Here is a 461,373-nt window from a genome sequence, read left to right on the forward strand (position 1 = left end):
AGCAAAAAAAGTGGCGAATGTCATTGACGTGATAACCGCGCCCATGGCAAAACTAGTGTAGGCAATAATCAGTAACCCGACACCCAATAACGTGTAAGATAGGCGAGTCCAACCTTTGAACTGCTGGCCATACCAGATTGGATTTAGAAGTTGCCAATGTGAAATGTGATTTGTTTGATTAATGTTCATGATAATTATCGGAATTAAGGCACTCTGATTGGTTGCTGTTTTTTAAACGGAGCTTTGAGAGAGCGGCCCGATACCTTTCTTAAATTTTGTGCTTTAAATTAACTTACCCATATACTTGTTTGGTGTAATATCAAAGAAATCATAATCAGCCAATGCATCAGTAGAGGTGACATGAGCATCTGTACCAAATGATAGCATTAAGTTAATTGGATGCTCATCAATATTACCAGCAAAAACAGAGACCACTGGTGTATGAGAAGCAACTGAGTAGCCAAGCTCCATAGCTGTTCCAGTATCTGCATCTTCAGCTTCAAAGACGGCAACGGTCAAGTCTGAATTGTCAATGGCTTTAATATCAGCCTTATAGGTCATGGCGCCCCATTCAAAATCTGGGGTGTTATTAGATGTGCCTAATGCTACGCCGCCATACTGATGCAATAATGGCACATGGATATGGGCAATCGTTGGGTTAGCGCTTAACTTTGTAAAAGCTTCTTTAAGTAATTGTTCTTGGTGATCTGAAAACCAACCGGCAGCTAAATAAATATTTTTTGCCCCTGGTAATTTTTTACTATTATCAACGCGACGACTAATTTCTTCTAATTCTTTGATGAGCTTTGCTTCATTCATGTGTTTTCTCCTTCTTGTTATGAGTAACGTATTTAACTTTACATCAGATTATTTTCAAGATGTTGTAATATCAGCTAAATAGACAAAACTTGTCCAAAATCTATCTTACCTTATTCGGGAAAGATTTAAAATAATGTTGCACGATTTAGGTTTACTATCCAATATGTGATACACTTGAATTACTATAAAATGAGGAGTAACGTGTTTCTCTTGCATTAGAATTAAGGAACACAATAAACACATGTTTTTAATTGATTTCATCCTCCATATTGATGCACACATTGCCTCGCTTGTGACACAATTTGGACCATGGACCTACTTGATTTTATTTGCTATTATTTTTATTGAGACTGGTGTGGTCATTATGCCATTCCTGCCTGGTGATTCGTTGCTTTTTGCTGCCGGTGCCGTTGCAGCAACTTCTGCAGGTATTGCTGCTGGTTTAAATCATTGGGTCTTTATGGTATTATTCTTTATTGCTGCTGTTGCCGGTGATTCACTTAATTTTTGGATTGGTCGAACAGGTGGCTATCGCTTAGTTAAGCATCCAATTATTGGCCGCTTTATTAAGGAAAATCATATTCGAGAAGCTGAAGGCTTTTTCGAAAAGCATGGGGCAATGGCCATTATTATTGGGCGTTATATGCCAATTGTTCGTACATTTGTGCCATTTGTTGCCGGTATTAGTCAGTTTCCCTTTGTGCATTTCTTAAGAAACACAGTGATTGCTGCTTTTTCATGGAGTTTTATTGCGACTGGGGCGGGCTATATGTTTGGTAATATTCCCTTTGTTAAACGTCACTTCTCTGTTATTATTATCGGTATTGCCTTGGTGACTTTACTACCAACCATTATTGGGGTTATTAGATCACTAGTCATTAACCATCGTACAAAAAAAATTGATCAATCAAAAAAGTAAAGCTGCCTGAGGGTAGCTTTTTTAGTATAATAAGAGCATGAATAATATAGAAAAATTACAACAATTAACACATATAACAACAGCAGAAATCGCAGACGCACTTGATGTTGACGTGGCAACTGTGACAGCTTGGCAACAAGAAGAAAGTATGCCAACCGTCGGCGAATTTGAAGCACTAGTTGGCATTTTTTCAAGCCAGTTAGATGCGCAAGGTATTGTCACACAATCAGAAAAACATCCTATTCATATTCGCTTATCACTAGACTATCTGATGAATCTTGGGATAACAATGTCTGACTGGATTACACTTAAATGGGCATTTGAGGGACAATGGTCCGGCTTTAATCTAGCAGTAGGCTTCTTTGATAAAGGTCATTTGGTGCGCGTTGTGACGTCGCCAGAAGAATTTGTGTCTGCTTTTGCAGGGTATTTAATTTTACAGACTGAGGGTGAATTTGAACCCTACATTGATGAATTTGACGATGACAAACTATATGACTGGCGTCTGATTAAAGTAGCTGGTGATCGTTTTGAAGATGTTACGCAAATGTTAATATCGACTGACTTACCGGAGATAACCTTATGACAGAAAATCTCATTTTGGCCACTGATGCTTATAAATTAACACATCATCTACAATACCCAACTGACATCACGAAACTATACTCTTATGGCGAGGCACGTGTTGGCGGGCGTTTTGATACAGTGAGTTGGTTTGGTTTGTCAATGATTCTACATGATTACTTTAGACAGCCAATTACGGATGAAATGATTGATGAAGCTGAGAGAGTAGCAAAACAGACGTTTAATACGACCGCTTATTTTAACCGTGACGTTTGGGAAAAAGTAAAAACGTTGGGCTATTTTCCTGTGAAAATTAAAGCATTACCTGAAGGTATGACAGTGCCAGTAGGTAATGCCTTGTTTACAATTGAGTCGACACAGGATTGGTTTGCAACAAGTTTAAATGCTTTGGAAGTTGTATTAATGCACGTTTGGTATCCAACGACTATCGCAACAAATTCTTTATACATAAAAAAAAGTTTGCAACCCTTGTTTGAAAAAACAGGCACACTAACAAATTTACCAGTTGCTGTTAACGATTTTGGATTACGTGGCGCAACATCTTTGATGTCTGGAAAACGTGGCGGGGCAGCCCATTTATTACATTTTCAAGGTTCAGATAATATGGCTGCTTCAAGTTATTTTGAGGCAGTTTACGGTGTTTCAGGTCGCGCGGCATCGGTCTGGGCAACCGAACATTCAGTAGCCACAGCTTACGGTCCGGGAGAAGGTGAAATAGATTATGTTAATGCACAACTTGATCGGGCACCTGATGATGCGATTTTATCAATTGTGATTGATTCATATGATGCGCTAAATTTCGTGACCCATGTTATCGGATCAGCGACGATTAAACAACGAATACGTAGCCGTCAAGGTCGCATTGTGTTACGACCAGATTCTGGTGATCCTGAAATTATTGATTTGCAGGTCTTGAATTTGCTTGCTGATATCTTTGGAACAACCTTAAATGATAAAGGCTATCGTATTTTGAATGACAATGTTGGTATTATTCAAGGCGATGGTATGAAAGCAGATACAATTGTGTCATTATATGAAACCATAATAGCTGCAGGTTGGTCAGCTGACAATCTCATTGTTGGGTCAGGTGGTGGGCTTTTGCAAGAAGGATTCACACGTGACACGGAAAGATTTGCAATCAAAGCCGCTTACGCAGAAACAGCTGATGGGCGTCACATTAACATTCAAAAAAATCCTAAAACAGACATGACCAAAGCGTCCAAAGCTGGTTTATTGAAAGTCATTCTAGATGGTAATACGATTAAAACAGTAGCGCAAGATGTAGCTGGCGATGATTTGTTAGCGACTGTTTATGAAGATGGGAAACTCTCGGCGATTGATGGTCCAAGTATTATTCACCGTGCTAGTTTATGAGGTCAGTTAATGAATTATCAATTTAAAAAAGCAGCAGATATCAATCAAAATGTCACAACGCAGCATTTAGACGAAAAGGCTGCAGCACAAGCCTATCGGGATTTAGAGTCAAGAGAAAGACAACCAAAAACAGAGGTAGATACTACGCTAGTCGGTCATGGCATTCAGGCTTTAGCAACAGAATCAGCTATTGGCAAAGATGAACGTCAAGCGAAAGTATTAGCGCTTTTTAATAATGGTATGACGAGCTATATTGATTTAGCCTTTGAAATGAATTTAGCTGAATCAACAATTCGACAGTATGGGCGTGAATTAGGTTTAAAATTTATTGATACTGAATATTAGATTAAAAATTTGACATTTTTTAAACTGTCAGTTATGATTAAACCATAATAAAAATATAATTTCACATAGAGGTCGCGATAGACATAAGTCGCTTATCTGAGCTGTTGTAGCAGCCATGACGTTAAGCAAAAGGGGATATCGCCGAAATAGATAAAAACTACTACTTTGTCTGTTGGGCTAACAATTAATAATTGTTAGACTGTCGTTACATGTAACGGTGAGCTATGGAAACTGTCAAAATTGCTAAGCAAAAGCCTTTTGTCCGTGACCATGTCTCGAACAAAGGGCTTTTTATGTTGATAATGATGGCATATGATACTAAATCTATATGTCGTTTAGGAGGGCACATGAATTATCCAACAAATGAACAAAATCACCTCACCATTGACCATGTTGATGCGGTTGACCTTGCTAGTACTTACGGTACACCACTTTATGTTTATGACGTGACTAAAATTAGGCAAACAATGCGAGCATTTAAAGCCATTTTTGAAAAAGAAAATGTCCCATACATCGTTAGTTATGCTTCAAAAGCATTTGCGACAAAGGCAATTTATCAAGTGGCACAGCAAGAAGGCATTCACGCAGATGTTGTTTCAGGTGGGGAACTTTATACTGCTATTCAAGCTGGTTTTAACCCAAAGCACTTAAGCTTTAATGGCAATAATAAAAGTTGGGATGAACTGATGATGGCTGTTCAACAGGGTATTGGGACAGTTATTGTGGATAATTTTTTGGAGTTGCAATTATTGTCTGAAATCGCTGAAAAATGTCAAGTAGTACAAGATATTTTGTTGCGTATTTCACCAGGAATATCGGCCCACACCCATGAATTTATTAGCACCGGTCAGCAAGATTCAAAATTTGGCTTTGATTTACTAACCGGTCAAGCGAAGGCAGCGTATGATATTGCTAGTCAAGATAGCCATTTTCACCTACGAGGTCTACATGCGCATATTGGGTCGCAAATTTTTGATGTCACTGGCTTTGAAAAAAATGCTGCCTTATTAGCAGATACAGCACAAAGTTGGGGATGGCAGCCGGATATTATTAATGTCGGGGGCGGTTTTGGTATTCGTTATACTGATGACGATGAACCACTACCAGAAAGTGACTATGTAAGTGCTATTATTCGTACCTTAAAAGGAAAAGCAGCCGAGTACGATTGGAAAATGCCAGAAATTTGGATTGAACCAGGACGTTCAGTGGTAGGTCCAGCAGGACAAACGCTTTACACTGTTGGCGCGCGAAAAGACATTCCTGATATGCGACACTATATAGCAGTCGATGGTGGTATGGGAGATAATATTAGGCCTGCGTTATACGAGGCTAATTATGAAGCGGTTTTAGCCAATCAACCAAATATTCCAGCACAAGAAGTGGTACGTGTTGCTGGAAAATATTGTGAATCTGGCGATGTTCTTGTTTGGCAACAAAAATTGCCCAAGACGCAAGCAGGTGATATTTTATCCGTCTTAGCAACAGGTGCTTATGGGTATGCAATGGCTTCAAACTATAATCGCAACCCACGTCCAGCAGTTGTTTTTGTGGAAAATGGACAGCATCAGCTTGTCGTTGCACGCGAAACATATGAACATATTGCGGCCCTGGATCGTGACTACACGCTATCAGCAAATATGACACATTAAAATTGGGAGAAAAATAATATGACAACAGCAAATGATGCACAACAATTAATTAATTTTATTGCTAATGCGAAGAAAGTAACGCCCGTCAAAGTGACTTATAAGGGTGTATTAACTGGCGAAATTCCAGCCACTGTGCAACAGTTTGGTGGTGTATCTTTTGGACAATTAATTGGGGATTGGTCAGAAATTCAACCGTTAATTGCAGCATTGCCGGCCGAAAATGTGTTTGTCGAGAATGATGCACGAAATTCAGCTGTACCACTACTTGATAAAAAGGCTGTCAATGCACGTATTGAACCAGGAGCAATTATTCGAGAGCAGGTAACAATAGGTGACAATGCGGTGATTATGCTAGGTGCTGTGATTAACATTGGTGCTGAAATCGGTTCAGGAACAATGATTGATATGGGTGCCGTTTTGGGCGGAAGGGCAATTGTTGGCGAACAATCACATATTGGTGCTGGCGCTGTATTAGCAGGCGTAATCGAACCAGCTTCAGCCCAACCAGTTCGTATTGGAGATCATGTTTTAGTTGGGGCGAATGCGGTAGTCATTGAAGGTGTACAGGTTGGAGACGGTGCTGTGGTCGCAGCAGGGGCAATCGTGACAAAAGATGTGCCAGCTAATACCGTTGTCGCAGGCGTACCAGCCAAAATTATTAAGCAAATTGATTCAAAAACGCAACAAAAGACTGCTTTAATCGATGCCTTACGAGGTCTCTAATGTCTGAAATAAATTTTGAAACACTACAAACATTTCGTCGTGAATTACATCAAATACCTGAGACGGCACTTGAAGAATTTAAGACACATGATTATTTGTTAACCAAACTTAAGTCTTGGCAACAAGATTATATGACAATTAAGACAGTTGAAGCTTTGCCAACAGCCATTTTAGTCTATTTTCAAGGCACTAATCCAGTACGGACAATTGGTTATCGGACAGATATTGATGCCTTGCCTATACAAGAGGCAACGGGGTTAGACTTTGCATCACAGCATCCTGGCAAAATGCATGCCTGTGGGCATGATGTCCATATGACAATGGCCCTGGGATTGGCACAATATTTTAGTCAGCATCAACCAAAAGACAATCTTATCATTTTCTTTCAACCTGCTGAAGAGGCTGAAAGCGGTGGTAAAGTTGCCTACGATATGGGATTATTTGAAGGTAAATGGCGACCAGGTGAGTTTTATGGGATTCATGACCAACCAAGTTTGCCAGCCGGCACGTTAAGCACGTTGGCTGGTACGTTGTTTGCTGGCACAGCAGAATTAAAAGTTGATGTGATTGGTACAGGTGGGCATGCGGCGTATCCTCATTTAGCTAAAGATCCGATTGTTATTGCTGCCGAATTAATTATCCAACTTCAAACTGTTGTGTCGCGATCTGTTAACCCAATTGCTGGTGGGGTTGTGAGTGTTGGCGTCATTAACGGTGGGTTTGCAAATAATGTCATACCAGACCAAGTGCATTTTGAAGGGACAGTCCGTAGTATGACGCGTACAGGGTTAGAAACAATGCTGACCCGTATTAGGAAAATTGCTGAGGGACTGGCAATTGCCAATGAGGTTACCATTAATGTATCGTTAGAAAGTGGCAGTTATTTACCAGTAGAAAATGACCCCATATTAGCGACCCAAGTAATTAATTTTATGCAAAAACAGTCAGATATTAATTTTGAATTAGCACAACCAGCTATGACAGGTGAGGACTTCGGTTATTTGTTACAGCATATTCCAGGAGTCATGCTGTGGCTTGGTGTAAACGACAGCCATCCATTACACAGTGCACAATTAACAATCGATGAATCAGCACTTTTACCAGGTTACAACGCCTTGAAATCCTTCTTATTGTGGCGTATGGCAACATCCGAGGAGAAATAAAATGTATGAGCATATCAATTTGATTACGGCAATTATTACCCCATTTAACGCAGAAAATGAAATCGATTATCCGGCCCTAGATCGTGTGATTGATCATCTTTTGGAGACAGGAACACAAGGTTTAGTCATTGCAGGGACGACAGGTGAATCACCAACGTTGTCACATGAAGAGAAATTAGCGTTAACACAACATATTGCAGCGTATGTCCCAGTTGATACATTATTAATTGCTAATGCGGGTACCAATAATACAGTCGAATCGGTACGTAACGCACGTGAACTCAGCGAAATAACAAATGTTGATGCTATTTTAGCCGTGACGCCGTATTACAACAAGCCGAATCAACGCGGCATGATTGCACACTTTACAGCTATTGCTGATGCATCAAATCGGCCAGTGATGCTATATAATATTCCAGGCAGATCAGCTGTTGGCCTCACCGTAGATAGTGTTGTAACCTTAGCACAACATCCTAATATTAACGCGATTAAAGAAACAACTTCGGTGGCATTTATTGCTGCGGAAATCGAACAAACGCAAAATGATGATTTTGCTGTTTATACCGGAGAAGATGCACAAACACTTGCAGCTTTTGTACACGGTGGCGCTGGGACTATATCAGTGGCGTCCCATTTATATGGGCGTGAAATGTCTGCACTATTTACCGCTTTAGCTGTTGGTGATTGGCAGGAAGCAGGTGTGTTACAGCGCTATTTAACACCAAAGATGAACGCCCTATTTGCTTTTCCATCTCCAGCACCAGTGAAGGCAAAATTACATGATTTAGATATGGTTGAAAATTTGACACGTCAACCCATTTTGCCATTAAATGTAGCGGAAAAAAAGGCATTAGATAAACTGTTGGAGGATATGTAATGGTGGATATTATTTTGGCCGGTGGTTTTGGTAAGCTTGGTCAGGCCATTCAATTAGGATTAAAAAACACAGATTATCGTATTGTCGGCATACTAAGTGGGCATCAACATGAAAGTACCTACCCAGTATGGACAACACGAGAGGCAATCGATGTCAAAGCTGATATTTTTTTGGATGTCAGCACACCAAAAACAGTTTTTGATAATGCAAAGTGGGCGATTTCACATGATATGTTGCTTGTTGTTGGTGCAACTGGGCTTAGTGATTTCGAGGTTGATACGCTCAGACAAACAGCAACACGTGGCGTTTTGATTGTGCCTAATTTTAGCTTGTCAGCAGTGCTATTAATGGCATTTGCACAACAAGCGGCAAAGTATTTTCCAGACGTTGAAATTGTAGAGACACACAATCCTAAAAAAGTTGATGCGCCATCAGGTACAGCGATTCAAACAGCAAAACTCATCAGTGAGGCACGTTCAACAACTGGTGCAAAAACGACTGAAGGGCCAGCTAGAGGTATGCGAGTTGAAGACATCCCAGTGCATGCTTTACGTTTACCTGGTTATATTGCGCAACAAAGCGTTTTATTTGGTGGGACTGATGAGCAATTGACCTTAACACAAAGTACCACAAGTCGGACGGCTTTTGTCCCGGGGGTTTTACGAGCACTGGTCGGTGTACAAGAATTAGAGGGATTAGCAATTGGTCTTGACAAAGTGTTATAGCGCATATAGCGCTTTTTTTTGTAAATTAGCACTAGGTAGCATTTTTGCGTACAATAGATGGTATGAAGACGATTACAAAAATTGCAACACAAAAAAGAGCTGGACGTTACAGTATTGAACTGGATAATCAGTTTGCTTTTGGTGTGGCTGAAAGTGTGCTCATTAAATATGGACTTGCTAAGGGGCGCACGCTTGATGAAGATTTAATTACACAAATTAAGTATGATGATGCCATTGCAAAGGCTTTGACGATTGCTTTAAATTATTTAGGTCATGCATTACGCACAACGAAACAAATAAAACAAAAAATGCGTGATAAAGCAGTGGATGAGGATATTCAAGCGCAAGTCATAGCACAATTAACGCAATTAGGTTATGTCGATGACCAAAATTATGCAAACCACTATGTTGCAACAAAAAAACTTATTACGCCTAAGGGACCACACGTTATTCGTCTTGCTTTGCAACAAGCAGGCGTAGCGGAGAATATGATTGAGCAGGCGTTAGCAACCTATACTTTTGATGAACAATGCAGCATTGCTACAAAAATAGCTGAGAAATTAGCACAAGGATATCAACGTGAATCGACACGGCTAAGACAGCAAAAAATTGTTCAGGGGTTGGTTAACAAAGGGTTTTCTTTTGAGACAGCTCAGTTGGTCGTTGATAGTATGAGCACAGATAATAACGCTGAGGATGAGCAGAATAATGCTAAACGACAAGCCGAAAAGCTGTGGCACCGATATCGTCACGATGAGTCACAGCAACGTTTTTATAAAGTTAAGCGACAATTATATGCAAAGGGTTTTACGAGCGAATTAATTGACGCAGCTCTGTTATCATTAGAGCAAGAGGAAGTTTGATTATGGGATTTTATGACCAAAAAGTATTAGCAGATAAACAGAAAAGTGCACAAGCACAGCTTGATAATATTGATTTTAAGTTAAAAAAAATAAAGGGTCGATCCGTACAAGATTTATATGATCAACATGAAATCAGGACATTAACGACACAACGAGAGAGATTAAAAATTATTTTACAACAACTCGAACGACAATTGCGGCACTCTAAAAGCGCGAACAAGCATGCAGCAACTCAGCACCTTGTACGAACAAATACACACCAGCATGATTTGTAGTCTATCAATTATTCGTGAGATTTGATACAATAAAATAGCATTCGGTGTTTAGAAGAGTAGGTACGATCATGAGTTTTGATAAGTCAAATCGCGGACCGCGCGAGGGTGATTTCATCACGATCAAAAGTTACAAACATGATGGCTCGTTGCATCGCACTTGGCGTGATACCATGGTACTAAAAACCAGTGAAAACGCTATTATTGGTCTAAATGATCATACGTTAGTAACCGAAGATGATGGGCGACGTTGGGTCACGCGTGAGCCAGCAATTGTCTATTTTCATAAAAAGTATTGGTTCAATATTATTGCGATGATACGCGATAATGGCGTGTCCTATTACTGTAATCTAGCGTCACCATACGTGCTTGATAAAGAAGCATTAAAATATATTGACTATGATTTAGATATTAAAGTTTTTCCAGACGGTGAAAAGCATCTATTAGATGCTGATGAATATGCTGCCCACAGCAAAAAATGGCACTATCCACCAGAAATTGATAAAATTTTAAAAGCACATGTTAAGATATTGGTCGACTGGATTAATGAAGGCACGGGTCCATTTTCACAAGGTTATATTGATGTTTGGTATGCCAGGTATCAATATTTGATGCAACAACGTCTCAAAGATCGTCGTTGACAAAAAACACGCTTATATTTTGCGTGTTTTTTTGTTGTGATAAAATGGGGTCAAGAAGTATTACGTTAGAAAGAGGAAACGGATGTCGTTAACGGTTTATATGAATCATGGCCAAATTGATATGCGTCATGCACTTTTAAGTCATGCGCATGAAGCCCTAAATCAAGATAATAATTTAACGGTTTATTACATTGTGCCAAACCACGTTAAGTTTGATAGTGAAGTCGATGTATTAAGGCGCTTTGCTCGGTTAACCGGTCAGAACCCGGATACGTCGTTGTATGCTCAAAGTCGCTTGCAAGTTTATTCTCTATCACGATTAACATGGGCGCTATTAAAAGATATGGCCACAATGCAGCCTAATGTGATTCAAGGTACAGGCTTATTTATTATGGTATCAGATATTTTAAGAGACTATGCCGCACAATTACCTATTTTTGCCCGTATGCAATCTAAGGCAGGGTTTGTGACAACTTTGGTAGCTCAATTGGTTGAATTACGCGCTAGTCGTATTTCACCAGAAGATTTGTTAACCATTTTAAATCAGGAAAGTGATGATGACACGTTTTTACGTCAGACACTATCAGGCAAACTTCGTGATTTAGCAATAGTTGCTGATGCTTTAGATAAAAAAATGGGGCATACATATATTACGCAACAAGAGGTTTTATCTTTTTTTGCCACGCAATTGGCGACAACACAATTAAAAAATGTCGCTTTTTATTTTGATGGTTTTAATGGTTTTACAAGTCCAGAAACGCAAGTCATGATTGAACTTATGGCACGTTATCCGGTAACAGTTGCTTTATTAGGGGATGTTGAAAAGTTAGGGTCACAACAACCAGGAGACTTGTTTTATAAACCAATGACAACCGCACAGCGACTGGCGCAGTTTACTAAAATTGCTAATCAGCAGGTCGTGTGGCAAGTGCCAACACAAGCACGTTGTTTGGACGATTCAATCATCTCAGTGCTGTCTGCTTGGGAAAAGTTGGGAGAATATCGTCAATTCAATTCAGAAAATAAAAAGACCGACTTAGCGGCTTTTGTAGCCGAAAATACAATGGTTGAAATTCAGGAGGTTGCACGCCGGATTCGGCAATTACTAGTGGCGCAGCCCGATTTGCGTTTGCGCGATATTTTGATTTTGGCGCGTGACTTAACGCCGTACACAGGCCATATACCAGAAGTCATGCAGCAATTTGATTTGCCTTATTTTTTAGATACAGATCAAAAAATGACTAATCATCCATTGGTCGAATTATTGCTGAATCTATTACGGCCGGCTAAGGAACGTTTTCAATATCAACAAGTCATGGCTATCTTGAAAACAGGATTATTGCGACCTTATACTGATGGCAGTTTAGTGCCTGAAGGCGATTTTTTTGACATTGTGAGTTATTTGGATAACTATCTTTATGCGAACCAACCATTCGAGCGAACTTGGCGAGACTTGGATCATCCCTTTACACTGTTCACAGTGTCAGAAGACGAGGATGATGAGGATGCTCGTGTGGTTTTAGATGATAAGACTGTTAATCGTCGAATTGAAACGTTAAGACGCTTTGTAATTGACGCGTTTGATTCATTACAGCAACAATTAAATCAAGCACAGACTATGCGACAAGCTGCTACATTAATTATATTATGGCTTGAAAAATATCATGTGACAGAAGCTATACTGTCTCAAAGGGATACTTTGTTAGCTGCAGGCGAGTTATCGCGATCACGCGAAGGGGAAGAAGTTTGGGAAATGATGACCCAAACTTTAGACGACATTGTTGCAATTGATGGTGACGAACGTTTCGAATTAGAAAAATTCAAAGCTATTTTGGTTGCCGGTTTTGAAGGTGCAACATTTTCAGGTATTCCGAATAATCTTGATCAACTAACAATATCCGAAGCTGGTATTGTTCAAAGTAATGATTATCAGTATTTGTTCTTCATTGGTGGGACAAGAAATAATCTTCCTGCACAACTTAAATCTCGTGCGCTGATTAATGATGCTGAACGCTTGATTGTTCAGCCAGCATTGCAAGAAAATAGCACCCCAAAGTATTTACAAAATACGGCACAACAACAAATGGCTGAGGAAAATCTACTGTTTTATGGTGCGTTAACCGCGGCTACTAAAAATATCGTTCTTTCTTATCCCGCACTAGATGCCGGTGGACAAATTTCAGATATGTCGCCGTTTTTTAAGCGATTAGTTGATGCATTTAATATCACTGTGAACAAAGTAACTGCTACGCCTGCGACAAGTCAAGCATTATTAAAGTATTATGTGGGCTCAGTTCGGTCTACTTTGGGCGAATTGGTCAAAATAGCAGCATCACAACAGCAAACTTCAGCCTATCAAGCGCTCAGAAATACGATTAATCAGTCTGAACCAGAACGATTAGAACGGGTGTTGTCAGCACCAAATTATAAAAATCAAACAGAAACATTGAAACCAGAGTTTGTTCAAGCTCTATTTGGTGAAACACTAAATATGTCAATATCACAGTTGGAAAGTTATTATAACAATCCATTGGCTTATTTTTTGCAATATGGCTTAGCGTTAAAGGAACGATTAACGAATCGTTTGAATGTGGCACAAACGGGCACACTGTATCATGCTGTTTTTGAAGGGGTTGTGCAGCAACTTATCATACAGCAACTCAGTTTGCGTGACATTTCTCAAAAAGCGTTACAGCAATTAGTGGCTGATAATATGGCTGAGATAACTGCACAACCAGCTTACCAAATGCTTCAAGAAACAGGAAAAATGCGTGCCACACAGCATTATTTAGCTAAAGTGAGCGAGATACTTGCAGTCAATATGCAGCGTGCGGCAAGAATAAATCACGCTCAACCAAAAGCTGTAGAACGTTTATTTGGTTTTCCTAATCGTCAATCATTGCCAGCGCTAGTTGTCTCAACACCACAGGCAACAGTTCATTTACGTGGTAAAATTGATCGTCTAGATAGCCAAGACCCTTCACAAGTATATGGGACAATTATTGACTATAAGTCAAATGGTAAACATTTTGATTGGGGCCAGGCTTATGATGGGCGACAAATGCAACTATTAACCTATTGGCAAGCAGCACAATTATCCGCAGAGCAATTGGGCATCGAAGCAATTGGGGGTGCTTTTTTCGCTAAAATTGCCCCAGAAAAATTGACGATAAAAGATTTTAAAGGTGATGTACGTGCCATGCTGAGAGGTGAGATTAAGCCTGAGCAATTTAAATATCGGGGTTTATTTATATCTGAGCCAGCATATATTGATAGCTTAGAGACGCTAGCTGAAGGTGAAGGGTCACAATTTTATCAATTGAAAAAGAAGGCAAATGGTGAGTTATATGCTAATAGTGATGTGATTTCGCCCGAAGATTTTGAATTATTACTGAAGCGTAATCTTGACAATATTCAGCGTGCAAGTGCAGCTATTTTATCTGGTGATTTTCCTTTGTCACCAGCTGAAGGGAGCCTACAATTTACACCATTTACTGATGTTTTGCGTTTTGATCGTGCTTTGGGGGACCAGTATAAAAGTAACACGCCTAAAAATAAATCAGATATTTTGAAGCTTTTGAAAGCAGATGAGGAATAAAGATGGCAACACGATTTACGATTAATCAGCAGCGTGCAGTTGACGAAACAGGTCATAATATTTTAGTTGCTGCATCAGCAGGTTCAGGGAAAACAACCGTCCTGATTGAACGTTTAATTCAAAAAATTTTATCGGGTATTAGCGTTGAAAACTTTCTGATTGTTACTTTTACAAATGCTGCCGCTAAGGAAATGCGAGAGCGATTGGAAATTGCCATAGAAAAGCGCCTTCGTGATGCCAATGATGGCATGAAACGCTTTTTGCAAGAACAATTATTATTGCTGACTGCTGCAAATATTTCGACCATTGATGCTTATGCGTTACGTCTGATTGAAAACTATTATCATGTGATCGGTTTAGACCCTCAATTTCGTTTGTTATCAGATACAGCTGAACGAGATATGATGCGTCAAGATGTTTTAGATACAGTTTTTGAAGCATTCTATGATGAAACGCATCCACAACACGAAAACTTCATTGCCTTAGTCAATAATTTTGGTAATCCAAATCAAGATGATGCGTTACGTCAAGCTGTGCTGAAGTTATCAGACTTTGCTGAAGCTCGGCCTGATGGTCAACAATGGTTAAAAGAACTAGATAAGAACGATCTAGCCACAGCAAACGGGCTGACGCAATCACAAACCTATCGCCTAACAATTTTGCCGATGATGATTGCACGTCTTGAACAACTCCTAGAAATAGCACAAGCAACACAGACTAATCTATCAGGTGTTCCTGAGCTCAAAAAAACGCAACGAGCTTTTGACGAGATTATCGCTTATCTCGTGAACGTTCAACAGGCGTTAGTTGACGACGATTGGGACACACTGAGAGGTAAATTAAGCCAGTTACCTAAGGTGAGCTTAGAGACGAAAAGAAGTAAAGGCATAAAAGATGAACCAGAATTGTTGGCCTTATTAGCGCAAGCGACAACAGTTAAAAATAATATTTTAGGGGCTAAATCTGATTTAAAAAACGTGATTGATACTTTTTTTAAGTTTGATCAAAATGATTGGCAATATGTAGAAAAGCAAGCAACTCAGTTAGTGAATACACTTGTGACATTAACTCAAGCCTGTCAGTCTGCCTTTACGACAGCGAAAAGAGACGCACAATTAGTTGATTTTCCTGATTTAGGTGCTTTAGCATTAGAGATTTTGAATGATGATATGACCAGAAAAACTGTGAGTGGCCAGTTTCAAGAGATTCTGGTTGACGAGTACCAGGATATCAATCAATTACAAGAAACTTTGCTAACAAAAGTATCTAATGGTCATAATATGTACATGGTTGGTGACGTTAAACAAAGCATTTATGGTTTTCGGCAAGCTGAACCAACATTATTTGCACGTAAATATCGACAGTTTGCGCTACCAGATAATCCTGACAGTAGAATTGAGCTAGCGGATAATTTCCGGTCGCAGAATAACGTGACACGGGTAACCAATTTGATTTTCACACAATTAATGGACGAAAAGTTGGGGGATATTGCTTATACAGGAGAAGCTAAACTTGTACCAAAGGCAAACTATCCAACAGATGTCACACCTGTTTTTAATATGACAATCATAAAGCAACCTAACGTCACAACCTCTGAAGATGAAGATGAGAGCCAGGAATTTGAGAAGCGGCAGGCACAGTACGCACAGCTGGCAAACCAAATTTTATCTCTACGAGATACAACGATTTTTGATCGCAAGGCAGAACCGGCAGGCATGCGACCCGTACAGTATGGGGACATTGCTATATTAACAAGATCAAAAACTGGTTACATTGATTTAGTCGCTACTTTGCGTCAAGCGGGGATACCCACACAAGTTGATTCAGTCGGTAATTATTTTCAGACAATGGAAGTTTATTTGATGCTAGATGTATTACGTGTTATTGATAATCCACATCAGGATATTCCATTGGCAGCAATATTAAGATCACCAATGTTTGGCTATTCGGAAAATGACTTAGCGGCAGTGCGTTTAGCTGATAAGAAGCATGATTATTGGTCAGCTTTGACGGTTTTTGCGCAGGCAGATCAACGAAGTCAAACCGTAATCGATTTGATTAAAAAGTGGCATCAATTAGCAATCCAAAATGATTTGGTCGCTTTAATTTGGGCAATATTTGATGATACTTCTTGGTTAGATTATGTCGCTGGTATGCCAGGCGGTGCACAACGGCAAGCTAATTTGCATGCGTTATATGATTATGCCAGAACGTATCAAGAAAATACACATGCTGGTTTGTTTCGCTTTATTCGCTATATTGAACAGCTCCAAGAAAATGATGGGCAATTAGGCGAAGCACCGCAAGAAGCAAATGAGCAAGCAGTCCGCATTATGACGATTCATGCCTCAAAGGGCTTAGAGTTTCCGATAGTCTTTTTACCTGAATTTGATAAATCTTTCAACACACAAGATTTGTCGGGTAAAATGTTAATTCAAAAAAACGCGGGAATTGGTTTGGAATATTTGCAGCCTGAGGCTTTAGTAGCCATGCCGACATTAAAAAAATTAACTGTTCAGCAAGCCCTAAAAAGGCAAAGTTGGTCTGAAGAAATGCGATTATTGTATGTTGCGTTGACACGTGCGGAACAGCAAATATATGTTGTAGGCACAGTTAAGCTTGACGAAAATGAAGAAAATCAGCGACTAATAGCGCTCTGGCAACGTGCAAAAGAAACATCAGGACAGTTTTTAGCAGAAGACCTACGCTTGTCAGCAAAATCATATTTCGATTGGCTACTGATTAGTTTGGCACGAACAAAAAATGATGATCTTGAATCGTGGTTAGGCGATGGTCATTTGCCACACGTTTTGGGACCGGAAACGACGTTAGATAGTCAGATTTCAGTGCGATTTATTAATGAGTCTGATGTGGTAATTCCTGAACCCCAAGGTAATGAAACCAAAGAAATTACAAGAGCATCAACCTATCAGGCTGAAGATTTTGCCCGAGCAAAAGCGATATTAGATTATCAGTATCCTTTCCAACAAGCTACTCGTACAGCAGCTTATCAATCTGTCAGTGAAATGAAACGACTGTTTGAGGACCCAGATCGTGCCAATTTGAAAACGTTAAATGTTTTAGAAAATGGCCAATTACAACCGGCAAATGAATTAGTCAGCGATAAACTGGTATTACCAACATTTATGACTGATGGATCACAAAAACCGTCAAGTGCAGCAGTTGGTACAGCAACACATTTGATGCTTCAATTGTTAGATTTTAAACAGATACAAACACACCAGTCACTGACAGCATTGCGTGATGATTTAGTTACACAAGGCCGCGTGACAGCACCAGTAGCAGCATTAATCGATATAGACCAGATTCTTAATTTTTTACAAACACCATTTGCGCAAAGATTGCGTTTACATGCCGATTCGTTACGGAGAGAGGCAACTTTTGCCATGATTATGCCAGCTAACCAAATATATGAGCATGTTCACGATCAAGCTTCTGTTTTAGTTCATGGCATCATTGACGGTTATTTTATTGATAAAAAGACAAAATCAATTACGTTGTTTGACTATAAAACCGATTTTGTCAGACATAGGCGCGTTGAAGAAGATATTTCAAAAATGATGGTCCGTTATCGGGGACAACTAACATTGTACAAACAAGCTTTAATGCAAGAATTTCCTGATTATACTTTTTATGAGCCGCAGTTAATTATCTTAAATGTGGGTCGGGTGATACCAATAACGACCAAATGAGGTGGTGTTTATGCTGGAGTAGTGTAGAATAAAAAGCATGATAGAAGCTTTAAAGCAACAAGTTAAGCACACGCCGGTAACGATGGGTTTATTCATAATAACCATTGTGGTATTTATTTTCGAGCTTATCGCTAGTCATGGTCAGACCGATAATGCGCGTTTTTTGGTAGCTGTTGGTGCGAAATGGGGACCCGATATAGCTCACAATCAAGCTTACTGGCGATTACTAACGCCAGTGTTTTTGCATGCTGGCATCATGCATATTGCGACAAATATGCTGACACTATGGTTTGTTGGGCCGATTGCTGAACATGCTTTTGGCAGCTGGCGGTTTTTGATGCTTTATGCATTTGGCGGTATTGTTGGTAATATTTTTTCATATTTATTATCACCTTTAGCTATCTCTGTTGGTGCATCATCAGCGCTTTTTGCGATGTTTGCTGGACTCATCTTATATGGTGTGCGCTATCGTGATAATCCAACTATTCGCGCACAAGGCGCAACGTTTTTACTGTTTGTTGTGTTAAATCTATTTAGTGGGCTATTAGCACCGACAATTGATTTTTGGGGCCACATAGGTGGCTTAATTGGTGGCATGATGTCAACTGTGATGCTAGGATTTGTTGGCAAATCCGGTCAGTATGCTCTCAGCATGCGATTGACAATGTGTGCCGTAACAATGTTGTTGCTTATTTTGACAATTTACGTAGGAGGTAGCGTTTCATGAGAACTTTTTATGATGTCTTACAATATTTGAAATCTTTTGGTATTTATATTCATGTGGGTAAGCGATTATGGGATATTGAGGTAGCAGCCCTTGAAGTAGATAATCTTTATCGCGCTGATGTGTTAACGCCAAAAGATTATGCGGTCATGAAGTTAGTTTTAGAGCGTGAGCATCGCTTAGAAGAAAGCATGACACCCGAGTTAAATTAAAATGATAATTGTTTCCTGAAAACTATGAAAACGCTTGCATTTTCTGATGCTTTTCTGTTAGAATAAGTGGGTAATAATTTCTTAGGAGGAATGTGTCTGGCGTCGATTCACGCATATGTGATATTTGCCAAGAACGATGACCTCACACTTTAAACAATTATGGCTAAAGATAAGCTCATTGGTGTTGATTTAGGTGGTACAACAATTAAGTTTGCTATTTTGACTGATGCAGGGGAAATACAACAAAAGTGGTCAATCAAAACTAATACTTTTGATGAAGGTTCACATATTGTACCTGATATCATCGAATCAATTAATCATCATCTTGATTTGTATCAATTAGATCCAGAACGCATCATTGGTATTGGCATGGGAACGCCTGGGACAGTTAATCGCGAGACAGGAACTGTGACGGGTGCGTTTAATTTAAATTGGAAAACAGAACAACCAGTTAAAGCTAATATCGAGACAGGCACAGGCTTCAAGCTAACATTAGACAACGATGCGAATGCAGCAGCGCTCGGTGAAGCTTGGAAGGGTGCTGGCAATAATGATGATGAAGTATCGTTCATCACATTAGGGACAGGCGTTGGTGGCGGTCTGGTATCAAATGGCCAGTTAATCCATGGCACGGCTGGTGCTGGTGGTGAAGTTGGGCATGTTGTTGTTGAACCCAATGGTTACTTGTGCACTTGCGGGAATCATGGTTGTCTAGAACAATATGCTTCAGCAACGGGTGTTGTACGCTTGGCACAAGATTCTGCTGAAGAATATGTCGGTTCGTCTAAGCTCAAACAAATGATTTCAGACGGTGATGAAGTGACTTCAAAAATTGTCTTTGACTTAGCAAAAGATGGTGATTTTTTGGCTAATGAAGTCGTAAATAAGGTAGCTTATTATCTTGGTTATGCTACTGCGGCAATTTCAAATATTTTAAATCCTTCTGCTATTATTATTGGCGGTGGTGTTGCTGCTGCGGGCGAATTTTTGCGTGCACGAATTGAAAAAGAATGGACAAAGTTTGCCTTTCCAACTGTTCGTGTATCAACGCGTGTCAAGTTAGCTGAATTAGGTAATGATGCTGGTGTAATTGGCGCGGCATCATTAGCGCGTGTATAATGAACAACAGCATTACTAGGCAGCCGTATGGTTGCTTTTTTTATAGACTCTTTAACAATTAATACTTTATTGATCGAAAAAAGGTATAATAGATGGTGATTGTTATTTAAAATTCAAAGTTAAAACAGTTTAATATACAGAAAGAAGAACACAAATGATTACTTTAAAGTCGCCAAGAGAAATTGAGGCAATGCGCCAATCTGGTGCGATTATTGCCGGTATGCATCATATGTTACGTGATTTAATTAAACCAGGCATTGATACTTGGGAAATTGAAACAAAGTCACGTGAATATATTGAGGGGCATGGCGGTGTAGCTTTGCAAATTGGTTTTGAAGGTTTCAAATACGCGACCACGATTAGTGTCAACAATGAAGTAGCCCATGGGCTACCACGTAAAGGCTTGCATTTGAAAGATGGGGACATTGTTAAAGTTGACACAGTTGTTGGACTTAACGGTGCAGTTTCTGATTCAGCCTGGTCCTATGCTGTTGGCCATGTGTCACCAGAAGTCGAAAAGTTGATGGCAGTGACTAAGAAGGCGATGTACTTAGGTATTGACCAAGCCATTATAGGAAATCGCATTGGTGATATTGGGAACGCCATACAACAATATACTGAAGTTGAGCATCATTATGGTGATGTACGGCAGTATATTGGTCATGGTGTGGGACCAACAATGCATGAAGATCCACAAGTACCACATTATGGCAAGCCAGGCCATGGCGTACGTTTGCGCGAAGGTATGGTCATCACTATTGAACCCATGATTAATTTAGGTAGTTGGGAAGTCGATACTGATGAAACAGAAGAAGATGGTTGGACAGTGAGAACTAGCGATGGTTCTTGGTCCGCACAGTATGAACACACGTTGGCAATTACAAAGGCTGGCCCAAAAATTTTAACAAGTCAAGATCCTGATTTTGATGCGAAATACTTGTAAAGGTGAGTTAGAAATTTGAAAATTAAGCCAAAACACAAATCATATTTAATTGCTAAACGTCTCATTGATGTGGTTTTTGCGTTACTTGGATTAATAATATTATCACCTATATTTTTAATTGTATTCGTGATATTGAAGATTGATAGTCCAGCATCACCCGCTTTTTTTAAACAAGAACGTGTGGGTCGGTATGGTAAGCCGTTTGCGATATATAAGTTTCGCTCAATGGTTCCCAATGCTGAAGCTATTTTAAAAGCTGATCCTGAATTATATCAGAAGTACGTCGATAATGGTTACAAATTACCAAAAAAAGAAGATCCTAGGATTACTTCGTTAGGTGCTTTTTTACGACGCTCAAGTATTGATGAGTTGCCACAGTTTTGGAATATGTTACGTGGCGATATGAGTTTAGTTGGGCCACGTCCAATTGTAACTGAAGAGTTAAAAGAATATGGCGACCAAGTCGATTTGTTTTTATCAGTCAGGCCTGGTGCACTTGGTTTATGGCAGGCCAGTGGTCGCTCTTTGATTGAATACCCAGAACGTACGAAAATAGAATTAGAGTATGTTGCCAATGCAGGTTTTTGGTATGATATTGGCATAGTTTTTAGAAATGTGATTGCGATTTTTAAATCCGAAGGGGCTTATTGAGCACGCATTTTTATTTTTGTCTCGTAGTGCATCCTAGAATAGATTATGTGGTGAGAGTTAATGACTGAGAGCATCCAAATTTTAGTAGCAGCGCATAAAAATGTGGCGTTAACAGATTTAACAACAATGTACACGCCGATTCAAGTCGGTGCAGCGTTATCAGCAGAAATGTTTAACGATTTTATACAAGATAATACGGGTCGTAATATTTCTGAAAAAAACCCGTACTTTAATGAATTAACAGCACTTTATTGGGCACGATACAATAGTCAGGCAGATGTTATTGGACTCGTCCACTATCGTCGCTTTTTTTCGTTTTCAAGTAAAAAGCAGCTTAACAACGTATTATCTCAGGAAACCTTATCAGACTTGTTAAAAAACACACCGGTGATAGTCCCTAAGAAAAGGCACTATTGGATAGAAAGTAGTGAATCGCATTATCGACATGCGCATCATAACTTAGGTTTGGATGTTTTACGCGATGTTATTGCGACAAGGTATCCTGATTATTTGACAACCTATGACAAAAATATGCAACGTACATCCGCTCACATGTTCAATATGTTTATTATGAAACGACCAGAGTTTGATGCTTATATTGACTGGTTATTTGATATTTTATTTGCGGTAGAGTCAAAGATACAACCACAGGTCATCTCTTGGTCGCCTTATGAACAAAGAGTCTATGGCTTTTTGAGTGAAAGATTATTGGATGTTTGGTTAGATTTTAATCAGGTAGATTACCAAGAAGTCCCAGTGACTTTTATGGAAAAACAGAACTGGTTACTGAAGGGCACGAAATTCATTGCGCGCAAAGTAGGCTTTGGTCGTGCTGAATTGTAAAAATTGCTTTTGGGGGAATAAATGAAAAATCGTATACGTTATTCTGAGAAATTTTGGGTGCCTATAATTATTTTGGCAGTGGTGACTTTGCTGACGGTAGGCTCCTCACCGTTATTCCGAACAAATCCATGGGATGATAGTAATGCTATGTTAACTATGGGCCGATCTATGCTGCATGGTGTTGTACCGTATCGTGATGTCATTGACCAACGTGGACCAGTCCTATATGCGGTGTTTGCTTTAGGCGCTTTATTCAAAGAAACTAACTTTTTTGGGGTGTTTATTGTTCAATGCTTGAACTTGCTATGTACTTACATCATTAGTTATCGTATAGCAAAAGATATGACGAGTGAGATGATAGCGCCACAGTGGGCGGCATTGTTTGGGCCACTAGCTCTAATTTCAACGAGCGCCTTTGGGCTAAGTGGTGCACCAGAAGAATTTGCTTTCACCTCAGTTTTGTATTTACTGTATATTATTAATCATTATCATAGACACGTGTCTACTATTCCTGTGACTGTGTATTACTTTTTAGGGTTAAACCTCAGCCTGGTTTTTTGGAATAAATATTCCCTAATTGGCGCATTTTGTGCGTTTTTTATATGGGTCGCTATTGAATTATTACGTCAATATGATTTTAGAAGGCTCTTGCGAGTAGTTATTGCTTCTCTTGCCGGTTTCCTGACGATTAGCATGCTTGTTGTCGTTTACTTTCTTTACCACCATGCATTAAATGATTTAATTAATATCTATTTTGTTCAAAATTTAACGTCATACGGGAAAACAGATCAAACAATTTTGATGCAATTGTGGCGTTTATTACTTCTTGTTGCCACAGAAGTAGGGTTACACCCATTTGTCAGTGCATTCATTATTTTTGGTTGGTTAAAAGCCATTTATAACCGTGAAAATATGATTCTTGAAATTGTATTATTCCTAAGCAGTCTCTTTTTTGTGGCAATGCAACATTGGGTCATTGATTATTATAATATTGTATGGTTACCTTTCTTAGCTATTGCTTTACTGCGTATAGCATCAATTAGATTACCTGAATCACTCATGAGACCGACTGTCCAAGCGCAAATACCTTTGCTCATGACAGCGCTACTTCTTATTTTGCCTATGGTTAATAATAGATCCGCATTGGGCAGGTTGGTAATCAGCAATGAAGAAACTGCCATCGACGGACAAAGTTATGTGGCACAACCACAATTTGCCACAGCTATGAGAAAAAATACCGATAGTAGGCAACAACCGACAATGATTATAATTAACTCATTGGATAAGGGATTTTACTTGTCCGCGCAGGCCTTACCAACAACCCGCTTTTGGCATAGATTAAATATGAGCTATCAACAACTGCCTCAAATGTACGATGCTTTTGCCAACACGATGCGTCAGAAACAAGTTCAATTTGTTATTATAAAATTAAATACCTCACCAGAAAATGATGCTACGTTATTAAAGCAACAAATTAATCGTGCTATTGATAGTCATTTGCAGCAACCCTTGTTTAATAATTACCGCATAGACGAAACGGCCAGAAATGGCAATAATGATTCTTACGTGCTGATGCGTTTAAAAAACTTAGAGTAAACATGTGTAAAATCAATCTATGATATAATATATTAAGTATTCTCATGATTGAGAATACTTTTTTATCTGTTTGCAATGACATGTTGATTAATTAATTAAATAAACTATAAAACAAGCGCACTGCTTTTTGCTTGCACTGTACGGAGATATAATGACAAATAAATTTAACACAAAAAATTATGATTACCTAATTGTTGGTGCTGGGCCGTTTGGAATGATTTTTGCTTATGAAGCAGCTAAACGTGGGAAAAAGTCACTAGTGATTGAAAAGCGACCATATATCGCCGGAAACATGCACACACATACAGAACATGGTATCACCGTGCATGATTTTGGTGCGCATATTTTCCACACTGACAATAAGGAAGTTTGGGATTATATTCGTCGGTTTGCTTCATTTAATGGTTATCAAAATCAAGTTGTTGCGAATTACAAAGGCACACTGTATAATTTGCCGTTCAATATGAACACTTTTTACCAGATGTGGGGAACGAAGACACCCGACGAGGCTAAAGCTAAAATTGAGTCACAAAAGCAAGTCGCTCTTAAAGACCTTGGGGATAAACAGCCTAGCAACTTAGAAGAACAAGCCATTTCTTTGATTGGGACAGATATCTATGAAAAGCTGATCAAGGGATACACTGAAAAGCAGTGGGGTAGACCGGCAACAGAATTGCCAGCTTTCATAATTAAGCGTTTGCCAGTGCGTTTTATTTATGACAACAATTATTTTAATCACCGCTATCAAGGTATTCCGGTCGGCGGGTATACACAAATCTTTGAACAAATGCTATCTGAGGCTGATGGCTTAGTAGATGTTTTGACAGACACTGATTTTTTTGACCATAAAGAAGAATTATTAGCTGAATTTCCACGTGTTTTGTATACTGGGATGATTGATCAATTCTTTGATTATAAATTTGGTGAGCTGGAATACCGCTCATTGCGATTTGAACATGAATTAATTGATTCTGAAAATTATCAAGGCAATGCGGTAATTAACTATACTGATGCCCAAACTCCCTACACACGTGTAATGGAGTGGAAGCACTTTGATGGCCTTGCGGATGAAGGCAAAACAATTATTACACGTGAATATCCACAAGAATGGAATCGTTCAAAGGAAGCTTATTATCCAGTGAACAACGATAAAAATACACAAATATATAAGCAATATGCCAAAGAGGCACGTCAAAATCACCCAGAAATTATTTTTGGTGGTCGACTCGGTAAGTATCGTTACTTTGATATGGATCAAGTATTTAACGACGCTTTAAACACAGTCCGTGAAGAGTTTAATGTGCCAGAATCGTTTAACTTTGCGCATGATGTTACTAAATAATATGCCTTTTTAGGCGTACATAGGATAAATTAGCAGGTTTGTATACAATGCAAGAAGTAAAAAATAGTCAACCAATATTTTCAATAGTGGTGCCTGTTCATAACGAAGAAGAGACGATTCAAATATTTTATGATGCAGTCCAGTCTTTGAAACAATCGTTACCAGTGACACTACACTATCACTTTGTTGATGATGGCTCAACAGATCAGACACTGGCCATATTACGAACGTTATCAAATCAAGATAGCAACGTTCATTTTTTGAGTTTCTCAAGAAATTTTGGTAAAGAAGCTGCATTGTATGCAGGATTACAACAAGCAGATGGTGATTTTGTTGCAGTGATGGATGTTGATTTACAAGATCCACCAGAATTGTTACCAGATATGTTGTCACCTGTGATGGCTGGTGAGTACGATGCTGTCGGGACTAGACGAGCTGATCGCAAAGGGGAAGCACGGTTGCGGTCGTGGTTTTCAGAACAGTTCTATGTTTGGATGAATAAGATTAGCCAAACGCAACTCGTGGACGGTGCGCGTGACTATCGTGTGATGACACGGCAAATGGTTGATGCCGTTTTGGACTTGAGCGAAAATCAAAGGTTTAGCAAGGGCATTTTTAGTTGGGTTGGTTTTAAAACAAAGTATCTACCGTTTGAAAATCGTGAACGTGTTGAAGGTGAAACATCGTGGTCATTTTGGGCATTGACGAAGTATGCCATTGAGGGTATTGTATCATTTTCAACAGTGCCGCTGACTTTCATCACAGTAGTGGGCTTTACATCATTTTGTTTATCTATTTTAAGTGCTATTTTTATTGTTTGTCGTGCGCTAATTGATAATCATAGTGTTGCAGGTTGGCCATCAATGGTCACAATTATTTTATTTATTGGTGGCATTCAATTATTGAGTTTAGGTGTTATTGGTCGATATATTGCGGCTATCTTCCTAGAGACAAAACGTCGCCCGATTTACGTTAAAAAAGAAGAAAAATAGAGACAAGAAGGATTAATTGTGAGACGAGTTATTACATATGGTACTTTTGATATGCTACATTACGGTCATATCAACCTATTAAAACGTGCTAAAGAATTGGGCGATTATTTAATCGTCGCTTTGTCAACAGATGAATTTAACTGGCATGAAAAGCAAAAGAAAACATATTTTTCATATGAAAAGCGTAAACAGCTGCTAGAGGCAATTCGGTATGTTGATTTAGTAATTCCTGAAACGTCATGGGACCAAAAAATTACTGATGTGTCGCTTTATCAAGTTGATACTTTTGTCATGGGTGATGATTGGCAGGGCAAATTTGACTTTATTCAAGAGCAGACTGATGCCAATGTTGTTTATTTGCCAAGAACGCCAGAAATTTCAACAACCCAAATTAAGCAGGATTTGAACACCAAAGATTTGGCGACAAATTATGATTCCAAGGCCAAGTAATTAAAAGACGCATACCGTCTTTTTTTATTGGTAGATGATGGTAAAAAATCATTTCAATTCAAAGGACTTGATATGAACCCAGAGGAAACGAATATGCAGAAAAAAGTGACAGCAGTTATTGTGACGTACAATCGTCTCACACTGCTTAAGTCATCCCTTGCCAAAGTTTTGTCACAAACAACAACTGCATTAAAACATGTGATTGTTATCAATGGTGCGAGTACAGACGGCACACACGAGTATTTGGATACTTTAAATGATGACCGCTTGTTGGTTGTCCATCTTGAGAAAAATTTAGGCGGTGCCGGCGGATTTAATCAAGGAATACGTCAATTTTATGAACAAACGCGTGATAACTTTGTTTGGGTTATGGATGATGATTCGATGCCGCGCAGTGATGCCCTAGCTAAGCTACTCTTAATGTTTGATAGCGTACCCAGAGCTGGTTGGGGTGCTAGCAAGGTAGAATGGCTAGACGGCAATTGGTCAAAAATGAATGTGCCAGGGGCGTTAAATACCAGTAACAATATACTGCAAGTGAGTCAGGATAATTTAATTGCAATTAAGCATGCTACTTTTGTTTCAACAATTTTTCGGCGTGAATTAATCGAAAAAATTGGTTTACCACAAAAAGAATATTTTATTTGGGGAGACGATATTGAGTTCACAGAACGTGCTACGCGGGTTATGCCAGGCTATTTCGTTAGAGACTCCGTAGTTGTGCATGAAAGCAAAAGCAATGCGAAGCCTGGTGATATTGTTGGGGAAACAACAGAAGAACGTTTACCACGTTATTTGTATGAATATCGTAATCGGATTTTGACTGCCAGACGCCGGCAGTCAAACATCAAACTCTTCAAAACATTAGCCCATAGTTCACTTGATTTTCTAAAAACATTGTTTTTACCAAGGATTACTTATCGGCAAAAAAAACTCAGTACCATTATTAAGGGCACATACCAGGGCCTATGGTTTCATCCAAGCATCGAATATGTGACGTATTCGAATGATCAACTGCTTAACAAATAATAACATGAGTGTTAGAATAATATTTAGTGAAAATAATTGATATAGTATCGGATAATGGCCGATTGTTTCTAGCCAACACCTATGTTGGACTATCAAAAATATGAATTTGGTTCGCCCATCATGATTTTTGGTGGGCGAACTTTTGTGTCAATGGGAGAATTAAGCATCATGTCTAAATTTTTTAAATTAACTGAAAATAAAACCACTTTGCGTCGGGAGATTGTTGCGGGAATAACAACCTTTGTCTCCATGGCTTACATTTTTTTCTTGAATCCACAAATATTGGGTCAAGCTGGTATACCAGCACAGGCTGTTTTTTTGGCCGCCATTTTGGTTGCTGTTTTTGGTACATTGTTTATGGGTATTTTTGCTAATGTGCCATTTGCCCTAGCACCAGGTATTGGTATGCAGGCCTATTTTACTTACACCATTGTTTTTGGTTTTGGCTTCAGTTGGCAACAGGCCTTGGCCGTTGTTTTCTTGGTCGGCGTTGTTGATATTATTATTACATTAACTCATGGTCGACGTGCCATTGTAAAAGGCATTCCAACTGAATTAAAAGCGGCCATCGGCGGCGGTATTGGTCTGTTTGTGACTTATATTGGTCTGAAAAATGCTGGTTTTATTAATTATTTAGTTGATGCAGCAAATATCAAAACACTAAATGACAAGCCTTTTACCGGTAAAGCCTCCGGTGCCATCCACACACTGTTAGCTAATGGTGGTGTGACACCAGAATTGACAAAATTTAATCAACCAGCTGTGTTACTGGCTTTAATTGGCTTTATCTTATTGCTTGTTTTAGTTATTCGTCGTATTCCTGGCGCTTTTTTAATAACACTAGTTGTCACAACAGTTATTGGAATTCCAATGGGTGTAACAAATACACATATTGCGCCAGGTACATCTATTGGCTCTGCTTTTAGCTCACTCGGGACAGTGTTTGGTCAAGCACTGGGTTCGAAAGGCATTGGTTCGCTATTCTCAGATTGGCATCATGCATCGCTAGCTATCGTGACAATTTTTGCCATGGGATTAACTGGATTATTTGATGCCATTGGTACTTTGATAGGAATTGGTAACCAGACAGGTATCTTTTCTAAGTCTGATACAAAAGCATTTGAAGAAGACAAAGGTTTTAATTCGAAAATGGATCGTGCGTTAGTCGTTGATACATTTACGACAGCCTTTGCTGGTATTGCTGGGACGTCTAATACAACAACATTTATCGAATCTGCAGCAGGCGTTGCTGCAGGGGCACGTACAGGTCTAGCAAATGTGGTCACAGCAGCAGGGTTTGCGCTCATGATTATTTTCGCACCATTTGTCGGTGTTGTGCCATCAGCAGCGACAGCACCACTGTTGATTTTGGTTGGCATAATGATGATGGGGGAATTTAAGAAAATTTCCTGGGAAAATCTTGAAGTGGCTGTACCAGCATTTTTCACCTCCGTTTTCATGGCTTTTTCTTATTCAATTTCTTATGGTATTGCTGCCGGCTTTTTGTTCTTTATTATCGTTAAGCTTGCCTTAGGTAAGTTTAAGGACATTTCACCTGTCTTATTGATTGTTTCTGCATTTTTCTTAATTAATTTTATTGTCCTTGCGTTCATGTAATCAGATTAATGTGAACATCCTTGTCTGCTATTTATCAAAAGAAAACCGCCTAAATGGTGGTTTTTTTGATACAATAATATTATGAAAACAGGAATAGTAAAAATTTGGCAAAAAGAACGTGGTTATGGCTATATTACGCCCGATGCCGGTGGTGAAGATGTGTTTGTGCACTTTAATGGCATTGATATGCCTGGTTTTAAGGCACTTAAGCAGGGAGAAAAGGTTAGCTATGTTTTAGTACAAGGCTATAAGGCACCTCAAGCAGCACAGGTCCAACCAATAATGAAGAAAGCTTCAGAAGTGTAATCATGGCAGAACGCGAAACGTTAGTTCAGCAAAACACTGTTTATCAGGGACCCATTTTTAGTGTGTCTCAGCAAAAAGTGCAATTAACCAATGGTAAGTATGCACAGCGCGATGTTGTGCGCCACGTGCCGGCGATTGCTGTATTAGCCTTATCAGATGATAATCATATCATTTTAGAAAAACAGTATCGTGCCACAATTGGTGATTTTATTTTCGAAATACCGGCAGGCAAGTTAGATGAACGTGATTTTGATCAACCTGAACATGCTGTACGACGTGAGTTAAATGAAGAATTACGTATGTCAGCAGGCATCATTGAGCACATCACGGGTTTTTACGAGACCGTCGGTTTTTCTGACGCCTACATGCATTTGTATTTGGCGCGCCAGTTACAACCAGTTGCGCCATCTGACCAATTGGCACGTGATTTTGGTGAATCATTAGATATTATTGAACTATCTTTTGATGACATGCAATTATTATTTGAACAGGGCAAAATAAACGATCAGAAAACTTTGACAGCTTTCTTGTATTGGTCGTATATACGAGGTTAGTATGTCTGAAGAACTATCACGTAGAGCAGCAAAAAAAGCGCAAAAGCAACGAGAAAAAGAACGAATTCGTGTTGAAAAAGCTTATGCAAAAGCACATCCAACACCAATAACTGTTGTCTCACCAGAGACACGAGAAGAAATGCGTCTAACACGTAAAGGCCGTTACGAACTGGGTTCTGATGGTAAGCTAACGCCTAATGGTAAATCAAAAAGACTCACACATCGCTACAATGTCACAATTATTATTTTGTTGCTGTTAATTATCGCAACGTATGCGTACTTTTTTTTCGTACATTAAGCTTGAAATATTTGATAGACCAAAAAATGAAAGGTATCACACACTATGAAAATCGGCATTATCACGCCAATGGCGGAAGAAAAAATATCACTTCTTGCTGCTTTGTCAGACACAAAAACGAAACAACATGGTGGTACTGAAATTACCACTGGACGGTACAAAAATCATGAAGTAATTTTAACTGAATCTGGAATCGGTAAAGTAGCAGCAGCATCAGCAACAACAGTTATGATTGATAATTTCAAGCCTGACCTAGTTGTTAATACAGGGTCTGCGGGTGCATTAGACCCAGCTCTGAAAATAGGAGATGAAGTTGTTGGAACGCGTATTGCCTACTCTGATGTCGATGTCACTGTCTTCGGCTATGATTTCGGACAATTACCCAACAAACCATTGTATTATGAAGCAGATATTAATACGGTTGCTGATTTTGAGCAACTAACTACTGTTAAAAAGGGCCTAATTGTATCAGGAGACCAGTTTGTTCAAGACGAGGCTAAGCAACGGATTTTGTCTCATTTCCCAGATGCACTTGTTGCAGAAATGGAGGCCGCTGCGGTAGCACAGGTTGCTTACCAATTTAACACGCCATTTATTGTGCTACGTGGCGTATCTGATTTAGCTAATGGTGACTCAGGTGTTGTATTTGATGATTATGTGATAGAAGCAGGTAAAGCCTCAGCTAAGTTATTATTGGCATATCTTGATAATAAAGCGTAACACAGGCCGCTATGCGGCCTTTTATCATTATTGTACAATAAACAAATAATAATAAAATATTGATAGATTAAGGATTTAAAAATGATAGCAAGCTATAATTATGACGCAATGGGTGATGTATTAGTGATTGTCTTGGCACCTAATGCTGAAAAACAATCAGTAATGACAGTTGAACAAGTGACACGTATTCAAAATGATGAGACGAATGAGGCAACAGGATTTAATATTCGTGGCCTCGGAAAAAAGTTGGGACTAGTTAACATTTCTGGTGGCGTAGCGCTGAATGACAAGCAAGTGGCATTAATCAATCAAGTGATTAGCATGGCTGGTTTTCCAGAAATGTTGGCAGCGACACCCAGTAAATTAGTCATTGGTCGTGTTTTGATGATGGCGGAGCACCCTGATTCAGATCATTTACACGTGACAACCACAGCTGTGGCTGAAGATAAAACGCTACAAATTGTTTCAGGGTCACCCAATATGCAAGAGGGTATTAAAGTTGTTGTTGCGCAACCTGGCACGATGATGCCGTCGGGTGCGATTATTTGGGACGGAGCGCTTCGCGGTGTGCCATCAAGTGGCATGATTGTATCCGGTCGTGAATTACAAATACCAGGTGCACCAGATAAGCCAGGTGCCTTGGTCTTACCTGAAGATTTTGGTCATATTGGCGAACCGTTTGATTTGACAAAGGCTCAGACGCTTTATAGTGATAGCTTAGTGGATATTGATTATTAATATGGCAAAAGATAGAATACAAAATGCACCACGTGTGTATCGTACATTAAATGATGAAAATACAGCATATAAGCGATTAATATTTGAATTGCGTAAAGGTGAACTACAATACTTTACTTTTGTGCCAAATGAGGAGAAATAATGACAAAAACATATTATTTTATTGGCATTAAAGGGACCGGCATGGGGCCATTAGCACAGATTTTACATGACCAAGGAAATACGGTTTTGGGATCTGATATTGATAGCTATACGTACACGCAAGCACCTCTTGAGGCTGCAGGAATTAAGATTTTACCCTTTTCGGCGGATAACGTCGACCGCTACGCTGATGCTATCTTCGTACGAGGCAATGCTTTTAATGACGATCATGTTGAAGTTCAACGTGCCTTAACTTTGGGTGTTAAAATGATGAGTTACCCAGATGCTGTACAAGAACAAATTGCACAAACGACTTCTATTGCAGTAGCCGGTGCGCATGGCAAAACGTCAACGACGGGGCTATTAGCACACGTTGTTAAAAATATTGCACCCACCTCTTACCTTATTGGAGATGGTACGGGACGTGGTGTACCAAACTCTCAATTTTTTGTTGTTGAAGCGGATGAGTATCGACGACATTTCAAGGATTATGCGCCTGACTATGCAATCTTAACAAATATCGATTTCGACCATCCAGATTATTATGAAGATATCAATGACGTCACACGTGCATTCTCTGATTTTGCAAACCATGTAAAAAAGGCTATTTTTGCATGGGGAGATGACCCCCATTTGCGTTTATTGCAACCAAAAGCAGACGTCTATTATTATGGCACTAACTCCGAGCAAGATGATTTTGTGGCAACCAATATTAGAAAATCAACGCAAGGATCGCATTTTGACGTTGTTTTTAGAGGACAATCTCTCGGCGAGTTTTCAGTACCACTATTTGGGCAACATAGTATTTTGAATGCGTTGTCTGTCATTGCGGTTGCCTATATGGAAAAAATGGACTTAAGTTTAATCAAATCATTTTTGATGACATATCAAGGTGTAAAAAGGCGATTTAGCGAAAAGCAAATTGCTGATATTACTGTAATTGACGACTATGCACATCACCCAACCGAAATTGATGCGACTTTGGATGCTGCTCGCCAAAAGTATCCTAATAAGCAAATCATCGCAATTTTTCAGCCACATACTTATTCACGTGTAATTGCTTATAAGGATGAATTTGCTAAAAGTTTGGAAGCAGCCGACAAAGTATATCTAGCAAATATTTTTGGATCGGCACGAGAAAAACAAGGGGCAGTGACTTCCGCAGAAATCGGTGCTGAAATTAGCAAATTCGGTGGCATTATTGAGGAAGACAACATGAGCCTGTTAATGCCATATGAAAACGCTGTAATGGTATTCATGGGCGCTGGTGATATTGAAAAATATGAATTTGCTTATGAAAAATTATTAGGGCAGTTACGTACAGACTTACAATAATCAAAGTGAGCACTTAGTATGAACCGATTCGCGATATACTAAGTGCTTTAATGTATCTTTAATATATATTTTGGTATAATGGAGATAACCAGAAATGGCAACTGGAGTAAATCCATTACTCGAAGAAACAACTGGGGAACAAAATGTAATGTGAGGAGACTCGAATGGATAATTTTAATACACGTCGTGATGTGACGGGGATGGACGCTGGTATGCGGGCATTCTTTAAACAAACATATAGTTTTATGGGACTTGCTGTGTTAGTAACTGCGGTGACCGGATTCATTGTACAAAAGTTCTTTTTGGCACAAGTTTACGCTTTGATTGCTGGTAATTTAATTGGCACATTGGCATTATTGGGTATTCAATTGTTGATTATCACAATGATTGGACGCGCAACTTTTAAGAACCCAGCAAGAGCATTTGGTTTACTAATGGCTTTCGCTGTCGTTGAAGGTTTAACCGTCGGCTTATTATTGGCTATTTATACCGGTGCTTCAATCATGATGGCCTTTGTTTCTGCGGCCGCAGTCTTTGGCGGTATGGCACTCTACGGTGTCTTTACTAAGCGCGACTTAAGCGGTATGGGCGGGGCACTGTTTGGCATGCTGATTGGTTTGTTTGTTGCCATGTTGATTAATATGTTTTTCCCAAATGGTATCGTGTCGTTGTTGATTTCGTTTGTCAGTGTTATTGTATTTTCACTTTATACGGCATATGATAATCAGTCGCTCAAAGTGATGTACAGTCAGTTTGCTGGTCAAGCAGATACAACCGGTTTAGCAATTAATGGTGCGTTACGTTTGTACCTTGACTTTATTAACTTGTTCTTTGCACTTGTTCGCATCTTTGGTGTTGCTGGTGGATCAAGAGATTAAGTTACCACAATTTATCAAGTAAAAGCAGCCTGTAGGCTGTTTTTTTGTTACACTAGAAAGTAGGTAAAGGAATATAAAATGACAAAAAAACTACTTTTAATTGATGGGAATTCATTAGCTTTTCGGGCATTTTATGCAATGTATAATCAGCTGGATCGCATGATTTCACATAAGGGTTTACACACAAATGCGCTTGTGGCCTTTAATAATTTTCTAGATCAAATTGTTGATCCCATGCAACCGGATTTGGCTGTTGTTGCATGGGATGCGGGATCAGGTAAGACAACTTTTCGTGGTGAACTGTTTTCTGAGTATAAAGATGGCCGCTCTAAAGCGCCTTCAGAATTCACTGAACAATTTCCATATCTTCGTGAAATGGTTGCATTACATGGTCTACGAAACTATGAACAACCGGGGTTGGAAGCTGATGATATCATTGGTACTTTTTCTCGTATGGGTGAACAGGCTGGTTACAACGTCATTATTGTTACGGGAGACCAAGATTTGACGCAATTGGCAACTGACAATATTACTGTTAATGTCACGAAAAAGGGTGTCACAGAAATTGAAGCTTTTACCCCAGACTATATTATGGAAAAATTTGAACTGACGCCAAGCCAGATTATTGAGAAAAAGGCGTTAACTGGTGATACATCAGATAATTACCCAGGTGTCACTAAAATTGGTGAAAAAACAGCTCTAAAACTGTTGAAGATCTATCACGATATTGATAACATTTATAGTCATATCGATGATATGAAGCCTTCAAAAATGAAAGAAAACTTAATTAGTGATCAAGCATCAGCCTTTCGTGCCCGACAACTGGCAACAATTCTGACTGATGCGACGCTGGATTTGCCATTAGAAGAGTTAGAGTACCGTGGTATCGATTATGATAAGCTTGTACCATTCTATGAAAATATTGATTTTAAAAAGCAGCTGGCTAAAATTAAAGCCAGTCAAAAGTCAGGACAATTAGTGAGCCATAATCAATCGACAGAGCGGCTCTTATCAGTTGTTACCTTAAATGAAAATAATTTACGGGCAATCGCCATGATGGTTGATAAGGTGGCGGTTCATATTGAGATGAGTGGTTCAAATTATCATACAGCTGATATGATTGGTTTTGTGATTGGGAATCCCGTCACTGGTTATTATGCTAGTCGAGATATGTCGTTGTTACAGAAACCAGAATTACGTGCTGTCATCGAAAATGGGGACATTAAGAAGAATGTCTTCAATGTCAAAGCACAGTTAATTCTGTTTAAGCGGTTAGGGCTCACCTTAAAAGGCGCGCAATTTGACTTTTTATTAGTCGCTTATCTTCTTGATACAACAGATAATGATAATGAGATGTCTACATTAGCACAGCGATTTGACGTTTATTTGACTGAAGACGAAGAAATTTATGGTAAAGGTGCTAAATATGCTGTTCCTGATGATGAGAGACTTGTCCTCATGCATTTAGCACATAAAGCTGATGCCTTGATACAGCTAGAAATGCCTGCTTTATCAGCACTGCAGAGTCATCAACAAACTCATTTATATACAGAAATTGAGTTGCCTTTAGCTCATGTTCTGGCTGAGATGGAGTACCAAGGCTTTAAGATCGACCGAAAACGTTTACAAGCAATTGGAGAAGATCTAGAAGCACGTATTCATACGATAGAAGAAGCAATCTATCTTGAAGCTGGGGAGAAATTCAATTTAAATTCACCAAAGCAGTTAGGCGTACTACTCTTTGAAAAAATGGGCTTACCGATTATTAAAAAAACTAAAACAGGCTATTCTACAGCTGTTGATGTGTTGGAAAAACTGGCATCACAAGCACCAATTGTCGAGCATATTTTGCAGTACCGTCAATTAGCTAAGATAAAGTCTACTTATGTTGAAGGGTTATTAGCGGTTGTTCACACAGAAGATAGTAAAATTCATACGCGTTTTTTACAAACATTGACGCAAACAGGGCGACTATCTTCTGTTGATCCTAATTTACAAAATATCCCTATGCGCACGGAAGAGGGCCGTCAAATAAGACGTGCGTTTGTCCCTAGTCAACCTAACTGGCAGATTTTTGGTGCTGATTATTCACAGATTGAGTTACGCGTATTAGCACATATTACCGGAGACCAGAATATGCAGCGTGCCTTTTTGAATGGCGAAGATATCCATGCTGAAACGGCACGTGCGGTTTTTGGCTTAGATAATAATGCGCCAGTTGATCCTTTGATGCGACGAACTGCTAAAGCTGTTAATTTTGGTATTGTGTATGGTATTTCCGACTATGGTCTGTCAAACAACTTAGGTATCTCTCGTGCTGAAGCCAAAAGATTTATTGAGACGTATTTCAAGGAATTCCCACAAATCCATGAATGGATGACAAAAATTAAAGCACAGGCACACGAACAGGGTTATGTTGAAACCATTGCTAAGCGCAGACGCTATTTACCTGAAATTAAATCAAAAAACTTTAACTTACGGAGTTTTGCGGAGCGTACTGCGATGAACTCGCCTATTCAAGGTTCAGCTGCTGATATCATTAAAATTGCTATGATAAAGGTTGCTGATGCTCTGAAAGACAATCAATTACAAGCAAATATGCTACTACAGGTTCACGATGAACTTATTTTTGAAGCACCAGAAGATGAGATTGAAACGCTACGAGACATTGTGACACGAGTAATGGATTCAGCGGTTGCTTTGGATGTGCCGATGCAAGTTGATAGCCATTATGGTAATACTTGGTATGATGCCAAATAAACGTACTGTATGTACGTTTTTTATTTACTATTTTTCTTATGTTAGAAAACCTGACACGTATGTACAAAATAATGCATTTTGCATTAAAATAAAAGTATGTTAACGGAGGTTGTCAAATGAGCGAACGTGAACTGAGAAGAAACTTAGCGATTTTACCCATAGGCACAGTACGTGAATTAACATTGTTGACAGATCGCCAAATTCGTTACTATGAACAAAATGAGTTAATAGCACCGAATCGAGGTAAAGGTGGACAACGACGTTATTCACTTAATGATGTTGATCGTTTACTTGAAATTAAAGATTTTTTGGATGCGGGTGATTCAATAAAAGATATTCAGGAAATTTTCGCAAAACAACGCCGTAAAGCAATCGAAAAGCAGGATTCAGAGTCAGTATTACGTCGATCATTGCAAAAAGAATTTGCACAGATTGGACGATTTGGTCGTTAGCTTCTATAGCATTTGTTGTCGTATGGTAGATAGGAAAGGGAAATCATGGCACGAAAGTCGTTTACAAAAGAAGAAATTAAAGCAATCATTGCAGATGAGAACGTGGAATTTATCCGTGTAACATTTACAGATGTTCTTGGTGCAATTAAGAATGTTGAAGTGCCAATCTCTCAATTGGATAAAGTTTTGGATAATAACCTAATGTTTGATGGGTCATCAATCGAAGGGTTTGTTCGTATTAATGAATCAGACATGTATTTGTATCCTGATTTATCAACATTTATGATTTTCCCATGGGCGACTGACAGCCATGGTGGTAAAGTTGCGCGGTTAATTGCTGATATTTATACATCTGACCGTGAACCATTTGCTGGTGATCCAAGACATGCTTTACGTAAAGTTTTGGCTGATGCCAAAGCTGAAGGCTTTTCTGCATTCAATGTTGGGACCGAGCCTGAATTTTTCTTATTTAAATTAGATGCCAATGGTAATCCAACAACCGAGTTGAACGATAAAGGTGGTTATTTTGATCTAGCACCGTTAGATATGGGCGAAAATGTCCGACGTGAAATTGTGTTGACATTAGAAAAGATGGGATTTGAGATTGAAGCAGCGCATCACGAGGTTGCCGAAGGGCAACACGAAGTTGATTTCAAATATGCATCAGCACTTGAGGCAGCAGATAATATTCAAACGTTCAAGCTTGTTGTTAAAACAATTGCGCGCAAAAATGGTTATTTTGCCACATTTATGCCGAAGCCAGTTGCTGGGATTAATGGTTCTGGTATGCACACGAATATGTCGCTTTTCCGAGGCGACGACAATGCTTTTGAAGATACGGCAGATGAGATGGGACTATCTAAAACAGCCTATAATTTCTTAGGTGGTTTGTTAGCACACGCCACAGCGTTTACAGCTTTAGCGAATCCAACTGTTAATTCATACAAACGCTTAACACCTGGGTTTGAAGCGCCAGTATATGTTGCCTGGTCTGCTTCAAATCGTTCACCAATGGTACGTGTACCAGCATCACGTGGTAAGTCAACACGTTTAGAATTGCGCTCGGTTGATCCTACTGCAAACCCTTATACTACATTGGCAGCAATCTTAGCAGCTGGTTTAGATGGTATTAAGCACGAGCTTGAGCCACTAGCTTCGGTTGATAAGAACATTTACTTAATGGATGAAAACGAGCGTGCACGTGCTGGTATCACTGATTTGCCAGATACATTGCTCGCAGCTGTGAGAGAATTGTCTCAAGATGACACCATCATTGCTGCAATTGGTAGTCACATTGCTGATAAATTTATCGAAGCCAAGAAAATCGAGTATACGTCTTACCGTCAATATGTTTCGAAATGGGAAACAGACGCTTATCTTGAGAACTACTAATCACTATGCATTCAATTTTATCTTTTAAAACATCTGAGTTACTGAAAAGCCACGACAAGTCGTTGCTTTTTTGTTATGATGAAAGAGGTGTTTTATTAGTCTGAGGAGCGTGTAATGATATGAAAAAAATCACAATCAATTGGCGTAAAGCCATGTTAATTACTGTCATTTTTTTGGCCAGTGCAGTAATTCAAGTGTTGGCGTTGAATGCATTTTTAATCCCCAATCAAGTGTTTTCAAGCGGATTTAATGGTATTGCACAGTTGCTATCCATTTTCTTTGCACAAGTTTTTCATGTCAATATTCAAACCGGAATGTTCATTATGATTTTTAATATTCCAATCGGTGTTGTTGGTTGGAAAATGATTGGCGGACAATTTACCATATTGAGTTTTTTAAATTCTATTGTGGTTTCGGTATTACAGATTTTTGCGCCAACGCAAGCACTTACGAGTGAGCCATTATTAGCTTCTCTATTTGGTGGCCTCTTGTTGGGTGTTGCCATAGGCTTAGCGATGCGATATGGCTTCTCTACCGGTGGTATGGATATTGTGGCAATGGTCGTTCAAAAGCGTACGGGTAAGTCGATTGGCGTCTTGATGAATGGCATTAATTTCGTGGTAGTTATTGTTGCGGGGACTTTTATTGGTTGGCAAAACGCACTGTTCACGTTAATTGGTATATACGCTACAGGTCGCGCAGTTGATGCCATTTATACCGGTTACCAGAAGATAACCGCTATGATTGTGACGTCTAAAGGTGATGATGTTGTCACAGCTTTGCATAAAGACTTAATTCGTGGTATTACGATTTTACCATCGAAGGGAGCTTACACAAAACGTGACTCAACAACGCTAATGATGGTTTTATCGCGTTATGAAATTGTTGAGATGCAAGAAATTGTTCATCGTACTGACCCAAAAGCTTTTATTAATTTGATGAGCACAGTCAGCGTATCTGGCGAATTTTTTGATGCAGACCGTCAATTACAAATGAAAAAAGCTGTTGCTGTACCAAAATTAGAAACGGTCAACGCACAGCTTGAAGCTGAGCAACAGCTTGAATCACAGTTAGATAAAATTGAAGAACAAAAAAAATAAGAAAAGAGTAACACAATGCCAATTGTACAAGTTGAATTATTAGAAGGTCGTACCCATGAGCAGTTAGCAAAAATGGTAGAGGATATTACTGATGTGATTGTTGAAGATGCTGGTGCAGCACGTGAAGCAGTTCATGTCATTTTACGTGAAATGCCAAAAGATCACTACTCAGTCGGTGGTGTTCTAAAAAGTGATCAATAAAAATAACAGATCAAAAAAACCTTTGCATTAAGCAGAGGTTTTTTTTATTCTGTTGATTCACGTACAACCAAATGACCGTTCATGATAACACGTTGAACATCGACTGGCTTGTCATCACGTACTTTTAGAAATAGCCGGTATAATTGTTTCCCAGTCTCATAAAAATTAAATTCAAAACTTGTGAGATTGGGAGACACAGTCTCACTAAAAAATGATTGTCCAAAACCAATAAATTTAGGATGTTGCTTTAAAGCGAAAGCGGACTGCATTGCACCAACGACAATACGGTCAGTTGCACCAATAACAAGATCAAAATCATCAGTTTGCATGGCTTGGTAGGAATCAGCCTTTGCAGTATCGAGTTTGAAATCTGTAATAATTTCCTGATGTGGTGTATCAGCTAACGCTGCCTTAATGCCAACAAAGCGGTCATGTCCAACTGCCTGATCTATTTTTGTATCAATATTGAGCAGCAGTACATTTTTGGGGGCTAGGGTTTGAATGTACTGACCGACAGCTTTTCCTGCTGCTAAATCATCCATAATGACACGGTGAAAATTGGGCTCATCTTGACCTTGAATGACAATTGGTAAGGGTGAAGCTTTTAAGACATCACGAATTTCGTCTGTTAAGTTAGCAGTCAATAGAATAATACCACCTACATTTTGAGAATGGAGCTTTTCAATAGCCGCAAGTTCCCGCTTAGCATCCTGATAAGCATTGACAATTAAGAAGGTGTCATCCTTGTTGAGATCATCAAGTCCGCGTAACATATCTGATTGGGCAATTGAATCTAGTCTAGGGACTATGACACCAATTGTATGATTTTTTTGCTGCTTTAGGCTTTGTGCGAATGTGTTAGGGGTGTAATTGTATTGCGCCACAATGCGATCAATTTTTAGTCTGGTATGCTCACTAACAGAACCACCATTCAAATAACGAGAGACGGTACTTTTGGCGACATTGGCTATGGTTGCAATGTCATTAATTGTAACTTTCTTATTCATACTGTTAATCATATCAGAAAAATAGCATTTTTATTGTCACATATTTGTAACAAAACAAGCGCTTGCAAAATAATATGTAAGCGATTACAATAATAGTGTAATAAAGAACCGGTTCCGTAGTCACACAATATTAGCATAGGCCAGTAACTGAGTTTACGCTGATGAGCAGAGTAGAGGAAATTGTTATGAATTATAAAGAAGTCGCCAAGCGCGTTGCTGATGCAGTCGACAAGGAAAATATTATTGCTGCGGCGCATTGTGCCACTCGTTTGAGATTGGTTGTCAAAGATGTCAAGAAAATCGACCAAAAAGCTTTAGATAATGATCCTGATTTAAAAGGTACATTTAATGCTAACGGTCAGTATCAAATTATCGTTGGACCTGGTGATGTCAATGGTGTTTACGATGAGTTTGTTAAATTAACTGGTGTTCAGCAAGCTTCAACTGATGATTTAAAGCAAATTGCTGCATCGTCAGGTAAGCAAAATCCATTAATGGCTTTGATTAAAGTGTTATCAGATATCTTTGTACCATTGATTCCAGCCTTGGTAGCCGGTGGTTTGCTGATGGCATTGAACAATATTTTAACTGGTGCTGGCATGTTTGGTCCAAAATCGCTTGTTGAAATGTTTCCACAGATTACAGGATTAGCCCAAATGGTTAACCTCATGGCATCTGCACCATTTGCCTTCTTACCTATTTTGATTGGTATCACGGCTACACGGCGTTTTGGCGGTAGTGAAATTCTTGGTGCTGCAGCGGGTATGATGTTGGTGATGCCAAGTTTGATTAATGGTTATAGTGTTGCTGAAGCGGTAGCGAGCGGTAAGATGCCAACATGGGATTTGTTTGGTCTGCATGTTGCACAAGCTGGCTATCAAGGCCAAGTGTTGCCAATCATCGGTGTAGCCTTTATCTTAGCTAATCTGGAAAAGTTTTTCCATAAGCATTTAAAGGGTGCAATTGACTTTACGTTCACACCAATGCTATCTATTTTAATTACAGGGTTCGTAACATTTATTGTGGTTGGACCTATCTTGCGTATTGTATCTAATGGGATTACGGATGGTTTGACATGGCTTGTCACAACATTTGGCTTTATCGGCTATGCCATTTTTGGCTCATTTTACTCAGCGATTGTTATTACTGGTTTACATCAAAGTTTCCCAGCTATCGAAACGCAATTACTGGCTAACATTTCTAAAACGGGTGGCGACTTCATTTTCCCAATTGCTGCTTCAGCTAACGTTGCGCAAGGCGCCGCTACATTTGCGATTTATTTCTTGGCTAAAGGGAACACAAAGTTGCGTGCCTTATCATCTTCAGCTGGTGCATCAGCTATGTTGGGTATTACAGAACCTGCGCTGTTCGGTGTCAATTTAAAATATAAGTTCCCATTCTTTATTGCCCTTGGGGCATCAGGTGTGGCTAGCTTAGTGATGGGATTGTTCCATGTTATGTCATCATCATTAGGACCTGCTGGTTTGATTGGCTTTATCGCAATACCTGCTAACAAATGGATTGGCTTCTTTATCGCCATTGCCATTAGCCTCGCGCTATCATTTGTTGTGACATTAATGTACGGTCGTTCACACATGCCAAGTGATAGTGTGAGCACAGATGTCGATAATACAGTTGTAGCAGACCAAGTATCTGGTTTTAAAGTTGATGCGCCTGTTGCTGGTCAGTTGGTTGATATCAAGACAGTTAGTGATGCCGTGTTCTCAAGTGGTATGATGGGTGAGGGTGTAGCGATTGAACCATCAGGGCACGAAATTATAGCACCTGCTGATGGGGAAATTACAGTTGCATATGCTACTAAACATGCTTATGGCTTAAAAACTGCTGATGGCGTTGAAGTATTGATCCATATCGGTATTGATACTGTTAATTTGGCAGGAAAAGGCTTTGAAAGTCAAGTTGTTCAAGGACAGCAAGTTAAAAAGGGTGATGTTTTAGGAACTTTTGATAAGCAAGTCATTAGTGACGCTGGTTATCCGGTCACAACTATGGTGATTGTGACAAATACTAAGACATTTAAAACAGTTGTATTAAACCAACCATTTGGTGCTAATGTAGCGCCTAATGATGTGATTATCACAGCTGTTCCGGAAACTGCTGCACAGACTGCCGTTACGGCATAATTTTGAGGAGTATAGATGTTAGTTACAAACGATGAAGTTGCCTTTGAAGCGTATCACTTATATCCCACGACTGGGCTGTTAAATGATCCAAATGGCCTAGTATTTTTCAAAGGAAAATATCATGTGTTTTATCAGTGGAATCCAAAGGCATGTAATCATAAGTACAAGGAGTGGGGTCATTTTATATCAGATGATCTAAAATCTTGGCAACGTGTTGAGACTGCCTTAAAACCATCACTTGATAATCTTGACAGTGCAGGTATATATTCGGGGGCAGCGTTTGTGCACGATGATCGTCTATATGTTTTTTATACTGGTAATGTAAGAGATAGCGCAGGCCATAGTATTAAATCGTCACAGATGTGGGCGGTGAGTGATGATGGACTAAACTTTGAAAAGCTTGGTGAATTATTTCCTCACCCTCAGGGTTTTACAAAAGATGTTCGTGATCCAATGGTGTGGCAAGGTAAGAATGGGCATTATTTCCTTATCTTAGGTGCGCAACATGACAATCAAGTGGGGGATATTATTGCTTACGAGTCCACTGATTTCAAAAATTGGCTTTTCCGTGGTTCAATTTTAGGTGACCAATTGCAAGATGTGCGAGGCTATATGCTAGAATGTCCAGGATATATTGAGGTTGATGGTAAGCAAGTACTCATGTTTTCGCCGCAAGGGCTGGAACCAGATACGAAAAATCATCGGTATGAAAATATTCATAATACAGGTTATGTTGTGGGCCATTTTGATGAAGCAACTGTCAAGTTCCATGTTGACACCGACTTTAAAGAAGTGGATCAAGGATTTGAGTTTTACGCACCGCAAACAATGGTTGCACCAGATGGACGTCGTATCATGTGGGGTTGGGCTGGTATGATGACGCCTGACAGAGAGGCGGCAGTGCCGACTATTGCAGATAAATCATGGGTTCATGTTCTAAGCGTACCACGTGAACTACATGTCAATAGTCAAAATGAGTTGGTTCAAAGACCAATTGCAGAAGTGCTTTCACCAACGTTATTAACAGATTTTGATCAACTAAAAGTTGGTCAATACCGCATTGTATCAGCAGAGGATTGGACAATAAAGTTAAGCCAAAATGCTGAGTTAAAGCGTGTTGGTAACACCGTGGTCTTTTCAAGACGACAATGGGAGACAGAAGGCATTGAAACCAGACAAATAACAGGAAATGTGAGTCAATTGCTATTAATACTTGATATTGACGTGTTGGAAGTCTACACTGAAGACGGACTTGCCGCAATGACAAGTAGATGGTTTAAATAGCGTTTACGGAAAAAATAATAATTAATAGAGGGTAAATCATGGGATTATTAGGTGCAATTGAAGCAGGTGGCACAAAGTTTGTGGTCGCCGTAGCAGATGAAAATTATAATATCGTTGAACGGACAGCATTCCCAACATTAGACGGGGAGAAAACATTAGATCAAGTTATTGCGTTTTTTGACCAATTTGACAATATTGATGCTATTGGTATCGCTGCTTTTGGACCAATTGACATTGTGAAGGGATCAAAGACATACGGTTATGTTTTGGCTACGCCAAAACATGGTTGGTCAGGTTATAATTTCTTGGGTCGGATGAAGGCTTGGCGTGATATTCCTTACTTCTGGACAACAGATGTGAATGGTGCTGGTTGGGCTGAGTTTGAGACTGGTGCTGCCAAAGATGCTCAAAATATGGTTTACTTGACAGTAGGTACGGGCGTTGGGGCTGGTATTGTGTCAGGTGGCAAATTGGTGAGTGGTTATGGGCACCCAGAAGCTGGACATATTTTCTTGCAAAAGCATCCTGAAGATCACTATGAAGGTCATTGCCCATTCCACGGGGATAATTGTTTGGAAGGCTTGGCAGCTGGTCCAGCCATTGAAGCGCGTTGGCATAAGAGTGCTAAAGAAATTCCTGACGGAGATAAGGCATGGGAAATTGAAGCCTTTTATCTAGCACAAGCAGCGCTAGACTATACCATGATTTTGCGACCAGAAAAGATTGTTTTTGGTGGTGGTGTGCCACATCGCGAAACCTTATTCCCATTGATTCGTGCGAGTTTTGCTGAACAAATGAGTGATTACTTAGATGTACCTGATTTAGAAGACTATATTGTGCCAGTAGCTAACGGCGATAACGCTGGTATTCTTGGTTGCTTCTATTTGGCTAAAACATTGTTGTAAAAAAATAAACGTCCTTCATCGTTTATGAGGGACGTTTATTTTTTTTTAATGCCTGTAGTGCCATATAATGGGCACCATGGTTTTCTTTTTCTGGTAACCACTGACTAATAACCAAAGAATAGGGTGTCAATAATTGAATAATTTCTTCTAATAAGGGCTGATAGTGCTTAGCGTATTTTTTATCAAGACTGTCAATTAATATTTTTGAGTCACTAAATATTCTGATGGTTTCCGATGTTTCAGCCACCTTAACTTTTTTTAAAGCCCAAATTAAAGCAAGAAATTCAGCTTCATGATTATCTGTCGTATAAAATAAGTTTGATTTTATTTGCTGCTGTTGTTTATGGTGTATCGAGACTGCGCCACCGGCACTGATACCACTTTGAGGCTCTCGTGCAGCGTCGACATAAAGGGTTAACATATTGTTGATTTCTCCAAAACTAAGATTTATTGTGCGCTGTTTTCATAGAAATGAGATTTATAGGATAGCGCATTTCATGGTAAAATAATATAGTAACAATATATGATACAGCGCGGTATTAATCAAATCGTGTGAGGGGTGAAATTATGATACCAAAAAGAGGCTTTTTTCAACCTTTGAATACAACAGGCCAGATTGGCTGGCTATGGTGGTTTATCTTATTAATGATTGGCTTGATTGTTTGGAGCGAAATGTCATTTAAATTAGATATAATCCCAATCGGCTATATTGTCATTATCTTACTTTTAAGCGTAGTGATGATTGTGCGTCGTCGTATCTACATTGCGGGGCCGCAATTATTTTTAGGTCGCATGTTTGTCTCCGAATATGAAAAAATTTCACTTGCGACAGTGCATAATTGGCAGCTCAACGGGCATATACTGTCTTTTACAAGAGCGGGCCGTGCACGTAAATATTGGTTAAGCCAAAATATAGCAGATCAAATTAAGGAATACATGAATACGCATGACGGAAAAGATCACTCTTGAAATTACAAATGAAACTGGTCGAATTGATGCAGTTCTAGCTAAAAAATCATTACCTTATTCGCGTACAGTACTCGCTGAATGGCTTCAAGATGGCCACATAGTGGTTAATCAAACGCAGGTGAAACGTTCGTATAAGGTCAATAGTGGCGATCTGATAACCATATTACCACCAGCCGTTCAAAATACTGAAATTATAGCTGAAAATATGCCATTAGATATTATCTATGAAGACAATGATTTATTAGTTGTTAACAAACCACAAGGAATGGTTGTCCATCCAGCAGCTGGGCATACGAGTGGCACGCTAGTTAACGCCTTACTATACCATGCGCCTTTATCAACAATTAATGGTAGCTTTAGACCTGGTATTGTGCATCGGATTGACCGTGACACAAGTGGTTTATTGATGGTAGCTAAAAATGACAAAGCACATCAAGCGTTGTCTGAACAACTCAAAGCCCATAAAAACGAACGTATCTATTATGCATTGGTTCGGGGTGAATTCTCTGAAGATTCAGGCACAATTAATGCGCCGTTAGCGCGGCATAAAGTTGATCGCAAAAAGCAAGCTGTTCAAGCTGGTGGGCGAGAGGCAATAACGCATTTTGAGGTTGTCACAAGGTATGTTGGCTATACACTTTTGAAAATACGGTTAGAGACTGGTCGTACGCATCAAATACGTGTCCATATGACTTATATTGGCCATCCAATTATTGGCGATCCTGTGTATGGTTCAGCGCAAAAACTACCACACGTGACTTTAAATGGACAAATGTTGCATGCAAAAACACTATCTTTAACACAACCGACCACAGGTGAATTGTTAACATTTGATAGTGAGTTGCCGAGTTATTTTACAAAAGCTTTAGCAACTTTAATTCCGATAATTCAGCACGACTAATTTTTACTAGGAGGATAAATATATGGTGAATATTTTTTCACTGTATATGTACAATAATCATTATGACAAACAAAGAAGTTTTAGATAATGCATCTTTACAACGTGCGTTAACACGTATTACTTATGAAATTATTGAACGCAATAAGGGTGGGCAGGACTTAGTACTGGTCGGTATTAAAACACGCGGTGAGTTCCTAGCGCATCGTATTGCTAACCGTCTTGAACAGCTCGAAGGGGTTAAAATCCCTGTCATGGCAATTGATATTACTAATTTTCGTGACGATGTATTAAACCACGATGACAGTTTGGGTTTGAACGATGAAGAAAAAACTAACATTGCCGATAAAAATATCGTTTTGATTGATGATGTACTGTTTACTGGTCGTACAATTCGGGCAGCTTTGGATGCTTTAATTCATATTGGGCGTCCCAATACAATAGCTTTAGCTGTTCTTGTTGACCGTGGCCACCGAGAATTACCTATTCGTGCTGACTTTGTAGGAAAAAATATCCCAACTGCACAGAACGAAAAAATTAAAGTCTTGGTGCAAGAAATCGATGGCAGAGATGCTGTTGAAATCGTACATTAACAGGAGAAAGTTGGACTAATCATTTTATAATGAAGGGACCAGCAAAGTATAAAACATGATGCAACGTCACTTAATTCTTGAAGATGGTAGGGTATTTCAAGGCCTAGGGTTTGGTGCACCAGCCACCACCTTCGGCGAAATTATTTTTCATACGGCCATGACAGGCTACCAAGAAATCATCACTGACCCAATTTATGATGGGCAAATGATTGTTTTTGCTATGCCTGTTGTTGGTGCTTCTGGGATACATGCTGAGGCATATGAATCCGTTAAGCCGACAATTCGCGGCATGGTCGTTCATGATTTAGCTGAGGTATCCGTTAATCGCCAGCGTCGTATGAACTTAGATCGCTTTTTGAAGCAACATAACATTCCAGGGCTTTATCAAGTAGATACACGTCAGCTTATTCGTCACTTACGTGAAACTGGGCCACAAAAAGCCACCATTGTCGATTTTGCTGATGAACATGCAGTCGATCAACTCGTCGCAACGGTGTTAACAAACAAGCAAGTGCAAAATACGGCAACGCCAAAACCATATGCTAACCCCGGACGTGGTCGTCATATTGTTGTCATTGATTTTGGTTTGAAGCATGGTATTTTGCGTATGTTAGGTGATTACGATGCTAATGTTTCTGTGTTGCCATACACGACTAGTGTTGAAGAAGTGTTAACATTAGATCCAGATGGTATTATTTTATCTACTGGCCCTGGAGATCCGCGAACCTTACCTGAAAGTGTGTTGACTCTAATTCGTGTCTTACAAACGAAAGCGCCACTTCTGGGTATAGGCCTAGGACATGAGTTATTTGCTCTAGCTAATGGTGCTGAACTTAAACCATTACCTTCGGAACATCATGGTATGAATCATCCAATTCAAGAAATTATTTCACGACAAATATTTTATGCAATGCAGGGGCAGGGTTACGCAGTGGATGATCAAACAATTGATCGCAAAAAACTATTTGTCACCTATCGTGACTTAGTAGATGGCGCGGTTCAAGGATTAAGGCATCGTGAATTTCCAGCATTTAGTGTGCAGTTTTTCCCAGACGCTGCTCCTGGACCGCTTGAAGCAACTGCTGTCTTTGCGGACTTTTTTGAAACGGTAGAAGATTATGTCGAACACTATAACCAACAATAAAATTAAAAAGCTGTTATTCATTGGTTCCGGTGCTAATAATTTTGGTCAAGAAGCTGAGCATGACGCTGCGATTTATCAGGTTATGCCAGAGCTTAGAGGACACGGTATTGATGTTTTTGTAATTGATGAAAATCCTTACGCACTGTCACTAGAAAGTCTTGCGGCAAAAACATTTTGGCAGCCCTTAACAGTACATAATATTAAGAAAATCATTCGTGATGAAGCAATTGATACAGTTGTTCCTTTATTTGGTGGTGATGTCTCATTGCGATTATGGGCTGATGTCGTACAAAGTTGGTCTCACGGAGATGGCAATGTACCGAATACACTTGGCTTGAACATTGACATGTTATTAAAAGTTAATAATTTGCCAGCCTTAACCGATTTTATGGCAAAAAACGGCTTACCAGTGATTAATAATTATGTTTTAAAAGCGCAAGATGAAGCTAATGAATTATTAAGGACGTTACATTTGCCTTTGATGGTCAGGGCATTACACCCCAATCAAAATAATACGCGTCATATTGTGGAGCGTTTGGATGAATTTGAAGACACCATTAATTTAGCCAAATCACAATCCGTTACGCAAGAGGTAATTATTTCTAGAGCGATTAACGGTCTCAAAGAGATTAGTCTAGAAATTCTCAGAGACGTGCGCGGCAATAAGATGCAAATTGGGGCAAGTGAGGATATGGATCCAATTGGTATTCATACTGCTGATTCATTAAGTGTGTCACCAATACTAACCGTTCAAGATCAACTCATTAGCCAAATGAGAGATTATGCTTTTAGAATTGCGGATATGCTGCAACTTCAAGGTGTTATGCATGTACAGTTTGCCATAGATGATGATGACCGCGAAATATACATCATTAAGGTGTCACCCTATATTGATCAAATGGCGACGCGCATGGCGTTAGCGACTGGGTACCCAACGATGCTAGTGGCGATAAACTTAGCTATGGGTATACCTCTAGAAGACATTAAACTACCACATAACTTTGGCACAAATACTGCTATGATGGAACCAATGATGGATCATGTTGTTGTCAAATTACCAGTATTTCCTTTTGGTGAATTAGCAGAAGCAGGCATCGACGTTAATCGGCAATTAAATAGTGTGCAGAAATCAGTTGGTTCAACGCTGGGATTTGGACGTACATTTATTGAAGCACTTGAAAAAGCGATTCGGTCAGCACATTTTAATAATGCCAGTTTTTCGCCAACTAATATGGCTCACATTAATGATGATGAGTTGATACAACAGCTCATTCATCCACAAGATAATCGGGTACTATTGTTAATTGAAGCAATTAAAAGAGGCTATGAAATCGACGAACTAGCAGAATTGACAGCAATTGATGAATTCTATTTTCATCAGTTACAGCATCTGCATAAGTTGGAATCTGAAATTGAATCAGATATTGATAGCATTACTTCGTTGCGCCGTGGAAAAAAATACGGTTTGTCAGACGGTTTGATTGCACGTTTTTGGCATACCGACTTCAATATTATTAGAACACTAGCAAAAGAAAACGATATTCGTGTCACTTATAAAGCAGTTGAGCCATCTGCGGGTGAATTTCCTGAAAATGCACGTCAGTACTATGCGACATATGAATCAGAAAACGAATCAATTCAAATTGATCAACGCGCCGTTTTAGTGATCGGTTCTGGTGCTTTTCGTATGGGTGATGCTGCTTCAGCGGGTTATGCGACTGCCATCACAATGTCTGAATTAAGACGGCTGCAATATCCGACAATTATTATGAATAATAATCCAAGCGACGCGACATTACTACCACACTTGGCTGATAAACAATATTTAGAGCCATTGGAAATATCAGATGTCATGAAAGTTGTTGAACTAGAGTCGCCACAAGCAATTGTGATTCCAGGTAACCGACGTAAACTTATTAACGCGTTACGTGATTTGAATCAGCGAGTGATTGTATTGCCAAAAGAAAAACATATGCCTGATGGACCAAATGACCGACAATCAGAATTTGCGCTTAACTTTTTCTTTGATGGGCAAAATCGATACCTGATTAATGTGACACAACATTTGGCGGGTGAGATGCGTATCATTGCACACCCAACAACGCTCTCTGATGAAATATTGGCTATGCCGCTTGATAATCCTGGTGTTTATCAGGTGATTTGGTACCAAGATACGGTTCGTTGGCAAAAACAAATACATTTGTCGACAATAGGAAATGGTGGCTCCTGGCTAAGGCCGATGCCGTATGGTCAGATTGCTTACTTGACAAAAATTATGCAGGTGCCTTGGATAAGATTGACAATTCGTGCGGGATTAAATGAACTCACGACACAAGACTATGAATTACTTGAAAATGCTGATAGCATGCGTGCCAGTGAGCGATTGAGTATGATCAGTGCTGATGTCAATTACCAGTTACATTTGCAACCAACTGACGTGATTGACGGTACTAAATTTGAAGTAGGTGTGGGAGTTTACGATTATGGGAAAGAATAGTAAATATGAGACGCACTTATTTTCAGGCGTTGTTGTAACACAAAACTTGTCAGGGCAGTACTTACCAAAGCAGGATGCAAAACCTAATTTTTGGCGAACTGGGAAGCATACAAAAGGTCATTTCACAACAATAGGTCAAGTTTTTTTAACTGAAAATGGCCAAGCTGTGGCAGTTTTGTCGATGCAGCAGTTGGCTTTTAATCAACGTCATAATTATACGCCACTGCAACGTTGGACATCGGCTTCAGTCGATATGCAGTATCTCAATCAGTGGCTAACCTAAATAAAAAAAGCGTTTCCTTTCAAAAGGAAACGCTTTTTTTATTTGATGTCTGCTGTTTCTGTCTTGCGTCGTGTTGTGATATTGAACAAAACTGCATTAAGTATGATAATTAGGGCACTGACAATAAAAATACCGCGATAATCAAACAAACTTGCAATAATTGCACCAATCATGGGACCCATAACCGATCCTAAAGATTGAAAACTTTGATTATAACTAAAAATACGGCTTGTCATTTCTGTTGGCGAGTTTTTCGATAATAATGTCTGTATGGCTGGTAACATTGTGGCATCGCTAATACCAACAATGAATCTGAGTAACATTAGCATACTAATACTGGTGACAAATGCTGTCGGAATAAAAGCGATTACAGCAATCATAAAGCCAATTTTTATCATACGTTCAGTGCCTACACGATCACCCAAGCGACCAAATGGCGGTGCTGCAATCACTGTTGCAATACCAGGCATAGCGGCCACAATACCGGCCATGAATGTCGTATTCGTTGCATTATGCATCAGCTCTCGAACAAATAAACTAATAATTGGATTAATAGATGTGTTAACGGTTTGCACTAACATTGTTGTCACAAATAAGCCAACAATGAATTGTTTATTTGGTAAACCGGCCCATAACACCTTAGTTGAAGACTTTGCTACTGTTAGCGAGACGGGGCGTGCTTCTTCTTTGACTAAGCACAAAGTAAGGATAAATACTAGGAATAGAATAATGCCAGTAATATGAAATGATGTGCGATAACTAAAAAATGTGGCCAATACACCGCCAAAAAATGGGCCAATTAAATTACCAGCAGTCATTCCAGTTACTAAAATGCCAAGGGCCTTACCAGCGTGTTGTTTAGGTGTTTGTGTTGCAACTAATGCGTTAGCATTGGAAATGAAACCACCCATTGCACCTTGCAGTGCACGCAACAATAACAGTTCCCAAACATTGGTCACATTCCCCATCAGAAACAATACAATTGACATACCAAATGCGGCACGCAGTAACATGAGTTTTCGACCTTTGCGGTCAGCTAATTTACCCCAAAAGGGCGAGACAACGGCTGTGACCAGAAAAGAAATAGCAAAAACAGCGCCTGAATAAAGACTTAAGGCGTCTTTATTGAAATGGCCTAAAGTGTCGATATATAAGGACAAGAAAGGCATGACTTCACTCAGTGCAACACCTGTCATAAAAACGCCAAACCATAATACAAAGACATTACGTTGCCAAAGTGTGTTCTCGGATTCCGCTGGTTCTTGATCATTTTCAGACATCAGCAACCTCCTTTATGAAAAATTGATATTACTAGTGTATGCTTATTTGTAAAAATATGCACGTTATAAGACATAGGTTGTGAAAATATTAAAAATTTATTATAATTATACTACGTATAAAAACGTCATAAGGCATGCTGCGGTTCGTGAAACAGTGGTGTGTCTTCCGGAAGTTGTGAAGGGAAAAGTGCGTTAAGCACAAGTATATATATGGCAAAAACAAAAAAATATTCAGGACAAGAAGTGTTAGACATGGTGTCGCATTACATGACTGAATCAGATGCCCTTAAGGTCAAGGCGGCTTATGAATGGGCTGCTGATTTACACAAGGCACAATTACGTAAATCAGGCGAACCTTATATTATTCATCCGATACAAGTTGCTGGCATTTTGGCTGAGTTACGTATGGACACAGCAACAGTTATATCAGGATATTTACATGATGTTGTGGAAGATACAACTGCGACGTTGGCCGATGTTGAAGATAAGTTTGGGACGACAATTGCACAAATTATTGATGGCGTAACTAAGATCAGTAAAATTCAATATCAAAATTCACAAGAGCAATTAGCAGAAAATCATCGTAAATTGTTGTTAGCCATGTCCAAGGACATTCGTGTAATTATTGTTAAGCTTGCTGATCGACTGCATAACATGAGAACTTTAGGAGCCTTACGTGAAGAAAAGCGTCGCAGAATTGCAAGTGAAACCTTAGACATTTACGCGCCATTAGCTGATCGATTAGGTATTAGCACGATTAAGTGGGAACTTGAAGATTTGTCATTGAGTTACCTTGATCCCGATAAATATCATAGTATTGCTTCACAAATGAACATGAAGCGTGATGAGCGTATTCGCTATGTTGAAGAAGCCGTGCGTGAAATTAATGATGCGATTAAAGATTTAGAATTAGATAATGTCAGTGTTTATGGTCGACCAAAGCATATTTATTCAATTTATCGAAAAATGACCGATAAACATAAAGCCTTTGAAGAAATTTATGACTTATCGGCTGTGCGCGTATTGACTGATACTATTCCAGATACTTATGCGGTGTTAGGGGCTATCCATTCCCAATGGATGCCTTTGCCTGGCCGATTCAAAGATTATATTGCTTTGCCAAAAGCCAATGGTTATCAAAGTTTGCACACGACAGTTATTGGCCCTGGTGGTCGACCTTTGGAAGTTCAGATTAGAACGCATCATATGCATGAAGTCGCTGAATATGGTGTGGCTGCGCATTGGGCCTACAAGAAAAATAAGGGTTCAAATAAAGAAGTTAAAGTCGTTGATAAAAATGAACAAACGCTTAATGTTATTCAAGGTATTTTGGAATTACAAGAGGACGCTAAAAATGCGGAAGATTTCATGGATGGTGTACAAGGGGACTTGTTCAGTGACCGCGTTTATGCTTTTACCCCCAAAGGGGATGTCTTTGAATTAGCTAAAGGTGCAGGACCGCTTGATATGGCTTTTTCCATTCACACGAATGTTGGGATTAAAACCACTGGTGCGAAAGTTAATGGTCGGATTGTGCCACTAGATTATAAAATTAAAACTGGGGATATTATCGAAATTATTACCAGTGCAACAGCCAAACCAAGCCGTGATTGGTTAGATTTAGTTTCAACTCGGCGCGCTCGTAATAAAATTAAGCAATATTTCAAGCAACTAAACCGTAACGACAATATCGAGGCTGGGCGAGAGCTGCTTTTGCGGAACTTAAGAGAAACCGGTTTCGAACCTAATCAGGTCATGACCACTGATAAACTCACGCAGACAGCAGAAACATTACATTACCATGCGTATGACGATATGTTAGCAGCGATTGGCTACGGAGATGTAGCGGCACCAGGTGTAGCTAATAAGTTGACTGAAGAGATTCGTGAGGCACAGCAAGCAGCCCAAACGGCAGAATTACAGCGTGAATTACTTGAAGAAGGGCACGAGATTAAGCGTGTTGAGACAGCATTAACACAGCGACAAAAAGCTTCAGCTGATGATATTGTGATTGCTGGCGTTGATAATTTATTGGTTCGTTTAGGTCGCTGCTGTACACCAGTCCCAGGTGACCCTGTCAAAGGCTATATCACTAAGGGACGCGGTATTTCAGTGCATCGTCTGGGTTGTCCTAATATTCGTGCAGCAGAAATACAAGGCCAACGCTTAGTTGATGTGCAATGGGAAGATGAATCAGGCCTTAAGCCTAATTATGACGCTGATTTGACGGTTCATGGTGAAAACCGAAATGGTTTGTTGAACGATGTCTTACGATCCATTAATAGCCGGACACGCTATGTTAATTCAGTTAATGGTCATGCGACTAAGAATGGTATGGCGCAAGTGTCACTGTCCATCGGTGTTAAAAATACAGAGCAGTTAACAGCGATTATGGATGCGTTAAATAACCTACCCGCTGTTTATGATGTTGAGCGGACGTTTCATTGATAAAGGAGTTATTTGAATGAAAGTAGTGTTGCAACGTGTGAAGTCTGCACAAGTAACGATTGATAACCAGATTGTTGGTGCGATTAAGCAAGGATACGTTTTATTGGTAGGTATTGAGAATACAGATACAGCAGAAGATATAATGTATCTTGTCCGTAAAATTAGTCAGTTACGTGTCTTTGAAGATGAATCGGGCCGTATGAACTTAAGTATTCAAGATATTGAGGGCACATTTTTATCGATTTCGCAATTCACTTTACTTGCTAATACTAAAAAAGGTAATAGACCAAGCTTCACAGGTGCTGGCGATCCTGTCTTTGCAGAAAAATTATACGCTAATTTTAATGACCAACTAAAATTGTATTCTGGATTAGATGTTGAGACAGGACAATTTGGTGCAGACATGGCAGTCTCTTTGGTAAATGATGGTCCTGTTACAATTTTGTTTGATACGCATCAAAAATAAAAAACCGATAGACAATAGCTATCGGTTTTTTATTTTTTTTTGTGCAGATAATGGTAAAGGCCAAAAGGTACAGTGCTTTCTGTTCCATGAATAATGCGAGAAATATTAGCGCGGTGGCGATAAAAGACAAAAATTGTTAAAGCAACTGCCACAACAGTGAGTACCATATCATGATAATAAAAAGATACGATAACAGCTATACTGAAGCCGACCATTGAACTGACGGAAACCATTGAAGTGAGTAATAACATAACGATGAAAACAGTGGCAATTAAACAAAAAAATTGCGGATTATATGCTAACAAAACACCAGCAGAGGTGGCTACGGCTTTCCCACCTTTAAATTTAATCCATATAGAAAATGTATGACCGATGACGGCTACTAAACCAACTAACATGGGATTAATTGTGCTGTTAAACGCTAACGGTAATAAACCTGCAGCCGTACCCTTTAGTAAATCCAAAACCAAGGTCATTATACCTGCAACAGGGCCCAAAACGCGAAATGAGTTAGTGGTGCCGATGTTGCCGGAACCTTCATCACGGATGTCCTTGTGATAAAATAGTTTGCCAATCCAAAATCCTGGTACCATGGCGCCTAGGAAGTATGACAAAACGAACATTAATACGATTGAAATCATAATTAGAACTCCTCATAATTGTGCCTAAACACAAAGTTAATTCTAACATAAATCATAATAGTAAAGGGGGTAACTTAATTAAAATAAAATATTTCTACTTGTCAGAATCCTTTTTTTAATCTATGATAATATAGATTGACGCATGAAATCGAACAATTGTTCAATTGTGTTATGTTTTAAATTAAGAAAGTTAAAGAGTATTCATGGCAGAAAAAAATCACTATGATTCAGATTCGATAAAAATATTAGAAGGATTAGAAGCTGTTCGTAAACGACCTGGTATGTATATTGGGTCAACTGATGGTCGTGGTTTGCACCATTTGGTTTATGAAATTGTTGATAACGCAGTAGATGAGGCCTTAGGCGGTTACGGTAACGAAATTCGAGTGACGATTCACGACAATAATGCAATTACTGTGCAGGATTTTGGTCGCGGTATGCCGGTTGGCATGCATGAATCCGGTAAGCCAACACCAGAAGTTATTTTGACGGTGTTACATGCTGGTGGTAAGTTTGGTCAGGGTGGTTACGCGACATCTGGTGGTTTGCATGGTGTCGGTTCTTCAGTAGTAAACGCCTTGTCTGAAAGTTTGCAAGTAACAATTATTCGTGATGGGCATCAATGGCAAGAAGACTTTATTGATGGTGGGCAGCCTGTAGGGACACTGCGTGATTTAGGTGCAACGAAAGCTAAATCAGGCACCACCGTGACATTTAAGCCTGATCCATCAATATTTAGTGCCACAGTATATAAGTATGATACATTATCTGAACGTTTAAGAGAATCCGCTTTCCTCATGTCAGGGGTTAAGTTTATTTTAACTGACGAACGCGTGTCACCTGCTCGTGTAGAAACTTATCATTATGAGAAGGGACTTGAGTCCTTTGTTAATTTTCTAAATGAAGACAAAGAAACAATTGGACCGGTTATGACCTTTGAAGGGCAACAAGAAGGTTTAGTTGTTGATGTTGCAGCGCAATATAATGATGGTTACTCTGAAACATTGCTATCTTTTGTTAATAATGTGCGGACACAAGATGGTGGCACACACGAAGTTGGTTTTAGAACTGCCTGGACCAAAGCTTTCAATGAATATGCGCGTAAGGTTAACCTCTTAAAAGAAAAAGATAAAAATTTAGAAGGTAGCGATGTCCGTGAAGGCTTGTCTGCCGTTATTTCTTTGCGTGTGCCAGAACAATTCTTACAATTTGAAGGTCAAACAAAGGATAAGCTAGGTACGCCAGAGGCCCGTGGCATTGTTGATGCTGTTGTTAACGAAACTTTAGGTCGTTTCTTAATGGAAAATGGCGATTTTGGTCAAAATATCATTCGTAAAGCTGTTCGTGCGCGTGAGGCACGCGAAGCAGCGCGTAAAGCTCGTGATGAGAGCCGAACGGGTAAAACAAAGGGCCAAAAAGATCGTCTATTATCTGGTAAATTAGCCCCTGCACAATCGAAAAATGCCGCTCGCAATGAGTTATTTCTTGTAGAGGGTGATTCAGCCGGCGGCTCGGCAAAACAGGGACGAGATCGTAAGTTTCAAGCTATCTTACCTTTACGGGGGAAAGTATTAAACACAGAGAAGGCTAAGTTAGCCGATATCTTAAAAAACGAAGAAATATCGACTCTGATTTATGCAATTGGTGGTGGTGTTGGACCTGATTTTAAAGTTGAAGATACGGCTTTTAATAAAATTATTATTATGACTGATGCGGATGATGATGGTGCGCATATTCAAACACTGCTATTAACCTTTTTCTACAAATATATGCGACCATTGATTGAAGCTGGGCGTGTTTATATTGCATTACCACCGCTTTACCGTGTTAAATATGCATCAAAAAAATTCGAAGATCAATTTGCTTGGACAAATGATGAACTTGAGAGCATTACGAGTCAAAATGATGCCCGTTATGAATTAACACGGTTTAAAGGACTAGGTGAAATGAACGCCCCATTACTATGGGAAACAACCATGAATCCAGAGACAAGAACATTGATTAGGGTTAAAATTGATGATGCTGTGTTGGCTGAGAAACGTGTGACAACGTTGATGGGTGATAAAGTTGAACCACGACGTGATTGGATTGAAGCCAACGTTCATTTTACAATGGACGAAGCAGGTTCTATCCTAGACAACGTTGATGGTGATAAGGAAAGTTCGACAGCTGTATTTGAAAAAATACGACAGAATGAGAAGGGGTATACTACTACCTCTGAAACAGCTGAACCAATTATTACGACTTGGCGTGATAAAAATAATTAGTTTGCTCACGCGGTTGACCAAACAACCATTACCGTGTACAATTGTGCGCGGTATTTACATATTTATTTAAACTATTTGAGAGGAATATTGTCCACTGTCAATGACCGGTGGGCAACTTGATATATGGCAGATCGTATAACAGAGCTCTCACTGGAAGCAGTGATGGGCGAACGCTTCGGGCGTTATTCAAAATATATTATTCAAGAACGTGCGTTGCCAGACATTCGCGATGGCTTAAAGCCAGTCCAGCGTCGTATTTTATTTGCGATGAATCAGGATGGCAATACTTATGATCATCCGTATCGTAAGTCGGCTAAATCAGTTGGTAATGTCATGGGTAATTTTCATCCACACGGTGACTCCTCTATCTATGAAGCCATGGTGAGATTATCTCAAAATTGGAAAGTACGTGAACCATTAATTGATATGAACGGTAACAACGGTTCAATCGATAATGATCCCGCCGCAGCAATGCGTTACACTGAGGCGCGTTTATCTAAAATTGCCGGTGAAATGATGGCTGACTTAGGTCAAGACACTGTTGATATGGTTTTGAACTTTGATGATACGACCTATGAACCAACAGTCTTACCATCACGTATTCCAAGCTTATTAATTAATGGTGCGACGGGTATTTCTGCTGGTTATGCGACTGAAATACCACCGCATAATTTGAAAGAAATTAATGCCGCGTTAATCTACTTGCTTGATCACCCAGAGGCGCCACAGTCAGCTTTGATGCGGTACATTAAAGGGCCAGATTTTCCTACCGGTGGTATCATTCAAGGGCTAGAGGGGATTAAAAAGGCTTATAAAACAGGCCGTGGTAAAATTGTTGTCCGTGCCAAAACAGCTATTTCTGAGCTCAAGGGTGGCAAGAAAAAAATTGAAATCACGGAACTACCTTATGAAGTAGTGAAATCAAACTTAGTATCTAAAATTGATGCTATTCGTCTTAATAAAGAAGTTGCCGGCATTTCTGAAGTGCGTGACGAATCAGATCGTGAAGGCATGTCAATTGTTATTGAGCTCAATAAAGACACTAATGCCAATGGCATTTTAACCTACCTCTTCAAAAAAACTGATTTGCAAATCGCATATAACTTTAACATGGTTGCTATTCATGACCAACGGCCAGTTCACGTGAGTCTTAAACAGGCGCTGGAAGCATTTATAGCATTTCGTAAGGAAGTTGTATTAAAGCGGTCAGCGTATGAATTAGCCAAAGCACAAGCGAGACAGCATATTGTTGAAGGCTTAATTCGTATGTTGTCAATTTTGGACGAGGTTGTTGCAACGATTCGAGCATCTAAAAACCGTAAAGATGCGACACAAAATTTAATAGCACGTTTCGACTTTACGCAACCTCAGGCGGAAGCCATTGTGACATTGCAACTGTATCGTTTAACCAATACTGATGTGACGCAATTGGAAGAAGAGTTTGCGGCGTTGACTGAGAAAATCAACCATTTAACAGAAGTTATGAATGAAGAAATGGCTTTGAAAGCTGTTATTCGTGACGAAATTACGGCCATTACACAGAAATATCAATCCGCTCGTCGCTCACAAATCGAAGCTGAAGTTGAAGATCTTGTCATTGATAAAGCCGTAACAATTGCCGAAGAAGATGTACAAGTATTAGTATCGCGTAATGGTTATTATAAGCGCGCATCTATTCGCTCTTATAAGGCTTCTGATAAAGATAACGGCTTAGCCGATGATGATTTGCCGGTGTTTGAAGGGCAACTCAATACGACACAGCACTTATTTATGTTTACCAATAAAGGGAGTGTCATCTATCGACCAGTTCACGAACTGCCAGATTCAAGATGGAAAGATACTGGGGAACATTTTTCTCAAGAACTATCGAATTGGCGTACGGAAGAATATGTTATTAAAGTTGTACCAATCAACACCCTAGAGCAAGGTGGTGCCTTTACCATTGTGACCAACGATGGCTTTATTAAGCAAACGACTTTGAGTGACATGTTACCAAAAGCATACAAAAAGAAAACCTCAATGGCCATCAAGCTCAAAACAAATGATAGTTATGTGGTCAACGCTGATTACTTTGAAACAGTTGGCCAGCAAGACGTACTATTGCTATCGCAACATGGTGTTGGGCTGCGCTTTGCTATTAAATCTATCCCAGAAATTGGGGCACGTACTGCTGGCGTCAAAGCGATGGACTTGCGCAATGAAGATACAATTAAGGCTGCCGTTTTTGTTACAAATGAGGCACAGCGCGTAGCTATTATGGCTGATAATGGCGCCTTTAAATACATGCCGGTTTCTGAAATAACACGTTCAAAGCGCGCCAATAAAGGCTTACTAATTTTTACGCAAAAGAAAACAGTGGCTTATCATGTTGCAACGGCAACTATTCTTAACATTGAAGACACAGCATTAGAAATACTCACAACACGTTGGCAAAAACAGGAGCTACAGCTGAGCGATTACAAGCCGTCACAACGTGTAGGCAATGGTCAATATGTTGTTGATGTTAAAAAGTATGGCGAACCATGGCGTGTTCAACCACTAACAATTGCTAAGACAAAGTAACTTTTTTTTGATAAAATAAACGTATAAACATCTAGGAGATATGAACTAATGGCTAACACTTTAGTTTTTGGGCACAAAAACCCTGATACAGATACAATTGCTTCAGCAATTGCAGCAAGTTATTTTTTGAATCAAATTGGTAATGATACTGAGGCAGTGGCACAGGGTGAACCCAATGCAGAAACGCAATTTGCGTTGGATTACTTTAAAGTAGCAGCGCCACGTGTGATTTCATCTGCAGATACAGAAACAGTCGTTTTGGTCGACCATAATGAAGTAGCGCAATCAGTTGATAATCTTGCTGATGTGACTGTTGAAGGTATCTACGATCACCATAAGTTTGCCTTCACAAATGCAACACCGCTTTACATCACAGCCAAGCCTTGGGGATCAGTTGCGACAATTCTTTATTATGAATTTAAGCAAGCTAACATTGAAATTCCGTCTGATATTGCAGGACTAATGGCATCTGCTATTATTTCAGATACCTTACTACTCAAGAGTCCAACTACAACGACATATGACCAACCAGCTTTAGAGGCCTTGGCTAAGATTGCTGGTTTGACGAATTATGAAGCTTATGGCTTGGACTTATTAAAAGCCGGTACGGACTTATCATCACGTAGTGATAAAGAACTGATTGATGGCGATGCAAAGTCATTTGAAATGGGTGGTCACCAATTCCGTATAGGTCAAGTGAATACGGTTGATATTGATGATGTGTTGGCACGTCAATCGGGTATCGAGGCAGCAATGGTTGCTGAAGGTTATGAAGACTTTTTGTTTGTCATTACTGATATCTTGAACTCAAATTCAAAAGCCATTTATTTAGGAGATGCTAATCAAGCAATTGAAAGTGCCTTTAATGCCACATTAACTAATCATGTGATTGATTTGCCGGGTGTTGTATCGCGTAAGAAACAAGTTGTGCCACCATTGGAAAACCAATTTTAAAAACATGGTCAGCTCATTACTTAAAATGTTTTGATAGAATTAATCAAACTACTTTACAGTGATAAGATGTTCATGTATAATAACTATTTGTATTGACAAGCAAATAATTTTAACAAACCACACTAAGGAGTATGAATATGCGTATTCACGTTGTTCTAGGAAATGATGAAACTGGTGAACGTATTTACTTGACGTCTAAGAATCGTCGTAATACACCAGATCGTCTTGAGTTGAAGAAGTACTCACCAAAACTTCGTAAAGTTGTAACATTTAAGGAGATTAAGTAACATGGCAAAAAAGTCAAAAATTGCTAAGGCACAAAAGCGTGAAGCTTTAGTTGCAAAGTACGCTGATAAGCGTGCGGCATTGAAGGCTGCTGGAGATTTCATCGGTTTGGCTGCTTTGCCAAAAGATTCATCTCCCGTACGTATGCACAATCGTGACTTGATTGATGGACGTCCTCATGCTTACATGCGTGAATTTGGTATGTCACGTTTGAACTTCCGTCAATTGGCACATAAGGGTCAAATCCCTGGTGTTCGCAAGGCTTCTTGGTAAGTTATAGCGTTTCTGAAAAGAACGATTTATACTAACCAGTAGCGTTACGTGGGCGCGTTAAAAGTCAATTATTATAGCATTAGCTAAATACAGTGACTGCCTCAATGAGCTTAGGCGAATGAGGTCATAAAGGTTCACATTCTAGTAAAGGCCACGCATTGTGGTCTTTTTGTTTTATCTAATTTGCAATTGGTGTATATTTGCGTTATACTAAAGATTGTTAATTTACATAGTTTTGTAAATGAGCGGGCCATTTAGTACGAGGCCGGCTCATTTTTTATGGGATTGGCACTTGCTTGCAATATCGTAACATATTCATCAAAGGAGGTAGCGCGTATGGCGAATAAAGTGGCACAAGAAATTAGCACCCTCATTGAACCACTGATAAATGCTCAGCAGTTATTGTTATGGGATGTGTCCTACACTAAAGAAGGTGGTCAAAAAGTATTACGTATTTTGATTGACAAACGTAACCATGAATTTATCACGATGGATGACATTACAACATTTACACAGGCTGTTAATGAATTACTAGATACTATTGAACCAGACCCAATACCTGAAGCCTATATGCTAGATATTTCGTCTCCAGGTGCTGATCGTCCTTTGATAAGGCCTTGGCATTATGAATGGGCTAAAGCGAGTGGAGAAAATATTTTAGTAGCATTCTTTGTTGCAAAAAATGGCCAAAAAAAGTGGCAAGGCAAAATTCAAACTATTGATGATAAGGGTATTACACTGACTACGTCGTCAGAAACCATAGTATGCACTTTTGATGAAATTGCTAAAGCAGTGTTAGATACCCATTTTTAACGAAAATATTGAACTGCAATGACTTATTATAACTTTGATTAATAAGTTACTAATTGAATGAGGATAGGCGAATGAGCAAAGAATTAGTTGATGCACTCGATGCCCTTGAAGCGGAGCGCGGCATTGAACGTGCGATTGTAATTGAAGCACTAGAAGACGCTTTGAAAGCAGCTTACAAGAAGCAATATAATGCGGAACAAAATGTCGAGGCTGTGTTTGACACGAAAAAGGGAAATGTTGCCATTAAGCAAGTCAAACATGTTGTCTTAGATGAAGATTTTGAAAATGAAGATACAGAGATTTCTCTAGAAGATGCGCTAGCAATCAATCGCGCTTACGAACCCGGCGATGAAATTCGTTTTGATGTTACGCCAAAGGATTTTGGTCGTATGGCAGCACAAGCTGCTAAGCAAGTTATTATGCAAAAAATCCGTGAAGCAGGACGGGAAGCGATTTATAATAAGTTTGCTGATTATCAAGATGAAATCATTACTGGTGAAGTTGATCGGCAAGATTCACGTTTCTTGTATATGACATTACCAGGAAATCAAGAAGCTGCAATGGCACCTAATGATCAAATGCCCAATGAACATTATCGTATGGGTGACCGTATTAAAGTGCTTGTTAATAAGGTTGAAAATAACGCTAAGGGACCACAAATTTTTGTGTCACGTACAGCGCCAGACCTAGTTAAGCGATTATTTGAACAAGAAGTACCGGAAGTATATGATGGTACTGTTGAAATTATGAGCATTTCTCGTGAAGCTGGAGATCGTTCAAAGATTGCTGTTTATACGCATGATCCGGATTTAGACCCTGTTGGGGCAATGGTTGGTCAGCGTGGTGGCCGTGTGCAATCCGTTGTTAATGAACTTGGTGGCGAAAATATGGATATTGTTGAATGGGTTGAAGATGAAGCGCAATATATTGCCAATGCTTTGAATCCATCAGAAGTAACAGATGTTATTTTTGACTCTGAAAATGAGCGCGCAGTAACAGTGATTGTACCAGATAATCAGTTGTCTTTGGCAATTGGTAAAAAAGGACAGAATGCACGTTTAGCAGCACGTTTGACTGGCTTTAAGATTGATATTAAGTCTGAAACTGAAGCTGCAAAAGATTTAGGGAACCAAACCGTATCGTCAGTTGAAGAAAACGATTAAATTTTTAGAAAGGAACAGTATTTCGTTTTGAAAAACTAAAATACGCTACAGAACAATGAAACCTAGAAAAATACCTATGCGAAAAGACATTGTGACTGGTGACATGTTTCCTAAAAAAGAACTCGTTCGTGTTGTGCGTGATAAAGAAGGACATGTAAGCCTAGATACAACATCTAAAGCAAACGGTCGTGGCGCGTACATCAGTTTGAATCGTGATGTTGCTAATACTGCTAAGAAACAGCGTATTTTTGACAAAGCGTTCGAAGTTAAAGTCCCTGATGCTTTTTACGATGAACTTATTGCTTATGTTGATCATCAGCAGGCACGTAAGGAGTTATTCGGTGATAAGTGAAGATCAACAAATTCTTAATTTACTTGGCTTGGCTATGCGCGCAGGCAAAATCGTTTTGGGTTCCGAGCCAACACTCACTGCAATTCGTGGGAATAAAGTTCAGTTAGCTTTTTTCCCAAGTGATGGTGGTCCGAGTCAAGCAAAAAAATTTATGGATAAGTCAAACTTTTACCATATAACTTTAATACAGGACTATACAAAACAACAATTAATCAACGCCATTGGTGTTAATCGTAGTATATTTGCGATTGCCGATCGTGGCTTTAGTCGTAAAATCAAACAATTAATTTCAGAAAAGGAGCGGAACTAAATGACAGAAGAAAAGAAATTCTCAAGTTCAAACCGTCCTGCACGAAAACAGGCCGTACCAGAGCGTAAGGAGTTACCAGCATCACAACGTCGACACGCTGCAAAATTAACAGATGGTACTAATTCAAGTGCAGGAACAACACCGCGTTCAAACAAACCAGCTCGTCAAGGACAATCACAGGGACAAGGACAAAACCGTCATACAAATTCCTCGCGTTCTAATACTCAGGGTGGTAATGCTTCACGTCCAAATCAGTCAAAGCCACAAGGTCAAGGCGGACGCAATAATCAACGTCCTGGATCACGAACACAAGCTTCTGAGGGTCGCCCAATGATTCGAGAAAAGAAGAATTGGTCAACTAAGCCTCGTGAAGGACAGATTGATTATTCTAAGAAGACAGATAATAGTTTAAAGCAGTATGTGAGTGAAAACGAGAAGCGCAAGCAGGCTGCTGCAGCAAAAACAACTAAGAAGCCTGCTGAACAGAGTAAAAAAGCACCAGAAAAGCCAGCACAAACTAAGCCTAAAACAGCAGAAACAAAGGCCACTGCAACAACAACGCAGAGCGGCACAGGTAAGTTTGGTGGTGCATTAGCTTCGGGCAATAACTCTGCACGTAACAATTCACGCAAACGCAACACAAACGGTACGGGACAACAAACACCACGTCGTAATGATAAGCCTCGTGGGTCGAAAAAGTCACGCCGTATCGCTGCTAAAAAGGGACCAGCTGTACCAGCAACTGAGCGTAAGGACCAGCCACTACCAGCAGTACTTGAATATCGTATTGGTATGAACGTACAAGATTTATCAAAGTTACTTCATCGTGACACAGCTGAAATTATTAAAAAGCTATTCTTACTAGGCATCGTGACAAACCAAAACCAATCATTAGACGCTGATACAATTGAAATTTTGGCTGCTGATTATGGTATTGAATCACAACTTAAAGAAGAAGAAGATGTTGCCGATATTGATAAGTTCTTCGAAGATGATACGATTGACGAAAGCAAGTTAGTCGCTCGTCCACCAGTTGTAACAATTATGGGACACGTTGATCATGGTAAGACAACCTTGCTTGATTACTTGCGTAACTCTAATGTGACTGAAGGCGAAGCCGGTGGTATTACACAACATATCGGTGCGTACCAAACGCAGTTAAACGGCAAAACCATTACATTCTTGGATACACCAGGACACGCTGCCTTTACAGAAATGCGTGCGCGTGGTGCCAATGTAACGGACTTAACTATTTTAGTTGTTGCAGCTGATGATGGTGTCATGCCACAAACAATTGAAGCTATTAATCATGCCAAAGCCGCTGAAACGCCAATTATTGTGGCAGTCAACAAGATTGATAAGCCAGGAGCTAATCCTGATGAGGTTATGAATCAATTAATGGCCTATGACTTAGTACCTGAAGAATATGGTGGCGACACGATTTTCGTTAAGATTTCTGCTAAGTTTGGTCAAAACGTTGATGAATTGTTAGAAATGATTTTGCTACAAGCTGAAGTGCTTGAACTTAAAGCTAATCCGGATGTACCTGCGCGTGGTTCAGTGATTGAAGCACGTTTGGACAAGGGACGTGGCCCGGTTGCAACTGTGCTTGTTCAACAAGGTACGATGCGTGTTGGTGATCCAATTGTTGTTGGTAATACCTATGGTCGTGTGCGAACAATGACAAATGAACGTGGTATTGAATTAGCCGAGGCATTGCCTGCAACACCAGTGCAAATTACAGGTATTAACGAAGTACCACAGGCTGGTGATCGATTCATCGTTATGGCAGACGAAAAAACTGCACGTGCAGCTGGTGAAGAACGTGCTAAGCGTGCGCAAGAAGCAATTCGTAACTCAGGTTCTGTTGTCACACTGGACACATTATTTAGTACAATGTCTGAAAAGGCCATGAAGACAGTTCCTGTTATTGTGAAAGCTGATGTACAAGGTTCTGTCGAAGCTTTGTCAGGTTCGCTTAAGAAGATTGAAGTTGACGGTGTTCGTGTTGATATTATTCACACAGCTGTTGGTGCAATTAACGAGTCTGATGTAACGCTTGCCTCTGCTTCCGGTGCAATTATTATTGGCTTTAATGTTCGTTCAACACCGCTAGCAAAGTCTCAAGCTGATTCTGATAAGGTTGATATTCGCTTCTATAACGTGATTTATAACGCTATTGACGATGTTGAAGCAGCCATGAAGGGACAACTCGAACCTGTCTTTGAAGAGAAGGTTATTGGTAATGTTACTGTTAAGGAATTGTTTAAGTTCTCTAAGGTTGGTATTATTGCCGGTGCAATGGTTGAAGAAGGTAAGATTACGAAGGATTCTAAGGTTCGTATCATGCGTGATAATGTTGTTGTTTATGATGGTGAAGTTGCATCATTGCAGCGTGGTAAGGAGTCTGTCAACGAAGTGAAGATGGGTTATGAGTTTGGCTTCACGGTTGCAAAGTATAATGATATTAGAGTTGGCGATACTGTTGAAGCTTATATCATGGAAGAAGTAAAAGTAAAATAATAGTTAACGACTGTTAGTTGACATAATAGAAAAGAGGCACAAGTTATGGCTAATCCACAACGTGCAGGTCGCCTCGCACAAGAAGTTCAACGTGATGTAACTGACTTATTGCTTAAACGCATTAATGACCCAAGGGTACAAGATGTCACGGTAACAAGTGTTGAACTGTCAGGTGATTTGCAAATTGCAACGATTTATTATTCAATTCTTTCTGACTTGGCTAGTGATGGTCAAAAAGCACAAGCTGGTCTTGAAGCAGCTAGTGGTTTAATCAGAAAAGAATTAGGTGCACGTTTAACTGTCTATAAGACGCCAGAATTAAAATTTGTCCGTGATCAGTCCGTTCAATATGGTAATCACATTGAAGATTTAATTCGCAAACTACACGCTGATAATTAATAAATTATAATGAAAAAACGCTACCCATTTAGAGGTAGCGTTTTTGTGTTAAAATAGAATTACGTTAATTTGACTATAAATAAGGAACGCTAACATGACTAATTTAGAGCAATCACTCAATCCAACGATTACGGCAATGGCGCCCGATAAATTATTGAATTTTCAAAAAACAGTGCGAGATATTCCAGGTGTTTTAAAATTGACATTTGGCGAACCAGGATTTGATGTTGATGAGAGAATCAAAGCTGCTGCTACTGAAGCTATTAATAATAATCGATCTCATTATGCTGAAAGTCAAGGCGAACAGTCCCTGCGCGCCGAGGCTGTTAGATATTTCAATGAAACTTATCATTTGAATTATCAGGATGAAGATAATGTGATTGTGACGTTAGGCGTTAGCGAGGGCATCAATGTTGTTTTGCATACTTTGCTGGCACCTGGTGATGGTCTGTTGGTGCCTGAACCTGCCTATGGGCCATACTTCACGTCGCTCGCATTGGCTTATGGCCAAAAAATTGCAATTGACACGACAGCACATCGTTTTAAGCTGACACCAGAAATGGTTGATGAAGCCGTAGAAAAGGCTACAGTTCCAGTACGCGCCATATTGATGAATTATCCGACGAATCCAACAGGAGTAACTTACTCTCGTGAAGAGGTTATGGCATTAGCAGCTACCTTTAAAAAGCATCACATTTGGGTGATTTCTGATGAAATTTATGCTGTATTGACTTATGACCAAGCGCATGTTTCATTTGCAGAAATCATACCTGAGCAGACGATTTATATTAACGGCCTATCTAAGTCACATGCTATGACAGGGTATCGTGTCGGTTTCATTTTGGCTTCAAAGCAGATGATTTTAGAGATGCAAAAAGTTCACGGGGCCTTGACTTTTGCTATCCCAACTTTTATTCAAGATGCAGCTGTGGTGGCCTTGCGCGATGTCAAGGATACACCTTTGTTGATGAGAGCAGCTTATAAGGCCAGACGAGATCGCATTTTACCACAGTTAAAGGCACTTGGTTTTGATGTGGTGACACCAGAAGGGGCTTTTTATATTTTTGCCAAGTTGCCAGTAGATTTGGGAGATGATGGTGATGCATTTGCCTTAAACCTTGCCCGCGAGGGAAAGGTGGCAGTAATCCCTGGTTCTGGCTTTAGCGAGTCAGCAAAAGCATTTATCCGTATATCTTACGCTGCTTCGGATGAAGATTTAGATGAAGGCATGAAAAGAATCACAGCGTATGTGAAGCGTTTACGTGAAAAATAGAGTGAGGGGTAGTTTATGAGTTGGTGGCAAAATTTATTTAATCAAAACAACAGACACCAGAGAGTTAGAACCACTGGGCAAATGAATGCAACACATATTGCGCGTAAGTCAGAATTGCCGGTTGTTGTTGCACCGGTAACAGGTCAATTGCAACAAATCACCGGTGATAAGGACCAAATCAATAGCCATAATGGTTTTATGATGGTGCCAAATGGTAACACTATCATGTCACCAGTTTCTGGTATTGTGGTTTCTTCAGATGCACAAACTGTTACGATACAAAGCGTTCATCATGAACAAGTAACAGTAAAATTGCAAACAAATGATACCACAATCTCCCATTTGGCAACTTATGGCACAGGACAACAACTACATGCCGGTGATTTGATTGGTACAACACACGCGACAAATCCAGAAGTGCATATCTATGTGTTGTTCGAAGAAACAATTGTTCCACATGTCAACTATGGGGCTGTTTATGCTGGACAAAATGTTTGGCAAAATCAGGAGAGCACCGATGTTAGCCAATGACCAAGTAGATGGTGTTATTGTCATCAATAAGCCAAGAGGTGTGAGCTCATTTGATGTTGTGGCAAAAGTTAGACGTGCTATTGGTCAAAAAAAAGTTGGTCATGCTGGCACGCTTGATCCAGGTGTGTCAGGCGTTTTAGTTGTTGCCTTAGGTAAAGCGACTAAACTTATTGATGAGTTACAGTCACGTCCTAAGCGTTATGTTGGTGATATTACCTTGGGCTTTGCAACAGAGACTGAGGATTTAAGTGGTGAAATCATTTCTGAAAAGGCAATTACTGTGCCGTATAGTGATCAACAGATTGATGAAGCTATTCAGTCGCTAAACGGGTTGATTCAACAAGTTCCACCAATGTATTCGGCTGTTAAGGTGGCCGGAAAAAGGCTTTACGAATATGCTAGAGCCGGGGAAACTGTAACTCGTCCAATTCGAGAAGCTCATATTTATGATTTTCACCGTACATCATTAGTGAACTATGCTCATCAGCAACAAAAATTTGACTTTGAGGCGACAGTTTCAAAGGGAACTTATATTAGAACACTAGCAGTTGATACTGGTCGTCAATTAGGCATGCCAGCAACCATGACACGTTTAGAACGCGTGATGGGTAGCGGGATGACGTTGTCGCAAGCCATTGAGTTAAACGATGTGATGACTTGGCCACGTACAGCAATTTTAGAAAAAGTAATTCCTATTTCTAAGTTATTGAATTGGCCAATAAAGCCTTTGACGGATGATGAATGGTTTGCCGTTAAAAATGGGCAGGTTATCACACAGTGGCCTGCCAATGATAATTATTTGCAATTAACATATCAGGATGAAGTGAAAGCAGTTTACGCTTATAATCAAAATACTGGTGAATGGCGTTCACGTTATGTTTTCAATAATAAATGACAATGATTAAAACAACAACATTACATTATCCAATTCAAAATTTCAAACAGCCGGTATGCCAAGTTGTCGCTATGGGTTTTTTTGATGGCGTACACCTAGGCCATCAAGCTGTCATTAAGCGAGCTAAGGCTGAAGCAAATGCTTTAGGTGTACCGCTAGCAGTGTTGACTTATGATCCACATCCAAGTGTCGCATTCAAAGCATTAACCGAACCATTAAAATACTTAACAGTTGTAAAGCAGAAAGCGCAATTACTTGAAACATTAGGTGTTTCGGAAATGTACAAGATGCAGTTTACTTCTCAACTAGCGGGTTTATCACCACAGGTATTTGTTGATGAGGTGTTGATGCAGTTAAATCCAGTAGCAGTTGTGGCTGGCTTTGACCATTTATATGGTAGTGATAAAAATCAGGCTAATATGGCTAACTTAGCAATTTATGCCAAATCTCGTTTTGACGTCATTATTGTGCCGGAGTTTGATGATTTAGGCTTAAAAATAGGTTCTTCCAAGATTCGTTCTGCGTTATGTGTTGGTGACATGCAAACAGTCAATCGCCAATTGGGGCGCATTTATCTTACAACGGGCATTGTTGTTCATGGTGAAGCCCGAGGCCGAGAACTAGGCTTTCCTACGGCAAATGTTTTAACGCCTGAGTTAGAGTGGTTACCTGGAATTGGTATCTACGCTGTCAAGATTAGCATTGCTGGTCAATGGCATATTGGCATGGCAAGCATTGGTCGAAATGTTACTTTCGGCGACAATCGTCCGATAACAGTCGAAATAAATATTTTAGATTTTAACCAAGCAATTTATGGTGAAGATGTCACTGTGGCATGGCATCATCATTTACGAGGCGAAGTTAAATTTAATCAGGTTGATGATTTAATTGCACAACTTGAAAAAGATAAAGTGGCAACGCGTACCTATTTTGAAACACTTGATTGATAGCAATCAAGTGTTTTTTAGCACTCTGATAAAAAGAGTGCTAAAAAGGTTGCTTTTTTTTGAGAAAGGTGTATTATTATAGGTGTTAGCAGTAAGAAGTATTGAGTGCTAAAGTGGAGGTGATGGTATGCTAACAGATAGGCAAAAATTAATCCTAAGTGCCATCATTTATGAATATACACAAACAGCACGAGCTGTTGGCTCTAAAAGTTTGCAAGAACAGCTCAATATTAAAGTAAGTTCGGCAACCATTCGTAATGAAATGGCCGCATTAGAATCTGTATCATTAATTAAGAAATTACATACTTCGGCTGGTCGTGTACCGTCGCGCGCAGGTTATCGTTACTATTTAGATCATTTAATGGCTAATCATAGCGTGACTGAACATGACGTTAATATGGTAATACAGTCGTTTCGTGGTAATTTTCATGAAATAGATGATTTATTAGATGAGTCAGCACGCACGTTATCAGAGTTTACAGGTGCAACTGCCATTATATTGAAGCCACAGCGTCACGACATTAAAGTATCAGGGTTCCGCTTAGTGCCCCTCGAGAACCAACAATTGATTGCTGTACTAGTTACAAGCGATGGTAAAGTGACAAGTCAAACCTTTAAATTACCTCGCGAACTAGCAATATCATCTCTAGATAGCATGGTAAAGTATATTAATGATCAGATGACTGGTCGGCCAGTCTTAGAAGTGTTGCAAATGATGCAATCTGATGAATTGCCAACGCAAATGAGTCGTGTCATTAAGACACCAGGCGCATTCTTACAATTATTTGGGGATGTTCTCTCACGTTCAGTTGGTGATCAAGTTCATATTGGTGGTCGCTTGAATGTACTGAATTTTGATGAATCTCTCAATAATAAAGCTGATTTAAAGCGATTATTAGAATTCCTTGAATCAGCCAAAGATATCAGAAACGTTGCTCAGACACTGGGCTCACACACGGTTGTTAAAATATCACAAGAAATTCATGAACCACTGTTAAAGTCATTTAGTTTAATTACACGTGGCTTTACAATACCTAATCAAGGAGATGGTGTGATTGCATTACTCGGACCAATCCGTATGCCATATGCGAGAAATATCTTACTAATTGATGCTTATGGCGAAGCGTTAACGCAAAAAATGATTGAATATACATAATTTAGGAGGGCACTTACGTGAAAGAGCAACAAAAGGAAACAGAGCAAAATATTGAAGAAATCAATGACGAAACTGTTACTGAACAAATTGAGGCAGATGTAGATACTTTGGAAAAAGAAGCAGAGGTTGACCCACAACAAGTTGAGATTGAGCAACTTCAAAGTGACGTTAAAGAACTTGAAGACAAATTGTTACGTGCACAGGCAGAGATTCAAAATATTCAGCAACGTCATGCACGTGAACTTCAAACTGTTCGTAAATATGATGGTCAAAAATTGGCAGGTGCCGTATTACCAGCTGTTGATAACTTGGAACGTGCGCTTCAGGTTGAATCTGAAGATGCAGTGACCCAACAAATTAAAACTGGTGTCGAAATGACATTAGGAACATTAGTGCAAGCATTACGGGACAATGGTATATCTGCTACAGGTGAAGTAGGTGAAACTTTTGATCCAACAAAGCATCAGGCAATTCAAAGTGTGGCATCAGACGATGTTGCCTCAGATCAAATCGCTACGGTACTTCAAAAAGGGTATATGATTCAGGATCGTGTCCTTCGTCCAGCTATGGTAGCTGTTGCAAAGTAACGTAAATATATGTATATGGTGATTCAGCTTGACGCACTACACCTTAAAAAGCAAATGCATTTTAATAGTAAAGGAAGAAAAATTCATGTCAAAAATTATCGGTATTGATTTAGGAACTACGAACTCAGCCGTCGCTGTATTAGAAGGTGGCGAACCAAAAATTATTACAAATCCAGACGGTGGTCGCACAACACCATCTGTTGTATCATTTAAAAACGGTGAAAGCCAAGTTGGTGACGTGGCTAAGCGTCAAGCAATTACAAACCCAGACACAATTATTTCAATTAAGTCACACATGGGTGAGGCTGGTTACAAAGTTACCGCTGATGGTAAGGATTATACGCCACAAGAAATTTCAGCAATGATTTTGCAATATATCAAGGGATATGCTGAAGATTACTTAGGTGAAAAGGTTGAAAAGGCTGTTATCACAGTACCTGCTTACTTTAATGATGCACAGCGTCAAGCAACCAAGGATGCCGGTAAGATTGCTGGCTTGGAAGTTGAACGTATTATTAACGAACCAACAGCGGCAGCTTTGGCCTATGGTTTGGACAAGCTAGACAAGGATGAAAAGATTCTTGTTTATGATTTGGGTGGTGGTACATTTGATGTGTCTATCCTAGAATTGGGTGATGGTGTCTTCGAAGTTTTGTCAACAAATGGTGACACACACCTTGGTGGTGATGACTTTGATAACAAGATCATCGATTACTTAGCTGCTCAATTTAAGGCAGACAATGGCATTGACTTGAAGGATGATAAGCTTGCATTACAACGTTTGAAGGATGCCGCTGAATCAGCAAAGAAGACATTGTCTTCAGCTAACGAAGCACAAATCGATTTGCCATTTATTGCTTCTGGTGATCAAGGACCATTGCATTTGCAAACATCTTTGTCACGTGCAAAGTTTAATGAATTGACTGCTGATTTGATTAAAAAGGCAGAACAACCAGTTCTGAACGCTTTGAAGGATGCTGGTTTGTCATTCTCAGACATTGATGAAGTGATTTTGAACGGTGGTTCAACGCGTATCCCTGCTGTGCAAGAATCAGTTAAGAAGTTAACAGGTAAGGAACCAAACCATTCAATTAACCCTGATGAAGCTGTTGCTCTTGGTGCAGCCGTTCAAGGTGGTGTTATTACTGGTGATGTTAAGGATGTCGTATTGCTAGATGTCACACCACTATCATTGGGTATTGAAACAATGGGTGGTGTCTTCACGAAATTGATTGATCGTAACACAACAATCCCTACATCAAAGTCACAAGTCTTTTCAACAGCTGCTGATAATCAACCCGCTGTAGATATCCATGTCCTACAAGGTGAACGTTCAATGGCCGCTGATAACAAGACTTTGGGCCGTTTCCAATTGTCAGATATTCCTGCTGCTAAGCGTGGTGTACCACAAATTGAAGTCACATTTGACATTGACCGTAACGGTATTGTGTCAGTATCAGCTAAAGACTTGGGTACACAAAAGGAACAAAAGATTACAATCCAAGCTGCTGGTGGTCTCTCTGAAGAAGAAATCGAGCAGATGATGAATGATGCTAAGGCTAATGAAGAAGCCGATGCAAAGAAGAAAGAAGCTGTTGATACACGTAACGAAGCTGACCAATTGATTTTCTCAACTGAAGCAACGCTTGAAGAAGCTGGCGACAAGTTGAGTGATGATGATAAGAAGGCGACACAAGAGGCTTTGGAAGCTTTGAAGAAGGCTAAGGAAGATGCAGCAGCTGAAGACGCTGATTTGACAGACTTAAAGGCTAAGACAGAAGCATTGGCTAAGGCTGCTCAAGAATTGGCCATGAAGCTTTATCAACAAGCTGCACCAAAAGAAGGCGCAGAAGGTGAAGCTAAGCCAAAGGATGACAAGACAGTCGATGGCGATTTTGAAGAAGTTGATCCTTCAAAAAAGAAAGATTAATTAATCGCGTTGTTTAATATATAGTTAGCACAAAACAAACCGCATTCTGATGGATGCGGTTTGTGTACATAATGTGGAAAAGGAGCAGATCATTGAATAACACAGAATACTATGATCGTCTTGGTGTTGATAAAAATGCCAGTCAAGATGATATTAAAAAAGCCTATCGTAAATTATCTAAAAAATATCATCCTGATATTAACCATGAACCAGGGGCTGAAGAAAAATATAAAGAAATTCAAGAAGCTTTTGAAACCTTAGGGGATGAGCAAAAGCGTGCGCAATATGATCAATTCGGTCCAGCTGGTGCAGGACAGGGTGGTTTTGGTGGTTACCAACAGCAAGGTGGCTTTGGCGACTTTTCCGACTTGGGGGATATCTTCAGCCAAATGTTTGGCGGTGGTTTTGACCCTAACAGACCTCGCAAAGGACAAGATTTACAATACCGTATGCACTTAAGCTTTGAAGAAGCGGTATTTGGTAAAGAAGAAGTTATTAAATTCAATCGTGGTGATGGGCCGCATGAAATCAAAGTGACGGTGCCAGCAGGTGTTGAAACTGGGCAACAGATGCGGTTAGCAGGCCAGGGTGAAGAGGGGATGAATGGCGGCCCACGTGGTGACTTGTTCGTTGTCTTCCAAGTGTCGGCTTCTAAAGACGGCTTTGAACGTGACGGTGCTGATATCTATCTTGAACACAAAATTAGCTTTGTCAGCGCGGCTCTTGGTGATGAAATACAAGTTAAGTCAGTACATGGGGATGTGAATTTAAAAATTCCTGCAGGCACACAAACGGGCACACGTTTCCGTTTGCGTGGTAAAGGAGCTCCACGTTTACGCGGTACAGGAAATGGTGATCAATATGTCATTGTGAAAATTGATGTACCAACAAAGCTAAACCGTGACCAAAAGAAAGCTTTGGAATCTTTTCAAGAAGCAACTGATGGCACAAAAAGAAAAAGTTTTTTCGACAAGTTATAAGTTGTTTGCATGATAAAAAACACATCCTTTTAAAAGGATGTGTTTTTTATTAATCGATATATTTGACATCGTCATCAACTTGCCATGGCGCATCTAGATTGATATGGTCATAGTAGAGGTGACCATGTAAATGATCAATTTCATGTTGAAAGACAATTGCTGGATAATCGCGTAATTTTAAAGTCTTTGTGGCGCCAGTTTCATCTTGATAGCGCACAGTGATACGATTAGCACGTGGCACAAAACCTGGTACATCTTCATCAACGGATAGGCAACCTTCACCCACATTCAAAGCACTACGCTTAACAGATTCAGAAATAATGACTGGGTTGAAAATTGTCCCTTTGAAGTATGGTTTGTCATCTTGCTCATCCTGTTCATGTGTCTCAAGTGCAGGAATAAGAATTGATGTCATTTGGAGCGAGTAGCCAACTTGTGGTGCTGCTAACCCAACGCCGGGTCGTAAACCGTATTTTTCGTTTTCTTCTTCATCTTGCGAAACAACGAGATAGGTCATCATATCTTGAGCTAACTGTGCATGTTCTTCGCTGAGAGGGAAGGGCACGGCTGTCGACACTTGGCGCAAAACTGGATCACCATCACGTGTGATTTTGTCCATTGTAAAACGTATTGTCATATAAATTCACCTCTTTACTAGTATATCAAAGTGTGCAACATGTTAAAATAGAACTATGAGTGAAAATTATACATTACCAATTGACAGCAATTGGACAATCGATGATATCGTGACGGTCAGCGCTTTCGTTGACAAAGTGCTACAAGTCTATGAAAATGGTGTTTTAAAAGTGACGTTACTGGGACAATATGACAAGTTTCGACAAGTAATCCCATCTAAAAGTGAGCAAAAGCAGTTTGATCGCAATTTTGAGCAGCAGACTGGTTTTAGTATTTATCGCACAATTAAGTTGGCACAAGCCACGACAAAAGACAGGATAAAGGTATGACCTTATTAAGTCAATTTGAAATTCAAGAAATCGATCAGACAGTATTGTTATGGCTCAATGACATCCGACAAAAGACAATTGCGGCAATGCAACAGCGCTTAGATGTCCATGAAAAACGTGATAACCGTGATTTAGTAACCAATGTGGACCGAGATAATGAAAAGTTCATTAATGACAAAATTCGACACTTTGATGCCGAGGCGCATATTGTCAGTGAGGAAGGTTTTGGTGACCACAATCAAGATATGAACGGACGTGTTTGGTTCGTTGATCCGATTGATGGTACGATGAATTTTGTCAAACAAAAAACAGATTTTGCAGTGATGATTGCCCTTTATGAAGATAATCAACCCGTTTTAGGGTGGATTCTTGACGTGGTCAATAATGTGGTTTATCATGGCGGCCCTCAAATCGGCGTATTTGCTAACCAATTGCGCCTTAAACCACCGATTGATGATAATTTATCAGAGGGTATCGTGTTATTAAGTGGTGCTAGACTGTTATATGGTATGTTTGGTTATGATAAGATAGCTAAAGCGGCTTTGGGCTACCGTGTAATTGGCGCGGCGGGGCCATCATTTATTCGTGTTATCATGGGGCAAGCAATAGGTTATTCATCTAAAATGATGCCTTGGGATTTTGCGGCAGGACAGGTTTTAGCAAAAACATTAGGATTATCCGTTTCAGATATTGACGGCAAAGCCCTAGATATGTTATCATCTAACATAGTATTAGTGGCTACAAATCGCGCGCATCGTGATATTTTAACGTTGCATCAAAGCTAGGGCACAACAGACCCTAGCTTTTACTATGAGATGAGTAGTATGAAATTAAAGGAGCACTAGAAAATTGGCAAATCGCGAAGATATTCGTAACATCGCTATCATCGCCCACGTCGATCATGGAAAGACGACGTTGGTTAACGAACTTTTGAAGCAATCAGACACATTGGACTCACGCAAGGAATTGGGTGATCGTGCAATGGATACAAACGACATCGAAAAAGAACGTGGTATCACTATCTTGTCAAAGAACACAGCCGTTAAGGTTGGGGACAAGCAAATTAACATTTTGGATACACCCGGGCACGCGGATTTCGGTGGTGAAGTTGAACGTATCATGGGTATGGTTGATGGTGTTTTGTTGGTTGTTGATGCCTTTGAAGGTACAATGCCTCAAACACGTTTCGTTTTGAAGAAAGCCTTTGAACAAAACTTGACACCTATTGTGGTTGTTAACAAAGTAGACCGTCCAGGTGCTCGTCCTGAAGAAGTTGTTGACGAAGTGTTGGACTTGTTCATCGAATTAGGTGCTGATGAAGAAGATTTGGACTTCCCAGTTATTTTTGCCTCAGCTATGAACGGTACATCATCATTGTCTCCTGACGTTGCTGACCAAGAACACACAATGAAGCCAATTTTTGACAAGGTATTTGAAACAATTCCTGCCCCAATTGACAACTCAGACGAACCATTGCAATTCCAAGTGGCTATGTTAGATTATAACGACTTCGTTGGTCGTATTGGTATTGGCCGTGTTAAGCGTGGCACAATTAAAATTGGTGACAACGTTGAAGTGATGAAGTTAGATGGCACAACACAATCATTCCGTGTCACAAAGCTAGCTGGATTTATTGGTTTGGATCAAGTTGATATTACAGAAGCTAAGGCCGGTGATTTGATTGCCGTTTCAGGGATGGAAGACATTTCTGTTGGTGAAACAGTAGCAGATACTGCACACCCTGAAGCATTACCTATTTTGCGTATTGATGAACCAACATTGCAGATGACTTTCCGTCAAAACGATAGCCCATTTGCAGGTAAAGAAGGTAAGTTCGTCACAGCACGTCAAATCGAAGACCGTTTGCGTCGTGAATTGCACACAGATGTGTCATTGCGTGTTGAAGATACTGACCAAGCAGGTGCATGGTTAGTATCAGGACGTGGTGAATTACATTTGTCAATTTTGATTGAAACTATGCGTCGTGAAGGCTTTGAATTACAAGCTTCACGTCCACAAGTTATTTATCGTGATATTGACGGCGTGCAATCAGAACCATATGAATCTGTTCAAATTGATACACCAGATGAATACGCCTCAACAGTTATTGATTCATTGAACCAACGTAAGGGTGAAATGGAAAACATGGAATCTGTTGGTAATGGTCAAACGCGTTTGACTTATATGGCACCTTCACGTGGTTTGATTGGTTACTCAACAGAATTCATGTCAGCAACACGCGGATATGGTATTTTCAACCATACCTATGCTGAATACCGTCCTGTTGTTCGCAACTGGGAGCCAGGTCGTCGTAATGGTGCGCTGGTTTCAATTACTCAAGGAACAACTTCAAACTATGCTATCATGGGTGTTGAAGACCGTGGTCAAATGTTCATTGGCGCTGGTGTTGAAGTCTATGAAGGTATGATTGTTGGTATGAATGCACGTGACAACGATATTTCTGTTAACGTGACAAAGTTGAAGCCACAATCAAACGTCCGTTCATCAAACAAGGATCAAACTGCATCAATCAAGACACCTCGTGTGATGAACTTGGAAGCAAGTTTGGAATTCTTGAACGATGACGAGTACGTTGAAGTAACACCTGAAAACGTTCGTATTCGAAAGGCAATTTTGAATACTGCTGAACGTGAAAAGGCAGCAAAGCGTCGTAAGGCATCAAAGTAATTTATATAACATGAGAACGATATTAATTGTTCTCACTTATGGAGATATGGCACAATCTGGTACTGCAACGGACTCGAAATCCGTCGAGCCGCTTTTGGCGGTGTGCGGGTTCAAATCCCGCTATCTCCTTACGAACAAGTGTTCGCACGTAGAAATATGTACAAAAACGTTGTTAAATCAACGTTTTTTTGTTTCTCAAAACGCTATAAAACGTGTGAGAACGTGAAAATTGGAGCCAAATTGGAGCCAGTCTCAACTTTTCCAAACCTTTTTCGCTAAACCCATGTGTGTCTAGCTGTTAGTCCCAAATATTCTTTACTTTTTCCGCTTCCTCATTAACCACTTCATCAAGCAACGCATGGTAGTATTTATTGATGATTTCAATGGTGTGTCCCGAAATTCTGGCGATATAATCAAGAGATACACCTTTTTGTATCAAAATAGTATCATGCGTTGCACGTAAGGTTTTTGGCGTTATAACCAAACCGTCGCTAGTTTTATCTGGTATGCCAACTTTATTCAAAGCCTTTTTAAATACTTTGTTAGTGTTGGTGCTAGATGATAGTAGACGGTCACCTCTGGTAGTGGGCGGGAGTTCATTCCTAAACATCAAGTTGTGCTCGTTGTTGATATTATAAACGCTGAGCCTTTTTTGTTTTTGTTCAGAAAAAGTGACAATGAGTTTCTCCAATTGTGGGGAAACAGGGACATGACGATCGCTGCGTGTTTTCGTATAGGGCTTAATGCTATTGTCTTGCTCTATGAAGGTGTTGTGGACGTGTAGGGTATGCTTTGAACGGTCTATGTCATCAAATCTTAAAGCCTTTGCTTCACTAGGGCGTAAGCCGCATTCAAGCATAATTAGCAGCACAAGGTATTCCTGATGAATCAAATCAATATTTTCGTAGAAATACTTTCGCAATTTATTTGCGTGTTCTAAACTTAAGCTTGCTACCGGTTTAAACATACCCTTATCGATGCCAGTTGTTCGTATCATGTTTTCCGATGGCATGGGTGTTTTTCTAATCAAGCCGTCGTACTCTGCATCTGAGAAAGCTTTTCTCAAGAACGCGCGATATTTTGTAACAGTGCCAGAAGAATACTTCTGGCCAAGCTCATTGAAGTAGAGCTGAATAGCGGTTTTGTTACCATCAAAGTATTTTAATGGTCTACCAGCTAAATCAATGCGTAATCGTTTGATTAAGGTTCTGTAATTATTCTTACTGTTAGTTTCGAGATATGGTTCAACGTTTCCGAGATACCATTGTTCGAAATATTTCCATAAAGGCATTGAAGCATTGTTCGCGGTGTAACCACTAGCAAATGCTAATCTGTCTTCACTTTCAAATTGTTTAGCTTCCTGGTACGTGTCCACATACCGACGTGGCGAGAAATGGCGTTTGCCTAACTGGTCACGCATTGAGGTTCTTACTTCATACTTGCCGTTAAAACGGCCTGTAGTTACTTTTTTTATCATAATGTTATTTTCCTTTCGATTAACGAAAGTACAATAGGGCGTACAATATGATATTAGGGCAGTTTAACGTCATGACTTTATGGACGAAATAAAAAAACTTTAAAAAAGGCCTTACATCTGTTACAATATAATAGAACGCCCAGTGCGTTTTAGTCATTAGCACACCGACTGCCACCCCCGGCTAGGTGTGCTTTTTTATTTGCTTATTTTTAAGATTTCATTGTCTATTATTTATTACTGCTGAGTCTTTAATCTTATTTTTGATGTATTTTAGTCCATATGAAATATAAAATGGCAATTAAAATTATAGCTGCAAAAGAAAAGTATATAAACATGAAAAACCATTTTAGTTGATAAAACATATATTTATATAAATAATTCATATTTGACACCTTTCCAATGCACAAACAATATGTACGCCCAAAAGGGCATTTATGACTTATTATTATTATTTGACTACATCGCCAGTAATTAACCAAGAACCCATAGTTGACTTCGCGTTGATAACTTTAAACTTAACGTGATCACCAGCTTTTAAATTATATTGTTGCGTAGCTGGATAAAAGTTCAAGTGCTCACCAGCTTGTATATTTTGGCCCAATTCAGACTCGTTTACGATATTGAATATTTCGACATCAACAGTTTTACCATCGATACTTTGGCCGTTATTTAGTTGACTCTCGGCATCTAATGTTGAAATAACGTCATTAGCAATAGCTGCAACAGATGATGTAGAAGATGATTCAGAGTTTTTCTCTAGCTCGCTTGATTTGTTTGATTTCGATGTTTTTTCTGTTTTGGTCGATTCATTGGATGAGTGGTTACCAACGATATATCCACCAAGTCCAACTACAGCTACTGCTAATACAGCAATAACAATTATATTTTTTTTATTCATTCTATGTCTCCACGTAGTATTTTAGTGTGGTTGCTTAGCACATATATGTTAAATCAAAAGGATATATAATTAGTTACCATAGTCATCGCTGGCTTTACCTTGATCACTAATTATTTTTGCTTCCATGGATGGAACTGTTATTTTTCCGCCTAGAGTTGACTTGTAAGATACAGTGCCTTTGCTGATTCCTGAAGCAGTCACGAGGTCGTCTTCCAAAACGCGGGAACCGTTAAGCAGGCTGTTGTCAATATTAACCAGAATGATATTATCACTATTTCCGTCGACAGCAAGTCGAATCTGAACAGCATCATCATCTTCCATTACTTGAATTACCTTGCCTGTATACTGAATTTTTTTGCTCGTGTAATCATCAGGCGTTCGCGCGATTTGATCGTATGTTATACCGGTCTTGTAAGAGGCAGGGTCTTTGTCGCTATCATCAGATGTGGAGCTACTTGATTCCGATTCATCGTTTGATTCACTTGCATCTTCGTCCGAACTTGACGAATTATCGCTTTCGTCATTAGATGATGAAACGAAACTGTCAGATTTTTTTGCTGTTTTTGGTGATGATTCGTTTTGCGAACTTTTACCAGCAGCGAATCCAATCATTCCTATAAAAAATAAAAGTCCAACAAAAAACGTAATCATTACTGCTTTTTTTCCAACAGCGCTTTTCTGTTTATTTGCCTTACTTACAATATAAAGCGTTAGTAATACTATGAATACAATTGATGTAACTATCCAAAGTAAAGCGAACATCGCGATCATAACTTTCTCTCTCCCAAAGCATTTTATTGTGGTTGCTCAGCACATGTTTTTATTCTACTAATTTAAATTCATTATATATTCGTAACACATCGCTTTCTAACCATGAGGGCACGCGATAGTAACTCATAAATGTAAGGGGACTACTTGGCATTTCGATAGAAATCAGCAATTTTATAGCATTGCGGTGCGCTAATAATTCTTCGCCGCGCTTACCATACTCACTAAATTGATAAACAGCTTGTGCTTCGTGATCACCGTATAATATATGGCTAAGCTCGTGAGCTAGTCTATACGCGTAATCAACGTTGACATCAAAGCACTTATTCATAATAACCGCTCGTGTATTAACAAGCGCGGTATCTGGAACGTTTGTTGATAAATCATCAGCGTCAACTACCGAGACGTCATTATTGCATGCCAAAGTCTCTAACGAGCTTGTTATCTGCGTATATAGGTAATCTCTTATCATTTATTACCTCGCTGGCGTTGTTCAATAATAAAACGTGCGTATTCGCGAAGTTTCTCTTTATCTTCTTCAGTAATTTCCATACCATCAAAAGCTAGTATAGTTTCATCATCTAAAATGTCGGCAACCTTTGTATCAACAGACGTTACATTCATCTCATCAGTACGCCCTAATAAGTAGTCGGTTGATACATGGAGTACGTCAGCGACAGCGCTTATTTTCTCAACAGAAGGCGTTTTAGTTTTCCAACCATAAATCGAGTTAATGCCCATTCCAGACTTTTCTGCAAGGGTTTGAAGATTTATTTTTCTTAAATTAGCAGTTTCTTTAACGCGTTCAAATATAGTCATATCAAAGGTTCTCCAGTATTTGACTACATAAAATAATTCAATCGGATAAAAATAGGTTTACTTATTTATTCGATAGAGTTATGATTATTTCATCAAGTAATTAAGCAAACAAAAACAAGCACTGATAAATCTAACTTGGCGGTCTGATTAAGCAAGTACAACGTTTTTATTACTTATTTGTTATGCACTAATATTACTCCATTGGATAAAATTAGTCAATAACTTGATGAAAATTTATAAAGGAGGATAAAAATGACTGAATTGGAAAAAGCTTCATCGAAAGTACGCGTTAAATTCAAAGTCGCTTTGATTGAACATGGAATTAAACAAGTCGAACTTGCAAAAATGCTTAATACATCGCCGGCGCAAGTTAATCGAGCGTTGGCTGGCAACACCACGCCAAAAGATATTGAAATTCAAAAGCAAGTAGCAAAAATTTTAGATGTCGAATTATAAGGAGACAGACATGTCACAAGAAATTAAGGTATTTGACAACCTAAAAGTCAAAGAAGAAAACGGACAAGTGTTGTTCGATGCAGAAAGCGCAGCAATTGGATTGGGAATTGTTTCAAGGGCAAAAGGATATACAAATATTCGCTGGTCACGTGTGAATGATTATCTCGTTTCTGCCAAAAGTGGCAGAAAGATTCAAAAAGGTGATTTCATCACTGAACCACAATTCTACAAGTTAGCTATCAAAGCAAACAACGAAACCGCTGAGCATTTCCAAGACTGGGTCACGTCAGAAGTCCTGCCAGCAATTCGTAAACATGGCGCATACATGACAGACAAGACAATCGAAGATGTCCTAACTAATCCAGACACAATTATTCGATTGGCAACTGATTTGAAAAATGAACGTGAAGCTAAAGTCGCTTTGCAACAAGAAAACTCTGTCTTGCTGCAACAGAATAACGAGATGAAACCAAAGGCGGACTACACAGACCTAGTCTTATCAAACAAGGCATTGGTTAACATCACATTCATTGCCAAAGATTATGGACTGAGTGGTCTTGCAATGAATAAATTATTGCATCAACTTGGCGTCCAATACAACCAATCAGGTGTGTGGCTGTTATATGCAAAGCACCAGAAAAAAGGTTGGACGCAATCAGAAACTAAGGAAGTCGATCGTAAAGATGGAACAAAAAAGCTTGTAATGAATACCAAGTGGACACAAAAGGGTCGCTTAGGTTTGTACAACTTGCTTAAAGTAAATGGGTACTTACCAGTAATTGAACAAGACCAGACAGCATAGGGGAAAGAAAATGGAAGAAAAACAAGAAATTTTGGAATTAAAAAAAGAAGTCAGCGAGTTAAAAACACAAGTGGCTTCTCTGAAAACGAACGTTAAATATTTACTGAATAAATCAGCTAAACTTTAACATATTTTCACTCAATTTTTCAACGGTGTATCCAGCTTCGGTTCCAGCAGCAATCAATTCTTCTGTTGAAAGTGCATATTTATCAGCATCGATTGTAGCTGTATCGCCTGGTTCGTTGAAATTAGCATCCAATACCTGATTTAAATCTTCCAAATCGAGTTTAGGACGGTTGGCGTAATGCTTTGGTGATAATCCCATTTTAATTATATCCTTTCAAAATACTAGGCACTGCAATGCCAGTAACTACAGGATAGCACACTGAAATTAGAAGAAAAGCAACAAGTACAGGGGCGTACAAATATGGACGACAAAATTATTACAATGCTGACAGAGTCAGTTGTTAGCAAACTCTCAACTTTTTTCGAAGAGGGGTTAGAGTATGAAATCATCACACAGCGACAAGATTTGGCAGAATTTCTAACTGGAAAAAGGCGAGCCGATGTCAGCAGGTTTTTAGAACTTCCAGACTTCCCGCAGATTAGAGATGATACGGGAAATGTCATTGGTTGGAGTTGGCGAGCTATTAGAAAATGGGAACTAGAAAGGACAAAGCAAAATGCAATACTTTGAAATTATCGGCATCGTGTTTGTTGTCGTTGCAGCATTCATCGGTGGTGTAGTCGTAGGCGACAGTTTAGGTAAGTGACATGGCAAATAACAACTACCCCAGTGGTATGACGGTAGCAGACTGGCAACATGTAGGTGAATTGCCAACACGTTATGAAACACGCCTAGAGCACCTTAGAAATGAGCGCAGCAAGTCATTAGATGAGATTGACCAAGTGAATGATTACATTCATGAATTGGACGACGAGATACGTCAACTGGAGTTTGGTGATGAATAGGTTACGAGAGTTGAGACTGGAACACAAAGAACGTCAAATTGATCTGTCTGTTGGTGTGGGAATTGATACACAGGATATATCAAGATACGAGCGTGGTGTGACAGTCCCAAGTCTAAAAAGGTTAATCATCTTCGCTGATTATTACAACGTCAGCATTGATTACCTAGTTGGGAGATCAGATGAAAGATAAGGAACTAATTACAGAGTTGCAGAACATGCGTATGCGTCTCGGCGTTTTACGAGACAACATCAGAAGCCGTGATGAAATAGCTGGAGAATATGCAGGCGATGTCATGTCGTTTATGACTAACATTTTGTCACGGATTAGCAAAGAAAGAGTGGATAGAGGATTAGGAGGTTGATTAGTGGCACAGAGAAGAATGTTCAGCAAGGAAATTACAACAAGTGACACGTTTGTAGATATGCCGATGTCTAGTCAACTGCTTTACTTTCACTTAGGAATGGAAGCAGATGATGAGGGGTTTATCGGTAATGCAAAGATGTTAAGCCGAGCCTATGGTGCAAACAGCGATGATTTAGCATTATTAAAAGCTAAGGGTTTTATCATCATGTTTGAGAATGGTGTAAGTGTTGTAAAAGATTGGAATTTGAATAATAAAATACGAAAAGACAGAATGAAACCGACAATTTATCGTTCAGAAAAGAGTCTTCTAAACGTTGATATAGATGGGTCTTACTTCATTGACAACCAAATGGCAACCATTTCGCAACCAGATGTCAACCAAATGTCCGCACAGGATAGGTTAGGTAAGGATAGGTTAGGTAAGGTTAGTAAAGATATATTGTCTGGTTCTGACGAACCCGACCACGTACCTTACAAAGAAATTGTTGATTACTTGAATGAAAAGACAGGTAGTAAGTATCGCAGTAGTGGTTCAAAGACAAAATCATTAATTAAAGCAAGAACTAACGAAGGATTTAGTCTTGATGATTTTAAGACAGTCATTGAGAAGAAAGCAAAAGAATGGTCAGGCACAACTATGGAAAAGTATTTAAGACCTGAAACTTTGTTTGGCACTAAATTTGAAGGTTATCTTAACGAGAAACAGTCAGCTAATCAAAAGCAGATTGGTTATGGCAAACAGAAACATCAAGGTATAGTCCCTAAGTTTTTGCAAGGTAAGGTTTAGTCAATGGCAAAGGTTGAGAAATGGGTCAGTGACTTCGTTAGGACAGCTATAGCGTTAAAAGCATCAGGATTGCGTACAAGCAACGATAACAATTTGTTTGTACAAATAGACACTGAAGAGCTTGGCGCTCGTCTAAAAACAAATGGTGGGCTTACAGAGATGATGACGTATGTAGCTTTGGCTGATAACTTTTCTATCAGGTCAACATGGGAATCGTCCGAGATAGCTATTCAAACCTTGCAAGAAATGAGAGCAGAAAAAAACGCCTAACTGCCGGGGGGCGGATTAGGCGCAAAGGTATAAACACGTTGAACGTTTATACCTCAAGAATATCAAGAAATGAGGAATAAGGCAAATGAGACAAGTGTATGAGGTTAAGCCTACACCAGAACTAAACGAAGCTTTTGAGAAACTACAGCAACATTTGCGACAACCAGAAAAGAATAAAACTGGTGTTCATGGGGCTAAGTATTCTGATTTGTATGCTGTAGGAAAGGCAATCAGAGATGCGAATAAGGAATCTAGTGCTGGAATATCATTTACACAACCTGTCGTTAGTGAATTGGACGCAAACGGCAAAGAACGTCTGCAAGTTCTAACCATAATCATGCATAAGAGTGGCGAAAGCATTGTTGTTGAAGGATTGCCATTAACTGCTGGCAGCAACAACAGTCAAGAAGCTATGAAGGCAGCGACTTATGCAAAGCGTGGTTCACTCATGGCAGCATTTGGTATTACACCAAAAGATGAAGATGATGACGGTGAAGAAATAACAGCATTGCAACAGTATCAAAATAATGAACTGGAACAAAAACGACGTGTTCGTGCAAAAGTGAAGCAAATGTTGGCATTGGTAGATAAGACAAAAATTGATTTGATATGGGCTGCAATAGGAAAAGAGCGTGGCTCAGCAAATGATGTCGATAAATTGAGCATGGCCAAAGCAAGCATGATGTATGGGGCAATACAATTTGCGAATTCTGACATTATGTCTGTTGACGACAGTAAATAAATTAGCCACCAGCTCATCGTGGTAAAACCGAGCAACAGTGGAATTCAGATAATTTGTATAGCGCAAAGTCATGAAGCACTGCATTCACAGCGACATGGCGCAACCATGCAAATGGGTGAGAAGCCCATCAGGAGGAAAATATGCGAGAGTTTCAGGCATATCCAACACAAAAAGCTGGTAACGAAATTTTATTCAGATTCAGAGACGAGGAATCAGCAAATCAGTTTTTATCAACGTTTCAATTATTTAAACAGACACTAGTCGAAATTCAAGTAAGAGATGATCGTGAGATTAGTGCACAACAAAGAAAATTCATATATGCATTATTTAGGGATATTTCTAACTGGTCGGGTGACTTACCAGAATATGTGAAACAACTGTTTAAAATGTGGTTTGAACAGTGGAAAGATTTAGACGAGTTTTCCTTAAGAGATGTTGAAAAATCAGTTGCAGCCGGCTTAATCACATTTATGTTGGACTTTGTAGCAGAACATAATGTGCCATTGAGCTTTAAACCATTAGATGCATTGGCACCAGAAGATGTCGCACATTTTGAATACGCTTGTCTGATGAACAAGTGTTGCCTGATATGCGGTAAAAAGCCAAGCGATTTGCATCATTTAGACACGATTGGTCAAGGTGTAGATAGACGCAAAACAAATCACTTAAAACATAGAGCAGTACAGCTATGCAGAATACACCATAATGAAGCACACGCACTGGGTATTGAAACGTTTTTAAGTAAGTACCACATCAATGGCATAAAGATAGATGAGCGCATTGCTAAGGTGCATAGACTGAATATAGGAGAAAACAATGACACAGCAACAAGTGGTCGGAACAAAGACTAAAAATATTTACTTTATGGGTGACGCGATCGCATGCTGACGTTTCATAAACGATAATTCGATTTCAAAAACAGTCGGAAAGGGTAAATCAGAAAAGAAACGTAGCGAGTTTGGGTTTAAAGAAGCATTGCGGATTGTGTGATAAACATATGGATAAGGTGATATTAGATCCAAATATACTAAGGCAGTTTACACTCAATAAATATATTGAAGCTGAACGCAAAAATCGTTTTATCGCTGCGAAACTAAAAAAGACAGCTACTGCGTATGCCAGAAACGTTTTCTTACAAGCGATTACTGACGACGTTTCATTCTCCTGGCCAACCAAGTTAAAGTTTGATTGGTATCTTCCAGACAGACGGATAGACCCAGATAACTGGACGTTTACACAGAAGTTCATCTTTGATGGCATGCAGAAAGCACAGATTGGTAAGCGCGTGTTCTTGGACAATGACAACGTGAAAAATATAAAAGGGTTCGACCATGACTTTTATGTAGACAAGGTGAACCCTAGGTTAGAAATATACGAGACGGAGGTAGTACATGAAATATGACATCAGAGTGTCTGGGAAGACGATTAAATCGTTTAGCAATCTAGACGCTGCGAATGTGTGGAGAGATGGGTATCAGGGTGTGAACCCAGACAAAACGGTAATCGTTGTTAAGGATTATGGGAAAGTTGGTGAGTGACTAAAAGAAAGCAGAATCACCAAATATAAATAGTTTAAAAATAATTAGCACAAACAATTGTAAAGTTATGCAAAAAGAAGTAGTGATGACTGTGCCCCTGCTTCTTATTCTTATACCTATATATAGAAAGTAAATAAGGACGAGAACAGTCACGATAACTATAGTTGTAAACAAATTAAAAGTGTCGATTATTTGTAGGGGAATCATTAAAAAGTCCTTTTTAAAAAAATTCGATAAATGCTCGTATACTGAAAATCCGGACTGCTTTATTTCTAGGGCATAATCCGAGATAATCAAGTATAGGAGTTTTTTATTATGAAAGCTAAGAGATACGCAACTGAATTTAAATCATCAATTGTTGCCTTGTACAACGAGGGTCGTTCTGCTAATTCGCTGGCCAATGAATATCATTTGGCTGTACAAACGGTTACGGGTTGGGTCAAAAAAGCCCAAATCGTTGGGACTGACATGAATGGCAACCAAGTGACTCGTGCCAAATTTAATGCAATGCAGAAAGAAATCGCGCGACTCAAGGAAGAAAACGAAATTTTAAAAATTGCGGCCGTTTTGCTGGGCGAACATCGCAAGTAAAACGTAAGACCCATTTTCCTATTGTCCAATCATTGCTAAAACAGCATTTTAAACTCATGATGGTGCTTCGTCTACTCAAAATACCCAAAAGCACCTACTTTGATTGGGTTCACTATACTGAAAGCCATCGTCAACGAGAAGACACTATTTTAAAAGCTTTATTACGTGAAATTTGGCAAAATAACTACAAAGCTTATGGGGCGCCACGTTTGCGATTAGCATTGGCTGATCTGAATTTACATCATGGTACCAACCGAATTCGTCGCTTAATGCGAGAAGCTGGTATACACTCTGTCATGAGTCGACGGTTTAACAAACCAACGACAACAGTTGATTATATTCAACGGCCAAACTTAATCAGAAAGTTACAAGACGCCAATGTCTGGAGTATGGACATCACTTATTTAAAGTTAAGCAATGGTCAGTGGGTGTATTTAGCGTCAGTTTTAAATCTACGAACACATAAGATATTAGCCCATCAAATCAGTGGCACGATGGATACCAAATTAGTAGTTACAACACTACAAAGAGCGCTATCAACTCATAAAAAACCAAATTATTTACACACTGACATGGGCAGTCAGTTTACTAGTTTTGGCTTTGAAAATTTGTTAAATCGACATAAAATTGATCATTCGTATTCAAAGTTAGGGTATCCATATGATAACGCCAAAATTGAAAGTTTTCACTCTCTATTAAAGCGTGAAATGATTTATCAATTCCGTTTTCCATCGATTGCTCATCTAATTTTAGGTGTGTCCAAATATATTCAATGGTTCAACGACGAAAGAATCAGTCTCGCCAATCGAAACATGAAAGTAGCCTAATCAGTTCAGCCCTAGATAAAAAATAGTCCGATTTATTGACTTATGAGCAAAAACTATTGTATCAAATTAAAAGCGTGACACAAAATTACCTATTAGGAGAAAAAATGGCGGACAGGATAGACAAATACTTTAGTGATTATTATTCTGGTGTGATAGACATGCAGATTAAGTTGAGAAAAGATGAATTGAAACTGCCGGTTGGTATTGATGAGAATATTGGTGGTGGCAAGGCTGAGAATAAGCGTAGTTTTCCATTGGAAAATAATATGATTATTGAGGAATCAGACTACACACTGCAATCATTCATCAGAGACAAAGAATTTATGGACAGTTTCTTGAAGATGTTAATTGATGAAGAACGTGCATTGTTGGCACTGAGATATGATCGTAGACGTAGACGAAGTTGGGTACAAGTTGCCAAAATGTTGAACAAGTCAGAGCGACAATGTTACCGAGACTTGGACCAGATTAAAGACACTTATAGGAATTCACTATTCTATGGAGACTGTGGATAACTTTTAGCCAGAAAATACGTCAGTTAATTGTCAGTTTTAGGGCTAAAAACAGTGCTAATATTGTAGTATCGAATGATTAGGGATAACTATTCACACATGCTACGGCGTGACTTACGTTATGGGTTATCGCACCCTAAAGCGACGTTGCACACACTTGCAGGAACAAGGATTAGTGGTAACATGAAATAGATAGGTTGGAATATCTATCATTATGACAGGTGGCGGAATAGACCGCTCCAGTACCTTACATGAGCAACTGGGTTAGAAACATCGTATGCGAGGTGCAAATCCTTGTCCTGTCATTGCAAGACTCTTACTAAGTGATGTATCAATAAGCCGTTACACTCGTGGTAGGTGAGCAAGAAAATCAGTTATCACCATAGTTGCAAAAAACGCGGCTAAATACTAGTTAGGTGATTTCTGTGGGTGAATGAGCAAGAACTCTGTTTCGGAGTAGCCCTCATTCGGGTGCAAGCCCCGACATTCACATTGCGGTAACGCAAACACAACATATAAGGGTGGTTGCCTGCAAACTCCCACCTGTACATATTTGAGACCGTCAACAATGACTGTCTCTAAAAAAAATGGCTTATTATTATGTATTTTTCGATATTTATGTTAATATTTATTTAGGCAGAAGCGTCGCTATTATTCAATTTGAATGATAACGCGTGTTTAACTGTATACTTTTTAAGTAAGCAAAGGAGAAAAACTATGTCTATAAAAAAAGTTTTACAAAGTTACGGTAGATTAATCGATTTTGGTAGTACTACTAATAGCACTCAAAGCAAAATTGTAGTGGGAACATTTAAAGACGATATAAAAGCGTCAGGAAGTGATTGGCAACAAGTAGGTAACGACCTAAAATTCTCATTTGAAAGAGAAGTATATGGCATTACCAAATAAGGCAAATAATGGTCAAAGCAAACCAAATAAGGTAGTAATGCAAGGGTATCAAGGACCATTACCGCCTTCACAAGAATTAGATAGATATAATAAAATTGATAACACATTCGCAAATCGAATAGTTACAATGGCTGAAAAACAAGCGGAACATCGACAAAAAATGGAACAAATAAATGCTAATAATCAAACAAAAATTATAAAACGCGAGTCTAGAGATAGCTTGCTAGGATTAATTTTTGGACTGATGATAGTATCAGGGGCGTTATATCTTGCTTGGTTAATGATAGAGGCTCATGAGTACAAAGGTGGTATATTTACCATATTTACCGTGATTGGTACAATAGTAGTTTCATTTATCATTGGAAATAAAAGTAAAAAATAATTCATAAGTATAATAGTCCGACTTACATTGTAGGTTGGGCTTTTTTGATGGAGTAAATTATGGACGAACAAACAAAACAGCGCCTGAGACATATCAGAGACGCTACGGAAGTGAATACGAGACACCAGCAATGTGCTTGACACGTAATAGTGTAGAACGTCATGAGCGAGCGCGTGTGCAGATTAAAAGCGAAGTGATGGAAAATAGGCAGATTGACTATAAGAGTCATATGAAGTGGTTAAAGAATTAAAGCGTGAAATATATGATATTGTGATATAATTGGGGTGAAAGAAAGGGGTAAATGACTTATGACACACAAAGAAGATTTTGAACTAAAAGATTATGGTCCTGAACCAGTTTCGTTTAATCTTGAGAAAGCTGCCAAGCAAAATGACAACTATCGTACGACGCTATGGACAGGTGATCATTTTCAAGTTACCCTGATGGCAATTCCACCACACGGAGGTGACATCGGGATGGAGATTCATCACGGCAACGATCAATTTATATACTTGGTTGACGGTGTTGGACACGTGCAGATGGGAAAAAGTAAAGATAACTTAACGGTTGATCGCAAAATTCATTCAGGTGAGGCCGTTATTATTCCAGATAATACTTGGCACAATGTTGTAAATGTTGGCGACGATGTCATGAAGTGTTACTCGATTTATTCACCTGTGAAGCATGCACATGGTGTACAAGAAACCACAAAAGATGATGCCATTTTACAAGAAGGACCTTTAGAAGGAACAAATGAATAGACTGCAAGAAATACATATTTAACAAGTATTCTTAATTTTAAGCGCATAAGCGCTTTTTATTTTGCAGTGAAAAGGAGAGCGTTATGCAATGGCTGTCAATAAGAACTATAATGTAGTCATAAAGTGAGGTATGAGTATATGAAGTTTGGAATGAGAACGCCATCAATCAAGAAATCTATCAGCGCGAGAACAACTGGACGTGCTAAGCGAGCAGTTAAGTCAGCTATCAATCCTGCGTATGGCAAGAAAGAACTGGCTTCATAACTAATCCTAGTAAGTCAGTAAAGAATAGTGTTTATCACAAGACAACCAATAGTATTTGGAGTTTGTTCAAGTGATGTAAGCTCAGCTCATTAAATTGAGTTGGGCTTTTTGTATACATAAATTAAGGAGTATGTATGGCCAGAGTAAAGATATGCCGTAAAACAAACTGTCATATATCTATACCATACGGACAAGACAATCCATACTGTGAGATACACAAAGCAATGTATCGACCTAAGCCAGAGTTCAAATCTAAGTCATCGTATGAACGTAAGAGACAACAAAGAGATTATAATGCTAACAGGCGTGACAAGGAAGCTAATGAGTTCTACCATAACAAGACGTGGAAACATCTATCAGCAGGACTAAAGCAACAGGCAATGTTCACGTGTGAATGCTGTGGACGTACAAGCACAACCAAAGGTTACTTAGTTGTAGATCATATCATCCCCAGGAAGATAGATAAGCGTAAGCAGCTAGACAAGGGTAACCTATGGGTGTGCTCGTATACTGAAAATCCGGACTGCTTTATTTCTAGGGCATAATCCGAGATAATCAAGTATAGGAGTTTTTTATTATGAAAGCTAAGAGATACGCAACTGAATTTAAATCATCAATTGTTGCCTTGTACAACGAGGGTCGTTCTGCTAATTCGCTGGCCAATGAATATCATTTGGCTGTACAAACGGTTACGGGTTGGGTCAAAAAAGCCCAAATCGTTGGGACTGACATGAATGGCAACCAAGTGACTCGTGCCAAATTTAATGCAATGCAGAAAGAAATCGCGCGACTCAAGGAAGAAAACGAAATTTTAAAAATTGCGGCCGTTTTGCTGGGCGAACATCGCAAGTAAAACGTAAGACCCATTTTCCTATTGTCCAATCATTGCTAAAACAGCATTTTAAACTCATGATGGTGCTTCGTCTACTCAAAATACCCAAAAGCACCTACTTTGATTGGGTTCACTATACTGAAAGCCATCGTCAACGAGAAGACACTATTTTAAAAGCTTTATTACGTGAAATTTGGCAAAATAACTACAAAGCTTATGGGGCGCCACGTTTGCGATTAGCATTGGCTGATCTGAATTTACATCATGGTACCAACCGAATTCGTCGCTTAATGCGAGAAGCTGGTATACACTCTGTCATGAGTCGACGGTTTAACAAACCAACGACAACAGTTGATTATATTCAACGGCCAAACTTAATCAGAAAGTTACAAGACGCCAATGTCTGGAGTATGGACATCACTTATTTAAAGTTAAGCAATGGTCAGTGGGTGTATTTAGCGTCAGTTTTAAATCTACGAACACATAAGATATTAGCCCATCAAATCAGTGGCACGATGGATTGCTCTTATACTAAAAAAATGGACTATTTTTATTCAGTCCGTAAAATGAAAGTATAGGAGTATTTTTATGTCAATTCGTTATTCACAAGATTTTAAAGATTCACTGGTTAAACTTCACCAAGAAGGACGTTCACTTAAGTCATTAGCAGACGAATTTGGACCTTCAAAAGATTCTATTGCTATTTGGGTCAAGCAAGCTACCCCAGTCATGATTCATGGTCAGTCAAAGACGTTAAAAGATGTCAAGCAATTAGAAAAGCGTCTCGCTATTTTGGAGGAAGAAAACGAAATTTTAAAGCGAGCGGCCATCTTACTAGCCAAAAAATAGTCCGTAATGTGGGATTGCCGCTTGTTAACCAATTTTTAGCACAAGGCTATGCGCTTGTGCGTATTTTAAGTGCACTTAAAATCAAACCTAGTACCTATTACAACTGGCGCCATTGGCAGACCAGTCGACGAGAAAAGCGTAGAGAATCTCTAAAACCTTATATTTTAGACGTTTGGAAAACCTTTAAATTTTATGGTTATCGCCGTATTTCTGCTTATAGTCAACAAACTGACGGGCCGAAAGTATCTGAGTATATGACACTCAAATTGATGCGTGAATTAGGGATTAAATCCCGCATGCAAAAACGTTATCGCAAGCCAAAAACTGTCGTGACTGTTGATCAAAAGCCCAATTTGATTAGACACTTGCATGATTTGAGCGGTGTTTGGCAAACAGATATCACTTATATTCAGTTGACTAACCACAAATGGGTCTATTTAGCGACCGTTTTGGATCCTGAGAAGAGAAAAGTATTGGGCTATAAAATTGGTGATACAATGACAGCCGAGCTAGCCACAAGTGCCTTACAGATGGCGTTAGATAAGCATCGAAAGCCATTAATTATTCATTCAGATATGGGGTCACAATACACGAGTGCTGAATTTAATATTAAATGTCAAAATTATGGCTTGAAACATTCATATTCACTCAAAGGACATCCATACGATAATGGCCGTATGGAAGCATTTCATTCAATATTGAAACGTGAAGAGGTGTATTTGAAGGCATACGAAACATTAACGCAAGTCCAAGCAGCCATTGGTTGGTATATCAATTTTTATAATCGCAATCGTATCTCAAATGTTGCCTAAGTAACTGAATAAAAATAGTCCAATTTATTGACTTCTGAGCAAATTTTAATGATACTGATATAATAGACTTAGAAGAAAGAGAGGTATAACTATGAGTAAGTTAGTTTCACCAGAAGCACTTCATGATTTCTTGATGTCTCTACCTGCTGAAGTTTTACAAGAAAAGTCGAAAAAAGTCAAAGATGGTCTCAGAAATCTTAGAAAAAAAGAGATGCTTAGCAACTATTTTAGTTTGAACTGTGATTTAGTTGACGTTGTTAAACAACCTAATCAAAGTCCAATGATAGAAACAATTAATTTTGATAAAGGTCAAAATGAGAGTATTACTAAAAGTATAATAGTAAATAAAAACTTTGAGTCGGCAGATAAGGTAAATTCAAGAACTGCTGATTATAACAAAGAATATTATAGTGATGTCGCTGAAACGGTGGAAGCAGCTTAATGGCAGAACAACAGTTAAATTTTAGGTTTTCTAGTCCTCAGTTAAGTAGCACGTTTTTTTCTGTAATGGATCGTAATTTATCTGACGATCCGAGTGATATAATAAAAGACGTAAAAATCATCTCTTCTGTTAAAGAGCGTTCAGATAATAAAGCATTGATTAGTTTGGCTGTTCAAAACTTTGACACTCCTGACGATATTGATACAAAATCTTATGTTTTTAACATAAGCTATACAGCTGAGTTTGTTTGGAAAGACAATATTAATAAGGAACAAATTGACAGCTTTTTGGCAGTTAGTGCACCGGCTCTGCTACTTTCGTACATTCGTAATACTTTATCTAACTTAACAGCATCTGCTAAACTCAGCATTCTAGATTTACCATTTTATGATTTTAGAGAAAATGAAAACAAAAAATAGAATATCATTATTGATATTCTATTTTTTATTTGCCCTCAACCCGCTCAAGTGATACATAAAAATAACCGGTAAATTTATTAAATATTTTTTATTTATATAAGAATAGCAGTTTGTTCGAACTAACTACAATATGCTATATTTACAAAAGAGTAGCAGCATATTATTTTATCAAAAGTTATGGTAACTGCTAGGCTAGTCCGCATTAATTTGTGGGCTTTTTATTTGAATATAAATTAATGTGGTAGAATAAGTCTATCAAGACACCCTTTATTTAATCAGAGGTTGAAGGGAAATATTTATAATGAAAAAATTAAAAGAAAATGCCATTTTAACTGGTTGCATTTTAGTATTTATTGGTGGTGCATTCGGCGGCATATTTCGATTGCTTTTGACACAGATACCATATATTGGTAGCAGTCCATGGATGATCGTTGCAATAAACATCGTAGGCTCTTTTTTACTTGCATATCTGGGGTCAAGGATTTCAGAAGATGATGAATACTCTTTGAGTATCAAGACGTTTGTAGGAACAGGCATTATTGGTGGTTTTACAACTTTTAGTACGTTTATATTGCAAATTAATGAACTGCTCAATAAAAATTATATTATTGCGTTTATTTATGTTGCCCTTAGTCTTTTATTAGGGTATATTGCTGTCCTTTGTGGAAAGTACTTAGGAAAGCGAATGAGGAATCAGTAAATGAAATATTTTTATCTATATATTGGTGCTGCTGTAGCATCAGGATTAGGATCGTTAATTAGATATTTGATTATTAGCTTCACGCCGGTTAATAGAAAACTGTTTACCGGCGTTTTCTTGGTTAATATGATGGGATCGTTTTTAATGGGCTGGCTATCTGTGACGGTGTTATCTAATGAATGGCGTATTTTTATCGGTACAGGGCTAATTGGCGGTATCACAACTTTCAGTACCATGATGACACAAGGGGAACAGCTGGTTACTTTGAAACAAAGGTCAATATATTTTTTGTCAACCTTATGCTTAGGGATATTCTTATTTCTTATTGGTGCGCAACTTAAATAAAAGGGCTCCTATGATGTAAATAAAAAAACAAACCGACTGTCTGACCAGTGACTTAGTTTGTTTTGTACGCCTATGTACTTTGGTTTGTTTCTGGAGCCAAAAGCGGAGCCATGTGATTTTTGAACAAGTCTAAACATCAGTTTTCATAATGCTTTGGTGAAAAAGGTTATTGGTACGCTATCTCCTTTAGACTATGTTCTACATTACAAATTCATGAAAAAAACGTTGAGATATCAACGTTTTTTTTCGTTAAATTAAAAGCGTGGGCAAACTATTTGTTGTAGCACGTAAATATTATTAACAGCAAGGCCGTTTTCTTGGCAAAGACAATGAGAAAGATATAACCGTCCAGCGCAATCATTATAATTTTTAGTTGACCTGTTTGAAATGAACAACTTCTAGTGATAAAATATTATTTTTTGAAGTAAATATTTATCGAAAATGAGTTAATATTACAATGCATTTTGAGAAATTTGCTAATTTCTTTAGATGGGTGAATCAACATATTTATTGCGCACACAAGCAATACGTACGTAGACCACTGAATGACAGTTTAACCTTTTATACTTATGAATGTAATCGATGTGGTAAACGTAAAAAGGATTGGTAGGAAAGAATAAAAAAACGCAAAGGTTCTAAAAATGAATGATTTGAGGAGAAAGAGTAAATAAAAGCCTCCCAGACGGATCATGATATCAATGGTTGTGGAAAACTAAGCCACAGTCAATGTTCACGTGTAAATGCTGCCGACAAACAAGCATAATCAAAAGATTACTTAGTTGTAGATATATCGCGTGCCACGTAAAGTAAACTATGAGTTATATGCAAGCAAGTTAAGGCAACGTGATGTTGCTTTTAGAATAAATGAAGATAAAGTTGTCCGAAAATTTTTTAATATATTATCTCAAAAAATCATTCTATTTTGCCCAAAAAAACACTAGTTTACCAACTAGTGTTCAAAGACTTGATTGAATTTAATTTATAATGCAGTCCAAAATGTAATTATACCGAAAATGATACCCGGAAAGTTTGCCGCTGCTAACGGTAAATCACGTTTTTCTTTGATTAAGCCGTAGATTACCCAAAGCGTACAATTAATGCCAGCAACTAAAGGTTGAATAGGGTTACCCTTGGCACCTGATAAATTATTAATAATTTGTGGGACATAGGAAATATACATCATAATTGACATCACAGTTGCAGTCCAACTTAAATATTGCACTAATTTTTGGTTTCGCATTGATTACCTCTTTCGTAAAAGTATATAACAAATTGTCTGAGAAAATCAAATGCCAAAAAATAACCAAATGGATAACAATCAATTAGAGGTGAGCTGCTTTATTTTTTTTGCTTTGTGCAGACTACCAGTAACAAAAATTAAGATACCGACCCAAATAAAAGCAAACACAATCGCTTTATGCCAATCAAAATTTTCGTGTAACACAAACACCGCTAGTAAGAGTTGAATTGAAGGGTTCATATATTGAATAAATCCTAATGTGATAAAATCAGTATTCTTAGTGGCAACGGCAAATAATAGTAATGGCAAGACCGTAATGACGCCGCTTAGAACGGTTAACGCTGTTAGTTGAACGCCACTGTTAATAATATGAAACGGCGAGCGCATGATATAAACTAGAGCAATAGGCGCGACAAACATTGTTTCAAGAGCTAAGGATATTGTGGCAGGTAGGGGCACTTGCTTTTTGATCAGACCATAAAAACAAAAGGAAGCCGCCATCAAAAGTGTATTAATGGGCAGAGAGCCTGTTTGAATTGTTAAAATTAACACACCGACACTAACAATGGCCAACGCAACTAAATTACTATGAGACAGTCTTTCATGCAGAAAAATAACTGCTACTGCGACGTTCATGAGTGGCATAATATAGTATCCAAGACTGGCTTCAGTTGCTTGATGGTGTGTGACCATATAAATATAAATAAACCAATTAATTGAAATAAGTCCAGAACTTAAAATAATCCAAATTAGTTGGTGGCTGTGAAAAAGTTTTTTGGTAATTTGAAAAAGACGTGACCAACTTTTTTGATAGGTTATGACAAGGCAGATTGTCACTAAAGACCAAATGATACGATAAGCTAGTGTATCCATTGCGGGCACAGCGTGTAAGAGGGCCCAAAAAACACCTAAAACGCCCCATAAACTATAAGCCAGAATGGCTGCGCTGATACCTAAGCGTTTTTGTGACATAATATTTCTCCTCGCACATAACATGATAATTAATATAGTAACATGATATAAAAATTAAAAAAAGCTTAGTAAATATTCTGATAAGATAATTAAACCTTGCTTAGCCATGTGATATACTTTAAAAGTATTGAAGCAGTTATGCTGTGTTAAAAGATAATGGATATTTTAGGAAGTTAAGTATGTTAATTAAAACATATCAATTGGCGGCTACTGTCAAACAACAAGTACGCATTAAATTAATAGCTATCGAACCAATCATAGGAACACTCACTGTCAGACAGCAGAATTGGTTAGTTAATCAACTATTCACTGATGCCACAAGTGATATAAGTACAGCAATAGCGTTAAACTTATTAATTTTATGGAACACTCATGACATAGAACAACTTAAGCTGAATTTAATTGCACAATATGCGACGCAAGCTAAATTAATAAGGCATTTATTACAAGATGTTAGACGTCATCTGGATGAGCTCATTTTGTGGCAAAAAACAGCAAGCGGTAGTCTCATAGATGTACAATTAGTGACAACATTGGCAAAAATGCCAATTAGTAGCAATAAAACAGTTGGTATCATCGGTGATAGTGTATCGTTTGGCTTAAAAGCAACGACAAATTACGGACAGTATATTCAACGTGCGACTGGATCAGGCGTACAAAACTTAGCGATTTCTGGTGCACATTTATCAGACAATGGCTATAACAGTATCTATCAGCAAGCGCAACGCCTAGAGAAGGCACAATTATATATTTTCCAAGGCACTGATGATGATTGGTTAGCCAATGTGCCAATTGGCAGTTTAACTGACAAGCCAAATGAATCTTATCTTGGTGCCTTCTATCATACGATTAAAGTGTTAAAGCAAAAGAATGCTTCATCTAAAATTTTAACGCTCACACCAACATATCAAGTGCCGGTCAAAGGAAACAAGGTGAGACGAACAGATGAAACGCGCAACAAACTCGGACACAATCTGCATGATTATGTCCGGGCGCAGATACAGGCGAGTTATGTGCTTGATATACCTGTAGTTAATCTAATGCAAAAAACATTATTTAATCCTGCAGATTACCAATTTCGTCAGTTATACATGCCAGATGGGTTGCACCCTAACGAGCGCGGTCATCGTATTATTGCTAAAGAAATTGCTACGGCATACAATTATTATTTCATTTTATCTGAGAATAAAAAAAGTAACTAACGCTTAGTCGTCAGTTACTTTTTTAATTAATATTCAAAGGTGACACGTACGCCTTCAGGAATTGTAAAGTCTTTTTGAAGTAAGCTAAGCTCACCACTGCCACTGTCACGTGCAAATAATGACACGTTGTCTGTATCTTGGTTGGCAACGACTAGAAAGGCTTCATCTTTGTCCCAATTCATATCACGTGGGAAAGCCCCCTCAGTACTGATTAACTGAATGCGTTCAATTTCTGCACCTTCGTTGACCACTTTAAACACTGCCACAGAGTTGTGGCCTCGGTTAGAAGCATAAATATAACGACCATCATGGCTCAGACGTAATGCGGCAGCACCATTATGTTCTGTCCATTCACTAGGAATAGTAGAGGCGGTCATGACATGTTCAAAAGTACCATCTTCACTGTTATATTTTAAGACACTTAGAAGACTTGATAATTCACCAAGTAAATAAGCATACTGGCCATCTTGAGAAAAGCGAATGTGACGAGGGCCAAATCCTTCATCTGTTTTAAATCGCGCTTTTTCAGTCAATTGACCTTCTGCTGTGACATCAAATGTGATGACTTCATCTGTGCCTAAATCAACCGCAACTAAGCGATTATCCGGTGTGAGATTGGCAAAGTGGATATGTGAACTTGTTTGCTCTGGTCGAGGGCCAGAACCGTTGTTTTGCCAAGTATCAACATGTGTCAAACGACCATCTGCGTTAATTTTATAAGATTCAACGGTACCGCGGTGATAGTAACCAGCAAAAAGTAGTTGGCGTGTTTCATCAATCCCAATGTATGCTGGGGCAGAGCCTTCCGTGAGCTGTGTGTCCAACTCGGCTAGAGGTCTTGCTGTATTGTCGAGTGTCACGACACCGCCTTGACCATCACGATTTTCAACAGCGTAAACTTTGTTAGCTTTTGAAATAGCAAGATAGGTAGGGTTCGTTAATTCGCCGATAAAGCTTGCGTTTTGTAGCTGTTTCGTTTCTGTGTTGAGTTCAGCCTCATACAAGCCTTGTGAGACACGCTTTGTATAGGTTCCAAATAAAATTTTATAGATTGCCATGTAATCTCTCCTTAATAAAGTTACCTTTATAATAGCATAATTGTAAGGGGTTTCACAAGTTGAGAAACTGATTTAAGTTGCGTATAATAAAATAGACGAACAAACGTTCAGAGAGGCGATTATGAAATTTATCCATGCAGGCGATATACACTTAGGCAATCCATTTATTGGTTTAGATGCACAATTACCAGATAACTTAAAGCAACTCGTCCAACAGTCAACGCATCAAGCATTTATGAAAATGATTAATGACGCTTTAACTGAAAAAGTTGACTTATTATTGTTACCAGGTGATTTTTATAGTGCCTCAGAAAGTAGTCCGCGACTACAAGAATTAGTACAATCAGCCTTTTTAAAGTTAAATCAAGCTGGTATTCAAGTTTTTTTAAGCTTGGGGAATCATGATTTTGAAGCCAACACATCCCAACATTTGCCGTGGCCTGAAAATGTTTACATTTTTGATCAATATGTTGAGACAACATATCACACGACAGCATCAGGTGAAAAAATCGCAGTTACTGGGTTTAGCTACCAATCGCAGCGACAAATGACGCCAGTCATTGATGAATTTCCTACTAGAGATCAGGCTGTTGATTATCATCTTGGTATGTATCATGGCGCTGTGGGTGTTACAGGTGAACCATACGCACCCTTTAAAGTGACCGACATGTTGGAAAAGGGCTATGATTACTGGGCTTTAGGCCATATTCATATTCGTCAAACTTTAAATACTAGACCTTTTATAGGCTATTCTGGTAGTATTCAGGGGCTTAATCGTAAAGAAGTGGGGCCAAAAGGATACTATATAGTGGATGCTGCCAATCAGTTGCGCCCAATCTTTCGTGAAGCAGAAACAATTTTGTGGGATAAGCTTCGGCTTAAAAGTGTCAAGAATGAAGATTACTTGCAGGAAATGATTAACCATTATGGGACTGGGACGCAAAAAAACACTTTCCTATCCGTTGAATTGTTAAACGTACAAGATCAAGTACTGCGCGCTAGGATTGATAGTGGTATAGTTCTTGAAAAAATCCGTGAACATTTACCAGAGCAAGTTTGGCTAGTTCGTCTGACAATTAGAGATACTGAACTTCGAGCTTTTCCAAAAGATACGATTGACCAAGCGTATTGGTTGCGCGCGCTAGAAGATATATTGACAGAATTTAGAGTTGACGATTATTTATCTGATCAGGTGCCGTTAGTATTACGTGAATACTTTATGACTCATGAAGGAAAAGAGTTATTAAAACAAAAAATGGTTCAGCAACTTAATGAAGGAAAGGGTTAAGATGTCTATGAAAATCAAACGCATTCAGATTAATGGCTTTGGTCGTTGGTCCCAAAAAACTTTTGATTTTGTTAGTGATTTTCAAGCAATTGTTGGCCAGAATGAATCTGGAAAATCGACACTGCGTGCATTTATGGTGAGTATGTTATTTGGTTTCCCAACGAAAAAAGGACAGACAAATGTTTACACGCCAAAAGATGGCAGCAGTTATGGTGGTAGCATGGTTGTTGACTTTTTCGGTCAAAGCTTTGAAATTAAACGAGTAGGGCGTGTTAAATCCGTTTTAACGATTAAAAGTTTAGCAGATGATCAATTCGTTGAGACACCAGAAAAATGGTTAGAGGAACAATTAGCCCCGCTGGATAGGCAAATGTTTGACGCTATTTTTAATTTTAGTCAACAGGATTTAGCACAAATTAGTCAATTAGCGGTGCCTGACTTAAAACAACTGTTGCTCAATATTGGGGCACCAGGTAGTAACTACTGGCTGAAAATTGCCCAACAGATTGACAAGGAAGCATCTCGGCAATATACGCAGCGTAAAACAGGCCAACGCGCTTTGAATATTTTAGCTAAGCAGTATAATCAGCAACAAGTGATATTGAATGAAAAATCTAAAGATGTTGTGCTGTATGTTAATCGCCAACAGGCAATCACTGATCAACAAGCAACAGTAACAACACTACGTAATGCTATGTCAGCATTAGATTCAGAGCTTCAGCAACAACAAGAACTAATCCAATCTTTTTCGTTATTTGAAGCCGCACAAGCTATAAAAAGCCACTCAGTAATAAGTAAGCGCATTATTTCTGAAACAGATATGTCAGAATTTAATCGATTGCAAGCTTTGGACAATATTGCGATACAAAAAATTGCGCAATTAAAAGAACAAATTACCGACAATAAGCCATCTGAACAAAAAATAACGTTTATGGCAGATGATGTTAATAAACGTCTTAAAAGGGCTCAAGTTGTTATGCAGCGTATGACGCTTTTGCTAAATAGTCGCAATGATTTAGTCAAACAGCAACGAGCATTGGAACGACAAATTGGGGGACAAAATTTACCATCTCTTATTACTGTCAGCGAACAAAAGATGATTAACTACCCGAAACAACAAATTTTATTTTTGGGTATATTGACGGGTATTACTGCAGTGATTGCTTATTTTCTAATTAAGCCTGCTTTAATCTTACCGCTTCTTATTGGCTTGTATACTGGGTATAAATATTGGGTTAGCCAGCATGCCATAGAGACTGTTCGTCATCGCTATGCCAATTTACCAATTGAAACAATCCAAGGTATGCAAGGGGCCATCAAATCTTATCCGCAAACCAAACAACAAATTTTAGAAATTGACAAGGGTATTAGTAAACAGTTACAGCAAGCGATTGTTGATTTAGAGCCGGCAATAGAGCAATTACAGTTATCTGTTTCAATAAAAACTATTGATGATTTAGAATTTGCCTTGATTGATATTCAGCAAGCCTTTAATCATGCGCAATTAACACGTAGTAATAGCACTACCCTGCGCGTTCAGCAGCAGCAACAATTGCTCAGGGAAATAGCAGTATATGAAAAGCAGCACGAAGAACATGTGCACGATTTGTATGCGCTGTATGATAAATACGATGTTGCTAATGCGGATAATTTTAAATTGTTATATCATGACCAACAATCGCAAACGCGTCAGCAACAGCGCTATTCTGATATGATGAATCAACTACCAGTAGAACAACAGACGCAGTTTACCAAGATTAAAAATAGCTCTGAATTAACAATCAAACAGCGCACATTGGACAGTAAAAAAGCTACCCTACAAAGCGACATAGTAGTAGCTGAAACGAAGTTATCAGATTTAAAAGCTGAACAACGTAAGCTTATTAACGAAGATCAATTTGCGACATTACAACAAGATTTTATGAACGAGCAAACCGCATTAATAGCGCAATTTGGTGGTTATTTAGCAGAAAAGCTCACTGGTAAATGGATTACACAGGCTTTAACATTAGCTTCTAAAAACCGTTTACCGAAGATGCAAGCAATCGCTGTTAACCTTTTTTCAAAATTGACAAATGAACGTTATACAAATATAAAATTTTCAGGAGATGATATTGTTGTTATGACGGCGGACCATCAAGCATTTAACATTGTTGAATTGTCGACAGGCACACAAGAGCAACTTTATGTTGCGCTAAGACTAGCATTGAGTCAAGTTATAGCAGATGTTGTGTCGGTGCCAATATTAATTGACGATGGTTTTGTTAATTTTGATCAACAACGTCGTGACAACATGATAATAATCTTAAAATCGTTATCAACAAATCAACAGGTTTTTTATTTTACAACAGAACGCTATCATTATGATCAGCTTAATGTGTTAGACTTGTGAGAGAGGACATACAAATGGCTAAGCTATTAACGGAATATCAAGACAATGAACATATTGATACGTTTACATTAATCAAAAGTGCAGATGTACGCCTAACTAAAACTGGTAAGACATATCTTAGCTTAGTTTTTTCAGATAGATCAGGGGATCTACCAGGCAATTTATGGGATGCAACTGAGATACAAATTAATACGCTGATACCAGGAACTATTGTTAAAATACAGGGTGTTCGCGGCGCATATCAAGATAAACCACAAATTCAAATTACCAGTATACGAGTATCTGAATCGGGAGAACCTAGCAATCCTGCTGATTTTATGACCCATGCGCCAATAAAAGAAGATGTCATGCGTGATGAATTAGCAGATATCATGTTAATGATTACGAACCCAGTATGGAATCGTCTATTGAGAAAGCTATTTTCAGCTGCCCAAGATGCCTTTTTACGTTTTCCAGCTGCAAAAATGAATCATCATGCTTTTGCTGGTGGTTTAGCTTTCCATTCGCTCTCAATTGCGCGTTTAGCTCAAAATATTGCAGCACAATATCCCCAAATTAATAAAGAACTGCTGCTGACTGGTGCGTTGTTACACGATTTAGGGAAAACTATTGAATTATCTGGGCCAGTTGCGACACAATATACTGTTGAAGGTAACCTGATTGGTCATATTGTCTTAATTGATGAACAAATCGTTTTAGCTGCTAATGAGCTGCATTTTGATCTTCATTCAGAAGACATGGTTGTGTTACGGCATGTCGTGTTAGCTCATCATGGTTTATTAGAGTATGGTTCTCCTGTTAGACCAGCGCTGCTCGAAGCGGAAGTACTACATCAGTTAGATGAATTAGATGCTAGCATTCAGATGGTGACTAGCGCCTTAGAAAAAACAGAAGAAAACAACTTTTCCGAACGTGTTTTTGGGTTAGATAATAGACGTTTTTACCGCAGTCATTATAATGTAATAGATAAATAAAAAAGCTAGGACTATTGATTAATAGCCTTAGCTTTTTTATTTATTGTTTATTTCTTTGCTTTTGATAGCCCAGCAGTTAGATAAGCATTCAAAGCATTCTTTAATTGTGTATCTTTTACACTAACATTTTGCTTACGTAAGATTTGACCAATGATTTCTTGTATTTTAGCAGTGTTCTTTTGATCATTCAAGAATGATGTGACAATTTGTTCTGATAACTTATTGCGGACACTGTTCATGCTTGGTTTATTAGTTGTTTTATTTAGCTGGATGACGTAGAAACCACCATTTGATCCTGTAACAGGGGTAGTTGTATAATCACCAGTTTTTTCAATTTTAAATGCGGCCGTTTGAATAGCTGAGTCGACACTCGTACTTGTTGAATCGAAGGCAGGTAACTGACCATTTTGTTTAGCGTATGTTTTGTCTGTAGAATATTTCTTGTAAACAGTTTCCCAACTGTCACCAGACTTTAAAGCATCAATAGCTTTTTTAGATGAATCTTCATCTTTGGCTGTAATCAATGAGACCGTTGTATCTTGATGATAATCCTTATAAGCTTGTTCGATTTGCTTATCGCTTACCTTATAATTGGCTTTCACAGCTGCTTTCATAATCAAGTTATTTTTAATATTATTCTTGAATTGTGATTCGTTTGTATTGTTTGAAGATAATACAGATTGGAATGAATCACCATATTGTGCCTTCTGTGTGTCAAAAGCATTTTGGACGTCTGACTTAGAAACATTACCACCGTATTGTTTAGCTAAAACCTTGTTAATGACTAAATTGGCAAATTCTTGCTGGCCAGCAGGAGACTGCTTTAAGTCAGCCACGAATTCTTTTTCAGTAATTTTACCTGAATCCGAAGTCATAAGTGTTTTTGAGGAATTAAATCCAAGATAAATCAGGCCGCCACCAAAAATAACGATGATCAGCCCCCAAATAAATTTGCGCATAAGATGCTTCCTTTTCTGATTAGTATCCTGTCTATTTTAACATAAAACAGGCAACTACGCCTGGTACTTTGACAATTCAGCGTTTAAATGATCAGAAGCTTTTTGAATGCGGTCTAGGTGTGGTTTATTTTTGAAATTCATTTTCTCAACGTCAACTTGAATGTCGTCACGCACTTTAGTCAGGTGGTCTAATTGTTGAGACAATACCTGCTGTTGCTTGGTTAGCTGTTGCAAAAGTTGCATCATTAACTGAATTTGTTTGATGAGCTGTTTAATATCATCAATTAATTTCATAATAGCCTCCTAATTCAATTGCTTTGCAATGTCGTCAGCAATTTTCTGGTAGCGTGCGGTAGAAAATTGCTCGCTGTTATCGATTGTTGGGGCAAGAGTGCCAGATAAACCATCATCATCAAAACGCGGGATGAGATGCCAATGCGAATGTAAAACGGTTTGACCAGCTGATGCACCATTATTAGATTGAATGTTGATTCCCGTTATTTTGGGGTTGCTTGCCTTAATGGCACGTGCTATCATAGGCAACTTTAGTAGCACATTTTCTGAAGTAGTCGTATCATAATCAAATATATCTGATACATGATTTTTTGGTACGACTAGTGTGTGTCCTGGTGTCACTTGAGAAATATCTAAAAAAGCTAAAACAGTATCATCTTCATAGACTTTGTAACTTGGAATTTCACCAGCAATGATTTTATCAAAAATATCCATTATAATCTCCATTCATTTTGTTACTTTCATTATACCAAATATGGTGTTATGCCTGTTATAATAGTTTTATGGGATTAAAAGTTGACAATTTATCTGGTGGTTACGCTGGAAATCAAGTGTTAAAAAATGTGTCATTCACAATTGAAGATGGTTGCATTGTCGCTTTAATAGGACTAAATGGTGCTGGTAAATCGACCACCATTAATCATATTATTGGTGAACTGCACCCGCAAAGCGGCCAAATTACTTTAAATCAGGTTAATATTGTTGAAGCACCAACCGCATTCAAGTCGCAGATTGCCTATATTCCAGAGCAGCCTATCTTATACGATGAGTTAACGTTAGCCGAACATCTACATCTTTTATTGGCAGCGCATGGGCAAGACAATGATAAGTCTTGGGATCGTGTCAGTAGACTCCTGAATATGTTTCGTCTGCAAGACAAACAACATTGGCTACCAATTCATTTTTCTAAGGGCATGCGTCAGAAAGTAATGCTGGTGTCAGCATTTATGCTAGAGGCACCACTTTTGATTATTGATGAACCTTTTCTCGGATTAGATACGTTGGCGCAGCGCGATGTCGTGACATTGATTCGTGAGCAAACACAGTTGGGTCACAGTGTTTTAATGACAACACATTTATTGGCCTCGGCTGCCAAATTTGTTGATCAATTTGTGGTATTAAATAACGGTCAGGTTGACTTTGTTGGGACACCATCAGCATTAGCAGATAAATATCAGTTATCTGTGGCAAATTTGGACGATTATTTTGATTTGGTACGGAAAGAAGCTGGTGCATGATGGGGAAGCAACTATACTATCAGCGCTTTAGGCAGGCACAAAAAACCACAATTAAGTATTTAAGATTACTCTTTAATGATCATTTTGTGATTTTTCTACTCATCGCTTTTGGCGCTGGAGTGTTAGGCTATCGCGAAGTGATGCAGCGTGCGAACTATCAATTTTTATGGCATTCAGATTGGACACGTTTACTTATTGCTGTTTTATTGTGCTTTGGCTTGCAATTCGGTCAGTTGATCACTTATTTTAAACCAGCTGATAGGTTATATTTGCTTGGAAATGATCAAATGGTTAGTCGAGATTATTTACAGCAAGCTGTTAATGTCAGCTTTGTATTTGCTATTTTGTGGCAATTGGTTGCTATTAGTCTTATATTGCCAATACTGTTTAAAATGCAATTACTCACCGCAGTAAAATTGGCTAGTTTATCATTGTTTTTATTCAGTTATAAGTATAGCTTACTCTTGTTAGCACGCGAAAAATTGTTAATGAAACCAAGGTTGTTTATTAATGGCTTCGTTCAAGGATTGTTACGTACTATCGTTCCGATAGTTATCATTTGGTTGATTTTAGTCATTGGTGACGGCGGATTGATAATTTTTAGCCTTGTTTGGGTAATCTGTGTTGTTGTGTTAGCTATGTTTTTGCATGTTAATGATAAGCAAAGTCAGCAATTAGCAATTGATTGGTTAACCAGTATTGCGCAAGCGCAGGTACATGAACGACGTATATTACATTTTTATGCCACGTTTGCTGATGTGCCAACACAAACTTATCAGGTCAAACGGCGTAAATATCTTGATTATTTTTTAAACCGATTGACAAAACGACGAGATATGATGTATTCTCTATATTTGTTGCGTTTGGCACGTGGCACAGAATTATTATCTTTAATTTTGAGATTAACCATTGTTGGCGGTTTACTCATTGCTGCATTATCAACAGCACCAAAATGGGTTATTCTGTCTATTGCAGGATTGATGCTTTACTTAGTGGCTTTTCAGCTGTTACCATTATTTCGCGAGACTGAACAAAAAAAGTGGACACAAATTATGCCAATAGCTATTCAATCAAGACAACGCGCTTTTAGGCAACTGAATCGACATTTAATGATTATGGTAGGCGGCGTATTCATGCTTAGTGCCATTAGCCAAGGATGGTTGATGATGAGTTATATTTTAGGTGTTTTAGTTATCATTGGTGTTGCACTTGACCGTATTTATCTGCCTAAACAATTAAAAATGAAAAGAAAACTGTAACAAAAAGAGTTACAGGGAGGAATATTATGCATCTTCGAGCAAAACCATGGGCAACTGATTGGCTAGCAGCACATTCAGACATTGTGATTACACAAGGCCGTGCGACAGAACAAATCGGCCAATGGCAAAAATTATTTGCGAAAGCACAACCAATCCATGTTGAAATTGGCTCAGGAAAAGGGCAATTTATTTTAGGTATGGCATTAGCTCATCCAGAAATTAATTATATTGGTATGGAAATTCAGGAGACAGCAGTCGCCATTGCTGCGCGCAAAAGTTTTGACCAGGTAGGTGAATTGCCTAACTTGCGTTATATATATGGTAACGGCAATGGTGTGGAAACCTATTTTGAAAAAGCAGAAGTTGAAAAAATTTATTTAAACTTTTCAGATCCTTGGCCAAAAACACGCCATGAGTCACGCAGGTTAACTTATAAAACTTTCTTGCAGTCTTACGAGGCTGTCTTACCTGAACACGGGGAAGTAGAATTCAAAACAGATAATCGCCATTTGTTTGAATATTCAATCGTTAGTTTTATGAACTACGGTATGCGTTGGGCGACGACGGACTTTACGTTAGATTTACATGCTGATGAGGAAAAAGTTATCGGTAATGTCGAAACTGAGTATGAACAAAAGTTCATGGCTAAGGGACAACCAATCTATAAAATAAAAGCACACTTTTAGAGTGGCAAGAGATACAACGTTTTATATAAACAAAAAACAGCGTCTAATTTAGGCGCTGTTTTTGCTTTTTTGGGATATTTGGGGACTTGAGGAAAAAAAGTTCCAACGCTATTTTGTCTTTTTTGTGTTCTGCTCTTATACTAAAAAAAGAATTATTTTTATTCAGTCCGCAAAATGAAAGTATAGGCGTATTTTTATGTCAATCCGTTAGTCACAGAATTTTAAAGATTCACTGGTTACACTTTAACAAGAAGAACGTTCACTTAAATTATTAGCAGAGAAATATGCTCACGCAAAGCATTCTATTGCCATTTGGGTTAAGTAAGCTAACTCGGTCATGATAAATGCTCATTTAAAGACGCTAAAGAATGTTAAGCAATTTGAGAAGCGGCTTGTTATTCTGGAAGAATAAAATGGAATTTTTGTTTTGGAAGGATAAATTTTATGGCATTTGATAAGCTAATAACTGTACAAGAAATAGTTGGTAAACCAGGGCCACTAGAAAAAGCGCCTGTAAACCCAAAAGTAGGTGACATATGGATGATACGCTAAAAACTACAATTAATGATGATGATCTCGTGAAACATATTGTTTTAATCAAAAAGTGGATTGATCAATACGACCAGCTTTTGTCCCAATACACTGGAACAGGTGATGGTAAACACATCATGCTGAACAATGCAGGATTAACGACAAACAGTTTTCACTATGAAACAGGTCGTGGTGGCTATTTCTCCACAAACTCAGGTACATCTGAAGGACAAACATTAACGTTACGTGGTGCATTGTTAGCCTATAAAGCAACAGGAAAGCAAATATGGTTAGATAGAGCTTTAAAACTATCTGACGCTTTATTAAGCATTCTATATCAAGACAAACCAATTCCTGATGAACCAGATGTTAACTGGGTTCCTCATTGGTTATTTAATGCTAAGCAAGATTTCAAGTCACAACAATACTTTACAAATATGTCTGTTGTTTTCACTAACGGTAAGGCAACTATCAAAAAAGATGATATTTTTAAAGTATTTTCTGTTAGAGCAGCAGACGCCACGTTGGTTTGGGATTCGCCATTCTCTCAGGTTAATGGTAAAAGTTATAGCATTAAGAGCTTAGATTATCCAGATAACAACACAGCTATTGTTACGCTTGACGAAAATGTTACTGGTAACTTTCTAGTTGTTTATGGGACTAACACAGGGGATGTTATCCATACGAATGATAATTATGACGCTTATCCTGTTTGGCGTAAACTAGAACAGAAAGAGACTGTTTGTGCTATTGACTCACTTGCTTGGTCTTATGATTGCTTTAAGTTATTATTTGAAGCAACAGGAGAAGAGAAGTGGAACAAAGCATTGAAATCAACAGCAGAATCAATTAGACATGCTTTCCATATAGATAATGCGATTGTTTATATCGCGCCACCAAGAATGGGCTATGACATATTTGAAAATGGTATGTATAAGTATAGCTCAAGAGATGTTCCTGAAATTTATTCTCAAAACAAAGTGACTGGATTTATTGATATTCATTATCCACAAGCGAATTACGGTGAGGGTCAAATTGGTAAAGGCTCTGTTAATGCAAAATTTGGAAATGATGATTATCTATTAGTCAAAATGTCAAGTAAACAAAAAATCATTATGAAACTAACCCTGGATGAAGAAAATGTTTATCAAGAAGATAAGCGTTGGGTTGTTCCTCTTCATTTAGATGGTAGTGGAAAAATGCAAACATTTAATCTGCCCGCGTCATCTTTCTTTAGGTCTTCTGATGTGTTTTGGGGTGTTAATTATCGTGGTAATGCTGATGGATCTAAAATAAGTGATGGTAAGTCGACTATATCGTCTGAAGCGGTTATAGATAAAAATATAGCAGTTCAAGAAATAGTAATGAATAAGGTATCAGGTGGTTGGGCACAATTTCTGTTTGGTATGGGAAGCACACCTGCTTTTCCTTTTGACTTTAAATATAAGACAAATGATGACCTTGATTTTGTTGTTCGTGACAGTAAAGATAAGCCTTGGCGTTACAGACTACCCAAGACAAATGGTGGTTACAAAGTCGTTACTATGACGGCTGATTTGTTTACATCAGACTCAGGTGATACAGCTTTTCCTAGTGGTAGTTTTAGTAGTTTATTAGTAGATTGTGCTGCTTCTAAATCAGAAATAGTAATTGATTACCTGGGTAAGTTGACAACACTACCAATAGGCTCTAACTATGCAACACTAACGTTGTCTTATTCTGGAACAGAAGAAGCAGATGTTTCAATTGAATTAGTTGCGCCAATGCCAACAACGCCATTAACTTATGTGCCTTATGTTGCACCATTTGATTATCATTTGTCTGATGGCAATATCAACTCATGGCGAGGTCCCGCATATTCTGGTTATCAAACACCATATATATGGCAAGAATTACCAGAGTTTACTGATGAATTTGGTAAAAACAATCAAGACGCGTTGGGTGTCAACCTAAAGTTTATGAGAGACGCTCAAGCAGCCTATAAAGCTAAGAATGGTATTCAAGGTGGGTTTGCGCCTGTATACTTCTGGAATCGCTGGGATAGTATTCAATATGAACATCAACCAGATACATGGGGTTGGTTGCCAGCGCCTGACCCTAACGTTAATTGGGGTGGTTTTCAGTATCGAGCTGTTGATTCTGTTGCTAGAGCATATTTCAATGATTCATCAAATGAATTAGCTAAAGATATAGTGATGGACTTCTTTAGAATGATTGACACGTACTGGACGACAGATTTCAATATGCCATGCTCGTATACTGAAAATCCGGACTGCTTTATTTCTAGGGCATAATCCGAGATAATCAAGTATAGGAGTTTTTTATTATGAAAGCTAAGAGATACGCAACTGAATTTAAATCATCAATTGTTGCCTTGTACAACGAGGGTCGTTCTGCTAATTCGCTGGCCAATGAATATCATTTGGCTGTACAAACGGTTACGGGTTGGGTCAAAAAAGCCCAAATCGTTGGGACTGACATGAATGGCAACCAAGTGACTCGTGCCAAATTTAATGCAATGCAGAAAGAAATCGCGCGACTCAAGGAAGAAAACGAAATTTTAAAAATTGCGGCCGTTTTGCTGGGCGAACATCGCAAGTAAAACGTAAGACCCATTTTCCTATTGTCCAATCATTGCTAAAACAGCATTTTAAACTCATGATGGTGCTTCGTCTACTCAAAATACCCAAAAGCACCTACTTTGATTGGGTTCACTATACTGAAAGCCATCGTCAACGAGAAGACACTATTTTAAAAGCTTTATTACGTGAAATTTGGCAAAATAACTACAAAGCTTATGGGGCGCCACGTTTGCGATTAGCATTGGCTGATCTGAATTTACATCATGGTACCAACCGAATTCGTCGCTTAATGCGAGAAGCTGGTATACACTCTGTCATGAGTCGACGGTTTAACAAACCAACGACAACAGTTGATTATATTCAACGGCCAAACTTAATCAGAAAGTTACAAGACGCCAATGTCTGGAGTATGGACATCACTTATTTAAAGTTAAGCAATGGTCAGTGGGTGTATTTAGCGTCAGTTTTAAATCTACGAACACATAAGATATTAGCCCATCAAATCAGTGGCACGATGGATACCAAATTAGTAGTTACAACACTACAAAGAGCGCTATCAACTCATAAAAAACCAAATTATTTACACACTGACATGGGCAGTCAGTTTACTAGTTTTGGCTTTGAAAATTTGTTAAATCGACATAAAATTGATCATTCGTATTCAAAGTTAGGGTATCCATATGATAACGCCAAAATTGAAAGTTTTCACTCTCTATTAAAGCGTGAAATGATTTATCAATTCCGTTTTCCATCGATTGCTCATCTAATTTTAGGTGTGTCCAAATATATTCAATGGTTCAACGACGAAAGAATCAGTCTCGCCAATCGAAACATGAAAGTAGCCTAATCAGTTCAGCCCTAGATAAAAAATAGTCCGATTTATTGACTTATGAGCAATTAACGTATTCTTTGAAGAACAGAAAATAGGTGAGTCAACTTATTCATATCCGATTGGTCAGTTTACAGGAGACATGAAAGATAAAATGCATGAGTTTGCAAAACGCATAACCAAAGAAACAAAGGTCAGCGCAAAGCTATTTAATTTGTAGCCATATTGTAGCCATAAACTATAAAAATAGTGAAAAGTGATGAAAACTATCAACAACTTTAAATAGCTTAAAAGCCTTGCACGCCAACGTTTAAGCAACAAAAAACCGCTCTATCAGCAATCCTGATAAAACGGTAAATATGCGTTGAGGGGGAGTCGAACCCTCGACCTGCCGGGTAGAAACCGGCTGCTCTATCCAGCTGAGCTACCAACGCAATGCAAAATATATCATACCATAGTCCGTTCAAAATTTAAAGATTTATACAACAGTTTTGAAAAAAAGATTTTCATAGTATACTATAGTTATTGTTAGTCTGGAGAAAAAATATGAGAAAAGCTTTCCTTGCCTTAGCGGCGGTAATCATTGCCTTGTTAGTGGCTTTAATTACATTTAATCAACAACCTAAATATGCTGATGTCTCGATGCCACAATCAGACTATCGGCATTTGAAGCAGTCGCGTGAAGATATTCAATCTTTTGTTCATGTGCTCAATCAATTTGACTATACTAAGCCAAAAACCATGACAGCCATTGAACAGCAGGCTGATCAAGTGATTAAGCATAACAGTAAAAATTTGAGTAACTCAGATGCACAAGCCTTAAGGGATGCTTTTTATGGATCGCAAGGGATTGTAACCATTGTCCAAACAGCTAAAAAGGGTCATTATAATATTGATGCGAGTGTTGCATCACGATTCCATGATCGTTTTGATACAATTATCATGATGTCAGTCAATGCGATTAATAAAAGTTCAGCTCAGCGTGCAGATATCGTGACTCAAATGAAAAAAGACTTAAATATTGAAGCTGATATTTACAAGATTGGCGCAAAGAATGAAGAATAGCACAGTCATTGTGCTTTTTTGCTTTTAGAAGGGAATCATGATGTCTGAAAAAAAAGATGCACGAATTATCAGAACAAAAAAGAATATTCAAGAAGCAGCCGTCATTTTAATGACGACCCAACCTGATTTCTCGATTACAACGCTACTAGACAAAGCACAAACGACCCGCGGCACATTCTATAAATATTATCAAAATAAGCCTCACCTGATTGATGATGTCAACGATAATTTGTTATTGGAGCTTACGCAGCATTTTCAAGGCCAGTTTCACGTGGTCAAAATGATTCGGGCAATCAGTGACCGAGCTGCATTTTATAATGCGGTCTTAAACTTAAACACAAATACTAGCTATTTCAACACACTAATGACACGTATGCGTTCGCAAGTAACTTTACAATTAGCAGGGGTTACTGATGATTATGAAAAACGTAAACTTATGTTTCAGTGGGAGGTCGTTATCGGTGGATTTTGGGCACTTATTGCTGCTTGGTTAGCAGATAATATGGATATCAATCAAACGATTTTATTACAAGAATTTACTGATATTTTACGTGTCAACACAACTGGTGCAACCCAAACTGGTTTATCATTATTTGACTTTTCTGAAGTCGTGTAGGAACTGGGGTCGGTTGTCTTGACGTGAGTTAATAAATTTGTTATGATTGAAAAGTTGTTAGCGAAGCTACAACCACTCGGAACAGGTAGAAGTACGTGTCGGACAAGGGCCGACCCGCCTGGAATGGTGAGTCTAAGTATAAGGAGAATCCAATAATGGCATACGCAATTATTGTAACAGGCGGCAAGCAATATAAAGTCGCTGAAGGTGACACAATCTTCGTTGAAAAGCTTGATGCTGCCGAAGGTGAAAAGGTTGTTTTTGACCAAGTTATCTTGGTAGACGGCAAAGTAGGTGCACCTTTCGTTGAAGGTGCTAAGGTTGCTGGTACTGTCGAAAAGCAAGGTAAGCAAAAGAAAGTTGTTACTTTCAAGTACAAGGCTAAGAAGAACATGCATTCTAAGCAAGGTCACCGCCAACCATATACACGCGTGAAGATTGATTCAATCGCGTAATCATTACTTGTAAAGGAGAAATAGACTTATGTTGATGAATCAAGAAAACTTGCAAATGTTCGCTCACCACAAAGGTGGCGGATCTTCAGCCAACGGTCGTGACTCAGCTGGACGTCGTTTGGGAACTAAAGTTGCCGACGGTCAAGCTTTGACAGCTGGCTCAATCATTTATCGCCAACGTGGCACACACATCTATCCTGGTGTGAATGTTAAAAAGGGTGGCGATGACACATTGTTTGCTTTGACAGATGGTGTTGTTAAGTTCGAACGTAAAGGTCGTGACAAGCGTCAAGTATCTGTTTACACACGTGAACAATACAACGATATCCTTGCTGCTGCAAAGTAAGCAAAAGTCATCAAAAAGCGCAATCATTTAATTGATTACGCTTTTTTTATGCCAAAAATATGAGCAATTTTTGCTGATGAATAATGTGATATAATGAAAATATCGATTAAACAAAAAGGATAGACTAGTGAAGATGGCTAAATATTTTGAAGCACGTATTGCAAAGTTACAAAGATTATTAGAAAAACTTGAACTTGATGGTATGATTGTATATCAAGGTGCCAATACAAAATATTTAACGGGTTTTGATGGTGGAACAGGCGAAGGTGTCGTGGTAGTAAGTCGCACACAAGCATGTCTGATTACCGATGCACGTTACGAAGAAGATTATCGTCATCGTTTGCCTGAAAATGTCGATTTTAAAGTCACACGTGCTTATTATGAAGCTGCTGTCGAGACGGTTATTGCATTTGGCATTAAACAGCTGGCATTTGAAGCGACATTGCCGTACAACGTATATGATCTAATGGATCAGCTGCTGCCTGCAGACATTACATTTGATGCGTTGCCCGATGCAGTTGAAACATTGCGAGAAGTCAAAGATACAGTTGAATTAGAAGCATTGCGTTTGGCAGCAAAAGCATCCGTTCAAGCTTTTAATGATCTGCTACAATTTATCAAAGTTGGCATGACAGAAAAACAAGTTGCTAATGAGTTGGACCGCCTGCAAAAACATTATGGTGCTGAAAAGGCTTCATTTGATACCATTGTGGCTTCAGGTTATCGTTCCGCGCTGCCTCATGGCGAGGCAACAGATAAAATCATTGAACTAGGCGATCTTGTTACCATTGATTTTGGCTATTATGTCAATGATTATACGTCAGATGTGACACGCACAATTGCGATGGGCACTATCAGTGATGAATTACGTGAAGTTTATGCTGTTGTTAAGCAAGCTAATGAAAACGCTATTGATATCGTTAAACCAGGCATTTCAGGCAGTGAGATTGATAGTGTTGCGCGAGAATACATTACAAATCACGGTTTTGGCGAATTCTATAATCATTCAACTGGGCATGGTGTTGGTCTTGATATACATGAAGGACCAGCTTTGAGTTCACGATCAAGTGATGAAATGCAATCGGGACATCTATTAACGATTGAACCAGGAATCTATTTGCCAGGTAAGGGTGGCGTCCGAATTGAGGACGATGTCATTGTCACGTCAGATGGTTACGAGAACTTGACAGAAGGTATTACGAAGTCGTTAGTTATTATTGAAGGTTAGTATGGCCACACAGAGGTTAGATTTTTTAGTATTTTATCGCGGTAATCTTGTTACCGGGTTTGATTATATTTATGCCAAGCGTCATGAAGGACATGCTTTTCTGCAATATGACGACAAATCACAAGAAGCAAAAGACATCCTTGATCCAAGGTTTGATTTCTATAATCCACACTTTAATGAAGCTGGAGAATCATTTAATTGGCGCTATAAGGAACCGTGGCTAGATATGACGGATAAATGGGATGATTTTGCTCCCGAAGTGTTAAGTTATATTAATACTTGGATGGGTGAATATCGTGGGCCTTCTTATCCAGACCCTAGTTTGAATGATGAATGGGGTGTACGCTTCAAGTTACCTAATCAACGGGAACAAATTATTTGGGGCTTAAATGCATTTCCAGCTAACTTGCAGGCGTTTGTGGCGTTTTTATCGGAATTTCGCGAATAAAGTGTCGCAGCTGCGGCACTTTTTTGTTATCGTCACGGTTGCTTCCACTTTAAATGAAAGGTGTTAGCTTATGGATTTTTATACATCGGATACGCATTTTTATCATCAAGATTTGTTGCTGAGCCAATTTTTTTCGCCAAGAAAGCAATTTTTGACTGTTGAGGATATGAATGAGACAATTATTGCTAACTGGAATAGCAAGGTCAAGCCAACAGATACTGTTTATCATCTTGGCGATATCAGTATGAAATTTACTAAGCCACCAAAGCTTATTGTGTCAGAAACATTGGCCATCTTAAAGCGGTTGCACGGAAATTTTATCATTATCAAAGGAAACCATGATCAAACCGCACTTTTAAAGTTTTTAAAACAAAACAACGATATCACAGCTAACCAAAAACCAAAATTTACAATTCACGAAGTGGGCACCAGAGTTAAGTTTGCGCATTATGAAGTTTTTTTAACGCATTATCCATTGATTTTTGGTATAACAAAAAATCAAATCAACTTACATGGCCACATTCACAATTATGCAATGCCTCACCAAGAGAATATTAATGTCGGTATCGATTCACCTGAAATAGGTTATTTACCTAAAAATAGTGTGCCTTTTGGTGCACCACTCAGTCAAAACGAAGTAATCGAAATGATTCAAGCCAAGCGTCATCACATGCTGCGTAATCGCTAATATGATTTTATTGAAAGGAAGTTAATCAATGGCAACTGAGACCATTCATCTCTTACATACAAATGATATGCATTCGCACATAGAAAATTGGCCAAGAATTTTGCGTTTTTTATCGCAAAAAAAGCAAGCTTATCAGCAGAGTTATACGTTTGATATTGGTGATGCCATTGATCGACTGAATCCTTTGACTGATGCGACAATGGGACAGGCAAATGTACAACTCATGAATGGCGTACACTATGATGGTGTGACTATTGGTAATAATGAGGGACTTGTATTATCGCACGATGCTATGAATCATTTGTACGATCATGCCAATTTTGATGTTTTGTTAGCAAACTTGACGGAAATGCCAAAAGCTAATCAACCAACTTGGGCCAAACCTTATAAAATTGTGACCACGGAATTAGGCACTAAATTAGCAATTATTGGCATGACAGCACCTTATGAATTGACTTATCCGTCACTTGATTGGCAACCACATGAAGTCGAAGATACACTGAATCAATTGTTGCCGAAGCTACAACCTATAACCGATGGTATTATTCTGTTATCACACCTAGGCTTACCGACAGATGAAGCCATTGCCAAAAAATATGATATTGATGTGATTATTGGCGCACATACGCATCACTTATTAGAACATGGTAAACTGGTTAATGGGACGTTACTTGCTGGGGCTGGACGTTATGGTGAACATATTGGTGATATTACTTTAAAGCTCAATCAGCACAAAATTATTGAAAAAACAGCTATGACTGTGCCAACATATGAATTAGCCGAAGAATCAGGCGATTATGAGCTGATACGTAGCTGGTTAGCGTACGGGCGAGATGCCTTATCTGCACAAAAAGTTGCGGTATTACCCAGAAGTATTACTACTGATGAACAGGTCTATGATGGGTTGCGTGCGCTAAAACAATATTTTTCAGTCCCCGTGTCAATGCTATCTACTGGCATGTTTGTTGAAGACCTGCCAGAAGGTGAACTCAATCGATATGATTTATTGGAGAGTATGCCACATGCAATCAACCCGATGGTAATTACATTAACTGGCGCCGAAATTTACACCTTGTTTGATGAAATAGATAAACAGCAGCAACGTTTGTCGAGTTTGGCACTGAAGGGAAGCGGATTTCGTGGCAAAATCTTTGGATATATGCGATTTGATGGTATTGATCGCCAACGTGACCATAAAATTTTATACTTAGGCCAAGAAATACAGCAGCAGCGCCATTATCAAATCGCTACTTTAGATCATTATAAATGGGTACCTTTTTTTCCAGTCATTCAAGATGTACCTGCCAAAATTTCGTTAGATATTTTGTTGCGTGAGTTAATGGCAAATTATTACGAGAAAAAGTACAACGCACGCAAGTAAAGGAAGGGGAAGCGATGGATCGCGATACACTAAAAGAACGAACGCGCTTACAACAAGAAGAGCGTAAAAGCGCCTACAAGATTAACCAAGAGGCTAACGAAATTGAGATTGATAAGTTAACACTTGAGTTAGTTGAAAACTTCAAAAATGCTTTTGATGCTGACATGTTAGCTGTACGTTATACGCCACTGATGGCACAATATGATTATATTGTTGGCGATATTTCAGCTGATCAACTGCGTTTAAAGGGTTTTTATCAAAATGACAGAAGCGTGTCAGAGCAACAAAAAATTATGACGCTACAAGACTATTTATATGAATATGTTAATTTTGGCGCACCTTATTTTGTTTTAGAAAACATTAATCCGCGGCCATTTAAGTCAGAAGGACGTGCCAAAAGTAACGCTCGGCCACGTAAAAATGCAAATAAACGGTCAGTTGATACGACTAATCATAAGCCACGTGCAAGTAAAGCAAAAGTAGGTGCAAAAGTTGCACAACCTAATCATAAAAAGAATGGAAAACGTGCCTTTATCATTAAACAAAAATAAACCTATCGATGACTTGATGGGTTTTTATTAATATAAAAAGCCGCAACCGAAGTTGCGACTTGATATAGCTCGTGAGAGAATCGAACTCTCGATTCCGCCGTGAAAGGGCAGCGTCTTAGCCACTTGACCAACGAGCCATGGTCAGTGTTGTTTATAGAACGAAACAACAATATTAGTGTATCAAGATTAAAAGTATCAGTCAAGTAAAAAGCAGGTGGCCACAATAATGGGTACCTGCTTTTTATATTAATTAAGTGGGACGTCAACTGCCCAACCTTCTGGACCTTTTTCATCACCATATTGTATTGCTGTTAAACGGTCATAGAGCTTTTGTGTCCAAGGACCAACTTCAGTCTCTGAGTAGAATACGTGCTTGTTACCGTTGTGCGTGATTGAACCTACAGGAGAAATCACAGCTGCAGTTCCCATAGCACCAGCTTCGGCAAACTGGTCTAAATCGTTGATTGAAATAGTTGTTTCTTCAGCGCGTAGGCCCAATTCTTCAGCTACGGCTAACAAAGAGTATTTTGTGACCGATGGTAAAATAGAAGGGGACTTAGGTGTTAAGAAACGACCATCTTTAGTAATACCAAAGAAGTTGGCAGAACCTAATTCTTCAATATTTTCATGTAAACGTGGGTCAAGATAAACAACATCTGAGTAACCAGCTGCATGGGCTTCATCACCAGCTAACATTGAAGCACCATAGTTACCACCAGCCTTAGCGGCACCAGTACCACCATGAGCAGCACGATCATACTCATTTGTGACATAAGCAGTTGGTGTCAGACCTCCCTTATAGTAAGCACCTACAGGTGTTGCATAGACTTCAAAGACATAGTTATCAGCTGGATGAACGCCGACTACGGGTCCACCACCAAACTCAAATGGACGTAGATACAATGTTGCACCTGTGCCATAAGGCGGAATAAACGCTTGGTTAGCTTTAGTAACTTCTTTCAACCCGCGTAAGAAAAGTTCTTCTGGTACAGGGGCCATCATCAAACGAGCGGCTGAATTTTGTAAACGTTTTGCATTACGATCAGGTCTAAAAAGGTTAGCACCGCCATCTTGACGCCGATAGACTTTAAGACCTTCAAAAATATTTTGACCGTAATGAAGACCAGTTGCGGCCTCATTAACAGGAATGTTTGAATCCGTTTCTAAGCTGCCTTCGCTCCATTTGCCATCTTTATAGTAGGCCCGAAAACGATAGGGCAAATCATGGTATTCAAACCCCAGTTCTTCCCAATTAAAATCTGAAGGTTGTGCTTTCTCTTGTGACATAATTACTCCTCTTTCTTACAAAATTATGATAATTATACTATAACGCTTTAATTAAAATTAAACAACGTCCAAATGTAAATCGTTTGCTTTTGTTTTACCGGCTTTTTTTAATAGGTAATACATGATTAAACTACTGATGACGGGTACAACAATGCCAAATACAGCCACTAACAGCAATCCACGTGGATTGCTAGATGCCAAAGCAATAGGTGCAATAAAGCCGTTTAGCCCTAAGCCAGCAATAGCAAATGGCACCTTGAGATTGAACACACCAACAGCTAGCATAGCTGAAACACCAGCAATTAAGGCTGGACCAAACATTAATAATGGACTTTTTAAAAGGTTAGGAAATTGAACTTTAGGTGTGACAATGGTTTGGGCAAAATTAGCCCCAAGGTTGTTTTGAGTCCAGCCCATAGCGGTATAGACAACAAAGCCTGCAGTTGTGCCAATTAAAGCGGCGCCACCTGATAAGGGGTCTAGCATGACTGCGATGGCTAAAGCAGCCGAAGATGCGGGCGTCATCAAGAATAAGAACCAGACGACCGATACAACAAAAGCACCGAGGAATGGATTAACTTTCATCGTCGAAGCGAGCGATTCGGACACCCAATTCAAGAATGGGGTTGTAACTGCAGCAGTACCGAGTCCAAAAATTGTACCTGCTAATGTTGCTGCAAATGGGACTAACATCATATCTAGCGGGGTTTTACCGGTGAGCCAATTACCGACAAAAACAGCAAGCAAAGCCGCAAGCACTGCTGAAACAGGTTGCCCAGATGTCATAATGAGTGAACCTGCTGCCTGATCAGCTATCCAGCCAGTAGCAGTATGCGTTGCTGGTGAACTGGCTGTAGTAAAATAAACAGCATTAGAACCTACGGTTGCTGCGATGAGTGCGGCGCCTGTGGTCAAAATATTGGCTCGCATCATGATGGCAATACCGACACCGAGTGCAGGGGCTAACATTTTTTGACCCATCAGACCAGCCTGAACGAGTGGTGTGATGTGCAATAAATTGCCTAGCGATGCCATTAAAAGTCCCATGCCTAATACAGCCAAAATAGCATTAGAAATCCCTGTTGATACATCAAAGACCACATCTCTGACGGTACGTGGTTGTTTCTTTTTGTCCAGTAATGTAGACTTTTCTTTTACTGGGGTTGATGAGTTAACTGTTGCGTCCATAATAAATTCCTCCTAAAATAGCCACTGCTTATCTCATTAGACTGTGTTTGAGATAAGACTTAAGTATAAAAACGAAAAGAAAAAAAGCGCTAGTTGCATACTAGCGCTTTTTAAAAATGATGCACAGAGCAGTCATTCTTACGCCAGTCGATAGATGACACCTCGACTGGTAGCAAAAACAGACCAGCGAAATGTCAGATAATAATGACGACGTTGATCTTAATAATGCTTGTGAAGTTGTAAAAACGATTCTGAGTCATTTCTTCAAGTCCTTTAAGTTGATTTTTTTATTATGACATGAAGAAAATTAAATGTCAACTTTTTAATTTAATTCTCATTAAATAAGGTTTGTTGTCCGAGTAAATATAGTTTAATATAATCTATAAGATACGCTAGGAGGTAGAATCATGTTACTTTTATCAGTGAAAGCTTTAACGTCGGAAAATTATGAGTTATTGTCTTCTTATGGGATTGATGTTGTCACACCTGACACGATAACAGCTAATCAAATTGCGGATATCATGATTAGTTACGGCTGGGATAACGCGATTGGTGAGAAAATATTAGCCGATCCTAATGCTAAATTAAAGTGGATCCAAGCGCAGTCAGCGGGCGTTGATTATTTGCCGTTGTCTTTACTTAAAGCACGAGGAATCACGGTCACCAATGCCAGTGGCCTGAAAGCACTACCAATTGCACAAACAGTGCTAAGTTATATACTTTACTTTGCACGTGGCTTGAATGTTTATGCCACGCGTAAACACTGGGAACCGTTTACGAATCAGTACCTAATTAATGAGTTACCGGTGTTGATTTTTGGTACAGGGCGTATTGGTAAACAAATTGCATCACATATTAAGGCTTTTGGTGGCACGGTATACGGTGTAAATACATCTGGTCGAGCAGTACCCGGTTTCGATGCCGTCTACCCAATTTCTAATTATCAGGCAGGCTTAGCAAAAGCTCGTGTTGTTGTTGATGGTTTGCCAGGTACGGCAGATACAGCGGATTTTTTTGACACTCGTTTTTTTGAACAAGTGAACCAACTATTTTTATTCATTAACATTGGTCGTGGGACGACGTTGGATCAAGATGCCTTGTTATCGGCAATCGATGATTCTCGCGTTAAATTTGCTGCATTGGATGTCACAACACCAGAACCATTACCAAAAAACCATCCCCTATTTGAGCGTCATCAGATTTTGTTAACTCAGCATACAAGTTGGGGGGAACATGTCAATGCTGGTCGTACTGGCGGATTATTTAGACTATTTGAACAAAATTTAACATCGTTTGTTAACGATGGCTCGTTTAAGCAAAATGTTGTTAATCTTGATAAGGGTTACTGAAACAAAAGCCAAGATAATATTATCTTGGCTTTTCTTATGCCTATAAATTCTTTACGTTTATTTACGTATTCATCACAACTATAAGGTTATTTTTTTGACATGCTATTGATAGGATGAAGTCATGGGTAAAGGTAGGAATAATAATGATTGAATTACAACATATCAAAAAGCGCTACACAGAACAAGATGAAGCAGTGATAAAAGATGTTACTGTATCTATTACGCCGGGTGAATTTTTTGTCATGGTTGGGCCTTCGGGTTCAGGAAAATCTACAATTCTTAGAATGATTGCTGGATTGGAAAGCATTACAGGTGGCGAATTATTGATTGATGGTGAACGAATGAATGATTTGCCACCAAAATCAAGGCATTTATCAATGGTATTTCAAAATTATGCACTCTATCCCAACATGACGGTCTCTGAAAATATCGTTTTTGGTTTAAAATCACGCAAAGTTGATCGGGCGACGCAATTTCAGCGGTTGTCTGATGCTTTAACAATGGTTGATTTGACTGATTTTTCGTCACGGTACCCACGTGAATTGTCGGGTGGGCAACGACAACGTGTTGCTTTGGCGAGAAGTATCGTTTCAGGCGCGGACATTATTTTAATGGACGAGCCACTCTCTAACCTTGATGCGCAATTACGTGAAAGTATGCGTTATGAAATAAAAGCATTGCAACGCAAGTTGGGAATAACAGTGATTTACGTGACCCATGATCAAACCGAGGCGATGACAATGGGTGATCGCGTGATGATTTTGAATGATGGAATCGTGCAGCAAATTGGGACGCCGATACAGCTCTATCAGGTACCTGAAAATACTTTTGTTGCTAAGTTTTTTGGCACACCAAAAATGAATGTGATTCCTGGTGTCACAGACTGGCAAAACCACGGGGTCGCAATTAATACACCTTTTGATCCAGATGCCTTGGTTGGAATCAGGCCACAAGCAGCCCACGTAAATCAAGAAAATAAAGATGATTTGGCAATATCATTATGGCTCGCCAGTATGACCTATATTGGTTCGGATACATTGCTCTTTGGTACAATTAATAATCGCGATGAAACGGTACAATTTAAAATCAAAGGTATGGCAAACTTGTCACCACAGCAATATGTGACAATTTATGTGTCGCGTGAGGACCTATATTACTTTGATTTAGCAGGACAAGCGTTAGCTACTGTGGGGGTGTAACATGGATCATGCTTTTTCTTCAGCAAATCATGTAGTTGTGAAACATACGCAACTGCAGCAAAAGCTAAAGACACATTTAGCGGCTATGGGATTTATAGCACCATCAGCGATTTTTCTCGGTGTTTTTGTTTTTTATCCCCTAGTTAAAACTGTTTATTACAGTATGTTTTTAACCAATGCTTTAGGGCAGCCGGTTAAATTTATTGGCTTGTCAAATTACGGCACACTATTACAAGATAAGTTTTTTATGAAAAGCTTGCTGACAACGTTTATTTTCGTCTTTATGGTGACATTGTTAACAACAGTGAGTGCTTTGGCTTTAGCCATGGTGACAAGCAAACACTTAAAAGGCACGACGTTATTTCGGACATTTTTTGCTTCAACGATGGGCGTTTCTGTTTCAGTGGCCTCCGTGCTTTGGCTATTTATTTTTCAACCCACAACAGGTGTTTCTGACATGGTGTTAAATCTATTGCATTTACCACCGATTCATTGGTTAACTGATAACACTTGGTCTTTGTTTGCAGTGATTTTAACCGTAGTTTGGATGAATTTAGGCTTTTCATTTTTGGCACTGACTGGTGCTTTAGAAAATGTTGCCACACCATTATATGAAGTAGCTGACATTGAAGGGGTGACAACGTGGCATAAATTTTATCACATTGCATTACCGCAAATTAGCCCGACATTATTCTTTGTGGGCACGGTTACAATGATTAATGCCTTCCAAACCTTTGGGCAAGTTGACTTATTAACTAAAGGGGGACCAAATAATAGTACCAATTTAATTGTGTACCAAATATATAAAGATGCCTTTGTTAACCTTAACGTTGGTAAAGCATCAACCGAATCAATTGTTTTGGCGCTTTTAATTGCGCTTGTAACGATCGCACAATTTAAATTGACTGAAAAGCGGGTAATGTATCAATGATTATAACAAGCAATGAAAAGATATGGCGTTATGTACTGATGATAGGTTTATCTTTGGTATTATTAATCCCCTTAATTGTTGGTGTATGGGTGTCATTGTTACCAAACAATGCTATTTTAACGGGTCATTATTTTACGAGTCAATTCACAATTGACAACTATATACAAGCAATAACTGCAACACCTATTTTACGATATCTACTGAACTCGCTGCTAGTTTCAGCTATAGTAATGGTTGGTCAAGTTGTTTTCTCAGTATTAGCAGCTTATGCCTTTGTTTTTATTCCGTTCAAAGGGAAGCAAATTATATTTTATGCTTTCATTGGAACGATGATGTTACCATTTGAATCACAACTCATTCCAAACTTTCAAACATTACGTTGGTTGGGTATTTTGAACAATTATGCCGCCTTAGCAATTCCTTTCTTTGCTTCAGCGTTTGGTACGTTTTTATTACGTCAAACTTTCATGCAAGTGCCATTGGCGCTTAGAGAATCAGCAGCAATTGAAGGGGTTGGGCACTTTCGATTCTTATATCATGCAGTGATACCTTACGCTAAAACAAGTTTATTTACTTTAGCAGCTTATTCGTTCTTGACCACTTGGAATATGTATTTATGGCCCTTGATTACAAGTTATAGTGACAATGTTCGCACGGCCCAAATTGGGTTACGACAGTTACAAGCCACAGAAGCTGTTAATTCTTGGGGACTAATTATGGCAAGTGCTATTTTGATTATGGTGCCTAGTCTCGTAGTTTTACTGCTCTCGCAGAGAGCGTTCAAATCTGGTTTGCTTGATGGGGCGGTAAAGTAGTTATGAAGAAAAAGTATGTTATGAGTTTAATAGCTATTGTGTTGATGATTAGTATCGTGCTGCTTGGCATGAGCCGATTGTCAAGACCAGTTAGTGCAAATCAACGCACGACAATTGTTTTTTGGCATTCGATGGGTGGTAAACCAGCCGATGCGCTTAAAAAATTAGTTGCGACATATAACGCATCACAAACAAAGTACACAGTCGTGCCACAATATCAGGGTGCCTATACTGAATCACTGCCAAAATATATTAACGTCGCTAATTCATCCGCAACACCAGCAATTGTACAAGCACAAGAAATTGCAACCAGCACGATGTTGTCAACTAAAAGTACAGAACCAGTCAGTCGCTTACTAGATTCTCAAGTCATTAATCAAATTGAGGATAATATTGCGCGCTACTACACTGTTGATAATCAATTGCAATCATTACCATTTAATTCATCCACACCGGTTTTGTATTATAATAAGAGTCTAGTCGAAAAATTAGGATTAAAACCTTTGCCTGAAGATCCTAGTTATCAGGATATTTTAAATTTGGCGCAAGCGATAACGGAAAAAACAAATCATCAAACTAAGGGCATGACGATTGAAGCTTATGGGTGGCTTTTCGAAGAATTAACAGCAAACCAGAATCAGTTGCTAGCGAACCATGATAATGGCCGTGAATCTGGTCAATATGCAACAAAAATTAATATTAATACCCCAGCTGCTCGACGTCTGATGACCTTTATGAAACAAGCAATTCAAGATAAATCTTTTGTGAGTTATGGTTCTGGTGATATTGCCGAGGCTAATCAACAAACAGCATTCTTAGCTGGTAAGTTGGGGATGTTCATGCAATCATCAGCTTCTACCGGTGACTTACAAGCTAATGCAAAATTTAAGTTAGGGGTAACTTATGTCCCACATGCAGATGATATCGCACGTAATGGCCTAACATTGGGTGGCGCTTCCTTGTGGGTGAATAAGCATCAAACAACTGCTACTAAAGAAGGTGTGACTGATTTTCTAAAATTTATGTCATCAGCCCAATCACAGGCACAGTGGCAGCTGGCAACAGGTTATCTAGCGGTCAATAAGAACGCAAAAGCGTTACCACAAGTAACATCAGCGATTGCTAAAGACCCTAACTTGGGTGTTGCTACAAAACAGCTAGAAACCAGTAAAAAGAATTCAGTAACTGCTGGGCCACTTGTGCCAATATTACCCATTGAACGTACGAATGTTGAGACGGCAATGCAATCGATTGTCAATGGCGCTAATATTGAAAAAAGTTTACAGACTGCTGAAGATGCGACAAATAAAGCATTGGCATCCTATAATTCGGCAAATCACATGCAGAAATGAGAGAAAAATTTATGATAAAAATTGCACATCGTGGCGTCTCAGCGCAAGCGCCAGAAAATACGCGTGCAGCCTTTGAAAAAATGTTACCTTTGGATATTACTTGGTTAGAAACTGATATTGATATCACATCGGACGGTCAGCTGGTTCTTATTCATGATGCTAGCGTGAATCGAACATCGAATGGCAATGGCAAAGTCAATCGTAACACCTTACAAGGCCTCCAAAAACTCGATTTTGGCGAGTGGTTTAGCCCAGTTTACCAAGGACAACAGATTGTCACGTTAGATTGGTTAATTGACTTTGTTAATCTGCATCAACTCAATGTCAACTTTGAATTAAAAACGGACGTGCAAGGGGAACAACAGAACTTTTATTTAATGCGAATTCATAAAGCCTTTCTGCGATTAAATCCAAATTGTCGGATTATTGTTTCAAGCTTCAATGTGCCACTGTTAAAAAAATTTCACGCGCTAATGCCAAAAGTTGCCACGGGATTACTAGTAGATGGGCCAATTACTGATAGCCATCTTGAACAGGCACAAGCTGTTGATGCAGCCTATATTCATCCGGATGTCTCATTTTTAACGCAAGAACAGGCCAGAATACTAATGAACAAAGGTTTTAAATTAAATGTTTGGACAGTTAATGATCCAAAAACAATGGCAAGATTAAACGAATGGGGAATCAATGCTGCCTTTACAGATTTCCCCGCAGGCGTAACGGTTTAAACAACCGTTTTTTTGTGGTTAAATTATGATTTTTTGCATACATTTTTGTTGGCGACATGTGCTAAAATAGGTTTCAGAGAAAATGTCGGAGGGGACATCTTGGATAAATCTGTAGATAAGCGCATTGAAGCGCGTTATAAGAACGTTATTAGGCATTTAGATAGGACGTGGCATATTTTAGATGATACGCGTGTGCCACTGTTGAAAAACGTTTTATCATGGTTAGCACACCCCGACCGAGACTTAAAAATAATTCATGTGGCAGGGACCAATGGTAAGAGTTCAACTGTTGCGATGATGACGGCCATTTTTCAAGCTAATGGGTATACTTGTGGTCATTTTTCAAGTCCTTCAATTCTTTCTGAACGTGAGCAGATAGGAATTAATAATACGTTAATTACGCCAAAAGACTTTTTGCGTTATTACGATGAAGTTGTCAAATGTCTCAAGCAACACGGTTTGAATTTTGATCAATTAACTTATTTTGAATATTTTACGCTTATTTCATTATTGTATTTTAAGGCCGAACACGTTGATTTTGTTATGTTTGAGGCTGGATTGGGTGGCTTACGTGATGCGACTAATGCCATCGATGCGCCATTGATGGCAGTATTTACTAAAATCAGTTTAGATCATCAAAATATTATCGGTCGTAATTTAACGGAAATTGCCGAAGATGAATCCGCCATTATTAAAAAAGGCACAGTTGTCATTAATTACGCCGGACAGGATATGACGGTTAGTCGTGTTTTGAAGCAACGGACGGTAACAGTTGGTGCAACGTTGTTCGAACATACTCCTGATCAAATTATTATTGCCAATACCACCCCAGCTGGCATGGATTTAATTATTAACGGACAATCAGGTTATTTTTTGAGTATGTCAGGCGCATTTCAGGCACATAATTTTAGTATTGTGTTGCAAATTAAAGCAGCGCTAATGACCATGGGGTATGATTTTACACCTGAAAAATCACGTGATGGTTTGGCCAATGTTTCAATGTTGGGCCGTATGAACTATCATGCAGATTCAAATATTCTTTTTGATGCTGCACATAATGTTGATGGTATGAATGGTTTGGTTTCGGCGTTGAATGCTTGGCATTTAAAAATTAAGCCGACACTTATTCTAGGTGTTTTAAAAGACAAAGATTATCATGAAATGTTAGATATTATTGTGCCCGTGGTGCAACGTGTGATTACTGTGACACCGAATAACAAAACGCGCGCTTTGCATGCTGAAGAGCTAGCAGCCGAGATTATTGCTAGTTATCCCAATGTTGATGTTGAGATTGCTAGCGATGCGACAGCTGCCATTTCACTGGCTATGCGTGTTCGTGAATCGTCTCAAGCTTTAATTGTTGTTACCGGTTCGTTTTACACGCTGAGTGCACTACAAAAAGATAGTCGTATTTAATGTGTGAAGATAAATAATCTCCGTGAACTTTGGCCTAATCAGATGACAGCACCATCTAAAATATGATATGATGGAATTTACTTACATTATACAAGGAGATGTCGCATGACGCTTAGTACCCAACAAGATTCATTTTGGGATGAGATTGTAAAACAAACACAAGCCAAAAACACAACATCTGATAAACAACCATTTTTTAGTTTAGCACCAATGGAAGCTGTCACGGATACTATTTTCCGTCGAGTAGTAGCACAAGCTGGGCCACCAGATGTTTACTATACTGAATTTACGAATGCCAGTTCAATGGTGCATCCAAAAGCCAAGTTTTCAGTTCAAGGGCGACTTGCTGTTGCTGAAAATGAGGCACAACCGGTAGCCCAAATTTGGGGTTCACGGCCAGAAGATATCGCGGGTGCTGCAAAAATACTACCAACCATGGGATATCGTGCTGTTGATATTAATATGGGTTGCCCTGATGCAACCGTGATTAAAAATGGGGCTGGTTCAGATTTGATTCGTCATGATGATTTAGCTGAAAAAATTATTTCAGCTGCGAAGGCATCAGGGTTACCCGTTTCAGTTAAAACACGATTGGGTTTCTATCATGCCGAAGAATTTCGTGATTGGTTACCCATTATTTTACGTCAAAATGTGGCAGTCCTAACTGTCCATCTCCGTTCACGAAAAGAAATGTCCAAAGCACCAGCGCATGTTGAGTATATTGATGAGATACTGGCTATGCGGGATAAGTTGGCTCCAAAAACACTCATTCAAATTAATGGCGATATCAAAACACGGGCAGAGGGCCTAGCTTTGGCTAAGATACACCCAGGCATTGATGGGATTATGATTGGTCGTGGTATTTTTGAAAATCCTTATGCTTTTGAGAAAATTCCTAGGCAGCACACACTAGAAGAATCAATCGCTTTATTGAAGCGACAACTTGATTTGTTTGACGATGTCAACGCTAATGTAACACCTAAGCATTTTGAAGCCCTGAAACGGTATTTTAAAATATATCTTCGTGGATTTGCTCATGCGTCGTCACTACGTCAATTATTGATGGAGACGCATTCAACGACAGAAGTACGTCAGATTTTGACACGTGAATTAGCAAGAGTCTACGAAGCCGTTGCATCTGATCAACATATTTATCGTGACAACGCCGCAGCGATTGCTGACATGGCGATGGCAACAGCTGAGAAGCATCAAAGCGCAGCTGACCATAAAAACAATAGTTAATAATATCAAACTGGTTAAGCTTAGACTTAAGGCGAACGTATGTGGGGGAGCAGCGTTTACTTTTAGGATAAGCTTTTTTTATTTACAAAAAATCAAAGTAGGGATAGTAACAAATGACAATTTATCAGAATTTAATTATCTTGTTTATAGCGACCATTATTTTTGGTTGGGGCGCCCATCGTTTCGGTATGCCTATCGTAGTTGGCCAGTTGTTGGCTGGCATCATCATTGGACCCAGTGTCTTCAAACTTGTGTCAATTTCGTACGAATTGAATAGTATCGCAGAAATAGGTGTATTACTCTTGATGTTCATTGTTGGTATCGAAACAGATATCAAGCAACTGCTATCACACATTAAAACCTCATTAACTGTTGCACTTTTAGGGGCACTATTACCCCTAGGCACTTTTTTCTTGCTGGCACAAATATTTCATTACAATACGGTGCAATCAATATTTTGGGGTATCGTTTTTTCTGCGACGTCAGTCTCGATTACTGCCGAGGTCTTGAGTGAGTATAATCAACTAAAAACTAAATCTGGTGTGACCATTTTGGGTGCTGCTGTTGGCGATGACATATTGGCTGTGCTAATATTAACAGGATTTATGTCATCATTTGGTTTGAAAAATCAAGGCACAGTAGATGTACCTCAACAGTTAATGATAGCGATCTTATTTTTTATTTTATTTTGGTTATTTAGTCGCTACATTTTACCTAAAATTGTTCAATACTTGTGGCAAACAAAATTACCAGCGATTGCTGGATTAATTGGTGTATTACTTGCCATTACTTCGGGCTATTTTGCTGAAAAAGCCGGTGTTTCAGCGGTAGTTGGTGCTTTTTTTGCCGGCGTAGCGCTTGCTCGTGCTAATCAAGCAAAGCAAATCATGGCGCACACGATGACTATCGGGTATGGCTTCTTTATACCAATTTTCTTTGCCAGTATTGGTTTGAAAATGACGCTAACAGGCTTAGGTGATAAGTGGTTTCTTTTGATAATTATGACAATTGCGGCGATTGTAACGAAATGGGCTGGGTCAAGTTTAGGTGCTAAAATAACAGGTATGAGCACATATGAATCTCACATCATCGGACTAGGCATGGTTTCTCGTGGCGAAATGGCACTAATTATTGCTGATATTGGCTTAAGTACGCATCTTATTACAAATGGCGACTATTCTGAATTGGCAGTAGTTATTTTAGCAAGTACACTGTTTGCGCCAATAGCGTTACGCCGTAGCCTATTGAAGTCATCTAAATGACAGTTCTGTCTGACACAACTGTCATTTTTTTGTATAATAATATTATGAAACTAACAAGTAAAACAATTGAACAACTGTTGTCTTCTCACAATTTATTAGTGTCTCAACCAGTAACATATCATGAATTTTCATTTTTACATTATGATACACGCCAAGTTGAGCCGGAAACGTTATTTGTGGTAAAAGGGGCTTTTCGACCAGAGTATCTAGAAAATGCTCAAGGGATTACTGGTATCGTATCAGAGAGCCAATTACCAGTTGATTTGCCACAGTGGCAGGTTACTAATGTGCAGAAAGCCTTATCGCTTTTATCAATGGCTTTCTTTGATTATCCCCAAAAGAAACTGTGGATTGGAGCCTTCACTGGGACAAAGGGGAAAACGACTGCTGCTTACATGACTTATAATATCTTAAAAGCAGCAACAGACAACCATACTGCACTTTTTTCGACAGTCGATCGTATTACTGGACCAAAGGCCAGTGATCGCAAAAAATCTGATTTAACAACCCCCGAATCGTACGAATTGTTTAAGGATATGCGACGTGTTGTAGATAACGGTATGACACACTTGATAATGGAAGTGAGTTCACAAGCCTATTTGAAACAGCGTGTGTATGGCTTGCGATATCAAGTGGGTGCTTTTTTAAATATTTCGCCCGATCATATCGGACCAAATGAACATCCCAACTTTGAAGATTATTTAGCCCACAAATTGATGTTATTTGATCATTCAGACAAAGTAATTGTGAACGCTGAGAGTGATCACTTGTCTGAAATTATGACACATGCAAAAAAGGGTCATGATAAGATTTATACATATAGTAATGCAGAAAAGGGCGGAGAATATACGTTTACGTCCCAAAGTAGCGCAATTCATGAAAGTCAACTGACTGTACAAGCAAGTGATTTATCGGAAATGGCAGGAGCTTATCGTTTGAACTTGCCCGGTGATTTTAACGAATCCAATGCATTAGCCGCGTTAATTATGGCGGCATTAGCAGGTGCCAAATATGAGGCTATGGTTAAGGGGTTAGATACTGTGTTTATTCCAGGGCGGATGTTAAGCCTACCAATACCGAATCACGGTGTCGCATTTGTTGATTATGCGCATAATTATGCTTCAATGCATGCCTTATTAAAATTTGCCCAAAGTCAGTATCCTGATGGGAAAGTCATCGTTGTTGTCGGTTCACCAGGAAATAAAGGCGTGTCCCGACGAGCAGATTTTGGTCATGTCGTTTCTGAGCTCGCCGATGTCGTTTACCTGACTGCAGATGATCCGCAATTTGAATCACCCAAAACTATTGCTGATGAAATTACTGCACATATTAACAATCCAAAGTTGGATGTTCACTTTGAAATGGATCGAATAGCTGCAATTAATCAAGCCTTGTTAGCAGCCCGTGATAATGATATTGTCATTGTTGCTGGTAAAGGTGAAGACCCATACCAAAAAGTTAACGGTGTAGATGAACCTTATATTGGGGATTATGCCGTTGTTAAAAATTTTGTGGCAACGCATCAAGGGTCATTGACTATCAATTAATATTTAATCTGATAACACACTCGAAAAGGAATAATGGATGACTAAACAACCAGATATCACCAAACAACCATTCGTTGATGATAGGCTTGATACACCAGTAGACTATCAAAAGGGGTTAACACAACAACAAGTTGCTGACAGGCTACGTGCTGGACAATCTAACAAAGTAGGTAAAAATCAATCTAAAACCTATGCGGCAATTATTCGAGAAAATACACTGACCTTTTTTAACCTGATTTTTTTGGTATTAGCGTTGCTTTTAGCCTTTGTGCAATCCTATAAAAATCTTTCGTTTGTGCCAGTTGTTCTAATTAATATTTTAATCGGTGTTTTTCAAGAAGTACGTGCCAAAAAAGTTTTAGACAATCTTAATGTGCTAGATACAACAACGGTTTCGGCAGTGAGAGAAGGTCAAGAAGTTCAGTTAGAAGTAGACGAACTTGTGATTGACGATGTTGTGTTATTTCGGGCTGGCACTCAAATTATGGCTGATGCGGTTGTGTTAAATGGCGAAATTCAAGTGAATGAGGCCTTACTAACCGGTGAGTCTGATGAAATTACTAAACGTGTTGGAGACAAATTGTTATCCGGTAGTTTTGTGGTGTCGGGTCGTTGTTATGGTGAACTGGAAAAAGTAGGGGAAGCGTCATATATTTCGAAGCTGACAAGTCAAGCTAAAAAGATTAAAAATAGCGAACAATCAGAAATGGTGATATCAATCAATCGGTTCATTAAATGGGTTGGTATCATTATTGTCCCTGTTGGCTTAATTCTTTTTTATCAAAGTTACATATTGAATAATGTCTCACTTGAACAAAGTATTACCACTATGGTTGCCGCCTTAATTGGTATGATTCCAGAGGGCCTTTACTTATTGACGACAATTTCATTAGCTATGGGGGCTGCCCGTTTGGCTAAGCAAAAAGTATTATTACACAATATGAAGAGTATTGAGACACTAGCGCGTGTTGATGTACTTTGTGTCGATAAAACTGGGACAATCACTGAGAATAAAATGACAGTAGCCCATTTTGTACCTTTAGCAGGTCAGTCAAAATCGGAATCGGATTTGAGCCAGCTAGTATCCGATTTTGCTCAAACTATGGCAGCCGATAACGATACGATGGTGGCGATTAAAGAGAAGTTTAATCAGGCATCAGATCGTCAAGCTACCTCGTATACAACTTTCTCATCAGTTGAAAAATTTAGTAGTGTTACCTTTGGCGATGATACATTCGTACTGGGGGCACCAGAAGTTTTGCTTAAAGATCAGTATGATGAGTACAAGCAAGCCATTACACAATATTCTGAACAAGGTCTGCGTGTGTTAATATTTGGGCAACATAATGGGGTAATAAAAAACCGTCAATTGACCAGTGCTGTGACGCCTTTAGCCTTAATTGTTATTGCTAATCCTGTTAGAGAAAACGCGAAAGAAACTTTTCAATATTTTGCCAAGCAAGATGTGGCAATCAAAGTCATTTCTGGTGACAATCCGTTAACAGTGAGTTACACAGCAAAGCAAGCGGGTATTAGTGGTGCTGAGAATTATGTTGATGCTCGAACGCTAAACAGTTTAGAAAGTATGGACGATGCATTAAAAAAATTCACCGTTTTTGGTCGTGTCACGCCAGAACAAAAAGAGCAATTTGTTGATATTCTGAAAGATAACGGCAAGACAGTTGCCATGACAGGCGATGGTGTGAATGATATTTTGGCTATGAAAAAAGCAGATTGTAGTATTGCTATGGCTTCTGGTAATGATGCCACAGCTAAGGCCGCACAAGTAGTGTTATTGGAATCTGATTTTTCAAAGATGCCACAGGTTGTCTTAGAAGGTCGTCAAATAGTTAACAATATTGAACGCTCGGCGAGCTTGTTCTTGGTTAAAAACATTTTTTCATTATTGATGTCAGTCTTTGCTATACTGCTATCAGCTACTTATCCGCTGAATCCCTTACAAATAACATTGATTAGCTTGTTCACCATTGGCTTACCATCATTTTTGTTAACATTAGAAAAAAATAATGAAAAAATAAAAGGACACTTTATGACAAACGTCTTTAGTAAAGCTGCACCTGGTGGTATTACAGATATGGTGGTTGTGGGAATTTTAGTAATTTGCGGAACATTGTTTAAATTAAGTACAGCAGATGTTTCAACGGCTGCAACCTTATTATTAATTGTTGTTGGCTTCTTTGTTCTCTATAAAATTTCGACACCAATGAATGCCTTTCGTCAAAAAGTATTTTTTAGTTGTCTTGCAGGCATGATTATTGTCGGTTTCACGTTTAGTAAATTTTTCTCACTCACACGAATTGATTCCGTCTCATTGTTATTATTAGTGATTCTCTTCGTTGTTTCAAAATCTATTTTCCAATCCTTATCGCAGTTGATTGAAAGATTTGCTTTATATTCGCAACAATTTGATCGTGCCAAGCTGAGTCAACCACGCTACTTTGTCCAAACTGTAGCAAACTTTTTTAGAAAAGATAGCAATAAATAGCGATTTGACATTAAAAATCGAAGCGCAACAGGAAGCCTCGTCACGTTCTGTTGCTTTTTTATTTGGATGATTTGAAAAAAATTATTAGACTATTGCTCGATTTATATTTTTAATTGTGATATCATTAAGATATGATAAAAAACAGTGAAAACATTCACAAAAAATCAGGAAATATTCCGCTCAGAATTGATCCGGAACTTCACGAAGTTTTAGCTAAACACGCGAGTCAGGAAGGACGTTCGTTAAATAATTATTTAACGAAATTGTTAGAGGAGGGTGTCCGTCCAAAGTCGTTTGAAGACAGACAGTTTGTTGGTCATGTGATATCAGGGGACAATTTTGATTTAGATAATCGTTTGGTGAAAATTTCAGGAATTTATTATCGATATCTGATTGATAACGCTTCAGTTGTTAATAAGGACAAGTCGTATGCAGTTATTGAGGCAAACGGTAATATTTTAACCTTAAGAGAACTAAAATAATACAGTCAGATTGATTACAAAGGGAGAGTAATATGTTATTTTTTAGAATTGTGCCTCAAAACAATGCGGGGCTAGTCGAAACATTGGGAAAGTACAGTCGTCGTTGCGAAGCCGGCTTACATTTTTATGTACCTTTTTTCCAAACAATACGTAAAGTGAGTCTAGCTATGAGACCTTTGCGTTTACCCGATTATTCAGTTATCACGGCGGATAATGCGGATATTAAAGCTAGTGTGACACTCAACTATCATGTGACGGACGCTATCAAATACATGTACGAAAATACTGATTCTGTTGAATCGATGGCACAATTAGTTCGCGGACATCTTCGCGATATTATAGGGCGTATGGAATTAAATGAGGCATTAGGCTCAACAACTAAAATTAACGTTCAATTAGCCGATGCTATCGGCGATTTAACTAATACCTATGGTATTAATGTTGATCGTATAAATATTGATGAATTACGACCTTCCGTATCCATTCAAGAAGCGATGGATAAGCAGCTAACAGCTGATCGTGAACGAGTAGCAACAATTGCTAAAGCGGAAGGTGAGGCGCGTTCAATTGAATTGACTACTAAGGCTAAAAATGATGCGCTAATGGCCACTGCTAAGGCTGAAGCTGATGCCACTAAAACCCGTGCAGATGCTGAGCGTTATCGTATTGATACTGTGCAGTCGGGATTGGCCGGTGCAGATGATAAGTACTTCCAGAATCAGTCGATTAATGCTTTCACCACATTAGCGGAATCATCAGCTAATATGGTTGTTGTGGATGGTAAACAAATGGATAAGTTGGGTCAACTGCCCATCGTTGGCAAATTATTAGATAAGGGTTTTAAATCCTGAAATATTTGTTGAAACGCCAAAAATGTCCTCATTGGATGACGAATTGATATAATAGATAAATAAACCATTTCGGTTTATTTGGTACGGGGCAAACCGTTTAAAGTACCTCAATCGTTTTAACTGTGGACAAGATTGTCACCCTTTATGCTTGACTTCAAGTTTAACAACATCTAATTAAATATCATCACATCGTTAAGTGACTATTCGTCCCTTAACGATTTTTTTGATAGGCAATTATCTTGTTGATATGGTACAATGCGTTTTGAAACGTGAGACCGTTTCGTGTCTCAAATGCTACTAGTATAGGATAAAAAAATGTTTAAAAATAAAAATATTTTAATTGTTGTTTCCGGCAGTGTGGCAGCGTACAAATCGGCTACACTAGTTAGATTGTTAATCAAAATGGGTGCACATGTCAGAGTGTCTATGACACATGCCGCACAAGAGTTTATACCCAGCAAAACAATGGCCATTTTATCAGGATATGATGTTTTAACTGATTTGTTTGCTGGACAAGGGGCCGATGTTGTGCATATTGCGTGGGCCAAATGGGCTGAGGTGATATTTGTTGTACCGGCAACGGCAAATATTATTGGAAAACTGGCAAACGGTATTGCAGATGATGCACCGACAGCAACAGTTATGGCATCGGCAGCTGAAAAGATTGTCATACCAGCAATGAATGATGTGATGTATAATAATCCTGCTGTGCAACGTAATATTGAGCACTTATCCTCAGATGGTTGGCTATTAATTGAACCCAGTATTGGCTTTTTAGCCGAAGGTTATGAGGCCAAAGGCCGTTTGCCAGAACCAGACATGATTTTATCAGAAGCGGCCATTCGTTTGCAGGCAAAAAGCGGGTTACTGCATGGTAAAAAAGTCATTATTACAGCTGGTAGTACGCGTGAGGCATTGGATCCAGTACGTTATATCACCAATCGCTCAAGTGGTAAGATGGGCTTTGCGTTGGCTCAAGCTGCTGCTGAACAAGGGGCACATGTGACACTGATTACAACTGTGACTAAGCCAGCTATTTATGGTGTTAATCAAATTCTTGTTTCTTCAACGCAAGAAATGTTTGATGTCGCGATAGCCGCATTTGAGACAGCGGATATCTTTATTGGTGCAGCAGCCGTATCAGACTTTAGGCCTGAAAAAACAGATCATCATAAAATTAAAAAAACTGAGGATAGCGGACTGACACTAAAGTTAGTGCAAAATCCTGACATTTTAAAGACAATAGGCCAACATAAAACGCACAGTCAAATTGTTGTGGGTTTTGCTGCAGAAACGCAAAATGTTGAAGCTTACGGTGCCGATAAATTAGTTACAAAAAACGCTGACATGCTGATTGCAAATGATGTTAGTCGGTCAGATATCGGTTTTTCATCTGATGACAACAGTGTGACAATCTTGACCCGAGATAAGCAGCCTGAGTTTTTAGATAGAGCACCCAAAATAACCATTGCACGTCACATTATCTCTCGTATTGTAACATTGTGATTCGTGCGGTTTTGTGTTAAAATTGGTTGTTATACATTGATTACAGGAGGAAAAGTAGACGTGCTTAATGTGACTCGTGTTGGCTAACAACAGGGGCAGTTAAGCAATGTGTACACTGACAACAATGGCAGACGAAGAAGAAAATAAGGCATCAAAATATCACGTTGGGGATATTTTGCTAGCACCAGCGTATGGGAATTTAGAAAAACCATTTACTGGCCAAGTAGAAAAAGTATATGAAAATGCACTATTGGTTGAAATAACGGAAAACGATTTAGGCGACCAACCGGCAGTCAATGAAATGAACCACCGTGCTGTAGTTCGTATGGACGAAATTGAAGTAATTAAGCATGCACCAGTACCGGAGCGTGCGGAAGCGGATGAAGAAGAGTAAAGATGTTTCAAAAAATCATGTTTAGCGAGCCTGAGTTGGTGAAAGTCAGGCCATGATTGAGGCGGCGCGTACTCAGAATCCAAAGTATAAATATCGAGTGGCGTAAGCTATTAGAGTGGTACCGCGGGTTTATCTCGTCTCTTGTTAATTGTTAACGAGGGGCGATTTTTATATGAATCAATTTAAAATAAGGTATAATAGGAACTAATTAAAAAAGGAATATGACCACATGACTGATAATAAAAGCATTATTACATCATTATCACAAGTTTTACCAGACATCCCAGTAGCGGAAATTGCAGCAAAATTAGAATCACCAAAATCATCCGATTTGGGTGACGTTGCTTTTCCAACATTTACATTGGCTAAATTGTTACGTCAAGCACCACAGCAGATTGCTAGCGACATAGTAAACCGTATTGACCAAAGTGACTTCGAAAAAGTTGTGGCAACAGGACCTTATGTGAATTTTTTCTTAGACAAAAAAATGACGTCTCAAGCAACATTGAAAACAATTTTAACCCAAGGTGCTGCATTTGGTGATAACAATGATGGTGATGGCGCAAATGTCACAATTGATATGTCATCTCCTAATATTGCAAAACCAATGTCTATGGGACATTTACGATCAACTGTTATTGGTAATGCTTTGGCTAATATTACTGCTAAAAATGGTTATCATCCAATCAAAATCAATCATTTGGGTGATTGGGGAACGCAATTCGGTAAGCTAATTTACGCTTATAAAACTTGGGGTACTGAAGCTGAAGTCAAAGCAGATCCAATCGCAACGCTTTTGCGTTATTATGTTGAATTCCATGAAAAAGCAAAAATTGATGATAGCTTAAATGATGCTGGGCGTGCCTGGTTTAAAAAGTTAGAAGACGGTGACGAAGAAGCACATCAGCTGTGGACCTGGTTCCGTGCGGAGTCATTAAAAGAATTTACTGAAATCTATGATCGTCTTGAAATTAGTTTTGATTCGTTCAATGGCGAAGCTTTCTACAACGATAAAATGGATAAAGTCGTTGATATGCTCGCTGAAAAGTCATTACTAGTTGAATCACAGGGGGCACAGATTGTTGATTTATCTGATATTAACCCTAATTTGACACCAGCAATGATCAAGCGTACAGATGGTGCAACCCTATATATGACACGTGATCTGGCTGCTGCCGTTTACCGTAAGGAAACATATAATTTTGCTAAGTCACTCTACGTTGTTGGTGGTGAGCAACGTGAACATTTTGTTCAAATGAAGGCAGTATTATCACTGATGGGATTTGATTGGGCGGATGATGTTGAACACATTGCTTTTGGTTTAATTACGTTCAATGGTAAGAAAATGTCAACCCGTAAAGGAGATGTTGTCTTATTAAAAGATGTCTTAAACGATGCCCATGACCTAGCTCTGAAACAAATTCAAGAAAAAAATCCAGATCTAGCTGATAAAGCAACAGTGGCCGAACAAGTAGGTGCCGGCGCAGTTGTTTTCCATGACTTAATGAATGATCGTACTAATAACTTTGACTTTAATCTCGAAGAAGTTGTCCGCTTTGAGGGCGATACTGGCCCTTATGTTCAATATACAAATGCACGAGCTAAGTCAATTTTGCGCAAAGCCAATACAGCCGTGTCAGTAGATGAACTCAATCTTGATGACACAGCAACTTGGGACATTATAACAACGTTAAATCAATTCCCAACGATTGTACAACGTGCTTGGCAACAACGCGAAGCAAGTATTATTGCCAAGTATGCGTTGTCATTGTCACGCGCATTTAATAAATATTATGCAAATTCAAAAATTTTATTGCCAGATGACCAACTCAACGCGCGTTTGGCATTAGTAAAAGCGGTGACGATAATTTTATCAGAAAGTCTACGTCTACTTGGTGTAAAAGCACCTGAAGAAATGTAAGACGCATAAGCAGTTAAACATTATAAAACGTGGTGCTTGTGCAGTGAGGAAAAGATAAATGATTTCAAAGCAACAAAGGCAAGCATTGATACTTGATATTATCCAAAAGCAGTCCATCACAAGTCAAGAAGCGCTATTAACGGAATTGCAGCGTCATCATGTTATGACCACACAAACTACAGTGTCTCGTGATATACGTGCACTGGGTATTGTGCGCATTAAAGATGTGAATGGCGAATTAAGGTATCAACAATTACAAGATCAAACGACTATACCTGATTTGGCCGTTACTGCGAGTGCAGTGGATGAAGCTATAAAGGAATACGCTGTTTTTATACAACAAGTACAGTTTATGACCATTATTAAAACAACCGATTCAACTGGTAATGCATTAGCAGGAGTGATTGATGATGCTGATTTACCAGAAGTAATTGCGACGTTAGCTGGATTTGATACAATATATGTTACAACACCAGATGACAAAAGTGCAGCTGCTTTAACGGCACGTTGGTCAGCATTGATAGGATAATCTATGAATTGGTTAAAAAATAGTGTCACAAAACTAAAGGAAAAAATCCGGCCGATTGCTAAGCGCTGGCAGTTTTGGCGCTTACTAATAGTATTATGCTTAAGTTTGTTTTTGGTGATGAGTGTCTATTTTGTGGTCTTAGCAAAAACTGCTCATGTCAAAAATTTACAAGCTACTTTAGCACAAACAACTACGGTTTATGATGATTCTGGGGCAAAAGCTGGAGAGTTGTATTCTCAAAAAGGCACGTACGTGAGCTATGATAAAATTTCTCAGAATATGCGTGATGCTGTTATTTCCAGTGAAGATCGTAATTTCTATCATGAATACGGTTTCTCAATTAAAGGCATTGTGCGTGCAGCGCTACTTAACTTAAAAAACAAAGTGATGGGTTCCTCTGCTATTGCTGGTGGTGGTTCAACGTTAACACAGCAGTTGGTTAAGAATGCCTATTTAACACAAGAGCAAACCATTACACGTAAGGCGAAAGAAATCTTTTTGTCGATGCAGGTTGAGCAAGATTATACTAAGAATCAAATCTTAACTATGTATTTGAATAATGCATGGTTTGGACATGGTGTTTGGGGTGTTGAAGATGCAGCGCAAAAGTATTTTGGCGTACATGCCAGTGAATTAACAACTTCGCAAGCTGCGACTTTGACAGCGATGTTGCCTAGTCCAGCGCTATATAATCCTATTGATCATCCGCAAGCATCGATTAATAGACGAAACGTTGTGTTAGGCACAATGCTTGAAAACAAGAAGTTGACGTCGGCGCAACTCAAATCAGCCCAAGCGGCGCCGATGAACCTAAATGACACGTATGATAATACCAATAACTATAAATATCCTTGGTTCTTTGATGCTGTAATTAATGAAGCAATCAAGACTTACGGTTTAACTGAAGGTGATGTAATGAATCGTGGTTATAAGATTTACACAACCTTAAATCAGCAAGATCAAGCTAACCTTCAGGCCGATTTCAATAATCCAGGGATGTTTAACTACAATACAGATGCGCAAGCAGCCAGTGTGGTGCTTAATGCTAAAAATGGTGGTGTTCGTGCAATTGTCGGAGCACGCGAAAAGAATCACACTTTCCGAGGCTTTAACTATGCGACACAGTCAAAGCTGCAACCTGGCTCGGCAATTAAACCGATTGCCGTTTATGCACCGGCGTTAGAACGTGGTTACAGCATTGATGAATTATTACCAAATACGACGCGGACTTTTGGTACAAGCAACAAAGAAATTCATAACGCATTGAATGTGCAAACTGAGGATGTCCCAATGTATTCAGCCCTGGAGCATTCTTACAATGTACCAGCTGTCTATTTACTCAATAAAATGGGTGTTAATGCTGGTTTCACCAGCACACGAAAATTCGGTTTGCCGCTCTCAGACAAAGATAAAAGTTTAGCTTTAGCTTTAGGTGGTTTAACAGACGGCGTGTCACCTATGCAGATGGCTCAGGCTTATACGGCTTTTGCCAATGATGGTGTTATGAGTCAGACGCATTTAATTACTAAGATTGTTGATGCAACAGGCAAAGTCATTGTGGCACAACCAAAAGCAACACAGACACGTGTCATAAGTTCACGTGTAGCAGATAATATGACACGGATGATGCTGGGCACTTATACTAATGGAACTGGTTTAGGGGCTGCCCCGGCCGGCTTTACTATTGCTGGAAAGACAGGAACAACGGAAAATCCTAACGATACTGAGAATGCGCAGTCATCTAAAGATTCATGGGCTATGGCTTACACAAAAGATGTTGTGCAGGCAACTTGGATGGGATTAGACGATAATAGCAAGAACAATAGTCTACCTTTGGGTCTAACGGCGACAATGGGCCCATTGGTGAAAACCTCTCTAGAACAAATTCTACCAAATACACCAGGTACTAATTTTAGCGTCACAAATCCTAATCAGCCTGTTAAAAATAAACAATCTGGTAATAGCATGGATTGGTCAAATATTGTTTCTGACTTTTCAAATGGGGTGGATAAAGCAGTTGACGGTGCGAATAAAACATGGCACACTATTAAAGGACTATTTGGTGGTAATTAGTTGTTGGTTACTGCATAATAAGAAAGATAAAGAGGGAAAAACATGACAGTTAATATTTACGATAATGCTAATGAAATGGCATCAGTTTTAAAAGAAACAGAACAATACACAGCTTGGCAAAATGCCTTTAATGCAATTCAAGCAGATGAAGAGGCCAAGCAATTATTTACTAAATTTCAGAGTGTTCAAGTGGCTGTTCAACAAATGATGCAGTCACAGCAGCAACCATCCGCTGATCAAGAAAAAGAGTGGGATGCTATTGCAGCAGATGTTCAAAAAAATGAGCTTATCACTGCTTTGTTATCGACAGAACAAGCATTAAACACATTATTGACAGAAATTAACGATATTGTAACCAAGCCAGTTGCCGATGCGTATGCTAAGTTGCGTCAGAAGTAAGTAGACATAATGCCTTTAAAGTTTTTATGAAAGAAGAATGACTATGCAAAATGGTTTCTTACGCTTTATAAAAGAATGGGTTATTCCTATCGGTGTGACACTCGTTATGGTGTTGTTAGTGCGAACCTACTTATTTACACTTGTGCGTGTTAGTGGGCCGTCAATGATGCCTAATTTACAAGATAAAGAATTTGTTATATTGAGTAAAATTTCCAAATATAAGCGTGGCGATGTGATTGTCTTTGATGCCCGTCAAGAGGATCCAAGGTTTAACTCAAATGATAAAGACTATGTCAAACGCATTATTGGTGTACCCGGCGATACTGTATCATACAAGAATTCTAACTTGTATGTTAACGGTAAAGTTGTCAATCAGAATTATATTGGCATTGATGAGCGTACCCAAGGGACAGAAATGTCGTTTGGCAGTGAGTGGTCACTAAAAACGTTATCAGCAACTGATTTGTGGCAGAAAAAAGATCAACATCATACAAAAGTGCCAGCAGGTGAATACTTTGTAATGGGAGATCACCGGTCTGTATCTAATGATGGGCGATACTTTGGCTTTGTAGATGCTAAACATGTCACGGGTAAAGTGATTGTGCCATTTTGGAATTCAGATAAAAATGCTAAAAAAAGCGTGAATGAGCAAGATAAGCACTTTTTTGCTAATTGAGTTTGCATAACTGCTTAAAAAATGATAATATATTGAAAACAGTAAAACCTTTAATTAAGTCCAGAGAGACTTACAAGGCTTTTAGATACTCGGGGCAAAGTCTATACTTTGGCCGTAATTTTCTAGAAACGCGTAAGTCGAAATGGCTTACGCGTTTTTTGTATAAAAAGGAGTATTATGCGACATTTTTTGAATATAAATGCAATAGAACTTGATGACGTGCTAGACTTAGTACATCGTGCATTAGCTATTAAAGCTGGTAGATCGGTAATACAGTCAAATTTAACGGTTACAAATCTATTTTTTGAAAATTCAACGCGCACGCATAGTAGTTTTCAAATGGCAGAAAATAGATTAGGCTATCAACAAATTGATATCGATCCGCAACAGAGTTCAATGTCTAAAGGTGAGAGTCTCACAGATACATTAAAAACGTTAAAAGCCATTGGGGTAGATGTTGCAGTCATTCGACATACAGTAAATAATTGGTATGATCAAGTGCTAACAGCGACAGGACATGAGATACCACACTTGATTAATGCCGGTGATGGGAGCGGCCAACATCCATCACAAAGTTTATTAGATTTAGTAACAATCTATGAACAGTTTAATCATTTTGCTGGTTTAAATATTCGCATTGTTGGGGACTTGGCCCATTCACGTGTGGCGAGGTCTAATGCAGAAATTTTGCATCATTTAGGGGCTAATATGACATTTTCAGGGCCAAAAGATTGGCAACCAAATGATTTTGGAAAATTTGGTCAATTTGTCGCTATTGATGATGATTGGGAAAACTTAGACGTTGTCATTTTCCTACGTGTGCAACATGAACGTATTACACAAACGGAAAATCAGAATTTTTCTACCAAGCAATATCATGAACAGTTCGGACTTAATCGGGCTCGTTACGAGCGACTAAAGGCAGCGGCAATTATTATGCATCCAGCCCCAGTTAATCGTGATGTAGAAATTGCTGATGAATTAGTCGAAGCACCAAAATCTCGAATCTTTGAACAGATGAATAATGGTGTTTATGCACGTATGGCAATACTAGAATATACAACGGAGGCTACACATGCAACGCATTAAGCAAGCAAAAATTTTAATTGATGGTGAACTTGTTACACGAGATGTTTTAATTGACGGGAAAACAATTACTCGGGTCGCTGAACATATTGAAAGTGACGTAGAGACGATTGATGCTAAAGGTGCTTTTTTATCGGCTGGACTGGTTGATGTACATGTTCACTTTCGCGAGCCTGGATTTGAATACAAAGAAACAATTGCCACTGGCTCAGCGGCAGCCGCTCGTGGTGGCTTTACAACAGTGATTGCAATGCCAAATTTAAATCCTGTACCTGATACACCGGCACGTTTAGCGAAACAAATTGCATTAAATCAAGGTAGTGCTGCTGTACACGTTGCACAATACGGTGCGGTTTCGAGTGATTTAACAGCAACGGCCATCTCAGATATTGTTGGTATGTCTCAAGCAGGTGCGGCTGCATTTAGTAATGATGGAAAAGGGGTACAAACGGCAGATACAATGTTACAGGCTATGCAGGCTGCTGCCAAGGTTAACAAACCATTAGTCGCTCATTTAGAAGATGATTCATTACTACATGGTGGTGTGATGAATGCGGGTGCGCAGGCCGAAAAAATTGGTTTGCCCGGAATTACAGGATTAGCTGAAAGTTCACAATTAGCTCGTGATTTGGTTTTGGCTAAAGCTACTGGGGTTCATTATCATGTTGCGCATATCTCGACAAAGGCATCGGTGGATTTGGTTCGCATTGCCAAGCAGCAAGGTGTCAAGGTCACAGCTGAAGTATCTCCGCATCACTTGTTATTAGCTGATACGGCAATTACATCTGATAATGCACTGTTCAAAATGAATCCGCCACTGCGCTCTCAAGAAGATAGACAAGCAGTTCTAGCTGGATTAATCGATGGTACGATTGACATGGTTGCCACAGATCATGCACCGCATGGCATGGTAGAAAAGGCGCAATCATTTAAACTAGCCCCATTCGGTATTACGGGTATTGAAACTAGTTTCCAACTGCTATATACCAAGCTTGTAAAGACTGGCATAATCACTTTAGCAACTTTAATAGAGCGCATGCTGATTGCACCGGTGAATGCCTTCAATTTAGAGGCGCCAGTAAGTGTAACTGTTGGTGCGACTGCCGACCTCGTATTGTTTGATTTAGCACATAAAGACACCATCTCAGCAGACGAATTTGTTTCTCTTGGTAAGAACACCCCATTCATTGGTTGGGAAGTCTATGGTAAAACACTGATGACTTGGGTAGATGGCAACCTTGTTTACCAAGCAAATTAATGAAATAGCATAAATAGGAGTAGCGGCATAAATGAAAACACGATACTTAGTACTTGAAAATGGCACGATATATACAGGTGAGGCATTTGGGGCTGATACTGAAGTTATGGCTGAAGTAGTTTTTAATACGGGAATGTCAGGATATCAGGAATCAATTACTGATTTGTCTTACCGCGGTGAAATGATAGTCTTTACCTATCCATTAATTGGTAATTACGGCGTGAATCGTGATGATTTTGAAAGCTTACGACCAGCTGCTTCAGCTATTGTTGTTCACGAAATTGCCCGTCGTCCAAGTAACTGGCGCCAAATGATGAGCTTATCAGAATGGGCTGAACGAACGGGGATGCCTGGCATTACAGGAGTAGATACACGCGCATTAACACGCGAATTACGTGATCATGGTGTTATGAGAGCTGCGCTTGTTGATGATGTCACTGACGATGTGCTAACGAATCTACGTCATTTTCAAACTGATAAAAATATGGTTGCTAATGCCACAACCAAAACGCAATATCAAAACCCCACTGATGGGGTATCCATTGCCTTAATCGATTTTGGTCTAAAAAATTCAATTTTGCGCTCGTTAGCAAAACGTGGTGCCAATGTCATGGTTTTCCCAGCGGATGTTGATGCAGAAACCGTTTTAGCTGCTAATCCAGATGGTATTTTACTATCTAATGGACCTGGAAATCCCGAGGATGCAGCTTATGCGCTCCCAACCATCAAAAGATTACAAGAAAAATTGCCACTTATGGGAATTTGCTTAGGTCATCAGCTTTTCGCATTAGCCAATGGGGCAAAAACTTATAAAATGAAATTTGGTCATCGTGGCTTTAACCATGCTGTGCGACACTTAACTCATGAACGTTTAGATTTCACTTCACAAAATCATGGGTACGCTGTTGATCGTGACAGTTTAGCGCAGACAGAATTAATTGTGACTCACGAAGAAATTAATGATAATACAGTCGAAGGTTTGTCATTGAAGAACCACCATGCTTTTTCAGTACAATTTCATCCAGATGCTGCACCGGGTCCACATGATGCAGAGTATATATTTGACGATTTCTTGACAATGATTGCCGAAACACAAAAGGAGACAACACGACATGCCTAAGCGTAAAGACATTCAAAAAGTATTAGTCATTGGTTCTGGACCAATTGTTATCGGGCAGGCTGCTGAATTTGATTATTCAGGAACGCAAGCAGCGCTCAGTTTGAAAGAAGAAGGCTACTATGTTATTTTAGTCAATTCTAATCCTGCTACCATTATGACAGATGCCGAAATTGCTGATAAAGTTTACATTGAGCCGCTTTCTATAGACTTTATTGAACGTATCTTAAGAAAAGAACGACCAGACGCAATTTTGCCAACATTAGGTGGACAAACTGGCCTGAATATGGCGAAAGATTTGTCTGAAGCTGGTATTTTGGATGAGCTACGTATTGAGTTATTAGGGACAAAGTTATCCGCTATTGAGGAAGCTGAAGATCGCGAAGAATTTAAAGCTTTGATGGAACGTTTAAATGAGCCCATACCGGAATCTGTTATTGCCACAACTGTTGAAGAAGCCGTAGACTTCGCAGATACTCATGGCTATCCAGTCATCGTGCGTCCAGCTTATACACTTGGCGGTACGGGTGGTGGTATCGCCGCCACACATCAAGAATTAGTTGATATCTCAGCCAATGGCTTAGAATTGTCTCCAGTAACGCAAGTCTTGATTGAACGTTCTATAGCAGGTTATAAAGAAATTGAATTTGAGGTCATGCGAGACGTACATGATAATGCATTGGTCGTGGCTTCGATGGAGAATTTTGACCCAGTCGGCGTTCACACAGGTGATTCAATCGTCACGGCGCCAGTTCAAACGTTATCTGATCGCGAAGTACAAATGATGCGTGATGCGGCGCTTAAAATTATTCGTGCCTTGAAAATTGAAGGTGGTGTGAATATTCAAATGGCTTTGGATCCTCAGTCCTATAAATATTATATTATTGAGGTGAATCCACGTGTCTCACGTTCGTCAGCACTGGCCTCTAAAGCAACAGGTTATCCAATTGCGAAAATGGCAGCGAAAATTGCAGTGGGCCTGACGCTTGATGAAATTATTAATCCAGTAACCGGCACAACAAAAGCAGAGTTTGAACCGGCATTAGATTATGTTGTGTTCAAAATTCCACGCTGGCCATTTGACAAGTTTGCTACCGCAGATAGGCGACTTGGGACACAAATGAAAGCAACTGGTGAAGTCATGGCGATTGGGCGTAACATGGAAGAAGCTATGTTGAAAGCTGTTCGTTCACTTGAAATTGGCGTGACCGGTTTGAACGACTTAACTTTTGATGAGTTGTCAGACGAAGCGCTATTATCGGCTTTGATGCCAGCTCGTGATGACCGTTTGTTTATGATTGCGGATCTATTGCGGCGGGGCGTTAGTATTGAAACGATTCATGCTAAGACGCAAATTGATGAATTTTTCTTAGATAAAGTATCTCACGTTGTTGAAATTGAACGCGATTTATCAACCCATGTGGGAGATATCGATTACCTACTTTATGCAAAGAAAAATGGTTTTGCTGATGCGACAATTGCTGGACTTTGGGGTCAAACGGCTGCTGAGGTTCGCAAACAACGTCATGATGCTAATATTCTGCCAGTTTATAAGATGGTCGACACGGTTGCTGCAGAATTTGAGTCCCAAACACCTTATTTTTATGCAACTTACGAACGTGAGAATGAATCTGTACGTTCAAAGAAACCATCTGTCATTGTTTTAGGTTCCGGACCAATTCGTATTGGTCAAGGTGTCGAATTTGATTATGCCACGGTTCATGCGGTGAAAGCCATTCAACGCGCTGGTTATGAAGCCATTATCATGAATTCTAACCCTGAGACTGTATCAACCGATTTTTCAATCTCAGACAAGCTTTATTTTGAACCACTGACATTAGAAGATGTTTTAAATGTTATTGACTTGGAACAACCACTTGGTGTTGTTGTCCAATTCGGTGGACAAACTGCCATTAATTTGGCGCAACCGCTTGAAGAAAATGGCGTAAACATACTTGGAACAACAGTTGATGATTTGAACCGTGCCGAGGATCGCGAGGCCTTTGACCAAGTTATCAAGACGCTTGCGTTGCCACAACCGGTTGGTAAGACGGCGACAACAGTCGATGGTGCACTGAACGCTGCACAGGCTATTGGTTATCCAGTTTTGATTCGACCATCTTATGTTTTAGGTGGCCGTGCTATGGAAATCGTGTCATCTGATGATGAGTTACAAGACTATATGCAGCGTGCTGTGAAGGTTTCCAATGACCATCCTGTATTGATTGATTCTTATCTGGTTGGACAGGAAGCGGAAGTTGATGTGTTGTCCGACGGTGAGACAGCTGTTATTCCAGGAATCATGGAACATATTGAGCGTGCTGGTGTACATTCCGGCGATTCAATGTCAGTTTATCCGCCACAGTATTTATCTCAAAAAGTACAAGATGAAATGACAGCAGCAGCGATTAATCTGGCAAAAGCCATGAACACAATTGGTTTGATGAATGTGCAATTTGTTATTCATGATAATACCGCGTATGTTATTGAAGTCAATCCACGTGCCTCACGTACAGTCCCATTCATTTCAAAAGTGACGCATCTGCCATTAGCACAATTGGCAACACGAGTGATGTTAGGGGAGAAATTAGTAGATATGGGCTTTGAAACAGGTTTGATACCTGCTGACGACATGGTCCACGTAAAAGCACCAATTTTCTCATTTACAAAGTTACCTGATGTAGATTCGTTGCTTGGCCCAGAAATGAAGTCTACAGGTGAAGTCATGGGATCTGATACGACTTTACCTAAAGCCTTATACAAAGCATTCGTTGCCTCTAATATTAAAGTGCCACAATATGGCAATGTCTTGTTCACCGTTGCCGATGCTGATAAGGCTGAAGCAATTAATTTAGCTAAGCGCTTCAATAATCTTGGTTTCGCTTTATTTGCGACATCTGGGACAGGGGCGCACTTTGCTGAACAAAATTTACCGGTAGACATTTTAGACAAAATTGCGGAATCTGATAACAACTCTGTTGCGGCGTTACGTTCACAACGATTACAGGTGGTGATTAACACAACACAAGCCGATGATCGTGCTGAATCCGATGGTCGCTTGATTCGTAATGCAGCCATTGAAAATGCTGTGCCATTATTTACTGCATTAGACACAGTTAGTGCCTTTTTGGATGTACTGGAAAGTCGTAGTTTCACAGTCAACGAGATGAAATAAGCTTGTGATGATCTATTGTGTGAAGTTTGAAAACAAATGAGGAGAGTTAGTGATGATGTCAGAACGCTTAGCTGTAAAATTACCTGGTTTAGACCTGAAAAATCCTATTATGAATTCATCAGGTGCAGTGTTCTTTGGGCTTGAAGATAAAGGTTATGCTATTGAAGAAACTGGTGCATTGGTGACAAAAACGGTGACCATGTCAGCCAGAGCAGGTAATCCACAACCTTGGATTATCAATACACCAAGCGGTATTTTAAATTCGGTTGGTCTCGCAAATCCTGGTATTGAGGCAGTTGTTGCTGATATTTTGCCAGCTATTCATGAGAAATACAAAACCTTACCCGTGTTAGCTTCTGTAGCAGGTGAAACAGTCGGGGAATATGTAGCTTTAACAGAACGCTTAACGGCGACAAAACAAGTCACAGCTATTGAGGCAAATTTATCTTGTCCAAACGTTGACCGTGGTGGTATGGCTTTTGGTGTGACGGCGGAATCAGCTGCGGAAGTTATTCATGCTATGCGCGCTGCAACAACTTTACCCATTTATGCTAAGATGTCACCAAATGTAACTGATATTAAGCCTATTGTTAAAGCAGTTGAAGCGGCTGGTGCTGACGGTATCGTATTAATCAATACGGTTGTCGGTATGAGCTTAGATTTAAATACCAGACAAGCACGACTGGCACGCGGTACTGGTGGCATGTCGGGAACATCAGTCCATCCGATTGCAGTCCGTTTTGTTTACGAGACAGCTCAAACAGTTAGTATTCCAGTAATTGGAGTTGGTGGTGTGAGTACCGTCGATGATGCGCTAGAGTTAATGATGGCTGGTGCTAGTGCTGTGCAAATTGGTACAGCTTTAGCAGGTAATCAGCAAGTAATGGCAGACATTGTTCGTGAGTTGCCAAGTGCTTTAGATAAGTATGGTTTTTCTAATGTTGAAGAAGTCACCAAAACTTTCAAAAAGTAGTCATTTTATCATATAACTCGCCGTAGCGAAAGGAATAAATATGCAGCAAGAACCAGTATTTATTGCGTTAGACTTTCCAGATGCCTTTGCTGTCAGAAAATTTTTGAAACAATTTGACAGTTTGACTGATAAGCCAGCTTTAAAAGTCGGTATGGAACTTTTCTATGCAGAAGGGCCAACATTTGTTAATGAGTTACGTCAGCAAGGGTACACAATCTTTTTGGACCTAAAGCTTTATGATATACCACATACGGTCGGTCGAGCGGTTGCAAGTATTTCAAAATTAGATATTCAATATTTAACGATTCATGCTTCAGGTGGTGCACGTATGATGGCGGCGGCAGTAGCTAATAAGCCTGATAGCATGAAGTTGCTGGCCGTGACCCAATTGACTTCTTTTTCGGAGTCGGAAATGCAAGCAACACAGTTGACACAGGCAAGTTTAGTTGATACAGTGACCCATTTAGCTGCTATGGCTTTTCAGGTGGGTGTTGACGGTACGATTAGTTCACCTGAAGAGGCCAAAGCTATTCAGGCAGTAACGAGTCAGTCATTTGTACGAATTACACCAGGTATTCGTCTGCTAGGCGATGATAATGGTGATCAAAGACGTGTTACAACACCACAAAAAGCGCGTCATCATGGCGCGACTGGCTTAGTTGTGGGTCGATCAATTACGCAAGCGGTATCACCACTAGAAGCCTACCAACGTGTTTTACAAGAATGGTGTAAGGACTAAGAATATGACAAACTATGCAGAACAAGTAGCCAATGATTTATTAGCCATTGAGGCCGTAAAATTTTCACCAGAATCACCATTTACTTGGGCCTCTGGCATTAAAAGCCCAATATATACGGACAACCGTATGACGATTGGTTTTCCAGCGGTACGCCAAAATATTTTCAAAGGTTTAGCTGAATTAATTCAATCATACTATCCTGATGCTGACATTATTGGTGGTGTTGCAACGGCCGGTATTCCTCATGCGGCTTGGGTTGCTGAAGGGTTAAATAAACCGATGATTTATGTCCGTTCCAAGCCAAAAGATCATGGTGCTGGTAGACAGACAGAAGGAGCTGAAGTAAAGGGTAAAAATGTTGTCTTGATTGATGATTTGATTTCGACGGGTGGGTCAGTTTTGAGTGCAGTTAAAGCTGTTCGCCAAGAAGGCGCCAACGTTCTTGGCGTTGTGTCGATTTTCTCTTATGAATTGCCAGCCGGCATCGCTAATTTTTCGGCGGAAAACTTAACTTTTCAGTCATTAACAACCTATTCGCAATTAGTTCATGCAGCCATTGCTCGTGGTGACTTAAATCAATCACAGTTAGCAACTTTAACTGATTGGCAAAAAAGTCCTGAAACTTGGGCATAATAAAAAAGTTGACATGGCTTTAAAGCCATGTCAGCTTTTTTATTTGTTATTAGTAAATAGCATCTCGGTATAAGCCAATAACTTTACCTAATATAGCAACTTGTTTAAGGATGATTGGCGCCATCGCATCGTTTTCTGGTTGTAAACGGAAATGATCTGCTTCGCGGAAAAAACGCTTGACTGTGGCTTCGTCATCGTCATTCATGGCAACAACAACATCACCGTTATCAGCATTATCTTGTTTTCTGACAATGACCTTGTCACCATCTAGGATACCAATGTTAATCATTGAATTACCACGAACATTCAACATAAACATATCGCCATCAAATTGCATCAAATTATCAGGAATTGGGAAAAATTCAGTAGCTTCTTCTTCTACTGCTAATATCGGTGCGCCAGCAGTTACCTGACCAAGAACTGGAATTCGACCCGGTGTTGTTGATACACCAAGTGCCTCTAATCCAGAATCAGTCACTTCAATTGCTCGAGCGCGCGGCTTTGAAGCATCCTTTAACAGATACCCCTTTTTGACCAATCTTTCAATGTGACCGTGAATGGTTGAGGATGAAGAAAGCCCCACAGCTTCACCAACTTCACGCACGGTTGGGGGATAACCATTATTTAGCTGAGCTTCGTGAATAAATCTTAAAACTTGAATTTGTTTGCTTTCCTGAATTGCCATGATGGGTTTAATCCTTACTAAACGTAGTTTAATGTAATTTCATTATAACTAAAATAAAATAATTAATCAAACGTTTGTTCGTTTTTTCGAAAAATTCGGCACAATATTGTCAGAAATTGTGCGCTATCTTTGTAAAGAACGACTTTATCAATCGCAACTTTATGCTATAATAACTCATAGACATTTTATTAAGGGGTTGTTGAACCATGAATTTAGGATTTGGAATCTTAATCTTTGTTTTAGGGCTAGTTATTGGACTTGTCATTGGTTTCTTTGTTGCGCGTAACTCAATGAAGAGTTATTTGGCAAAGAATCCACCAATTTCAGAGGAAATGATGAAGTCGATGATGATGTCAATGGGTCAAAAGCCATCACAGAAAAAGCTCAACCAAATGATGGCACAAATGAAACAACAAAGTGAACAGTCACAAAAAAAATAAGCCATTTGGCTTATTTTTTTTCACGTTTAGGGTCGATATAACGCCAGTTAGGATTAACTTCAGCATCCAATTGATCGAAAGCGGCTTGAATCTTAACGGTATATTTGGTAATGTTTTCTTTGTTTAACTTATCTTTGCGGTCAATGACAATGGGTTCTCCAAAATTGATTGTCGTGTTATTACGCTTAAATAGTTGACCAAATGTTACAGGTCCTTGGTAAACGGCTGGCACAATGGCTTTGCCTGACATTTTAGCAATAACTAACGTGCCAGATTTTAAATCGTCACTATGCCGTGATCCTGACGGGAACATAATTAACGAGCGGTTACCTGATTTCAGTTCTCTAACAGGTGTTTTAATGACACTTGGACCAACATTATTGCGATCAACCGGAAAAGCGCCTGCGGATTTAATTAACCAAGCCAGTGGTTTGAATTTGAATAACTCGATTTTAGCCATGAAAATGAAAGACTTCGGATAGGCAGCAATCGCATACCATACCGGATCCCACCAAGTACGATGTGGGCCGACTAATATATAGTTATCATCGGTCGGGATGCGATCTTTATTCATATATTTAATGCGACCGGTTACCGCCCACACGATACCAACTGCAATAATACGCAGAAAATCATAAAATTTCATTATTTATTCACCTCATAAACTATCTACCCATTTTACACGATAAAGCGAGAAAAAAACAATGATTCAACCAATTCTTAAAGAAGGCGAACGAATTGATGGTTTGCCATCACAAAAAATAAATATTATTCAAAATCCAGATATGTTTTCTTATTCTTTGGATGCAGTATTGTTAGCCCATTTTGCTGATGTGAAAGGCAAAGGGACGGGCTTGACGGTTGACCTTGGTGCTGGGACAGGGGCTGTTGGCTTATTTTACGCCCCTAAAGTTACTGGCAAGTTGGCTCTAGTCGAAATACAGCCAGAACTAGCAGACATGGCGAAACGTAGTATTGCGATGAATGAGTTGACGCAACGGGTTTCAGTCATTGAATCTGATATGAAAGCTATATTTGAAGATATTCAGCCAGGCTCGGTGGAGACTGTGTTATCTAATCCGCCTTATTTTCCATTAAATGAGACAACTAAAACAAATCACGATAAGCATTACCAGTTGGCGCGGCATGAGCTGACAATTGATTTGCCAGGCCTAGCTCAAGTCGTGAATAAATTACTGAAAAATAACGGTAAATTTTACATGGTTCATAGACCAGATAGATTAGCAGATATTTTTGCTGCGTTTGCTAGCAGAAAATTGATGATTAAGCGTATCCAGTTTGTTTATGGTAAAGCAAACCGTGAAGCCAATATGGTTTTAATTGAAGCCATTAAATCAGGACGACCTGGTGGTGTGCGGATTATGCCGCCAATCATTGCTTATACATCGGAAAATAACTATACCAAAGCAGTATCTGATATTCTATATGGTACGTCATGGTCATGATGGCACACTACTATTTTTACGTGCTGTATACGGCAGATGGTTATTTTTACGGTGGTTTCACGAATAATCTTGCAAAACGTTTGGCGACTCATGAAGCGGGTAAGGGGGCTAAATTTACTCGGGTTAAATCACGTCACCCCCTTCAAATGATCCACTCAGAATCTTTTGATACGAAACACGAAGCACTCCACGCTGAAGCAATGTTTAAGCAACTAACGCGGCAACAAAAAGAGGCTTATTTGGTTTTAAAGGGTGTTTCAGAAGATATATGGCATTAAGTACTTGCATTTAGGGTAGCTATTACGTATAATTATTTATGTTGTGAATAGCGACAAATACACACGGCAAACGAGTTCATGTAGGTGCAGCAATGTCATTATGAATGTCGAATTTGTCGGCGGAAAAAACCTAGGAGGCCATATCATGGCAGTTATTTCAATGAAAGAACTCCTCGAAGCAGGAGTACACTTCGGTCACCAAACACGTCGTTGGGACCCAAAGATGGATGAGTATATCTTTACAGAACGTAATGGTATTCACATCATCGATTTGCAAAAGACAGTTAAGTTAGTTGATGAAGCATATAACTTTATGCGTAATGCATCAACTGATGGTGCTAACTTCTTGTTTGTTGGTACAAAGAAGCAAGCTTCAGATGCAATTGCTGAAGAAGCTGCACGTGCTGGTCAATACTTCATCAACCACCGTTGGTTGGGTGGTACTTTGACTAACTGGAACACAATCAAGACACGTATCCAACGTTTGAAGGATTTGGAAGCAATGGCCGAAGATGGCACATTCGAACAATTACCTAAAAAAGAAGTTGTCTTGTTGAACAAGCAACGCGAAAAGTTGAACAAGTTCTTGGGTGGTATCAAGGATATGCCTGGTTTGCCAGATGTATTGTTTGTTGTTGATCCTAAGAAAGAAGAGATTGCCGTTAAGGAAGCCAACATGTTAAACATTCCAGTTGTGGCTATGATTGACACTAACGCTAATCCTGAAGTTGTTGACGTTAAGATTCCTGCTAACGATGATGCTATCCGTGCCGTTCGCTTGATTACTGCTAAGATGGCTGATGCCATTATCGAAGGTCGTCAAGGTCAAGATTCAGCACCTGAAGACGCTTTTGTTGCTGGTGACGAAAACACAGAATCAATCGAAGAAATTGCTAACATCGTTGAAGAAGGCAATAACTAATAATTAAATGACATTTGCCGTTCCTGCGGACCTGTATGGGACGCACACGGCATTTTTTATTTCTTCGAAACCAAATAAAACCATGATATAATAATCATATAAATATTTTAGAGGAGCATTACAATGGCAATTACTGCTGCACAAGTAAAAGAATTACGCGATAAGACATCTGTTGGTATGATGGATGCCAAGAAAGCTTTGGTTGAAGCTGATGGTGATTTGGAAAAGGCAATCGACCTACTCCGCGAAAAGGGTATGGCAAAAGCTGCCAAGAAGGGTGACCGTGTTGCAGCTGAAGGTATGACTTTTGTTGCTGTCAAGGGCAACAAAGCAGCAATTATTGAATTAAACTCAGAAACAGACTTCGTTGCTGGAAACGCTGAATTTAATGATTTGTTAAAGGCGGTTGCTAATACAGTCGTTGAAATGTCACCTGCTGATGTTGAAGCTGCTTTAGCATTAGAAGTTGAAGCTGGCCAAACATTGAATGATAAAATCATTGGTACATCACAAATTACTGGTGAAAAGATCACATTGCGTCGTTTTGCTGTTGTTGAAAAGACTGATTCAGAAAACTTTGGTGCATACTCTCACTTAGCTGGTTCAATTTCAGCGTTAGTTGTTGTTGATGGTGCTTCCGAAGAAGCAGCTAAGGACATTGCTATGCATATTGCTGCTATTGCACCACAATATGTTTCTGATGCTGAAGTGCCTGCTGACGTTATTGAACGCGAAAAAGCAGTGCAATTGGCTTCAGAAGACCTTGCCGGTAAGCCAGATAACATTAAAGAAAAGATGGTTGAAGGACGCATCAAAAAGTTCTTGGCCGAAATCACATTGTTAGACCAAGCATTTGTTAAAAATAGCGATCAGACTGTTGCTGAGTTTATTGCATCACAAAATGGTTCTGTGAAGTCATTTGTACGTTACCAAGTAGGTGAAGGTATCGAAAAGAAAGTAACTGATTTAGCTGAAGAAGTTGCTAAGCAATTAGGTTAATTTTGTTAAAAAGTGCGTTATTTTATGATGACGCACTTTTTTTGCGGAATATTTTGGTATAATTGATGAGATGGAAAATGAGGTGAATCATGACGGATATTAAATACAAACGTGTTTTGATGAAACTTTCAGGCGAGGCTTTGGCTGGTGATAAGGGTCAGGGTATTGATTTGGATACAGTTTCTGAAATTGCGCAAGATTTGAAAGAAGTACACGAATTAGGGACACAAATTGCAATTGTCGTCGGTGGTGGTAATTTATGGCGTGGTGAACCAGCTGCAAAAGTTGGCATGGAACGTTCACGTGCTGATTATACAGGTATGCTTGGGACAACAATGAACGCTTTAGTTTTGCAAGATGCCTTAGAACGTGCTGGTGTTGACACACGTGTTCAAACAGCGATTACAATGCAACAAATTGCTGAGCCTTATATTCGTGGCCGTGCGATTCGTCACTTGGAAAAGGGTCGTATTGTTATTTTTGCTGCAGGAACAGGATCACCCTACTTCTCAACAGACACGACAGCTGCTTTGCGTGCCAATGAAATCAATGCAGATGCTATCTTGATGGGTAAAAATGGCGTTGATGGCATCTATGATTCGGATCCAAATAAGAACAAGAATGCCGTGAAGTTCGAAGAATTAACACACTTAGATATTTTGAAAAAAGGCTTAAAAGTAATGGATGCGACTGCGAGTTCATTATCAATGGATAATAATATGCCATTGGTTGTCTTCAACTTAAACACACCAGGAAATTTGAAGCGGGCCGTACTAGGCGAAAATATTGGGACAACAGTTACAGGAGAAAAATAATGGCTTTTGATTTAACAGATGCAAAGTCACGTATGCAAGGCGCGCAAGATGCTCTGCAGCGTGAATTAACAAGTATTCGTACAGGACGTGCGAATCCACATATTTTAGACCGAATTGAAGTTGAATATTATGGTGCGATGACACCCTTGAATCAAGTAGCATCAATTTCAGTGCCTGAAGCACGTGTGTTATTAATCACACCCTTTGATAAGACGGCTCTAGAAGAAATTATTCGTGCAATTAATATGTCTGATTTAGGCTTAAATCCTTCTTCTGACGGCAATATTGTGCGTCTGATGATTCCACAAATGACGGAAGAGGGTCGTAAAGACCTTGCAAAGCAAGTTAAGGCCGAAGCAGAAAAAGCAAAGGTCTCTGTTCGTAATGTCCGTCGCGATGCAATGGATTCAGTCAAAAAAGATAAAGAAATGCCTGAAGATGATGTCCGTAAGGCGGAAAATGATATTCAAAAGTTAACAGATAATAATATTAAAGCAATTGATGATATCGTATCAGAAAAAGAAAAAGAACTGTTAACTATTTAAGTAAAAAGCCGTGTAGGCTTTTTTTACTACTATGCAAACCAAAATGGAAATATCCTGGCAAAGTCTTCTTTAATGTTGAAATGTGACAACAGATAGTAGACAAGCGCTTGACGTTTTTCTAGTGGCAGTGCATAATATAATTAATGAAGTTTGCAAACTAAGAAATCATGTGGCGATGATGGAGTGCGCGAACGATTCGAGTGTCTGCGTATACGCAGGAAATCAGGTGGAACCGCGCGTGAGCGTCCTGATGTCAGTATTTTGGCATTGGTACAGTTCAGGCGTTTTTTGTTGCTAAAAAGCATCTACTGTTACAATGTTAAACAGTCAATAGAAAGCAATAGGAAGAATAGTATGACGAGTCAAAAGCTATCATTACAAGATATTATTTTAACGCTACAGCAATATTGGGCTAACCAGGGTGCAAATTTGATGCAGGCTTATGATAATGAAGTCGGTGCGGGAACACAATCCCCCTATACATTTTTGCGCGCTAATGGGCCAGAACCATGGCATGCAGCTTATGTTCAGCCTTCACGTCGACCAGCTGACGGTCGTTATGGGGATAATCCCAATCGACTTTTTCAACACCATCAGTTTCAGGTTGTTATGAAGCCTAGCCCTGATAATATACAAGAATTATACTTGGGTTCTTTAGAGGCATTAGGTATTAAGCCGCTTGAACATGACATACGCTTTGTTGAAGATAATTGGGAAAATCCTTCAATGGGTGCGGCAGGCATTGGTTGGGAAGTATGGCTTGACGGTATGGAAGTGACGCAGTTTACCTATTTTCAACAAGTTGGTGGTATCGAAGTTGACTCGGTTACTGCTGAAGTAACATATGGTTTGGAAAGACTAGCTTCTTATATTCAAGATGTGCCAACTGTATATGATTTGGATTGGGGAAATGGTGTTTTATATGGTGATATTTTTAAAGAACCTGAATATGAACATTCAAAATATGCTTTTGAGGCTTCCGATCAAACAATGTTATTAAGACATTTTGATGATTTTGAAAAAGAAGCCACTCGCTTACTTGATCTTGGGCTTGTTCATCCAGCCTATGATTATATTTTAAAATCATCGCATACATTTAATTTGTTAGATGCTAGCGGCAGTGTTTCTGTTACTGAACGAGCTGGTTATTTGCATCGTATTCGGACAATGGCACGTCGTGTGTCTAAGGTGTTTATTGATGAGCGCGCCAAATTAGGATTCCCACTACTTAAAGATAATGATTTACGTGAAATCTATTTAGGTGAGCACGGCAAGTATACACTAACAGAGGAGAATTAATTTATGTCAACGTTTTTATTAGAAATTGGTTTAGAAGAAGTACCTGCACACCTTGTGACGAGTTCTGAATCACAACTCGTTGCTAGAACAAAAGAGTTTCTGGCAGCTCATCGACTGACTGTTGGTGATATTAAACCATTTTCGACACCACGTCGTCTGGCATTGCAACTATGTGATGTGGCCGAAGAATCTGAAGCACTTTCAGAAGAAAAACGCGGACCGTCAGTTGAACGTGCTAAAGACGAAAATGGTGAGTGGTCGAAAGCAGCGCAAGGTTTTGCGCGAGGACAAGGTGCGACCCCAGAAGCGTTTGAAGTGCGTGATGGCTATGTTTGGTTGACAAAACATACTACTGGTGTACCAGCCAATCAAATTTTGTCTCAGATTGGTGAAGAAGTTGTTTCGCAAATGAAATTTACAACGTATATGAAATGGGCAAATCATTCATTTTTGTATGTACGTCCGATTCGTTGGTTAGTAGCTTTATTAGATGAACAGGTTATCAATTTTAATGTTCTTGACATTGCCACTGGTCGTGTCACAAGAGGACATCGATTCTTGTCGACAGAACATGTAACGATTAGTGATGCTCAAGCTTATGAAGAGACATTGCAGTCTGCTTACGTGCTTGCCGATGCGGAGAATCGTAAAGCTCAAATAAAAAGTCAACTTGAAACAATAGCAAATCGAAATCACTGGGTATTGTCATTAGATAATGCACCTGCACAAGATTTATTGGAAGAAGTAAATAATATTGTCGAATGGCCGACAGCTTTTTCTGGTAGTTTTGACCAAAAGTATCTCGAAGTGCCTGATGAAGTGTTGATTACATCTATGCGTGAGCATCAGCGCTTTTTCTACGTCAGAGATACGACAGGAAAATTGTTACCTCATTTTCTTTCAGTTAGAAATGGTGATACGGCGCACTTAGACAATGTTATTGCTGGAAATGAAAAAGTTCTTGTTGCTCGCCTAGAGGACGCAGAGTTCTTTTATCGTGAAGACCAACAAAAAAAGATTGCTGATTATATGGCAAAAGTTAAGACACTTGTTTTTCATGAAAAAATTGGAACAGTTTACGAACATATGCAACGTGTTGGTTTGTTGGCGGAAAAATTAGCTGATGCTTTAGATTTCGATGACGATAAAAAGACTGATTTAGCGCGGGCAGCAGAAATATATAAATTTGATTTGATGACTGGAATGGTCGGTGAATTCGATGAATTGCAAGGTGTAATGGGCGAACATTACGCACGTCTATTTGGTGAAAATGAGCGTGTCGCTACTGCTATTAGAGAACACTACATGCCAACATCAGCCAATGGTAACATTGCTAAAAGTGATGTCGGTGCAGTGCTTGCTATCGCTGATAAATTAGATGCTATTGTGACATTCTTCGCAGCTAATCTTATTCCTTCGGGATCCAATGACCCCTATGGTTTGCGACGTGCGGCAACAGGTGTTGTTCGCACATTAACTACTAAGCATTGGCATATCGCGCTGCAACCAGTATTAGCTGAGTTCATGGCGGCAACAGGGGCTGTTACTGCTTCAGCCAATTTGATGGCGGTGCTCAGTTTTGTGGTTGATCGTGTTCGCAAGCTGGCTTTAGATGATGATATTCGTCAAGACATTGTGAGCGCAGGGACAGACAATTTTGCGACAGCAGATATTGTTTATCTGACAGATCGTATTCAAGTTTTGGCAAATCATGCACATGATAATAATTTCCGTGAGGTGATATCAGCCTTGACTCGTGTCGCACGCTTAGCAGAAAAAACACCTGTATCATTAAATGTTAATCCACAGTTGTTTGAAAACGAAACGGAAAAGGCATTGTATGCTGCCACGAGTGAATTGCAATTAGTGGCACTTGAAGCAAACGGCGCAGAGGCCCTTTATCAAGCGTTAGCAGCGTTGCAAATGCCAATTTCAGCATATTTTGATGCGACGATGGTGAATGTTGATAATGAACAAATCAAAAATAATCGATATGCACAATTAAATATCATTAATCAGTTAATTGCTGGTTTAGGGAATTTAGAAGATATTGTTATTAAGTAATCTATCTATTGACAGAGATTAGGGCATTAAAGTGGAGGTTGAGATGTTAAATATTGCTTATGTTGGTTTTGGTAAAAGTACTAATCGTTATCACTTACCCTATTTAAAAATACGTCAGGATAAGTTTAAAGTGGCCCGTGTGGTTACTCCGACTTTAGGGAAGCGCCCTGAGGCACAAGCAGAACTTGAAGCAACGGGGACACTTTTTTCGACAAACATCTCAGATATTTTAACAGATCCATCGATTGATTTGGTCGTGGTTGTCACACCATCATCGAGCCATTACGCGGTTACAAAACAATTATTGACAGCTGGCAAAAATGTTTTAGTCGATAAGCCCATGGCAGCTAATTTAGAAGAAGCTGAAAACTTGGTGGCGCTTGCTCAAAAAAATCAGTTATTTCTAATGCCTTATCAAAGTCGGCGTTTTGACAGTGACTTTTTGACAGTGCAAGACGTCATTAATAATGGTTACTTGGGGCGGCTAGTTGATTTAGAAGTACATATGGATCACTATCGCCCAAATGATGGTAAAGCCAAAGGCACAGCTATCGACGGGACATTATATGATCACGGTGTACATCTTGTTGATCAAGTTGTTAGCTTATTTGGTCAACCAAAATCGGTCGCTTATGATTTACGAGCCACACGACTGTTAGAAAGTATGGTAGAAGATCATATTGCCCTTAATCTTTTTTACGAGAAGGCATTTAAGGCCAATATAGGCGCAACAGAATTAGCAACAAAGGCTTATCCTAAATGGCAAATAAGAGGGACAAAAGGCACCTTTGTCAAATATACAGTTGATGAACAAGAAAATGATTTAAAAACGGGCAAACTACCGGGAAGTGATAATTTTGGGCTAGATGCACCACAAAACTATGGGCAACTAGTTTATTATAATCAAAGCGGGGATCGGATTGAAAAATATTTGCCAAGTATCACAGGTGATTATGGCCGTGTATATGATTCGGTATATGACACACTGGTTAACGGCGCACCTAAGCTAGTTAGTGATGAACAAATGTTAACAGTGATGAAAATCTTGTCGGCAGGTCATTTAGGTCAAAGTCCACAGTTAGTAACTTTTTAATAACCATGCAAAATAAGTTTAGCATCTGCTAGGCTTATTTTTAAATAACAAAAGACGAAGATAAACGGAGGATACATGACAAACAAAACGAAAGGCCTATTTTTTGCTATGATGGGTCCCTTGCTCTGGGGTGTTAACAGCGTTGCAGTAGATTTGCTATTTGCCCGTGGTGTTGATGCACAATGGTTTGCTAGTTTTAGATTGTTGTTGGCTGGTGTCGTATTATTAGTTGTTGCTTATGCTCGAGAGGGGCGTGCTATTTTTAAACCATTTGTTAATGGTTCTGATGCAGCACGTTTAGTTGTTTTTGCCTTTTTAGGGATGCTGTTTGTTCAATACACTTACATTATGGCTATCAAATCTGGTAATGCAGCGACTGCCACTGTGTTACAATTTACCAATCCGATTATGATTGCTATCGTTATTGCCTTTAAGACTTGGCAATGGCCAGCACGACAAGATATTTTGGCCATTATAATGGCCATTGTTGGGACAGTATTAATTGCCACACATGGTCATATAGATCAACTAACTATGTCAAAATCAGCACTAATTTGGGGCCTTTTGGCAGGTGTTGGCGCAGTGTTTTATACACTCTTACCAAAGCAATTAATTCAAAAATTTGATGCTGTTACCATCAGTGCTTGGGCAATGTTAATTAGTGGTTTAGGTATTAATATCAGTCATCCAATTTGGCGACAAACACCTCATTGGACATTAGATACCGTAGCTTTGCTATTTTTTTCGATTGTCATTGGGACAGCAATCGCATATGTTGTATTTATTCAAAGTTTAGCCTGGATTAAGCCAACAACTGCAAGTACGTTAGGGGCTTTAGAACCATTGATGGGTACAATACTCAGTGTTGTTGTTTTTCATATCGCATTTGGCATAATTGACGCACTCGGAGCTGTATTAATTATGGGAACAGTATTCATACAAGCCATGAGACGAACGCATTAAATGACAAAAAGCTCGCGCCATCAACCTTTTTTATGGCCATTCATGATAAAATAAGTAAGACAGAATAATTAAGGAAAAGCGCAAAGTAGCGTTAAAAAAAGATGACAGAATTTGACTTAGAACAACTTAAAATACGCCAAAAACACATTCGCAATTTTTCAATTGTGGCACATATAGATCATGGTAAATCAACGATTGCTGACCGTATTCTTGAGCAAACTCATACAGTTGCAGAACGAGATATGCAAAACCAATTACTCGATACAATGGATCTTGAACGCGAGCGAGGGATTACAATTAAATTGAACGCAGTCGAGGTTCACTACGATGCTAAAGATGGCGAGACCTATATTTTTCATCTTATTGATACACCAGGTCACGTTGATTTTTCTTATGAGGTCTCACGCTCTTTGGCTGCCGCTGAAGGTGCTATTTTGGTCGTTGATGCCGCACAGGGTGTTGAAGCACAGACACTAGCGAATGTTTATTTAGCGTTAGATAACAATTTGGAAATACTACCTGTTATCAATAAGATTGATTTACCAGCTGCCGATCCAGAAAAGGTACGCGCAGAAATTGAGGACGTGATTGGGATTGATGCGTCTGAAGCAGTGTTGGCTTCGGCTAAAAAAGGGGTTGGTATTCCTGAATTACTTGAAAAGATTGTGACTGATTTACCTGCACCTACTGGTGACTTAACAGCGCCACTGCGAGCTCTAATTTTTGACTCAGCTTATGACCCGTATCGTGGTGTTGTGGTTAACATGCGTGTACGTGAAGGTATTGTTAAGCCCGGAGACAAGGTACGCATGATGAATACCGGTGCTGAATATGAAGTGAACGAGGTTGGTGTCATGTCACCAACAGCTCAAAAGCGTGATTATTTAATGGCTGGCGATGTCGGTTACTTGACAGCCGCGATTAAAGATATCCATACGACCCATTCAGGCGATACTATTACATCTGTCAGTAATCCAGCTAGCGAACCATTGGCAGGTTACAAACCAATGACGCCGATGGTTTATTCCGGTTTATATCCTTCGGACAATGCGAAGTATACAGATTTGCGTGATGCTTTAGAAAAACTGCAATTAAATGATGCTGCCTTATCATTTGAGCCAGAGACATCTCAAGCTTTGGGATTTGGTTATCGTGTTGGCTTCCTTGGATTATTACATATGGATGTTATTCAAGAGCGATTAGAGCGTGAATTTGGTTTGGATTTGGTAACGACTGCGCCGTCAGTTACTTATCATGTGACCACTAATGATGGTGAAATGCTTGAAATTGAAAATCCCTCTGAAATGCCTGAAGCGTCTCAAATTAAGTACATTGAAGAACCTTACGTTGACGCACAAATCATGGTGCCTAATGATTATGTGGGTGCTGTGATGGAGTTGGCACAGCGTAAAAGAGGTGAGTTTGATACCATGGAGTATCTTGACGAAACACGTGTCAATGTTAAGTATAAAATACCGCTATCAGAAATTATTTTTAATTTCTTTGATAAACTCAAGTCCAGCACACGTGGTTATGCCTCGTTAGATTATGAGATATCTGGTTATCGTCAATCAGATTTACTTAAAATTGACATACTACTTAATTCTGAAAAAGTAGATGCTTTGAGTTTTATTGTTCATCGTGATTTTGCAGCTGAACGTGGTCGGATTATTACATCTAAGCTCAAAGAAATTATTCCGCGTCAAAACTTTGAAATTCCAGTACAGGCAGCTATTGGGGCTAAAATTTTGGCACGTACTAATATCAAAGCCTATCGTAAAGATGTCACAGCAAAAATCCATACAGGTGATCCTGACCGACGCGCCAAGTTATTAGACAAGCAAAAACGCGGAAAAGCGCGTATGAAATCAGTAGGAACAGTTGATGTACCGCAAGAAGCCTTTATGGCAGTACTGAAAACGGAAGATGACACCCAATACGCCCGTGGCAATTGATTGTCAGTGCCTCATTGCCCCTATTTTTGATGTATTTTTCGCGTAGGCTATATATGTAATAGTTGATGAATTAATAAAGGAGCTCCGTATGTCATTTTTAGAAAAGTTAAAAAATCTTTGGCCTTTCAACAGCAGCCCTAAAATGAAAGCAATAGGCTTTGAGCAGGCGTTGCCACTTGATGCACCAAATGTTTTTATTGAAAAGATGGTGGCTAGGCCCAAACCAGCGGCAAAGGAAGTTTTAGTAAAACTGTCAGCGAGCGCTGTTAATCCAGTTGACACTAAAATGCGGGCTGGCTATCAGTTAGATGGGACATTTAGAATATTGGGTTTTGATGCTGTGGGCACAGTGGCAGCTGTGGGTACAGAAGTCGGTTTATTTTCAGTTGGCGATAAGGTCTACTATGCTGGCGCGCAAAACAAGTCTGGCGCAAATGCCGAATACCAAGTTGTTCACGAACAACTAGTCGGGCACGCGCCAACGGGCCTAACAGATGCTGAAATTGCAGCGATGCCTCTGACAAGTATTACCGCAAGCGAAATCTTACACGAAGCATTAGGTTATGAAGTAAAAAAGAACAGTGCAGCGGGTAAAAGTATTCTGATTATTAATGGGGCCGGTGGTGTTGGCTCCGTACTAATTCAACTCGCTAAATATATGGGAATGACAGTAATTACAACTGCGTCTAAGCCAGCGTCGATTGCTTGGGTTAAATCGATGGGGGCTGACTATATTTTGGATTATCACCAGGATTTATATGCACAATTATGCGGTATACAGTATGAGCAAGTAGATGATATTGCTATTTTACAAGATACCAATACCTATTGGCCTCTGGTTACAAAAGTGATCAAACCTTTTGGCCGAATTGCATCAATTGTGGAAACGACTGCACCTATTGATATGGGGCCGCTCAAAAATATTGGGGCGCAATTTAGTTGGGTCTTTATGTTTGCCAAGGCTAACTATGGTGTTAACATGGCATCGCAGGGAGAAGCATTGAACAACATTGCAAGCTTATTAGAGCAACAAATTATTAAATCGACAATGACAACAACTTTGTTAGGCTTATCAGTAAATAACCTTAAAAGAGCTACAACAATGGTTGAAGAAGGGCACAGTATTGGTAAAGTTGTCATTGAATATGAGGAACAACTATGAATTGGCAAGCAGTGAGCGTTGCAACGAAAAATGAAGCAATAGAAGCAGTAGCGGATATCTTGTTGCAAGCTGGTGCTCAGGGTGTTCAAATTAATGATCATGACGCTATTAGCGTGACGGCCTACTACCCAGATGATGAGCAATTAGGTGAAACAATCACTGCAATTCAGAAGGCACTAAAGCATTTAAGTGATATTGGCATGTCTGTTGCCCCAGCGACGATAACTGTCAATGGTATTCAACAAAAAGATTGGGAAGATAATTGGAAAGCCTATTATCATGCGGAGCGTGTCACGCGGCACTTTACTGTCGTGCCTTCTTGGGAAACATATCATCCCAACCAGATAGATGAATTACCTATTATCATGGATCCTAAGTTAGCATTTGGTACTGGCACACACGAAACAACTCGGTTAATGCTACAAGCTTTAGAAAATGTTGTTCGTGGTGGTGAATCTATGATCGATGTTGGTACCGGATCTGGGGTTTTAGCTGTTGCAGCCAAACAATTGGGTGTAGCGCATGTACTGGCAACAGACATCGATGAGATGTCTGTCAATGTGGCAAAAGAAAATTTGCGGTTAAATCCAGTTGCACAAGATGTGACGGTTGTGGCAAGCGATTTGTTAGCTGATGTTGTTATTTCTCCTGTTGACTTGATTGTGGCAAATATTTTGGCTGACGTTATTGAAAGATTAATTCCCCAAACCACTACTTTATTAAAGCCAGGTGGCTTATTCTTGGTGTCTGGGATTTATGATAATATCGCGCTACATATTGAAGATGTTTTGCGCGCAAATGACTATACCATTGTTCAAAAGTCTCAAATGGGTGAATGGCATGGGTATATTGCGCAATTGAAGGAAAAAAATTAATGCAACGCTACTTTTTAAATGAAACAATAACTGATGAAATTAATTTAGCATCAAACCAAAGTATCTTTAAACACTTTGGTAAAGTATTACGCGCGCGTGTAGGGACACAGGCTGAATTTGTTGATAACAATCAACGTGTTGTTATGGCTGAGGTAGTGACAATAACACCGGAATCAATGCATTTAAAGGTTATAAACACGATTTCAGCTGAAGCTGAATTACCTTTAGAAATAAGTGTTGTCGTTTCACCTTTGAAAAATGATCGTTCTGACTGGTTTGTTCAAAAAGCGACAGAGCTGGGTGTGCACCACATTATTTTTACGAATATGGCACGCACTGTAACTGATTGGCACAAACAGCAAGATAAAAAACAGTTACGTTTTCAAAAAATTGCGCAAGCTGCCGCTGAGCAGGCCCACCGTTTAATGGTGCCAACGGTTCAATTCATAGATTGGCAGGCAATGATAGCGCAACCCAAAAATTTAGGGCTTGTCGCTTGGGAAGAATCAGCAAGAGCAGGGGAAAGTGCTAACCTTGTTCAAACAATTAGGGAGGCACCGCACGGCGCTAAAATCGTCTTATTGTTTGGCCCTGAAGGTGGCTTAACGACATCAGAAGTGACTGAATTGACCACATCTCACTTTATATCTGCTGGATTAGGGCCGCGAATATTAAGAGCTGAAACAGCACCACTTTATGCACTCTCTGCAATCAGTGTCTTGCGGGAGTTGATCTAATTTTATATACTAAAACAAACGATGCCTAGTTCAGCAGTGATTATAACAAGCGACATGGGCTGAAAGGTTATTCATAATGAAAAGATTTTTTAATAAAAATTATGGTATTCATGGCATAGCAATTCTCATCACAGCTCTTGTATTACCATGGTTTGGCCAGCTGTTAAATTGGTCAACTTTGAATCAGATTATTTGGTTATATATTATCGTAAATGGCCTCTATATGCTTTACTTTGGTTATGTCACACGTAAACGTGGTCTTTTTCCGGGTGTATTAGTTATTATGCCACTATTTTTTGCATTGATAACAACGTGGTTACTTGGGTTGGTATCAACATCTTATGGTTTTTATTTGGCACTATTCTATTTTGTGTTAAGTTTATTTACGTTTTTTGGTGATACACGAGATGACCCAGACGAAAACTTAATTCCAGTTGAGAACGGTTTCTATGGTTTGCATTCGGATGACGATGATGAAAAAATCTCTGTACCAGTTGATGGTGGTTTCAAATCGTAGTTTGCGGTTATTTTATTAGGAGAAATTCTTTTGAAAAGCACGACCTTTCGTGCTTTTTCTGTTATAGTTAAAATAGGTATTTTTACTGATATTGCAATATGTTTAGCTTATTTGTTGAACAATTGCACACTATGTGGAGGAAATTTAATTGATCACAGTATCAGACATGAGCTTTAGCTTTTCAGGCCCAAAGCTTTATCAAGATGTTAATTTAAAGTTAACCCCCGGCAACACGTACGGCATTATTGGTGCCAACGGTGCTGGAAAATCAACTTTTTTGAAGTTGTTGCAAGGCGAATTACAGCCAACAGAAGGCGTTATTTCTATTGGTGATGGTGAGCGTATGTCTTCGTTGCAACAAGACCATTTCGCTTTTGATGAATTTACGGTATTAGATACTGTTATTCAAGGGCATAAAAGATTATATGAAGTTAAAACTGAAATGGATGCTATCTATGCGAAGCCAGATTTCAATGATGAAGATGGTGTGCGCGTGGCTGACTTGGGTGCTGAATTTGAAGAGCTCGACGGCTGGAATGCAGAGGTCGAGGCAGGTCAGCTATTAAGTAAGTTAGGTATCCCAGATGACATGCAATATACGTTAATGGGTGAGTTAACAGAAAATGATAAAGTTAAAGTTCTGTTAGCCCAAGCATTGTTTGGTAATCCCGATATCTTAGTCTTAGATGAACCAACGAACGGACTTGATGTGCAAACAATCAATTGGTTAGAAGACTTTTTAGCAGATTTTCCAAATCTTGTTATCGTTGTCTCGCATGATCGTCACTTCCTTAACGCTGTGTCGACGAATATTTTGGATGTTGACTTTGGCAAAATTACACCCTTTGTTGGTAATTATGATTTTTGGCGTGAGTCTTCTGAGCTAGCACAACGATTAGCTTCACAGCAAAATGCCAAAAAAGAAGAACAAATTAAGCAACTGCAGGAATTCGTAGCACGATTTTCTGCTAATGCATCAAAATCAAAGCAAGCAACTGCGCGTAAAAAGCAATTAGATAAAATCACCTTGGATGATATTAAGCCATCTTCTCGTAAATATCCATTCATCAATTTCCCAATTGGTCGCGAAATGGGGAACGATATGGTCAGAGTCGAAAATGTCTCTAAAACAATTGATGGCGAAAAAGTGTTAGATAATATTTCATTTATTGGGCGTCCGGGGGATAAGATTGCTATTTTGTCACGTTCTGATTTAGCAACCACAACCTTAATGCAGATTATTGCTGGCACGATGGCACCAGATACGGGCACTGTAACATGGGGTGTCACAACGTCACAATCTTATATCGCAAAAGACTTAAATGATAACTTTGACGACCAAGATAAAACAATTTTAGATTGGTTACGTGATTTTGCTGAAGAAGAACAAAAGGATAATACAAGCTTACGTGGTATGCTTGGTCAAATGTTATTCCGTGGCGATGACTCTTTGAAAGAAATTAAAGTTTTGTCTGGTGGTGAAAAAGTTCGCATTACATTAGCTAAAATGATGCTCTTAAAGGCCAATGTTTTGCTGATGGATGACCCTACTAATCATTTGGACTTGGAATCAATTCAATCACTCAACGATGCTGTTGTTAATTTCAAGGGTGGTATCATCATGACATCTCACGATCATGAGTTTTTAGCAACAACTGCTAATCATGTTATTGAAGTGTCAAGCAAAGGTCTTGTTGACCGTGTCGATACAACCTATGACGAATTTATCACGACAGAGACCATTCAAGAAAAAGTTAAGGCATTATACTAATTTTAGTATCTCATTTAAAGCGTCTAATGGCGCTTTTTTGCATGTTATAATAGATGTCAAAGGAGTTTATGCGTTATGATAATTGGTATCGACAAAATGGCAAGTTATACACCAGAGTTTGCTTTAGACCTAACGACATTAGCGCTTGCGCGCGGTGATGAACCTGAAAAGTATACAATCGGTATTGGCCAAAATAAGCAAGCGGTTATACCTAACTTTGAAGATGTTGTGACAATGGGGGTCAATGCGGCAAGAAAAATTTTAACCGTAGCAGACCGTGAACAAATCGATATGGTTATATTTGCCACTGAATCAGGGATTGATAATTCAAAATCATCTGCTATTTATGCTCAACGTTTGTTGGGCCTATCATCGTTTTCACGAACAATTGAACTGAAACAAGCTTGCTATGCTGGCACTTATGGTTTGATGCAAGCAAACGATTATGTTAAAGCACATCCTGACAAACGTGTTTTGGTTATAGCATCCGATATAGCACGCTATGGCATTGCGACACCTGGAGAAGTCACCCAGGGTGGTGGTGCCATAGCTATGATTGTGTCACAAGATCCAAAATTATTGGCTTTTAACGATGATTCCGTATATATGTCTCAAGATGTTGCAGATTTTTGGCGACCACTAGACCGAACAGAAGCGATTGTCGATGGCCACTTGTCGACCGACATATATAAAGAAATGTTTCTCACGCTTTGGCAACGCTACAAGCAAAATACGAACAAAACGCTGAATGATTTTGCTGGATTTGCTTTTCATTTACCATATACCAAAATGGGCAAGAAAGCCTTAGATCAAATTATAGACGAGGCTCAAGATGGACAAAGGCAACGTTTACTGGCCAATTTAGAGGCAAGTCAATTATTTAGTCGAGAGGTTGGTAACCTTTATACAGGATCTGTTTATTTGAGTCTATTATCCTTAATTAGTAATAGTTCTGATTTATTACCTGGCGAGCAACTAGCGATATTTAGCTACGGTTCTGGTGCCGAAGCTGAATTATACTCGGTCACCCTACAAAAAGATTTTCATCAGTATGTACCAGCTGATGAAACCAAAACAATGCTGGCACAGCGCCATGAAGTGACAGTTGCGGAGTATGAAACAATGTTTAACGCACAACTGCATCACTCGTATGGTGAATCACAAACAGCAGCGAATAGCGCACGTAAAACAGTACAATTTTGGGGTTGGCGAGATGGCCAGCGTATCTATCAGTAACTGCAATTAGAAAAAATATAGCGTGTAAAAATAATTTATTGTATAATATTAAAATAACTTTTAAAGAGGAAATAACGTGGCAAAAGCAGTAGTAACAGTAATTGGAAAAGATAAGCCAGGCATTATTGCCGGTGTTTCAAACACTTTGGCTGAGCACCATATTAACATTTTAGACGTTTCACAGACGATTATGTCTGATATTTTTACGATGAGTATGTTAATCAACTTAGAAAAGCTCGATGAAGAATACAACAAATTACAAGATGATTTAAACGGCTTGGGTAAGCAGTTAAACGTTGAAATACATATGCAGCGTGAAGAAATTTTTAATGCAATGAGCCGTGTGTAAGTAACGACTGTAATTATAATGTGGTTAAATGACAGTATAGTAGGTGATATTATACTGTCATATTCTTGTGCATGAAAATAAGGAGATATGATGGAAACCTCTCAAATTACTGAAACCATTAATATGGTCTCGGAAGAACACTTAGATATTCGTACGGTAACGATGGGTATCTCATTGTTAGATACAGTGGCAGGCACACCACAAGAAACTGCTAAAAATATCTATCATAAGATTACAACCTATGCGAAAAATCTTGTTGCTGTGGCGCAACAAATCGAACGTGAATTCGGTATTCCCATTACAAATAAGCGAATTAGTGTAACCCCTATTGCGTTAATTGCGGGCAAAGCTACGCCAGATGACATGTTATATTATGCCCATGCCTTAGATGATGCAGCTAAGGCTGTGGGTGTTGATTTTATTGGTGGTTACTCAGCATTAGTACAAAAAGGTTTTGCTAATGGTGACTTAGCTTTAATTAAGTCAATGCCACGAGCATTAACAGAAACAGATCTTGTCATGTCTAGCGTGAATATCGGCTCTTCGAAAGCTGGTATTAACTTAGACGCAGTTAAGTTAATGGGTGAAACCATCAAAGCAATCACAGATAAATCAGACACGGCCAATGCAAAGTTAGTTGTCTTTGCTAATGCAGTCGAAGATAATCCTTTCATGGCTGGTGCTTTTCACGGTGTTACTGAAGCAGATGTTGTCATTAACGTGGGTGTTTCAGGACCAGGTGTTGTTAAGCGGGCCCTTGAAAAAGTGAAAGGTGAACCAATCCAAATTGTTGCTGAAATAGTTAAAAAGACTGCATTCAAGATTACACGTGTAGGTCAAATGGTTGGGGCGTTAGCCGCTGAACGTTTAGGCGTTGAGTTTGGGATCGTTGATTTAAGTCTCGCACCCACACCTGCACGAGGTGATTCTGTGGCTGAAGTGCTAGAGGAAATTGGCCTTGAAATGGTCGGCACTCATGGCACAACGGCTGCTTTGATGTTGCTTAATGACGCCGTTAAAAAGGGCGGTGTCATGGCATCGCAACGTGTGGGCGGTTTATCGGGTGCTTTCATACCTGTTTCAGAAGACGCAGGTATGATTGATGCTGTTGAGGCTGGTATTTTGTCATTAGCAAAATTAGAAGCTATGACTTCAGTTTGCTCAGTAGGTCTAGATATGATTGCAGTGCCAGGTGATACTGAGGCAACAACTATCTCGGCAATGATCGCTGATGAAGCGGCTATTGGCGTACAAAATAATAAAACCACAGCTGTGCGTATTTTACCAACAAATGGCACTAAAGTAGGTGATATGGTTGATTACGGTGGGTTATTGGGTACAGCCCCTGTGATGCCTGTTGTACCAAAGTCAAGTGCCGACTTTATCAATCGTGGTGGCCATATTCCAGCACCAATTCATTCATTTAAAAACTAAAAAAGCAATCTTAAGTTATAAGATTGCTTTTTTTAGTGATTGATTGTCTTAGAAGAATGCACTGGGGCATCAATGTGCTGCTGTGTATTTGAGTTGATTTGATGTGCCATAAAACCGATATATGCTGCAAGGATAATGATAATTGTTGCTGCTAAAACACGGATAGGGTGATAAAAGAATAGCTTCATTGATGTGAGCAGAGATTTCTTGCTATCATGTTGATCTTGACTTTCGGTAATTGCTGATGACAACGCATAGGCAAAACTATCGGCATCAACAACTCTTGGAGAAGATTCATAGGGTACAACAGCAATTTCCCTTGCTTGTGAAACTTTTAAAGTAGCAGCTTTGTTTTTAATATCGCGATTAGTAATGACATTTTTACCAAAGTTAATGAGCGTTTGGTGAATAATATGTTGTGCGTGTTGCAAATGATTTGCAACGTGTTGTAAGGGTGATTGTACAGGAATTTTCATAGTGCTGCTCCTTTAATCGATAAAATGATAAAAATATCTCTAATACAATATTATCTGAAAAATGTTGGCTTGTGACAATGTTTGACTGATTATAAACAAATTAACAGCTTCTTAATTATTTAATTTAGCAATAGGCGCGTATAATGATAATTATGGTAACTACGGAAGAAAAATTATATCGTGATTATTTACAATCAGAAAGACAATATTCAGCGTTAACTTTAAAAGCATATTTGTCTGACATTGATGAATTTGTCGCTTTTTTAGAACGTAATGGCGGTTTTCAAACATTTAAAACTGTCCAGACTTTAGATGTTCGTGTTTATTTAAATGATTTGTATGAACGTCATTTGGCTAGAACATCAATCGCTCGGAAAATTAGTAGTTTACGTATGTTTTATCAATTTTTGATTGCTAATCATTTTGCTACGGATAACCCTTTTGAAAATGTTGCTCTGCGTAAACACCAAAATCATTTGCCAGAATTCTTCTATGAAACTGAGATGCAAGTGCTATTCGAAATAGCCTATGACCAAAAAGACCCATTATGGCAGCGTAATGCAGCTTTACTAGAATGTCTTTATGCCACGGGGGCACGTGTCGCTGAAATCGCAACATTAACATTGTCGCAAATAGACTTTCAGCAAAGACTCATTCTAATACACGGTAAAGGCAATAAGGATCGATATGTGCCTTTTGGTCATTACGCGCAAAAAGCCATGCAACAATACATTGCTCAGTTGCGACCAGAATTGGTCGCAAACTGTCCAGAAAACACAGTTGTTTTTGTTAATCATCGAGGCCAGCCAATTACAGCAGCAGGCATTACCTATATTTTGAATACCCTTATGAATCGCTCAACGCTTACGGGAAAGATTCATCCACATATGTTGCGACATACTTTTGCAACCCACTTACTGAATAATGGCGCTGATATGAGAACAGTACAAGAACTTTTGGGGCATGTTAATCTATCCACAACGCAAATGTACACACACGTTACTCGGGAAAGCTTACAAAAAAATTATCAAAGTTTTTTCCCTCGGGCAAAAAAGTAAGCAGTAAACGCTTAACAATAATCACACTTTTGGAAAAAAATTTGGTAGAATAAAGATATTATGATTATACTAGAAAACAATGATTTAAAAGTTAAAATTAACGAAGATGGTGCTGAATTAACTAGTGTTTGGCATAAGCAAGCCGAGCTTGAGTATATTTGGGTCGGGGATCCGAAGTATTGGGGTCGTCACGCCTCCAATTTATTCCCAATCGTTGGTCGTTTAAGAGGCGATCAGTTCAAGGTAGCTGGCGAAACTTATTTTATGAATCAACATGGTTTTGCTCGGAACACAACCTTTGACGTGATAGAACAAAGTGATAATCACGCAATATTCCGCATACATGATACCGACTCAACGCATCGCGTGTATCCCTTTAAGTTCCAACTAGATATTAGTTATGAGCTAACAAGTGATAATGAACTCAAAATAGCTTACATTGTGACGAATACAGATACTGAAGAATCATTGTTCTTTAGTGTTGGAGGTCATCCAGCATTTAATTTACCAATGGATGGTGGTAAGTTTTCGGATTATTATGTTTCAATTGAGCCGGAAAAAATTTATGATCGTATTCGTTTGACTGGACCCTATTCTAATCCTAATACACCAACACCATTTAATGCTAATATTCCGTTGCGTCTGCGTCAAGAAGATTATCATGATGATGCGATTATACTAAAGTTGGATCGTCAAAAAACATCCTTTTTGTTAGCACGTTTAGCCAATCAGCATGGTTTACGAATGACGGTTGACAATGCGCAATTCCTTGGCATTTGGACACCAGCTGGGAAAGAAGCGCCTTTTATCGCCCTAGAACCATGGTGGGGAATTGCTGACACAGTTGATTCAACGGGTAATTTTAAAGAGAAGTTTGGTGTGAATGTTTTGGCTGCAGGGGATACCTTTAATGGCACTTATAGTTTGCATTTTTTCTAAATAATGCTTCGAACGCCCAAAATATTAAAACGTATGACCGTTTAAATGATGGCAGTACAAAAAAGTCATTTGGCATAACTTACGACTGGCAAGTTATACCAAATGACTTTTTTAACAAGACAATTATTGGATATTTTAACTGAACACGTTGCCGTTTCGGTGTTCAAAAACAAACGGAGAAAATCATGTTTCATATATTAAAAAGACTCAACCAATCTTGGTTATTTGATGCACTTGGTGTTGTCATTGTGCTTATTGCAGCTTATTTCTCGGGTTACTTGTTTTCAAATTTACAACAGGTACCATTGTTTAGGCTACATGCCTGGGCCAGATATATACCTTTTGGTATGATATCCGTCATATCATCTAGTTTTTCAATTTTATCAACTCGTTTGACCGCACGGTTAAATAAGTTTGGAAATATATTGGGAACTTTTAATACAGTGCTTTCAGGCATAATAGATTTTCTGCTTGGTAACAATGGTGCCATACTAACTTACCCAGTATCCTTTATTATCAATGCTGCAGCAGTTCGTGGCTGGCATTATTATGGTGATAATCAAGTTAATCGTGCAAAAGATTTTAAGAAATGGTTGCCGTTGATTATCTTAATGGCCATACTATTAAGTGTCACGTTAAACTATTTAGCTTTTCAAAATATCGGCCCATTGTTTTGGTTAGCCAGTGCAGTGTTTAGTTTATCGTTAATTCCAAACCTATTAAACGTATTCAAAATTGAAGATCAATGGCTATTTTGGATTGTCTATAATTTTGTTCAACTGGCAAAAGCTGTAACGCAAGGTAACTTTGCTAATGTTGGCAAGTATTTATACTATATTGTGAATAGCGCTGTGGCATATCCTATTTGGCGAGCAAAGCGCCGATTTGTTAAAAAAACTATCTAGGGATAGTTTTTTTATTGCATAAAATCATTATTGGCGATAATGGTATTGCGTGGTAAAATAAACAAAGTACTTGTTACGGAGGCGAACAATGGGGATGATTAAACTACCAAATATGCGGTTTTATACGTATAACGGTGTATTTGATGAAGAAAAAAAGCTTGGCCAGCAGATTTCAGTGGATGTCGTCATTCACTATCCGATAGAAACAGCAGTGAGAGATGATGATTTGAACACAACGATTTCTTATGTTGATATTTATGAGCTTGTCAAAGATGTTACAACTCAGCAGTCTTTTAATTTAATGGAAAGTTTGGCAAATGCGATTTTAATGGAATTATTAAAGCAGTGGCACCAGGTAGAAGGCATCGATGTCGCAATCAGCAAAGATTATATTCCGTTAGCTGGCATTTATGATCCATTTATTATAAGCGTCAGTGGCACACCTGCTGACTTAGCTAAGTGGTGTGATCAATGACAGAAGCCTATTTAAGTCTTGGTTCAAATATCGGTAATCGTCTAAGCAATATACAGACGGCAGTTGATTTGTTAAGTCAGACGGCAGGGACGACAATTTGTGCTGTATCACAAGTTTATGAAACACAGCCCGTCGGTGGTGTACCACAAGATGATTTTTATAATGTCGCTTTACGCATCCAAACAGCGCAATCAGCTTTGCTTTTATTAGATAAGTTACATGATATTGAACAAAGTCTGAAGCGGGTGCGTCATGTGCACTGGGGACCACGCACAATTGATCTCGATATTTTAGTATTTGGTAATGAAGTATGGTCAAATGACATATTAACCATACCGCACCGTGAAATGGCAAACCGTCGTTTTGTTTTAGAGCCACTATTAGATGTGGTCACAAATAATCGACGGCAAGAAGTTGAACGTTTATTAGCTAGCACAACAGACACAAATTGGGTGCGTGTTGTGACTGGTGCGAAGGTAGAAAATGAAAACATTTAATCAAGAACAAAATGAAACCCTCGTGCAGGGCGTCAAATATTTATTAACAGCAGTTGGCGATGATCCAGAGCGTACGGGTTTGCTGGAAACACCAGAACGTGTTATCAAAGCACATGCTGAGATTTATGCGCATACCGGTGAAACAACATTTAAGGATTATAAGCTGTTTGACACAACAGATGATGCAGACATGGTAATTGTTGAAGATATACCGTTCTATGCGATGTGTGAACATCATCTATTACCTTTTTTTGGTACAATTGATGTTGCGTATGTCCCAGATGGTGAGGTTATCGGACTGAGTAAGATACCTCGCTTGGTTGATTGGGCTAGTCGACGTCCAAGTGTGCAAGAAAATTTAACGGCTTTGATTGCAGATCAAATGCAGCGTATTGTCCACCCTAAGGGTTTAGCGGTAAATGTGACTGCGCGACACATGTGTATGGAAATGCGTGGTATTAATCGACCAGGGACGCAAACAAACACGACAATTCATCGTGGCTTACTTCAAACAGATACCTTTTTGAAAGATAGCTTTTCTCGTCGAGTGCGTGGGCATTAATCATGTCATACGAGATAATACAACAGCAACTAGATAAAAGTTGGCGGCTTTTTGATTCAGAACGAATTAATTTCTTATGTGAAGTGATGACTTGGTTATCACATCCTGATAAGGATATACGCATCATCCAGATTGCTGGAACTAACGGCAAAGGATCGACTGGTGCGATGCTACGCGAAATTATTTTAGCTAGCGGTGAAACAGTCGGTCATTTTACTAGTCCAGCTGTTTTTAATGATTGTGAACAAATCTGGTTGAATGGGAATTTTGTTTCTCAAGAAGCGTGGGTAACAGCTTATGAAGACCTTAATCATCAATTAACGCAACATAATTTGACGATTGCAAATTTGTCTTATTTTGAAGTGTGGACCATCGTTGCTTTACTAATTTTTCGACAAAATAAGGTGACTTATGCCATTATCGAAGCGGGCTTGGGTGGCAGAGATGATGCAACGCACATGATTTCATACGGGGATATTGTTGCTTATACTGAAATTGGATTGGATCATCAAAATATCCTTGGTCATAACATTGAATCAATTGCACAGAATAAAGCTGATTTAATCACAGGCGGCACGTTAGTTGTGAGTGATTTAGAACAGGTGTCAGCAGTCACCAAAATATTAAAACGAACGGCTAAACGTGAAGGGGCACATTGGTTTGAACAACATGATACGATTAGCATCCAATCTGAGACAGTCAATGGCCTATGTCTTGTGATTAACCAGCAACGATATCAACTCGGATTAAATGGGGCATTTCAGCGACGAAATGCCGCTGTCGTTTGGCAAGTTTTATCGGCACTAGAATTACGTTATCAGGTTTCGTTTAATATTGCAGCTAGACAAAAAGGATTAGCAAATTCTTTTATGGTCGGTAGCATGCAAGTCGATACGATTAACCGACTAGTTTGGGATGGGGCACATAATATTGACGCCGTTCGTGCCCTGCTTGAAACTGTTAAGGTATGGCAATTATCAACACGCCCAATTTTGATACTGGGTGTATTGTCTGATAAAAACTATGATGATATGTTAGCATATTTGTTACCAGTTTTCTCTGAGATAATAGCAGTTACTCCTGATAATCCGCGTGCACTAGAAGCAGAAGATTTAGCTGATACCATAAAAAAATTAGCGCCGAATATGACTGTTACGCCAGTGGCAAGCCAAGAAGCGTTAGCTCTAGCACAACAAAAGCAAGGAAAAAATCAGTATATTATGATTACTGGGTCATTTTATACATTACGTTCAGTGGGGGAACACTATGCTTAAAAAAATGGTTGTTGCGTCAAATAATTCAGCAAAAACAAGAGAAATTCAGCGTGTTTTTGCTGAATTTGGTATTCAAGTGATAAACTATCGTGAGTTAATTTCGGAAAAAATTTTTCCGACTGAAACAGCAACGGATCAATACCAAAATGCGCTTGCAAAGGCACAATTTATTCGTCAGTTCTTACCAGATTCTGCCATTTTAGCAGATGATACAGCTGCTTATTTTAAGGCTTTTCCAAATAGATTTGGTTTGACGATTGCCCGAGAACTGAAGTCGCTAGGGTTAAAAACAATCCGTGAAGAAGATGCATATTTATTAAGTTTGTACCATGATACTATGGATCGACATGCTTATTTAGAAGCGCTATTCGTCTTAGTAATGCCTGATGGGAGCGTTTATCATAGTATCGGACGTGGTGGTGTAACACTGGCGCAATCTGAACGTGGGGCATATTCAGTCGGTTTTGATACACTTTTTGAGTCTGAAAATGGGAAAACTTTTGCAGAAATGCAGATGTCAGAACGTGTCAATTACTCACACCGTGGTCGTGCAGCAAAAATGTTATTGGAGAAAATAGCCAATGAAGATTGAAGTGTGTCAGCCAGAATCGCCAGTTTTAGCTAATATGCAACAGCAAGGGGAGAGTGTCCAAGTAGTTTTTGATGAGATACCCGAGTCGTTGGTGGTTCTGTTATCAGAGCTAAATGCTGTGGCAATTAGCCCGTTGGTATATTGGGTAACACGTGGTGCAGCACGCGAGTTGCAACAACGTTTTGATGTGCCAACATTAGCACAATGGCTAAATCAAAATGATTATATTTGGCAAGTTAATCAGCATAAATTACATGATGAACAGGGTATTGTTTATGCTGTTCTTAATGTCAGTCCAGAGTCTTTTTACAACGGTGACAACGTTGCAGATAATGAAACGATGATTCAACGTGCGGGATTATTATTAGCTGAAGGGGCAGATGTCATTGAAGTTGGTGGGCAAACGACAAAACCAGGTTATATTGAATCTGGACTTGAGCTATCACCAACAGCTGAAATTGAACGTGTTGCACCGATTATTTTAGGCATCAAAGCAGCATTTCCAAATGCTTTAGTTGCCATTGATACCTATAAGTATGAAGTCATGGTAAAAGCTGTTGCATTAGGCGTTGACATTGTTAATGATGTGAATGGCTTTACGGATGACCCACGTAAGTTAGCGCTATTATCAAAAACATCAGTTGGACTACTGACAATGTGGAACCCACGCGTTGAGAAGGTGATACATTTAAGGCAGGAAATGCATGATTGGTTTGCTACGAATATACGTGTTTTGGTAGAAGCTGGCATTTCGCGACAACGTATTGCGCTTGACCCTGGTGTGGGTTATTCCCAAAATTCTGAGGTTGATCAAGATTTAGCTATGATGAATACTATTAGCCACCTTCAATTGTTTCGGCGACCAATTATGACAGCCGTAGCGAATAAAGGATGGGCCAAGTTTTTGTTAGAATTACCAAAGGGTGAGCGTGCTGATGTGTCGCTGATTGCCGCCAATGAAATGTTTCATCGTGGTGCACGTATACTGCGTGTTCATGATGCGAAGTCAGCTTTTCAAATGACACGCGTTGTGAGAGCCATTGAAAAAAGTTTTTGGACACATTAAAAGCTTGCGATTAATCTTTAAATAGTATACAATGAAGTAGACCAACTGGGTAGTATCTATCTACCTACCCGCCGTTAACTTTTAGGAGTTAACGGCGTTTTTTTATGTCAAAAATAGAAAATGATAAAAATGTAATGTTAGCGCTTCCAAAATATGTTGACTAGATGTTTTTTTCATGATAAAGTGTAGATAAGTTAAATATCTGGTATGTAACTGAGAAATTCAGGCATGGCCGAATTGATGAAATGACTAAGTAGTGATTACTAAGTTGTTTTATGGATTCGGCTTTTTATTTGACCTTGATCACGTCAAATAAAAATAATCAATTTGGAGGCAGAAAATGGCAATAGATCAGAATAAACTAGCAAGTGACATACTTCTTGCAGTTGGTGGACAGGCGAATGTTGAAGATTTGGTACATTGTTCGACACGCTTACGTTTTACATTAAGAGATGACAGTATTGTTGACAAAGAAAAAATTAAATCATTAACTGTTGTTTTAGGTTTAGCACAAACCGGTGGTCAGACTCAAGTAGTTATTGGTAATGATGTTGCTGATACCTATAATGCTGTGAAAAAACTGTTATCTGAAAGTAATAATGATAACCTAACGGCCACAGGAACTAAGCAAAACAAAAAATTATCTGCTATTGTGCTTGATTTTATTATTGGAATTTTTCAACCACTAATTCCAGCGATTGCAGGTGGTGGTATTTTAAAGTCATTTTTAATGTTAGCTAATATGTTAGGCTTAATGAGTGACACGACACAAACCTATAAAATTCTTTATTTTGTTGGTGACGCACCATTGTACTTTTTACCGTTATTAGTAGCAATTACAACAGCTAATAAACTAAAAGTGAATCCTTTAGTAGCCGTTTCAGCAGTTGCAGCATTGCTTACCCCAAATCTCGCAACGATGTTAGCTAGTAGCGGGGGTGGACATCTCTTCTCGTTTGGTATTAAAAACATTACATACGCATACCAAGTGTTCCCAGCAATTTTAGCTATCTTAGTTTATGCGCAGTTAGAAAAATACCTCACCAAAATAACACCTAAAGTTATTAGAGGCTTCTTTGTACCAATGGTTAGTTTATTGATTGTGGTCCCCTTAACACTACTCGTTTTGGGACCAATTGGTTATACTTTTGGGCAAGGGTTTGCAGCTGTTATTCTATTTATTTTCTCAAAATTTGGTTGGATTGCTGTGGCTATATTAGCGGCTGTATTACCATTCATGGTTGTCACAGGCATGCATAAGGCAATGATTCCCTATGTGGTCACCTCGCTTGGTCAAACTGGTAAAGAAGTGATTTATAATGCTGCTTCACTGGCACATAATATCTCCGAAGCTGGTGGTTCATTCGCTGTTGCTTTAAGAACAAAAGATAAGGGGCTTAAGGCGACTGCTTTATCAGCTGGTATATCAGCACTGTTTGGTATCACAGAACCAGCTATTTACGGTGTAACTATTTTGCATAAGCGTGTACTATATGGTGTAATGATTGGTAGTTTTATTGGTGGCGCTTCATTGGGATTAATGGGTGTTGAGGCATATGTCGCAGTTGGGCCTGGTTTAGCCAGTCTATCAATGTTTATTTCTAAAACTTTACCAAACAACCTCTTGTTTGCCGTTATTGGTTTAATTATTTCTTTCATTGCTTCATTTACTGCTGTAGCAATATTATGGCAAGATCCTGTTAATCAAAAAGACGCATTATTATCTGAAAACGAAGCGCCCACTAACCGTAGTGTGATTTTGCCATCACCTATGGCGGGGAAAATCATACCACTTTCATCTGTTAATGATGCTGTTTTTTCGAATAAAACATTAGGAGATGGTGTTGCGATTATACCTTCGGAGGGGAAACTATATGCACCAACTGATGGTCTTATTGAGATGGTTTACAACACAAATCATGCTATTGGTATGAAAACAAGCGAAGGAGATGAAATCTTGTTTCATATTGGTATAGATACCGTTAATTTGAAAGGCCAGTTCTTTGATGTTGCTGTTACAGCTGGTCAGAAAGTCAAACAGGGTGATTTGTTAGTTCGTTTTAACCGTGAAGGTATTAAAGCGGCTGGGTTTGACGATACAACAATGATAATCATTACAAACCCTCAGGGTGCATCATTGCAACTAAGCAAGGATGCAAAAAAATCAACAAAATCAAAGAACCATGATAATGTAAAAGGATTGGAGACAGTTTAATGAGTTTTAAAGCAGATTTTTTATGGGGTGGCGCTATTGCGGCAAATCAAGTCGAAGGTGCTTGGCGTGAAGGTGGTAAAGGCATATCTGTCGCAGATGTTGCTAAATTTAAACCCCATTTGGATGTCAGCGATTATGCAGGCCATAACGCGGTGACATATGAGGATATTATACAAGCTGAAAAGTCTAGCGACGAAACTTATTATCCCAAACGTCGAGGAATAGATTTTTACCATCATTATGAGGATGATATCGCGCTATTTGCTGAGATGGGATTTAAAACGTTACGTATTTCCATCGCTTGGACACGTTTATTTCCAACAGGCGAAGAAATTGAGCCTAATCCTCAAGGTGTGGCTTATTATCAATCAGTGTTTAAGGCATTAAAAAAGCATCATATCGAACCTATTGTGACTTTATCACATTATGAAATGCCATTATATTTAAGTAAAAAATATCACGGTTGGTTAGATCGTCGGTTGATTGATTTCTTTGTGACATATGCGCAAGCAGCTTTTGAATCTTTTGGCGAGTACGTTAAATATTGGTTGACCTTTAATGAAATTGATAGTGTCGGTAGGCATCCATTTATCACCGCGGGATTAATACCGGATCAAATACCTGATGATAATTTAGAATCAGCTGTCTATCAGTCGTTACATCATCAATATGTGGCGGCAGCTAAAGCTACAACATTATTGCACCAAATGAGTCCAAGTAGTCGGATGGGCTCGATGTTGACAAAATTAACGACCTATCCAAACACAGCTAATCCAGATGATGTCCTACTTGCTTTACAGCGTAACCTAGACAATTATGCGCCAGCAGATGTTCAAGTATTTGGCACCTACCCACCACTGTATGAACGTTACTTAAAAAATAAAGGGATTGAAATTAAAAAGGGCAAAGATGATGATGCCGTTTTAAAAAAAGGGACAGCAGATTATCTTGCTTTCAGCTATTATATGTCAAGAACCGAATCTGCCGACCCAACAAAGGAAAAAGCAGCTGGTAACACGATTATGAGCGTCAAAAATCCTTACTTAGCTTCAACTGAATGGGGGTGGCAGATAGACCCAGTTGGCTTAGAAATTTCACTATTAGAACTTTACGATCGATACCGTGTACCATTGATTGTGGTTGAAAATGGCATGGGCGCAACTGATAAAACTAATGTCGATGGCACAATTAATGATGATTATCGCATTAACTATTTAAAAGCACATATTGCAGCGATGTCGCGTGCCGTATCTCAAGGAGTGGATTTGTTTGGTTTCACGAGTTGGGCGCCAATTGATAGTATCAGTGTTTCCACATCTCAAATGTCGAAACGGTATGGCTTCATATATGTTGATCAAGATGATTATGGTAAGGGTACGCGCAAGCGTTCAAAAAAGGCGTCATTTTATTGGTATAAAAAGGTTATTGCATCAAACGGTGCGGACCTAGATTAGGGGTTAAGCTGATGCTGGTAAAAAAATCATTAAATGCCAATGCGGTTATTGCTGTAGATAACCAGCAACAAGAGTTTATTCTATTTGGAAAAGGTATCGGGTACGGTAAAAAAAATGGGGACAAAGTGGATGAATCTATTGTCAACCAAACATTTATGCCGTTAAACAATACGGAAATAAAAGAGTATGTTCAGCTCTTAGAAGCAATTCCAATTACAATTTTAGATGCGACCCGGCGTATTGTATCTGAGGCAGAAAAACGGCTCAATACTAAGCTTAACCCAATGCTATACATCATGCTAAGTGATCATCTTAATTTTGCGATTGAAAGAGCAATGACGGGCATAAATATTACCAACCGTGCATTTTGGGAAATGAAAAACTATTACCCTGAAGAATTTGATTTAGGTCTTTTTGCTTTACAAGTTATAGAACAACAAATGAACATTGTCTTACCAGAAGAAGAAGCTGCTAATATTGCTTTTCACCTTATCAATGCGCAAACAGCAGAGGGTATTAAAAAAGATGGTTTGAATTACGCCAATTTAATTTCAAGTATGACAACTATTTTAAGACATAGTATGGGGCAAAATATTGATATTGAAAGTGTTCATTATCAACGCTTTATTACACATTTAAAATTCTTTGCGGAACGTTTTTTTGCCGATAAGATGCTCATTGATGATAACAGTAAACTATTTGAAACTGTGGCCACTGCTTATCCAAAGGCAACGGAAGTTGCTTTTACAATAAAAGATTATCTAACAACAGTTTACGATAAGAAAATGACAAAAGAAGAACTCACTTTTTTGATTGTCCATATTAATCGATTACGTAATGCACAAGAAATAGATTTAAAAAATAAAAAATAATATTTAAGAAGACGTGTTGACTTTAGCGATACGTCTTTTAAATTAGACATTTGAAGCCTAATATGAAAATAAGTTATAATGGACTTATTCGTACGATAAAAGCTGAATGACAATTAATTAATCACTTCTAGAAAGAAAAATAAATAATGATTAGCGTAACCGATTTAATAAATTATGATATAACTGATACCGATTTAGCTAAGCAGGTAGCCAAGCACTTGACAATAGGTGTTAAGCAAACAACTGCGACGCTAGAATTGTTACGTGATGGTGCAACAGTACCATTCATTTCACGATATCGCAAAGAAATGACGGGTGGCCTTGATGAAGTCCAAATTCATGACGTTCAAGTCACAGCACGCCATATAAAGGATCTAACTGATCGCAAGAAGACAGTGTTGAAAGCCATTGCCACACAACAAAAATTGACAGCAACCTTACAAGCGGCTATTATCACAGCAGCAACCCTGCAAGATGTTGAAGACTTATATTTACCATATAAACAAAAAAAACGTACAAAAGCCATGATTGCCAGAGAAAATGGGTTACAGCCACTAGCTGATTTTGTCCTGACACATTTATCTGAAGAAATACCAACAGAAGCATATATTAATGACGCGTTGGCTGATGCTGCTGCTGTCTTGGCTGGCTTACATGAAATAATAGCCGAGCAAATTGGTGAAAAAGCCATCTATCGTCAGTGGTTGCGTGAGCGTATGCAGCGTGATGGTTTTTTAACTGTTACAGTTAAACGTGACGGTGAAGAGAAAGATGCACAAGGTGTTTATGCGCAGTACTATGATTATAGTGAATCATTAAAATCACTCCAAACGAATACTTTTCGTATTTTAGCTGTGAACCGCGGTGAAAAAGACGGTGTCTTGAGTGTAAAAATTGATTTTTCTGAAGAGCGTATGCGTCACTTTATACAAATTAAGGAGCGCAACGGGCAAGGCGACAGTGGTGAAGGGTATCAAGTATTACTTTCAGCAATTGACGATGCTTACAAACGTTTTATCCAACCGGCAGTCGCGCGTGAATTACGTCAAGAGTTAACAGTGTTGGCTCAAGGACAAGCAATTAAGGTTTTTGGGGACAACTTATATCATTTACTGATGCAAGCACCACTGAAAAATAAAATTGTTATGGGATTTGATCCCGGATTTAGGACTGGTTCCAAATTAGCAATTATTGATGCAAATGGCCGTTTTTTAAAAAAAGAAGTTATTTATCCACATAAGCCAGCTAGTGAAAAGCAGCGACAAGAAGCAGCCAAGCGTTTTCAAAGTTTGATACACGAGTTTGATGTGGCATTAGTTGCAATTGGCAATGGCACAGCTTCTCGAGAGTCGCAGGAATTTGTGGCTAATAACTTACCAAGTGGCGTGCAATATAGTATTGTCAATGAAGCTGGGGCTTCTGTTTATTCTGCTTCTGAAGAAGCACGCTCAGAATTCCCACAGCTTCATGTTGAAGAACGATCGGCTATATCGATTGGTCGGCGTATACAAGACCCTTTGGCTGAATTGATTAAAATTGATCCAAAGTCAGTTGGTGTTGGACAGTATCAACATGATTTGAATACTAAAATGCTTGATGAGCAAGTAGGCCAAGTTGTTGAGAAAGCGGTCAATCAAGTTGGTGTCAATTTAAATACGGCTAGCGTACCATTATTAACACATATTGCTGGTCTTAATACAACCTTAGCACAAAATATTGTAGACTATCGTGATAATAATGGCGTGTTCACATCACGTATTGATTTGAAAAAGGTACCTCGACTTGGACCTAAAGCTTATGAACAAGCCGCTGGCTTTTTACGTATTTTAGATGGTAAAAATATTTTAGATAATACAGATATCCACCCAGAAAGTTATGCTGCTGCTAAAAAATTATTAGACCTCGCAGATATTACAGCACAACAATTAGCGACGGCCCCTGCAAATGAACGTTTGACGCGCTATGACAATCAAATGACAGCGAATCAACTAGGTATCGGTATAGAAACACTACATGATATTGTTGGCAGCCTAAAAAAGCCGGGCCGTGATGGGCGTTCAGAAATGGTGGGCGCTTTATTAAAATCTGATGTATTGCATATTGAAGATTTGCAACCAGGCATGAAATTACAAGGCACAGTTCGTAACGTTGTTGATTTTGGTGCCTTCGTTGACTTGGGAGTGAAGCATGATGGCTTAGTCCATATATCTCGGCTAGTTAAACGCCGCGTTAAGCACCCATCTGAGATTGTTTCAGTTGGAGATATTGTTAACGTTTGGGTTGTTGAAGTTGATCAAAAAAGGCAACGTATTGGGTTGACAATGATCGCCCCAGAGGAGAAAGTATGATAATAACCTATGCTTCAGAAGAAGATCAACAGGCTATTTTAGATCTGGAACAGGTCATTTTTAATGATATGGAACTAGCAGTTTACGATGAACTAACGGTTACTGAGGTTCAAAATGCTTGGCAAATTGCCGTTAGGCAATCTGATAAAAGCCGTTATCATTATAGTCGCGCCATAGTTGCCAAGGATAATGAGGGCTTGCTGTTAGGCGTCTTATTTGGTTATCCCGACACCGATGAGCCTATTTTAGATGAGGCAGTTCAAAACGTTTTGGCTGACAAGTATAGCTATCATCGTTGGCTGTTTAGTGACTCTGAAGTTTTTGAGAATGAATGGTATATCGATTCTATCGTTGTTGCATCATATGCGCGAGGCCAGGGTATTGGTAAAGCGTTAATTGCCGCAGCCAGTAATCATGCGCAACAGGAAGGCCATCAACTGATTGGCTTGAATGTTGATGACAGTAATCCTAGGGCACAAAAATTGTATGAACGTTCAGGATTTAAAGCAGTTGGTCGTTTAAAAATAGGTGAACATGTTTATACACATATGCAAAAACAATTATAAAAAGCAGGGCTACCTTTAATCTGGCAGACCTGCTTTTTTGGACGTTAAAATAGTATAAATTTTTTCTTTGGACGTAAGTAAGAAAAGCCTTCGCCCAACTGTTCCTGTGTAGCAAAAATGGACACAAAAGCTTTAGGATCAATTTCTTCAATAATATGTTGCACTGTATTAACTTCAGACGGGTCGACAACTGCGTATACAACGCGTTGTTCGCGATGAGAGTATCCACCTTCGGATTTTAGTAAACTCGTGCCGCGCTCAAGTTCATCCATGATGGCATGTGAAATTTCTTCGGGATAATCAGTAAAAATCATAAATGACCTTGCAGCATAGGCGCCTTGTTGTGTTAAACCAACAACTTGTGCGAAAACAAACGAAGCAATTAGGGTGTACATCATATGCACAATATCAATGTAAACTAATGATAGTAACAACACAACCGCATCTAAAGCAAACATTGTACGTCCAATTTGGATACCGAATTTTTGCTCCATGATACGTGCAACAACGTCCGTACCACCGGACGTGCCACCGAAACGAAAGACTATACCTAAGCCAATACCGGCAATTAAACCAGCTAACAGACCGGCGATTAGCATATCTTGATGAAGCGCTGGCGGCATGGGTATCATTTGCCAAACATAAAGCCATATGGACAACGATGAAATTCCCCAAATTGTATAAATCAGTGAGCGACGACCTAATACCCGATACCCTAATATAAGCAGTGGGATATTTAAAATCAAATTGGTATAAGCAGGATTCCATTGAAATAAGGCACGTAAAATCAAAGTAATACCAGAAATACCGCCTTCTGCAAGACGGTTAGGGATATTAATGTTGATCAGCGCCCAACCGTAGAAGCCCGTACCAATGGCAATCATGAGTATATCTTTTATTGCGATACGTGCTAAGTTTGTGTTCTTCATACGCAGTAATTCTCCTAGAAAGCATTACCTTAATCTTATCATAAAAACTATTGGCAGTATTAAGTTGTTATTTGGTATAATAGTAGAAACTGAGAGGTGTATTTATGACAGATAATAATTATCATCGCCCAAAATTCCGTCAAAAGCGTCATCGCGTTCGCAATACTTTTATAGGTGTTGCGGCGTTACTTATTATAAGTTTAGTTGTTTTCATTATTGTTGGTTATGCTTCTTCTCCCAAAACGACTGCACCAATCGCTCAAAAATCGGTCCAGAGTAAGACCATTGATGAGACGATTGATTCAGGCAGTAGCCAGAATGGCCAATCAGCAGAAAGTAGTCAGCCAGCATCGTCTAGCCGGTCGGAGTCATCGGCAAGTAGTTCAAGTCACCAAAATGCTTCAAGTCGTCAAGATAAGCAAGATGACAGTATTAAGGAATCAGCACAATTAAAAGGTAAATCAATTTCTGAAGCCATTAATTGGGCTAAAGCCCATGGCCGTTACTACTCATGGTCGATTACTTCGGGCGGCCAAGATGCTATTGTAACAAGTGTTCATGATGACGGACATAATATTAGCTTTGTGGCATCTGCTAAATAAAGAATAAGGAATATATTGATATGCCAGATAAAATTTTAACAATTGCTGGCTCCGATTCACTGAGTGGTGGCGGGATTCAAGCTGATTTAGCAACATTTTCAGAGTATGGTTATTTTGGTTTAGCAGTAACAACTGCCATTGTTACCGTGACGACTAAAGACTTTCAGGTTTTTCCAATAGCACCGCATATTATTGCTGAACAACTTAATTCTGTTTTGGCTTTAGACGATATTCGAGCTATTAAGATTGGCTTTTTGCCTACTGTAGCCAGTATTGAGATTGTTGCTGAACATCTTCAGCACATTAAAAATATACCAATTATTGTTGATCCAGTGATGGCCTTTAAAGAAACACAGATAGTTGACACGCATTTTTTAGCCAAAGCACTCACAGAAAAAATATTACCATTTGCGACGATATTGACACCTAATCTCAAGGAGGCTGAAATATTGTCTGGTCATGATATCAGTGATGTGAATGACATGAGAAATGCTGCGAAAGAAATATTTCAGCTAGGGCCAACATATGTTGTTATTAAAGGTGGCAGTCAAATTTTAGGAAATCAGGCCGTAGATGTTCTTTATGATGGGCACCAGTTTAGTCTATTTAAACAAGACAAGATAGTAAGAAGCCAGCCTTATCATAGTGGTGCTGGATGTAGCTTATCAGCAAGTTTGGCTGCCAATCTGAGTCAAAATAATGTGACTGTTAATCTGGCGCTATCAGACGCAAAAGATTTTGTTTGGCAGGGTATTAAACATGGTGTTAAGTTGAATGATCAATTTGATTTTGGTAATGTTTGGCAAGGCGCACGGAGGTCTTTGTGATGGGACAAAAACATCAAACTAGGTGGTTAGCAATTATAGCTGTGATTATTGCTTTTAATGTGGCACTTTCTTATGTGGTTAAAATTCCAGTGCCAGCAACGAATGGTTTTGTCAACTTAGTCGAAGCAGGTATTTTTGTTGCGGCTATGTTAGGCGGGGCTAAAAGTGGTATGATTGTTGGTGGTTTAAGTGGCCTGTTACTTGATTTGTTTGCTGGTTACCCACAGTGGATGTTTTTTTCTCTAATCATTCATGGACTTGAAGGTTTAGTTGTTGGTTATTTTGGTTTCCAAAAACAACTGTTAAGTCAAGTTGTTGGACTAGTTGTTGGTTCAAATATTATGGTGATTGGTTATATGTTAGCAGGCACGTTACTATATAACTGGACTGCCGGAGTTGCTTCGATTATTGGAAATGTTGCGCAAGCAGTTATGGGGTTAATTGTTGCCTTAATATTGATGCCTATTTTCAAGCGACTGCCGCAAATTAATTTAAAATGATAAAATTAAAAAAGCGACGGGTACGATTGCCTGTTGCTTTTTAATATGATGAGGTAGGTAGATTCAACATGCAGTATACTTTTACACGGCCATTAAAGTCTAATGATGAGCATTCGTTGTTAGTTATGCTTGATACTTATGCTATTAGTGCTTATTTTGAAACACCTAATCAAGACAAAAAGTTATTTGCTTATGGGGCAGAAAAAATCTCTAACGATTTTAACAATATTAATGGAGAAATTATATTTGGTGGACAACAGTTTAACCAAACTTATTTTAAAGACTCAGTTTTGATGAATGGCTTTTGGTTTTTACCAACCATATACGTTGAATTGACGGAGTCAAGTCTCACTTTTCATTCTGAGACCATAAATGATTTTGACAGCTGGCTAATCAAGACAAAACAGCTTCTCAAACAGCAGGTTAGCATACTTAATACACAGGATGAAGAAGATTGGCCGACACGAACTCAAATGCTAATTACTGATTTAAATAGCGATGCAGAAGTAAAAAAAGTCGTTTTTGGTCGACAACGGCAAAATCAATTAAGTAGACCGCTATATGCTGCTAAGCTTATTATGGCATTGTCTGTGCAGCAAAATACATATCATGTTGTCTTGAAGAATCAGAACGAATTATTTGTATCTGCCACACCAGAAAGATTGGTTAAGGTATCGTCAGGATATTTAGAAACTGCTGCCTTAGCTGGCACAATTAATCGTGGCCTAACACCATCTGAAGATCAGTTACTTGGTGAATCATTGTTAAGTAGTGTTAAAAACAGACAAGAACATGCCTATGTTGTTCATGAACTTAAGCAAAAACTTCAAACGATGACAACATGTTTAGATGTTCCGGAAACACCTATTCTGCTAAAAAATAAGCAGGTGCAACATTTATACACACCCATTAATGGCAAGTTAGCGCAATATGGCATCACTGATATCATGACAGCATTGCATCCCACACCCGCACTCGGGGGCGTGCCAAAAGCACTGGCGTTGGCTTATATTAACGCACACGAGAAGCAGCCTCGTGGTCTATTTGCGTCACCAATTGGTTATTATACTGGCAGTGGTGATGGAGAATTTGCTGTTGGCATTCGGTCGATGCTAATCAACCAGACAACCAGAATAGCAACGTTATTTGCAGGTGCTGGCATAGTAGCTGATTCAATTGCAGAAGAGGAATACGAAGAAACAGGCTTAAAATTTGAGCCTATGCAACAATTACTAAAGGATTATAATCATGGTGAATGATACATTAACGATAAATACAAAACATTTACTATATGCTTTATATGCAAGTGGGGTCAAACATTTTGTTGTGTCACCGGGCTCAAGAACCACACCAATTGCGCTCATGTTAGCTGAATATGAACGTCAAAATTCAGAAATTGTGGTGTATATTGATGTCGATGAACGCTCAGCTGGCTTTTTTGCTTTGGGTATTGCCAAAACCAGACGAGAGCCAGTAGTAGTTTTGGGTACTTCAGGGACAGCCATTACAGAATATATGCCTGCCGTGGCCGAAGCCAAGGTCTCACATATACCATTAATCGTACTTTCTACTGATAGACCAGCTGAGTTACAAGATAATGGGGCGCCACAGACGTTGCCTCAACATCGCCTGTTTGGTGAATTAACGCCTTATTTTGTTTCTTTTACCTTGCAAGATGAGCATGAAGATAATACTGCATATATTGATTACATGACGCAAAAGCTTGTGCATTCGGCAATGGATACGGGACAACCACTACAAATTAATTTACCTTTGCGCAAACCGCTAATGCCTAAATTACATGATAGTCATGATGTGTCAATTACGCCATTGACATTTGAAAAAACTCATATTCATATATTACCAATAGTTATTAAACAAACACATGTTGTCATTCTTGCAGGACCCAATGAGGCGGCCGATTATAAAGATGAATTACTACAGTTTTCACGTGATCATCAGGTACCGGTTATCGCAGATATTTTAAGCCGAGCAAGAACAACAGATACAATTTTCGGCGTTGATTCATTGATTAAAGCACACTATTTAACAGATGAGTATCGCCCTGATTTAGTCATTCGTTTTGGTGGGACGCCAGTTTCAGCTCGCGTCTTGCAATGGTTACAACGAGAAAATATACCTGTTTGGCATGTTGATGGGCATGCTGGTAATGATCATTCAAGGCACGTGACGCGCGCTTTTCAAATGACGCCAACAGCATTTTTAACCCAGTTGGCATTGACTAACGATATGACATTTTATCAGCGATGGCAGCAGCTCAATGATATACCACGTCACGCTGTGGGTGAAGCAAGTGTTTCGTGTATGCTCAATCGCATATTGCCTGAAAATACAGCAGTATTCGTAGCAAATAGTATGGCTATTCGTGATATGGATGATGTATTTTCCGGAAGAACAACACAAAAAATTTATGCTAATCGTGGTGTTAATGGTATTGATGGGGTAGTTTCAACCGCATTAGGCATGAGCACAGTGAGCTCACAACGTAGTATTTTGTTGACCGGTGATTTAACGTTGTTTCATGATATGAATGGCTTAATGATGGCGAAAAAGTATCAATTGAATATTGATATTATTGTGATTAACAATAATGGTGGTTCAATTTTTTCTTTTTTACCGCAATCTCAGGCTGATGAGTACTTTGAAGACATGTTTGGGACACCTTTAGATCTTGATATGTCTAAAGTTGCTTATTTATATGACATGCCTTACGTACAGTTGAAAGGGGCAGCAGCGTTGGGGGAATGCCTCTCTCATCAAGTACATGGCCCTAGATTAATAGAAATTAACTTTGATCGTCAAGAAAATGTTGCCAACCATCGTGAGTTATTGGAATTAAACCAACATGAATAAAATTCAGATAATACGTCACTATCCATATCAAATCCACTACCAAAAAAATAGTAATGTGCCAAAACGCTGGTTACTGCTCCATGGCTTCATGGGCTCATGGCATGATTTTGATGATATTATCACGCAACTGCCTGGTGAAGTGTTGGCACTGAATTTGTTAGGCTTTGGCAATCAAGCACCTACCATAGACGATTGCCAGCGGTTTACAATGTCTGAACAGATAAAAGATCTAACTATGATTTTAGATAAATATCAATGGCCGCAAGTGACTATTTTAGGTTACTCCATGGGTGGCAGGTTGGCGTTGGGGTTTGCTTTAACGCACCCCCAACGAGTGAGTCAATTGTTACTTGAAAGTACAACAGCAGGCATTGATTCAGTAACTGCTCGGAAACAAAGACAACAAGCTGATTTGACGAAAGCAACGTTATTATTGGACAACTTTGAGGCATTTGTTTTGAGATGGGAAAAGTTGCCCTTATTTAAAACACAGCAAGATATGCCTTTAGAAAGTAAACATAAAATGCGACGACAACGTATGGCACAAAACCCAAAAAATGTTGCACAAGCTTTAATCTATATGGGTACTGGGTCACAACCTAATTATTGGCCATACTTGGATAAAGTAGACTTTCCAACTACAATTATTGTAGGAGAGCATGATCAAAAATTTAACCTAATAGGTGATAAAATGATGGCCTTAATACCCCAGGCAAAGAAAATAGTTATTGCTGGTGCTGGTCATAATGTTCATTTTGAACAGCCTAAAGCATTTATAGAGGCAATGCAGTATGTATAAAATAGCAAATCTAATATGGCTGCCGATTCAATTATCACTCAAGCAACCATTCAAAACAGCGCAACAATATACAACTAATCGTGAATTAACACTTATCAAATTAACTGTTGTCGATACCATAAGTCATCGTACCGCGGTTGGGATTGGTGAGGTGCAGTCGTTTACTGATTTTGGTTACGCGCTAGAAAATCAACGAACGAGCCGAGAAATAATCACATCAATAATCACGCCATTCATTAAAACAATAGCATTTCATACACCAATAGAATTTGCAGACCAACTTGCCAATCAAATCCCCCACGGCTCATTTGCTAAGGCTGGGGTGGAAATGGCTGTTTGGGATGCTATCGGTCAATTGACACAGCAGTCATTGAGAGAAATGGTTAATGGTATTAACCTGCAAGTACCGGTTGGCATCGCGCTTGGTGTTAATAGTAGCCCGACTGAGATAAAACAGGCGATGGTCGATGGCTATCGTCGAATTAAATTAAAAATTACACCAGAAGTATTAAGGCAATTAAAAGCACAACATTATTTTGAGCATTTTCCTGAGCAAAAATTTTCGCTCGATGCAAATGGCAGTTTTGCGCAGTCACCAAATGAGTTATTATACGACTTACCACAAAATATTTGTTTTATTGAGCAGCCATTTACAAGTCATGATTTTGTTCGGCATGCAGCTTTTCAGGCAAAAACAAAGCAAGTATTGAGTTTAGATGAAAGTATCAACAACTTAGATGATATTAAGACACTGATTGCCTTGCAAGCTGCACAAGCAGTGACGATTAAGCAAGGGAAAATTGGTGGTATTACCGCCGCTTTGCGTGCCATCAAACTTTGCCATCAAGCTGGCATAAGACCTTGGATTGGGGGCATGTTAAGTAGTAACATTGGCAGAGCCGTTGATTTAGCTCTGGCCAGTTTACCAGAAATCGCTTTTCCAAGTGACATTTCCGATAGTCAACGATATTTTGAACAAGATGTATCGGAAACATCTTTTACGCAAGAAAATGGCTTCATAGCCGTCCCTAATCAGCCTGGTATAGGCATTAAACTGTATCAAGAAATTGATGACAGGTTGGCTTTTTAAGTAATTTATGAGAATTAAACAATAAAACCAAGTAGCATGATATAATATTATTAAGGATTTTTAATTATGGATAGTTTAAATTTATCGCCTCGCCTAGCAATGGTCGCCCGCTTTGTCACGCCTGGTGCTCGGATTGCTGACATCGGCTCTGATCACGGCTATTTACCAGCACATCTTTTGCTCAATCAGAACATTACATATGCTGTTATTGGTGAAGTGGCATCGGGACCACTTGAAAATGCAAAGCATGAGCTTGACAGACGTCATTTAACCGCTTACACACAAGTGCGATTAGCCAATGGATTAGCCGCAATATTACCAGAAGATAACGTGACAGAAGTCACCATTGCTGGTATGGGCGGTATTTTAATTTCTGAAATTTTGTCAGCAGGATATCAGCGACATCAAAAATTCGAAAAACTGATTTTACAGCCAAATACTGATGAGCAGGTTCTGAGAACTTGGCTTGAGCAACATCATTACCAGATTACAGCCGAAGATATTGTTCAAGAGGGCAAGCATTTTTACGAGGTAATTGTAGCGCAACCAGGGGAACAAGTACTTTCAGAAACGGATAGATTATTTGGCCCACTGCTGAGAAAACAACAAGCACCGGCTTTTTTTGCTAAATGGCAAAAGGAGTTACAACGCATTGAAACCATATTTGATAATTTAGCAGCTGCTGATAAAGTTGAAACCTCTGCCTATCAAGAATGGCATATACGTTATACACAAATACAGGAGGTCTTATCGTGATTCAAGCACAAGATTTGATTGCTGCTATCGAAAAATTTGCCCCCAAAAAATTAGCAGAGTCTGGCGACCCAACAGGGTTACAAATTGGGGATCCCAATCAATCAATTTCGCGAGTGATGACAGCCTTGGATGTCAGACCAGAAGTTGTTCAGGAGGCAATTGCAAAAAATGTCGACTTTATATGGGCACATCATGAGGCAATGTTCTTTCCCGCTAAAAATTTAGATTTAAGCCAACCACAAAATAAGATGTATGCTGACCTGATTAATAATCACATTGTTGTTTATGCATCACACACCAATTTAGATAGTGCACAAGGTGGATTAAATGATTGGTTAGCTGAAACATTAGGCATAAAAAATGTGGTACCCTTAATACCTAATGATGATAAAGTGACTGGATTAGGACGGGTTGGTGAATTAGACAAGGCACTATCAGTGAAGGCATTTGCAAAAACTATGAGTCAGTTATTTCAGGTTAAAACAGTTCGGGTCATCACAAAAGATTTGAACAAACCCGTAAAAAAAGTGGCGGTGCTTGGCGGTGACGGTGGTAAATGGTGGACAGTAGCACAACGTGCAGGCGCAGATGCTTACGTTACGGCAGATGTTTATTATCATACAGGACATGATATATTAGCTCATGACTTTACGGTTATCGATCCCGATCATCATATGGAAGCCATTGCTAACCGCTATATGGCAAAAAAAATCACAGCTTGGTTTGGGGATGAGTTAGTGGCCTTTGAAACGGGTATCAATACCGACCCTTATACCTATATTTAAATATTATGGGGACGTCCGGACATATTGTCGACCAAAACTTGAAAGGATAAAGCATATTTAAGTGCAATACAAACTTATGACTTCAGAGAAATTTCCTAAATTAATTAATCGTTTTTTGAATTATGTTGCAGTAGATACACAATCAGACGAGCAGGCTAAAACCATCCCTTCCTCACCAAAAGAAGTAGCTTTTCTAGCCGATTTATCTGCGGAGCTTCAAGCAATTGGCTTGCAACATGTTCGTACGATGGCAGATGGTTATGTATTTGCTGAATTACCAAGTAACATTAACAATGACAAAGTGCCTACAATTGGATTTATTGCGCATGTAGATACAGCAGATTTTAACGGTAAAAATGTTAAACCACAAATTATTGAAAATTATGATGGCTTTTCAACAATTAAATTAGGACATAGTGGTTATGAACTCAGTCCTTCAGCCTTTCCCAATCTTAAAAAGTATACCGGACATACCTTGATTACGACTGACGGCACAACATTATTGGGCGCTGATGATAAGGCAGGTGTGGCAGAAATTATTACAGCTGCCGAGTATTTAGTAGCTCATCCAGAAATTGAGCACGGTAATCTCCGTTTTGCTTTTGGTCCGGATGAAGAAATTGGTATTGGTGCGGATCATTTTGACACGGAGGCTTTTGGCGCAGACTTTGCTTATACAATTGATGGTGGGCCCGTTGGCGAACTAGAATGGGAAACTTTCTCTGCCGCCGGTGCAACTGTTACCATACAGGGGCGTAATGTTCATCCTGGCACAGCCAAAGATACGATGGTAAACGCGATACAAGTTGCCTTTGATTTTCATGCACAGTTACCGGAAAAGGAACGCCCAGAACATACTAGCGGACGTGAAGGATTTTGGCATGTGATGTCAATTACAGGTAATCCAGAGACAGCTGAGTTACGTTATATTGTGCGCGATCATAACCGTGCTAAGTTTGAAGAACGCAAACAAAGAATGCTGCATATCGCTGAAAACTTGAATAAAGTCTTTGGTACAGAACGTGTGACAGTTTCACTTAATGATCAATACTATAATATGGGTGAGATACTTAAAGATGACATGCAATCTGTTAATTTGGCTGAGCGTGCAATGCAGGCTTTGAATATTGAGCCAATTATCGAACCAGTTCGTGGTGGCACTGATGGTTCTAAGATTACATTCCTGGGTCTCCCAACGCCAAATCTTTTTGCTGGTGGTGAAAACATGCACGGCCGCTTTGAGTTCATTTCAACAACTGTTATGACACAAGCAACCGAGACTATCTTGAAAATTATTGATATGGCACAAGACACAACACAAGTTGACTAATATGATATCTATCTTAGTAAGAGCTATTGTTTGAAGACGCAATAGTTCTTTTTTGGTACAATAAAGAATAGAACATTTTTTGGGGGAATTTAGTATGAAGAAAAAAATACTAATGATATATCTTCCTATACTAGTAATTTTAATTGGGTTAGGATACTTTTGGTACCATTGGCAAACAAATGCCACAATACAACGTGCAACACCAAGACAAGCAGCAAAAGTAGCCAAGGTAAGCGCCGTTAATTTTGTGGCATTAGGGGACTCATTAACAGAAGGTATTGGCGACGATAAAAACGAGCAGGGTTATTCGGGACGAATTGCTCAAAAAGTTAAACAGACCTATGGTGTTTCAGTCACAATGCAAAATTTTGGTTTAGCTGGTGATCGTTCAGATCAGATAAGAAAGCGGCTGAATCAAAAAGGCAATATACAGGTCGCAGTACAACATGCTAATGCTATTATTTTAACGGTGGGGGGCAATGATTTACAACAATTACTGTTGCAAAACATGTTTTCCAAAACACCGGAAGATTTGACGAAAACTGTGGTAAGGGGTAAACAGGCATATCAAGGGAAACTCACATCATTATTTAGTGATATTCGTCGACTAAATGCGCAGGCCCCTATCTTTATTTTTGGAAATTATAATCCTTTGTTTGTTCACTTTCCAAAACGTACAGACTTTAATCAAGATGTGATGCTTTTTAATGCGGTTAACCAGAAGGTTGCGCGACACGATAAAGCTAGTTATTATGTTGGGACATTTGATTTAACGTACGGTCAATATCAGACAAAAGCCGATAGAGAACGGTTAGTTGAAGAATTTGATAAATCAGATTTGGGGAATGCTGATTTTAAAGATATCCAAGCTGTCTTAGAAGACAAAAATAACGTGTCAAATCAATGGATTAGTACGATAGATAATTACCATCCTAATCATATCGGCTATAATTATATGGCCACACAACTTTTTGAATATTTGCGAAAGGAACAAGTCACATGGCTAACCAAACATTAACAAGGGGAAGTCAACCGCGTCAAAAAAAGTCACCATGGTTCTGGGCTTTTTGGACGCTATTAGGAATTATTATTATCACCTTGCTAGGCAGTGGTTTCGTGGCCACCCAAGCTGTTAAAGTGACAGATAGCCAATCAAAAATTGCTAGTACAGATGCCACATTTGACGTTACTTTGAATAAGAAGCAGGTTAATGCTTTAGTAGCATACTATCTTAATGATTCCCGCACATCAAACTATCAATTCCGGGTCGAAGATAATATTATGATGTATGGCAGTTCTAAATTTTTGGGGCAGACTTTTAAAATTGGGATGATCTTATCACCTGAGGTGACCAAAAACGGCAATATTATTTTAACAGCTAAAAAAATGGCCATTGGCAATTTACCATTACCTATCAGCACTGTGATGTCTTATGTTAAGACAAATTATCATGCACCTAAATTTGTCACTATCAATCCAAGTAAGCAACAAATATTTGTTGATATGACGAAATTGCCCGTTGTGAAGGGCATGTCATTTCGTGCTAAGATAATTGACCTTAAGACAGATCAATTTGTTTTTCAGGGAGGATTAGTTCATGATCAAAAGTGATCGATCATTTTATAACTGGCTGATGACGCAACGTAACCCAGTTGCAACAGATGATATACAGCAATTTGCTAACAATGCCTTTTTGGATTCTACTTTTCCAAAACAGAGTGTTGACTTTGATGATATTTCCAATTATTTAGAAGAAAACACAACCTACTTAATGAGTATGGTGACTTTTGATCAAGCATGGGAATTATTTCAAGCACAACGATAAAAAAGGAGTAACGTTGCCAGCATATATGGCAATATAAAAAATCTCATGGCACAAATTATTCAATGGTTCCCTGGGCACATGGCGAAAGCCTTTCGTCTCATGCGGGAAAATTTAAAGTTAGTTGATGTTGCTTTTGAATTGGTTGACGCCCGCATTCCGGACAGTTCTCGTAACCCTGAAGTCGACAAATTAATCGGTGGAAAACCACGTTTACTGATTATGACCAAAGCCGATTTGGCTGATCCTGAGCAAACACGACAATGGAAAGCAAAGTTCGAATCAGACGGTCATACTGTTCTTGTCTTAGATACACGAGATCCAAGAACGCCACAATTAGTAACCAAGGCGGCACGTCGTGCTGTTGAAGCAAAAACAGCAGCGCAATTAGCACGTGGTATTCAAGATCAACCGATACGTGCGATGATTACTGGTATCCCAAACGTTGGAAAGTCAACCTTGTTGAATCACTTGGTCATGAAAAATGTGGCGCCAACTGCTGACAGACCAGGTGTCACGAAAAAAGTGGCTTGGCTAAAAACACCGACAAAATTAGAACTGTTAGATTCGCCTGGTGTTTTATGGCCAAAATTTGAAGATCAGGCCATTGGTATGAAGCTTGCATTAACTGGTGCAGTAAAAGATACGATTTTTTCAAAAGATGACGCAGCGCTCTTTTTAATTAGTTTTTTCAGAGATTATCGCCCAGAAGCAATTGTAGCGCGGTATCATTTAGAAGAAAATGCTTTTGAACAAGACAATGTTCAAATTTTATTAGCTATTACTAACAAGCTTGGATTTAAGGACGATTATGACAAAGCTAGTGAGCGACTACTAAACGATTTACGTAAAGGTAAGCTAGGCGCGTTCACATTGGATGAACTGTAAACTTCACATGACTGAAACAATTGCGACAATTAAAGAAAAACTAGCCAGTCTAGCAGACCCTCATGATGCACGTTTGCAGACCTGGCGACAGGATAAGCGGTGTGGTGTCCAAAAAGCAATAGCGCTTTGGGAAAAGCGGTTGGCGCTAGCACGAAAAAAGCAGGCTGATTTTAACCAACGCTTTAATTTTGAACGAGATTACTGGCTAAAAGGCGTTGAATTAGTAGCAGGCGTTGACGAAGTGGGTCGCGGACCATTAGCGGGTCCTGTCGTTGCAGCAGCAGTTATTTTACCACACGATTTTAACATCGTTGATGTTATAGACTCAAAGCAAGTAGCCCAGCATAAGCGAGAACAGTTATACGAAATTATTCTAGATCAAGCTGTTTCAATTGGTATTGGTAGTGTTGATGCGAAGACGATTGATGAAATTAATATTTATGAGGCAGCGCGTCAAGCGATGACGGAAGCAATCAATAACTTGGCACCACAGCCACAGGCACTATTAATTGATGCCATGCAAGTTTATTTGGATATAACACAACAATCTTTAATCAAAGGGGATGCCAGAAGTAATTCAATTGGTGCAGCTAGTATAGTTGCGAAAGTGATACGTGACAAAATGATGACGGACTATGATAAAGTATATCCAGGTTACGATTTTGCCCAAAATGCGGGGTATGGGACTAAAAAGCATTTAGCAGGGATTGATAAGCTTGGGGTCACACCAATTCATAGGCGGTCATTTCAACCTGTTCATGATGCGATTGTAAATAAAAAGAACTGTTAAAGCAGTTCTTTTTATTTACAATAAAGTGACTTCTCGCTTATTAAGTTTTATTTTACCGTCTCGCGTTAGTTTATTAAATAAGCGGCTTAGTGTTTCCGGTGTAATATGTAGCGAGGCAGCAAGTTCTTTTTTGGTAACGTCTAGATGAAATGTTTTGCTCATACGAATTGCAGATAAATCTTCAAAGTATTGTACGAGTCGTTCATCAGCATTTTGTAATGATAAACTAATTTGACGTTGTTCAAGCGCCGTCAGACGTTCTCCATAAGTATTCAACATTTTTAAAGCCAATGAAGTATTTCGGTGTAATAATGCTTGGAAATCTTTTCGACGAATCATGCAAATGGCAGAATCAACTTTAGCGCGTGCAAAATGATGATGTTTAGCATCTGTAAAAATAGATGCTTCGATATCCATTTGGTGATTAGTTAGTGAATAAAGCAGTAACTCTTGGCCGTTATCGTTCACGTTAAAAATGTCAACTTGACCAGAATCGACGACGAAAAGCGCTGATAAATCATCGTCTGGTTCATAGATATAGCTTCCAGCTGAATATTTCTTTTGATGTGTTGAGATAGTGACCAGTTGTGCAATAATATCGTCAGGCAAATGCGAAAAAATCGGAGCAGCTTTCACACAAGCAAATTCAGAATGTGACATATTTCACTCTTTCTTGACATGAGTCAATTTTTTGTTATTCATTTGATTATACAATAGATATATAAAATTAGTTGGTAATCTTTTGGAGGCAGTATATGAAAGTCATTATTATTGGTTCGACACACGCAGGCACAGCAACAATAAAATCTATTTTAAAGCATAATAGCGGGGTAGAAATTGATGTTTATGAGAAAAATGATAATGTGTCGTTTCTTTCTTGTGGCATTGCTTTAACAGTACAAGGTGAAGTAAAAGAAATCAATGATTTGTTCTATTCTTCGCCTGCTATACTTGAAGAAGCAGGTGCTAATATTCACATGAACCATGAAGTAACTGCTGTTGATACCATTAATAAAACAGTATCAGTCACTAACTTGGTGACAGGCGTATCATCAGTTGAAAGTTATGATAAATTAGTTGCGACAACTGGATCTTGGCCAATTATACCGCCAATTCCTGGGATAGAAGATCAACGTATTGTATTGTCTAAAAACTATACGCATGCGAAAGCCTTAATTAATTATGCTAATGATGATCGTATTAAGCGAGTGGTTATCATTGGCGGAGGTTATATTGGCACAGAATTAGTCGAAGCTTTCAATGTCAAGGGGCGTGAAGTGACGTTGATTGATAACCAGCCAACGGTGTTAAACCGGTATTTTGATCACGAATTTACTGAAAATGTCGCTGAATTATTTCAATCTCATGGTGTGGCTGTGGCAACCGGTAAAATGGTTGAAAGTTTTGAAAGTCAAGATGATGCGGTTATTGTCAAAACAAATGACGGGAATTTTTCAGCTGACTTAGTTGTGATGTCGGTTGGCTTCAAACCAAATACTGGATTGTTTGCGGGACAACTAGGTATGACTGGCAATGGCGCGCTATTAGTCAATGATTACATGCAAACAAGTAATCCAGATGTCTTTGCTGCTGGTGATTCAGTCGCGGTGCATTATAATCCAACAGGAGAGAATGCGTACATCCCCTTAGCGACAAATGCAGTACGTCAGGGAACATTAATTGGCTACAATCTTATGTCACCGAAAGTTAAATATATGGGAACGCAATCAACATCCGGACTAAAGTTATATGATTTAAATATGGCTTCATCTGGCTTGACTGCAGCCCACGCGCAAGAACTAGGAATCGATGCGGATAGCATCACGATGACAGATAACTTCCGACCAGAATTCATGTCATCAACGGAGCCAGTTTTGATGAGTATTACATGGGAACGTCAAACACACCGTATTTTAGGTGTACAATTGCAAAGTAAATATGACATTGCACAGTCTGCCAATGTTGCTTCAATTGCCATTCAAAATCGCATGACATTGACCGATTTAGCATTCGTGGATATGCTATTCCAGCCTTGGTTTGATAGACCATTTAACTACTTGAATCTTTTAGCGCAAGCAGCCCTAGATAAGGTTGAAAGCGAATAAAAAAGCACACCTATTCTGCGGTGTGCTTTTTTATTAATGTTTGTTAGCGATACTTATCTGTTTTTTCAGCAATTGTTAATACATTGCCATGTGGTGACATATTAATTTTACTGTAAATCATAACAGGAATATCGGTTATTTCTGCCGCAACAAGTGGTAAGGCCTTTAAAATAGTCATCAGTTGGTCATAATCGCCTTCAAGTGTGGTTTCGAAAGCGCCAACCTGATAAGCAATGCGTGTGTCATTAATATAATCAATAACGTGATCGACTATACGGATGACATCGGATTTATCGGATGTCATCGGTAATACTTGAACAGCTATGCTAGCGTTAATTTGTACCATCATACTTCTCCTTGGGTTCTATGCATTGAAATGGTGCAATAGAACATGTTAAATGAAGTCCTCCCATAAGCGACATTGAAATCCCACATCAAAATATTGAAGCATGATGACACAAAATTATTGATTGCTTCGTAATCTTCCTACGCTAGAATGAACTAGATCAGGTTATATGGGTATATCTCTCAGCCAATAAGGCACCCCAGATTACACGTTAATTGCGTTGTCTGTACTTCGACATCTTATCATAAGATATGATAATGGACAATGAGATATGATTACTACTTGGCTGTGGATTTACTTTATCGTATAAGGCGCGTATACTGACTACTTATAAATTAACTTTATAGTAGTCATGAGAATATTTGGGAGTAGTAGGTTATGTTGTATTTTATTGGGTTATTTGCAGGTTTTTTATTAGCTAATCAAAGTCCTATCAACGCAAAACTGGGTTTTGTTTTAAAATCACCTTTGCGTTCTAGCTTACTTTCTTTTACAGTGGGAACATTTTTTTTGATACTTATTTATTTTGTTAGTGGACAACAACAAGTTAACCTGATAAATGTGGCCTCCAATAATCCATGGTGGATATGGTTTGGTGGCTTATTGGGCGTTATCTTTTTAACGTCAAATATTTTAATGTTTCCGAAATTAGGTGCCATTCAAACCATTATCTTGCCGATTATTGGTCAGGTTATCATGGGTGTAGTGATCGATACTTTTGGCTTGTTTAATATGCCGATTGGGACACTGACGGTAACTAAGGTTATTGGTATTCTCTTGTTACTAGGAGGTATTTATGTGGCTGTTGTTCTTGCTAATCGTTTTGAGGTGAAACGTGAGAAAAAGCAATTGGATGCTGATACTAATATAAATATCTGGCGTATGTGGGCCATTCTGGTTGGTGCATTTTCTGCCATACAACAAGCGATTAATGGGCGATTAGGCTATTTATTACACTCAGTAGTGGGTAGTGCTGTGATTTCTTTCTTTTCTGGGACAGTGGTCATTTTAATTGTTGTATTATTGAAAGAAAGGCGTTTATGGCCAAAAACAGTGCGAATAACTAAACAACCAGTGTGGTTATTTACAGGTGGGATTTTAGGTGCCTTATTTGTTTTTTCAACCGCTTTTCTTGTACCAAAATTGGGCGCTGGCATGACAGTTACGCTCAGTTTAAGTGGCTCAATCATTGGGTCGATAGTTGTCGCTCAGTTCGGCTGGTGGCAATCGTTAAAACAAAATGTTACACGTGTACAAATTATTGGCATTGCCTTAATGGTTGCTAGCATTGCATTGATTAAATTTGGTTAGTATCATGGGTTAACAACACGGGAATAGATTGACATATAAATAACTGACATGATAATATATAGGTATAAATGTAAGCGCTTACAAGAAAACATTCCTAGTAGTTATTGTAGAAAAGAGGTTTATTTTGAAAACTTTAAGTCACGATTTTCTGTGGGGTGGAGCTATCGCAGCACACCAGGCAGAAGGTGCATGGAATGTGGATGGCAAAGGTGTGTCAATTGCTGATGTTCTTACAGCAGGTGATGTGTCACATCCACGAGAAATAACAGATGGTGTGATAGCAGGAAAAAACTATCCAAATCATCATGGCATTTATTTTCATGATACTTATAAGCAAGATTTGCAATTAATGGCAGAGATGGGGTTTAAGGCTTTTAGAACTTCCATCGCTTGGACACGTATTTTCCCTAACGGAGATGACGCTGAGCCTAACGAGGCAGGCCTTGCTTTTTATGATGAGATGTTCGACGCCATGCGACGGCTAAACATTGAACCGGTAATTACACTTAATCACTTTGAAATGCCATATCATCTAGTTACAAAATATGGTGGCTGGCGTGATCGTCGTGTTATTGATTTTTTTGTCCGTTATGCTGAGGTCGTTTTTAATCGTTATAAAGATAAAGTTACTTATTGGATGACGCATAACGAAATTTCTAATCAAACGGCTATGAAACATGAGGCTAGCGGTTTTCTATTGTGGACTAATTCGGGTATTGATGGCAAAGAGATGTCAGTTGATGAACGTATTGAAGCCATGTCACAAGCAGCACATTATGAGCTAGTTGCTTCGGCCAAGGCTGTGGCGCTTGGGCATCAGATTAATCCAGCATTTAAAATTGGTGGTATGGTTAACGTTGCACCATTTTATCCAGTATCTCCCAAACCAGCAGATATGTTAGCTTATCAAAAAGCACGTCAGTTTAGAGACTGGCTCAGTGATGTTCATGTCCGTGGCAAGTACCCAAACGAACTTGAAGCCTATTACGAAAAAACTGGTTATCGTCCAGATATCACAGCCGAAGACCGTGACGTGTTACAGGCAGGAACAGTTGATTATCTTGCCGTGTCTTACTATGCAAGCAGTACGGTTGAAACAACAACTGATGAGCCTAAAGTCGGTTATACCGACTATGAAGATGTTACTAATCCTTATATTAAGACATCAGACTGGGGATGGGGATTAGACCCTGAAGGCTTACGCTATACATTAAACGAACTAAGCGAGATGTATCCAGATACACCAATTATGATTGTTGAAAACGGCTTAGGTGCCTACGATAAGATTGAAGATGGTGAACAAATCCACGATGATTATCGAATCAGCTATTTATCAGCACACATTCAAGCCATGATGACAGCTGTAGAAATCGATGGTGTCAATGTAATAGGTTATCTTAGTTGGGGCCCAATTGATATTGTTTCTGCCGGCACAGGTGAAATGAAGAAGCGATACGGTTATATCTACGTCGACCTAGATGATGAGGGGGAAGGATCGGGCAATCGTATTAAAAAGGACTCTTTTTATTGGTATCGAAAAGTAATTGAAACAAACGGTCAGGTATTAAAACAACAAGCATGATAAAACATCTGTTGTTGTGATGCGATAATTATCGTATTACAACCGATACAAAAGGTATAGGTAATAATTATGGCTAATATCTCAAAAGTATTAAATGATAAAGTTATTCCGATAATAATGAAATTTGTTAATACGCGTGCGATTACTGCGATGAAAAATGGGATGTTGTATCCCATACCATTCATTATTGTTGGTGCCATTTTCTTGATTTTAGGTCAGTTCCCTTACAAGCCAATCGCTAGCTATTTTACTAGCGTTGGTTTAGATAGTATTTTTATGCAGGCATATAATGGTTCATTTGCCATCATGGCTTTGTTTGCAGTCTTTGGCATTGCTTATTCATGGGTACACGATTCTGGTTATGATGGTGTACCAGCGGGTTTGCTTGCCATTGTTGTTGATGTTATCCTACAGCCCAATACAATCAATACAGTGACTAATGCCATTCATCCCGACAAAACATCTACCGCATGGTTGGCTAACAACGCCATTGACAAGGCTTGGCTCGGTGGAAAAGGTATGATTGTTGCCATTATTGCGGGTATGATTGTTGGTTGGATTTATACTTGGTTTATGAAGAAAGGCATTACGATCAAATTACCAGAACAAGTCCCAAGTAATGTCGCAGCTTCGTTTACTGCATTGGTTCCAGCCGCAGCGATTATAACAGGTGCAACAGTTGTGTATGCCATCTTCTCAAAGGCTTGGCACACAACCTTTGCAGAGTGGATTTATTCGGTTATTCAAACACCACTGCAGCATGCTTCAGATGGCCCGGCTGGTGTGTTTATTATCACTGTGATTCCAGTCTTTCTTTGGTTCTTTGGTGTCCATGGTTCAATTATTGTTTCCGGCATTATGCAGCCGTTGTTACTCGCTAATAACGCAGATAATTTAGCATTGTATCGCGCAGGTAAATTATCGTTGGCCAACGGGGCGCATATTGTCACACAATCATTCTTCGAACAGTTTATTACGGTTACTGGTGCCGGAGTGACGGTCGGTTTACTGGTATTCATGTTGGTGGGCGCTAAATCCGTGCAGATGAAGACTTTGTCTAAGCTCGAATTAGGCCCGGCTATGTTCAATATTAATGAGCCAATTTTGTTTGGTATTCCAATTGTCTTGAATCCAGTCATGATCTTACCCTTCATTTTATCACCAGTTATTACCGGTTTCGGTACGTATTACGCCATTAAATTTGGTGTCATTCCACCCTTAAATGGTGCTTATGTTCCATGGACAACGCCGCCAATCATCTCTGGATTTATTGTAGGTGGTTGGAAAGTGATGTTGTGGCAAGCGTTAATGCTATGTGTCACCGTTGGTGTCTACTGGCCATTTGCAAAGAAATACGACAAGATTTTAGTAGAACAAGAAAAGGCAACAGCGACGACAGCAAAATAAAAAAAGGTCACTCGCAAAGAGTGACCTTTTTATAATTAAGTTACGACTGCGGATTATTTTTTAAATTCTGCGCTAATACTTTTGCCAGACGATACCCCAACGGCTTGAATGTGGCATATGTTAAACCGCCAGAAATTATGCCACCGATAATTGGGACAGCTTTGGTAACTGTTTTTTCAATGTGTGCTGTCGTGATTTTATGACCAATACGACTACCAACTTTTTTAACCAACGGATGACGTGTTGACATTACAGCTGCTTGGATAGCTACTCTTTTACCAATCGACTCACCAGATTTCTTTGATAGCGTAGCAATCATAGAAGCAGCACCCGCAGTGCCAAACATGACACCAAGATAAATAATCAGCTTAACTTTGTCTTCTTCTGGCAAGGTATCTGTGTTGCTACCAAAAAGTTCATCTTCACCAAAGATGTAGGCAATTTGTTGGGCCATATTAATGGCAAAGGCAAAATACTGTACAACATCGGCACCACCGACAGCTGCCATAATTATTGGGTTGGCTGGTAAGCCGGCAGCAAAGGAAGCCATTGATGTTTTTGTTGTACTTTTGTTAATGATGTCGTGCGCTTTTTCTTCTAAAACTGAGACAGGATAGACGGCCTGTGGGCCGTGCTTTAAAATAATATTTAAGTCAGGGGAATCAGAAAACTGTTTTTTTAGAAATGCTTTGCGATTAACACGAATGACTGGTAATTTAGCAATTAAACCAATGGTGTGCAAAGTGAGATTGTAAAATCTATCTGGTTTTGTTTCAACCATTACAATAGTGCTCCTTAATAAAGATAGGTTATTATTTTATTTAATTATAGCGTGAAGAACTGTGTGATTGTTAGAAAAAGACTTACGCTGCTATTCATGGTAATAATCGTCTGATGTAAAAAATATTACAGTAAAAAGAAGTTTATAAAACAATCGTTTAATCAGCTTTGTTTTGTTGTACAATATAGGCGTCTTACCGATTATTTATGATATATTTTACCGATCTAGATGGACTATTGTGATAGTTGACAGGAGAAAAAACATGTTCAGTAAGAAAAATTATAAGTTATTGCCAGCGAGTATCGTGATGGGATTGCTGGTGTCGAGTTTTGTGGTATTACAGGAAGTACATGCAGATATAACAAGTCTTGGTCGCCAGTCCGCAACACAGGTAGGCGGATTTGGTCGCAACGCAGTTGGCGGGAGTCAAGCTGATGCGACACATATTTACACCGTCAATAGCCGTCAAACTTTGTTAAAGGCCTTGGGTCAATCGACGAATGATGTGCCCAAAATCATATACCTTTCAGGTACTATTGACATGACGAAAGATAGTCAAGGGCGCACATTGACGGAAGATGACTATGCTCAAGGAACAGGCTATCACTTGGAAAGTTATTTAACAGCTTACAACCCTAGCACATGGGGTAAAAAGAAAGTTAGCGGCCAGCAAGAGATAAATCGTCTTGCCGCTCAAAGAAAACAAGCCGAGCAAATTGAAGTTAAAGTACCGGCCAACACAACAATTATCGGGTTGCCAGGGGCGTCATTTGTGGGTGGCAATTTAATTTTGCAAAAAAACAACATTATTGTGCGGAATATTACTTTTGAAACACCGTATGATGATTTTCCGCAGTGGGATCCGACTGATGAGCGCACTGGCAACTGGAATTCACAATATGATGCTATATCAGTTCAAGGGGCTAGCAATGTCTGGTTAGATCATAACACTTTTGATGATGGACGCTACCGCGATAGTCAAAATGGTACGTACTTTGGGCGTGAGTATCAACACCACGATGGTATGACTGATATCACAAATGGTGCTGATAACATTACGATATCAGATAGTGTTTATCGAAATCATGATAAGACTATGTTAATAGGTAATAGTGACAGTAAAACAAGTGATACCGGTAAATTACACGTTACCTTAGTAAGAAATTTATTTCAAAATACGGTCCAGCGCACACCCCGTGTGCGCTTTGGTGATGTGCAGGTGATTAATAATTTCTATCAAAATGATGGCACGAGCACATATCAATTCAAATACGCTTGGGGTCTGGGCAAAAAGGCGCAAATTAACGCCAAAAATAATGTATTCGTCATTGCTAAAAAATCACCAGTGGCCATCATTAATAAGTTTAAAGGCACTCAATTATCAGATGACGGTACAATCTTTAATACAAAGTTTGTTTCGGCTGCGTCTATTAGCCATACATCACCAACTACGAGCACATTAGGCTGGTCAGGACCACTGATAGCATCAAAACAATTGCCAGAAAGCATTTTGCAAACTGCTGGTTCAGGTGTTTTAAAGTAGTGTTTTGATTAAAAAGAATTATTAATAAAAAATGTTTGTTCAACGTTAAACAAAAGAATGATTGACATTTGTGACATTTTTTTCTAAAATGCAATGTATAAGTAAAGGGGAAAAAGATGTTAGATAAAACAATCTACAAACAAATTTTTAAAGCTAGTTTTAACGCCCCAATCGACGTTGAATTCTGGGATGGCGAGCAGGTCAGCTATGGTGAAGGAGAACCAATTGCCAAAATTATTCTCCATGACGTTATTCCAATTAAAGATATTATGGCCCATGCTTCACTAACCTTTGGTGAGGCTTATATGGACGGTAAAATCGACATTCAAGGTGACCTACAAAAGTTGGTCACTACTATCTATCAGTCTAAAGATAGCTTTATGAATAATTCGAAGTTTTCGAAATTTATTCCAAAGCATGCACACACGGAAAAAGTAAGTAAGCAGGATGTTCAGAGTCATTATGATATTGGTAATGATTTTTATGAGATGTGGCTAGATCCCACATTAACATACTCATGCGCGTATTTTGCTAGTGAAGAAGATTCATTAGAAGCGGCACAATGGAATAAAGTTCGTCATATCTTGAATAAATTGCACGCGCAAGAAGGTGAAACGCTTTTGGATATTGGTTGTGGTTGGGGCACGCTTATTTTCACAGCGGCCAAAGAATATCACTTAGAGGCAACTGGTGTCACTCTTAGCCAAGAACAATATGATTACGTTTCTCAAAAGATTATTGATGAAGGTTTAGAAGGTCGAGTACACGTTTACTTGAAAGACTATCGTGAATTAACAGAGACATATGATCATGTTACGTCTGTTGGCATGTTCGAACATGTTGGTAAAGAAAATCTTGCAACTTATTTTGAACAAGTGAATGCACGTCTTGTTGACAATGGAACGGCTCTAATTCATGGTATCACTGGACAACATGATGGTGCAGGAGTTGATGCCTGGATCAACAAATATATTTTCCCCGGTGGTTATATTCCTAATATTGCCGAAAATGTTAATCACATTATGCAGGCTAGCTTGCAAATCGATGATATCGAGCCATTGCGACGTCATTACCAACGTACTTTGGAAATGTGGACTAAAAACTTTCATGACGTTGAAGAGTCTGTTATTGCCAAATATGGTGAACGATTCTACCGAATGTGGGACTTGTACTTACAAGCATGTGCTTCATCCTTTGAATCAGGGAATATTGACGTTGTACAGTACCTATTAACCAAGGGTGCTTCTGCAACAAACTTACCAATGACACGTGCATACATTTATCAAGCAGATGTTGCGCATGGTGTTAAATAAACAAACTATATAAAAACACCTATCTCATAATTACTTATGAGATAGGTGTTTTTATATAGTTTTTAGTAAATCTCAGATGTTATAAATGATTTGACTTAACGCGATAATTGGTTTATATTGAAAGCGGTTACACAATGTCTTGTGCATTATTAGATAAAGAAAGGTAGGCAATTATAATGACATAGCATTAGTTGTGTTGCTGCAGTATTTACATCGATTTAAATCAGATAATGATAGTATACGAAAAGAGGCAAAAATGGTTGAAGCAGATTTTGGTGTTGTTGGTTTAGCAGTAATGGGTAGAAATTTAGCGTTAAATGTTGAATCGCGAGGATATCGTGTGGCTGTGTATAATCGTTCTCGTGAACGAACAGATGACCTCGTTAAAAAACATGCCGATAAAAAGTTTGTGCCCAGTTACACTGTGGCATCGTTCGTGAAAGCAATTAAGGCACCTCGACGCATTTTATTGATGGTAAAAGCTGGTAAAGGAACTGATGCTGTGATTAACGAGCTGTTACCACACCTTGAAAAAGGGGACACACTTATTGATGGTGGGAACACTTTCTTTGAAGATACAATTAGACGATCAGATACACTGGCAGCTTCGGGCATCAACTTTATTGGTATGGGTGTTTCAGGTGGCGAACTGGGGGCATTACAAGGCCCTTCATTGATGCCTGGTGGTCAACGCGATGCTTACGACTTAGTTGAGCCAATTTTGAAGCAAATTGCTGCCAAGGCTCCTGAAGATGGGGTGCCAACAGTAACATATGTTGGACCGAATGGAGCTGGACACTATGTGAAGATGGTACACAATGGCATTGAATATGGTGACATGCAACTAATTGCTGAATCGTACGATATTCTAAAGCGTGTGCTCAAATTAGATCAGCAACAACTCGCAACCACTTTTTCAGAGTGGAATACGGGTGAGCTTGATTCTTATCTTGTCGAGATTACGGCTGATATTTTGACCAGAAAAGACGATCAAGGCTCAGATAAGCCAATTGTTGATATGATTTTAGATCGAGCCGGTAACAAGGGAACTGGTAAATGGTCATCCCAGTCGGCATTAGAGGTAGGTGCACCACAATCACTGATTACTGAATCAGTTTACGCACGCTATTTATCAGCTATGAAGGCCGATCGTGTAGCAGCCTCTGAAGTCCTTTCAGGACCAGAATTTTCATTTACAGGGGATGAAAAGGCAGCAATAGAAGATGTCCGCAAAGCACTGTACTTTGGAAAAATTATGTCTTATGCGCAAGGATTTGACCAATTGAGAATGGCATCTGAACACTATGATTGGCATTTGCCATTTGGCGAACTAGCACAGTTATGGCGAGCAGGAGCTATAATTCGAGCACAATTCTTGCAGCGTATTACTGATGCATTTACTAAAAATACGGGGCTGCATAACTTGCTATTGGATCCATACTTCAAAGATATTGCGCAAGATTACCAGGCAGCAACCCGTCGAGTGGTTGCATTAGCTGTACAGGCTGGTATCCCAACACCATCTTTGTCCGCAGCGATTGCATATTATGATTCATATCGTTCAGCAGTTTTGCCAGCTAATTTAATCCAAGCACAACGTGATTATTTTGGCGCACATACGTATGAACGTACAGACAAACCTGCTGGTGAAATGTATCATTATGGCTGGTATGATGAGGCCTGAAAATATAAAATAAACAAGACGGCAGCAATGCTGTCTTTTATTATGCCGGTGTTCAATCATTTATATGATCAATCAATAACAATTTTTTGTATTAATTATCACAATGCGATTCAATTTAAATCCGTACTAAAAAGAGTGTAATTGATAATTATTATTCTATTCACGTATGAATCTATGATTTTGATAAAATAAATTCTGTTTTTATAATCCTAAAGTGGCATAATAGAATTTATAAGGTGTCTTTAGGGCACTTTCAAATTTTTGGGGGTAATATATTATGTCTACTGTTGAAGAGCTAACAGACATTGTTGGAAAAGGTCACATTATCACGTCGCCTGCAAAGTCATTGCGTTACCGTAAAGGCTACCGTAGTGGTCAAGGTTCAGCATTAGCTGTTGTACTACCAGGTAATTTGATGGAATTGTGGCAAGTATTAAAAGTCTTGCACGATAACAACACAATTATTATTATGCAAGCTTCGAACACTAGTTTGACTGAAGGATCAATTCCTGCACCAGGATATGACCGTGATTGTGTTGTTGTCAATGGGACAAGAATTAAGGGTGTACAACTTATTAATGGTGGGGACGAAGTATTGGCCTTTCCAGGCACAACGTTGTTTAAATTGGAGAACGCATTAAAGCCGATTAATCGTGAACCCCACTCAGTTATTGGGTCGTCAAATCTAGGTGCCTCAGTTATTGGTGGTATTAACAATAATTCGGGTGGTGCGCTAATCCAACGTGGTCCAGCTTACACTGAGTTATCCCTTTATGCTCAGATCGACGAAAATGACGAGCTTCATTTAGTGAACCATTTGGGAATTGAATTAGGCAAGACACCTGAAGAAATGATTTACAATATCGAACATCGTAATTTTGATATTGACAATGTCCCTGCTGATAACAAGCGCGTTGGACATAATCGTAATTATGAAGCGCGTGTACGTGATGTATCATCTCATACACCTACACGGTATAATGCAGATCCTAATGAACTTTACGAAGTGTCTGGTGCATCAGGGAAACTGGCAGCGTTTGCCGTGCGACTAGATACTTTCCCAAAAGATGGTGACTCACAAGTATTTTACATTGGAACCAACGATCCTGGCGTATTAGAAAAGTTACGGCGTCATATATTATCAGAGTTTAAAAATTTACCAGTGTCTGGTGAGTATATGCATAAAGATGCATATCAACTAGCAAAAAAATATGGTAAAGACTCTCTGATTGTTATTGATGCGTTGGGTACAAATACATTACCTTATTTGTTTGGTATGAAAGCCACAACCGAGCGAATATTGAGTCATATTCCAACATTTAAGCCATACTTCCCAGATCGCGTGTTACAACATATGGGTCAACTATTCCCCAATCAACTGCCAAAGCGTATGGAAGAATACAGTCAAAAGTATGATCACTATTTGCAGTTAAAGATGACGGGTTCAGGAATTGAAGAGGCGCGACGCTTTTTGAAGCCATTCTTTGCTGAAGAAGCAGGTGATTACTTTGAAGCAACACCAAAAGAGGCAGATAGAATAGCGACGCACCGCTATGTTACCGCAGGTGTGGCCATTCGATATGAAGAAGTTTTCCAAAAGCAGCATATCCAGATTCTACCGTTAGATATTGCTTTACCACGTAATGAATTTGATTGGTTTGAACATTTGCCTAAGGAAATTGAAGATAAAATTGAACACAAAATTTATTATGGTCATTTTCTTGATCATGTTATGCATCAAGACTATATTCTCAAAAAAGGTGTCGATGCACATGAGCTAAAACAAGAAATGCTAAAATTGTTAGACAAACGTGGTGCTATTTATCCAGCCGAACATAATGTTGGACACTTATACCATGCAGCTTCGACTTTGGTAGCACATTACAAGCGCAACGACCCTACAAATAGTTTCAACCCAGGTATCGGTATGACATCAATGTCTAAATACTGGGGAAATTATTGATAAAAAACAAAGACTTAGTATTCTAAGTCTTTGTTTTTTTATTTCACATGTTGTCTTACAAACAACATGATGTTATACTACTTGTATTAAATAAAACAACACGTTTTGAAAAAGGAAGGTTTTGTCATGAAATATGCAATTACTGCAGCAACTGGTCGTTTTGGACAAGCGGCTTTCAATCAATTAAAGCAATTAGTGCCAATTAAAGATATTGTGATTGTGGCTCGAAATAAGGAAAAAGCGCAAGCAATGTTTGGTAACGTCACAGTACGCCAAGCTGATTATGATAATGTTGATGCTTTGAAACAAGCCTTTAATGGGGTCAATCGGGTGCTATTTATTTCTTCACAACCAGGTGGGCAAGTACCACGGTTGACGCAACATTTGAACGTTGTGGAAGCATTGTCAGCCAATCAAGTGCAGTTGACAGTTTATACGAGTTTCCCAAAAGCTGAAACAGCGATTAGTGCATTGGCTCACGATCACCGTGAAACAGAAAAAGCATTAACGCAATCAGGACTTAATGCTGTGTTTGCTAGAAATAACTGGTATCTTGAAAATGAGCAAGGCTTCTTGTCAAGTGGGGCAACAAATCAGGTTGCTACTTTCTGGGCTAGTGGACGTGCAGGTTGGGCACTTGAACGAGAATATGCAGAAGCAGCTGCTAAGCTCTTAGTTGCTGAAACCCATAAATCTATTTATGAATTTGCTGGACCAATTAATGACTATCAGGCACTTGGTAGTGCTTTGATTGCAGCAACTGGTAAGAAAATTGATATTTTAGCACAGACACGAACAGAATACATTGAGGCATTGGAACATACTGGTTTGAACCATGATATGGCCAGTCTATTTGCTTCTTTCCAAGCACCAATCGAAGAAGGATCATTAGATTATGGTACAACAGATTTGATAGACGTTCTGGGACATAATTTAGTACCATTACCCGAGGCTATTAACGACATATTGAAGGCATAATTTGCTGTTTGATTTATGATATAATAATGCCCGTGGTGTCGTAATTTATAAAATAGGGAGCTGACTAATGCGTTTTTCATATAAATTAAGTGATGCAATCCATATTTTGACATACATTGACATCTTTCAGGGGAATGATTTATCAAGTCAAGCTATTGCAGCCAGTATAGGCTCCAATGCCAGTGTTGTAAGAAACTTAATGCGTGATTTGCGTGTCGCGGGATTACTTGTGACGAAACAAGGTGCTGCTGCACCAATATTAGCTAAATCACCTGAAGATATTAGTCTCTATGATGTTTATATTGCGATTAATATGGTTCATACTTTACTGCATATTGATCCTAAAACAAATCCGAATTGTTTGGTGGGAAGTCGTATTCAGGATACATTAAATAATTTTTATACAGAAGTTGAAGTAGCAGCGTACGAAAAAATGCGACATATATCATTGGCAGATGTGACGCAACATATTTTGAACGCAAATGAGATATCTGAATAGTAAAAAACGCGCGTGTGGCAATGTCTGACACGCGCGTTTTTTGTTGACTTTTTTGGTCTAATATGACACAATGTCAATATATTGACATTGTGTCATATTAATTTGTAAGGAGTAAACTATGAAAAGTGGATTACTAAATTTAAGTACTCGAAAACAGGAAAGGATTAAGCAGGCCTTACTATCAGAATTTTCTAACGTGTCATTATTAGAAGCAAAAGTAGCCAACATCGTCATGTTGGCAGAGATATCTCGAGGTTCTTTTTATACTTATTTTGAGGATATTTATGATGCTTACCAGTGGCTTGCAAGTATTGTATTTAAAAATATCCATCAAAGCCTAGAACAAACGCAAGACAGTTTATCTGCGGCTGAAAACTTCATTTTAGAAGCTAAAGATAGTCCTTACTATAATTTTTTGTGCCAATATTATACTGTTAACGATGCTGTGATGAACAGTCAAAAAAAACCCAGTAGTGGTTATTTTGACGATTTGAGTCAGCTTAAAGATGACAATGAGATTAGCGATTGGTTGATTGCTCAAGCGATACATCGTTTAATAAGAAGCTATTTTATGTATCCGGAAAGATCAGCCGACATTATACAGTCGTTTCAAGCCTTGAAGGCTTGGCAAAAAAGGAGTTGAGCAATGTTTTTAGCCATTAATGAAATGTTAAAAGAAAAGGTGAGATACACGTTAGTCATTGCAGTGATTACATTGATTAGCTTTTTAATTTTTATTTTGAGTGCCTTAGCATTGGGCTTGTCAAATGAAAATACTGCTGCGGTTAATTCGTGGCATACGCAAAGTGTTGCTTTGAATAAAGATGCGGATGGTAATTTGAGCCAATCTTTGATGACTCAAAGTATGGTAACTAACTTAAAGAAACAATCTCATGCTGAAACTGTGGGTATCGCGCCAGCGATTATAAAATATAAACAAAACCATCGTGACGCTGCAACTTATATTGGCTTGGATAAAAGTAAAACTATTTATCAAACGCTCAAAATTGTTTCAGGTCATCAGCCAACAAATCAAGATGAGGTATTAGTATCTGACAAGCTAAAAAATAAAGGCCTATCGCTTGGCGATAACATCACGATTGGCATGCTACCAAAAAAATTAGTTGTTGTGGGTTTTGTTAAACAAGCAACTTATAATATGGCTCCGATTGTCTATGGCTCTTTGAGTAACTGGTCCGGTGTTAAAGGTGTGTCGTCACATTATGCAGCAAGTGGCGTGATTAGTCAAAAAAATATCGCAATTGAGGATAAAGAGAATGTCTCGGTTTTAACAAGACAACAATTATTTAATAAGATGCCTGGGTATACGGCGCAAAATAGTACCTTTTTGTTTATGATTTCATTTTTAATAATTATATCAATTGTTGTGGTTGCTATTTTCCTGTATATTTTAACAATTCAAAAGATGCCTAACTTGGCAGTATTAAGGACGCAAGGTATACCTAGTCGTTATTTGATCGTCAATACGCTTAGTGAAACGACAATCATCATGACGATTGCAGTTAGCCTGGGACTCGTTTTATGTGCTATCAGTAGTTGGTTGCTACCGGTTGCTGTACCGATGTATTTTGACCTGTATCTCATTATTTCTGTAGCATTTGGCCTAATCATTACCGGTATCATTGCCGCATTAATCCCAATTCGACTTATTATGAAGATTGAACCCAAACAAGGGATAGGAGGATAACAAGATGGCTAGTTTGAAGCTGGTTGACGTTACTAAAGTATTTGGCGAGGGAACTAATGAAGTTGTAGCGCTTAATCGTGTTAATTTTGAATCTCGTCAAGGAGAATTAACCCTGATACTTGGACCATCAGGCTCTGGCAAAAGTACATTATTGACCATTATCGGGGGATTACAGTCACCAACCTCGGGTGAAGTTTATGTAAACGGTCAGTTAGTAGATGTTAAAGACGTCAAAAGTTCTGATTTTTTTCGGTTGAATCAAGTTGGTTTTGTTCTACAGTCTCACAGTTTGGTCCCCTTTTTAACTGTGAAAAAGCAATTTGAATTAGCTGATCGTGTTAAAAAACAAAATAATTTGCAAACCGAACAATTTCATCATTACCTGCAAATTTTAGGGATTGACCAATTATTGGATAAATATCCAAATCAGTTATCAGGTGGTCAATCTCAACGCGTTGCTATCGCTAGAGCCATATATACTAATCCTGATTTTATTCTTGCAGACGAACCAACCGCAGCATTGGATAGTGATCGTGTTAAAAAGGTGGGCGAATTATTTAAACAAATTGCCACAGCAGAAGATAAAGCTGTTGTTATTGTGACGCATGATTTACGGTTAGAGCAATTCGCAGATCATGTTTATCATATTGAAGATGGCGCGATTATACAAACAAAGTAAGTAAAAGAACCTAGCCGAAGCGCTAGGTTCTTTTACTAATCAGTGAGCCTAAATATAAGTTAAAATGCAGTGTATTACGTATTATAATTAGTCAAAATATAAGTTGACAATATAGTGTCAATGCTTTACTATTTAGTTAGTTATATATATATTAAACTAAATAAAAGGAGAACCTATGACATTAGAGGACTATTTTAACGAAACACGAACGGTGATGGTACATCTTCTCTATTTGACCAATGCAAAGTCTTTGGATCACGATTTATCTGACAACCAAAGACGTACATTAGAAGTCTTACTCGAAAATGATGACTTGACTGCTGGGCGAATTACCGAAACACTTGATATTAAGCCATCAAGTACCACAGCAATTATTAAACAACTTACTAAATTACAGTATGTCACTAAACATAAAGATATGGCTGATTCACGTATTACGCGCATTAAATTAACAGATAACGGTAGATCGAAAGCAGTGGCATTACAGGAGCGCTTAGAATTAATTGATAGTATTTTTTTTAAGCCGTTATCTGCCAAAGAACGACAACAATTATTTGAATTGCTGCAAAAAATGGCTACGTATCTAAGTTCTGATACTTATCTAGATGCAATGCGGCAATTGGTCTCTGATGACCGGCAATCTCAACGTATGTTGGAACATTTACAAGATGTGAGCCGAGATCGACGTCATATCAATCATTTACGTCAACATATGAGCCATGATTACTGGCACCATCATAATGATTAAACAGATAGTAAAGGAGTAGCGGTATAATACCGTTAACATAAAATAATGGACGAACATGAAGTACATCGCGCAAAGGGACAGTTTAAGTTTGGTGAGTTCTTCTCACTAATTAATCAAGTTTCACCAAAATATTGGCTGATGAGCATCGGCGTATTGATCGGTTTGGTCGGCACGGCCATTAACTTAGTCGTGCCTAAAATTGCAGCTAATCTAATCAATACTTTTTCTAAAGGAATTGATTATCATTTATTATTAACTGTTATCATATTATTCATTTTGTCAAGCGCGCTTTCTGTTGTGGGTGGTGCGTTACTAGGCTTTTTCGGCCAAGATGTTGTATCAAAGTTGCGTCAGAAAATATGGGCCCAATTAATGACCCTACGCGTGAGTTATTTTGATGAGGTCAAAGCGGGTGAAATGTCTTCGAGACTCGTGAATGATTCCTCTCAAGTACAAGAACTATTAGCTTCAAAAATACCAAGTGCGCTATCTGCTATATTAACAGTTATCGGTGCAGTCTTTATGATGTTTACAATGGATTGGCATATGTCACTGGTTGTGGTTGCTTCGGTACCAGTGGCAGTGGTTTTATTGACACCCTTGATGCTATATGCGGGTCGGTTATCGCGTAAGCGGCAAGATGCTATCGCTGACTTTAATGGTAGTGCATCAGAAGTATTGGGAGAAATTCGCTTAGTAAAATCTTCTAATGCTGAAAAACAAGCAACGCAATCAACAAATGGTGTTATTGGTCGTTTATATCAAATCGGCTTACGTGAAACGGTTTACGATGCAGCTATGGGTCCTATTATGATGATGATTATGATGGGGATGGTATTTGGGTTGTTAGCATTTGGTATTTATCGTGTGTCTCATGGCGCTATGACTATTGGCACACTCACATCATTTTTGATGTACATCTTTAATTTGATTGGTGCAGTACCCATGTTAGGTACTGTATTTAGTGAAATGAGCAAAGCTGCAGGTGCAACGACACGAATTCGGGAAATTTTACGTGAACCGCAGGAAGACTTCACGGTTGGTGATTCAATAAATGTTGAAGGGCAAACACTTAGGGCATCACATGTAGACTTTGGGTATACGACAGAAGAAAATATTTTAACAGATGTCTCTTTTGAAGCGAAACCAAATACGGTAATTGCTTTTGCCGGCCCTTCTGGTGGCGGCAAGTCAACAATATTTAGTCTTGTCGAACGTTTTTATGAACCCACTTCAGGCATTATTAGCATAGGCGATAGGCCATTAAATCAAGTGAATCTTGCCAGTTGGCGTTCACAAATTGGTTTTGTTTCTCAAGATTCGGCTATTTTAGCGGGAACTATTCGTGATAATTTAACATTTGGTTTGTCTGGGGAATACTCTGATGAGCAGCTATGGCATGTCTTGTCATTAGCTTATGCTAAAACATTTGTGGCTGAAATGCCAGCGCAATTGGAAACCCAAGTAGGGGAGCGTGGTATTAAAGTTTCGGGTGGCCAGCGTCAGCGTTTAGCTATAGCACGTGCCTTTTTACGAGACCCTAAGATTTTAATGTTGGATGAGGCAACGGCTAGTTTAGATTCACAATCAGAAGCGATGGTGCAAAAAGCTTTGGAGAGCTTGATGGCTAATCGTACAACGTTAGTGATTGCACATCGCTTATCAACTATTGTCGGAGCGGATCAAATTTACTTCATTGAGCACGGTCGTGTGAGTGGCTTTGGTACACACCAAGAACTGATGTCAAATCATCCATTGTATCGTGAATATGTTCAGGGACAGGCTATTAATCAATAAAGAAACGGTAATCATTGTGATTACCGTTTCTTTATTGATTAAAAAGGTGAGTGCCAAGCAAACTGAGGAGAAGTACCGGTATACACAGCATAGGATTGACCTGATACCCATGCCCAATTTTGATTACCGTAGTCATAATGCCACCATTCTTCACTATAATTCGTAAAGCCATGTCGTGTCATAATGTCGTATAGTAGTTGTCGGTTTTTTCTTATAACATTTAATGGATCATTAAAATAAGTTGTTTGGGCACGAACACTTGCTTCATCAAAGGGCGTACCCATATTGAGCAAACGGCCAACAGAATCGATAATAGTCAAATCAACACTACCGCCTGTATTATGAGGAGACGGCTTCAACAAGTTAGTAGAGGGTAATGCAACAATTTTAAGCGTCAATTGTTGTAACTCATTAACAGTCATGTTTGGATTTTGTTGCCGATGTCGTTCGTAGAGTATATCAAATAAAGCCTGTTGTGTTTTTATATCACGCCAAGCATCATAAATTAAGAACTTATAGCCAGAAGGTAAATCATTACTTGCTGTAATTAATTTTTCATAAACTCCTTGTCTGAGATATAGTTCGGGTATGGCACCTGGTAATTTTTGCAAGAAGTATTGTGGACTAATCTGTATTTTTTCTGGGAAAAAATTAATTGGCACAAGATCTTCTTCAAGTGGTTTGATAGGTACATTTTTAACCGCTAACCAGTCCCATTCAGTTGTTTTTGTAAACGCTTTCATAATGTTATTTTATCATGTTTAAACATTTATTTCACTAGTTCTGCACCGTTTTTTCATCACACGTTACTTGCTGATATTTAAGGATAGAAAAGAGAGGGGATTGTGGTATAATGAACGAGTATGTACTAGTAATTTATTGTCAGATAATGTGTCAGTTACCAAATAATTATAAAGTTAATCAAAGGAGCTTTTATCATGAAAGGCATTATTTTAGCGGGTGGTTCAGGTACAAGGTTATACCCTATAACAAAGTCGACTTCTAAACAATTGGTCCCAATTTATGATAAACCTATGATTTATTATCCCATGTCTGTTCTAATGTTAGCAGGTATCAAAGATTTTTTGATTATTTCAACTCCAGAGTACACGAACCAATTTGAACAACTTTTTAATGATGGTAGTGACTTGGGCTTAAACATTCAATATAAAGTACAGCCTCAGCCGAACGGATTGGCAGAGGCATTTATACTTGGTGAAGAATTTATTGGGGATGACTCAGTTGCACTGATACTTGGTGATAATATTTTTTACGGGGCAAACTTATCAGAAATGCTACAAGCTGCTGCTGTCAAAAAAAATGGTGCAACAGTTTTCGGTTACCAAGTACGCGACCCAGAACGTTTTGGTGTAGTTGCATTTGATGAAAATCAGAAAGCAGTTTCTATTGTTGAAAAACCAGAACAACCAAAAAGTAATTATGCGGTAACAGGTCTTTATTTTTATGATAATGATGTCATTAATATTGCTAAGTCAATTTCACCTTCAGAACGTGGTGAACTAGAAATTTCAGATGTTAATCAAGCATATTTGGATCGTGGTGATCTTGATGTACAAGTCATGGGCCGGGGCTTTGCTTGGCTAGATACTGGTACACATGATTCTTTATTGGAAGCGTCGAGTTTTATTGCAACAATACAAAAACAGCAGAATTTAAAGGTTGCTGCTTTAGAAGAAATAGCATACCGCATGGGATATATTACATTAACGCAATTAGAAGCCTTAGCACAACCATTGAAAAAAAATGATTACGGCCAATATCTTTTGCGCTTAGTTGCTACTGAACGGCAACAATCACATAACGACTTATAAAACTATCGCATAGCGAACTACTTTACTAGTAACATGAGTGAAGTGGTTCGACTTTGGTTTATAGGTTACAGAATTGTTCATTTTAAATTATCAGGTTTTCCTGAGTACATAAAAAGAGCGTCAATTAATGAAAGGCTTTTTAATATAGATGATTGAAAATATCAAAAAAATTGCTGCCGATGAAAGAATCCGTTTTTTAGTCGTTGGAGGTTTTAATACAGCGTTTGGATTTCTTATATTTACCAGCATTACACTTATGCTGAAACATGTGCCACACGGTTATATGATTGGTTTAATTGTTTCTCAATTCGTTTCCAATTTTGTTGCCTTCTATTTACATCGTAAAGTGACTTTTAAGGCTAAGGGACACGCAATGACTGACTTTATTAGGTTTACGATGGTTAATGCAGTGAGCTATTTAATTAATTTAATAGTCTTACCGCTCTTGGTCAACGTCACTCATATGAATCCGCTTATTGCACAATTCCTAATTTTGCTCGTTACAACCATGATTAGTTTCGTTGGTCATAAATTCTTTTCATTTAGGAGAACAAAATAATGCTAGATGTATCCGTTGTTATTCCCGTATATAAAGGTAGGCCATTTATTGAGGAGACTGTGCTGTCTGTTTTGTCTCAGCGTGATGTAGCATTTGATTTATCTATAGCATTACAAGGTCCAGAAGATGGTACACGTGAATTATTAGCTGAAATTGCGAAAACTGATTCGCGATTAAAAATTTTTAATGCCCCAACTGGTGCAGCTAAAGAAAATTGGCAGTATGTCTCACAGCAGGCTACCGGCAAATATATTAAATTAATTCCTCAGGATGATGTTTTATTGCCTGGAACATTAAAACGTCAGTTTGATTTGCTTGAAGAAAATCCACAAGCAGTGCTAACTGCTAGCCTAAGGCAAGTCATTGATGATAAAAATACGATTTTAAAAAAATCATGGGGTCTGATGGGAATCACTAAACCAATGAGTGGTACTGCAGTGATGCGGCATGTTATTGGCTTAGGCATGAATGCTCTTGGCGAACCCGGCGGCGTCATGATGAGACGAGACGCATTTGAGCAAGGCGGTGGTTGGGATTTTTCAAATCCCTATGTTGTTGATTTAGCTTCTTATTTACATGTTCTTGCTCAAGGTGATTTTGTACCAGACAATCAAATTGGGGTTAAATTCCGTGTTAGTTCGGGGCAGTGGACAGCAGAATTACAAGATGTTCAAAGCCAGCACGTCATTAGCATGAACAAAGCGATGCATCGAGACTATCCTACAATTGTGACAAACGCCGTTTTATGGCGTGGTAATGTTATGTCTCAAGTCATGCAATTGGCTCGTTTAATGGTTTATAAAGTAAAAGGAATGAAGTGAAATGGCAGCGAAAAAATTAGCAATTGTTTTACCTGCATATAACGAAGAAGAAGTTATCGAGAAGACAACAGCACGTCTACATGGCTTGCTGTTGTCAATGATTGAAAATAAAAAGATCACATCTGACAGTTTTATTATGTATGTTGACGACGGTTCCAAGGATCGAACGTGGGAATTAGTTAATCAACTGCGTGCACAGTACGGCCAAGTACAAGGTATTCGTTTTAGTACTAATTTTGGTCATCAGAACGCACTAATTGCCGGTATGACACATTTAACAGGTACAGATGTTGATTATGTGGTCACCATTGATGCTGATTTGCAGGATGATCCGGAAGCCATTGTTGATATGGTAGATTTGGCTAACGCAGGGAAAGACATTGTCTATGGTGTACGAAATGACCGTACAACAGATACGCTCTTTAAGCGTTACACGGCGCAGGGCTTTTACAAAGTTATGAGTGCTTTGGGAGTGAATTCTATTCCAAATCATGCAGATTTTCGACTGGTTAATCAAAAAGTGCTCAAAGCATTTTCAGCATATCAAGAGCGTGAAATGTTTTTGAGAGGCATTTTCCCCTTGATTGGCTTCAATGAAGGCCGCGTGTATTACGCGCGTGCTGAGCGCGAGGCTGGCGAAACAAAATATCCATTAAGGAAAATGATACAGTTTGCGGCAACAGGGATTACTTCGTTCTCAATATCACCAATTACTTTTGTACGCAATTTGGGAATTGGTATTTTTGGTATTAGTATTTTATTTTTAATTTATATTTTCTTCGGTTGGGCTTTTGGTAAAACGTCAACTGGGTGGCCAACATTGATGGTATCAATATGGATGCTCGGTGGTTTACAGTTAGTGGCAATTGGCATTATAGGTGAATACATTGGTAAAATTTTCATGGAAGTCAAGCATCGTCCAAGATATATTATTGCAGAAGAGTTGAATGATTATGATGAACAAGCATAAGCAGAATGAATGGCCTATTACCTTTAAAAATGTTGGTCTAATTACCTTAGTCATCGTTGGATTAAGTCTCATACCTTTAATATTTTTCCATCGTTTTTATTTTTTAGACGATACGCAGCGTGGTGCAATCGGTCAGTGGTATGAAGTCGGCAAACTATTATCACAAGGTCACTTACCTATTTTTAATGCTGCAGCGCAGGGCTCAGGTAATTACCTTGCTGAAGGTCAATGGGGGACCTTTAGCCCTTTGGTGTGGTTAATTGCTTTCACAGTTTATCATTCATCTAATTTTGTAATCTTCTCAACTGTTTTTAAAATTATTTTATTAGTTGTTTTAGGTTTGGGCGCTTTCTTTTTAGCCCATTCCATGCACGTTGACAAAAAGTACGCAATTATTTACGGGTTTATCACCCCATTTGTTGGCTTTACACTTTTTGCAGGCGCAGCATCGTGGGTCACTGATTTAATGGTTTCTGCGCTATTTCCATGGTTTTGGTGGGCATTACGTCGCTTTTTAGAAAAGAATACAGGCCCAATACTTGTTTTCCTGATTGGTTATTCCATCATAACAATAGGTTATGTGTTCGGTACGATTATGCTAATTATGACAATGCTTGGCTCATTAATCGCATTTATAATGAACAAACATTGGCAAAGCGTTAAAAAAACTGTATTGTTAGGTGTTAGTTTAGCTGCTGCGACAATAGCTGTTTATTTACCTGGTATTGCTATAGCAACAGTGACATTAAGAAATACTTCAGGCATCTTTAATAATAACTTCTTATCGCCCAATTTGTCTGATTTGTTGTTTTCGTTTTCACCAGTCGGCTACTCTGAAATGAACTCTTGGTGGACCGCAGGCGGTGTTACATACATGCCATTTATGTACATAGGTTGGCCTTTGTTATTAATCGCTTTTCTTAACTTCAAGGCTATTCGGTCGTTTATTAATAACCATAAGACTGATTTAATACAGTGGGTGGTACCGTTCTTAATAGCGTTTTTGCTGCTATTTGGCCCAGACAGCGTTGGTCCGCTACGCTTTCCAGTTCGTATGATGGCTTATTTTGGACAATTACTATTGCTAATGTTGGTGATGGTGATTTCACAAGTAGGCTTGACTTTTAATAAAGCACGTATTTGGTTCCTCACATCAATAGTTTTGCTTGGCACATATTTAGAAGTGTCCAATACACCAGCCAGATTGAAATCAGTTTTAGTTATTAATTTAATTATTGGTTTGGTAATTATTGCAATTGCTTATATAAGTAGTGGTGGCAAGAAGTTTCAGTATAAAAATTATCGGTTTAACATCAAAAAACCGGCAATTACTATCTTATCGCTAGCTATTGTTATCTCATTTTTTTCGATGATTGTTCAGCAAAGAACCATAGGCAGACAACGGGATAGTATACAGCAGCAACACATTACCTATCGATATGTTGACTATGATATGCCAGCAAAAAAAGCTGATATTTTAAATATGGCTAAAAAGTACAAAGGCAATACAGTTGTATTAGGAAATAGCAGTCATATCATTATGGGAAATGATTGGTATGTTACTGACAATGATTCAATGAATGTATATACGCCCGTTGGCTTTAAAAAGTTTAGCGACGATTTTCGTGGTGGGGATCCCACGCGCATTCCAGTAAAGCACTATAATAAGCTCTTTACACTAGATAAGACAACGCAATTACCATTGGTTGATTTGCTCAAGATTGATACGATAGCAGTTGGTAACGAAGATGATAAAAAGATTTATCAAAACCTTATCCATCGAAAAAATGTGCCTAATGGTTGGCGTTTAACGTCTTATAATCGCGATTTTGCCGTAATTCAACGTAATGTTTCGGTTGGTCAAGTTGGCAGTGTTGCTTGGAGTAGCTTAAATAGTATTAAGCAAGTTGCTAACAATAATTATCAAGTTAAAATTTATGTCCCAGCTCATGATAAAAATGAAAAGGTCGTCTTTTCACGAACTGCCTGGCCGGGTTATCATGTTATAGGGCACAGTGCTAAGTTAATCACTCCCTTACGGGGGTATTTGACTCAAATTGAGGTACCCGCATCGCACATGCCAAAAACCATTACTTTGCGGTTTGAACCACCAATGTTAAAACCTGCATTCGTTTTAGTTGTCTTTTCTGTGGTATTTACCTTGTCTTGGTCATTAATACGCATGTTAATTAAGGTAGTTGGGAGAAACTAAATTCCGTTCCTGACGTAATTGTTAATTATATCATTTCAAGAAGAGTGTATTAAATCAAAATTATTTAATACACTTTTTGTTTTCAATGAATTAACAGTATGTCTAATGACACGTTTTTCTGTAAATTATAGTGGGGTAGCATTTTCAGTAATGGCTATATCATATAGTTCATAATCATTTCTTATTGGAAGCACTACATTAAGGTAGTGTTTTTTTGTTTGGCATGTTGATAAATCAACATCTCTGTATTTTTAATACAGTTTTATTTTCTAACTACTTGACTGCGTGGTTACCACACAGTGTACAATATAATCAACTTAACTATTCAAGAAAGGAAGCTTATGCAAAACTATTCCATTTCCGAGCTAGCTCGTATTTTTAAAATTACAAAGTATACCATTAGGCATTACGTTGATGAAGGATTACTCTCACCCGAAAAAAATTCTGTTAGCGGTTACTATACATTTTCAGAAACTGATCTTTATAGGTTATATCAAATTTTGACATTTAGAAAAATTGGCTATGCTGTTAAAGATATCAAAAAATTATTAGAACAAGATAATTTTACTGACGTTTTTAGGGTTGCTGAAGCTAAAGTTCAAGATCAAATTAATTCACTATTGGCAACTAAACGGATTATTCATACGATTATTCAGGCACAAGAAAATACAAAATTTGACCAAATTGCCTTTGCAGAAAGAGATGGTCGTTTCTTCAAAGAAGTGCCAGACAATTTGTTGGCAGAGGAACAGTTAAATTTATTAGAAATTGCTAAATTTGATTCTTATCAACCAGAGAATGTATGTTATCTTATCAAAAGTAATGGCAATTATGACACATGCTTTCCTGGTAAATCAGATGACTATCATTATGTTATGCCAAAGGGAGATTATGCATATAAAAATGTATTGATTCAGGAAGAACAGGAGCTGTATAACCAAATTGAATCATTTAAAAACGATAGTTTTATAAAAAATGCCTTATCTACTGATAATAGTGTAATACTATGCTATGAAAATATTTTTAGTTCCTTAGCTTATAATCAGGCGACAGTTTTTACGTTAGAGGTTAAATTATGATTGTTGGAACACTCAGCAAACGTGACATGTTTTCAGAAGACATGCGTCAGCAACTGAGTATGCTAATTTTGGATAGTTTTGAACGTAAATTTACAGTAAAACTTTTTAACATTAATGTCGCCAAAGACATTGCTAAATTTTTAGCGTGTTATATCAGTGAAAATAATAACCAATTAATTATTGCACATCAAAATAATGACATTTACGGCTGCTTATTTTACTCAAACAAAGAAGCAGGTTCCTAACTTTATGATGCTATAAAAAGATTTTACTCTGGTACGACGCGCCTTAAAGTGATTCTGTTCTTTTTGGTACTAGGATACAAACCACTAAGCAATGAAACTTATATTGAGTTTCTGGTAGTCTCAAATAAATGTAGAAGGGAGGGCGTGGGAACGCAATTAATAAAATATTGTCAAAGACAACTGTTAACCCAAAAAACTAACGCTATATGTTGCTGCGGAAAATACAAGAGCCATTAAGTTGTATCAAAAAAATAATTTTGTCGTTCGGAAAGTTCAGCATAGCATGCTTTCCGGAATTTGTGTTAACCATGAAAAATGGTGTTTTATGGTATGGGAGAAATCAAATGAAGATTGTTACGACCGAAATGTTTAGTAATAAAGATATTGTCGAAGTCAAGGAAGCGGTTTTTAGTGAACAAGTATTGTCAGTAAATATCGTTAAGGATGCCATAAGTGGTATCAAGGGTATTTTTGGGTGCAAATCTAATAGTTACTCAGAAGAATTCAGCAAAGGCCGAGAACTAGCCCTTGTAGCGCTAAAAAGCCAAGCGGCGCTTTTGTCTGCTAATATCATTATTGATGTTTGTGTGGATTATAATCAATTTGTCAATTCTGATATCATGCTAATTGTTGTCACAGCTAGAGGCACAGCTGCAGTAATAGAATAAGTACACTGGGCAATTTGATTCAGTTAGGCGTTAAATTTGCTATTTTTTAAAATTAACTTTAGGTAAAGATGTAATGAAGAAAAAAATATTTGCTGCTATTTTTATAGTGCTAGTTCTGATGATTGGAATATTTATTTTTGGTAATGATTATCAAATGTCAGAAAAAAAGATAATGATTCATACAAAAACTAACAACTTGTCAACTATTATGACTTTTCCAAAACATGAAAAAATTAAGGGTTTTATTGTATTTGTACACGGCGACGGGGCTCAAAATGCAACGCAAGACGATGGTTACAAGCCGTTAATGGAAAGATTTGCTAAGCAGGGTTATGTCTCAATTTCTTGGGATAAACCTGGTGTTGGGAAATCAACGGGTAATTGGCTTCATCAATCGATGACTGATAGGGCAAATGAGGTGACCGAAGTTATTGACTGGGTTCATAAAGCCTATCCGAATGCAAACTATCGGATAGGCTTATGGGGCGCTAGTCAAGCCGGGTGGGTTATCCCTAAAGTAATGAAACAGGAAAATAAAATTAGCTTTGCGCTCTTGGCAGCGCCAGCCATTAATGTCATGCGACAGGGTATATATTATAACGTCTGGCAGGCAAAAAAATCGGGCGCTACTAATCAAGAAATAAACAGAATCAAAAGAAATTTTATCAACGATAGTTATTTAATTCAAAAATATAATACTTATCAGGAATACAAAATGCATGGGGGTAGTGAAAAGATTAGTGCAGACAGATATCGCTTTGTTCGTAAACTGTTGAATGAAGATGCCACTGCCGATTTATCTCAAGTTCATGGGAAGATAGGTCTCGTCTTAGCTGCAAAAGATAAAAATGTTGATTCAGTGGAAACAAAAAATGTTTATTCAAAAGTGATAGACGCTAAACAACTTAGGATAAAAACGATTCCCAATGTTGAACATCGAATGATCAATCCTGATATAGCTAATTCAGATTTTTTAATTAATCTCGTGGGTGTGATACTGCCTAAATACTATTTAATTGATAAAAATTATCTAGATTATTGTGAAACCTTTGTGTCACAGCTATCATCTTGATCATATTAAATCGAATTAAAATTTTTGTCACCAATCAATGACGCCAAGTTATAAAAATAGGAATAGGAGTAATAATGATACGTGCTGTTACATTAAAAGATCTCAATAAAATTCATCAAATAAATAGAGATGAATTAGGTTATGATTATCCGTTAGACAAATCTTTAAATCAATTACGTAAAATTTTAAATGATCCAAACCATCATTTTTTAGCACTATATCAGAATGATTTTGATCATAAAATTCTTGGTTATGTTCATGCTGAAATTTATGAAGAGATATACGCTGATCCAAGCCTCAATGTCCTTGCCTTAGCCGTATCATCAGATAGTCAAAAATCTGGGATAGGCACGCAGCTTATGGGATGGCTTGAAGATCAGGCTCTAAAAAACGGCTTGACTAACATTCGTCTAAATTCTGGCATGTCAAGAACCGCTGCTCATAATTTTTACGAGCATATTGGTTATAAGCATATTAAAGACCAAAAAAAATTTCTAAAGATACTTTTATATGAATAATCGTTAAAGCACACAATCAATCATACTGATGTTGTGTTGAATTGCAGGAGAGCGTTTAGAAGGTACTTAAAAACGTAGGTAATGCTTTCCACGTTAGTTACTTTCGATAATATATATTATGTAAACTTAAAAAGGTGCTGAACTTGTCAAGTGCTATTTTAACAGACGAACGAAAATTATTTGTTTAAACGTGTTATATAAGTTGACGTGGCGGTCTCAAACCTACTTATTTACAATTATGTTACATTGAGTATATGCGCTGTAAATTGTAATACAATTTTTTAATGGTAAATTTTAATACACATAATAACAAGACGTCAACACAAAAACAAGGCAGTTTTTTACTGTCTTTTTTATTTGCTATGCCTTTATTAATTAATACCTAAATTTCTTTATGCTGTGATAATTCGTTCATTAAATACCGTTCTCGGCGTTTTATATGCTAATACGACTCTTGGACGCTCGTTTATGTCTTTAATCGCTCGCTGAAGACCTTTTTGCGTTAATTGGTTAAAGTTGTATCCAGATGGAAAAACACGTCTTAATTCGCGATTAAAACGCTCATTAGTGCCACGTTGTCCTGGAGATTGCGCATCAGCGTAATATAATTTCTTTTTATAAGTATTTTCTATTTGATTGATGAACATAACACTTGTGAATTCAGTACCACGGTCACAAGTTAAACTATCACATACAAGCTCAAAACGCGACATAAATGTGTCAATAGTCGTCCGAACATCTTCAGCGTTTTTACTTTTTGTTTTGATACCAACCATGAATCGCGTTTTACGTTCCACAAAAGTAATCACAAATGACTGTGAGTCTTGTGGACTCATGACACCATCAATTTCCCAATGGCCAAAGGTACTACGACTATTTATAATTTCAGGTCTGAAACGGATACTTCTTTTTTCTATCGCAACTCTGGTTTTTCCTTCGTTTGCTGGTTTCAAACGTAATTTTCGTCGTCGTTTACCCTTAAGCGGTAAATCAGATACTTTAGCTTGTAGTTGGTTACTGATAACCCAGTTATAGATGGTTCGTGTAGAAATATTGAGATTTGGCACGCCTTTCGCGATTTGATCTGGTGACCAATGTTTTTTGATGATTAAATCGTCAATGATCTTCCTTCGACGAGGTGTTAATTTACTTGCTTTTTTATGCTTGATTTGAGCAAATACTTGAGCTCTTTTTTCAGCCTGATGTGGTTCGTACGTGTGCCTAAGAACAGTTTTTTTACCACGCCACAGTACGACCCGAGCATTACGCTGTAATTCAAGCGTAATAGCGGCCCGTGAACGATGTAAACGTCTAGCAATCTCACTATTAGACAAGCCTGCATCTATAAAATTTTTAATTTGCAGTCTTTCTTCGAAATCAATCCTCTTGTATGTTGATGGCATTCATTGTCTCCCCTGTATTCAGTAAATGTCGAATGGTGTAGGCTAGCCGTTACACAAATCAGAATGATGATATGAAAATAAACAAATATGTTATGAGTATAAGATGATGTATTGATACATGCGAACATAAGTATGTTATGAGTATAAGATGATGTATTGATACATGCGAACATAAGTATGCTATGGGTATAAGATGTTGTAATGATGCATACGGGCATTTAGGTGAAAAAGCTTACTACTTTGGGATCAAACCTATATCTGTTCAAAACGGTTGGTGTATCTACTAATTTTTCACGTTATTCAATTTTGCATATGTTGTTAACCTACAATACTTATTTATAGCACAAATATTTATTTGTATCATCGTGGAGAATTCAAAAAAATGGCAAATAAAAAACCACATCGACTAGATGTAGTTTTTCAGAAGATGTTCTTTACTAAGCATCAATAATACCAGTTATCAAAACCTGGCAAACCGTCATATCCACGTGATAGTGTTGAACCTGAAATACCACCAAACATAAATGGGTCATACTGGTCTTCGACATAAGAAGTTGTGTGCCACTTAGGATCAGTCACATAATGTCCGCCTTGGTGGAAGTTGATGAATTTGACCGTATTGCGGTGCACCCAACCCACATTGGTTAAGTGGACCCACTCTTGAATGGTGTCTTTGCCACGTTCGCCAACGGAAACAACCTTGTCGACGTCGTATAATTGATTCCCCAAACTAGACACGCTACGCATGTACTGGCTGTTATCTAAGCCATAAGGGCGCGTCCAAACATCACCCACATTACTTTTGATTTGTACTTTGTAAGTATGATTAGTCGTATTTGCTAACTCTATGGCTTTTGTGTTTTTCATCTCCAAACATCTTGCATCAACCCATGAAAATTCATTGACGTTATCCAAAGGACTGATACGCGACCAAGTAATGCCATTCTTATCGACGAACGAACCAGACACTTTAACTGCCTTGCCATTATAAGGGTTTAAACTACCCACGATACCTGAATAACCACCAAAAGTGACATCTTTATCGCGTCCCCAGTCATTGCTAAAGCGGTTATCCCATGAATTGGTTGAATGAACGATTGCTGACTGGCTTTGCTTAGTAATAAACGCTTGGTCGTTAGTATAATATTCAACACTGCCAACATCATTTGGTTGGGTTAATGTGTTTGAGTCAACGAAACCACGTTGGCCATGAAAATTGATTTCAACCCAAAGGACACCACTATCCGTATCTTTATATGCACTGTACCCAGCGACTTTTTGTCCTGCAATATCGCGAACATTACCTAAATAACTGGCACCATTTTGACCATAAGGACGTGTCCAAACGCCACCGTCTTTACCCTTAGTAGGTATTTGCACATCAATATTTTTCACATAAGTTTGCCCTTGGTTATTATCTGCGGCAACTGATTGCGCCCCAATTGCGCCACCTAAACCTACTGTTGCTAGTACCGCTGTGCTTAGTAATAATGTTTTAATCGTCATGTTACTCTCCTAGTAATCTTTTATTTTTGGGCTTCCCACCCCATTCGGTTACGGCTGAGCCTGGGTAACGTCCAACTGATGGTTTAAATTATTTATTAAACCATTTCTTAATTGGCTTCCAGAAAATTAATAAGCCAACAACAAGACTGACAGCTGCCAATGAAGCATACAGCAGACCCTTTGGCTTTTCACCATAACTTGTATTTGGTGTCTTAGGTGTTTCTGGTGTTGATGGTTTTTCTGGCGCTTTTGGTTGATCACCAGTCTTGTTTGCCACTTCATTACTTTGATATGATCCATCGTTTAACAAGAGGTTATATCGGTTTTTAAATGTCGTGTTTGCTTTATTGGCTTTCACATGAACCATGATAATCGGTAGTTCTTGCACGACGTTCTTAGCTTGGTTAATTTGCTTCAGGTAGTCCTCACTAACTTTTGCTGTGAATTCATGCGTTTCTTTGTTGAAATCAAATGTCACAAATTTGCTCAGATCAGTTTTTCCATCTTTAGTGGTGACTGTCGCTGATTCGTAATCCACTTCAACTGGTAATTTATCTGAATATGTCAGTGAGGTGACATCAGTGGTTCTGTCCTTTGGCAAAGCGTCTGCACGCAAAGCATAAGTCAATTTATCCCCAACTTTAACTTCCTGCTTATCAATTGATTTTGCGTTGGCATCATTCGTCTTATCTGCTTTAACGTCTTTTGTTGGCGTTGGTAGATCAAGTAATGTTGTGAGTTGTTGCGTTGCGGTTTCGGACTGAGGCTTTTCAGGCTCAACAACATTCTCAGGTGTTGGCTTAACTGGCTTTGTTGGTGGTGTTGGTTTCACTGGTCTTGGGTTAAAAGCCACATCATCAAAGTTCATAAAGTGATTGTTATCAATGTCGGCTGCCTCACCATTTGTTGTGTTCACACCACCCCCGTAAAAAGTGGGTTGCGTCGTCGTGAATTCACCAAACGTGACACCAACCATCTGAGCAAAGTTTTCGGGGTCTTCATCAGCGCCCTTACCACTCTTTTTGGATTGCTCATCTTGTGCCTTTGTGGCTTCAGCTGTTTTATCAGCTGCTACCGCATAATAGGAAGAAATCCCATCTTGAGGGGCGCCTTTGATATTGCTGACAAATGACTTATTGCCAATAAAGGCATTTTTGGCATCATTAGTTTGAATATATTCATTAGCTTTTCCTGAACGATGTGGGGTCAACGAACCACCCAAGAAGAACAACTTACTGTCCTTATTCGCGCCATTCAACTCATCAAGTGATAGTTCTTTGCCGTCATCGCTCCAATTGAATCGCAGTTGGAATTTATAGGATGAGTGAGCAATATTGAAATTATCAATCAGGTTGTTTGAGATCGCTACGGATGGCTTTTGATCACTTGTACCAGTGAACTTAGTTGGCGTTAAGGCAATGGTGACATTGGCTTTTCGACCACCAACCGTGACAGAATTTTTATAGGTCTTCGTCAGTGTTTTGCCAATAATATCATGACCGGAAAAGACCGCAACACCAGTGGACTCACCTAGCCCCCAATAATCTTGGCCATCAAAGGACATGATTTTGCCACCATCATAAGCTGTTTTACTGAAATTGGGCTTATCTTGGAAGGTTTGCTTGGGCTTAATATCCCCTTCAACGTCAGAATTATCAACTGGTCTGGTTTTATCCATTTTCATGGCTTGATCAGTATCAGAGGTATTGGATTGTGTCTTGCCATCCGTATTTTGATGCGTCACAGTGTCGGCTTCATACTTTTTCAGGTCATCATCATATTTGGTCATGTCCTTTTGATACTGCGCTTCATCTGACTTGTACAGCTCTGTTTCTTTTTGATACTTGTCATCAGCGGCCTGATTAGCTGCTTTGACCTGGTCAGCTTTCGCTTTCTTGTCATTGTAGTCCGCATCAGCTTTTTTCTGTTTTTCCACAGCTGCTGTGATGGCCTTGATTTGCGAGTCGTAATCTTCAGCGATTGCTTTTTGATTCTTTTCCAAATCAGCGGCATTTGAGGTAATTACTTTAGGATTCTTAGTAGAAACCTTAACACCCGCAGCCTCCGCCTGCTTGACCGCATCGTCAAGTTTGCTGTGATCAACAGCGACATCAATGCCTTTATTTTTGTCGGCTGTTGATGCACCTTGAGATGTGTTGTCATCGGCGCTAATAGACGCCACACCTGTAATCATTGGCAGCGAAACCCCCGCTAGCATCACGGCAGTCCGCCAGTTCTTTTGTAACTTTGTCTTCACTACTGTTTTGTTTGTCATGCTATTTTCCTTCACTTTCACTGTAATTGTTGTTTGATTTTAGTATCTATTTCATTGAGTGGTTTTTGATTTACGAGTTGGCCAGTCAGCACGATGCGCTTATCAGCTTTAAAGTTGGTATAGCCGCTGCGCTTAACCTGTGCCCAGAAGGCATCATCTTCAAGACAAGCGACCAAATTGATTGTTGATTTGGTCGTGCTTGATTGGGTTAAACCAGTTTCATAAGTAGTCACAGGAATACCGTAATCTAACTTGGTAACCTTATACTTGTAAACAGTCTGACCGTCCGATAAATAAATCGCTTGATTCATCACTTTTTTTTCAGACATATTCTGCAATGCACTGAATTTTGTTGGTTTGTATGGCCATAAAGCATTATAGTCACCCATATTATGACCGTAGATTGATATATTGCCTTGCCCAAAAACTTGATGTGGTGCGTTAATCCCAACACCAATAGCCAGTACATGATTACTCGTCCCTTCATACACGGGCTCGCTAATCTGATAGCTCGGCATGGCCACATGTCCACGTAATATTTCGGGTTGTGTACTTGCAGCCAACTTCAGCATATTTTCTTTGGATGTCAAACCACCTTGCCCAGAGTAATCAGGGGTAACCCTTTCTTGCTGGCTCACTTTGGCAACATCCACGGCTGGCACCGCTTTTGTAATTGAGCCACTATGAGATGCCTGAGATTTACCTGGATGCTTTTTAATCGTTTTACTCAACTGAGCCGCAGTCTGCCACTGTGAGTGATTACCATAAATCGCACAAATAGCAATGAAAATCAGTGCAGGGACTAGCAAAACAGCTATTTTGAGCAATTTCTTTGGTGACTTTTTGGCTTTGACACGGTGTGTTTTGCGTTGCTGCAATGGTTGTTGATTTAATCCCACAAGACCACCTACTCAATCCATTGGCACGTTATAGTTATAACCGTCATGGAAGACTGTAATGGCTTTATCTTGTATTGACACAATTTTAGCCGTTACTGCCGCCCCATTGATGGTCACTGGTATGTCTTGACCAACATGAAAACGACTTAGCAAGGGATTACTCGGTGCTTGATTATTGTCTTTTGTAGGACTAGGGGCAACACTAGACGAATTAACACTTGCAGCTTTAGTTTCTGCCTGATTTGTATTTTTAGAAGACGCGTCATGTTTAGAAGAAGTCTGAGCAATGGTTGCCTCAGAAGGAACTGCTGCGGTTTGTGCACTACGGGTTGGCACGTTTTGATGTTGTGCCATGACATAACCACCAATACCAGCTGTTGTTATGGCTGCTGCTGACAACAAGCCAACTAAGATTGGCTTCCAAACTGGCAACTTTTTAACTTCTGTTACTGGTGGCGTTTGCATTTGATGAGACAAAATATCTAATAGACGATCATTCGTCTTATCATCTGCGCTTGACTGATTTTTTTCTGCTAGGGCTTTAGTAAGCTGTGCTTGTAATTCTGTCAATGCTTGATTACTCGTCGCATCTTTTGCTTTTAACTGACTCTCCAACTCATTATTTGCTGTTTTTAAGACTCGAATTTGCTTTTCCAGTTCACTCAAGCTGCCTTCTTGAACACGCGCTGCCGCTAGCTTTGTCGCATTCAAGACAGCCTCGTCATGTTGCTTCTGATAAAGGGTTGCTTGCTTTTCAAGGTCGGTAGCCAAATTGGCTTTCATATCCATGAGCGACTGCATATTCTTAGTCAATAAGTCATCACGCAAGGCTGTTAATTGCGTCATGGCATCTTCCTCAGCTTGCTTTTCTAGGATAGCCATATCTTCCGACAACGATGCTTGAAGACTGTTGGCGAGTTCTTTTGAACGTTCAGTATACCAGTCATCAATTTCTTGATTTACTGAGACTTTCAATGATTCAATGTCCCGAACATAAGCCCCTTTCAAAGCAACTAGTGCTTGTTCATGGCGGGCATTTTCATCACTTAGTTCAGAATCAAAACCAGCTTTTCGAGCGGCCTGTGCTCGATTAAAACGGTCCTCATAGACTGCTGGTCTTTCAGTTGCTAACGTGTCATTAATTGCGCTGAGAACATCAGTTTGTTGCAAGGCTTGCAAACGTTCTTTCTTGTTCTCATTTAAGCGATGTAACAACTCAGCTAAGGCTTTACGAACTTTTTGGGTGTACATGGTGCTCGTCTCGTCCAAGAATGTATTGGCCTTGCGACGTTCCTGATTAAGTTGCGCTTGCACGTATTGCTCATTAACAGGTGCTACCTCTTGTAAGTCTTTCGAAACATCAAACCCCTTGGGGTGTAGTTTAACCTGATCAATGAGTTTCTGAGCTTCAGATAGACCTTTCACCAAAGTAGGTGGTGTTTTGACGTTCGCCTCTTTGCCATGTCCGAATACGGGTGGCACAGTAGATTGTGGCGCAGGTGCTTTCGTCTTTACAGGTACACTAGGTGTGACAGGCTCATTAGCCTGTTCTTTAACTGCCACATGATCTACTAACTTCCCGTTCTCAGATGGTTGTCTTGTTTCAGTCCGTTGGATCACAAATTTCTTTGCTTCAACGGTAATGATTTCTCCGTCTTCCTGAGCTTGACGATACTGTTGTGCATCAGGTAAGACAGGCATATCGTTAACTGACAATTCAGTATTTTCAATCACAGCCTCAAGAAAAGGTGTCAAGGCATCAATAATTGTGTCATAGTCAGTCTCTTCGTCCTGTCTCACTGAAGCTGCATTGAAAATGTGTTCAGCAGTCGCCACAGCAATGTTTTCAAAGGCTGGTGTAATTTCAGCATTATCCCAACTCAAACCAGTTGGCTCGCTACGACCTTTGTTGTCTTTTTCAAAATAAGTAATGTTACCGATTTTGAAATTACGGTTGCTCGCTCGTACAATATCGTTAGTTAGCAAAAACAAGAATTGTTGTAAGTCAGCTAAACTAGCGTTTGGCCAAGTTGTCACCAAATCACCAGATTTCTCTGCCAAGCTTTGCACCAAGTCTTCATTAAAATCTAGTGTATTTTCATCAATGCGGGCATAATAGTTTGTCTCAATGACAGTTTCCTTTTTTCTAAATCCAAACATGTGCGCTCCTCTTCCCTATTGTTTTAGAATGGCCAAGTGATGAAGTTGCCACCACCAGCAGAAGTAATTACCCCGTAAATCCAAGTGATAATCATACCTGTTAAGCAACCAACAACAATACCTAGCAGAGTTTTGAGTAATCGACTTTGCCCTTTTTCATGCAAGCGTTGACTACCACTGGCCATCATGATACCAGCGACTAACAAACTAATCCCACCAACAATAATTAAACCAATAAAGAGGAATTTGGCTACATCTGTACCAGTTGATTTAGCAGCATCGCCAACGTCGGCCGAGGCAACAATGGGCATCAACATGGATAATGATGTCCCGAATGCGATAGACAAGGATTGTGTTTTTGATTTTAAAACAGCACCCCATCTGGGGAAAGAATGTTTTGACTTTTGCATAAGAAAAGCCCCCTTTTTTATAGTTTGTGTCCGAAACACACGCATACTATAACAAGGGAGCTGATTTTGACAAAAAGTGAACCGAAAAAAATTACCAGTTCAGATCAATTTCATGAGTTACAGAACTATTATGTAATAAAAAAACACATCAACAGATGTGTTTTTAATATCGTAACTAATAAAGATAATATAGTTAATAAAATCAGCGTGGTACAACTTTATCGTAAAATGGTGCGTGCGAACCAGTGCTTGAAACCCAGGTATTCGCAGTTACCTGAACATGGCTATCATCAGCTAATTTAACTGTCGCAAAAGCTGCAACATCAGATGCACCATTTGTTCCCTTTTTTATATCAGTCCTCAAGATATAGGAATCCCCACTTTTACTATAAAATTTAAAAGGTTCTTTATTTGCACCAACTGAACCAGTGACATATTTGTTGGCCAAATCCACGGCTTCACTTTCAGTTAAGCCATTAGCTGAACTTGTTGAGGATGACAAGGTTTTAGCGAAGTCCTCTTGAATCTTTTTGTCCTCGTTACGATAGGGATCATAAAGTGAATCAGGAATTCTAAATCCATACCCTTTTTTGTTATTGTTACCTTCTGTCAGAGAAATTATACCCATAGTCCCTTGGTAGTGTGATAATGTAACTTCGTAGGCAACGCCTTGTACGTTAATTTTGGCGTTCCACTGATCACCATTATTTACAATTGACGTTAGTTTATAATGGTTAAAATTTGGAATTGACGCAATAATATCTAAAGCAGTTTTTTCGTTAAGAATCTTTGTGATAGCGACCGGCTTTGCGAAAACGCCACCCAGACCATTTACTGTCGTAATTTTATAATCTGTACCACTGGCAGAGATTGTCTCGTCAATTGAGCTTGATTCAACGGCTGATTTTGTGGATGATACATCAGAGGCTTTAGACGTTTTCTCACTATCGAGAGTCGTATTTGAATTATCATGGCCAATATAGACCAAAACACCACCGATAGCCAAAGAAGCGGTTATAAAAAATAATATAATGTACCTAATTTTCAATTTGTGATCTCCCGGCTATCTCAAATAGTTTCTATAAGGATAATTATACACTATGTTTTATCATCTAAAATTGCTTGTTTTACTGTATTTATTCGCCTTTAAGGCTTTACGAGGGGGCAAGCTCGACTTGGATAGTTGAGGAGATTCCATCAAATTCCAATCTTTTCTGATACTGGTACAGCGTCTCAACGTCAACTAATTGGCAATTAAACAGTATCATTTCGCGGTTTTCGGAATTGTTATCATTACAACAAATGTAAAGCTGAAGTATAGTAAACCCGCTACGCCAAACGACCAAGTAATGAATGTTCTTACATAATTCTTAAATACTTTTAACTTTGTGGTTACTCATATTTTCTCCATTTACAACACACTGCTATCGCTTTGTAATTGAAAAGCCCCAATGCGATCTAATTGTGTAATGACATCTGTCTGTGTGTTGTAGCTGATGTTGTATACAAAACGTGTTGTGGCTTCGGGCTTGCCTTCATAATGACTTTTGATGTAGACAACCACTTTTCCCTTTACTAGTTGATCTGTGACACTAGTGGGCATAAAATCCATGTGATCATAGGCCATAATTACTTTTGTTTGCGTCATCATGCGATCAGTATCGGGTTTGAAATCTAAACTATCGTTAATTACCTCTTGACTGACCAATGGACTCATAGCTTTTGCCTTACCATCAAATTCTTTCTGATTTGCAATCGTCCAATCTAATGCATAAAGCTGATTTAATTTTTTGGTTGCAGCGGCAATGTTTGGTTGTTTAGAATCAAGCGTCATATTCATTTGTTTGGTTGACTTCTGCTTGTCTAAACGCGCGGCACTAACCTTGACTTGATATTGATTAATAACTGACTGGGTAAAGTAATTAACGCCTGATAACATGCCCCACATCAAAAGTAAGCCAATTGGAATGCTCCACCACCATAAGTTTCTCTTATACATATTCTATTTTCCCCCACTCCCTGAAGTATCGCGTACTTTTCCTACCTGTAACTCAGTAATTTGATTCCCCTGCATGTGCATCAATAAAGATATTTCTTGTTTCTTGCCGCTTTGCGTATAGGTTACCTGACCAAACCCAATACCTGTACCATCAGCTGACTTTGAATAGGTCATATCTTCTTCAACAAGCTTTATGACTGGTCGGCCTTCATCCACATCACCACCAAAAGTTGCGCCCAAAAAAGCTGAGACAACCTTATCATTCGCTACCTTGCTTTTTGGATCATTGAGCTGTTGCTTTTTCAAAAGGTCAAACATTTCAACGATAAATTGATGACCTGTTTTTTGGAAGTCATCAGTATTACGTATATCGCTTGATTCAACTTGCTCATAGGCTATTGCTGCTTTCTGATTATTTTGGGTCTGATGACTCAATTGTTTAATCTCAGTCTGTGAAGCTTTGATGGTATCGTTGTGTCTTTTGGCAGTAGCAACTGCGTCAATTAAACAAACAAGCGCTAAGAGAGTAATAAAGCCATAGACCATTCTGTATGTTCTTTTTTGCATCGTTTATTCCCCTGTCATGACACGTTTTACATCTTTAGAATGGGTTGACGTCGTACTATCAATCACTTGGGTACCTTCAAGGTAGATAATTGTTGGTACTTCCGTGACACCATATTTAATCATGAAAGTTTTAGCTTGATTGTTGTTGACGTTTATCACAATGTAATTGATACGCTTGTGATTAGTTTTGATAGTTTGCTTAACGAGTTCTCGAACGTTCTTACAATCAGAGCAACCAGGACGATGGAATATCAGCACTGTTTTTTGTTTGTTAGTGGCATCTAATTGATTGATTTTTTGACTGAAGTTTTTAGTATCAGGATAACCATTTACGCTATATTTTTGATAAAACAAACCACTGATCAACATAATTATCGACACGACGATAATAACTATAAGTGCTTTAATGCGTGTTTTCTTATTTCCTTTAGTCATTCTTTTTCTCCTATTTTTTGTCAGAATCAAATGGGCCGTTAGGCACAACGACGTTGGTCCCCACCTTTTGTGGTAGCTTAAGATAATCGCCAGGTGATTTTAAGCCGTTACTTTGTGGCGCCCAGCCAAATTGATCGTGCGTATTCACTGCAAAATGGACGTGAATACCAGTTGCCATACCAGTTTGACCTTGATGACTAATGTGTTGCCCGGCTTTGACCTTGTCCCCATTATTAACGACAATTGCTTCTTGAGTTGGCGCATGACCATAATAAGTGAAGACGTTGTCTGTGCCTTTGATGACAAGCCAATTTCCACCGGTACTATCAGAACTTTTAGCGACAACCGTGCCATCATGAACCGCATAAACATTACCACCAGAACTAGACAAAGCATGATCAGTGGTTTGAAAATCAACACCATAATGAGTAGCTCCGGTTAAACCACCATAGTTTGGATAACCACCAGTAATGCTATATTGACCTTTCACCGGTAAACCGTTGTCATTAGAACTTAAACCTGAATCACAAGTGGCCTCTGATAAGCCACTGGTATTCGCATTAGTTGAATTATCACCTATGCCAGAATTATTGTTGCCGTGATCAAACACATTGATACTGCCAGGAAAATCGAGAGCGAAAACCTTTTTGATTTCATTAGCCGTTTTCAATGTATCAGCTACTCTTCTTTGTGGGTCATTGACCCCCACGCCTTCAAATTTGGTGTCCCAAGCAACCAACGAACTATTGATATTATCAGCTGTTGCTAAATCAATCAAAGCCCCTTTATGGGTGCTTTTTAGTTCATTAATGGCTAATTGCACTTGCGACTCGACATTATCCTGCGTATCTTTATAACGATCACCGTTAATTCCACCAGCACCCCATTGCCAAATCCCCTTAACAGCACCGCCAGGATTAACGGCTTTAGGATTGAAACCACTTTCGCGTAATCCCACAGCTAGTGCTGCTGCGATGTTGTCACCTGACATGTGGAGTTCTTTTTGAAAACGATCAGCGGCATGACGCATGGCTTTATAAGTATTTGAATTATGGTCTTGCCAATCACCGCCAATTCCTTGACCTGCTTCAGCCACGGTTTGATCATCATTGAAACACTCAGCATTTTGAGTCGAAAAAATCATGATAAACATCATAATTGCAGCGATTACGACGACAACAGCTGTTGCGATCAGCGTGCCATAAGCGTATAGTTTAATTTTTTTGTATCGCCACCAATTGTCAAACATGTCATCCTCCTATCCAGTGAGATAATAATTTGAGAATAGCCACGAAGACAAAACCACCAATCATATAGTAAATGACTTGATTTTGTACTGGACTCTTATGCTGATTCGCATCAAAGTTTTGCCATTGTTTTTCGGCTTGTTTAAGCATCCTTTGGCGATTTTCTTTAGCTCGTTTGAATGGATGTGGTAGTTTCATAGTTTATAGTCCTCCACCGAATAGGTTGATTTCTTCTTGGCTCAAATCAACGTGCATAAATGTGGCTTGTTTGCCAATCAAATTCATTAAGAAATCCCCCTGAGATATATTTTGCAAAGCAGCTAATTGACCATCAGTAATATTGTTTTCACTCACAACGGAACGCAATCTTACCGTGTCGGCTTTTGATAAGCGGCCAATAATTTGCTTAGGGAAACGCCCGAAGAAAGATGAAGCGGCACGACTAGCATCATTGTCTTGTGCTTGGCCAGTTGGGACAACGTTTTTAAGTCCTGGGAAGATCGCAATCATACCAAAGAAGTCTTTACCATGTTGTGCCATCAGGTTATCACCAAACGTAATTCCTAAAGCGTGTTTGGCATTGAAAATGTCATCGGCTTCATCTTGTACCCACCAGAAGTATTGTGGGTATTTTTTGTGGTAGGTATCTGATTGATTTGATATTTCGCCATTTTTAATCCGTTGACGCTGAACAGTCCCATTAATTGTGATGTAACTTTCCATAAGAGACAGAATGGTGAAGTATTGGGCGTTATAGAGGTCACTCTCTAAACGAGATAAACCACTTGTGTCAAAGCGGACAAGCTTTTCATCACTTAAATCAGGCATAGTGGTGATGCCATTGACCATGTCGCCATGATTCTGAATCAAACTACGAATAGTTGATAAGATGTTGTCCAATCTCTCAACTGCTGGTTGTGTCATATTGCGTGTCATCATGTTCTGAGTTTCTAAGAAGGTTTCAAAGTCCTCCATAATGGGGTAATCTTCATTACGCAAATTAATGACACGTAAATCTTGTGGGTTATCTTTTGGTGATGGTGACCACATGCGACGTTCAATATAGAAGTCAGTGATATAGTTGCCTAACATCTCCAATTCTTTTTTGTCAGCTTGCGGATTCAATGTTGCGTAATAAGTGATGACTTTTGTCCGATGTTGGTTGAAACTCGCAATCACGTCAATGTTACCGTCAGCATCCAATACCGTACCAAAAACCTGCAATAAATTAATGATATTTTGGCTACCATCCAAAGTTAAAGTGACCCCGAAATAATAATTAACCAAGTCACGCCATTCGTTAGACTTATCGAATACCCATGCTTTATCACCTCTAGCTAGTAATGAAGGCAGATTCTTTTTTGCAAAGGCACTCTTACCGGAACGCTCACCACCGACAATCAAGTTATAAGCCGTCAATTGGGTGCGATGGTCATTGTAGCTAGGATCATACATGACTTCCCCACGTTGAGTCGTTAAGCCAAGATATGTACCACGTGGGTGGGCAATAAATGTTTGATTGAAGGCATAAGAACCAGCTAAGGCATAGGCTTTCATTGGAAAACCTTTGTCACGAATCGTATCGTTTTCAATAGCCATTGCTGGTTTGAAGAATTGTTGGAAATGTGTTAGCTGCTCCGAAGGATAAACTTTCATGCGATAGTTTGAAAGCTGTTGCTGGATTTCTTTCATACGACGACGTAACTCTTCTGGTGAAACATCCGAAACTAATAGCCTGACATAGACCCGTTTATAGATTTCACGCCCATTGCGCGCATCATCCAAATCATCCAAAGTAATTTGTGAGTCTTTACGAGCCTCCAAGGCATCACCCTGAGACGTTAAATCACTATTTGCTTTTGAACTATAAGCGTTCGTCGCACTTTCTAAAGCTTTCTGCACTTCAAATTTACTGTTCGTGCCAATCTTAATATCGACAATGGTATTTTTATGATTAATTAATTCTTTAAACCAGCCAGCGCTTTGGGCTGTTTTTGGAAAATCGTAGACGTCAATAATCGCAGATGCTGTCATACCGTCATCAAAATAATTCGTGTGAAAAGTCATGCCACTTGGGTTTTGAACTTCTTCAATGAAATCAAGGTTATAGCCTTGCGCTTTCCAAGCAGATCGTTTGGCATTATTGATACTCATTCTCATGTTACTTCTCCTCCAATTCGAGTGTTTCACCAGGATTATTGATTTGATACAACACCATCTTCTTTCGCTCCAAAGAAACGGGTTCTGGGGTAAAAGCTAAGCCTGCATGTTCAATGAAATCACGTTTATTCTTTTCCAAAGCAGCGATGGTTTTCCCATAAATCACGGCTGTATATTCTTGATGTTTAATGTCACTGACAACATCTTTTTCGATACTGATTTCGCGAAGAACTGTACGACGCAGTTGCAATAGTTGTTGGTAGTGTTGTTCTGATTGTTTTGTGTCTGCTAGTTGTGCATCAATCCTAACGAGTTCTTGTCCCCATGAGGCTTGTTGCACTCTGGTGTCTGCTGGCAGTTGAATGATTTTGATGTCAAAATCTTCTAAATAAACAGACAGTAGTAAATGAAAATCAGAAATAATCGACTTTGAACTATTAATGCCCTCACTATCCAAGAAATCTAGGTCTTTGCCAGGCAAATTTAGTAAGTCAGCATATGTATTATCCTGCAACAAAATCGGCTCACCCTTACGCTTCACAATAATGTCCTTATAAGGTAAAAAATAAGGAATCGCAATCGGGCGTTTAGCTGCAATCTTATTTTTGATATAGGTCATTGTTCTGACCTGGTTTTGCTTTGCTTTTTTTATACCCATAATTACATATCCTCTTTTTTGTTTTTAGTGACTGAGTAGATGTCTGCGGTAGCTGGCTTATTGAGCTTGAAAAGTCCACGGACAATTTCTTGATACATCAAACCATTAGGGTTACTAGGACTTGGTAAGATGAAGAATATCGTTAACAAGACATTGTTTATGATAAGAATGAGGCCATACATTCCTATGTTGTATGGAAATATTTGTTTTATCATGATGTAAGTGATGCCAAACATGATACCGACAATCGTGATGCGTTCCATCGTGAAAAAGAAATAGCGCGATACTTTTTTCCAGATATTACGCCCAGGGGTAAATTTTTCGTACATAAGACACTCCTTTATTTGTTAATTAGCCTGGATTGTAAATCAATCTGTGGTCATGATAACAAGTAATGACAAAAGTACAAAAAGTGGAACGGAAATATTTGACCTCTGCCCTGATTAGCTATGAAAGCACAAAAAAAAACACCTCAATAATCAGCAATAAGCTGACTATCAACATGTCATAGGATATGTATCTATATGTTATGAGCGTGTTATGGTGTATATATCATTATCTTATGAGTGTGTTATGGTGTATATATCAATATCTTATGAGTGTGTTATGATGTATATATCAATACAGCATAAGTATGTTATAATATAAGTATTGATAGTTTTACATGCCTGGATTGGTAAGTCTTTCGTTATTTCGTTTTGACAGATAAAATAACCAAGGAGCATTATCATGAGTAAAACAATTACATTTTCAGTCCCTAAAGGTGGCGCTGGTAAAACAACCGTTACCTTCAACTTCGCTGGTTTATTAAATAGTTTGGGCTATAAAGTCCTGTTAATAGACAGTGATTATCAAGGGAGTTTATCATCAACCTACAATCAATTCACCAACGATAAATCATTATTTAATGTTTTCAATGGTGGCGAGGTGTTAATCCGTGGCATTAGTCCCCTGTTGAGCATTTTACCCGCAAGTCCGCGTCTTGAAGAATTAGACGGCTTATTGAATAGTAAGAATAACAAACATTTCTTGATGATGATGTGGTTGCAAGATCATGTTGATTTAATATCAGATTACGACTATATCTTGATTGATACGCACCCTGGGTTTAATACAGTGACGCAAAATATGATTGCTGTATCTGATTACGTGGTTGTCCCCTTGATGCCAACAGATTACGGCTTTATTCAAGCAAAGAATCAATTCGATTTGCACTTTGAATCCTTCAAAGCTGATGCCGTTGATGTGCGTACAAGGGAATCATTAATTGAAGCCAAACCAATTTATATTGGGACACAGGTTAAACACAACACCTCAATCAGCCATGAGTTTGTACGCATGACAAAAGATATGTCAGACTTTATTGGTTACACAGTTCATCGAGAAATTTATAACTATGCCACCACGATTGGTGTGCCAATCATGCTTGCGGATGATACACATAAACATGACCTGAAAGCCGAAAAAGAGATTGCAGAAGTATACGGTCAGTTACTTGAAAGGATAAAAGATTAATAATGGACTACAACAAGAAAAAAGAAGCCGTATTTGATGATGAAGCATCAAAGGCACAATTAGCTAAAGCATTTGCTAAGCAACCTGAAGAAGAACAAAAAGAAGTGAAGTTAAGCGATGACTTCAATCTACCCAGCACATCACAGTTCCAACGTAAGGTGCAGACGACCTACACGATTCGGCCCGACATTAAAGAGGGCATTGATAAATTAGCAGCCGAACAAGGATTTAGATCAGCTAGTGCATTCGTTGATCTGATATTAGAACAAGTTTTGAAGCAAAAATAATTCGGTTAAAAGAAAAACCTATCAAATTAGATTTGATAGGTTTTTTTTATTGTAGATTTGATGGGTCAATTCTTGGATAAGCTTTATTGAAGTCTTTCACAGTTTCAAAATAACCTAAAGACTTAAAATCGTCATTTAGTATGTTTCTAGCACGAACATCAAGGGTCTCAGTGTCCATTGAGTTATTCGACCTAGTATTTGATGTTCCGAAGTTAGAAGAAGCTTTTGTCTTTTGTTCCTTTGATAAAGAATTATAATTGTTAGCCCAGTTCCTGAAGTCGTTTTTTGACCAAGTTGTGTAATACAAATCGTCGATTCCTGTGCATAAGACGTGCCCTTTCATTTTAGCTGCCTCTTTAGCATACCTTTTTTTATTCTCTTCATCCTGATTCTTTTGTGATGAAGACGAAGCTTTAACACTAGATTGAAAAGAAGGTGTTTCTGATTCAGGTTTAGCCTTATTTTGGTTAAGTAATATTAATGACAATATAATAACAATAACGATACCAAAGCCCACAACTGTTAACCACATTTTATTTTTTTTAATTTTGTCCATGATAACCTTCCCCTTAAACGGTTATTATCATTTTAACCAAAATTTGTTTGAAAAGAAAGGCACAAACTAATTTTTAGGATGCTCTTTGTTATATTTTGCGATAGAGCGATCAATAGCTGCTCTAGCAATAGTCTGATCGTGCGCCCTTCTTTGCTCTTTTGTCATTTGCGTTATTGGAATCTTAGGTGTTGGCGCTTGATTTGTTTCTAGAGTAGACATACTAGTGCCTTGTGCAGTATCAAATTGAGATTGGCTTGATGGCATAGACGGCTCGTGACTTGAACTGATTGTTGATGTTGATGTTGATGTTGGGCCAGTATAATCAGCTGGTGGGTTTAACGGTGCTACGGTTCCCCCATCTAGATATTTCTTATTACCTGTTGGCTTTGGGGCTGGAGCAAAGCGAGGAATTGGCGTTGAGTCTGGATGTTCATTTGTATTGTCTTCATTAGAACTATCGCCATTTTCCTGACGTTCAATACCAGTTCTAGCTTGACTAAGCACATCATGCGCACTATTTGTTTGGTCGTGATTAGTGTCAGCTTGTTCCATAGCGCGATTGGCATCGACCGGTGTGTGACGCCGATTAAAGGCGTCGACTGCCTGTTGACCACCTTCGTAACCATCTTGTATGCCACCAGCGTAGTTCTTAGCCCCATCAACTGTTTTTTTCACACTACTTTTAGCCCTATTTAGCGCTGCCAGACCAGTGCTCTTTGCACCACTAAGAGCTGCTTGTCCGGTACTCTTCGCTAATTGTGACGGATTTTTAGCTGCACCAGCCACCCGGCCAAGGCCTGAAGCGAACGTTGCTACCTTACCGGTGTTACCATTTTGGTCAGCAGCTCCATCTAATGTGTGATCTTGTGTATTAGCATTTTCTAAGCCCAAAGGATGACGATTGGCTAGGTTTTGAGCTGACTCTCGATTTTTCTTCTGTTGCGATGGTGAAACTGCCTGTAACCCTTTACCAATGTTTTGTTTAGCTGATTTAGCCATACCACCAACCATTCGTGAGGCTTGACTCGCTAACATCATTGACGCCACAGGATTATGCCCTGAACGAACGCCAGTCCATTGTTCTATCATTTCAAAACCACTGAATAAGCCTTTTCCACCAGCATATAATGCTGCAATTGATAGGATAGTAAATGGCCAGACAGTTAAATTCAAAGCGTTTATTGTGTTGAAAGCAAATTCAATCCAAGCGAAGAAAAAAACTAGTGAAATGGGCATCATTACAATGCCAGTAATTTGCCCTTCGATCATACTTAGAATTTGTTGTGCGCGTTTGCCTTGTGTCCCATCTCGCAAACCAAAGTAAACAATTGAACCAGACATAAAGGCCATTTTGTAAATTGAAGAAAACAAACGCATAATAGCACCACAAACTACGAATATAAAGACAATCTCACCAGCGATAATACCTAACCAATTCGTTTTCATGACAGGATATTCGTCTGCGAATGTTTTGCCTAGTACAAGCGTTCCCCCTGTTGTGTCTACAAGTTTCGATCCACCACCTATTTTTTTGGTGAAGACTTTTTTCTGATCATCGTTTAAGCCATCAGTGTAACCCTGATCGCTCATCACTGAGTGATAGTCAGAACCAGTTATTTTTTTTCTATCAATTTTATTGTTTGCTGAATATTTTTTATATTCCGACATGTCAAAATTATTTGATGCTAGAGCACGTAAATCGGTTGAATTGCCTTCCCATAATTTTGTTAAGACGCTAACACTGCCTTTTCCCATAACGTCTTGAGAAGTTGCGGTACCTATTGTAGTGAGCATACTGATAATTAAAGGCATAGCCGTGATGATAGCCATAGTAATTGAGATGCCTTTTGGCCATTCGCGTCCTTTTCGGCCATCGGTTATGATGAATTTTATCCATTGGACAATCATCATTAATCCGAAAATAACAAATCCAAGATAAATCATATCTCTTATTATTAATCCGAGATTCCAATTTTGATAGGTTGAATTGTTTGGTGAGAAAAATATGGTTAAAAAATCTAATAATTTGAAAGAACTCTGATAAGCTTCAAGAACACCTGACCCAAGATAATAAAAGATTAAGGCGATACTGTGCATGAACAGCATCACTAAAGTCAGGAATATATGAGGCATGGGTGAAAGATATTGTGACCAGTCTTGATAAAAACCAGTGGTTGGGCCGCCAGTCGGCAGTGTCATCATTAATGTATTAAGCATCGACATTTTCTCCTTGAGTTGCTTCAGCTAAGGTCTTATAGAAAGTCCATAAGTAACTTGGCTCATTATTTAGCAATCGTAGAACGGTTGCATAGTTATTATTTTCTGGTACTTTGAAGAATTCACCATCGGACAGGAAAGCATAAGCAGTCGCTTGTTCTGGCGTGTTTTTACTTCTTGGTAACATACGTTTGAGTGCCGTTTCCATACGCTTTCTTAATTGAACGTTATCTACTTGCTCCTCAGTCATAAAGGGTTCACTGAGATCAAGATTATCTTTCCAGTTAAGATACCGCTGTTCATCAGTTAGTTCATCAGCTGTGCTATCAGTGAACTTATTAGGTATCTCACCTTGTTGTCCTGTTTGATAGTCTGCAATAACCGCTTGAATGCTTTGATCATCAAGTTCTGAGACATGGCTCGCTTGTATGACATCATCAGCGCTTGTATCAGTACCAGCTGCCGTTGTTAAAGCAACCTCCTGCATTAACTCTTCAAAGAAAGGCGTAAAATCTTTGTACAAGTCATCATAAGCTAATTGACTAGCGGCAGATTTGATATTTAAGTCCGCAGTATAGTAGTCTAGCGAGTATTGTTTGCCCAGAAGTTCGTAAGCAAACGGCATACGATAAGCGCCCGTAGAAAAGATTGGTAGTGGCCGTACATCATGCCCTTTCTTGTCACGTCGCTTAATTGTACGAATGGTAATCATTTCTCTTTCACTCAGACGGCCAATGTCATTAGCCTCTAACAACCTTACTTTGTTGACCTGACTCTGACGATTACCACGATCTTGTCTATCCAAACCAATTTGTGAGTTTACTGATTCAGTCTGCACCTCGACTTCGCCTAATTGCTTAGATAGCGCCTCATTTGTTTGCTCATCATTAGTTAAGATATGAAACCAATTACCGGTATTACCGTTAATATCATTTGTTTCCATCTCGGAATAATGCAAACGCGGCTGTGTCAACGTCTGAATATATAAGTCAACAAGATGACCGTAAGTTAAACCACGGGTCAAAATATTAGTGAAGCCAGGAATACGTGGGAACATGGAAAACTCATTAAGTTTATACAAAATCCAGCTGTCCATCTTACGACGTGTAATGTTTGAGGCAATGTCTGTGTTAACAGAAAACACTTGTGAAATAAACAAGCTGGCCAAAGCAGAGAAATCATCGTTAGATTGTGGTGTGATAATAAACACAGCCATTGGATTTTCAGAATACCTCAAGGTAACGGCTGGTGTTTCGTTTGTCCCAACAGGAGTAACCTGGTCTACTAAACAACGTAATAAGGGCTGCTTTGAGTAAGAATCAATTTTGGTCTTGCCATTTAATGCTTTTCGTTGTACAATTTTTCCAGTTACAATGAACTGTTGTTTGCGAACAGCCTTTGTATTTCCTTGATGGTTAAGGTCTAAAACAATTTGCCAATTCTTTGGTAAATGTTCATGAATAGGATAAGTTAGCGTGCCTGATTGAGACACGGTTAGCTTATCCTTTTCTATTACCTTCTTTTTACCAGCCGCATAAATGTGAATGCTAACGTGAACACCAACATATTCGCGGGAAAACTTAAGCTTTAACATTCTTGGAAAACCCAGGTCAGTGAGATTAATCGTATTGAAGCTTGTCAAACGTGTAATCGATTCTGAGGCAAACAAGTTCAGACGATTCATAACAGAAAACGCGATAGAAGACTTGGTATCACCAGTTGCAGAAAGATACTCCCCTGCGTTAAGGGTAATCATATTTCTAGCTGGCGTACGAGGCAGTTGGCCAATCGTGGTAATGTATTTGGTTAAGCCATCACCTTCTTTATCACTGAACTTACTCATATCATTGATAAATTGCAGCACGTTTGAGATAGTGGCCATAGATTTATCCTGGTGTCTAACGGCTATGTCTAAAACGGTTAACATGACGGCTTGGATGGTACTTTCAGCAGCACCGTCCCACACATCTTTATGCGCTGATTCTTCACCACTTGAACCACCAATTACTTGCACCACTTTACGTAATTCCGTATTGGCACTATCCCAATCACCATCAAACGCATAATCAATGGCAATTTCTAGCGGGTTCCAGGACTCTGATTCACTCGGATTCATGATATTTAGAAGTTTCACTTCATATCCTGCTTTTCTCAGTGATTTATAACTCATCTTGGCATCTTCGTTTTTGGCATCGGTATCTAGAATATTCCATTTCACTTCTGCGCGACGAATAATGTCAATCAAAGTGTAACCTCGCATCTGATCCTTTGATGAACGCGTCATACCAGTTGTTTTGGAATGCGTGTTGCTCGGATCTATCCAATAATAGCCATCAAAGCCCCCAGTAACTAATTGTTGTTTTTCATACACTTTTGGGAAAAGTTGCATCAATTTTGGTCGGACAAGTTTGTAGATACCCTTGAATTCTAGGCTGTTCATACCTAATGGCCGCTTGAGCCATTGTAGCGCCCAGAGAAATGGGTGAATCATAAAGAACTCAAAAGTATAGCCTTGCGTGTGTAACACTGGTTGCCCTGGTGTCCCTTTGTAGTTCTTATTGCGGTCAGGAATCATCTTATAGGTTTCATCAACTTCACGAACTTCCGCAAAACGGTTGGTGTTACGCGTTTGATCTCGATACAATTGAAACCAATCATACACAATTTTTAAGACATATCGCTTTTCTAACCAAAGCAAGCTGATGATAAGAATACTGCCTGTGACTAAAGTTAATCGAAATAGTATCGTGAGTAGATTCTTTGGATGAAAGACCGTCATGGTCATATTGATCATGTCGCCAAAGGCTGGCCATTGTGCCACACTTGTTTGAATTAATGACATCATGGCTACGATATAGGGACCAACAACGCGAATAATAAAGTCAACCAGCGTCGTGATATACAAACTTGCAATGATGACTAAAATTGTCGTGATGATACCATAAGTCCAAAGAAACCAGGCTTGTCCGCGCCAACGAATATAACTTTGCCGCATAAAGTCACGTTCTGATTGATAATCTTTTCTAAAGAGTTTCATATTGTCCCTCCATGGTTGTCGAAATACGAGGCTGCCAATCACCGTATGGACTGGTTAATGAAGGTGGATTACCCACAGCTCGAAAGACAAACGTATTGTAATGAGCTAATTGCCCTTGGCGTTGTGCCATAATGGCTTGTGCGACAGGATCACTGACATAAGTCGCAATCGTATCATCAATTGGACGGACGCCGCGTGAGGGCTTATAACCGACATCTGCGATATATTTGGCAATAGATGAACTAGTTACTTGTTCCCCATCTATATACTCATAACCAAGGTCGAATGACGAGATGTAATTTGTCACTTCAGTTGGGTCAAAAACTATCCGTAACCCTTGCTTTTTAGCTTTGTCGTCTAAAGTTTTTAACTTCAGAGAAACAATGCGTTCAATATCATCTAATGTTAGGACATCAAAGACAATCAAAGCACCAATACGTGCCAGGAATTCTGGACGATACCCGTCACCTTGTAAAGCTATCTCTAACTGCTCTTCAAAGTTAGCTTGCCTTTTCAAATCATTTTTAACGTAGTCAGACTTGGCATGGTGATTCATGATAGCCTTTGCCCCGGAGTTCGTTGTCATGATGACGATTAAGTCCTTGAAGTTAATCACACGCCCATATTCATCACTCAACCGACCATCATCTAAGACTTGCAGCAACAAATCCATGACTTCTGGGTCGGCTTTTTCAATCTCATCTAGCAATAAGACAGCGTAAGGATTGTGTCGTACTTTGGTTGTCAGTTGGTTCTTAAATCGTTCTAAACTCGTTCCAGCAAATTTAAACTCAGACATATCAAAGCGAATGAAACTCTTTGCATCACCGAATAACAGATTAGCGAGTTGTTTAGCTGTTTCTGTTTTACCCACACCAGTTGGCCCTAAGAATAAAAATGATTCTGGCTTGGTGTTGTCCCCTAGTCCAGCTTCTCGATTGGTGATTTTCATTGTGATTTTATCCAATGGATGGTCTTGACCAATTACCCGCGATTTCAACTGCGTTGAAAGGTTGAGCAGTCGTTCATCAGTGGTTTGATTAATCACGTACTTCGGCACATGATAATCAGCATGGATAATATCTGCCACGTGATTTGGCGTGACCTCGTCTTGATTTTCTAAACGCGCCAAACTTATCGCACTATCAAGTAGCATAATAGCTTTTTCAGGGAAGAAACGATCAGTGACATAACGCTCTGACAACTGCATAATTTGCGTTTGCACAGATTCTGGTAATGCAATCCCTTGTCCCATTCTGGTCGCCATTTTGCTCAAAATCCGCTGTGTTTGATTGTAACTGAGTTCAGACACTTCAATCAGATCAAAGCGGCGCATCAATGCACCATCCTGGGCAATGTATTCATGAAACTCTTTCGTTGTCGTGGCACCAATAATTTGTAAATCATCCCGACTTAAAGCTGGCTTGATGATGTTTCCGGCATCCAACGCGCTGCCATTAGTGTCAGCACCTGTGCCCACAATTTGATGAATTTCATCTATAAAAGCAATCAAAGTATCTTTTTGTGCCATCAATTCATCTAATATTTTTTGGAATTTATAGGCGAATGATTCCCCATCACTGCCCTTCATCAAGTTAGCTAAACTGATTTGAATGATTTGTTTCTTGGCAAGGTGTGGCTCGTTACTTTGATAAAGTTGACGGGCTAAGTCTTCAATAATAGCTGTTTTACCAACACCAGGTTCGCCAACTAACAAGGGCGAGTTTTGAATTTGCTTGAGTAACGAAATCAAGACACGTTGTGTCACGTTTTCACGCTCATAAGCTTGGTACTTTTCGGGATCCCTAGCAATTTTTTCACTAATATTGGTCGCAAACTGGTCAAGATAAGGTGTGGTACTTGTATTCTCACTCATATTGACTACCTTCCCCAGTGACTAAGTTACCGTAATCTGGTGTCTCAATAGTTTGTTCTTTTTCTTGTTCGTGAGCCAGCGTTAATTCACTAATCTCTTCTGGACTGAGATCAATGGCTGCCAACATCGCTTGACGTTCATGTCGTAATTTTTCGTAGAGATCAATATCTTTCGGTGTTGTCATTGCGTCAGCCATTAGTTCGAAATCGCCCACTTCGTCTACGGCAATAAAATCAGCTTCAGGATTATAAATGGCTTTCACTTGGATATTTGTCCCACTTTCTTCAATGACAGCAATCATAGCCACCCCAAGTTCAGGGTCACCAGCAGGAAAGACCTCAAGATAGTGTGGTGTTGCTAGTGTTAAAGCAATCACGGAAGTCGCGTTTTTCTCTTGGAATGATAAAATAGTCACTTCTGGTGCTTTGGTAATGGCTGTGATATAACCATATAATTCTTTTATTTGTGTCATGCTTTTCTCCTTAACGATGCCGCTGTGTTGACTGAAAATTCTGTTCGACGACAGATAGTTTGTCGGGTTTAAAAACTTTTTTAGTTGTCACTTGTTTCTTCTCACCCTTTTCAAGATGTGATGATAAATATTGCGTCACATCGGTACTGGCTTGTAGCGCTTGATTCAAAATTTTCCCTGTTTGTGGGACATCAAGTGCTTTTAATTTCTTTGACCAATTATCAATATAGGCAATGCTTTGTTGGCCTGGATCAATCCCAAGATTTTTAGAAATCACGTAGCTTGATAACTCAGCCTGTGTCTCCTTAATAGCAGTTGGCCAATTATCTTTTGATTGCGCAGAATGTAGTTTTGCGTGAGCCACTTCATGGGCTAAAGTATGAATCTTATCCGTGGGTGTTAAATCACTGCGCAATAAGATGTATTTTTTTGTTGGGTCTGATTGAGATTGTAGAAAAGCGCCTTTTGCTTGTCCTTGCCAGGTCATTGGGCGTTTGGCCAATTGATCATCAACACCTTGATCATAAACAGTTACTTTCATGGCTTCAGCGTACTTTAACAATGTTTTGTAGGCATTATCTAGATGTATAGGACTCTTATCCGTGGCTAAATCAATTGGCCGATTTGGTAATAACTCAGGCAATTGTTTTGTTGTTGCATTGGTTTGGCGGACGTCAAATACTGTCTCAACTGGATAGTGTTTAATTATCTGCACGGGTAATTGTTTTGTGTTGGCTTGATTTTTTTGCTCAGGTGTCGCATCTGCCCAACGAATTCGTTCCCCATTGATATCAATAATGGTTTTTAAATCAACGGGTGCACCAAATATTTTAATACCAGTCTCGCCTTTGTTAACTTGAATCCCATCAGCTGACCATTGTTTATAGCCTTTTAATAGTGTGGCATCAGGTTTTTGTAATTGAATCAACATTGAGTTACGGGCAGAGTAATTTAACCCTGTCGCAGTGAAATCTAGTAGTTTTTTTAACGCACTCGGATCAGTTTGATAAGCGGTCACCTTCCCCATCGCCTCTTTGATAATGGCTTTGTTCTTTAAAGCGTTTTCTTTGCGCCGTTGTGCTTTAGTCATTTTTGTCTTGGCTGATTGTTCAAATGGCGCTTGCGCTTTGTTTTTAGCTGGGACTTTTGAGACACGGTCATCTTGATTGTCAAAAGGGTTGTCCTGTGTTTCTTGTGCTGCAAGTTGTGATAATTGTTCAAGACGTTTCGCATTCTCACCCATAGATAAGGTCTGATAACCTGAGACACCGGCTTTTAATTGGTCGTTCCAATCTTTTCCTTTGTTCGGAACATGGCGTTCTGCAACAATCATTTCGTTGGTGTTGGGATTTTTAAATTGAAAACGATCATAAAAATCAGCGGCCTTAAAACCTGCCTGGTCATTGTCAAAGGCAACAATAACCTTATTAAACTGTGCCTGTTTCGCGCCAATACTGTCATTTAAGAATTGCGCACCACGTTTGGCATCAGTGCCAGAGATAGATAACAAGGTGGCATTATTTTTGGTTAGCTCTTGATGATTCTGTTGCGCATAACTTAGTAAATCAATCGGACTTTCGAAGAGCACTAATGTTTTATCGCCTTTACCAAAGGCAATGTTATAACCAGTTGCGGTATCACTGCCAGCAAACACCTTTTTGGATGTCCCGCGTTTTTTAAAATGTTCAAAATCTTGCTCAGTTCCTTGTCGGTCAGCACCAACGATTTTGCCATTGACATCACGCCAAGGAAAGATAACAGGATTTTGATGCATTTGATCGTTTTCCCGATAACGGCTGCCCTGAACAATTGCACCATGGTGGATTAGATTAGCGACAAAACGTGGATCAAGATGGCGTTGCTTTACTAAGTAGTCTTGAGCTACTTGCGTTTCTTTAGTGCGATAAACTTTGTCATAATCAAATTTATAGGCAGGCTCTGTGGGCTGATAGAGTTTGTCAATATCAACATTGTCTCCTTTAACATGACGGGCATAGGCCAGTTGATTGCGTATAGCATTACCTTTACTTTGTCCTTCCTCATTTCCCAATTCGTAGTAGTGAATGAAATCGACTAAATCACCTTTAATCCCTCTGGAGTTCCAAACAAAAAGATTTAATTTAGGTCGCACAACTAAACTGTCATGATCAATCATCCTGAGTTCACTAGAGGATGTCTTGTTATAAGCTATGCCTTTCCAATCACAGTAGCCTTGTATGGGTAATTTCTTTAATTGCGCGCGTTCTGCTTTACTTATCCTCATGACGCACCGCCTTGATCAGAGTCATGTAAATTGTCGAGTTTGGCAAAAGCCGCATCAATAGCTTCAGGATTATCTTCTTCTAGGTTCAACTTTGTCAATAATTGACGACCTAATTCAGTGACCAGTTGATCATTAAGAATTTTCAGGTCTTGACGGACTTTTTTCTTTTCGTCTTGAATTGTTTTTGCTTGTTGGTCAAGTTGATCTAAGCGTTGATTTGCTTCATTTATGAGTGTTTTGATTGATTTTTTAGCCATAGTGGACTCCTTTTTTGTTAGATAACACAGTCACTATAACAAGAAATAAATATGTTACAAAAAGTGGAACGGAAATATTTGAGCATTAAGTCATGCCCCCAGACCCCCGTACATACACTTGACAGGCGTGGTTAATACCACACCTATCAAGTACATTGGGGGTTCAAAGAAAACCACGCAATATCAAGCAGTTCTAGCTTAATATTGCGTGGTTTTTATGTTCCCTGCTGGCTGTTTAGTCTGTTTCATTCTTGCTTTTGTGACTACCAAAACTTTAACAAGCCAAGCAAATCTAAGGTCTAAAGACCAAAGATTTGGGGCTAAATTTGCAAGGTCAAGCACTACGTGTCGCTTTGCGAACCTTGCAAACCCGCCCTAGCCTGTTCTAGTTTGTCCGTTCACAACGCAATAAGAATAAAAAAAGACGACACATCAGCCGTCAGGAAAGCAGGTTATTATGGCAGCATTCGAGTACATTATGCCGTTAAATAAAAAAAATACCCAGAAAGTCATTGCGACAGGATATACAGCGAAAACTAAAAGTGGTAAAGATATCACAGTGAAAATACTCCCAGCATTTGGCATGATTGATAACAAACATCATTGGCAACTTGTCGCACGTTTCACTGAAGGAACCAAAGACAAAACTTACCTATTTAGTAAAATGAATGGTTACCAAGTGCTAGACAGTGGTTTAGGAAGATTAACAGTCCAAAAGATGCATCCGTTTAATGATTATGAAGCGCAATCCCTATCTTTGCTTCATGCTTTCATTGAACGTGGTGTTGATGAGTGGGAAAACCCCATGTCAACAACTGAAAATTACCAACTACTAGCATAAGGAGAACATCATGGGATTAGATATGTATTTACAAGCAGAACACAAACAAACAGGCGAAGTACGTTTAGTGCATTCATGGCGGAAAGCTAATCAAATTAGACAATGGTTTGTAACACGTTTTGACCAAGATGATGACGCACAATTAAAAATCACCCTTACAGGAGATGATATTGATGCCTTGATTAGTGATATTGAACAAGTATTAGGTGATAAGCAACTTGCACCAAATCTATTACCAACAAGTTCAGGATTTTTCTTTGGTAGTACCGATTATGATACTTATTATTTTGGCGAATTGAAGGATACCTTACAATATCTTAAAAATGATTTTGAATATGACTTTGACAACGAACAACTATTTTATACGGAATGGTGGTAAACAACAATGAGTACACGAACAGCAATTTTCAAAGAACAAGTTGACGGTACTTTTCAAGGCATTTATTGCCAGAGTGACGGCTACATTGAAGGTGTAGGCGCTATGCTTTACAACTACTACCAAGACACAGAAAAAGTACAACGGCTGATTGATTATGGTAAAGCCTTGTCAAATGTAGGAATATCTGAAAAGGTACGTATCATTGAGTACGCAAATCGTCCTAATATTTACAATGAAGATGGTATTATCAAATATTGTTTTGCTGTCAATGACTTTCCTGAAAAGTTTGTTGCAAATGACTTGGAACAGATCAGGACGTTTAATTACCTCACCTTAAAAGATAATGATGTGATTGATGGTTACCAACAAAACATAGACGGAAAAGATACGTTTGTGCCTTATCGAGGTTCTGATAATAATGGTTTCTTGTATGTTCAAAAACAATCTGGACAATGGTTAGTTAGCACAATGAAAAGAAATGATGACATGACAAAATTTCAGCCACTAAAAAAATATTTTTCAAACTAAGGTATATTGATTGTGTAAATTCATTTAATAGAATACAATGTATTCAGGAGGTATAACTCATGACAACAATGACACTACGTATCAATCAAGAAGACTCAGAGCTCATCAAGAAGTTTGCAGCAACTCATGATTTAAGTTTATCTGACTTCGCGCGTCAAGCTATGTTAGAAAAAATTGAAGATGATTATGATATTGTCGAATTGAAAAAAGCAATGATGGCTGATGATGGCACGCGATATACTATGGCTGAAGTCAAAAAGGAATTAGGACTATAATGTATCGTGTTACTTTCACTAAACAAGCGCTTAAACAATTAAAAAAGTTAGATAAATTCACGCAAAGCACCATTTATCAATGGCTTCAAAAAAATCTGGACGGCACGGATAACCCACGTGCGCATGGAAAAGGATTAACCGCAAATCATTCAGGAGAATGGCGTTACCGGGTTGGCGATTATCGTATTTTAGCCAACATTAAAGATGATGAAATTATCATTGAGGTATTCACCATTGGGCATCGTCGCGATATTTACTAATTAACTAAAAAGGCAGGTTTTTCAAATCAGCCTTTTTTATTTTGTCCAATGCCCCCAGACCCCCGGACATGCACTTGACAGGCGTGGTTAATACCACACCAATCAAGTACATTGGGGGTTCAAATAAAACCACGCAATATTAAGCAGTTCTAGCTTAATATTGCGTGGTTTTTATGTTCCCTGCTGGCTGTTTAATCTGTTTCATTCTTGCTTTTGTGACTACCAAAACTTTAACAAGCTAAGCAAATCTAAGGTCTAAAGACCAAAGATTTGGGGCTAAATTTGCAAGGTCAAGCACTACGTGTCGCTTTGCGAACCTTGCAAACCCGCCCTAGCCTGTTCTAGTTTGTCCGTTCACAACGCAATAAGAATTAAAAAGACGACACATCAGCCGTCAGGAAAGTGAGAACTCACATGAAACTATTTTACGTACGCCTAGAAACGCTCATTAACGGACACACCAGACGTTATGCCAGTACCGACAAAACAATCGTTATGACCGGTGGTTATCCTGTTCACTTTGAAATATATGGTATCAAGCGAAATGATAACTTTATTTTGGGGCATACACAAACTGTATTACAAGAACGCTATGGACAAGATGTTGAATTGATACAAATTGATAAGGACGGTAACCAAGTATGACACGACAATATTATGATGATTTTTCAAAACTACCCTTAGCTAAAATGGCGCAAGCTATGACAGACATGACCTTTAACTACAATGAAACTAAGGTGCCTACTAGTCATTATAAAAAGCAATTGGGCAAAGGTTTTGAAGAGTTAATTGAAGCAAACGTGAGTGTATCGCTTGTGTCAACTATCTTCAATACCTTGCAAGCTTTGCAAAAAGAAAGTCCTAAATTATTTTATCAAGCCCTACTTTGCCTTGATACGAGTGTTAAACCAAGTAATATTACAACCAGTCAATATCAGGCAATGGAATTTACTTGGTCACAGTTTGAATTAAACAAACAAAAGCAAATTCTTGATAAGTCTTACTTGCAAATGTTTAACCAAGTTGAAGAAAATGGACTGACCTACTACCTAGATAATCAGGAGACACAAAATGACGACTTTTCATGACAAACGGGCACAAAACGATATTTATAAAGCACTGAAAGGTATATCGCAAATGTTACCATCATTACTTGAGGTCTTGCAAACATCCGTTGCCATTAAAAAAATGGCAATCAAAAATGATTTAGCCAACCTTAATTTTGCACTACCTTTAGTCGAAAATAGTCACTTCAAAAGCGTACTATACGAATACAACGAAACGGAAGTGATTAACTTTTTAGCCAACATTGATGATTTAATTGATGAAATAACAGAGTCAATCAGACAAAATAAACAATACCTCAATGTAATAGAAGAATTAATGCAACATTAAAAACAGAACAAGGAGCAGAATATGGCAATCGTTAAGGTTAAATATATGGAAATACTGGAAAGACAAATAGCCGTTAATGTATCAGACAATCTCACAATTGAAAAACAACTAGAGCAAGCAATAGACATCGGTAGACAAATGTATCGTGATGAAAAAGTCGTGCTAGGTTCAGATGACTTAACTGTCAATGAAATTCAAGCAGTGCGCAATGAATTTTCTACTGAATTCGAACAAATTTAATGAAAGAAGTCTAGATATGGCGTTATATGTTTTCACTTTGAAATTGATTGTTATTCTCGTATTCATTATGATAATCGGCTATTACATTGTGGGTGTGGTTAATATTGCCAGACGTCATGACGATGAATAGCCATGGTGATTTTTTCGCCATGTTCCCCAGACCCGCAAGCGGGATCGAACACGCTTCGCTCGCCTGCCCTAGCTCATGGGTGCCACTTCGCTTTGAGTCAAACAGTGTGCCACAACCAGTGACTTGTAAGCTGTGGTGGTTTTACCACAGCAACAAGCACTAGAACATAATAAAAGGGCTGCGTGAATTCGCTCTGCTCACCCTTTTATTATGCCCTGCTTGTGGCGCATGTTCTTCGTCAAAACGAAATAACACACCAATCTCAGGCAGGGCCGACAGGAAACTGGTTTTGCCTGGTTGGGTACATAGAGATTCAATTCTCAGGAGGACTATCATGACTCATCTTACTAAGTTCATTGCCAGCATTGCCGCATTCATTATCAGCCTGGATGTCATTTTAATGGTTGTTAATGGCACAATGCTTTATGTTGTAATCACAATCGTCGGTTTTTATTTCATTCTGAGTTTAGCTTTCAAAAAATCCGCCTTGAAAGTTTTACGATGCTGGATTCAAACGGGTCAAACAAAAATAAAGGACAATCATTATTATGAACAAGAAAAACATAACACCCGAATTAAATACTGATACACTGCCAACAGTTGAAGTTAACGGTAAGCCTACTTATCCATGTCTAGCTCACGAAATTTTAGAAGATAAAATCTTTGGACCACGGGTATTAAGGCGTTTGAATCATCTATTAATGGCCCATCCTGATGGTTTATCTGAATCGGGTCATGATTGGTATTTTGGGTATTTAGTCTGTGCTTATACACAAACACACTATGGCGTTAAAAATTTATTAAACTATCCTTCTGTCACAAAAAAACTTTTTGTTTTATGTACGCAGCATGTTGCTTAATGGAGGTTGAACAATGTTAATTTTTTGTTTATGCTTATTAGCAATGTTTGTCTGTTGGTTATTTGGCCACATTTTAGGTTACTTGATATATTTAGTGATTCTTTTTACGGGCCATATCATCAATTTTTGGGCATTTTACCTATCAATATTAACGTTGGTATTGATGATTCATTGGATTGGTATCACACAATTAACTGTCATCCTAATATTAATTCTCGTCATTGCAATTATTTTGTTACTCAGTCTATTTCTAACATGGCAATTAAGAAAACACTGAGAACACAAGAAAAGGCCTTGGATAAAACTATCCAAGACCCAGAGCGCATGGTTGATAAGACGCCTCTTACCAACTCCACTATTGTATCATATATCAAGATAACGCCATAGAAAGGAACGACTATGAATTACCAGGAATACCTTAAATGTTATAGAAATGATAGCCACCGTCGTCATGACGCTTTACCTGAACCAGACAAAGCTGTTCTAATCGCTTCTGAATTAAGTAGACGCTATATACCTGAGAAAATTACCATTCGTTCACGAGTAAGACTAGCACAGTGGTTTAATATTTCGGTTCCTGCATTGATTCGGTTAGAACACCTGGTAGCAAACTATCATTACCATAAGTTCTGTCCGCTTAAACAAGAAACAATATCTCTGCCTAAAGTAGACAATGGATAAATATCTTAATTAGTTGTCACGGTTAATTTGGTACGCTGATGTAATTCTTGTTTGATGGTCATCAATTTGTCTTGATAGCTGCCACTTAGGCGACCTACCTGTTCGGAAGTTGTCGCAAACCCTATTTTATGGGACTCAAAAAAAATATTCACTTCATCACTGTAAGGTTCATATATGACACGGACAGCATACAATGTATTCTTTTGCTTAGTAAACAGCTTAGCAATGTCTTGGACGATTTTATCTAACTCAGTCATCGGAAATTACCACTGCTCTAATATCTTCAAAAAGTATTTGTTGTTGATCAATAACAACACCACGGTCAGTAAAGCCAGAAACAAGACCAGTGATATTAGGTAACATATCGCCATTGGTATGTTGTGTGTCTGTTTGAACAGTCGTTAATAAATAATTTGTGGTGGCAAACTGCAATTGATGTTTAATTTCTTTGAGAGGCATTCTTGGTAATCTTTTGGTTACAGTATGCCTCTTTTTTTCATCAGTATTCAGGAGCGCAGTATGATCTGACAGAAAAAATCCATTCCACTTGATTTTGCCACGTTCGCGATAGTCATTTTTAAAATAGTTGGTCACCATTTTACTAAAATCATCCGTCATAAGAATTTCCACCATTGTGTCCGCCAACTAAAGTGGCGCGGTTAATGGCTGTTCCCCCTTCTGCTTTCGACATTGCACGCATGATAGCGGTTGTGCCAAATCGTTTTCGTAGTTCATCAACTACTTTATCAATTTTATTATTGTTAATTTGTTTCTCAGGCTGGTTAAATAAATCAAGTTGAACCCCAACATCATCAATTAATCCGCCATAGTCGATGCCAATGTTACGAATGACTTCGCCTTGCCAATACTTTTCAAATAATGTGATCATGATCTGCATCAAATTTCGAGTATCATTGGTGGGCTGTATACGCAATTGTTTCCTGAATCCATGCGAACCCTGCTTTTCAGCTTCAGCGAATGAATAACCAATGAAAAGGCTGACTAATGATGTTTGCTTTTTGTGCGAGCGAATCCTGGAAGCTACTTGATCTGCCATTTCTCTGATGACCACTTCAATTTCATCACGCTTATGATAGTCTCTTGGTAAAACTTGCGAATTACTATAAGATTTGCTTTTGGGGACAATGACATCTGTCAGTTCAGTACGATCTACGCCCCAAGACAAAGCATACAGTTGTTCACCAATGATGCCAAGTTTAGCACGGAAAAAATAAGGATCTTGATGCGCTATGTCATAAACCGAATGAATACCCATTTTGTCTAGTTTCACTGCTGTTCGATTGCCGATGCTCCAAATATCATTCAACTTGGTTATTGGCCATAATTTATTGGGCACGTCATCATAATGCCATACACCCATGAGTTGCTTGTCATGCTTAGCTTCTATATCAAGCGCAATTTTGGCCAAGACAGGCGAATCGCCGATGCCAATCGTTAAATAAATACCAGTTTCCTTTCTGACCCGTTCTTGAATCTGACGTGCAACTTGTTCTGGTGTTGAACCAAAAAATCCCCAGGTCTCCGTTAAATCAAGAATAGATTCATCAATCGAGTAAGGTAATACCCTATCTCCAGTGGTATACTCGCGATAAATTTGGTTTATTTTTAAATTTTCTTGAATATATAAATTCATTCTTGGATGGGTAATGACGAGTCGTTGGTCTTGAGGCAAGTCTCTTTGGCGCATGACATTAGTGATTCCTAGCTGCTTTTTGGCCGTTGGTGACGCTGCTAAAACTAAACCACCATTCGTGTTGGCTTGTTCCGACATCACGACCAGGATGGACTTTAATGGATTAAGTCCGCGTTTCACGCTTTCAACACTAGCGTAAAAACTTTTGGAATCAATCAGCATGAAAACGCGTCTTTTTTCACTCAGATAATTGTATTCAGATATGGCTAATGGTTCTTTATTTGCAATCATCGTTATAACCTCAAATAAGTAATGGACTCTTCTTTTATTATACGAACAAACGTTCCCTTTAGCAAGAGCTATTTCTCTTTTATTTTCAGTTAACTTTGTAGCTTTATAATACGTTTATAGTCAGTTGGACATGACTATCTCTCTTCCACAATTTATTTCCAATCTCTCCCATAAAAGAACTGACCAACTCCCTGGTCAGTTCTTTTATTTAGTAAAGTTTCATTAATTTTCCAAAAATACATTTTGTGCTATAATAGAGACATAGAAAAAGAGCCGTAGCGCTAACTACGACTCCTAGCAAACCCGTTTTAGACGGTGGCTAAACTAATATATCAATTTAATGACCATTAGCTGTGCAAAGCTAAGATGGTCATTTTTTTGTGCTGTTTTTGATCAACACAACAACTAAAGTAATTAGCGCTAGGATGAACATCCCAAAGCTAATCATTAACTGTAATGCATCCGATACGGACACAAGGCCTCTCCTTCCCTAGGATATGAGGTTACGGTGTGTAACACCATCACCACCTACATTTAGGAAAGCCACCATTTTAACTTATTTGCTTTTAACAGTATAGCATAGTTAAGATAAGGCAATTGGTCTAAAAAATAAAAGTTTGTGAAATTTTAAAATGCGGGTGATGAAATTAGGCTTCCAAAGACTTTGTGAAAGTTTTTTTGGAAGCCTAATTTTTTACATCTTACAAACGGTGATATAGCGTTACTTTGTATAGCCATTATTATGTAAATTTGAATTGGTATAGTTTTATTAATAACTTAGTTCCGGTTAATACATTGCAATATATGCACATTATTAATTATCGAGATAATGTAATGCTAGCGCTATCAAAGAAAGACAACGATTGAATAAGTAATCGTAATGCTGTTCATCTGATATTTCAACTTGGCTACGTTCAGAATGTCTTATGCTAAATTTATTGCCATAATCGGTTAATGCTTTAAATTCAATGTTCAATAAATTTAAAAATTCCTCATTTTCTCCTGCAATCTGATTAATTATTGTATTTATAGAATTATGTTTCTTTCCTCCAGAAAGATCATAGTATGATTTTAAACGTTCATACGCATCCCACAGTTTTTCCACGGAGTACTTTCTGGACTGTATGTCAGGTGACTTGTATAATTCAACGGCCTGATTTAATATTTTTTTTAGTATTTGATCGTTACCAAATTCAAAACTTTTTTCTATTTGTGGAGTTACAGTACCATAATCATCTATACGTTCAATTTTCTTGTCATCGGTTAATAAATATAGCAATCCAGCCTCGATGAATATGTTATTTATTGAGTTTTTAAAATCAGCAAATATTGAATTAGATTCGAAAAAATATATTTTCTCGTAATTTTTGTATTTATTGTTATTCCATTCCTTCTTAATGTCTTTTATATTTTGTGCAAAATATTCAATTAAATCTAATAAGGCATATTGATCATAAAAATCTCCTTCTTCCGGAACAGCTATATTATTATATTCATTTCTAAAAAGTGAAGGAATCAATATTTTCATCTTACTTGCAAATAAAGTGTCATTGAAACTAACAAATTTTTCACCTAAAAAAAAATCTGTAGATTCTAATTGGAAAATATGAGTAAGATATTCTTTATACCTTATGCAATTATGTAAAATCACATCGTACATACTGTTACTTATGTTATATGTGAGTTTTTTTTGTTGCCTGTATCCGTATCTTTCGGAAAATAACGGCATAGTCAGCCCTCCATGTTAAAGCTTTTTCATGATTGTACAATTTATTTTAACATTAATAAATACTTTGAAAAACATAAAAATTGAATTAATGGAACATCCTTACAAAATACGCATTTTAAACCAATGGTTGTTTATAACCGTAAATACCGCTAAATCACTCATTGATAATTCAGATAAAACTCAGTCTGAATATTTGAAAAAGTTTGTCCTTTGTACAACAACGAATGAAATGCAACAATTATTCAACACGATACAATGCTAATTTGGCGATTGTCGTTTTTCGTAAAGAAATAATCTGAATCATCTTTATCTATTTTCATTAGTCGCAAATTTTCCAGAAATAAAACAAACGGATGAAGAACAAAAATCCATTAACGCTTTTATTAAAATAAATGAATACTTATTATATGAATTATAAATAACGTGGTTGATTGAAAGATTAAACTTCACTTAACTATTGAGATTAGTTTAAAATCAATTTGTTCGTGAAATTTAAAAAAAGCCTCAAAGGGCTTTGTGAAAGTTTTGTTGGAAACCTTTATTTTTGTGCATAATCAAGTAGTTTATATGCCGCAAATTTTTATAGTTCTAGCCCGTAACCTTCTAACTAAGCAATGGAGCTATCTGCTCATACAATTTTCTGCTACTTTCTACCGCTGTCACTGCTAAAGGTACCGATTTTAATAATTCTTGAATTGTATTAATAGCTGTCTTTAAAACTTCTTTTTTTGGCTTTTCATTAGCCGTCTCATCTTCAATAAGCTGAGTTTGAGATAATAAAATAGTTTTTATACTCTGATTATCTGTCAACTCTTTTTCAATATTATCTTTCAGCTCAGTAATTAAACTTGCAATCTCCGATGGGTTTACCTGAATATTTTGTGTTGCATTTAAAGTACTGTTGTCATTTGATATGTTTACCTGTGCTTGACCTCCACTTACATTTATCATAAATCTACTTTCTTCATCATATCCCATATCGGTTGCAATATCAGCTAAATAAACATCAATTCCATCTGCAAAAGGCATTACAACTCGATTTCCGAATTCTTTTACCATATCTTGATACTTATTGGAAGATGTATAACCCCAACCAAGAGCATATGTTTGAACAGAAGTATTTTCACTGATATATTTCAAAATTTGGTATACATAGTTAATTTCCTGTTCAGGTGTATCACCAGTTGACAAAACAAACTCACCATAACTTGCAGATACATTATCAATTTCTTCTTGTAAGTTAGGAAATTCAACGAAGATACTTTGAATATATTCATTAATTATAGGCGTATCTTCAATATATTCAATAAACATTTTAATAATTGAATTGATTTCATTATAACGAGCATTTAAAACTCTTGAAGCCATATGCCTGAATTTTCTACTTGTTTTCTTTAGTTCCTTTTTATTAATTTCCAATTTGCATTTCCCCACAAAACGGACAATATCCGCCTTCTATTTTTAGGTTTGGACTAATTTTAGCTTCTTTGTGACAACATCTATATTTTTCAACCTCTAAGTTAACTATTCTTGAAAAAATCGGATCAATCGAATCCTTTTTTAATTTTTGACCCGGTTTATATTTTATGTTTCCACTCTTGAATGTTTTATCTAATTCTTTGCCGAAATCATTAATCAAATCTGATAAATGATTACTAGCCACTTTCGTAGCTATGTCAAATACCTCTTCAGAAATCAAACTGTCGGGATTCAATCCGCAGTTTGGACACCAGATATGAAGTTGTGAATCATCTTCAAAGTCAGTAGGTGTCATTTTAAAAAACTCGCCACAAAGAGAACACTGTAGCAGAACAAATCCATCCGAATCCGATGGAATAGAAATATTAAATATTACATCGTCGGACATACTAGAGCTCCTTCTACCTTTTCTTTGTAATTAAACTATTAAAGTTACTTTATCATAAATTAAAACAAAAAACACATTGAATTAATGAACGAATTGGTACACCAGTGGTTCAGTTAAAGAATTCCCCATAAGTAAAATAATTGGGTGAAAGTGACACACAGTATGCTGTTACCACGAATTTGTCAGCAAATATCAGTAATGGCATTATAAAGAATAAAGAGGACGGCTGCATGCTTCATTTAATTTATCAAAGATTTCAGCTAAATCTTCAATGCATTTTCCAGCTTTCGTAGCCCTATTATTTGGTCACGCTTGGATTGTCCCTCCTCAAATAAAAGCAAAAAAAAATCAAAAAGAACCTTGTCGAAAAATACTAGGTTTTTTTATAAGATATTCAAAAATATACTAAGTTTCACAAATACAATTATTCAATTTCTGGTTTAATTAATTGTATTTGTATGCGTCCTTCGAGTAGTAGTTTATGCAATAAATTCCGACCATGGCTTTGGTTTGTAAAAGATTGTCCATACCTAGTCATCAGTTTTTCTACTGCAGTTTCATAAGTGGTCTCTATTTCTTCTGATTTATCTGAATCATAAATCGAGTATGCAAAGATTAATTTCGTGAAACTCTGATATAAGTTAACACTATCAAATATAGATTGAAAATATGAATAATCAGCTTCCCCTAGTGAATGGCCGTAAATCGTTATTTGATCAACGTATTGACTGTTCCAGTCCTCTTTGATGTTACTAATTGAATTGTTTGTGAGTTTCAAAATTCTGGATGTTTTAGTAAATTTCACTAGGTAAGGATCAAAACCTTGTCCATTTTCATTATCAGAGGCATCAATGCCAAAAATAATATTTTTATCCTTCAACGAACCGTGAATGTTTCTGTAAATCAATATATCATTACTAATTTTTGGGGTGTAGTTGAAAGACAATACTTGAGTCGAAATAATGGGATCATCGGCTATAATCTTATATAACTTTTTTGCATTCAATACATACCCTGTGTCACTTAATATTTGTTCATCAAGATACTCCGAAAAAGCTGATTCAAATTTTTTGAGTTCTTTCAAAAGCAATGGTGATAAAATGCTACGAACGTCACTGAGATTAAGAATAAAATTTTCAGTGTCATCGAGATCAGTTTTTTCACTAACGTAGTCTTTGAAATAGGGATATGAATGTACCAACTTCTCAATTATGTAGTAACAGAGCCAATAATCGCGTAAGGCATGTTTTTCATCATTGTCTAACGTAGAATCACCATGAATCATTTCCCTAAATTGCCAGGAAATTGGAATAACTTTTGCCGCATCCTGAAAAATATTGGCATAAAAATGTACATTAGTACCATGCACACCTTGTAAAATTTCTTTTATGACACTTTCTACATCTTTCCAATTCTGTAAACTATCAAAATTATTTTCTAGATAAGTGCAGATCAATAAATCCCAAACGGAACTGTGCTGTTTATTTTTCAACAGGTTGTCTTCCCAATTATGATTTATGGAGTTAATATTACTTAAATTGTTTAAATTATACCTTCTCTTGTAAAAATCAACAAATGTTGATTTCAATCCTGCTTGCAAATCGAACCCATTTCCTAAAATAAGCCATTGGTTATAATTCATTTGGCAACCTCTTTTTTACTAATTCATGTATTATTCAGAATAGCATATCCTTTTAATGAATAATATACGATTTTATATGTCATTAATGACAGTTAAACCTGTTTCATCTCGAATTTTTTTCATGTTAGCGAAAGCCTGTGCACAATATTAGTGATCCTAATGAACTATCTGCTGAAAATGAGTTATTTTAGGCGATGCTGCTACGAAAAAATATGGGTTCATAATTTCAGTTCTTGAAACTCACCATCTCTCGTCAGTAAATTAATGATTCGTTTGACACCGGCATCTGTAACATCAAATTTATCGGCAATACTATGCTGTAATACTTCGGTTAAGTCGTTGACAATAAAACGTTGGTGTAACACTTTGGCTATACTTTTCGCTGTGTCAAATTGTGGCAGATGATGATATTTATCGCTAAAGTCGTTAAGATAATGTGCTTGATATTCTTTGTATGTCATAGTTTCTCCTAAAGGGTACGGTGATTTTGTGATTCTATTTCTTCAATTTGTTGCTCTCTGGCTACGTTCTTTTGGTTACGTAAGAATTGACGTTCTGCGTTTGTTTCAGCTCGAATGTCTTGTTGCCATATCCGGTTGATTTTTGAGTAGGATTTGTTGTTTTTCAGCATCACGTTATCTATTTGTGTTTTATTGAAGTTATTTTTGACAGGAATATTATTTACTTTTGCTACTTTTGAATTACTTTCTTGAATGTTGTTTTTCTTGAGGCCAGTTTTAAACGTCGTCTTTGTGAGATGGCTATCTTGGTGATCATGAATTCTTGACCTGATGCCAATCAATTTGCGATCAATTGTTTCTAATTCATTATCTTGAATTTGATTAAAATGGCGATAGAGTTTATTGGCAAGTCGCCTACGCAACTCCTCATCTTTGTTTTCTGACAGCTTGCGCTGACCTTTGTGCATCACTCCCTGGTCTTCAATGTTGAATGCATCAAATTGTTGACCCAATTTTTTAAATGCAGCATACTCCTCTTTAAATTCGGTCTGAAATAAATCATTAAGTAATTGATTGGTGAGGTGGTTGGCCTTTATAGGGACCTAATTGTTTTAACATTTCAGTTCTTGTCTCTTTCGATTCTTTTGCAAACCAGAGGTGCATATTTAAATGATCGGTGTCCTGGTGAATCACTCCAAACCAGACAACATCTCGGTCTGATTCACCCAAAGGTAATTTAAAACCCTGGTTAATCAATGTTTTCGCGATTTTTTGTTGGGCATGTTTTAAATAGTTACTAATTTTCTTTTCCTATCCATTTTTTTGGTTAAAAAATTTAAAATGTTAGGCTATGCTTTATAGAATCCTGAGCATGATTAATGTTTCTAACATAAGCGTAACAGCATTTTTAAACGATTAATAATAAATGATATTAGACTTGAGTAGCAAACGAATTATTAAATTAGTTGAACAAAAAAATGTCCTCTTTGCTAGAACAAATTAGTTACTCAAGAAAAATGTTGAAAAAAAGCAGTCTACTATAGACTACTTTTTTGTTTAATATTGACCTACGTCAGATATGCCTACGATTGTACTTCCTACAATTCCAAATCCGACTTTCGTAGCGCGGGGATTAGCAACCCACATACGATGACCAGGAGTGCCATTGGTTATCATGTTTGTTTCATTGTACCACGCATTAATCATATCACGAGGGTTCCAACCTATTCCAACGACCTCACCGTTTGTATGCAAATGATTTGTTGGAAGGCCACCATTTGCAACAGCATTTTCTGCACGTGCTTCAGCTCGAGCAGAAAGATTAGCATCAAGTGATACTGGATTTAATCCTAAAGATTGACGCTTTGCATTCAAAGAGTTTAACAAAATTTGTACTTCGGGACTTGCGTTGGGTGTTACATTGTTCTTCTGAGTCAATTTAACTTCGAAAGCTTCAATGCGGCGTCCTTGTCCAGTTGTTCCAGCTAAGTCACCGTTAGAAACCCAATTTTGCCAACCTGTACCCTCAACATGAGCCCTATATTGAATATCGTAGTATTGTGCAATATCTCCCTTCAATCTAACTTGGAATGCTTCCACTTGGCGTCCTTGTCCGGTTGTTCCAGCAACTGAGTCATCAGAAGACCAATTTTGCCAGCCAATACCACCAACGTGAGCTCGATACTCAAGGGAACTATTGGAAAATCCGTTAGCCTGTAGCTCCATTTTAAATGCTTCTACTCTTAATGCTTGTCCAACAGTGCCGGCTGTTTGACCATTGGAGACCCAACCTTGCCAGCCGACATTTTGCACATGGGCCTGATAACTAATAAATGGAATAACGGAAGCATTTACCTTGGTACCAAAAAGTGATAGCCCCATAGTAACTGTTAAAGTCACAATTAACCATTTTAAAAACTTCATTTTCGACCTCTTTCCCTCTCTTATATAAACCATCACATCGATGGCTTTGTGCATAACATAACTTAGTTATAGCACTATAACGTTTGAGAATCAAGAAAAGATTAAATATTATTTTTTAAATGTGTTCGACTGTTTTGTTAAGTTGCTTTCGCTAATGATATAGTTAGGCCTATTCTTAGTCTCTAAAAATATTTTTGCAATATACTTACCTATTATACCGAGAGACAGTAATTGTAGTCCACCAAGAAGTAAAATAAGTACTATTAACGTTGGAAAACCCGTTACTAGATCTCCAAAAAAGAGCGTTTTAAAGAGATAAAATGCACTCAAAGTAAAAGAAGAGAAGCAACTAAGAAAACCGATAAATGTTGCAATATTAAGCGGCGTTTCAGAAAAATTGATAATACCGTCAATCGAATAGCCCAACAAATCGAAAAAACTCCAAGAAGTTTTTCCTGCCACCCTTTCTTGATTTTTGTATTCTAAATAATACACTCTATAACCAACCCATGTAAAAATACCTTTTGAAAAGCGATTGTGTTCGTTTAATTCCAATATACTGTTGACAACCTGTCGAGTCATCAAACGATAATCTCTTGCTCCGTCTACCATTTCGGTGCTTGAAATAGTATTGACTATTTTATAGAAAAGCTTCGCAAAAATAGACCGAATAAAAGGTTCCCCTTCACGAGAGGTACGTCGCGTACCAACAACATCATAGCCTGATTGTAGTTTATAGTACATGTCGTTTAACATTGCGGGTGGATCTTGTAGATCTGCATCCATTACAGTCACGTAGTCCCCGGTGGCTGCTCTTAAACCTGCAAGAAGTGCTGCCTCTTTACCAAAATTTCTTGAAAAACTTATATATTTTATGTTTTGATATTTTTGAGTCAACTCTTTTAGTTTAAAAAGTGTATTGTCTTGCGACCCATCATTAATAAAAATAAAAGTTTTTTCTAATGGTAAAGATTTTGTTTGCTTGTTCACTTCGCTGATGAATAGGTTCAATGTTTCCTCTTCATTATAAACTGGTACGATTATCGAGAGTGTTTTCATAAATGTTGCCTTTCCAAATGTTAAAAATCCAATATCCACCTAGTATTGCCCAACTCAACATGAAAATTAAAATGCTAACTTGATGTACCCAGGTTTTGTGATACTCTAAACGAATCATTTTCGCGCCATGAGGAGTAACTGAAATAAATCCTTCGGTATCCTTGTATAAACTAAGTTTTTCCCCTGATTCATTAAATGCTACAAACCCTTTCAGATAGGTAATGGGTGTTTGTACCTTTTTTACGTTTCTGGGAATAGTGTTAATCAAAAAACTATTTCCTTTCACAGTAGTCTTATTAGGGTAGGTTTTTTGATCAAATTTTACTAACGATTCAATGTAATTTTTTTTATGATATTTCATTTGACCAGGTGCACGATAATCATCTAGTGCAAGATTAGGATTGTTCAATATCACTTGAATATTTGAATTATTAACCGTAAACAGACCATCAGTCTTAATACTATCTTTAGTTGGCAAAATAAGGCGGTTGATTGTGTTATTAAAGCCATCAACATGAAACTTCTTGGCAACAGTGTTCAGCATCATTGAATTAAAAGCTAAATATAAAAGTCCAAGGCAAACTATAGGAAAAAACCATTTTTTAATTTTTCCTAAATCATTTACGGCTAAGGCTACAAACACACTACCCACAATTGCGGGTAAAAAGTTCCAACGATAGGTCATTTGTAATGCGCCGCTTAAAGCAGGGTTCACTAGGTACCAAGGAAACAAATTCGAATATAAAAATAACATCGCCGCCAAATATGAAATAGTTAAAAGTGTGTAAGTCTCATTAAATTTTTTATAAACGAACAGTAGCACAGCAAAAATAATAACTAGTAATGATAAGGCATCTTCAATATTAAACAATCTTCCAAAAACTGTGTTAAAATTGGCGCCGAATAAATCAGGATTATTTGGTAGATTGGACCAGCTGTTAGCTCCTCGTTGTTGAAGAAATGGAAATACAAATGCAGATGAAAGCGCTAGTATTACAGCCAGAGTGATCAATAGGAATTTTATTTTGTCCCAGGTCATCTGCCGTTTAAAAAACGAAACAATAACCATAAAAACAACCGTCAATACGATGCCTAAAGTAGTTGGTATTGACAGCATGATAGCAATACTACTATATATGGCGGCTCGTAACCACGTATTATTTTGATGAAGAAAAATAATATTATATAAACTTAATAATATCACTGGTGCAATTAATAAGACGATATTTGAAGCATACTGTGTCATATACTCAATGCGACTAATTGCCACATTATCGACAATTGCATTCCCTACTCCAGCTGTAAGTATATATGTAATAGAGAACGTGAAAGAAAGTTTCAGTTTCGATGTGATCTTATACATAATTGAGAAATTTGACCAGAGTGTAAAATAAAGCACCAAAATATTAAAAATTATAATAGATGTTATAGGTAGATCGGTAAGACGCCATAAAAATAGTAGTGGATAGAAAAAATAAGATGGGTAAAAAAAATTGAGTCCGTAACCCCAAGTGTTTTTTCCTGAATGTCTCACAATATCTGGGAAAAACTGTCCGTACTGTTGATCCATGATCAATTCATGGAAGCGCGCTAAATGAAATTGACTGTCGCGCCATAGTACCAATTCACCGTTTAGTAAAAATGGCAGAAAGAGTATTAACGCTGTAAACAAAAAAATCAGATGAAAAGGTAAATTCGCTCGTAAATATTTTTTCAAAATAATCCCCCAAAAAAAATTAGAAAATAGTGTACATATCTTTAGTATACATGATAATAATTGAATTAGTAATGCTATAAAATATTTGAATTACTATTTTGAAGTCAATGTAGACACAATAAATTAAAGAATGAAATAAGAACACTGTTACAATTTGTTCTTTTTTATTTTCGATAAAATCATCCTATAACAAATACAAAAAACCGTCGCGTTGAGTTAAAAATAAGCTTGTGAATTTTCTTTTTTTAACAAACAAAAAACAGACTTTGAAAAGCCTGTCATAGCGTTGCTTTGGATAGCACGTGTTATGTTAACTTTAATTGGTATGGGTAGAAAACACATGTTAAATATTTAATTTCAATTTTGTTTTTTATCATACTCAATTTCTCTTAATATTATTGCTATTTCTTTATATGCTAAATCGTCAAAAAATCCATATATCATAAAAATCCAACTGTAAATCACAATAGCTAAGAAAGAACCAACTATGGTTATAGTGTTATAAAAATCGGACCACATGAATTTTGCAACGACTTTCGAAGTTGTGTTGAAAATCAAGCTAAAAATTGAAAGAAAAAAGCAAATGCGGCAGTTGTAGTACTAAATACTTGTAAATAAGGTATAGTGGATCGCAATTCTTCAGTGAGCATCTGTTGTCCATTTGTAGTGAATGACATATATATTTTTTCCAAATATAATTTGGCTTCACTTGATCTGACAATCCATCTGTGTCTAAGAATTAACATAGTAGTTGATACTAATATAAGCGATAATATTATTTTAACTCCTGCTCTATCACTAGGGTTTTGAATTTGATCCAAAAGAGGTAAATTTTGTGATTCAGCCCCTGGCTCAAATATTAATATTGAGGACAATATCACAAACCACGTAAAAAACGTAATTTCTTTTAAATACCATGGCATTCTCTGATTACTAAAATCAACGTATTCTTTTCTAATTTTTTTTAATGTTGGAGACATAAGAAACCCAATGAGATGATGAATATTCCTTTTATATATTTTTTTTAAAGTATTAATTTTGCAGGTAAATCTATTAATTTATATTATCTCATAACGTTAGGATAATATATACCAATATCAAATTCTCTTATGTTATGGAACATCTATTACAACTAATTCATATTAATTGAAATGTTTCAAGACATGATGATGTTCATGTTGCAACAGACTTTCATCACTAAAAAGAGAAGACCAGCTACTAACAAATACTCATAGTTGGATTTAGAGTGAAAGACCTCGGGTTGAAGATGATGAAATTAATCGCTAAGACCGTTAAGATAATGCGCTTAGTGTGACATAGTTTCCCTAAAGGGTACGGTGATTTTGTGATTCTATGTCTTCGATTTGTTGCTCTCTCGCCGCGGTCTTTTGGTTACGTAAGAATTGACGTTCTGCGTTTGTTTCAGCTCGAATGTCTTGTTGCCAGATCCGGTTGATTTTTGAGAATGATTTGTTGTCTTTCAACATCACGCTATCTGCTTGTGTTTTTTTGAAGCTATTTTTGGGAGAAATAATGTTCACTTGTGCTACCTTTGAATTGCTTCCGTGAATGTTATTTTCCTTAAGGCCAGTTTTACTCATAGGTTTTTTGAGATGACTAGCATGATAATCGTGAATTCTTGACTTGATGTCAATTAATTTATGATCTATTATTTCCAAATCATTATCATGAATTTCATTAAAATGGCGATAGAGTTTATTGGCAAGTCGCCTACGCAATTCCTCATCTTTGTTTTCAGAGAGTTTGCGCTGACCCTTGCGCATCACACCCTGATCCTCAATGTTAAAAGCATCAAATTGTTGGGCCAATTGTTTGAACTCATCATATTCTGACTTGAATTCGTTTTGAAACATATCATTAAGTAGTTGGTTGGTGAGATGGTTGGCCTTCGCCATGTTTGTATTGCTTGCCATTAGACTACTGTTACCGATTTGCCAGTGTCCTTTTTGCTCTTGAGGCAAGGCACTGTATATCGCTTTGATTTGTTCAAGATAACGCGTCTCTCCAAATATTTTACCGCTATTTTCAACGATTTCGTTTTTTAATTGTCCTAAGCCTTTGAGGACATCTACACGTTTTTGCCTTGACTTATCGTTTATCAGCTCATGTCTAAACTCACGTTTTGCTAATTCAATCTTTTGTAATGGAATGACCCCTGTTGGTTGGCCTTTATAGGGACCTGATTGTTTTAACATTTCAGGTCTTTCCTCTTTCGTTTCTTTTGCAAACCAGAGGTGCATATTTAGATGATCGGTGTCCTGGTGAATCACCCCAAACCAGACAACGTCTCGGTCAGATTCACCCAAAGGTAGTTTAAAACCCTGGTTAATCAATGTTTTCACGACTTTTTGTTGGGCATGTTTTAATTTGTCTTGATCAATGTTACCTGTTTTTGGATCATACAAGTTGTTCTCGACTAACCAGTCACCACGTAGAGAAAACGCTAACTCGTGAATGTTGTTGCCATTTGCTTGCGCTTTATCTAACCGCTTGCGTAAGACAGATATGTCGTGATTATTGTAGTGTAATTTGTCACTGCTAAATATTGGTTCTTGTTCAGTTGTTGCAGAGGTACGTGTTGCGTAACCAGACTCACTGAATTGTTTTTTTAAATCTAATAATTCAGTGATTGATTCATTATTTTGATCGTCGGTTTTATCCTTGTTATTTGCGTAATCAACTAAGTTAGAATACTTTTGACCTTTGGCATTTGCTGAACTGGCTGTCACAAATTGTGCTGGCAGGTTAACCATTGCGGTCTTTTTTTCACCTAGTTTAAAAGCTGCTAGTTTTCCTGTTTTAGCCATTTTGAATTGCCTCTTGAATTTCTTCAATGCTATCGAACTCTTGCTCATATTTTTCGGACAAACGAAAAACTTTGACTTTAGGAATATCTAAAATACTGGCGACACTCTCCAATGATTGATGAAAATTGTTTCTTAATACCAAAACCATCTGCGCATTATAGTAATCAACTAAATCTTTAATCGGTCTTGTTGCTATCTTGTTGTTATAAGTTGCTGGTTTGTGCCAATCATGCTCTTGTAATTTTTTCAGATACTGCTTTAACTGTTTATTTCTGTTCTGTTTGGTCTTAGTCATTTGAAATGATTCCTCTCTCTTGATTTATTTTTTGGATCCTTTGTTTATCTCGGAAGCGAATATTTTTATAGGCGGCAAACGATTTTGCTAATTCCGAGTCTTCCTCTAACTCTGTTTCTGTTCCCAAAGCCTTCAGTTCAATTTCACTCATTGGATTAAGCATGTATTGCACTTTATTTGTTGGGTCAATTGATTCAGGTACTGTGTCCATCAGATGATAGATCATTGACATCATGAAGCTTAACGATTCCTCAATATTTTTATTTTGTGCTGTCAGTTTAACTTCATTTTTGGATTGCGTGAGGTCATTTAACCTTGAGGCCAGTTCGCCAATTGTCAAGTTAGCGTTTTTTGAATTGAGGACAATATTTTCAACAAAAAAATGAAGAGTAAATTTATAAATCGTACTTCTAGCGAAATGACCATTGATTACATCTGGATGCCGCTTTAACCAATTAAGCATTTGTTGGAAATACCACTCTTCGTCTCTCGAATTTCGTATGGTAATCATTTTCGGACTTGATTGATAAATTTCCTCAGGCACATCATAATCAGCCAATAAGGTATCTAGGAGTTGAAGTTCGTCTTGAATTTTTTGGGGGACGTCTGAAGCTATTTGATTGGCATATTTTTTTGTGAGAAAATTTTTCCTTTTGGCTAGGTTTTTGATGTGTTCAATTCTGATTTCAATCGCATCTTTCATTACTTTACCCCTTTTGTTGCCTGACCGTTTTGATAGTTAATTTGCCAACTATCCTGCACGTTGAAAATGTAAACATTGAAGTCAATCGCAGTGTCATTTAGTGACTGTGCCATCATGTGAACCCCACGAGGCACTAATTCCATATTGCGGTATATTGGGGTTACTTGATAGCGCACATAATGGCTATCAGATTGTCTCAAATAATCAGCTACTTCTGTCTCGTAAGTCACCATACTTTTAGCATTTGGACGACTGTCTGCGTTTAATTGTCTAGTGCCAGTAATGAGATTTTTAGGCTCGTTATTCAAACCTGTAAATTGATAGCCAATCAGATGGCTTCGGTTATATAACCAGTCGCTTTCATTGACGCCCGTTTTAATGGCATGGTAACCAGGTGTTTGCACAGTTAATCGTTCACGTGCTTTATCCTTTTGAGCTGGGGGCATCAGCTTTTTATTTAACAAAGCATTCGCTACCTGCGGTCGACCTAGCCAATCTAGACCAGAAAGTTTTTGCCAACCGGTCGCTGTAAGCTTTAACTCATCCAGTGAAAATGCTGAATGATTTTGATTGACTGCCACAACAGATTGACCGTTAAATTTCTGATTTGCTAGCTGCTCGTTTTCTGTTTCATGGTGCGTTTTTTTATCAATATTAATGATTTGTGATTCAGTACTGAGTGAAACTATTTTCTGCATAAGAGTGACACGATTGTAATAGCCGATGCCAATTAAAATGACAAGTACTATCAAAATACGTCTAAAATATTTTGCGCGTTTATAGTTTTTCATTGACTACCTACTTTCATAGCTCTAACTACCTTTTTGCTACTATTTTCTTTCATCATTTTTCTTCTTCAAACTGGTTCTTATTCTTCTGGTAATTCCATTTTGGGTAAATAAAAATCTAAGCGTTCAATAATTTTTTTGGCCAGTTGACCAATGACTAATGTATTTTGATTTTGCGTTTGAATTAAGCGATTGTTTGCTTCAATTAAGTCATCTATGTATGCATGCAAAACTACAGATGACTCAACTTCTTGAATATTTTTGGCATAGTCTTTTAACACCTCACGAATCAATTCGTTAGATGTGACATTTAACTCACTTGCTCGCGCATCAATTAAATTTATAGTTTCTGTATCTATACCACGTATCGTTTTTATAGTTTGACTCATAAGTTACCTCTTTTTTATTTTATGGATTGTAACAGGTTAAGGGGGAATGAAATCATTGCATGATTTATCCCGCCGTGCGGGCATTCCAAGGATTTCAGAATCAGGCAGATGTAATACGGTTGTTGTACACATGTAATACGGTTTCTTTACATGATTTTCGTGCAAAAAAATGACCCTTTTGGTCTATTTTCTAAAAAACAGTGGATTAAATTTCCTTGGTTTTTGGTAGCTGTGAGTGTCCTTTTTTAACCTGCTTGATGGTTGCTTCGTATGATTCAACTTTAGTCTTTGCGTTGCCAATGTTGTTGCGTGCCTCTGAGATTTGACTACGAATTTGAGTGATACTACTCCGTGCATTTTCAATGCTTGTTTGCAGTGAGCTATCAGTTGTATTGACTTGTTGTTTCTCCAAATCTTTAATCGCATCCGTCTGTTGTTCAATCGCTTTTTGATATGATGCAATCGCTTGTTTATTCTTACCAATCACTTCATTTTGATTGGCTATTTTGTCTTGATATTCTTCAATAGTTAAAGTCCGTTGCGAGGCATCTCTCAGCGTATTTGAATACGATACTTTGTCACGATTGACCGTGAACTTCCCTTGGTTTGCTTCAGCTTTAGACGTCTTTGTGGCACTACTACTTGAAGCGATTGCACTCGCGCTATTGGGTGCATCAATTTGATTTGTGTTGATATTTTTGTCGTGTGCTGTCACGGTAACCACGTTAAACTTTGAACTCAAATTGGTGAATTTGACGACCATAGTATTGTTCGAAGTTGGGATGTAATAGCCTTTAACTTTTCTGCCTTTGGTATCGGCAATGGCTGTAAAGTAAATGTTATTAATATCTACGAATTGATTTTTTGAATCGCCACCATTTGAGATGCGATAATGTAATTCTAAGACGCCGTTGTTTGGATTGAATGAAGATTTTGTTAACGTAGCAGATTTGTTCATTGAGCCAAAAGGCATTGGGGTATTGAGTGGCGTACTTGGAATATTAGAAGGACGTGGTACGACACTGACAAGAATTGTCACTGAGACAGCCACAAGCATGAAAATGGCGAATATCGCGAGTAAGTTCCTTCGCTGGTGTTCAACAAACCAGGTAATAAAACGTTGATAGCTTTGATTCAAAAAAGTAAATTTATCACCAAGCCATTTAAAGAAATTCATTGTTGCAATCATCAATATTCACCTCCCCATTCATTGAAATCGGCACTGTCAAAGTTCGGTATTGGTGGCAAATCAGAACTCGAACTTTGTTGATTTGTATCAACAGTTTTTGCTATTTTTGGTTGCCCATAAATTCTGAAAAAATTGACAACATTTTGCATTTCATAAACTACTTCTGTTGTTTCTGGTTTTGTATACTGATGGTTTCTCATGTTGAAATCGACCTCAACAACTAGTCCCTTTTGTGTCAAGAGATCACGAACTAATTCGGCCGTTTTACCAAAAGAAACATAGTCGATGTAAGTTGCCTTACCGTCTTTTAAATCGTTAATGGCAAGCGAGAAATAAGCGACAGGTAACTGCTTTTCCCCACGAAGATAAAACTTGATTTCGCGACTGAGACGGCCGACGTGGTGATTAGTTTGCATAATAATACTCATCCTTTCTTTGCTGCATCACTTGTTTAATTGGGGCTATTTTTAACTTCAATGTTTTAGACAAGGTTTGGTGTGTATCAAACAACCGCAAATAGCTACTTGTGGGCTTCGGCACATCCTGTGGTAAAGAACGGCAGCCAACATATTTCTGACCAAAGCAATCTTCAAAAACGTAATTTCGAACTGTTCTGCGCTGATCATGCTTCATAATCAAAGCCCTAAACTTTTCAGAAGACAGGCATTCATTTTTCAGTGGTTGAACTAAAATCAAAACCTCTTGATCCTGCGATAACCGGTTTAATACTTGCACATCAAACAGGGACATTTGGTTGGTCTTCATCCTGAACCTCCTTTGGCTTAGCCGCTTCGTGAAATGGTAAATTGTAGGCCATCATTAACTTCTGAATGGCCTGATAAGACGTCTGCGATGTTCGGTACATTCTGATTGCACCATCATCTGTCAGTGTGCCTTTTTCGATGGCTTTTAGAATCTTTTGTGTGAGTTCTCCTGATGACTGCGCAGTAAATAATATCTTTGCGTTAAAATAATCTACTGCTAAAAAGACGTTGTATTTATGTAACATGCGCTCCCCCTTTTAAAAGCTATTTAATACCCCATGGCGTACTTATTAGTCGTCACAGCTGTTCGCAAACGAGCAGCTAATCCTTTCGCAAAGTATCGACCGAATTGTTGATGATCAATCAGATTTTCATTCATGTAAGCTAGTTGTTTTTTGGCATTTTCTTCAAGGATGCTGATGAGTCTTACCTCGCCGTGAATGCGTATTTGGTTTTGCAAAATGGTGTTGCCACTTCGTAATTCATCTTTTAAAAACCCTAACGAATCAACTAATGATTTGACCACGATAGCAGATTGTACAGTATCAGTAACCAGTAAATCTGAAATTAGTTTATGCACCAGGTTTCTTAGTTGTGGATATTGCACTAATAGATTACCTGTCGTGAGTAAGTCGTTGACAGGCATTGAAATTTGATTTTGGTTCTCGGTCTCACCAATATATTTATCATCATCATCCAAAGAATTATTTTTAGTTTCATTCAAATCAGTATCACTAAACTCAGTATCACTTGACTGTCGTTTTGACAGTTCTTGACCTGTTATTTTGACAGTTCCGGTACTGCCGTTTTGACAGTTCTGGTACTGTCGTTTTGACAGTTCCTTGTTTCCCAAGGGCTCAACCCTGTGGATAACTCCTTTTTCAACATTTAAATTGCCGATGTATAGTAAGTTTGGCCGGTTTAATCCCTGTCGTTCCTCCTCAAGTAACCCGAAAGCGTTGAGCTCTTTTTTGATAGCAATTAGTTTCTTTTCCCCAACACTCAACATCCGTTGTAAGGCGCTATTTTTATAAATTAAATAGACATCACCCACGTCATCAATCCAACCATTCTTTAAAGATAGTTCGAACCGGTCTTTCAAAATTGCATAAGCTAATTTTGATTCTGGCTTCATTTGACTGTATTGTTCATCTTCAAATAGCGCTTTAGGTACACGATAAAATCTCTCACTATTTTCTACTTGTTTTTTGCTTATTCTATCCATGTGCTAGCTATCCCCCTTAGTAATTTTCTTGTACCAGGATGACTGATATTCTTCTCCATAACCCATTTCTTCTAATAACTGGTCAAAAGGAAGATCAATATAACGATACATTTCGATGAATGTTGCTAAACGTGGATCGTAATCTGGTGACGTTTCAGCTGTTGATGCAGTAGATGTTGTGATCTTTCCTTCAGACTTATTAGCTAACTCTGACAGAGAAAGGCGATTTTTTAAACGATAAGCCTTTAACTTAGCCCCAAAAATGTTCTTCATAATAACCCCTGTGTATATCCGCTTTTGCGGACGAATCGTGCAAAAAATTAACCGTCATTTGGACGATTTGTTCTAAAAAATATGCAAAAAAAATAAGCCCAACAAAGGACTTAAAGAATAGAATTATATAATTCATCTATTTTGTATGTATAATTTGTGAATATATTTACAAAACAATGACAATATAACATATATCTAACGCAGAGTTTTGGCTGAACAGCCTGATGCGTTGATAAATATGTGTTTCCTAGCCCTCTGTTAAGCTAAATTATGCACTTTACACTTAAAAAGGTGCGGGCAAATTGCAAGCGGTAAACCACTCGGTTCACCAATCAATAAGGCATCAATATGGCTAGCTAAGCCTAATTCAACCATTTGTTTGGCACCGATTTCACCACTTTCTTCGCCGACTGTTGCGTAAAATTTGAAAGTACCGTTTAGTTTGGATTCCTGTTTCTTTAAATTAACCATAGCAATTGCGGCTGCCATTAATCCAGACTTCATATCAGTTATACCGCGACCAAATATTTTACCATCGATTTTCTCACCGCTCAGTGGATTATGCTGCCATTTATTCATGTCGCCCAGTGCTACTGTATCTTCGTGTCCATCAAAAGCTAATATTGGTCCATTCCCATTGCCAATTTCAGCAATTACACCTATCCTCCTGTCAGATAATTTAACAAGTTTATTCGTAATATTGTGCTGATTAAAGAGCGCTTCTAGGTATGCTGCAACATCAGCCTCATGATTACCGGCTGTGTTCATCCCGACAATGTCTTGTAACATCTGTTCTGCTTGATTCATTCTTTCACACTTTCTAGATCATTAAGTTCATCAATACACATCACTAATAACGCTTAAAAAAAGCACCTTGTCATTATCATGAGAGGCGCCTCTTGATTTTTTATAATTGTCCCCATGCAGATGAGGCAATGGTTGGAAATAGATGTACCATACGTTCAATTTCACTGGGTCCAAATTTGAATTCAATAGCAGGTAATAAGGCATTAATGACATCATCTGCTTTATGTGATACTTCAGTCGCGCCAACAAGTTTGTGATTTTTATCAAAAATTAATACATTATCACCCATTTGTTCTTGATCAACTTGTCGATACCAATCATCTGGTATGTGGTTTGTTTCCAGCGTGTAACTTTCCGGATGAGCCTTTGCTTCCGCCACCGTAACACCAACTTGCGCTAAACGTGGTGAAGTGAAGACAACTGACGGAATAACCGGATAAACAATTGGTTCTGTTGTTTCGCCTGCAAATGTGTGCATCAAATACAATGATTCAAAAATAGCTGTAGGCGTTAGCTTAGGCTGAGACTTATCAATAACATCCCCAGAAGCATAGATGTTAGGGACCGAAGTGCGCAAATAATCATCAACGACAATACCCTTCGCGTTGTATTTCACACCAACTTCTTCTAGGCCAATATTTTCAACGTTGGGGATACGCCCTGTCGCATCAAGTACCCAATCGGTCTCAATCGCTGCACTGCCAGTATTAACAGTATATTGCTGCCCATTTTCAGTGATTTCTTCGACAGTTACGCCACGCATAAAGGTTACACCGCGCTGAGTTAAATCGTTAATGATTTCTTCTACAAACGGCTGATGATATGCTCGGAGCGCTTTATCGCCTCGCAACAAGACTGTCACTTTTGCACCCGCTGCATTTGCCATCGTTGCAAACTCCATGGCAATATAACCCGCACCAATCACTGTAACGTGCTGTGGTATCTGCTCTAAGTTTAAAAATTCTTCAGAATCATGAGCAAAATTTGTGCCAGGAATATCTAATCGATTTGAGCGTAGACCTGTTGATATCACAATTTTATTTGCTGTCTTGGCTTGCCCATTGATCTTTACCGTGTGCTCATCGGCTAAGATGCCACGGCCAAAGATAATATCAATATTATTGTTATCTAATAAACCTTGAATGAAGGCTGGCAAACCATCAATTACGGCATGCTTGTGTGCCTGATTAGCTGGCCAATTAATTGTTGTCTCACCAGTAACAACCCCATGCACATTTTCCATATGTCTTTGTAACGCAACTGGGGAATCAAGAATAATTTTTGCATTGCAACCACGATTAGGGCATGTTCCACCTACTAAGTCCTGCTCCACCACGGCTACTTTTTTGCCTTTGGCACCTAAGGGAATAGCCCCATCAAAGGTACCGTGCCCACTACCAATGTACAAAACGTCATAATCATATGTTGCCATTTAGTTTTCCTCCAAGTTCATTCCGGGTGTTACAGACGATGTGTCTCCAACTAACCTGTTAATTATATTATATCGAAAAACACTATATATTCCTATTTTGAACCATTTATCACAAATAAAAAAGAAACGATAGTCATCGTTTCTAAGCATAATTAGACCTATTATCAGGTTAGTATTCATGGCGTCGATAATTATTTCCTGAGCGCCGTAGCAATTTAACCACCACTACAATGATGATAATTAATAAGATTAAGATAAACCAGCCAGCAAAACCACCCGATTGTGTTTGCATGCGACCGTCTTGATCATAGTAAGTGTTGTTGCCAAATCCAAACATAGTATGCCATAAGGAATTTCCCATATGACTACCAATCGACCAACCAACACCCCAACCGATGCCACGCGTTAAACTACGCCCAAAGTCAGACATGATGCCACCTTGTCTGGGTTGCGAACGATAAGATTGATAGCGTGTTTGCCTATTATTGTCGCGATTGATACGATACTTTTTTTGTTGCACTCTGTCAGTGCCAGAACGTGGTGTCTCTGATTTAGGTGTTTGATAGCTTCTAAACGTTGACGATGGGTTTGAACGTGATGTGGTGCGTCCACCACCAGTTGTATGACTCCCACCACTGAAACTGCGAGCCGCAGCATTCTCCGGTGCAAAAGCGACCAATGGCGCAATCAATAATATTAGCCATAATTTGGCCATGTGATGTGTAATACTTTTCAATTTCTTTCTCCTAATTACCAAACCACTTTTGTAGGAAGGATTTTTTCGGATCACCAGTTGCTGATGAGGTTGTTCTGACTTTATCGTAACTGAATTTATCATAGCTGCCTGTTGTCATATAATTTTCTAACGATGCAAAAGCATGTGGTGAATAAACAACAACATCCCAACCTAGCTGATGAAACATGTTAAAAGCCACAATATCTTCGAATGTTAATTCACCCAGAGACTCTTGATGTACCACGGCCAATAATGGGACTTCTTTTGGATAGTCAACTTCCAGACTCATTTCTAATAACTCTTTAGGTAGGTCTAGCAATACCGATAAAACAAACTGCTGATTTTCGATTGTTTGCGAGACACTGAACGGCCAATCACTAAGCAGTGCAACAATTGCTTCGGCAATTTGGTTTTGCAATAACTTATTCAGTAATTGATAAGCCCAAGCATCAGATTGTTGTAACGCTTGTGCCGTAAAATTAGACATAATAGCATTAAAGTCTTCTGATGAAATTCGCCAGTCACTTGTGTTCATATGACGCGTAACTAATGCTTGTAACCCATTTGTATCACGAATACTGTCAAGGTGTTGCCAATATGGTTTTTCATTAGCTGGCAGCCCATCAACCTTAGCAAAAACGGTCGGGATAGTGATTAATTTATTAGCATCATCTTGTACAAAACCAGAACGAATAACTGCTGGCATACCAAGCAAAATATTTAATTCAGCTAATGTTGTTTCAATCCGCACAACATCCATTTGATAAGCCTTTGTGGCAAAATCTTCCTGCAATAAAGCACTGTTTTGTGATTCTTCAAGAAGTTCATCTTGCGCCTGACGTGCTAATGTTTTAATTGTTTTCTTGACCATTATTGTCTACCTTAACATCATTAACGGCTGATTTAAAATCAGTCATTATTTTGTTCATCTGCTGACGTGATGCTTCACGCTTTTTAGCATTCGCCTGCTCAATCGTTTTAGTTTCTTGAACTGCATCTAATATTGTTGTGACAATACTTTGCATATCTTCAACAGAGACCGTTGGTTGACCACTTGATTCCAAAATAAATTTATTGTTGACGGCCAAACGCTCCGCATTTTTCTTCATCAAGTCTGCTGTTGCCTGTTTTTGTGCATTAAGTCCCTGTTGCGCATAATTGCCTTGCAACGCTGTAACAGCTTGAATAAGGCCTGTTTGTAAGGCCGGAATCGTGTTAATAAATGCCGAATGGTACTGTTGAATTAAATTCAGATTGTTATCTTGGGTTTGTTTGATTTGAGGGGCTGTAATGGTTGCCATCGTTTTAGCCTGCTCTAAATCAAATGCGCGTTTATCCAAAACTTCAGCTGCTTGTTGCAACTTTGGTAATGCAATTTGCGCATCTTCGTCACCACCTTGTGCGGACAACAGTGTATTTTGAATCGTGATAGCTTGTCGATTACGCAAAATATAAATTAACGCAATATATTGATCCAAATTTTTAGCATATGTTGTATTGGCCACAGCAAGCTGATCCATATCATCCACACGTTTTTGAATGGTGTTTTCATAGGATTTGAGCTCCACAAATAACGTTTTAACCTCACCACCAATTGACTGGTATTTTGCTACACGTGCTTTCAGTGTTGCTTCTGCCTTATGAAATAAAGCCCTCAGTCCACGTTCTTGATCTAACTTAAGTTCCTTAAACTCAATTTGTTTTGTTAATTTGACTAATGCGTCTAGAATTTTAGTTGAGCCAATAGTATCAGCAACAGTGAGTTTATCAAGTAGTTTACCAGCAATGCCTGACATTTCATCTGCTGGTTCTTTCCCTAAATCATATAAAGCGACCGTATTTGTCAAATCAATACTGTCAGCTATTTTAATCACTTCAGAATCAGACATCAACGCCTTTGCAGTAACAGATTGCGGTTCATATTGATTATTATGTGGTTCGATAGCCGGTGTATCAACTGAAAATAAGTTTGACATGCACTTGACATCCTTTGTTTGATTTTTAAATTTCTTTATTATACAACGGTTGAGATATAAAACTCAATCAATTTGGTTACTTTATCTTAGGCTCTGTACTGTTTTAGCGCGAAATAGCTTTGCCAGCTAATTGTTTTAGTTTTGCGGTATTGACTTGATAACGATTACGCCCGACTTTTATCAATAGCTGTGCCGTTTCAAACTGCTGATAGGTGTTTAATAAGTGCCTGTAACTGATACCAAGATAAGCCATCACAACAGCGTGTGGTTCGCTATATTCACCGCGATAAGTATCAGCTAAAATAAATGATGCTAAACGAAATTTGAACGGATAAGATTGGCCAACAATCATCATGTCTGTACGCTCTAATAGTTTTCTTGTCAGGTATTGGTTCATGTTTTTTAAGTAGTCAACGTTAGTTAATAAATACTGATTGACCAGTACATTAGGTATTGTGATACACGTTGTATCCCCAATAGCAATAACCTGTTTTGAAGTATTTTCAGTCGTTAAAAATTCTAGTTCACCTATCCAATCATTGGGCTTTAGAAATTGAATCAAATTGGTCTGGCCTTCTTGTGATAAAAAAATGACTTTTGCACGACCCTTAACCATATAATATAGTCTGGCCGTGTGGTTATTGCTTTCTGAGGTGGTAATTATGTCTCCGTTTTTAAAATGTGTTAAAAAACTACCGTTAACGACTGCCGATGGTAGAAATTGTAATTGATTATCTTCAATAATTTTGACATCAAGCATAGTTACTCCAAATGTGCATTATAGCATATTATTATTTTAACATATTCAGTATACTTACTTGTACTAGCAAAAAGATTGAACGATTGAACAGGAGCTATAATAACGATGCTTAAAAATATTATATTTGATTTGGATGACACCCTTTTAGATTTTAAACGTGGTGAATATGAAGGGTTACGTGACATTTTTATTGCCCAAGGGATCAAAGATTTAGACAAGGTTTTCCAAACCTATAACAAAATAAACACACAAGTATGGCTCCAAATTGAAAATGGCCATCCAGCGCAACCATTACTTAACACCAGATTTTCAGACACACTTGCCCAATTCGGTATATCAGCTGACGGTGGGCAATTAGAAAAAACTTATCGCGCTAAACTAAACCAAAATTATCATGTTATCCCAGGAGCTATAGCGTTGCTTGATAGCCTGAAACAACAAAACTATCAACTTATCGTTGGCACAAATGGCGTTGCCAAAACACAATATGCGCGGTTACAAGGTGCAGGTTTAATGCCCTATTTTGATGATGTTTTCATCTCAGAAGAAATTGGTTATAACAAGCCTAATCCACAATTCTTTACCCATATATTAAAACATGGGCATCATATAACCCGAAATAATACTGTCATGGTTGGTGATCGTTTATCTGCAGATATACAAGGGGCAGTAAATGCTGCATTACCAAACATATGGTTTAATCCACGTAATGAACAATCAAGTACTACGATTCAGCCTGATTATGTTGCGCAAAACTATCATGATATGTTGACAATCATTACGCAAAACATGTCTTAACCTTAGAATTTATACAAGTCTTTTGTTACGGGTTTTTCATACCGCAAATATGCTGCAGTTATTCGAAACTTTCATTACAAGCGCAACTGTTTTACAATGATGTTAAGGAGGACATAAGATGTCAAAGACAAAAGTTATTGTAGTTGGTGCTTCACACGGTGGACACCAAGCTATTTTAGAGTTAACGCGTCAATATCCTGAGCTTGATATTAAGTTATTTGAAGCCGGAGATTTTGTGTCATTCATGTCATGTGGGATGGAACTTTATCTGGAAGATAGTGTAACTAACGTCAATGATGTTCGCAATTTCAGTCCGGAAAATATCAGTCACCTCGGTGCAGAAATTTATAATAACAGCGAAGTCATCGCAATCAATACACAACAGAAAACTGTAACAGTCAGGGACACAACGGCTAATCAAACACAAGAATATGATTATGACAAGTTGATACTAAGTTCTGGCGTTACACCTAAACGATTGCCAGTTGCCGGTAGTACACTTGAAAACGTTTATTTAATGCGTGGCAAAGATTGGGCGACAAAAATAAAAGCCAAATTGGAAGATCCCTCAGTTCAAAACATTACAGTGGTTGGTGCTGGTTATATTGGCATTGAGGCTGTAGAAGCAAGCGTCAAAGCAGGTAAAAACGTGACACTCATAGATGTCATCGATCGTCCTTTGGGTAACTATTTAAATGCACCGCTAACAACCATCATAGAAAAGGAACTAAAAGATAATGGTGTGACCGTTATTACTGGCGCCAACATTCAAAGTTTTGAAGGTCAAGATAAAGTCACTGCTGTTAAGACCAACAACAATAATTATCCGACAGATCTGGTCATTCAAGCTGTTGGTGTTCAACCAAATACAAGTTGGTTAGATGGCGTTGTTGCACTTGATAATCGTGGCTGGATTAAGACTGATGAGTATTTACGCACGAATGTATCAGATGTATATGCTGTAGGAGATGCTGTTCTCTCCTACTCGATACCTGCACAAACTAAATTACCTATTGCTTTGGCATCAGTCGTTCGTCGTCAGGTACGTTATGTGATTACCCACTTGTTTGAAAATCAACCTGCATTACCTTTTAATGGTGTTGTGGGATCATCTGCATTGAGTGTCTTTAATTATAGATTTGCCACGGCCGGTTTAAATACAACTACAGCAGAAAAGGCTAACGTAACATTGCGGAGTGCATATTATCAAGATCAATTAAGACCAAATTATGTGCCCAAAAGTAAAGGAAACTGTGATGTCTATGTCACCTTAGATTATGAGCCACAAACTCATCGTCTTTTGGGCGGCGCAGTTCTCTCTACTTATGACATTACTGCCCAGGGCAATGTCATTGCGCTAGCTATTCAACATCATCTCCGCTTAGAAGATTTAGCTGAAGCAGACTTTTTCTTTCAACCAGAATTTGACCGTCAATGGAGTCTACTCAACTTAGCAGCACAACATGCCCTCGGAGAACCAGCTTTTTAAAATGTAAAACAATACGATTACGCTAAAGATTTTAGAAGTGATTACCAACAATGGTAATCACTTTTTTGTATACATCAATTGCCAATAAATGATAAATAATAAAATGTAAGCGCTTGCATTTTATTATTTTAAGCTATATAATTGTGGCATAACTTGGAACGTTCCATTTAGTATGTGATATTTATTTATCCTACTGCTAGTTATTTAAAGCATCGAATACGCACGAACTAACAAAAGGAGTAACCTATTATGACTTATGATAAGTGGTGGCAAAAGGCTGTTGTCTATCAAATTTATCCAAAAAGTTTTCAAGATAGCAATAACGATGGCGTCGGAGATATACAAGGTATTATTAATCGTTTACCCTATATCAAAGCATTAGGTGTTGATGTCATTTGGCTAAACCCTATCTATCAAACACCGGATATTGATGGCGGCTATGATATTTCTGATTATCAAAGTATCAATCCGCAACTGGGTACGATGTCTGACTTTGAGTCGTTAATTAGCGAAGCCCATCATCTAGATGTGAAAATCATTATGGACTTAGTAGTGAATCACACGTCATCTCAACATGAGTGGTTCCAAAAAAGTATGGTCAGCAAGCCAGCAACAAACAAATATCGTGATTATTATGTTTGGCGAGACCCAGTAAACGGACACGAACCAAATAATTGGGGCTCTTTTTTTTCGGGTCCTGCATGGACGTATGATGAGCCTACTGGTCAATATTACTTGCATTTATTCACAAAAGAACAACCTGATTTAAACTGGGATAATCCTGATGTTAGAGAATCTATTTTTGCAATGATGAATTGGTGGGCAGACAAAGGTATCGACGGATTTAGAATGGATGTCATTTCACTGATTTCTAAACCTAAGAATTTACCTGATGCCCCAGTCGAAGAAAATGATACCTACGGTAACCCAGGCGTAGTAGTTTCTAACGGTCCACGTGTCCATCAGTATATTCAAGAAATGAACCAAAAAGTGCTCTCAAAGCATCATTGGATGACGGTTGGAGAAACAACTGGTGTCACGACTGATGAAGCAAAAAGGTATGCAAGTTTGGATGGAAACGAACTGAACATGCTTTTTCAATTTGAACATGTTGGCTATGATGGCAACTCAAATGCAGCTTTAGGACAATTTTCCGGATACAAACCAACGTTGCATGACATCAGAAAGAGTCTCGTAAAATGGCAAAAGGCCTTTGCTGGCAGTGCCTGGACTAGTTTGTATTGGAGTAACCATGATCAGCCAAGGGCTGTATCCTGGTTTGGCAATAAAGCTCCGGAATTTCGTGACTTATCGGCTAAAATGCTGGCAGCACTCCTCCATTTCATGCAAGGCACACCGTATATTTATCAAGGTGAAGAACTTGGCATGACCAATAATGATAACTTTCACGATATTTCACAATATCGTGATGTTGAAGCAATCAACCTATACCGTACTACCGTGCTAGAAAAAGGTTTGGCAACCTCAAATGACATGCTAGATTATCTTCGCGTACATTCTCGCGACAATGCAAGAACGCCTATGCAATGGGGTAACCAGTTATATGCTGGATTCAGCGCGCATAAACCTTGGTTAGAAGTTAATCCTAATTATAAAACCATTAATGCCGAGGCCGCCCTTGAAAATCAAAATTCCATCTTTTATTTTTACCAACAACTCATTGCCTTACGTCACAAATTGCCTGTCATCACGAATGGCCGATTTGATCTTGTAGCAAATAATGAAACAGATGATCAAATTTTTGCCTATACGCGACAAAACAGTGACATGGTATTACTCATCATTGCTAATTTCACCGACAAAACGGTCAACCGGCACTTTGATTTACCAAAACATTATAAGTGTCTCATTCAAAATTATCATGATGATTTGTTAGATATAATCCGTCCATACGAAGTTAAAGTTTATCAATATGCCCCGAACGCTTAATGTTTCCATAGAAAATTAATGAATAAAGAAGGTTATTATTATGGCAAGTAATGTAAGTATTGAACAAAATAGCGGCAAGCTACCTTGGAATGAGCGTCTAAGCTATGGTATTAGTGATTTTGCTTGTAGCTTTAGCTTTAACCTTGTTGGCACCTATTTAATGTATTTTTATACTGATGTATTCGGTATTACAGCTAGTGCCGTCGGTACTTTAATGCTCGTAGCCCGCGTTATTGATGCTATTGACGGCCCTATTTGGGGGATTTTAATTGATCACACACACACAAGATGGGGGAAAAGTCGACCTTATTTTTTGTGGTTTAATGCCCCCTTCACTTTTTTCTCCATTCTTTGCTTCACAACGCCCGACTTACCCATGACTTGGAAAATTGTCTGGGCCTATGTCACCTATATTGGTGTAGACGTTTTATATTCAGCCATCAATATTCCATTAACATCAATTTTACCAAGTATGACAACTGATCCAAAAGAACGTGTTTTACTATCAACAATCCGTTCGTTGTTCTCTAACTTTGGTGGTACTTTAATATCCGTTATTGCCTTACCCTTAGTTACACTGATTGGTGGTAAAGATCAAAGCCGCGGTTTTTTCTGGGTAGCTGTACTAGGCGCCTCAGTATTCTTTGTACTCTATCTAGTCGCGTTTTTCAACTTAAGAGAACACGTTCAAACACGTTCATCGCAACAAGCTTTGCCAATTAAAGAGTCTTTAAAAGCACTAAAAAGAAATTGGCCCTGGTTAATTGTTGTTTTGGAAATTTTTATTTATTGGATTGGCATGAGTGCTAAGGGACAGGTAACGATGTACTTCTTCAAGTATAATCTAAACGCCCCAGGTTTAATTCCGTTAGCGCTATTCTTTAATGCAGCAGGTATCATTTCGGTTTTCTTAACGCCATATGTGGTTGGCAAATTAGGCAAGAAGAATACCATGCTGGCTGGGTTATTTATTGGCATTATTGGTCAAGCCATTCTAGGCATTGGCGCGCATATGTTAAATATTCCAATTGTTATTATTGGTATAATCGTCGGTAATTTTGGTAATGGCTTTGTGGGTGCACTACCAGCGGTATTGTTATCTGATGCTGTTGATTACGGTGAATGGAAAAACGGCGTACGTGCAGAAGGTATTGTCACTTCAGCTTCCAGTTTTACCGCTAAATTTGGTATGGGATTAGGTGGCGCAATCACAGGTTGGCTCTTAGCACTGGGACAATATGTTCCAAATAAGACGCAAAGTGCCTCTTCGCTGTTGAGTATCGAATTTAATTACGTTTGGATTCCTCTCATCGCTCTCTTTATTGGCTTTATGCTTGTCGTTTTTTATAATTTAACTGCAGAGAAAGAAAAGCAGATGAATCAAGATTTAGCAATTAAACATCAGCGTGAAAACGATGAATATTCAATGTAGTCACAAACAAAAAACGCCGTTTTGGCGTTTTTTGTTTGTGTTATATTTTTTGTAACACAATGGTATGGTAACAAGTTAATTCAACAAATCGAGTGCTTGTTTCAAAACGCGTTCACCATTCATCAGACCATAATCTTGCATACTGATTACAACCAAAGGAATGTTTCGTTCTGATAACTTTGCTTTAAAGTCATCCGCCATATAACTAACTTGTGGTCCTAACATCACACAGTCGACCTGTCGACTAGCCAGTTCTTGGTCAAAACCAGAAACAGCCGTCGCAAAAATATCAACATCAACTTTTAACGTTTCAGCTGATTTCTTCATTTTATTCACAAGTAAACTGGTACTCATACCAGCTGCGCAACATAGCATAATTGTTTTTTTTGACATAATAGTCTACTCCTATTTCTTAACGTTGCTTGGCCAAAACAGCCTCGCTTATCTTCATAAATGGTATATAAAACAAGACTCCAACGGTAAAACTAATAACTTGAACAACAATGGCTCGCCAATCGCCACCAGTTGCCAAAAAGCCATTAAGCAACGGCGGTGTCGTCCATGGCACTAATACCACCGTTTTATTCATTAGACCAAGGACAGTAGCAGAATAGGCAATTAACAACGAAATAATTGGTGTTAAAACGAATGGAATGAGTAGTGGAATATTAAAAACAATAGGATACCCATAAATAACTGGCTCGTTAATATTAAAAATACCAGGGACTATGGACAGTTTAGTAACTTCTCGACTTGCTTTGACTCACGAGAATATGAACGTAGCAACTAATAAACACAAGGTACTACCAGTCCCACCCATCATACCAAACGTATCTCTGAAAACACTGGTAATAATATATGGTACATGATCCCCGGCTGCGAAAGCCTGCATATTTTTATTTGTATTAATCAATAGTACCGGATCCAATAACGTCCCATTTATTACAGCCTGATGTATGCCAAATCCAAATAGTAGATTACCCACTGTGTAAATTAATAAAAAGCAAGGCAGACTGGTATTTACGCGTCGTAAAGGTTCTTGAATAATCGTTGTAATCAGCTTGATAAGATCAGTATGAAACACAACCAGTAAGACTGCAGAAATAATGGCCAAGATTGCAATAACAACTATGGTTGGAATCAACGTGAGAAAAGAGGCACTAACTGCTGGTGGTACGTTTTCGCCAAGATTAATTTTTATTTTTTCAATCCTAGACAGCTTGATAAATAATTCAGCGGCAAATAAACCAATAATAATGCCTGCAAACATACCTGTCACACCAATATTACTATAAGACAAGAAACCTGATATATCAACTAGTTTCTTTGTTCCCACTGGTAACGCTTGTATCGTTGTCGGCATCACGACAATTAAACCAGCTAATGCAACAATTGCTGTACCTAATGCATTTTTGTAATTACGATTTTGTGCTAGGCAATAAGCAACAACTGGTGCAATCAGTAGTCCAGCTATATTTAGCGTACCATTAACTATCAGATTTCCAAAAGTTTGGTAATTTGTTAATAAACTGCCCTTTAAGAATAGTGGAAAAAACACATTGTTAATCAATACACCTAAACCGGCCAAAATAAATAAAGGCATAATCATCGCAAAAGCGTCCCTTAAGGATCTTAGATAAATTTGATTTCCCACTTTGATAGAAATTTGCGTGAACCTTTCTATGAAGCGTTGCCAAAGATTTTTAGTCGTCATTATACACTTCTCCTTTCTGACTCAGCTGAGTATCTTTTTCAGCTATGAACTTTTTAAACCAAAAATAACTTTTTTTAGGAATGCGTTTGAGATCTTTTGTATCTTTATTTGTACGATTAACATAGACTAGACCATACCTTTTTTCAACATTCCCTTTTGAACTTGGAATATCAATTAATCCCCAACCTAAATACCCAATAACATTTGCGCCATCTATCTCAATGGCTTTACACATTTCGTTAATATGCTCTTGATGATATGCTATACGGTAATCATCGTTAATCATGTTTTTGCCATCGTAATGTTCAATCGCATCAATACCATTTTCTGCAGCTAAAATTGGTAAATTATAGCGATTATGCATTTTTGTAATTGTATTTCTAAAGCCTATTGCATCAATTTGCCAACCAAAATCAGACGTCTTTAGGTTGACATTAGCAATATGCCCATCTGACATAAATGTATTTGGTGCACGCTTGTTATCGATTAAGTTACTATCAATAACCAAACTATAATAATAACTGAAAGCTAGAAAGTCGCTGGTTATATTGGGATAGTTCAACACAGCTTGTTCCAATTCATCAAGCAGTTGCGTGAAACCATGTTTCTGCATATACTTGATCACTTCTGGTGAACGTTTACCTGTAGCAAAAAAACTGAGAAAATCTTCATTTATAAATTCCATTGCTTTACGTGTATACATCACATCGTTAGGTAGTTGAGATGCTGGATACATTTCTTGATAGGCAACCATCCCACCAACTTTAAGGTTCGAAAAGTGATGTATATAATCAGCAATTTCAACATAAGCAATGAGCGAGTTGTTGGCTATTTTGTACAGCTCAGTAAGCGTTTGTTCCCCGACCAAATAACCCGAATTGCCAAACCCTTCTGCAAAGGTCATACAATTTTGTTCATTAATCGGAATCCAGTAAGGCACCTTTTTAGCAAATTTATCAATTACAATTTTGGCAAATTGTACAAAAGCTTCTCTGACATGATCACTGATAAGTCCATTAAATCTTTGCGCTAGCGATAGCGGCATATCAAAATGATATAAGCAAACAATTGGTGTAATATCTTGGGCTATTAAGTCATCAATAAATTGTTCATAGAATTTTAGTCCTTGTTCATTAACAGCGCCATCACCATCTGGAATAACACGTGACCAAGAGATTTGAAATCTATAAGCATTCATTCCGGCATGCTTCATCAAAACAAAATCTTCTTTATACTTGTGGTACGAATCAATTGCAATCTTAAAGTCGCTTTGTTCCTGACTAGCTTGCTTAATATCGTAAACTGATGGTCCCTTTCCCGCTATATTCCAAGCGCCTTCGGTTTGCATACTTGAAACCGAATTACCCCATAAAAACCGTTTTTTTACCATAAAACATAACCTCCGCATAAAAAATAAGTAACTTATACACGTATTATCTCGCTTTTATATAATTTGTCAATACAAATTATATATTTATATTTACAACATAAGAATATATATTTATCTATATAAAATATGGTATTATAGTGTTGATTAACTAGAAAAAGGATTTCCAGTATGAGCTTATACCAACAAGTTGCAAAAAAATTACGTCAGCGCATCGAAGCAGGTAATTACCAACCAGGCGAAGCATTACCGAGACAAGCTGAATTAGCACTAGAATTTAATACATCTCGCGTCACAATCCAGAAGGCATTAGACATTCTTTTTAACGATAACTTAATTATTAGGAAACAAGGTAGTGGTACGTACGTCTCGCCCACTTATTCTTCAGCGCTAGACATTATTTCATCTCAATATGGTGGTACAACACAGTTATTTGCTGGCAAAGCAACTGTTTCAACACAAGTATTGCACTTTGAAATTCGCCTGCCAACAGATGAAGAAAGTCAAAAACTACATATTGAAAGTACAATACCTGTGTATGATATCTACCGCTTAAGAAAATTAGATAATAATCCATACGAATTAACTAAATCTATCATGCCGTTATCTGTCATTTCAAATTTAACTAAGGAAGTTGCAGAGCGTTCTATTTTTGCCTTTATCCAGCATGATTTAGGACTCGAAATCGGTAATGCTGTTCGACGAATAAGTGCAGACAAAACGAAAAATGACGATATCCAATACCTTGACTGTGAAACGCACGACCCTATTTTGCAAGTCTCACAAACTGTTAGTTTAAAAGATGGTCGTATATTCGAATATGCACAGACACGTCACCGCTATGATAAAGGAAGCATTGTAGTATTTAATAAAGTGCCAATGGTTTAACGTTACATGACATCAAAAACTGGCTATGTTATAATAAATCCGTAGCAATGGTCAATTGTATATATAAATCGCCTACAAACCTAATAGGCGCGCAATTTTCTTAAACATGTTAATGAATGGCCATCGAATATGGTGGTCATTTTTATTGTTACTACGATTATCTTGCACGTAACTAAGATCATGACATCTATCTAAGAGGACATTATGAAAAATCCCCAACAATTTTTTAAAGCACAAACGAACCAAGTCATCAATAAATCAACTGAATCTTTTGGCCAATTCAAACAATTTCTTTTTGCCCCAAACCTGTTAACATTTGTTATCTCAGTTGTTGTTGGTAATAGTTTTGGTGCAACAGTCAAGGAATTAGTCAACACTGTTTCTGGTGTATTAGCCTTTGTACATCTATGGCTTTTTTCAAAATCACATGTCATGAACTATACCTTCATTACAAAACCCTTTGGTGCATTTTTTAATAGTTTAATTACGATGATTTTTATTGCTTTTATTGTTTTTTATACAATAAAATTTATCAATGATACTCTAATTGTCAACTCGGTTGATAAGTGGGGATATAATCAAGCACACGCTGATGCACTAAAACTCCAGCAACAAAACGAAAAAACAATTGCACTTCAACACCAAATTCTTGAACAATTAAAAAAGCACAACGACTAACGTTGTGCTTTTTTGTTACATTAATATTAATCCGCTTTTTTATAATCAGCGTTTTTCGGATTGTGTTCAAACACATTTTCCTTATCCGTTGAGTTTGGATCGTCTTTTTTATTTTGCTTCTTTACATCAATATCTTCTTCGTTATTAGTCATGTGATTATTCTCCTTTTTATATCTGTACAAACAGCTTAGTCAAGTTATAACCTGTCGACTATGGTAACTACTATTTACTTGTTTTGCTTGTAATCCATGAAACAATAAGTACCAGAATTACCGCACCGATTATCGAAGGAATTAGAGCCATACCAGCAAGACTTGGGCCCCATGCACCTAGTAAATGCTCGCCAAGCCAAGAACCAACTAATCCTGCAACAATATTGCTAACCCATCCCATGGCTGCACCACGACTAGTAATGGCACCAGCAATAGCACCGATAATTGCGCCAACAATAAGTGTCCATATCAATCCCATAATACCCTCACTTTCTAGTTCCTTTTAGAACTATTATCTATTATACTACTACAGGATGATTTAATCAATTACACATGTATCTCATCATTTTATAGCGTTTAACCATGAATCTGGTCTTCCAGCTTGTCACCAGCTTTATCAATACTTTTTGCAGTGAAAATAGTTCCCGCCACAACAATTCCACCAACAATAAGGCTCGAGGCAACCATAAACTTAAAAATAGACTTCAGCATATACTATTCCTCCATTAATCTTAACTTTAGTTATACACCCTTATTTTTTCTCAATTTTAGGGCGTGTCGCTTTAATTTCATGATAAACACTGAACATCAGTTGTGCAACAGCAAGTAAAAGTGATAACTTACTCCAAAATCCCGTTCCGGTTCTTAATTTTTTCATAATAAACACCTCTTTCTGCTTCTGGTATTTCTAACCTTGTCCTAATTATACCCTTTTAAACGCTTATTTTCAAACAAGCTGTATATTGGTCACCTATCAAGACTGCCGTTGCGTAGTGATTACCTGTTTAATCTGTCTCTCTGGTGCGTACTTCTCTGCCCAACGCACTGGCTTGAGAACTTTATTAGTGACCTTATCACGATGAACTGTACCATCAGGAAATAATTTCTGCATGTTCGCATTGTGTATAATATCTAATATTTCGGTTGGATCAACACCCATTAAAACATAACTGCCAAATGATAAATAAATAATGTCTCCAAGTGAATCAGCTTGTTGCACAATGACATCATTTTGGTTCATTCCCTTAGTCATAATTTTCTCTTTTGCAGCCAGTAAACGACGATTAATTTCTCGAAATGTTTGCGCTATTTCCTCCTCTTTATCACAATTACTTACTGCGAGTTCAGTTAGTTCTTCCAAAATAAAGCCAACTCGGTTCATCAGGTCAGCCTGCTGTAATTTTTTTGGCGTGGCTGGTTCTCGATCATCAAAAAAGCGGTGAAACGCTTGCGCTTGGTTATAAAGTTGATTGGTCATTAGTTGTTCCCCCACAAAATAGGTTATGGTTTATGCCACAATATATTTCACCGCAATTGCTTGAAATAACATTATTTTTTCAGTTCGTGTGACAAATACTCTTTGGTCTGACAATTCAAATTTGTTAGCTATCATCTTCAATAATATTTTTTTATAAACTTCTATTGACAATTCAAGGGCAAATTGCGATGTTTTGTTATCTAAATGTTGTATTATTTTTGCACTACAGTTATAGTGACTGATAGCAATGTCACTGAGCTGTTGTAATGCTTTTTTTATATCCTGTTCTTTTTTCAGCATGATATCTTCGCTGGATAACTCGGCATCGAATTGTAACAACGATTTTGGTATAAAACAACGCTGCGCCAACAAATCTTCATGGAAATCTCTAATAATGTTAGTTAATTGCAAGGCTATGCCAACGTTGATAATATCTTGCTTCATCATTTGAATAGGTTTTCCCGATAAAATGGTATAAATCATACAACCCACCGTACCAGCAACTTGATAACAATAGACTTCAAGCTCTTGGACAGTTTCAAATGAGACATGATTGAGATCTGACTTTTGCCCAGCAATCATATCAAGCATATCTTGCGCATCTATATCAAACACATGGAATATGTAAGCAACTTTTTCGCCAATTGTAGAAAGAGAGGTCACAATAATGTCGTGAGCAATCATTGCAGTCTGCCAACTATTGACCAACGCATTGAAAGCATCTGCGTTTCCTGTATCGGCAGCATCATCTAATTGTCGCAAAAAATCATATAAAACAAAGATACTAAACGCTTGATAACGCGGTAATCTTGAAAAGGCGAAGTAAAAAGACGATGATTTCTTTTTTATTGCCTGTCGGCTATCTAATAAATGCACTAAGACTGAGTCAATGGCTTGCTTTTTTGCTTTTGTATTCATTAATTATCCTTCATCACTTCCCTCGCCGCTAATTCGCCACTAGTAATGACAATAGGTACACCAGCACCAGGGTGGACGCTAGCACCAGCAAAATAAAGATTATCAATCTTAGCATGTTTGTTGTGTGGTCTAAAGTAATTACTCTGTTTAAGCGTTGGTTTTAAACCAAATGTTGACCCAAAAGCACTATTATATCTAGATTCAAACGTTTTAGGTGTGTAAATATTTTTATAAACAATGTGGCGCGATAAACCTTCTAGCGCTAACTCGTTTTCAACTTTAGCAATGATTTTCTCAGCAAACAGATCAATCTGTTCCTTATCCCAGTTATTATTTTCTTTTAAATTAGCTACTGGTACTAATACATAAAGCGCTGACTGATTATCTGGGGCAAAAGTGTCATCAATCACACTTGGATTGTAAACATAAAATGAAGGGTCTTCAGGTAGTATGCCATGATCAATGTCTGCAACATTTTTCTCGAAGTCACTAGCCATTTTAATTGTATGTAGCCGTAATTCATCATATTTTTTGTCAACGCCTAAATATAGCAAAAAACAAGACATTGAATAATCCATTTTTTCGATTTTTTCCTGCTTATATTTACCTTTTGCCTTGTCGGCTACCCCTAACAAGTTTGTCATTGTGTATGGGAAATCGGCATTAGCAACTACCGCATCAGCGGTTTTAAATTCTTCATTAATTTTAAGCCCGGTAACATGCTTTTGATCAGAAACCGCAATTTCTTGAACTTCAGCTTGATAGACAATTTGCCCGCCTAACTCTATAAATCGCTTTTCTAAGGCTTTAGCATATTGAAACATGCCGCCTTTAATAAACCAAACGCCATAAATCAGTTCAATCATTGGAATAATGTTGTAAATGGACGGCCCGTTAAATGGTGAGATACCAATATATAGCGTTTGAAACGACATCAAATACTGTAAGTTAGTACTTGAAATATTTTTTTTAATTGCAGCATAAGACGAAGAAAATGTTTTAAGTTGGTACGCATGCCAAAGTGTTTTCAGATTAAAAAAATCGCGTGGGCCACGAAAACTTTGATAAATAAAGTTATTCTTAGCATTAATATATTTGCCATAAATATCTGTTAAATATTTAAGAAAGCCTAGCATTTCAGTTTCACCTTGTGCTTCAAACACCTTGGCGATGTCGGCTAAATCAGAAGATAAGGGAATCTTTTCGCCATCCGTCCAAACATCCATAAACGGATTAACGCGTATCATGGTGAAATAATCTTCATAATTAACCCCTGTATCGGCAAAAGGTTTTTTATAAATATCAGGCATCATAACTATTGTCGGTCCAGTATCAAACTTAAAGCCATTGGCTTGAATGGTATCCATTTTACCACCGGGATGATCATTTTTTTCATAAATCGTGACCTGGTAACCCTCACTCTGTAAATAGATACCAGTAGTTAATCCACCAACACCGGCGCCTACTATTGAAATGTTCTGCATTATATCTCCCCCTTTTCAATATACCATTATACCTTACTTCAACTTTTAAAAATTATTTTGGCTTTGTGACAATGCGGGAAAAATAAAAAAGAGACTGTCAAAGTCTCCAAATTGTCTACACCTTAAACAAATTCTTCATAAGTTTTGGGATCTTGGTTATCAACACGACCGTCTGCTCTTCCAAGCTGATCCAGTTGTTTCATATCATCACTTGTTAACTGAAAATCAAAAACATTAAGATTGGCGCGTTGATTTTGTGGGGATGCAGATTTAACAACGGGCAAAATACCTCGTTGTAATAGCCACTTAATAATGATTTGTCCATTATTTTTATTGTACTTTTCAGCAAGTATTTTGATCGTTTCTTCCGATAATTCAGCCTGATTACCACGTCCTAAAGGACTCCAAGCTTCTGTTAAAATATTGTACTTTTGATTGACTGCAACCAAATCTTTTTGTGGCCAGTATGGATGAATTTCATTTTGATTGACTGCTGGTACAACACCAGTGGCCTTGATAATCTTATCTAAATGCGCTTTTTCAAAATTAGATACCCCGATAGATCTGACCAAACCTCTTTTTTTAGCTTCAATAAGTGCTTGCCAAGCTTCAATATAGTTATCACGTTTCGGCAATGGCCAATGAATCAGATACAAATCTAAATAATCCAAGCGTAAACGTAAAAGTGATTCTTCGATTATTTTCAATGCATCATCAAAATGATGATATTGACCTGGTAGTTTTGTGGTCACATAAAACGCCGAACGCGGTAGGTCCGACTGCCTAATAGCCTCACCAACTGCCCCTTCACTATCGTAATTTGTAGAAGTATCAATTAATCGGTAGCCGCTTTGAATGGCATTAAGGATTTGGTTAACACCTTGCGCCCCACGAACTTGAAATGTGCCTAATCCAATTTTTGGTAAAAAATGACCGTCATTAAGTTCATATCGTTCTTCTTGCCACATAATAATTAGTCTCTCCTTTTTCAAATTTAACTGCTAACCATAAGATTTGATTAGCAATATTTAACTATTTTAAACCACCGGTGACATTAATCGATTCACCTGTCACATAACTGGCTTCATCAGACGCTAAGAAAACATATGCACCCGCAATCTCAGAGGGTTGACCCGCCCGACCAATTGGTGTGTTTTGCCCAAATTCAGGAATGTTTTCGGGCAACTGGCCACCTGAGACCTGTAATGGTGTCCAGACAGGACCTGGTGCAACACTATTAACACGAATCCCACGATTAGCTAATTGTTTTGCTAAACTCATTGTGGTATTTTTAATTGCCGCCTTTGTGCCTGCGTAATCTACTAAGAAAGCAGCTGGCTGCTCAGCTTGAATAGAATTTGTTGTGATAATACTACTATTTGGCTGTAAATGCGGTAATGCTGCTTTAACTAACCAAATCATACTAAACACATTTGTCGTATAAGTATCAATTAATTGCTGTGTTTTCAATTGCAAAACATCTTGTACTGATTGCTGCTTACCTGCAACCATCACTAAAACATTAATATCTCCCAAAAACGTGACTGCTTCGGTAACTAACTGTTGATTGAATGCCTCTGACTTTAAATCACCAGCCACTAGCTTAATACGCCTACCTAATGATTCAACGATGCCTTTAACTTCTAATGCATCACTTTCTTCTTCGGGCAAATAGTTTAAAACAATGTCAGCGCCTTCATGGGCATAGGCAATAGCAACAGCGCGGCCAATACCAGAATCACCACCAGTAATGACTGCTTTCTTATGCTTCAACCGATTATGCCCAACATATGTTGTGGCACCATCATCAGGAATCGGTGACATCTGACTCTGTATACCTGGTTCTTTTTGACTTTGTGTGGGAAAACCATGTTGATTGTACAAGTTGTGTTTTTCTTTTTCCGCCATGACGCGCCTCCTTGAAAACCTACTTTAAACAATATCAAACAATACTGTATCGTTATCCAACAATATAACATTTTATGAAAACACTTTCAAAATTTTAAACCTGTGCTTTACGATAACTATGACTCTCACGCCAAACTAAAAATGCCTATGCTATAATATATCGCAGGAGAAATTATCTATGAAAGCAAAAATTCATAATTTTGTCGGATCAATTGGTGCGCTGATTGGCACTTTTGTATTTATCGCTTATATTCCTCAAATTATGGCTAATCTAGCTGGTGACAAAGGGCAACCTTGGCAGCCACTGGTTGCTGCCTTTTCTTGTTTACTTTGGGTTATATACGGTTTCACAAATACGCCTAAAAGAGACTATATTCTTATTACACCTAACTTGGCTGGCGTTGTTCTAGGCACAATTACATTCATTACCTCGTTATAAATAGTCTAATAAAAAAGACTGAGTTCTCAAACTTGGTCTTTTTTACTTGCTATCGTGCATAAAACATTTATTTCACAAAATTTTGTGATTAAAAAAACAAATTATTACTTAGCTCTTATCTATGCATACTTGATGAAAATCCAGCCTCCTAAAACAAAGAAAATTAACAGCGACGCTGCGCCTAATTGCACCTGTCCTGTTATTGCTGCAACACTACCAAAAAGTAACGGGCCTAGAACAGCAGAAAATTTGCCAAAGATGTTATAAAAACCAAAGAACTCACCCGCGAAAGCTTTTGGAATAATTTTGCCAAAGTACGAACGACTCAATGCTTGAATACCCCCTTGTGCACTACCAATCAGAAAGGCCATTACCCAAAAGCCCCAAGCATGGGTAATAAAAACAGACATAATGGCAATAACAATATAAATAATAATACCTATAATAATCATCAAACGCTCACCAACACTTTTGGCTAAATATCCAAACATAATTGAAGCAGGAAATGCGACGATTTGGACGAACAATAATATAGTGAGTAACTGTGTCATCTGAATACCAATTGCCGTTGCGAATAAAGAGGCTTCGGTGATAATGGTATTAACGCCATCAATGTAGAAGAAATAAGCAACTAGAAAACCGACAATTTTAGGATATTCAGCAAGATGCTTTAATGTTGTTTTCAACCGAATTAACGTTTGATGGAATGGGTCTCTTGGCACACTAATAAAATATTTTTGCTGGACGCGCAACAACATCGGCAAAGAAAACAAAGCCCACCATAAACTTGCTAAGATAAATGCGAGCATAATACTTTGCTTATTAGATATCACATTTTGCAAAACATAGAATATAATAAATGGTAAAACACCACCAATGTAACCTACTGCAAAACCCCAGCTTGATATCTGTCCCATTCTCTCCGGTGTCGTTACATCTGTCAAAAACGCGTCATAATAAATATTAGCCACACTAAAACCAATATTTGCAATAATAAATAATATTAGCAACAACCAAAAACCTTGATCAGGTACGAACGCCAGTAAGAATGTCGCAACAATGCCCATTAATGTGGTCACAAGCCATGATGTTTTCTTCCAACCTCTAAAGTCGGCTAGTGAGCCTAATAGCGGTGCCAAAAATGCCACTAATAGTGTCGAAAAAGCATTGGCATAAGACCACCATGATGTCGTCTGAGCAGTGGATAGGCCAATATTATGTCCAACTGCATTCAACCAGAGGGGCAAAACAGCTGTTACAACAATCAAACTAAAGCCCGAATTCGCCCAATCATATAGCATCCAACCACGTTCTGCTGGCGAAAAACGCCTCACTATTTTTTTCATAAATCACCTCTATGTTAAGGCTACCAGACAACATTATAGTTTTGGTATACATTTTGTCAATTTGGGATAAAGAGCCATTAATATTGTCCTATCCACCTATTATTTAAGCGCCCTAACACGACGAACGTAAGTTTACTCTCTATCATTTACAGTCTAGTTTATGCTTTACCTTCGAGACACTTTTGAAGTGCTTTAACACTTGAATTAGTCACCATAAATCTTGGTATTTGTCTTAAACTATTTGCCATACAGTTTCCAATAATACCTGGTTATCATAAGAAAATACCCGTCATCCCGTGCAAAGCCATATAAGATGTCAAACTTTTATTCTGACTCTCATACGGGTACGCGAAAACTGTGGGATCAACAGAAACATCAAAATTAAAAGACATGCGCAATCGCATGTCTTGATAGGATGTTATCTTAAATAATGTTGCTATTCATAGTGATCAACATCGTCATGTGACTGGTAATCAGGCAAAAATTTAGAGCATTTTCTTCATTCGTATGTCAGTTGCAAAAAAAACTGCTTTGTCGTAAACATGTATTGCAGCTGAATTGTTGCCAAAAACATGAAGTCCTAACGCAGAAAATCCAATTTTTTGGGCCTTTTGACCTATTAGCGCTATGGCTTCCGTGCCAAAACCCTGATTTCTGTAATCTGAGTAGATTTCAAAATCAAAAATAAACGCGGCAGTCTCGTTTTCTACATCTTTTGCAATCCAGATATAACCAACTGTTACGCTATTAAACATAATAGAAAAAAGGTAGTTATTGGGTGTTGCTAAGCCTTTTGGCAATAAGCGTTCATAGGATTCATAAGCTTTGTCGACAGCAGTGTCAGATGTCCAAGTACCAATTTTTTCTTTTTCGAGTGCGTAGTTTTTTATTGCATAGTTTAAGTAATTACGAAAACTTCCCTGTGACATTGGTTCTAACGTTAAACTCATCTCATCATAATCCCTTCAGCTTTTTGCCACCAAACATTGAACTCAGTATCTTATCTGCCAAAAAAGTGGATAAAATTGCACCAATAGCTAATAAGAATGGCAACATCATATAGATGTAATGTTCTTGCACCTCCCAAAATAGTACATAGAATAACGTCAACGCCTCAAATGTCATGAGCAGCATGCTCATAGCGTAACGTTGCTGTTCATTTTTAAGGTCACCATTATTTTTAAACAAGTAATAAATGGGTAATATAAACAGCGATAGGACAGCAGTTAATACTGTTATTGTTGACAAATGTATCATTTTTGGTGTTAACTGATGATAAATTTTTAAATATTTTTTTTGAGCTTGCACATCTGATTTTTTTCTAAAGGAATTAAAATACTGCATACCAAAATCAGTTTTAATACCAAACAAAACATTAATTTTATTATGCCATGTTCTAATAATGCCTGTTAGTTTCAACGCAGCAAACTTCTCAAATAGTTTCTCTCTAATATAGGCTTTCCGTTGATCATAATTATGATATTTGTCTGTGATTGCATTAATTTCATTTCCGGAGCGGCCACCAAGATAATAGGCTGTCAAGAACCATGACTCAATAGGCATTTGACTATTTTTATCTTGAACTTTTTGGTAGTGCGTCTCTGACAATGTTACATTAGCAACGGCCTTAGTTGAGAATGAAAAAACTGCTAAAGCACAGATTAATGCTAACATTAAACGCCACTGTCGCGCATAAAAAATAATTAAAATGATGCTAAGCGCTAATATGACCACGATGACGTTGGGTCTTAGAAATATAGATATTGCTAAAAATAATGCTGACAAGATAATATTTTTAGTCGTTAGCCAATAGTTTGACGCCATATGAGCATATTTATGCTGCGCTTGATGATCAAATATTGCAATCGCAAATCTCACACCAACGATTAAAAATGGTAATGCAAACGTGTCAGAATAAGCAATTTGTGTAAATTGCATGAGATAAGTTGGCATAAATAAGCAAAAAAGTAAAAAAGTATTCCCTACTCTTTTCCCAAAAATAACGTCGATAATTTTAGCTAGGTGGTATATTGAAAATAGTAGCAATAATTGTCCAAAAATAGCGTGCAATAATAATAAATCATCAAAATGGTGCACAATAGATTTAAAAGGCGAATCAAGCCAGAATAGAAAAACAGTTATTGGCACATTGTTTGGAAACGTACTAAAATAATGTGACCACAACGCACCAGCGCCTGATTCTGGTTGCAATAATCTATACACTTGCACATTAACAGCCATACTATCATAGACCGGTGCATAGGGCTGATATATTAATGCACCAGCAACAACACTAATAATTAATAACCACAGCAACAGTCTAACAAAACGATGATATTTATGCGATATTTTGGCAATTAGGGTTACAACAATAATCAAAAAAACGCACAAGATTATATCTTTCACTAAGGCGTAGGCTTCAAATTTACCATTAAAAGTAGCATTAGGTGAAAAAAGATGACCAGAAAAAAGTACAGAGAGACTAATTAGGCCAGCTAATACAACCATGCTCCAAACAATGAACGACTGAAATTTGGCAGTCATTTTAAATTCTCCTTTATTCATCATAATGCGTTAAAAGATTATATATTTATCTTTTAGGCTATGATTATTGTATGCCTTTTCTTCTTAGACAAGATTGTCTCGAATCCAACATTTATGGTTGCTAAATTGTAAAAATTTTGTGACAACACTATCTCGATATTATCATAACTTTCAACGAATTAAAATAGCTGAAATGCCTACAAAAAAATCAGGAAAATCTTTTCCTGATTAAAGCAATTATCTATCTTGTTAAAAATTTAATTGATTGATGCCCGTCAATCCAGCTTGCCGCAATTGTGAACCATATTCACTATATAAATCATAATTACGTGGCAAAATGCCATATCTACCAAATAACGTGTAGTTGATTTCAGACATAATAATTTGAGAACGTGTATTTGTCCGATCAACCCACCCATAATTTTGTAAGTGAATCCATTCTGTGGTAATACCATTATTTTGAATTTTAGCTATCTTGTCAACATAGAAAGAACGCATGTCGCCAGCTGTCCCGCCTAAATATTCTGCACCTGGAACACCATATGGTTTTGTCCAGATACCGCCACCACCTGAGTTAAAGGCAACTTGATATCGGAATGGACTGATGTCAATAACTGCACCACGAACAACATTAGCAAACGCATTCACATCAGCGTACCCAGTTTGACCATGAATGGTGATATGCCGCCAAGTTGTTTCGCCAATCGTAATTGTCTCGCCAACTTCAGCAGCCGGTATTTTTAGACCTTCATACTGTTTCATACTGCCCAAATATTGTGCCCCATCTTGACCATATGGTTTGGTCCAAAAGGCATCATCACGATTATTTTGACTAACCACAATATCAGATTGTGTCATAGTAGCTGCCGATACCTCCTGAGTTAAATCTAATTCTTGACTGACCACTTCAGTGGCTGCTAACGTGGCTAATGTTGCTGCAATTAAAAACATATGTTTTATAGTTGTTTTTTGCATTGATACCCTCCGTAATTACATCTTTAATATAATATAATTCTATCATTCGCATTATTATTATTCAAATAAAAATTACAATGTTAATTATTATTTGAATTTATGTTTTGTTACCACTTACTTATAATATAAGATGATTGATGAATTAACTTGATGGGTCTTGACGGAATAATGGTCTATTTAAAACGATTTACAAAGTTGCGTGTCTCTATATAAGTTTGTTGCGCAATTTTGGTTTTATAGTTAAACTGATACTCATGTGAAACTTTTTCTGACTGCGCATTAAAAAAACGGCTTTCGACACTAACATCTAACTCACGTAGTCTATTGGCAAATGCCATACCTTGTGACTGAAAAGAATAAATATTGCCATCTGTAATATATGTCGGTGGAAACGCCTTATTGACATGTTGCACAAGAGACGCTTGTTGTAGGGCAGTAGAAGATTGCCATTTTTGAGTGCCCAATTCACTCCATGCTACCGTATTAATAAACCACTTCATCATGATTGATGCACTTTTCTCATGTCGGATTTGCTGTAAATCCAACGGCCCACAGTAAGACACCGTGGCACGTAGTTGATTAACATGCAGCACTCTGGCCATGCCTAGCGATTTAGCATATTGCGAATTTGTCTGCACGGCAGCGTATTGTAAAGCAATTTGTGCACCAGCCGAATCACCACCCAGAATAGTTTGCTGAAAATTATACCTTTCACGCAAACGGGCGTCCTTTTTTAAAAAAAGGACAGCATCATTTAGTTGTTTGACTTGACTCGGATAAATCGCAGCAGGCGCAGTTTGATAATTAATGCTGATAAAGGCCACATGTGTATCATTGACTAGTCTTGTTGCAAATTCTTGCACGCCAGATTTATCGCCACCAACATAACCACCACCATGCACCCATATAACCAGTGTTGTTGGCTTACTCATCGCCTTTGGCGTATAAACATCTAATGTATTTTTTGATTGGGATGACGGGTAAAGTATATTTTTTTGAATAATAACATGTTGTTTAGCAACATCATAACTTGTCGTATCTTGTATGACAACAGGACCACTGAACAGACGACTAACGAGATATGCACTTGGCCAAGGTGATACTGTCAAAGCAACAATAACTAACGTAACTATTGCTATAACTGTTAAAATCAGCCATTTAATAAAACGATTAACTTTTAAATGCATATGCTGCCCCATTCCACATGATTACAATACCAACAATTTAAAAGTCACTAAATACTAATGACAGTATTTAGTGACTTTTATTATTACAATGAAAACAGCAATCAACGATTATTGACTAAGACTATGAAAAATTCGCTGAACTAACACAAATAATAAAGTCATGACGGTTGCCACAATTAAACCAACAGTAAGCGCGAGCGATAATTTTAGAAAAAATAGCAAAATAACTGTTGTCAGCACAAAATAAACACACCATACACTGATGATAAAAACAATGTAAATCCAAAAAGCTAATGTCTCTTGACGATGTTGTTTCATTTATGCCTCCCTCTTATATATGAGTATACCATGTCATATTCAATTATTAATGCTATCTCACGATACTAAAGCCCCTAATCATATAGCTATTGCAAAATGCAAGATTTTAATTATCCTCTCTTACCCTTTCAAAATAGTAATTTTCGGTGTATCTGTCGTTGCATCAATCAACACTTCTCCCCCCAGAGGCATAGTGAATATAGGCTGCGTGTGCCCAAAGTCCACACCATAAATCACTGGTACTTGCCTTAATTTAGGAAATTTATGCAGTATCATGTGTAGTGCGGATTCAGTCATATTGTTTTCAATTGGAAAACGTCCGATCACTAACGCTTTTAAATCAGGATGTATCTGCATAATTTGTGCTAGTTCACGTGAAAACTCTAGTGGTTGTCCCCCTTCAGCTTCTTCAACAAAGACAATGGGGTTCAGGACTTGCGGAAAAAATGTTGTGCCGGCCTGTAGATAATACGTTTGTATATTGCCACCTGTTATAATGCCCTGAGCACTACCATGCTGAAAAATACGCCATTGATTGGATAATGGCTTTCTTGCTTTAGTTTTATCAAACCATGGATCGCTTGTCCAGACATCACTTGGCAAAAGCTCATAACTAGTCTTTGTCAACGCTAGAAACCAAGCATTTGTCTGATATAACTGTAGCGCATCCATCTTAAATGAAGAATAACACGGTCCGTAATAAGTAATTAAACCAGTTTTGGCTCTAATAGCATTATGTAAACTAGTAATGTCAGAGTAGCCGATAAATGGCTTTGGGTTATTTCTAATAATATCCCAATCAATATATGGTAATAACTCATTCGAATTAAGGCCACCTATTGTCGTTAAAACAGCAGCAACCTGCTTGTCTAAAAAAGCAGCATGCAGATCCATCACGCGAGCATTAATACTACTGGAGTAAAATTCATCATTATCGTGTATATGTTGTCCAAAAGTGACATGAAAACCCATTGCTTCCAAACGCACTTTAGCAATAAGGTTATCCTCAAATCCGCCAACTCTGTCTATAGAAGAACTTGGCGAAATCACTCTAATCTGATCGCCCACTATTAGCTTTTTTGGAATTATTGACATGTTATTTTATCTCCACAAATCATCTTGTTATCATGATAACATAGCTAACTTGTAAAACAAAAATTTTGTGGTGCGCGTCAGGTTAAATGTACTTCCCCACAGTAGTTAACATTTTGGCACGACCTGCCGCATTTGTATCTTCAGCATTAAAATTATGCCATTTAAAATTTTTCATACCCAGCTTGCCAAAAACACCCCGTTTCAACATTTTTTCAATCGGATTACCATAAACTAACCGATAAATCCAAGTAGGTGTACCTGAAATAGTCAATATGCGGATTGGTTTATTCACTGGAAACATTTGTCGTGGTGCGCCCTTTCCAGAGCGCTTGACTTGACCTTTTGCTAATACTTTATCCAAAAAACCTTTTGTCATAGCGGGCATCATTTCCCACCATATTGGAAAGAGCATAATTATTTCATCAGCATCGTATAATCTGGTAAAATAATTTTCCGTTTGCGCATCAACAAAGGGTGCTGTACGCCAATTGACTAAATCACGACGTTGCATTCTCGGATCAAAATTATCTTGATTTAAATCAATAATATCAACTTCTTTACCTTGAGCTGTTAGAGACTTTACCGTAGCAACAAGTAAAGCCGCTGTAAAGGATCGGTTATGTGGCTCATTATAGCCTGAATTTTGACCATAAGGATGATCAAAGACAATCACTACTTTCATAAATATATACCTCCATCGATAATATTTGTTGTTATTTTATATTCCAAGGAATATAATAAGTATAGTCTAAAATTAATATCTGTCAATATATATTCCAAGGAATTTAAAATGAAAAATTCATACCATCTACTCGTTTCCGAACTAAATATTTTTCGTCAACATTCTGGAGAAGAAAATATTCACCGTTATCTGACAAATTATGATCAAGTACCAAATAGTCAGCAATTGAATATTTCTGATCTTGATGTCATCACATTAATTTATCATCATGACGATTCTCGTATCAGTGATTTACTAGCACATACAACTTTAACCCAAGGGGCAGTGTCTAAAATAGCCACTCGTTTAACCAAGTTAGGCTTTGTTAGTAAATCTCACCACCCTAACAACAAAAAAGAGACTTATTTAACGTTGACGCAATTTGGCAAAATCATTGCGACCATACATCAACAATATCATGAAGATAATGACCAAGCATTACAAACTGTTATGTCAAAGTATTCCAATGCGGAAATTATGACATTCACTTCATTACTTAAAGAAATCAATCAGATCAGGCAAGACCATTAAAAAAACGACATGCTATGTAACATGTCATTTTTGGGATAAGAAATTTTTCTTACTGTCTTACTTAACACGGTCAGCATCATCGCCCATTTCCGAAGCGGAGCGCTTAACGGCATTAACACCATCACTTGTTTTTTCTTTGAGTGTGTTGCCTGCATCTGTCACACGATCTTGAAGAGACACTTGCGCATTATCAAATTCCGCCTTTGTCTGAATATCAATCACCTCAACATTTAGTTCCACTAGCTCTAAGCTCGTTGTTTCAGTTAACTGTTTAGTAATAACCTTGGTTAATTCTTTGTAAATATCATGTGCATTATGACCAAAAGCCATAATAATATTTAAATCAACAGCTACTTGCTCCTTGCCTACCTCAACTTCAATACCATCTACTGGGTTATCACTGTTCACAATTTTATTCTTGATATTGGCCATAAAGCCACCATCAACGCCTAGTAGACCAGAAACGTTTTCAATGGCATAACCGACAACCTTTTGAATGACTTTGTCATTAAACGTCAATTCGCCTTTAGGTGCTGTTTCTGTTGCCTGTACACTTTTGTTCTCAGTAACCATTATTCATTCCTCCAATTATTCTACTATTAGTTTTTCTGATCAAATATATCGGTAATACGGGATAAATCAACATGATAGCTATCTAACAAATACCCTATCCAAGCTGCAATGACTGTGATTAGCAGGACAAAGATAGTTTTTGGAAAGCCAATTGTCATCCATAAGGTGGCAAACACTAATCCCGATATGCCACCGATAACCATTTTGTTATTTTTAATCATAATTATACCCCAGCTCTTAAATCACACGTGATGTCTTACGCTGACCACTGGATGATTTATTAATTTGAATATTGACCTTAATCGGTGCTTGATCAACGCCTGCCAGAAGTGTTGATATTTGTTGCGTGAGTTTCTCAGTCATTTCTGGCAACTTAGCGATAACATGCTGCTGATAAGTTGCATCAGCTAAAATCTTAAACTGCTTTTGTCGTCGCGTATTTTTCATCTTAACACGCACATTAGTTAAGCCTTCACCTGATAATTCTGTCCTAATAAAATGATTTATCCCGTCATTGCTTAAAGCCAATCGACCTTGCTTACCTTCAAGCAAAAGAATATCTTTTTTCTGTGTTGGCTGCATGACTACGGCTAAAAAGATAAGAACTGTTAAGGCCAATAGCACAAAACCATAATCGGTGATAATCATTTGACTATCAATGGCCCATTTGAAACCAACATCATTCAATTTGTCAGAGGCACGCTCTAAACTGTCAGGCCAGATTAATAAAGCAATCCCGACTAAGTACACAATACTCGAAAAACTTAATACTACTTTTTGCCATTTTTTCATATCTCACCTCTTTACTGGCTGAGCTTATCCTCTGGATCTAATACCGAACAGGTATGAAACCACCAAAACAAGAATAACTGCACCAATAATAGAAGGGATAAGTGCCATGCCAGCCAAGCTTGGACCCCAATGTCCTAAGAGCCACTGACCAATTGCTGAACCAACTAATCCAGCAATAATATTACTAATCCACCCCATTGATTCGCCACGATTGGTAATCGCACCTGCAATGGCACCAATAATAGCACCAACAATTAATGACCAAATCATAATTCTATCCTCCTTTTAAAATCGGATGTTCTAAGTAGCGCTACTTATTATATAAATTATATCACACAATGAAAACGCTTACAATATGTCTTAAATTTTTTCATTTGTTTCAGTAAGTGAATTAAATCACATCAAATTAAAAACACACCAGCAAAAAATCACTAGTATGTTTTTAATTTAGTTAGTAAGTTGTGTGTATATTTTACTATTCATGTCGCTTAACGAAATGGCATGATTTCTAACATTAGAAAATAAAACAATGTAAATTCGCCCACCATGACTAAAGCCATTTGACACACTCCAACCAGACAAATACCCACGATTAACAATTAAGGCAGGATCATTATAGAAACCCATCCCATATTGTGAACTACTGCCTGGTTTTAACATGGCGTTTAAGCTGTCTGATTTTAATAGTTTGTGTGTAAAGAGCGCCCTATCAAAAAGGTACATGTCAGTAGGGTTCATATACATATCCCCAACACCAAATAGTTGAGAAAAATTAGGTAACGCGCCCGGTGTCATATGCCCTTTTTCCAATTCATAACCAACCGAGGCTTGCTTAGATTGCTGATAAGTCGTATCATTCATAAAGCCTGTCCCCGTCATATAACTTGGCGCTATAATATGTTGCTTTAGATAAGTACGATAATCGGTATGCGTAATTTTTTCTAACAGTTTGGTCAGAATAATATAATTAGCATCTAAATAATGCCAGCGCCCTGGTTGTCCTACCGTCCCATTGGCTTTAATTTCATTGACCAATTCATCACTCGTCTCAGCCTGATTTGTTTGATTTCGACCAAAAATACCCGATGTATGATTGAGCAAGTTGAATAGCCTAATATTTTGGCCATTTGGAAAATCAGGAAAATATTTTGCAATGGCATCTGTTACTTGAAGCTGTTTCTTTTCTTGTAACTGTAGAATAGCTGTCGCAATCATTGCTTTTTGTGTTGATCCAATCGGAAATAAAGTATTGGGACTATTCGGTATCTTTTGCTCATAATTAGCTTCACCGTAGCCTTTACGTAAGATAACTTTATTATCTTTTACAACCAAAACAGAACCTGAGAATCCAAGTTCCGAAATGTAACGATCTAGGTTAGTATCGGCAGTGACTGTTGACAATGTTTCCGGTTGCTTGGCTGGCTCAATAGACTTGTTTTTTGCTTGTTGCGTTGTTTTAGTTGATCCCTCACGAGCACGCTGCCATTGTGGCAGATAATAAAAAATGGTTGTAACAACCGCTAAGACAACAAGCACAGCAATGAGACTGCTCAACCATATTTTCTTATTCATAATCTTTCCTAAGCTAAAAGCATGATATTCAGCCAACATGTGTTGACATAGTCATTACAACGTGCTGAGGTACTCAGCATAACCCGCTTTCGCCATATCCTTTTTTGGTATAAATTTCAGAGCAGCTGAATTAATACAATATCTCATCCCACCGCTTTCGCTTGGACCATCAGGAAATACATGACCCAAATGCGAATCGGCTTCTGTTGAGCGCACTTCAATACGTTTCATACCATGAGAATGGTCGGCAATCTCTGTTATATGCTTGTCAATTGGTTGCGTAAAAGACGGCCAACCACAACCCGCATCATACTTGTCTCTGGAGCTAAACAAGGCCTCTCCACTAACAATATCAACATATATGCCATCTTCATAGAAAGCATCATATTGACCAGAAAAAGGTTTTTCAGTGGCACGATTTTGTGTGACATCGTAAACTAATGGCTCTAATGCTGTCTTACGAGCAGCTAATTCTTTATCGTTCATTTTATGCCTCCAATGCTATTCATGCTAATTTGTTAAGCCTATTATACGATATGCCACGCAGTTGTTAACATTATAATTTAGTAAGATTTTATCGATTGACTATATAGCAACGTTTTTTTTGGTTTTTCGGCATTTAATCAGCAGAGATGTACGCGACCAGGCTTAATTGTTCGATATCATTCAGGTAACATTATTTTTAGTAACAGATGACTTGTGATTGGCATTGAAACTGTTTTTCTCAGGTTTACCTATTCTTTTTATGGCTATAAAATCATATTTTCACCATAAAAGGAGCAAAATACTTTGCTCCTTTTGTTTAATCCAATTTATTTTATTGATGTTCTGAGGCGCCAGTATCCGCATCAGCCGCTTTATTAGTTGTTACTGGTTCGTCATTAGCGTGCTCTGAAGCACCTGTATCTGCATCAGTAGTCTGATGGCTATCAGATGTCGCTGAATGTTCTGAGGCACCTGTATCCGCATCCTTTACTGACATAGGATTGTCTATTAGAATTTTGCCTGTCTGTCTGAGATAAGAAGCCACAATAGGCCATAAATCAACTACCCATTCGTTAATGCCACGGTACTGACCTGTTTCATCATGCATCGCCTGGTAATAATGCATAACATGCTTTTTTGGACCATTACCCGGTACTGGCATTTCAATGCGCGCCACTTTTCCTTCCCGTAAAGCATGAATAACTTGCTTAACATGTTTAACAGCACGTGGCGGATGAACAGCAGACATAGGATTTCCTACCTGTCCTGGCTTTCTGGGCGCAAGCATATCTTCAGTAGCTAAATTCTTATTATAGTAAATAAACTGATTATTATCATCAGCAAAAGTTAATTCTATTGGCATTGTGTTAAGAAAATAGTTCAATTGATTAACTGTCAGCAATCCTCTGTCTAACTTGACATAAGCATTCCCCTCAACTGCATTTGTTTTAAGTGCAGCTTGTTCTAGCCAATCACTAGCTGTCATATCGACATCCAAAACTGTCGTGTCGGTACCATTGGTGGCATCCAAATTCTCCGATTCGTACGCTGTATCTTCTTGCTTATCTAATGTATTAATCACCTTAACAAAAGTAATAAACTTACGTAACACAGCATGTATGAAATTAACCGTGTCAGTATCTTTTAAAATACCAAAGTCATCAAACGCTTGCTTAGCATTAGCAACCAGGACCTCGTTGCCTGGCAACACAACTGCATTGACACCCGGCGCTTCTAAAATTTGACGTAGATGTAATTGTGCGCGGGATGTGCCTTGCGTTAAGTAAGAAGCACCCACAATCATCACTGGTTTCCCATCAAACGGGTGTACTTTATAAGATAACCATTCAATCACACTTTTTAATGCTGCCGGAACTGTGTGATTATGTTCTGGGGTCGCAATAATTACACCATCAGCTGACTGTATTTTTTGACTTAAAAATGCTACGGCATGATTATCCACTGTTGCATCATCTTGGGTAAACATTGGTACATCATTAATATCTAACAACTCAATGTCAACCTCTTGATTAAATTGCATAGCAATAAACTTTAATAGTGTGCGATTGTATGATTCTTCTGCAATGGAGCCTGCGATACCAACTAATTTTATCATTTGAAATCCCTCACTTGTCATCCCAAGAAAAAGCCTCAGACTGGGCTTTTTTTATATCATCCGTATTGTTCAGCGCTGCAGATATATCCACAAATAACAAAAAGTCCTTAAACAGGCCATCTAATTGTTGACTTGTTTCTTCATCAATCAGTCCTTGTTCCGAAAATGCTTCCAATGAATGTCCTAATAAAAATTCAGACCCTGGCATGACACGCGCCTTAATTTCTGGTGAATCAAGCACCTGTCGAAGTTGGGCTTGTGCCCGCGAGGAACCCAATGAACCATAAGAAGCGCCAGTAATCATGACTGGTTTATTCACAAAAGGATGTGAAGTATACGATGCCCATGCTAGCGCATTGAGTAATAATGCCGGAACAGCATGATCATATTCTGGCGTACCAATGATGACACCGTCTGCTGGCAGAATTTTTTTTATTAGCGCTAATGCTGGTTCTGGCATGAATCGGTCGTCAGTTTTCTTGAAAATCGGTAAATTAGTTAAACTAATAAGCTCGATAGTCGCTTCCGCTGAAAAATGTGTTTTCATGTACTGTAACAAATGTCTATTTGTCGAAGTCGAGGATTCGGAGCCAACTAATGCAACAAAGTTTTTCATCATATCGCCTCATTTTCTTGTCTTTATTTTCACAAGTGCATTGTACATCGTTATTGATGACAAATCAATTGTTATTGTGTATCAAATAAATGTCAGCGTACGCTATCAAAACGTTGGATTAACCCAGAGGTTAACACAACTTCATTTTGCTTTGTAATAAATATTGCTTCAATATTTGGCAAACTTTCAACTAATCGTTTACCGGCCTCTAATCCTTGATAGAACGCAATTGTTGACCAAATTTCGCCGTCAATAGATAACTTGCTGACAATCGTCACACTGGCCAAACTATTTTCAATGGGAAATCCTGTTTGGCTGTCAAACATATGGTGATATGTCCGATTTCCTACTATGAGTCGCCTTTCATAGATACCAGAAGTGCCAATAGCACACGCTGACGTTCTAATATAACCAACAACTTTGTGACGTAAATCACTTGGATTTTGGATACCTATTCGCCATGCTTGATTATCAGATAAATGCTGTCCAACTAGTAAAATATTACCCCCAAGATCGATTATGCCTGATTTAATATGATTTTTGAGCCATATCGTTTTGATACAATCAGCAATGTAACCTTTCGCTATACCACCTAAATCAAGGGCCATACCTTTTTTCGTCAAAAAAACGCTACACTGGGCTTTATTTAATATAATATTCTCAGGATTAATCTGTGTTATAACAGCTTCAATAGCTTTTTTTTCAGGCTTATGAGCCCCTTCAAAGCCAATTTGCCATAGTTTAACTAGTGGCCCAATGGCAACATTGAATCCAAGTCCTAATTGACTAGCCTGCACAGCTTGCTGTATCAAGAAAAAAGTATCCATCGACACTTTAACCGGTCTAATACCAGCATTTTGATTAATACTGACAACCTCTGAATGGTCTCGGTTAACAGTTAAGCGATTCTCATAATTTGTAACTAAGCGACGCGTCTCTACAAGTATATAATCTGAGACATCATCAAAAATTGTTAAATTAATTTTTGTTCCAAGTGCTTTAAATGACTGTTTTATCATACCCACAACCTATTAATTGACCGACATCATGATGTACTATTACTGATTAATAAAATGAAAATCATCCTGACTCGCCATTCAAAAACGTGGTGAATCTGTGTCATGCTGCGTCTCAGGTGCCACAACATGAAATAATTTGGGCTTTTTGCTTTCATATAATTTAAGCAGACCATCCCCATTTGCTAATTGTGGTAGTTTTTTTCGACTCTGTTTAGCTAAAATACTATCAATTTCACTACTATCTTGCAATCGATGTGCCAAAACACTACCAAATTGGCCACGAATTTGAGTCGGTAAATCTAGTGGTGATTGTGTTGATAATACCGCATAAAGACCATATTTACGACCTTCCCGAAGTAATTTAAAAACACCTGAATCCATTACCTCAGCATTTTTTGGTACGTATCGATGATACTCATCTAACAATACAGTGACCGGTAGGCGAAGATTACTTTTTGCACGAATAAATAATAATTGTTTGAGTAAGATATCCATCACAAGTTGACTGGTCTTAGTATCGTCTTGTATGTCACTAATATCGATAATTAATGTACGATGCCTACTCTTCATTCCTGAAAATAACTTCAACACATAGATTAAATCAAATTGTGTTTCATTATCTTGATCACTATTAGCGAAAGAATGAGGTAAACCAAAGACTTTTTGCGTGTGACGGTTGGATAATAGTAATTTAGCATGTAAAATATCATCCCAATATTTCTGAATTTCAGCATGATTGTATTGCTGACCTAAGAAGTTAAAATTGGCTGTGCTATTCTTTAGTGGTTGAATAAATTCCTCTGTTATTTGATCAGCCAATTTTGATGCATCGTAATCGCTACCAGCATAACGTAAAGCTTGTACCCGTTTGTTATACGTTGTCAACTCTTGATTGATTTTGATATAAGTACCAGATTGATGCATTATATTCTGATTTATTTTTAAAGACTGCACTGCGGCAACCAATTTTTTATACAGCGTTGATGCATCAAAAGATAATATCCGAGCAATATTATCAACCGATAACTGTGATAGCGGCAAGTTAGCGTTAACACCTAACTTATAAATAATGGCATCATGCAAGTGATTAAATTCACCGGTCGCATCAAAAATAATACCAATGTGATTTTCACGTTGTAATTGTTCAGCCAAGCTTAACAAGGTGCTTGATTTACCACTACCCGTCATACCGGTAATGAGTAAGTGATGTGATAATAGTTGATTCAAGTTGACTGAAACTGGTTTCCCATGTTTTGTTTGAATAAATTGCGCCATTATATATGCCCCCAATTAAAGCAAAAGAAAATATCTGGTTTAAGTATACGCTTAAATCAGATATTTTAAAATTATAACCAATATTGTCAAGACAGTTGTTTTATGTCATCATATAAACTTAATATTTCTAACAAGCTTACCGTGACTTCAGCACCCTTATTTCCTGCCTTAGCACCTGCACGCTGTTGCGCTTGTTCTAGTGTATCTGTTGTTAAGACACCAAACACGATAGGCATATTCGTACTTAAGCTAACTTGAGATACCCCATTTGCTACGCCGTTGATGACAAGATTGTAGTGATCTGTATCGCCCTTAATAACTGCGCCCAATGTGACAATCCCATCAAACATACCTGATTCTGCCAACTGACTCGAGACCATAGGAATCTCCAAAGCACCTGGAACCCAGAAAACACTGATGTGATGATCGTCAACACCATGCATACTTAATGTATCCCGCGCGCCTTTTAATAAAGGCTCAGTCACTAATGAATTAAAGCGGCTAACTACGATGGCAATACGCCGTTCTTCATGCCCTGTTAATTTTCCTGTGTATATCATTGTCATTTCCTCGGTTTCTATTTTTAGAGTATGTGCTTAAATTTTTTTCTCTTCGTCGCAAGATAGTGCTTATTAATATCGTTTATCCCAGTAATTAACGGAACTTGGTCAACTATCTCAATGCCAGCCACTTTTAAATGATTGATTTTATCTGGATTGTTGGTCAACAATCTTATTTTCGTTAGACCAGCTAGTTTCAAAATTTCTGCTGCTTGTTGATAGTCTCTTTCATCCGGTGCATGATTTAGGTGGACATTGGCTTCATAGGTATCATAATTATTTTCCTGCAAAACATACGTTTTCAGTTTTTCTGCGAGTCCAATACCTCGTCCCTCTTGTCTAAGGTATAAAAGCGCACCACCTTCTTCATTAATCTGACGCAATGATGCTTGAAGTTGCGGTCCGCAATCGCAGCGATATGAGCCAAATATATCGCCCGTCGCACATTCAGAATGGAGCCGAACTAAAGGGTTATTTGTCGTCGCAGTTTGTGTTTGACTACGAATCAACAGAGCCGGTTCTTTGTCACCTGTATTATAGTCAGTCATCTGAAAGCTGCCATAGGTACTGGGCAGATTCACAGTCACACCTTCTTTAACGTGATACTGATTTTGGGCTTGTTTAAAGGCAACGATATCTGAAATCGCCAATTTAATCATGCCTTCCTGTTCTGCCAAACTTTCTAATGCTTTTTCTCGGGCCATTTGACCGTCTTTATCAAGAATTTCAATAATATAAGCAATCGGTGGTACTCCAGCAATTTTGGCTAATTCAACAGCCCCTTCTGTGTGCCCTTGCCTTGATAACACGCCACCTTCGTTAGCTACTAGAGGAAATACGTGTCCCGGTGTCTCAAAATCTTCAGCTGACGCACTAAGATTTGCAAGCTCACGAATAGTTTTTGCCCGTTCAAAAGCGGATACACCAGTCGTGCTCATGATATGATCAACACTGACGGTAAATTGTGTGGCAAATTTTTCAGAATTATGGTCTGTCATTTGCCTCAGACCTAGCTTATCTGCGCGTTGTTTACTCATAGGAACGGCCAGCACACCACGAGCCAATGTCAATGCACTATTGATTCGTTCAGGTGTCACAAACGATGCAAGTCCTACTAAGTCACCCTCGTGTTCGCGATTTTGGTCATCAGTCAAGATCACAAATGCGCCTTGTTTTAGGGCAGTAACTGCTTTTCGCACGCTTTGTTCAACAACATTATCCAACATATTGCCCTCCTGTCATATATTTAGCCAAAATATCCGTTTCTATATTTACCCAATGACCAACAGTTAATTTTGATAATGTTGTTTGTAACTGCGTATGGGGAATCAATCCAATTTGAAACGTCTGACTGGTTTTTTCAATCACCGTGAGGCTTACGCCTGATATTGCGACAGAACCTTTAGCAACTATTTCTCTCATCAAGATAGACTCTTTAGGCTTGAAGCTAAGTAAAATCGTGTTATCTATCACCTGCTTATTCACAATTTCAGCTTTGCCGTCAACATGACCAAGGACAAAGTGGCCATCAAATCTCTCCCCCGCACTTATTGCCTTTTCAAGATTAACTGATTGTCTCATCATGTAATCACCAATAATGGTTGTTTCATAAGTTGGTCTCATAATACCAAATTTAGCAGTATGGTCTGTTTTATGAGTAATAGTTAAACATACGCCGTCGACCATTATGCTATCACCGATAGTTGCCTCTGAAAAATAGGGCGTTTTTGTTTCAATTGTGATATGCTGATTATTTTTTTTGAGACTTTCATTTGTTATAACTTGACCCACTGTCTGTGTTATTCCTGTAAACATGACACACTCCTATCATTTAGATAACGACTCTTAAGCGTATTACCCACACGATATGAAGACACTGAATTAAACAATGGTTGTACACTGGGCACCCCGTCTTCAGGTAATATACTATCTGCTGTATAAACAATGAATTCTTGCCAGAGATTCGCTTTTAAGAATGCTGTAATCAATGACGGCCCACCCTCTACCATAACAGACTGAATATTCTTACTAGCTAAACTTGTCAGGACACTAAGTAAACCATGTGACATTAAAAGAACGTTGTCATATTGTTTTGCAAAGTCCGTGTTTGTCGTGAAGATTAACCAATTATTTGTCGCTCGATCCATTTTATTTTGTAAGCGGCCACGTCGATCGATCACTACCCTTAAAGGTTGTTGATGATTTATTGGTACATGTCGGACTGTTAAATTTGGTTGGTCAATCAACATAGTTTCACTACCAATTAGAATAGCACTTTTACTAGCACGCTCTTTGTGCACATCAATGTCAGCTAACCGATTTGTAATTTTTGTGGATTGTCCTTGTGAAGACGCCACAAAGTGATTAGCAGACTCCGCTAGTTTCAACTGTACATATGGTAAATGTCTTTCAAAATAATGATAAAATGCGGGATTTAATATTTGACTATCTTCTGTTCCCAAAACATCGACACGGATACCTGCTTGTCTTAAAAATGTAACACTACGTCCATGTGTATCGGGATTAGGATCAAAACTACCAACTACAACACGTTTGACTCCCCATTGGGCTATTGCTAACGCACACGCACCTACCTTTCCCGTGACAAAGCACGGCTCTAATGTGACATACATCGTTGAATCAACAATATATGTTTGATCCCTTAAATTTTCAAAAGCATTAATTTCAGCATGCGCTGCGCCAAAAGAATGATGATATCCAGTCGCCAAGACCCGCCCATTTTTAACAATAATTGCTCCGACGCGTGGATTTTCATATGTTTCATCTGGTCCTGCTTTGGCAGCTACTTTTGCTGCTAATGCCATATATGTTAAATCATCCATCTTTTACCTCCTGTTTGTTCAGGACAAAAAACCCGACGTATTTTATTAACATCGGGTTTAAAGTATTTAGATCGATTCAAAAAAGACAGACTTATCCTAGCTAAGTCTATTATTTTAAATCTTCTCCCATCCAGACTTTAACTGTCGGTCACAGAATTACACTGTGTCAACTGCATTATTAATAAATAATGCAGGTCACGGACTTAGATCTTAAAGATCTTTACCGTCGGTCGGGAATTACACCCTGCCCCGAAGATTAATTAATTTAACCTTTACAGATTAACATCTGAACAATGCTATGTCAATAAAAAAACGCACAATAATGTACGCTGTAAACAAATTATTCTGATATTACGCTTTGAATTTTTGTATTCGGAAGAAATCTAACAAGAATGTTAAGATTGGCAACCCAATGATTAAACCCCAAACACCAAAAACTTTTTCCATAATAATTAGATTAAGTAAAATAACTAATATTGGCATATGCGTGCGTTGTGACATAAAGTGCGGATGTAAAAAATATGACTCCATAAAATGAATTACAGCAACAGCAACCAATATAACCAATACTGTATGCCAGTCACCGATAATAAACGCGGTCACTGTCAGCGGTACAAGTGAAATAAGCACACCGACAACCGGAATCAAACCTAAGATGAAAATCAAAATCGCAAAACCAATTAAATAAGGGAAATTCAAAAAGGTTAATACGATAACCATTGCAATCGTGTTAATTACACAAATCATTAGCTGGACTTCAAATAAACGGCCTAAAATAATGATAAAGCGATGCACGATAATATAAAACTCACCAAAAAATCTTTTATAAGGGCTATGTATGAAAGTCATAGACCATGACCGTAATTGTGGGTAAGTCATGCTGAATATAAAACTAAACAGTAACGCCAAAATCAGTTCATAAAGGACGTGTCCAACTTGATTCAATTGGGTAAATCCTTTAGAGATTAACTGCTCTGTATTCAAGGAGTTACTGTACTGCTGAATATTTTTGTAAACTTCTTTAAAAATACCCGTTGTGTGCCAGCTAGAATCGGTTGCTAAGTGAATCATGCTCTTAACTTGATGTGCAACAGTATTTGCCCCGTGTTCGACAGCCCAGATGATAAAAGCCATCACGACGATATAAACAAGCGCAATTGATAATGACCGTGACAGGCGTGTCACGCGTTGCACCCTTTTGCCAGCATTCATCGCAAGATAAGAAAAAATAATTGTTAATAACAGTAACGTCATAAACTGTTTGAGTAAAACAATCAGTAAAATAATGACAGACAAAACAAAATACCGATAGAATCGGCGATTTTGAAATGATGAAAATATGTTCATGTAGTGCTCCCTCTTTAACACACTAACTTAGTACATGACAAGATTAGTTAGATGTCAAATTTTCGTTCGATTTTGTATTGAATTGTGAGAATAATGTATCGGCAGAACCCACTTGTGCAATCTGTGATTCTGTCACTGTACTACCAAATTCCGAACCAGTATCTTCAGGTTTTAATTCAAGTGCTGCTCTCAACTTGTTAGTAATAGCCTGTCGTTGCGCCGTTGTCACACGCTGGTAAGATACACCGTCATACATCTCACCTTCACCCTGAACTGTATATGAGTCAATTGTCTTTGTCGCATTCATATAATTTGAGCCGAGTGCCAACATATCCGACATCTTCATATTTGATGCAATGTTTTTAGTTGTGGCACTAATAAACTTCGTATTGAGAATCGTTGACGGATCAGATTTAATTTTTGTCATAATGGCCTGCAACAAAATTCGTTGGCGTTGCGTACGACCATAATCGCCTTGCGGATCTTGATATCTCATACGTGAAAAGGCTAACGCCGCCTTGCCATCCATCTTGTCATACTTTTTAAAGTTTTCGCCGTCTGCAGCGTATTCAAAGCTTGTTTTGCCTTCGGTAAAATCGTACAAATTATTACCGTCCTCATGCGCCGTGTCTTGGCTAAACTTAAAGCTCAATGGTGATTTGGCTTTGACACCTCCTAATTGATCAACAACATCTCCCAAACCACTCATGTTAACCATGGCAAAATAGTTAATCGGTATGTTAAACATTTTTTGAATCGTTTCCATAGTTGTCCCAACACCGTCTCCTAAAGAGGCTTTATCGTCTGAGGCTTCACGAAATGCATACGCGGCATTTAGCTTTTGTGGAAAGCTGCTTTCAAATCCTGAAATAGAGGTCATAATATCTCGGGGTACTGAAACTAATGTTGTTGTCTCTTTTTGTGGATTCACCGTCACTAACATCAAGGAATCAGTTAGCCCAACTCTGTCTCTTCCAGAGCCAAATCCACCATCCGTTCCAGTGTCTGTCCCGAGCACTAGAAATGAAATCGGCTTTTTTTCTTTAATTAGTGTGCTTGCTTCTTTTTCTGAACCTAGTCCGGTTGCAAAGTAGGCTTTATCCAACGAACTCTTCACACTACTTGCATAGTAGGTACCAAAACCTGCACCTAGAAGTATGAGAAATCCTAAAATCATTAAAATAATTCGTTTTTTGCTTCGTTTTTTTGGCTGACGTTGCTCAACACGGCTCATAGTTGTTCGATCTTGATCTGATAAATTGTCTGAGCGTTTGTTTTCGTTAGACATGAAGGTCTATCCCCCGGCAATATGCTATTTTTTATATAATATTAAATTTAACACAAAACGAGCCAAATTAACAATTTAAATTAATTATAGCTCGCTTTTTCTTTCACAAAAATCAAACGATTGATTACTTATTCAGCATCTGGTTTAACGACATTTTTAACTGTCAATTGTGTTAGTTTTTTGCGGTTCGTGCTAGATATAAATAATGGTACGATTTCTTCGACGACATCACTAAATTCTAAACCATAAAAGTCGCTTGGCGTCGCTGTATGTGATTGTAACCAAACACGGCCACCAATTAAAAAGCGGTCCCAGGCATGAATATTAGGCAAATTTAACAGATCTGCATAGTATTGGCTAGCAATAACATACTTAAAATCACCAACGTTACCGTGCTTTTCCATCGCATACTTTTGAAATTGTGGCTTCAAAACGCCTTGTTTAATCAAAAGACTTGCAATTTGTTTCAGATAAATATGAATTTGTGGTTCTACCTTAAAACCTAAATAAAATGTGACATGCACGATATTATCTGTTCCCAACATATCAACTTCATAACTTTTTCCAAACGGATCCGAAGATTCACGCATGGTCACAAACCAATAAATGGCAGCTCGTTTGGGTCTTGAACCAATCAATGAGTATATAATCGAACGCTTCAACATATAGTTCTGATGCATATTGGCAATATACACTAAATTCGTGGCAAACACAGATTCCTCAGTATCTTTTGACAAATTAATTAACTGCTTACGGTAATCTTTTAAAGATAAATAGTCGTTCTGTTTAGAAATTGCTTCACGTCGCTTATTACCGTAAAACCACACCACCATAATTAACAAAATACCAAGCATAATAATTAATGTTGCATAACCACCATGCATGAATTTACCTAGGCTAGCAATTAGGAAAACAGTTTCAATGAAACCAAAGACAACAATAAAGACCATAGCCAAAACGCGTTGACCATTTTGTCTAATAAATTCAAACAAGAGCAATGTTGTCATCAACATCGTAATTGTGATGGCCAAACCATAGGCAGCCTCCATATTGTGCGATGTCTGGAAAAACCATACAACCATTAAACCAATAGCACATAAAATCCAGTTCACGGTGCCAATATACATTTGACCACGTGCAACACTAGGATAAAAAGTTCGTAATCGTGGTACGACTTTCAGATTAATTGCTTCACTAACTAACGTATACGCGCCGGAAATGAGTGCTTGAGAAGCAATTATTGCGGCTAACGTGGCTAATATGACACCAATAAAGCGCCACTGTCCTGGTAAAATTTCAAAAAAAGGATTAACAGATTGTGCTCGTATGTTCACCTTGGTCGCATGTGTCATAATCCATGCGCCTTGGCCCATATAATTTAAGATTAACATCGTATATACAAACGGCCAACTGATATAAATATTACGTTTGCCAACATGGCCCATATCTGAATACAATGCTTCAGCACCAGTAGTTGCCAAGAAAACACTACCTAAAATAAAAAGGCCGCTTTTGTTTTCTGGACTCATTAACACGCTAATTGCGTATGTTGGTGAAAGTGCTTTTAAAATGCTGAGATCAGAAAAAATGTTTAATAAACCAAATGTCCCGATAAAAAGAAACCATAACAACATGACTGGTCCAAATATATTACCAATTTTTTTCGTTCCAGCTTTTTGAAATGCAAATATAATCAACAAAAGGACTGTCACCACAGCAACTACGACAGTTTGATTATCGGGGAACAAGAAAGAACCAATTTTTTGATTTTTTAGTCCTTCTATTGCGGTTGTGACAGTCACTGCTGGTGTTAAAGTTCCGTCAGCCAGTAAAGCAGAACCGCCAATTAGGGCGGGAATTAACAGCCACTTCTTATTGCTCTGTTTGACACGACTATATAAAGCAAATATACCACCTTCGCCATGGTTGTCAGCTCGCAAAGCAATCCACACGTATTTAACAGTCGTAATAAGCATCAGTGTCCAAAATACCAAAGACACCGAACCTAATACAAACGTGTTAATTTGCTCGGCACTACGTGCACTGTTTAGGATAGAATTCATAGTATACAGTGGAGAAGTACCAATATCCCCATATACAATGCCTAAGGCAATTACTGCGCCTATCGGTAGCCATTTAGGACTTTTTTCCATAGCCATTTTTCACCTCTGTGAATTTAATTAATTACTTCTGTATGGCGATTATTATCTCACATTTGCAAAGAAATATATAGCTATTTTTTTGCATCATAAAATCAATACAAAAAACGACTTGCATACGGATACAAGTCGTTTATCATTAATAAAACATCACACGGACACCTTCTGGTATCGGAAAATCCTGTTGTATTTTAGTTAGTAAACCGCTTTCTTGATTACGCCTAAATACAGTGACATTATCGGTATTTTGATTAGCCACAACAATATATTGTCCAGACGGATCAATGTTAAAGTCTCTAGGAAAATCGCCTGCAGTGCCAATAGTTTGTACTAAATCTAACACTCTACCTTGATGTGTCACTTTAAATACAGCTAGCGAGTTGTGCCCACGATTAGAAACATAAACAAATCGACCATCATGAGATACACGAATAGCTGCTGCCCCATTGTGAGCAGTCCAATCATTGGGAATAGTAGGGTAAGTTTTATGCAATATCAATGCAGCAGTGTCTGTATCGTATTTAACAACTGAGATAAGTGATGAGAGTTCGCCTAACACATAGGCAACATTTTGGTAAATTGGATTAAAGCGCATGTGTCTCGGGCCAAATCCAGTCCCAGTCTCAAAAACATTTTGTAACGTCAACTTGCCATCCGTCACATCAAATATTGTAACTTTGTCAGATCCTAAATCAACGATTGCAAGCCGACCATCAGGCGTTAAATTAGCAAAATGAATATGTGCTTTATTTTGTTCCGGTCTTGGTCCCTTACCAGAAGCCGTATACTGATCGGTTTGCGTCACAGTCCCATCACTTTTGATTTTAAAAATAGTTAATGTTGCTAAATGATAATTTGCCGCAAAAAGCAGCTGACGTTTCTCGTCAATTGCTAAATAAGCTTCTGAAGCATCAGGGGTTAGCCATTCTTGAACTTTTTTTGGTTCGCCAGAATTGTTAAAATCATACACATTGAAACCACCAAGACCACCTGTTGGCCCTTGACCATTTTGTCGATTAACCGCGTATAAAAAACCTGCCTGACTCATCACAGTGTAGGTAGGCGATCCAGTTTGAATCAATAGTGTTGGTTTGGTTAGTTTACCAGTCTCTAAGTCTAAAACAGCCTGATAAATCCCTGATGATTGGCGACGCGTATATGTCCCAAACATTACATTTTGAAATAACATAATATCTCCTTAATCAAGTCATCGTTTAAATTAATACGACATGACATTACTATAATAACCGTTCAATATCTGCAGTCATATCCTGTGGTCGTGTTTTTGGAGCATAACGTTTCACTGGTACGCCATCACGTCCAACCAAAAACTTAGTAAAATTCCATTTAATTGTGCTACCCAATGGGCTTGGGGTATTCTGTTTGAGATATTTAAACAACGGATCAGTATTTTTGCCATTCACTGCAATAATTTGGTGCATCGGAAAAGAAACACCATAGGTTAATCGACAGGCTTCAGCAGCTTCGTGGCTCGAATTAACCTCTTGTTTAAACTGATTTGATGGAAACCCTAAAATAACTAGTCCCTTATCACCATACGTCCGGTATAACGTTTCTAATTCTTCAAATTGTGGTGCGAAGCCACATTTAGTTGCCGTATTAACGATAATAATGATTTTGCCCTTTAGTGTAGCCAAAGAATATAGTTTCCCGTCTTCTTTTACCACATCAAAATTATATACTGTATCTGCCATACTACACCTCCAACTATCATAATTAGTTAAAAAGAAAAGCAGTCGTTTTGATGTGGATAACGACCACTTAAAAATCAATATTTATTCTTGGCTAAGATCAACCAAAATCTTTGCTTGAGACTTGTCATGTGTTAACGATTCAAATCCTGCTTCTACAATATTGTCTAATACAATCGTATCTGTAATAACAGGCTCAACATTAATTTGCCCACTACTTACAAGGTCAACAGTTTGTTGGAATGTTTCTTTTGAATAGGCAATCGTTGTTGTCAGTTTAACCCCTGCATTCATTAGTTGCATTGGATTAAAACTAATTGGCCGAGCAAAAATAGATACAATTACCATGGTTCCACGTGGTCGCGTAGCATCAATTGCTTGTTCAAACGTAGGTTGTACACCAGCAACTTCAAAGGAAACATCTGCTCCTTCAGGAATAATCGCCTTAATAGCACCGATGGCGTCTTTAACTTGACTAGGGTTAATCACATCTGTTGCACCCATCTCAAGTGCTTTATTCAAACGCACCTCAGATAAATCGACAACGACAATTTTAGTTGCACCGGCAGCTTTTGCTGCAGCCGCTACCAAAACACCAATAGGCCCAGCACCAAAAATAACAACTTTTTGACCAAAGCGCAAACCACCCTCTTTAACGGCTTGAACAGCCACAGCAGTTGGTTCGATTGTTGCAGCCAGCTTCAATGAGAAGTCTTCGGGTAAATGATACAAATTCTCTTCAGGCACATTGACAAATGACGTAAAACCACCATCTGTACTTAAGCCAATAAAACTATAACCATCATAAACATCGACATCATCTGCCCAGTTACCCTTTGTAACTGTTGGATTAATAGATACATGATCCCCGACTTTGAAGTTAGTCACATCGGCACCAACTTTGTCAATAATGCCTGAAAATTCATGGCCCATTGTCAATGGTGCTTGTCCACCAGTCAACTCATCTTGTTTATCAACTGGAATGAACACTGGTCCTTCAAGGTATTCATGTAAATCACTACCGCAAATGCCAGCATAAGCAACACGAACAACGACTTCATTTGACTTCATGGGTTTTAGTTCAACGTCCTCAACACGAACGTCTTTAACACCATGCCATACTGCTGCTTTCATAAGTAATATACTCCTTTACTGTATATGTGACAAGACAAGTCCTTTGCCTCTAGCTTCATTATAACACTTGATTTCGTCTTTTTATTAATTTTTTCAGACTATATAATGTCTCAATAATAAGTATATTGTGACTGTTTTATAATTTTCATTTACTTTTATTCGCTGAATACTTCACAGCGCAACGACATCAAAAAAACCAATTGTGAAACGTTAACCATTTCCATAGACAGTGTGAAATAATGGGCCTTATAATATACAAATCTTAATATTAGGTCTAGGGGAAAATATGAATTACAAAAATGGTGAACTCATTCGTAAAACAAGGCAAAAGCGTGGCATGTCTCAAGCCAAGCTTGGTGCGCTAATCGGATCACAGTCAATGGTTTCCAGAATAGAAAACAATCAAACTGACCCAAGTGATCAAACTGTTTTAATGCTTTGTGATGCATTAATGATTACATTTGAAGAATACTTTTATAGTATTTTTGATAAAAAGCAATCCAAGCTATCTGCCTTAGCAAACCAGTTAGAAATAATTGATCACAACAACGATGGTGTCATGCTCGATAAATTATACGTGTTAACCCAGTCACAGTCACGTAGCCAACCTGATAGCTTGCTTAATCGCCACTTATTCTTGATGACAAAAGCAACAAAGTACCATCTAAAAAAACAGCTAGCGCCTCATGCGATACAAGATGAATTAGTCGACTATTTTTTTGACATAGAAAACTGGCAGTATTACGATATCCTATTGTTTAGCCGTATTGTATACATGGTACCAGTTAACCGACTTTCACCATACATTAAAGATATACTAAACCAATACAGACAGCATGAACTATCTACACACTCAGAACGCACATTAAAAAAAGTAATTAATAACTTATTAGAAGCTAGCGTTGTTCAAAATAATTATACTTTCACACAACATCTTATTAATCAACTCAAAAGCATGGCTATATTAACAGATGATTTAGCATTACAGACATGGTTGTTATTTTGGCAAGGGGTTATTTTAAGTGATAACACATTAATTGCTAATGCCTATCAAGTCACCTCGATTTTGCATCAAAAAAGCATGTTAAAACGTTTCAACAAGTTTATACCGTAGATAATGATGAAAAAAAAGCCTATGCTCAACCGCATTGGCTTTTTTGTGAATGACTTAATCGCTTATTACTTAATAAAGTGCTGAGCAAAATCAGCAAATTGGTTCCCTGCGTTGGCAAGAAACGCTTTCGTATCAGCATTACTAATCTGGCCTGTTTCATCAGCAAGATTAGCAACATTACCTATATAGAGTTCTGGTTGTTGCATCGTTGGCATATCCAAGAAAACTAATGATTGACGCAAGATATGATGCGCTAAGACACCAGAGATACCAGAAATAGATTGTGAGGCCACCAAAGCTGGCTTGCCTTGCCAAACGTTTTGTCCCCAAGGCCTTGAAGCAACATCTAAAGCATTTTTTAATGCAGCAGAAATACTACGATTGTGCTCTGGCGTGACAAAAATAAATGCATCTTGTGCTGCCACTGTTGCTCTAAATTGCGTGTAAACTTCTGGTGATTCTTCATCAAAATCTTGATTATAAAGTGGCAACTCTGCAATGTTCAAGAAAGTTACCTCCGCTTCTTCAGGCAATCCAGCAACAATAGCTTCAGCGACGCCATGAGAATATGAATTCTTACGCGTCGATCCAACAACAACACCAAACTTGGTCATACAATTAATTCTTCTTTTCACTTACTATTTGTTAGTATACGCCTAAAAATTAAAAGTTGCAACTCTCTTTCACATAACCATGAAAAAACGATATAACCGTAAGATTATATCGTCAAAAGTCAAATATTAATTAATGTAAATAATGAATCAAAATGCCGCCAAATATCAAAACAAGCGCACCACCCATCCGATTACCCATTTGTGCAAAGGCAATCATTTCCATACGATTTGACGCAGATAGTACGGCAACATTACCTGTGCCACCCATACTATTATCACTCATACCTGCAGCAATAGCTGACTCAACAGGATATAGCCCAAATAATTTACCAATAAAAGCACTAGCAATGCCCATGACAACTACGCTTGTTAAGGTCAAAATAACGAACTTCCAAGTCAAAGATTGCGCCAAGACATGTAAGTTAATCAGTGCTAAACCGATACCGGCCAACACAGCATGTGTTAAATTACCCATAATTACTTTATTAAACATAACCACAGATTCCTCTAATTGCTTAGGAACCCAATTAAACGCCTTAAATATAATTACTAAAATAATAATAAAAGCATAAGTGTGTACTTTAGGTACAAAATAATTCAATATTGTTCCCAAAAGGAAAAACGTAAATGCAATCATCATACCGACGCCGATTTGCGTTGCGTCTAACGTGCGTAGTGGTTTGGTTTTTTCATCTTCGCTAATTGGGAGTAACACACCATGTCCATCATACTTAGTGTTGGCACCAACTTTTGCAATCAATGCAGCACCAATTACCGCCAGCACATTGCCTAACGTAATTGCTGGAATAATTTCAGAGAACATTGTGCCAGAACTAACACCCAAGCCTTGTGCGTAGATATGAGAAAGTGGCACAGCGCCCGCTCCTATACCGCCTGCCATCATCGGCATCGAAATAAACATGACTGCATGGCCAAAACCAACACCCAAAATCATGCCCACCAGTCCGACAGAAAAGAAACCAATAATCATTGCTGCCAAAGATACCGGTATAAAGCGCACAGCGGCCTTTAAAAGCAAATTCCGATTCATACCTAATATTGACCCTACAATAAGTGCAGCGATATAGAAATCCAACAACCCGTTATCATTCATAAACGTTTTTGTTGCATTAACGATTGGTGCAGAAATGATTCCGGACGTTGCTAGTGCAGCCGAAGCAAAAATCGTAAATACTGATCCACCACCAAGATATGACTTGACAATTGGTAACCTATTGCCAATATAAAAGAATAGATGGCCAAACAACACTAACATCAACGTCAGTCCCAACATATTTAAAGGCAATTTATTCAGAGCAATTGTTGCAGCTAAAACGACCATCATGGCAACATAAAGTGGTAGACTCACACCACTAATTTTTGTGCCCCAAAATTTTTGAGATATCATAAATTATATTCCTATTAGTATTCTGCTGACCACTTGGCATCTTGCACAGCCTTTTTTGCATCAGTTATAGCTTCACGGTTTAGCTTTTGGTCCAAAACGCTTTGCGCTGTTACTTCAGCAATTTTCTGTGAGAATGTCGTTAAATGAGAGACCGGTGGTAAGACTGCTGCACCAGGCTCTTCAGAATCTACCAAGCCACCTAATGCATGAATTGCAGCTGAAATTGTTTCCTGTGTTAACAACTTTGCTGTCGACGCTACCAAACCAAAACCAAGTCCTGGATAAATCAAAGCATTGTTCCCTTGACCAATTTTATAGGTCACACCCTGGTAGTCAACATCTGCTGCCGGTATTCCAGTTGAAACCAACGCCTTTCCGTCGGTCCATTTGATCAAATCTTCAGCTTTGGCTTCGGCCAACTTTGTAGGATTTGATAGTGGGAAAATAATTGGACGTTCAGTATGTGCGGCCATCTCTTTCACAATTTCTTCAGTAAACGTTCCCGGCTGTGTTGATGTACCAATCAAAACTGTTGGATGCAGTGCCTTTACAACGGCTGATAATGACGTCAATGTTTCGGCATCAGCAAACTCATCACGTGAACGTGTGAAAGGTATTTGTGCAGCTGTTAAATCTGGTGTGTCATTAAATAACAAACCTTGCTTATCAACAAGATAAAAATGTTGGCGTGCTTCATCTGCTGTCAAACCAGCTTGTTGCAACTCTGCAAATATTTGATTGACAATACCCATACCAGCGGTTCCAGCACCAAAAGTTACAAATGTTTGGTCAACTAACTTTTCTTTTGAAATATTCAAAGCGCCAAAAATACCTGCTAAAACAATCATACCTGTACCTTGAATATCATCGTTAAACGTTGCAATTTGGTCCTTATACTTATCTAGAATCACTTGCGCATTGCCTCGACCAAAATCTTCCCAGTGTAGCAATGATTCAGGGAACAATGATTGCTCAGCTTGTACAAACTGGTCAATAAATGCCAAATAAGAATCCCCTTCAATACGTGTATGCCGATTACCAAGGTAACGAGGATCTTCCAAAAGTGCTTGATTGTTAGTCCCTGCATCAATACTGATTGCTAATACACTGGCTGGGTCAATGCCTGCAGCAGCTGTATAAACCATTAATTTACCTACTGCAATATCAACGCCATTGACACCCCAGTCACCCATACCAAGAATACCCTCGGCATCTGTTACAACCACCAGCTTGATATCACGTCCTGCAGCAGCATTAACCAAGGATTGTTTAATATCTTCTGGTCGATCAACTGATAAGAATGCAGCATTTTGTGGATTAGTAAAAATATCATTATATTTTTCAATTGATTCTGCCACAACCGGGTCATAAACAATCGGCATAAATTCTGATACGTGCTGGTCCATGAGGTGATAAAACAAAGTCACATTTTCATTAAAAAGATTCATCAAAAAAATACGCTTTTCTAAAGGAGCATCCTTTGATTGAAACTGATGATATGCTTGATCAGCCTGTTCATCAATTGTTTGCACACGACTTGGCAAAGCACCTGTCAAACCGAGCGCTTCACGTTCTTCTATTGTGAAGCCTGTCCCTTTATTCAAAAATGGGTTACGTAATACATCATATCCTGTCATCGTCATTGCCTTATTTCCTCCAAATATTATGTTTATTGATTAATAACAGCCTTGACTATACACGGCTATTTAGTTTATAGTCAAATGAGTAACATGTCATAACTAAAAGTTATAGCATTAGCCTAAAGTGTTGATAATAAAGGATAAAAACATGCAAGTCAATGACTTAATGTACTACAATGCATTATACAGAGAAAAAAATTTTACAAAAGTTGCTAAAATTTTTGGTATCAGTCAGCCCTCCATTAGTAGTGCTATAAAACGACTAGAAAATTTTTTTCAGATTAAATTAGTTATTCGTGGTAATGCCCAATCCGAGTTAAAATTTACCGCTGCTGGTGAACAATTACACGAGCATAGTTTATCGATTTTAAACGAAATTGATAGTGCCAAACACGAATTAGATCATTTGCGTTCACATACCACGACAATAGGCCTACCACCAATTATCAAAAATGCCTACTTTGCTAAAATCGCGATGGCTACTAAAGAATTCGATCGTCAATTTAACATTAGTCACATGAATATTTACGAAGCTGGATCCAATAGTTTAAAGCAATCTCTGATTGATGGCGACATCGATATTGCCCTGTTGGGTTCCTTAGGTGATGCCGTCGATGATAAATTACAAATTTTTCCTTTTGCCAAAACTACATTCTATGTTTATATGTCTGCTAAAAATCCATTAGCCAAAAATCCTGGTCTATATTTTGAAGCACTAAAAGAGCAGCTATTTATTTCCTTGGATAGTAGTTTTATTCATGAGCAAGCTATTAAACTTTTATCTAGAAAAGCCGGATATCGACCTAAGACTTTTATGAAAACAAGTGATGTTTATTTTCTAATGAGTCTAGTTGCTGAAAACCTTGGCATTGCCATCCTTACCAATATTGTCAAATCCAATCACGACGATATTATCATGGTGCCTTTACTTGATTCATCACAACCAACATTCAATGTGAATGTAGCATTCAGGAAAAATCATGTATTAACAACTGAAGAACGTATGTTAATGAATATCTTATCCCAACAACTATAGCCGAAATGGCCATTGCCTATTTTTTGCTGGTTTCTACTTTAAAATCAGTTATAATTGAACAAGCATCATCATACTAAATTCACAAAGGACATCGCATAATTATGTCAAGTGTCATCAGAAAAATCGCCACCGATAAAACATTTTTAATTACCCTATTCCTAGCAATTATTGCTTTTATTTTCGGGCACGTCACTGTTGAAGATATTGATCTCAAAACAATTTTATCGCTACTATCGCTTATCATCATCGTTTCAGTATATGAGCAATTACATGTGTTAAAGTATATCGCCAATACAGTTGTCATCAAATGTCGATCGACTCGTGACATCATACGCGTCATGCTTTTATTTTCATTTGTCGGTTCTATGCTGTTCACTAACGATGTGGCCATTCTGACATTGGTACCTATTTTTTTTAAAATTAGTCAGCAAGTGGCCATCAAAAAAATTGTTCCAATTAGTCTACTGACAATCTATGCTAATCTTGGAAGTGCGCTGACACCTTTTGGTAATCCGCAAAACCTGTACCTTGTTTCTTTTTATCATTTAAGCTTACCAACATTTTTGGGCATGTCTATCCCTTTGGGTTTAATTGGACTGATTAGTCTCTTTGCTGTGAGTTTTCTATTTCCAGCCAAACCTATTGATAATATCTCAACTGATCCTGTGTCACTAGACCATCAGAAGGTATGGTGGTTAATACTTGCAACAGTGATTGTCTTATTAGGAATTTTGTCTTTTATTGCGATTTGGTGGTCCTTATTAGCAAGTGTATTAAGTGCCTTCTTGCTTGATAAACAAGTATTCCAACAAGTTGATTATGGGATTATTTTAACTTTCATCAATTTCTTTATTATTGTCGGTGCTGTTAGCAGAATCGATATTATCCATCAGCTCCTAGTAGCGACAACCCAAACACAATTTCATGCATTTTTTGCAGCAATTATATCAAGCCAATTCGTCAGTAATGTACCTGCTGCTGTGCTGTTATCCAAGTTTACAGATCATTTTTATGGTATTTATTTAGGGGTTACAGTTGGTGGTCTAGGCACACTCATTGCCTCCTTAGCTAACCTGCTCGCCTTGCGTCAATATAATATTTTTTCGCAAGACAGAACATCTGTCACTTTCTTTAAGACTTTTACTTGGCTGAATTTAATTTATTTAATTATTTTTGTTATTATTGGCAGTTTAATTTTATTCATCTAAATAAAGCAGTGCCAGCAATTTTTTTATTGCTGGCACTGCTTTTTATTTATGATATGATGCGTGCTGTTTATTGCACTAAGTTTTGTTTAGACTGATTAAACCACATATACTGCCCATAGAAAGCATTAATTAACATGATAACTTGCAATACTAGCATTGAGGTTGCGCCGGCTGAGCCATCCATACTTAACGCTCTCGCCCAGATAATAACATTAATAATATCAAGAGTTATCCAAGCAATCCATTGTGAGCGATAGCCATAAGTCATTAAAATTTGTCCGACAAGACCCAGTGGCAATAACGTTGCATCTAAATAAATTTGCGAACCATGAAGTGAGTGACTAACAAATAAAACTACGCCATATATAATAATCGTCATCGCAAAATAAGCCATTCCCTTTTGAAAAGAGAGTTTTTTTGACTCAACGACATGACGGCTACTTTGATTTTGATGCCAAACTGAAATACCGATAAACTGCATTACAAAGTAAAACGATTGCGAGGCAATATCACCAATCAAGTGGTTATTTAATGCTACAATTAGCCAAACGACGGTGCTTAACATACCCCAACTATAATTAGTTAGGCGACCTTGGTCGACCAAAATTAAATTAATAACTGTTGAAATACCTGTGATCAGGCTAATCCAACCAATTGGTGAAAAATTATCACCAAATATAAATGCCACAACCGTTGCCAATAGCATAACGCCCATCAATAACCTTGAAGTTTTAGTTAACGCCTGTATGTCGGTTAAATTTGCTTTGAGGCTGAAAGTGTATTGTAGCTGTTTGGGTAACAATATCATGCCTGTTTTAAAATGATTCCATTTTTGTGCTACGGTACCTGTTAATGTGTTCATTGACTTTTATCTCCTATTGTTTTTTAGTAGCCGTGTTCGGAAGCAACGCTACGTGAATTTGTCAATTTAATGATAGTTTAACTAACTTTATGGCGGTTTATTTATGCGCATCATCTGTACTCACTTCTATAATTTGTGATTATCTACACGTAATCACTGATGATAATTATAACGCATATACGCATTAAAAGTTACCTTTTTAATTTATACTATGGTAAATAACTAAAAAAGCACCTGTCTGATTGTATTCAAACACGTCCTTTGATTATTGTTTCAAAATTGCCTGCACTTCTTGCTTAAGCATTGGCAATACTTCTTGCTCAAACCACGGATTCTTCTTCAACCAAATATTGTTCCTTGGTGATGGATGGACAATCGGAAAATACTTTGGTAAATAATGCTGATAATTTTTAATAGTCGCTGTTATCGTTTCTTTGTTTGTCAAATTCAAATAATAACGCTGTGCATAAGCCCCAATCAAAATAATCAACTTGACATTTGGCATTTCAGCGAGTAATTTAGGGTGCCATTTTTCAGCAACACCCTTTCGAGGTGCCTTATCACCCGAAGCGGCTTTTCCCGGATAGTAAAAATCCATGGGAATAACACCAATTTTACCAGACTGATAAAATACTGTCTCCGACACACCCAACCAATCGCGTAAACGATCACCCGACGCATCATGCCACATAATACCAGTCTCTTGAACACGCTTACTTGGTGCTTGCCCAATAATCAATATTTCTGCCGTTCTCGGTGCAGCGTATATAGGCAGCCATCCCTTTGCTTTATATACCTTATTGTCCTCATCATTTGCAATTTCTTCAAATAATGACATATCAATTGCCCCCAAACTTATATCTTTCCTAAGTATATCACATTCAAATCACGCAACAGAAGCTCAGTGTCCCAAAGTCCAGCCACCATCAATGGGTATTACAGTGCCGTTGATGTAATCAGCTTGTTGACTAGTCAGATACAAAGATAATTGCGCAACTTCATCAGGATTAGCCCAACGTTTGGCAGGTGTTTGCGCAGCCACCTGTTTTGCCATCTCAGCGTCACCTGCAAAATCTGCTGCATTCATCGGCGTTTTAATCGCACCTGGTGCAATAGCATTAACATGTAAGCCTTTTGCAGCATAATCAAAAGCTAATTGTTTCGTATAACCCACAATTGCATGTTTAGCTGAAGTATAAGCTACACCACCACCACCGGCAGAAAAACCGGCAATGGAAGCCATATTAATAATATGACCGTAGCCTCGAGATAGCATTGCTGGCAAAACAGCATTTGTCAGAATAAACATTGGGGTCAAATTAATGTCAAGCACATGCTGCCAGTCATCCAGCGTGGTGTCTAAGGATGTCTTGTAATCATCTAATACACCAGCTGTATTCAATAATATGTCAAAAGATACCGATTGTGTTAGTGTTTCAAGCCATACCTTAAGTTGTTTATGTTGACTAATATCCAATTTAAATGTTTTCAAATTAATGTGTTGATAAGCAATGTCTTGCCTGTCTACAGCATAAACTATCGCGCCCGCCGCCAGATATGCCTCTAATTGCGAAAAACCGATGCCTGAAGCAGCACCGGTTAATAAGATATTTTTATTACTATAATCTTGCGTCATCGTTATCTTTCCAAATTAATAATCTTGCTCAGTGCATAAACCACAATACCACCAATAATTAATGATACAACTTCGCCCGGTACTAAACTAACGTAATAAGCTCCCCATTGTGCCAACAACCCACCCTTAGCACCTGATGGTGAGGCACCATGTGCACCAATATTAAATGCAAAGGTAAATTCTGCTGCAAGTATCGCCATCCCAAGTGTTGCCACCACAAATGTACTAATCAATATCTTAATGATTGGTTGCGTCACACGGCGTGTCAACAAGTAAGTGATACCAGTCATAATTACTGTGCCTAAAGTACCGAAAATCCAATCAATCCAGCCTAGCGGTGATACCAGGTTAGCAATCAAAACACCAATACCCAATGAGATAATATATCTTTTATTCCAAGCAGCTAAATGATTTAGCCCCTCAGAAACACGTAATTGTACTGGTCCGAAAGCTATGGGTTGAATCACAAAAGTGATTGCCGCATATATGGCAGCGACAATCGCAACTAACGTGATGTTTCTAGCCTTGTTTGGTGATGTCGGTAAATTATTATTCTCCATAAAAAATCTCCTAGTTTTGATAAGCGGGATGGTTGATGAACCGCTATTTATTAGCATAGCATAGCACAATAAAAAAAGCCACGTTATACGTGACTTCTTGCACTATTATTAGTTGTTACCATCATCCATAAAATCTTTAAGTTGCTTTGAACGGCTAGGATGGCGCAACTTACGCAACGCTTTTGCTTCAATTTGGCGAATGCGTTCACGTGTCACACCAAAGACGCGACCAACTTCTTCTAAGGTACGTGTTCTACCATCTTCTAAACCAAAACGTAAGCGCAAAACATTTTCTTCTCGATCAGTCAATGTTTCAAGTACAGACTCAAGTTGATCTCGTAACATTTCGTACGCTGCAGAATCAGCAGGTGAAATAGCTTCGTTATCTTCAATAAAGTCACCCAAATGCGAATCATCTTCTTCCCCAATTGGTGTCTCTAGGGATACTGGTTCTTGCGCAATTTTCAAGATTTCACGCACCTTATCTGGTGTCAAATCCATTTCCGCCCCTATTTCTTCAGGCAAAGGTTCACGGCCTAAGTCTTGTAAGAGTTGACGTTGGATACGGATTAACTTATTGATTGTCTCGACCATATGAACAGGGATACGAATTGTTCGAGCTTGGTCAGCGATTGCGCGTGTAATCGCCTGACGAATCCACCAAGTTGCATAAGTTGAGAATTTGAATCCTTTGGTATAATCAAATTTATCCACGGCTTTCATCAAGCCCATATTACCTTCTTGAATCAAATCGAGGAACTGCATGCCACGGCCCACGTAACGTTTAGCGATAGACACAACCAAACGCAAATTAGCCTCAGCCAATTCTTGTTTAGCTTCAACATCCCCATCTTCGATACGCTTAGCAATATTTATTTCTTCGTCACCTTTTAGTAGATTAACGCGCCCAATTTCTTTCAAATACATGCGAACTGGGTCGTTAATTTTAATGCCTGCTGGTGTTTCTTCAGCTTGCGCTAACTCTTCTTTAGAAGGCTTATTTTGCTTAGCCTGAAGAACTTCCGGCGCTGGTTCACCTTTTTCATCAACAATAGCAACACCGGCGTCTTCAACTTTTTCCATCAAACGTTCAATATTTTCACCATCAAGATTAAATGGTTCTGCCAAACGCTTTGAAAGAATCGCATAAGTCACTTCCTTAGCTGGCTTATATTCTGTAATCAAAGCTTTAACAGCTTTATCGTACTCAGGATTTTTGATAATACCAGACTTTTTAGCTGCCTTGGGCTTGGAAGCTTTACCGGCGGCTGCTGCTTCTTCCGGTGTTTTCCCTTGCGCAAGCGCAAGCAATTCAGCTTTTTTAGCACGGCTGTTATATGAGATGTTCTGTGAATCCAAATATGCTTTGATATCTGAAATCTTGCTTGAAGCTAAAATTGTTGCCATTAATATCTCTCCTCAATAAAAGTCGTTTCTCAAATACGACTACTTGTTTCGCTGTTTTTTTATGTTAATTAATTCAGTGGTTAACTGTAATAATTTATTATCATCATGTTGCTGTTTGGCAACATCAATGGCTTGTTGTAGTGTTTTAATTTGTGCTTCAACTGGTGCGTCGTGCATAATAATGCGTAAATAATCGGATATAGCCCCAGGCTCTACTGCCAAATCGCCAAAAGTACGATCAATTGCCAAAATACGCTGATTCAACTCAGGCTTCTGAATAAAATCCATAAACTGTGCCAAATCGAAATGAGCCTGTTGCTTTTGATAGATGGCAATTAACATCATTAATAATTGATACTCTGGATGAACAAATGCAAAGCCAGTGGTGTCGCTGACCTGTTCTAATACTTGCGGTGACTTAATCATCGCCATAATTAATGCTCTTTCAGCTTGTTCAATTTGGTTAGTACTTTGCTGATTACTGCTAAAGGCCGCCTCATCCCCAGTCAATGGTGGCTCTTCCATATCCGTTATTTGTGGCGACTGCTGATGAAAATGTTGTGATGTCCTATTGACAGTTTCTTTTGACTGCCGCTTTGGCGTTTGTTTTAACTGTTCAATCAGTGCTTGTTTGGATGTACCAAATTCATTAGCAATGCGGGTTAGCTGCATATCTTGCTCAACAGGCGTCGCCTGCTGAAGAATTGTCATCACTTCACCTAAGAAAGCCAAATATTGCGTTTGATTACTCAGATTCTTATTGTATCTAGCTGATTGAATCAAGAAAGCAATCGGCGTCTGAATGTTTTGGTCTAAAGCTTGCTTTAAAACCTCTTTGCCCTTTTGCACACGTACTTCATCAGGATCAAGGTCATCTGGCAAATGCACAATGCCAATATCAACGTCTTGTTTTTGCGCCTGTATGAGATGAATTGACCGTTTGGCAGCATTTTGACCTGCTTCATCACCATCATATACTAACAAAATACGTTTAGCTAATCGCGTCAGTTGTCTCACATGGTCTTGGGTCAACGCTGTGCCCATCGTTGCAACTGCTGCCGGTCTACCAGCTATTTCCGAAGATATGACATCCATAAACCCTTCGAAAATCATTGCTGTACCAGTTTTACGAATGTCACCTTTAGCCAAATCAAAGTTATAAAGTATTTGACCTTTATTGAAAAAAGGGCTTTCAGGACTATTCATATATTTAATACTATTTTTTGAATCCAGTGTCCTACCGGAAAAGCCGACAACTTGACCATTCGTAGATCGTATGGGCCAAACAACACGTCCGGCAAAACGATCTCGCAAGCGGCCCTCATCATTGCTCAAAAACAAGTCAGACGCTAGCATAATTTCACGTGAAATATTTTGGGTCTCAGCATATTGCAACAACACATTATCATCAGGTACAAAACCAATGCCAAATTGTTTAATTGTTTCATCAGTCAATTGTCGCTTATCGTGTAAATAATGTAGCGCCGTTTCGCCTGACGTTGTATGCTGTAAAATATGTTGATACAATCGCTGTGCTGCAGCCTGCAAGTCAAAGATAGCTTGTGTTTTTGGGTCAATTCTTGGTGTGGCGTCCGCCACAAATTGACTGTCAACTTGCATATCAACTGACTCAGCCAATGATATGATTGCTTCAGGGTAGCTCATACCCTCTTTTTCCATCACAAATGAAAAAACCGAGCCTGATCGTCCACAAGAAAAGCAATTAAAAACTTGCTTATTTTCTTCCACGAATAATGAAGGATGACGGTCATCATGGAATGGACAGGAACCAGTCCACTGTCGGCCACGCTTTACTAACTGTGTGTATTGACCGATGACATCAACAATGTTGACTTTCTGACGCACTTCTGCAATGAATGATTCTGGAATACGATTCGCCATAAATCACCTTTCAACAACAAAAGTCGCAAATAGCAATTTGCGACACTACAATCGAACTGTATTACATTATACGTTAAGAAATAACAATTTGTCAAGAGGTTGAATTGCCCGATAAACCTTGACACATCAACATTTTCGTTTTAGACTTGCCAGATTATGTCAACCTGTACTAAACAGGCAGATGTCAACCTCAAGCCGAAAATTAAAAGTAATTTTTGATGTTATATTGATAAAATCCAGCCTTAAAACCGCATTAAATCACCGTTAAAACAGAATATTACATTTTCTTTACAATTTCCTGTTTTTGGCAGAGTTTTCATGATTTTCAACACGTTTTTTCTTTTTGATGCCTTTCTTTCGATTTTTAGGATTATTTTCTAACATTTTGGGTAACCATCATCTTAATTTTTTGATAGTGTCGTCAAATATATTATTGTTTAGCAACGACAAATAAGCCGCCCTCTTCTAAGCGGCTTATTAGCGCATTGTGAGCTTTTTAACTCACTTGCTTACGTTTAGTCCTTTTGGTTGCCATATTAAATTTAAACTGCGGAGAATGCCAATCTAGGACACCCATCGGCTTATTGTTGATTTCTTTTGTGACGGCATTCAAACGCACTTGTAATTCATGACCAAAAGCTGTTCCTTTTGGATAGTATTCCCTAATGCGTGAATTACGTTCTTCATTTGACCCACGCTGCCAAGGAGCAAAGGCATCGGTAAAATAGATTTTTTTGTTGTGGGCATGAGTAATGTTCATCACATTACCCCCATTAGTAAACTCATTTCCTCGGTCAAACGTACAACTTTTAACTTGCTTATCATAAAACCGAAAAAAGAAATCCATCGCTTCGTTGATAGATTTGTTGGTTTTACTTCTTGCCTTGACTGCAACTAAATAACGCGTCTTGCGTTCTAGGAAGGTCAACAATATGGCATCACTACCTCGTGGTCCTTCAACCCCGTCAACTTCCCAGTGACCAAACTCTTGTCGTTCTTCAACTTTTTTAGGCCTTAATGATATGTGATGAATCGCAAAAACACCACGGTCCGTCTTAACCCCGTGGTATTTTTTCTTTTTGATCCGATAAGTTTTGGGTCGATAGCGTAAGTAACCATCTTTAGCATAGTTATACAAGGTATTGGTTGCATAAGGCACCTTAGTCCCCTTTGAAATTTGTTCTAATGACCAACGCTTTTTAAGATAGGTATTAATGACTTTTTGCCAATGGCGTGTCAATTTCACTTTTTGTCTGGAAGCAATTGACCGTCGTTTAATTGCTTTACCATCTGCGATATCGGCGTCATAGGCAAACACCTTCGTATGGTTTGTCACATCTTGACGCATGGTATTTCTGTGTATCTCGTTATGTATCGTTGAAATTGAGCGGTTTAGCTGTTTGGCAATAAAGGCGTATGTATGTCCAGCTGCTCTCAAAGCCTCAATTTGCTGCCTTTCTGCGTACTGCATATGAATATACTTTTTCCCCATTGTGTCCTTATTCTCCTCTAATTAGTTAAATGATAATTGAACAGCAACGATGTATATGTTTAAATCATATAGGCGAACATATTAGCATTCATATACATCACTATATACGTAATATATTAGATGTACACTTTTTTCATCTTATATAATGATAGGATAAATATATTCGCCTTGATATACATAATATATTTACCAATATGATTTCAACTCCGTGATTTCCATCCGTTAAATACTTTGATAGACACACAAAAAGCCATCAATAGATGGCTATATTTTGCAGTGAGTCTTTGGAATCTGCCTGACTCACTGCTTAACTTAGGAAAAATGTTATGAAAAGCCATGCAACAACAGTAAAGTGTATGAAGTGAGATATGATAATTTCTTACAGGTTAACTGTAATAATGCTGAAAGCAAACTACTGATATTGCATGTCAAGACCTCTTCTGAACCTCTTAAATATACCACTTTGTGAAGAACAAAACAAGGTGTATTGTTCATTATTTTATTGATTGATAAGGACAAAACAAAAAAACAATGCCCCAAGGCACTGTTAAATATTGTTATTTGTGGAACCACTTCTTGATTGGCTTGCGGAATCCAAAGGCTGTGCCTGCTAGTGCAATCGCTGCAATAGCACCATATAACCAACCCTTTGGCGCTTCACCATAACTTGTATTAGGTGTTGATGGTGTATCGGGCTTTGGCGTATCAGGCGTGATTGGATTCTTGACTGTTTCAGTATCAAAATCCTGACCAAAGTCATTTTGAACCGCAGTGTTTGTTACCGTCCCTGTGGCATCTTTTTTAACCACTGGATTAAACGTGATGGTCAATTCATGACCTGCATGATTAGTCAAAAAGTCCTGCACGTTCTTTGCTTTCAAAGTCCACTTACCGTTCTTGATATCCCAATCTTGTTGGAGTTCATCCATCACTGACTTTTGTGTTTTGGCATCAATGACAGTGAAGTCTTTTTTAGTTTGATCAGTAATATCAAGCTTAGTCTCATCATAATCATCCATGAATGACAAGCCCTTAGCTAAAGTATCCTTATCCACGTCAATGGCTTCTAGGCCTTTCAAGTCCCACGTCAACTTATATTTCAAAGTTTGACCTGGCTTAACATTTTGACCGTTGTTGTCCTTACCACTATCATCCGTTTCTGATTTGTGTGGCTCTGGTGTTGTGTAAAGCTCACTTAGCTTATAAGTTGCTTTTTTGGGTGTCGGCTTAACAGGTGGAATTGGCGCCGTATTGAAAGGCATTGTGGTTGATGATGTCCACCAAGTTGTTGGATTACTATCAGCTCGCTGTGATATTGTTTCGGCACTCAGACTAATAGTACTTGTTCCAGATTTAAGTTTGTAAACACCTGTTCCATACCATCTATATTGCGATGATCCAGTATCCCATATGTCGTTGGCCCATTTTTGCCCATTATTAAAAGGTGACTGGAACACACTACCGTCTGCGTTAAACCAACTATTCATATCTGCATAGTCAAAGCCATCTTTCTGAGCTTTAATGGTACCACCGTTAATTGGAACTAGCGTACCAGCATTAGCTTTGCTTTTTTCGATGTGCAATGAATCCGACTTACCATTATTACTCAAGTAACCGGTATTCAATGAACCGACACTAATATAGGCATTATTATCATCAAATATAACTTTTGAACCATCAGCGTAGTAATAAGTACGATCATCTGTAATCGTACGTTTGGCACCATTAGTTTTATCAACAGCACCATTATACCAAACTCCTAACGAAGGGTCTGAAGCTACCATTAGGTCAATATTACCGTCATCAGTATTATTATCATTGTTAGTAACCACTTGAACCATTTTGGTAATTTTGCGACCTTTATAACTTGCATTTTGCAAATTTTCATGGGTCGTTGTAAAACTTTTACCTTTTTTTAGTTGAACATGATACCAAGATGAGGACACACCATTAGCATTTTTATTAGATGAATCGTCTTTATTATCATAGCGATAAACGAGTGTCGCCTTATTCCCAACATCGTTAGTTTTACCATCATAATAATGACCATCTGTAGACTTTAAGGAAGAAGACATTTTGACATTGTCTTCTGCTTGTAGCAATAGCTGTTGAAGGACAGTTTCAGATGGATGACCATCTTTATCTTTATTTTCTTCCTCCTGTTTATCAAAAGCCGCTTTGTTCTTTTCGTATTGCGCTTCTTTTTTGTTGTAGCCATCGTCTTGTGCTTTTTGTGCCTTAGTAGCTGCCTCAAGGGAAGATATTTGTGACTTGTAACTCTCAGAAATCTTACTCTTGGCTAAGGCGACTTCACTTGATTTAACGGTTTGTGTATCGGTCTTTTCTTGCGTTAAGTCCACACCGGCGGCTTTGGCATCAGCGATAGATTTTTGCAAATCCGCATCATCAATTTTTACTTTCGTCCCAATTGTAGATACCTTAACAGGCGTTGGTGTATCTGTGGCATGGGCAATGATTGGTGAAGCCATTGGAATCATAATCGTGGCAATGGCTGCCCCTTCAAAAATATGATGGCGCAATTTGTGCTTAATGTTATGTGACATAACAAATATTCTCTCTTCCGATTTTTGGAGGGGGTCGTAAATCCCGACCCCCTTTATAGGTTTTATTGCATTTGTTGCTTTAAACTGCTGTCCAGGGAATTAATTGATTGTTGACCAACTAATTCACCAGTCAGTACGATTCGCTTTTTAGCGGTGAAATTTGTGTAGTGACTCGCTTTAACCTGCTGCCAAAATTCTTGATCTTCCAAACAAGCAACCAATTTAACCTTTGGTTTGCCTGTGTTCTCAATAGATAATTCTTGATTTATCGCGCCCACAGCGATACCATAATCCAATTTGGTCGCTTTATAACGATAAACTGTATGACCATCAGAGAGATAAATATCTTTCCCTATGATGGTTTTTTCAGTCATGTTTTGTAAGGCACTAAACTTGGTAGGATGGTATGGCCACACGGCATTATAATCACCCATATTGTGAGCAAATATTGGCACTAATCTAGTTCCAAACTTTAGGTTGGGTGCATTCATGCCCGCACCAATGGCTAAGACGTGGTTACTAGTGCCTTCATAGATTGGCTCACTAATGCTAAAACTTGGCACAGCCACATGTCCACGTAGGATTTCAGCTTGATTGCTTTGGGCTAGTTTCAACATATCTTCCTTGCTAGATAAACCGCCAGTCCCTGAGTAATCAGGTTTGACACTTTTCTGTGCCGCCACTTGTTTGACTTGACTTGCTTTGACAACAGGTTGTTTTTTTGCTTGAGCAACAGCCTTATGACTAGCTTTTTGAACCTTCTGCGTTGTTTGCCACTGCGTATGGTTACCGTAAATCACAGCGCCAGTGACAATTAAGATGCCAAACATGGCTAATAACAGTGTTTTTAGAATTGGATGGTGCCTTTTCAAACGATGGTAATTTGGACGTCTCGGTTGCGCTCTCTTTCGACGGCTCTTGACTTGTTCAATGTTGATTGCCATAGTTCACCGCCTAATTGTCAAACGGGACAACATAATCGTAGCCATCATGATGCACTGTGATGGTTTTGTCTTGTACCGAAACGACTTTAGCGGTGACTGTTTGACCATTGATTGTGGCATCTACGTCTTCACCGACATGATAGCGATCAGCTAAAGTAGAAGAAGTGTTAGCTTGTGAGCTTGATGAGTTTGATTGACTACTTGAAGCACTTACCTTTGAAGAAGAACCAGCTTCAGATGATTCGGGTGCTAAGGTTACGGTTGCGTTGCCTTCGTTGTGACCACTCACAGAGACTGCTTTTGATGATTGTGCAGTGGCATCGGTTTTGTGTTGTGCCATCGCATAACCACCAAAGCCCGCACTACCAATAGCCAGAACAGCCAAGAAACCAATCGCCGATGATTGCCAAGCACTTGTTTTCTTTTGTTCAACTTGAGGCTGCTTTATTTGCGCTGCTAACAAAGTCATCAATTGTTGGTTAGTTTCATCATGTGATGTTGTCTTGGGGGCATTTTGAAGCATTTGCAGTTGTTGACGAAGTTGGGAAACCTCATCACTATTGACAGCATCTTTACCTTTTAATTGTTGCTCGAGGTTCAGATTAGTTTGCTTCAAAATCTGGACTTGTTGCTCAAGTTCACTGAGGTTACCAGCATGCGTTTTAGCACTTTCTAACTCAGTGGCACTGATCATCGCTTTTTCATGCTCTGATTGATATTGTGCTCGCTTGTTACTGATGTCTTCTTCCAGCTTTTGATGCATGTCTAGCAAGGATTGTGTGTTCTGAGCTAATAAGTCATCACGCAAAGCTTTAAGACTGGTTAGCGTCTCTGTTTGCGCTTGTGACGTCACTTCTGAGACCTGGTCGTCTACTGTGGCTTGAAGATTACTTTGCAAGTCTTTAGAACGTTCTATAAACCAGTTATCCAGCTCTTGGTTAACAGATACTTTCAAAGCCTCTAAGTCGCTTACAAAGTCACTCTTGAGCGTTTTGAGTGTATTATCATGACGCGCATTCTCATCTTCCACAGCAGTGCGATAACCTGCTTCACGAGCTTGATGTGCTTGCGCATAACGGGTTTCAAACTCAGTTGCCCGTTCTTCTTTCATTTGTGCATCAACCGTCTCAGAAACATTAGTATCACGTAACTGTTCAACTGCTGCCTTCGTCTTTGCTTGTTGTTGCTTCAACAAGTCGGACATCGCTTTGCGTATCTTTTGCGTGTAAATGTTGCTGGTATAATTCAGAAAGTCATTTACTTTGGCTTTGTCTGCGTTCAAACGACTAACCACGTAATCGGGGTGTTCCGCAGGCAAATCAGCTTTGACATCACTCATTTCAAAAGCATTTGGTGCCAGGTTGACACGATCAATTAACTTCTGTGTGGGATCACTTTCGGTCATGATACCCTCTGCGTTGTCTTGAGTCGGAACAACAGCTTGAACAGTTGGCTTCACTGTTTCGTCACGCGAAGGCTGCTTTGGCTGGTCAACTATCTTAGGAATATCAGGTACAGTCTTTACGACCTTTTCCTGTGATCGGTCACTAGTTTCATTGTCAACAGCTTGAACTACTGGTGGCTTGACTTCAATCGTTGTGCGTTGGAACTTATTAGGCTCAACTGTTAGGACTTCACCAGTTTCGCGCGCTTGTCTAAACTGTTCCTCAGAAGGTAACGCTGGCAAATCATCTGATGATAGACTACCATCAGCAAGCACGGCATCCACCAGCGGTTGTAAGGCTTCAACAATAATGTCATAAGTCATATCTTCATCTTGACGAATTTCTGTGTCATTAAAAATATGATCAGCGGTACTAACAACAATGTTTTCAAACCCTGCTGTTAATGTCGCTCTTTCCCAACTTAATCCGGTTGGCTCAGCACGACCTTTTTCGTTAGTGATAAAGTAGACGACATTGCCTAAACGAACATCATGATCACCTGCGCGAACCACATCATTGACCAAACCAGCAGCGAATTGTTGTAGCCCTGACAGTGATACATTCGGCCAGCTTTCACTTACCCCACTTTTTTCTGCCAGGTCTTTAATCACCTCATCATTGAGATCAATTTCAGTTTGTTCAACGCGGGCAAAAAATGGATCACCAATACTAGTTTGTTTTTTCTTCCGAAACATATCTTATTCCCCCGTTCAGAATGGCCAGTTGATGACGTTTCCGCCACCAGCGATTGTAGCTGTTTGCCAAATCCATGTCAGCAATAGTCCAGTTAAGGCGCCACCACCAATACCGAACATGGCGTGCATTAGCTTGCTGTTACTCTTTTGCGCCATCTGTTCATTACCAGTAGCACGCATGATGAAACCAATCAATAAGCAAATAGCGCCCACAACGATCAACACAATATAAAGAATTGTGATGACCTTTGAACCACTCGTTTTGGCAGCATCACCAATGTCCGCTGAGGCAACAGTCGGTAGCCACATTGGTAATGAAGCAACCAATCCCGCTAATGTTTGTTGTAAGCGTGAAATCGGATGACGCTCCCATAGAAACTTGTTATGTGCATTTGACTTTTTCATTCAAAAAGTCCTCCTTTTTCTTTGTTGTGTTATCAACACACGCACAGAATAACAAGAATCAAAAAATTGTCATAAAGGTAAATGGTTTTTCCTGAGGCAAACAAAAAAGCCCATCCAACGGGATGAGCTTTAGTTAATTTACAAAAAATAATTCAACGACACTCAATCCAAAAAAGTTTGAGTGTCGTTATTAACAGCTAAGGCTTGGTCGTTATTAAGTCTTGTAATGTTAATTCCGGTTTCATTTTCATATTTATTAATTTTATCTTTTATTGTAGGATCGCGGGTTAGCATTTCTTTAAAGTGTGGATACACATGAATATCTGTTAAATTAAGGCCATCTAAATTCGAGTCATTAAACTGATTATCTTCTGGATAAAGGTACTGCATCAGAGCTATGGAAGGGCCTAAAATAATTGAACCAGCACTTAAACCGAATATAAGTTCTCCATTTTGGTTTATTCTCTTCAAAATCTGATCAGCACCACTTTTTTTGATGTAGTGCAAAAGGTAAAATGGATAGCCCCCATTCAGAAAAATTAGGTCGTAATCAAAGAGTTTGTTAGCATCTTCAAATTCCACATCTAAGAAATCTACTTGCTGTATATTCATGCTGAGGAGATCTCTTTTTATTTGTTGCATCTGAGGGTGCTTTTCTTTTTCTTTTGGCCAAGATGTGGAAATAATACAAGCCTTTGTTATTTTATTCTCTTGAATCATTTTTTGAGCAACATTTATAATTTTTGGTGTTGAAAATCCAAAAGCAGTAAGTAACAATTTATTCATTGTTAATAAAATCTTTTTTCTTTAAAATGTTAATTTATATAAGATATATTAGAATATTATTATAGCACAAATTAAAATTTATAATTTATCAAACATTTGTGAATAAGAATTTTGAAAATGAGCTTTATAATCTAATCAAAAAATGTTGATTTTTTATTTTATGCTACAACACACTGCTGTCACTATGTAATTGATAAGTTCCGATGCGGTCTAGTTGTGTCACAAGATTTGTTTTAGGATTGTAGCTGACATTATAGACAAAACGTGTGGTGGCATCTGCCGAGTCCTTGAGGTGGCTTTTAACAAAGACAATCACCTTCCCCTTCACTGCTTTGGCACTTGCTGAGGTGGGTAAGAAGTCCATGTGACCATAGGTCATCACCACACCTGTCTGTGTAATCATTTTATCAGGATCAGCCTTGAAGTCTAAACTATTTTTGACGACATCCTGAGTCACATAAGGTGTCATCTGTTTGGCTTTGGCATCAAATTCCTTTTGAGAGACAATTGTCCAATCGAGAGTAAATAGTTTATCTAGCAAGGCAGAGGCTGCCGACACATTAGGTTGCTTTGAATCCAGTATCGTGCCGACCTTTGATTTCTTGTTGATGAGTTTGCTTTGTTGCACGGCCAGTTCATTTGAGGCACTTTGATGCGTTTTAACAGCGGCTTGAGTAGCTAACCAAAGGCCCAGTCCAGCAGCCACCATCAACACTGGAATAGCCAACAATAAGGCTATTTTTTTATTTATTTTTGTCATGGTTATTTCCCTCCTGAGGTATCTTTTACAGCACCCGTTTGGAGTTCTGTAATTTTGCCATTCTCAATGTGCATCAATAGTGTTGTGCTGGTTTCCTCTTTGCCTAAATTGTATTTAACCGTCCCAAATCCTAGACCTGAGCCATCGGCTGCATTGGAATAGACAATATCATTGCTTTCTAAATGAAAAGTTGGCACACCTTCATCCACATCACCACCAAACGTTGCCCCTAGAAAAGCTGACACAACGTCATCGGTTGCTACACTGCTTTTAGCATCTGACTTATTTAACTTTGGTAAGATGGCAAACATTTCATTGAGAAAAGTATTGCCAATTTTTTGAATGTTTTGCGTATCTCGAATATCAGCGGTTTTAACCTTATCAAGTTGTTTAGCTTGAACACTATACTGACTTGACTTAGCTTTTGTTGCCTTGATTTCTTGATGCACGATAGTCACACTCTTGACCGTGCGTTGATAGCTAAGTCCTTGTTGGACTAAAAACAGGCAAGCAAGCGTTAACACAAACGCGTAGACCCATTTTAAATTGAATTTTGTCATGGTTAATCTCCCGCGACCACTTTGGCAATTGTTTCGTTGTTGTTTGAACCGGTACTGTCAATCACTTGATTACTTTTTAAAGCAATAACTGTGGGTACTTGTGTCACGCCGTACTTAGCAAGATATGCTTGTGCATCAGACTTCTTGACGTTGATGACAACATAATCAATTGTCTTTTGATGTGTCTTGATCGTCTTTTTAATCGTGCTACGCGCTTTCTTACAGTCAGGGCAACCAGGCTTATGGAAGATTAAGACTGTTTTTTGCTTGCTACTGGCATCTAACTGGTCAATCTTGTCAGCGAAGTTCTTGGTATCTGGATAACCATTCACTTCCGTGTTGTAATAATAAGTCCCACCAATTGCAGTCAATGTCGCAATGACGGCTAAAGAGAACACTGCAATCTTCCATTTCTTTAATTTATTCATATTTGAATACTCCTATTTATCTGTTTTGTCTGTACTAGAATCAAATGGCCCACTAGGAATAACAACGTTAGTGCCTGCCTTTGCAGGTAGCTTGAGATAAAGCCCAGGTGATTTGAGTCCTTTACTTTGAGGCGCCCAATTATATTGATCTTTTGTTTGTACGGCGAAGTGAACGTGAATACCTGTTGCTTCACCAGTTTGTCCTTCATGACTAATGTGTTGACCAGCAGAAACCTTATCACCTGTATTGACAACAATGGCTGACTGAGTTGGTGCGTGACCATAATAGGTAAACACCCCGTCAGTGCCTTTAATCACTAGCCAATTACCCCCAACTGAATCAAAACTTTTGGCTACTACCGTGCCATCATGAACAGCGTACACATTACTTTCACCACCAGTCATAGTGTGGTTGACGGTTTGAAAATCGACACCATAATGTTCTGCGCCTGTTAGGCCTGCATAGTTTGGATAGCCACCTGTTATGTTGTACTTTCCTTTAACTGGTAAGTCGTCTGTGTTGGTATCCAAGCCTGTGTCACATGAGGCATCAGACATAGCACTTGAATTGGCATCATCTGAGGTATCGCTTGAACCAGAATCGTTGTTGCCGCCATCAAAGACATCAATATCACCTGCATAATCAAGTTTGAAAACCTTTTTGACTTCTTCGGCAGTTTTTGCGGTGTCGGCGACTTTTCGTTGTGGATCATTTTCTCCGACCCCTTCAAACTTTGTATCCCAAGCCACCATTGAGCTGTTAATGTTGTTAGCGGCCGCTAAGCCAATTAGAGTTGCTTTATGACTACTATGCAATTCATTGATTGCCAGTTGAACTTGTGCTTGCACTGTATCAGCCGTGTCACCAAACCGATTACCGTTGATACCACCAGCACCCCACTGCCAAATGCCTTTTACAGAGCCAGCAGGATTGACGGCTTTCGGATTAAAGCCACTTTCTCTAAGACCAATCGCAATTGCAGCAGCGATATTATCGCCTGACATTTTAATTTCTTTATGAAAACGGTCATTTGCATGTTGTATGGCTTTGTGCGTTGCTGAGTTGGGATCTTTCCAATCGCCACCGATTGAAGTGCCACCATCATCAATTGTTGTATCATCATTCCAACAATTGGCATTCTGAGTTGAAAAGACCATGACGCACATTAAAGCAATAACTGATATTGACAGAATAGCTGTGGTAATAATGCCGATGATGACATACAAACGGCGCTTCTTATCTTGCATCCAACGTTCTAACATGGTCTAACCTCCGATTAAAAGGCTGAGGCCTTTGAGAATAAAAACAAAAACAAAACCACCAATGACATACCAAATAATTTTGTTATCCACTGGTTGAGGCTTTTGACCTTTGTCATAGTTTTCAACGATTTGTTGCGCCTCTTGCTTCATTTTTTCACGGTTATCACGCGCCTTCTTTAATGGATGTGGCAATTTCATCTTACAGTCCTCCACCAAACAAATTAATTTCTGAGTCATTAAGATCAACGTGCATAAACGTAGATTGCTTACCCACCAAGTTCATTAAGAAATCACCTTGATCTAATCCTTGTAGCGCTTGTAGTTGACCATCAGTGATATTAGTTTCACTCACCACACTACGTAAACGAGTTGTATCCGTTTTTGATAGACGTCCAATCGTTTGCTTTGGGAATCGGCCGAAGAAGGAAGATGCGGCACGACTAGCCTCAGTGTCTGATGCATTACCTGTTGGCACAACATTTTTGAGTCCTGGGAAGATAGCAAACATCCCGAAGAAATCTTTACCGTGTTGCGCCATCATGTTGTCACCGAAGGTAATGCCTAATGAATGTTTAGCATTGAAAATATCATCCGCTTCATCCTGTATCCACCAGAAATATTTTGGTGGATTACCATTGTTGTTGGCCTGAGTTGAGACTTCACCACGTTTAATGCGCTCACGTTGCTTAGTTCCATTAATCGTGATGTAGCTTTCCATCAAAGACAAAATGGTAAAGTATTGGGCGTTGTAGAGATCATCTTCTAATCTTGAAAGACCACTCGTATCAAAACGAATCAAACGCTCACCAGACAGATCAGGCATGGTCGTTACACCATTCACCATGTCGCCATGGTTTTGTATTAAGCTGCTAATTGTCGATAAGATGTTATCCAAACGTTCTACGGCAGGCTGTGTCATGTTGCGCGTCAGCATGCTACGGGTTTCTAGGAAGGTTTGAAAATCTTCGAGAATTGGATAGTCTTCATTTCGTAGCCCAATCACGCGTAGATCTTGTGGGTTATCTTTTGGTGATAATGACCACATACGACGTTCAACGTAGAAATCAGTGATCAGGTTACCCAACATTTCTAATTCTTTTTTATTTGCTTGCGGGTTAAGCGTAGCGTAATAAGTAATCACCTTTGTGCGGTGTTGGTTGAAGCTAGCAATGACATCAACATTACCATTGGCATCTAAGACTGTCCCAAACACTTGCATCAAATTGATAATGTTTTGACTGCCATCAAGTGTCAAAGTGACACCATAATAATAATTGACGAGATCACGCCATTCATTAGCCTTATCAAATACCCAAACTGTATCACCACGAGAAACTAATGGACCCAAGTTCTTTTTGGCAAACGAGCTTTTACCTGAGCGCTCACCACCCACAACTAGGTTATAAGCGGTTAACTGCGTACGGTGGTCGTTGTAGCTGGGATCATACATAACCTCACCACGTTGCATCGTCAAACCCATGTATGAACCACGAGGATGTGCGATAAAGGTTTGGTTGAAAGCATAAGAACCAGCTAACGCATAGGCTTTCATTGGAAATCCTTTGTCCTTAATCGTTTGATTTTCAATAGACATGGCGGGCATAAAAAACTGTTGGAAGTGTGTCAATTGCTCAGAAGGATAGACTTTCATGCGGTAGTTAGAAAGCTGTTGTTGAATTTCTTTAACACGATGACGTAATTCTTCTGGAGAAACATCTGATACCAATAACCTAACGTAGACACGTTTGTAAATTTCACGACCATTGCGGGCTTCATTCAAATCTTGTAGCGTAATGTCAGCATCTTGTTCGGCTTCCAACGCATCACCTTGTGAGGTCACCTCACTGCGGGCCTTACTACGCAACGTGTTAGTAGCTGTTTCAAGTGCTTTTTGCACTTCAAACTTGTTTTCAGTCCCAATCTTAATGTCTACAATGGTGTTCTTGTGATTAATGAGTTCCTTAAACCAGCCTTGTAATTGTTCATTTTTGGGATAGTCGTAGACGTTAATAATGGCACTACTTGCCATACCATCATCAAAGTAGGTGGTGTGAAATTCAATGCCACTAGGGTTTTGAACTTCTTCAATAAGTTCTAAATTATAGCCGCGTACTTTTAGAGCGGAACGTTTTGCTGTATTTAAACTTGTGCGCATGCTTATTTTTCCTCCAGTTCTAAGGTTTCCCCAGGATTGTTAATTTGGTACATGACCATCTTTTTACGATTAATTGAGACTGGCTCAGGTGTAAATGCCATACCTGCGTGTGCCATAAAGTCACGACGGTTTTTATCTAAGGCAGCTAAGGTCTTACCATAGAGCACAGCGGTATATTCTTGGTGCTTAATGTCACCGACCACATTTTTTTCAATATTAATTTCTTGCAAAATAGTTTGACGCATCATTAACAATTGTTGGTAGTGACGATCATCTAGGTCACCACTATTTAATTGACTCTCCACTCTCACTAACTCTTGTCCCCATGAAGCTTGCTGGATACGCGTGTCAGCAGGTAGTTGACTAACAAAAATATCAAAGTCTTCAACATAAACTGATAACAATTGATGAAAATCAGCGATAATGGCGTTAGAACTCTTATCACCTTCTGCATTCAGGAAATCCAAATCTTTTCCAGGAAGGTTCAGCATGTCAGCGTACGTGTCATCGGCCAATAAAATTGGATGCCCCTTTTTATTCAAAATATCTTTATAAGGTAAAGCAAAGTATATTGGAATTGGTTTGCGGTTGTCTAATGCTTGTTTGACAACGGTTAAACCCCGTCCCTTTTGAGTTTGTTTAGCTTTTATTCCCATTAGTTTTCCTCTCGTTTCTTGTTTTCAGTAATCGCAGTTAGATCACCTGTGGCGTGCTTGCTGGACTTTAAGATGCCACGTAGAATTTCTTGATACATGAGACCCATGGGGTTACTTGGACTAGGTAAAATCAAAAAGCCAGCTAGCAGCGCATTACTGATAATCAGGATTAGTCCATACCTGCCAATGTTGTAAGGATAGAAAGACTTAATCATCAGGTAAGTAATCCCAAAAACAATGACTAATACGAAGATTCGTTCCATCGTGAAAAACATCCACCGTGACACTTTCTTCCAAATATTGCGTCCAGGGGTAAAGTGTTCATACATATAATTTCTCCTTTAACAAGTTATTTTTGCCTGGATTGAAGTTCAATCTGTGGTCAGTGTACAAGGTATCGAAAGAATGTCATAAAGGTAAATGGTTTTTCTTGAGCCAAAGAAAAAGCCCCTGCACGAACAGGAGACAATGATTTGCTTGTTATCTTTTTGTGTATCCAATCTATATAAGATATTGATAGATGTGTTATATTCATCTTATAACACAAACATACCTTTACCTATATTTAAAGTATAGTATATTGATATACATGTTATACGTATGATATAATATATATGTAAACAAGTTTTACATGCCTGGATTGATGGTTTCATCGTTATTTCGTTTTGACAAATAAAATAACTAAGGAGCTTCATCATGAGTAAAACAATTACATTTTCAGCATCTAAAGGTGGCGTTGGTAAAACAACGATGACATTTAACTTTGCAAGTTTTCTGGTTCGACAAGGCTACAAGGTTTTGTTAATTGATTCAGACTATCAAGGTAACTTGTCCTCTACCTATGAAAGCTATACTAATAAAAATACGCTATATGACGTCTTTACAGGCGGTTTAGCCCAAATTAGACAAATCACCCCACAATTAGGTTTGTTACCTGCTAGCCCTCATTTAGACGAATTAGAAGGTACATTACAATCAAAGAATAATAAAAACTTTTTGATGATGATGTGGCTTCAAGATCACCTTGAGGAAATCAAAGATTATGACTATATTCTAATTGACACCCATCCAGAATTCGGAACGTTAACGAAGAATATGATTGCCGTTTCTGATTATGTTGTGGTGCCACTAGAACCCTCAGAGTATGGTTTTATTCAATCAAAACAACAATTTGATTTACGGATGAAAGAGTTCCGTGATGATGCCGTTGATATTAGAACACGCGAATCACTGATTGAAACGAAAGTTTTGTACCTTGCAAATCGTGTAAAGCATAATACCCGTTCAAGTCATGAGTTTGGGCAACTTATTGACCAAATTGAAAACCTTGTCGCTGTCTTAAATGAGCGTGAAGTGTTTAATAGTTCAACCATGCTTAAAACCCCAGTGTTTGATTTAGACCAAGCCAAGCGCAACCCTAAAACCCTGCAGCAAATTAATGATGCTTATCAAAAGCTATTAGAAAGTGTGAAATAATGGATTACGATAAAAAAGACCCCCGTATGTTTGATGAAGTCAGTGCTCAAAAACAAATGGCAGATGCGTTTAGTCGAGACGAACCACAATCAGAGGTATCGTTAGGTGAAGGGTTTAAGTTACCTTCTTCAAATCATAGTAGTCGTAAAATACAAACGACTTACACCATTCGCCCTGAGATAAAGCAAGGGATTGAGAAATTAGCAAGCAAACAAGGATTCCGCTCATCAAGCGCCTTTGTAGATCTAGTGCTTGAGCAAGTCTTAAATCAATCAAAATGATTTAGGGCAAAAAAGGCAGTGATTTTTAAGTAATCACTGCCTTTTAATTTAGCTATTTCTTTATATCATCAGGATTAACACCTGGGTATTGTTTATTGAACTCTTTCACTGTATTAAAGTAGTTTGACGGGGTTCCCTTATCTTGTATTTCCTTAGCCCAATTATCTAAAGGATATAGCATTTGAGTATCGCTATTTTCAATAGTGGTAGATGTGCCAAAGCTTTCCTTCACACCATCTTTATGCCGATCATCCAAATTCATTGACATATAGGAGTTAGCCCATTTTTGGAAATCGGCTTTTGTCCATGATGTAAAATACTCTTTTCCATTTACTTCCAGGACGTGACCACTCATTTTTGCAGCTTTTTTAGCATAGGCTTTTTCATTGTTCTTGTCTTGAACTGAGGTGGATGCGGATGAAGCCTTAGCACTTGACACGTAACTTGATGATTGTGCCTCAGGACTGTTTTGTTTTTGTCGGTGCAACATGGCTAACAAAATTCCGATAACGATAATTCCAATCACCACAATTGTAATCCAAATTTTATTTTGCTTAATTTTCTCCATCAGTATACTCCCTAAAATCAACTACTGTTAGTTTTACAGTATTAGCCCACAAATTAAAAGTTTCACTTGTCTTCTTTACTTGATACGCTTTGTTGATTCTGCATTTTCGCTTTTTGTTTTGCAATAACACTCTCAGCCCAGGCGCGATCCTTTTCTTTTTGTTGCGCTGCTGTCAACGGTTGAGTCACCGTCTTTTTGCCAGGCAATGTACCGCTCAAACTTGGGGTGTTTGGACGTGACATGGTTGCTGGTGTTGCACCGACTCCCTTAGGTTGAACAACTGTTCCACCACTCACAATTGGCTTAGTTGAATTAGCAGCGCTAGACTTGGGTGCATTAGTTCTAGTAGGTAAGCCACGGTGTGCATCTGACATAGCGTGGCTCATGTTAGATTGAGGCGTATTTGCTGTATCCGTTGGATGAGCATTAGGTGAATCTGTCGCTGCCTTTGAAAGTGCTTCATGAACATTACGTGGTTGAGAAGAATTAGATGGTGAATCGCCACTACCTGCTTTGGGTGTCACAGGCGAATAACGTTTGTTAAAGGCTTCAACGGCTTGTTGTCCTCCTGCAAAGTTGTCGGCGACACCACCAGCATAATCTTTGACATTGCCAACGGCTTTATTCACGCCACCTTTAACTTTATCACCAGCCGCACGACCAGTGTTTTTCAATAAACTACCTGGATGTTTCATTGCTCCGACTGTACGCCCTGCTACCTCAGCCGCCTTTGCCGCCTTACCTGTGGCTTGTACGGATGCATCTACACCAGTATCATTTAAGCTATGATCAGTCAGTGCTTTACTATTATCTAAGGCTTGATTGCCACCTGAGTTGGCAATCTTCTTACCTAGTTCACGATTCTTCTTTTTCTGTTCTGGTGAAATTGCGTTGAGCCCCTTGCCAATATTTTTCTTGGTAACCCTTGTGGCGCCACCTATCATGTGAGCAGCTTGATTGGCTAACATCATCGAAGCAACAGGATTATGACCTGAGCGAACACCAGTCCATTGTTCAATCATTTCAAAGCCGCCTGCGAGCCCTTTACCACCAGCTAACAGAGCGGCAATCGACAAAATTGTAAATGGCCACATATCTAGACCTAAACCATTAATGGTATTAAAGGCAAATTCTACCCAGGCAAAGAAGAAGATTAATGAAATTGGCATCATGACAATACCTGTTATTTGTCCCTCAATCATTCCCAGAACTTGTTGGACACGTTTGCCTTGTGTGCCATCTCTGAGGCCAAAGTACACAATTGAACCTGCCATAAAAGCCATTTTATAGACTGAGGACAGCAAACGCACAATCGCACTGGTTACGACGATAATAAAGACTATTTCACCACCAATAATGCCTAACCAATTAGTTTTCATAACTGGATAATCATCCGCAAATGTCTTACCCAGAACAAGTGAGTCACCGGTAATATCAACCATGTTGCCATTGCCACCTATTTTTTTGGTAAATACAGACTTTTGAGCGTCACTTAAACCGTCGGTGTAACCAGCATCACTCATTACTGAGTGGAAATCCGAACCTTCAATTTGATCATTAGTTAAAACATGTTGGTTCTTATATTTTGATAAGTCAAAATTATTTTTTGCTAATTCCTTTAAATTTGTAGAATTACCCTGCCATAATTGTTTAACAATGTTCTTGTCCTTTGTACCGGATGTATCATTGACCGTGGCTGTCCCAATGCCGCTCATCAATCCAATCGCCCAGGGTAAAGCCGTGATAACGGCAACTGTAATGGTTATACCCTTAGGCCATTCCCTACCCTTGCGACCAGAAGTAGCGGTATATTGTATCCACTGCACCATCATCATGATGCTAAATATGACAAAACCCAGGTACAGAAAGTCTTTAAGAATATTACCTAAATTCCAATTTTGATAAACATCGCTATTTGGCTCAAAAAAGATATTCATAAAGTCTAACAGTTTGAAAGATGACTGATAAGCCGTAAAGACTGCATTCGCAATGTAATAGAAAATCAATGCAATGCTGTGCATGAATAACATGATCAGCGTTAAGAAAATATGTGGCAATGGTGATAGGTATTGCGACCATTGGTTGTAAAAATCGGCTGTTGGGCCATTATTAGGTAAAGTTGGTAAACTACCCGCTAATGTATTGATGCCCGAGAATAGATTTGTCATTCGACTTCTCCTTGAGTTGTTGCAGCTTTAAGCTGCTTATATATTTCCCACATGTATGCGGGTTCGTTGTTTAGTAATCGTAGAACTTTACCGTTATTATTGTTGCCAGAAAGTGTCAGATATTTGCCACGATTTAAGTAAGCAACGGCACTGTTTTGTTCTTCCGTTTTATTTGAGCGTGGTATCCTCATTTTGATGGATTTCTCTACAATTTGACGTAGCTCAACATTGTCTAGTTGTTCTTCGGTCATAAATGGTTCATCAGGGTTAAAGTCATGTTTCCACTGCAAGTAACGTTCCTCATCAGAGAGTTCTTGTTGTGTTTGCATTGTCGCTCTTTCGATACCTTGATGCGCTTTGGCCAAAATGTTGTTGATTTCATCATCAGCTAACGTGTTGAGTTGACGATTATCAATTTGATTGCCACCTGCGCCTTCCTCCTCAATTTCTAGTTGAACTTGTTGATCTAGCTCATCAAAGTAAGGCACAAAGTCATGATAGAGGTCATCATATTTCAAATCGTTATGCTGCGCTTTGATGTTCAAGTCTGCCGTATAGTAATCAAGTGAATACTGCTTACCCAATAATTCGTAGGCAAACGGCATTCGGTAAGCACCCGTAGAGAAAATTGGCAAAGGTCTAACTGATCTTCCCTTCTTATCCGCACGTTTGATCGTACGGATGGTAATCATCTCACGCGGACTCAATTCACTAATTTCTTTGGCATCTAACAGCCGAACCTTGCTAACTTGTGCATGACGGTTACCACGATCTTGACGATCTAACCCAATCTGTGAATTGACTGATTCAGTTTGGACTTCAACCTCACCTAATTGTTTGGATAAGGCTTCATTAGTTGGCTCATCATTAGTTAAAATGTGGAACCAGTTACCTGTGTTACCATTGATGTCATTGGTTTCCATTTCAGAATAATGCAATCGTGGTTGTGTTAAGGTTTGAATATACAAATCAACCAAATGCCCGTAGGTTAAACCACGCGTTAGAATATTGGTAAAACCTGGAATACGTGGGAACATAGAAAACTCATTGAGCTTATAAAGGATCCAACTGTCCATTTTCCTGCGGGTAATCGTTGAAGCAATATCGGTGTTAACCGAGAAGACTTGTGAGATAAACAAGCTGGCCAAAGCAGAGAAATCATCGTTAGATTGTGGCGTGATGATGAAGACTGCCATTGGATTTTCTGAGTAACGCAAGGTAACACCTGGTGTCTCAGTAGTACTTTGTGGTTTAATCTGATCAACCAGGCATTGGATGACAGGCTGCTTAGAAAACAAGTCCCGCTTAATCTTGCCATTGAGTAATTTTCGTTGTACAATCTTACCAGTCAATGTAAACTTTTGTTTACGCATCGCAATTGAATTGCCGTCATTATCGAGTGACAACTCAATTTGCCATGAGACGGGTAAATGGTTATGAATCGGATAAGTTAGCGTGCCTGATTGGGACACGGTTAGCTTGTCCTTTTCTATTGCATGCTTTTTACCTGATTCATAAACATGAATGCTAACATAAACCCCTTTATAGCGGTCAGAGAACTTAATCTTTAGCATTCTTGGAAACCCTAAATCGGTCAAATTGATAGTGTTGAAGGTTGTCAAACGTGTGATTGACTCTGAGGCAAACAAATTCAAACGATTCATAACTGAGAAAGAAATTGATGATTTTGTATCCCCTGTGGCAGATAGGTACTCAGCGGCGTTTAGAATAATCATATTGCGCGCTGGTGTTCGCGGTAGTTTACCAATGTTAGTAATGTACTTAGTTAAGCCATCACCTTCCTTGTCCGTGAACTTGTTCATATCATTGATGAACTGCAAAACGTTTGAGATGGTCACCATTGATTTGTCCTGGTGACGTACAGCAATATCTAATACCGTGAGCATGACTGCCTGGATGGTACTTTCAGCGGCACTATCCCAAATATCTTTGTGGCTACTTTCTTCACCACTGGAACCACCAATAACCTGTACAACCTTACGCAATTCCGTATTGGCACTGTCCCAGTCACCATCAAAGGCATAATCAATCGCAATTTCAAGTGGATTCCAGGACTCAGACTCACTTGGCTCCATGATATTAAGTAGTTTCACGTCATAACCTGCTGTGCGTAATGACTTGTAACTCATTTTGGCATCTTCGTTTTTGGCATCAGTATCAATAATGTTCCATTTGATTTCGGCACGACGAATGATGTCAATTAGGGTATAGCCTCGCATTTGGTATTTTGAAGAACGCGTCATCCCAGTGGTCTTTGAATGTGTGTTACTAGTATCCACCCAATAAAAACCATCAAAACCGCCTTGAACATTCAGTTGCTTTTCAAATAACTTTGGCAAACGTACCAGTAAAACGGGACGTATTTTTTTGTACACCCCGCTAAATTCTAGTGAATTCATACCCAGTGGTCGCTTAAACCATTGCCACGCCCACAGGAACGGATGAATCATAAAGAATTCGAAGGTATATCCTTGTGTGTGCAGCACTGGTTGTCCTGGACGACCCTTAAAATTCTTATTGCGATCAGGAATCAATTTGTAAACCTTATCCACCTCACGTACTTCCGCAAAACGATTGGTATTACGAGTTTGGTCTCTAAACAATTGGTACCAGTCATAGATGCGTTGGAAGACATATTTTTTGAGTAGGAGTAACAAGCAAATGATTAGTACCACGCTTGTCACTAAAGTTAGTCGCGACAGAATAGTGAAAATATTGAGTGGATTGAGCACAGTGACTGTCATGTTCATGACATCATTGAATTCAGGCCATTGAGCAACACCACTTTGCATGTAGAACTTAAACGCTTGAGCGTATGGCCCAACAATGCGAATAATCAAATCAACTATGATGGTGATATACAATGAAACAACGATGACACCAATAGTTGCTATAATGCCATACAACCACAAGAACCAGGGACGACCACGCCAACGAATGTAACTTTCGCGCATGAATTGTCTTTCGGCACGATAATCTTTTTTAAATAGCTTCATTATCTGCTGCCTCCCTAGCTGTGGAAACCACAACTTGCCATTCACCATAAGGACTTGTCAAAGATGGTGGATTACCAATGGCTCTAAAGATGAAAGTATCAAAGTCCTGTCCTAGTCCTTGTCGCTTTCGGATAATTGCGGCAGACACTGGATCACTCACATACGTAGCAATCGTGTCATCAATTGGTCTGACTCCTCGAGACGGTTTATAACCAACGTCTGCGATGTAGTTGGCAATTGGTGAGCTGACTTCCTGTGTACCATTTAGATACTCAAAGCCCAGGTCAAATGATGGGATATAGCGTGCCACTTCTTGTGTGTCAAAAACAATATTGAAACCACTCCCTTGTGCTTTTTGATTGAGTCGTGACAACTTCAATTCAACAATTCGCACCATGTCCGCCATCTTTAAGACATCAAAGACAATAATGGCACCAATTCTTGCGATAAACTCAGGACGGTAACCATCACTTTGCAAGGCAATTTCGAGTTGTTCTTCAAAATTTGCTTGACGCTTTTTGTCTTCTTTAACAGCATCTGATTTGGCATCACGATTCATCACTGCTGTGGCCCCTGAGTTGGTTGTCATGACAACGATTAAGTCTTTAAAGTTAATGACACGCCCATATTCATCACTCAAACGACCATCATCTAAGACCTGCAAAAGTAAATCCATGACTTCTGGATCAGCCTTTTCAATTTCATCCAACAACAATACGGCATAAGGCGTGTGCCTGACTCTAGTTGTGAGTTGATCTTTAAATCTTTCTAGGCTAGTCCCTGCAAACTTAAACTCAGACATATCAAAGCGAATAAAGTTTTGAGCGTTACCAAATAGATTTAGCGCTAGTTGTTTGGCGGTCTCAGTCTTACCAACACCAGTTGGCCCCATAAAGAGAAATGACTCAGGCTTTGAGGTATCGGCCAGACCTGCCTCACGATTAGTCAGTTTCATCGCAACTTTTTCTAAGGCTGTGTCCTGACCAATTACTCGGCTTTTAAGCTGCGGTAATAAATTCAATAGGCGTTCATCTGTCGTCTGATTAATCACATATTCGGGCACATGGTAGTCATCATGGATAATCGTAGCCACGTCTGTGTCTTCCACTCTAGATTTATTGGCTAATCGTGCCACACTTAACGCACCATCCAATAACATAATTGCCTTTTCAGGAAAGTAACGGTCAGTGATATAGCGTTGCGATAGTGCCATAATTCTGTCTTGTACTGTTTCTGGCACTTCAATACCGTTATTTAGTTGTAAGGCGACTTTAGATAAAACACGTTTCGTTTGGTCAAAGCTCAGTTCTGGCACTTCAATCAAATCAAATCGCCGCATCAGTGCGCCATCACGCGCCACATATTCGTGAAATTCTTTCGTAGTCGTTGCCCCAATAATTTGGAGATCATCACGACTCAAAGCTGGTTTGATAATATTACCCGCATCCAATGAACTACCTGACGTTTCAGCACCAGTGCCAACAATTTGATGAATTTCATCAATAAAAGCAATTACAGTGTCTTTATTGACAATCAATTCATCAATGATGGCTTGAAATTTATGAGCAAATGACTCACCATCGCTGCTTTTCATCAAGTTGGCCAAACTTATTTGAATCAGATGTTTTCCCTGTAAACTAGCAACCTTTGTATCAATTAATTGCCTGGCTAGATCTTCTACAATAGCCGTTTTACCAACTCCAGGTAACCCAACTAACAAAGGCGCATTTTGAATTTGTTTCATCAAAGAGACCATGATACGACGCGTTATACTTTCACGTTCGTAGGCATGATATTTGTCTGTTTCAGACATCACTTTGGCACTAATGTCTGTTGTATAGCGATCAAGGTAAGGTGTGGAATTATTGTGTTTTGATTCAGTCATTCATTTCCTCCCTGGTCGGTGACAGGATCACCATAATTCGTATCGCTTTCAGGGACTTGATTTGCAGCATCGTGTTCTCTGGCTAAATCCTCTAATTCGCTTGTACTCGCATCAATGTGATCAACTGCTTTTTGTCGGTCAGCGATTAAACTTGTGTAGACATCAGTGCTTTTGACATCATCTAATTGATGATTCAATTGACCCAGTTCTGGCACTTCATCAGCGGCAATAAAATCACCTTCGGGATCATAAATTGAGACCACTTGTAATTTCTTGCCAACTTGTTGTAATACAGCCACCATTTCAATACCTAAAATTGGATCGCCTGCTGGAAATAATTCGTGGTAGCGCCTGGTTTCAATTGTCAAAGCAATGGCACCTGGTTGCCCTTTTTCCTGGAAGGATAAAATATTAACTTCAGCAGACGTTGTAATGCCTGTGATAAAGCCTGTAAGTTCTTGAATGTTTTCTTGTGACATGTTTTGCTCCTTTTACATGTGTCGTGTAGTTGTTTGATTAATGGCCTGATAGTTTTGTTCGACAACCGCTAACTTATCAGGCTTAAGCAATTTTGTTGTTTTTGGTTGACGGACTTCGCCGTTGCTCAAGTTATCCGATAGATACTGAGTAACATCAGTGCTGGCTTTAAGTGCCTGACTAATGATTTTGCCAGTGTTTTGACCCTCAAGTGCCTTTAAATTCCTTGACCAACCCGCAATATAATCAACGCTTTTCTCACCAGGTTCAATGCCTAGGTTTTTAGTAATCACATAGCTGGATAACTCAGCCTGCGTTTCTTTAATGGCTGTTGGCCAATTATTTTGACTTTGCAGGGAATGAAGCTGCGCGTGCGCTATTTCGTGCGCTAAGGTATGAATTTTATCGGTTGGGGTAAGATCACTGCGCAACAGGATATATTTTTCATCCTTATTGGTTTTTGATTGAACAAAGGCGCCTTTTGCTTGTCCTTGCCAGGTCATTGGCCGCTTGGCAATTTGTTCGTCTACACCTTGGTCAATGACGGGCACTTTAAGCTTGTCGGCGAACTTCAACAACGTTTTATAGGCCGCATCCAAATGTTTTGGACTTTTATCAGTGGCTAAGTCAATTGGACGATTCGGTAACATACTTGGCAATTGCTCAGCTGTGGCATTAGTTTGACGAACATCAAATACGGTTTCGACTGGATAATGTTTTACACTGCGGACTCCCAATTGATTGTTATTGGCTAATTGCTTTTGTTCAGGGGTTGCATCAGTCCAACGTATTTTTTCGCCATTGGCAGCAATAATTGTTTTTAAGTTGGTAGGGGCACCAAATATCTTGATACCCTTCTCACCTTTATTAACTTGGATACCATCAGCAGACCATTGTTTGTAGCCTTTTAACAAGGTGGCTTTTGGATTTTGTAGTTGAATCAACATTGAATTACGAGCCGAATAATTTAAGCCAGTCGCGGTAAAGTCAAGGAGCTTTTTAAGTTCAGCGGGATCTTGTTGGTACTTAGCCACCTTTCCCATTGCCTCTTGAATAATCTGCTTATTTTTTAAAGCATTTTCCTTACGACGATCAGCTTTGGAACGGCGTTCTTTACTCTTTTTAGGTGTTTGTTTCTCAGCGGTAGGCCTCACAGGTTGAATGGTGCTCATTTTGACATCGACATAATCTGGTTTGCCTGTTTGTGTCTCTTGCACTGCAAGTTTTTCTAAGGCATCTAAGCGATTAGCATTATCCGTCATACTCATAACGCGCCGCCCTGTAATACCTGCTTTAAGTTGCTCGTTCCAATCCTTGCCTTTTAAGGGAATATGACGTTCTGCTTCAATCGCTTCACCAGTAATTGGATTTTTAAAACTAAAACGATCAAAGTAATCAGCGGCTTTAAATCCTGCGACATCGTTATCAAAAGACACAATAATCTTATTAAATTTGGCTTGCTTAGCAGCAACTGCATCATTCAAATATTGCAAGCCACGTTTCGCATCAGTACCAGACACAGACAATAGTATGGCGTTACTTTTTACCATGTCTTGATGATTTTGTTGGGCATAACTTAATAAATCAATTGGGCTTTCAAATAAAATTAATGTTTTGTCGCCTGATCCAAAAGAGAGGTTATAGCCTGTTGAGGTATCACTGCCAGCAAAGATTTTTTTGGATGTACCACGCTTTTTGTAATGTTCAAAGTCTTGTTCAGTTCCTTGACGGTCAGCGCCCACAATTTTGCCATTAACATCCTTCCAGGGAAAGATGACGGGGTTTTGATGTAACTTGTCACCCTCACGATAACGACTACCTTGCACAACTGCGCCACTTTTCAATAAATTATCAACGAACTGTGGATTGAGTTTTCGTTGATTAACTAAATAATCTTTGGCTACGTTTGTTTCCTGAGTTTTGAAGACCTTGTCATAATCAAACTTGTAACGCGGTGTATTGTCTTCGTACAGTTTAGAGACATCAATATTTTCACCCTTGACAAAGCGTGCGTAAGCCAGTTGATTTTTAATAGCGGCACCTTTGCTGTCCCCGTCTGATTTGCCTAATTCGTAGTAGTGGATGAAATCAACCAAGTCACCTTTAACGCCAGTTGAGTTCCAGACAAAGCGGTTTAATTTTGTTCTAACAACTAAACTGTCATGATCAACCATGCGTAGCTCAGTGGGAGTGTCTGTCGTGTATGGAATACCTTTCCAATCACAATAGCCACGAATTGGTAATAATTTAAGCTGCGCACGTTCTTCTTTACTGATCGCCATGAGCTTGTCCTCCCACTTGTTTGTCAATTGGTAAGTGATTCAATTCAGCAAATGCCTGTTCAATGTCATCTGTTTCCAAATTCATTTTGGCTAACAGTGACCGTCCCAATTCAGCCACAAGTGCATCATTAAGTAGTTTGATGTCTTTTTTGATCGCCCGCTTTTCGTCCTGAATTACTTTTGCCTGTAAATCTAGTTCATCTAAACGTGTTTGCTTTTCTTTAATTTGTTGGTCAATCGTTTTTTTAGCCATTTTGTAGCTCCCTTTTGTTTAATATAGGGTCAATATATCAACCTTTTGAATAACTTCATAAAAGTAAATGGTTTTTCCTGAGACCACACAAATTCCCCCAGTCCCCCTCATCATTAACCTGACAGGCGTGGTTGATACCACACCAGTAAAGTTAATTGGGGGTTCAAAAAAAGCCATCACATTCAAACGATTTTCAAACCGTTTAAATGTGATGGCTTTCCTGCCTGCTGGCTGTTATGCACCATCTGTTCTTGCTTTTGTGACTACCAAAACTCTAACAAGCTAAACAAATCTAGGGGTTAAATATGTTGCATCCTTTAAATGTTAAAGTGAATCCCAAAAGGTGAAAATGTATCTCCACCTTCAATGTAGTTGATCTTTTTAGTATCGGAACAAATGACAGTCGCTATTTATTCATTTGGATACCAATCCATTCATAAACGTAATCACTTACTTCTCTCTCTGATTTACTATCGACTTCTATAACATCAACAACATCCTGATTAAAAAACCATTCTCGCTTTAAGGGTAATAATTTTTGAACATAGAAATCAAAAAATTCTCTGTTTCTTGAAATATCTCTTTTTTTTCGTTCTACTAATGTTTCGTTTGCAGCATTCAAGTAAAGAATTCTTTTCGGGAAACATCTTTTTAAAAGTTCTAGCTCTGTTTCTAAAGGTTTAGCTACTTCCCAATCAACTCCGATTGCTTTTGGATAATTTAACGTGTAGAATTTAATCTCTTCTGCTCCAAAATCCATTATGGAACAATTATATTGAGAAGCCAATTGATATCTTTTAACCTCGTTTAAAATAAATAATCTTTGTATTTCTATATAGTCGTTGTATCTATTTTTGTCTAATTTTCTATTCCTGATCTCATCAACAACCTGTTTATTTTTTTCATAACTAATATGAATTGTAGAATCATGTTTTTCAATAAGCCTTAAGGCAGTAGTTTTCCCCACAGCCATAGAACCTTGTAATGACAAATTAACCATTATTTCCACCTAACTACTCTGTTCTCATGCCAATATTAAATTCAGTGATGAAGGCACTCTTCCAATGATATTTTTTCATTTTAATTGCAACAATACCCTTTATATTATAGACACTATCAATGTTCTGAAGTCAATAAGTTGGGTTATTTTTTTTGCGTTGCTTTGTCCCCATGTCAAATGGTTACGAATACAAAAATTTATAAACGAACCAATGGATGTTTGGATTTCAGCGAGTGTTCCAATTGATACAGTGCTTGACGCTATTGCTCAGTCAATTTCTTAATAAAAAAAGCCATGACTATTCTGTAGTCATAGCCCTTCCCCCAGTCCCCCTGATCATTAACTTGACAGGCGTGGTTGATACCACACCAGTAAAGTTAATTGGGGGTTCAAAAGGCTCACTTCCGTTCGCATCGCACCAAATTGTTCTGTTTGCTCTGTGCCGTTTTCACAATCGCATGATAAAGAGTCTGTAAGGCGCAAGCGCCAAACAGTCTCTACAAAGAAACACAAGGACGTGGCAAGTTGCTGCGCAATCCTTGTGTTTCTTTGGTTATCATGCCAATTGTTACCCGTCACGACGCAACCAGCTCAATTGGAGCGATTGCCGACAGGGAAAAGTTTTGGAAAGGTTTATTTCTTATGGAAGTTTATTATCAACTCATTCGCAACAGCGGTCATACCGTGCGTTATGCCTCAACTGATAAGCAAGTTGTTCTCACGCATGGCTACCCAATTTATTTACAAATCTATGGCGTTAATCGTTCTACCGATTATATTTTGAAAGACACGTTTGCCTTTTTAGCCACCCGATACGGCAACAATATTAAATTAGTCAATGTTGATGAACTGGAGACAAAATAATGACAAAGCAATTCTATGATGATTTTAGCAAATTACCAATCGCCAAAATGGCACAATCAATCGCTGATATGACTTATTTGTTCAATGAGACCAAAGTGCCAACTAATCACTATAAGGCGCAATTAAGTAAAGGCTTTGAAGAAATGGTTGAAGCAAGCGTTAGTGTTTCATTAGTCAACACCATTTTCAACACTTTACAAGCTTTGCAAAAAGAAAGCCCCAAATTGTTTTATCAAGCTATGCTCTGCCTTGATACCAAAGTAAAGCCTAGCAGTATTACCCCCAGTCAATATCAAGCAATGGAATTTACTTGGTCACAATTTGAATTGAACAAAAAGAAAAATATCCTTGATAAGGACTTTATCCAGCTATTCAATCAAGTTGAAGAAAACGGACTCACCTATTACACGCAAAACCAACAGGAGACAGATGACAATGAATGATGAAGTGATTGAAAATATAGCAATACGTTACTTTTCTTGGTCTGATAAACAACCTATGGGTGGCTCAGAAATACTGGCAAGCGAAAATCAAAGCAATAGTTCTGGCGAAATTGATTTATCAGATGATGAAGCACTGCGATTAAGCGCATTTATCATGGAAGAATTGGCTGAGGGTAAACACGTTACCCTAAGAACCACAATTTAAGGAGAATAATACGGCAATCGTCAACGTTAAATATATGGAAACATTCGTTAGAACAGTGGTAGTTAATGTCCCTGATACACTCACAGATGAGCAGAAACTGACACAAGCTGTTGAAATTGGTAAACGTCACTATTTTGATGAAAAAGTGATTTTAGGGGCAGATGATTTAGATTTACGTGAAATCAGTGCGGAGTACAAACAAGAGACAACGGATTACGAGGAATTTTAATCACAAATAGGAGCGTGGCAATATGGGGACATTTGTTTTTAAATTATTTGTGTTAATCATTTTATTGGTTTACATACTCTATTACATAGTTGGTGTGATTATGATTGCACATGAAGATGATGAGCGGTAAAAATTTTTTTGCCGTGCTCCCCAGACCCGCAAGCGGGATCAAACACGCTACGCTTGTCCTGCCAAGCTCTTGGGTGCCACTTCGCTTTGAGTCAAACATTGTGCCACAACCAGTGACTTGTAAGCTGTGGTGGTGATACCACAGCAACAAGCACTAGCCCAGAATAAAAGGGCTTCGTAAATTTGCTACGCTCACCCTTGTATTCTGCGCTGCTTGTGTCCCCATGTTCTTCGTCAAAACGAAATAACACACTAATCACAGGCAGGGCCGACAGGAAATGGTTTCTGCCTGGTGCGTACATAATCAAGGAGAACTACTATGAATCGAATTACCAAAGTTATCACTACTATTGCCGCAACAATTATCAGTTTGGATATTTTACTAATGGTCATCAATGGCACGATGCTGTATGTCTTACTCACCCTGGCTGGCTTTTATGTCTTAGCATGTTTGGCTTTTAAGCAGCCCGCTTATAAAGCCACGCGTAGCTGGATCGACACTGGTCACCTGCCCCATAAGGAGAAAACTCATGTCAAAACTCACAACTAAAACATTGTCTAACACTACTAATGCTAACGTGTTAGTCATTTTAAAAAGCAACGGTCAATATATCTATCCAGGTTTAGCACAAGAAATCTTTGACGATGCTATTTTTGGTCCGCGTATTTTAAAGCGGCTGCAACGCCTCTTTGTTGACCACCCCGATGGTCTGAGTGAATCAGGTCATGACTGGTATTTTGGTTATCTGGTCTGTGCTTATACGCAAACGCATTTTGGTATTAAGAATTTGTTGAACTATCCCTCAGTGACAAAGGAGCTCTTTTCACTTTGTCTCGCACAACTCTCTAATTAGGAGGAACCTAGCATGTTAATCTTTTGTTTATGTCTATTAGCAATGTTTCTGTTTTGGCTATTTGGCCACATCATGGGCACCATCCTGTATTTGAGTATCCTATTTGTTGGTCATTTCATTTCATATTGGTACTTTTATTTATCACTTATTATTTTGATAAGTCAGGCTATTGTTTTTGGCATCAAAAGTATCTTAGCGATGCTGGCCTTGATTGTTATCATTCTGTCCCTCGCATTAGGACTATTGATATATGGGCCGCGTCATCACAATTCATAACAAAATAAAAAGCCTGATAATCAGAGTTTTTAAAATGGCAGATTGTAAAATTTAAGTTGAACATTTAAGTGGACAGAAAAACCCATCAAGGTCTTTAATGGTGTTACCACACAATCCATTAGAAAGAAGGACCTTGATGAGCACCACTATTTTATCATTCCAGAACCGTGTTGTCATTGAAACGCTTCATAATGAAGGACGTTCCTTGCGATACATCGCTAACTACTTAGACTTTAGTAAGACCACCATCTTTAACGAACTTCACCGGCTAAATAGTGAGTACCAGGCTGGGCTAGCGCAAACTGACTTTGAACGGAAGGTTAGTCAACGGGGGCGGAAGTCTTCGCTCACTAAAAACCTTAAACACTTGATCGAGGAAAAGATTCAAGTCCAGAAGTGGTCCCCTGAACAAGTTGCCCATGTGGTGGGGATTGCCTACAAGACGGTCTATAACTGGATTGATCAAGGATGGCTTGATATACAGTTGCCCGATTTGCCTGATCATGGAATTCGTCGTCATCGTGCTAAAGAAAAGCGTGGTACGTTCAATCACGGCCGCTCCATTGAGGAGCGTCCTCATAAAGTCGAAACTCGCCAGGAATTCGGCCACTTTGAAGCTGATACCGTACTTTCTGGTAAACGTAAAGGTCAAGCTGTGGCTACTTTTGTGGAGCGTAAAAGTCGCCTGACAATTGTTAAACGGCTCCATGGTCGCGACAGTCAGTCCATGACTCAAGCCGTACTTGAACTAGCTAGTCAACTTCAAGACAAGCTCAAGACGCTTACTGTGGATCATGGTAAAGAGTTCGCTAACTACCAGACAATTGAACAGCTAACAGGTACTCAGGTTTATTTTGCCCATGCTTATTCACCACATGAACGCGGTAGTAATGAGAACCGTAACCGAGTTTTGCGACGGTTTATTCCCAAGGGACAAGCCATTGAAGAACTAAGTGATTACCAACTGGTTCAAATCAATTGGTATCTGAATTCACGGCCACTTAAATGTCTTAATTGGCATACACCAATCGAGATCTTCTTACTTAATCTACGTCACTAAATTCGTTCAAGTTATTTCTTGCAATCTGCCATATCATAAAACCATTCAAATTTTAGTTTTTTAATAGAGCAAATACAGACAAAAAGGGGTTGATTCAAACGAATCAACCCAATAGTTGTATTAAAATCACTATACGTTGTAACTATTCAACACCCAAAGCCTTAAAAGCAGCTTCTTCAATCGTATTATAGAAAATAATTGTAAATGATCCTAGCAAATCGCTAGGGACAGTGCCAAAATCGGCAGCTGAGGTCATTGGTAGTAACACTTTCTTTGCACCGCTATCCCGTGCAACCTGTAGCGTATCAGCAAGATTCTCAGGCTTAACTACTGATCCGCCAATTGTTAAATCTCCTACAACAACAAGGCTATCAACGGTTGGCTTTGCGAGACTAATTGAAATCAAAGCAAGGTACGTCGCCAATGACAAATGGTCTGTCATCAAGCCATTATTTAAGTTGGTAGCGTTCAATATAAAGTCATGTTGTGACAACGAGATAGTACCACTAACCTGGCCTGCATTTGCTTTCAGATACTTATATGCTGTATCCATACTTTCCTTCGCGCCACGGTGACCACCAATACCAGTAGTCGCAAACTTGCCGTTACCCGCAGTCATTTGAGTCTCAATCTTAAACAAACTCAGTCGGTTTCCAGCATCATAACCGACTGAGTAAACATGCCCCGGCTTCTCAGTTCCAACGGGAATTAATGTTGAAGATCCTTGTTCAGGTACTGCGACAAACTTCTCTTCAAACGTTTCATTATCAATGTAACTTAAGTTCACATCGAAAAACTCCATGCCACCAATTTTCTTAAGTTGTTCCTTAACACGTCGTCGCATTTCAATGGCGAATCGAAGTACTTCTTCAACGTCTTCCTTGCTAAACTCTCCATGAGGATAGATAAGCTTGATCATTCCAGACACTGTCTTACGAACCGCGATTGTATCACGTTGATTCAATTGATTCCCTAGTTTGAAGTACGCTTCGAAAGCATCACCATATGAAATTTTACGCAACTCACGCATCACTTCCGCAAAATAATCAGTGATGAAGCCATATCCCTTTGTAAAAAAAGAAGGCTTATACTTTGGAATTTCCCAGCCAGGCAAGTAATTATGAATTCGGTCCAAAAATGCCGAATCGTTGGCCATTACATCGGGGAATGGATCAAACAAATGTGATGTCCGCATAACAACATCTACACTTTGGTTGATATTTCCAACAAACACCATTGACGCACTTGCTTGAATTTCATCCTTGCCTCGTGCGAATGATCCCGATGCCATGTAGTCTTTCATAATTTGAACGCCGTCTTTATCTTTAAATGTAATACCCGCTACTTCGTCGAAAGCGACAGTATCCCACATTCCAACCAGCCCTACTTGGTGGCGGCTCATGTTATAAAACAAGTTTGCAACAGTCGTTTGACCACCTGAAACCAAAATAGAATTTGGTGATAATTCTTTATACACGTGTGACTTTCCGGTTCCACGAGGACCCAGTTCCACGAAGTTGTAGTTGTTTTCCACCATTGGAATTAGACGTGAAATGAATAACCACTTTTGTCGCTTTTCAAATTGAGTTGGTTCCATCCCAATCGTTCGAAGCAACAAATCGATCCACTCGTCCGTAGTGAATTTTTCTCTTCCCTGTCGAACTTCAGACATGTCCAGTCCGGCAACTTGAATTGGAGTAAGCTTTTCTACATTGAATGGCGCTGTGCTATCACTTTCCATATCATCGTGATAATAACTTAGTCGCACAATCGCCCAGATACCTCCGCCTAGCAAACGCTCATAATCCTGAGGATAACGTGAGTCCACTGGCACTCCTGTAATGCCTAAACTACTGAACGCCGCCTCATACCGATCTAATCGCGTGTTCAAAGTAACAGTCAATTTATCAATTACGGTATAAGCACCGTTCTCTCGAATTTTTGACTTAATTTTCTCCGCCTCGTCTGGACGAACATAATTGTTTGCTAGTGTTTTCTTGACGTTTTCTACACCTTGCTCGATAGTTGCTGGATCCGATGAGTTTGCATACATACCAAGCAGATACTCCAACACATAAGACGGCACGTTTGCGCCTTCTTTGATTCGCTGCGTCAAATCCTTACGAACAAAACGACCAGGAAAGTTAATTTCCAACTTGTCCAGCAAGTCGAAATTACTATCACTCCCAGAGGCTAAAACTTCAGTGGCAGTAATATCTACGTCGTCATTTGAACTCTCTAAGTCATCGTGTAAGTTGTTGTCATCATTAACTAAAGTCAAAATCGAAACCTCCAGTGATTGCAAGATCCATCGTAAATTCTTCTCGAATTATTTCTTGCTTATTTTCAACATTTTCGACAATCAAGAAGTAACTTTGCGTTTGATCATACACTTGGTCCGCGATTACAAAGCGTTTCTTAATAATTCGCTTACTTGGATTTTGGTCATCACTAAACGCATTAATAACTTCCGTAGAAGAAATGACGTCACCCGCTTGGTCCACAAACTTCGCTTCAAACGTAGCGCCATTCACATCGGAACTAATTGGTTGCAATTGGTTAAAGCTGACAATAATAGTTCGAGAAGTAATGCGGTGTGGGACTGGACTCAGTTGAACTTCCACAGTTTCAGATGTATCTGCCCCACGCTTTGAGTGAACAGCAATCACCGGCACAATCATTTCTTGTGGCGAAACACCGCCGTGAACGTAATTTTTACCAGCCCCTTGCGACATAAAGACGTTTGCGGAAGTTGGATAGTACACTATTTCCTCTTGGTCATTGTCCAAAACATCACTAATCGCCACTGAATCAACGCCCGTCTGTTCAAATTTTTCTTTCGAAACGGCGTATCTTGGTGCTTTTTTCATAAAGTTAGCTGGCTTAAGATCAATCTTATCTGTGGTGTCCAGTTCGGAATCACGATAAATAAATCCATGATCCGCAGTCACAATAAAGTTTGTGCGATTTGCGCTTCTTAACCGCTTGATAATTGATTGAATTTCGCTGACAGTCTGAGCAGTCGCTTCGAACGTTTTACGTTCGGTTTTTGCATTGTCGCTAATTGCATCAATGCCGTTGTGATATACGTAAATAACATCTTTACCCACGAATTCAGACTTTAAGTCTTCCGTTTTGGTACTCATCACCTTATCTGCAGCAATCGTCATTGATTTAGCATTGCGTTTTTGCAAAACCAACTCTCTTGAAGCCAAATCTGTTGCTTTAACACCATCCACCAAAACCGTAGGCACTGACGCATCATACGTCAGCTCTTCATGAGGAAGTAATGACGGCATACCGAAGTATGTCACCGACGGCACGCCGGTAATCATATAATCAACTTCAGCAGATAGTTGATTTTCTCTATTAATAAACTTCGCTAAATCTTGTCCTGCCTCAAACCTCAATGCATCAGAAACAATTACGACAACTGGATTTTTGCTTGAAGCAACCTTGTTTCGATAGAAATTTCTCTGCAATTTTTGTGATTCAATGGACTTAATATCATACACATCAGACCAGCGCTTAATCATCGGGTTCAAAAAGCCATTTAAATAACTTTGTTCTACACGTTGTGCAAGCGTATCAAACGAGTCAAACAATTCAGAATCTAACGTCCAACGATAGTCAACAAACTTACGATATGATGTATCGATATTAGCAAGCCCGCTTTTTGTATCCACATACGCTTCTGCAAATTTTTCTACGTTTTCGTAATCACCAAACGCTTTACCAGCTAATACTGGTACCGCCTTTCGAATCATCTTGTACGCCGATTCGTACTCATTCGCATACATCGTATCCTGTCGTTCATGAGTCAAGAAACGTAAATCAACCCCATTAGGCTGAAGCTCTGAGTTCACTAAACTAGTAGCAGCCCAATCCATGATTTTTAAATCAAAATTTCTAAATATATCAGATTTAATCAAATCATTCATCTCGACGTTTTTAAAAACCGATTCTCCGTTAATAAATTGCCAGACTTCATCGGCAATTTGTTTCATACGAGACGTGAAATTAGCCATATTCATCAATTGCGAAACTGCAGCTATAACATTAGTCTTCGCAAACGATTGATAAACATTTACTTGGGAAGGAAGATCCAGTTCCATTTGATCGAATGCCGTAATAACAAGCATACCACTTAACAATTCTTTCAACTTCGGCTCTGAAGTAAAATAACCAAATTGGCTACTCATTCCTTGCCAAAAGTGATCATAAACATTGAATTTTTTAAACTCATTCAACGCTTGATTATCTTCTAAGTCCGTTTGAATAACCGACTTAAGAATGTCCAGAGATGAAATGCCGTTAGCCTTTGCAAGAACGGCTAAAATAACAATAACCGGATTGTTAATTTTTCGTTCTTTAGTTAACGCCTTAAATTTATTAATGCGCTCCTTATTTCCGAAGAACTTCATGTTGTCCACAACAAACTGTTGGTGTTTCTCTTCCAGTCCTAATTCTTCACGAAGCATTACAGTTGCGTCCGCTGTAAATTCAACCGAGTAGCGTTCTACATCGGCCATTAAATTTTGTGATAAGCCAGGCTTTTTTGCAGGCGAATATATTAATGCAGCTTCCCCATTCTTCTCAAGACTCAAAACCTCTAACTTAGTCTTAAATTGTTCACCCGGAAGCATTTCAATTGTTGTTTGAGTCAATTGCGCAGTGATTTCTCCGATATTATCTGCGAAATCCGCATTTGCGTCATACCAAAAAACAAACTGTTTTCCTTGCGCGAATAACGTACGAATCCGTTCAACAATCTCCCCTGTATTTAATTCAACCATGTACTGATACTCATTCCTTTTATACGTTGTCCCGTCATAAACGGTGTTTAATTCATTATATCAAAATTAGTCAGCATTCCCTATTATCACATATAAATTATCGTTCACCCCCAGCTATCACGATGGGGTCATTAAGGACTTGATTGATGGTATTCCAGAGAGTGACTTTGATGTGCAGCTTGAAGGTCAAGTTGAAATTATTGGCTGGCTCTACCAGTACTATAATGAAGAACCTCATAATGCAGTAGTAAATATAAATGGAGGTACTGTCAAAACTAATGACATACCTGCAGCCACACAACTATTTACTACTGACTGGGTTGTTCGATATATGGTTGATAACTCATTGGGAAAATATTATCTTGAACGTAATGCTCATTCAGAGTTAGGAACTCATCTAGAATTTTTACTTCCTGATAGCTTGGAGATGGTTTCTGATGATTTAGACGTTACCCAAATTAAAGTAATTGATAACGCAATGGGTTCAGGACACATTCTCGTGTACGCATTTGATGTTTTGATGAAGATGTATGCTGAGCAAGGGTATTCGTCTCGCGAAGCATCAAGCCTAATTCTTGAAAACAATTTATTTGGATTGGAAATAGATAAACGCGCTTATCAACTGGCTTACTTTGCACTTATGATGAAAGCTCGCGAGTATAATCGTCGAGCTTTAACTTCGAATATTTCACCAAAGGTTTATGTTTTTGAGGACACTTCAAACATCAATGACAACTATTTCGAAAGTCTACCTGTGTCTGAATCTAACATTCAAGATTTGAAATACATTGTGTCTCTTTTCCATGATTCACGTACGCTAGGATCAATCATTCAAATCGATAAACCTGTAAAAACAGGTAATTTGCGAACAGTTCTAACTAACATTCCACAGGACACTTCGCTAGACTTAAACAACACTCGTGAAATTACTTATCAACTATTGCGTCTGTTAGACATAGTTGAAACAATGCAAAACAAGTACGAAGTAGTCATCACGAACCCGCCATATCTAAACAAAATGAACAAGGTCCTGAAAGAATATGTGAAAACGCATTATAAAGATTATTCAAGTGATTTGTTTTCCGTTTTTATTTGGCACAACATCAACATGACAGTGACCAACGGATATGCCGCATATATGACTCCATTTGTATGGATGTTCATAAAGAGTTACGAGAATTTGCGAAAGTCAATTTTGAACACTAAACTAATTTCTAGCCTGATTCAAATGGAGTATTCTGCCTTTGAAGAAGCTACAGTTCCTATCAATACGTTTGTTTTAAAAAATTCAAGCACATCGGAAAATGGTGTGTATATTAAATTGTCTGACTTTAAAGGTGGCATGGACGTTCAAAAAGTGAAAACATTAGAAGCGATTGAAAATCCCGATGTTGATTATCTATATCGAACTAACCAATCGAATTACATCAATGTACCTGGTAATCCAGTTGCTTATTGGTTACCTGATGCAATGTACCAAGACTATCGAAATGGTACGCTGCTTGGGGAAGAATATCCGGCAAAGAAAGGATTAGTTTCAGGTGATAACAAAAAATTTATGAGATTGTGGTTTGAACCAAAATTCAGTAGCATTTCATTTAAATCAACTACAAAAGATGGCGTAGAAAATAATAAGCTCTATGTACCGATGAACAAAGGCGGATCTCGTAGAAATTGGTTTGGCAATATCGAATACGTAATTAAATTTGATGATGAAAATTATAAATTAATTCAAAATAATCACGGACATCGTTCGCCAGAATATTATTTTAGTACGGCAATGACTTGGTCCGCAGTAACTTCTGGTAAGCCTTCGTTTAGGTATTCAGGTGGCGGATTCGTAGGTGGATCGGGCGGGTATAGCATATTCTTGAAAAATGATAACAATTCATTCGTCTTGCTTGGCCTACTTAATTCCAAAGTAACCACGTTCATTTTAAATGCGCTAAATCCTACCATCAATATTCAAGCTGGTGATGTTCAAAGAATCCCAATACTTCCGGCCCTAAACCCTCTTAACATAGAAACTAGGGTCAAACAATCGATTTCAATTTCAGAAAATGATTGGAATTCTTACGAAACTGCTTGGAATTATTCGAAACATCCTTTTGTTCAACATATCGATGAACATAATCGAAATTGGAACCTTAAAGAAGCTTTTGAAGTGTGGAAAAGTGAAGCACAAGATAGATTTGATCAATTGAAGGACAATGAAGAAGAATTAAACCGTATTTTTATTGATTTATATGGTCTGCAAGACGAATTGACACCAGACGTAGCGAACAAGGATGTTTCCGTGCGCTTAGCAGACGAGGTTCGTGATATAAAGTCGTTCTTATCATATTTCGTGGGACTTGTATTTGGACGTTATTCTTTGGATGTGCCAGGATTGATTTATGCTGGTGGCGATTGGAATTCTGATCAATACAAGTCTTTCCAACCTAATAAGGATAATGTTCTGATTTTGTCTGATGATGCATACTTTAATGATTCTCGGGACATTATCAATCGTTTGAAAGAGTTCTTGAGAGTTGCATTTGGAAATGAGAATGTTCAGGCAAATCTAGAATATATCGCTCAAATTGTCGGCAAAGGTGGCGGCACCGCGGAAGAAAAGATTCGGCAATACTTCATCAAAGATTTTTATGCAGATCATGTCTCTGTGTACTCAAAGAGGCCCATTTACTGGGAATATAACTCTGGAAAGAAAGAAGGGTTACGAGCATTGATGTATGTTCACCGTTATGATGCCGACACAACAGGAATGATAAGGACGGACTATTTGTTGCCACTTCAGGAAGCCTATGAAAACGCACTGGTCAATTTCGAATCACTTGTTGAATCAGAAACAGTAGCAAAGATTCGTAAGGTTTACGAAAAGAAAGTAACTCGTTTAACAAATCAAATTGATGAAATGAAAATGTTTGATCAAGTATTGCAACACTTAGCGACGGCACGAATTGAAATTGATTTAGATGATGGTGTGGTCGAAAATCATGTAAAGATCCAAGACGGACAAAAGTTGTTAACAAAAATAAAATAGTGGAAAAGGAGATTCCAAAATTGGAATCTCCTTTTTTGTGCCAAATATTGTGCCAATTATTTTATAGCTTGAAGAAGGATTATTATTTTGTTATCGTCCTGTTCTTCCATTTCTTTAATAATGTGCAAGTATGTCTGCTGTGTTGTGGTAACATTGCTGTGGCCTAGTCTCTTTGACACAGAAAGGAGATTTACCCCGCTGTACAACAAAATTGATGCATGAGTGTGTCTAAGTCCGTGAAACGGAATTCTTGCGATGCCTAATCCATTCAATTTGGAAGAGAGAATCTTATTTATTTCGGCGCTGACGATGCTATGACTGTTATATACGAAAATTGGATTCGTTTCCGGAATCTTGTGATGGCTGACAAATTTGTGAATAGCTTTAATTGTCTCGGAATCTACGACGATGTCCCTTTGAGATGATTTCGTCTTAGTTGGTTTGAATCCACTATTAAACTTATAGTCCCAAGTTTTAGTTATTGAAATTATATTGTTCTGGGTGTCTATGTCAGCAGGAGTTAGTCCTAATATTTCGGCGAAGCGCATTCCGGTCACGATTGCAACGTAGATTACAAGGTCTTCTAGCATATTTAAATCAAGATGTTTAACAAGCAGCTTGGTCTCTTTGTAGTCTAATGTCATGCGCTGCTTGCGAGGTGGAGTCCCGTTAATTACAGTTTTTCTCGTGGGATCAATAGAGATGATTTTTTCATCAAATGCATCAAGAAGTGCGGATTTTAGTTGCTTGTGAAATGTGTGTACCGTACGGATGCTATGTGTTTCTGCAAATTTATTGATTTTCTGTTGGTACACAGTACGAGAAAGATCAGAAAGGCGAATTCCCTTAAATAATTGTTTTGCATGTTGCAATGTATTTTGATATTTAATAAAGGTTATGTTTGAAACGGTAGGCTTTTTATACAGATTTATCCAGTGTTCGAAGTAATCTGAGAAAATCTGTTTGCCAGATTGAAATGAAATTAAATTTGGATGATTTGTTTGGAGTTGAGCTGCTGCAGAAATGGCGTCTGATTTTCTAGGAAACCCAGATTTTCGCAACTTTTTATATTTACCAGATGTATCTTTATATGAAATTTCATACTGCCAGACTGAGCCACGCTTTCGATAACTAACCATAGTTGACCTCCAAAAATATTTTTTGGCTCAAGTTTGGCACATTGCAGTGGTTAAGTATAGGGATGATATTCCAATTTCGATTATGTTCATCGATATGCATTACAAAAGGATGGACTGAAAAATCAGCTGAAGTTTCAAATGAGTCCCAATCGTGTTTGCTTATAAATATATTACTATCAACTAATATATCCACTTGGTCAGGAACCTTTTTAGGATCGAATGGCAGTGACTTGATAGTCCCTGATTCAAAGTTTAAAGTTTGTGACATGCCTTCAATAATGGCTAAAGCAGTATTTGAATTTAAGAATCCCATAGCCTTGGACAGTGTCTTAGAATCTGTTTTATCAAACAAAGACATTCCAGCAACATCAAATAAGGAACCCGAATTTAGTTGCCTGATAGCAATCTTTCCGGATGAAATTTTAGACCAAGTGAGCCCGATTTTGAAATAATAGTCAGAATTTCTCATCACTGAGTGTGAGTCTGAAATAAGTTCACGACCTTCATCTCCCCAATACAGGTAGTCCAAAATGTTTCCATACCATTTTCGGTATTTTCCACCTTTATTATAGGGAACCCATTTAGTATCGAGATTATTTAACTCGAACCAATACCGTAGGTAATGAGCATTATTCCCAGTTGTTATACCATTACCACCGCCAAAGTACGTGCCCAGTGGTGGGAGGACGTCAAAGGATTTAATCAAATTATTTGAAAGCCAATATGAAATTCGATGTTCAGGTATTTTTTTAAAAATCGATTGGTTAGTTCGATAAACGTTCTTTGATTCCGTCGAATTTACAGCATTAAGATATGCAACTTGCTTCTTTTTTTGTGAGTCGTAGTCTACCAAACGAACAAAAGCCCCAACGTAATCGGACATTTGTGTATTTTGCATTACAAATGCCGTTGTTTGAACAACCTCTCCGCCTATTTCTTCGAAAGCTTTAGTTCCGAGGTGAGCCATATTAATAATAGATTGCTTATTAATTTTATTTCTTAAGCGTTCAAAACTAGATAAAAACATCCACTGATGCTGAGTAATCATAGCATACAAACCATTTGAACCAACAAACTTTGCAAGTCGTTCAATGAACACGGCAAATAAATCAGACTTTGAGTCAACATAATTTGATATCACATAGGCCTTTAAATCTTTTGGCATTTTGCTAGCTTGCATATATGGCGGGTTAGTTATAGCTATAGTAAAGCGACTACTCAAAATCTTGGCCACTGGCAACATGTTTCGAAGCGTCTGCTGCATTTTACCAGCTTCAATCGCATCAAATCCGTCTTCGTTAATAAGCAAATTTGATTTTGTTAGTTTTTGTAGTTCCTTAAAATCTATTGCTGGATTAATTTCAATAATTGACCCAAGTGAATCTCCATGTGAAAAAACAGAAAGTAATTGACGCAGAGAATTTTTTCTACCAGAAGTCAAGTGTTTCAAGGCATTTAGCTTCTTTTTATGATGCTGCAATTGGTCATCAAGCACTACTAAAATAAACCGATGTCTTCACATTGGTTTTGCAAAATGTTAGGCTTATAAATGTACAATTCTAGCGCTTTGACGCTGTATCGTAATCGTACAATTGGTTATTCAAAACCAGATAGTGCATTGTTCGTAAGAGACGTGACATCGCACCAATAGCAATTTTCTTTGTTCCCTTTGACATTGAAGATTGCTTTTTCTTTTGATACCAATCATTGATATGATTTTGATGACCATAAGTTGCCGTACTAGCAATGTTACTAATGGCTTTGAATAGCACTTTTCTGGCGATTGTATTACCTCGCTTTGTGATGAACCCAGAACTTTTATAATCACCTGAATCATTAAATCGTAAGTCAATCCCGACAAAGGCATTCAATTTGTTACTAGTCGCAAAACGATGCAAATCACCTAATTCAGCGATTAGAGAAACCACTGTTTTGTCCGAAAATCCTGGTATACTCTGATAAATGTCATATTCAGGTAAATCTTTGGCCTGATCAACCATAGTCGCTAAGACATTGGCCTTGCTTTGAGATAACGCAATTAAGCGCTGCGCATAATAACGCACCTCGGTGACATTATACGAAGCAACGGCAACAGCAGGCGCTGATAGGCTGCCAAGCGCCACTAGTTTATCAACGAGTCGTGTTAAACGCGCAACACCGATTTGACGACTGACGCTGCTTTGAATCGTATCGGATAACGTTTGTCGTGAATGCTTAGCCATTGTGGCATGAGGGATTAACGACACAATCTCCCAATATTGTTGGCTATCGGTAGTTGAAAACAAAGTTTCAATTTCTGGGAAAGTCAATTGAAGCAAACGATGTAGCCGATTTTTAGCGGACACAATATCGTGGTTTAACTGTTGGTAAAAACGACTCATATCTTGTAGTTCAATATAAATCGGATTCTGGACGTAACTTTTAGCACGCTTTAAAATGAATTGCGTTTCCGCCAAATGCTTGGCATCGTTAAGATCATTTTTGTTAGGACGTAATTGATCCAATTGCTTTTTAGCGGTCAAAGGATTCAGGTAAGTATAAGGATAATTGTGGGCCTCTAAGAAAGTTTTTAAACGTCTCGAATAAACGCCTGTCGCCTCAAACACGATATCTGGGAACGTATTAAACTGCATAATGACCGTATTTAACTGATTGAACCCAAAGACATCATGGGTGATCTTAAAATTCTGTACAACCTTACCATCAACAGCGACGGCAACTTGACTGGTTGCCTTCGAAACATCAATACCAATAACAGCGTGCATCAGTGCACCTCCAAAGAATAATTGATTGAAACAGTCACTGGCAGCCATCACCATCTAATTTTCTATACTCGACGTCTAGCGTCTAACTTACTAAGAACAAATTGTGTGGTAACACCAGTGAAACGGCCACTTTTATTCACGACATCCAGTGCCAAAAAACTCCGCGACCTATGCTTCACAACCTATTTTAGAATAAATCAAAAATAGGTGAAGACTATCTCCGTCGAGATTAATCTTCACCTTTAATGTTAGTAAGTTTTATTCCATTCGTATCAACGACATCCGCCTTCTTGATAAGCAGATCTGCGAAGTCAACTGAATCAGATATGTTTGGCACATCAAACACATTTGGCCGAATTCCTTGCGACAACACCTTACGATTGTCTTGTCTAGCTTTCATCATTATTGCAAAGTAAGATAACTGAAAAGCTCTGTTATCGATATCCAAGCCAAACAAGTTTTTTTGCAATATTAATTCTGCCGAGTCCTTCTTTGAAAAACCTTCGGATTCGTAAATTTGTTGCAAAACATCATAAGCATAAACCAAAATATGGCCTGAGCCCATGGCAGGATCAATGACGGTTATATCTTCAGGTGTAGCAAATTGTTCTGGTGTGGAACTTGAAACTAGTAGTTCTTGGTTATCAGCTGATTCTGGAAGGTAGTATTCCCAACCGAAAGATTGCGCAATTTCCTTTTCGCTTCGAGGGTCGCCTTTTTTTAATAGACCGCGTATCCAATAACGACCTATCGAATTTTCAACCATGTAGCGTACTACCCAATCCGGGGTAAAAAGCTGGGTAACTGCTGGAATATCTTCTTTCTTGTATGACTTCTTTTTAAATGCCAAGTCTTTTGGCTCTTCATTATAGTACTGGTACAGCCAGCCAATAATTTCAACCTGACCTTCAAGTTGAACATCAAAGTCACTCTCTGGAATACCATCAATTAAGTCCTTAATGACCCCATCGTGATAGCTGGGGGTGAACAATAATTGCATGTAATCACTGGTACGCTCAAACAGATAAGGCAAATTGTCATTCAATGCATTAGCTTGCTTAATGAATAGCATTGTATACGCCTTATCCAAGTCTTCTGGAATTTCAGTATCAAGTGCTTTAGCTAACAAAGCACGCTGATTGCTGTTAAATCCGTGCAAATCGTCTTCAATATCAAACGCTTCTGTCAAAATATCAGGCTCTGTACGCCCATTTTCAGATGATAGAACTCGTGTTTTAGATGGTAAATAGTCATTAACTTCCATAAATCGAATCGCAATAATTCGATTGAACCAGGTATATGCTACCTCTTCAATAAAGTCCTGAAGCACCGTATTCCAATCATCAGCTACACGTGACTTTAAGTGGCTCACTAGTTCTCGGCGTAACCTGATATCATCACCACTAATCTCGTAAGCTAACTCACCATAATACTCGATTTCAGCTGTTGATTCAGCACGTTTTTCTTGAATGCCAGCTTCATCAATACCAAGTAGCCCCAACTTATTCGTAATGTCACGAATTAAGTCACGACGTGCTTTAACGGCAAAATTATTTATTGCCCGTTTGTCCATTTTTATTTCTCGCCTTCATTAGGTTATGTACAGTCCAAGAATAGATTCTTGGACTAATTTTTTAGATGTTCAAATCAATAAATGACGTTTTCCCATCATTTAGTTGTGCCAAAACTCGTTGCTTCAATTCCGCTAGTTGCTCATCCAAGTCTGACTCAGAAGTAATGTGCCAGCTCGTTGTACCGGTGTAGTCACGTAAACTTTCGAAGCGTGGAATCTTGACTGGTTCAGCAGGTCGACTCATTCCTTCACCCTCATCCTGATTAGTAACGGGAGGCACTTGCTGCTTTGCCACTTCCGACTGCACTTTAGCCATCAATTGCTTAAGTTTTGAACTAGCCAATGGTAGCTTACCATTCAAAGTTTCTAAATCAACAGCCTTCGTAGCCTGAGATCGGATGTTTTCAATTTCAGAAATATAATCTGACGTTAACAGTGACTTTGTAGAATCGCTCAAATCAGTCTCAGAAATCAGCGTTTCTCCACGTTCTTGGTAATCCTGTACCCTCAAGATTACTCTTTGTTGTTCATCATCCAGAACCGAGTTAAATAGGTTTGAAAACTCTTCATTCTTTGCTTTAACATCTTGCACTTTCTTAGCCGTGCCTGATTTGATTAACGATTCCAAGTTGTCTACAAGTTCATTTAGCTCAACATTCGTGATAAAGCCTTCGGAACGATGATAAATATCAACATTCTTTATTCCTTGCTCCCAGATTGCTTGAGAAGATTTATTACCATAAAAGTCCTTAACATCTTTGTCTTCCATAGCTTCATGCCAATCAAGCAATTCTTCCTCCATAGACGACATTTGCGCATAAAATTCGGCCGTATCTTTCACACCCAGCAATCGCTTGAGCAACTGAATTCCCTTTTGCAATTCAACGTGCCCAGGGAATTTTGAATCACGCCCCTCGTAATCTGACAATCGGTCATATTCATACTTGATTGTTGCATCTCGCAATTCAAGCACCATACCATCGTCTGTCTCATCCTGAAAGGCGCGCTTACCAAAGACCTCTTTAGCCAGATTTTTCAACGTCTTACGTTGCTTCATCGGAATATCTTGCTTAATCGTCAATGCGAGTCTCTTTTGATTCCTTAAGAACAAATCAGCTTTTTGCTTATTAGAATAATGTTCATCCTTAACAAGGATTTTTTCACCATCACTCTCAATGTCTATTTTACCGTCAACGAACAGCTTAGCAACTAGCCATTGCGTATCAATTGGTGAGAATCCATATGGAATAGCTTGAAATTGCGAAATAATGGTTTCCAATGACACTTTAGGATTCTTTGTCAGTTCTTTAGATATCTTGTTTTTTACATCTTCCAATGCATTTTGATTTACATCGGCCGCATCCAATACAATGCCGTCATCAGATGCGAAAAGTGAAACGATGTCACGGTCTGTATGTGTCTGAACCAAATCATTTAACTTTCGGAATGTGTTTCCAACAACATTTTTCATTCCTGATTCCAAACGCGTCTTTATGACGCTACCCTCAATTTGATTTCCATTAACAAATACACGCGCCTCTGAAAGTGCATCAAGCGCATGTTTCTTAGCGGCATCCATCAAGCTTTTTCGTTCTTCTGATTGCACGCTAATCAATTGGCTAGCTTTAGAATCAAGCGAGGATGATCGGCTGAGGTACTGCGCAATTCGAATAGCCTGACGTAATTCATCAATATACTCAGCATTATTTGGTAAATCAATCACTAGAGTGTTAGCTTCTGTGCTCTCCATCTCAAGCTTCACATCAACATTATTCATGTCATTCAGTGGCGTGATGACCTTCATATTTAGTGCGTTTCGATTTGAACCTTGAAGATACTCATCCACAAATGTGTTGAACTTAAAGTTATAGTCTTTTCCCATTCCATCTGGTGTGAATGTAGTAGGCATTTCAGCAAACAAGAAATCACCCAAACTTTTATCAACATCACTGTCATTAACCATTTGCTTGTCAATTTGTCGTTTAATATCTTGTTCTGTGTTAGTAAGGAATTCATATCCCTTTGTCGTTTTTTCAACAAAACCTTGCTTAATCAGCACATTCAGTGCGTCTTCAACACGCTTACGCAATTCAATAACATCTTCATCATTGCTTGAAATCAACAAGGTTGTAATTCCATCGATATTTTTTTCGAAAGAATCAACGTGCTTCACCATGAACAACGTTTGTAGAACACGAAGGGCAAACGGATTTTTTTCTTCATTCGGATTCACCGCTTCATTTTTCTCAGCGTTCGAAATAACAATGCGGTGTTCGTGATCAATAAATCCCTCAAGCCCATCGTAGAATGAACTAAATGGAATGAGCGTACTGGTGTCGTCTTCGCCAACCTTTTCTGCAGACTCTTTGAAAATAGCCAGCATAGAGCGTTCACCTTCTGACAAGTGTTTCCCGTCAGATCCGTGTTCTCGCACCGCTGTCAAAACTGATTGCAACAGCTCGAACTGATAAGGTACGAATGGATACACGTCTGCATAATCCTGAGCAGACTTGTACTTTCGCCACTTACGTTCACTACCAAAGTTAAACTTATTCAAAATGGCTTGCTTATTGTTTTCAAAGTCACCTTCCAAGAATCCAGCAGCATCATTTGTTTTTGCGAGCAATCGCTTCTTAATTACTTCGGCAACGTCTGCAGAACTCATAGAAATCTTTGTATCAAATCGGCCTTGAATCTTTGAAAAATCAGTACCACTTAAATTAGTGGTAACCTCATCAATTGCTTGCTGAGAAGTAACAATTACCCAAGCTTTTCCGCCAGTGGCAACACCGAGCTCTTCGACAATTGTTTGAAGATTCAACATGCGCTTAATATCATCACCAATAAATTGACCAACCTCGTCCACTAGGAACACAACGTGGTGATTGTCGCCCTTAGCATTGATATAGGTAGCAACACGCTCTGCAAAATCTTTAATATTCAGTTCGTAATCTGCATAGAAATTAGGCATATCATATTGATATCCAACTTGCTTCAAAGCTGGTTCGATTGCAATTTTCGCCTCAAATGCATAACGATCACGGCCCTTCTCCCAATCATCATGCTTAGGATTCAATTCCTTATAAGCAGCCTTAAAGTCATCATATAGTCCGTCTGCAACAAGCATTTGTTCCATGTCAGCTAGCCAAAAGTTTTTGTCCGTAAAACCTTGCATCTTATTAAAGACTTGCAAAAACACGTTACGAATAGCATTTTCAGATGACTTATTGCCTGATTTTGATTCAGAGTCAATGTTAAACAAAATAACATCCGAAGGAACACTAGCTGCCAAATCCATATTAGCAATTGTCATCGGGTCAGCAACCTTATTTTGCTGCTTGAAAAATTCGACCGCACTCATGCCATCAACCTGAACTTTAGAATTCAAAAGGTATGACAAGATTTTAAGGAAGTGAGACTTACCAGAGCCGAAGAAACCAGAAATCCAAACACCCATCTTGTCTGTCGTACCGTTAATTCCTTTTTGATATGCATCAAAAAAATCAGCGAAATAACGTTGCAACTCAGACGTCACAACATACTCATCTAAATCCTGTTTAATGGTTTGGACATCATCCTGTCCCACCTTGATAACCCCTTGAATATCACGGGTAATATCCTTTTCAAAAATATCTTGAATTTTCATTTTTTCACTCTCTAAAATTAATTAATTTGTGTTGCTCGATAGTAATTATCATCGTTTAACTCGCCAAACATACTTAGTTTAATGTTATCGAACTTTCCAGGATAAAACAACACAACTGGCATGTAGTCAATCACTTGTGTCATTGTATTTAAAATTTTGTGTGTACGGACAAGCGGGAAAATTTGTCCAATCCCCTCAATAAAGATAATATCCTCATCCGGATTAACTCGACTCTTAATATATTCGACAAATCGATTATTTTCTTCGTTTGTAGCCATTAAATTGTTAATTTGCTCAATAACAAAGTCCATCCCTTGTTCTTTTTCGAATTGATAAATTATTTCCGTATACCCAAATTCATTCAGAGTATCCATCATAATATCGAACAAGTTGAACAGCTTAATATTCATTTGACGCTCACCATATGGTCCGCCATTGACAATTTGATTAGTCTCATCACGTACATACAACTCATCTTGAGGACGGTAATCAAGGATAAAGTATGGCACCTCACCTGAAAGACCGTGATGGGCTGTTAAGCCGTCCACTTTTAGTCTGTGCCTCAAATTTTCAAATTTCTCAGTCAGTTCACTCAATTTCTATACTCCTGTAAATGCGGTTATGTAAATCCCTAGATTTTCTTTTTCCAATTCAATTAAAACTTGTGAATCTAGCAAATGTCGCTGAATAATATCCACGCCTTGTTCGTCAACCACACTTAGGCCAGACGAACGTACGAAATTTTTTAACAGCACTAGCATTCGTCGTTTCGTTTCATTCGTCCAGTTATCGACAATTTCGCTTTCGCCTTCTTTGCGTCGCATAAAAGCTTTCCACTCATAATCTTCTATTTTAGAATCGCCCAACATAATCTCATTTCGAAAATCTTCAATGATAAAGTCCTCAAGCAATTGATTAAGTTTCATTATTGCTGTTAAGTTTATAAGCTTTTGATTTTGTGAATCAACATCATTATATAAATTAAGCAGACCATCAGGAATGACCGACAATCGTTGATTCATAGCTTGCGCAACTCGAATACGACTTCCCTTTGATGCCTGAAGATAAATATTTTCATTCAAGCTCATCTCACGCATTTCAATAGGAGACTTTCCCGCCAAGAATAGATTAACACCTATACCAAATTCTTTTTGCCAGAAAGATTGCGACACTTGTCCTGCCGAGTATTTTTTCTTCATACTACCTCCAATTACACCGTCAAATTGATGCTATTTATTCATCGACTTCGTCGGTTCTGTTATGAAAATTTATTTGTTAATTGGTGTAGAAATCATTCTACATGCATACCTATTCATTATACATTTAACCACACTGAAATAATAAAAAAGTTAAAAAGGGCGCTGATGTCAAGATTATGGACAGGTTTTTTCGGCACCGAGAGGTGCCGGACTCCGAAAATTTTTCAAAACCCGGATTTCAGCTTAAAACGGCGTGATTTCTGGGTGTTTTTGTAGGTGGAACAGGGCTTAGCCCTGCCGGTGAGAGAAAACGGGTGGTATAGATTGTGAACCGACCGGATTTCACAAGTTGTATCGTGCAACAAATAAGCCTTCACAAGGCGAATTTTTGAAATTCACAAGTGACGGCTTATAAACGGCGTCGTACCGGCTAGTGCCGATAATCGAAATTAAGTAAACCAGACATTGGTCTAGGCGGCTTGAAGCCATTCAGTGCGTGAATTAATACGTTCGTTGTTGTACCAGTTCACATACCATTCGACAGATGACCTGACATCATCAATGGTTCTGTATTCTTCGTGATAAATCAGCTCACGCTTGATGAGCGAATGAAAGCTCTCGATACGTGCGTTGTCGTAAGGATGCCCCTTACGCGAGTAAGAATGATCTATCCCAGCGTTTTGCAACGTTCCTTCGAACAGACTTGAAGTGTACTGGCTTCCCATGTCGCTGTGAATCATCTTTGGTTTACCGTTGGCTCTTAGAGCTTTCACGACAACAGATGTTGCGAATTCTTTGGTCATCTCTGAACTCAGTCCATATGAGACAACACGGCGTTTTTCTGGGTCATAGACCGTCGCCAGGTAAACCCAGTTTCTATTCATTAGCTGGATGTACGTGATGTCAGTCGTTAGAACGCCACTCAAATTATTCAAATTCTTCATGAGATTGGGCTTTTGTGGTGTGTCAGTGGTCGTCGTCGGCTTCTTATATGACTTCCTGACCATGCGAGATGTAAGGCTCATCTCATTCATGAGCTTCCAAACCAAACGATCACCAACTTCAGTGTTCAAAATGAACCGTAAAAATGCGGCGATGCGTCGGTAGCCATAGATCCCACGATTGGTGTTGTAGACGGCTTTGATTGCCGTTTTTAGAGCGTTGCGACGCGTCTCTTGTTGGCTGGGATGCCAATTTTTCCATTGATAATAAGTGCTTCGAGCTATATTCAAAGCTGATAAAACGCTTGTTATGCGGTGTCCCATTGCGAGCGAACGGTCAATGATTTCCAGTCCTAACTCGCGATTTTGCGTTAGTTGTACTTCGAAAGTAACACCGCGGCTCGTTTTAAAATCTCAAGTTCTTCGCGAAGTTTGTCGTTTTCCTTTTGTAATGCGTTTACATCAGCTTGCGTCCATTTTTCGCCGTCCACTTCGTGGACCGCGTACAACTTGACCCAGTTACGGATTGAGTCGACCGAAGGTCCGTATTCAGTTGATAGATCAGTATATGAACGGCCTTAATTGTGCATCTCAACAAGAGACTGCTTAAATTTTTTTTTGTATCGAATCATATTCAAAAATGCTCCTATGCTATTAGTTTACAGGGCAGAAGAAAATCTGTCCGTAAATCTAGCATAAGAGCACCAGATGTAGCCGCCCTCTTTTTCAACAAAATCATTTTGATTCATCTCACGCATGCGATCAAGGATTTGGCGAGTGGCCTGAATTTGATAAGATCTCATGACCATCAAATTATCATTGGCCGCATCGGGAATCATATTTGTCGTCACTAAACGATGCAAGGCAGGAATGCCCATTACTTCATGAATAAAGGCCATCGTATTTGTGACATCTTGGCCATTATCATCGCGCCATCCAAAAACAAAGTCTCTATTATAAGTATCACTATTCTTTGGACGCGCAAAATAATGTGCTGAATTTTGCGATAAAACAAACTGCACTTGAACAAAAGAAAAAAGTCCCGTATACATACCATCACTATCATATTTTTAAAGTTGTTCGAATGCGTTCCATTGATTTTGAAGAGATTCGTCTTTTTCTTCCACGTGAGCGACTGGCAAGCCATTAATTAATAAAACAATATCGACGCGCCGCTTTGAACTCAAACTAAACGTCAAATCATTAAAGGTAATTTGATTCACAATTTCATAGCGAGAATGTCCACCAGCTACTTCATCACCATAAAAAATCTCTAACTCTAATTGCGTTCCATCATCACGAATTAATGGGATGGTTCCAACTCCACCAGCCCCAGCAAGCATTAGCTGAGCGTCATAAGGTGTTTTGTTTTTCAATAATTCCAATTTTACCTGCTCAAACTCATTGTCAGATAATAAGACGCCCTCTAACCTTGTACGATTATTATCATTCAATATATCACGCCAATGATCATAGAGGTGATTAACAGTTACGCCTGAATAATCAGCCAGGTAATCCCAACCTTCACTTTTCAACTTTTCTATAACGGCTTCTTCAAATTTATCTTCTGCCATGAATTGGTCTAATCTTTCTATGTGTGTATTTTATAATTGTAGCTACGCCATTGCCCACGTATTGTTCATCTCTATAGTCAGCTAATGGATTAAATTGTTAATCACATGTTACTATATTGTTTTTGCTGATGATTTTCCGATAAACATTCTAATATCTTGCGATTTATCATCTATCGCGTAGATAACCTCTGTAGGTGCAGTCAATTTATCGATAATATTTGAGGCTATTTCATCGACAGGTTCGCCAAAAATAGGTTGAACCATGTTGTTAAATTCATCTTCAAGTTCAACAGTAGCATTCTCTTTGATTGTCTCTGAATGCTTTTTGAAGGCCTGTGATTTATTTCCTAGAAATTTTGTTGCTTTCCCAGGAATTTTGTCTGTAACGTGCCCTAATGCCTCAACCGCTTTAGTACCAACGTCACCAACGGTGTCGGTTTTTGTAATGACGTTGAGTGCTCTCTCAATAATAGGTTCTTTTACTTTCTCAATATAATCAGTGGCATGATTAGAAAAACTCGATTCATACTCTCTCTTGAATGTATCAATTCGTTCTTCAATAGTTTTTGAATCAGTCCCTATTTTAACTAACGACGTAATAATAGTTAGTCTGACCAACCAGGATAAAGAATCCGCAAAATAGGCCATTTTGAAATCCATCATGAAGTCACTATTTTGAATATTTTTTAACATATACGCAATTTTGGCCGCATCATTTAGCCCTTTTGTTTTTAAAAGTTTTGACTGATCAAATTGGTTAAGTAAAATACGGAATTGTCTGAAAATAATTTGTGCGTCGTTTGCCAATTGGCTTAGTTCTTGTATATTAGCTGACGAAATATTTTCTTGCTGTGTAATTGTTTTGATTCGTGCATCGATAGTCTGTAATACAGCCAATTTTTCGGCGTGCATCATACCAATAACGCTATCTAACTTTGTAGCAATATCGTCAATCTTTTGATTGATTTGATTGAACTGTTGCTTGATAATAACTGTTGTCAAAACGGTTAAGGCTACTGCGGGATTTGCGAAGGTAGACGATAATGCGCTAACTTGTTTAAATCCAGAATGACTAATTATTTTTCCCCCATCACCTTTCACCATTGAGGATAATGTTTGATTAGCATACTGCTTTAATTGTGTTACTGGTACCGTGTTTGTAAAGAGGTGTAGGCCCTCAGAAGAAAAATTTAAAGCTTGGGTTAAATTGTTCAACCCATACATTGAACTACCAATCACTTCGCTGTTAATTAAAATTTCCTGAAAACCATCAGACTTCAAATTATTAGGGGCCGTCCGAATGAGACTTAGTTCGTCACCTATTGTATTTTGTAGAACAATCTCGTTAGCAGTACTAATGACACTTTTCTCTTCCATATTCTCAATTTTCTCCAAAGTTAAGTTAATTATATTATGACACTATTCAACGTAAATTGACCATACTAATTGAACAAGATTGCGTTCTATCAAATCAATAATCTAATTTAGCTTTTAAACAGCACTTGATATCACGACAGACACAAAAAATCCTGGTTTGAGTATTCCATCACATTATTTAGCATTATATAAAATATCCAGAATTTTAACTTTTTCATCAGGATTAGCTTTCTTATATCGGTTTTTCAGTTCGATAACACTTTGTGTTCTCGCCCTGTAAGCTGCCATACCGTTCAAATCATAGAATTTGTGATACAAATTCAAATTATTTTGGATGGCCTGACTATTAAGATGTTGCAGCTGTTCAGTTGCTAATTGTTCAATAGTTTCATTTTCCGTATTTTTCAGTATTAATGCTAAATCTGCTTCAGAAATGTCGGGTGTTTTAATTGATTCAATTAACCCGTATTGCTTTAAAGCCATGAATCGTAGTTGATTATCTAGTATACTTGACATCTATTTCTCCTGTTTAACGTCACTGGGACTTTGTCACAAAAAAACCGCGCTCGATATACGAACACGGTTAAGTGACGTATATCCGTTTACAGTGGAGCACCTTACCGGTCGGCAGGTTGCTGCTAGGTCAAAGTGTGTAACCACTCACTAGCTCTTGATATAACACGTGATTTATTTGTTGAATTAAATTTATAATATTTCTTTGCTAATGTCAAGGCATTTCTTAAGTAAAATTATTTATCAACAATTAACAGCAATAAACTTCAGTATAGTGTAGCAATAATCTCAGTCTTATAAATTTATACTAGCCTTAAGGATGATGTGCTAAACTTATTTTTAACAAACAAAAATAACTTGAGAGAAATAAACAATGGCCACTCATACAATCTATCAAATTGAAGCTAAACTCGATGATTTTCAACCAGTTATTGGTCGAACGATTTTGATTAATGCGGAACGCTCACTTGCATATTTTGGTTATACCCTAATATCTGCTTTTGGATTAGAAGGCTCCCACCTATTTGGTTTTCAAAAGAGTTTTGAACTTTTTAATCATCAGCAATCTTACTATTATTTATTACCAGAAATGGATTTACCAGAATTCGTATCAACCGGTAAGCATTATAGTGTCGCGGAAACAAATTTGAATCAATTTTTTTCGCCTTCAAATCTCAACAATCAATTCACATTTCAGTACGACTTCGGAGATAGTTGGAAGATTTCTTTAAACGTTGAATCAATAGAAACAAAAGAAATATTGTTGCATGACATTCCTAGGGTCACTGGAGGATCGGGCTATGGACTAATCGAAGATATCGGCGGCAACTCTGGATTACATGATTATATAGAGGCATTTGAAAGTGGTGAGCTTGATCATTATTATGAGATTTTTGGTAATCAACTACCCCACCTTTGTCCCTTCTCGTTGCCAATTGCCAATGAGAAACTGAAGCCAGAAATAAGCATTTTGAAGCGTCAATACGAAGATAATGATAGTTAGGAAAACTTTAGTTATTGTTTTTAGTGAAACCCCCATCCGATCCCGTATTGTAAGGCGGATCTATTTAGACGTTCCCCATGATACAATTACAAATTACCTCTTTGTACTTTTACAAACTGGGTCGGATACTTTTACAAATTGCCCTTGTACAATTACAAATTGGGTAGGCAGTTTGTAATTGTATGATTTTTGGATATAGCAAAAAGCCCTCAAGCTAGCTTCGCGTTGTGCACTGCTGGCTTGAGGGCCTTTAATAATCATTTACATGTTCAAAAATTTTTCTCTTGATTCATTTGAATCTTCCATTTTAAACATTTTGATGAAGGTTTGATAATCCGAAAATTTATCATCAGGCATGAAGGTCAATACTTCTTCTGGCTGAGCATCAATTTGATTTAGCCCCCATTCATTAAGTAACGTAACAAGCTCATCTGAAATCCGAATGTCACGTTCCCTAATCTCGTCAAGGCCCCAATCATTGTGGTTTTTAGATAGTTCGAGCAATATCTCAACTTTTGATTTATTGTAACTTTCCTTTTTCTTGGCAAAATATCCGTTGCTGGCAATGATATTAAGCTTCTTTTCAAAAGGTATCTTATTTCCAATATGCTCAACTAATTCTTTAACCTCAGAATCTGTACTTGTTGAGAAATAACTTGATTGCCACTTTTGTGGAAGAATATGCTCAATTTCCCATTTTTCAGGAAGCAAGTCAGCTTGGTGTTGATACGCGATTATCTTCAAAATCATCCTTACTGTATTCCGATGTGCATTTTTAATTTTGTCTGATAACTCTTTCTCGTCGACTTTACTAAAATCAAATTTTGGCTGCGGTGACTTAATTATTTCAGCATTTAAATTTAAAATACCCGTTTTTACAGCATTAATCGTTGGCGTTACAATGTACCTTGCCGAAAGCACGGCTAATAACCTCTTTACAAAAAGAAGAAATTCATCCTCAAAGGTATCATTTTGATGATAGTGCAAATAGTAGATGACAACTGGATACTTCCAAAATTCATTAGGATAGGAGGTTAGTGCATCCAGGATTTGTTTTATTTCTCGGTTCTCAGACCATTTTTCATTATCGACAGCATTCCTATTATTAATTACAATCCATAAGTTTAAAATCGTATTCAAATTTTCCATAATGTCATCTGAGTACAACCGTTCAAAATTGTTTTTTGCGTAATATTTTCTAATACCTGGGGTTGTTGTCTTTCGGTCATTTTCCTTGGCCCTCAAATAAAACATGTAGTAATAAAAAAGTTTTTGAATACTTTCACCAGCATTGCTGGCTTCCTCATCTAACTGCTGCCAACGCTCAATGAAGTTCTTCTTCCCGATTTGATCCAAGTGATTATAAATTTTTGCTTTAAAGATATCTGCATCTGATAGTGCTAATCCTCTATCATTCAATGTGGAAAAGATGGTCAATGCGGTATCTTGAGTGTCGGCAGTAATTGGAAGCAAGATTGCTCGATTCAAAATATTGCTAATGAAGCTATAAAAAGCCAAGGGTTGTTCTGCCGCGTATTCATCAACGAGTTGCTGAAGAAGTCTGTAGTTCTTAGCGTAATTGCTATTTGACTTTTCATCAGATTGTCCAGTTATTAATATGTTTGCAAATTCCTGATTCCCTTCATCACCCATTACTCGAGAAGTAATAAGAATTTTGTCAAAGTCAACTTCACCAGTAGTTGGATTTTGCTTCCAAATTGTTGGAACTATTTGGCTTTTCAAGAAATCAGCTTCAGACCCACTTTTTTCTAGCTTGGTATAAATAGCTCGCAACAATAGGAACAAGGTGGTAATGCGTTGTTGGCCATCAATTATTTCTTGCTCATGATTTTCGTTTTCATAGGACACAATAGTTCCAAGAAAATAGGTGCTTTCGTCGTCGTCATTTGTATTGTGTGTATATTCAGACAGGTCATCAAATAAAACTTGAATCGGTTCATCTGACCAAGCATAAGGCCGCTGATATTCAGGAATCACGAATTTTTTATTCTTGCCGGTCTCTAAAAGCTGCTTAACACTGCGTTTATCAATATTAATCGTTGTTGTCATGGATGTCACTCCTTTAAATCGTCATGTATATATAAGGTAGATTGTAAAATTAAACCGAACACTTGAATAAAAAAGCCGCAGCGCCTTTAATGGTAATTGTCCAAAACAACCATAAAGGAACTACGACTCATGACTAGTTTATCATCTCAAGAACGTACTGTCATTCAAACTTTGCTGGAATTGAATTATTCTGTTCGTGCCATTACGCGCTTTATTAAACGCTCTCCTTCAACCGTTTCGATTGAAATTCATCAAGTTACACCCTATAAAGCTGAGATTGCTCATGCGTTGGCATTGAAAAAACGTCATCTACGTGGTCGTCATGACACGCTAACACCAGCTATCGCTATCTTTTTGAATCACCACATTGGTATATTGAAGTGGTCACCAGAAACCGCTGCGCATGTTTTAGGGTTACCTTTCAAAACAATTTATAATTGGCTCAATGCTGGTCGACTCAAACTATCATTGGCTGATTTACCTGACAAAGGTATCCGTCAAAAGCGTCAATCTGATGGTAGACGACAAGTATTTGTGCATGGTCGTTCGATTGAAACGAGACCTGAAAGTGTGAAAGCACGACAAACCTTTGGACATTTTGAAGTTGACACCATGCAATCGGGTAAAAGACGTGGCGATGTGCTGGTGACAATTACTGAAAGACTAAGCCGACAACATATCGTGAGACGGGTCACTGGGCGCAATAGTCAGGCAGTGACACCAGTCTTAATTCGTTTTTTTCAAGGGATCAAAAATGCCAAGTCAATCACTGTGGATCGTGGGCGAGAATTTGCAAAATATAACGAAATCGAGCAAAAACTAGGCATTCCAGTCTATTTTGCGCACCCATATTCACCAGAAGAACGTGGGAGTAATGAGATATTAAATCGATACGTCCGTCGTTTTATACCGAAAGAACGCAAAATTGAAACAGTTAGCGTCAAAGAATTAGATCAAATTAATCATTGGATCAATGCGAGACCAATGAAAACACTCAACTGGCAATCACCACGAAAGGTTTTTCAGCAGTTCGCAGTATTCGGTTAATTCTTGCAATCTACCATATAAAGAAAATGTCAAGGCATACGAGGTGCGGTTCAATGACTATGCCATTGAATACCTAATTGATAAAAATACCTCAACAATTTACGAAACAACCACTGATGATCATTCTATCTCTCAATCTAAGTTCACTGGTAGTATGGATGAAAACATAAGTTTTAATTTAGATGGACTAGAAATGACTGCTTTTAATCACTATGTTGGAAATGATTCGGTAGCTATTTTCAACGATTCAAGTGGTAATTCTAATAAAGCCTCCGAGATGAACCCTGAAACAACTAAAAGTACTTACTTTAAAAGTTTAAATTTGCCTTTCTGAAAATATTTCAATTGTAAATAAATTGAAGTTACCGTTGAAATTTAAAACCAGTGTGTTTTTATTTCATTAGTATGATGTTTGCAGCGATTAAGTTCCCAGGCTCCAATGTATTAAACAATGATCGATTTTATCTAATTTATTATTGTCGCAACTAAGTAACGAAACACAAAAATAATTACCCAGATGAGTTAAAGTGAAAGATGGGCCATCAAATCCATCACGCTGTCCGCAAGTGAATGAGATGAAAATTTTTTTATCAAGAGTACGTCAGCGTAAATCAATTAAATGCTGTCCTCTATTTGATTATTCATAAAAAATATTTTTTGTTTTTGTATAAACTAGTCCGAGTTCGCAAGTCACCAAAAAAAGACGCTCAACTACATTACTGTTGAGCGTCTTTTTGCTGAGCTTTGTAAGACTAATTTGCCTATGACACCCAAATCCGCATTTTTAATCATTTAGGGGACTATGTCATCTTTTGTTATTAATAATTATCTTGGAACATTAAACTCTTTTGCAGGCATATAGTCCAAAATGGAATATGTGCCGCCGTCTAATGTGCCATATTCCTGATATATGTGCACGGTACCATCGTTATTTGGAGTTAACGTTGTTTTATCATATCCCTTGGCACCAACTTCACTACCAATTGTAATCGAGTGATCATTGCTAGAAATTATTTCAGAATCGTTACTAGCAGCTTCGGCTCCCGCTTTTTTAATTAAAGCTATCCCCTCTTCCAGAGAAATTGTGTCAACGTCGGTTTGCTGAGATGAAATTGATGAAGAAAAGGCTGCATTTGCTTTTTGTTCAGCCTCCTTGTATGGTGCGTAATAAGATTCAGGAATGTTCATTCCGTATTGAGTCGTCTTCCCGTTCTGAGTAAGCTGAATTAGTCCTAGTATTCCTTGGTAATGTGTAATATCAAAATCACTGGTTAAGCCGTCTTGTAAAACAACAACATGCCAGTCATCACCCTTTCTTGAAATGCTAACAAGTTTAGAATGATTAAACGTTGGAACTGAAGCAACAATATCAAGAGCTTCAGCGCGATCAAATATCTTGTTCATCGGTGTAGGTTTAGCGAAAACACCACCAACTCCACCTGCAAGTCTTATTCCGTAGTCGGTTCCACTAGCATTTAAAACATTATTTGATATGGCGCTCGAATGACTAGCAATTTTTGAACTACTATGCTTTTGTGAACTAATATTACGCACACTATCAGCGTTTTTGTTATTTTGATTGGAATGTCCAGACCAATGGTATACTGATCCGCCGGCCAATAAAACAATAGCAGACGCTGCTGTTCCAACAATTACTGTGATCTTTTTCATTGAACTCTCTCCCATTAAAAAAAGTTGTGCAAAATATTTATCTGCAAACTTTAAAGAATTAATTTTAAAATGATTTAGTACAATTAGGTAAAGGCACTTACTAAATTGACCGTTGCTATAAATACCCAACTAAAAATCTAATTACTAATTTATCCCATCATGTTACCCCAAACGGCATAACCGAAAAGCATACCTAGAATAGTGGCAGCAATATTGACTATTATGATAATTACACCGTTGGTCTTAGTTTGTTCTTTACGTGTCAAAAGATATCCAAAAATAACACCTCCAGCTCCAAATACTATTGGTACAATAAGAATTGCTACAACAGCAAAAACATACCCAAGTACAGTGAAAAGTGTGTCTTTCTCTCTTTCTGACATTGGCTTAGATTGAATTACAGGGTTGGTGCTTCTATCAACTATCTTCTCTTGACTATCATTTATTGGCTTTGGCTCACTTATTGTTTTCAGCTCAACTGCTTCTTTCATGTCGCCAGAGGTTTGAAAGTTTTGTAGGGCGCTCTTTTTGAGATCATCAAATTCTTGATTGTTTATAATCCCCTCGTCCAATAGCTTTTTGTACTCTCTTAGTTTAACTTGTATATCTTCAGAACTCACAGAAATTTTCTCCTAAATCATAGTTTAATGTAACCCTAATGATTATATAACACATGTATAAAAAAGTCATATGTTATATTGACATATCAACATTCTTGTGGGACGCTATATTTGAGAGAAAGAGAGAAAATCAATAATGGAAGAACAACTGAAAAAACTACGTTCACTGTTGAACGATGGACTGATTACTAATGAAGAATATAATTCTTTGCGGAATAACATTCTTTCAGGGGAAAAGTCGTTGAATAAAGAAATATTAGGGGAACAAGCGACTGATAAATCAAATGTTGATAAGTTATCATCGACCAGCCAATTTAATTGGAAAATTTTAATTGCTGTTGGTATCACTGCCATTGTAGCGATATTGGCTGTCTCAGTCTTAATTATTCATAACAATAAATTAAATGATAAGAGAGATTTAGCACAACAAATAACCAATGACAGCAATTACACAGTGAAATACGTTGCCTCTCGCGATGCATTTGAGTGTTTTGCCAGTGGTGACTGGCAAACAGAGCTGACTAATAATGTCGAAGAATACGCTTCAAACGATGAAGTTAGCGCTTCGTTCATAAAGGATTGGCGATCAACTGTTATCACTTCTCTTCAAGCTAGAAGCCAAGAACGTCAAGGAAAAGGGTCTCGTTTTGAAATAATGAACCCTGAAAACGAGAAGAAAACTCTATTAGTCATTAAAGATGGAAAAGTTGTAGAAGACACTTTTTCGGATATAACATATGATTACAATAATTGATGATTTCAATTCCATGTATTACTTTGTCAACCAAAGCCAACAGTGTGTTACTAAATAAACACATCGTTGGCTTTTTTATTAAAGAAATATCGTCTGATAAATGTTTTTTAATAATATTGTGATTCTTTTAGAGTTTTAGAGATATTTGTGATTCATATTCTTCTTGGGCCTTTTCCTGTTCAACTTTCTTTTGGTTTCTTAAGAATTGACGTTCTGCGTTTGTCTCAGCACGGATGTCCTGCCGCCACAAGCGACTAATTTTATTAAACGAACCACCCCGCACTGGCATCTGATCACCTATGTGCTTTGAATTTTGTTTTACATTGTTGGCCGGCGATTTTGGGGCCAATTTTTTCCCCTGAGGGCTAGCTATTAGTTTATTTTTATCTGCGTTATTGCCCTTGTCGCTCTGTTTAACATGGCTTAGTAACTCAGACATCTGTTGGTCAATATCATTTAACGAGGTATCTTCAATTTGTGCTAAATGTTTGTAGAGTTGATTCGCTAAGCGTTTTCTTAATTCATCTTCCTTATTCTTAGACCACTTGTGTTGCCCCTTATGCATCACACCTTGGTCTTCAATATTAATGACATCATATTCTTGAGCTAACGACTTAAAGCCCTCATATTCAGGTTTAAGCTCTTTGGCAAACAAATCGTCTAATAGTTGATTTGTTAATTGATTTGCTTTTGCCATCTTGCCTTTTCCAGCTGTTAAGTGTGCGTTACCAACTTGCCACCGTCCTTTCATGTCTTGAGGTAAAGCATCATAAATGTTCTTGATGGCTTTAGCATGACGATCATTTAATAGGTTGTCAGGCGCTGCCTCAAGAATTTCTTTTTTAAAGCCCCCAACACCTTTTAATATTTCCTGATGCCGTCTTAGTTCCTGTGACGACATTAATTGTTTTCTAAACTGTCTCTTGGCTTGTTCAATCACTTCTAGAGGTATAACGCCGATTGGCTGTCCTTTGTACTTACCTTCTTGCTTGACCATCTCAGACCGCGTTTCTTGGCTTTTTTTAGCAAACCACAGATGCATGTTTAGGTGGTCAGTATCCTGATGAATCACACCAAACCAAACAGCGTCATTTTCATCTTCTCCCAAAGGTAAATTAAATCCTTTGTTAATTAGCGTTTTAGCAACCTCTTGTTCTGCATGCTTCAATTTATTTTGGTCTATCATACGGGTTTCGGGATCATAGAGATTGTTTTTAACTAACCAATCGCCTCTTATTGAAAAAGCGAGTTCATGGATATTATTGCCATTTTTTTGAGCCTCATCCAAGTCTTTTCTCAATACAGAAATATCGTGATTATCATAATTTAGTTTATCGCGACCAAATATTGGATGCGTTTCTGTTACCGCAGAATTGCGGTTAGCATAGCCAGGCTTGCTAAATTGTTTCTTTAAGTCAATTAAATCGTTCATGGACTCATTATTAAGATCGTTTGTCTTCTCCGAATTATTAGCATAGTCAACTAAATCTGAGTATTTTTGTCCCTTCATATCTGCGGTATTGGACGTGACAAATTGTACTGGTAAATTGACCATTGCCGTCTTTTTTTCACCCAAGGCAAATGCAGCAATTTCACCAGTCTTCGCCATTTTGCAATTCCTCCATAATCTCTTCTAAACTATCGAAATCTTGTTCATAATCAATTGTCAAACGGCGGGCTGTTCTGGAAGACATGTTCAGCAATTGAGCAATTTGCATGTAGGATTGTTGATAGTTATTAAACAGAATTAAACTTATCTGAGCCAAATAGTACGTACGATTATCGCGTTCATGTTGACTGTCAGCCATCTCACTAACTTGAGTAGGATGGTGCCAATTGAATTCATCAAGTTGTTCTAAATACTTTGTCAATTGTGCTTTTCTTTTATTATGCTTTTTAATCGTCATCGAGTTGTCCTCCTGTTTGGTGATATTTTTTGATCAGCTGCTTATCGCGACTCCGAATTTTTTTATATTCTTCATAAGATTGTGCCAATTCATTGTTTGGATTGAGTTCGGTTGGTGTACCAAATTGTTGGAACTCTGTTGGATTAATTGGGTTGATGGCATATTTAACAAAACCATTTTCTAAATTAATGCCTTCTGGAATGTATTCAAGTTGACGTTGTTGCATAGTTAATAGAAAGCCTAATAAATTCTCTATATTTGCCAATTGCGCAGTCAATTTTGAATCACTTTTTGTGGAGTTGGCATCATTTACCTTCTGGGCTAGTTCCGAGTAATTGAGACGAGCATTGTTAGCATTAATGGCAATATTTTCTACGAAGAAGTGCAAAGCAAACTTATAGACACTACTTCGACTAAACTTCGCATTAAGAGCATTTGGGTGTCTTTCTATCCAATGCTTCATTTGTTGAAAATACCATTCTTCATCTCGTGAATTTTTAATTCCAATCATTGTTGGTCTTTCATCAAAAGTTGATTGATTGATGTCAAATTCATTTAACAAATTTTCAATAAGCTCTAGTTCTGATTTAACCTCTAAAGGAATATCTTCGGGTAGCGTTGTATCATATTTTTTATTCAAAACATTTCTTCTTTTGATGAGTGCCTTCATTTGACTTGTTTTGAATTCTATTGCATCTTTCATTTATTCACGCCTTTCAGCATTACCGTTTAAGTAGTTGATTGTCCAGCCATCTTGAACGTTGAAAACATAGACATTAAATTTCAAAGTCTTGTCATTTGACTCTGCCATCATGTGAACACCGCGGGGAACTAACTCAACATTTTTGTAAATTGGTGTGACTTGATAACGAACATAATTATTTTTTGATTGATGCAAATAATCCGCAATTTCTGTTTCGTAAGTCACCATACTTTTAGCATTGACACGACTGTCTGCGTTCAACTGTCGTGTCCCCGTGATCAAATTTTTGGCTTCATTGTTTAGACCAGTAAATTGATATCCAATCAGATGACTACGGTTGTATAACCAGTCGATATTATTCGTTCCCGTTTTAATAGCATGGTAGCCTGGCGTTTTGATTGTTAATCGTTCACGGGTTTGATACTTTTGAGAGGGGGGCATCAATTTTAGGTTAAGCAACGCATTAGCAACTTGTGGTCTGCCTAACCAATCTAATGATGACAGTTTTTGCCAGCCACCCTCTTTTATTTGTAAATCATTCTGACTAAATGTTGGTTGATTATGATTGATTTCAACAACTGTTTGCCCAGTATATTTCAAATTAACAAGCTCATCATTTTGTGTTGGAGAGTTACTTTGTTTATCAATATTAATCAGTTGTGATTGCGAACCTAGTGCTACAATTCTTTGCAAAATCGATACACGATTTAAATACACAATACCTATGAATATGACAATACCTAATAGGATTCTTCTCGCAAACCGACCGCGTTTATAATTTTTCATTTGAACCTCTTCTGCTTATTCAAACTCATCAAAGTAAATCGACTTTGGAAAATTTTTTTCCTGAGGGCGAGCGTTTTTTTGAATTCGTTCTACCTCATCATTTAAGCCTGGAAAATACATTTCAAGTCGCGCTAGAATTGTTTTAAACATTTCACCTATCGCAATTGTATTGTCATTTAATCCGTGCACAACGTTATTGTTAGCCATGATTAAATCGTCGAGATAAGTATGCAATGTTTTTGCTGCGCTATCTTCTTCAAGTCGCTTAGCATAGTCTTCAATTTGTTCTCGAATTAATTGACTTGACGAGACATTTTCTTTTGATGCTTGTGCTTCAATGATTTTCAAAGCATGTTCATCAATGTTTTTAATTGTTTTTGTTATACCTTTCATACAACCTCCGTAAAATATTTAATAAGCTGGGAACAGGTTAAGGGGAAAGGAAAACCTTGTGGTTTTAATCCCGCCGTGCGGGCCTTTCAAGGGATTACCTAAATGAATTACAGTTAAACTATTTTTTAACCTGCGTTTAACCCTTTTTAAACCTTTATTTGATTGAAAAAAATAGCCCAATAGGGAAATCTTTGAACTATTTAGAATTACAAATCGGTTGGTTTTGGCAACAATGTTTTTCCTTCTTGAACTTGCTTCTTAGTCTTTTGATATTGACTAATATTTGTCTTAGCACGTTGAATATTTTTTTGTGCATCACTGATTTGTGTTCGTATTTGTGTAATGGCATCACGCGCATTATCAATGCTAGTTTGTGTATCTGAGTCATCAGACTGAGCGAGTCTTTTCTGGTACTTTTTAATGGAAGCCTGTTGTTGATCAATTGCTTTTTGATATTCAACAATCGCGTTCGTATTCTTTGCAATCAGTTTTTGTTGTGCCGAAATTTTGGCATCACTTTCGCTAACTTCGAGTTCCTTTTGAGTTGCAAATGTCAGAAAATTTGACTTAGAAACTTTGTCACGATTGATGATGAATTTACCGCTTGCGGTATTACTGTTTGCGTTAGTTATCTTTGCACTTGAACTCTCAGCACTAACGCTACTTGGTGCTTCGATTGTGGCAGTGTTGATACTTTTATCATTAGCTGTTAGTGTTACAGCATTGAAGTTATGACTCAGGTTTTTGAATTGAACTACAAGCGTATTATTTGAAGTTGGTACGACACGACCTGTCACTTGACTACCACCATGATCAGTCATGGCAGTAAATTTAATTTTGCTAATATCAACCAAATCTTGATCAGAAACAGCTCCGTCAGAGATTGTATAATGCAGTTCCAAAACACCATTATTTTTATTAAAAACACTTTTTGTTAGACTAGCGGTTTTGTTCAAAGTGCCAAATGACACTGGCGTATTTAAATCCGTACTAGGCAAATTTGAAGGTCGAGGTGTAATGTTAACCATCACGGTTGTACTAAAAGCTATCAGAATAAATAGGCTAAATATGGCAATTAAATTGCGCCGTTGATGTTCCAAAAACCAAGTCCCAAAGCGACTAAATCTTTGAAAGATATTTCTAAACTTATCAGCTATTGTGATTATTGCAGTCATTGTCTTACCCCTCTACGTATTCAAATGCGTTACTGCTAAAGTCAGGGTATGGTGGCAAATCATTATCGGCCATTTCACTTCCCTGAGTGTCAGCAATCTGTGTTTGAACAGCAGGATTTTTTGATGACTGACTAGATTTATAGATGCGGAATTGTGTCACTTGATTTTGCATAGCATAAATTTTTTGACCAGTATTTTTATCGGTGTAGTTGTGATTGCGCATCACAAATTCAACCTCAACTACTTGGCCAACATCAGTCACATAATCACGAATCAATTCTGCCGTTTTGTTAAAAGCAACGTAATCAATGTAAGTTGCTTTACCATCTTTTAAATCATTAATGGCTAATTTGAAGTAGGCAATCTTGGTTTCATTTTCACCTCTTACGGTGAAGTTTACGTCACGGACTAAACGTCCTACGTGGTGATTAATTTGCATAATAATTTCTCCTTTTTTGATCCAGTAAATTAATAATCGGGGTTAATTGGGTAGTTAAATAGTATTGGATATTATTTGGTAGTTTAGACACGGGAATTTGGTTGCCAGCTTCAGAATAATGAATGCCCTTTAGGACTGTACAACCGACGTAATGATTTCCTAAGCAATCGTCAAACAACTCACCTTTGACTTTCATCTCATTTGGTTTTAAGCAAACAAAGGCTTGTTTTTTTGTTGGTTGAACGAGATTATTTTTTAATTCTTTAACAAGAATGACGACATATTTAGTTTGGTGAAGTTCTTGTAAACTATGCTCATCCAACAGCGTTAGTTGTCTGGCTTTCATAATCTCTTCCTTTCGGTCTTGCAGCTTCATGAAATGGTAAGTGATAACGTTCCATGAAATGTTTTATAGCCTTAAATGATTGATAAGAGGTACGATATAACCTCACTGCGCCATCACTTTCTAATTCATGATTTTCAATTGCTTTGATAACTTTTCGTCTGAGTTCACCTGATGAGTTAGCCACAAAAAGTATGTCTGAGTTGGAAAAGTCTACTGCAATAAATACGTTGTATTGGTTTGCCATTGTATCTCTCCTCTCTCCGATTTAAAGTTAAAAGCCTGATGCTGATTGACTAGTTGTAACAGCTATTTTCAGACGATTTTCAAGTCCTTTAGAAAAATAATTACCGTACTGGCTAATATCAACTAAGTGGTCTCGCATATACTCCAATTGCTTACCACCAATCTTTAACAAAAATAATTTGACACTGTCATCACCCTGCAGCTGTTTTTGTAATGCCAAAACAGTATTTCCTGTTTCAAGCTCAGTTATCAAAAATTTATATCCCTGATCAAGAGCGGCGACAACAGTTTGCGCTTGTTCGGGTTCGTTCAGCAGTAAGTCAGGAATCAAGGTTTGAACTACCACCCTTAAGGCAGGATTTTTTTGAATGATCTGTCCGATAACCACCAAAGGTTGTTGAGAATTATTTGAACTTTTATTATTATTTGTTTTATCCTCATCCTCATCCAAAGAATTTGTTTCAGTATTACTAAACTCAGTCTTACTTAACTCAGTATTACTAGTGTCGTAATTTGCGACTTCTTGAAGTCTCGTTTTACGACTTCCGGTATTCGCATTTTGAGACTTCCGGAAGTCGCATTTTGCGACTACCTTGGTATCACTGATATCCAAGCTGTTTTCTTTGACTTTTCTAACTTCCAAGTTACCAACATAAATACGATTTGGCTTATTAAATCCCTGCCGTTCTTCTTCTAGAAGACCAAATTCGTGTAACTCCTTTTTGATGCGAATTACTTTATCTTTCCCAACATTAAGATCTTTGGCTAATTTCTCATTAGGATAATACAAATAAACATCACCTTTAGAATCAATCCATTCGTTTGAAATTGATAAATTAAAGCGATTGCGTAAAAGGCTGTAAGCCAATTTAGATTCTGGCTTCATTTTTTTATAATAATCATCTTCAATTAATGCTTTAGAAAACATAATGAACCGCTCGCTGGTGACTACTTGATTTAATTTAGTCCTTTCCATCAAGGTCTCCCATCCTCTCCTTCAAACGCTGATACAACATACGATCTGCATAGCTAACTGTCTCTGTATCATATTTTTCGACAGTCACCATAATGTCACTTACAGACAAATACAAACCCTGCGATAAACGATTAACCTCAAAAGCGTACAAATTAGTTCGGTCATGTTCGATGCGAAACAGACGATTTTCTGACAAATCCGTCAACTTGGATAACTGACGCAATGATATTCCCAGCTCTTCTCGTCTTTTACGCATAAATTCACCAACACTCATACATAGAAATCCTCCGATAGCATAAATTTGTGTTACAAATCTAAAACAATTCAATAACGTGCTTATGAACAAAAGTAAATTGAACAAAAAAACACCATATCATGAAGTAGTTTAGAAACATTGTCATATCAAGGTTTATAACCCTTAAAAATGAAAATATTCTACTTCATAATATGGTGTGCAACCTGTACTAAACATGGAATTGTGATTGATAATCATCGCAATCCCTTTTTAAATCATACGAAGTACAAACTTAGCACGTTACATTATGGTCATAATTAATGTTTCAATCTACTTGTATAAAACATGCCTTTAATAAAGTAAATCAACCAATAGCCGCCAAGTGCAAGCCATGTATTAATAAATATAATCAGACTAATTTGATGTACTAAGGTTTTATGATATGTCAGACGAATTGTTTTTGCGCCACTTGGATTAACAGATAAAAAGCCACCCTTATTTTTGTATGCCTTTAGTCGTTTACCTTGCGTATCAAAAGCAGCAAATCCTTTAAGATAAGTAATCGGTGTTTGAACACTTCTAGTATTGCGCGGTACACCAATAATATAAAAATCTTGGCCTTTGACCATTGTTCGATTAGGCAATATTTGCTTATCAAACTGAACAAGAGAATCTGAATAAATTCTTTTAGCGTTACGCTCTTGGCCTTGCGCACGATAATCATCCAAGGCGAGAGATGGTCTATCTAACATCACTTGAATATTATCATTAGTCACGCCAAACAATGAATCGGTTTTAAGATTATCCTTGTTAGGTGCAACAATATGGTTCGTTGCATTATTAAAACCATCAACATGGCAATTTTTGGCAACCGTATTAAGCATCATGCCATTAAATGATAGGTATATTAACATGACTGACACAATTGGCAGCATTTTTTGCTTGATTTTCATTAAGTCTGTTATAGCAAAAGCAACAAATAGACTACCCAAAATCGCTGGCATAAAATGCCAACGATACGTCATCTGAAGAGCGCCACTCAGCTCACGGTTAAATAGATACCAGGGAAATAGATTAGAATACAGGAATAGTAAGGCTACGATATAAGATAAGCCCAATATTTTATAAACATAATTAAATTTTTTGTAGAAAATAAGTAGCGCAGTAAGACCTATAATTAGGAGCGACAAGACATCAGATAGGTTGAATATTCTCATCAACACGGTACTAAAGTTCGCACCAAACAAATCAGGGTTATTCGGTAAATTCGCCCAATTATTAGCCAATCTTTGCTCGATAAACGGAAAAACAAAGGCAGCAGACAGGCCTAACGTGAGCAACACTGATCGTAATAACTGATTCATGTCATTAATAGACAATTGCCTCTTGAAGTAAGCCACAACGACCATACATAAAACAGTTAAGACAATGCCCAATGTTGTTGGAATTGATAACATCACGGCAAAACTACTATAAATTGCTGCACGTAACCAGGTGCGATTATCATGAAGGAAAATAATGTTATAGAAGCTTAGGACAACAACCGGTGCTAGTAGAATCACTATATTTGATGCATATTGCGTCATATACGCAATTCTAACAACAGCCACATTATCTAAAATGGCGTTACCAATGGCAGCCGTCAACACATATGTCAAAGCAAATGTGAATGCTAGTTTTATTTTAGAGGTTATTTTATAAACAATCGCAAAATTAGACCATAATGCAAAATAAACTACGATAATATCAAAAATCAAAATTGAGGTCACTGGTAATTTTGTTAGACGCCATAAAAATATTAGCGGATAAAACAAATACGTCGGATAAAAAAAATTTAAACCATAACCCCAACTATTTGTCCCTGAGTATCTAATGATGTCTGGGAAAAAATGGCCATTTTGCTGTGCCATGATTAACTCATGAAAACGGGCAATGTGAAATTGACTATCACGCCAAGTTACTAGCTCGCCATTTAACAGCAACGGCAAAAATAATATCATAGCGATAATTAAAAAGATAAGATGTAATCCTAGGTAGGATTGTATGTATTTCTTCAAAAGACTCCCCCAAAAACAGTCATGTTTTCAAAAATTTGGTGATTATGCTAAATCGATTGGATATATGATTTCAGCACTTTCACAGCAACTGATAAGTGGTATTTCGTTGGCTTCAGCACAACATTGTGCCCAACATCATCAAAAAAATATCCTGTGACACCATCAAAATCTGAAGAAAGCGCAAGATTGCGAGCAAACGGCACATCATTTTTTGCTAAATTTTTTGTGTATGGCATCAATTGGCTGCGGACATCACCAGGAAAAAAAGAATTAACCGTTGTATTTTGATGCGCAAGTCTATCCGCTAACAGCACCATTAATAACGTTTTATGTGTTACAACCCAAGCTGCCCTTGCTAACTGATTTGTTTGCAGTTCGCATATTGGTGCGAGACTGATTGCTTTGGGATTGCCACTGACGATTAACACACGGGCATTATTTAATCTCTCATTCAAGCCTACGGTAAGTTCATAGTGTGATAACAAATTATTTTTAATATTTTCATCAGCAGTTTGTGGCATTATACCAGCACTGTGAATCAACACATCAACGCTTGAAAAAGTGGCATTTATCTTTTCAACCGCCTTGTCGATACCTACGCGCTTAGACAAATCAGCTGATATACTGCTGACATTTGGCCCTAAATGTGCGACTGATGATACTAATTTGGTCTCATCTCTGCCAATAATAATCACCTTATTGTCACGCGACAAATCTTTTGCAATGGCAAATCCAACCCCTGATGAACCCCCAGTAATGACAATATTTTTCATGTTTGCTCCCACTCATAATCGATTAGTTTGTCAAATTACTAACGCACTCGAGTATACGCCAAGTCTTTTAATTTATCTACAATTTGTTGTAACTCATCACAAGATAAATTGTGATGATTAATTTATACCCTAACCACCATCAACTATATTATAATTAAATTACTCATTTTCATTAAAAAATAACGATAGCATATATTTTTACACGCTAGGAGGCGGTTTACAATGAATACTTTTGTTTATGAAACTATCGTGTCAATTGTCGAGGAAAAATCCTTTCAACGTGCATCTGAACATTTAAACGTGACTGCTAGTGCTGTTAGTCACGCAATCAACCAAATCGAGAAAAAATACGGTTTTCCTATCTTTATTCGTAATCGCTCAGATGTGGTATTAACCTCAAATGGCCAAAAACTTTACCCTATACTACGGAAAATTCTTGCCGAAGAAAAAGAATTAGAAAAAGCCGTCCAGTCAATCCAGGGACTCGAATCTGGCATCATTAAAATTGGCGCTTTTAGTAGTGTTTGTATCAATTGGCTCCCCGATATACTCAGAAACTATTCTGGCCATTTTCCTAATATTGATATTTCTCTAACACAGGGTAATTTTTCTGAAATCAGCCAACTTGTTGAGTATGAAGAGTTAGATTTAGGCTTTACACTCCTACCCGTAACAAATAATGTTAAGGTAACAGAATTATTAAAAGATGAAATAAAGTGTGTCACCCCTTCTAACTTTAAACCACTTAACGGGCAAACAATCACACAAGCTGACTTACAGGGCTTACATTTCATCCTTCAGAAAGCTGACTATGACCGCGATACAAAAGAAACGCTAGATTATTACGACGTCCAACCTAACACAATTAACTTTTCAATTGACGATCAATCCATTGTTTCAATGGTCGAAGCCGGTCTGGGGTTTGGTATTTTACCAGATTTGGCCTTACAAAAATTGAGTGGAGATGTCAGCGTCTTTCCATTCGATGAGCCTTTTTACCGTACAATATCTCTTGTGCAGAGCAAAAATTCGCTAATTCCACCAGCCGTTGATGCACTCGTTCAAGCTATAAAAACTTATCTTAATGTCGCTTGATAATAAAAACACACTAACAGCATTAGTGTGTGTTTTTATTATTAGATGCTTTTTAATACCTGTGCTAAGCGCATAATGCCATCTTTAATATCATCATGCGATGGATACGTGAAATTTAATCTTAATTGATTTTTAATTTGACGTGAAGCATATTGTATTTCGGATGGTACGTAAACAACGTTGGCTTCTTGTAAAACTGGTCCCAGCAATAGTTTACCTGCATCTTGTGCTTCAGGTAAGCTAAGCCAAAGAAAGAACCCCCCTTCAGGTTTAGTAAATTGCACATGAGCTGGTAAATAGGTCTCAAGATAATGCACCATTGTTGCACATTTATCTTTATAAACCGCATTAACTGCTCGTATATGCTCATCAATATTGTTTTCAGCTAAAAATTGATCAATCGCTAATAAACTAATTTGAGATGGCTGAACATCTAAAGCTGATTTGATATCTAAAAATAATGCGATTAACTGTTTATTAGCAATCAACCAGCCTGTACGCAGTGCTGGTGATAAAATTTTTGAGAAACTAGAAATTAAAATAACTTTTCCACTGGTATCTAGTGATGCAATTGATGGCACCATATCACCTGTGTATCTTAAATAGCGGTAAGGACTATCTTCAATGATATAAAAGTCATATTCTTCAGCCAATGCTAGCAAAGCTTTTCTTTTCGCTAAGCTCATCGTTACACCGGTTGGATTTTGAAAATCTGGTACCGTATACACAAACTTGATATCCGGAAATTGTCTCAAAATTTGTTTAAGATGCGCAATGTCCATCCCATCGTCATTAACTGGCACCTCATGATAAGTCGGCTCATAACTATCAAACGCTTCTAAAGCCCCCATGTATGTCGGCCCTTCAACAACAATATGATCATTTTTATCAAGAAAAGCTCTGCCAACCATGTCAATCGCTTGTTGCCCGCCTTGAGTCAATATCACCTGCTCGGCACTGGCAGTCAAACCAAAGTATGTTTTTGTCATTGCCGCAATTTTTTGGCGTAACGATGCCGGGCCTTGCGTGCTATGGTACTGAAATATATCTGCTCCTTCTTGCGCAATTGCTTGCGTAAAAGCTTTTTGTAAAGCTGCACTAGGAAAAACAGTTTCGTCTGGCAGCCCCATGCCAAATGAAATATTGTTTGCTTGATTGGCTTGCGCAAATAAATCAGTCATTTTGAGACCAGTATTTGGTTGATGACGTTTTGATGCATTTAAAATTGCCATGATGTATTGCCTCCTTGTTATCTGAAGATTATATTACAGAATAATCTACATGCATGTCGGGAGACTATTTCCGTTTGAGTTGAAATAAATTCATGCTCGATTAAAACATCACGCTCACTGCTATTTCTAATATATAGCAACTATCAAAACAATAAACAACTCAGTAGGTTTAACTTATACAGCATATTAATTGACAAAATCTTTCACGCTATGTTTTGATTAAAGTATCACAACTAATTAACAATAGGAGTTAAATATGTCAAACATTCAAACTGAGCGTTTAATCATTAGACCTTTTTCGGATAAAGATGCACCAGACCTATTAGCTTATATGTCCCAACCCAGCGTCAATTGTTTTGCTGATGAACGTATCCATACACTCGCCGAAGCACAAGCTGACATCAAAGTACGAATGAAAGATGAACTGCAATTTGCTGTTGCCACGAAGGATAATAATCACTTGATTGGCCACCTATTTGCTCATCAAGAAGATGATGAGGGCCAAGATACTTATAGTGTTGGCTGGCATTTTAACCCGACATATAGTGGTCAAGGTTATGCAACAGAGGCAGCAGATGCTTTACTAAATTATCTCTTTAATGACAAAAGCGCGCGACGAATATATGCTTACGTTGAAGAAGATAATATCCCTTCTCAGAATCTTTGCAAACGCCTTGGTATGCGACAGGAAGGCACATTTATCGAGTTTATCTCTTTTGTAAAAAACCCTGATGGTACCGATAAATACGAGAATACACAACAATATGCCATTCTAAAAAAAGAATGGCAAAACCTGACTTGATTACCGATAAAAAACATCTTGCTCAACAGCCAACACCAATATAAACTGGTGCTGGCTGTAAAAACAAGATGTCAAACAATTTCAAGTTATTTACTGACTACTTGATTTATCTTGGCATACTGGTCAATGACCTTGTCAAGATTTTTTTTGCCATGATATATAGCATACCCAACTGCAAGAATCAGAAGTAAACCAACAGTTGCACATGTAATACCTGCAACGAACAACCATAAATGATGTTGCCTAAATAGATAGGTTAATACAATACCAACACCCACAATCATGGATAGAAAAGACTGCCAACGTTGCAAATTACGAATCATCTGCCGTTGAAAGATAATTTCATTTTTATATCCTTTGTCAATAGCTTGTAAATTATGAACCATTGGTTATCTCCCTTCCTTTAATACTTGAGTCCTGGGTTAAAGAAGCCAGTTAGTACACCAATCAACGCTACTACAACCAAAATTAACATGACTTTGATAGGCGAAATATTCTTTTTTGCCATAAGCCACCAGCATAAAACAATAAAAGCGGCTGTTAATAATCCTGGATAAACTGAATCAAGCTTATCCTGTAGCACCAAGTATGCTTTTCCTGAACCATTTCGCAAAGTAAATGATGTTTTTACAGTCACCCAGGTTGCAGCAACACCGCCGACAACCATACCACCAACAGTGGCGATGGCCTTACGAATCGCTTTTCCCTGGGCGCCAACTAAAATACCAACCGCTTTATCGCCTAATTCATAACCTTTAAAGTAGGCAAAACGCATACCAAAGTAACCAAGCAAATTCCATACAATAATATAGAAAATGGCACCAAGTGGTGAACCACCATCTGACATACCTAAAGCAATACCTAGAATAACTGGAATTAGCGTGCCAACAACTAGCGAATCACCAATACCAGCAATCGGACCCATCAAACCAGCGCGCAAGCCATTAATCGTTGCATCATCAACATGCCCATCATTTGCTCGTGCTTCTTCCAAGCTGGCGGTAATCCCCACAATAATTGAGCCTAACTGTGGTTCAGTGTTGAAAAAGGCTGTATAGGTCTTCATTGCCTTTTCTTGATCTTCTTTATTATCATATAATTCTTCAACAATAGGCAGCATTGATGTTAAATAACCAAAAGTCTGCATATGCTCTTGTGAAAATGCCGTCAGATGACCATAAAACCAGTGATGAAAAGACTTATTCAACGTCTTACGAGAAATTTTCTTACCTGTATTCTCCATTTTATATGTCCTCATCTTCTTCATCATCAACTGTGCCACCTGTATTAGCTGGCGCGGCTTGTCGATTTGTATTAATCGCCATATCTAACTTATAAGAAATCATAGCAAAAATTAACGATACCACTGTAACAGATACTAAGTTCAATTTTAAGGAAGCCGCAAAAGTGAATCCAACAAAGAACGGAATGAAATCAACCGGACCATCAACTATCTGCTTAAGCAAAATTGCAATACCCACACATGGTAGTAAAGCGCCAACGGTAAACAACGTTTTCATTGGTATCCCATCCATTGGTAACGCGGTTTTTAGTGCCTGGACAGCGCTAGAACCGAAATGTGTCATTAAAACTGTTGGGATAAAAGAAAATATAAGATGTGAAATCCAAGGATAGCCCCAATCAACGGCATACAATTTTCTGAATTCACCTCTTTCAACAGCTCGCCAACCCATGTGTTGCCACACAAGGTTCATTGTTGCTGTACCATAGAAAAGGACTGTACCAACAGTACCAACCAAAGTACCCATTGACTTGGCTAAATCGGCTGCGTTTGCTGATGTTGCTGCTAACCCCTGTGAGTGAATGGCTACCATTGCTAATGGAATACCAATATATGAAACCGCACGCACATCAGCCGACACTGTACCACCTGGTGTAACCAAGGCAATATAGACCAACTGCATGGCGACACCTGCAGCAATACCCATTTTTAAGTCGCCTAAGATTAACCCACAGACTAAACCACCCACTAATGGTCGTCCCAAAGTGTAATTACCAATTGTCGACCCGGCCATACCAGGCATGGATGACAAACTGGCAAATATACCTAAGATACTTGCTTGTAACCAACTAATCGTCATATTCTCAACCTCTCATTTACCTGAATTACAGATTAAATTTACTTTTGAAGTCATTCCAGTAGCCAATCGAAACATCAGGTAAGAGTTGCAGTTTAACCTGATAGCCTTTAGCTTGAATTGCTTCAAATGCCTGTGCCTCCTCAGGTGTGATGGATTGGTTGTTTCCTAATTTAATAGCCTCAGGACGATCATTAGCAGGCCCGACAATTACTTTTTTAATATCGCTAGGCACAAACCCATAATCAACAAGAATAGTTTTCATATCTTGTGGTGTTTTGGTAATTAAGAAATATTGTCTCTCAGAGTCAAGTACTTGTTGCGCTTTTTCTTTAAAATGAGCTAAAGTCCAGACAAAGGTCTTTTTTTCTGATGCACTTTTGAAAGCATCTTTTAATACTGGATTAGTTGCCGCAGCATCGTTGACTGCAATCAGTCCATCACAGGGGTATTCTTTGGCCCAACGCGTAACAGTTTGCCCGTGAATAATTCTATCGTCAATACGTACAAATGAAATACTCATAATATTAATTCCCTTCAAATTTCGTCTTCATCTTCGTCTGCTTCAATGAGTTCAAACTGTTTCACTGCTGTGGTCGCCTCATGCAATACAGCTGATACTAAGTCGTCCCCGCTCATCGTGTTCTTTAAAATGGCAGCATTCAAAGCCATGGGGAAGTTCATCCCCCCCAAGACTATCGTCTCTGATAGACGCTGTTGCTGATTAAGTATATCAGTTACTGTCGTTAATGGGCTGCCACCTATGATATCACCCAAAACAATTAAGCCGTCATCAGGCGCTATATCACTGAGTAATGATTTAAATCGACTGCAAAGTTCGTCGTATCTTCACCCGATTTTAATCCAATAGCTCTAACCTGCTCAATATCATCACCAATGAACATGCTCAAAGCATCTCTTAATCCCTCTGAAAACTGACCATGACTTACCAATATGAGGTAGTTCATCCTTATTCCTCTCACTTTCCATAATTAAAATGTAGGTTTCACGGTTTAAATGTAAGCGCTTCCATAACCTAAATCATATTCTACTCTTAATTTTCATAAAAAACAATCCTATTTTAGTAAAATGTTATTTTTATTTAATCTATATATGCTAGAGAAAAAAGTTCTCATAATGTCATGGTATTGACATTGTGAGAACTTAATCTTAGTCTGTAGTTTTTGTTTGATTTTCACTATTTTCTTTTGGTGTTGTGCCATCTGGTAGAGTTTTATCTGTTGGTTTCTCCCAAGAAACAAAGTCGCAATCAGGGTATCTTGAGCAACCATAAAAAGTACGTTGTTTTTTGGTTTTCCTCTCAACAATTTGTCCTTTGTGACATTTTGGGCACAAAAGCCCAATTTCTTTAACAATTGTCTCCGTGTGGCGACAATCTGGGAAACGAGCACACGCATAGAACTTGCCATAACGCCCCATTTTTACAAGCATAGGCGCTCCACAAACTGAACAATCAATGCCAGCCAACTCATCATGCATGATAATCTTTTCTAATGTTGTTTCAGCTTTTTCAACTTCTTTTGAAAATGGTTTGAAAAATTCATCAATGACCGGAACCCAATATTTTGCACCAACTTCGACCTCGTCTAACTCATGCTCAATTCTAGCTGTAAACTGTGTATTGGTCACGTCAGGGAAGCTTTCTTCAACAATTGTCTGCACAATTTCACCGAGTTCAGTAGGCACAAATTTACGTGCGTCTAATCGTACATAATTTCGCTTTTGAATCGTTTCAAGAGTTGGCGCATAAGTCGAAGGTCTACCAACACCATTTTCTTCCAAAGCTTTAATTAAAGCAGCTTCGGAGTACCGTGCAGGCGGTTGGGTAAAATGTTGTTCTGGATCGGTTTGTTCTATTTTAACTTGATCGCCCTCTTCTAAATGAGGTAATGTATTATCTTTCTCTTTAGCGGCTGGATAAGCTTTAGTAAACCCCGGGAATTTCGTTTTGGAACCATTTGCTCGGAATAAGACACCGTTTTGCGTAATTGTCACGGCCATTGTATCTAAAATTTCTGGGGTCATTTGACTTGCAACAAATCGCGACCAAATGAGACTATATAGTTTGAACTGATCAGGGGTTAATTTATCTTTGATACTATCCGGTGTTCGTGTCACATCTGTTGGTCGAACTGCCTCATGGGCATCTTGTATGCCTTCAGCACTAGGTTGTTTAACTAGTTGATGCTGCGCGTATTCTTCTCCCCAAGTTTCATGTATATACTGTGTTGCGGCGTGACGCGCCATCTCAGAAATTCTCGTTGAGTCTGTACGCATGTAGGTAATGAGTCCTGTCTGTCCAACACCCCTACCAAGATTAATGCCTTCATACAGCTGTTGTGCTGCCATCATTGTTTTTCGTGTTCTAAAATTCAACTGAGTGTTAGCTGTCTGTTGTAAAGTAGAAGTTGTAAACGGACGCTGCGGATTACGTTTCCGTTCTTTCGCTTCAACTTTTGCAATTTCAAAGGGCTCATTGCGATTAAGACGCTTTAAAACATCTTGAACACTATCATTATCTGGTAGCTGCTGCTTCTTATCATCCACACCATAAAAAACTGATTGAATTTTTGAGCGTCCTTTTTTAAATACAGCGTCTAATGTCCAATACTCTTCCGGTTCAAAAGACTGAATTTCTTTTTCTCGTTTAATAATAAGGCCGAGAGCAACAGATTGTACTCGTCCAGCTGACAACCCACGCTTGACTGTTTTCCAAAGAATTGGCGAAATAGAGTATCCCACTAACCGATCGAGTATGCGACGTGCTTGCTGCGCGTCTACTAAATCTTGATTGATTAAACGTGGGGTTTTAAAAGCATTTTTTACAGTATCTTTTGTTATCTCGTTGAATACTACACGATTTGGTGCCGTATCGTCGAGTTGTAGTATATGCTGCAGATGCCAAGCAATTGCCTCGCCTTCACGATCCGGGTCACTTGCTAGGTAAACATTTTTGGCTGCCTTAGCTGCTTGACGCAAACCTTTAATAATATCGCCTTTGCCACGAATATTAATATACTTTGGTTCATAGTTATTATCGACATCAACCCCTAATGTTGATTTAGGTAAATCTCTCACGTGTCCTAGGCTAGCAATTACTTTGTAGGTACTTCCGAGATATTTCTCAATTGTTTTTGCCTTCGAAGGACTTTCCACAATGACAAGATTCTTTTTTCTTGTTTTTGTTGTCGTTTTTTTAGTTTTTTTTGTTGTGGTTGTTTTCTTTTTTTCTGATTCTGCCATCTGGTATATGCCTTATTTTTTACTTCTTAGTATATAGCATATCAGATTGTATTAAGTAATTGCACACTTTCTAAAATATCTTCCGGCTGAACGACGAGTTTTGCACCCAAGCTCAATAGTTCGTTGGTGCCTTGCGCTGTCTCTGAAAAAATACTACCAGGCACCGCCAGAACATCACGATTATTTTGTAACGCTAAATTAGCTGTAATTAGACTACCCGAACGTTTTTTAGCCTCAATGACTAATGTTGCAGATGATAAACCAGCAATAATACGATTACGCTCGGGAAAATGTGACCTGAGTGGTTTGCTACCGGCTGGATACTCACTAATCAATAAGCCTGAATTCGCTATTTGTTTTTGTAAGGCAGCATGTCGATTAGGATATACCACATCTAATCCTGTACCAATGACACCAATAGGCACACCACACGCTGCAAAAGTTATCTGGTGTGCCATAACATCTATCCCTTGCGCTAGACCTGACACAATTGATATACCCTTGGAAATCACCGTTGGTAATAAATGACGAATCGTTTCTAGTCCGTATGGTGTAGCTAGCCGTGTCCCAACAACAGATAAACTTGGTAATTTAAGTGCATCTAAATTACCTTCATAAAACAATATCAACGGTGGCTGGTGGATTTCGCGTAATGCCTCAGGATAGGCTTCATCAAAATAACTAAGATAAGGTAATTGAAAAGTCGACGCCCTATCCAGCGCTTTATCATAAGATTGCGCAATGCGCATACATTGTTGTGGTTCAGCTAATCGTGTAATCGTTTCTAATGACCAAGGATACTGTGTTGGTAAATTACCAGAAATTATAAAATGCAATAAGCGCGTGCGGGTGACTAGACCAATCCCTTCGGTCATTGTTAGTGCTAATAATTGTGTTCTTAAATTCATCATGATTACCTCCACAAATAATACGAAATCAATCTAAAAACGCTAAAAAAGCAGATGATTGATTAATCATCTGCCTATCCCTCAACAATCTCGCTCAAATAACTCCAGCGTGTCATTTTTTCATCTAACTGTGTTTCTAGTTGCTCTTGTTCTTTTTGTAATTCGCCCAATTTAACATAATCAGTACCAAACTGTGCCATTTTATCAGGAATGGTTCGAATGCTTGACTCGATTTCAGTAATTTCATCTTCAATCGTGGCCCACTCTTTTTTTTCTTGATAAGTCAATTTTTTCTTGGTTGCTTTGGTTATCACAGGCTTGGCGTTCGGCGCTATTTTATCAGTTTCTGGTGACTGTAATAATTGCTCATCTAAATAGTCACTAAATAAACCATTATATTGCTCAATATTACCATTACCTTGGAACATGTATAGTTTTGTTGCTACCTTATCCAAGAAATAACGATCGTGGGAAACCGTAATGACAGCACCAGAAAAACGTGACAAAAAATCTTCTAAAACGGTTAACGTGCCAATATCTAAATCGTTTGTCGGTTCATCAAGTAACAAAACATTTGGCTGTTGCAAAAGTAGTTTCAACAAATACAGCCGCCGTTTCTCGCCACCAGATAACTTACGAATTAACGTACCGTGCATAAACGGTGGAAATAAAAACTGCTCTAATAAGTCAGATACACTAATTTGGTTGCCATCTTTGTCTGTTACAGCACTAGCAACATCAGAAAGATAAGCAATCACACGCTTATCCTCAGGAATATCTTCTGTGACTTGAGTATAATAGGCTAACTTAACGGTATCTCCTAGTTCTATTGTGCCACTGGTTAAGGGTAATTTCCCTGCGATAGCATTGAGAAGCGTTGATTTTCCTGCACCATTTGCACCAGTAATGCCAATGCGATCGCCAGAAGACACACGCAGACTAAAGTCATTTAAAATAACTTGTTGTCCAAACGTCACACCAGCATGTTCAATGACAATGACTTTTTTACCAAGTCGCTGTTGCCCAAGGTTAACAGCAACATCTTCATCGACCTGTAAATTTCCCATTTGTGATTCTAACTCGGCAAAAGCATTTTCTCTGGCTGTCTGTTTTGTTGTTCGTGCTCTGGCAGATTTTCTCATCCATGCTAATTCGCGCTTATACAACTGTTGTTGCTTATGTTCAGCTAGTTTACTTTGTGCAACGCGCTCTGCTTTACCGGTCATGTAATCTTGGTAGTTACCTTTATATTCGTATAACTGACCGAAAGATAATTCAAAAATACGATTTGTGACAGCATCTAAAAAGTAACGATCATGCGTCACCACCAGAACTGCACCTTTATAGTCACTCAAAAATTTTTCCAACCAAGCGATAGAATCAAAATCAAGATGGTTGGTTGGCTCGTCTAGAATCAATAAATCCGGTGCTTCAATTAGTACTTGCGCTAAACCAACACGCTTGCGTTGACCACCAGAAAGTTCGCGTACGCGATGTTGTAATTCTGGCATATGTAGCTGCGTTAAAATCGATTTGATATGCGCCTCTGTTGTCCACGCATCCTCCGTATCCATTTCATTCTGAGCAATTTCAAATTTTTGGGCAATTTTAGGATCCGTGGGATTTGCGCTAAACTGCTGTAAAGCATACTCATAAGCGCGAATTGTTTTAAAAATAGGTTGACTTCCCGATAGAATGGCATCCATTACTAAAGCATCATCGTTTAATTTCGGGTCTTGAGTTAAATAGCCAATGGTATAGTCGTTTTGTGTGGTAATCGTGCCACCGTCAGCAAGATGAACACCCGAAATAGCATTCAGTAATGATGTCTTGCCAGAACCATTGACGCCGATAAGTCCAACGCGATCACCCTCGGTGATTAAAAACGAGATGTCATCAAATAAAATTTTTTCGCCGTATGTACTTTTTAAGTTTTCTACTCTAAATTGTTTCATATTTCCATTATACTTGATTTTTGAACTATAATAGCAAACTAATGAAAAAAATCTATCTTTAAGGTAGCGTTATTTGATTAGGCAAATCATTCTCATATGCCCAACAAAAAAGCACTAGCCAAATGTCTCTGCGCATTGACTCGTGCTTTTTTTAGTTAACGTAATGCTTCAACATCACGTGCAATCATCAACTCTTCGTTAGTTGGAATCAATAATCCAGCAACAGATGAGTCTTGTGTTGTCAAAATAGTTTCTTTACCACGAACGTTATTGGCTTCAGCGTCGAGCTTCACACCAGCAAAAGCAAGTGATTCTAACACCTTAGCACGTGTTACTGCATCGTTTTCACCGATACCAGCTGTGAAGATAACCGCATCAACACGGCCCAGTTCAGCAAAGTATTGTCCAGCGTAACGAATAACACGATCATAAAACATATCTAATGCTAACTTGGCATGCGTATTTGTGTCTTGAACATCTTCTAAATCACGCATGTCACTTGAAATAGTTGAGATACCCAGTAGGCCGGATTTTTTATTCAAAACAGATAGCATCTCTTCGTTAGATAATCCTTCACGTTCTTGAATATAATAAACCAATGATGGATCAACATCGCCCGAACGCGTTGCCATTGTGACACCTGCTAAAGGTGTGAATCCCATAGACGTGTCATACGATTTACCATTTTTGATTGCTGTAATTGATGCTCCAGCACCCAAATGGAAAGAAATCGCGTTGAACTGTTCTAATGGTATGTTTAACATTTCAGCAGCACGTTCTGTAACGTAACGATGTGATGTACCATGAGCACCATACTTACGTGCGCCATAACGTGCATAATATTCGTAAGGAATACTATAAAGATAGTTCTTTTCAGGCATTGTTTGATGGAATGATGTATCAAAAACAGCAACTGAGAGCGCATCTGGCAATAGCTTTTGGAAAGCACGAATACCCATCGCATTCGCTGGATTGTGAAGCGGTGCATAGTCTGCTAAACGATCAATTTTTGCCAAGACTTCTTCTGTGACAACAACTGAGTGATTAAACCACTCACCACCGGCAACAACACGATGTCCAACCCCTGTAATTTCACTGAAATCCTTAACAATACCAAGATCTGTTAACTTCTGCAGTAAGACATCAATGGCCTGATCGTGATTTTTAATTGCCATCTCATGTTCAAATTTTTGACCACCATTTTTTGTTAGTGAAATATGACCTTCTTCGGCACCAATTAAACGCTTTGGTTCAATATCTTTACCGTACTTAATTGTAATTTCGTCATTATCTTGACCAATACGTTCGATAATTCCTTGCATCAATACTGTTTCCTCAGGCATTTCTAGCAATTGGAATTTCAATGATGAGCTACCAGCGTTAACCGCCATGACTTTTGACATCGTGTCTACCTTTTTAACCTTTAAATGTATTCATAACAGTGTTCACCCTATTATGTCATAAAAACATTGTAACATTTTTTGAAAATAAAGAACACGTTGATATAACAGTAATATGTTACAATATTTATACATTAAAAAGTATTTTCAGTAGGTAAGAAATGATAAAAAAATGGTTGTTAAGCAATTTAATCGGTGTTATTATTACGGTTTTTGTTTTAATAACCACTTTTGGATCAATATACACGCTTGCTAACAAAGACCGTATCACAACGCGACCAATGAACGTACAATTGCGAACTGGTCCTGGTATACAATATCAATCAGCAGCAACGTTAAAAAAGGGTACCAACTTACTAATTATGGAGAAAGTACGTGGCTGGTACAAAGTGCGTCGTACAGACAATGAAAAAATTGGTTGGGTTGCAAGTTGGGTCGCTGAAGCGAAAACATTGCGTGTTGCCACCCCTATCAGCGAGGCAACAATTGTCCTTGATCCTGGGCATGGTGGTGATCCAGATAAAAGGTATGATGGCTTGCCAGGTGATAATGGCTCATCTTCAGCTGACGGAAAGCATTTCGAAAAAACATATACACTTAGCACTGCCAGAGCAATTCGCGACAAACTTCAACAGACCGGCGCTCGCGTCTTCATGACACGCGATTCAGACGTTATCATCCCCCTACTACACATTCCACGCCTAACAGAAAAGTACCAAGCAGACGCGCAAATATCTATTCATTTTGATCATGATGGGGATGAAAATAATGCAACCAGTGCCACGGGAATTTCCCAATACTATTATCATAACAATGGTAAGCAACTCACTGAAGCACTTCATCAGTCGTTAAACCAACTCCCGCTACCTAACCGAGGAAGTGATACCGCTAAGTACGTTGTCCTAGATCAAGTGACTCGCCCTGCAACGCTTTTAGAGTTAGGGTACATTAATAATCCTTCTGATTTTAAACATATTCGTACAGCAGTCTATCAAAAAGAAATTGCTAACGCTGTAACTGCAGGTCTGCAATCTTATTTCAAACAAACCATGGAGAGAAAATAATGCCACTTTTTAACAAAGCAAAACAAAAATTAAAAGCTACAATTGATACGCAAACTACCGAAAAGGTGGAAACACATTTAGAAGGTTTACTCGTACAGCCTTTCGCTTATAAAAAACTACTCATCATCTACCGCATTGAACAATATCCTAGCACAAGCAATCATATCGATAATAAAATTTTGACTTTTGATAAAAAAGAGCCGTTGTCAGAACAGCGCTATCACGAAATTATCGAACGCCTAAAAAATGACGATAGCGACCGTATCGCAATTGTTAATATTTTACCTCTAGTTGAATGAAATGCTAAAAAAGCACATGCTGATCTTATCAGATTACATGTGCTTTTTATACTGTTATGATATGTGCCACTTTTTGATCATGCTGCTCAACTGGTAATACTGCTAACATTTGTACACTTAAAGCCAATGCCACACTATTGCTAGTATACTGAGCTAAAAAGCGATCATAATACCCCGCGCCAAACCCTAAGCGCTGACCCGATATAGTATATGCTAATCCGGGTACAATAACCAAATCAATGGCCGCTGCATTAAAAGTATGATTACTTGTCGGCTCTTTAATATCAAATGCTGCACGAGTATACATTGAATCAGCGTTAATAGCAATAAATTGCATTTGATGATCCATGATTTTTGGTACCACCACCATTTTATGTTCATCCCATGCTTTTTGAATGATAGGTTGCGTATCTAGTTCAAAAGCTGTACTTAATACGACAGCAATAACTTGTGCTTGTTGCCATTGTGATGAATGAAATAATTGACGGCGTAAGTTGTTCTCTTCGGTTTGTCTAGGTACCCCAACAAATTCAACTAAGCGTTCTTTTTGCTGTATTCGTAATTTTTTTTTATCTAACATGACTAATCTCCAATATAAAAAAGCTGGTAACCCAGCTGATTATATTATTCAAATAAATGTGTCATAGCTAAAATTTCAGCTTCTTTTTTAACGTCTTTCAGCACTTTTGCATCATCATAATGATGAATAGCTGTCACAATAAGTTCTGCCACGTGGCGTGCATCCGCTTCATTGAATCCCCGTGTCGTAATCGCTGGTGTCCCAATACGAATACCTGAAGTGATGAATGGACTCAATGTTTCATTGGGAAGTGCCTCTTTATTTGTTGTAATCGAAACACTGTCTAAGAGTTCTTGTGTCTGTTTGCCATTCAAACCAGTTTTTGTCAAATCTAAGTTAAACAAATGGTTGTCTGTACCGCCAGCAACAACACGAATATCTTCGGTTGCTGTGAAAACTTCAGCCATGGCTTGTGCATTTTTAATAATTTGTGCCGCATACGCTTTAAATTCAGGCTGCAATGCTTCGCCAAATGCAATAGCCTTTCCTGCAATGACATGCTCTAATGGGCCACCCTGAGAACCTGGGAAAATGGCAGAATTAATTTTTTTCGCATATTTTTCTTGCGACAAAATCACACCACCACGTGGTCCACGTAATGTTTTATGTGTTGTGGAAGTGACTACATCAGCAATACCAACTGGATTTGGATGTAACCCAGCGGCCACTAAACCAGCAATATGCGCCATATCAACCATCAAATAAGCACCCACTTCATCAGCTATTTCACGGAATTTATTGAAATCAATGATACGTGAATAAGCAGAAGCACCAGCAACAATCATTTGTGGTTGTACTTCACGAGCTTGTTTAGCAATTGCTTCATAATCTAACTGTTCACTTTCTGCATCTAGACCGTAAGTATATGATTGATACATTTTACCTGAAAACGATACCTTAGCACCATGTGTCAAATGTCCACCGGCATCAAGATCCATACCTAAAATCTTATCGCCTGGCTGCAAAAATGCCATGTATGCAGCTGCATTAGCCTGAGAACCAGAATGTGGTTGAACGTTGGCATATTCAGCACCAAAAAGTGCCTTCAAACGATCAATAGCCAATTGCTCGACAACATCAACATATTCCGTTCCGCCATAATAACGTTTGTAAGGATATCCCTCAGCATACTTGTTCGTCAATACTGATCCTTGGGCTGCACGAACACCCTTTGACGCGAAATTTTCAGATGCAATTAACTCGATTGTACGATTTTGACGGGCACCCTCTTGTTGAATAGCACTCCATACCTCAGGGTCTAGTTCTTTAAATGACATGACGTTCTCCTAAATTCATTAATAGCTTAATTATAACTTGTTTTTTGACTTTTTTCACTTTTAATTATACGTGTAAAAACGAATTATTGGTTTTTTTATCTAGAAATGTTCGTCATTAAAAGATTTGATGCCTTAAAACTGTTGTCATTTGATTTGGTGCGATAGTTTGCGTATGAATCACTGGTCGCTGAAAAAGTAACTGAATTTGTTCCGGTATGGCGACATTGCTTTTGTCAGCGAGTTGCTTTAGGCCATCATATTCATTCAGGGGTGTTTCACCTAGCGCATTGAGTACCGTATCAGCGAATTTAAACGGACTAGCAGTAGCAGCTAAGATAGTTGTCCCAGATATGTCAAGTTGGTTATAAACATATTGCCCAACAGCTGTGTGTGGATCAATTACATAATTTCCCTCTTCAAACACACGTTTAATTGTCTTCAAAACTGCTGTTTGTGAAGCACTCGCGGCTTTAAACTGTGATAAGTTGGCCTGTGTTGACGGCTTTAAAGTGTAATGCCCTTGTTCATCTAAGGCATTCATATATTCTCTTACTTCCTCAGTATTACGACCAGACGCAAAGTATAATAAACGCTCTAAGTTACTGGAAACTAAGATGTCCATTGCAGGGGCGTTGGTTACTTTAAATGTGCGTTGTCGATCATATGTGCCAGTGTTAAAGAAGTCTGTTAAAACATTATTTTCATTTGAAGCCACAACAAATTGTGCAACAGGCAAGCCAATCTGACTAGCATAGTATGCCGCCAACATATTACCAAAATTACCGGTAGGTACAACGATATTAATGGCCTCACCACTTGCAATTTGATGTTGTTTAACTAATTGCGCATAGGCATGAATATAATAAACAATTTGTGGCACTAACCGCCCGATATTAATGGAATTTGCCGAAGAGAATCGCAAATGCTTGTCGGCTAAATCGGCTGCTAACGATTGGTCTGACAATAATGATTTAACAGCTTTCTGCGCATCGTCAAAATTACCACTAATAGCCGTTACGTGAGCATTGTGCGCTGGCTCGGTTTGCATTTGTCGTCTTTGAATGTCACTAACACCAACCTCTGGATAAAATACAACAATATCAGTATGTTGTACATCTCCAAAACCACTCATAGCAGCTGTTCCGGTATCACCAGAAGTTGCAGTTAAAATGACAATGCCATCATCAAGACCTTGCTTTTTGGCAGCCGTTGTCATCAAATGTGGCAAAGCTTGTAATGCAACATCTTTAAAAGCTAATGTTGGGCCATGAAATAATTCAATATAAAACAAATCATCGGCTTGATGATATGACACAATGTCCTCAGTCGTCCACTGTTTACCATAAGCTTTGTCTATCACACAATCAATTTCATTAACACTAAAGTCATCAAAGAAACCGTCAAAGATTAATGTTGCGATATCAGCATAAGTTTGTTTTTGCAGTTGCGTCCAATCCAATTCAATATTTGGCCAACTTTCTGGTACATATAGTCCGCCGTCAGGTGCTATGCCATTGATTATAGCTTGGCTAGCTGTCACCGCTGGTGCTTGACCACGCGTAGAAATATAGTTCATCTTATCTTGGTTCCTTTTGCATTATTGACTAAATTATAACAAAAAACTTCAAAATTATGAAGAAAAATGATAGTATTATTAAGAATAACACGAAAAGGAATTAACTATGGATATTGGAATTGGGCTTTTTGGATTAGGCACCGTGGGCAGTGGTGTCGTAAAAATACTACAAGATAACGCTGATCAAATAGCGAAACGTACTGGCACTCATCTGCTTGTTAAGCATGCTGTTGTTAATAATTTAGAGAAAAAGCGCACTGGATTTATTAACAATTTCCCCATTACAAATGATGCCAAAGATATTTTAAACAATCCGGAAATTCAAATTGTAGTTGAGGTCATGGGGACATTAGATCAGGCTTATAAAATTATTAAAGATTCCCTCACTGCTAAAAAGCATGTTGTGACCGCTAATAAAGACCTTATCGCCAGTCGTGGACAAGAGCTAGTTGCTATTGCTGAAGCTAATGGCGTGGATTTATTTTTTGAAGCAGCAGTTGCCGGTGGTATTCCAATTCTCAGAACCCTCGCCAATAGTTTTACAGCTGATGAAATTTCTCGTGTTGCCGGTATTATCAATGGGACGAGCAATTTTATATTGACACAAATGACAACCAACAAATTATCATATGCAAATGCTTTACAGTTAGCACAAAAAAAGGGCTTTGCTGAAGCTGATCCCACCAATGACGTGGCAGGATTTGACGCTGCCTATAAACTGATCATTCTATCTAATTTTGCTTTCGGTGTTCAGCCAGCTTTGGACGATCTCACTATCAACGGCATCACACACCTTACCGATGCCGATATTGAAGACGCTAATGCTTTTGGTTATGCTGTTAAATTGCTAGGTGTTGCACAACGTGTTGGTCAAGATGCTAATGCTATTAGCATTGATGTATCACCCTATTTAGTTCCTTTCACACATCCTCTGGCAACAGTTCATAATGAGAATAACGCTGTCCTTGTTAATGGTGAATCTGTTGGAGAAATCATGTTGTATGGTCCCGGTGCCGGTGAACTACCAACCGCCAACTCTGTTCTGAGTGACTTAACCAACATTGCCACGGATATTGCTTTAAACACACCAGGCAGACCATTCAATTCATTTAATCAAAACTTAGATATCGCCAAACCCTCTCAACGCCTATCAAGACGATTCATTGTAATTGAAGTCGATGATACACCCGGTGCTATGTATTCAGTAACGGGCATGTTTGCGGCAGCAAAGATTAGTTTTTCTGATTTAAAACAAACACCAGCAGCTAACGGCACAGCGCGATTAGTTGCACTCACTCATCCAGCAAGCGATGCACAACTTAATGTCATTCAAACGACAATACGCAATGCGGATGGTATTAACCTAGCAGCGGAGTATAAAATTTTCTCATGATAAAAATTAAAGTACCAGCTACTAGCGCCAATATTGGTCCTGGTTTTGATTCGTTGGGTCTTGCGCTAGATCTTTTTCTCACCCTTGAAATACATGAGGCAACAACAACCTGGCAAGTCATTCATGAAGAGCCAGATTTACCACATGATATCACCCATTTTATTGTGCAAGCAGCGCTAACATTAACTAGCAACATGCAACCACATCGTCTTGTGGTGAAGTCAGATATTCCCTTGGCTAGAGGTCTTGGTTCTTCATCGGCTGCTTTATTAGCTGGTTTAACTATGGCTAACATACTTGCCGATCTTAATTTATCCCCAAAAGAAATACTCAAGCAAGCTACAATGTTAGAGGGCCATCCTGACAATGTGGCGCCTGCTTTGCTTGGTGGCGCCATTTCAGCTTATTATGACGGTCATCAGGTCTATAACAGCAGTTTCCACATACCTGAAAACATCATCTTTACGGTATTTATTCCAGATTATGAATTAAAAACGGCTGAAGCCAGAAATGCTTTACCTGATGACTTCCCTTTTAAAAAGAGCATTGCTGGTAGTGCCATTAGTAACACACTGATTGCGGCACTAGCCAATGATGACTGGCAAACTGCAAAACAATTGATTGAAAAAGATCAGTTTCATGAACAACAACGTCATCATCTCGTTCCTCATTTATTAGAAATTCGTCACATTGCACATCAGCATGATGTACTAGGAACTTATTTATCTGGGGCTGGGCCAACCGTTATCACGATGGCACCCGAAAATGAGGCCAAAATTTTACTCCCAGCCTTAACCCATCTTACAACGTCTGGAAGGATTATACAGTGCCATTTAAATCGTTCCGGCTTAACTATTACGAAAGAAGAATAATCACATGAAGGTTTCAAAGTTTGGTGGTTCATCACTAGCTGATGGACACCAGTTACAGCGTGTTTTTAATATTGTTAATGCGGATAGCAACCGTAAAATAATTGTTGTCTCTGCGCCGGGTAAACGTTTTACAGATGATATTAAAGTTACTGACCTGCTCATTAAATATGCTGAGGCCACAATCAACGATCAAAATACAGAGACAATTATTTCAGACATCAAACAACGCTATCATGATATTGCTTATCATTTTGGTCTACCACAGGAATCATTGACAGATATTGACCAACAAATTGATCATTTGGCTAAAAAGCATTATCGTTCGTTTGATTATTTATTTGCTGCTTTTGCTGCACATGGTGAATACCTCAATGCGCAGTTAATTGCTAAAGTTTTTACTTACTTGGGCTTACCCGCCCGTTTCATTGACCCAAAGGAAATTGGTCTATTAGTTGATGATAATGCACGTTCTGCAACTTTCAATACACAATCTTATGAAACAATTGCCAAATTAGATCTTTCCACCAGTGAAAGACTCATTATCCCAGGATTCTTTGGCTATACAAATAATGGTGATATGGCAACTTTCTCACGAGGTGGTTCTGACATCACTGGCGCCATTATGGCACGCGCTTTAAGTGCTGATCTATATGAAAACTTCACAGACGTTAGTGCAATTTATGCTGTTAACCCAAATATTATTACTCATCCTGCTGCTATTCACCAGATGACATACGATGAAATGCGTGAATTATCTTATGCTGGCTTTGCTGTATTTCACGATGAAGCGATTATTCCTGCTATCCAAGGTGGTATTCGTATTAATATTAAAAATACAAACGATCCTGATGCGCCCGGAACATTTATTGTGCCACCAACTGAAGTCCAAGAAACACGACCTGTAACTGGTATTGCCAACTCTAACCGATTTGCTGCATTATACTTACATCGTTACTTACTAAACAAGGAAGTTGGCTTCACGCTTCGTATTCTAGAAATTTTAAAGCGTCATAACATTTCCTACGAGCATATGCCGTCAGGAATTGATGATTTAACCATTATTTTTGACAAAACAAATCTTTCTCAAGATAAAGTCGATGCCATGCTGGCTGATATTGCTGCAGACATCAAGCCAGACACGCTGAAATGGTTGCCCAGTTATGGCATTATCATGATTGTTGGCGAAGGTATGCGAAACCGTATTGGTGCGTTAACAGAAATTGTCACACCATTAAAAGAAAATGGCATTAGTCTGCAAATGGTCAATCAAGGGGCAAGTGAAATTTCAATTATGTTAGGTATTCAACCAGACCTTGCAGATAGTGCAGTAAAGGCGATCTATAATAATATTTTTAAAATTGAATAAAACACATTGTCTGGTTATTTCAGAGACTTTGCGCTATATCAGTTTCTAAAATTTATCGCCGTGCTCAGGGCAAAATAATAACTAGGTATAAAGTTATATTATTAAACAATGTTGCCACTTGTTTACTTTAAAAATTTTTTTATATACATGTGTTATCATGAATATATAACTACTAAATTTAGAAAGTAAATAATTTATATGATATACCAAGCAAGAATTTCATTACAAACAGCTGCATTACTTGAATATCTGCGTCAGTACTTTGAGCAAGAGTCTGGTGGGTTCGTTAGTAAAGGTGATGTTTTAAACCGCGCATATCTTATTTCAGGATGGACTAAAAAACACGATTTTGATGAAGTTTGGAATGCTATTCACAATACCCCTATTCCTGATATTAAAACGGCTAACTTAGATTTACCGGAAAATAGTAATCTCATAAAAGTAAACATTAACCCAGAGACACATCAATTTATAATTGATATAAAAAATCAATTACCAGTAGCACTAGAAGCACAATATGTCACAATGGGAGTTGTTATAAGAGAAATACTTAAATCCGCATACATTGTGATAAACACAGACTATCAATCTACCTTTATCAAGCGAAATAATTTCAAGTTCGAAAAAATGATAGAGAAACAAATAGAAACAAAAGATACTGATTTGAAGATGCTGATAAAGGAAGCTCAGGCAGACATCAATAATATTTTGGATAATCTGGCTAGTAAACTCGATGAGCTATCTCATAAGTAAGTTTCTAACAAAAAGGCACATTAGTTAGATGTGCTTTTTTTGTTAGACATATTAACCACTGACAATTTAAACTTATCTCGGAACGATTTTATCATAAAACGGGGCATGCGATGACATGGTTGAAGTCCACACACCGGCAGTAATATGAACATTATTATTATCAGTCAGCTGCACTGTTGCATATGTTGCAACATCCGGCGAGCCATTACTGCCCTTTTTAATATCAGTCATGAGGTTATAGCTATCACCGTTTTTAGCTTTGAATTTAAAACGATTAATATTTGTGCTTTCAGAATCATTTACGTATTTATTAGCGAGTTTCACTACTTCATTTTCAGTAAGTTCATTGTCCGACTTTGCAGTAGCTGCTATTGACTGAGAAAAAGCATCTTGACTTTCTTTATCAGCACTACGATAAGGGGCATAAAGAGTTTCTGGAATTTTGAAAACATACTGATTTTTTTTATTATCACTATCAGTTAATGAGATAAGTCCTCTCGTACCAGTGTAATGAGACAAAAAAATAGCATACTCATTTCCTTGAACGTTTATTTTAGCAACCCACATGTCATTATTAGCAACTATTGTTTTCAACCGAAAATTATTTAAGTTAGGAATAGACGCAATAATATCTAGCGCTGTTTTTTCGTTAGTAATCTTTGTTATAGATACCGGTTTAGCAAAGGCACCACCTAGACCATTTGCCATAGAAATTTGGTAATCAGTTCCACTAGCAGTGATTGTATCAACTTTTGAGCTTGAATCTCTTACGTTTTGTGTTGAAGATATTGCATGAGACTTTTTTTGGGTCGTCGTCCCCGTGACACTTTTGCCTGATTTATCATGGCCAATATAAACTAATCCGCCACCTACTACTAAAATGGTGACTAAACTAGTCAACAAAATATATCTTATTTTCATTCTTTTCCTATCCTTTGTGTCTCTAATCTCTCCAAGAAAACGAAGTTTTTAACAAAATTATCGATGCGTTTGCACTGTTAATTCACATTTTCTGGTACACGTACACCCTCTAACGGTGTCGACAAAAAAGTGTTTTTGCCAACACCTTACTCAGGCACCAGTTCATTTTAAAAATACGTTCAAATATGAAAATAAAAGTAATCAAAACATTATGTTTAATTGTGCGCCTATCGTTTTCTGAGAAATTTGATATTGACCAGCAGCATGAACATTAGTATATTCAATAACAGCTTTAACTACATCTGCTCAGTAATCTTGAAGTCGTTGTCCTTTCGTATGTCATTTTTACCTTTTATAAAATGAATCGTTAAATTAGGTTTGAATTCAATAAATGAAATTTCACCGTCATATTTCTCGGCAATGTCTTCTAATGACATTTCTATTACTGTATTTGTGTATATGCGCAATAAATTATTTAAATTTGCTATATTAGGATACTCTAGCGCTGCAGGAAAAGCAGCTTGTGTTAAACTTTCACTGATAATATCAACTTTTGTAATACTATTATTGATTGTCTCAATAACTAAAATAGGTTTGTCATTAACTTTAAAAATAACATTCATTGAATCGCCTCCTCGTCAATCTCAACTAATCTCATAACACGTTTATCTTGAACCAATTTTAATAAGACAGCAGCTTTGACTGTCGAGAAAAACGTAATTTGCGGTGCTTTTAGTCGTATTTGATCAACGTGTTGGGACAACTGCGTTGTCAATTGATTTAAATTTATTCGCAAAGGCTTGAAACCGTTTTCTAATAAGAAATCAATATTTTTTTCAAAATCTATGTTGTTAAAAATCCCTCCACGGGCTTGAATTACACTATCCACATAATCTGAAACTATCTCCTCAATATCATTTTCTGAAAAAATGCCCGTTCTAAATTGATTTTCTGTTGTTTCACTCCAGATTATTTGCAGCATCCGCCCATAATCAAAATTAACCGGCTTTGTTGTATTTTGATTAGAAATCATCACAAAGTTTCCCGAATTTTCCTTTCGACCGATGTTACCAAGTAAAAGATCAAAACCTGCTTGTTGAATAATAAAATGTTTTGCTCGCTCATATGGCACACCATATTGCTCAAAGAAAGCAATTAAGCTATCTAGTATATCGTTCAAATTCGATCCAGTAGCAACTTCAGCAATGAAATCAGAATATTTCACTAAGTACTGATTATAAGGTTCATCTTCATTAGGACTAGCCAAAATTTTTTCGAGATGTCCTGGAATAACAAAATTGTCTACTAATACGCCAGTAACTAGCCTATTCTCTAATGAAAATAGGTTAAAGAGATAACTATTAACAGAATAGAAATCAGGATCCTTTGTAACTATACTACTCAAAAAGACACTAACAAAGTCTTCCGAAACACTGGAATATTGATAATTATAATCTGGTTTAAACCCCAATCCTTTTGTTGCTCTACTAATCTCGTCTAATTTAGCAAACTTTTTAACAATTTTGCCAGAACTCTCTTCAAAAAAAATGAAACCCTTGCGTTGATTGCCTTTAAAATACTTACTATCAAATGCTTTGTGAGTCAATTTTATTTGATGTCCTATGCTGGTAGCATGCGTGCCGACCCTATATTCTTTTTCTTCTTGCTTCATACATTTAGTTCCCCTTCCTGATTTAATTGTAGCATATAATTCCATTTTTTCTACATAATAATAACTTTTTTTTTACAAAATAAAAGTAAGTTCACTATGGTTTAGATAACATCTAATTTCTGAATTTGATTAATAAAAATATTCGCCATCAACGTTAACTTGACAAACATCGTCATGTTCTTGCTTATAAGCGTTCAAATGCAAACAATCCGACAATCCTTATCAGAAAGCAAGCCACTCGATCATTTTGAAGTTGATATTGCATCATCAAGTTGTTCAAATATGACGAGGCCGAAACAAGCGTAGACATACCAAAATTATCACTTTTAATATGATTCACTTATGATAAACTAACAATATGCTATTTAAAAAAAATTTACTTTTACAGGTTTTCCTATTATGGTTTTTCAGCCTTATATTCACAATTGCTTTTGAGAATTTACTAACCTATTTTACGCAGCTGTCTAAATACACTATCCTGATACTCAATGCTCTATTAATGATAAGTATGCTTTGCCTAGTGAATCATAAATACAAATTGACCAAGATATTTATAAGACCAGCACATGATACTTGGTTAGACAAATTAGTCTACACTATTCCGATTATTTTATATTCTTTACGTGCTGTCTCAATTTTTTTTGACGAACCTACCCTGTTATGTACGATTGCAAATCGTATACCACACTATCTAATCATTTTGCTGGTTGTTGTTACGAGTACTTTTTTCGAAGAATATCTCGTTCGTGGTCTTATTTTTGGTTCATTCCTTGTTTATTTTAAACAACATTATTGGCGTGTACAACTAAGTATTTTATTCTCTGCTTTCATATTTTCCTTATCTCATTTGATGAACTTACTTAACCAAAATCCTTTACAAACGCTCAGCCAGATGATTTATACTTTTGGTTTTGGGTGTTTGCTTAGTATGCTGTATATTCGCTCGCGCAGCTTGTTAATACCATTTATAACTCATTTTTTATTGAACCTACCATCGTTTTTAGATAATTCATCACTTAGTGCAACGCATTCTGCAACGCCTAAATCGCTTATAGGACCAGTATGCTTTCTGATAGTATTTTTAACCTATACTTTTATTTTTATCAACAAAGATGAAGAACAACACTATCAATTTTAAGGCCTAACTAACGTCTCACAAAAGAATCTAAGCATGGACAAATTGGTGCCCACAAAAAAGCACTTCATCCTAAATTGATAGGCGAAGCGCTTTTTTTATATATTTTTCATTAAATTTTGATTCTACAGTACCAATGGTTTGGTAATAGCAGTTTTTCTATTAATAAACATGTAAATGCTGGTTATCTTAAAGTTGATGCAAATAAGTGTGCAAGGCCGAATCATCTAACCTATTGTCTAACCCAATTAGTAACTTCAACCTTGCTTTTTGACCATTAATACTGGTAGCAAAGATGACGCCTGCTTTTTCAAGCTGCACACCACCACCTAAATAATCATAAACTGGCTCAGCAACGCCATTAAAACTCCTTGATACAACAACGACCGGAATGTTTCGTGACAGTATATATTGCACGCCTTGCGCAGCTTCTCTGGATAAATTACCTGCTCCTAACGCTTCGATAATAATGCCATCAATATTCGAAGCCGCTAGCAATTCCAATAATTGACCATCCATACCTGCATAAGCCTTTAGAACAGGAATTCTTTTATCAACATGGGCTATAGGCAGTATGTGTCGCTTAGGAAGATCATAAAAATAAATAATTTGCCTTTTAGTTAGTAAACCCATAGTTCCACTAATTGGTGAGCCAAATGTGGCCACATTAGTCGTATGCGTTTTAGTGACGAAACGTGCCGCATGAATTTCATCATTCATCACAACCAAAACACCACGATGCTGAGATTCATGTTCAGCTGCAACGCGTAGGGCTGATTGATAATTATACAGCCCATCAGAGCCTAGTTCATTAGATGAACGCATAGCACCTGTCATAACAATTGGCATTGACACATCCAATGTGCTATCCAAGAAAAACGATGTTTCTTCCAGGGTATCTGTGCCATGTGTAATAACGACACCATCAAAAGCCCCCTCAGCTTTTAAAATACGTTGTTGCAGCTGTAACATGTGTATCGGCCCAATATGCTCGCTTGGCAGATTAAAAATATTTTCTACCGTTAAATCCACATCAGGTAACGTAACCTGTGCCCCTGTCAATGGATTTTCAATACCTGTCTCCACATCTCCATCTTCATCTTCGTGCATTGAAATCGTACCACCCGTGTGGAGTACTAATATTTTCTTCATTATTCTGACTTTCCTTCCCCATTTTGCCTAAAATTAATCAACGTATTTTGCCAAGCATGCATTTGTTCGATAAACGTTTTAGCCTTTGGCTTCAAACCGATTTGATTATCATAAATATGGTCAATAACACGCTGTAACCCACGCTTAGTCGTTTCCGAAATATTGATTTGATTAATTTGCCGCAAATCAATAATACTAAATTGTCTCAAATAAAAGACAGTTTTCTGATCTAACATTAATCGATGATCATCTAAGTCGTAATGTTTGTCCGAAATAATGCCATTATACTTCTCAGAATAATCAAACTGACCAACCGATTCACCGCTAATTGGGTCTTGACGCCAATTAGGTGCAACACCTAATGGGACTAAGAGTTGGATTTCGAAAATATTGGCTATAATCTGCGGATCCAGTCCTTCATCCAACTTCTGTAAACCTAACACGAATTGATTGTACCAACGTGTTAATTGTTCACCCTCCTCAAATGTTTGATCAATTAAACTAGCAATCAAAGCTGCATAAGCATTGACTTCAATATCATCAATAAGCCGTTGATATATTTTTATTGTCTGTATATCGTTAATATAACCTAAGCCTTGATTATTTTTCGGAAAAGCACCTTCAAAGCTAAGCACTGCATGTGGCTGTAATGCTGAGCCTAATGCGGACTTTGGTTTTTTAGCACCACGCGCCAAAAAAGTTCGCAGACCACCTGTCTCGGTGAGAATACGAACTAATAGATCGTTGTCTTTATATTGTCGCGTACTAAGGATAATCCCGCTAATTACTGTCATTATTATTAACCAATAACCACAGGATAAACAAATAATGTGGTTTATATCAAAATAGTGTTAATAGTTTTCTTCATTATAACCTAAGGTTTGTAATGCCTGTGGCCTGTCACGCCATCGTGGCTCTACTTTTACCCAAGTTTCTAAAAAGACTTTGTCTCCCATCAGTCGCTCAATATCTTTGCGGGCACGTGTACCGATGTTTTTAATCATTGTCCCTTGCTTCCCAATAATAATATTTTTTTGCGTTGGCCGTTCAACAATAATGGAAGCTTGAATATGAATTTTTTCTTCATCTTCACGGGCAATTTTATCAATAACTACTGCTACTGAATGCGGCACTTCCTGACGTGTCAATTGCAGTACTTTTTCACGAATTAATTCACCAATGACAAATCTTTCTGGATGATCCGTTAGCTGGTCGGCATCAAAATACTGTGGTCCTTCATCTAAATGAGACACTACATTATCTAACAGTTCCGGTACATTATCACCTTCAGTAGCAGAAATTGGAAATACTTCAGTCCATGTCGGTGCGTCAACTTGATAGCTTTCGATAATTGCTAATAATTCTTCACGCGCAATGAGATCAACCTTATTGATTAGCAAGTATATTGGTGTTTCAGTGACTTCATTTAATCGACTAATAATAAAGTCATCGCCACGTCCTCTTGGCATTGATGCATCGACAACGAACCAAATGGCATCAGCTTCATGTAAGGCAGAAAAAGCTGATTTCACCATAAAATTACCCAAAGAATTTTGTGGCTTGTGAACACCTGGTGTGTCAATAAAGACAACTTGAGCATTATCTGTTGTATAAATTCCTTGTATCTTGTTTCTTGTTGTTTGTGCTTTATCAGACATAATTGCGATTTTTTCACCAACAATACGATTGAGTAAAGTTGATTTACCAACGTTTGGACGTCCAATAATAGCTACAAATCCTGATTTGAAAGTACTCTCTGCCATAAATTTATTGCGACCTAATGGTCGACTTTCTCCTATTCATCTTCTCATTCAAGCATGTTGGCAATGTCATTACTTCTGAAAATGATGTAACAAATCAGAAAAATTAGTAACAATACCAAACTGACGCCATATATATGGTTGAAATATTAATAACAAAATAATAATTTCAACACCAACGGCCACTAAGACGGCACCAGCAGCGACGTCTTTAGCTAATTTTGCAAGTGGATGATATTTTTTTTCAACAACTAAGTCCACAACTGCTTCAATAATTGTATTCAAAAACTCACTAAAAATTACAATAAACACAGCCATTGTCACCCAGAGCCAATCTGCACGATACAAACCATAGTGTAAACCTGTGACCAATATCAAAAAGGCTAACAAAATATGAATCCGCATATTTCGTTCCCGGACCAAAATCATCCAGATACCATTGAGAGAATTACGTAAAGCTCTAAAAAAATTACTATTTCTAGTCGTCTGTTTTTTTTGTGATTCAGGCATGCCTTCTAATGTCGTTTTTTCATTATCTCTTGAGGCCATAATTATCCAGAATTTCCCGTTGCAAGTCAAACATCTCTTTTTCTTCAGCGTCACCTAACATATGATCATAACCATTCAAATGTAGGAAGCCGTGGACTACCAAAAAGCCTAATTCACGCTCATAACTATGTCCTAAATATTCGGCTTGCGCGCCAATAATATCTACCGAAACAATAATATCTCCGATATTCTTAGCGATATCTTCAGTCCAAGCATCATCTGATATTATATCAAAATCATCTTCCCCTTCTTCGATTGCAAAACTAATAACATCGGTTGGTTTATCTACGCCTCGATAATCTCGATTATAGCGCTGAATTTCATCATTGTTAACAAATGTCACGGACATTTCAGTATTAACGGGTAATTTCAAAGCCTCCCCAGCAAAATTCAAAACACTTTCAACTAAATCATGATGGTAACGGCTAACACCATCATGCGTTTGATCAATAATAGCTAAGTCCATTTTTAATGCTCCTTTTTCAGCAATGCAAGTCGCTCTTCTGCTGCCTCATAAGCATTAACAATTAGACCAACAACAGGATGACGAACAACATCTGCACTACTAAAGCGTACAAATGCAATACGATTCACATCTGCCAAAATCTTTTGTGCTGAAATCAAACCAGACTTGGCCCCACGAGGTAAATCAATTTGGGACACATCGCCGTTAACGATCATCTTAGAGCCAAAACCCAAACGGGTCAAGAACATTTTCATTTGCTGATTTGTTGTATTTTGCGCTTCATCCAAAATGATAAATGCATCATCTAAAGTACGGCCACGCATATAAGCCAGTGGCGCAATTTCAATTACACCCCGATCCATCAAACGCTGTGTTTGCTCAGCACCAATAATCGCATTCATAGCATCATATATTGGACGCAAATATGGGTCAACTTTTTCTTTAAGGTCACCAGGCAAAAATCCCAATGATTCACCAGCTTCAACAGCAGGTCGCGTAATAATAATACGTTCAACTTCACCACGTTTTAGAGATGAAATTGCCATAACAACGGCTAGGTAGGTTTTTCCCGTACCTGCCGGACCAATACCAAAGGTTATATCATTTTTTCTGATTGCTTGTATATATTGACGTTGGCCAAAGTTTTTAACTCGAACAGCTCGTCCCTTGTTATCTCTGATTAGTGTTTCCGAGTATAAATCGCCAAAATATTCCAGCGTCCCTCTTTGTGCCATTGTTACGGCACTAACGACATCTGTCGGTGACAGATTGATTTGATGTTTAATCAAGTTAGTTAATTCTGATAACACTGCCCGCGCCAACTGCACTTGCGATTCATCGCCAGAAATGGTCATTTGATCGCCACGCGCATGTAATTGAACTGATAGTCCTTCTTCAATTAAACGGAGGAAATTGTCATTAACCCCAATCAATTTTGTCTGTTGTTCTGCGTTTTCAAATGTAAAAATTTGCTGTATTTGTGCTGACAAATTGCAAATCCCCTTTACCTTATTTCTTTTCATTTTAACACAAAAAAAGGGCTAATGCCCGTTATTCCACTGTTAAATCATGCATAATCACATCATAGCCCTTAGCCTCTTCTTCAGGAGTTAACCGCAATGGTGCAGCAATAATTTCAGTAATTTTAGCTAATATAAAAGTACCCACTGCAGCAAAGACGACTGTAAATAAAATAGCCACTAACTGTTTCCAAAGTAGTGAAGCGTCACCACTAATTAAGCCGGCCACGCCACCAATTTGTTTATCTGCAAAAACACCTGTTAGTAACGCACCAACAGCGCCACCAATACCATGTATCCCAAAGGCATCAAGGGTATCGTCATACCCAAAACTATTTTTAACAAATGTTATGCCAGCGAATCCTACAAAGCCAGCAATCAATCCCATAATTACCGCAGCCCATGGTGCAACAAAGCCAGCAGCAGGTGTAATGGCGACTAGACCAGCCACGCCACCACTTGTAATACCGGTTAACGTCGCACGTTGGTGTAAGTAGTATTCAGCTAATGCCCACGTTAAGACGGCAGCAGCCGAAGCTAACCAAGTGTTGACCAATGCCAATACCGCTGTTCCATTAGCAGCTAGTGCAGAACCTGAGTTGAATCCAAACCACCCAACCCATAGTAAGGCACCACCAATCAAGACGTAAGACGGCCGAACTGGAATATGCTTTGATTGGTGCCGATGACCAATCATTAGCGCTAAGACAAGACCTGTAACACCACTAGAAATATGCACAACAGTACCACCAGCGAAGTCGATTGCTCCTAATTTAGCCAGGAAGCCACCACCCCAAACCATGTGTGCTAAAGGAGAATAGATAACAATTAACCATAAAATCATAAAGACAATCATTGCTTTAATTCGAACACGTCCTATGACTGAGCCAGTGATAATAGCAGCTGTGATAATTGGAAACATGCCTTGAAATAATGCAAAAGCACCATCAGGTATTGTTAACCCTCTACTTGATCGATTAAAGGAAACGTCGAACATCAAAATATGATTTAAATTACCAATCACATCACCACTACCGCCAAACGCTAGCGAATAACCTGCAAAAAACCAAACCAAAGTAGCAATACCAATAATTAAAACTGGCACAAACATAGTATGTAATAGATTGCGTTTTTCACCAAGACCGCCGTAAAATAGTGCCAATCCCGGTGTCATTAACCAAACTAATGCCGCTGATATTAATACCCAAGCCAAATCACCTGTATTCATAAAAGAACATGCCTCCATTTCTCATTGATATAATTTTATCAGGTAGACCAATTATATAAATGAAAGATGATAGGTTTTGTGACATGTCATTTCAGAAAACGATGACATAAAAAAAGACTACACTTCTGTAGTCTTTGAAACCATTATACTGTTTGCACAGTAATCATGTTAGTTGTACCAGATTGTGACATTGGCACACCGGCAGCGATAACGATTGTATCACCGCTTTCTGCCAAGCCTTGTTCCTTAACAGCTGTCTTAGCTAACGCAATCATTTCATCAATTGTTGATGGTGCATCATAAACAACTGGCAACACACCATAATTCAAAGTCAAGCCACGTTGTACGCGTTCTGAGTACGTTA

At 38.4% G+C, this 461,373-nt stretch carries 467 protein-coding genes, 3 tRNA genes, 6 pseudogenes, 4 riboswitches and 1 other annotated feature (2 of these 481 only partly in view); of the genes and pseudogenes, 268 read left to right on the forward strand and 208 right to left on the reverse strand.

What is annotated here, in order from left to right; genetic code table 11:
* Positions 1-189, reverse strand: partial view of a nicotinamide riboside transporter PnuC gene (gene pnuC, locus FAZ25_RS06010; protein WP_004905317.1) — the beginning only. 627 nt of this gene lie to the left of the window's left edge; only the first 189 of its 816 coding nucleotides appear in the window; its start codon is at positions 187-189; its stop codon lies beyond the left edge, outside the window.
* Between the two features lie 93 nt (positions 190-282).
* Positions 283-819, reverse strand: a complete 537-nt coding sequence (locus FAZ25_RS06015; RefSeq protein WP_146992489.1) for a nucleoside 2-deoxyribosyltransferase — start codon at positions 817-819, stop codon at positions 283-285.
* A 241-nt stretch (positions 820-1,060) separates the two neighbouring features.
* Here FAZ25_RS06015 and FAZ25_RS06020 point away from each other — a divergent pair, with 241 nt between their 5' ends.
* The 39 genes from FAZ25_RS06020 (at position 1,061) to FAZ25_RS06210 (ending at position 40,659) form a co-directional block, all read left to right on the forward strand.
* On the forward strand, positions 1,061-1,738 hold the full coding sequence (locus tag FAZ25_RS06020) for a VTT domain-containing protein (RefSeq protein WP_004905315.1): 678 nt from the start codon (positions 1,061-1,063) through the stop codon (positions 1,736-1,738).
* Between the two features lie 37 nt (positions 1,739-1,775).
* Positions 1,776-2,324 carry a hypothetical protein gene (locus tag FAZ25_RS06025; RefSeq protein WP_004905314.1) on the forward strand — a complete coding sequence of 183 codons (549 nt, stop codon included), beginning with the start codon at positions 1,776-1,778 and terminating at the stop codon, positions 2,322-2,324.
* Positions 2,321-3,697, forward strand: a complete 1,377-nt coding sequence (locus FAZ25_RS06030) for a nicotinate phosphoribosyltransferase (protein ID WP_012305312.1) — start codon at positions 2,321-2,323, stop codon at positions 3,695-3,697. The genes FAZ25_RS06025 and FAZ25_RS06030 overlap by 4 nt, the downstream gene beginning before the upstream one ends.
* A 9-nt stretch (positions 3,698-3,706) precedes the next feature.
* Complete coding sequence (locus FAZ25_RS06035; protein ID WP_004901075.1) at positions 3,707-4,042, forward strand: hypothetical protein; 336 nt, start codon at positions 3,707-3,709, stop codon at positions 4,040-4,042.
* A gap of 58 nt (positions 4,043-4,100) precedes the next feature.
* Positions 4,101-4,275, forward strand: a riboswitch (Lysine riboswitch).
* Between the two features lie 114 nt (positions 4,276-4,389).
* Entirely contained in the window at positions 4,390-5,691 is a 1,302-nt protein-coding gene (lysA, locus tag FAZ25_RS06040) for a diaminopimelate decarboxylase (RefSeq protein ID WP_004901071.1), read from the forward strand.
* 18 nt (positions 5,692-5,709) lie between these two features.
* The gene (gene dapD / locus FAZ25_RS06045) at positions 5,710-6,414 is read left to right on the forward strand and encodes a 2,3,4,5-tetrahydropyridine-2,6-dicarboxylate N-acetyltransferase (RefSeq protein ID WP_004905310.1); all 705 of its coding nucleotides are present in this window, start codon (positions 5,710-5,712) and stop codon (positions 6,412-6,414) included.
* Entirely contained in the window at positions 6,414-7,577 is a 1,164-nt protein-coding gene (locus FAZ25_RS06050; RefSeq protein ID WP_146992491.1) for an N-acetyldiaminopimelate deacetylase, read from the forward strand. Before dapD ends, FAZ25_RS06050 begins: the two co-directional genes overlap by 1 nt.
* A gap of 1 nt (position 7,578) precedes the next feature.
* Positions 7,579-8,454 (forward strand): 4-hydroxy-tetrahydrodipicolinate synthase, encoded by an 876-nt coding sequence (gene dapA, locus FAZ25_RS06055; protein ID WP_146992493.1) that lies wholly within the window; start codon positions 7,579-7,581, stop codon positions 8,452-8,454.
* Positions 8,454-9,179 (forward strand): 4-hydroxy-tetrahydrodipicolinate reductase, encoded by a 726-nt coding sequence (gene dapB / locus FAZ25_RS06060; RefSeq protein WP_146992495.1) that lies wholly within the window; start codon positions 8,454-8,456, stop codon positions 9,177-9,179. Before dapA ends, dapB begins: the two co-directional genes overlap by 1 nt.
* Before the next feature lie 62 nt (positions 9,180-9,241).
* On the forward strand, positions 9,242-10,042 hold the full coding sequence (gene recX / locus FAZ25_RS06065) for a recombination regulator RecX (protein WP_146992498.1): 801 nt from the start codon (positions 9,242-9,244) through the stop codon (positions 10,040-10,042).
* A 2-nt stretch (positions 10,043-10,044) separates the two neighbouring features.
* The gene (locus FAZ25_RS06070) at positions 10,045-10,317 is read left to right on the forward strand and encodes a hypothetical protein (protein ID WP_146992499.1); all 273 of its coding nucleotides are present in this window, start codon (positions 10,045-10,047) and stop codon (positions 10,315-10,317) included.
* A gap of 68 nt (positions 10,318-10,385) precedes the next feature.
* Positions 10,386-10,955: a DUF402 domain-containing protein gene (locus FAZ25_RS06075; protein WP_004901051.1), complete on the forward strand. Its 570-nt coding sequence runs from the start codon at positions 10,386-10,388 to the stop codon at positions 10,953-10,955.
* 82 nt (positions 10,956-11,037) lie between these two features.
* Positions 11,038-14,553: a PD-(D/E)XK nuclease family protein gene (locus FAZ25_RS06080; RefSeq protein WP_192269231.1), complete on the forward strand. Its 3,516-nt coding sequence runs from the start codon at positions 11,038-11,040 to the stop codon at positions 14,551-14,553.
* Between the two features lie 2 nt (positions 14,554-14,555).
* A complete protein-coding gene (gene addA / locus FAZ25_RS06085; protein WP_192269234.1) occupies positions 14,556-18,266 on the forward strand; it encodes a helicase-exonuclease AddAB subunit AddA in 3,711 nt (1,236 codons plus the stop codon).
* 37 nt (positions 18,267-18,303) lie between these two features.
* Complete coding sequence (locus tag FAZ25_RS06090) at positions 18,304-18,993, forward strand: rhomboid family intramembrane serine protease (RefSeq protein WP_192269237.1); 690 nt, start codon at positions 18,304-18,306, stop codon at positions 18,991-18,993.
* Positions 18,990-19,202: a YqgQ family protein gene (locus FAZ25_RS06095; protein WP_192269240.1), complete on the forward strand. Its 213-nt coding sequence runs from the start codon at positions 18,990-18,992 to the stop codon at positions 19,200-19,202. The genes FAZ25_RS06090 and FAZ25_RS06095 overlap by 4 nt, the downstream gene beginning before the upstream one ends.
* A 159-nt stretch (positions 19,203-19,361) precedes the next feature.
* Entirely contained in the window at positions 19,362-20,321 is a 960-nt protein-coding gene (locus tag FAZ25_RS06100) for an ROK family glucokinase (RefSeq protein ID WP_004905300.1), read from the forward strand.
* Positions 20,322-20,475: 154 nt separating this feature from the next.
* Positions 20,476-21,264, forward strand: coding sequence for a type I methionyl aminopeptidase (map, locus tag FAZ25_RS06105; protein ID WP_004901039.1), 789 nt, complete (start codon positions 20,476-20,478; stop codon positions 21,262-21,264).
* Between the two features lie 15 nt (positions 21,265-21,279).
* Positions 21,280-21,915 carry a sugar transferase gene (locus FAZ25_RS06110; RefSeq protein ID WP_004901037.1) on the forward strand — a complete coding sequence of 212 codons (636 nt, stop codon included), beginning with the start codon at positions 21,280-21,282 and terminating at the stop codon, positions 21,913-21,915.
* A 60-nt stretch (positions 21,916-21,975) separates the two neighbouring features.
* Positions 21,976-22,758, forward strand: coding sequence for a DUF4422 domain-containing protein (locus tag FAZ25_RS06115; protein WP_192269243.1), 783 nt, complete (start codon positions 21,976-21,978; stop codon positions 22,756-22,758).
* A gap of 21 nt (positions 22,759-22,779) precedes the next feature.
* Positions 22,780-24,354 carry a teichoic acid glycosyl transferase gene (locus tag FAZ25_RS06120; RefSeq protein WP_192269245.1) on the forward strand — a complete coding sequence of 525 codons (1,575 nt, stop codon included), beginning with the start codon at positions 22,780-22,782 and terminating at the stop codon, positions 24,352-24,354.
* Between the two features lie 151 nt (positions 24,355-24,505).
* Entirely contained in the window at positions 24,506-25,696 is a 1,191-nt protein-coding gene (glf, locus tag FAZ25_RS06125) for a UDP-galactopyranose mutase (protein ID WP_004908901.1), read from the forward strand.
* A gap of 47 nt (positions 25,697-25,743) precedes the next feature.
* The gene (locus FAZ25_RS06130; protein ID WP_004905297.1) at positions 25,744-26,688 is read left to right on the forward strand and encodes a glycosyltransferase family 2 protein; all 945 of its coding nucleotides are present in this window, start codon (positions 25,744-25,746) and stop codon (positions 26,686-26,688) included.
* Between the two features lie 18 nt (positions 26,689-26,706).
* Positions 26,707-27,138: a glycerol-3-phosphate cytidylyltransferase gene (gene tagD, locus FAZ25_RS06135; RefSeq protein ID WP_004901020.1), complete on the forward strand. Its 432-nt coding sequence runs from the start codon at positions 26,707-26,709 to the stop codon at positions 27,136-27,138.
* Between the two features lie 72 nt (positions 27,139-27,210).
* Positions 27,211-28,167: a glycosyltransferase family 2 protein gene (locus FAZ25_RS06140; protein WP_012305307.1), complete on the forward strand. Its 957-nt coding sequence runs from the start codon at positions 27,211-27,213 to the stop codon at positions 28,165-28,167.
* Positions 28,168-28,184: 17 nt separating this feature from the next.
* A riboswitch (purine riboswitch) is annotated at positions 28,185-28,279 on the forward strand.
* 56 nt (positions 28,280-28,335) lie between these two features.
* Positions 28,336-29,784: an NCS2 family permease gene (locus tag FAZ25_RS06145; RefSeq protein WP_004905288.1), complete on the forward strand. Its 1,449-nt coding sequence runs from the start codon at positions 28,336-28,338 to the stop codon at positions 29,782-29,784.
* Positions 29,785-29,865: 81 nt separating this feature from the next.
* Entirely contained in the window at positions 29,866-30,090 is a 225-nt protein-coding gene (locus tag FAZ25_RS06150) for a cold-shock protein (protein ID WP_004901017.1), read from the forward strand.
* Between the two features lie 2 nt (positions 30,091-30,092).
* Positions 30,093-30,644 (forward strand): NUDIX hydrolase, encoded by a 552-nt coding sequence (locus tag FAZ25_RS06155; protein WP_004901016.1) that lies wholly within the window; start codon positions 30,093-30,095, stop codon positions 30,642-30,644.
* Between the two features lies 1 nt (position 30,645).
* Positions 30,646-30,942, forward strand: coding sequence for a hypothetical protein (locus tag FAZ25_RS06160; RefSeq protein ID WP_004901015.1), 297 nt, complete (start codon positions 30,646-30,648; stop codon positions 30,940-30,942).
* A 45-nt stretch (positions 30,943-30,987) separates the two neighbouring features.
* The gene (locus FAZ25_RS06165) at positions 30,988-31,662 is read left to right on the forward strand and encodes a 5'-methylthioadenosine/adenosylhomocysteine nucleosidase (RefSeq protein ID WP_100666012.1); all 675 of its coding nucleotides are present in this window, start codon (positions 30,988-30,990) and stop codon (positions 31,660-31,662) included.
* A gap of 81 nt (positions 31,663-31,743) precedes the next feature.
* The gene (gene ytpR / locus FAZ25_RS06170) at positions 31,744-32,400 is read left to right on the forward strand and encodes a YtpR family tRNA-binding protein (RefSeq protein WP_100666010.1); all 657 of its coding nucleotides are present in this window, start codon (positions 31,744-31,746) and stop codon (positions 32,398-32,400) included.
* A gap of 1 nt (position 32,401) precedes the next feature.
* A complete protein-coding gene (locus tag FAZ25_RS06175) occupies positions 32,402-32,542 on the forward strand; it encodes a hypothetical protein (protein WP_004901010.1) in 141 nt (46 codons plus the stop codon).
* Positions 32,542-33,876, forward strand: a complete 1,335-nt coding sequence (gene murC, locus FAZ25_RS06180) for a UDP-N-acetylmuramate--L-alanine ligase (RefSeq protein ID WP_192269248.1) — start codon at positions 32,542-32,544, stop codon at positions 33,874-33,876. Before FAZ25_RS06175 ends, murC begins: the two co-directional genes overlap by 1 nt.
* Positions 33,877-34,040: 164 nt before the next feature.
* Positions 34,041-34,754, forward strand: a complete 714-nt coding sequence (locus FAZ25_RS06185; RefSeq protein ID WP_100666006.1) for a Bax inhibitor-1/YccA family protein — start codon at positions 34,041-34,043, stop codon at positions 34,752-34,754.
* 78 nt (positions 34,755-34,832) lie between these two features.
* The gene (gene polA / locus FAZ25_RS06190; protein WP_192269251.1) at positions 34,833-37,514 is read left to right on the forward strand and encodes a DNA polymerase I; all 2,682 of its coding nucleotides are present in this window, start codon (positions 34,833-34,835) and stop codon (positions 37,512-37,514) included.
* Between the two features lie 116 nt (positions 37,515-37,630).
* Positions 37,631-37,966: a MerR family transcriptional regulator gene (locus tag FAZ25_RS06195; protein WP_192269254.1), complete on the forward strand. Its 336-nt coding sequence runs from the start codon at positions 37,631-37,633 to the stop codon at positions 37,964-37,966.
* Positions 37,967-38,011: 45 nt separating this feature from the next.
* The gene (gene glnA, locus FAZ25_RS06200) at positions 38,012-39,358 is read left to right on the forward strand and encodes a type I glutamate--ammonia ligase (RefSeq protein WP_100666002.1); all 1,347 of its coding nucleotides are present in this window, start codon (positions 38,012-38,014) and stop codon (positions 39,356-39,358) included.
* Positions 39,359-39,477: 119 nt separating this feature from the next.
* Positions 39,478-40,458 carry a YitT family protein gene (locus FAZ25_RS06205; RefSeq protein ID WP_004900991.1) on the forward strand — a complete coding sequence of 327 codons (981 nt, stop codon included), beginning with the start codon at positions 39,478-39,480 and terminating at the stop codon, positions 40,456-40,458.
* A 15-nt stretch (positions 40,459-40,473) separates the two neighbouring features.
* Positions 40,474-40,659 (forward strand): 2-hydroxymuconate tautomerase, encoded by a 186-nt coding sequence (locus FAZ25_RS06210; protein WP_100666000.1) that lies wholly within the window; start codon positions 40,474-40,476, stop codon positions 40,657-40,659.
* A 44-nt stretch (positions 40,660-40,703) separates the two neighbouring features.
* On the opposite strand, the gene FAZ25_RS06215 is transcribed toward FAZ25_RS06210, so the two are convergent.
* Positions 40,704-41,666 carry a LacI family DNA-binding transcriptional regulator gene (locus FAZ25_RS06215; protein WP_192269257.1) on the reverse strand — a complete coding sequence of 321 codons (963 nt, stop codon included), beginning with the start codon at positions 41,664-41,666 and terminating at the stop codon, positions 40,704-40,706.
* Positions 41,667-41,851: 185 nt separating this feature from the next.
* Between FAZ25_RS06215 and FAZ25_RS06220 the strand changes: the two genes are divergently transcribed.
* Genes FAZ25_RS06220 through FAZ25_RS06230 form a run of 3 tightly spaced genes read left to right on the forward strand, consistent with a single transcriptional unit; the run spans position 41,852 to position 45,999 of the window.
* A complete protein-coding gene (locus FAZ25_RS06220) occupies positions 41,852-43,810 on the forward strand; it encodes a sucrose-specific PTS transporter subunit IIBC (RefSeq protein WP_192269259.1) in 1,959 nt (652 codons plus the stop codon).
* Between the two features lie 15 nt (positions 43,811-43,825).
* Positions 43,826-45,094 (forward strand): glycoside hydrolase family 32 protein, encoded by a 1,269-nt coding sequence (locus FAZ25_RS06225; protein WP_100665993.1) that lies wholly within the window; start codon positions 43,826-43,828, stop codon positions 45,092-45,094.
* A 38-nt stretch (positions 45,095-45,132) separates the two neighbouring features.
* Positions 45,133-45,999, forward strand: coding sequence for an ROK family protein (locus FAZ25_RS06230; protein ID WP_004907855.1), 867 nt, complete (start codon positions 45,133-45,135; stop codon positions 45,997-45,999).
* Positions 46,000-46,021: 22 nt separating this feature from the next.
* On the opposite strand, the gene FAZ25_RS06235 is transcribed toward FAZ25_RS06230, so the two are convergent.
* Entirely contained in the window at positions 46,022-46,420 is a 399-nt protein-coding gene (locus FAZ25_RS06235) for a ribonuclease HI family protein (RefSeq protein WP_100665989.1), read from the reverse strand.
* Between the two features lie 146 nt (positions 46,421-46,566).
* On the opposite strand from FAZ25_RS06235, the gene FAZ25_RS06240 reads away from it, so the two are divergent.
* From FAZ25_RS06240 to FAZ25_RS06265, 6 genes are all read left to right on the forward strand, one after another.
* Positions 46,567-46,968 carry an EbsA family protein gene (locus FAZ25_RS06240; protein ID WP_004900977.1) on the forward strand — a complete coding sequence of 134 codons (402 nt, stop codon included), beginning with the start codon at positions 46,567-46,569 and terminating at the stop codon, positions 46,966-46,968.
* The gene (locus FAZ25_RS06245; protein WP_100665987.1) at positions 46,946-47,869 is read left to right on the forward strand and encodes an RluA family pseudouridine synthase; all 924 of its coding nucleotides are present in this window, start codon (positions 46,946-46,948) and stop codon (positions 47,867-47,869) included. Before FAZ25_RS06240 ends, FAZ25_RS06245 begins: the two co-directional genes overlap by 23 nt.
* Positions 47,870-47,931: 62 nt before the next feature.
* The gene (gene pyrR / locus FAZ25_RS06250) at positions 47,932-48,459 is read left to right on the forward strand and encodes a bifunctional pyr operon transcriptional regulator/uracil phosphoribosyltransferase PyrR (protein ID WP_004900970.1); all 528 of its coding nucleotides are present in this window, start codon (positions 47,932-47,934) and stop codon (positions 48,457-48,459) included.
* A gap of 58 nt (positions 48,460-48,517) precedes the next feature.
* Positions 48,518-49,603, forward strand: a complete 1,086-nt coding sequence (locus tag FAZ25_RS06255) for a carbamoyl phosphate synthase small subunit (RefSeq protein ID WP_186727990.1) — start codon at positions 48,518-48,520, stop codon at positions 49,601-49,603.
* Entirely contained in the window at positions 49,578-52,100 is a 2,523-nt protein-coding gene (locus FAZ25_RS06260) for an ATP-grasp domain-containing protein (RefSeq protein WP_100665985.1), read from the forward strand. Before FAZ25_RS06255 ends, FAZ25_RS06260 begins: the two co-directional genes overlap by 26 nt.
* On the forward strand, positions 52,087-52,383 hold the full coding sequence (locus tag FAZ25_RS06265; RefSeq protein WP_004904731.1) for a hypothetical protein: 297 nt from the start codon (positions 52,087-52,089) through the stop codon (positions 52,381-52,383). Before FAZ25_RS06260 ends, FAZ25_RS06265 begins: the two co-directional genes overlap by 14 nt.
* 38 nt (positions 52,384-52,421) lie before the next feature.
* Here FAZ25_RS06265 and FAZ25_RS06270 read toward each other — a convergent pair whose 3' ends face one another.
* Entirely contained in the window at positions 52,422-53,663 is a 1,242-nt protein-coding gene (locus FAZ25_RS06270; RefSeq protein WP_146983393.1) for a multidrug efflux MFS transporter, read from the reverse strand.
* A 210-nt stretch (positions 53,664-53,873) separates the two neighbouring features.
* Between FAZ25_RS06270 and FAZ25_RS06275 the strand changes: the two genes are divergently transcribed.
* Together FAZ25_RS06275 and dtd are read left to right on the forward strand one after the other, a co-directional pair.
* Entirely contained in the window at positions 53,874-56,111 is a 2,238-nt protein-coding gene (locus FAZ25_RS06275; RefSeq protein ID WP_040177090.1) for a bifunctional (p)ppGpp synthetase/guanosine-3',5'-bis(diphosphate) 3'-pyrophosphohydrolase, read from the forward strand.
* Between the two features lie 16 nt (positions 56,112-56,127).
* Positions 56,128-56,577 carry a D-aminoacyl-tRNA deacylase gene (dtd, locus tag FAZ25_RS06280; RefSeq protein WP_192269262.1) on the forward strand — a complete coding sequence of 150 codons (450 nt, stop codon included), beginning with the start codon at positions 56,128-56,130 and terminating at the stop codon, positions 56,575-56,577.
* A gap of 29 nt (positions 56,578-56,606) precedes the next feature.
* Here dtd and plsY read toward each other — a convergent pair whose 3' ends face one another.
* Complete coding sequence (gene plsY, locus FAZ25_RS06285) at positions 56,607-57,218, reverse strand: glycerol-3-phosphate 1-O-acyltransferase PlsY (RefSeq protein ID WP_012305301.1); 612 nt, start codon at positions 57,216-57,218, stop codon at positions 56,607-56,609.
* A gap of 203 nt (positions 57,219-57,421) precedes the next feature.
* Here plsY and parE point away from each other — a divergent pair, with 203 nt between their 5' ends.
* The 19 genes from parE (at position 57,422) to FAZ25_RS06380 (ending at position 77,418) form a co-directional block, all read left to right on the forward strand.
* Positions 57,422-59,485, forward strand: a complete 2,064-nt coding sequence (gene parE, locus FAZ25_RS06290) for a DNA topoisomerase IV subunit B (RefSeq protein ID WP_192269265.1) — start codon at positions 57,422-57,424, stop codon at positions 59,483-59,485.
* 123 nt (positions 59,486-59,608) lie between these two features.
* The gene (gene parC, locus FAZ25_RS06295) at positions 59,609-62,047 is read left to right on the forward strand and encodes a DNA topoisomerase IV subunit A (RefSeq protein ID WP_004900947.1); all 2,439 of its coding nucleotides are present in this window, start codon (positions 59,609-59,611) and stop codon (positions 62,045-62,047) included.
* A 48-nt stretch (positions 62,048-62,095) separates the two neighbouring features.
* Positions 62,096-63,001, forward strand: a complete 906-nt coding sequence (locus FAZ25_RS06300; RefSeq protein WP_100665970.1) for a manganese-dependent inorganic pyrophosphatase — start codon at positions 62,096-62,098, stop codon at positions 62,999-63,001.
* A gap of 137 nt (positions 63,002-63,138) precedes the next feature.
* The gene (gene rpmG / locus FAZ25_RS06305; protein WP_002815032.1) at positions 63,139-63,288 is read left to right on the forward strand and encodes a 50S ribosomal protein L33; all 150 of its coding nucleotides are present in this window, start codon (positions 63,139-63,141) and stop codon (positions 63,286-63,288) included.
* 1 nt (position 63,289) lies between these two features.
* Entirely contained in the window at positions 63,290-63,559 is a 270-nt protein-coding gene (gene rpsN, locus FAZ25_RS06310) for a 30S ribosomal protein S14 (RefSeq protein ID WP_004904725.1), read from the forward strand.
* A gap of 336 nt (positions 63,560-63,895) precedes the next feature.
* Entirely contained in the window at positions 63,896-64,372 is a 477-nt protein-coding gene (gene rimP, locus FAZ25_RS06315) for a ribosome maturation factor RimP (RefSeq protein WP_100665968.1), read from the forward strand.
* A gap of 71 nt (positions 64,373-64,443) precedes the next feature.
* Entirely contained in the window at positions 64,444-65,535 is a 1,092-nt protein-coding gene (nusA, locus tag FAZ25_RS06320) for a transcription termination factor NusA (protein ID WP_004900919.1), read from the forward strand.
* Between the two features lie 55 nt (positions 65,536-65,590).
* Positions 65,591-65,887 carry an RNase P modulator RnpM gene (gene rnpM, locus FAZ25_RS06325; protein ID WP_012305300.1) on the forward strand — a complete coding sequence of 99 codons (297 nt, stop codon included), beginning with the start codon at positions 65,591-65,593 and terminating at the stop codon, positions 65,885-65,887.
* Complete coding sequence (locus tag FAZ25_RS06330; protein ID WP_004900916.1) at positions 65,877-66,197, forward strand: ribosomal L7Ae/L30e/S12e/Gadd45 family protein; 321 nt, start codon at positions 65,877-65,879, stop codon at positions 66,195-66,197. The genes rnpM and FAZ25_RS06330 overlap by 11 nt, the downstream gene beginning before the upstream one ends.
* Positions 66,198-68,720 carry a translation initiation factor IF-2 gene (gene infB / locus FAZ25_RS06335; RefSeq protein ID WP_155280124.1) on the forward strand — a complete coding sequence of 841 codons (2,523 nt, stop codon included), beginning with the start codon at positions 66,198-66,200 and terminating at the stop codon, positions 68,718-68,720.
* 45 nt (positions 68,721-68,765) lie between these two features.
* A complete protein-coding gene (gene rbfA, locus FAZ25_RS06340; protein ID WP_004900914.1) occupies positions 68,766-69,119 on the forward strand; it encodes a 30S ribosome-binding factor RbfA in 354 nt (117 codons plus the stop codon).
* A 94-nt stretch (positions 69,120-69,213) separates the two neighbouring features.
* Positions 69,214-70,392, forward strand: a complete 1,179-nt coding sequence (locus FAZ25_RS06345; RefSeq protein ID WP_004900912.1) for an aminotransferase class I/II-fold pyridoxal phosphate-dependent enzyme — start codon at positions 69,214-69,216, stop codon at positions 70,390-70,392.
* Positions 70,393-70,407: 15 nt separating this feature from the next.
* Positions 70,408-70,923: a PTS sugar transporter subunit IIA gene (locus FAZ25_RS06350; protein ID WP_155280123.1), complete on the forward strand. Its 516-nt coding sequence runs from the start codon at positions 70,408-70,410 to the stop codon at positions 70,921-70,923.
* Complete coding sequence (truB, locus tag FAZ25_RS06355) at positions 70,910-71,818, forward strand: tRNA pseudouridine(55) synthase TruB (RefSeq protein WP_155280122.1); 909 nt, start codon at positions 70,910-70,912, stop codon at positions 71,816-71,818. Before FAZ25_RS06350 ends, truB begins: the two co-directional genes overlap by 14 nt.
* Positions 71,815-72,765: a riboflavin biosynthesis protein RibF gene (gene ribF / locus FAZ25_RS06360; protein WP_155280121.1), complete on the forward strand. Its 951-nt coding sequence runs from the start codon at positions 71,815-71,817 to the stop codon at positions 72,763-72,765. Before truB ends, ribF begins: the two co-directional genes overlap by 4 nt.
* 127 nt (positions 72,766-72,892) lie before the next feature.
* Positions 72,893-73,921, forward strand: coding sequence for a heat-inducible transcriptional repressor HrcA (gene hrcA, locus FAZ25_RS06365; RefSeq protein ID WP_155280120.1), 1,029 nt, complete (start codon positions 72,893-72,895; stop codon positions 73,919-73,921).
* A gap of 17 nt (positions 73,922-73,938) precedes the next feature.
* Positions 73,939-74,508 (forward strand): nucleotide exchange factor GrpE, encoded by a 570-nt coding sequence (gene grpE, locus FAZ25_RS06370; RefSeq protein ID WP_004900903.1) that lies wholly within the window; start codon positions 73,939-73,941, stop codon positions 74,506-74,508.
* An 85-nt stretch (positions 74,509-74,593) separates the two neighbouring features.
* A complete protein-coding gene (gene dnaK, locus FAZ25_RS06375) occupies positions 74,594-76,438 on the forward strand; it encodes a molecular chaperone DnaK (protein ID WP_004904719.1) in 1,845 nt (614 codons plus the stop codon).
* 92 nt (positions 76,439-76,530) lie between these two features.
* Positions 76,531-77,418: a DnaJ C-terminal domain-containing protein gene (locus tag FAZ25_RS06380; protein ID WP_004900900.1), complete on the forward strand. Its 888-nt coding sequence runs from the start codon at positions 76,531-76,533 to the stop codon at positions 77,416-77,418.
* 49 nt (positions 77,419-77,467) lie between these two features.
* Here the strand turns inward: FAZ25_RS06380 and def are convergent, their stop codons facing one another.
* Positions 77,468-78,055 carry a peptide deformylase gene (gene def / locus FAZ25_RS06385; protein WP_004900898.1) on the reverse strand — a complete coding sequence of 196 codons (588 nt, stop codon included), beginning with the start codon at positions 78,053-78,055 and terminating at the stop codon, positions 77,468-77,470.
* Between the two features lie 55 nt (positions 78,056-78,110).
* Here def and FAZ25_RS06390 point away from each other — a divergent pair, with 55 nt between their 5' ends.
* The 4 genes from FAZ25_RS06390 to FAZ25_RS06405 all read left to right on the forward strand — a co-directional run bounded on the left by FAZ25_RS06390 (position 78,111) and on the right by FAZ25_RS06405 (position 81,200).
* The gene (locus FAZ25_RS06390; RefSeq protein WP_004900895.1) at positions 78,111-78,383 is read left to right on the forward strand and encodes a UPF0223 family protein; all 273 of its coding nucleotides are present in this window, start codon (positions 78,111-78,113) and stop codon (positions 78,381-78,383) included.
* Entirely contained in the window at positions 78,380-79,168 is a 789-nt protein-coding gene (locus FAZ25_RS06395) for an inositol monophosphatase family protein (RefSeq protein ID WP_004900893.1), read from the forward strand. Before FAZ25_RS06390 ends, FAZ25_RS06395 begins: the two co-directional genes overlap by 4 nt.
* A 64-nt stretch (positions 79,169-79,232) precedes the next feature.
* Positions 79,233-81,071, forward strand: a complete 1,839-nt coding sequence (typA, locus tag FAZ25_RS06400; RefSeq protein ID WP_004900891.1) for a translational GTPase TypA — start codon at positions 79,233-79,235, stop codon at positions 81,069-81,071.
* Positions 81,072-81,111: 40 nt separating this feature from the next.
* Positions 81,112-81,200 (forward strand) — tRNA-Ser (locus FAZ25_RS06405).
* 169 nt (positions 81,201-81,369) lie between these two features.
* On the opposite strand, the gene FAZ25_RS06410 is transcribed toward FAZ25_RS06405, so the two are convergent.
* The 5 genes from FAZ25_RS06410 to FAZ25_RS06430 all read right to left on the reverse strand — a co-directional run bounded on the left by FAZ25_RS06410 (position 81,370) and on the right by FAZ25_RS06430 (position 85,033).
* Entirely contained in the window at positions 81,370-82,548 is a 1,179-nt protein-coding gene (locus FAZ25_RS06410; RefSeq protein WP_085699756.1) for a site-specific integrase, read from the reverse strand.
* Positions 82,549-82,996: 448 nt separating this feature from the next.
* Positions 82,997-83,446: a hypothetical protein gene (locus FAZ25_RS06415; protein ID WP_146992517.1), complete on the reverse strand. Its 450-nt coding sequence runs from the start codon at positions 83,444-83,446 to the stop codon at positions 82,997-82,999.
* Positions 83,447-83,515: 69 nt separating this feature from the next.
* A complete protein-coding gene (locus FAZ25_RS06420; protein ID WP_146992518.1) occupies positions 83,516-84,217 on the reverse strand; it encodes a hypothetical protein in 702 nt (233 codons plus the stop codon).
* A 49-nt stretch (positions 84,218-84,266) separates the two neighbouring features.
* Positions 84,267-84,686: an ImmA/IrrE family metallo-endopeptidase gene (locus FAZ25_RS06425; protein ID WP_146992520.1), complete on the reverse strand. Its 420-nt coding sequence runs from the start codon at positions 84,684-84,686 to the stop codon at positions 84,267-84,269.
* On the reverse strand, positions 84,683-85,033 hold the full coding sequence (locus FAZ25_RS06430) for a helix-turn-helix domain-containing protein (RefSeq protein ID WP_146992523.1): 351 nt from the start codon (positions 85,031-85,033) through the stop codon (positions 84,683-84,685). The genes FAZ25_RS06425 and FAZ25_RS06430 overlap by 4 nt, the downstream gene beginning before the upstream one ends.
* A 252-nt stretch (positions 85,034-85,285) precedes the next feature.
* Between FAZ25_RS06430 and FAZ25_RS06435 the strand changes: the two genes are divergently transcribed.
* Both FAZ25_RS06435 and FAZ25_RS06440 read left to right on the forward strand, forming a co-directional pair.
* A complete protein-coding gene (locus tag FAZ25_RS06435) occupies positions 85,286-85,489 on the forward strand; it encodes a helix-turn-helix domain-containing protein (protein WP_146992525.1) in 204 nt (67 codons plus the stop codon).
* A gap of 10 nt (positions 85,490-85,499) precedes the next feature.
* Positions 85,500-86,291, forward strand: a complete 792-nt coding sequence (locus FAZ25_RS06440; protein ID WP_146992527.1) for a phage antirepressor KilAC domain-containing protein — start codon at positions 85,500-85,502, stop codon at positions 86,289-86,291.
* Positions 86,292-86,403: 112 nt separating this feature from the next.
* On the opposite strand, the gene FAZ25_RS06445 is transcribed toward FAZ25_RS06440, so the two are convergent.
* On the reverse strand, positions 86,404-86,616 hold the full coding sequence (locus FAZ25_RS06445; RefSeq protein WP_040177065.1) for a heavy-metal-associated domain-containing protein: 213 nt from the start codon (positions 86,614-86,616) through the stop codon (positions 86,404-86,406).
* A 102-nt stretch (positions 86,617-86,718) separates the two neighbouring features.
* Here FAZ25_RS06445 and FAZ25_RS06450 point away from each other — a divergent pair, with 102 nt between their 5' ends.
* From FAZ25_RS06450 to FAZ25_RS06570, 25 genes and pseudogenes are all read left to right on the forward strand, one after another.
* On the forward strand, positions 86,719-86,988 hold the full coding sequence (locus tag FAZ25_RS06450; RefSeq protein ID WP_004900864.1) for a hypothetical protein: 270 nt from the start codon (positions 86,719-86,721) through the stop codon (positions 86,986-86,988).
* 77 nt (positions 86,989-87,065) lie between these two features.
* A complete protein-coding gene (locus FAZ25_RS06455) occupies positions 87,066-87,263 on the forward strand; it encodes a hypothetical protein (RefSeq protein WP_040177063.1) in 198 nt (65 codons plus the stop codon).
* Positions 87,256-87,453: a helix-turn-helix domain-containing protein gene (locus tag FAZ25_RS06460; protein WP_040177061.1), complete on the forward strand. Its 198-nt coding sequence runs from the start codon at positions 87,256-87,258 to the stop codon at positions 87,451-87,453. The genes FAZ25_RS06455 and FAZ25_RS06460 overlap by 8 nt, the downstream gene beginning before the upstream one ends.
* Positions 87,443-87,625, forward strand: a complete 183-nt coding sequence (locus FAZ25_RS06465) for a hypothetical protein (RefSeq protein ID WP_040177059.1) — start codon at positions 87,443-87,445, stop codon at positions 87,623-87,625. Before FAZ25_RS06460 ends, FAZ25_RS06465 begins: the two co-directional genes overlap by 11 nt.
* Before the next feature lie 3 nt (positions 87,626-87,628).
* On the forward strand, positions 87,629-88,414 hold the full coding sequence (locus tag FAZ25_RS06470) for a conserved phage C-terminal domain-containing protein (protein WP_155280118.1): 786 nt from the start codon (positions 87,629-87,631) through the stop codon (positions 88,412-88,414).
* Between the two features lie 3 nt (positions 88,415-88,417).
* A complete protein-coding gene (locus FAZ25_RS06475) occupies positions 88,418-88,684 on the forward strand; it encodes a hypothetical protein (RefSeq protein ID WP_004907797.1) in 267 nt (88 codons plus the stop codon).
* An 85-nt stretch (positions 88,685-88,769) separates the two neighbouring features.
* Positions 88,770-89,426, forward strand: a complete 657-nt coding sequence (locus FAZ25_RS06480) for an ERF family protein (protein ID WP_004907795.1) — start codon at positions 88,770-88,772, stop codon at positions 89,424-89,426.
* 140 nt (positions 89,427-89,566) lie between these two features.
* Entirely contained in the window at positions 89,567-90,277 is a 711-nt protein-coding gene (locus FAZ25_RS06485; RefSeq protein WP_004907794.1) for a putative HNHc nuclease, read from the forward strand.
* Between the two features lie 146 nt (positions 90,278-90,423).
* Positions 90,424-90,828, forward strand: a complete 405-nt coding sequence (locus tag FAZ25_RS06490) for a hypothetical protein (RefSeq protein ID WP_004903903.1) — start codon at positions 90,424-90,426, stop codon at positions 90,826-90,828.
* Between the two features lie 451 nt (positions 90,829-91,279).
* On the forward strand, positions 91,280-91,555 hold the full coding sequence (locus tag FAZ25_RS06495; protein ID WP_012304996.1) for a transposase: 276 nt from the start codon (positions 91,280-91,282) through the stop codon (positions 91,553-91,555).
* A 17-nt stretch (positions 91,556-91,572) separates the two neighbouring features.
* A pseudogene (locus tag FAZ25_RS06500) lies at positions 91,573-92,382 on the forward strand (IS3 family transposase); the annotation flags it as partial.
* 104 nt (positions 92,383-92,486) lie between these two features.
* Positions 92,487-92,897: a DUF722 domain-containing protein gene (locus FAZ25_RS06505; RefSeq protein ID WP_004903898.1), complete on the forward strand. Its 411-nt coding sequence runs from the start codon at positions 92,487-92,489 to the stop codon at positions 92,895-92,897.
* Positions 92,898-93,611: 714 nt separating this feature from the next.
* Positions 93,612-93,803, forward strand: a complete 192-nt coding sequence (locus tag FAZ25_RS06510) for a hypothetical protein (RefSeq protein WP_146992529.1) — start codon at positions 93,612-93,614, stop codon at positions 93,801-93,803.
* Positions 93,787-94,185, forward strand: a complete 399-nt coding sequence (locus FAZ25_RS06515; RefSeq protein WP_146992531.1) for a DUF2335 domain-containing protein — start codon at positions 93,787-93,789, stop codon at positions 94,183-94,185. Before FAZ25_RS06510 ends, FAZ25_RS06515 begins: the two co-directional genes overlap by 17 nt.
* A gap of 308 nt (positions 94,186-94,493) precedes the next feature.
* Positions 94,494-94,946, forward strand: a complete 453-nt coding sequence (locus FAZ25_RS06520) for a cupin domain-containing protein (protein WP_004907787.1) — start codon at positions 94,494-94,496, stop codon at positions 94,944-94,946.
* A 138-nt stretch (positions 94,947-95,084) separates the two neighbouring features.
* Positions 95,085-95,284 (forward strand): annotated as a pseudogene (locus tag FAZ25_RS06525) (hypothetical protein).
* 306 nt (positions 95,285-95,590) lie between these two features.
* Positions 95,591-95,755 (forward strand): HNH endonuclease, encoded by a 165-nt coding sequence (locus tag FAZ25_RS09720; RefSeq protein ID WP_371812531.1) that lies wholly within the window; start codon positions 95,591-95,593, stop codon positions 95,753-95,755.
* 32 nt (positions 95,756-95,787) lie between these two features.
* The gene (locus tag FAZ25_RS06535; protein WP_012304996.1) at positions 95,788-96,063 is read left to right on the forward strand and encodes a transposase; all 276 of its coding nucleotides are present in this window, start codon (positions 95,788-95,790) and stop codon (positions 96,061-96,063) included.
* A 56-nt stretch (positions 96,064-96,119) separates the two neighbouring features.
* Complete coding sequence (locus FAZ25_RS06540) at positions 96,120-96,620, forward strand: IS3 family transposase (protein ID WP_155280117.1); 501 nt, start codon at positions 96,120-96,122, stop codon at positions 96,618-96,620.
* 10 nt (positions 96,621-96,630) lie between these two features.
* Entirely contained in the window at positions 96,631-96,891 is a 261-nt protein-coding gene (locus FAZ25_RS06545; RefSeq protein ID WP_103152754.1) for a transposase, read from the forward strand.
* A gap of 8 nt (positions 96,892-96,899) precedes the next feature.
* Entirely contained in the window at positions 96,900-97,703 is an 804-nt protein-coding gene (locus FAZ25_RS06550) for an IS3 family transposase (RefSeq protein ID WP_180921964.1), read from the forward strand.
* Between the two features lie 91 nt (positions 97,704-97,794).
* Positions 97,795-98,145, forward strand: a complete 351-nt coding sequence (locus FAZ25_RS06555) for a hypothetical protein (RefSeq protein ID WP_155280116.1) — start codon at positions 97,795-97,797, stop codon at positions 98,143-98,145.
* Positions 98,145-98,564: a protein-export chaperone SecB gene (locus FAZ25_RS06560; protein ID WP_155280115.1), complete on the forward strand. Its 420-nt coding sequence runs from the start codon at positions 98,145-98,147 to the stop codon at positions 98,562-98,564. The genes FAZ25_RS06555 and FAZ25_RS06560 overlap by 1 nt, the downstream gene beginning before the upstream one ends.
* 301 nt (positions 98,565-98,865) lie before the next feature.
* Positions 98,866-99,264 carry a CrcB family protein gene (locus tag FAZ25_RS06565; protein ID WP_155280114.1) on the forward strand — a complete coding sequence of 133 codons (399 nt, stop codon included), beginning with the start codon at positions 98,866-98,868 and terminating at the stop codon, positions 99,262-99,264.
* Entirely contained in the window at positions 99,265-99,609 is a 345-nt protein-coding gene (locus tag FAZ25_RS06570; protein ID WP_155280113.1) for a CrcB family protein, read from the forward strand.
* A 979-nt stretch (positions 99,610-100,588) separates the two neighbouring features.
* Here the strand turns inward: FAZ25_RS06570 and FAZ25_RS06575 are convergent.
* Both FAZ25_RS06575 and rarD read right to left on the reverse strand, forming a co-directional pair.
* Positions 100,589-100,849 (reverse strand): SemiSWEET family transporter, encoded by a 261-nt coding sequence (locus FAZ25_RS06575; protein WP_004903626.1) that lies wholly within the window; start codon positions 100,847-100,849, stop codon positions 100,589-100,591.
* A gap of 78 nt (positions 100,850-100,927) precedes the next feature.
* Positions 100,928-101,821: an EamA family transporter RarD gene (rarD, locus tag FAZ25_RS06580; RefSeq protein ID WP_155280112.1), complete on the reverse strand. Its 894-nt coding sequence runs from the start codon at positions 101,819-101,821 to the stop codon at positions 100,928-100,930.
* Positions 101,822-102,000: 179 nt separating this feature from the next.
* On the opposite strand from rarD, the gene FAZ25_RS06585 reads away from it, so the two are divergent.
* On the forward strand, positions 102,001-103,023 hold the full coding sequence (locus FAZ25_RS06585) for an SGNH/GDSL hydrolase family protein (RefSeq protein ID WP_004903622.1): 1,023 nt from the start codon (positions 102,001-102,003) through the stop codon (positions 103,021-103,023).
* A 26-nt stretch (positions 103,024-103,049) separates the two neighbouring features.
* Here FAZ25_RS06585 and FAZ25_RS06590 read toward each other — a convergent pair whose 3' ends face one another.
* Positions 103,050-104,081 (reverse strand): lactonase family protein, encoded by a 1,032-nt coding sequence (locus tag FAZ25_RS06590; protein ID WP_004903619.1) that lies wholly within the window; start codon positions 104,079-104,081, stop codon positions 103,050-103,052.
* A gap of 121 nt (positions 104,082-104,202) precedes the next feature.
* Here FAZ25_RS06590 and FAZ25_RS06595 point away from each other — a divergent pair, with 121 nt between their 5' ends.
* From FAZ25_RS06595 to FAZ25_RS06605, 3 genes are read left to right on the forward strand one after another with little or no spacing between them, the layout of a single operon-like run.
* Positions 104,203-105,369, forward strand: a complete 1,167-nt coding sequence (locus FAZ25_RS06595) for a DNA repair exonuclease (protein WP_155280111.1) — start codon at positions 104,203-104,205, stop codon at positions 105,367-105,369.
* A gap of 1 nt (position 105,370) precedes the next feature.
* Positions 105,371-107,761 carry an ATP-binding protein gene (locus FAZ25_RS06600; protein WP_155280110.1) on the forward strand — a complete coding sequence of 797 codons (2,391 nt, stop codon included), beginning with the start codon at positions 105,371-105,373 and terminating at the stop codon, positions 107,759-107,761.
* Positions 107,762-107,775: 14 nt separating this feature from the next.
* Entirely contained in the window at positions 107,776-108,735 is a 960-nt protein-coding gene (locus FAZ25_RS06605; RefSeq protein ID WP_036058651.1) for a 3'-5' exoribonuclease YhaM family protein, read from the forward strand.
* Positions 108,736-108,782: 47 nt separating this feature from the next.
* Here the strand turns inward: FAZ25_RS06605 and FAZ25_RS06610 are convergent, their stop codons facing one another.
* The 3 genes from FAZ25_RS06610 to FAZ25_RS06620 are packed head-to-tail and all read right to left on the reverse strand — an operon-like array spanning position 108,783 to position 110,423.
* Positions 108,783-109,694, reverse strand: a complete 912-nt coding sequence (locus tag FAZ25_RS06610) for a peptidylprolyl isomerase (RefSeq protein WP_004903610.1) — start codon at positions 109,692-109,694, stop codon at positions 108,783-108,785.
* 54 nt (positions 109,695-109,748) lie between these two features.
* Positions 109,749-109,988, reverse strand: coding sequence for a hypothetical protein (locus tag FAZ25_RS06615; RefSeq protein ID WP_004903608.1), 240 nt, complete (start codon positions 109,986-109,988; stop codon positions 109,749-109,751).
* 9 nt (positions 109,989-109,997) lie between these two features.
* Entirely contained in the window at positions 109,998-110,423 is a 426-nt protein-coding gene (locus FAZ25_RS06620; RefSeq protein WP_004903605.1) for an HIT family protein, read from the reverse strand.
* 68 nt (positions 110,424-110,491) lie between these two features.
* Between FAZ25_RS06620 and FAZ25_RS06625 the strand changes: the two genes are divergently transcribed.
* From FAZ25_RS06625 to FAZ25_RS06650, 6 genes and pseudogenes are all read left to right on the forward strand, one after another.
* On the forward strand, positions 110,492-111,226 hold the full coding sequence (locus tag FAZ25_RS06625) for an ABC transporter ATP-binding protein (RefSeq protein ID WP_004903602.1): 735 nt from the start codon (positions 110,492-110,494) through the stop codon (positions 111,224-111,226).
* On the forward strand, positions 111,223-112,485 hold the full coding sequence (locus tag FAZ25_RS06630; protein ID WP_004903600.1) for an ABC transporter permease: 1,263 nt from the start codon (positions 111,223-111,225) through the stop codon (positions 112,483-112,485). The genes FAZ25_RS06625 and FAZ25_RS06630 overlap by 4 nt, the downstream gene beginning before the upstream one ends.
* 26 nt (positions 112,486-112,511) lie before the next feature.
* A complete protein-coding gene (gene trmB / locus FAZ25_RS06635) occupies positions 112,512-113,171 on the forward strand; it encodes a tRNA (guanosine(46)-N7)-methyltransferase TrmB (RefSeq protein WP_004903598.1) in 660 nt (219 codons plus the stop codon).
* Between the two features lie 536 nt (positions 113,172-113,707).
* On the forward strand, positions 113,708-115,996 hold the full coding sequence (locus FAZ25_RS06640; protein WP_155280109.1) for a hypothetical protein: 2,289 nt from the start codon (positions 113,708-113,710) through the stop codon (positions 115,994-115,996).
* Between the two features lie 32 nt (positions 115,997-116,028).
* Positions 116,029-116,304 (forward strand): transposase, encoded by a 276-nt coding sequence (locus FAZ25_RS06645; protein WP_012304996.1) that lies wholly within the window; start codon positions 116,029-116,031, stop codon positions 116,302-116,304.
* Between the two features lie 17 nt (positions 116,305-116,321).
* A pseudogene (locus FAZ25_RS06650) lies at positions 116,322-117,131 on the forward strand (IS3 family transposase); the annotation flags it as partial.
* Positions 117,132-117,473: 342 nt separating this feature from the next.
* On the opposite strand, the gene FAZ25_RS06655 reads toward FAZ25_RS06650, so the two are convergent.
* Positions 117,474-117,547 (reverse strand) — tRNA-Arg (locus FAZ25_RS06655).
* 112 nt (positions 117,548-117,659) lie between these two features.
* On the opposite strand from FAZ25_RS06655, the gene FAZ25_RS06660 reads away from it, so the two are divergent.
* From FAZ25_RS06660 to FAZ25_RS06700, 9 genes are all read left to right on the forward strand, one after another.
* Positions 117,660-118,178: a hypothetical protein gene (locus FAZ25_RS06660; protein WP_004900835.1), complete on the forward strand. Its 519-nt coding sequence runs from the start codon at positions 117,660-117,662 to the stop codon at positions 118,176-118,178.
* A 40-nt stretch (positions 118,179-118,218) separates the two neighbouring features.
* Positions 118,219-118,794 carry a TetR/AcrR family transcriptional regulator gene (locus FAZ25_RS06665; protein ID WP_004900833.1) on the forward strand — a complete coding sequence of 192 codons (576 nt, stop codon included), beginning with the start codon at positions 118,219-118,221 and terminating at the stop codon, positions 118,792-118,794.
* A 60-nt stretch (positions 118,795-118,854) separates the two neighbouring features.
* Positions 118,855-118,938, forward strand: a sequence feature (ribosomal protein L21 leader region).
* 11 nt (positions 118,939-118,949) lie between these two features.
* Positions 118,950-119,249, forward strand: coding sequence for a 50S ribosomal protein L21 (gene rplU, locus FAZ25_RS06670; RefSeq protein ID WP_004900831.1), 300 nt, complete (start codon positions 118,950-118,952; stop codon positions 119,247-119,249).
* A gap of 28 nt (positions 119,250-119,277) precedes the next feature.
* Positions 119,278-119,595 (forward strand): 50S ribosomal protein L27, encoded by a 318-nt coding sequence (gene rpmA, locus FAZ25_RS06675; RefSeq protein ID WP_004900829.1) that lies wholly within the window; start codon positions 119,278-119,280, stop codon positions 119,593-119,595.
* 133 nt (positions 119,596-119,728) lie between these two features.
* Positions 119,729-120,823: an aminopeptidase P family protein gene (locus FAZ25_RS06680; protein ID WP_036058371.1), complete on the forward strand. Its 1,095-nt coding sequence runs from the start codon at positions 119,729-119,731 to the stop codon at positions 120,821-120,823.
* 1 nt (position 120,824) lies between these two features.
* Positions 120,825-121,271: a hypothetical protein gene (locus tag FAZ25_RS06685; RefSeq protein WP_048801487.1), complete on the forward strand. Its 447-nt coding sequence runs from the start codon at positions 120,825-120,827 to the stop codon at positions 121,269-121,271.
* 70 nt (positions 121,272-121,341) lie between these two features.
* Positions 121,342-121,959 (forward strand): metallophosphoesterase family protein, encoded by a 618-nt coding sequence (locus FAZ25_RS06690; RefSeq protein ID WP_004900821.1) that lies wholly within the window; start codon positions 121,342-121,344, stop codon positions 121,957-121,959.
* Between the two features lie 28 nt (positions 121,960-121,987).
* Entirely contained in the window at positions 121,988-123,340 is a 1,353-nt protein-coding gene (locus tag FAZ25_RS06695; RefSeq protein ID WP_004900818.1) for a bifunctional UDP-sugar hydrolase/5'-nucleotidase, read from the forward strand.
* A 14-nt stretch (positions 123,341-123,354) separates the two neighbouring features.
* On the forward strand, positions 123,355-123,891 hold the full coding sequence (locus tag FAZ25_RS06700) for a YutD family protein (protein ID WP_004900815.1): 537 nt from the start codon (positions 123,355-123,357) through the stop codon (positions 123,889-123,891).
* 65 nt (positions 123,892-123,956) lie between these two features.
* Here the strand turns inward: FAZ25_RS06700 and FAZ25_RS06705 are convergent.
* The 3 genes from FAZ25_RS06705 to FAZ25_RS06715 all read right to left on the reverse strand — a co-directional run bounded on the left by FAZ25_RS06705 (position 123,957) and on the right by FAZ25_RS06715 (position 126,366).
* Positions 123,957-124,028, reverse strand: a tRNA-Glu gene (locus FAZ25_RS06705).
* A gap of 109 nt (positions 124,029-124,137) precedes the next feature.
* On the reverse strand, positions 124,138-125,178 hold the full coding sequence (locus FAZ25_RS06710) for a branched-chain amino acid aminotransferase (RefSeq protein ID WP_004900813.1): 1,041 nt from the start codon (positions 125,176-125,178) through the stop codon (positions 124,138-124,140).
* Between the two features lie 57 nt (positions 125,179-125,235).
* The gene (locus tag FAZ25_RS06715) at positions 125,236-126,366 is read right to left on the reverse strand and encodes a PTS transporter subunit IIC (RefSeq protein WP_004900809.1); all 1,131 of its coding nucleotides are present in this window, start codon (positions 126,364-126,366) and stop codon (positions 125,236-125,238) included.
* Between the two features lie 407 nt (positions 126,367-126,773).
* Here FAZ25_RS06715 and FAZ25_RS06720 point away from each other — a divergent pair, with 407 nt between their 5' ends.
* From FAZ25_RS06720 to pyrE, 27 genes are all read left to right on the forward strand, one after another.
* The gene (locus FAZ25_RS06720; RefSeq protein WP_004900806.1) at positions 126,774-127,715 is read left to right on the forward strand and encodes an NAD(P)-dependent oxidoreductase; all 942 of its coding nucleotides are present in this window, start codon (positions 126,774-126,776) and stop codon (positions 127,713-127,715) included.
* A 143-nt stretch (positions 127,716-127,858) separates the two neighbouring features.
* The gene (locus tag FAZ25_RS06725) at positions 127,859-128,914 is read left to right on the forward strand and encodes an ABC transporter ATP-binding protein (protein WP_004900803.1); all 1,056 of its coding nucleotides are present in this window, start codon (positions 127,859-127,861) and stop codon (positions 128,912-128,914) included.
* Position 128,915: 1 nt separating this feature from the next.
* A complete protein-coding gene (locus FAZ25_RS06730) occupies positions 128,916-129,845 on the forward strand; it encodes a carbohydrate ABC transporter permease (RefSeq protein ID WP_155280107.1) in 930 nt (309 codons plus the stop codon).
* On the forward strand, positions 129,842-130,660 hold the full coding sequence (locus FAZ25_RS06735) for a carbohydrate ABC transporter permease (RefSeq protein ID WP_004900797.1): 819 nt from the start codon (positions 129,842-129,844) through the stop codon (positions 130,658-130,660). Before FAZ25_RS06730 ends, FAZ25_RS06735 begins: the two co-directional genes overlap by 4 nt.
* A gap of 2 nt (positions 130,661-130,662) precedes the next feature.
* Positions 130,663-132,012 carry an ABC transporter substrate-binding protein gene (locus FAZ25_RS06740; protein WP_155280106.1) on the forward strand — a complete coding sequence of 450 codons (1,350 nt, stop codon included), beginning with the start codon at positions 130,663-130,665 and terminating at the stop codon, positions 132,010-132,012.
* Complete coding sequence (locus FAZ25_RS06745; protein WP_004900792.1) at positions 132,009-132,740, forward strand: glycerophosphoryl diester phosphodiesterase; 732 nt, start codon at positions 132,009-132,011, stop codon at positions 132,738-132,740. Before FAZ25_RS06740 ends, FAZ25_RS06745 begins: the two co-directional genes overlap by 4 nt.
* 99 nt (positions 132,741-132,839) lie before the next feature.
* Positions 132,840-134,156, forward strand: coding sequence for a folylpolyglutamate synthase/dihydrofolate synthase family protein (locus FAZ25_RS06750; protein WP_004904635.1), 1,317 nt, complete (start codon positions 132,840-132,842; stop codon positions 134,154-134,156).
* 105 nt (positions 134,157-134,261) lie between these two features.
* On the forward strand, positions 134,262-135,398 hold the full coding sequence (locus FAZ25_RS06755) for a tRNA-dihydrouridine synthase (RefSeq protein ID WP_004900786.1): 1,137 nt from the start codon (positions 134,262-134,264) through the stop codon (positions 135,396-135,398).
* Positions 135,399-135,511: 113 nt separating this feature from the next.
* On the forward strand, positions 135,512-136,660 hold the full coding sequence (locus FAZ25_RS06760) for a cation:proton antiporter (RefSeq protein ID WP_004900782.1): 1,149 nt from the start codon (positions 135,512-135,514) through the stop codon (positions 136,658-136,660).
* Positions 136,661-136,704: 44 nt separating this feature from the next.
* On the forward strand, positions 136,705-138,207 hold the full coding sequence (gene murE / locus FAZ25_RS06765) for a UDP-N-acetylmuramyl-tripeptide synthetase (RefSeq protein ID WP_192269825.1): 1,503 nt from the start codon (positions 136,705-136,707) through the stop codon (positions 138,205-138,207).
* Between the two features lie 37 nt (positions 138,208-138,244).
* Positions 138,245-140,713 carry a cation-translocating P-type ATPase gene (locus FAZ25_RS06770; RefSeq protein WP_048801485.1) on the forward strand — a complete coding sequence of 823 codons (2,469 nt, stop codon included), beginning with the start codon at positions 138,245-138,247 and terminating at the stop codon, positions 140,711-140,713.
* A 131-nt stretch (positions 140,714-140,844) separates the two neighbouring features.
* Positions 140,845-141,195 (forward strand): toxin-antitoxin system HicB family antitoxin, encoded by a 351-nt coding sequence (locus FAZ25_RS06775; RefSeq protein WP_004900770.1) that lies wholly within the window; start codon positions 140,845-140,847, stop codon positions 141,193-141,195.
* A gap of 32 nt (positions 141,196-141,227) precedes the next feature.
* Positions 141,228-142,046 carry an SPFH domain-containing protein gene (locus tag FAZ25_RS06780; protein WP_004900765.1) on the forward strand — a complete coding sequence of 273 codons (819 nt, stop codon included), beginning with the start codon at positions 141,228-141,230 and terminating at the stop codon, positions 142,044-142,046.
* Between the two features lie 315 nt (positions 142,047-142,361).
* Positions 142,362-143,552 (forward strand): bifunctional phosphopantothenoylcysteine decarboxylase/phosphopantothenate--cysteine ligase CoaBC, encoded by a 1,191-nt coding sequence (gene coaBC / locus FAZ25_RS06785; protein ID WP_048801484.1) that lies wholly within the window; start codon positions 142,362-142,364, stop codon positions 143,550-143,552.
* 124 nt (positions 143,553-143,676) lie between these two features.
* On the forward strand, positions 143,677-143,946 hold the full coding sequence (locus FAZ25_RS06790) for a hypothetical protein (RefSeq protein ID WP_036058373.1): 270 nt from the start codon (positions 143,677-143,679) through the stop codon (positions 143,944-143,946).
* Between the two features lie 229 nt (positions 143,947-144,175).
* Positions 144,176-145,867 (forward strand): arginine--tRNA ligase, encoded by a 1,692-nt coding sequence (gene argS, locus FAZ25_RS06795; protein WP_004900752.1) that lies wholly within the window; start codon positions 144,176-144,178, stop codon positions 145,865-145,867.
* A 58-nt stretch (positions 145,868-145,925) separates the two neighbouring features.
* Positions 145,926-146,396, forward strand: a complete 471-nt coding sequence (locus tag FAZ25_RS06800) for an arginine repressor (protein WP_004900749.1) — start codon at positions 145,926-145,928, stop codon at positions 146,394-146,396.
* A 3-nt stretch (positions 146,397-146,399) separates the two neighbouring features.
* Positions 146,400-148,469 carry a PBP1A family penicillin-binding protein gene (locus FAZ25_RS06805; RefSeq protein WP_004900747.1) on the forward strand — a complete coding sequence of 690 codons (2,070 nt, stop codon included), beginning with the start codon at positions 146,400-146,402 and terminating at the stop codon, positions 148,467-148,469.
* A gap of 42 nt (positions 148,470-148,511) precedes the next feature.
* Positions 148,512-148,868 (forward strand): YlbF family regulator, encoded by a 357-nt coding sequence (locus FAZ25_RS06810; RefSeq protein ID WP_004900744.1) that lies wholly within the window; start codon positions 148,512-148,514, stop codon positions 148,866-148,868.
* A gap of 43 nt (positions 148,869-148,911) precedes the next feature.
* Positions 148,912-149,544, forward strand: coding sequence for a signal peptidase I (gene lepB / locus FAZ25_RS06815; protein ID WP_004900742.1), 633 nt, complete (start codon positions 148,912-148,914; stop codon positions 149,542-149,544).
* A gap of 177 nt (positions 149,545-149,721) precedes the next feature.
* On the forward strand, positions 149,722-150,633 hold the full coding sequence (locus FAZ25_RS06820; protein ID WP_004900741.1) for an aspartate carbamoyltransferase catalytic subunit: 912 nt from the start codon (positions 149,722-149,724) through the stop codon (positions 150,631-150,633).
* Positions 150,620-151,888, forward strand: coding sequence for a dihydroorotase (locus FAZ25_RS06825; RefSeq protein ID WP_004900740.1), 1,269 nt, complete (start codon positions 150,620-150,622; stop codon positions 151,886-151,888). Before FAZ25_RS06820 ends, FAZ25_RS06825 begins: the two co-directional genes overlap by 14 nt.
* Positions 151,889-151,919: 31 nt before the next feature.
* Positions 151,920-153,008, forward strand: coding sequence for a carbamoyl phosphate synthase small subunit (locus FAZ25_RS06830; protein WP_004900737.1), 1,089 nt, complete (start codon positions 151,920-151,922; stop codon positions 153,006-153,008).
* Positions 153,001-156,180 carry a carbamoyl-phosphate synthase large subunit gene (gene carB / locus FAZ25_RS06835; protein WP_192269268.1) on the forward strand — a complete coding sequence of 1,060 codons (3,180 nt, stop codon included), beginning with the start codon at positions 153,001-153,003 and terminating at the stop codon, positions 156,178-156,180. Before FAZ25_RS06830 ends, carB begins: the two co-directional genes overlap by 8 nt.
* Positions 156,181-156,232: 52 nt before the next feature.
* Positions 156,233-157,153: a dihydroorotate dehydrogenase gene (locus FAZ25_RS06840; RefSeq protein WP_004900733.1), complete on the forward strand. Its 921-nt coding sequence runs from the start codon at positions 156,233-156,235 to the stop codon at positions 157,151-157,153.
* Positions 157,154-157,193: 40 nt separating this feature from the next.
* A complete protein-coding gene (gene pyrF / locus FAZ25_RS06845) occupies positions 157,194-157,892 on the forward strand; it encodes an orotidine-5'-phosphate decarboxylase (RefSeq protein ID WP_004900729.1) in 699 nt (232 codons plus the stop codon).
* 4 nt (positions 157,893-157,896) lie between these two features.
* Complete coding sequence (gene pyrE, locus FAZ25_RS06850; RefSeq protein WP_192269270.1) at positions 157,897-158,526, forward strand: orotate phosphoribosyltransferase; 630 nt, start codon at positions 157,897-157,899, stop codon at positions 158,524-158,526.
* 49 nt (positions 158,527-158,575) lie between these two features.
* Here pyrE and lexA read toward each other — a convergent pair whose 3' ends face one another.
* Positions 158,576-159,211, reverse strand: coding sequence for a transcriptional repressor LexA (gene lexA / locus FAZ25_RS06855; protein WP_004900722.1), 636 nt, complete (start codon positions 159,209-159,211; stop codon positions 158,576-158,578).
* A 206-nt stretch (positions 159,212-159,417) separates the two neighbouring features.
* On the opposite strand from lexA, the gene FAZ25_RS06860 reads away from it, so the two are divergent.
* Positions 159,418-159,651 (forward strand): YneF family protein, encoded by a 234-nt coding sequence (locus tag FAZ25_RS06860; protein WP_004900720.1) that lies wholly within the window; start codon positions 159,418-159,420, stop codon positions 159,649-159,651.
* Between the two features lie 10 nt (positions 159,652-159,661).
* Here FAZ25_RS06860 and FAZ25_RS06865 read toward each other — a convergent pair whose 3' ends face one another.
* Positions 159,662-160,297, reverse strand: a complete 636-nt coding sequence (locus FAZ25_RS06865) for a 1-acyl-sn-glycerol-3-phosphate acyltransferase (RefSeq protein WP_004900716.1) — start codon at positions 160,295-160,297, stop codon at positions 159,662-159,664.
* A gap of 58 nt (positions 160,298-160,355) precedes the next feature.
* Here FAZ25_RS06865 and FAZ25_RS06870 point away from each other — a divergent pair, with 58 nt between their 5' ends.
* The 19 genes from FAZ25_RS06870 to FAZ25_RS06960 all read left to right on the forward strand — a co-directional run bounded on the left by FAZ25_RS06870 (position 160,356) and on the right by FAZ25_RS06960 (position 180,131).
* A complete protein-coding gene (locus tag FAZ25_RS06870; protein ID WP_004909353.1) occupies positions 160,356-161,117 on the forward strand; it encodes a tRNA1(Val) (adenine(37)-N6)-methyltransferase in 762 nt (253 codons plus the stop codon).
* Positions 161,117-161,395 carry a GIY-YIG nuclease family protein gene (locus FAZ25_RS06875; RefSeq protein WP_036058372.1) on the forward strand — a complete coding sequence of 93 codons (279 nt, stop codon included), beginning with the start codon at positions 161,117-161,119 and terminating at the stop codon, positions 161,393-161,395. Before FAZ25_RS06870 ends, FAZ25_RS06875 begins: the two co-directional genes overlap by 1 nt.
* A gap of 145 nt (positions 161,396-161,540) precedes the next feature.
* Positions 161,541-162,317 carry a 30S ribosomal protein S2 gene (rpsB, locus tag FAZ25_RS06880; protein ID WP_004900710.1) on the forward strand — a complete coding sequence of 259 codons (777 nt, stop codon included), beginning with the start codon at positions 161,541-161,543 and terminating at the stop codon, positions 162,315-162,317.
* A 123-nt stretch (positions 162,318-162,440) separates the two neighbouring features.
* Complete coding sequence (gene tsf, locus FAZ25_RS06885; RefSeq protein ID WP_004900706.1) at positions 162,441-163,316, forward strand: translation elongation factor Ts; 876 nt, start codon at positions 162,441-162,443, stop codon at positions 163,314-163,316.
* An 89-nt stretch (positions 163,317-163,405) separates the two neighbouring features.
* Positions 163,406-164,131 (forward strand): UMP kinase, encoded by a 726-nt coding sequence (gene pyrH / locus FAZ25_RS06890; RefSeq protein ID WP_004900704.1) that lies wholly within the window; start codon positions 163,406-163,408, stop codon positions 164,129-164,131.
* Positions 164,131-164,676 (forward strand): ribosome recycling factor, encoded by a 546-nt coding sequence (gene frr / locus FAZ25_RS06895; RefSeq protein WP_004900699.1) that lies wholly within the window; start codon positions 164,131-164,133, stop codon positions 164,674-164,676. Before pyrH ends, frr begins: the two co-directional genes overlap by 1 nt.
* Before the next feature lie 354 nt (positions 164,677-165,030).
* On the forward strand, positions 165,031-165,975 hold the full coding sequence (glyQ, locus tag FAZ25_RS06900) for a glycine--tRNA ligase subunit alpha (protein ID WP_004900696.1): 945 nt from the start codon (positions 165,031-165,033) through the stop codon (positions 165,973-165,975).
* Positions 165,976-165,978: 3 nt separating this feature from the next.
* Positions 165,979-168,039, forward strand: coding sequence for a glycine--tRNA ligase subunit beta (glyS, locus tag FAZ25_RS06905; RefSeq protein ID WP_192269271.1), 2,061 nt, complete (start codon positions 165,979-165,981; stop codon positions 168,037-168,039).
* Positions 168,040-168,082: 43 nt separating this feature from the next.
* Positions 168,083-169,132, forward strand: coding sequence for a Gfo/Idh/MocA family oxidoreductase (locus tag FAZ25_RS06910; protein ID WP_004900691.1), 1,050 nt, complete (start codon positions 168,083-168,085; stop codon positions 169,130-169,132).
* A gap of 75 nt (positions 169,133-169,207) precedes the next feature.
* A complete protein-coding gene (locus FAZ25_RS06915; protein ID WP_155280103.1) occupies positions 169,208-170,095 on the forward strand; it encodes a DMT family transporter in 888 nt (295 codons plus the stop codon).
* 101 nt (positions 170,096-170,196) lie between these two features.
* Positions 170,197-172,050, forward strand: coding sequence for a translation elongation factor 4 (gene lepA / locus FAZ25_RS06920; protein WP_004900682.1), 1,854 nt, complete (start codon positions 170,197-170,199; stop codon positions 172,048-172,050).
* Between the two features lie 88 nt (positions 172,051-172,138).
* The gene (locus FAZ25_RS06925) at positions 172,139-173,212 is read left to right on the forward strand and encodes a zinc-binding alcohol dehydrogenase family protein (protein ID WP_004900679.1); all 1,074 of its coding nucleotides are present in this window, start codon (positions 172,139-172,141) and stop codon (positions 173,210-173,212) included.
* Positions 173,209-174,087, forward strand: coding sequence for a 50S ribosomal protein L11 methyltransferase (prmA, locus tag FAZ25_RS06930; RefSeq protein ID WP_004900678.1), 879 nt, complete (start codon positions 173,209-173,211; stop codon positions 174,085-174,087). Before FAZ25_RS06925 ends, prmA begins: the two co-directional genes overlap by 4 nt.
* Entirely contained in the window at positions 174,087-174,824 is a 738-nt protein-coding gene (locus tag FAZ25_RS06935) for a 16S rRNA (uracil(1498)-N(3))-methyltransferase (RefSeq protein ID WP_004900675.1), read from the forward strand. The genes prmA and FAZ25_RS06935 overlap by 1 nt, the downstream gene beginning before the upstream one ends.
* A gap of 76 nt (positions 174,825-174,900) precedes the next feature.
* Positions 174,901-175,341 (forward strand): hypothetical protein, encoded by a 441-nt coding sequence (locus FAZ25_RS06940; RefSeq protein ID WP_004900671.1) that lies wholly within the window; start codon positions 174,901-174,903, stop codon positions 175,339-175,341.
* Between the two features lie 148 nt (positions 175,342-175,489).
* Positions 175,490-177,112, forward strand: a complete 1,623-nt coding sequence (locus FAZ25_RS06945; RefSeq protein WP_004900667.1) for an ABC-F family ATP-binding cassette domain-containing protein — start codon at positions 175,490-175,492, stop codon at positions 177,110-177,112.
* Positions 177,113-177,187: 75 nt separating this feature from the next.
* A complete protein-coding gene (locus tag FAZ25_RS06950; protein WP_004900662.1) occupies positions 177,188-178,348 on the forward strand; it encodes a hydroxymethylglutaryl-CoA synthase in 1,161 nt (386 codons plus the stop codon).
* 76 nt (positions 178,349-178,424) lie between these two features.
* A complete protein-coding gene (locus tag FAZ25_RS06955) occupies positions 178,425-178,697 on the forward strand; it encodes an ACT domain-containing protein (RefSeq protein WP_004900661.1) in 273 nt (90 codons plus the stop codon).
* 90 nt (positions 178,698-178,787) lie between these two features.
* The gene (locus tag FAZ25_RS06960; RefSeq protein ID WP_004900658.1) at positions 178,788-180,131 is read left to right on the forward strand and encodes a PFL family protein; all 1,344 of its coding nucleotides are present in this window, start codon (positions 178,788-178,790) and stop codon (positions 180,129-180,131) included.
* 32 nt (positions 180,132-180,163) lie between these two features.
* Here the strand turns inward: FAZ25_RS06960 and FAZ25_RS06965 are convergent, their stop codons facing one another.
* Positions 180,164-180,607 (reverse strand): hypothetical protein, encoded by a 444-nt coding sequence (locus tag FAZ25_RS06965; protein ID WP_004900655.1) that lies wholly within the window; start codon positions 180,605-180,607, stop codon positions 180,164-180,166.
* A 152-nt stretch (positions 180,608-180,759) separates the two neighbouring features.
* Between FAZ25_RS06965 and xerC the strand changes: the two genes are divergently transcribed.
* From xerC to FAZ25_RS07035, 14 genes are all read left to right on the forward strand, one after another.
* Entirely contained in the window at positions 180,760-181,665 is a 906-nt protein-coding gene (gene xerC / locus FAZ25_RS06970) for a tyrosine recombinase XerC (RefSeq protein ID WP_004908772.1), read from the forward strand.
* Positions 181,666-181,725: 60 nt separating this feature from the next.
* Positions 181,726-182,604: an aldose 1-epimerase family protein gene (locus FAZ25_RS06975; protein WP_004900651.1), complete on the forward strand. Its 879-nt coding sequence runs from the start codon at positions 181,726-181,728 to the stop codon at positions 182,602-182,604.
* Positions 182,605-182,789: 185 nt separating this feature from the next.
* The gene (pnuC, locus tag FAZ25_RS06980) at positions 182,790-183,509 is read left to right on the forward strand and encodes a nicotinamide riboside transporter PnuC (RefSeq protein ID WP_004900649.1); all 720 of its coding nucleotides are present in this window, start codon (positions 182,790-182,792) and stop codon (positions 183,507-183,509) included.
* Positions 183,510-183,597: 88 nt separating this feature from the next.
* On the forward strand, positions 183,598-183,984 hold the full coding sequence (gene folB / locus FAZ25_RS06985) for a dihydroneopterin aldolase (RefSeq protein WP_004900646.1): 387 nt from the start codon (positions 183,598-183,600) through the stop codon (positions 183,982-183,984).
* Positions 183,981-184,481, forward strand: coding sequence for a 2-amino-4-hydroxy-6-hydroxymethyldihydropteridine diphosphokinase (gene folK, locus FAZ25_RS06990; protein WP_004905255.1), 501 nt, complete (start codon positions 183,981-183,983; stop codon positions 184,479-184,481). The genes folB and folK overlap by 4 nt, the downstream gene beginning before the upstream one ends.
* Positions 184,468-185,043 (forward strand): GTP cyclohydrolase I, encoded by a 576-nt coding sequence (gene folE, locus FAZ25_RS06995; protein WP_133424683.1) that lies wholly within the window; start codon positions 184,468-184,470, stop codon positions 185,041-185,043. The genes folK and folE overlap by 14 nt, the downstream gene beginning before the upstream one ends.
* Before the next feature lie 2 nt (positions 185,044-185,045).
* Positions 185,046-186,317 carry a folylpolyglutamate synthase/dihydrofolate synthase family protein gene (locus FAZ25_RS07000; protein WP_133424684.1) on the forward strand — a complete coding sequence of 424 codons (1,272 nt, stop codon included), beginning with the start codon at positions 185,046-185,048 and terminating at the stop codon, positions 186,315-186,317.
* A complete protein-coding gene (locus tag FAZ25_RS07005; protein WP_040190284.1) occupies positions 186,310-186,909 on the forward strand; it encodes a non-canonical purine NTP pyrophosphatase in 600 nt (199 codons plus the stop codon). Before FAZ25_RS07000 ends, FAZ25_RS07005 begins: the two co-directional genes overlap by 8 nt.
* The gene (gene folP / locus FAZ25_RS07010; RefSeq protein WP_192269274.1) at positions 186,899-187,975 is read left to right on the forward strand and encodes a dihydropteroate synthase; all 1,077 of its coding nucleotides are present in this window, start codon (positions 186,899-186,901) and stop codon (positions 187,973-187,975) included. The genes FAZ25_RS07005 and folP overlap by 11 nt, the downstream gene beginning before the upstream one ends.
* 340 nt (positions 187,976-188,315) lie before the next feature.
* Positions 188,316-190,190: a beta-glucoside-specific PTS transporter subunit IIABC gene (locus FAZ25_RS07015; protein ID WP_133424686.1), complete on the forward strand. Its 1,875-nt coding sequence runs from the start codon at positions 188,316-188,318 to the stop codon at positions 190,188-190,190.
* Positions 190,190-191,644 carry a family 1 glycosylhydrolase gene (locus FAZ25_RS07020; RefSeq protein ID WP_004908756.1) on the forward strand — a complete coding sequence of 485 codons (1,455 nt, stop codon included), beginning with the start codon at positions 190,190-190,192 and terminating at the stop codon, positions 191,642-191,644. Before FAZ25_RS07015 ends, FAZ25_RS07020 begins: the two co-directional genes overlap by 1 nt.
* Positions 191,645-191,655: 11 nt before the next feature.
* Positions 191,656-192,516, forward strand: coding sequence for a PRD domain-containing protein (locus FAZ25_RS07025; RefSeq protein ID WP_004900629.1), 861 nt, complete (start codon positions 191,656-191,658; stop codon positions 192,514-192,516).
* 146 nt (positions 192,517-192,662) lie between these two features.
* Entirely contained in the window at positions 192,663-194,864 is a 2,202-nt protein-coding gene (locus FAZ25_RS07030) for a Tex family protein (RefSeq protein ID WP_099044523.1), read from the forward strand.
* A complete protein-coding gene (locus FAZ25_RS07035) occupies positions 194,861-195,430 on the forward strand; it encodes a GNAT family N-acetyltransferase (protein WP_133424687.1) in 570 nt (189 codons plus the stop codon). The genes FAZ25_RS07030 and FAZ25_RS07035 overlap by 4 nt, the downstream gene beginning before the upstream one ends.
* Positions 195,431-195,474: 44 nt before the next feature.
* On the opposite strand, the gene FAZ25_RS07040 is transcribed toward FAZ25_RS07035, so the two are convergent.
* Entirely contained in the window at positions 195,475-196,359 is an 885-nt protein-coding gene (locus FAZ25_RS07040) for a YitT family protein (RefSeq protein ID WP_004900620.1), read from the reverse strand.
* A gap of 104 nt (positions 196,360-196,463) precedes the next feature.
* Here FAZ25_RS07040 and FAZ25_RS07045 point away from each other — a divergent pair, with 104 nt between their 5' ends.
* From FAZ25_RS07045 to FAZ25_RS07115, 15 genes are all read left to right on the forward strand, one after another.
* Positions 196,464-196,961: a hypothetical protein gene (locus FAZ25_RS07045; RefSeq protein WP_004905228.1), complete on the forward strand. Its 498-nt coding sequence runs from the start codon at positions 196,464-196,466 to the stop codon at positions 196,959-196,961.
* Positions 196,962-196,981: 20 nt separating this feature from the next.
* A complete protein-coding gene (locus FAZ25_RS07050) occupies positions 196,982-197,788 on the forward strand; it encodes a bifunctional hydroxymethylpyrimidine kinase/phosphomethylpyrimidine kinase (protein ID WP_004908744.1) in 807 nt (268 codons plus the stop codon).
* On the forward strand, positions 197,788-198,288 hold the full coding sequence (locus FAZ25_RS07055) for an ECF transporter S component (protein WP_004905225.1): 501 nt from the start codon (positions 197,788-197,790) through the stop codon (positions 198,286-198,288). Before FAZ25_RS07050 ends, FAZ25_RS07055 begins: the two co-directional genes overlap by 1 nt.
* Positions 198,289-198,356: 68 nt before the next feature.
* Complete coding sequence (locus FAZ25_RS07060; protein WP_004908742.1) at positions 198,357-199,547, forward strand: isochorismate synthase MenF; 1,191 nt, start codon at positions 198,357-198,359, stop codon at positions 199,545-199,547.
* Positions 199,537-201,162 carry a 2-succinyl-5-enolpyruvyl-6-hydroxy-3-cyclohexene-1-carboxylic-acid synthase gene (gene menD, locus FAZ25_RS07065; RefSeq protein WP_133424688.1) on the forward strand — a complete coding sequence of 542 codons (1,626 nt, stop codon included), beginning with the start codon at positions 199,537-199,539 and terminating at the stop codon, positions 201,160-201,162. The genes FAZ25_RS07060 and menD overlap by 11 nt, the downstream gene beginning before the upstream one ends.
* Entirely contained in the window at positions 201,155-201,961 is an 807-nt protein-coding gene (gene menH / locus FAZ25_RS07070; protein ID WP_004908727.1) for a 2-succinyl-6-hydroxy-2,4-cyclohexadiene-1-carboxylate synthase, read from the forward strand. The genes menD and menH overlap by 8 nt, the downstream gene beginning before the upstream one ends.
* Complete coding sequence (gene menC, locus FAZ25_RS07075; RefSeq protein WP_004908724.1) at positions 201,954-203,051, forward strand: o-succinylbenzoate synthase; 1,098 nt, start codon at positions 201,954-201,956, stop codon at positions 203,049-203,051. Before menH ends, menC begins: the two co-directional genes overlap by 8 nt.
* A gap of 66 nt (positions 203,052-203,117) precedes the next feature.
* Positions 203,118-203,807, forward strand: a complete 690-nt coding sequence (locus FAZ25_RS07080) for a class I SAM-dependent methyltransferase (RefSeq protein WP_004900595.1) — start codon at positions 203,118-203,120, stop codon at positions 203,805-203,807.
* Positions 203,804-204,592 carry a Nif3-like dinuclear metal center hexameric protein gene (locus FAZ25_RS07085; protein WP_305798203.1) on the forward strand — a complete coding sequence of 263 codons (789 nt, stop codon included), beginning with the start codon at positions 203,804-203,806 and terminating at the stop codon, positions 204,590-204,592. The genes FAZ25_RS07080 and FAZ25_RS07085 overlap by 4 nt, the downstream gene beginning before the upstream one ends.
* A gap of 76 nt (positions 204,593-204,668) precedes the next feature.
* Complete coding sequence (gene pepT / locus FAZ25_RS07090; protein WP_004908718.1) at positions 204,669-205,922, forward strand: peptidase T; 1,254 nt, start codon at positions 204,669-204,671, stop codon at positions 205,920-205,922.
* Between the two features lie 94 nt (positions 205,923-206,016).
* On the forward strand, positions 206,017-206,940 hold the full coding sequence (locus FAZ25_RS07095) for a GDSL-type esterase/lipase family protein (RefSeq protein WP_004905210.1): 924 nt from the start codon (positions 206,017-206,019) through the stop codon (positions 206,938-206,940).
* Complete coding sequence (locus FAZ25_RS07100; protein ID WP_004900585.1) at positions 206,922-207,533, forward strand: YpmS family protein; 612 nt, start codon at positions 206,922-206,924, stop codon at positions 207,531-207,533. The genes FAZ25_RS07095 and FAZ25_RS07100 overlap by 19 nt, the downstream gene beginning before the upstream one ends.
* Positions 207,520-207,747, forward strand: coding sequence for a YozE family protein (locus tag FAZ25_RS07105; protein WP_004900582.1), 228 nt, complete (start codon positions 207,520-207,522; stop codon positions 207,745-207,747). The genes FAZ25_RS07100 and FAZ25_RS07105 overlap by 14 nt, the downstream gene beginning before the upstream one ends.
* Positions 207,748-207,792: 45 nt before the next feature.
* Entirely contained in the window at positions 207,793-208,632 is an 840-nt protein-coding gene (ylqF, locus tag FAZ25_RS07110) for a ribosome biogenesis GTPase YlqF (protein ID WP_012305246.1), read from the forward strand.
* Positions 208,633-208,639: 7 nt separating this feature from the next.
* Entirely contained in the window at positions 208,640-209,422 is a 783-nt protein-coding gene (locus tag FAZ25_RS07115) for a ribonuclease HII (protein WP_085699168.1), read from the forward strand.
* A gap of 15 nt (positions 209,423-209,437) precedes the next feature.
* On the opposite strand, the gene FAZ25_RS07120 is transcribed toward FAZ25_RS07115, so the two are convergent.
* The gene (locus FAZ25_RS07120; protein WP_004900572.1) at positions 209,438-210,082 is read right to left on the reverse strand and encodes a Crp/Fnr family transcriptional regulator; all 645 of its coding nucleotides are present in this window, start codon (positions 210,080-210,082) and stop codon (positions 209,438-209,440) included.
* A 95-nt stretch (positions 210,083-210,177) separates the two neighbouring features.
* On the opposite strand from FAZ25_RS07120, the gene FAZ25_RS07125 reads away from it, so the two are divergent.
* A complete protein-coding gene (locus FAZ25_RS07125; RefSeq protein WP_192269279.1) occupies positions 210,178-211,527 on the forward strand; it encodes an FAD-dependent oxidoreductase in 1,350 nt (449 codons plus the stop codon).
* A gap of 43 nt (positions 211,528-211,570) precedes the next feature.
* On the opposite strand, the gene FAZ25_RS07130 is transcribed toward FAZ25_RS07125, so the two are convergent.
* Positions 211,571-211,864 carry a thiamine-binding protein gene (locus FAZ25_RS07130; RefSeq protein ID WP_222591210.1) on the reverse strand — a complete coding sequence of 98 codons (294 nt, stop codon included), beginning with the start codon at positions 211,862-211,864 and terminating at the stop codon, positions 211,571-211,573.
* Between the two features lie 129 nt (positions 211,865-211,993).
* Positions 211,994-212,085: riboswitch (TPP riboswitch) on the reverse strand.
* A 166-nt stretch (positions 212,086-212,251) separates the two neighbouring features.
* On the opposite strand from FAZ25_RS07130, the gene FAZ25_RS07135 reads away from it, so the two are divergent.
* The 3 genes from FAZ25_RS07135 (at position 212,252) to FAZ25_RS07145 (ending at position 216,173) form a co-directional block, all read left to right on the forward strand.
* Positions 212,252-213,184: a DMT family transporter gene (locus tag FAZ25_RS07135; RefSeq protein WP_192269282.1), complete on the forward strand. Its 933-nt coding sequence runs from the start codon at positions 212,252-212,254 to the stop codon at positions 213,182-213,184.
* A 124-nt stretch (positions 213,185-213,308) separates the two neighbouring features.
* On the forward strand, positions 213,309-214,766 hold the full coding sequence (locus FAZ25_RS07140; protein WP_040190267.1) for a 6-phospho-beta-glucosidase: 1,458 nt from the start codon (positions 213,309-213,311) through the stop codon (positions 214,764-214,766).
* Positions 214,767-214,844: 78 nt separating this feature from the next.
* The gene (locus tag FAZ25_RS07145; RefSeq protein ID WP_176606026.1) at positions 214,845-216,173 is read left to right on the forward strand and encodes a PTS sugar transporter subunit IIC; all 1,329 of its coding nucleotides are present in this window, start codon (positions 214,845-214,847) and stop codon (positions 216,171-216,173) included.
* Between the two features lie 40 nt (positions 216,174-216,213).
* Here FAZ25_RS07145 and FAZ25_RS07150 read toward each other — a convergent pair whose 3' ends face one another.
* A complete protein-coding gene (locus FAZ25_RS07150; protein ID WP_004905197.1) occupies positions 216,214-216,954 on the reverse strand; it encodes a hypothetical protein in 741 nt (246 codons plus the stop codon).
* Between the two features lie 262 nt (positions 216,955-217,216).
* Here FAZ25_RS07150 and FAZ25_RS07155 point away from each other — a divergent pair, with 262 nt between their 5' ends.
* The 11 genes from FAZ25_RS07155 (at position 217,217) to FAZ25_RS07205 (ending at position 229,866) form a co-directional block, all read left to right on the forward strand.
* Positions 217,217-218,497: a polysaccharide lyase family 1 protein gene (locus FAZ25_RS07155; protein WP_040176943.1), complete on the forward strand. Its 1,281-nt coding sequence runs from the start codon at positions 217,217-217,219 to the stop codon at positions 218,495-218,497.
* A 116-nt stretch (positions 218,498-218,613) separates the two neighbouring features.
* Positions 218,614-219,810 (forward strand): cyclopropane-fatty-acyl-phospholipid synthase family protein, encoded by a 1,197-nt coding sequence (locus tag FAZ25_RS07160; protein ID WP_192269285.1) that lies wholly within the window; start codon positions 218,614-218,616, stop codon positions 219,808-219,810.
* 256 nt (positions 219,811-220,066) lie between these two features.
* A complete protein-coding gene (gene gndA / locus FAZ25_RS07165) occupies positions 220,067-221,494 on the forward strand; it encodes an NADP-dependent phosphogluconate dehydrogenase (RefSeq protein ID WP_192269288.1) in 1,428 nt (475 codons plus the stop codon).
* A gap of 277 nt (positions 221,495-221,771) precedes the next feature.
* Positions 221,772-223,457, forward strand: coding sequence for a D-lactate dehydrogenase (gene dld / locus FAZ25_RS07170; RefSeq protein WP_004908686.1), 1,686 nt, complete (start codon positions 221,772-221,774; stop codon positions 223,455-223,457).
* Between the two features lie 126 nt (positions 223,458-223,583).
* The gene (locus tag FAZ25_RS07175) at positions 223,584-224,435 is read left to right on the forward strand and encodes an NAD(P)H-binding protein (protein WP_192269291.1); all 852 of its coding nucleotides are present in this window, start codon (positions 223,584-223,586) and stop codon (positions 224,433-224,435) included.
* A 67-nt stretch (positions 224,436-224,502) separates the two neighbouring features.
* Positions 224,503-224,934: an Rrf2 family transcriptional regulator gene (locus FAZ25_RS07180; RefSeq protein WP_004905190.1), complete on the forward strand. Its 432-nt coding sequence runs from the start codon at positions 224,503-224,505 to the stop codon at positions 224,932-224,934.
* A gap of 118 nt (positions 224,935-225,052) precedes the next feature.
* On the forward strand, positions 225,053-225,577 hold the full coding sequence (locus tag FAZ25_RS07185; RefSeq protein ID WP_192269294.1) for a TetR/AcrR family transcriptional regulator: 525 nt from the start codon (positions 225,053-225,055) through the stop codon (positions 225,575-225,577).
* Between the two features lie 3 nt (positions 225,578-225,580).
* Entirely contained in the window at positions 225,581-226,642 is a 1,062-nt protein-coding gene (locus FAZ25_RS07190) for an FtsX-like permease family protein (RefSeq protein ID WP_192269297.1), read from the forward strand.
* Between the two features lie 4 nt (positions 226,643-226,646).
* Positions 226,647-227,321 (forward strand): ABC transporter ATP-binding protein, encoded by a 675-nt coding sequence (locus FAZ25_RS07195; protein WP_004905186.1) that lies wholly within the window; start codon positions 226,647-226,649, stop codon positions 227,319-227,321.
* Positions 227,322-227,496: 175 nt separating this feature from the next.
* Positions 227,497-228,069 (forward strand): MarR family winged helix-turn-helix transcriptional regulator, encoded by a 573-nt coding sequence (locus tag FAZ25_RS07200; protein WP_004902763.1) that lies wholly within the window; start codon positions 227,497-227,499, stop codon positions 228,067-228,069.
* Positions 228,070-228,114: 45 nt separating this feature from the next.
* Positions 228,115-229,866 (forward strand): ABC transporter ATP-binding protein, encoded by a 1,752-nt coding sequence (locus FAZ25_RS07205; RefSeq protein WP_004908667.1) that lies wholly within the window; start codon positions 228,115-228,117, stop codon positions 229,864-229,866.
* A 38-nt stretch (positions 229,867-229,904) separates the two neighbouring features.
* Here FAZ25_RS07205 and FAZ25_RS07210 read toward each other — a convergent pair whose 3' ends face one another.
* A complete protein-coding gene (locus tag FAZ25_RS07210) occupies positions 229,905-230,609 on the reverse strand; it encodes a M15 family metallopeptidase (RefSeq protein WP_192269300.1) in 705 nt (234 codons plus the stop codon).
* Positions 230,610-230,804: 195 nt separating this feature from the next.
* On the opposite strand from FAZ25_RS07210, the gene rfbA reads away from it, so the two are divergent.
* The 11 genes from rfbA (at position 230,805) to FAZ25_RS07260 (ending at position 239,842) form a co-directional block, all read left to right on the forward strand.
* Positions 230,805-231,698 (forward strand): glucose-1-phosphate thymidylyltransferase RfbA, encoded by an 894-nt coding sequence (rfbA, locus tag FAZ25_RS07215; protein WP_192269302.1) that lies wholly within the window; start codon positions 230,805-230,807, stop codon positions 231,696-231,698.
* A 148-nt stretch (positions 231,699-231,846) separates the two neighbouring features.
* Entirely contained in the window at positions 231,847-232,257 is a 411-nt protein-coding gene (locus FAZ25_RS07220; protein WP_004902755.1) for a GtrA family protein, read from the forward strand.
* Complete coding sequence (locus FAZ25_RS07225; RefSeq protein ID WP_004902753.1) at positions 232,257-233,078, forward strand: glycosyltransferase family 2 protein; 822 nt, start codon at positions 232,257-232,259, stop codon at positions 233,076-233,078. Before FAZ25_RS07220 ends, FAZ25_RS07225 begins: the two co-directional genes overlap by 1 nt.
* A gap of 1 nt (position 233,079) precedes the next feature.
* Positions 233,080-234,048 carry a glycosyltransferase family 2 protein gene (locus tag FAZ25_RS07230; RefSeq protein WP_004902752.1) on the forward strand — a complete coding sequence of 323 codons (969 nt, stop codon included), beginning with the start codon at positions 233,080-233,082 and terminating at the stop codon, positions 234,046-234,048.
* Entirely contained in the window at positions 234,032-236,260 is a 2,229-nt protein-coding gene (locus FAZ25_RS07235) for a hypothetical protein (RefSeq protein WP_243236201.1), read from the forward strand. Before FAZ25_RS07230 ends, FAZ25_RS07235 begins: the two co-directional genes overlap by 17 nt.
* 341 nt (positions 236,261-236,601) lie before the next feature.
* Entirely contained in the window at positions 236,602-237,339 is a 738-nt protein-coding gene (locus FAZ25_RS07240; RefSeq protein WP_192269305.1) for a MerR family transcriptional regulator, read from the forward strand.
* The gene (locus FAZ25_RS09650; protein WP_243236202.1) at positions 237,336-237,584 is read left to right on the forward strand and encodes a hypothetical protein; all 249 of its coding nucleotides are present in this window, start codon (positions 237,336-237,338) and stop codon (positions 237,582-237,584) included. Before FAZ25_RS07240 ends, FAZ25_RS09650 begins: the two co-directional genes overlap by 4 nt.
* Before the next feature lie 48 nt (positions 237,585-237,632).
* On the forward strand, positions 237,633-237,821 hold the full coding sequence (locus FAZ25_RS09655) for a GNAT family N-acetyltransferase (protein ID WP_243236203.1): 189 nt from the start codon (positions 237,633-237,635) through the stop codon (positions 237,819-237,821).
* Between the two features lie 107 nt (positions 237,822-237,928).
* Positions 237,929-238,252, forward strand: a complete 324-nt coding sequence (locus FAZ25_RS07250; protein WP_192269308.1) for a YbjQ family protein — start codon at positions 237,929-237,931, stop codon at positions 238,250-238,252.
* A 73-nt stretch (positions 238,253-238,325) separates the two neighbouring features.
* On the forward strand, positions 238,326-239,324 hold the full coding sequence (locus FAZ25_RS07255; RefSeq protein ID WP_192269310.1) for a S9 family peptidase: 999 nt from the start codon (positions 238,326-238,328) through the stop codon (positions 239,322-239,324).
* A 74-nt stretch (positions 239,325-239,398) separates the two neighbouring features.
* Entirely contained in the window at positions 239,399-239,842 is a 444-nt protein-coding gene (locus tag FAZ25_RS07260) for a GNAT family N-acetyltransferase (protein ID WP_085699138.1), read from the forward strand.
* A 392-nt stretch (positions 239,843-240,234) separates the two neighbouring features.
* On the opposite strand, the gene FAZ25_RS07265 is transcribed toward FAZ25_RS07260, so the two are convergent.
* The 15 genes from FAZ25_RS07265 to FAZ25_RS07335 form a co-directional block, all read right to left on the reverse strand.
* Positions 240,235-241,245 carry an IS30 family transposase gene (locus tag FAZ25_RS07265; RefSeq protein WP_192269313.1) on the reverse strand — a complete coding sequence of 337 codons (1,011 nt, stop codon included), beginning with the start codon at positions 241,243-241,245 and terminating at the stop codon, positions 240,235-240,237.
* Between the two features lie 444 nt (positions 241,246-241,689).
* A complete protein-coding gene (locus FAZ25_RS07270; protein ID WP_004902958.1) occupies positions 241,690-242,751 on the reverse strand; it encodes a GW dipeptide domain-containing protein in 1,062 nt (353 codons plus the stop codon).
* Between the two features lie 88 nt (positions 242,752-242,839).
* Positions 242,840-245,026 (reverse strand): LPXTG cell wall anchor domain-containing protein, encoded by a 2,187-nt coding sequence (locus FAZ25_RS07275; protein WP_004902959.1) that lies wholly within the window; start codon positions 245,024-245,026, stop codon positions 242,840-242,842.
* A 17-nt stretch (positions 245,027-245,043) separates the two neighbouring features.
* Positions 245,044-245,925 (reverse strand): sortase domain-bontaining protein, encoded by an 882-nt coding sequence (locus tag FAZ25_RS07280; protein ID WP_004902961.1) that lies wholly within the window; start codon positions 245,923-245,925, stop codon positions 245,044-245,046.
* Positions 245,926-245,937: 12 nt separating this feature from the next.
* Positions 245,938-248,085, reverse strand: a complete 2,148-nt coding sequence (locus FAZ25_RS07285) for a hypothetical protein (RefSeq protein ID WP_004902963.1) — start codon at positions 248,083-248,085, stop codon at positions 245,938-245,940.
* Between the two features lie 23 nt (positions 248,086-248,108).
* The gene (locus FAZ25_RS07290) at positions 248,109-248,495 is read right to left on the reverse strand and encodes a hypothetical protein (RefSeq protein ID WP_004902964.1); all 387 of its coding nucleotides are present in this window, start codon (positions 248,493-248,495) and stop codon (positions 248,109-248,111) included.
* A gap of 202 nt (positions 248,496-248,697) precedes the next feature.
* Positions 248,698-249,543 (reverse strand): hypothetical protein, encoded by an 846-nt coding sequence (locus FAZ25_RS07295; protein ID WP_004902967.1) that lies wholly within the window; start codon positions 249,541-249,543, stop codon positions 248,698-248,700.
* Positions 249,544-249,906: 363 nt separating this feature from the next.
* Positions 249,907-250,494 carry a hypothetical protein gene (locus FAZ25_RS07300; protein ID WP_004902969.1) on the reverse strand — a complete coding sequence of 196 codons (588 nt, stop codon included), beginning with the start codon at positions 250,492-250,494 and terminating at the stop codon, positions 249,907-249,909.
* A 3-nt stretch (positions 250,495-250,497) separates the two neighbouring features.
* Positions 250,498-251,061: a hypothetical protein gene (locus tag FAZ25_RS07305; protein WP_036058527.1), complete on the reverse strand. Its 564-nt coding sequence runs from the start codon at positions 251,059-251,061 to the stop codon at positions 250,498-250,500.
* Between the two features lie 3 nt (positions 251,062-251,064).
* Positions 251,065-251,496 (reverse strand): thioredoxin domain-containing protein, encoded by a 432-nt coding sequence (locus FAZ25_RS07310; RefSeq protein ID WP_004902976.1) that lies wholly within the window; start codon positions 251,494-251,496, stop codon positions 251,065-251,067.
* A 10-nt stretch (positions 251,497-251,506) separates the two neighbouring features.
* On the reverse strand, positions 251,507-252,745 hold the full coding sequence (locus tag FAZ25_RS07315; RefSeq protein ID WP_004902979.1) for a phage tail tip lysozyme: 1,239 nt from the start codon (positions 252,743-252,745) through the stop codon (positions 251,507-251,509).
* A 1-nt stretch (position 252,746) separates the two neighbouring features.
* Entirely contained in the window at positions 252,747-252,941 is a 195-nt protein-coding gene (locus FAZ25_RS07320) for a hypothetical protein (RefSeq protein ID WP_004902981.1), read from the reverse strand.
* 3 nt (positions 252,942-252,944) lie between these two features.
* Positions 252,945-254,903 carry a type IV secretory pathway, VirB4 protein gene (locus tag FAZ25_RS07325; RefSeq protein ID WP_036058529.1) on the reverse strand — a complete coding sequence of 653 codons (1,959 nt, stop codon included), beginning with the start codon at positions 254,901-254,903 and terminating at the stop codon, positions 252,945-252,947.
* A 1-nt stretch (position 254,904) separates the two neighbouring features.
* Positions 254,905-255,561, reverse strand: a complete 657-nt coding sequence (locus FAZ25_RS07330; RefSeq protein ID WP_004902985.1) for a hypothetical protein — start codon at positions 255,559-255,561, stop codon at positions 254,905-254,907.
* A 2-nt stretch (positions 255,562-255,563) separates the two neighbouring features.
* On the reverse strand, positions 255,564-255,890 hold the full coding sequence (locus FAZ25_RS07335) for a hypothetical protein (RefSeq protein WP_004902987.1): 327 nt from the start codon (positions 255,888-255,890) through the stop codon (positions 255,564-255,566).
* A 400-nt stretch (positions 255,891-256,290) separates the two neighbouring features.
* Here FAZ25_RS07335 and FAZ25_RS07340 point away from each other — a divergent pair, with 400 nt between their 5' ends.
* Positions 256,291-257,076, forward strand: coding sequence for a ParA family protein (locus tag FAZ25_RS07340; RefSeq protein ID WP_004902988.1), 786 nt, complete (start codon positions 256,291-256,293; stop codon positions 257,074-257,076).
* Positions 257,077-257,078: 2 nt separating this feature from the next.
* Positions 257,079-257,363 (forward strand): hypothetical protein, encoded by a 285-nt coding sequence (locus FAZ25_RS07345; protein ID WP_004902990.1) that lies wholly within the window; start codon positions 257,079-257,081, stop codon positions 257,361-257,363.
* Positions 257,364-257,409: 46 nt separating this feature from the next.
* Here the strand turns inward: FAZ25_RS07345 and FAZ25_RS07350 are convergent, their stop codons facing one another.
* From FAZ25_RS07350 to FAZ25_RS07380, 7 genes are all read right to left on the reverse strand, one after another.
* Positions 257,410-257,919: a hypothetical protein gene (locus FAZ25_RS07350; RefSeq protein WP_243129732.1), complete on the reverse strand. Its 510-nt coding sequence runs from the start codon at positions 257,917-257,919 to the stop codon at positions 257,410-257,412.
* Positions 257,920-257,985: 66 nt separating this feature from the next.
* The gene (locus FAZ25_RS07355) at positions 257,986-260,136 is read right to left on the reverse strand and encodes a pLS20_p028 family conjugation system transmembrane protein (RefSeq protein ID WP_004906172.1); all 2,151 of its coding nucleotides are present in this window, start codon (positions 260,134-260,136) and stop codon (positions 257,986-257,988) included.
* Positions 260,129-263,173: a type IV secretory system conjugative DNA transfer family protein gene (locus tag FAZ25_RS07360; protein ID WP_004902998.1), complete on the reverse strand. Its 3,045-nt coding sequence runs from the start codon at positions 263,171-263,173 to the stop codon at positions 260,129-260,131. Before FAZ25_RS07360 ends, FAZ25_RS07355 begins: the two co-directional genes overlap by 8 nt.
* Complete coding sequence (locus tag FAZ25_RS07365) at positions 263,160-265,049, reverse strand: AAA family ATPase (RefSeq protein ID WP_004903000.1); 1,890 nt, start codon at positions 265,047-265,049, stop codon at positions 263,160-263,162. Before FAZ25_RS07365 ends, FAZ25_RS07360 begins: the two co-directional genes overlap by 14 nt.
* The gene (locus tag FAZ25_RS07370) at positions 265,042-265,521 is read right to left on the reverse strand and encodes a hypothetical protein (RefSeq protein ID WP_004903001.1); all 480 of its coding nucleotides are present in this window, start codon (positions 265,519-265,521) and stop codon (positions 265,042-265,044) included. Before FAZ25_RS07370 ends, FAZ25_RS07365 begins: the two co-directional genes overlap by 8 nt.
* A gap of 10 nt (positions 265,522-265,531) precedes the next feature.
* Entirely contained in the window at positions 265,532-267,784 is a 2,253-nt protein-coding gene (locus FAZ25_RS07375; RefSeq protein ID WP_004903003.1) for a toprim domain-containing protein, read from the reverse strand.
* On the reverse strand, positions 267,781-268,041 hold the full coding sequence (locus FAZ25_RS07380; protein WP_004903004.1) for a hypothetical protein: 261 nt from the start codon (positions 268,039-268,041) through the stop codon (positions 267,781-267,783). Before FAZ25_RS07380 ends, FAZ25_RS07375 begins: the two co-directional genes overlap by 4 nt.
* Before the next feature lie 457 nt (positions 268,042-268,498).
* On the opposite strand from FAZ25_RS07380, the gene FAZ25_RS07385 reads away from it, so the two are divergent.
* The 11 genes from FAZ25_RS07385 (at position 268,499) to FAZ25_RS07435 (ending at position 272,949) form a co-directional block, all read left to right on the forward strand.
* On the forward strand, positions 268,499-268,882 hold the full coding sequence (locus FAZ25_RS07385) for a hypothetical protein (protein WP_004903008.1): 384 nt from the start codon (positions 268,499-268,501) through the stop codon (positions 268,880-268,882).
* A gap of 10 nt (positions 268,883-268,892) precedes the next feature.
* Positions 268,893-269,261 carry a hypothetical protein gene (locus FAZ25_RS07390; protein WP_004903009.1) on the forward strand — a complete coding sequence of 123 codons (369 nt, stop codon included), beginning with the start codon at positions 268,893-268,895 and terminating at the stop codon, positions 269,259-269,261.
* Positions 269,262-269,267: 6 nt separating this feature from the next.
* Positions 269,268-269,789, forward strand: a complete 522-nt coding sequence (locus FAZ25_RS07395) for a hypothetical protein (protein ID WP_004903011.1) — start codon at positions 269,268-269,270, stop codon at positions 269,787-269,789.
* 59 nt (positions 269,790-269,848) lie between these two features.
* Positions 269,849-270,064, forward strand: coding sequence for a type II toxin-antitoxin system RelB family antitoxin (relB, locus tag FAZ25_RS07400; RefSeq protein WP_004903014.1), 216 nt, complete (start codon positions 269,849-269,851; stop codon positions 270,062-270,064).
* Entirely contained in the window at positions 270,061-270,324 is a 264-nt protein-coding gene (locus tag FAZ25_RS07405) for a type II toxin-antitoxin system RelE/ParE family toxin (RefSeq protein WP_036058531.1), read from the forward strand. The genes relB and FAZ25_RS07405 overlap by 4 nt, the downstream gene beginning before the upstream one ends.
* 414 nt (positions 270,325-270,738) lie before the next feature.
* Positions 270,739-270,969, forward strand: a complete 231-nt coding sequence (locus tag FAZ25_RS07410) for a hypothetical protein (RefSeq protein ID WP_004903019.1) — start codon at positions 270,739-270,741, stop codon at positions 270,967-270,969.
* Positions 270,966-271,412: a hypothetical protein gene (locus tag FAZ25_RS07415; RefSeq protein WP_004903021.1), complete on the forward strand. Its 447-nt coding sequence runs from the start codon at positions 270,966-270,968 to the stop codon at positions 271,410-271,412. The genes FAZ25_RS07410 and FAZ25_RS07415 overlap by 4 nt, the downstream gene beginning before the upstream one ends.
* Complete coding sequence (locus FAZ25_RS07420) at positions 271,396-271,719, forward strand: hypothetical protein (protein ID WP_004903022.1); 324 nt, start codon at positions 271,396-271,398, stop codon at positions 271,717-271,719. The genes FAZ25_RS07415 and FAZ25_RS07420 overlap by 17 nt, the downstream gene beginning before the upstream one ends.
* A 21-nt stretch (positions 271,720-271,740) precedes the next feature.
* On the forward strand, positions 271,741-271,959 hold the full coding sequence (locus FAZ25_RS07425) for a hypothetical protein (RefSeq protein ID WP_004903024.1): 219 nt from the start codon (positions 271,741-271,743) through the stop codon (positions 271,957-271,959).
* Between the two features lie 464 nt (positions 271,960-272,423).
* Entirely contained in the window at positions 272,424-272,675 is a 252-nt protein-coding gene (locus FAZ25_RS07430; RefSeq protein ID WP_004903031.1) for a hypothetical protein, read from the forward strand.
* Entirely contained in the window at positions 272,638-272,949 is a 312-nt protein-coding gene (locus tag FAZ25_RS07435) for a hypothetical protein (protein WP_036069642.1), read from the forward strand. The genes FAZ25_RS07430 and FAZ25_RS07435 overlap by 38 nt, the downstream gene beginning before the upstream one ends.
* A gap of 686 nt (positions 272,950-273,635) precedes the next feature.
* Here FAZ25_RS07435 and FAZ25_RS07440 read toward each other — a convergent pair.
* From FAZ25_RS07440 to FAZ25_RS07590, 31 genes are all read right to left on the reverse strand, one after another.
* On the reverse strand, positions 273,636-273,887 hold the full coding sequence (locus tag FAZ25_RS07440) for a hypothetical protein (protein ID WP_004903043.1): 252 nt from the start codon (positions 273,885-273,887) through the stop codon (positions 273,636-273,638).
* Positions 273,880-274,248 (reverse strand): hypothetical protein, encoded by a 369-nt coding sequence (locus tag FAZ25_RS07445; RefSeq protein WP_004903045.1) that lies wholly within the window; start codon positions 274,246-274,248, stop codon positions 273,880-273,882. The genes FAZ25_RS07440 and FAZ25_RS07445 overlap by 8 nt, the downstream gene beginning before the upstream one ends.
* Positions 274,238-275,575, reverse strand: a complete 1,338-nt coding sequence (locus FAZ25_RS07450; protein WP_004903047.1) for a Y-family DNA polymerase — start codon at positions 275,573-275,575, stop codon at positions 274,238-274,240. The genes FAZ25_RS07445 and FAZ25_RS07450 overlap by 11 nt, the downstream gene beginning before the upstream one ends.
* A gap of 370 nt (positions 275,576-275,945) precedes the next feature.
* On the reverse strand, positions 275,946-276,050 hold the full coding sequence (locus tag FAZ25_RS07455; RefSeq protein ID WP_004906468.1) for a putative holin-like toxin: 105 nt from the start codon (positions 276,048-276,050) through the stop codon (positions 275,946-275,948).
* A 339-nt stretch (positions 276,051-276,389) separates the two neighbouring features.
* Positions 276,390-277,304: an AbiJ-NTD4 domain-containing protein gene (locus FAZ25_RS07460; protein ID WP_182089751.1), complete on the reverse strand. Its 915-nt coding sequence runs from the start codon at positions 277,302-277,304 to the stop codon at positions 276,390-276,392.
* 603 nt (positions 277,305-277,907) lie between these two features.
* Positions 277,908-278,723, reverse strand: a complete 816-nt coding sequence (locus tag FAZ25_RS07465; protein ID WP_004906470.1) for a hypothetical protein — start codon at positions 278,721-278,723, stop codon at positions 277,908-277,910.
* Positions 278,713-279,171 carry a hypothetical protein gene (locus tag FAZ25_RS07470; protein WP_004903057.1) on the reverse strand — a complete coding sequence of 153 codons (459 nt, stop codon included), beginning with the start codon at positions 279,169-279,171 and terminating at the stop codon, positions 278,713-278,715. The genes FAZ25_RS07465 and FAZ25_RS07470 overlap by 11 nt, the downstream gene beginning before the upstream one ends.
* 424 nt (positions 279,172-279,595) lie before the next feature.
* On the reverse strand, positions 279,596-280,813 hold the full coding sequence (locus FAZ25_RS07475) for an AbiH family protein (protein WP_004903059.1): 1,218 nt from the start codon (positions 280,811-280,813) through the stop codon (positions 279,596-279,598).
* Between the two features lie 218 nt (positions 280,814-281,031).
* Positions 281,032-281,274, reverse strand: coding sequence for a hypothetical protein (locus FAZ25_RS07480; RefSeq protein WP_192269316.1), 243 nt, complete (start codon positions 281,272-281,274; stop codon positions 281,032-281,034).
* A gap of 8 nt (positions 281,275-281,282) precedes the next feature.
* The gene (locus FAZ25_RS07485) at positions 281,283-281,741 is read right to left on the reverse strand and encodes a hypothetical protein (protein WP_243236204.1); all 459 of its coding nucleotides are present in this window, start codon (positions 281,739-281,741) and stop codon (positions 281,283-281,285) included.
* 589 nt (positions 281,742-282,330) lie between these two features.
* Positions 282,331-283,197, reverse strand: coding sequence for a CAP domain-containing protein (locus FAZ25_RS07490; protein ID WP_004903067.1), 867 nt, complete (start codon positions 283,195-283,197; stop codon positions 282,331-282,333).
* 108 nt (positions 283,198-283,305) lie between these two features.
* Positions 283,306-284,256 carry a glycosyltransferase family 2 protein gene (locus FAZ25_RS07495; RefSeq protein WP_004903070.1) on the reverse strand — a complete coding sequence of 317 codons (951 nt, stop codon included), beginning with the start codon at positions 284,254-284,256 and terminating at the stop codon, positions 283,306-283,308.
* Entirely contained in the window at positions 284,222-285,973 is a 1,752-nt protein-coding gene (locus FAZ25_RS07500) for an MFS transporter permease (RefSeq protein ID WP_220457266.1), read from the reverse strand. The genes FAZ25_RS07495 and FAZ25_RS07500 overlap by 35 nt, the downstream gene beginning before the upstream one ends.
* Before the next feature lie 554 nt (positions 285,974-286,527).
* Positions 286,528-286,953, reverse strand: coding sequence for a hypothetical protein (locus FAZ25_RS07505; RefSeq protein WP_004902801.1), 426 nt, complete (start codon positions 286,951-286,953; stop codon positions 286,528-286,530).
* Positions 286,954-287,298: 345 nt separating this feature from the next.
* Positions 287,299-288,801: a MobP2 family relaxase gene (gene mobP2, locus FAZ25_RS07510; RefSeq protein ID WP_004902803.1), complete on the reverse strand. Its 1,503-nt coding sequence runs from the start codon at positions 288,799-288,801 to the stop codon at positions 287,299-287,301.
* Complete coding sequence (locus tag FAZ25_RS07515; protein ID WP_004902805.1) at positions 288,794-289,096, reverse strand: hypothetical protein; 303 nt, start codon at positions 289,094-289,096, stop codon at positions 288,794-288,796. Before FAZ25_RS07515 ends, mobP2 (FAZ25_RS07510) begins: the two co-directional genes overlap by 8 nt.
* Complete coding sequence (locus FAZ25_RS07520; protein WP_004902807.1) at positions 289,089-289,799, reverse strand: hypothetical protein; 711 nt, start codon at positions 289,797-289,799, stop codon at positions 289,089-289,091. The genes FAZ25_RS07515 and FAZ25_RS07520 overlap by 8 nt, the downstream gene beginning before the upstream one ends.
* The gene (locus tag FAZ25_RS07525) at positions 289,799-290,590 is read right to left on the reverse strand and encodes a DNA/RNA non-specific endonuclease (RefSeq protein WP_004902809.1); all 792 of its coding nucleotides are present in this window, start codon (positions 290,588-290,590) and stop codon (positions 289,799-289,801) included. Before FAZ25_RS07525 ends, FAZ25_RS07520 begins: the two co-directional genes overlap by 1 nt.
* A gap of 77 nt (positions 290,591-290,667) precedes the next feature.
* Entirely contained in the window at positions 290,668-290,976 is a 309-nt protein-coding gene (locus FAZ25_RS07530; RefSeq protein ID WP_004902811.1) for a hypothetical protein, read from the reverse strand.
* Positions 290,977-291,181: 205 nt separating this feature from the next.
* Entirely contained in the window at positions 291,182-292,165 is a 984-nt protein-coding gene (locus FAZ25_RS07535) for a hypothetical protein (RefSeq protein WP_004902813.1), read from the reverse strand.
* Positions 292,165-292,581 carry a single-stranded DNA-binding protein gene (locus FAZ25_RS07540; RefSeq protein WP_004902815.1) on the reverse strand — a complete coding sequence of 139 codons (417 nt, stop codon included), beginning with the start codon at positions 292,579-292,581 and terminating at the stop codon, positions 292,165-292,167. The genes FAZ25_RS07535 and FAZ25_RS07540 overlap by 1 nt, the downstream gene beginning before the upstream one ends.
* Entirely contained in the window at positions 292,571-292,930 is a 360-nt protein-coding gene (locus tag FAZ25_RS07545; protein WP_141562998.1) for a hypothetical protein, read from the reverse strand. The genes FAZ25_RS07540 and FAZ25_RS07545 overlap by 11 nt, the downstream gene beginning before the upstream one ends.
* Positions 292,902-293,174, reverse strand: a complete 273-nt coding sequence (locus FAZ25_RS07550; protein WP_004902819.1) for a hypothetical protein — start codon at positions 293,172-293,174, stop codon at positions 292,902-292,904. Before FAZ25_RS07550 ends, FAZ25_RS07545 begins: the two co-directional genes overlap by 29 nt.
* 23 nt (positions 293,175-293,197) lie before the next feature.
* Entirely contained in the window at positions 293,198-294,154 is a 957-nt protein-coding gene (locus FAZ25_RS07555) for a replication initiator protein A (protein ID WP_004902821.1), read from the reverse strand.
* 3 nt (positions 294,155-294,157) lie between these two features.
* Positions 294,158-294,427 carry a hypothetical protein gene (locus FAZ25_RS07560; RefSeq protein ID WP_004902823.1) on the reverse strand — a complete coding sequence of 90 codons (270 nt, stop codon included), beginning with the start codon at positions 294,425-294,427 and terminating at the stop codon, positions 294,158-294,160.
* 258 nt (positions 294,428-294,685) lie between these two features.
* Positions 294,686-295,234, reverse strand: coding sequence for a M20/M25/M40 family metallo-hydrolase (locus tag FAZ25_RS07565; protein WP_243236206.1), 549 nt, complete (start codon positions 295,232-295,234; stop codon positions 294,686-294,688).
* A 100-nt stretch (positions 295,235-295,334) separates the two neighbouring features.
* Complete coding sequence (locus tag FAZ25_RS07570; protein WP_192269319.1) at positions 295,335-296,666, reverse strand: NAD(P)/FAD-dependent oxidoreductase; 1,332 nt, start codon at positions 296,664-296,666, stop codon at positions 295,335-295,337.
* 169 nt (positions 296,667-296,835) lie between these two features.
* Positions 296,836-297,402 (reverse strand): hypothetical protein, encoded by a 567-nt coding sequence (locus FAZ25_RS07575; RefSeq protein WP_227005717.1) that lies wholly within the window; start codon positions 297,400-297,402, stop codon positions 296,836-296,838.
* A gap of 10 nt (positions 297,403-297,412) precedes the next feature.
* Positions 297,413-298,273: a YceG family protein gene (locus FAZ25_RS07580; RefSeq protein WP_192269322.1), complete on the reverse strand. Its 861-nt coding sequence runs from the start codon at positions 298,271-298,273 to the stop codon at positions 297,413-297,415.
* Positions 298,254-299,378, reverse strand: coding sequence for a toxic anion resistance protein (locus FAZ25_RS07585; RefSeq protein WP_192269324.1), 1,125 nt, complete (start codon positions 299,376-299,378; stop codon positions 298,254-298,256). The genes FAZ25_RS07580 and FAZ25_RS07585 overlap by 20 nt, the downstream gene beginning before the upstream one ends.
* 103 nt (positions 299,379-299,481) lie before the next feature.
* A complete protein-coding gene (locus FAZ25_RS07590; RefSeq protein ID WP_004905831.1) occupies positions 299,482-300,138 on the reverse strand; it encodes a cyclic nucleotide-binding domain-containing protein in 657 nt (218 codons plus the stop codon).
* 105 nt (positions 300,139-300,243) lie between these two features.
* Between FAZ25_RS07590 and FAZ25_RS07595 the strand changes: the two genes are divergently transcribed.
* From FAZ25_RS07595 to FAZ25_RS07610, 4 genes are all read left to right on the forward strand, one after another.
* Complete coding sequence (locus tag FAZ25_RS07595) at positions 300,244-300,936, forward strand: YjjG family noncanonical pyrimidine nucleotidase (RefSeq protein WP_040176897.1); 693 nt, start codon at positions 300,244-300,246, stop codon at positions 300,934-300,936.
* A 118-nt stretch (positions 300,937-301,054) separates the two neighbouring features.
* The gene (locus tag FAZ25_RS07600) at positions 301,055-302,425 is read left to right on the forward strand and encodes an FAD-dependent oxidoreductase (RefSeq protein ID WP_147002246.1); all 1,371 of its coding nucleotides are present in this window, start codon (positions 301,055-301,057) and stop codon (positions 302,423-302,425) included.
* 249 nt (positions 302,426-302,674) lie between these two features.
* Positions 302,675-304,375 (forward strand): alpha-glucosidase, encoded by a 1,701-nt coding sequence (locus FAZ25_RS07605; protein ID WP_192269326.1) that lies wholly within the window; start codon positions 302,675-302,677, stop codon positions 304,373-304,375.
* 40 nt (positions 304,376-304,415) lie between these two features.
* Positions 304,416-305,807, forward strand: a complete 1,392-nt coding sequence (locus FAZ25_RS07610; RefSeq protein ID WP_012305135.1) for a glycoside-pentoside-hexuronide (GPH):cation symporter — start codon at positions 304,416-304,418, stop codon at positions 305,805-305,807.
* A 75-nt stretch (positions 305,808-305,882) separates the two neighbouring features.
* Here the strand turns inward: FAZ25_RS07610 and FAZ25_RS07615 are convergent, their stop codons facing one another.
* The 3 genes and pseudogenes from FAZ25_RS07615 to FAZ25_RS07625 all read right to left on the reverse strand — a co-directional run bounded on the left by FAZ25_RS07615 (position 305,883) and on the right by FAZ25_RS07625 (position 308,911).
* Positions 305,883-306,200, reverse strand: coding sequence for a PTS sugar transporter subunit IIB (locus tag FAZ25_RS07615; protein WP_004906441.1), 318 nt, complete (start codon positions 306,198-306,200; stop codon positions 305,883-305,885).
* Between the two features lie 19 nt (positions 306,201-306,219).
* Positions 306,220-307,521, reverse strand: a pseudogene (locus FAZ25_RS07620) (PTS sugar transporter subunit IIC).
* A complete protein-coding gene (locus FAZ25_RS07625; protein WP_192269329.1) occupies positions 307,511-308,911 on the reverse strand; it encodes a glycoside hydrolase family 1 protein in 1,401 nt (466 codons plus the stop codon). Before FAZ25_RS07625 ends, FAZ25_RS07620 begins: the two are co-directional and overlap by 11 nt.
* 168 nt (positions 308,912-309,079) lie before the next feature.
* Between FAZ25_RS07625 and FAZ25_RS07630 the strand changes: the two genes are divergently transcribed.
* Together FAZ25_RS07630 and FAZ25_RS07635 are read left to right on the forward strand one after the other, a co-directional pair.
* Positions 309,080-309,796 carry a GntR family transcriptional regulator gene (locus tag FAZ25_RS07630; protein WP_004906438.1) on the forward strand — a complete coding sequence of 239 codons (717 nt, stop codon included), beginning with the start codon at positions 309,080-309,082 and terminating at the stop codon, positions 309,794-309,796.
* A gap of 204 nt (positions 309,797-310,000) precedes the next feature.
* Positions 310,001-310,474, forward strand: coding sequence for an MscL family protein (locus FAZ25_RS07635; protein ID WP_192269332.1), 474 nt, complete (start codon positions 310,001-310,003; stop codon positions 310,472-310,474).
* A gap of 26 nt (positions 310,475-310,500) precedes the next feature.
* Here the strand turns inward: FAZ25_RS07635 and FAZ25_RS09675 are convergent, their stop codons facing one another.
* The 9 genes from FAZ25_RS09675 to FAZ25_RS07665 all read right to left on the reverse strand — a co-directional run bounded on the left by FAZ25_RS09675 (position 310,501) and on the right by FAZ25_RS07665 (position 316,254).
* On the reverse strand, positions 310,501-310,626 hold the full coding sequence (locus tag FAZ25_RS09675) for a hypothetical protein (protein WP_256430629.1): 126 nt from the start codon (positions 310,624-310,626) through the stop codon (positions 310,501-310,503).
* Between the two features lie 70 nt (positions 310,627-310,696).
* On the reverse strand, positions 310,697-310,945 hold the full coding sequence (locus FAZ25_RS07640) for a GlsB/YeaQ/YmgE family stress response membrane protein (RefSeq protein WP_004901582.1): 249 nt from the start codon (positions 310,943-310,945) through the stop codon (positions 310,697-310,699).
* Between the two features lie 98 nt (positions 310,946-311,043).
* Complete coding sequence (locus FAZ25_RS09680) at positions 311,044-311,178, reverse strand: hypothetical protein (protein WP_004901585.1); 135 nt, start codon at positions 311,176-311,178, stop codon at positions 311,044-311,046.
* A gap of 40 nt (positions 311,179-311,218) precedes the next feature.
* Positions 311,219-311,344 (reverse strand): hypothetical protein, encoded by a 126-nt coding sequence (locus FAZ25_RS09685; RefSeq protein WP_004901588.1) that lies wholly within the window; start codon positions 311,342-311,344, stop codon positions 311,219-311,221.
* Positions 311,345-311,440: 96 nt separating this feature from the next.
* On the reverse strand, positions 311,441-311,944 hold the full coding sequence (locus FAZ25_RS07645) for a haloacid dehalogenase (RefSeq protein ID WP_192269335.1): 504 nt from the start codon (positions 311,942-311,944) through the stop codon (positions 311,441-311,443).
* A 30-nt stretch (positions 311,945-311,974) separates the two neighbouring features.
* Entirely contained in the window at positions 311,975-312,862 is an 888-nt protein-coding gene (locus FAZ25_RS07650; protein WP_192269337.1) for a phytoene/squalene synthase family protein, read from the reverse strand.
* Positions 312,862-314,346, reverse strand: a complete 1,485-nt coding sequence (locus tag FAZ25_RS07655; RefSeq protein WP_192269340.1) for an NAD(P)/FAD-dependent oxidoreductase — start codon at positions 314,344-314,346, stop codon at positions 312,862-312,864. The genes FAZ25_RS07650 and FAZ25_RS07655 overlap by 1 nt, the downstream gene beginning before the upstream one ends.
* Before the next feature lie 122 nt (positions 314,347-314,468).
* Positions 314,469-315,314, reverse strand: a complete 846-nt coding sequence (locus FAZ25_RS07660; RefSeq protein WP_192269342.1) for an aldo/keto reductase — start codon at positions 315,312-315,314, stop codon at positions 314,469-314,471.
* 64 nt (positions 315,315-315,378) lie between these two features.
* Entirely contained in the window at positions 315,379-316,254 is an 876-nt protein-coding gene (locus FAZ25_RS07665) for an SDR family oxidoreductase (RefSeq protein WP_192269344.1), read from the reverse strand.
* A gap of 178 nt (positions 316,255-316,432) precedes the next feature.
* Here FAZ25_RS07665 and FAZ25_RS07670 point away from each other — a divergent pair, with 178 nt between their 5' ends.
* Positions 316,433-316,693 (forward strand): SemiSWEET family transporter, encoded by a 261-nt coding sequence (locus FAZ25_RS07670; RefSeq protein WP_004901606.1) that lies wholly within the window; start codon positions 316,433-316,435, stop codon positions 316,691-316,693.
* Positions 316,694-316,812: 119 nt separating this feature from the next.
* On the opposite strand, the gene FAZ25_RS07675 is transcribed toward FAZ25_RS07670, so the two are convergent.
* The 8 genes from FAZ25_RS07675 to FAZ25_RS07710 all read right to left on the reverse strand — a co-directional run bounded on the left by FAZ25_RS07675 (position 316,813) and on the right by FAZ25_RS07710 (position 324,840).
* On the reverse strand, positions 316,813-318,039 hold the full coding sequence (locus tag FAZ25_RS07675) for an MFS transporter (protein ID WP_192269347.1): 1,227 nt from the start codon (positions 318,037-318,039) through the stop codon (positions 316,813-316,815).
* Between the two features lie 485 nt (positions 318,040-318,524).
* Positions 318,525-318,989 carry a GNAT family N-acetyltransferase gene (locus FAZ25_RS07680; protein WP_192269350.1) on the reverse strand — a complete coding sequence of 155 codons (465 nt, stop codon included), beginning with the start codon at positions 318,987-318,989 and terminating at the stop codon, positions 318,525-318,527.
* A gap of 4 nt (positions 318,990-318,993) precedes the next feature.
* Complete coding sequence (locus FAZ25_RS07685) at positions 318,994-320,583, reverse strand: hypothetical protein (protein ID WP_192269353.1); 1,590 nt, start codon at positions 320,581-320,583, stop codon at positions 318,994-318,996.
* Positions 320,584-320,832: 249 nt separating this feature from the next.
* Positions 320,833-321,558 (reverse strand): SH3-like domain-containing protein, encoded by a 726-nt coding sequence (locus FAZ25_RS07690; protein ID WP_192269356.1) that lies wholly within the window; start codon positions 321,556-321,558, stop codon positions 320,833-320,835.
* A 173-nt stretch (positions 321,559-321,731) separates the two neighbouring features.
* Positions 321,732-322,745, reverse strand: a complete 1,014-nt coding sequence (locus FAZ25_RS07695; protein WP_192269359.1) for an alpha/beta hydrolase — start codon at positions 322,743-322,745, stop codon at positions 321,732-321,734.
* A gap of 108 nt (positions 322,746-322,853) precedes the next feature.
* Complete coding sequence (locus FAZ25_RS07700) at positions 322,854-323,063, reverse strand: hypothetical protein (RefSeq protein WP_004901624.1); 210 nt, start codon at positions 323,061-323,063, stop codon at positions 322,854-322,856.
* Between the two features lie 120 nt (positions 323,064-323,183).
* Entirely contained in the window at positions 323,184-324,158 is a 975-nt protein-coding gene (locus tag FAZ25_RS07705) for a S66 peptidase family protein (RefSeq protein WP_099045029.1), read from the reverse strand.
* Positions 324,159-324,240: 82 nt separating this feature from the next.
* Positions 324,241-324,840: an NAD(P)H-dependent oxidoreductase gene (locus FAZ25_RS07710; protein ID WP_004906922.1), complete on the reverse strand. Its 600-nt coding sequence runs from the start codon at positions 324,838-324,840 to the stop codon at positions 324,241-324,243.
* A 108-nt stretch (positions 324,841-324,948) separates the two neighbouring features.
* Between FAZ25_RS07710 and FAZ25_RS07715 the strand changes: the two genes are divergently transcribed.
* Positions 324,949-325,410: a MarR family winged helix-turn-helix transcriptional regulator gene (locus FAZ25_RS07715; protein WP_004901631.1), complete on the forward strand. Its 462-nt coding sequence runs from the start codon at positions 324,949-324,951 to the stop codon at positions 325,408-325,410.
* Between the two features lie 57 nt (positions 325,411-325,467).
* On the opposite strand, the gene FAZ25_RS07720 is transcribed toward FAZ25_RS07715, so the two are convergent.
* The 20 genes from FAZ25_RS07720 to FAZ25_RS07815 all read right to left on the reverse strand — a co-directional run bounded on the left by FAZ25_RS07720 (position 325,468) and on the right by FAZ25_RS07815 (position 344,401).
* Positions 325,468-325,983 (reverse strand): Asp23/Gls24 family envelope stress response protein, encoded by a 516-nt coding sequence (locus tag FAZ25_RS07720; protein ID WP_085699028.1) that lies wholly within the window; start codon positions 325,981-325,983, stop codon positions 325,468-325,470.
* Positions 325,984-326,009: 26 nt separating this feature from the next.
* Positions 326,010-326,204, reverse strand: a complete 195-nt coding sequence (locus FAZ25_RS07725; protein WP_050809372.1) for a DUF2273 domain-containing protein — start codon at positions 326,202-326,204, stop codon at positions 326,010-326,012.
* 16 nt (positions 326,205-326,220) lie between these two features.
* On the reverse strand, positions 326,221-326,775 hold the full coding sequence (gene amaP, locus FAZ25_RS07730; RefSeq protein WP_004906928.1) for an alkaline shock response membrane anchor protein AmaP: 555 nt from the start codon (positions 326,773-326,775) through the stop codon (positions 326,221-326,223).
* A gap of 24 nt (positions 326,776-326,799) precedes the next feature.
* Complete coding sequence (locus FAZ25_RS07735; RefSeq protein ID WP_004901640.1) at positions 326,800-327,045, reverse strand: GlsB/YeaQ/YmgE family stress response membrane protein; 246 nt, start codon at positions 327,043-327,045, stop codon at positions 326,800-326,802.
* A 177-nt stretch (positions 327,046-327,222) separates the two neighbouring features.
* Positions 327,223-328,347: a serine hydrolase gene (locus FAZ25_RS07740; RefSeq protein ID WP_012305127.1), complete on the reverse strand. Its 1,125-nt coding sequence runs from the start codon at positions 328,345-328,347 to the stop codon at positions 327,223-327,225.
* A gap of 54 nt (positions 328,348-328,401) precedes the next feature.
* Positions 328,402-328,833: a peptide-methionine (R)-S-oxide reductase MsrB gene (gene msrB, locus FAZ25_RS07745; RefSeq protein ID WP_004905680.1), complete on the reverse strand. Its 432-nt coding sequence runs from the start codon at positions 328,831-328,833 to the stop codon at positions 328,402-328,404.
* 331 nt (positions 328,834-329,164) lie between these two features.
* Positions 329,165-330,445 carry an NADPH-dependent oxidoreductase gene (locus FAZ25_RS07750; RefSeq protein ID WP_243236224.1) on the reverse strand — a complete coding sequence of 427 codons (1,281 nt, stop codon included), beginning with the start codon at positions 330,443-330,445 and terminating at the stop codon, positions 329,165-329,167.
* 13 nt (positions 330,446-330,458) lie between these two features.
* Entirely contained in the window at positions 330,459-331,064 is a 606-nt protein-coding gene (locus tag FAZ25_RS07755; RefSeq protein ID WP_004905685.1) for an NADPH-dependent FMN reductase, read from the reverse strand.
* A 92-nt stretch (positions 331,065-331,156) separates the two neighbouring features.
* A complete protein-coding gene (locus FAZ25_RS07760) occupies positions 331,157-332,083 on the reverse strand; it encodes an FAD:protein FMN transferase (protein WP_099045024.1) in 927 nt (308 codons plus the stop codon).
* A 78-nt stretch (positions 332,084-332,161) separates the two neighbouring features.
* The gene (locus FAZ25_RS07765; protein WP_139988093.1) at positions 332,162-333,358 is read right to left on the reverse strand and encodes an ATP-binding protein; all 1,197 of its coding nucleotides are present in this window, start codon (positions 333,356-333,358) and stop codon (positions 332,162-332,164) included.
* Between the two features lie 86 nt (positions 333,359-333,444).
* Positions 333,445-333,918, reverse strand: coding sequence for a 6,7-dimethyl-8-ribityllumazine synthase (ribH, locus tag FAZ25_RS07770; RefSeq protein ID WP_139988092.1), 474 nt, complete (start codon positions 333,916-333,918; stop codon positions 333,445-333,447).
* A 23-nt stretch (positions 333,919-333,941) separates the two neighbouring features.
* Positions 333,942-335,144 carry a GTP cyclohydrolase II gene (gene ribA, locus FAZ25_RS07775; protein WP_139988091.1) on the reverse strand — a complete coding sequence of 401 codons (1,203 nt, stop codon included), beginning with the start codon at positions 335,142-335,144 and terminating at the stop codon, positions 333,942-333,944.
* The gene (locus tag FAZ25_RS07780; protein ID WP_139988090.1) at positions 335,134-335,733 is read right to left on the reverse strand and encodes a riboflavin synthase; all 600 of its coding nucleotides are present in this window, start codon (positions 335,731-335,733) and stop codon (positions 335,134-335,136) included. The genes ribA and FAZ25_RS07780 overlap by 11 nt, the downstream gene beginning before the upstream one ends.
* Positions 335,718-336,761: a bifunctional diaminohydroxyphosphoribosylaminopyrimidine deaminase/5-amino-6-(5-phosphoribosylamino)uracil reductase RibD gene (gene ribD, locus FAZ25_RS07785; RefSeq protein WP_192269365.1), complete on the reverse strand. Its 1,044-nt coding sequence runs from the start codon at positions 336,759-336,761 to the stop codon at positions 335,718-335,720. Before ribD ends, FAZ25_RS07780 begins: the two co-directional genes overlap by 16 nt.
* A 114-nt stretch (positions 336,762-336,875) precedes the next feature.
* Positions 336,876-337,022, reverse strand: a riboswitch (FMN riboswitch).
* A 90-nt stretch (positions 337,023-337,112) separates the two neighbouring features.
* The gene (locus tag FAZ25_RS07790) at positions 337,113-338,108 is read right to left on the reverse strand and encodes an AI-2E family transporter (RefSeq protein ID WP_004901666.1); all 996 of its coding nucleotides are present in this window, start codon (positions 338,106-338,108) and stop codon (positions 337,113-337,115) included.
* Between the two features lie 43 nt (positions 338,109-338,151).
* A complete protein-coding gene (locus tag FAZ25_RS07795; protein WP_192269367.1) occupies positions 338,152-339,396 on the reverse strand; it encodes an LCP family protein in 1,245 nt (414 codons plus the stop codon).
* 128 nt (positions 339,397-339,524) lie between these two features.
* On the reverse strand, positions 339,525-341,555 hold the full coding sequence (locus FAZ25_RS07800) for a KUP/HAK/KT family potassium transporter (RefSeq protein WP_004905699.1): 2,031 nt from the start codon (positions 341,553-341,555) through the stop codon (positions 339,525-339,527).
* A 139-nt stretch (positions 341,556-341,694) separates the two neighbouring features.
* The gene (locus FAZ25_RS07805; RefSeq protein WP_004905701.1) at positions 341,695-342,744 is read right to left on the reverse strand and encodes a lactonase family protein; all 1,050 of its coding nucleotides are present in this window, start codon (positions 342,742-342,744) and stop codon (positions 341,695-341,697) included.
* Positions 342,745-342,793: 49 nt separating this feature from the next.
* A complete protein-coding gene (locus tag FAZ25_RS07810; RefSeq protein ID WP_040176859.1) occupies positions 342,794-343,270 on the reverse strand; it encodes a glutathione peroxidase in 477 nt (158 codons plus the stop codon).
* Positions 343,271-343,351: 81 nt separating this feature from the next.
* Entirely contained in the window at positions 343,352-344,401 is a 1,050-nt protein-coding gene (locus tag FAZ25_RS07815) for a 2,3-butanediol dehydrogenase (RefSeq protein WP_192269370.1), read from the reverse strand.
* A 286-nt stretch (positions 344,402-344,687) separates the two neighbouring features.
* Between FAZ25_RS07815 and FAZ25_RS07820 the strand changes: the two genes are divergently transcribed.
* The gene (locus FAZ25_RS07820) at positions 344,688-345,515 is read left to right on the forward strand and encodes an Rgg/GadR/MutR family transcriptional regulator (RefSeq protein WP_004901681.1); all 828 of its coding nucleotides are present in this window, start codon (positions 344,688-344,690) and stop codon (positions 345,513-345,515) included.
* A gap of 65 nt (positions 345,516-345,580) precedes the next feature.
* On the opposite strand, the gene FAZ25_RS07825 is transcribed toward FAZ25_RS07820, so the two are convergent.
* From FAZ25_RS07825 to FAZ25_RS07835, 3 genes are all read right to left on the reverse strand, one after another.
* Positions 345,581-346,129, reverse strand: coding sequence for an NADPH-dependent FMN reductase (locus FAZ25_RS07825; protein ID WP_004905706.1), 549 nt, complete (start codon positions 346,127-346,129; stop codon positions 345,581-345,583).
* A 130-nt stretch (positions 346,130-346,259) separates the two neighbouring features.
* The gene (locus FAZ25_RS07830; protein WP_004901689.1) at positions 346,260-347,537 is read right to left on the reverse strand and encodes a 2-hydroxycarboxylate transporter family protein; all 1,278 of its coding nucleotides are present in this window, start codon (positions 347,535-347,537) and stop codon (positions 346,260-346,262) included.
* Between the two features lie 14 nt (positions 347,538-347,551).
* Positions 347,552-349,180, reverse strand: a complete 1,629-nt coding sequence (locus FAZ25_RS07835; protein ID WP_192269373.1) for a malolactic enzyme — start codon at positions 349,178-349,180, stop codon at positions 347,552-347,554.
* Positions 349,181-349,325: 145 nt separating this feature from the next.
* Here FAZ25_RS07835 and FAZ25_RS07840 point away from each other — a divergent pair, with 145 nt between their 5' ends.
* Both FAZ25_RS07840 and FAZ25_RS07845 read left to right on the forward strand, forming a co-directional pair.
* Positions 349,326-350,213 carry a LysR family transcriptional regulator gene (locus tag FAZ25_RS07840; RefSeq protein ID WP_004905711.1) on the forward strand — a complete coding sequence of 296 codons (888 nt, stop codon included), beginning with the start codon at positions 349,326-349,328 and terminating at the stop codon, positions 350,211-350,213.
* A gap of 101 nt (positions 350,214-350,314) precedes the next feature.
* Positions 350,315-351,421 carry an SLC13 family permease gene (locus tag FAZ25_RS07845; protein ID WP_004901695.1) on the forward strand — a complete coding sequence of 369 codons (1,107 nt, stop codon included), beginning with the start codon at positions 350,315-350,317 and terminating at the stop codon, positions 351,419-351,421.
* Between the two features lie 67 nt (positions 351,422-351,488).
* Here the strand turns inward: FAZ25_RS07845 and pnuC (FAZ25_RS07850) are convergent, their stop codons facing one another.
* From pnuC (FAZ25_RS07850) to FAZ25_RS07945, 20 genes are all read right to left on the reverse strand, one after another.
* Positions 351,489-352,283 (reverse strand): nicotinamide riboside transporter PnuC, encoded by a 795-nt coding sequence (pnuC, locus tag FAZ25_RS07850; RefSeq protein ID WP_192269376.1) that lies wholly within the window; start codon positions 352,281-352,283, stop codon positions 351,489-351,491.
* Between the two features lie 265 nt (positions 352,284-352,548).
* Positions 352,549-353,121: a uracil-DNA glycosylase family protein gene (locus FAZ25_RS07855; protein ID WP_099045018.1), complete on the reverse strand. Its 573-nt coding sequence runs from the start codon at positions 353,119-353,121 to the stop codon at positions 352,549-352,551.
* Positions 353,122-353,184: 63 nt separating this feature from the next.
* Positions 353,185-353,919 carry a 3-oxoacyl-ACP reductase gene (locus FAZ25_RS07860; protein ID WP_004901702.1) on the reverse strand — a complete coding sequence of 245 codons (735 nt, stop codon included), beginning with the start codon at positions 353,917-353,919 and terminating at the stop codon, positions 353,185-353,187.
* A 2-nt stretch (positions 353,920-353,921) separates the two neighbouring features.
* Entirely contained in the window at positions 353,922-354,479 is a 558-nt protein-coding gene (locus FAZ25_RS07865; protein WP_192269379.1) for a QueT transporter family protein, read from the reverse strand.
* Between the two features lie 108 nt (positions 354,480-354,587).
* Positions 354,588-355,886, reverse strand: coding sequence for an RNA polymerase sigma factor RpoD (rpoD, locus tag FAZ25_RS07870; RefSeq protein ID WP_004905722.1), 1,299 nt, complete (start codon positions 355,884-355,886; stop codon positions 354,588-354,590).
* A gap of 39 nt (positions 355,887-355,925) precedes the next feature.
* A complete protein-coding gene (gene dnaG / locus FAZ25_RS07875) occupies positions 355,926-357,788 on the reverse strand; it encodes a DNA primase (RefSeq protein ID WP_192269383.1) in 1,863 nt (620 codons plus the stop codon).
* A gap of 496 nt (positions 357,789-358,284) precedes the next feature.
* Positions 358,285-359,280 carry an IS30 family transposase gene (locus FAZ25_RS07880; RefSeq protein ID WP_192269385.1) on the reverse strand — a complete coding sequence of 332 codons (996 nt, stop codon included), beginning with the start codon at positions 359,278-359,280 and terminating at the stop codon, positions 358,285-358,287.
* A gap of 557 nt (positions 359,281-359,837) precedes the next feature.
* Positions 359,838-361,844 carry an SspB-related isopeptide-forming adhesin gene (locus FAZ25_RS07885; protein WP_146973057.1) on the reverse strand — a complete coding sequence of 669 codons (2,007 nt, stop codon included), beginning with the start codon at positions 361,842-361,844 and terminating at the stop codon, positions 359,838-359,840.
* A gap of 62 nt (positions 361,845-361,906) precedes the next feature.
* Positions 361,907-362,788 (reverse strand): class A sortase, encoded by an 882-nt coding sequence (locus FAZ25_RS07890; RefSeq protein ID WP_146973060.1) that lies wholly within the window; start codon positions 362,786-362,788, stop codon positions 361,907-361,909.
* Positions 362,789-362,798: 10 nt separating this feature from the next.
* The gene (locus tag FAZ25_RS07895) at positions 362,799-364,928 is read right to left on the reverse strand and encodes a hypothetical protein (RefSeq protein ID WP_192269388.1); all 2,130 of its coding nucleotides are present in this window, start codon (positions 364,926-364,928) and stop codon (positions 362,799-362,801) included.
* 15 nt (positions 364,929-364,943) lie between these two features.
* A complete protein-coding gene (locus FAZ25_RS07900) occupies positions 364,944-365,333 on the reverse strand; it encodes a hypothetical protein (protein ID WP_192269391.1) in 390 nt (129 codons plus the stop codon).
* Positions 365,334-365,495: 162 nt separating this feature from the next.
* On the reverse strand, positions 365,496-366,119 hold the full coding sequence (locus tag FAZ25_RS07905; RefSeq protein WP_004901736.1) for a Type 1 glutamine amidotransferase-like domain-containing protein: 624 nt from the start codon (positions 366,117-366,119) through the stop codon (positions 365,496-365,498).
* A gap of 163 nt (positions 366,120-366,282) precedes the next feature.
* Positions 366,283-366,879, reverse strand: a complete 597-nt coding sequence (locus FAZ25_RS07910; RefSeq protein WP_192269394.1) for a hypothetical protein — start codon at positions 366,877-366,879, stop codon at positions 366,283-366,285.
* Between the two features lie 2 nt (positions 366,880-366,881).
* A complete protein-coding gene (locus FAZ25_RS07915; RefSeq protein WP_004901740.1) occupies positions 366,882-367,439 on the reverse strand; it encodes a hypothetical protein in 558 nt (185 codons plus the stop codon).
* Between the two features lie 2 nt (positions 367,440-367,441).
* Positions 367,442-367,867: a glutaredoxin gene (locus FAZ25_RS07920; protein ID WP_100665584.1), complete on the reverse strand. Its 426-nt coding sequence runs from the start codon at positions 367,865-367,867 to the stop codon at positions 367,442-367,444.
* Positions 367,868-367,879: 12 nt separating this feature from the next.
* Positions 367,880-369,130, reverse strand: a complete 1,251-nt coding sequence (locus tag FAZ25_RS07925) for a phage tail tip lysozyme (protein ID WP_100665582.1) — start codon at positions 369,128-369,130, stop codon at positions 367,880-367,882.
* Positions 369,131-369,133: 3 nt separating this feature from the next.
* The gene (locus FAZ25_RS07930) at positions 369,134-369,328 is read right to left on the reverse strand and encodes a hypothetical protein (protein WP_004901748.1); all 195 of its coding nucleotides are present in this window, start codon (positions 369,326-369,328) and stop codon (positions 369,134-369,136) included.
* A 1-nt stretch (position 369,329) separates the two neighbouring features.
* Complete coding sequence (locus FAZ25_RS07935) at positions 369,330-371,285, reverse strand: type IV secretion system protein VirB4 (RefSeq protein WP_100665580.1); 1,956 nt, start codon at positions 371,283-371,285, stop codon at positions 369,330-369,332.
* Between the two features lie 2 nt (positions 371,286-371,287).
* The gene (locus FAZ25_RS07940; RefSeq protein WP_004901752.1) at positions 371,288-371,941 is read right to left on the reverse strand and encodes a hypothetical protein; all 654 of its coding nucleotides are present in this window, start codon (positions 371,939-371,941) and stop codon (positions 371,288-371,290) included.
* Entirely contained in the window at positions 371,941-372,270 is a 330-nt protein-coding gene (locus FAZ25_RS07945; RefSeq protein ID WP_010006602.1) for a hypothetical protein, read from the reverse strand. Before FAZ25_RS07945 ends, FAZ25_RS07940 begins: the two co-directional genes overlap by 1 nt.
* A gap of 367 nt (positions 372,271-372,637) precedes the next feature.
* Here FAZ25_RS07945 and FAZ25_RS07950 point away from each other — a divergent pair, with 367 nt between their 5' ends.
* The gene (locus FAZ25_RS07950; protein ID WP_192269397.1) at positions 372,638-373,417 is read left to right on the forward strand and encodes a ParA family protein; all 780 of its coding nucleotides are present in this window, start codon (positions 372,638-372,640) and stop codon (positions 373,415-373,417) included.
* A complete protein-coding gene (locus FAZ25_RS07955; protein ID WP_004901759.1) occupies positions 373,417-373,698 on the forward strand; it encodes a hypothetical protein in 282 nt (93 codons plus the stop codon). The genes FAZ25_RS07950 and FAZ25_RS07955 overlap by 1 nt, the downstream gene beginning before the upstream one ends.
* 52 nt (positions 373,699-373,750) lie before the next feature.
* Here the strand turns inward: FAZ25_RS07955 and FAZ25_RS07960 are convergent, their stop codons facing one another.
* From FAZ25_RS07960 to FAZ25_RS07995, 8 genes are all read right to left on the reverse strand, one after another.
* Positions 373,751-374,266 carry a hypothetical protein gene (locus FAZ25_RS07960; RefSeq protein ID WP_004901761.1) on the reverse strand — a complete coding sequence of 172 codons (516 nt, stop codon included), beginning with the start codon at positions 374,264-374,266 and terminating at the stop codon, positions 373,751-373,753.
* Positions 374,267-374,328: 62 nt separating this feature from the next.
* Positions 374,329-376,434 (reverse strand): pLS20_p028 family conjugation system transmembrane protein, encoded by a 2,106-nt coding sequence (locus FAZ25_RS07965; RefSeq protein ID WP_192269400.1) that lies wholly within the window; start codon positions 376,432-376,434, stop codon positions 374,329-374,331.
* Positions 376,431-379,451, reverse strand: coding sequence for a type IV secretory system conjugative DNA transfer family protein (locus FAZ25_RS07970; protein ID WP_192269402.1), 3,021 nt, complete (start codon positions 379,449-379,451; stop codon positions 376,431-376,433). The genes FAZ25_RS07965 and FAZ25_RS07970 overlap by 4 nt, the downstream gene beginning before the upstream one ends.
* Positions 379,438-381,336: an AAA family ATPase gene (locus tag FAZ25_RS07975; protein ID WP_100665574.1), complete on the reverse strand. Its 1,899-nt coding sequence runs from the start codon at positions 381,334-381,336 to the stop codon at positions 379,438-379,440. The genes FAZ25_RS07970 and FAZ25_RS07975 overlap by 14 nt, the downstream gene beginning before the upstream one ends.
* Entirely contained in the window at positions 381,333-381,815 is a 483-nt protein-coding gene (locus FAZ25_RS07980; RefSeq protein WP_100665572.1) for a hypothetical protein, read from the reverse strand. Before FAZ25_RS07980 ends, FAZ25_RS07975 begins: the two co-directional genes overlap by 4 nt.
* 12 nt (positions 381,816-381,827) lie before the next feature.
* Positions 381,828-384,095 (reverse strand): ArdC-like ssDNA-binding domain-containing protein, encoded by a 2,268-nt coding sequence (locus FAZ25_RS07985; RefSeq protein WP_192269404.1) that lies wholly within the window; start codon positions 384,093-384,095, stop codon positions 381,828-381,830.
* The gene (locus tag FAZ25_RS07990) at positions 384,082-384,348 is read right to left on the reverse strand and encodes a hypothetical protein (protein ID WP_100665568.1); all 267 of its coding nucleotides are present in this window, start codon (positions 384,346-384,348) and stop codon (positions 384,082-384,084) included. Before FAZ25_RS07990 ends, FAZ25_RS07985 begins: the two co-directional genes overlap by 14 nt.
* 406 nt (positions 384,349-384,754) lie before the next feature.
* Entirely contained in the window at positions 384,755-385,348 is a 594-nt protein-coding gene (locus FAZ25_RS07995; RefSeq protein ID WP_192269407.1) for a hypothetical protein, read from the reverse strand.
* Between the two features lie 525 nt (positions 385,349-385,873).
* Here FAZ25_RS07995 and FAZ25_RS08000 point away from each other — a divergent pair.
* From FAZ25_RS08000 to FAZ25_RS08030, 7 genes are all read left to right on the forward strand, one after another.
* A complete protein-coding gene (locus FAZ25_RS08000) occupies positions 385,874-386,212 on the forward strand; it encodes a hypothetical protein (RefSeq protein ID WP_243236208.1) in 339 nt (112 codons plus the stop codon).
* Positions 386,212-386,655, forward strand: coding sequence for a hypothetical protein (locus FAZ25_RS08005; protein WP_004901789.1), 444 nt, complete (start codon positions 386,212-386,214; stop codon positions 386,653-386,655). The genes FAZ25_RS08000 and FAZ25_RS08005 overlap by 1 nt, the downstream gene beginning before the upstream one ends.
* The gene (locus tag FAZ25_RS08010) at positions 386,648-386,860 is read left to right on the forward strand and encodes a hypothetical protein (RefSeq protein ID WP_100665560.1); all 213 of its coding nucleotides are present in this window, start codon (positions 386,648-386,650) and stop codon (positions 386,858-386,860) included. The genes FAZ25_RS08005 and FAZ25_RS08010 overlap by 8 nt, the downstream gene beginning before the upstream one ends.
* Positions 386,861-386,894: 34 nt before the next feature.
* On the forward strand, positions 386,895-387,089 hold the full coding sequence (locus FAZ25_RS08015) for a hypothetical protein (protein WP_100665558.1): 195 nt from the start codon (positions 386,895-386,897) through the stop codon (positions 387,087-387,089).
* A gap of 448 nt (positions 387,090-387,537) precedes the next feature.
* Positions 387,538-387,768, forward strand: a complete 231-nt coding sequence (locus FAZ25_RS08020) for a hypothetical protein (protein ID WP_004901797.1) — start codon at positions 387,538-387,540, stop codon at positions 387,766-387,768.
* The gene (locus tag FAZ25_RS08025) at positions 387,749-388,072 is read left to right on the forward strand and encodes a hypothetical protein (protein ID WP_004901799.1); all 324 of its coding nucleotides are present in this window, start codon (positions 387,749-387,751) and stop codon (positions 388,070-388,072) included. Before FAZ25_RS08020 ends, FAZ25_RS08025 begins: the two co-directional genes overlap by 20 nt.
* A gap of 412 nt (positions 388,073-388,484) precedes the next feature.
* Positions 388,485-389,408, forward strand: a complete 924-nt coding sequence (locus tag FAZ25_RS08030; protein WP_133281382.1) for an IS30 family transposase — start codon at positions 388,485-388,487, stop codon at positions 389,406-389,408.
* Between the two features lie 142 nt (positions 389,409-389,550).
* On the opposite strand, the gene brxL is transcribed toward FAZ25_RS08030, so the two are convergent.
* Both brxL and pglZ read right to left on the reverse strand, forming a co-directional pair.
* Entirely contained in the window at positions 389,551-391,623 is a 2,073-nt protein-coding gene (gene brxL / locus FAZ25_RS08035; protein WP_192269831.1) for a protease Lon-related BREX system protein BrxL, read from the reverse strand.
* Between the two features lie 52 nt (positions 391,624-391,675).
* The gene (gene pglZ / locus FAZ25_RS08040) at positions 391,676-394,204 is read right to left on the reverse strand and encodes a BREX-1 system phosphatase PglZ type A (protein WP_089998527.1); all 2,529 of its coding nucleotides are present in this window, start codon (positions 394,202-394,204) and stop codon (positions 391,676-391,678) included.
* Between the two features lie 139 nt (positions 394,205-394,343).
* Between pglZ and pglX the strand changes: the two genes are divergently transcribed.
* Positions 394,344-397,247: a BREX-1 system adenine-specific DNA-methyltransferase PglX gene (gene pglX / locus FAZ25_RS08045; RefSeq protein ID WP_243236210.1), complete on the forward strand. Its 2,904-nt coding sequence runs from the start codon at positions 394,344-394,346 to the stop codon at positions 397,245-397,247.
* 56 nt (positions 397,248-397,303) lie between these two features.
* On the opposite strand, the gene FAZ25_RS08050 is transcribed toward pglX, so the two are convergent.
* The 11 genes and pseudogenes from FAZ25_RS08050 to FAZ25_RS08100 form a co-directional block, all read right to left on the reverse strand.
* Positions 397,304-398,386 carry a tyrosine-type recombinase/integrase gene (locus FAZ25_RS08050; RefSeq protein WP_100665548.1) on the reverse strand — a complete coding sequence of 361 codons (1,083 nt, stop codon included), beginning with the start codon at positions 398,384-398,386 and terminating at the stop codon, positions 397,304-397,306.
* The gene (locus FAZ25_RS08055) at positions 398,379-399,881 is read right to left on the reverse strand and encodes an Eco57I restriction-modification methylase domain-containing protein (protein ID WP_243236211.1); all 1,503 of its coding nucleotides are present in this window, start codon (positions 399,879-399,881) and stop codon (positions 398,379-398,381) included. The genes FAZ25_RS08050 and FAZ25_RS08055 overlap by 8 nt, the downstream gene beginning before the upstream one ends.
* Positions 399,882-399,945: 64 nt before the next feature.
* The gene (locus FAZ25_RS08060; protein ID WP_036061336.1) at positions 399,946-401,151 is read right to left on the reverse strand and encodes an IS110 family transposase; all 1,206 of its coding nucleotides are present in this window, start codon (positions 401,149-401,151) and stop codon (positions 399,946-399,948) included.
* A gap of 229 nt (positions 401,152-401,380) precedes the next feature.
* Positions 401,381-402,724, reverse strand: a complete 1,344-nt coding sequence (locus tag FAZ25_RS08065; RefSeq protein ID WP_243236212.1) for a BREX-1 system adenine-specific DNA-methyltransferase PglX — start codon at positions 402,722-402,724, stop codon at positions 401,381-401,383.
* A 61-nt stretch (positions 402,725-402,785) separates the two neighbouring features.
* Positions 402,786-406,370 (reverse strand): BREX system P-loop protein BrxC, encoded by a 3,585-nt coding sequence (gene brxC / locus FAZ25_RS08070; protein ID WP_100665544.1) that lies wholly within the window; start codon positions 406,368-406,370, stop codon positions 402,786-402,788.
* 17 nt (positions 406,371-406,387) lie between these two features.
* The gene (locus tag FAZ25_RS08075; protein ID WP_100665542.1) at positions 406,388-406,966 is read right to left on the reverse strand and encodes a DUF1788 domain-containing protein; all 579 of its coding nucleotides are present in this window, start codon (positions 406,964-406,966) and stop codon (positions 406,388-406,390) included.
* Between the two features lie 3 nt (positions 406,967-406,969).
* Positions 406,970-407,569 (reverse strand): BrxA family protein, encoded by a 600-nt coding sequence (locus FAZ25_RS08080; protein ID WP_100665540.1) that lies wholly within the window; start codon positions 407,567-407,569, stop codon positions 406,970-406,972.
* Between the two features lie 470 nt (positions 407,570-408,039).
* A complete protein-coding gene (locus FAZ25_RS08085; protein ID WP_371812532.1) occupies positions 408,040-408,861 on the reverse strand; it encodes an IS3 family transposase in 822 nt (273 codons plus the stop codon).
* 353 nt (positions 408,862-409,214) lie between these two features.
* Positions 409,215-410,084: pseudogene (locus FAZ25_RS08090) on the reverse strand (type I restriction endonuclease); the annotation flags it as partial.
* Between the two features lie 111 nt (positions 410,085-410,195).
* Positions 410,196-411,461 (reverse strand): hypothetical protein, encoded by a 1,266-nt coding sequence (locus FAZ25_RS08095; protein ID WP_100665536.1) that lies wholly within the window; start codon positions 411,459-411,461, stop codon positions 410,196-410,198.
* 174 nt (positions 411,462-411,635) lie between these two features.
* Positions 411,636-411,977, reverse strand: coding sequence for a hypothetical protein (locus tag FAZ25_RS08100; RefSeq protein ID WP_100665534.1), 342 nt, complete (start codon positions 411,975-411,977; stop codon positions 411,636-411,638).
* Between the two features lie 370 nt (positions 411,978-412,347).
* Between FAZ25_RS08100 and FAZ25_RS08105 the strand changes: the two genes are divergently transcribed.
* Positions 412,348-412,977: a plasmid pRiA4b ORF-3 family protein gene (locus tag FAZ25_RS08105; protein WP_192269410.1), complete on the forward strand. Its 630-nt coding sequence runs from the start codon at positions 412,348-412,350 to the stop codon at positions 412,975-412,977.
* Between the two features lie 261 nt (positions 412,978-413,238).
* Here FAZ25_RS08105 and FAZ25_RS08110 read toward each other — a convergent pair whose 3' ends face one another.
* On the reverse strand, positions 413,239-415,047 hold the full coding sequence (locus tag FAZ25_RS08110; RefSeq protein ID WP_192269412.1) for a DUF262 domain-containing protein: 1,809 nt from the start codon (positions 415,045-415,047) through the stop codon (positions 413,239-413,241).
* Between the two features lie 129 nt (positions 415,048-415,176).
* Here FAZ25_RS08110 and FAZ25_RS08115 point away from each other — a divergent pair, with 129 nt between their 5' ends.
* Positions 415,177-416,094, forward strand: coding sequence for an IS30 family transposase (locus FAZ25_RS08115; RefSeq protein ID WP_100665530.1), 918 nt, complete (start codon positions 415,177-415,179; stop codon positions 416,092-416,094).
* Between the two features lie 43 nt (positions 416,095-416,137).
* On the forward strand, positions 416,138-416,428 hold the full coding sequence (locus FAZ25_RS08120) for a hypothetical protein (RefSeq protein WP_100665528.1): 291 nt from the start codon (positions 416,138-416,140) through the stop codon (positions 416,426-416,428).
* 491 nt (positions 416,429-416,919) lie between these two features.
* On the opposite strand, the gene FAZ25_RS08125 is transcribed toward FAZ25_RS08120, so the two are convergent.
* On the reverse strand, positions 416,920-417,765 hold the full coding sequence (locus FAZ25_RS08125) for a hypothetical protein (protein WP_100665526.1): 846 nt from the start codon (positions 417,763-417,765) through the stop codon (positions 416,920-416,922).
* Between the two features lie 149 nt (positions 417,766-417,914).
* On the reverse strand, positions 417,915-418,385 hold the full coding sequence (locus tag FAZ25_RS09605; protein WP_198512936.1) for a hypothetical protein: 471 nt from the start codon (positions 418,383-418,385) through the stop codon (positions 417,915-417,917).
* Positions 418,386-418,521: 136 nt separating this feature from the next.
* Here FAZ25_RS09605 and FAZ25_RS08135 point away from each other — a divergent pair, with 136 nt between their 5' ends.
* Positions 418,522-419,139, forward strand: coding sequence for an SHOCT domain-containing protein (locus FAZ25_RS08135; RefSeq protein ID WP_100665524.1), 618 nt, complete (start codon positions 418,522-418,524; stop codon positions 419,137-419,139).
* A 127-nt stretch (positions 419,140-419,266) separates the two neighbouring features.
* Here the strand turns inward: FAZ25_RS08135 and mobP2 (FAZ25_RS08140) are convergent, their stop codons facing one another.
* From mobP2 (FAZ25_RS08140) to FAZ25_RS08200, 13 genes are all read right to left on the reverse strand, one after another.
* On the reverse strand, positions 419,267-420,748 hold the full coding sequence (mobP2, locus tag FAZ25_RS08140) for a MobP2 family relaxase (protein WP_089998687.1): 1,482 nt from the start codon (positions 420,746-420,748) through the stop codon (positions 419,267-419,269).
* The gene (locus FAZ25_RS08145; protein WP_004899710.1) at positions 420,732-421,046 is read right to left on the reverse strand and encodes a hypothetical protein; all 315 of its coding nucleotides are present in this window, start codon (positions 421,044-421,046) and stop codon (positions 420,732-420,734) included. The genes mobP2 (FAZ25_RS08140) and FAZ25_RS08145 overlap by 17 nt, the downstream gene beginning before the upstream one ends.
* Complete coding sequence (locus FAZ25_RS08150; protein ID WP_100665522.1) at positions 421,036-421,749, reverse strand: hypothetical protein; 714 nt, start codon at positions 421,747-421,749, stop codon at positions 421,036-421,038. Before FAZ25_RS08150 ends, FAZ25_RS08145 begins: the two co-directional genes overlap by 11 nt.
* Positions 421,750-422,535: a DNA/RNA non-specific endonuclease gene (locus FAZ25_RS08155; RefSeq protein WP_100665521.1), complete on the reverse strand. Its 786-nt coding sequence runs from the start codon at positions 422,533-422,535 to the stop codon at positions 421,750-421,752.
* A gap of 15 nt (positions 422,536-422,550) precedes the next feature.
* Positions 422,551-422,928 (reverse strand): CopG family transcriptional regulator, encoded by a 378-nt coding sequence (locus tag FAZ25_RS08160; protein ID WP_100665520.1) that lies wholly within the window; start codon positions 422,926-422,928, stop codon positions 422,551-422,553.
* Between the two features lie 206 nt (positions 422,929-423,134).
* Entirely contained in the window at positions 423,135-424,103 is a 969-nt protein-coding gene (locus FAZ25_RS08165) for a hypothetical protein (protein ID WP_100665519.1), read from the reverse strand.
* 4 nt (positions 424,104-424,107) lie between these two features.
* Entirely contained in the window at positions 424,108-424,542 is a 435-nt protein-coding gene (locus FAZ25_RS08170) for a single-stranded DNA-binding protein (RefSeq protein WP_004899721.1), read from the reverse strand.
* Positions 424,532-424,888: a hypothetical protein gene (locus FAZ25_RS08175; RefSeq protein ID WP_089998699.1), complete on the reverse strand. Its 357-nt coding sequence runs from the start codon at positions 424,886-424,888 to the stop codon at positions 424,532-424,534. Before FAZ25_RS08175 ends, FAZ25_RS08170 begins: the two co-directional genes overlap by 11 nt.
* Positions 424,857-425,132, reverse strand: a complete 276-nt coding sequence (locus FAZ25_RS08180) for a hypothetical protein (RefSeq protein WP_192269414.1) — start codon at positions 425,130-425,132, stop codon at positions 424,857-424,859. The genes FAZ25_RS08175 and FAZ25_RS08180 overlap by 32 nt, the downstream gene beginning before the upstream one ends.
* A 27-nt stretch (positions 425,133-425,159) precedes the next feature.
* Positions 425,160-426,107 (reverse strand): replication initiator protein A, encoded by a 948-nt coding sequence (locus tag FAZ25_RS08185; protein WP_192269417.1) that lies wholly within the window; start codon positions 426,105-426,107, stop codon positions 425,160-425,162.
* On the reverse strand, positions 426,094-426,381 hold the full coding sequence (locus FAZ25_RS08190) for a helix-turn-helix domain-containing protein (RefSeq protein ID WP_004899731.1): 288 nt from the start codon (positions 426,379-426,381) through the stop codon (positions 426,094-426,096). The genes FAZ25_RS08185 and FAZ25_RS08190 overlap by 14 nt, the downstream gene beginning before the upstream one ends.
* A 278-nt stretch (positions 426,382-426,659) precedes the next feature.
* Positions 426,660-428,399, reverse strand: coding sequence for an MFS transporter permease (locus FAZ25_RS08195; RefSeq protein WP_243236213.1), 1,740 nt, complete (start codon positions 428,397-428,399; stop codon positions 426,660-426,662).
* A gap of 47 nt (positions 428,400-428,446) precedes the next feature.
* The gene (locus FAZ25_RS08200; protein WP_004899740.1) at positions 428,447-429,172 is read right to left on the reverse strand and encodes an SDR family NAD(P)-dependent oxidoreductase; all 726 of its coding nucleotides are present in this window, start codon (positions 429,170-429,172) and stop codon (positions 428,447-428,449) included.
* A 222-nt stretch (positions 429,173-429,394) separates the two neighbouring features.
* On the opposite strand from FAZ25_RS08200, the gene FAZ25_RS08205 reads away from it, so the two are divergent.
* Positions 429,395-430,267 carry a LysR family transcriptional regulator gene (locus FAZ25_RS08205; RefSeq protein WP_192269420.1) on the forward strand — a complete coding sequence of 291 codons (873 nt, stop codon included), beginning with the start codon at positions 429,395-429,397 and terminating at the stop codon, positions 430,265-430,267.
* A 41-nt stretch (positions 430,268-430,308) separates the two neighbouring features.
* On the opposite strand, the gene FAZ25_RS08210 is transcribed toward FAZ25_RS08205, so the two are convergent.
* Complete coding sequence (locus FAZ25_RS08210; protein ID WP_048801398.1) at positions 430,309-431,499, reverse strand: PLP-dependent aminotransferase family protein; 1,191 nt, start codon at positions 431,497-431,499, stop codon at positions 430,309-430,311.
* A 256-nt stretch (positions 431,500-431,755) separates the two neighbouring features.
* Here FAZ25_RS08210 and FAZ25_RS08215 point away from each other — a divergent pair, with 256 nt between their 5' ends.
* A complete protein-coding gene (locus tag FAZ25_RS08215) occupies positions 431,756-432,301 on the forward strand; it encodes a GNAT family N-acetyltransferase (protein ID WP_004899745.1) in 546 nt (181 codons plus the stop codon).
* 86 nt (positions 432,302-432,387) lie between these two features.
* On the opposite strand, the gene FAZ25_RS08220 is transcribed toward FAZ25_RS08215, so the two are convergent.
* From FAZ25_RS08220 to FAZ25_RS08260, 9 genes and pseudogenes are all read right to left on the reverse strand, one after another.
* The gene (locus FAZ25_RS08220; RefSeq protein ID WP_004899747.1) at positions 432,388-432,687 is read right to left on the reverse strand and encodes a hypothetical protein; all 300 of its coding nucleotides are present in this window, start codon (positions 432,685-432,687) and stop codon (positions 432,388-432,390) included.
* 17 nt (positions 432,688-432,704) lie between these two features.
* Positions 432,705-433,544 carry a PTS system mannose/fructose/sorbose family transporter subunit IID gene (locus FAZ25_RS08225; protein ID WP_004899750.1) on the reverse strand — a complete coding sequence of 280 codons (840 nt, stop codon included), beginning with the start codon at positions 433,542-433,544 and terminating at the stop codon, positions 432,705-432,707.
* Between the two features lies 1 nt (position 433,545).
* Positions 433,546-434,403 (reverse strand): PTS sugar transporter subunit IIC, encoded by an 858-nt coding sequence (locus FAZ25_RS08230; RefSeq protein ID WP_004899753.1) that lies wholly within the window; start codon positions 434,401-434,403, stop codon positions 433,546-433,548.
* 25 nt (positions 434,404-434,428) lie between these two features.
* A complete protein-coding gene (locus tag FAZ25_RS08235) occupies positions 434,429-434,923 on the reverse strand; it encodes a PTS sugar transporter subunit IIB (protein WP_036069274.1) in 495 nt (164 codons plus the stop codon).
* Positions 434,924-434,937: 14 nt separating this feature from the next.
* Positions 434,938-435,368: pseudogene (locus FAZ25_RS08240) on the reverse strand (PTS sugar transporter subunit IIA).
* 202 nt (positions 435,369-435,570) lie between these two features.
* Positions 435,571-437,664 carry a type I DNA topoisomerase gene (gene topA / locus FAZ25_RS08245; protein WP_192269423.1) on the reverse strand — a complete coding sequence of 698 codons (2,094 nt, stop codon included), beginning with the start codon at positions 437,662-437,664 and terminating at the stop codon, positions 435,571-435,573.
* 41 nt (positions 437,665-437,705) lie between these two features.
* The gene (gene dprA / locus FAZ25_RS08250) at positions 437,706-438,575 is read right to left on the reverse strand and encodes a DNA-processing protein DprA (protein ID WP_004899762.1); all 870 of its coding nucleotides are present in this window, start codon (positions 438,573-438,575) and stop codon (positions 437,706-437,708) included.
* A gap of 71 nt (positions 438,576-438,646) precedes the next feature.
* Entirely contained in the window at positions 438,647-440,527 is a 1,881-nt protein-coding gene (locus tag FAZ25_RS08255) for an ABC-F family ATP-binding cassette domain-containing protein (protein ID WP_192269426.1), read from the reverse strand.
* Positions 440,528-440,682: 155 nt separating this feature from the next.
* On the reverse strand, positions 440,683-441,930 hold the full coding sequence (locus FAZ25_RS08260) for an acetate/propionate family kinase (protein WP_192269429.1): 1,248 nt from the start codon (positions 441,928-441,930) through the stop codon (positions 440,683-440,685).
* 158 nt (positions 441,931-442,088) lie between these two features.
* Here FAZ25_RS08260 and FAZ25_RS08265 point away from each other — a divergent pair, with 158 nt between their 5' ends.
* Both FAZ25_RS08265 and FAZ25_RS08270 read left to right on the forward strand, forming a co-directional pair.
* Positions 442,089-442,991 carry an N-acetylmuramoyl-L-alanine amidase gene (locus tag FAZ25_RS08265; protein WP_004906982.1) on the forward strand — a complete coding sequence of 301 codons (903 nt, stop codon included), beginning with the start codon at positions 442,089-442,091 and terminating at the stop codon, positions 442,989-442,991.
* Positions 442,991-443,290 carry a hypothetical protein gene (locus tag FAZ25_RS08270; protein WP_012305119.1) on the forward strand — a complete coding sequence of 100 codons (300 nt, stop codon included), beginning with the start codon at positions 442,991-442,993 and terminating at the stop codon, positions 443,288-443,290. Before FAZ25_RS08265 ends, FAZ25_RS08270 begins: the two co-directional genes overlap by 1 nt.
* Before the next feature lie 46 nt (positions 443,291-443,336).
* Here FAZ25_RS08270 and FAZ25_RS08275 read toward each other — a convergent pair whose 3' ends face one another.
* The 3 genes from FAZ25_RS08275 to thrC form a co-directional block, all read right to left on the reverse strand.
* Positions 443,337-443,870, reverse strand: coding sequence for a 5-formyltetrahydrofolate cyclo-ligase (locus FAZ25_RS08275; RefSeq protein WP_192269432.1), 534 nt, complete (start codon positions 443,868-443,870; stop codon positions 443,337-443,339).
* Positions 443,871-443,914: 44 nt separating this feature from the next.
* Positions 443,915-445,147: a serine hydroxymethyltransferase gene (gene glyA, locus FAZ25_RS08280; protein ID WP_004906989.1), complete on the reverse strand. Its 1,233-nt coding sequence runs from the start codon at positions 445,145-445,147 to the stop codon at positions 443,915-443,917.
* Between the two features lie 115 nt (positions 445,148-445,262).
* Positions 445,263-446,723 carry a threonine synthase gene (gene thrC / locus FAZ25_RS08285; RefSeq protein WP_192269435.1) on the reverse strand — a complete coding sequence of 487 codons (1,461 nt, stop codon included), beginning with the start codon at positions 446,721-446,723 and terminating at the stop codon, positions 445,263-445,265.
* Positions 446,724-446,829: 106 nt separating this feature from the next.
* On the opposite strand from thrC, the gene FAZ25_RS08290 reads away from it, so the two are divergent.
* The 4 genes from FAZ25_RS08290 (at position 446,830) to FAZ25_RS08305 (ending at position 451,107) form a co-directional block, all read left to right on the forward strand.
* The gene (locus tag FAZ25_RS08290; RefSeq protein ID WP_004899783.1) at positions 446,830-448,116 is read left to right on the forward strand and encodes a homoserine dehydrogenase; all 1,287 of its coding nucleotides are present in this window, start codon (positions 446,830-446,832) and stop codon (positions 448,114-448,116) included.
* Complete coding sequence (gene thrB, locus FAZ25_RS08295) at positions 448,113-448,988, forward strand: homoserine kinase (protein ID WP_192269438.1); 876 nt, start codon at positions 448,113-448,115, stop codon at positions 448,986-448,988. Before FAZ25_RS08290 ends, thrB begins: the two co-directional genes overlap by 4 nt.
* Before the next feature lie 4 nt (positions 448,989-448,992).
* Positions 448,993-450,354, forward strand: coding sequence for an aspartate kinase (locus FAZ25_RS08300; protein WP_004899787.1), 1,362 nt, complete (start codon positions 448,993-448,995; stop codon positions 450,352-450,354).
* A gap of 198 nt (positions 450,355-450,552) precedes the next feature.
* Positions 450,553-451,107 carry a hypothetical protein gene (locus FAZ25_RS08305; RefSeq protein WP_048801393.1) on the forward strand — a complete coding sequence of 185 codons (555 nt, stop codon included), beginning with the start codon at positions 450,553-450,555 and terminating at the stop codon, positions 451,105-451,107.
* A gap of 72 nt (positions 451,108-451,179) precedes the next feature.
* Here the strand turns inward: FAZ25_RS08305 and FAZ25_RS08310 are convergent, their stop codons facing one another.
* The 3 genes from FAZ25_RS08310 to FAZ25_RS08320 all read right to left on the reverse strand — a co-directional run bounded on the left by FAZ25_RS08310 (position 451,180) and on the right by FAZ25_RS08320 (position 453,700).
* Positions 451,180-452,028 (reverse strand): hypothetical protein, encoded by an 849-nt coding sequence (locus FAZ25_RS08310; RefSeq protein WP_192269441.1) that lies wholly within the window; start codon positions 452,026-452,028, stop codon positions 451,180-451,182.
* 296 nt (positions 452,029-452,324) lie between these two features.
* The gene (locus FAZ25_RS08315) at positions 452,325-452,651 is read right to left on the reverse strand and encodes a hypothetical protein (protein ID WP_192269443.1); all 327 of its coding nucleotides are present in this window, start codon (positions 452,649-452,651) and stop codon (positions 452,325-452,327) included.
* Positions 452,648-453,700 carry a hypothetical protein gene (locus FAZ25_RS08320; protein ID WP_243236214.1) on the reverse strand — a complete coding sequence of 351 codons (1,053 nt, stop codon included), beginning with the start codon at positions 453,698-453,700 and terminating at the stop codon, positions 452,648-452,650. The genes FAZ25_RS08315 and FAZ25_RS08320 overlap by 4 nt, the downstream gene beginning before the upstream one ends.
* A 508-nt stretch (positions 453,701-454,208) precedes the next feature.
* Between FAZ25_RS08320 and FAZ25_RS08325 the strand changes: the two genes are divergently transcribed.
* Positions 454,209-454,838, forward strand: coding sequence for a CPBP family intramembrane glutamic endopeptidase (locus tag FAZ25_RS08325; RefSeq protein ID WP_243236225.1), 630 nt, complete (start codon positions 454,209-454,211; stop codon positions 454,836-454,838).
* 186 nt (positions 454,839-455,024) lie between these two features.
* Here the strand turns inward: FAZ25_RS08325 and FAZ25_RS08330 are convergent, their stop codons facing one another.
* The 8 genes from FAZ25_RS08330 to pyk form a co-directional block, all read right to left on the reverse strand.
* Positions 455,025-455,987 (reverse strand): asparaginase, encoded by a 963-nt coding sequence (locus tag FAZ25_RS08330; protein WP_004904045.1) that lies wholly within the window; start codon positions 455,985-455,987, stop codon positions 455,025-455,027.
* Positions 455,987-456,781, reverse strand: a complete 795-nt coding sequence (recO, locus tag FAZ25_RS08335; RefSeq protein WP_192269447.1) for a DNA repair protein RecO — start codon at positions 456,779-456,781, stop codon at positions 455,987-455,989. Before recO ends, FAZ25_RS08330 begins: the two co-directional genes overlap by 1 nt.
* Before the next feature lie 57 nt (positions 456,782-456,838).
* Positions 456,839-457,750: a GTPase Era gene (era, locus tag FAZ25_RS08340; RefSeq protein WP_004899793.1), complete on the reverse strand. Its 912-nt coding sequence runs from the start codon at positions 457,748-457,750 to the stop codon at positions 456,839-456,841.
* A 69-nt stretch (positions 457,751-457,819) separates the two neighbouring features.
* Positions 457,820-458,296: a diacylglycerol kinase family protein gene (locus FAZ25_RS08345; protein WP_004899795.1), complete on the reverse strand. Its 477-nt coding sequence runs from the start codon at positions 458,294-458,296 to the stop codon at positions 457,820-457,822.
* On the reverse strand, positions 458,280-458,762 hold the full coding sequence (ybeY, locus tag FAZ25_RS08350) for an rRNA maturation RNase YbeY (protein WP_004899798.1): 483 nt from the start codon (positions 458,760-458,762) through the stop codon (positions 458,280-458,282). Before ybeY ends, FAZ25_RS08345 begins: the two co-directional genes overlap by 17 nt.
* Before the next feature lie 2 nt (positions 458,763-458,764).
* On the reverse strand, positions 458,765-459,751 hold the full coding sequence (locus FAZ25_RS08355) for a PhoH family protein (RefSeq protein WP_004899800.1): 987 nt from the start codon (positions 459,749-459,751) through the stop codon (positions 458,765-458,767).
* Positions 459,752-459,812: 61 nt separating this feature from the next.
* A complete protein-coding gene (locus FAZ25_RS08360; RefSeq protein WP_004907014.1) occupies positions 459,813-461,009 on the reverse strand; it encodes an ammonium transporter in 1,197 nt (398 codons plus the stop codon).
* Positions 461,010-461,152: 143 nt separating this feature from the next.
* Positions 461,153-461,373 carry the final stretch of a pyruvate kinase gene (pyk, locus tag FAZ25_RS08365; RefSeq protein ID WP_004899803.1) on the reverse strand. It continues 1,201 nt past the right edge of the window, so only the last 221 of its 1,422 coding nucleotides appear in the window; its start codon lies beyond the right edge, outside the window — the gene reads right to left on this strand; it ends in the stop codon at positions 461,153-461,155.

This window comes from Leuconostoc sp. LN180020, assembly GCF_014844115.1.
Classification (GTDB): domain Bacteria; phylum Bacillota; class Bacilli; order Lactobacillales; family Lactobacillaceae; genus Leuconostoc; species Leuconostoc citreum.

Coding starts and splice junctions, on each gene's coding strand:
- FAZ25_RS06015 (WP_146992489.1), bottom strand. CDS start 819: ATGAATGAAGCAAAGCTCATCAAAGAATTAGAAGAAATTAGTCGTCGC.
- FAZ25_RS06020 (WP_004905315.1), top strand. CDS start 1,061: ATGTTTTTAATTGATTTCATCCTCCATATTGATGCACACATTGCCTCG.
- FAZ25_RS06025 (WP_004905314.1), top strand. CDS start 1,776: ATGAATAATATAGAAAAATTACAACAATTAACACATATAACAACAGCA.
- FAZ25_RS06030 (WP_012305312.1), top strand. CDS start 2,321: ATGACAGAAAATCTCATTTTGGCCACTGATGCTTATAAATTAACACAT.
- FAZ25_RS06035 (WP_004901075.1), top strand. CDS start 3,707: ATGAATTATCAATTTAAAAAAGCAGCAGATATCAATCAAAATGTCACA.
- lysA (WP_004901071.1), top strand. CDS start 4,390: ATGAATTATCCAACAAATGAACAAAATCACCTCACCATTGACCATGTT.
- dapD (WP_004905310.1), top strand. CDS start 5,710: ATGACAACAGCAAATGATGCACAACAATTAATTAATTTTATTGCTAAT.
- FAZ25_RS06050 (WP_146992491.1), top strand. CDS start 6,414: ATGTCTGAAATAAATTTTGAAACACTACAAACATTTCGTCGTGAATTA.
- dapA (WP_146992493.1), top strand. CDS start 7,579: ATGTATGAGCATATCAATTTGATTACGGCAATTATTACCCCATTTAAC.
- dapB (WP_146992495.1), top strand. CDS start 8,454: ATGGTGGATATTATTTTGGCCGGTGGTTTTGGTAAGCTTGGTCAGGCC.
- recX (WP_146992498.1), top strand. CDS start 9,242: ATGAAGACGATTACAAAAATTGCAACACAAAAAAGAGCTGGACGTTAC.
- FAZ25_RS06070 (WP_146992499.1), top strand. CDS start 10,045: ATGGGATTTTATGACCAAAAAGTATTAGCAGATAAACAGAAAAGTGCA.
- FAZ25_RS06075 (WP_004901051.1), top strand. CDS start 10,386: ATGAGTTTTGATAAGTCAAATCGCGGACCGCGCGAGGGTGATTTCATC.
- FAZ25_RS06080 (WP_192269231.1), top strand. CDS start 11,038: ATGTCGTTAACGGTTTATATGAATCATGGCCAAATTGATATGCGTCAT.
- addA (WP_192269234.1), top strand. CDS start 14,556: ATGGCAACACGATTTACGATTAATCAGCAGCGTGCAGTTGACGAAACA.
- FAZ25_RS06090 (WP_192269237.1), top strand. CDS start 18,304: ATGATAGAAGCTTTAAAGCAACAAGTTAAGCACACGCCGGTAACGATG.
- FAZ25_RS06095 (WP_192269240.1), top strand. CDS start 18,990: ATGAGAACTTTTTATGATGTCTTACAATATTTGAAATCTTTTGGTATT.
- FAZ25_RS06100 (WP_004905300.1), top strand. CDS start 19,362: ATGGCTAAAGATAAGCTCATTGGTGTTGATTTAGGTGGTACAACAATT.
- map (WP_004901039.1), top strand. CDS start 20,476: ATGATTACTTTAAAGTCGCCAAGAGAAATTGAGGCAATGCGCCAATCT.
- FAZ25_RS06115 (WP_192269243.1), top strand. CDS start 21,976: ATGACTGAGAGCATCCAAATTTTAGTAGCAGCGCATAAAAATGTGGCG.
- FAZ25_RS06120 (WP_192269245.1), top strand. CDS start 22,780: ATGAAAAATCGTATACGTTATTCTGAGAAATTTTGGGTGCCTATAATT.
- glf (WP_004908901.1), top strand. CDS start 24,506: ATGACAAATAAATTTAACACAAAAAATTATGATTACCTAATTGTTGGT.
- FAZ25_RS06130 (WP_004905297.1), top strand. CDS start 25,744: ATGCAAGAAGTAAAAAATAGTCAACCAATATTTTCAATAGTGGTGCCT.
- FAZ25_RS06140 (WP_012305307.1), top strand. CDS start 27,211: ATGAACCCAGAGGAAACGAATATGCAGAAAAAAGTGACAGCAGTTATT.
- FAZ25_RS06145 (WP_004905288.1), top strand. CDS start 28,336: ATGTCTAAATTTTTTAAATTAACTGAAAATAAAACCACTTTGCGTCGG.
- FAZ25_RS06150 (WP_004901017.1), top strand. CDS start 29,866: ATGAAAACAGGAATAGTAAAAATTTGGCAAAAAGAACGTGGTTATGGC.
- FAZ25_RS06155 (WP_004901016.1), top strand. CDS start 30,093: ATGGCAGAACGCGAAACGTTAGTTCAGCAAAACACTGTTTATCAGGGA.
- FAZ25_RS06160 (WP_004901015.1), top strand. CDS start 30,646: ATGTCTGAAGAACTATCACGTAGAGCAGCAAAAAAAGCGCAAAAGCAA.
- FAZ25_RS06165 (WP_100666012.1), top strand. CDS start 30,988: ATGAAAATCGGCATTATCACGCCAATGGCGGAAGAAAAAATATCACTT.
- ytpR (WP_100666010.1), top strand. CDS start 31,744: ATGATAGCAAGCTATAATTATGACGCAATGGGTGATGTATTAGTGATT.
- FAZ25_RS06175 (WP_004901010.1), top strand. CDS start 32,402: ATGGCAAAAGATAGAATACAAAATGCACCACGTGTGTATCGTACATTA.
- murC (WP_192269248.1), top strand. CDS start 32,542: ATGACAAAAACATATTATTTTATTGGCATTAAAGGGACCGGCATGGGG.
- FAZ25_RS06185 (WP_100666006.1), top strand. CDS start 34,041: ATGGATAATTTTAATACACGTCGTGATGTGACGGGGATGGACGCTGGT.
- polA (WP_192269251.1), top strand. CDS start 34,833: ATGACAAAAAAACTACTTTTAATTGATGGGAATTCATTAGCTTTTCGG.
- FAZ25_RS06195 (WP_192269254.1), top strand. CDS start 37,631: ATGAGCGAACGTGAACTGAGAAGAAACTTAGCGATTTTACCCATAGGC.
- glnA (WP_100666002.1), top strand. CDS start 38,012: ATGGCACGAAAGTCGTTTACAAAAGAAGAAATTAAAGCAATCATTGCA.
- FAZ25_RS06205 (WP_004900991.1), top strand. CDS start 39,478: ATGAAAAAAATCACAATCAATTGGCGTAAAGCCATGTTAATTACTGTC.
- FAZ25_RS06210 (WP_100666000.1), top strand. CDS start 40,474: ATGCCAATTGTACAAGTTGAATTATTAGAAGGTCGTACCCATGAGCAG.
- FAZ25_RS06215 (WP_192269257.1), bottom strand. CDS start 41,666: ATGAATAAGAAAGTTACAATTAATGACATTGCAACCATAGCCAATGTC.
- FAZ25_RS06220 (WP_192269259.1), top strand. CDS start 41,852: ATGAATTATAAAGAAGTCGCCAAGCGCGTTGCTGATGCAGTCGACAAG.
- FAZ25_RS06225 (WP_100665993.1), top strand. CDS start 43,826: ATGTTAGTTACAAACGATGAAGTTGCCTTTGAAGCGTATCACTTATAT.
- FAZ25_RS06230 (WP_004907855.1), top strand. CDS start 45,133: ATGGGATTATTAGGTGCAATTGAAGCAGGTGGCACAAAGTTTGTGGTC.
- FAZ25_RS06235 (WP_100665989.1), bottom strand. CDS start 46,420: ATGTTAACCCTTTATGTCGACGCTGCACGAGAGCCTCAAAGTGGTATC.
- FAZ25_RS06240 (WP_004900977.1), top strand. CDS start 46,567: ATGATACCAAAAAGAGGCTTTTTTCAACCTTTGAATACAACAGGCCAG.
- FAZ25_RS06245 (WP_100665987.1), top strand. CDS start 46,946: ATGACGGAAAAGATCACTCTTGAAATTACAAATGAAACTGGTCGAATT.
- pyrR (WP_004900970.1), top strand. CDS start 47,932: ATGACAAACAAAGAAGTTTTAGATAATGCATCTTTACAACGTGCGTTA.
- FAZ25_RS06255 (WP_186727990.1), top strand. CDS start 48,518: ATGCAACGTCACTTAATTCTTGAAGATGGTAGGGTATTTCAAGGCCTA.
- FAZ25_RS06260 (WP_100665985.1), top strand. CDS start 49,578: ATGTCGAACACTATAACCAACAATAAAATTAAAAAGCTGTTATTCATT.
- FAZ25_RS06265 (WP_004904731.1), top strand. CDS start 52,087: ATGGGAAAGAATAGTAAATATGAGACGCACTTATTTTCAGGCGTTGTT.
- FAZ25_RS06270 (WP_146983393.1), bottom strand. CDS start 53,663: ATGTCTGAAAATGATCAAGAACCAGCGGAATCCGAGAACACACTTTGG.
- FAZ25_RS06275 (WP_040177090.1), top strand. CDS start 53,874: ATGGCAAAAACAAAAAAATATTCAGGACAAGAAGTGTTAGACATGGTG.
- dtd (WP_192269262.1), top strand. CDS start 56,128: ATGAAAGTAGTGTTGCAACGTGTGAAGTCTGCACAAGTAACGATTGAT.
- plsY (WP_012305301.1), bottom strand. CDS start 57,218: ATGATTTCAATCGTATTAATGTTCGTTTTGTCATACTTCCTAGGCGCC.
- parE (WP_192269265.1), top strand. CDS start 57,422: ATGGCAGAAAAAAATCACTATGATTCAGATTCGATAAAAATATTAGAA.
- parC (WP_004900947.1), top strand. CDS start 59,609: ATGGCAGATCGTATAACAGAGCTCTCACTGGAAGCAGTGATGGGCGAA.
- FAZ25_RS06300 (WP_100665970.1), top strand. CDS start 62,096: ATGGCTAACACTTTAGTTTTTGGGCACAAAAACCCTGATACAGATACA.
- rpmG (WP_002815032.1), top strand. CDS start 63,139: ATGCGTATTCACGTTGTTCTAGGAAATGATGAAACTGGTGAACGTATT.
- rpsN (WP_004904725.1), top strand. CDS start 63,290: ATGGCAAAAAAGTCAAAAATTGCTAAGGCACAAAAGCGTGAAGCTTTA.
- rimP (WP_100665968.1), top strand. CDS start 63,896: ATGGCGAATAAAGTGGCACAAGAAATTAGCACCCTCATTGAACCACTG.
- nusA (WP_004900919.1), top strand. CDS start 64,444: ATGAGCAAAGAATTAGTTGATGCACTCGATGCCCTTGAAGCGGAGCGC.
- rnpM (WP_012305300.1), top strand. CDS start 65,591: ATGAAACCTAGAAAAATACCTATGCGAAAAGACATTGTGACTGGTGAC.
- infB (WP_155280124.1), top strand. CDS start 66,198: ATGACAGAAGAAAAGAAATTCTCAAGTTCAAACCGTCCTGCACGAAAA.
- rbfA (WP_004900914.1), top strand. CDS start 68,766: ATGGCTAATCCACAACGTGCAGGTCGCCTCGCACAAGAAGTTCAACGT.
- FAZ25_RS06345 (WP_004900912.1), top strand. CDS start 69,214: ATGACTAATTTAGAGCAATCACTCAATCCAACGATTACGGCAATGGCG.
- FAZ25_RS06350 (WP_155280123.1), top strand. CDS start 70,408: ATGAGTTGGTGGCAAAATTTATTTAATCAAAACAACAGACACCAGAGA.
- truB (WP_155280122.1), top strand. CDS start 70,910: ATGTTAGCCAATGACCAAGTAGATGGTGTTATTGTCATCAATAAGCCA.
- ribF (WP_155280121.1), top strand. CDS start 71,815: ATGACAATGATTAAAACAACAACATTACATTATCCAATTCAAAATTTC.
- hrcA (WP_155280120.1), top strand. CDS start 72,893: ATGCTAACAGATAGGCAAAAATTAATCCTAAGTGCCATCATTTATGAA.
- dnaK (WP_004904719.1), top strand. CDS start 74,594: ATGTCAAAAATTATCGGTATTGATTTAGGAACTACGAACTCAGCCGTC.
- def (WP_004900898.1), bottom strand. CDS start 78,055: ATGACAATACGTTTTACAATGGACAAAATCACACGTGATGGTGATCCA.
- FAZ25_RS06390 (WP_004900895.1), top strand. CDS start 78,111: ATGAGTGAAAATTATACATTACCAATTGACAGCAATTGGACAATCGAT.
- FAZ25_RS06395 (WP_004900893.1), top strand. CDS start 78,380: ATGACCTTATTAAGTCAATTTGAAATTCAAGAAATCGATCAGACAGTA.
- FAZ25_RS06410 (WP_085699756.1), bottom strand. CDS start 82,548: ATGATAAAAAAAGTAACTACAGGCCGTTTTAACGGCAAGTATGAAGTA.
- FAZ25_RS06415 (WP_146992517.1), bottom strand. CDS start 83,446: ATGAATAAAAAAAATATAATTGTTATTGCTGTATTAGCAGTAGCTGTA.
- FAZ25_RS06420 (WP_146992518.1), bottom strand. CDS start 84,217: ATGATCGCGATGTTCGCTTTACTTTGGATAGTTACATCAATTGTATTC.
- FAZ25_RS06425 (WP_146992520.1), bottom strand. CDS start 84,686: ATGATAAGAGATTACCTATATACGCAGATAACAAGCTCGTTAGAGACT.
- FAZ25_RS06430 (WP_146992523.1), bottom strand. CDS start 85,033: ATGACTATATTTGAACGCGTTAAAGAAACTGCTAATTTAAGAAAAATA.
- FAZ25_RS06435 (WP_146992525.1), top strand. CDS start 85,286: ATGACTGAATTGGAAAAAGCTTCATCGAAAGTACGCGTTAAATTCAAA.
- FAZ25_RS06440 (WP_146992527.1), top strand. CDS start 85,500: ATGTCACAAGAAATTAAGGTATTTGACAACCTAAAAGTCAAAGAAGAA.
- FAZ25_RS06445 (WP_040177065.1), bottom strand. CDS start 86,616: ATGGGATTATCACCAAAGCATTACGCCAACCGTCCTAAACTCGATTTG.
- FAZ25_RS06450 (WP_004900864.1), top strand. CDS start 86,719: ATGGACGACAAAATTATTACAATGCTGACAGAGTCAGTTGTTAGCAAA.
- FAZ25_RS06455 (WP_040177063.1), top strand. CDS start 87,066: ATGGCAAATAACAACTACCCCAGTGGTATGACGGTAGCAGACTGGCAA.
- FAZ25_RS06460 (WP_040177061.1), top strand. CDS start 87,256: ATGAATAGGTTACGAGAGTTGAGACTGGAACACAAAGAACGTCAAATT.
- FAZ25_RS06465 (WP_040177059.1), top strand. CDS start 87,443: ATGAAAGATAAGGAACTAATTACAGAGTTGCAGAACATGCGTATGCGT.
- FAZ25_RS06475 (WP_004907797.1), top strand. CDS start 88,418: ATGGCAAAGGTTGAGAAATGGGTCAGTGACTTCGTTAGGACAGCTATA.
- FAZ25_RS06480 (WP_004907795.1), top strand. CDS start 88,770: ATGAGACAAGTGTATGAGGTTAAGCCTACACCAGAACTAAACGAAGCT.
- FAZ25_RS06485 (WP_004907794.1), top strand. CDS start 89,567: ATGCGAGAGTTTCAGGCATATCCAACACAAAAAGCTGGTAACGAAATT.
- FAZ25_RS06490 (WP_004903903.1), top strand. CDS start 90,424: ATGGATAAGGTGATATTAGATCCAAATATACTAAGGCAGTTTACACTC.
- FAZ25_RS06495 (WP_012304996.1), top strand. CDS start 91,280: ATGAAAGCTAAGAGATACGCAACTGAATTTAAATCATCAATTGTTGCC.
- FAZ25_RS06505 (WP_004903898.1), top strand. CDS start 92,487: ATGGCGGACAGGATAGACAAATACTTTAGTGATTATTATTCTGGTGTG.
- FAZ25_RS06510 (WP_146992529.1), top strand. CDS start 93,612: ATGTCTATAAAAAAAGTTTTACAAAGTTACGGTAGATTAATCGATTTT.
- FAZ25_RS06515 (WP_146992531.1), top strand. CDS start 93,787: ATGGCATTACCAAATAAGGCAAATAATGGTCAAAGCAAACCAAATAAG.
- FAZ25_RS06520 (WP_004907787.1), top strand. CDS start 94,494: ATGACACACAAAGAAGATTTTGAACTAAAAGATTATGGTCCTGAACCA.
- FAZ25_RS09720 (WP_371812531.1), top strand. CDS start 95,591: ATGTTCACGTGTGAATGCTGTGGACGTACAAGCACAACCAAAGGTTAC.
- FAZ25_RS06535 (WP_012304996.1), top strand. CDS start 95,788: ATGAAAGCTAAGAGATACGCAACTGAATTTAAATCATCAATTGTTGCC.
- FAZ25_RS06540 (WP_155280117.1), top strand. CDS start 96,120: ATGATGGTGCTTCGTCTACTCAAAATACCCAAAAGCACCTACTTTGAT.
- FAZ25_RS06545 (WP_103152754.1), top strand. CDS start 96,631: ATGTCAATTCGTTATTCACAAGATTTTAAAGATTCACTGGTTAAACTT.
- FAZ25_RS06555 (WP_155280116.1), top strand. CDS start 97,795: ATGAGTAAGTTAGTTTCACCAGAAGCACTTCATGATTTCTTGATGTCT.
- FAZ25_RS06560 (WP_155280115.1), top strand. CDS start 98,145: ATGGCAGAACAACAGTTAAATTTTAGGTTTTCTAGTCCTCAGTTAAGT.
- FAZ25_RS06565 (WP_155280114.1), top strand. CDS start 98,866: ATGAAAAAATTAAAAGAAAATGCCATTTTAACTGGTTGCATTTTAGTA.
- FAZ25_RS06570 (WP_155280113.1), top strand. CDS start 99,265: ATGAAATATTTTTATCTATATATTGGTGCTGCTGTAGCATCAGGATTA.
- FAZ25_RS06575 (WP_004903626.1), bottom strand. CDS start 100,849: ATGCGAAACCAAAAATTAGTGCAATATTTAAGTTGGACTGCAACTGTG.
- rarD (WP_155280112.1), bottom strand. CDS start 101,821: ATGTCACAAAAACGCTTAGGTATCAGCGCAGCCATTCTGGCTTATAGT.
- FAZ25_RS06585 (WP_004903622.1), top strand. CDS start 102,001: ATGTTAATTAAAACATATCAATTGGCGGCTACTGTCAAACAACAAGTA.
- FAZ25_RS06590 (WP_004903619.1), bottom strand. CDS start 104,081: ATGGCAATCTATAAAATTTTATTTGGAACCTATACAAAGCGTGTCTCA.
- FAZ25_RS06595 (WP_155280111.1), top strand. CDS start 104,203: ATGAAATTTATCCATGCAGGCGATATACACTTAGGCAATCCATTTATT.
- FAZ25_RS06600 (WP_155280110.1), top strand. CDS start 105,371: ATGTCTATGAAAATCAAACGCATTCAGATTAATGGCTTTGGTCGTTGG.
- FAZ25_RS06605 (WP_036058651.1), top strand. CDS start 107,776: ATGGCTAAGCTATTAACGGAATATCAAGACAATGAACATATTGATACG.
- FAZ25_RS06610 (WP_004903610.1), bottom strand. CDS start 109,694: ATGCGCAAATTTATTTGGGGGCTGATCATCGTTATTTTTGGTGGCGGC.
- FAZ25_RS06615 (WP_004903608.1), bottom strand. CDS start 109,988: ATGAAATTAATTGATGATATTAAACAGCTCATCAAACAAATTCAGTTA.
- FAZ25_RS06620 (WP_004903605.1), bottom strand. CDS start 110,423: ATGGATATTTTTGATAAAATCATTGCTGGTGAAATTCCAAGTTACAAA.
- FAZ25_RS06625 (WP_004903602.1), top strand. CDS start 110,492: ATGGGATTAAAAGTTGACAATTTATCTGGTGGTTACGCTGGAAATCAA.
- FAZ25_RS06630 (WP_004903600.1), top strand. CDS start 111,223: ATGATGGGGAAGCAACTATACTATCAGCGCTTTAGGCAGGCACAAAAA.
- trmB (WP_004903598.1), top strand. CDS start 112,512: ATGCATCTTCGAGCAAAACCATGGGCAACTGATTGGCTAGCAGCACAT.
- FAZ25_RS06640 (WP_155280109.1), top strand. CDS start 113,708: ATGGATGATACGCTAAAAACTACAATTAATGATGATGATCTCGTGAAA.
- FAZ25_RS06645 (WP_012304996.1), top strand. CDS start 116,029: ATGAAAGCTAAGAGATACGCAACTGAATTTAAATCATCAATTGTTGCC.
- FAZ25_RS06660 (WP_004900835.1), top strand. CDS start 117,660: ATGAGAAAAGCTTTCCTTGCCTTAGCGGCGGTAATCATTGCCTTGTTA.
- FAZ25_RS06665 (WP_004900833.1), top strand. CDS start 118,219: ATGTCTGAAAAAAAAGATGCACGAATTATCAGAACAAAAAAGAATATT.
- rplU (WP_004900831.1), top strand. CDS start 118,950: ATGGCATACGCAATTATTGTAACAGGCGGCAAGCAATATAAAGTCGCT.
- rpmA (WP_004900829.1), top strand. CDS start 119,278: ATGTTGATGAATCAAGAAAACTTGCAAATGTTCGCTCACCACAAAGGT.
- FAZ25_RS06680 (WP_036058371.1), top strand. CDS start 119,729: ATGGCTAAATATTTTGAAGCACGTATTGCAAAGTTACAAAGATTATTA.
- FAZ25_RS06685 (WP_048801487.1), top strand. CDS start 120,825: ATGGCCACACAGAGGTTAGATTTTTTAGTATTTTATCGCGGTAATCTT.
- FAZ25_RS06690 (WP_004900821.1), top strand. CDS start 121,342: ATGGATTTTTATACATCGGATACGCATTTTTATCATCAAGATTTGTTG.
- FAZ25_RS06695 (WP_004900818.1), top strand. CDS start 121,988: ATGGCAACTGAGACCATTCATCTCTTACATACAAATGATATGCATTCG.
- FAZ25_RS06700 (WP_004900815.1), top strand. CDS start 123,355: ATGGATCGCGATACACTAAAAGAACGAACGCGCTTACAACAAGAAGAG.
- FAZ25_RS06710 (WP_004900813.1), bottom strand. CDS start 125,178: ATGTCACAAGAGAAAGCACAACCTTCAGATTTTAATTGGGAAGAACTG.
- FAZ25_RS06715 (WP_004900809.1), bottom strand. CDS start 126,366: ATGGACGCAACAGTTAACTCATCAACCCCAGTAAAAGAAAAGTCTACA.
- FAZ25_RS06720 (WP_004900806.1), top strand. CDS start 126,774: ATGTTACTTTTATCAGTGAAAGCTTTAACGTCGGAAAATTATGAGTTA.
- FAZ25_RS06725 (WP_004900803.1), top strand. CDS start 127,859: ATGATTGAATTACAACATATCAAAAAGCGCTACACAGAACAAGATGAA.
- FAZ25_RS06730 (WP_155280107.1), top strand. CDS start 128,916: ATGGATCATGCTTTTTCTTCAGCAAATCATGTAGTTGTGAAACATACG.
- FAZ25_RS06735 (WP_004900797.1), top strand. CDS start 129,842: ATGATTATAACAAGCAATGAAAAGATATGGCGTTATGTACTGATGATA.
- FAZ25_RS06740 (WP_155280106.1), top strand. CDS start 130,663: ATGAAGAAAAAGTATGTTATGAGTTTAATAGCTATTGTGTTGATGATT.
- FAZ25_RS06745 (WP_004900792.1), top strand. CDS start 132,009: ATGAGAGAAAAATTTATGATAAAAATTGCACATCGTGGCGTCTCAGCG.
- FAZ25_RS06755 (WP_004900786.1), top strand. CDS start 134,262: ATGACGCTTAGTACCCAACAAGATTCATTTTGGGATGAGATTGTAAAA.
- FAZ25_RS06760 (WP_004900782.1), top strand. CDS start 135,512: ATGACAATTTATCAGAATTTAATTATCTTGTTTATAGCGACCATTATT.
- murE (WP_192269825.1), top strand. CDS start 136,705: ATGAAACTAACAAGTAAAACAATTGAACAACTGTTGTCTTCTCACAAT.
- FAZ25_RS06770 (WP_048801485.1), top strand. CDS start 138,245: ATGACTAAACAACCAGATATCACCAAACAACCATTCGTTGATGATAGG.
- FAZ25_RS06775 (WP_004900770.1), top strand. CDS start 140,845: ATGATAAAAAACAGTGAAAACATTCACAAAAAATCAGGAAATATTCCG.
- FAZ25_RS06780 (WP_004900765.1), top strand. CDS start 141,228: ATGTTATTTTTTAGAATTGTGCCTCAAAACAATGCGGGGCTAGTCGAA.
- coaBC (WP_048801484.1), top strand. CDS start 142,362: ATGTTTAAAAATAAAAATATTTTAATTGTTGTTTCCGGCAGTGTGGCA.
- FAZ25_RS06790 (WP_036058373.1), top strand. CDS start 143,677: ATGGCAGACGAAGAAGAAAATAAGGCATCAAAATATCACGTTGGGGAT.
- argS (WP_004900752.1), top strand. CDS start 144,176: ATGACTGATAATAAAAGCATTATTACATCATTATCACAAGTTTTACCA.
- FAZ25_RS06800 (WP_004900749.1), top strand. CDS start 145,926: ATGATTTCAAAGCAACAAAGGCAAGCATTGATACTTGATATTATCCAA.
- FAZ25_RS06805 (WP_004900747.1), top strand. CDS start 146,400: ATGAATTGGTTAAAAAATAGTGTCACAAAACTAAAGGAAAAAATCCGG.
- FAZ25_RS06810 (WP_004900744.1), top strand. CDS start 148,512: ATGACAGTTAATATTTACGATAATGCTAATGAAATGGCATCAGTTTTA.
- lepB (WP_004900742.1), top strand. CDS start 148,912: ATGCAAAATGGTTTCTTACGCTTTATAAAAGAATGGGTTATTCCTATC.
- FAZ25_RS06820 (WP_004900741.1), top strand. CDS start 149,722: ATGCGACATTTTTTGAATATAAATGCAATAGAACTTGATGACGTGCTA.
- FAZ25_RS06825 (WP_004900740.1), top strand. CDS start 150,620: ATGCAACGCATTAAGCAAGCAAAAATTTTAATTGATGGTGAACTTGTT.
- FAZ25_RS06830 (WP_004900737.1), top strand. CDS start 151,920: ATGAAAACACGATACTTAGTACTTGAAAATGGCACGATATATACAGGT.
- carB (WP_192269268.1), top strand. CDS start 153,001: ATGCCTAAGCGTAAAGACATTCAAAAAGTATTAGTCATTGGTTCTGGA.
- FAZ25_RS06840 (WP_004900733.1), top strand. CDS start 156,233: ATGATGTCAGAACGCTTAGCTGTAAAATTACCTGGTTTAGACCTGAAA.
- pyrF (WP_004900729.1), top strand. CDS start 157,194: ATGCAGCAAGAACCAGTATTTATTGCGTTAGACTTTCCAGATGCCTTT.
- pyrE (WP_192269270.1), top strand. CDS start 157,897: ATGACAAACTATGCAGAACAAGTAGCCAATGATTTATTAGCCATTGAG.
- lexA (WP_004900722.1), bottom strand. CDS start 159,211: ATGGCAATTCAGGAAAGCAAACAAATTCAAGTTTTAAGATTTATTCAC.
- FAZ25_RS06860 (WP_004900720.1), top strand. CDS start 159,418: ATGAATTTAGGATTTGGAATCTTAATCTTTGTTTTAGGGCTAGTTATT.
- FAZ25_RS06865 (WP_004900716.1), bottom strand. CDS start 160,297: ATGAAATTTTATGATTTTCTGCGTATTATTGCAGTTGGTATCGTGTGG.
- FAZ25_RS06870 (WP_004909353.1), top strand. CDS start 160,356: ATGATTCAACCAATTCTTAAAGAAGGCGAACGAATTGATGGTTTGCCA.
- FAZ25_RS06875 (WP_036058372.1), top strand. CDS start 161,117: ATGGCACACTACTATTTTTACGTGCTGTATACGGCAGATGGTTATTTT.
- rpsB (WP_004900710.1), top strand. CDS start 161,541: ATGGCAGTTATTTCAATGAAAGAACTCCTCGAAGCAGGAGTACACTTC.
- tsf (WP_004900706.1), top strand. CDS start 162,441: ATGGCAATTACTGCTGCACAAGTAAAAGAATTACGCGATAAGACATCT.
- pyrH (WP_004900704.1), top strand. CDS start 163,406: ATGACGGATATTAAATACAAACGTGTTTTGATGAAACTTTCAGGCGAG.
- frr (WP_004900699.1), top strand. CDS start 164,131: ATGGCTTTTGATTTAACAGATGCAAAGTCACGTATGCAAGGCGCGCAA.
- glyQ (WP_004900696.1), top strand. CDS start 165,031: ATGACGAGTCAAAAGCTATCATTACAAGATATTATTTTAACGCTACAG.
- glyS (WP_192269271.1), top strand. CDS start 165,979: ATGTCAACGTTTTTATTAGAAATTGGTTTAGAAGAAGTACCTGCACAC.
- FAZ25_RS06910 (WP_004900691.1), top strand. CDS start 168,083: ATGTTAAATATTGCTTATGTTGGTTTTGGTAAAAGTACTAATCGTTAT.
- FAZ25_RS06915 (WP_155280103.1), top strand. CDS start 169,208: ATGACAAACAAAACGAAAGGCCTATTTTTTGCTATGATGGGTCCCTTG.
- lepA (WP_004900682.1), top strand. CDS start 170,197: ATGACAGAATTTGACTTAGAACAACTTAAAATACGCCAAAAACACATT.
- FAZ25_RS06925 (WP_004900679.1), top strand. CDS start 172,139: ATGTCATTTTTAGAAAAGTTAAAAAATCTTTGGCCTTTCAACAGCAGC.
- prmA (WP_004900678.1), top strand. CDS start 173,209: ATGAATTGGCAAGCAGTGAGCGTTGCAACGAAAAATGAAGCAATAGAA.
- FAZ25_RS06935 (WP_004900675.1), top strand. CDS start 174,087: ATGCAACGCTACTTTTTAAATGAAACAATAACTGATGAAATTAATTTA.
- FAZ25_RS06940 (WP_004900671.1), top strand. CDS start 174,901: ATGAAAAGATTTTTTAATAAAAATTATGGTATTCATGGCATAGCAATT.
- FAZ25_RS06950 (WP_004900662.1), top strand. CDS start 177,188: ATGATAATTGGTATCGACAAAATGGCAAGTTATACACCAGAGTTTGCT.
- FAZ25_RS06960 (WP_004900658.1), top strand. CDS start 178,788: ATGGAAACCTCTCAAATTACTGAAACCATTAATATGGTCTCGGAAGAA.
- FAZ25_RS06965 (WP_004900655.1), bottom strand. CDS start 180,607: ATGAAAATTCCTGTACAATCACCCTTACAACACGTTGCAAATCATTTG.
- xerC (WP_004908772.1), top strand. CDS start 180,760: ATGGTAACTACGGAAGAAAAATTATATCGTGATTATTTACAATCAGAA.
- FAZ25_RS06975 (WP_004900651.1), top strand. CDS start 181,726: ATGATTATACTAGAAAACAATGATTTAAAAGTTAAAATTAACGAAGAT.
- pnuC (WP_004900649.1), top strand. CDS start 182,790: ATGTTTCATATATTAAAAAGACTCAACCAATCTTGGTTATTTGATGCA.
- folB (WP_004900646.1), top strand. CDS start 183,598: ATGGGGATGATTAAACTACCAAATATGCGGTTTTATACGTATAACGGT.
- folK (WP_004905255.1), top strand. CDS start 183,981: ATGACAGAAGCCTATTTAAGTCTTGGTTCAAATATCGGTAATCGTCTA.
- folE (WP_133424683.1), top strand. CDS start 184,468: ATGAAAACATTTAATCAAGAACAAAATGAAACCCTCGTGCAGGGCGTC.
- FAZ25_RS07000 (WP_133424684.1), top strand. CDS start 185,046: ATGTCATACGAGATAATACAACAGCAACTAGATAAAAGTTGGCGGCTT.
- FAZ25_RS07005 (WP_040190284.1), top strand. CDS start 186,310: ATGCTTAAAAAAATGGTTGTTGCGTCAAATAATTCAGCAAAAACAAGA.
- folP (WP_192269274.1), top strand. CDS start 186,899: ATGAAGATTGAAGTGTGTCAGCCAGAATCGCCAGTTTTAGCTAATATG.
- FAZ25_RS07015 (WP_133424686.1), top strand. CDS start 188,316: ATGGCAATAGATCAGAATAAACTAGCAAGTGACATACTTCTTGCAGTT.
- FAZ25_RS07020 (WP_004908756.1), top strand. CDS start 190,190: ATGAGTTTTAAAGCAGATTTTTTATGGGGTGGCGCTATTGCGGCAAAT.
- FAZ25_RS07025 (WP_004900629.1), top strand. CDS start 191,656: ATGCTGGTAAAAAAATCATTAAATGCCAATGCGGTTATTGCTGTAGAT.
- FAZ25_RS07030 (WP_099044523.1), top strand. CDS start 192,663: ATGATTAGCGTAACCGATTTAATAAATTATGATATAACTGATACCGAT.
- FAZ25_RS07035 (WP_133424687.1), top strand. CDS start 194,861: ATGATAATAACCTATGCTTCAGAAGAAGATCAACAGGCTATTTTAGAT.
- FAZ25_RS07040 (WP_004900620.1), bottom strand. CDS start 196,359: ATGAAGAACACAAACTTAGCACGTATCGCAATAAAAGATATACTCATG.
- FAZ25_RS07045 (WP_004905228.1), top strand. CDS start 196,464: ATGACAGATAATAATTATCATCGCCCAAAATTCCGTCAAAAGCGTCAT.
- FAZ25_RS07050 (WP_004908744.1), top strand. CDS start 196,982: ATGCCAGATAAAATTTTAACAATTGCTGGCTCCGATTCACTGAGTGGT.
- FAZ25_RS07055 (WP_004905225.1), top strand. CDS start 197,788: ATGGGACAAAAACATCAAACTAGGTGGTTAGCAATTATAGCTGTGATT.
- FAZ25_RS07060 (WP_004908742.1), top strand. CDS start 198,357: ATGCAGTATACTTTTACACGGCCATTAAAGTCTAATGATGAGCATTCG.
- menD (WP_133424688.1), top strand. CDS start 199,537: ATGGTGAATGATACATTAACGATAAATACAAAACATTTACTATATGCT.
- menH (WP_004908727.1), top strand. CDS start 201,155: ATGAATAAAATTCAGATAATACGTCACTATCCATATCAAATCCACTAC.
- menC (WP_004908724.1), top strand. CDS start 201,954: ATGTATAAAATAGCAAATCTAATATGGCTGCCGATTCAATTATCACTC.
- FAZ25_RS07080 (WP_004900595.1), top strand. CDS start 203,118: ATGGATAGTTTAAATTTATCGCCTCGCCTAGCAATGGTCGCCCGCTTT.
- pepT (WP_004908718.1), top strand. CDS start 204,669: ATGACTTCAGAGAAATTTCCTAAATTAATTAATCGTTTTTTGAATTAT.
- FAZ25_RS07095 (WP_004905210.1), top strand. CDS start 206,017: ATGAAGAAAAAAATACTAATGATATATCTTCCTATACTAGTAATTTTA.
- FAZ25_RS07100 (WP_004900585.1), top strand. CDS start 206,922: ATGGCTAACCAAACATTAACAAGGGGAAGTCAACCGCGTCAAAAAAAG.
- FAZ25_RS07105 (WP_004900582.1), top strand. CDS start 207,520: ATGATCAAAAGTGATCGATCATTTTATAACTGGCTGATGACGCAACGT.
- ylqF (WP_012305246.1), top strand. CDS start 207,793: ATGGCACAAATTATTCAATGGTTCCCTGGGCACATGGCGAAAGCCTTT.
- FAZ25_RS07115 (WP_085699168.1), top strand. CDS start 208,640: ATGACTGAAACAATTGCGACAATTAAAGAAAAACTAGCCAGTCTAGCA.
- FAZ25_RS07120 (WP_004900572.1), bottom strand. CDS start 210,082: ATGTCACATTCTGAATTTGCTTGTGTGAAAGCTGCTCCGATTTTTTCG.
- FAZ25_RS07125 (WP_192269279.1), top strand. CDS start 210,178: ATGAAAGTCATTATTATTGGTTCGACACACGCAGGCACAGCAACAATA.
- FAZ25_RS07135 (WP_192269282.1), top strand. CDS start 212,252: ATGTTGTATTTTATTGGGTTATTTGCAGGTTTTTTATTAGCTAATCAA.
- FAZ25_RS07150 (WP_004905197.1), bottom strand. CDS start 216,954: ATGGTTGAAACAAAACCAGATAGATTTTACAATCTCACTTTGCACACC.
- FAZ25_RS07155 (WP_040176943.1), top strand. CDS start 217,217: ATGTTCAGTAAGAAAAATTATAAGTTATTGCCAGCGAGTATCGTGATG.
- FAZ25_RS07160 (WP_192269285.1), top strand. CDS start 218,614: ATGTTAGATAAAACAATCTACAAACAAATTTTTAAAGCTAGTTTTAAC.
- gndA (WP_192269288.1), top strand. CDS start 220,067: ATGGTTGAAGCAGATTTTGGTGTTGTTGGTTTAGCAGTAATGGGTAGA.
- dld (WP_004908686.1), top strand. CDS start 221,772: ATGTCTACTGTTGAAGAGCTAACAGACATTGTTGGAAAAGGTCACATT.
- FAZ25_RS07175 (WP_192269291.1), top strand. CDS start 223,584: ATGAAATATGCAATTACTGCAGCAACTGGTCGTTTTGGACAAGCGGCT.
- FAZ25_RS07180 (WP_004905190.1), top strand. CDS start 224,503: ATGCGTTTTTCATATAAATTAAGTGATGCAATCCATATTTTGACATAC.
- FAZ25_RS07185 (WP_192269294.1), top strand. CDS start 225,053: ATGAAAAGTGGATTACTAAATTTAAGTACTCGAAAACAGGAAAGGATT.
- FAZ25_RS07190 (WP_192269297.1), top strand. CDS start 225,581: ATGTTTTTAGCCATTAATGAAATGTTAAAAGAAAAGGTGAGATACACG.
- FAZ25_RS07195 (WP_004905186.1), top strand. CDS start 226,647: ATGGCTAGTTTGAAGCTGGTTGACGTTACTAAAGTATTTGGCGAGGGA.
- FAZ25_RS07200 (WP_004902763.1), top strand. CDS start 227,497: ATGACATTAGAGGACTATTTTAACGAAACACGAACGGTGATGGTACAT.
- FAZ25_RS07205 (WP_004908667.1), top strand. CDS start 228,115: ATGGACGAACATGAAGTACATCGCGCAAAGGGACAGTTTAAGTTTGGT.
- FAZ25_RS07210 (WP_192269300.1), bottom strand. CDS start 230,609: ATGAAAGCGTTTACAAAAACAACTGAATGGGACTGGTTAGCGGTTAAA.
- rfbA (WP_192269302.1), top strand. CDS start 230,805: ATGAAAGGCATTATTTTAGCGGGTGGTTCAGGTACAAGGTTATACCCT.
- FAZ25_RS07220 (WP_004902755.1), top strand. CDS start 231,847: ATGATTGAAAATATCAAAAAAATTGCTGCCGATGAAAGAATCCGTTTT.
- FAZ25_RS07225 (WP_004902753.1), top strand. CDS start 232,257: ATGCTAGATGTATCCGTTGTTATTCCCGTATATAAAGGTAGGCCATTT.
- FAZ25_RS07230 (WP_004902752.1), top strand. CDS start 233,080: ATGGCAGCGAAAAAATTAGCAATTGTTTTACCTGCATATAACGAAGAA.
- FAZ25_RS07235 (WP_243236201.1), top strand. CDS start 234,032: ATGATGAACAAGCATAAGCAGAATGAATGGCCTATTACCTTTAAAAAT.
- FAZ25_RS07240 (WP_192269305.1), top strand. CDS start 236,602: ATGCAAAACTATTCCATTTCCGAGCTAGCTCGTATTTTTAAAATTACA.
- FAZ25_RS09650 (WP_243236202.1), top strand. CDS start 237,336: ATGATTGTTGGAACACTCAGCAAACGTGACATGTTTTCAGAAGACATG.
- FAZ25_RS07250 (WP_192269308.1), top strand. CDS start 237,929: ATGAAGATTGTTACGACCGAAATGTTTAGTAATAAAGATATTGTCGAA.
- FAZ25_RS07255 (WP_192269310.1), top strand. CDS start 238,326: ATGAAGAAAAAAATATTTGCTGCTATTTTTATAGTGCTAGTTCTGATG.
- FAZ25_RS07260 (WP_085699138.1), top strand. CDS start 239,399: ATGATACGTGCTGTTACATTAAAAGATCTCAATAAAATTCATCAAATA.
- FAZ25_RS07265 (WP_192269313.1), bottom strand. CDS start 241,245: ATGCCATCAACATACAAGAGGATTGATTTCGAAGAAAGACTGCAAATT.
- FAZ25_RS07270 (WP_004902958.1), bottom strand. CDS start 242,751: ATGACGATTAAAACATTATTACTAAGCACAGCGGTACTAGCAACAGTA.
- FAZ25_RS07275 (WP_004902959.1), bottom strand. CDS start 245,026: ATGACAAACAAAACAGTAGTGAAGACAAAGTTACAAAAGAACTGGCGG.
- FAZ25_RS07285 (WP_004902963.1), bottom strand. CDS start 248,085: ATGTTTGGATTTAGAAAAAAGGAAACTGTCATTGAGACAAACTATTAT.
- FAZ25_RS07290 (WP_004902964.1), bottom strand. CDS start 248,495: ATGCAAAAGTCAAAACATTCTTTCCCCAGATGGGGTGCTGTTTTAAAA.
- FAZ25_RS07300 (WP_004902969.1), bottom strand. CDS start 250,494: ATGTATAAGAGAAACTTATGGTGGTGGAGCATTCCAATTGGCTTACTT.
- FAZ25_RS07305 (WP_036058527.1), bottom strand. CDS start 251,061: ATGCAAAAAAGAACATACAGAATGGTCTATGGCTTTATTACTCTCTTA.
- FAZ25_RS07310 (WP_004902976.1), bottom strand. CDS start 251,496: ATGACTAAAGGAAATAAGAAAACACGCATTAAAGCACTTATAGTTATT.
- FAZ25_RS07315 (WP_004902979.1), bottom strand. CDS start 252,745: ATGTTTGACAATTGGTGGCGATACAAAAAAATTAAACTATACGCTTAT.
- FAZ25_RS07320 (WP_004902981.1), bottom strand. CDS start 252,941: ATGAAACTACCACATCCATTCAAACGAGCTAAAGAAAATCGCCAAAGG.
- FAZ25_RS07325 (WP_036058529.1), bottom strand. CDS start 254,903: ATGAGAATGAGTATCAATAATGCCAAACGATCTGCTTGGAAAGCGCAA.
- FAZ25_RS07330 (WP_004902985.1), bottom strand. CDS start 255,561: ATGGGTATAAAAAAAGCAAAGCAAAACCAGGTCAGAACAATGACCTAT.
- FAZ25_RS07335 (WP_004902987.1), bottom strand. CDS start 255,890: ATGTACGAAAAATTTACCCCTGGGCGTAATATCTGGAAAAAAGTATCG.
- FAZ25_RS07340 (WP_004902988.1), top strand. CDS start 256,291: ATGAGTAAAACAATTACATTTTCAGTCCCTAAAGGTGGCGCTGGTAAA.
- FAZ25_RS07345 (WP_004902990.1), top strand. CDS start 257,079: ATGGACTACAACAAGAAAAAAGAAGCCGTATTTGATGATGAAGCATCA.
- FAZ25_RS07350 (WP_243129732.1), bottom strand. CDS start 257,919: ATGGACAAAATTAAAAAAAATAAAATGTGGTTAACAGTTGTGGGCTTT.
- FAZ25_RS07355 (WP_004906172.1), bottom strand. CDS start 260,136: ATGCTTAATACATTAATGATGACACTGCCGACTGGCGGCCCAACCACT.
- FAZ25_RS07360 (WP_004902998.1), bottom strand. CDS start 263,173: ATGAAACTCTTTAGAAAAGATTATCAATCAGAACGTGACTTTATGCGG.
- FAZ25_RS07365 (WP_004903000.1), bottom strand. CDS start 265,049: ATGAGTGAGAATACAAGTACCACACCTTATCTTGACCAGTTTGCGACC.
- FAZ25_RS07370 (WP_004903001.1), bottom strand. CDS start 265,521: ATGACACAAATAAAAGAATTATATGGTTATATCACAGCCATTACCAAA.
- FAZ25_RS07375 (WP_004903003.1), bottom strand. CDS start 267,784: ATGAGGATAAGTAAAGCAGAACGCGCGCAATTAAAGAAATTACCCATA.
- FAZ25_RS07380 (WP_004903004.1), bottom strand. CDS start 268,041: ATGGCTAAAAAATCAATCAAAACACTCATAAATGAAGCAAATCAACGC.
- FAZ25_RS07385 (WP_004903008.1), top strand. CDS start 268,499: ATGGCAGCATTCGAGTACATTATGCCGTTAAATAAAAAAAATACCCAG.
- FAZ25_RS07390 (WP_004903009.1), top strand. CDS start 268,893: ATGGGATTAGATATGTATTTACAAGCAGAACACAAACAAACAGGCGAA.
- FAZ25_RS07395 (WP_004903011.1), top strand. CDS start 269,268: ATGAGTACACGAACAGCAATTTTCAAAGAACAAGTTGACGGTACTTTT.
- relB (WP_004903014.1), top strand. CDS start 269,849: ATGACAACAATGACACTACGTATCAATCAAGAAGACTCAGAGCTCATC.
- FAZ25_RS07410 (WP_004903019.1), top strand. CDS start 270,739: ATGAAACTATTTTACGTACGCCTAGAAACGCTCATTAACGGACACACC.
- FAZ25_RS07415 (WP_004903021.1), top strand. CDS start 270,966: ATGACACGACAATATTATGATGATTTTTCAAAACTACCCTTAGCTAAA.
- FAZ25_RS07420 (WP_004903022.1), top strand. CDS start 271,396: ATGACGACTTTTCATGACAAACGGGCACAAAACGATATTTATAAAGCA.
- FAZ25_RS07425 (WP_004903024.1), top strand. CDS start 271,741: ATGGCAATCGTTAAGGTTAAATATATGGAAATACTGGAAAGACAAATA.
- FAZ25_RS07430 (WP_004903031.1), top strand. CDS start 272,424: ATGACTCATCTTACTAAGTTCATTGCCAGCATTGCCGCATTCATTATC.
- FAZ25_RS07435 (WP_036069642.1), top strand. CDS start 272,638: ATGAACAAGAAAAACATAACACCCGAATTAAATACTGATACACTGCCA.
- FAZ25_RS07440 (WP_004903043.1), bottom strand. CDS start 273,887: ATGACTGAGTTAGATAAAATCGTCCAAGACATTGCTAAGCTGTTTACT.
- FAZ25_RS07445 (WP_004903045.1), bottom strand. CDS start 274,248: ATGACGGATGATTTTAGTAAAATGGTGACCAACTATTTTAAAAATGAC.
- FAZ25_RS07450 (WP_004903047.1), bottom strand. CDS start 275,575: ATGATTGCAAATAAAGAACCATTAGCCATATCTGAATACAATTATCTG.
- FAZ25_RS07460 (WP_182089751.1), bottom strand. CDS start 277,304: ATGCCGTTATTTTCCGAAAGATACGGATACAGGCAACAAAAAAAACTC.
- FAZ25_RS07470 (WP_004903057.1), bottom strand. CDS start 279,171: ATGTCCGACGATGTAATATTTAATATTTCTATTCCATCGGATTCGGAT.
- FAZ25_RS07475 (WP_004903059.1), bottom strand. CDS start 280,813: ATGAATTATAACCAATGGCTTATTTTAGGAAATGGGTTCGATTTGCAA.
- FAZ25_RS07480 (WP_192269316.1), bottom strand. CDS start 281,274: ATGACATACAAAGAATATCAAGCACATTATCTTAACGACTTTAGCGAT.
- FAZ25_RS07485 (WP_243236204.1), bottom strand. CDS start 281,741: ATGCACAAAGGTCAGCGCAAGCTGTCAGAAAACAAAGATGAGGAGTTG.
- FAZ25_RS07490 (WP_004903067.1), bottom strand. CDS start 283,197: ATGAAGTTTTTAAAATGGTTAATTGTGACTTTAACAGTTACTATGGGG.
- FAZ25_RS07495 (WP_004903070.1), bottom strand. CDS start 284,256: ATGAAAACACTCTCGATAATCGTACCAGTTTATAATGAAGAGGAAACA.
- FAZ25_RS07505 (WP_004902801.1), bottom strand. CDS start 286,953: ATGTCTCCAACATTAAAAAAAATTAGAAAAGAATACGTTGATTTTAGT.
- mobP2 (WP_004902803.1), bottom strand. CDS start 288,801: ATGGCTAAAACAGGAAAACTAGCAGCTTTTAAACTAGGTGAAAAAAAG.
- FAZ25_RS07515 (WP_004902805.1), bottom strand. CDS start 289,096: ATGACTAAGACCAAACAGAACAGAAATAAACAGTTAAAGCAGTATCTG.
- FAZ25_RS07520 (WP_004902807.1), bottom strand. CDS start 289,799: ATGAAAGATGCGATTGAAATCAGAATTGAACACATCAAAAACCTAGCC.
- FAZ25_RS07525 (WP_004902809.1), bottom strand. CDS start 290,590: ATGAAAAACTATAAACGCGCAAAATATTTTAGACGTATTTTGATAGTA.
- FAZ25_RS07530 (WP_004902811.1), bottom strand. CDS start 290,976: ATGAGTCAAACTATAAAAACGATACGTGGTATAGATACAGAAACTATA.
- FAZ25_RS07535 (WP_004902813.1), bottom strand. CDS start 292,165: ATGATTGCAACAATGAATTTCTTTAAATGGCTTGGTGATAAATTTACT.
- FAZ25_RS07540 (WP_004902815.1), bottom strand. CDS start 292,581: ATGCAAACTAATCACCACGTCGGCCGTCTCAGTCGCGAAATCAAGTTT.
- FAZ25_RS07545 (WP_141562998.1), bottom strand. CDS start 292,930: ATGAAGACCAACCAAATGTCCCTGTTTGATGTGCAAGTATTAAACCGG.
- FAZ25_RS07550 (WP_004902819.1), bottom strand. CDS start 293,174: ATGTTACATAAATACAACGTCTTTTTAGCAGTAGATTATTTTAACGCA.
- FAZ25_RS07555 (WP_004902821.1), bottom strand. CDS start 294,154: ATGGATAGAATAAGCAAAAAACAAGTAGAAAATAGTGAGAGATTTTAT.
- FAZ25_RS07560 (WP_004902823.1), bottom strand. CDS start 294,427: ATGAAGAACATTTTTGGGGCTAAGTTAAAGGCTTATCGTTTAAAAAAT.
- FAZ25_RS07565 (WP_243236206.1), bottom strand. CDS start 295,234: ATGAATCAAGCAGAACAGATGTTACAAGACATTGTCGGGATGAACACA.
- FAZ25_RS07570 (WP_192269319.1), bottom strand. CDS start 296,666: ATGGCAACATATGATTATGACGTTTTGTACATTGGTAGTGGGCACGGT.
- FAZ25_RS07580 (WP_192269322.1), bottom strand. CDS start 298,273: ATGGTCAAGAAAACAATTAAAACATTAGCACGTCAGGCGCAAGATGAA.
- FAZ25_RS07585 (WP_192269324.1), bottom strand. CDS start 299,378: ATGTCAAACTTATTTTCAGTTGATACACCGGCTATCGAACCACATAAT.
- FAZ25_RS07590 (WP_004905831.1), bottom strand. CDS start 300,138: ATGCTTGATGTCAAAATTATTGAAGATAATCAATTACAATTTCTACCA.
- FAZ25_RS07595 (WP_040176897.1), top strand. CDS start 300,244: ATGCTTAAAAATATTATATTTGATTTGGATGACACCCTTTTAGATTTT.
- FAZ25_RS07600 (WP_147002246.1), top strand. CDS start 301,055: ATGTCAAAGACAAAAGTTATTGTAGTTGGTGCTTCACACGGTGGACAC.
- FAZ25_RS07605 (WP_192269326.1), top strand. CDS start 302,675: ATGACTTATGATAAGTGGTGGCAAAAGGCTGTTGTCTATCAAATTTAT.
- FAZ25_RS07610 (WP_012305135.1), top strand. CDS start 304,416: ATGGCAAGTAATGTAAGTATTGAACAAAATAGCGGCAAGCTACCTTGG.
- FAZ25_RS07615 (WP_004906441.1), bottom strand. CDS start 306,200: ATGTCAAAAAAAACAATTATGCTATGTTGCGCAGCTGGTATGAGTACC.
- FAZ25_RS07625 (WP_192269329.1), bottom strand. CDS start 308,911: ATGGTAAAAAAACGGTTTTTATGGGGTAATTCGGTTTCAAGTATGCAA.
- FAZ25_RS07630 (WP_004906438.1), top strand. CDS start 309,080: ATGAGCTTATACCAACAAGTTGCAAAAAAATTACGTCAGCGCATCGAA.
- FAZ25_RS07635 (WP_192269332.1), top strand. CDS start 310,001: ATGAAAAATCCCCAACAATTTTTTAAAGCACAAACGAACCAAGTCATC.
- FAZ25_RS09675 (WP_256430629.1), bottom strand. CDS start 310,626: ATGACTAATAACGAAGAAGATATTGATGTAAAGAAGCAAAATAAAAAA.
- FAZ25_RS07640 (WP_004901582.1), bottom strand. CDS start 310,945: ATGGGATTGATATGGACACTTATTGTTGGCGCAATTATCGGTGCTATT.
- FAZ25_RS09680 (WP_004901585.1), bottom strand. CDS start 311,178: ATGCTGAAGTCTATTTTTAAGTTTATGGTTGCCTCGAGCCTTATTGTT.
- FAZ25_RS09685 (WP_004901588.1), bottom strand. CDS start 311,344: ATGAAAAAATTAAGAACCGGAACGGGATTTTGGAGTAAGTTATCACTT.
- FAZ25_RS07645 (WP_192269335.1), bottom strand. CDS start 311,944: ATGACCAATCAACTTTATAACCAAGCGCAAGCGTTTCACCGCTTTTTT.
- FAZ25_RS07650 (WP_192269337.1), bottom strand. CDS start 312,862: ATGAATACAAAAGCAAAAAAGCAAGCCATTGACTCAGTCTTAGTGCAT.
- FAZ25_RS07655 (WP_192269340.1), bottom strand. CDS start 314,346: ATGCAGAACATTTCAATAGTAGGCGCCGGTGTTGGTGGATTAACTACT.
- FAZ25_RS07660 (WP_192269342.1), bottom strand. CDS start 315,314: ATGTGGCAAGAAGAACGATATGAACTTAATGACGGTCATTTTTTACCA.
- FAZ25_RS07665 (WP_192269344.1), bottom strand. CDS start 316,254: ATGGCGGAAAAAGAAAAACACAACTTGTACAATCAACATGGTTTTCCC.
- FAZ25_RS07670 (WP_004901606.1), top strand. CDS start 316,433: ATGAAAGCAAAAATTCATAATTTTGTCGGATCAATTGGTGCGCTGATT.
- FAZ25_RS07675 (WP_192269347.1), bottom strand. CDS start 318,039: ATGAAAAAAATAGTGAGGCGTTTTTCGCCAGCAGAACGTGGTTGGATG.
- FAZ25_RS07680 (WP_192269350.1), bottom strand. CDS start 318,989: ATGAGTTTAACGTTAGAACCAATGTCACAGGGAAGTTTTCGTAATTAC.
- FAZ25_RS07685 (WP_192269353.1), bottom strand. CDS start 320,583: ATGACTGCCAAATTTCAGTCGTTCATTGTTTGGAGCATGGTTGTATTA.
- FAZ25_RS07690 (WP_192269356.1), bottom strand. CDS start 321,558: ATGCAAAAAACAACTATAAAACATATGTTTTTAATTGCAGCAACATTA.
- FAZ25_RS07695 (WP_192269359.1), bottom strand. CDS start 322,745: ATGCATTTAAAAGTTAATCGTTTTATTAAATGGCTGATTTTAACAGTT.
- FAZ25_RS07700 (WP_004901624.1), bottom strand. CDS start 323,063: ATGAAACAACATCGTCAAGAGACATTAGCTTTTTGGATTTACATTGTT.
- FAZ25_RS07705 (WP_099045029.1), bottom strand. CDS start 324,158: ATGTCAATAATTCCAAAAAAGCTAATAGTGGGCGATCAGATTAGAGTG.
- FAZ25_RS07710 (WP_004906922.1), bottom strand. CDS start 324,840: ATGAAAGTAGTGATTGTCTTTGATCATCCTTATGGTCAAAATTCAGGC.
- FAZ25_RS07715 (WP_004901631.1), top strand. CDS start 324,949: ATGAAAAATTCATACCATCTACTCGTTTCCGAACTAAATATTTTTCGT.
- FAZ25_RS07720 (WP_085699028.1), bottom strand. CDS start 325,983: ATGGTTACTGAGAACAAAAGTGTACAGGCAACAGAAACAGCACCTAAA.
- FAZ25_RS07725 (WP_050809372.1), bottom strand. CDS start 326,204: ATGATTAAAAATAACAAAATGGTTATCGGTGGCATATCGGGATTAGTG.
- amaP (WP_004906928.1), bottom strand. CDS start 326,775: ATGAAAAAATGGCAAAAAGTAGTATTAAGTTTTTCGAGTATTGTGTAC.
- FAZ25_RS07735 (WP_004901640.1), bottom strand. CDS start 327,045: ATGATTTGGTCATTAATTGTTGGTGCTATTATTGGTGCCATTGCAGGT.
- FAZ25_RS07740 (WP_012305127.1), bottom strand. CDS start 328,347: ATGAATAAGAAAATATGGTTGAGCAGTCTCATTGCTGTGCTTGTTGTC.
- msrB (WP_004905680.1), bottom strand. CDS start 328,833: ATGAACGATAAAGAATTAGCTGCTCGTAAGACAGCATTAGAGCCATTA.
- FAZ25_RS07755 (WP_004905685.1), bottom strand. CDS start 331,064: ATGAAAAACTTTGTTGCATTAGTTGGCTCCGAATCCTCGACTTCGACA.
- FAZ25_RS07760 (WP_099045024.1), bottom strand. CDS start 332,083: ATGATAAAACAGTCATTTAAAGCACTTGGAACAAAAATTAATTTAACA.
- FAZ25_RS07765 (WP_139988093.1), bottom strand. CDS start 333,358: ATGGCGCAATTTATTCAAACAAAACATGGGAAACCAGTTTCAGTCAAC.
- ribH (WP_139988092.1), bottom strand. CDS start 333,918: ATGATATACACAGGAAAATTAACAGGGCATGAAGAACGGCGTATTGCC.
- ribA (WP_139988091.1), bottom strand. CDS start 335,144: ATGTTGGATAATGTTGTTGAACAAAGCGTGCGAAAAGCAGTTACTGCC.
- FAZ25_RS07780 (WP_139988090.1), bottom strand. CDS start 335,733: ATGTTTACAGGAATAACACAGACAGTGGGTCAAGTTATAACAAATGAA.
- ribD (WP_192269365.1), bottom strand. CDS start 336,761: ATGGATGATTTAACATATATGGCATTAGCAGCAAAAGTAGCTGCCAAA.
- FAZ25_RS07790 (WP_004901666.1), bottom strand. CDS start 338,108: ATGAACATATTTTCATCATTTCAAAATCGCCGATTCTATCGGTATTTT.
- FAZ25_RS07795 (WP_192269367.1), bottom strand. CDS start 339,396: ATGTCTAACGAAAACAAACGCTCAGACAATTTATCAGATCAAGATCGA.
- FAZ25_RS07800 (WP_004905699.1), bottom strand. CDS start 341,555: ATGGCTATGGAAAAAAGTCCTAAATGGCTACCGATAGGCGCAGTAATT.
- FAZ25_RS07805 (WP_004905701.1), bottom strand. CDS start 342,744: ATGTTATTTCAAAATGTAATGTTTGGGACATATACGCGTCGCCAATCA.
- FAZ25_RS07810 (WP_040176859.1), bottom strand. CDS start 343,270: ATGGCAGATACAGTATATAATTTTGATGTGGTAAAAGAAGACGGGAAA.
- FAZ25_RS07815 (WP_192269370.1), bottom strand. CDS start 344,401: ATGAAAGCAGCAGTATGGCATGGTGTTAAAGACGTTCGTGTTGAGGAC.
- FAZ25_RS07820 (WP_004901681.1), top strand. CDS start 344,688: ATGAATTACAAAAATGGTGAACTCATTCGTAAAACAAGGCAAAAGCGT.
- FAZ25_RS07825 (WP_004905706.1), bottom strand. CDS start 346,129: ATGACCAAGTTTGGTGTTGTTGTTGGATCGACGCGTAAGAATTCATAT.
- FAZ25_RS07830 (WP_004901689.1), bottom strand. CDS start 347,537: ATGATATCTCAAAAATTTTGGGGCACAAAAATTAGTGGTGTGAGTCTA.
- FAZ25_RS07835 (WP_192269373.1), bottom strand. CDS start 349,180: ATGACGATGACAGGATATGATGTATTACGTAACCCATTTTTGAATAAA.
- FAZ25_RS07840 (WP_004905711.1), top strand. CDS start 349,326: ATGCAAGTCAATGACTTAATGTACTACAATGCATTATACAGAGAAAAA.
- FAZ25_RS07845 (WP_004901695.1), top strand. CDS start 350,315: ATGTCAAGTGTCATCAGAAAAATCGCCACCGATAAAACATTTTTAATT.
- pnuC (WP_192269376.1), bottom strand. CDS start 352,283: ATGAACACATTAACAGGTACCGTAGCACAAAAATGGAATCATTTTAAA.
- FAZ25_RS07855 (WP_099045018.1), bottom strand. CDS start 353,121: ATGTCATTATTTGAAGAAATTGCAAATGATGAGGACAATAAGGTATAT.
- FAZ25_RS07860 (WP_004901702.1), bottom strand. CDS start 353,919: ATGACGCAAGATTATAGTAATAAAAATATCTTATTAACCGGTGCTGCT.
- FAZ25_RS07865 (WP_192269379.1), bottom strand. CDS start 354,479: ATGGAGAATAATAATTTACCGACATCACCAAACAAGGCTAGAAACATC.
- rpoD (WP_004905722.1), bottom strand. CDS start 355,886: ATGGCAACAATTTTAGCTTCAAGCAAGATTTCAGATATCAAAGCATAT.
- dnaG (WP_192269383.1), bottom strand. CDS start 357,788: ATGGCGAATCGTATTCCAGAATCATTCATTGCAGAAGTGCGTCAGAAA.
- FAZ25_RS07880 (WP_192269385.1), bottom strand. CDS start 359,280: ATGGGGAAAAAGTATATTCATATGCAGTACGCAGAAAGGCAGCAAATT.
- FAZ25_RS07885 (WP_146973057.1), bottom strand. CDS start 361,844: ATGTCACATAACATTAAGCACAAATTGCGCCATCATATTTTTGAAGGG.
- FAZ25_RS07890 (WP_146973060.1), bottom strand. CDS start 362,788: ATGGCAATCAACATTGAACAAGTCAAGAGCCGTCGAAAGAGAGCGCAA.
- FAZ25_RS07895 (WP_192269388.1), bottom strand. CDS start 364,928: ATGTTTCGGAAGAAAAAACAAACTAGTATTGGTGATCCATTTTTTGCC.
- FAZ25_RS07900 (WP_192269391.1), bottom strand. CDS start 365,333: ATGAAAAAGTCAAATGCACATAACAAGTTTCTATGGGAGCGTCATCCG.
- FAZ25_RS07905 (WP_004901736.1), bottom strand. CDS start 366,119: ATGAATAAATTGTTACTTACTGCTTTTGGATTTTCAACACCAAAAATT.
- FAZ25_RS07910 (WP_192269394.1), bottom strand. CDS start 366,879: ATGACAAAAATAAATAAAAAAATAGCCTTATTGTTGGCTATTCCAGTG.
- FAZ25_RS07915 (WP_004901740.1), bottom strand. CDS start 367,439: ATGACAAAATTCAATTTAAAATGGGTCTACGCGTTTGTGTTAACGCTT.
- FAZ25_RS07920 (WP_100665584.1), bottom strand. CDS start 367,867: ATGAATAAATTAAAGAAATGGAAGATTGCAGTGTTCTCTTTAGCCGTC.
- FAZ25_RS07925 (WP_100665582.1), bottom strand. CDS start 369,130: ATGTTAGAACGTTGGATGCAAGATAAGAAGCGCCGTTTGTATGTCATC.
- FAZ25_RS07930 (WP_004901748.1), bottom strand. CDS start 369,328: ATGAAATTGCCACATCCATTAAAGAAGGCGCGTGATAACCGTGAAAAA.
- FAZ25_RS07935 (WP_100665580.1), bottom strand. CDS start 371,285: ATGCGCACAAGTTTAAATACAGCAAAACGTTCCGCTCTAAAAGTACGC.
- FAZ25_RS07940 (WP_004901752.1), bottom strand. CDS start 371,941: ATGGGAATAAAAGCTAAACAAACTCAAAAGGGACGGGGTTTAACCGTT.
- FAZ25_RS07945 (WP_010006602.1), bottom strand. CDS start 372,270: ATGTATGAACACTTTACCCCTGGACGCAATATTTGGAAGAAAGTGTCA.
- FAZ25_RS07950 (WP_192269397.1), top strand. CDS start 372,638: ATGAGTAAAACAATTACATTTTCAGCATCTAAAGGTGGCGTTGGTAAA.
- FAZ25_RS07955 (WP_004901759.1), top strand. CDS start 373,417: ATGGATTACGATAAAAAAGACCCCCGTATGTTTGATGAAGTCAGTGCT.
- FAZ25_RS07960 (WP_004901761.1), bottom strand. CDS start 374,266: ATGGAGAAAATTAAGCAAAATAAAATTTGGATTACAATTGTGGTGATT.
- FAZ25_RS07965 (WP_192269400.1), bottom strand. CDS start 376,434: ATGACAAATCTATTCTCGGGCATCAATACATTAGCGGGTAGTTTACCA.
- FAZ25_RS07970 (WP_192269402.1), bottom strand. CDS start 379,451: ATGAAGCTATTTAAAAAAGATTATCGTGCCGAAAGACAATTCATGCGC.
- FAZ25_RS07975 (WP_100665574.1), bottom strand. CDS start 381,336: ATGACTGAATCAAAACACAATAATTCCACACCTTACCTTGATCGCTAT.
- FAZ25_RS07980 (WP_100665572.1), bottom strand. CDS start 381,815: ATGTCACAAGAAAACATTCAAGAACTTACAGGCTTTATCACAGGCATT.
- FAZ25_RS07985 (WP_192269404.1), bottom strand. CDS start 384,095: ATGGCGATCAGTAAAGAAGAACGTGCGCAGCTTAAATTATTACCAATT.
- FAZ25_RS07990 (WP_100665568.1), bottom strand. CDS start 384,348: ATGGCTAAAAAAACGATTGACCAACAAATTAAAGAAAAGCAAACACGT.
- FAZ25_RS07995 (WP_192269407.1), bottom strand. CDS start 385,348: ATGGTTAATTTGTCATTACAAGGTTCTATGGCTGTGGGGAAAACTACT.
- FAZ25_RS08005 (WP_004901789.1), top strand. CDS start 386,212: ATGACAAAGCAATTCTATGATGATTTTAGCAAATTACCAATCGCCAAA.
- FAZ25_RS08010 (WP_100665560.1), top strand. CDS start 386,648: ATGAATGATGAAGTGATTGAAAATATAGCAATACGTTACTTTTCTTGG.
- FAZ25_RS08015 (WP_100665558.1), top strand. CDS start 386,895: ATGGAAACATTCGTTAGAACAGTGGTAGTTAATGTCCCTGATACACTC.
- FAZ25_RS08020 (WP_004901797.1), top strand. CDS start 387,538: ATGAATCGAATTACCAAAGTTATCACTACTATTGCCGCAACAATTATC.
- FAZ25_RS08025 (WP_004901799.1), top strand. CDS start 387,749: ATGTCAAAACTCACAACTAAAACATTGTCTAACACTACTAATGCTAAC.
- FAZ25_RS08030 (WP_133281382.1), top strand. CDS start 388,485: ATGAGCACCACTATTTTATCATTCCAGAACCGTGTTGTCATTGAAACG.
- pglZ (WP_089998527.1), bottom strand. CDS start 394,204: ATGGTTGAATTAAATACAGGGGAGATTGTTGAACGGATTCGTACGTTA.
- FAZ25_RS08050 (WP_100665548.1), bottom strand. CDS start 398,386: ATGGTTAGTTATCGAAAGCGTGGCTCAGTCTGGCAGTATGAAATTTCA.
- FAZ25_RS08060 (WP_036061336.1), bottom strand. CDS start 401,151: ATGCACGCTGTTATTGGTATTGATGTTTCGAAGGCAACCAGTCAAGTT.
- FAZ25_RS08065 (WP_243236212.1), bottom strand. CDS start 402,724: ATGGACAAACGGGCAATAAATAATTTTGCCGTTAAAGCACGTCGTGAC.
- brxC (WP_100665544.1), bottom strand. CDS start 406,370: ATGAAAATTCAAGATATTTTTGAAAAGGATATTACCCGTGATATTCAA.
- FAZ25_RS08080 (WP_100665540.1), bottom strand. CDS start 407,569: ATGAAGAAAAAATACTCGGCAGGACAAGTGTCGCAATCTTTCTGGCAA.
- FAZ25_RS08095 (WP_100665536.1), bottom strand. CDS start 411,461: ATGGAAGAGAAAAGTGTCATTAGTACTGCTAACGAGATTGTTCTACAA.
- FAZ25_RS08100 (WP_100665534.1), bottom strand. CDS start 411,977: ATGTCAAGTATACTAGATAATCAACTACGATTCATGGCTTTAAAGCAA.
- FAZ25_RS08105 (WP_192269410.1), top strand. CDS start 412,348: ATGGCCACTCATACAATCTATCAAATTGAAGCTAAACTCGATGATTTT.
- FAZ25_RS08110 (WP_192269412.1), bottom strand. CDS start 415,047: ATGACAACAACGATTAATATTGATAAACGCAGTGTTAAGCAGCTTTTA.
- FAZ25_RS08115 (WP_100665530.1), top strand. CDS start 415,177: ATGACTAGTTTATCATCTCAAGAACGTACTGTCATTCAAACTTTGCTG.
- FAZ25_RS08125 (WP_100665526.1), bottom strand. CDS start 417,765: ATGAAAAAGATCACAGTAATTGTTGGAACAGCAGCGTCTGCTATTGTT.
- FAZ25_RS08135 (WP_100665524.1), top strand. CDS start 418,522: ATGGAAGAACAACTGAAAAAACTACGTTCACTGTTGAACGATGGACTG.
- mobP2 (WP_089998687.1), bottom strand. CDS start 420,748: ATGGCGAAGACTGGTGAAATTGCTGCATTTGCCTTGGGTGAAAAAAAG.
- FAZ25_RS08145 (WP_004899710.1), bottom strand. CDS start 421,046: ATGACGATTAAAAAGCATAATAAAAGAAAAGCACAATTGACAAAGTAT.
- FAZ25_RS08150 (WP_100665522.1), bottom strand. CDS start 421,749: ATGAAAGATGCAATAGAATTCAAAACAAGTCAAATGAAGGCACTCATC.
- FAZ25_RS08155 (WP_100665521.1), bottom strand. CDS start 422,535: ATGAAAAATTATAAACGCGGTCGGTTTGCGAGAAGAATCCTATTAGGT.
- FAZ25_RS08160 (WP_100665520.1), bottom strand. CDS start 422,928: ATGAAAGGTATAACAAAAACAATTAAAAACATTGATGAACATGCTTTG.
- FAZ25_RS08165 (WP_100665519.1), bottom strand. CDS start 424,103: ATGACTGCAATAATCACAATAGCTGATAAGTTTAGAAATATCTTTCAA.
- FAZ25_RS08170 (WP_004899721.1), bottom strand. CDS start 424,542: ATGCAAATTAATCACCACGTAGGACGTTTAGTCCGTGACGTAAACTTC.
- FAZ25_RS08175 (WP_089998699.1), bottom strand. CDS start 424,888: ATGAAAGCCAGACAACTAACGCTGTTGGATGAGCATAGTTTACAAGAA.
- FAZ25_RS08180 (WP_192269414.1), bottom strand. CDS start 425,132: ATGGCAAACCAATACAACGTATTTATTGCAGTAGACTTTTCCAACTCA.
- FAZ25_RS08185 (WP_192269417.1), bottom strand. CDS start 426,107: ATGGAAAGGACTAAATTAAATCAAGTAGTCACCAGCGAGCGGTTCATT.
- FAZ25_RS08190 (WP_004899731.1), bottom strand. CDS start 426,381: ATGAGTGTTGGTGAATTTATGCGTAAAAGACGAGAAGAGCTGGGAATA.
- FAZ25_RS08200 (WP_004899740.1), bottom strand. CDS start 429,172: ATGAAAAATATTGTCATTACTGGGGGTTCATCAGGGGTTGGATTTGCC.
- FAZ25_RS08205 (WP_192269420.1), top strand. CDS start 429,395: ATGAATACTTTTGTTTATGAAACTATCGTGTCAATTGTCGAGGAAAAA.
- FAZ25_RS08210 (WP_048801398.1), bottom strand. CDS start 431,499: ATGGCAATTTTAAATGCATCAAAACGTCATCAACCAAATACTGGTCTC.
- FAZ25_RS08215 (WP_004899745.1), top strand. CDS start 431,756: ATGTCAAACATTCAAACTGAGCGTTTAATCATTAGACCTTTTTCGGAT.
- FAZ25_RS08220 (WP_004899747.1), bottom strand. CDS start 432,687: ATGGTTCATAATTTACAAGCTATTGACAAAGGATATAAAAATGAAATT.
- FAZ25_RS08225 (WP_004899750.1), bottom strand. CDS start 433,544: ATGGAGAATACAGGTAAGAAAATTTCTCGTAAGACGTTGAATAAGTCT.
- FAZ25_RS08230 (WP_004899753.1), bottom strand. CDS start 434,403: ATGACGATTAGTTGGTTACAAGCAAGTATCTTAGGTATATTTGCCAGT.
- FAZ25_RS08235 (WP_036069274.1), bottom strand. CDS start 434,923: ATGAGTATTTCATTTGTACGTATTGACGATAGAATTATTCACGGGCAA.
- topA (WP_192269423.1), bottom strand. CDS start 437,664: ATGGCAGAATCAGAAAAAAAGAAAACAACCACAACAAAAAAAACTAAA.
- dprA (WP_004899762.1), bottom strand. CDS start 438,575: ATGATGAATTTAAGAACACAATTATTAGCACTAACAATGACCGAAGGG.
- FAZ25_RS08255 (WP_192269426.1), bottom strand. CDS start 440,527: ATGAAACAATTTAGAGTAGAAAACTTAAAAAGTACATACGGCGAAAAA.
- FAZ25_RS08260 (WP_192269429.1), bottom strand. CDS start 441,930: ATGTCAAAAGTCATGGCGGTTAACGCTGGTAGCTCATCATTGAAATTC.
- FAZ25_RS08265 (WP_004906982.1), top strand. CDS start 442,089: ATGATAAAAAAATGGTTGTTAAGCAATTTAATCGGTGTTATTATTACG.
- FAZ25_RS08270 (WP_012305119.1), top strand. CDS start 442,991: ATGCCACTTTTTAACAAAGCAAAACAAAAATTAAAAGCTACAATTGAT.
- FAZ25_RS08275 (WP_192269432.1), bottom strand. CDS start 443,870: ATGTTAGATAAAAAAAAATTACGAATACAGCAAAAAGAACGCTTAGTT.
- glyA (WP_004906989.1), bottom strand. CDS start 445,147: ATGTCATTTAAAGAACTAGACCCTGAGGTATGGAGTGCTATTCAACAA.
- thrC (WP_192269435.1), bottom strand. CDS start 446,723: ATGAACTATATTTCTACGCGTGGTCAAGCACCAGCGGTGACAGCTAGC.
- FAZ25_RS08290 (WP_004899783.1), top strand. CDS start 446,830: ATGGATATTGGAATTGGGCTTTTTGGATTAGGCACCGTGGGCAGTGGT.
- thrB (WP_192269438.1), top strand. CDS start 448,113: ATGATAAAAATTAAAGTACCAGCTACTAGCGCCAATATTGGTCCTGGT.
- FAZ25_RS08300 (WP_004899787.1), top strand. CDS start 448,993: ATGAAGGTTTCAAAGTTTGGTGGTTCATCACTAGCTGATGGACACCAG.
- FAZ25_RS08305 (WP_048801393.1), top strand. CDS start 450,553: ATGATATACCAAGCAAGAATTTCATTACAAACAGCTGCATTACTTGAA.
- FAZ25_RS08310 (WP_192269441.1), bottom strand. CDS start 452,028: ATGAAAATAAGATATATTTTGTTGACTAGTTTAGTCACCATTTTAGTA.
- FAZ25_RS08315 (WP_192269443.1), bottom strand. CDS start 452,651: ATGAATGTTATTTTTAAAGTTAATGACAAACCTATTTTAGTTATTGAG.
- FAZ25_RS08320 (WP_243236214.1), bottom strand. CDS start 453,700: ATGAAGCAAGAAGAAAAAGAATATAGGGTCGGCACGCATGCTACCAGC.
- FAZ25_RS08325 (WP_243236225.1), top strand. CDS start 454,209: ATGCTTTGCCTAGTGAATCATAAATACAAATTGACCAAGATATTTATA.
- FAZ25_RS08330 (WP_004904045.1), bottom strand. CDS start 455,987: ATGAAGAAAATATTAGTACTCCACACGGGTGGTACGATTTCAATGCAC.
- recO (WP_192269447.1), bottom strand. CDS start 456,781: ATGACAGTAATTAGCGGGATTATCCTTAGTACGCGACAATATAAAGAC.
- era (WP_004899793.1), bottom strand. CDS start 457,750: ATGGCAGAGAGTACTTTCAAATCAGGATTTGTAGCTATTATTGGACGT.
- FAZ25_RS08345 (WP_004899795.1), bottom strand. CDS start 458,296: ATGGCCTCAAGAGATAATGAAAAAACGACATTAGAAGGCATGCCTGAA.
- ybeY (WP_004899798.1), bottom strand. CDS start 458,762: ATGGACTTAGCTATTATTGATCAAACGCATGATGGTGTTAGCCGTTAC.
- FAZ25_RS08360 (WP_004907014.1), bottom strand. CDS start 461,009: ATGAATACAGGTGATTTGGCTTGGGTATTAATATCAGCGGCATTAGTT.